We start from the raw sequence: 454,927 nt of genomic DNA on the forward strand, positions 1-454,927 counted from the left end.
CCCCGGCGGACTCGCGCAGGACCTGCCGCCCGGCGCGGTGGACCACATCCGCGAGTTCGTGAAGAAGATGAAGAAGAACCTCCCGGAGTACGACAAGCTCGCCACCGGGAACCCCATCTTCAAGGCCCGTATGCAGGACGTCGGCTACCTCGACCTGGCCGGCTGCATGGCCCTCGGCGCCACCGGCCCGATCCTGCGCTCCACCGGCCTGCCGCACGACCTGCGCAAGACGCAGCCGTACTGCGACTACGAGACGTACGACTTCGAGGTCCCGACCGCCGACACCTGCGACTCCTACGGCCGCTTCCTGATCCGCCTTGAGGAGATGCGCCAGTCGCTCGGGATCGTCGAGCAGTGCCTGGACCGGCTGCAGCCCGGCCCGGTCATGGTCGCCGACAAGAAGATCGCCTGGCCCGCCCAGCTCGCCCTGGGGCCGGACGGCCTCGGCAACTCCCTCGACCACATCAAGAAGATCATGGGTACCTCCATGGAGGCCCTGATCCACCACTTCAAGCTGGTCACCGAGGGCTTCCGCGTACCGCCGGGACAGGCGTACGCGGCCGTCGAGTCACCCAAGGGCGAACTCGGGGTGCACGCCGTGTCCGACGGCGGCACCCGCCCCTTCCGGGTCCACTTCCGCGACCCGTCCTTCACCAACCTGCAGGCCATGGCGGCGATGTGCGAGGGCGGCCAGGTCGCCGACGTCATCGTCGCTGTCGCGTCCATCGACCCCGTGATGGGAGGCGTCGACCGGTGACCACCTCTTCTTCGGAGCGGGGCGTCAGCCTGGGCATGCCCGAACTGCCCGCGCCCGCCTACCCGGACGACGTCCGAGCCAGGCTGGAGACGGACGCGCGGGAGTTGATCGCCCGCTACCCCGACTCCCGGTCCGCGCTCCTGCCGTTGCTGCATCTCGTGCAGTCGGAGGAGGGCCATGTCACGCGCACCGGGATGCGGTTCTGCGCGGACGTGCTGGACCTGACCACGGCCGAGGTCACCGCGGTCGCCACCTTCTACACCATGTACCGGCGCAGGCCGAGCGGTGACTACCAGGTGGGCGTCTGCACCAACACCCTGTGCGCGGTGATGGGCGGTGACGCGATCTTCGAGGAGCTCCAGGAGCACCTCGGTGTCGGCAACGGAGAGACCACCGACGACGGCAAGGTCACCCTGGAGCACATCGAGTGCAACGCGGCCTGCGACTTCGCGCCGGTCGTGATGGTCAACTGGGAGTTCTTCGACAACCAGACCCCGGGCAGTGCCAAGCGCCTCGTCGACGACCTGCGCGCGGGCAGGAGCGTGGAGCCCACGCGCGGGGCGCGCCTGTGCACCTTCAAGGAGACCGCGCGGATTCTGGCCGGCTTCCCCGACGAGCGGCCAGGGGCCGTCGAGGCAGGCGGCAGTGCGGGACCGGCATCGCTGGTGGGCCTTCGCCTGGCAAGGGGAGAGGCCGCACCCGCGCGCGTGGTCCATCCGCGGGACGGCGGCCCGCACGACGAGCCGCAGGACAGGGCAGTGCACGAGCCGTCGCCGACCGAGCACCTCAGTTCGCACGATGCGCCGCACGACACGTCGGCCTCCGACCCGGCCCACCCGGCAGGGCCTGCCGCCGAGGAGGGGGAGTGATGACCTTGGCACCCGAACTGAAAGACACCAGCCCCGAGAAGCTGCTCGCACCCGTGCTGTCGGCCTTCTGGGACGAGGACCGGTCCTGGACTCTCGACGTCTACAAAAGGCACGAAGGTTACGAGGGGCTCCGCAAGGCCCTCGCGATGTCCCCGGACGACTTGATCGCGTACGTCAAGGACTCCGGGCTGCGCGGCCGTGGCGGCGCGGGATTCCCGACGGGAATGAAATGGCAGTTCATTCCCCAGGGAGATGGAAAGCCGCACTATCTAGTTGTCAACGCCGACGAGTCGGAGCCTGGCACCTGCAAGGACATCCCGCTCCTCTTCGCGAACCCGCATAGCCTCATCGAGGGCATTGTCATCGCGTGTTATGCCATCAGGTCGTCGCATGCCTTCATCTATCTGCGTGGTGAGGTCGTCCCCGTGTTGCGGCGGTTGCACGAGGCCGTGCGCGAGGCCTATGCGGCCGGCTACCTCGGCGAGAACATCCTGGGCAGCGGGCTCGACCTCCAGGTCACCGTGCACGCGGGTGCGGGCGCGTACATCTGCGGTGAAGAGACCGCGCTGCTCGACTCGCTCGAAGGCCGCCGGGGTCAACCGCGGCTCCGTCCCCCTTTCCCTGCTGTCGCGGGCCTCTATGCGTGCCCGACTGTAGTGAATAACGTCGAGTCGATCGCGTCGGTTCCCGCAATCCTGGCTCGGGGCAAAGAATGGTTCCGGTCGATGGGCAGCGAGAAGTCGCCGGGCTTCACGCTCTATTCCCTCAGCGGCCACGTCGCGAGCCCCGGCCAGTACGAGGCCCCGCTCGGCATCACGCTCCGCCAGCTCCTCGAGATGAGCGGCGGCATGCGGTCGGGCCACCGGCTCAAGTTCTGGACGCCAGGCGGATCTTCGACGCCGATGTTCACGGAAGAGCACCTCGACGTACCTCTCGACTACGAGGGAGTCGGCGCCGCCGGCTCGATGCTCGGCACCAAAGCCCTGCAGTGCTTCGACGAGACGACCTGCGTCGTGCGCGCCGTCACCCGCTGGACCGAGTTCTACGCCCACGAGTCCTGCGGCAAGTGCACCCCGTGCCGCGAAGGAACGTACTGGCTCGTGCAGTTGCTGCGCGACATCGAGGCCGGCAAGGGCGTCATGTCCGACCTCGACAAGCTGAACGACATCGCCGACAACATCAACGGCAAGTCCTTCTGCGCCCTCGGCGACGGCGCCGCCTCGCCGATCTTCTCCTCGCTCAAGTACTTCCGCGACGAGTACGAGCAGCACATCACGGGCCGCGGATGCCCCTTCGACCCTGCCAAGTCGACGGCCTGGGCCGACCGCACGGAGGTGAACGCATGACTGTGACCACCAACGCTCCCTCGGGAGGGGGAGAGGCGGCGGTCCCGCCGGAAGATCTCGTCTCGCTGACGATCGACGGCGCCGAGATCAGCGTGCCCAAGGGCACCCTGGTCATCCGGGCCGCCGAGCAACTCGGCATCGAGATCCCCCGGTTCTGCGACCACCCTCTCCTCGACCCGGCCGGCGCCTGCCGCCAGTGCATCGTCGAGGTCGAGGGCCAGCGCAAGCCGATGGCGTCCTGCACCATCACGTGCACGGACGGCATGGTGGTGAAGACCCACCTCACCTCGCCGGTCGCCGAGAAGGCACAGCACGGTGTGATGGAGCTGCTCCTCATCAACCACCCGCTGGACTGCCCGGTCTGCGACAAGGGCGGCGAGTGCCCCCTGCAGAACCAGGCCATGTCCCACGGTCGGGCCGAGTCGCGGTTCGAGGGCAGGAAGCGGACCTACGAGAAGCCCGTCCCGATCTCCACTCAGGTGCTGCTCGACCGTGAGCGATGCGTGCTGTGCGCGCGCTGCACCCGCTTCTCCAACCAGATCGCGGGCGACCCGATGATCGAGCTGCTGGAGCGGGGCGCGCTGCAGCAGGTCGGCACCGGAGAGGGTGACCCCTTCGAGTCGTACTTCTCCGGCAACACCATCCAGATCTGCCCGGTCGGCGCGCTGACCTCGGCGGCGTATCGCTTCCGCTCCCGCCCCTTCGACCTGGTGTCGTCCCCGAGCGTGTGCGAGCACTGCTCCGGCGGCTGCGCCACCCGCACCGACCACCGGCGCGGCAAGGTCATGCGACGGCTCGCGGCCAACGACCCCGAGGTCAACGAGGAGTGGATCTGCGACAAGGGACGCTTCGCGTTCCGGTACGCGCAGCAGCGCGACCGGCTCGAGACGCCTCTTGTGCGCAACGCCGAGGGCGACCTCGAACCGGCCTCCTGGCCGGAGGCGCTGCAGATCGCCGCTCAGGGGCTGCTCGCCTCGCGCGGCAGGACAGGTCTGCTGACCGGCGGCCGCCTCACCATCGAGGACGCGTACGCGTACAGCAAGTTCGCGCGCGTGGCGCTCGACACGAACGACATTGACTTCCGCGCGCGCGTGCACAGCAGCGAGGAGTCCGACTTCCTCGCCGCCAAGGTCGCCGGTCGCGGTCGTGATCTCGACGGTACGGGCGTCACGTACACCGCCCTGGAGAAGGCGCCCGCCGTTCTGCTGGTCGGGTTCGAGGCCGAGGAGGAGGCGCCCGGCGTCTTCCTGCGGCTGCGCAAGGCCTGGCGTGGGCACGGGCAGAAGGTGTTCTCGCTGGCCACGCACACCACGCGCGGCCTGGAGAAGGCCGGAGGCACGCTGCTGCCGGCCGCCCCGGGCACCGAGACCGAGTGGCTGGACGCACTCGCGAGCGGAGTCGGCCTGGAGGATCCCGGCGCGAAGGCCGCCGAGGCGCTGCGCGCCGAGGGCGCGGTGATCGTCGTCGGCGAGCGACTGGCCGCGGTGGAGGGCGGGCTGACTGCCGCCGTACGGGCAGCGGCCGCCACCGGCGCCCAGCTGGTGTGGATCCCGCGGCGGGCCGGTGAGCGCGGCGCCCTCGAGGTGGGCGCGCTGCCCTCGCTGCTGCCGGGCGGCCGTCCGGCCACCGATCCACGCGCGCGTGAAGAGGTCGCCGCGGTCTGGGGCGTGGCCGAACTCCCGCACCGCTACGGCCGCGACACGGGCCAGATCGTCGAGGCCGCCGCGTCCGGCGAGCTGCAGGCCCTGGTGGTCGCGGGCGTGGAGGTCGCCGACCTGCCCGACCCGGCACGCGCGCGTGAAGCACTTCACGAGGCCGGTTTCGTGGTGTCACTGGAGCTGCGGCCCAGCGAGGTCAGCGAGCGCGCGGACGTCGTGCTCCCCGTCGCCGCGGTCGCCGAGAAGGCCGGCACATTCCTCAACTGGGAGGGCCGGGTGCGGTTCTTCGAGGCCGCGCTCAAGCCGGACCAGATGGCCCGCCGGCTCGCGCCCACCGACGCGCGCGTGCTGCAGATGCTGGCCGACGCCATGGACGTACACCTGGGTCTGCCGGACCTGCGCACCGTGCGTGCGGAGCTGGACCGGCTGGGCGCCTGGGACGGTCCGCGGGCCACCGAACCGCTGGAGACCGCGACCCAGTTGCCGCGGCCCGCCGCCGGGGAGGCCGTACTCGCCGGACACCGGCTGCTGCTCGACCGGGGCGTCCTCCAGGAGGGCGACGAGGCGCTCGCCGGAACCCGGCACGCGGCCCACGCGCGCGTGTCAGCCGCGACGGCCGCCGAAGCCGGCGTCAAGGACGGCGACGCCCTCGCCGTGACCGGACCCGCCGGAGTCGTCGAACTCCCGCTGCAGATCACGGAGATGCCGGACCGGGTGGTCTGGCTTCCGCTGAACTCCGCAGGCGGCGGCGTCGCCTCCGACACCGGGGCGCTGCCCGGCGCTCTCGTCCGTATCGGCCCGGCGACGCTCGTCGGCGAGGCCCCGAAGGAGGTGGAGGCATGAGCCCGTACCTCGCCGCTGAAGACCTCTCCATGTTCGGCCACGACCCCTGGTGGCTGGTCGTCGTCAAGGCGGTCTTCTGCTTCGCGTTCCTGATGGTGACCGTGCTGTTCTCCATCGTCTGGGAGCGCAAGGTCGTCGCCTGGATGCAGCTGCGCATCGGCCCCAACCGGCACGGCCCCTGGGGCATGCTCCAGTCGCTCGCCGACGGCGTCAAGCTGATGCTCAAGGAAGACGTCATCGTCAAACGCGCGGACAAGGTCGTCTACGTCCTCGCACCGATCGTCGCGGCCATCCCGGCCTTCATGGCGATCGCGGTGATCCCCTTCGGCCCGGCCGACAACGAGATCTCGGTCTTCGGCCACCGCACGACGATGCAGCTGACGGACCTGCCGATCGCGATGCTGTTCATCCTCGCGGTCGCCTCGGTCGGCATCTACGGCATCGTGCTGGCGGGTTGGAGTTCTGGATCCACCTATCCGCTCCTCGGCGGCCTGCGCTCCTGCGCGCAGATGATCTCGTACGAGATCGCCATGGGTGCCGCCTTCGCCTCCGTGTTCCTCTACTCGGGGTCGATGTCGACGTCGACGATCGTCGAGCAGCAGCACGACCGCTGGTACATCGTGCTGCTGCCGGTCTCCTTCATCATCTACATCGTCACGATGGTCGGCGAGACCAACCGCGCCCCCTTCGACATGCCGGAGTCCGAGGGCGACCTGGTCGGCGGCTTCAACACCGAGTACTCCTCGATCAAGTTCGCGCTGTTCATGCTCGCCGAGTACGTGAACATGGTGACGGTCTCGGCCGTGTCGACCACGCTCTTCCTCGGCGGCTGGCGCGCCCCCTGGCCGATCAGCACCTTCTGGGAGGGCGCGAACCACGGCTGGTGGCCGCTGCTCTGGTTCGTGATCAAGGTCCAGCTGCTGCTGTTCTTCTTCATCTGGCTGCGCGGCACCCTCCCGAGGGTCCGCTACGACCAGTTGATGAAGCTCGGCTGGAAGGTCCTCATCCCGGTCTCCGTGGTCTGGCTGATGCTGGTCGCCACGGTGCGGGCGATGAAGAACGAGAACTACGACTTCGCCGACATCGCCCTCTACATCGGCGCCGGCGTCCTCGCCCTGCTGCTGCTGTCCTTCGTCGCCGACATGTTCCGCGAGAAGGCGAAGGAGGCCGGAGCGCCCGCTGCCGCGGAAGACGCCGGATTCGACCCGATGGCAGGCGGATTCCCCGTGCCGCCGCTGCCGGGGCAGGAGCTGCCGGCGGTGCCCAGGCGCCGTCCGCAACGCGAGCGGGAGCTCATTGTCAGTGGCGGGTCGGATACTGCCAGTGGCGGATCTTCGGAGGGAAAGGAGGCGTCCGATGGCTGAGGAGCCCAAGGAGACCGAGCAGTTGAAGCCTGGTTTCATGAACCCCGTCGCAGGCTTCGGCGTGACCTTCAAGGCCATGTTCAAGAAGCGGCTGACCGAGCAGTACCCGGAGCAGCAGAAGACCACCGCCCCCCGATTCCATGGACGGCACCAGCTCAACCGCCATCCGGACGGCCTGGAGAAGTGCGTCGGCTGCGAGCTGTGCGCCTGGGCCTGCCCCGCCGACGCCATCTATGTCGAGGGCGCCGACAACACGGAGGAGGAGCGCTACTCCCCGGGCGAGCGCTACGGGCGCGTCTACCAGATCAACTACGCCCGCTGCATCCTGTGCGGCCTGTGCATCGAGGCGTGCCCCACGCGCGCGCTCACGATGACCAACGAGTTCGAGCTCGCCGACAGCAGCCGCGCCAACCTCATCTACACCAAGGAACAGCTGCTCGCCGGCCTCGAAGAGGGCATGGTCGACAGCCCGCACGCCATCTACCCCGGAATGGACGAGCAGGACTACTACCGAGGGCTCGTCACCGAGGCCGCGCCCGGCACCGAGCCCCAAGTCGCCGTGTCCAAGGACGAGCACCCCAAGGAAGAGGGGGTCGAGGCATGAGTGACCTCGCCGCCTACTCCACCTCCACCGGAGAGGCCTTCCAGTTCTGGGTCCTCGGTACCGTCGCCGTGCTCGGCGCGCTGGCCACCGTGTTCATGAAGAAGGCCGTGCACAGTGCTCTGTCGCTCGCCGCCACCATGATCATCCTGGCGGTGTTCTACCTCGCCAACGGCGCCTACTTCCTGGGCATCGTGCAGGTCGTCGTCTACACCGGCGCAATCATGATGTTGTTCCTGTTCGTGGTGATGCTCGTCGGCGTGACGGCTGCGGACTCCCTGAAGGAGACCATCAAGGGTCAGCGCTGGCTGGCCCTTCTCTGCGGGCTCGGCTTCGGCATCCTGCTGTTCGCCGGGATCGGCAACGCGTCCCTCACGGAGTTCAACGGACTCGGTGAGGCGAACGCGAACGGCAATGTGGAGGGCCTCGCGACCCTCATCTTCACCAAGTACGTGTTCGCCTTCGAAATCACCGGCGCCCTGCTGATCACCGCCGCCGTCGGCGCCATGGTGCTCACCCACCGCGAGCGCACCGAGCGTGCCAAGACGCAGCGCGAGCTGTCCGAAGAGCGCGTCCGCGAGGGCAAGCACCTCCCGCCGCTGCCGGCGCCCGGCGTGTACGCCCGGCACAACGCGGTGGACATCGCGGGTCTGCTGCCCGACGGCACCCCGTCCGAGCTCACCGTCAGCAAGACACTGCGCGAACGCGGCCAGATCCGTGACGTGTCGTCGGAGGCGCTCAACGACCTCAAGGCGCTGGAGCAGCGCGCGGAGGAACGCCTGGAGCGCACCGAGGTCGAGCGGGCCACCTTCAAGCGGGAGGAGGCGTCGAAGTGAACCCGGTCAACTACCTGTATCTCTCGGCCCTGTTGTTCACGATCGGTGCCACCGGCGTGCTGATCAGGCGCAACGCGATCGTGGTGTTCATGTGCATCGAGCTGATGCTGAACGCCTGCAACCTCGCGTTCGTCACCTTCTCCCGGATGCACGGCAATCTCGACGGCCAGATCATCGCCTTCTTCACGATGGTCGTCGCCGCCGCCGAGGTCGTGGTCGGGCTGGCGATCATCGTTTCCCTGTTCCGTTCCCGCCACTCGGCCTCGGTCGACGACGCCAGCCTGATGAAGCTCTGAGGGGTCGGAAGAATCGTGGAGAACCTGATTGCGCTGCTGGTGGCGGCGCCACTGCTCGGAGCGGCCGTACTGCTGTGCGGCGGCCGGCGGCTCGATGCCGTCGGCCACTGGATCGGCACGGTCCTCGCGGCCGCCTCCTTCGTCATCGGTGTCGTCCTCTTCGCCGACCTGCTCGGCAGGAACGCCGAGCACCGGACCCTGATCCAGCACCTGTGGACGTGGATCCCGGTCGAGAGCTTCCAGGCGGACGTCACCTTCCGTCTCGACCAGCTGTCGATGACGTTCGTGCTGCTGATCACCGGCGTCGGCTCGCTGATCCATCTGTACTCGGTCGGGTACATGGAGCACGACGAGCGCCGCCGCCGCTTCTTCGGCTATCTGAACCTGTTCCTCGCGGCGATGCTGCTGCTGGTCCTCGCCGACAACTACCTGCTGCTGTACGTCGGCTGGGAGGGCGTCGGTCTGGCGTCCTACCTGCTGATCGGCTTCTGGCAGCACAAGCCCAGCGCGGCAACCGCGGCCAAGAAGGCCTTCCTGGTCAACCGCGTCGGCGACATGGGCCTGTCCATCGCCATCATGCTGATGTTCTCGACGTTCGGGACCTTCGCCTTCGGGCCGGTGTTCGACAGTGTCGGCGACACCTCCGAGGGCAAGCTCACCGCGATCGGCCTGATGCTCCTGCTCGCCGCCTGCGGCAAGTCCGCCCAGGTGCCGCTGCAGTCCTGGCTCGGGGACGCGATGGAGGGCCCGACCCCCGTCTCGGCCCTCATCCACGCCGCGACGATGGTGACCGCGGGCGTGTACCTGATCGTCCGCTCCGCAGCGATCTTCAACGCGGCGCCCGACGCGCAGCTGGCGGTCACCGTGGTCGGTGCCGTCACGCTCCTGTTCGGTGCGATCGTCGGTTGCGCCAAGGACGACATCAAGAAGGCGCTGGCCGGCTCGACCATGTCGCAGATCGGCTACATGGTGCTGGCCGCGGGCCTGGGCCCCATCGGCTACGTCTTCGCGATCATGCACCTCGTGACGCACGGCTTCTTCAAGGCCGGGCTCTTCCTCGGAGCCGGTTCGGTCATGCACGGCATGAACGACGAGGTGGACATGAGGAAGTACGGCGGCCTCAGGAAGTACATGCCGGTCACCTTCGTCACCTTCGGCCTCGGCTACCTGGCCATCATCGGCTTCCCGGGACTGTCCGGCTTCTTCTCCAAGGACAAGATCATCGAGGCGGCGTTCGCCAAGGGCGGCACCGAGGGCTGGATCCTCGGCGGCTGCGCACTGCTGGGCGCGGCGATCACGGCGTACTACATGACGCGCGTGATGCTGATGACGTTCTTCGGGGAGAAGCGCTGGCAGCCCGATGAGAACGGCAACGAGCCGCACCCGCACGAGTCGCCCAAGACCATGACGATCCCCATGATCGTGCTGTCCTTCGGGTCCGTCGCGGCCGGCTTCCTGTTCAACCTGCAGAGCAGTTTCCTGCACTGGCTCGAGCCGATCACCGGCCACAAGGAGGGCGACTCACCCGTCAGCGCCCTCACGGTCACGCTCGCCACCATGGCCGTCCTGGTCGTCGGTGTCGCCATCGCGTACGCCCAGTACGGCCGACGCCCGGTCCCGGTCGTCGCCCCGCGAGGGTCGCTGCTCACCCGAGCCGCCCGGCGCGATCTGCTGCAGGACGACTTCAACCACGTCGTCCTGGTCCGCGGCGGCGAGCACCTCACGCGCTCCCTGGTGTACGTCGACCACACCCTGGTCGACGGTGTCGTCAACGGCACGGCGGCCTCGGTCGGCGGCCTGTCCGGACGGCTGCGCCGACTGCAGAACGGTTTCGCGCGGTCGTACGCGGTCTCGATGTTCGGCGGTGCGGCGGTCCTCATCGCCGCGACCCTGCTGATGAGGGCGGTCTGATACCGATGTCCTTTCCTCTGCTGACAGCGACGGCGGTCCTCCCGGCCCTCGGGGCGGTCGCCACGGCAGCCATGCCGGCCGCGCAACGCACCGCGGCCAAATGGCTGGCGCTGCTCGTCTCGCTCGCCACGCTCGCCCTTGCGATCACGATCCTGGTCCGCTTCGACCCGGACGGCGGCCGCTACCAACTGACCGAATCACACGCCTGGATCGCGGACTTCGGCGTCAGATACGAGCTGGGCGTGGACGGCATCGCGGTGGCGCTGATCGCGCTGACCGCCCTGCTGATGCCGTTCATCATCCTCGCGGGCTGGCACGACGCCGACCCGCTGGAGACCGGCAGCAGGCGGTGGCGGCCGACGCAGGGCTTCTTCGCCCTGATCCTGGCCGTCGAGGCGATGGTGATCATCTCCTTCGAGGCCACCGACGTCTTCCTCTTCTACATCTTCTTCGAAGCCATGCTCATCCCGATGTACTTCCTCATCGGTGGCTTCGGGGACCGTGCCCACCAGCACGGCGAAGAGGCGGCGTCGACGCAGCGGTCGTACGCGGCGGTGAAGTTCCTCCTCTACAACCTGGTCGGCGGCCTCATCATGCTGGCCGCGGTGATCGGCCTCTACGTGGTCGCGGGGAACTTCAGCCTCCAGGAGATCGCGCAGGCCCGCGCCAACGGCTCGCTGCACATGGCGACCAACACCGAGCGCTGGCTGTTCCTCGGTTTCTTCTTCGCCTTCGCGGTGAAGGCGCCGCTGTGGCCGCTGCACACCTGGCTGCCCAACGCCATGCAGGAGTCCACCGCCCCGGTCGCCGTCCTCATCACGGCGGTCGTCGACAAGGTCGGCACCTTCGCGATGCTCCGCTTCTGCCTCCAGCTGTTCCCGGAGGCGTCGAAGTGGGCAACGCCCGCCATCCTCGTCCTCGCTCTGATCAGCATCATCTACGGGGCGTTGCTCGCCGTCGGCCAGCGGGACATCAAGCGGCTGGTGGCGTACGCGTCGATCTCACACTTCGGGTTCATCATCATGGGCATCTTCGCGATGACCAGCCAGGGCCAGTCCGGGGCCACGCTCTACATGGTCAACCACGGCATTTCGACTGCCGCGTTGATGCTGGTGGCGGGCTTCCTGATCTCCCGGCGCGGGTCGCGGCTCATCGCCGACTACGGCGGTGTGCAGAAGGTCGCACCGGTGCTCGCCGGCACGTTCCTGATCGGCAGCCTGGCCACTCTGTCGCTCCCCGGTCTCGCGCCGTTCGTGAGTGAATTCCTGGTCCTGGTCGGCACGTTCACGCGCTACCCGGCCATTGGGATCATCGCGACATTCGGCATCGTGCTCGCCGCGCTCTACACCCTCGTCCTCTATCAGCGGACGATGACGGGCCCGGTGAAGGCGGAGGTCTCCGCGATGCCCGACCTGCGCGCGCGTGAACTCGTGGTCGTGGCGCCCCTGATCGTTCTGCTGATCTTCCTGGGCGTGTACCCGAAGCCGGTCACGGACATCGTGAACCCGGCAGTGAAGTCGACTTTGTCCGATGTGCACAAGAAAGATCCCAAGCCCGCAGTGGAGGCGGCCAAGTGAGCGCATCAGCCGTCCACAGCCTGTGGACAACGGCGGCAACCGCGGCCGACCCGATCGCGAAGATCCCCGCGCCGAAGATCGAATACGGGCAATTGTCGCCCACCTTGATCGTCCTGGGCGCGGCGATCGTCGGGGTACTGATCGAGGCGTTCGTGCCGCGCAAGACCCGCTACTACGCACAGGTGTTCGTGTCCGCGGTCGCGCTCTGCGCCGCCTTCGCGGCGGTCGTGGCACTCGCGGCCGACGGATACGGCACCACCAAGGCACACATCGCGGCGATGGGCGCGATCGCCGTCGACGGGCCGTCCCTGTTCCTCCAGGGCACGATCCTGCTGGCCGGCCTCGTCGGCCTGTTCACCTTCGCCGAACGCCGCCTGGACCCGGAGGCGCACGGCAACTACGTCGACTCGTTCGCCGCGCAGGCAGCCTCCGTGCCGGGCAGCGAGAGCGAAAAGGCCGCGGTCAAGGCCGGGTTCACCACCACCGAGGTCTTCCCGCTGCTGCTTTTCGCGGTCGCGGGCATGCTGGTGTTCCCCTCGGCCAACGACCTGCTGACCCTGTTCGTGGCCCTGGAGGTCTTCTCCCTCCCGCTGTACCTGATGTGCGCCCTGGCCCGCCGCAAGCGGCTCATGTCGCAGGAGGCGGCGGTCAAGTACTTCCTGCTCGGCGCGTTCGCCTCCGCGTTCACGCTGTTCGGCATCGCGCTGCTGTACGGCTACGCGGGCTCGGTGTCGTACGCGAGGATCGCGCAGGTCGTCGACGGCACCGTCACGAACGTCGATCCGGCGCTCGCCGGCACCATGGGCAACGACGCGCTGCTGCTCGTCGGCGGCGCGATGATCGTCATGGGGCTGCTGTTCAAGGTGGGCGCCGTCCCGTTCCACATGTGGACGCCGGACGTCTACCAGGGCGCGCCGACGCCCGTGACCGGGTTCATGGCGGCGGCGACGAAGGTGGCGGCGTTCGGTGCCCTGCTCCGGCTGCTCTACGTCGTCCTGCCCGGCCTGCGCTGGGACTGGCGGCCGGTCATGTGGGCCGTCGCGATCGTCACCATGCTGGGCGGTGCGATCGTCGCGATCACGCAGACCGACATCAAGCGGCTGCTGGCGTACTCGTCGATCGCGCACGCCGGATTCATCCTCGCGGGTGTCATCGCGACGTCGAAGGACGGCGTCTCGTCCGTCCTGTTCTACCTGGGCGCCTACTCCTTCGTGACCATCGGCGCCTTCGCGGTGGTCACGCTGGTGCGTGACGCGGGCGGCGAGGCGACGCACCTGTCCAAGTGGGCCGGCCTCGGACGCCGTTCCCCGCTGGTGGCGGCCGTGTTCGCGGTGTTCCTGCTGGCCTTCGCCGGCATTCCGCTGACCTCCGGCTTCTCCGGCAAGTTCGCCGTGTTCAAGGCTGCGGCGGAGGGCGGCGCGGCCCCGCTGGTCGTGGTCGGTGTGATCTCGTCCGCGGTCGCCGCGTTCTTCTACATCCGCGTGATCGTGCTGATGTTCTTCAGCGAGCCGCGGCCCGACGGCCCGACGGTCGCCGTCCCGTCGCCGCTGACGGTGACCGCGATCGGGTTCGGTGTCGTGGTCACGCTGGTGCTCGGTGTGGCGCCGCAGTACTTCCTGGACCTGGCGAGCCAGGCCGGAGTGTTCGTGCGCTGACGGGTTGTAGCTGTCCGTCCGCGCGGCCCCGGTTCCGCAGGTGGGAACCGGGGCCTTCGCGCGTCCCGCGCCGGCCGCCCCGCGCTCGCCGTGCCGGTCGGCCCGCGCTCCGCCGTGCCGGCCGCCCGCACTCCCCGTGCTGATGCCGTCCGCACACGCGTCCGGGCCTGTGGATAACTCCGGCGTTGTCGGCGCCGACCCCTATCGTGGACGCAGTGGTCGAGGGACGACGCACGGGGGACGAGCGATGCACGGAATGGGCGGGACGGTTGTGACGACCGCAGCACACACATCGGCTGAACACGGCGAGAGCGAGGCGCTGGCCACACTCCACCGCGTCTTCGGATACGACAGCTTCCGCGGCGAGCAGGAAGCGGTGATCGAGCATGTGGTGACCGGCGGCGACGCCGTGGTCCTCATGCCGACCGGTGGCGGCAAGTCCCTGTGCTACCAGATCCCGGCCCTGGTCAGGCCTGGTACGGGCATCGTGGTCTCGCCCCTCATCGCGCTGATGCAGGACCAGGTGGACGCGCTGCGGGCGCTCGGCGTGCGTGCCGGGTTCATGAACTCCACGCAGGACTTCGACGAGCGCAGGGTGGTCGAGGCCGAGTACCTGGCCGGCGAGCTGGACCTGCTGTACCTGGCGCCGGAGCGACTGCGGCTCGACTCGACGCTCGACCTCCTCTCCCGCGGCAAGATCGCGGTCTTCGCGATCGACGAGGCGCACTGTGTGGCCCAGTGGGGCCACGACTTCCGCCCCGACTACCTCGCCCTCTCCCTGCTCGGCGAGCGCTGGCCCGACGTCCCGCGGATCGCGCTCACAGCCACGGCCACGCACGCCACGCACCAGGAGATCACCCAGCGGCTCCACATGCCGACGGCCCGGCACTTCGAGGCGAGCTTCGACCGGCCCAACATCCAGTACCGGATCGTGCCCAAGGCCGACCCCAAGAAGCAGCTGCTGAGCTTCCTGCAGGAGGAGCACGCCGGCGACGCGGGCATCGTCTACTGCCTGTCCCGTAAGTCGGTGGAGTCGACGGCGGAGTTCCTCAGCCGCAACGGCATCGAGGCGGTGCCGTACCACGCGGGCCTGGACGCGGGCACACGCGCGGCGCACCAGTCCCGGTTCCTGCGCGAGGAGGGCCTGGTCGTGGTGGCGACCATCGCCTTCGGGATGGGCATCGACAAGCCGGACGTGCGCTTCGTGGCCCACTTGGACCTGCCGAAGTCCGTCGAGGGCTACTACCAGGAGACGGGACGCGCCGGCCGGGACGGGCTGCCGTCGACGGCATGGATGGCCTACGGCCTCAACGACGTCATACAGCAGCGCAAGCTGATCCAGTTGGGCGAGGGCGACGAGGCGTTCCGGCGCCGGGCCGGCGCCCACCTGGATGCGATGCTGGCGCTGTGCGAGACCGTCCAGTGCCGGCGCGGCCAGCTGCTCGCCTACTTCGGCCAGGACCCCGACCCGGCGGGCTGCGGCAACTGCGACACCTGCCTCACCCCGCCCGAGACCTGGGACGGCACGGTCGCGGCGCAGAAGGTGCTGTCGACGGTGGTGCGGCTGCAGCGCGAACGCGGGCAGAAGTTCGGCGCGATCCAGATCGTCGACATCCTGCTCGGGAAACGCACGGCCAAGGTGATCCAGTTCGACCACGACCAGCTGTCCGTGTTCGGCATCGGCGAGGAGCTCGCCGAGGGTGAATGGCGCGGTGTCGTACGGCAGTTGCTGGCGCAGGGACTGCTCGCCGTGGAGGGGGAGTACGGCACTCTGGTGCTGACCGAGGACAGCGGGACTGTGCTTCGGCGGGAGCGAGAGGTGCCGCTGCGCAAGGAGCCGAAGAAGCCGGCGACCTCACGGTCGGCGTCGTCGTCCTCCGGCAAGGGCGAGCGCAAGGCCAAGGCCGCTGTGGCCGAGCTGCCCGAGGAGCTGCAGCCGGCGTTTGAGGCCCTGCGCGCCTGGCGCGCCGAGCAGGCCCGGGAGCAGGGCGTCCCGGCGTACGTCATCTTCCACGACGCCACGCTGCGGGAGATCGCCACCGCCTGGCCGACCTCGGTGACGCAGCTCGGCGGTATCAGCGGGGTCGGCGAGAAGAAGTTGGTGACGTACGGGGAGGGCGTGCTGGAGGTGCTCACCGAGCTGGGCGGGGCACCCGGCGCGGCCCCGACGGCCGGCTTGTCTCCGCCAGCCGGTTCGTCTCCGGCAGCCGGTTCGGCGTCGGCCGGCGACGGCGGCCACGGCGATGACCACTGGCCCGAGATGGATGCCGAGCCGGAGCCGGACGACTGGATATAGACGAGCCGGCCGCCCGGTTCGGGGTTCGGTGACCCGGGCGGCCGGTGGCCGTCACAGGGCCCGCGCCGCGTACGCCCTCACGTCCGCGTCCGAGTCCGATGTGGCCGTGGCCAGGGCGGCCCGGGCGTCCTCGGTCTCACTGTGCCGGGTCAGGGCCAGCACGGCTGCCTTGCGTACGTCGGCGTTCTGATCGGCGAGGGCCTTGGCGAGGGCGGGGACGGCCACGTCCGGCTCGGCGGCGGACAGCGCGGTCGCGGCGCCCTGCCTCACCTGCCAGGCCAAGTCGGACAGTGCGGACACGGCGCGTGCGGCGAGCGGTGCCGGGCAGCCCGTGGTGCCCAGTGCCCCGTAGGCAGCCCCCTGGACCAGCGCGTCCTCGTCGCCGGTGAGGTCCGCCAGGGCCGTGAGGACGGGGTTGAGGCCGCCGGACCCCACCGCGGCACCTTCCGTGTCCCCCACCCGAGCCGCCCACACCGTCGCCAGGGACTTGGCGATGGTGACGCGCACCTCGCGGGACGGGTCGGCAGTCGCCGCGTAGGCCAGTTCGGTGGCGGCGTCGACCGAGACCAGGGCCCGTACGGCCTCGATGCGGACGGAGATGACGGCGTCGGTCAGCGAGCCGGAGAACAGCGCCGCGTCACCGAGGCGCAGGGCGCGCAGGACGTCGAGGGCGGCGGCCCGGACGACTGGGTCCCGTTCGGCGAGTGCGGCGGAGAGGCCGTTCCGCAGGGCGGGTTCCGGCGGCAGCGTCTCGACGAGTTCGCGCAGGGACGCGGCTGCGGCGGACCGTACCTCGGCGGTGGCGTCGCGCAGGGCCTCGGCGAGGGCGGGGCCGGTGCCCGGCGGCACCGTCTCGGTCAGGACGGCGACGGCCTCGCGCCGGACGGCGGGTGCCGGGTCCGTCAAGTAGGGCCTCAGGGCGTCAAGTTCGGGCTCCTCCTCGGAGAGGGCGACGAGTTCCAGGAGACGGGCGGAGGTCTGTTCGGGACGGGACTGCGGCGAGTCGGGGGCGTCGTCCCGGCCCGGCCCGGCGGTCTCGGCCACGGTCTCGGGCGACACCTCCCGTGCGGAGGCCACCGGTGCCACATCGCGTGAGCCGGCCGTGGCGACGTCCTCGGCGTGGACCTCGCCGAGGTGACGGGAGGGACCGCCGACGGGGGTGAACTCGTCGACGGGGACGAGATAGGGAGCCACGGGACGGGCCGTGAACTCCATGGAGCCAGAGGGGGACTTGTGCAGGTCGAGGTGGTGGAACCAGGAGGCGTCGTCACGTTGGGGGTGATCGAGACGGTCGTGGTAGAGACCCCAGCGGGACTCCGTGCGGGCCAGCGAGGCACGGGCGGCCATCTCCGCGCAGTCGCGGATGAAGGAGACCTCGGCACAGCGCATCAGTTCGTGCGGGGTGCGCGCGCCCATCTCCGCGATGTCGTCGTGCATCCGCTCGAAGGCCTCCAGGGCCAGGGACAGCCGGGCACCCGACTTCGGCGGGGCCACGTAGTCGTTCACGAAGCGGCGCAGTTTGTACTCGACCTGGGTCTGCGGCGGGCCTTGCGGATGGTGCAGCGGGCGGTAGATCAGCTCGTGTGCCTCGCGCAGCTGGTCCTCGGGCAACTCGCCCTCGTAGGACTGGTACTGGGAGGCGTCCGCCCCCGCCAGGTCGCCGAAGACGAAAGCGCCGATCATGTAGTTGTGCGGCACACAGGCCAGGTCGCCGGCGGCGTACAGGCGGGGGACCGTCGTACGGGCATGGTCGTCGACCCGGACGCCCGAGGCGGAATGACCGCCGCACAGGCCGATCTCGGAGATGTGCATCTCGATGTCGTGCGTGCGGTAGTCGTGGCCGCGTCCCGAGTGGAAGGTGCCGCGGGTGGGGCGCTCGGTCGAGTGGAGGATCGTCTCCAGGGCGGAGACCGACTCCTCCGGAAGGTGGCTCAGCTTCAGGTACACGGGTCCGCGGTCACTCGCGACCTCCGCCGCGAACTCGGCCATCATCTGCCCGGACCAGTAGTCGGAGTCGACGAACCGTTCGCCGTGCCGGTTGACCTGGTAGCCGCCGAAGGGGTTGGCGACGTAGGCGCAGGCGGGGCCGTTGTAGTCCTTGATCAGCGGATTGATCTGGAAGCACTCGATGCCGGTCAGCTCGGCGCCCGCGTGGTACGCCATGGCGTAGCCGTCGCCCGCGTTCGTCGGGTTCTCGTACGTGCCGTACAAGTAACCGGACGCGGGCAGGCCGAGGCGGCCGCAGGCGCCCGTCGCCAGGATCACGGCGCCCGCGCGGACGGTGACGAACGCGCCCGTGCGCGTGTTGAAGCCGACCGCCCCGACGGCCCGCCCCTCGGCGGTCAGCACGCGTACCGGCATCACCCGGTTCTCGATGCGGATCTTCTCCCGCATCTCGCGCCGCCGCAGCTGCCGGTACAGGACCTTCTTGACGTCCTTGCCCTCCGGCATCGGCAGCACGTAGGAGCCGGAGCGATGGACCTGGCGGACCGCGTAGTCGCCGTGCTCGTCCTTCTCGAACTTCACACCGTACGACTCGAGGCGCTGCACCATGCCGAAGCCGCGGGTGGCGGTCTGGCGGACGGTGGACTGGTCGACGATGCCGTCGTTGGCGCGGGTGATCTCCGCGACGTAGTCGTCGGGTTCGGCGCGGCCGGGGATGACCGCGTTGTTGACGCCGTCCATGCCCATGGCGAGCGCGCCGGAGTGGCGGACGTGGGCCTTCTCCAGGAGGAGCACGTCCGCGCCGTGCTCGGCGGCGGTCAGCGCGGCCATGGTGCCGGCGGTGCCGCCGCCTATGACGAGGACATCACAGCGGATCTCCTCGGCGTCGGTGAGCGCGGGGATCTCCAGGGGCGTGTTCACGGGGGTGGTCACCGGGGTGCCTTTCAGGTACCGAGCGAGGAGAGGACGTCGCGCCGCAGCGCCACGCGCGCGGGGTCGTCGTGCGCCGTACGGTCGCGCGGGCGCGGCACGTCGCGTACGGCGGTCAGCCGGCCGTTGCCGAGGAGCGCCACACGGTCGCCGAGGAACAGGGCCTCGTCGACGTCGTGGGTGACGAAGACGACGGTCGCGCCCGTGCCCTGGAGCACCTCCACCAGCAGGTCCTGCATGCCGGCGCGGGTCTGGGCGTCGAGTGCGCCGAAGGGTTCGTCCATGAGGACGGCGCGGGGCGCTCCCGCGAGGGCCCGGGCCAGCTGGGCGCGTTGGCGCTGTCCGCCGGAGACACGGTGCGGCAGGTGCCGTGTGTGGTCGGCGAGTCCGACCCGGCCGAGCCAGGACTCCGCTTGGGCGCGGCGCTCGGTGCGCGACAAACCCCTGATGGCGAGCGGCAGTTCGACGTTGGCGCGCAGGCTGCGCCAGGGCAGGAGGGCGTCCTCCTGGAAGATCAGGGCGCGTTCGGCGGAGGGGCCCGTCAACGGGCTTTCGTCCTGGGTGATCTCCCCGGCCAACGGGGTCAGCAGGCCGGACAGCGTGCGCAGCAGGGTCGACTTGCCGCAGCCGGAGGGGCCCACGACGGTGAGGATCTCGCCGGGTGCGACGTCCAGGTCGACGTCTGCCAGGACAGGGGCGCCGGGGCGGCCGAGCGAGGCGCGGCCGAGGGTGAGCCGTGTGCCCCGTACCGCCGGCGGTGTCTGTGCCTGGGTTTCGGTGAGCGGGGCGGCGGTCACTTCGGTGTCAGACCAGGTGCTCATCCTGTGCCTCCTGGGTCGACGGGTCGGTCTTGGTCCGGGTGGGTGCGGAGGCGGGGGCGGGGGCGGGGGCCGCCGGGGTGGCCGCTCGGGCCGGCCGTGGCCTGCCACCGGGGACGTACGACGCGCGGGGCAGCCAATGCGTCAGCCGGCGGCCGAGGAGTTCCACGGCCGTGGAGGTGAGCCAGCCGAGCAGGCCGATCGTGACCATGCCGACGAACACGCCCGCGTAGTTGACGACGGTGTAGTCCTGCCAGGTGCGGTAGCCGACGCCGTACTGGCCGGAGATCATCTCCGCGGAGATCACACAGATCCACGAGACGCCGATGCCGACCGACAGGCCGCCGAAGATGCCGGGCAGCGCCCCCGGCAGGATGACCGAGCCGAGGACCCGCCACCGGCCGCCGCCCATGGTGCGCACCGCCTCCTCCCACACCGGCGTCAGCGCGCGCACGGCGTGCCGGGTGGAGACCAGGACCGGGAAGAAGGCGGCGGTGCAGGTGATGAAGACGATGCCCTGTTCGTTGGAGGGGAACAGGAGGATCGCGACCGGGACGAGGGCGATCGCCGGGATCGGGCGGATCACCTCGAGGATCGGCCCGAGCACGTCCTCGGCGAGACGGGAGCGCGCCACGAGCACGCCCGTCGCCACGCCCAGGACGGCGGCGAGCAGGAAGCCGGTGAGGATGCGGGTGAGGCTGTCGGTGAGGTCCGTCCAGTAGTCGGGCCCGGACAGCCGGCCGGCGAAGGCGCGGGCCACGTCGACGACCGTGGGGAACTGCGAGAAGCGCAGCCACAGGTCGATCTTCAGGCCGGCCAGCAGCTGCCAGGCGCCGAGGGCGGCCGCCAGCGAGGCGAGCCGCAGGGCGAAGCGGCCCGCTCGCTGCGGACAGCGGAGCGCGAACCTGCCCTGCCCCCGCGGTCGCGGGCTCACGACGCCCGCCCCAGCGCGTCGGCGTACGTGATGACACGGGCGCCCCCGTGCGCGGCGACGTACGCCTTCGCGGTGGCCGGCGCGACGAAGGGGAGGAGCTGGTCGCCGTCGGCCACCCAGACCGCCTTGTCGGCGAACCAGAGGGTGCCGGTGGTCGCGTCGGGGACGTACGCGGCGCGGATAGCGTCCTTGTGCTGGGCGACGTAACTCAGCAGCGCGGCAGGGGACTTGAAGCCGACCGTCTTCTCGGAGCCCCTGGGCCACACCTCGCTCGCGGCGGCGGGCGGCTTCGAGGCGAGCCGCTCGGTGTAGTCGCCGCCGAGGGCCCTCTTGACGTACTGGTCGTCGACGAAGGAGTCCACGTCGATGTCGCCGGTCAGCTTCGCCGCCTTCAGCACCGAGACGTCCAGCTTCAGCGCGGAGACGAGCTGCGGCTTGACCGCCGGGTCGAAGGTGGAGATGCCGTGGGCGCCGTTGTAGAGGTAGACGACCTCGGCGGGCAGGCCGGTGGCCTTGGCGACCGACTCGGCGGCGGCGACGGGATGTGCGTTGAGGTAGTCCGTGGCCTCCGACTGGGCCTTGAGGAAGGCCTCCAGGACGGCCGGCCGCTGCTTCGCGAAGTCCGCGCGGGCGGTGACACCGTGGAAGGTGGGGAGGTTCAACTGGGCGCCGTCGTACAGCGCCTTCGCCTTGCCCTGGAAGGTGAGCAGGCCCGGCCAGGCGACGAACTGGGACAGCGCGTCCGCGCTGCCCGCCGACAGTGCCGAAGCACCCACCGCGGGCTGCTGGTTGAGCTTCTCGATGCCCTTCTCGGGGTCGATGCCGGCGCGCTGCAGGGCCCGTACGAGGGTGCCGTCGGCGGCCGAGCCGATGCTCGTGGAGACCTTCTTGTCCTTCAGGTCGCCGAGGGAGGCCAGCTTCGAGTCCGGGGAGGTGACGATCGTGTTGAGACCGCCGCGGAGGTTGTAGCCGGTGACGGAGACCAGATGGGTGGGCTCGCCGAGCTGCTTGCCCCGGGCCGCGTTGATGAGCAGCGGGAAGTCGCCCATCGAACCGATGTCGATCTTCCCGGCGGTCATCTGGGCGGTGATGGGGGCGCCGGTGGCGTAGTCCTGCCAGTCGACCTTGTAGGTGTGGCCGTCGTGGAGGGCGTCGAGGTCCTTCTCGAAGTAGCCGAGGGAGCGCAGGAGGGTGCCGGCCGTGACCGTGTTGATGGTCTTGGACTGGTAGCCGACGGTGATGGTGACGTTCTTGCCGTCACCCGCCTCGGCGCTGCCGCCGCAGGCGCTCAGCGGAAGGAGGAGAGCGGCGGTGGCCATGGCCACCGTCGTGCGTTTCACGGAAGTGCGGGACATCGCGTTCGGGCCTCTCACCGGAGCAGGTAGGGCATGTTGACCGTCACGGCTCCGGTGGGGCAGCGGGCCGCGCACGGGCCGCAGTACCAGCACTCGTCGACGTGCATGTAGGCCTTGCCGCTGCTGTCGTCGATGGCGAGGGAGTCCAGCGGGCACATGTCCACGCAGAGGGTGCAGCCGTCGATGCACTTCGACTCGTCGATGGTCACGGGCACGTCGGCCCGCTGGGGCGCCAAAGGCATGACTGTCTCCAGGAAACGGGTCAGAAAAGGGGGCTAGAGGGCGCGGTGCAGCAGGCCGCTCATGGTGATGCGGTCGCCGCGGAATCGGATGAACTCCAGGTCCACGGGGCGGCCGTCGGCGAGGTGCGTGAGCCGTTCCAGCATGAGGACGGCCGCACCGTGCGGGGCTTCGAGCACGGCGGCGGAATGGGTGTCCGCGTTCACCGCCTCCAGGGTGATGTCGGCGTGGCCGAGTCCCTGGCCGGTGATCGTCTCCAGGAGGCGGAAGACGTCGGTGTTCTCCAGGTCGGCACCGAGCAGGGAGGTGCCGATGTCGAGCGGGATGTAGGTGAGGTCGAGGGAGAGGGGGAGGCCGTTCAGGCGGCGCAGGCGTTCGATGTAGAGGACGTCGGTGCCGGGCTGGACGTGCAGGCGGTCGGCTACCGGGGCCGGTGCCGGGGTGGGGCTCACGGTGCGGACCTCGTTGGTGACCCGGCCGTGCTCGCGGAGGGTTTCCGCGAGGCCCATCAGACGGTCGAGGCCGTGCGGGTACTTCTGGGCGACGATCACCGTGCCGACTCCGGGGAGCCGGTCCACGAGGCCTTCGGCCCTGAGCAGGTCCAGAGCCTGACGGACGGTGTTGCGGGTGGCGCGGTAGTCCGTGGCCAGGATCGTCTCGTGGGGGAGCGTGCCGTCCAAGAACCCGCCGGCCAGGACCTGGTGGCGGAGGAGGTCGGCGAGCTGCCTGGCCTGGTCGGCGCGCAGCCGGCGCCGCGCGCGGTGGGCGGCGACGGTGGTCGCGCCCTGGCCGGCGTGGTCTCGGATGCGGTCGCTGGGTGGCATGTCTCGAACCATAGCGACTTGGTAGGGAATGCAGTGTTGCTGGAATGTTGCGCCACCTGTCACGGCGTCAGGCAACTCGCTGACCTGGGGAAACAGTCGCGTCGATGTAAGATCTGCCACAACCCCGGTGTCCCGGAGAGGGCGGTCACCCCAGCGCCGTCAGCCCCGGAGCGAGCGCGATCAGCAGCGGCAGCAGTGGCACCAGCGCTGCCGCCGTCGTGGTGAGGGCACGGTGCCGGCGGCCCAGGCGCGGGGGCGGTTCGAGGAGGCGGCCCACGCGTTCGCCCAGGAGGCGGTGGCTGGAGGCGCAGGACAGCACACCGCGGTGCTGGTTCAGCTCGATCAGGGCGAGCGCCGTGGTGAGGTGTCCGCAGCGGCGCGACGCCGTGTCGTCCGCGGCCAGTTCCACCAGCCGGTATGTCTGGTCGCAGAAGTGGGCGAACAGCGGCACCCGGGGAAATCCCGTGGCCAGGGCCGTCGACAGGTGCAGGAGCCAGTCGTGGTGGGCGCGGGCGTGGTCGCGCTCATGGGTGAGGACGGCGTCGAGCTGGTGGTCGGTGAGCCGGTGCAGGGCACCCGTCGTGACGACCAGCTGGGGCGGGTGGCCCGGCATCCACCAGGCGTCGGGGTACTCGTCCTCCAGCACCAGCAGCGGGCCGCGCGCCGCCTCCTCCAGCCCGGCGGGCAGCTCGGGGGCGCGTTCACGCAGGTGCGCACGGGCCTGGCCGCGGCGGCGGCGGACCTCGACGAGTTCGCGCGCGAGCATCGCCGTCGTCCAGCCGGCACCGCAGGCCAGCACCAGGGTGAGGGCGACGGCCCAGGCCGGGGCGGCCGTCAGGTCGTACGCCGCGGTCACGGCCGGGGGCGCCGGCGCGAAGACGTGGTCGCGGAAGGTGTGGAAGACGGCGGCCGCGCCCAGCACGAGCGCCGTCAGACAGCACAGCAGGACGGTGGCGACCAGGCACTGCCACACCCACAGCGCGACCACGGGCTCCCGCTCGGGCCACGCCGCCCGCACCAGCGCACGCGGAACCGGCACGGCGGCCATCACGGCGGCGACGCTCAGCAGGAGCAGACAGACGGTCATGCCACGGTCTCCGGATCCTGGTCGGAGGAAGGGGCGGGGCGGTGGAGCGGTGAGGCGGTGCGGCTCGGCGCGCGGGACCCCGCCGCCAGTATGACGGCGAACGGCGCGTGAGTCAGGGGCCGACGGCCATCACGTACGGCCATCGCGTACGTCCCGTGCGGCCGCCCCGTACCTCCTGTGCGGTCCTCGTCACACCCCGCGACTTCCGCTCAACTCCCCGCAGCTCCCGCTCACTCCACCTCGCCCGTCACGATCCGGCCGCTCACCTCGCCCAGTCCCACGCGGGTTCCGCCCGGCCCGGGCGCCCACGCCGAGAACGTCACCACATCCCCGTCCTCCAGGAACGTCCGCTTGCCGTCGGGAAGTTCCAGCGGATCCCGTCCGTTCCAGGTCAGCTCCAGCAGGGACCCGCGCTGCGACAGCTCCGGGCCGCTCACCGTGCCCGAGCCGTACAGGTCGCCGGTCCGCAGCGAGGCGCCGTTCACCGTCATGTGGGCCAGCTGCTGCGCCGCCGTCCAGTACATGGTGGAAAAGGGCGGCTCGGAGACGACATGGCCGTTGATCGCGACGGAGATCCGCAGGTCGTAGCCGCCGGGCTCGTCGCCCGGACCGGCCGTGTCGTCCAGATAGGGCAGCAGCGCATGCGTCCGCTCCGGCGGCGCCACACGCGCGTCCTCCAGGGCGTCCAGCGGGGTGATCCACGCAGCCACCGACGTGGCGAAGGACTTGCCGAGGAACGGTCCGAGGGGAACGTACTCCCACGCCTGGATGTCGCGCGCGGACCAGTCGTTGAGCAGGCACAGCCCGAACACGTACTCCCGGAAGTCGCCGAGTGCCACCGGCGTCCCGCGCTCCGAGGGCGCGCCCACCACGAAGCCGACCTCGGCCTCGATGTCCAGGCGGACGGACGGCCCGAAGTCGGGAGCCGCGTCGGCCGGAGCCTTGCGCTGCCCGGACGGCCGTACGACGTCCGTGCCCGAGACCACCACCGTCCCCGCGCGCCCGTGGTAACCGATCGGGAGGTGCTTCCAGTTCGGCGTCAGCGAGTCCGCCGCGTCCGGGCGGAAGATCTGGCCGACGTTTCGCGCGTGGTTCTCGGAGGCGTAGAAGTCGACGTAGTCCGCTACCTCGAACGGAAGATGGAGCGTCACCGACGACAGCGGGTGCAGGAAGGATCCGATCGCCTCTTGATGCGCCGGCACCGTCACCCACGCCGTCAGCGCGCGCCGCACGTCCGACCAGGCGGTGCGGCCGGCGGCGAGAAGCGGGTTCAGCGAGGGGCGCGCGAGCAGGGAGGCATACGGCGAGCCGAGTGCCAGCGCGGCCGCGCCCGCGTCCAGGACCTGGTCACCGAGCCGGACGCCGACGGTCCGCTGCGTCGAGCCGGCGGTGGAGAACACGCCGTACGGAAGGTTGTGCGGACCGAAGGGGTCACCTTCGGGGACATCGAAGGGGGGCATGGGGTGCTGCCTCGCTCTCGTGTGTTCCTGCTGGTCGTGCCACACGTTACGGCTGAGTTGCCTGTCTTGGGCAGTGTCTAAAGAGTTTGCAATGTCCGAATTAGCCTTGTCAGAGGCTCCAATTCCGGCTTAGCGTCCTTTGGGGGACACGGACGGGGTGGGTCCGGTCCGTAGGGGGGACGCGTGGGGGGACCCGTGGCCAGGAGCAGCAGGCGTGGGCTTTTTGAGGCCGACCGTGATGTGCCCGGCCTGATCGTCAAGTTCGGCGACTATCCGCTGCACCACGGCGGCGTCGGCGCGATCCGCAGCCTGGGCCGCCTGGGCGTGCCGATGTACGCGATCACGGAGGACCGCTACACGCCCGCCGCCTCCTCCCGCTATCTCAAGAAGGCCTTCGTCTGGCCGACCACCGGCACCGAGAATCCCGACCACCTGGTGGAAGGCCTGCTGCGCGTCGGCCGCCGCATCGGCCGTCCCACCGTCCTCGTCCCCACGGACGAGGAGGCAGCCGTACTGATCGCCGAGCACCAGGACGTGCTCAAGAGCTTCTTCCTCTTCCCGCATGTCGAACGGGCCCTGCCGCGCCGCCTCGCAAGCAAGCAGGGCCTGCACGAACTGTGCGTGGAACACGGCATCCCGAGTCCGACCGCCGCCTTCCCGCAGTCGTACGACGACATCGTGGCCTTCGCCGAAAAGGCCCGCTTCCCGGTGGTGGCCAAGAACCGCGAGGCGTTCATGCGGCGCAAGCAGCCCGCGGTGAACGGCACCACGAGGATCTCCACCCGTAGGGGCCTGCTCGCCCTCGCCCGCGACTGGGGCGAGCACCCCGGGGTGATCCTCCAGGAGTACCTGCCGCGGGAGGACGCCGAGGACTGGATCGTGCACGCCTACTTCGACCAGGACTCGACCCCGCTCGCCATGTTCACCGGAGTCAAGGTGCGCTCCTGGCCACCGCACGCGGGCATGACGGCGAACGCCTACGTCGTCGACAATCCGGAACTCGCGGACCTCGCCGCGCGTTTCATCAAACAGATCGGCTTCACCGGCATCATCGACCTCGACCTGCGCTTCGACCGGCGCGACGGGCTGTACAAACTCCTCGACTTCAACCCCCGCATGGGCGCCCAGTTCCGGCTCTTCGAGAACGAGTCGGGGGTGGACGTCGTCCGCGCCATGCACCTGGATCTGACCGGACGCCCCGTTCCGGAGGGGGAACAGCGGGCCGGCCATCGGTACATCGTGGAGAACATCGACCTGCCCGCCCTGCTCGCCTACCGCCGCAGCGGCTATACGACGCCGCACGCACCGGCGCGCGCGAGCGGGACGGAGCTGGCCTGGCTCGCGGGTGACGACCCGCTGCCGTTCGTCACGATGCTCGCCCGCTTCGTGCGGCCTGGCGCGAAGCACCTGTACCAACTGTGGCGGACCAACCGCCGCGGCAGCAGCACCAGTTCGAGCAGCTAGCCGGCAGTATCAGCTGCGAGAGCCGGCCACGAAGTGACGAAGTGATTGTCCTGGGGAGGGACTTCGTGATTCAACCGGTTGCAATCATCGGCGCCGGGCCTTTCGGCCTGTCGACCGCCGCCCATCTGCGAGCGCGCGGCATCCCCGTCCGCGTCTTCGGCGACCCCATGGTCAGCTGGCGCGACCACATGCCCGTCGGAATGCTCCTGAAGTCGACTCCGGTCGCATCCAATTTCGACGCCCCGCAGCAGGGGCACAACCTCGTCGACTACTGCGACGCCGCCGGCATCAAGCGGCTGGTGACGGACGAGGACATCATCCCGGTCGAGACGTTCATCGCCTACGGCGAGTGGTTCCGGCAGAAGCTGGTGCCCGAGCTGGAGCAGGTGCGGGTGGTGTCGGTGGAGCGGAACAAGAGCGGCGGCTTCGAACTGAAGCTGGACTCGGGCGAGTTGTTCACCGCCCGCGCGGTCGTCGTGGCGACCGGCCTGTCCGGTCTGGAGCGCCTGCCGGCCGAGCTCGCCTCGGCCGCGCCGGACGGGCCCACGCCCACGGGCCCGGTCTCCCACAGCTCCCAGCAGCACGACCTCACGCGCTACGCCGGCAAGGACCTGATCGTCGTCGGCGCCGGCCAGTCCGCGCTGGAGACGGCGGCGCTGGCGGCGGAGGCGGGCGCGCAGGTCAGGGTGGTGTCCCGCGGCCGCGGCAGGGTCGCCTTCGGGGCGCCGCCGTGGAAGCAGCCGAAGCTGCGCCCCGAGTCGCCCTTCGGTCGCGCCTGGTCCCTGTGGGCCCTCAGCTACTACCCGCACCCCTACCGCTACCTTCCTGCCGAGGCCCGCCACTATCTGGTGCGGCGCGTCCTCGGCCCGCTCGGTGCCTGGTGGCTGCGCGACCGCTTCGAGGGGAAGGTGCAGGTCAGCGAGGTCGACCGGATCGTGCGCACGGACGCGGCCGACGGCAGCCCGACCCTGACGGTCCGTACGCACGCGGGTGGCCTCCAGAACCTGTCGGCGGACCACGTCATCGCAGCCACCGGATACCGCGTGGACATCGCCGCGATGGACTTCCTCGGTCACGGACTGCGCACACGTCTGGCGGTGAGCCGGGGCGCGCCCAAACTGGGCGCGGGGTACGTCTCCTCGGTCCCGGGCCTGTACTTCACGGGCCTGCCGGCCGCGTCGTCGTACGGCCCCGTGATGCGCTTCGTGTGCGGCACGGAGTTCGCCTCTCCGAGGCTCGCCGCACACCTGGCCTCAGCGCACGGGTAGGCGGGCGCCGCGGACGCCACCGGGCGGTGAAGGGCCCACAAGAACAAAGGAGTTGGCCAAGGACGGCGGTGCACTCCGCGGTCGTCCGGTTCGCGGTGAGTCGGTGGGGCGTCCTGTCCGTATTCTCTGATCATGGCCGCACCCACCGCATATGCACTCATCGCCACCGACCTGGACGGCACGCTGCTCCGAGGCGACGACACGCTGTCCGACCGGTCTCTCGCAGCGCTCGCGCGGGTGGCCGAGGCCGGCGCTCGTCACCTCGTCGTGACGGGCCGGCCGGCGCCCAGAGTGCGGCCGCTCCTGGATGCCCTGGGCAGCAGGGGGCTCGCGGTGTGCGGACAGGGCGCGCAGGTGTACGACGCCGGCGCGGACCGTCTGCTGTGGTCCATCACGCTGGACCAGGAACTGGCCGAGACCGCCCTCGGCAAGATCGAGGCCGAGGTGGGCCAGGTGTACGCGGCCGTCGACCAGGACGGTGTGGAGGGACTCACGCTCATCGAACCGGGCTATCTGATGCCGCACCCGACCCTGCCGGCCGTGCGGGTCGACCGGCGCGACGACCTGTGGTGCGAGCCGATCAGCAAGGTGCTGCTGCGCCATCCCGACCTGTCCGACGACGAGTTGGCGTCGACGGCGCGCTCGGTGGTCGGTTCGCTGGCCACCGTCACCATGTCGGGACCCGGGACCGTCGAACTCCAGCCATGCGGCATCACCAAGGCGACGGGCCTCGCGCTGGCCGCCGCGCACCTGGGACTCGGACCGGAGCGGACGATCGCCTTCGGCGACATGCCCAACGACATCCCGATGTTCGACTGGGCCGCCCACGGCGTCGCCATGGCCAACGCCCATCCCGAACTCAAGGCGGTGGCCGACGAGATCACCTCGTCGAACGAGGACGACGGCATCGCCGTCGTCCTCGAAAGACTTTTCCCAAGCGGGTGATACGGCTCAGTACGCGCCGAACACGTTGTCGATCGACCCGTACCGTGCGGCCGCGTACTTGCAGGCGGCGGTGATGTTGGCGACCGGGTCGTAGGGGTCGTACGCCGTGCCGGGCACGTGGTAGGCGAGGAACGTCGGGTCGATGACCTGCAGCAGCCCCTTGGACGGGGTGCCGGCTACCGCGTTCGAGTCCCAGAGGTTGATGGCGGCCGGGTTGCCCGAGGACTCGCGGATGACGTTGCGGTAAATGCCGTTGTACGTCCCGGGGATGCCGTTCTGTGCCATCACCTGCAGGGAGGCCCGGATCCAGCCGTCGAGGTTGTCGGCGTAGCCCAGGGAGCGGGCGGTGGCCACGGTCGGGGTAGCCGCGGAGGCGCTGGTCGCGCCGATGATCGGGAGGGCGAGAACGGCGGCGCCCGTGCCGATGACGGCGAGCTTGCGGGCGAGGCGCGAGTTCTTGGTGCGGCGGTGCTGAGCGGCAGCAGGCATGGCGAGGTTCCTCTCCGGCGCCTACGAGGTGAGCTGTCGGGTTCGGGCGGGAGTTGCCCGGCCGCGCCGCCCTGCGGCGACGCGACTTCACCCCTAGCCGGTCCGGGACGGTGCCCGGTCCGGCGCTTACCTGGTTCCCCCGCTCCTGCCGTGCGAGTGAGTTCGTCGATGGGTTGTGTCCAGGCGGCGGCAGGATTCGGCGTTCCGCCCGACAGGCCGGGAACGTATGCGAGAGCACATGTCCGGAACAAGTGCCGAATTCACAGATCACGCCTATTGACCTTGGTCTGAGGCATATGGGTCGCTAGATCCTTTGCGGTTGCCAACCTTCAACTTGCGTATGGGTGAAGGGAAAACGACAGAAGCCGGACGGCCGTCGACCCGTGCGATGGCGTGACCCAACTCACTGGCTCCCGCGACAGCGGCAAATCGGGCAATGGGCCCAACTCATAGTCAATCAACTGTCGATGGGATCCGTTTCCTCCAGGTTCGGTGGAAGATCACCTCCCCATCCGCGGTGTACACCACCCCATTAAGGGCGAAAGGTGCACTCTGCCGCATCTGGCCTACCGGGAATCCGGGGTGTCGGACGAGCGTGCCGGCCGCCCGCGCGTGCATCTCCACCGCGAGGACGGAACCTCCCCTGTAGTGCGCGTCGTTGTCATAGCGGTCGCCCGTCGGGCGCACCGTCACGACGACCGCCTTGCACCAGGGTTGTCTCGTAGGGGAAGGATGTCCGGATGTGCGTGCTCATCGCGGTGACCTCGAAGGGCGGGGTGCATGGTGCGCCGAGCCGGCCGGCGGCGACGGAGGCCGGATGGGCGAGGGTGCCGTAGGTCGCGGAGGCGCCGGACATGGTTCCCGCCGGCATACCCAGGCCGTCGTGCCGGAAAGGGTGAGCGCAGACCCTCGGTCGGCCGAAGGGGGCGCGGTCGTCCTCAGGGGACTGCCCGCCGCCGGATTCGATGCCTGTGCCTCTCCGGGACGGGGGCTGCCGCTTCCCTCGGAGGCGACGGGAAACGCCGACAGGCAAGGCGGTGGGCAAGGCGATGGGAGGCGGTGGGGAAGGGGATGAGGAAGTCTGTAGATATCCGGTTATATCAGGTGATCAAAAGCATACCGGTCGTGATCCAATACCGCCCATGGTGGACGGGTGGGCGGCATCGGTGATCGAAAGGTGACCGGATACGCTGACTTGAGTGATGTCAGCGACCTATCGACAAACCGTGTAAGCGCCAGCAGACACCAGCAGACAGGAGACCCCTCGTGACCGTCGTCGGGCCGTTCGGGCTGAGCGTGCGGGACCAGGCTCTGGAAGCCGATGTCCAGGCCGGAATGGCGGCCGTCGAGGAAGGTTTGCTCGAAGCCACCAAGAGTGAGGTCCCCTTCATCACGGAGGCCGCCCAGCACCTGGTGCGGGCGGGTGGGAAGCGGTTCCGCCCGCTGCTGGTGATGCTCGCCGCCCAGTTCGGTGATCCGTACGCCCCCGGGATCGTGCCGTCGGCCGTGGTGGTGGAGCTGACCCATCTGGCGACGCTGTACCACGATGACGTGATGGACGAGGCCGCGGTGCGGCGCGGCGTGGACAGCGCCAACGCCCGCTGGGGCAACTCGGTCGCGGTCCTCACCGGCGACTTCCTGTTCGCGCGCGCCTCGCACATCCTGGCCGACCTGGGCCCCGAGGCGGTCCGGGTTCAGGCGGAGGCGTTCGAGCGGCTGGTCACCGGACAGATCCTGGAGACGGCGGGGCCGCAGGACGGCCGGGACCCGGTCGGCCACTACCTGGACGTGCTGGGGGGCAAGACGGGCTCGCTGGTGGCCGTGTCGTGCCGCTTCGGCGCCATGATGTCGGGCGCCGACGAGACGGTCGTGGACGTGCTGACGCAGTACGGGGAGCGGCTCGGCGTCGCCTTCCAGCTGGCCGACGACGTGCTCGACATCGCCTCCGACTCGCGCGAGTCCGGAAAGACGCCGGGCACCGATCTGCGCGAGGGGATCCCCACCATGCCGGTGCTGCGGCTGCGGGAGCGGGCGGCGCGGCTGGGGCTGGCCGAGGACATCGCCCTGTGCGAGCTGCTGGACTCCGACCTGGGCGACGATGCGCGGCTCGCGGAGGCACTCACGGCGCTGCGCGCGCACCCCGCGCTGGAGCAGGCGCGCCGGGACACCGTGCGTTACGCCGAGGAGGCGCGGGCGGCGCTGGCTCCGCTGCCTGAGTGCGGCGCGCGGCTCGCGCTGATGGAGATGTGCGACGCCGTGGTGCACCGGGCCGGCTGATCTCGCCACTGACCTGCACCTACAGCGGTGTGATGCCCGTCACAGGCCTGGACAAGGCCACCCGGTCCGGCAAGCACCACGGCCTGCTCGCGGACACCGCCGAGATCCTGCGGCTCAACACCCTCGGCGGAGCCGCCCCGTCCGGCTCCTGCTCACCGGGCGCGATCGTCCGCGTCCCCTACCAGGCGGACTACGTGTTCCTGCAGAGCTGATCGAGTAGTTGACACCGCCTCACCAGGGCGGCGCTTCCCTCGTGACCCCTACGGGTCGGGGGAGGCGCCGCCCGCTCGTGTCATACCCCAGGAGTACGCGGAGTTGCCTCCCGGGTCTGACGCTTCTTCCTGGCCGATTTGGTGAGATGGAAACCACGGAAAACACCACTCCTCACCGATTCGGGTGAGAATGGCGGCTCGGGGTGGACAACAAGAGCACGAGAGTTGGACAAGCCGCCGCCGACGACGGAGGTAGTGCACACATGGCACCGTACGAATCCGACGACAGTACGACCGCCGGGGAGGCCGACGACCTGCGCGCGGGCCGGCGCAAGGCCGCGCGGTACGTGGTCCCGGTCGCGGTGGTGGGGGTGGCGGCGGCGACCATCGGCCTCGTCCCGGCCCTCGCCAGCTCCGGCGACCCCGACCTGCCGAAGATCAGCGCACAGCAACTCATCGACAAGATCGCCAAGTCGGACGTGCAGCAGATGTCCGGCACGGTGAAGATCAGCACGGATCTGGGACTGCCGGACCTCGGCGGTCTCGAGAGCAGCCTGACGTCCGGCGCCGCGGGGTCGGGTGACGGCTCGTCCGCCGACCCGTCATCCAAGCTCACGGAGCTTGCCACCGGTACCCACACCCTGCGTGTCGCGGCCGACGGCCCGGACCGCCAGAAGGTGTCGCTGCTGGAGCACGCGGCGGAGTACAGCCTCATCCACAACGGCAAGGACGTCTGGGGCTACGACAGTCAGTCGAACGAGGTCTACCACGCGACCTCCGCCGGCAGTGCGGGCGCGAAGCAGAAGGAAGACGTCCCCGCCACGCCCAAGGGCCTTACCGAGGAAGCCCTGAAGTCGGTCGACGACACCACGTCGGTGACCGTCCAGGGGACCGCCCAGGTCGCGGGCCGTGACGCGTACCGGCTGGTCGTCAAGCCGAAGCAGTCCGGTTCGACGGTCGGTCAGATCACCGTGGCCGTGGACTCGAAGACCGGGCTGCCGCTGAAGTTCACGCTGACCCCGTCGAGCGGTGGCGCCGCGGTCATCGACGCCGGCTTCACCCAGGTCAGCTTCGCCAGGCCGAGTGCCTCGACCTTCGACTTCACCGTGCCCAAGGGCGCGAAGGTCACCGAGGACAGCAAGGCCGAGCATGGAAGGAAGGCCGAGCACGGGAGCCGGGCCGAGCACGGGAGCAAGGGCAGCGACAAGGCTCCGAAGCCGGACGAGGGCCTCGCCAAGGGTCTCGACGGGCTGAACGTCATCGGCAAGGGCTGGAACTCCATCGCCACCTTCGACACCGGCGGCCAGGGCATGCCCTCCGGCTCCGAGGCCGGCGGCGGCGCCGTCGGCGGCTTCCTCGACTCGCTCGGCGACAAGGTCTCAGGCAAGTTCGGCTCGGGCACGGTCTTCAAGACCCGCCTGATCAACGCCCTGATGACCGACGACGGCAAGGTCTACGTCGGCGCGGTGAACAAGGACGCGCTGGTGAAGGCGGCGAACGCGGGCTAGCCGGGAACCTTGCGCGGCGGCCACTCATACTCACTGTGTGTAACCGCCGCACGAGGTCGTACGAGCATGAATCGAGGGAGCCGATGGACGAGCCGTCCGCCGCGGAGCCGGAACAGAGCGAGCCGGGTGACAGCGTCATCGCCACCCGGGCGCTCACCAAGCGCTACCGAGGCGGACAGCTCGCCGTCGACGGCCTGGACCTGACCGTCCCGGCGGGCAGCGTCTTCGGCTTCCTCGGTCCGAACGGCTCGGGCAAGACCACCACCATCCGCATGCTCATGGGCCTCATCGAGCCCACCTCGGGCACAGCACATGTGCTCGGCCGGCCCATGCCACGGGCCTCGCGCGCCGTGCTCCCGCACGTCGGCGCCCTCATCGAGGGACCCGCCCTGTACGGCTTCCTCTCCGGGCGCGACAACCTCCTTCGCTACGACGCCGCCGACCCGACCGCCGATCCGCGCACCCGGCGCATCCGCGTCACGGCGGCGCTGGAGCGAGTGGGCCTGGCGGCTGCGGCCGGCAAGAAGGCAAAGGCGTACTCGCTGGGTATGAAACAGCGGCTCGGCCTCGCGGCCGCGCTGCTGCAGCCGCGCAAACTGCTCGTGCTCGACGAGCCGACCAATGGGCTGGACCCGCAGGGAATGCGCGAAATCCGTTCCCTGATCCGGGAGTTGGCCTCCGACGGCACGACCGTCTTCCTCTCCTCCCACCTTCTCGACGAGATCGAGCAGGTCTGCACCCATGCCGCGGTGATGGCGCAGGGGCGCCTGATCACCCAGGGTGCCGTGGTCGACCTGGCGGCGGGGGCGCGCGGCCGGCTGGTCGTCACCACCCCCGACACCGTGGACGCGGCCCGCGTCCTGAAGGAGCAGGGCGCCGCCGATGTCGTCACCGCCGAGGACCGGGTGACCGCCGAGCCCCCGGACGGCGACCTCGCCGAGGTGAACGCCGCGCTGGTGACGGCCGGTGTCCGCGTTCGCGGCTTCGGCGTGGAGCGGGCCTCCCTGGAGGACGCGTTCGTGGCACTGACGGGGGAGGGCTTCGATGTCGCAGGCTGAAGCGATCCGCGCTCCACGGCCGCTGTGGACCTTCGGGCTGCTGCGCAGCGAGCTGCTCACCACGTTCCGGCGCTGGCGCACGCTCGCGCTGCTGGCCGTGCTGGCGGCCGTGCCGATCCTGGTCGGGATCGCCGTCAAGATCGAGACGAGCGACGGTTCGTCCGCGGGCGGGGACCGGGGTGGCGGCGGGGGCCCGGCGTTCATCTCGCAGATCACCAACAACGGACTGTTCCTGGTCTTCACCGCGCTGGCCGCGACGCTCCCGTTCTTCCTGCCGATGGCGATCGGGGTCGTCGCGGGCGACGCGATCGCCGGAGAGTCGAACTCGGGCACCCTGCGCTATCTCCTGGTCGCCCCCGCAGGCCGCACCCGCCTACTGCTCACCAAGTACGCGACGGTGATGACCTTCTGCCTGGTCGCCACCCTCGTGGTCGCGGTCTCGGCGCTGACGGTCGGAGCGGTTCTCTTCCCGCTCGGCGACCTGACGACCATCTCCGGCACACAGATCAGCTTCGGCGAGGGCCTGGCCAGAGCCCTGCTGATCGCCCTGATCGTCGCCGTGTCCCTCATCGGCGTCGCGGCACTCGGCCTGTTCGTCTCGACGCTGACCGGCAGCGGCATCGCGGCGATGGCGACCACCGTCGGACTGCTGATCACCGTCCAGATCCTCGACCAGATCCCCCAACTCCATGCGATACAGCCGTACTTCTTCTCCCACTACTGGCTGTCCTTCGCCGACCTGATGCGCGAGCCGATCTACTGGGACGACCTGGTGAAGAACCTCGAACTGCAGGCCCTGTACGCGGCGGTGTTCGGCTCGGCGGCCTGGGCGCGGTTCACGGCGAAGGACATCACGGCATAGGGCTCAGCCGACCTGGTGCGGGAAGCGGGCGAGCGGCGCCTCCCGGGTGAAGAAGGTCTTGGCGCGGGCCAGGGCGTCGGTGTCGTTCAGTACGTCACCACGCCTGCTGCCGTTGCCGAGGAGTACCCCTCCGAAGCGCATCCCCAGATAGGCGGCCGAGTTGTTGAGCGCGCCGACCAGCGGTTCGGCGACCGTCGGCTCGTGGTCCGCGAGCGCGGTGACGCCCCAGAGCGTGCTGCCGGCCATGGTCGCCTTGAAGTCGATGCCGGGGGTGCGCAGCCATCCCGACCAGTAGTCGAGGTAGCGCTTGGTGAGGCCGGACAGCGAGTACCAGTACAGCGGCGAGGCGATCACGACGTCGGTGGCCGCCAGTGTGGCGTCGAGCAGGAGCGCCGGGGCGGTTCCGGTGGGCGGGTGCACATGGTCGTGGTCGCGTCGAAGGTCCAGGAAGTCGGGCAGCGGATGCTCGGCAAGGCTGATCCACTGCTGCTCGACATCCCGCGGGAGCTGCTCGGCGGCCCGGCGAGCGAGCAGCTCGGTGTTGCCGTCGGTGCGGCTGCTGCCCAGGACGAACAGGAAACGGCGGTGGGTCATGAGGTCCCCCAGATGATCGGCGTGATCGGCATGATGGGCGCAGAGCAATTACAAGCACCTGCATTATATGCGCACGCAACTATATGTCCAGGGGATGCCAGAGGGTGCCGGAGCCTCAGCTCCTGCCCCGTTACCTGTGCCGCGTGGTCGCCCCGGTGAGGCGGGCCAGCGCCGCCGTCTCGCGCGGCGGCGTTCCGTTCAGGTCGCCGAGACGCCAGTCGGGCACCCAGGGCACGCGGTACACGTCGATGTGCGACTCGATCTGCCGGACCTGCTTCTCGAGCGGCCGCGGCAGCCGCCCCGGCGCGTCCGCGACGAGTACGACGGCGTCGAGGTCGAGTCCGGGCGGAGCCTGCCCGAGCCGGAACAGCTCCAGGGCGCGCAGGACGGCCGCCAGCCCGGAGGCGTGCGTACGGGCGACGAGCAGGACGGACCGAGGGGCCTCGGGGCCGGGCCAGTCACGGCCGCAGTCGTGGCCGCCGTAGACGGTGGTGAGCGTGGAGACGCCGGCGCCGCCGTGTGTGCCGACCCAGGAGTAGTGCCGGGCGGTCGCGGCGGAATGGGCGGGCTCGCTGTGTCCCGGCTCCGGTACGGTGACCGGGCCGCGGATCCATATCTCCGGTCCCTGCTGCACGTCCGTGCGCATGCCCGCTCTCCTTCCTCGCCATGCCCACCGATTGTCATGGCCCGGATTCGGTCACACGACCGGGTGCGATCTCCTGGGACGAGTCTGTGACGCCACGGTGACGTGAGAACCAGGAGCGACCGGAGAGACTACTCAACAGTACGTGCAAGGCCGGAGCTTGACGCCGGGGGAGGGGAATCCCGACGGCGGGAGGGAGCACCATGGAATCCGGACGCGCTGTCCGCCGACTCCCCGACGCATCCGAGTGAGGGAACCGATGTCTCGACTCAGCCGCGAGAAGAAGCGGGATCAGAACCGAGCCGCGGGCGCGGCGGCCTTCGTGACGGCACCGATCGACGTCCGCGTCCCCGCGGCCGGCGCGGTCGGCGCGTGGGTCGGCGGCGTGCCGGTCGCCGCGGCCGCCGGCGAGGAGATCCAGCAGGCCGTCCTGAACCACCTCCAGCGCATCGCCCTCGCCACGGGCAACCCCGTCCATGCGGCGGTCCACGACGAGCGGATCGGTTACGTCGTACACCTTCGGGTGGAGACGGACGGGGCCAGCAGTTTCACGGGGGAACCCGTAGGGATGACTGCTCCTGCGGGAGAGCCGCGGGACGTGGCGAAGGGCCTGCCCGCCCTCCCTCCTGTGCCCTCCCCGCCACCAGCACTGTCCCCGCCCCGGTCCCTGCCGCCGTCCCCGCCGTCGGCGCCGGCCCTACCGCCCGCGCCGCCCGCGTCGGTGCCGGCCCTGTCGCCCGCGCCGTCCCCGTCGCCCGCCGTGCCGGAGGGTTCCCCCGCGGAGCCGGTGGCCTCGTCCACCGAGCCGCCGGCGGCCCCCGCAGCTGTGGAACCGGGGCAGCTTGAGGAGCCGCCCCGGCGTGACAAGCCGACGCATCTCCTTGGGGCGACGCAGGAACCCGTGCGGGAGACCGCCCCGACCTTCCCGCTGCGGGCTGTCTCGGAGCCGCTGCCGCTGGGTGAGAACGTGCCGACATTCCCCCTGCGGGCCGTCCCGGAGCCGTCGGACGGTAGGGGAGGGGTGGCGCAGGCGCAGACGTTCGCGCTGCGCGCCCTGCCGGAGCCGCCCGCGGACAGAGCCCCCGGCACGGTCGTGGCGCCGACGGGCGAGTTCGGCCCGCCCCCGCCGATGGACGGGGTGCCGCAGCGTGGCCTCGAACCCGAGGACGCACCCGCACCCCGTCGGCAACCCGCACGGGACCGCTCGGCCGGTTCCCTCCTCTTCGTCCCCCCGGACCCGGCCCTCGACCCCGACCCCAAGCCCACCCCGGCTCGCGGCTTCGACGCCGTGGCCGAGGCGGTCCTCGGCGACGAACCGCCGACCACGCCCGGCTTCCTCGCGGAGCCGATGGCGCAGATCAACGAGGCCGTGAAGGCGGGGCGGACAGAGACGGCGGCGGGACTGGCCGAGAGCGCGGTCGGGGAGGCGTCGGCGGTGCTCGGACCGGAGCACACCGAGGTGCTCCGACTGCGCGAACTCACCGCGTACATCGCCTACTTGGCTGGTGACCCGATCCGTTCCTTCCGGCTCTCGCTCGACCTCGCCCGGATCCGCCGTCGCACCCGGGACGCGGAGGCGGCCTACGGCAACGTCCAGAGCGCGGCCTCCGCCTGGCGTGCCGTGCGCGATCCGCAGCAGGGCCTGGACCTGGGCCGCGAACTGATCGGCCTGTGGACCGAGCTCACGGCCGAGGACGGCCCGGCCGCCGACGACATCGAGCAGCTGGAGTCGGCCCGCGCCCGCATGGGCCGGCTCACGGAACGCGCCCGCAAGTCGGCCCAGTCGCGGATGAGTTGACCGTACGCCCGATGGGTCGACCGGACGCAGGATGGGCCGGCCGTACGCCCGATGGGTCGACCGGACGCAGGATGAGCCGACCGGAGGCCCGAAGGAGCCACCGTAGGCCCGATGAGTTGAACGGCTGCGCGGACGTTAGGAGGACAGCTCCCACAGCGCTTGCGCGATGGCGTCGCTGTTGTGGTCCAGCGCGGTGCTGTCGATGTTGGACGCGGTGTCGCAGGACGCGTGATAGCAGCGGTCGAAGGCTCGCCCCGACGTGCCGCCCCACTTGGCCGCCTGGGCAGCCGTCTTGATGTAGTCGGCGCCGCTGAACAGCCCGCCCACCGGAACGCCCGCGTTCTTGAACGGCGCGTGGTCGGAGCGTCCGTCGCCCTCGGTCTCGGGCTCGGTGGCGATACCGAGGCCGGTGAAGTAGTCCTTGAACGTCTTCTCGATCGCCGGGTCGTCGTCGTAGACGAAGTAGCCGGGGTTGGGCGAGCCGATCATGTCGAAGTTCAGATAGTCGCTGATCTTCGAACGGTTCGCGGTGGAGAGGCTGTTGACGTAGTAACGGGAGCCGACCATGCCCAGCTCCTCCGCGCCCCACCAGGCGAACCGCAGGTGCTTGGCGGGCTTGTAGCCGGCCCGCGACACGGCGAGCGCGGACTCCAGGATGCCGGCCGAGCCGGAGCCGTTGTCGTTGATGCCGGGCCCGGCGGTGACGCTGTCCAGATGGGACCCGGCCATGACGACCTGGTTGGTGTCGCCGCCCGGCCAGTCGGCGATCAGGTTGTAGCCGGTGCTGCCCGAGGACGTGAACTGCTGGACGGTGGTGGTGAATCCGGCCGCGTCCAGTTTGGCTTTCACATAGTCGAGCGAGGCCTTGTAGCCGGCCCGGCCGTGCGCGCGATTGCCGCCGTTGGCGGTGGCGATGGACTGCAGTTGGGCGAGGTGGGCCTTGACGTTGGCCACGGAGATGTCGGGCGCGGCGGCGGCCGCCGATGCGGGTGTCGCAGCGGGTGCCGCGCCGGCTATGGATCCACCGGTCAGGAGCATGACAGCCGAAACGGTGACGGCCGCCGTCGCACGCCCGGAAACGGAGAGCTTCATGTGGGGGGCTCCGAAGTCCTTCGATCGAACAGGGTCCCCGGATGGTGAAGCTTTGACCAACTAGGAGTCAAGGGCGTTATCAGGACAGCGGGTTCGTATAACGGAGCATCCGGAGTTCCGGCCGCCCCTCGGGACACGTCCTGCGCTCACCTACTGCACACAGAACTCGTTGCCCTCCGGATCCGCCATCACCACCCACTCCCCGCCCGCCTCCTCGACCCGGCGCAGCACACTCGCCCCGAGCCCCTCCAGCCGTTCGACCTCCCCGTCCCGGCGCCCGTCTCCGGGATGCAGATCGAGATGGAGCCGGTTCTTCACGGTCTTCGCCTCCGGCACCCGCTGGAACAGCAGCCGCCGCCCGAGACCGGTTCCGCTGTCCTGGTCGTAGGGATCGTCCGGATGCCGTACGGCGATCAGGTCCCGGAAGGCCGGGCGGCCCTGGAAGTCGAGCGTGGCCGCGGCGGGCAGGGCGCCGAGCTTCAGCAGCCGCTCGATGAGCGCGCTGTTGTCCTCGACCTCGTACCGGAGCGCGGCGCTCCAGAACTCGGCCTGCGCATGCGGGTCGGCGGAGTCGATGACGAGCTTCCAGTGCACGGGAGTCTGTGTCATGGACCACTTATAGCTGTCGGGCACATTTCTCAGCGCCACCCGCATCGGTCAGGCGTCCACCACGGCCGCCGCCGTGTCCACCCGCGGCGTCCTGACCTCGGCCCGCACGCTGCGCGCGGCGCGCCACGCGTCCCACGTCAGCAGGCACAGGGCCGCCCACACCAGCGTGAACCCGGCCCACCGCTCCACCGGCATCGCCTCATGGAAGTACAGAATCCCGAGCACGAACTGGAACAACGGCGCCAGATACTGAAGCAACCCCAGCGTCGACAACGGCACCCGGATCGCCGCGGCCCCGAAGCAGACCAGAGGCAACGCGGTCACCACCCCGGTCGCCGCGAGCAGCGTCCCGTGCCCCACCCCGCCGGCCGTGAAGGTCGACTCACCCCGCGAGGCCAGCCACAGCAGGTAGGCGACCGCGGGCAGGAACTGGATCGCGGTCTCCGCGGCCAGCGACTCGATCCCGCCGAGACCGACCTTCTTCTTCACCAGCCCGTACGTGGCGAACGAGAAGGCGAGCGTGAGCGAGGTCCACGGCGGCTTCCCGTACCCCACCGCGAGCACGACCACCGCAGCGAACCCGGTCCCGACCGCCACCCACTGCACGGGCCGCAGCCGCTCCTTCAGGAGCAGCACGCCCATCGCGATGGTGACCAGCGGATTGATGAAGTACCCGAGCGAGGCCTCGACCACATGTCCGCTGTTGACGGACCAGATGTACACGCCCCAGTTGACGGTGATGACCGCCGCGGCGACCGCGACGAGCGCCAGCCTGCGCGGCTGCCGAAGCAACTCGCCGGCCCAGGCCCAACGCCGTGTCACCACGAGCGCGACGCCCACGAAGGCGAGGGACCAGGCCATCCGGTGGGCGAGGATCTCGATCGCTCCGGCGGGCTTCAGAAGGGGCCAGAAGAGGGGTACGAGGCCCCACATCCCGTATGCCGCAAAGCCGTTCAGCAGCCCTATGTGCCGCTCGCCCCTCGCCTTCCCGGTCACGGGCTCCTCCTCGCCTCGTCGCGCATGCCTGCCAGGCAGAAGGTAACGCCGAGCGCCCCCGCCTGTCATGTCCGTATCGCCATACGGTCATGACAGGCGGGGGTGTGCCCGGAGCGAGCGTCAGCCCTTGACCGCCACCGCGATCGCGTCGGCGAGCGGCGTGGTCGGCCGGCCGGCCAGCCGGGACAGGTCGCCGGAGGAGACGACCAGCTCGCCCTTCTCGATGGAGGCGTCCACGCCCGCGAGGATCGCGGCGAGCGGACCGGGCAGCCCGGCGCCGGCCAGGATCCCGGTGAAGGTCTCGACGGAGACGGGGCTGTACGCGATCTCCTTGCCGGTCTGCCTGCTGAGCTCGGCCGCGTACTCGGCGAAGCTCCACGCCTCGTCGCCGCCCAGCTCGTACGTCTTGTTCTCGTGCCCCTCGCCGGTCAGAACGGCGACGGCGGCGGCCGCGTAGTCGGCGCGCGAGGCGGAGGAGACCCGGCCCTCGCCGGCGGCCTGGACGACGGCGCCGTGCTCGAGCGCGGGGGCCAGGTTCTCGGTGTAGTTCTCGTGGTACCAGCCGTTGCGCAGCAGCGCGTAGGGCACGCCCGAGGCGAGGAGGACCTCCTCGGTGGCGCGGTGGTCGTCGGCGAGCGCGGCGGTCAGGGTGCCGGGGGCGCTGGTGTAGGCGAGCAGGGCGACACCGGCGGCCTTCGCGGCCTCGATGACCACCGTGTGCTGGCCGACGCGGCCCTTGTCGAACTCGTTACCGGAGATGAGTAGCACCTTGTCGCCGGCCGAGAGGAGGCTGCCGAAGGTCTCAGGGGCGTTGTAGTCGGCGACCGCGATCTGCACGCCGCGCGCGGCGAAGTCGGCGGCCTTCGCCCTGTCGCGCACGACGGCGGTGATCTGGTCGGCCGGAACCTTCTCCAGCAGCTGCTCAACGACGTGGCGGCCGAGGTTTCCGGTGGCGCCGGTGACGACGATGCTCATGATTCACAACTCCTTGTGGGGTGCGTATGACACTTACCTTAGGTGGTGCGCTAACTCTTTGAAAGTACCCACTTTGAAGTAAGGTACTGGCATGACAGTAAGTACCGCAGGTGACGGGACCGCAAGTGCCGCGAAGTACGACACCGGCGAGGCGATGTGCCCTCATCGCCTCGTCCTGGAGCACCTCACCAGCCGCTGGGGCGTCCTGGTCCTGATCGAACTCCTCGACCGCGCCTACCGCTTCAGCGAACTGCGCCGGGCCATCGGCCGGGTCAGCGAGAAGATGCTCACGCAGACCCTGCAGACCCTGGAGCGCGACGGCCTGGTGCACCGCGACGCCAAGCCGGTGATCCCCCCGAGGGTCGACTACTCCCTCACCGACCTGGGCCGGGAGGCGGCGCAGCAGGTGCGTGCCCTGGCGACATGGACCGAGCGGCGGATGGGGGAGGTACAGAAGGCGCGCGAGGTGTACGACGCCGCGAAAGCGCGGGGCTGAGCAGCGCCGGGGCCCTCCAGCGGCAGCGTCGACGCCCTCCAGCGGCAGCGTCGACGCACTCCGGCGAAGGAGTGGCGCAGGCGCTCGCCGGGCACACACCAGACAGGGCGTCGGTTGACATGAGCGGTTCGTCCACCCATGCGCCCCCTCTCCGCCTCCCGTGCCGTCTTGATCCGCCCGGCATCCTGGGGGCGGGCGCTGTGCCCAACCGCGCGCGGGTCCTCGTGCCGCCCACGAGGTCATCGACCGGTGCGCGGACGCCTACTCGGGGGTTCGCATTGGCCACACAGAATCCGGACGCGCGAAGGATCGGTTCTGCAGGACGGCCCCGGGCCGGCCGGACCCGCGTCCCCTTTCCCCGCCAGGCCTGGCGGCGCCGCCAGGAGGAACTGGCCCTGGACCTCCTGGGCGAACTCACCCGGCTCACCGACGAGATTCGCCATGCCAACCTGATCCAGTTGCATCGCATCACCGCCGCGCAGGTGGATCACGCCATGGCGGATCCCGCGTTGGCGTCGGCCATGAGCACGCTGGACAGCGTGTCGCACAGCAAGCGACGGCAGGTGTTGTTCGCCAACCGTGAATACGGCGCGATCGTGCTCGGCCATCGCATCGGTGCCTACGACTGGGACGAACTGATCGGCCACTTGCGGATCCTCGCCCGGAACGAGGTGTTCAAGGAGTACTGGCAAGCGACCGTCGAGCACCGTCGGAGTGTTCCGCACCAGAGCCTTGAGGCGAGGGTGGGCCGGGCGGTCGACGTGATCATGGAGGAGCTCGGGGAGGGCCCCGAGGAGTGGTGGGTCGTGGGTCCGAGGCCGGACACCGACCCGTCCGGGTGACCGTACGAAGCCGGCAGTGTTTGAGGTACCGTCTGTTCGTTTGGGGCTGAGGGGCCCAGAGTTGGGGCCTGGTAAGGAAGAGGTCACCTCAGTGCCAAGCAATGAGTTCCGGTCCGTCCACATCACTCGCCGCCTCGGGGACACGCCCCGTCAGCGCGGATCCATGACGGGCGAGTCGTGCCCGGATCTCTTCGAGTTGAGTGACGGTGCCTTCGCGGTGATCGGAACCGACCGGACCGAAGAACTGGACGCACTGCTTCCGGCGGATGCCGCCCGCGCCGACTACGAGCGCATCGTCGTCATCACCCGAGACACCCTCCTCCGCGCCAAGAGAGACATTCCCGACGCGTGAGACGGAAGGGCCCGGATACGCAACACGCATCCGGGCCCTTTCCGTGTCGGGTTTCCGTGAAGGGCCCCTTGTCAGGTTGGTGAAGGGTCCCTTGTCAGGTTTCCGTGTCGGGCCGTCAGCCGACGACCGTCCAGGCGTCCCCGCCCGTCAGCAGCGCCGCCAGGTCGCCTTTGCCGTTCTGCTCGATCGCGGTGTCGAGCTGGTCGGCCATCTGCGTGTCGTAGACCGGCCGGTCCACGGACCGGAGCACACCGATCGGGGTGTGGTGCAGGGTGTCCGGGTCGGCCAGCCGGGACAGCGCGAAGGCCGTGGTCGGCGACGGGGAGTGGGCGTCGTGGACCAGAATCCGGGACTCGTTGTCCGCGGTCACGTCGACCACCTTCAGGTCACCGGTCACCGCGTCCCGTACGACACCGCGCGAACCGTCCGCCCCGAAGCGGATCGGCTTCCCGTGCTCCAGCCGGATCACCGCCTCCTCGGCCTGCTGCTTGTCCTTGAGGGCGTCGAACGCGCCGTCGTTGAAGATGTTGCAGTTCTGGTAGATCTCGACCAGCGCGGTACCGGTGTGCGCGGCCGCCTCCCGCAGGACCGACGTGAGGTGCTTGCGGTCCGAGTCGATTGTCCGGGCCACGAAGGACGCCTCCGCGCCGAGGGCCAGGGACACCGGGTTGAAGGGCGCGTCCAGTGAGCCCATCGGCGTCGACTTGGTGATCTTGCCGACTTCCGAAGTGGGGGAGTACTGGCCCTTGGTGAGGCCGTAGATCCGGTTGTTGAACAGCAGGATCTTGAGGTTGACGTTGCGGCGCAGGGCGTGGATCAGGTGGTTGCCGCCGATGGACAGCGCGTCGCCGTCACCGGTGACCACCCAGACGCTCAGGTCCCGACGGCTGGTGGCGAGTCCGGTGGCGATGGCGGGGGCCCGTCCGTGGATGGAGTGCATGCCGTACGTGTTCATGTAGTACGGGAAGCGGGACGAGCAGCCGATGCCGGAGACGAAGACGATGTTCTCCTTGGCGAGACCCAGCTCCGGCATGAAGCCCTGGACGGCCGCCAGGATCGCGTAGTCACCGCAGCCGGGGCACCAGCGCACTTCCTGATCGGACTTGAAGTCCTTCATGGACTGGCGGGCCTCGGCCTTGGGGACGAGCGAGAGCGCCTCGATCGTGCCCGTGCCTTCCGTGGACGTCTCAGCCATCGATGGCCTCCTTGAGAGCCGTGGCGAGCTGCTCAGCCTTGAACGGCATGCCGTTCACCTGGTTGTACGAGTGGGCGTCCACCAGGTACTTCGCCCGGATCAGCGTGGCGAGCTGGCCGAGGTTCATCTCGGGGATCACCACCTTGTCGTAACGCTTCAACAACGTGCCGAGATTCCGCGGGAACGGGTTGAGGTGACGCAGATGGGCCTGTGCGACGGACTCGCCGGCCGCGCGCAGCCGCCGTACCGCCGCCGTGATCGGTCCGTATGTCGAACCCCAGCCGAGCACCAGCATGCGCGCCTCGTGCGGATCGTCGACCTCGAGATCCGGTACGTCGATGCCGTCGATCTTGGCCTGCCGGGTGCGCACCATGAAGTCGTGGTTGGCGGGGGCGTAGGAGATGTTGCCCGTGCCGTCCTCCTTCTCGATGCCGCCGATACGGTGCTCCAGGCCGGGCGTGCCGGGGATGGCCCAGGGGCGGGCGAGCGTCTGGGGATCGCGCTTGTACGGCCAGAAGACCTCGGTGCCGTCGTCCAGGGTGTGGTTCGGTCCCTGCGCGAACTGCACGGTCAGGTCCGGGAGTTCGTCGAGTTCGGGGATGCGCCAGGGCTCGGAGCCGTTGGCCAGGTAGCCGTCGGAGAGCAGCATCACCGGGGTGCGGTACGTCAGCGCGATCCGCGCCGCCTCCATGGCCGCCTCGAAGCAGTCGGCCGGGGTCCTGGGCGCGATCACGGGGACGGGCGCCTCGCCGTTGCGGCCGAACATGGCCTGCAGCAGGTCCGCCTGCTCGGTCTTGGTGGGCAGGCCGGTGGACGGGCCGCCACGCTGGATGTCGATGACGAGGAGCGGCAGCTCCAGGGAGACGGCGAGCCCGATGGTCTCGCTCTTGAGTGCCACCCCCGGGCCGGAGGTCGTCGTCACCCCGAGCGAGCCGCCGAAGGCCGCGCCCAGCGCCGCGCCGATGCCGGCGATCTCGTCCTCGGCCTGGAAGGTCCGTACGCCGAAGTTCTTGTGCTTCGACAGCTCGTGCAGGATGTCCGAGGCCGGGGTGATCGGGTACGAGCCCAGGAACAACGGCAGGTCCGCCTGGCGAGACGCGGCGATCAGCCCGTAGGACAGCGCGAGGTTCCCCGAGATGTTGCGGTAGGTCCCCGGCGGGAAGGCGGTGGCGGCCGGCGCGACCTCGTAGGAGACCGCGAAGTCCTCGGTCGTCTCGCCGAAGTTCCAGCCGGCCCGGAAGGCGGCGAGGTTCGCCTCGGCGATCTCGGGTTTCTTCGCGAACTTGGCCCGCAGGAACTTCTCGGTCCCCTCGGTGGGCCGGTGGTACATCCACGACAGGAGCCCCAGCGCGAACATGTTCTTGCTGCGCTCGGCCTCCTTGCGGCTGAGGTCGAACTCCTTGAGCGCCTCGACCGTGAGGGTCGTCAGCGGCACCGGATGCAGGCTGTAGCCGTCGAGCGAGCCGTCCTCCAGGGGGGAGGCGGTGTATCCGACCTTCTGCATCGCCCGTTTGGTGAACTCGTCCGTGTTGACGATGATCTCCGCGCCGCGCGGCACGTCGGCGAGGTTCGCCTTCAGGGCGGCGGGGTTCATGGCGACCAGCACGTTCGGTGCGTCGCCCGGGGTGAGGATGTCGTGGTCGGCGAAGTGCAGCTGGAAGGACGAGACGCCCGGCAGGGTTCCGGCAGGGGCCCGGATCTCGGCGGGGAAGTTGGGAAGGGTGGAGAGATCATTGCCGAAGGACGCGGTCTCGGAGGTGAAGCGGTCGCCGGTGAGCTGCATACCGTCACCGGAGTCTCCCGCGAACCGGATGATCACCCGGTCCAGCCTTCGTACGTCCTTTGTTCCGCCCGGCCCCCGCTGCTCTCCGACGACGGTTCCGTCTGCCTGCTCCGCTGTCCTGCTGACCTGGCTGGTCACTGAACTGGACCTCCCTCGAGGCGGCTGTCTGGGACCGGCCCTCCCGCAGGCCCTCCCAGGATCAACCCTACGTCGGTTAGGGTCGCCTTCCTGTGGCCATTCGCATCATGGACACAGTTTTGAGACGATGTGACGCCCTGACTTGTCATGATTTCTCGCCCCCCGGCGCTTCCCTTGAAGGCGCTCCCCGTAATTGTTCGGTTCTATGGCTGGACGGACGCTGGACTGACGGCTGAACGGGCTGTTGCTGACGCGCTGAACGGTTTGCTGCCGACTCGTGGAACGGGCTGCTGTTGACTCGCTGTTACTGACTCAGTGTCAGCCCGTCACGAGTTCAGATAGGTGAGGACCGCAAGAACACGCCGGTGATCCCCGTCACTCTGGGACAGTCCGAGCTTCAGGAAGATGTTGCTGACGTGCTTCTCGACGGCACCGTCGCTGACCACGAGCTGTCGAGCGACGGCCGAATTGGTCCGCCCCTCGGCCATGAGCCCCAGCACCTCCCGCTCCCGGGGCGTCAGCCCGGCCAGTACGTCCTGCTTACGGCTGCGCCCGAGCAGCTGCGCGACCACCTCGGGGTCCAGCGCGGTACCACCCTGGGCCACCCGCACCACCGCGTCCACGAACTCGCGCACCTCGGCGACCCGGTCCTTGAGCAGGTAGCCGACCCCATGACTCGACCCGGCCAGCAGCTCGGTGGCGTAGCGCTCCTCCACGTACTGCGACAGCACGAGCACGCCGAGCCCCGGATGTGCCTTCCGTAGCTGCACCGCGGCCCGCACCCCTTCGTCGGTGTGCGTCGGCGGCATCCGCACGTCGGCGACCACGACGTCGGGCAGCTCGCCCTGCGCGTCCAGCTCGGTGATGGTCTTGATCAACGCTTCCCCGTCGCCGACCCCGGCGACCACGTCGTGCCCTCGGTCGGTCAACAGCCGGGTCAGTCCCTCCCTGAGCAGTACTGAATCCTCGGCGATGACCACGCGCACCCTGTCCTCCACGATCTCCGGCCCCCCAGCCCGACTCCAACTGCCGGTAGTCCAGCATTCCAGCATTCGGACCGGGTCGCCCCTGACCAACAGGAATCAACGCGAATATGTGCACTGCGCGGCGGGTTCCGGCCCCTCGGGAACTTCAGGGTCACGGGTTGCTCATGCAGGGTGACGGAGTGTTGATCTTCAGGTGGGTCGGTGGGTCGGTGGGTCGGTGGGTCGGTGGGTCGGTGAGTGGGGGAGTGGGTGGGGAGACGAGGATGTTGAGGCGGAACCGCCAGAAGGCGCCGGGCGCCCTCTGGCGGAGGTGTGAGTGGCGTGGCGGGCAAACGGCTGTCGTCAGACCAGCGCCCGCTCACCCCGCCAGGGCAACTCCGCGGTGACCCGAGTGGGACCGCCCACCGGCGAATCCACCACCAGGATCCCGTCCACCGCGTCCAACCGCTCCGTGAGCCCCCCGAGCCCGGACCCGCCGGCGGTATCCGCGCCCCCCACCCCGTTGTCCACGACCTGCACCATCAGCCGGTCCTCCACCCGCCACACATCCACCGCCGCCCACGTGGCCCGCGCATGCTTGCTGATGTTCTGCAGCAGCTCGGAGACGGTGAAGTAGGCGATGCCCTCGATGGCCGGCGCCGGCCGCTCCGCCAGATCCACCTCCACCTGAACCGGCACGGTGCACCGCGAGGCAACGGCCGACAGCGCCGCGTCCAGGCCCCGGTCCGTCAGCACCGCCGGATGAATTCCGCGAGCCAGATCCCGCAGCTCCTGCAAGGCCGTCTTCACCTCGCCGTGCGCCTCGCCGACCATCCGCGCGGCCGCCGCCGGATCCTCCGTGAGCTTCTCCTTCGCCAGCCCCAGATCCATGGCCAACGCCACCAGACGGGCCTGTGCCCCGTCGTGCAGATCCCGCTCGATCCGCCGTAGGTCCGCTGCCGCCGTGTCCACCACGACCCCCCGGTCCGACTCCAGCTCCACCACCCGCGTCGCCAGCCGCGACGGCCCGAGCAGCCCGTGCACCATCAGCCGGTCCACCATCGTCAGCGCCCGTACGATCCACGGTGTGGCCAGCGTGAACAGCAGCCCCACCAGCGCGGTGACGGTGATCTCGAACGGGTTGTCCAGATAGATGCTGTGGCTGCCGTCGCCGTACAGCTGAAGCCCGTCCTGGCCGCCGTACATCGGGAAGAGCCAGAACCAGAGCGGATACGTGAGCAGCGCCCACCCGTACGCCCAGAAGTTCACGGCGACCACGAACGAGAACACCGACCAGGGGAACTGCAGCAGCGCGTACAGCAGCGTCCGCCACGACGTGCCGCTCTTCAGCACCGCGCCCATCCAGGCCATCACGCCGGGCTTCTTCATCCGCAGTGGCTCGGGGTCGGCCACGTCCAGGCCCAGCAGCCCGCGTGCCCGCGCCCGCTCCATCGCCCCCAAGCCCCGGCAGCCCGCCAGCCCGGCCGCCAGCACCGGAATGCCGAGGAACGTCACCAGCAGACCCGCCCCGAGCGACAGCATCGTGACGGCGTACACGAACGTCAGGACGCCGATCGGCAGGCCCAGCAGCACATATCCGAACTCGCGCCAGCTGCGCCCCTCGAAGGGTGCCCGCAGCCCGACGGGCAGCCGGCGCCGCCGGTCGACGAGCCCGGGCCCGTCGTCGTAACCGAGCCCGTCGTCGTAACCGTGCCCGTGCCCGTAGCCCTGTCCGTACTCCGTGGCCATCGACGTCGTCCGTTTCTACTCGTCCTTCTAGCCGTGCGGCTGTCCTGTCGTACCTCCACACTCCTCCGTCGCAGGTCCGCGAACCATGGAGTCCGTCGGCGTCTTCGAAGGGGGGTTTTCCCTACCCCTCGCCGGGGGCGCGGTCGCGCCACGGCAGTTCCGCGGTGACGACGGTCGGCCCGCCCTGCGGGGAGTCGATGACGAACAGCCCGTCGACGGCGTCCAGCCGGTCGGCGAGCCCCTGGATCCCGCTGCCGCCGTCGAGACGCGCGCCGCCGCGGCCGTTGTCCTCCACCTGGATGAGCAGCCGATCCGACGACTGCCACACCTCCACGGACGCGGACTTCGCCGCACTGTGCTTGCTGACGTTCTGCAGCAGCTCGGAGACGGTGAAGTAGGCGATGCCCTCGATGGCCGCGGCGGGCCGTGCGGCGAGGTCGACGGTCACCTTCACGGGGACGGTGCAGCGCGAGGCGACCGCCGAGAGCGCGGCGTCGAGACCCCGGTCGGTGAGTACGGCGGGATGGATGCCGCGCGCCAGATCCCGCAGCTCCTGCAGCGCGAGTTTCACCTCACCGTGCGCCTCCGCGACCATCTCCGCCGCCGTGTCGGGGTCCTCCAAAAGCTTCTCCTTCGCCAGGCCGAGCCCCATCGCGAGATTGACCAGTCGGGCCTGCGCCCCGTCGTGCAGGTCGCGCTCGATGCGACGCAGGTCGGCGTTGGCCGTGTCGACCACGACCCCGCGGTCCGACTCCAGCTCCGCGATGCGCCGCTCCAGCTCGTCGGAGGGCGACAGCAGACCGCGCACCATCGCCCGGTCGGCGTTGGTCAGCCCCCGCGCGATGAACGGCAGTACCGGCCACAGCACGATCAGCGAGGTCAGCGTGATGACGAAGGTGAGGATGCCCCAGGGCAGCCGGATGAAGTCGTACAGCACCGTGCGCCAGCCCACCGGGTCCTTCACCCTCATCCACAGCCACGGCAGGAAACCGGTGCCGCGTCGGGGCAGCGGGCTCGGCTCGTCCACCCGCACCCCGAGCAGCTTCCTGGCCCGTGCCCGCTCCATCCGGCCCAGCAGCCGCGCACCGGCCAGCCCGGCCGCCAGCAACGGGAACCCGATCACCGTGACGGTCAGCCAGAACCCCGTGAACAGCACCGTGACGACGTAGATGAACCCCAGCAGCGCCACCGGAAGATTTGCCAGGAGATGCGCGATCTCCTTCCAGGTGTGCCGGTCGTAGGCGGAACGGACGGGCGGCAGACGGTCGCCGTCACTTTCCGAGGACCGCATCGGGCGCGAGAGTGGTTCGGTCATATGGGCTAGCGTGCCGCGCGCCGGGCGCCCGCGCCATGAGGTCGGCCGCCGCAGTTCCCTGGGGAAAACCCCACCCCGGCATCTCAAGGTGATCTCAAGGCGTGACGGGCTGCTTACCGTCTCTTTATCAGGGCCTAGACTCCCGTGCGTACAGATCGTCGAACAGCAGCGTTCATCAGGGCCGCAGGTCACCGGGGCGGATGGCGACCCGCGGCAGACGGCCCACGGTGATGCCGCAGGGTCGCAGAGTCAGGGAGCGAGGGTACGGACGTGCGGGAACCGACCGTTGTCGCGGCGGACTACTTCCAGTCGTACTCCGTCGTCGGACTGCTCGCCGTCGTCGGCGTGCTCTTCGTCGCCGTCGCCTTCGGGGCCGGCCGCCTGCTGCGGCCTGTGGTCCCCACCCCGGAGAAGCTCCTGACCTACGAGTGCGGAGTCGACCCCGTCGGCGAGGGCTGGGCCCACACCCAGGTCCGCTACTACGTCTACGCCTTCCTGTACGTCGTGTTCGCCGTCGACTCGATCTTCCTGTTCCCGTGGGCCACGGTCTTCGCCGCCCCCGGCTACGGCGCGACGACCCTCGTCGAGATGTTCATCTTCCTCGGCTTCCTGGCCGTGGGCCTGCTGTACGCATACAAGAAGGGCGTTCTGGCATGGATGTGACGAAGCCGGACACCAGCGGGCAGCCGACCGTGCCGGGCGCGTCGACCACGCCGGGCGAGCCGGGTGGGCCGGTTCTGCTGCCGGAGCCCAAGCGCCTCGGCGCCCTCGCACGCCTCGCCCCCGAGCCGATGAAGGTGGTCCTGAACTGGGGCCGCCGGTATTCGCTGTGGGTCTTCAACTTCGGCCTCGCCTGCTGCGCGATCGAGTTCATCGCCGCGTCGATGGCCCGCCACGACTTCATCCGCCTCGGCGTCATCCCCTTCGCACCGGGCCCGCGACAGGCCGACCTGATGGTCGTCTCCGGCACGGTGACGGACAAGATGGCGCCGGCGGTGAAGCGCCTGTACGAGCAGATGCCTGAACCGAAGTACGTCATCTCCTTCGGCGCGTGCAGCAACTGTGGAGGCCCCTACTGGGACTCCTACTCCGTCACCAAGGGCGTCGACCAGATCATCCCGGTGGATGTCTACGTCCCCGGCTGCCCGCCGCGCCCCGAGGCCCTGCTCCAGGGGATCCTGAAGCTCCAGGAGAAGATCGCGCGGGAGTCGCTGGGCGAGCGGTACGGCACCTCCCGCCCGTCGGCCGCGGCTCTGCAGACCGGCCTGGTGAAGGCGCCGGCCACCGAGTCCTCGTCGCGGGAGGGCCGATGAGCACGGTCGGCTGGCTCCCCGCCCCCGTCGACGAGCTGTTCGGTACGGAGGCCACCGCCGAGGAGGCGTACGAGGTCCTCACGGTCGACGTCCCCCCGGCGACCTGGCTCGCCGCGCTGGAGATGGCGCGCGACCGGCTGTCCTGTACGTACTTCGACTGGCTGAGCGCGGTCGACGAACCGGGCACGGGGTTCCGCGTCGCGGCCCATGTGGTGTCCCTGTCTCCCGTACGCCGCCTGCTGCTGCGCACGACGGTCCCGCACGAGGCGCCGGCGCTGGCCTCCGCCGTCGGCGTTTATGCGGGCGCGGCCTGGCACGAACGCGAGACCCACGAAATGTTCGGTGTCGTCTTCGAAGGCCACCCCGCCCTGGACCACCTCCTCCTCCCTGAAACCTTCGAAGGCCACCCCCTTCGCAAGGACTTCGTCCTGGCCGCCCGTGTGGCCAAGGCCTGGCCCGGCGCCAAGGAGCCGGGCGAGTCCGAGCACGGCGGCCCCAAGCGCCGCCAGATGCTTCCCCCAGGTGTCCCCGACCCGAACGAATGGGGCCCCCAGAAGGGCCAGCTCCCCCCGGCCCCGGCCCGCCCCACCAGGGCCGCGGGCCGACCAACAGCCGACCGCCCCACCCGCACACCGGTCGACCGCCCGCCCCGCCGCACCCGCACCACCGCAGAGGGCTCGGCCAGCCAGACCGCGGGTCCCGGCAGCCAGATGGCGGCTTCCGGTTCCGGTTCGGACGATGCCGGGGCCGGGGCCGGGAGCGGGCGTTCGGTGGGGGAGGTATCGGCGAGTCAGGCGGTGAGGCCGGGGGCTGCCGATGCTCCGACTGGGCCGAGGCGTGCGCGTTCGGCTGCCGAGGGTTCGGTGAGTCAGGCGGAGGGCGCGTCTGATCGGGCGGCGGCTGCGGGGTCCGGCGATGCTTCCAGGCCCGGCGATACTGAGGCTCGGCCCCGGCGTGCCCGTTCGGCCGCGGGAGGGTCCGCGAGTCAGGCGGCGTCGTCTCCGGTCGGGGGAGCCGAGGCTGCCTCGTCCGCACCGGGTGGCGAGCCCTCTGCGGCAGAGGCACCGGCCGACCGGCAGCCGGGAGCAGCCGGTGCGAGTGGAGCTGCGGGTGCCCGCGCGAACTCGCCGCGACGCGCGCGCAGCGCGAGCGAAGGCTCGGCCTCGCAGACTGCCCGACCCTCCCCGACGGAGGGCGCAACAACCCCACCCGCTCGCACCCCGCGCAGCGCTGACGCCCCGTGGCATCACGCCCGCCCAGCCTTCGACGACCAGGAGCCGGTGCAGGAACGGGAGCCGGTGCTGGAACGGGAGCCGGTGCTGGAACGGGAGCCGGTGCTGGAACGGGAGCCGGTGCAGGAACGCGAGCCGGTGCAGGAACGCGAGCCGGTGCAGGAACGCGAGCCGGTGCAGGAACAGGAGCCGGTGCAGGAGCTGCAGGAACAGGTGCCGCAGCCCGGCCCGGAGCTGGAGCCAAGCCCTGCAACGAAGTCCGGCCCGGAGTCTGAGGCGGGCCCAGAACGGGAGCGGGAACAGGAGCAGGGCCCAGAGCCGGAGCGGGAGCAGGAGCAGGTGCTGCAGCCGGGCCCGGGGCCTGAGGCGGGCCCGGAGACGGAGTCCGTCGCGGAACCCGCAGGCGAAGCCGAGCCCACTCCGAAACCCGCTGCTGGTGACGGGGCCCTTCCCGGTTCGGAGGCGTCCGAGGGGAACTCCGGCCTCGCTGAACCCACCCCGGAGCCGTCCGCCTCCGAGGAGACCCCCGCCGAGAAAGACACCGAAACCCCGGTCGCGAACCCCGAAGACCCCGCAGGAGGCCCGCAGTGACCGACGCTCTGGACGTCGTCCTGCGACTCCTGATCGTGTTCGTCGTCTTCCTCACCTTCCCTCTGATCGTCGGCCAGACCGAACACAAGGTCATGGCCCACATGCAGGGCCGCCTCGGTCCGATGTACGCCGGCGGCTTCCACGGCTGGGCCCAACTAGTCGCCGACGGCGTGAAGTTCGCGCAGAAGGAAGACATCGTCCCGGCGGGCGCGGACCGGCGCGTCTTCCAACTCGCCCCTGCCGTAGCCCTCCTCCCGTACCTGCTGGTCCTTGTGGCCATTCCCATCGGCCCGGGCGAGGGCGCGGTCGGCCAGGTCCTCGACGCGGGCCTCTTCTTCGTCCTCGCGGTGATGGGCGTGGGCGTCCTCGGCTCGCTCATGGCCGGCTGGGCCTCCGCCAACAAGTTCTCCCTCCTGGGCGGCCTCCGTACCGCCGCCCAGCTTCTCGCCTACGAACTCCCGATGCTGCTCGCCGCCGCCTCCGTCGCGATGGCGGCCGGCACGGTCTCCCTCCCCGGCATCCTGGACGCCTTCCACTGGTGGTGGCTGCCCTGGCAGATCGTCGGCGCGATCGTCTTCTTCGTCGCCGGCCTCGCCGAACTCCAGCGCCCGCCCTTCGACATGCCGGTCGCCGACTCGGAGATCATCTTCGGCGCGTACACCGAGTACACGGGCCTGCGCTTCGCTTTGTTCCTCCTCGCCGAATACGCCGGAATCATCGTCCTGTGCGGTCTGACGACCGTTCTCTTCCTGGGCGGCTGGCACGGTCCCTGGGGTGCCGACGGCCTTGGCTGGGTCTGGACCCTGCTGAAGACGGCCGTCCTCGCCTTCCTCGTGATCTGGCTCCGCGTCACCTACCCCCGCCTGCGCGAGGACCAGCTCCAGAAACTCTCGTGGACCCTCCTCGTCCCCCTCTCCCTCGCCCAGATCGCCCTCACCGGCATCGTCAAGGTGGTGATCTCCTGATGGCTGAGCCGCTGCCGTCCTCCCGGTCCCGCATCCCCGGCTCCGGCCTGGCCAAGGGCCTGGCCGTCACCCTTCGCACGATGACGCGGAAGACGGTCACCGAGCAGTACCCGGACGTCCAGCCCGACCTGCCGCCCCGCACCCGCGGCGTCATCGGCCTGTTCGAGGAGAACTGCACGGTCTGCATGCTGTGTGCCCGTGAGTGCCCGGACTGGTGCATCTACATCGACTCCCACAAGGAGACGGTCCCGGCGGCGACCCCCGGCGGCCGTGAACGCAGCCGCAACGTCCTCGACCGCTTCGCCATCGACTTCTCCCTGTGCATGTACTGCGGTATCTGCATCGAGGTCTGTCCTTTCGACGCCCTGTTCTGGTCCCCGGAGTTCGAGTACGCCGAGACCGACATCCACGAACTCACCCACGAGCGCGACAAGCTCCGCGAGTGGATGTGGACGGTCCCGGCTCCGCCCGCCCTCGACCCTGGCGCGGAGGAGCCGAAGGAGATCTCCGCCGCCCGCAAGACCGCCGACAAACTGGCGGCCGCGGCAGCCGCGTCGGCCGAGCCCGTCGAGCCGCCGCCCGAGCGGAACCAGCCGACCGAGCCACCCGCCGGTCCGACCGAACCCGAGGGAGGCGCGTCGTGACCCTCACCGCAGTCACCGCGACGGCGGCGCACGCCATAGCCGCTCACGCGACGGCAGCCCACGCCACCGCGACCACGGCCGCCGAGGGGACCCACCGTTTCCTCTCACCGACCGGTGTCGAGATCGCCTTCCTCCTCGTCGGCCTGGCCACCTTCGGCGCCGCCCTCGTCACCGTCACCACGCGGCAACTGGTGCACGCCGCACTGTGGCTGGTGGTCACGCTCGGCGGCCTCGCCGTCGAATACCTCCTGCTCACCGCCGAGTTCATCGCCTGGGTGCAGGTCCTCATCTACGTGGGTTCCGTCGTCGTCCTCCTTCTGTTCGGTCTGATGCTCACCAAGGCCCCCATCGGCCGCTCTCCGGACGCCGACTCCGGCAACCGCTGGGCCGCCCTCACCGTGGCCGTCGCCGCGGCTGCCGCCCTGGTCTGGGTCGTCGTCGACGCCTTCCGCGCAACCTGGATCGACCTGGACGGGCCGGCCGCCGGCTCCACCGCCGTCACCGGAGCGAGCCTCTTCCAGAACTGGGTTCTTCCCTTCGAGGCCCTCTCCGTCCTCCTCCTTGCCGCCCTCGTCGGCGCGATCGTCCTGTCCCGCAAGGCGAAGGCGGAGATGAGCTCTCCCCCTGTGAACTCCCGGGCCGCGACCGGCAGTTCCCCTTCCGGCCCGGATTCACGGATTCACCCGGTCGAGGGACAGGACCCGGCCGAGCAGGAAGGCGCCCGCTGATGCACCTCGCCTATCCCGCCGTACTCTCCGCCCTTCTCTTCTGCACCGGCCTGTACGGCGTCCTCGCTCGCCGCAACGCGATCCTGGTCCTGATGTCCGTCGAGCTGATGCTCAACGCCGTCAACCTCAACCTCGTCGCCTTCGACGTCTGGCTCAGCAAGGCCGCCCGGGACACACTCCACTCCGGCCAGGCCCTGACCCTGTTCACCATCGCCATCGCCGCCGCCGAGATCGGTATCGGCCTGGCGATCGTCCTCTCCGTCTACCGCAACCGCGGCACCTCGGACATCGACAAGCTGCGCGACAGCGCCGAGGGCCACGAGAGTGACAGCCCCGACGGCGACGCCCTGACGACGGATCAGACCGGGAAGGCTGAGGCCACCGCGTGACCACGACCACCCTCGCCGTCCTCGTCCCCCTCCTGCCGTTCCTGGGCGCCGCGGCCGGCCTGCTCCTGGGCCGCACGGCCCCCGGTTTCGTCCGCCCGCTCGCCGTCCTGCCGCCCCTGGCCTCCCTCGTGCTGGCAGCGCTCGTCGCCGTGCGCCAGGGCGGCGGCCAGGCGATCGACGCCGCCACCGAACTCACACCCACCGGTTCGGTCCCCATCGAACTCGCCCTGCACATCGACGGCTTCGCCGCCCTCGTCGCCGTGCTGGTCGCCCTGGTCGCCTCCTGCGTGCAGATCTACTCGACGGGCTACCTGCGCGACGACCCGCGCTACCCCTCGTACGCCGCCCTCGTCTCCCTCTTCACCTCCGCGATGCTGCTCGTCGTCTACTCCGGCGACCTGATCGTGCTGCTGGTCGGCTGGGAGATCATGGGCATCTGCTCGTACTTCCTGGTCGGCCACTACTGGGAGACCCCGGAGGCCCGCGCCGCCTCCATCAAGGCCTTCCTGGTGACCAAGCTCGGTGACGTCCCCTTCCTCATCGGCCTGTTCGCGCTCGGCACCGACGCCGGCTCCTTCCGCATCACGAAGGTCCTCGGCACGGTCGCGGGCGGCGGACTCGACCACCCGACACTGATCGCGCTGCTGCTCCTGGCCGGCGTGGCAGGCAAATCGGCCCAGTTCCCGCTGCACACCTGGCTCCCTGACGCGATGGCGGGCCCGACACCCGTCTCCGCGCTGATCCACGCCGCGACGATGGTCGCCGCCGGTGTCTACTTCGTCGCCCGTCTCCTTCCGGTCTTCGAGGCTTCCGCGGCCGCGATGATCGTCCTCGCCGTCATGGCAGCGGTCACGATGATCGGCTCGGGTCTCGCCGCGCTCGCCCAGGACGACATCAAGCGCGTCCTGGCCTACTCGACGATGGGCCAGCTCGGCTACATGACCGGCGCCCTCGCGGTCGGTGACCGCGGTGCCGCCGTCTTCCACCTCCTCTCGCACGGCGCCTTCAAGGCGCTGTTGTTCCTCGCGGCCGGCGTGATCATCCACGCCGCCGGCACCAACTCGCTCGCCGCCATGTCCCGGATGCGGGGCCTGCGCGACCGTGTCCCCGACGCCTACTGGACGATGACGGTGGCGCTCCTCGCCCTTGCCGCGATCCCGCCCTTCAGCGGCTTCTTCTCCAAGGAGTCCGTCCTCGGCGCCGCCGAGCACGTCGCCACCGGCCACACCGAGCACGCCCCCGGCGCAGCGGGCTGGATCACCCTCGTCGCAGGCCTCGTCACGGCGGCGCTCACCGCCGCGTACGCCACGCGCCTGTGGCTGCTGGCCTTCCAGGGCCAGGGCACCGAGGCCCCCGATCACGGCCGCCAGCCGCTCACGATGACCGTGGTGCTGTGGGTGCTCGCCGTCCCGTCCCTCACGCTCGGCGGGCTCGCCTACCGCGCGCTGCCCGACTGGTTCGACGGCCGCGACCTCACCCCGACCCTCACCACCTCCGTCCTGGGCACAGGTGTGGCACTCGTGGGCGGCATCGTCACCTACGGGGCCTGGCGCCACACCACCGCCCTCGCGGCTCGCGTCCCGCTGGGTGCGGTCGCGGCCCACCCCGAAGGCGACGCCGGACTGGTCGAGGCCGAAGCGATCGCCAGCCACGCACCCGCGTACGGCGACGTCGCCTCCGCCCCCGACCCCTCCGACCCAGGGCGGCTGCTGCTCGGCCCGCTGCACCGGCACGCGGCCGTCGGCTTCCACCTCGACGCCGTCTACGCGGCCCTCTTCGTCCGCCCGGTCCTGGCCGGAGCAGGTCTCGTCCGGTTCCTGGACCGCGAGGTCGTCGAGACCTACGTACGCGGTGCGGGCGCCCTACCCAGGCTGCTCGGGGCCGCCGTACGGCGCGCCCAGACCGGCAATGTGCAGACCTATGTGAGCGCGCTGCTCGCAGGCACCGTCGTCCTGGCGGTCGCCGCCCTCCTCGTCGCCACGGGAGCGTGAGCAGCCGTGATCGGTATCAACGAGTCCGTGATGCAGTTCCTTCTGGCATTCGTCGTCGTCGGCCCGCTCCTCGGCGCCGCCGCAGCTCTGCTGCCCGCCCCGCCCGGGCTGAAGGGGAAGTCGCCCGAGCAGGCCGTGCTGCGGCACGGTGTCGCCGTGACCGGTGCGGTACTCATCGCCGCGATCGTCCTCGCGGTCGGCTTCGACCATGACCATCCGTCGAAGATGCAGGCCACGACCGACATCAGCTGGATCCCCGCACTCGACGTGCGCATCCACCTCGGCATCGACGGCATCTCCCTCCCCCTTGTGGTCCTGACAGCGCTGCTGACGTTCCTCTGCGCGCTCTACTCGTACTTCAAGATGCCCTCAGGTCCGACCCCGAAGGCATTCGTCGCACTAGTGCTGGTCCTTGAGTCCGGCACCCTCGCGAGCTTCTCCGTTCTCGATCTGCTGCTGTTCTTCCTCGCGTTCGAGATGGTGCTCATCCCGATGTACTTCCTCATCGCCCGCTGGGGCGGCGAGGGCCGGACCCAGGCCGCCTGGCGATTCATCCTCTACACACTGCTCGGTTCGGTCGTCATGCTGCTCGGCCTGCTCCTGATCGGGATCAAGGCCGGCACCTTCGACATGGTGGCACTCGCCACTGACAACGGCCGGTCGCTGACCGCATCCGTGCAGGTCATCGCGGTTTTGGCGATCGGCGTCGGGCTTGCGGTCAAGACGCCGATGTGGCCCTTGCACAGCTGGCTGCCCGACGCCCACACCGCTGCGCCCACCGTCGGCTCGGTCCTGCTGGCAGGTGTTCTGCTCAAGATGGGTACGTACGGGTTCGTCCGGATTCTCCTTCCGATCGCGCCGGACGGCTTCCGCACGTTCGCGCCCTACCTCGCCGCCTTCGCCGTCGTCGGGATCATCTACGGATCCCTGGCCTGCCTCGCTCTGGCCAAGCGGGGCGCGAAGGGCGACCTCAAGCGCCTCATCGCCTACTCCTCCGTCGGCCACATGGGCTTCGTCCTGCTCGGCATCGCGACCATGACCCCGACCGGCGTGAACGGCGCCCTGTTCGCCAACATCGCCCACGGCCTCATCACCGGCCTCCTCTTCTTCCTGGTCGGCGCGCTGAAGGACCGGGCGGGCACCACCGACCTCGACGCCCTCGCCGACAAGACGGGAGCCGCGCTCTACGGCAAGGCCCCGCGCCTGGGCGGCCTGCTCGCCTTCGGCGCCGTCGCCTCGCTCGGACTGCCCGGCCTGGCCGGGTTCTGGGGCGAGATGCTGGCCCTGTTCGGCGCGTTCAAACCGGCCGCCGGCCTCAGCCGCCCGGCGTTCCTCACCTTCATGGCGTTCGCGGCCTTCGGCACCCTCCTCACGGCCGCGTACATGCTCGCCGTCGTCCGCCGGGTCTGCATGGGCGCCGTACCGCAGGAAGCGCCGCAGCTCGCCGACGTCCAGACGTACGAGTTCGCGGCATGGACCCCGCTCGTCGTCCTCACCGTCGTCGCCGGGCTGTGGCCCAGGGCCCTCCTCGGCCTGACCGACCCGGCCGTGCAGCAGCTCCTCGCAGGAGGCACCCGATGAGCAGCCTGGCCCAGCCGCTGGCCGCGAATCTCGTCCAGTCCGTCGACTGGCTCGCCATCGCGCCGCCCACCCTGACGGCGGTCGTCGGACTCGTCGTCCTCGTCGCCGACCTGTTCGTCGACGACACCAGGAAGGCACTTCTCGGCTGGGTCTCGGTCGCCGGCCTCGCCGCCTCCGCGCTCCTGCTGCTGCCCCTCGTGAACGACGACCGCTCCACGTTCTGCCTGACCGGCAACGCCCACGTCTGCAGCTACGCGGCGGACAGCTTCACCCTGGTCATCCAGTTCCTGGTCCTCGGAGGCGCACTCCTCGCCGCCCTCCTGTCGGTGACAGCCCTCAAGGATGCAGACAAGCAACTCCCCGAAGGGGAGTACTGGTTCCTGCTGCTGTCCTCCGCCGCCGGCGCCGCGCTCCTGCCCGCCTCCCGGGATCTCGCAACGCTGATCGTCGCCCTGGAGGTAGCCTCCCTGCCGGCCTTCGCCCTCGTCGGCATCCGGCAGGGCGACAAGAAGTCCTCCGAAGCGGCCCTGAAGTTCTTCCTGTCGTCGGTCACCGCGACCGCCGTCAGCCTCATGGGCATCAGCTTCGTGTACGCCTCCACGGGCACCCTCTACCTCACCCAGGTCGCCGACCGGATCCAGCACGTCGACGGACAGCTCCACACCCTGGCCCAGACCGGCGTCGTCCTCACTCTCGTCGGCTTCGCCTTCAAGACCGCAGCCGTGCCCTTCCACTTCTGGGTCCCGGACACCTACGTAGGGGCGCCACTGCCGATCGCCGCCTATCTCTCGGTCGTCGGCAAGGCCGTCGGCTTCTCCGGCCTGATCCTCGTCACGGTGGTCGCGTTCCCGTCGTACGCCGACGTCTGGGGTCCCGCACTCGCGGGCCTGGCCGCGCTCACCATGACCGTCGGCAATGTCGGCGCCCTGCGCCAGCAGGCCACGCGCGCGTACAGCGCCGTACGACTTCTCGCCTGGTCGTCGGTCGGCCAGGCCGGCTACCTCCTCGTACCGATCGCCGCGGCCGCCTACTCCGACGACGCCCAGCACTCCATCGGCTCCACCGTCGCCTACGCCCTCATGTACGCGGCCATGAACCTCGGCGCCTTCGCGGTGGCCGCACTGGTCGGACGGACCAGGTCCGCGAACCGCATCACGGACTACCGCGGCCTCTACGCGACGAACCCGCTCGCCGCTCTTCTGCTGGCCTTCTTCCTGCTCTGCCTGGCCGGACTGCCCCCGGGCATCATCGGACTCTTCGCCAAGGTCACCGTGTTCTCGGCAGCGGTCGACGCGGGGCTCGGCTGGCTGGCCGTGGTCATGGCCGCCAACGTCGTCATCGCCCTCTTCTACTACCTCCAATGGACGGCACTGCTGTTCCGCGCCCCCGAGGGTGAGCCCGTCAAGCACCGTCTTCCGGCGCCCCTCACCGTGGCGATCGCCCTCACCGGCGCCGTCGGCATCGCCCTCTCCGGGGCACCTCAGCTGGTCCTGCGCTTCGCGGACACCGCCCTCTTCTGAGCGGGCATGGGCCGCTCGGGGCCGAAGTCACCCGGACGGTCCACGAACGCCGCCGTACGCACAAGGGAACTAGTGACCCCCGCCTGGCGTTGACCAGTACGGGAGGGTCCACTGGACGTGACACCACGACACCAGTGACATCGGAAATCAGCAAGCAAAGGGTTCCCCTGCTGCACGACTTGGAGGGCGTACCGTGCACCGCCGGCACAACGGGCTAAGGACCGCAGTACTCCTCGGAGGACTGTCCGCCCTCATCATCGTCATCGGCAGTTTCTTCGGCCGTATGGGGCTCGTCGTCGCGGTTGTGATCGCACTGGGCACGAACGCGTACGCGTACTGGAACAGCGACAAGCTGGCGCTACGCGCGATGCGCGCCCGCCCGGTCAGCGAGTTCGAGGCCCCCGCCCTCTACCGCATGGTCCGCGACCTCTCCACCCAGGCCCGACAGCCCATGCCGCGCCTGTACATCTCACCGACGGAGGCACCGAACGCCTTCGCGACGGGCCGCAACCCGCGCAACGCCGCGGTGTGCTGCACGGACGGCATCCTGCGCATCCTGGACGAGCGCGAACTGCGCGGCGTCATCGGCCACGAGCTCAGTCACGTCTACAACCGCGACATCCTCATCTCGTCGGTCGCCGGAGCTCTCGCCTCCGTGATCATGTTCCTGGTCAACTTCGCCTGGCTGATCCCGATCGGCCGTTCCAATGACGACGACGGCCCGGGCATCCTCGGCATGCTGATGATCATGATCCTGGGTCCGCTCGCGGCCAGCCTCATCCAGCTGGCCATCAGCCGCTCCAGGGAATACGAGGCCGACGCGTCCGGCGCCCAGCTGACCGGTGACCCCCTCGCACTGGCCAGCGCGCTGCGCAAGCTTGAAGCGGGCACCAAGCAGCTGCCGTTGCCTCCCGAGCCGCGCATCGAGACCGCCAGCCATATGATGATCGCGAACCCGTTCCGCCCGGGTCAGGGACTCTCCAAGATGTTCTCGACACACCCGCCGATGGCGGAGCGCATCGCCCGGCTCGAGAAGATGGCAGGTCGTCCCCAGTGAAAACTATTCTGAACGTCATTTGGCTCGTCCTGAGCGGCTTCTGGCTGTTCCTCGGGTACCTGGCAGCAGGCGTCCTGCTCTGCATCACCATCATCGGTATCCCGTTCGGCATCGCGGCGTTCCGCATCGGCGTCTACGCCCTGTGGCCCTTCGGGTACACGACGGTCGAGCGCCGCGACGCCGGAGCGCCCTCCTGCATCGGCAATGTTCTGTGGCTGGTCCTCGCGGGCTGGTGGCTGGCGATCGCGCACATCGTCACGGGCTTCGCCCTGTGCATCACGATCATCGGAATCCCGTTCGGTATCGCCAACTTCAAGCTGATCCCGGTGTCGCTGCTGCCCCTCGGCCGCGAAATCGTGCGGACGGACCAGCCGTTCGCAGCCCGCTGACCGAGCGGGACGATGGTGAGGGGCCGGCTTGTCCGCCCTTGTCCGACCCACTGGGTTTTCCACAACCCGGTGGTTGTCCACAGGCCGGCCCGATTGTCAGTGGCGCCTTGCATCATGAACCCATGACCGAGAACGAGCAGTTGCTGGCAAGGGTGGCAGCCAAGGCGCACAACACCCGCCCGTGGGGCTGGCCTTCGCTCCCGCAGCCCGTGGACGTGGCCACGGCCGCCCGCGCCGAGGCCGCTCTGGGCTTCACCCTGCCTCCACTGCTCGCCGACCTCTACCTGCGCATAGGAGACGGCGGATTCGGCCCGGAATACGGCCTGTTGTCTCTCCTCGACAGCCCGCCCGCAGGCGAGCCCGCTGCCGTCGCGCAGTACCTCGCCAACCGCGAGAGCGCCCGCAAGGACCCCGACTGGCCTTGGCCCGAAGGCGTCCTGCCGATATCCCACTGGGGCTGCGCGATGTACGCGTGCGTGGACTGCCGCACCCCGGAGGCCACCGTCCTCCTCTTCGAACCGAACGCCGACGACGCCGGCCAAGCCTGGTACGTCGACGCCCCCAGCCTCACGGTCTGGCTGACCTCCTGGCTCGACGGCACGGGCTGGTACGAGGAGACGAACGAGGAGCCGGAGATGACCCCGTGGGCCGACCTCCGCATACGCACGACGACGGGGCAAGCGTCCTAGCCGCCGCGACGCCATCAGTACGGCAGGCACGACGCCACGTCCGACCATCTCGTACGGCGAATGCTCGTACGGCGACTGCGGAGATCCCGCGGGCCAGGAGCCGGAAGACCGCGCCCTACCGGACCTGATAGCCCGCCGCCCCTGACCGCCGCCCTTGATCGGTGGCCCACCACCGTCGGCCTCCACTCCACACGGCCCGGCACGCACTCCACACGGCCCGGCACGCACTCCACACGGCCCGGCACGCACTCCACACGGCTCGGCAGGCACCACCCCCAGCCGGCCGGCATCACCCCAGCCCACCGCGACGCTACTGCCGTCCCGCCCACTCCAACTGCAGCCCCGCCCAGCCTGCTACCGCGCAGCCACCCACTGACGTACGCCATACGCGACCACACCCACCACCAACACGCCCGCGCCCATGAGCACCGAAATCCCCGGCAGAGAGAAGGCCAGCACCACACATCCGACAAGACCCACCGCCGGCAGCACTCGGGTAATGAGAGCCGAACTGAGCGTCCAGGCCGAGGCATTGGCGACGGCGTAGTACGCCAGCACACCGAAGGAGGAGAATCCGATCGCGCCCCGTACGTCCACCGTGGCGGCCAGGGCGGCGACCACCGCACCCACGGCCAGTTCGGCCCTGTGCGGCACCTGGAAACGCGGATGCACGGCGGACAGCGCGCCGGGCAGATACCGGTCGCGGGCCATGGCCAGAGTCGTCCGTGAGACCCCCAGGATCAGGGCGAGCAGCGACCCCAGCGCAGCCAAGGCCGCCCCCACCCGCACCACCGGCACCAGCCCCGGTACTCCAGCCACCCGCACCGCGTCGGCCAGCGGAGCACCCGCGCGCCCGAGACCTTCCGCCCCCAGCAGGGAAAGGACAGCCGCCGCCACACACACGTACACCGCCAGCGCGATGCCCAGAGCCACGGGGATCGCGCGAGGAATGGTGCGCGCCGGGTCCCGTACCTCCTCACCGAGGGTCGCGATACGCGCATACCCGGCGAACGCGAAGAACAGCAGCCCGGCCGCTTGCAACATGCCGCCCACGCCACCCGAGATCCCGACGCCCAGGCGTCCGGCGTCAAAGGCCCGGGATCCCAGGCACACCACCACAACGGAAGCGAGGACAGCCAGCACCACAGCCACGATCACCCGCGTCAGCCAGGCGGACTTCTGGACCCCGCCGTAGTTCACCGCCGTCAACGCCACCACTGCCGCGACTGCCACAGCGTGGGCCTGCCCCGGCCAGACGTACGCCCCCACGGTGAGTGCCATCGCCGCACAGGAGGCGGTCTTCCCGACCACGAACGACCAGCCCGCGAGATAACCCCAGAACGGGCCGAGCCGCTCGCGCCCGTACACATAGGTGCCGCCCGAGGCTGGATACAGCGAGGCCAGGCGCGCGGATGCCGTGGCGTTGCAGTAGGCGACGACGGCGGCGACGGCGAGGCCAAGCAGCAGCCCGGACCCGGCCGCACGCGCAGCGGGCCCCAGAGCGGCGAAGATCCCCGCCCCGACCATCGAGCCGAGTCCGATGACCACGGCGTCACCGACGCCAAGCGTGCGCCGCAGTTCAGATGCCGAACCAGTCGATGCCATGGCCCGCACCCTACTGATCACTGCAACCGACGGAGCCGGCGTGGCGTCCTGCTCAACAAGGGAGCAGGAACAAGCCCGTGACGCACAGCGGATCTTGACCGAAATCACACTGTCCCGAAAGTGCAGGCGCAATGCGGAAGGGCAGGTTCACGGCATGACCATCATCAGCTGGATCATCCTGGGGCTGTTGGCCGGAGCCATCGCCAAGTTCCTGCTGCCGGGCCGGGACCCGGGCGGCTTCATCGGAACAACTCTCATCGGCATCGCGGGCGCGTTCATCGGCGGCTGGATATCCGCCCGCTGGATGGACCACCCGATCACCAAGAACTTCTACGACGGCGGGACGTGGGCCGCGGCGATCGGAGGATCGCTCGTCCTCCTGGTCGCCTACCGCCTCCTGTTCGGCAACTCGCGCAACTGAGCACGATCGAGCACGCTCCCGGACCGCAGCCAGCAGGCGCGAAGGGCGGGCACCCGCCAGGTGCCCGCCCTTCGCGCGCACGGTCAGGCGGTAATGGCGCGTCGGTGGTTCACCGGTAGTTCACGAACTGCAGCGCGAACTCGAAGTCCTTGCCCTTCAGAAGGGCGATCACACCCTGCAGGTCGTCACGGCTCTTCGAGCTGACGCGCAGCTCATCGCCCTGCACCTGCGCCTTGATGCCCTTGGGGCCCTCGTCGCGGATGATCTTCGCCACTTTCTTCGCGTTGTCCTGGGAGATGCCCTCCTCGATCGTGGCGAAGATCTTGTACTCCTTGCCGGACAGCTGGGGCTCACCGGCGTCGAGCGCCTTCAGCGAGATCCCGCGCTTGATCAGCTTGGACTGGAAGACGTCGAGGACGGCATTGACCCGGTCCTCGGAGTTCGCCTCCATCAGGATCTTGTCACCGGACCACGAGATCGAGGCACCCACGCCCTTGAAGTCGTAGCGCTGAGAAATCTCCTTGGCGGCCTGGTTGAGGGCGTTGTCGACCTCCTGCCGCTCGACCTTCGAGACGATGTCGAAACTGGAGTCGGCCATGTCCTGTGGCTCCTTGTATCGGGGTGCGTGTGGGGTGCGTATCGGCGGGCGTGGGGGTGGCCGCCACCCCGGCGTGATGCCAGGGCCGCATTCGGACAAGCCTAGCCACCCCTTGTCCTCCGGGCGCAGATCAATCGAGTGGCGAAGCACCCCTCCGCATCGGGTATTGTTTACGTCGTTGCCAGGGAGCACCGCCGAAGAGCAGTGCGAAGGGCAGCAACCCCGGCGGTGTGCCCGAGCGGCCAAAGGGAGCAGACTGTAAATCTGCCGGCTCAGCCTACCCAGGTTCGAACCCTGGCGCCGCCACGCTGAGTGAAGAGACCCCCTCTGATCTGCGGAAACGCAGAGTGGAGGGGGTCTCTTCGTATGTTCCCTTCATCATCGGGCCGTCCTGGAGAACGGCCCCACGAACCCCCGGCCGACGGTCACGATCAGGGCGCAGAGCATCAGGCTGGCTTTCGGCCCTGTTCTAGGCGACGCCTCCTGGACGGTCATGTTGTGGACGACTGCCACAGACGGCTACTTGCTACGGCTCCTGCGCACCCGCCCGCACGTCCATCCGCGTCACCAGCCCGTCGCCGCCGAACCGGTACACGTGCTCGATCGTCCCCTCCGCCCACCGGTCACCCGACGCGTCCCGCATCCCGGTTCGTACGGTCACCACGACGCCCTCGCCATCCCCGTCGAGCCGCAATCCCTCCAGCCGTACGAGGGGATGCCCGGCCGTGAACTGCCGCGTCCAGTAGGCGCGTACCTCCTCGCGGCCGTGCAGCCGGACGTCGTCGAGGACGTTCGGCCAGTCCACGTCCGGCGCCAGACACCGGAGTACGAAGGTGTCGCGCTCGTCGGTAGAGAAGACCTCGTACATCCGCCGCAGCAGGGCCTCTTGTGCGGCCGGCACCCCCTCGCCTGCCACGCTGCTCAGTTCCCGGCGACGGACTTCACCGCCACCGACACCGGAGCCGACCCACTGACCAGTTCCAGAGTCAGGCCGGCCGTCGCCGGGGTGTCCACCAACTCCGCGAGTACGGCGGCCACGTCGTCACGGGGGATCGTGCCGCGGCCCGTGTGCGCCTCCAGCCGGACCAAGCCGGTGCCGGCGTCGTTCGTCAGCATCCCGGGGCGCAGGATCGTCGCGTCGAGGGCGTCCAGCCGCAGTACGTGAGAGTCGGCCTCGCCCTTGGCGCGCAGGTACACGTCGAAGATGTCGTCCCCCTGGTGGGCGGGATCGGCGCCCATCGACGAGACGACCACATGTCGTCGTACGCCGGCCCGAACCGCCGCGTCGGCAAACAGGATCGCCGCCTCCTTGTCCACGGTTTCCTTGCGGGCTGCCCCGCTGCCTGGACCGGCGCCCGCCGCGAAGACCGCTGCGTCGGTGCCCTGCAGACACGCCGCGACCTCCTCGACCGAGGCCGACTCCAGATCCAGCAGGACCGGTTCGGCACCGGCCTCCCGCAGGTCGTCGCCGTGCTCGGCGTGACGGATGATCCCCGCAACCTCGTCTCCGCGCGCGGCGAGCAACCGTTCCAGCCGCAGCGCGATCTGACCATGACCACCAGCGATGACAATGCGCATGTTTCCGACCGTACGCCCGGACGGCCCCATCCGCCGCACGACTTGAGCCACGTACGAGGGTGCGCATGCGGGGCAGCATGCGGAGCGCACGCGAAGAGCCCACGCGCTGGGCGCACGACCTCCCCCTGCGCGCTCCCAGTGCGCCTCGATGACTTGTGTCCTGGCGCCCCACATGAGCTGATGGCTCCTCAGGCTCCTCAGGCTCCTCGGGCTCCTCGGGTGGAGACGCATGAGCCGAAAGCGCTCACGCTCAGTGCGCGGCGGCGATGCAGTGCAGGACTCCCCTTGCATGTACGCCGCTGTGCCGACGACGTACACGTCGACAGGGATCACCCGGCGCAGGTGCCCACCCTGCGCGCCCCGCGCACCCCAGGCGTACCGCGAGCCCCAACGCCCCAACACGCCTCAGCCCCGCCCGCTCAGACCGCTTGTCCGGGGCAATCAGACTGCCTGTCCGGGCAGTCAGACTGCTTGTCCCGGCGCCATCGCCCTCGAACCGCCCTCGACCCGCGCGACGAGCGTCTGCCCATCTCTCACCGACTCGGTCCCCACCCTCACGACAGCGCCCCACGCCCCTGCCGGGGCAGCCCCAGTTCCGTCGCCGCAGCCGAGTTGCCGTACTCCCGTACAGCGCTTGTCCGCGCCACCACCCGCCCCCGGTGCACCACGATCCGGCTGTACGCCAGCGACAGCGCGCCCGCCAGCCGGTCGCCGCGCAGGGCCAGCAACTCGGCCGGGAAACCCGCCTCCACGCGCACCTCGGGCAGCCCCATCACCGCCCGCGCCGACGAGCTGACCGCGTCGTACGAGTCCTCGGGCCGCAACCCGTACCGGGAGGCCAGCAGGTAGGCCGCCTCCAAGGGGTCACCGCGCCCCACCGGGTTCGACATGTCCCGCAGGGCGCCACTGCCCGCGGCGACGCGCACGCCGGCCGTCCGCAGCAGCCGTACGGGAGCCGTGACCCGCTGATCGGTGCCGCCGCAGCCGCCCTGGGGCAGGCACACCACCGTCACCCCGGCCGCCGCGAGCTGGTCTGCCGTGCGTCGGGCCGTCTCGTCGGGCAGCTTCGCGAGGCCGCCGCACGGGCCGATCGCGACCCCGGGGCGCAGCCCGCCGGCCATCGCGACGAGCCGCGCGAGACGGGCCGGGTCGGCGGCGTCGGTGTGCAGGTCGACGGGGCAACCGTGTTCGGCGGCGACCTCGAGGACCGCCTCCACATACCCGGTCGGATCCGGGTCCAGGTCCGGACAGCCGCCCACCACGGAGGCGCCCATCTTCAACGCGTCCCGCAGCATCGAAAGCCCGTCCGCCCCCGCCACGCCGGTCAGCACCCTCGGCATCGCCACCGTCGTCAGTTCCGTCAGTCCGCGCAGCGAACGCCTCGCCTGCAGTACGGCGGCCAGCGCGCCCAACCCCTGAACATCGCCCACGTGCACGTGCGCCCGCAGCGCAGTCGCCCCGTGCCCCAGTTGCAACAGCGCCGCCTCGGTGGCCCGTCGCTGGACCTCCTGGGCTTCGTACGACGCCGGGCCGTCGCCCTCTGCCGACAGCGCGGTGTCCAGGTGGGTGTGCGGTTCGGCCGGGGCCGGCAGGAGCAGATAGCCCGTGAGATCCACGCGTGTGCCACAGCCCCGCACTCCGCCCGCAGCCAGGCTGCCGGCCGTGCCGACCGCCTCGATGCGCCCGCCGCCCAGCCGTACGTCCACGGTCCGGCCGTCCGTCAGCCGCGCCCCGCACAGCAGCAAGGCGGCCGGGTCACCCGCCTGTCCCGAGGAGCCCGGGAAACCCGAAGAAGGCAAACCCGAAGAAACTGAAGAACCCGCAGAACCCGCAGAACCCGCAGAACCCGCAGAACCGGAAGCACCCGAAGCACCCGAAGAACCGGAGGAACTGGAGGAGGACGAGCCCGATGGCGAGGACGACGAGCCCGATGAGGACGACGACGAGTGGGGCGGCTGCGGCTGGCTGTCGGGCATCGCGCTCCAGGGGCTCGAGGGACTGCGCAGCAGGACGCAAGATCACGCAGAGTGAGTCGAGCCTAGGGTGGCGTTCCGCTCGCGCCGGGGAGGAGCGCAATAGTCGTACCGGTGTGGCCCGTCGTGCCGGAGAGGCCTCAGGGGCTGGTGGGGGAGCCGTGAGACGGGCCGCGGCAGGGGTCTGGACAGCAGGTGGAACAAGGCCGGACGGGTGCCCCTAAACGGATTTGGGCGAACGGCAGGCGAGCGTGTAATGTCTTCATCGCTCGCCCCAATAGCTCAGTCGGTAGAGCGTCTCCATGGTAAGGAGAAGGTCTACGGTTCGATTCCGTATTGGGGCTCTGGTGTGAGAGGTCCCCGTCGCAAGGCGGGGCCCGATCGCATCGCAGCGGTGTAGCTCAGTCGGTAGAGCAAGCGGCTCATAATCGCTGTGTCACCGGTTCAAGTCCGGTCACCGCTACTGACAGTAGCCGATTGCGGGGTCGGTCCTTCGATCGGCTACTCTTTTATGCGTTCAACCCTGTCCCATCCGTTCGTCAAGGAGCACTCACGTGGCTGCCACCGACGTCCGCCCGAAGATCACGCTGGCCTGCGTGGAGTGCAAGGAGCGGAACTACATCACCAAGAAGAACCGGCGTAACAACCCGGACCGACTGGAGATGAAGAAGCACTGCCCGCGTTGCAACGCGCACACCGCGCACCGCGAAACGCGATAAATCAGGCTCGTACGTGAGGCCGCCCCCTTTACCGGGGGCGGCCTCACGTCGTTTGGACGTCGGTTACCGACCGGTTCCAGCCGACTACAGGGTGCCCAGGGCAGGCACCGGCCAGGCGTCAGCCGGGTGTCAGGCGGCCAGGCAGGCACGTGGCAGGCATCTGGTAGACGTCGGCGTACAGGCAGACATCAGCGCATCAGCAGGCAGACATCGGGAGGTGCGGGCCATGGCGCTCGACCAGTCCTTCGTGGGGCGGAGTTACCCGCCGACTGAGCCCTATGAGGTGGGCCGGGAGAAGATCCGTGAGTTCGCGGAGGCGGTGGGGGACCTCAACCCGGCGTACACGGACCCGGAGGCCGCCAAGGCGCTGGGGCACCTGGATGTGATCGCCCCGCCGACGTTCGTCTTCGCGATCACTTTCAAGGCTGCGGGACAGGTCGTCGAGGACCCCCAGCTCGGCCTGGACTACAGCCGTGTGGTGCACGGTGACCAGAAATTCGCCTACGTCCGTCCGGTGCGCGCCGGTGACCGGCTGACGGTCACCTCGTCCATCGAGGCCATCAGGTCCATGGCGGGCAACGACATCCTGGACATCCGGGGCGAGGTCCGTGACGAGGCGGGCGAGCGTGTGGTGACGGCCTGGACGAAGCTGGTGGCCCGCGGGGCCGAGGAGGCGTGAGGAACCCGATGACGGCGAAGATCGCTTACGACGAGGTCGAGGTCGGGACCGAACTGCCCGCCCGGGCCTTCCCGGTGACGCGGGCCATGCTCGTGCAGTACGCGGGTGCTTCGGGTGATTTCAACCCGATCCACTGGAACGAGAGGTTCGCCAGGGATGTCGGGCTGCCGGACGTGATCGCGCACGGCATGTTCACGATGGCCGAGGCGATCCGTGTGGTCACCGACTGGGCCGGCGACCCGGGCGCGGTTGTCGAGTACGGCGTCCGTTTCACCCGGCCGGTGGTCGTCGCGGACGACGACCAGGGTGCCGTCATCGAGGTCAGCGGCAAGGTGGCCGCCAAGCTCGACGACCACACGGTCCGTGTGGACCTCACGGCGACCAGCGCCGGGCAGAAGGTGCTGGGGATGTCACGGGCGCTCGTACGGCTGGCCTGAGAGGGCAACGCATCCCAGTTGATGCCTTGATGCCGTGAGCCAAGATGCCTTCGTGCGATGGCGCGGTGGCGCGGCGATGTAAGGGGCGTTCTCCATTGCGAGGCGCCCCTTGCGCATGCATGGCCCCCTACCTGCGACAACGACTCGTGGCGAGAGAGCGTTCCCGTGCGTCCAGCGGCAGCACCGGCATCCCATCCCCCCTCTTCCTCCCCCTTCCTCCCCTTCCTCCTCTTTCTTTCCCCTCTCCTTTCCTCCCTTTCGGCCCCTTCTCTACAACCGCTTGACCTAGTTAGTGACTGAGTACTAACTTACTGCCATGGCCAGAATGAGCGCAGAGGAGAGGCGCGAGAGCGTCATTCGTGCGGCGACCGCAGAGTTCGCCCGCGGTGGTTACTACGGCACGTCGACCGAGGCGATCGCCAAGCGGGTCGGCGTTTCACAGCCGTATCTCTTCCGGCTCTTCCCGGGCAAGAAGGCGATGTTTCTCGCGGTGGCGCAGCGCTGCATGGAGGACACGATCCGCACGTTCGAGGAGGCCGCCGAAGGGCTGGAGGGCGAAGAAGCCCGGACTGCCATGGCGAACGCGTACACCCAGTTGATCGCGGAGCGGCCCGAGAGGCTGCTGATGCAGATGCAGATGTACGTCACCGTGGCGGCCGCCGAGCAGGCCGGTGACCACGAACTCGGCGAGGAGGTCCGGGCGGGCTGGATGCGGCTGTGGGACACGGTTCATCTGCCGCTCGGCGCCGACGTGGACGAGACGACGAGGTTCTTGGCGTCCGGGATGCTCATCAACTGCCTGGTGGCCATGGGGTTTCCTCCCGGACATCGCGTCTGGGAAGGGCTCTGTCCTTAGGCGCGGCTCAAGCGTGCTGGGCCGTCTGGAGCAATAGCCGGCGGGAAGGGCTCGCAACCGTCTTTGCGTGGCCGCAGAAGTTAGTGATCAATAACTAACGCAATGCAACATCCACCGATTCGTACGACCGATCACCCGCTGGGGGAGCGATGTCACAGCAGACCGCACGTCGCGGGGGGACCGTCTGGGCCCTCGTCATCACCAGTGTCGCCGGATTCATGGCGGCCCTGGACAACCTCGTCGTCACCACCGCCCTGCCCTCCATCCGCAAGGACCTCGGCGGGGCGCTGGGTGACCTGGAATGGACGGTGAGTGCGTACACACTCACCTTCGCCGTCCTCCTGATGTTCGGCGCGGCGCTCGGCGACCGCTTCGGCCGCCGCAGGCTCTTCCTCGTCGGCCTCACCGTCTTCACCGGTGCCTCCGCCGCCGCAGCCATGGCGACCGGCATCAACTCCCTGATCGCCGCCCGCGCGGTCCAGGGCGTCGGCGCGGCGATCATGATGCCGCTGACGCTCACCCTGCTGACCGCGGCCGTGCCCATCGCCAAGCGCGGCATGGCCTACGGCATCTGGGGCGCCGTCAACGGGCTCGCCGTCGCCTCCGGACCGCTCATCGGCGGCAGCCTCACCGAGCACGTCTCCTGGCACTGGATCTTCTGGCTGAACGTCCCGCTGGGCATCGCCCTGCTGCCGCTCGCCCACCTGCGCCTGGCCGAGTCGTACGGCTCCGGCGCCCCGCTGGACGTCCCCGGCACCCTGCTCGCCAGCGGCGGCCTGTTCGGGATCGTCTACGGCCTGGTACGCGGGCCCGCCGACGGCTGGACCAGCTCCCTCGTGCTCACCGGCCTGTTCGCCGGCACCGCGCTCCTCGTCGGCTTCGTCGGCTACGGCATCCGCGCCAAGAACCCCATGCTCCCGATGCGGCTGTTCCGCTCCCGTGCCTTCGCCGGGATCAACGCGGCCAGCCTGCTGATGTTCCTCGGCATGTTCGGTTCGATCTTCCTGCTCAGCCAGTTCATGCAGGGTGTCCTCGGCTACTCGCCCACCGAGGCGGGCCTCAGGATGCTGCCCTGGACCGGCATGCCGATGCTGGTCGCCCCGGTCGCCGGCATCCTGTCCGACCGCATCGGCGGCCGTCCCGTCGTCGCCACCGGCCTGTTCCTGCAGGCCGTCGGCCTCGGCTGGATGGCCGCGGTGGTGGCACCCGGCGTCTCCTACGCCGCCCAGCTGCCCGCCCTGATCATCAGCGGCATCGGCATGGCCCTCTACTTCGCCCCCGCCGCCAACCTGGTCATGTCCAGCGTCCTGCCCAAGGAACAGGGCATCGCCTCCGGCGCCAACAACGCACTGCGCGAGGTCGGCGGCGCACTCGGCATCGCGATCATGGCGTCGATCTTCTCGGCACAGGGTGGCTACGAGTCCCCGCGGGCCTTCGTCGACGGCTTGCAGCCCGCGCTGGTGACGGGCTCCGCGGTTGTCGCGGTCGCCGCGGTGGCTGCCCTGCTGATACCCACCAGGCTGCGCGCCGCCGAGACCGTGAAAGCGGCCGAAGAGGCCCCGACAGCCGCGCTGGAGACGGCGTCCCACTGACCCCTGGAAGGTGTGGGTCCGGCGACGAACTCCCGCTCAACGGGGAGAGGCGTTCCGGCGCCTAATGGGAGCTACGGAGCCGGGGAATGCTCGGGTCCGTAGCCGCCAGCAGGTGAGCACTACCGACGCCGGAAGCATTCGACTTCTGAGGTCAGACCGTGCCCCTGCTGGTCGGCCGGGAGGCCAGACCGTTGATGGGGTGGCGTGCCCGCCGGGCAGTGGGGCGTGAGCACTGGATCCATTAGGCCGCGTGCCGTGCCTTCCGCAGGCTGCATGGAGCAAAGCACCTGACCAGGAGGACGAGTTGCTGCTGATCGGCGATGACTGGGCCGAAGACCACCACGACGTCGAGGTCCAGGACGAGGCAGGCCGAAAACTCGCCGCGGCGAGGCTGCCCGAGGGCGTGGAGGGAATCGCGAAGCTGCACGAGCTCCTGGCCAAGCACGGCGGCGAGGGCCTGGATGCCGCCGACGTGGTGGTGGGGATCGAGACCGACCGCGGCTCCTGGGTGCAGGCCCTGATCGCCTCCGGCTACCAGGTCTATGCCATCAACCCGCGGCAGGTCGCCCGGTTCAAGGAACGCTATGCCTCCTCCGGCGCCAAGAGCGACAGGGGCGACGCGCACGCGCTGGCGGACATGGTCCGCATCGACCGGGCCCAGCTGCGGCCGGTGGCCGGGGACAGCGAGCAGGCGCAGGCCGTCAAGGTCGTCGCCCGCGCCCACCAGACCTTGATCTGGGAACGCGTTCGCACGTTCCAGCGGCTGCGCAGCACGCTGCGCGAGTACTTCCCCGCCGCCCTGGCCGCCTACGCGGACCTCACACTGACCAGCACGGACGCCCTGGAACTGCTGATCAAGGCCCCTACCCCGGCGGCCGGGGCGAAGTTGACCCGTGCCCAGATCACCGCCGTTCTGGCCCGTGCCCGCCGGCGCAACCGGGACGCGAAAGCGGCCACGATCCAGGCCGCGCTGCGCGAACGGCAGCTGGGCCTGCCCGAGCCGGTCACGACCGCCTACGCGGCCACCGTCACCGCTCACGCGAAGCTGCTGATCGCCCTGAACGAGCAGATAGCCGACCTGGAAGGGCAGGTGAGGGCCCATTTTCTCAAGCACCCAGACGCTGAGATCTACCTCTCGATGCCCGGCATCGCGGAGATCACCGGCGCCCGGGTGCTCGCCGAGTTCGGGGACGACCCCACCCGCTACGCGTCCGCCAAAGCCCGCAAGAACTACGCCGGCACCAGCCCCATCACCCGGGCCTCCGGCAAGAGCCATACCGTCCAGGCCCGATACGTCCGCAACAACCGGCTCGCCGATGCGTTGCAGACCCAGGCGTTCTCCGCCCTGCGCGCCTCGCCCGGCGCCCGCCACTACTACGACAAACAACGCGCCCGCGAGGCCGGTTACAACCCGGCCCTGCGGCAGCTCGGCAACCGCCTCGTCGGCATCCTCCACGGATGCCTCAAGACCCGAACCCTCTACGACGAAGCGACCGCCTGGTCGCACCACGCCCACACCCCTGCCGCTTGACACCAAACGACATGGGGTGTCTGACCTGAGCACCGCGCGCGTAACGGCCCCGCCCACCCCGGCGGGGCCGTTACGCGCGCGTGGCCGGGCCGTCGGCCGATCGTTGCCGGGGCTGTCAGTGGCGTCTCGTAGTCTTGAGCGCGTGCAGGAACTCCACGACGCTCCCCTCGCCCCGCTGACCACGTTCCGGCTGGGCGGTCCCGCCACCCGGCTGCTCACCGCGACCACCGACGCCGAGGTGGTCGCCGCCGTCCGCGAGGCCGACGACACCGGGACGCCGCTGCTGCTGATCGGCGGCGGGTCGAACCTGGTCATCGGCGACAAGGGCTTCGCGGGCACCGCGCTGGTCATCGCGACCAAGGGCTTCGACCTCGCCGGCACCCGCCTGGAGCTGGCCGCCGGCGAGGTGTGGACCGGCGCCGTCGCCCACACCGTGGAGGCCGGTCTCGCCGGCATCGAATGCCTGGCCGGAATCCCGGGCTCGGCCGGCGCCACCCCCATCCAGAACGTGGGCGCGTACGGCCAGGAGGTCTCCTCCACCATCACCGAAGTGATCGCCTACGACCGGCACATGCGCGAGACGGTCACCGTCCCGAGCGCCGACTGCGCGTTCTCGTACCGGCACAGCCGCTTCAAGGCCGACCCTGAGCGGTACGTCGTCCTGCGCGTCCGCTTCGAGCTGGAGGACGCCGACGGACTCTCGGCGCCCGTCAAGTACGCCGAGACCGCCCGCGCCCTCGGCGTCGAGCCCGGGGACCGCGTCCCGCTGGCCGCCGCCCGGGAGACCGTCCTTGAGCTGCGCGCCGGCAAGGGCATGGTCCTGGACCCCGAGGACCACGACACCTGGTCGGCCGGCTCCTTCTTCACCAACCCGATCCTCACCGACGCCCAGTTCGCCGCGTTCCACGCGCGCGTGCAGGAGCGGCTCGGCGACGGCGTGGAGCCGCCCGCATATCCGGCGGGGGAGGGGCACACCAAGACCTCCGCCGCCTGGCTGATCGACAAGGCCGGCTTCGCCAAGGGCTACGGCACCGGCGCCGCCCGCATCTCCACCAAGCACACCCTCGCCCTCACCAACCGGGGCGAGGCCACCACCGAGGACCTGCTCGCACTTGCCCGCGAGGTAGTCGCCGGCGTCCACGAGGCCTTCGGCATCACACTCGTCAACGAGCCGGTGACAGTCGGCGTCAGCCTGTAGAGGGCGGCTTGCAGGGGCCGGCTGGGGGACCGGCAGGGCGGGCGCAGGAATGCCTCAGTACGCCACGCCCACTCCCTGCTTCACCGTCCCCGGATCCTCCGCCATCGCCAGCATCGCGTGCGCCACGTCCGCGCGCCCGATGAAGCGGCCCCTGGCCGGGAAGCCGCCGACCACCGTCCGGTAGGTGCCCGTCACCGGCTTGTCCTGCAGCCGGGGCGGCCGTACGACCGTCCAGTCCGACGCGCTGCCGGCCAGCTCGGCCTCCATGGCGCCCAGGTCGGCGTAGACGTCCTTGAGCAGTGCGGAGACGATGGCGCGCGCCGTGCGGTCGAGGGGACCGTCCCCCTCGGGCTGCGGGCCGATCGGTCCCGCGCTCACCACGAGCAGCCGCCGCACCCCCTCCGCCCTCATGGCACCCAGCACTGTGTGCGTGAGCCGGGTCGCCACCCCCGCGTCCTTGCGGCTGCGCGCACCGAGCCCCGACAGAACCACGTCCCGGCCGGCCACCGCGGACCGGACCTTCTCCGGGTCGGTCAGGTCGTCCCTGAACACCTCCAGCCGATCGCCCGTCACGGACAGCCGTGCGGGATCCCGCACGACCGCCGTCACCTCGTGACCCGCGCCCAGGGCCTGGCGGACGATCTCCCGGCCTATGCCGCCGGTGGCGCCGAAAACGGTGAGTTTCATGGCTACTCCCGTACCTCTAAACGGTGGGTGAGTATTCACTCACCACCTCTCCCCACTAGAGTGAGTGGGCACTCACCCACCCGTCAAGCCTGATTGGACGACCCATGGAAACGAAGCCGGCCCGGGTCCGCATCCTCGATGCCGCTCACGAGCTGATGCTCACCGTCGGGCTGGCCCGCACCACCACCAAGGAGATCGCCAGAGCGGCCGACTGCTCCGAGGCCGCGCTCTACAAGTACTTCGCGAGCAAGGAGGAGCTGTTCATCCGGGTTCTCTCGGAACGGCTGTCCCAGTTGACGCCGCTGCTGAGCAGGCTGGCCGCCGAGCCCGGGCAGGGCACGCTGGAGGAGAACCTGACCGAGATCGCCCGCCACGCCGCCCTCTTCTACGAGGAGAGCTTCCCGATCGCCGCGTCCCTGTATGCCGAGACCCAGCTCAAGCGGCGCCACGACGACGCGATGCGGCAGATGGGAACGGGCCCGCACATGCCCATCCAGGGTCTGGACACCTACCTGCGGGCCGAGCAGGAACTCGGCCGGGTCTGCCGCGACGCGGACACCTTCGCGGCCGCGTCACTGCTGCTGGGCGCCTGCGCGCAGCGGGCGTTCGCCTACGACGCGACGAGGGAGGCCGTAAGGCCGCCGGTGGACGATTTCGCCGCGCGCCTGGCACGTACCCTGCTGATCGGCATCGCCGACTGACCTAGGACCTAGGCCAGCCAGTCGTCCACCCCTGCCAGCAGCTTCGCCCGCACGTCCTGCGGTGCCGCCGAAGCACGCACCGACTGGCGGGCCAGCTCCGCCAACTCCTCGTCCGTGAAGGCGTGATGGCGGCGGGCGATGTCGTACTGGGCGGCCAGCCGTGAGCCGAACAGCAGCGGGTCGTCGGCGCCGAGCGCCATCGGGACCCCCGCCTCGAACAGCGTGCGCAGCGGGACGTCCTCGGGCTTCTCGTAGACCCCCAGGGCCACGTTCGAGGCGGGACACACCTCGCAGGTCACACCCCGCTCCGCCAGGCGCTTCAGCAGGCGAGGGTCCTCCGCCGCCCGCACGCCGTGCCCGATCCGGTTCGCGTCCAGGTCGTCGAGGCAGTCCCGCACCGACGCCGGGCCGGTCAGCTCGCCGCCGTGCGGGGCGGACAGCAGTCCGCCCTCGCGCGCGATGTTGAACGCCCGGTCGAAGTCCCTCGCCATGCCCCGGCGTTCGTCGTTGGAGAGCCCGAAGCCCACCACGCCCCGGCCCGCGTACCGCACCGCCAGCCGGGCCAGCGTGCGCGCGTCCAGCGGGTGCTTCATACGGTTCGCGGCGACCAGAACCCGCATCCCGAGCCCCGTCTCGCGCGACGTGGTCTCCACCGCGTCCAGGATGATCTCCAGCGCCGGGATCAACCCACCCAGCCGGGGTGCGTACGACGTCGGGTCCACCTGGATCTCCAGCCACCCCGAACCGTCCTTCACATCCTCCTCCGCGGCCTCCCGCACCAGCCGCCGGATGTCCTCGGGCTCTCTGAGGCACGAGCGCGCGGCGTCGTACAGCCGCTGGAAGCGGAACCAGCCCCGCTCGTCGGTCGCCCGCAACTTCGGCGGCTCCCCGCTGGTGAGCGCCTCGGTCAGCGCATCGGGCAGTCGCACCCCGTACTTGTCGGCCAGCTCCAGCACGGTGGTGGGCCGCATCGACCCGGTGAAATGCAGGTGCAGATGGGCCTTCGGCAGCTCGGAGACATCACGTACACGCGGGGGGTTCGGGGGGTGCCCCCCTGAAGAGCTCAGCATTCCAGGATCCTGCCGTACGCCCCGGCCCTCGCGGTAGCGGATTGCCCGTACGTGGTCTTGCTCGCACAAAAAACGGGCCCCCTCACCCGAGGGGACCCGTCCGCCTGCGGCGAGGTCAGTCCTGCGCCTCCGCGAGCAGCTTCTGGATCCGGCTGACGCCCTCGACGAGATCCTCGTCACCCAGGGCGTACGACAGCCGCAGATAGCCGGGCGTGCCGAAGGCCTCGCCCGGGACGACCGCGACCTCGGCCTCCTCCAGGATCAGCGCGGCCAGTTCGACCGTGTCCTGCGGACGCTTGCCGCGGATCTCCTTGCCGAGCAGGCCCTTCGCCGACGGGTACGCGTAGAAGGCGCCTTCGGGCTCGGGGCAGACCATGCCGTCGATCTCGTTGAGCATCCGCACGATGGTCTTGCGGCGGCGGTCGAAGGCCTCGCGCATCGTCGCGACCGCGTCCAGGTCGCCGGAGACGGCGGCCAGGGCGGCCACCTGGGCGACGTTCGACACGTTCGACGTGGCGTGCGACTGCAGGTTCGTCGCGGCCTTGATCACGTCCTTCGGACCGATGACCCAGCCCACGCGCCAGCCCGTCATCGCGTACGTCTTCGCCACACCGTTGACCACGATGCACTTGTCGCGCAGCTCGGGCAGCAGTGCCGGCAGGGACACGGAGACCGCGTCGCCGTAGACCAGGTGCTCGTAGATCTCGTCGGTCAGCACCCACAGGCCGTGCTCGACGGCCCAGCGGCCGATCGCCTCGGTGTCGGCCTCGGAGTACACCGCGCCGGTCGGGTTGGACGGCGAGACGAAGAGGACGACCTTCGTCTTCTCCGTTCGGGCCGCCTCCAGCTGCTCCACGCTCACGCGGTAGCCGGTCGTCTCGTCCGCGACGACCTCGACCGGGACACCGCCGGCCAGACGGATCGACTCCGGGTACGTCGTCCAGTACGGCGCCGGCACGATGACCTCGTCGCCCGGGTCGAGGATCGCCGCGAAGGCCTCGTAGATGGCCTGCTTGCCGCCGTTGGTGACCAGGATCTGAGAGACGTCCGGCTCGTAGCCCGAGTCGCGCAGCGTCTTCGCGGCGATCGCGGCCTTCAGTTCGGGCAGACCGCCGGCCGGCGTGTACCGGTGGTACTTCGGGTTCCTGCAGGCCTCGATCGCGGCCTCGACGATGTAGTCCGGAGTCGGGAAGTCCGGCTCACCTGCGCCGAAGCCGATCACCGGACGTCCGGCGGCCTTGAGGGCCTTGGCCTTGGCGTCCACGGCGAGGGTGGCGGACTCGGAGATCGCGCCGACTCGGGCGGAGACCCGGCGCTCGGTGGGAGGGGTTGCAGCGCTCATGCCCCCATCGTTTCAGACCGGAAACGTCCCCGGCACAGGGGTTTCACGGACTGAACATCCTGGGGCCGGTCCCTGAACACCTGTCCGGGTTCACACGATGGGATGGGTGATCTTCCGTGGGTTTTCCGGCGATCTTCCTTCCCCAAGACCCCTACAGGCGCTTTCTGTTCGACGGGGCGCTTCGGACCACGTACACTCTCACCTCGTTGGCCATCAGCAGCCGCGCCGCGGACGGTGCACACCGAGCACTCGGTCGGATGCGGTACGTTGGTGGACATACAAAGGGTCGTAGCTCAATTGGTAGAGCACCGGTCTCCAAAACCGGCGGTTGGGGGTTCAAGTCCCTCCGGCCCTGCTACACACACCTTCGCCAGGATGTGTGCGCATGTACGTAATGCACTGCAACGCCGTGCGGCTCAGACCGGGCGCGGCACGGCCACGACCCGGGAACAGGTGAGGACGAATGGCGGACGCCGTGGGCTCCATCGACACGCCTGATGCCCAGGACGAGGCGCGGGAGACCAAGAAGTCCCGCAAGGGCGGCAAGCGGGCCAAGAAGGGCCCGTTCAAGAGGCTTGCCCTCTTCTATCGCCAGGTCATCGCCGAACTTCGCAAGGTCGTCTGGCCTACGCGGAATCAGCTGACGACGTACACCACCGTGGTGATTGTCTTCGTCGTCATCATGATCGGCCTGGTCACCGTGATTGACTATGGGCTCAACCACGCGGCCAAGTACGTCTTCGGCTGAGCAGAGAGCGAAGGGCGCCGAGGTACCCGGCGCCCCTTTCGCATGTTCCACCCCCATGTATCCAGGAAGAAGCAGCCACCGTGTCTGACACGAACCTGAACGACGACGCCATCGAGCCGGACGAGTCCGTGGACGACGAACTCGACATCGTCGAGGGCGCGGACGAGCAGGACGAGTTCGAGGCTGCCGAGGCCGAGGCGGGGGAGCCGGCCGAGGAGGCCGCCCTGCAGGTCGTGGACGAGGAAGAGATCGTCGACGAGGAGCCCGAGCCGGTCGAGCCCGTCGACCCGGTCCAGGCGCTCCGCGAGGAGCTTCGCTCCCTGCCCGGCGAGTGGTACGTCATCCACACCTACGCCGGTTACGAGAACCGCGTGAAGACGAACCTGGAGCAGCGCGCCGTCTCGCTGAACGTCGAGGACTACATCTTCCAGGCCGAGGTGCCGCAGGAAGAGGTCGTCCAGATCAAGAACGGCGACCGCAAGACCATCAAGCAGAACAAGCTCCCGGGCTACGTCCTCGTCCGCATGGACCTGACGAACGAGTCCTGGGGTGTCGTCCGCAACACCCCCGGCGTCACCGGCTTCGTGGGCAACGCCTACGACCCCTACCCGCTGACCCTGGACGAGATCGTCAAGATGCTCGCCCCGGAGGCCGAGGAGAAGGCAGCCCGTGAGGCCGCCGAGGCCGAGGGCAAGCCCGTCCCGCAGCGCAAGGTCGAGGTCCAGGTGCTGGACTTCGAGGTCGGCGACTCGGTCACCGTCACCGACGGCCCGTTCGCCACGCTCCAGGCGACCATCAACGAGATCAACCCCGACTCGAAGAAGGTCAAGGGTCTGGTGGAGATCTTCGGTCGGGAGACCCCGGTCGAGCTGTCGTTCGACCAGATCCAGAAGAACTAGTTCTTCCTGGAACACACGCCTCCGACCAGGTCAGACAGGCTCTCGACAGCCGGTCTGACCTGCTCGGTTTTTGGCCGCACACCTATACCCGTTATCGTTGTGCGGTATGCCTTCATCCGGGACGCGACCCGGGCGCGGGCACGCCTCAATCGAAAGGACCCGGAGAGTAATGCCTCCCAAGAAGAAGAAGGTCACGGGGCTCATCAAGCTCCAGATCAACGCTGGTGCGGCCAACCCGGCCCCGCCGGTCGGCCCCGCGCTGGGTCAGCACGGCGTCAACATCATGGAGTTCTGCAAGGCGTACAACGCCGCGACCGAGTCGCAGCGTGGCTGGGTGATCCCGGTGGAGATCACGGTCTACGAGGACCGCTCCTTCACCTTCATCACCAAGACGCCGCCGGCCGCGAAGATGATCCTCAAGGCCGCGGGTGTGGAGAAGGGCTCCGGCGAGCCGCACAAGACCAAGGTCGCCAAGATCACCGAGGCGCAGGTCCGCGAGATCGCCACGACCAAGCTCCCCGACCTCAACGCCAACGACCTGGACGCCGCGTCGAAGATCATCGCCGGCACCGCCCGTTCCATGGGCATCACGGTCGAGGGCTGAGCCCCAACCTCCCAGCACGTCAGCAGAAGTGGCAGGGCCTGCTCGGCCCGGACCACGACTCCTAAGAACCCACAGGAGCAGTAGTGAGCAAGCGCAGCAAGTCTCTCCGCGCTGCGGACGCCAAGATCGACCGGGACAAGCTCTACGCCCCGCTCGAGGCCGTCCGTCTCGCCAAGGAGACCTCCACGAGCAAGTTCGACGGCACCGTCGAGGTCGCCTTCCGTCTGGGTGTCGACCCGCGCAAGGCCGACCAGATGGTCCGTGGCACCGTGAACCTGCCGCACGGCACCGGTAAGACCGCCCGGGTCCTGGTCTTCGCGACCGGTGACCGTGCTGCGGCCGCAGAGGCCGCGGGCGCCGACATCGTCGGCTCCGACGAACTGATCGACGAGGTGGCGAAGGGCCGTCTGGACTTCGACGCCGTCGTCGCCACCCCGGACCTCATGGGCAAGGTCGGCCGCCTCGGCCGCGTGCTCGGTCCCCGTGGTCTGATGCCGAACCCCAAGACCGGCACCGTGACCCCGGACGTCGCCAAGGCTGTCAACGACATCAAGGGCGGCAAGATCGAGTTCCGCGTCGACAAGCACTCGAACCTGCACTTCATCATCGGCAAGGTGTCGTTCGACGACACCAAGCTGGTGGAGAACTACGGGGCCGCGCTGGACGAGATCCTCCGCCTGAAGCCGTCCGCCGCCAAGGGCCGGTACATCAAGAAGGCCGCGATCAGCACCACGATCGGCCCCGGCGTTCCGGTCGACTCCAACCGCACCCGCAACCTCCTCGTCGAGGAGGACCCGGCCGCCGTCTGATCCGGACTGCAGTCGCGCGTACGCGTTCTTGACGCGAGCCCCGCAACCTTTCGAGGTGCGGGGCTCGTCCCTTTCCCCGGACGTGTGTCAGTGCCCTGCGTTAGCGTGCGGGCACAGCAATCGCATAGGGGTGGGGACCAATGAAGAGCACGACCGTGCGCCGCGTGAGCCTGTCGATCGCGGTGCTGACCGCGCTGTCGGTTGTGGCCGCCTGCAGTTCCTCGGACTCCCGCAAGGACGGCAAGGCCGGCAATGACGACAGGGCAGCCGGGAAGGCCGCGACGCACCTCAGCCCCATAGCGGCTCTGCGCACCGCCGAGAAGTCCACCGACAGCGCCGACTCCGCCAAGGTCGAGTCCACGACCACCATGGGCTCCCTGATGTCCATGACGGCCGACGGCGCCCTCGGCTGGGCCGACGGCCTCACCGGCAACCTCACCATCACCTACACCGGCGGCACCATGGCCGACACCATGCGCCAGCTCGGCACCACGTCGATGGAGGCCCGCTACCTGCCCGACGCGTACTACGCGAAGATGGGCGAGAAGTTCGCCGAGCAGGCGGGCGGCAAACACTGGATCCGGTACGGCTATGCCGACCTCGCCGACCTCGGCGGGAGCTCCGGCGCCTACCTCAAGGACCAGATGCAGAACACGACGCCCAACCAGTCGGTGAAGCTCCTGCTGGCCTCCGGGGACGTCAAGAAGGCCGGCACCGAGAAGGTGCGCGGCGTGAACACCATGCACTACTCGGGCACGGTGGACGTCGCCGACCTCGCCGGCAAGAACTCCAACCTCAGCGCGAGCCAGCTCGCCGGCCTGAAGAAGCAGCTCACCCAGGCCGGCGTCACCACGGAGACCGTCGACATCTGGGTGGACGGCCAGGACCTCCTGGTCAAGAAGACGGAGAAGGGCCGGATGACGGCCGGCGAGTACACCCAGACCGCGTACTACAGCGACTACGGCGTGAAAGTCTCCGCCGCCGAGCCCGCGGCCGCCGACACCGAGGACTTCAGGGAACTGCTGAAGAAGCAGGGCGCCGGGTCGGGCACCACGTCCTGACCCGCAGTTTCTCCTGGTGCCCATGGGAATGAGGGTGACTCCTGTCACCTCCTGAGGCTAAGCTCGCGCCCTCACCGTGTATCTGCCATGCATTCCTTGGGGGGGAATCGATGGAGTCTTCCGTACGTGGTTCGGCGCGCCGAAGAGCGACGGCCGGCGGTCTCGCCGCTCTGCTGCTCGCAGGGGGAGCGGTCGGCTGTCAGAAGGGCGCCGCAGAGCAGTCGCCCGAGATGACGCCTGCCGCGGCCGTCGCCAAGGCGGCGAAGAACAGCGAGGACATCACGTCCCTGCGCTACAGGATGACCGGCGACATCCCGGGCGAGGGCCGGGTCACCGGCGACGCCGCGATGAGCATGAAGCCGCTGGCGATGAGCATGAGGATGACGGCCCAGGGCCAGGCCACCGACAAGGGCCGCCTCGACATGAAGATCACCTTCCTCGACATCAACGAGCCGGTGAAGGTCGCCGCCCCGCCCGCCAAGGACACGGCCGACCTCGCGGAGATGCTGAAGGGCGCCCAGGGCTGAGCCTTGGGAGCGGATTTGCTTGACGGCGAGCCGTTCGCGTACCCTCCTGGAGAAGCCAAAGACCGCTGGTCGTTGCCGTGCGCTCCTGGAGGGTGCGGTGGCCGAAGGATCCGCTGAACCGCGGACGACCCGCGCAGGTGATCGTGGAAACGTTCCCGAGAGTTCGCTGCTCACGCCGCGCACAATCGGTTGAGCTACGCCCCGAGCGCTTGCGCCGGGGCGTTTCGTTTTCCCCAGCCCCTTCCGAGCGGTCGTCATCACCCGGAAGGAGGCCGACGCTCATGGCAAGGCCCGACAAGGCTGCCGCGGTGGCCGAGCTCGCGGAGCAGTTCCGCAGCTCGAACGCCGCCGTGCTGACCGAGTACCGGGGTCTCACCGTGGCGCAGCTCAAGACGCTGCGCCGTTCGCTCGGTGAGAACGCCCAGTACGCCGTGGTGAAGAACACGCTGACCAAGATTGCGGCCAACGAGGCCGGGATCTCGACGCTCGACGACCTGTTCAACGGTCCGACGGCGGTTGCCTTCGTCACCGGTGACCCGGTGGAGTCGGCGAAGGGTCTTCGTGACTTTGCCAAGGAGAACCCGAACCTCGTCATCAAGGGCGGTGTCCTTGACGGCAAGGCGCTGTCCGCCGACGAGATCAAGAAGCTTGCGGACCTTGAGTCCCGCGAGGTTCTGCTCGCCAAGCTGGCGGGCGCCTTCAAGGGCAAGCAGACCCAGGCTGCCCAGGTCTTCCAGGCGCTCCCGTCGAAGTTCGTCCGCACCGCGGAGGCGCTTCGCGCCAAGCAGGCCGAGCAGGGCGGTGCCGAGTAATTCGGCTCGCGAAATGACCGCCGTCTGAGGCTTCTTGCCTGAGGCGAAGGTCGTAGCGGGCCGAACGTACGCCCGCCAGACATGTACATCCCGGCACCAGCCGAAATTAGTGGAAGGAAAGCCATCGTGGCTCTCACCCAGGACGAACTGCTCGCCGAGTTCGAGGGCATGACCCTCATCCAGCTCTCCGAGTTCGTGAAGGCGTTCGAGGAGAAGTTCGACGTCACCGCCGCCGCCGCGGTTGCCGTCGCCGGTCCGGCCGGTCCGGCCGCCCCCGCCGAGGCCGCTGAGGAGCAGGACGAGTTCGACGTCATCCTCACGGGTGCCGGCGAGAAGAAGATCCAGGTCATCAAGGTCGTGCGTGAGCTGACCTCCCTGGGTCTCAAGGAGGCCAAGGACCTCGTGGACGGCGCCCCGAAGCCCGTTCTCGAGAAGGTCGCCAAGGACGCCGCCGAGAAGGCCGCCGAGTCCCTCAAGGGCGCCGGCGCCTCCGTCGAGGTCAAGTAACCCCACGGAGTCCCGCAGGGGCTCCCTTGCCGGCTGACACAGCTCCTCGCAGAGGGCTGTAACGCTGACGCACTGAAGAGCGATCATCCATCCGGGTGGTCGCTCTTCGGCGTTCCGAGGCACCGTGTGGCGACTGCCTTGCACCCGGGTCCGCGGAGAGTATGGTGATCTTCGTTGTGCCTCCGAGAGGCCCCCGTGCAGGCTGCAAGTGACGATGGCAGCACCCGGTTTGGGCAAAGGGGCCTTGACGAACCGCACGCAGCGCGCAATTCTCAGGACGCGTCGTCACAAGGATCCGGATCCGAGGCATGGATCGACGGCGAAGAGGGCAGTATCAACGTGCATTGAGGGCGTGGGCTTGCAGCAGGTGGTGGAGACAACGACGGTCTCAAAAATCGGGGCTGGACATCAGTGTGCCGAGTGGCTACACTGACCCTTTGCGCTGCCTGTTAGCTGTCCCCTGCCCGTCACCAGGGGCATGCCCTCGCTTTCGCACCGACGATCAGAACGTCCCCGACCTGACCTTTTGGCCAAATCGGGGAGTGCTGTCTCTGTGTGCAGGAGAGGGACCGGTACGCGCGTAGTGAGTCCGAGCCCTCGGAAGGACCCCCTCTTGGCCGCCTCGCGCACTGCCTCGACCGCGAATACGAACAACGGCGCCAGCACCGCCCCGCTGCGCATCTCCTTTGCAAAGATCAAGGAGCCCCTCGAGGTTCCCAACCTGCTCGCGCTGCAGACCGAGAGCTTTGACTGGCTGCTCGGGAACACCGCCTGGCAGAGTCGGGTCGAGGCGGCTCTCGAGTCCGGTCAGGACGTCCCCACCAAGTCCGGTCTGGAGGAGATCTTCGAGGAGATCTCTCCGATCGAGGACTTTTCCGGGTCGATGTCGCTGACGTTCCGCGACCACCGTTTCGAGCCGCCGAAGAACAGCATCGATGAATGCAAGGAGCGCGACTTCACGTACGCCGCTCCGCTCTTCGTGACGGCTGAGTTCACCAACAACGAGACCGGCGAGATCAAGTCCCAGACGGTCTTCATGGGCGACTTCCCGCTCATGACCCACAAGGGCACCTTCGTCATCAACGGCACCGAGCGTGTCGTGGTGTCGCAGCTGGTCCGCTCGCCGGGCGTCTACTTCGATTCCTCGATCGACAAGACGTCCGACAAGGACATCTTCTCGGCCAAGATCATCCCCTCCCGGGGTGCCTGGCTGGAGATGGAGATCGACAAGCGCGACATGGTCGGTGTCCGCATCGACCGCAAGCGCAAGCAGTCCGTGACCGTTCTGCTCAAGGCTCTCGGCTGGACGACTGAGCAGATCCTGGAGGAGTTCGGCGAGTACGAGTCCATGCGCGCCACCCTGGAGAAGGACCACACCCAGGGCCAGGACGACGCGCTGCTCGACATCTACCGCAAGCTGCGTCCGGGCGAGCCCCCCACCCGTGAGGCCGCGCAGACGCTTCTGGAGAACCTGTACTTCAACCCGAAGCGCTACGACCTCGCCAAGGTCGGCCGATACAAGGTCAACAAGAAGCTGGGTGCGGAGGCCCCGCTCGACGCGGGCATCCTGACCGTCGAGGACGTCATCTCGACGATCAAGTACCTGGTGAAGCTGCACGCCGGCGAGACCGAGACGGCCGCGGACAACGGCCAGACGATCGTTGTCGAGACCGACGACATCGACCACTTCGGCAACCGTCGTCTGCGCAGCGTCGGCGAGCTCATCCAGAACCAGGTCCGTACGGGTCTGGCTCGTATGGAGCGCGTCGTCCGTGAGCGCATGACGACTCAGGACGTCGAGGCGATCACGCCGCAGACCCTGATCAACATCCGGCCGGTCGTCGCCTCCATCAAGGAGTTCTTCGGCACCAGCCAGCTGTCGCAGTTCATGGACCAGAACAACCCGCTGTCGGGTCTCACCCACAAGCGCCGTCTGTCGGCGCTTGGCCCGGGTGGTCTCTCCCGTGAGCGGGCCGGCTTCGAGGTCCGTGACGTGCACCCGTCCCACTACGGCCGCATGTGCCCGATCGAGACGCCCGAAGGCCCGAACATCGGTCTGATCGGTTCGCTCGCCTCCTACGGCCGCGTCAACGCGTTCGGCTTCGTGGAGACGCCGTACCGCAAGGTCGTCGAGGGTGTCGTCACCGACGACGTCGACTACCTGACGGCCGACGAGGAGGACCGCTTCGTCATCGCGCAGGCCAACGCCACGCTCGACGACGGCATGCGCTTCACCGAGAACCGCGTCCTGGTCCGCCGCCGTGGCGGCGAGGTCGACTACGTCCCCGGTGACGACGTGGACTACATGGACGTCTCGCCGCGCCAGATGGTGTCGGTCGCGACCGCCATGATCCCGTTCCTCGAGCACGACGACGCCAACCGTGCCCTCATGGGCGCGAACATGATGCGTCAGGCCGTCCCGCTCATCAAGAGCGAGTCCCCGCTCGTCGGCACCGGCATGGAGTACCGCTCCGCCGTCGACGCCGGCGACGTGGTCAAGGCGGAGAAGGCGGGTGTCGTCCAGGAGGTCTCCGCGGACTACATCACCACCGCCAACGACGACGGCACGTACATCACGTACCGCCTGGCCAAGTTCGCCCGCTCCAACCAGGGCACCTCGGTCAACCAGAAGGTCATCGTCAACGAGGGCGACCGGATCATCGAGGGCCAGGTCCTGGCCGACGGTCCGGCCACCGAGAACGGCGAGATGGCGCTGGGCAAGAACCTGCTCGTGGCGTTCATGCCGTGGGAGGGTCACAACTACGAGGACGCGATCATCCTGTCGCAGCGCCTCGTACAGGACGACGTCCTCTCCTCGATCCACATCGAGGAGCACGAGGTCGACGCCCGTGACACCAAGCTCGGCCCCGAGGAGATCACCCGGGACATCCCGAACGTCTCCGAGGAGGTCCTCGCCGACCTCGACGAGCGCGGCATCATCCGTATCGGTGCCGAGGTCGTCGCCGGTGACATCCTCGTCGGCAAGGTCACGCCCAAGGGCGAGACCGAGCTGACGCCGGAGGAGCGCCTGCTGCGCGCGATCTTCGGTGAGAAGGCCCGTGAGGTCCGTGACACCTCGCTGAAGGTGCCGCACGGCGAGATCGGCAAGGTCATCGGCGTCCGCGTCTTCGACCGCGAGGAGGGCGACGAGCTTCCCCCCGGTGTGAACCAGCTGGTGCGCGTGTACGTGGCGCAGAAGCGCAAGATCACCGACGGTGACAAGCTCGCCGGCCGACACGGCAACAAGGGTGTCATCTCGAAGATCCTTCCGATCGAGGACATGCCGTTCCTCGAGGACGGAACTCCGGTCGACATCATCCTCAACCCGCTGGGTGTGCCGTCCCGAATGAACCCGGGACAGGTTCTGGAGATCCACCTCGGCTGGCTCGCCAGCCGCGGCTGGGACGTCTCCGGTCTCGCCGAGGACTGGGCGCAGCGCCTGCAGGTCATCGGTGCCGACCAGGTCGACCCGGGCACGAACGTCGCGACCCCCGTCTTCGACGGTGCGCGTGAGGACGAGCTCGCGGGTCTGCTGCAGCACACCATCCCGAACCGTGACGGCGAGCGCATGGTGCTCCCGTCCGGCAAGGCGCGGCTGTTCGACGGCCGCTCCGGCGAGCCGTTCCCGGAGCCGATCTCGGTCGGCTACATGTACATCCTGAAGCTCCACCACCTGGTCGACGACAAGCTCCACGCCCGCTCGACCGGTCCGTACTCGATGATCACCCAGCAGCCGCTGGGTGGTAAGGCCCAGTTCGGTGGCCAGCGGTTCGGCGAGATGGAGGTGTGGGCGCTGGAGGCATACGGCGCCGCCTACGCCCTCCAGGAGCTGCTGACCATCAAGTCCGACGACGTCACCGGCCGCGTGAAGGTCTACGAGGCCATCGTCAAGGGCGAGAACATTCCCGAGCCCGGCATCCCCGAGTCCTTCAAGGTGCTCATCAAGGAGATGCAGTCGCTCTGCCTGAACGTGGAGGTGCTGTCCAGCGACGGCATGTCCATCGAAATGCGTGACACCGACGAGGATGTCTTCCGCGCTGCGGAGGAGCTCGGCATCGACCTGTCCCGGCGCGAGCCGAGCAGCGTCGAAGAGGTCTGACGGGAGTCCGGCCGGAGGACCTGGTGAGGAACTCCGGCCGGCCCCTGGACCCCCGTATCAGACCCCACAGACTTACAACCCTGAGAGGGATTGACGCATAGTGCTCGACGTCAACTTCTTCGACGAGCTCCGGATCGGTCTGGCCACCGCTGACGACATCCGTCAGTGGAGCCACGGCGAGGTCAAGAAGCCCGAGACGATCAACTACCGCACGCTCAAGCCCGAAAAGGACGGACTCTTCTGCGAGAAGATCTTCGGTCCGACCCGGGACTGGGAGTGCTACTGCGGCAAGTACAAGCGTGTCCGGTTCAAGGGCATCATCTGTGAGCGCTGCGGCGTCGAGGTCACTCGCGCCAAGGTGCGTCGTGAGCGGATGGGCCACATCGAGCTGGCCGCTCCCGTCACGCACATCTGGTACTTCAAGGGTGTTCCTTCGCGCCTCGGCTACCTGCTGGACCTGGCGCCCAAGGACCTCGAGAAGGTCATCTACTTCGCGGCGTACATGATCACGTACGTCGACGAGGAGCGTCGTACCCGCGACCTGCCCTCCCTGGAGGCGCATGTCTCCGTGGAGCGCCAGCAGGTCGAGAACCGCCGGGACGCCGACCTGGAGGCCCGCGCCAAGAAGCTGGAAAGCGACCTGGCCGAGCTGGAGGCCGAGGGTGCCAAGGCCGACGTGCGCCGCAAGGTGCGTGAGGGTGCCGAGCGTGAGATGAAGCAGCTGCGCGACCGTGCGCAGCGCGAGATCGACCGTCTCGACGAGGTGTGGACCCGGTTCAAGAACCTCAAGGTCCAGGACCTCGAGGGCGACGAGCTGCTCTACCGCGAGCTGCGTGACCGCTTCGGCACGTACTTCGACGGTTCGATGGGTGCCGCGGCGCTGCAGAAGCGCCTGGAGTCCTTCGACCTCGAAGAGGAGGCCGAGCGTCTCCGCGAGATCATCCGTACCGGCAAGGGCCAGAAGAAGACCCGTGCGCTGAAGCGGCTGAAGGTCGTGTCTGCCTTCCTGCAGACCTCCAACAGCCCCAAGGGCATGGTTCTCGACTGCGTCCCGGTCATCCCGCCGGACCTTCGCCCGATGGTGCAGCTGGACGGTGGCCGCTTCGCGACCTCCGACCTGAACGACCTGTACCGCCGTGTGATCAACCGCAACAACCGTCTGAAGAGGCTTCTCGACCTCGGCGCGCCCGAGATCATCGTCAACAACGAGAAGCGCATGCTTCAGGAGGCTGTTGACGCCCTCTTCGACAACGGCCGTCGCGGCCGTCCGGTGACCGGCCCCGGTAACCGCCCGCTGAAGTCCCTCAGCGACATGCTGAAGGGCAAGCAGGGTCGATTCCGTCAGAACCTGCTGGGCAAGCGTGTGGACTACTCCGCGCGTTCCGTGATCGTCGTCGGTCCGCAGCTGAAGCTGCACCAGTGCGGTCTGCCGAAGGCGATGGCGCTGGAGCTCTTCAAGCCGTTCGTGATGAAGCGGCTCGTGGACCTCAACCACGCGCAGAACATCAAGAGCGCCAAGCGCATGGTGGAGCGCGGCCGCACGGTCGTGTACGACGTCCTCGAAGAGGTCATCGCCGAGCACCCGGTTCTGCTGAACCGTGCGCCCACCCTGCACCGCCTCGGCATCCAGGCCTTCGAGCCGCAGCTGGTCGAGGGCAAGGCCATCCAGATCCACCCGCTCGTCTGCACCGCGTTCAACGCGGACTTCGACGGTGACCAGATGGCCGTCCACCTGCCGCTCTCCGCGGAGGCGCAGGCCGAGGCCCGCATCCTGATGCTGTCCTCGAACAACATCCTCAAGCCCGCCGACGGTCGTCCGGTGACGATGCCGACCCAGGACATGGTCCTCGGTCTGTTCTTCCTCACCACCGACGGCGAGCTGCGCGACACCAAGGGCGAGGGCCGCGCGTTCGGCTCCACGGCCGAGGCGACGATGGCGTTCGACGCCGGCGAGCTCGCGCTGCAGTCGGCCGTGGACATCCGCTTCCCGGTGGGCACCTTCCCGCCGCGCGGCTGGACCCCGCCGGCCCGCGAAGAGGGCGAGCCGGAGTGGCAGCAGGGTGACACCTTCCGCCTGAAGACGACCCTGGGCCGCGCGCTCTTCAACGAGCTGCTGCCCGAGGACTACCCGTTCGTCGACTACTCGGTGGGCAAGAAGCAGCTCGGCGAGATCGTCAACGACCTGGCCGAGCGCTACCCCAAGGTCATCGTGGCGGCGACGCTCGACAACCTGAAGGCGGCGGGCTTCTACTGGGGCACCCGCTCCGGCGTCACCGTGGCCATCTCCGACATCGTCGTTCCCGAGGCGAAGAAGGAGATCGTCAAGGGCTACGAGGCGCAGGACGAGAAGGTCCAGAAGCAGTACGAGCGCGGTCTGATCACCAAGGAAGAGCGCACTCAGGAGCTCATCGCGATCTGGACCAAGGCGACCAACGAGGTTGCCGAGGCCATGAACGCGAACTTCCCCAAGACGAACCCCATCTTCATGATGGTTGACTCGGGTGCCCGAGGAAACATGATGCAGATGCGTCAGATCGCCGGTATGCGTGGTCTGGTGTCCAACGCCAAGAACGAGACGATTCCGCGTCCCATCAAGGCGTCGTTCCGTGAGGGTCTGTCCGTGCTGGAGTACTTCATCTCCACGCACGGTGCCCGTAAGGGTCTGGCGGACACCGCCCTGCGTACCGCCGACTCGGGTTACCTGACCCGTCGTCTGGTGGACGTCTCGCAGGACGTGATCATCCGCGAGGAGGACTGCGGCACCGAGCGCGGTCTGAAACTGAAGATCGCCACGCGCGGCGCCGACGGCGTGCTGCGCAAGACGGACGACGTCGAGACCAGCGTCTACGCCCGCATGCTCGCCGAGGACGTCGTCATCGACGGCAAGGTGATCGCGCCGGCCAACGTGGACCTGGGCGACGTGCTCATCGACCAGCTGGTGCACCACGGTGTCGAGGAGGTCAAGACCCGTTCGATCCTGACCTGTGAGTCCCAGGTCGGCACCTGCGCCTTCTGCTACGGCCGCTCGCTGGCCACCGGCAAGCTGGTCGACATCGGTGAGGCGGTCGGCATCATCGCCGCCCAGTCCATCGGTGAGCCCGGTACCCAGCTGACGATGCGTACCTTCCACACCGGTGGTGTGGCCGGTGACGACATCACCCAGGGTCTGCCCCGTGTCGTCGAGCTCTTCGAAGCCCGTACGCCCAAGGGTGTCGCCCCGATCTCCGAGGCCTCCGGCCGCGTGCGGATCGAGGAGACCGAGAAGACCAAGAAGCTCGTCGTCACCCCGGACGACGGCAGCGACGAGACGGCGTTCCCGATCTCGAAGCGCGCCCGACTCCTGGTCAGCGAGGGCGAGCACGTCGAGGTGGGCCAGAAGCTCACCGTGGGTGCCACCAACCCGCACGACGTGCTGCGCATCCTGGGCCAGCGTGCCGTCCAGGTCCACCTGGTCGGCGAAGTCCAGAAGGTCTACAACTCGCAGGGTGTGTCGATCCACGACAAGCACATCGAGATCATCATCCGGCAGATGCTGCGCCGTGTGACGATCATCGAGTCGGGCGACGCCGAGCTGCTGCCCGGCGAGCTGGTCGAGCGCTCGAAGTTCGAGGTCGAGAACCGTCGTGTGGTCCAGGAAGGCGGCCACCCGGCCTCCGGCCGTCCGCAGCTGATGGGTATCACCAAGGCCTCGCTGGCGACGGAGTCCTGGCTGTCGGCCGCCTCCTTCCAGGAGACGACCCGAGTTCTGACGGACGCGGCGATCAATGCCAAGTCCGACAGCCTCATCGGCCTCAAGGAGAACGTCATCATCGGTAAGCTCATCCCGGCCGGTACGGGCCTGTCCCGCTACCGCAACATCCGGGTCGAGCCGACCGAGGAGGCCAAGGCCGCGATGTACTCGGCCGTCGGTTACGACGACATCGACTACTCGCCGTTCGGCACTGGTTCCGGCCAGGCCGTCCCGCTGGAGGACTACGACTACGGTCCGTACAACCAGTAAGGCGTAGGTCTGAAGCACTGAAGGGCGGTCACCCCACGGGGTGACCGCCCTTCGGCGTGTGCGCGGGGCGTCAGCGCGGCGGCTGCAGATAAGGCTGCAGGTGGTGCAGGCGCGTGTAGTAGTCCGGGTGCGAGGAGAGCAGCTTGCTGAGCGCGCTCTCGTAGAACCTGCGTACGGCCTTGCGCAGCGCGGCTAGGGCCTGCCCGGGCCGCTCCGGACCGATCAGCCCGTACGCCCGTACGGCCACCCAGCGCAGCCGTTCGTCCTCGCCCTGGCACCAGTCGTCGAGGATGCGCGGGATGTAGGGCGTCTCGATGAGGTGGGCGAGCGCGAGCGCGTTGACGGCGACCAGCCGGTGCCGGTACCGCTTCGAGGTGCACCAGGGCTCGGTGATCAGCGCCATCGCCGAGGGCAGGTCGGTGCGGGCGAGGACCGCGACGGTGGACGCGGCGCGGGTGCGGACCAGGGGGCGGCCGTCGTCGGCGAGCCGGCGCAGCCAGCCGATCAGCGCGGGCCGGGCGGAGGGATGACCGAGCCACACCTCGCGCAGCAGCACGAGGGAGACCCGCTCGTCGACGAACCTGGCCTTCTGCTGTGGCACGGGCCCCCACTCGGTGTGCTCGTCGGCCTCGAACCTCTCCGCGCGGGCCAGTTGGAGGCGCTTGCCGATGTGCGTGCCGAAAACGCCGGCCCCGCCGCCGCGATCCGCCGTAGCACGTCAGGCCGCCGTATCAGCAGCGCACGGCGGCCCGTGACCACCGCCTCCTTGTCGCGCAGTTCCCGCAGCAGGCGCTGCACCATCTCCCGGGACGCGCCGACCGAGCCCGCCAGCTCCTGCTTGCTCAGGGGTACGGCGAGTTCGATGCCCTCCTCCGTGCGGCGGCCGTGGGTGCGGGCCAGGTCCAGCAGGAGGACGGCGAAACGCTCCCGCACGCTCATCGACGCGAACTCCAGCCGGCGCCGGTCGGCCGCCCTCGTGCGGTCCGCGGTCAGACCGAGAAGGGCGAAGGACACTGCGGGAGACCGGCTCAGGAAGTCCTTGAAGCGCTCGTGCTCCACGGCCACCGACCGCCCCGGCTCCAGCGCGGTCACGGTCGCCGACCGTGGCCGCCCGGTGAGTGCCGCGGACTCGCCGACGATGTCGCCGGGCCCGCGCAGTGCGAGCAGCGCCTCGTAGCCGTTGGCCGCGGAGGCCGTGACCTTGGTCCAGCCGTGCACCAGGAAGAGGACGTGCGAGGACGGTTCGTGCTGGAGGATGAGGGCCATGCGCGCCGTGTAGTCCAGCTGGCGGCCGAGCGTCAGCAGCGCCGAGCGGTCCACACTCTCCAGCCGCGCCAGAAAGGGCACCCGGTGGTCCAGGCCCCGTCGTCCGTTGAGTGCACCGCCGTCCACGTCACGGCCGCCCCCCCGATATTCCTCGCAGCGGACAGATCAAGGTACTGAAAGCGCAGGACCGCCCGACCGGAAAGGGCGCGAACCGGCCAACGACGGGAAATGATCTACGGCAGGCGCGGGCCGGGCGCGGAACGGGGACGACCGTCGGCCCACACCGCCCCCCGACGCCCTCTGTGCCGGAAATGCCGGTCCGGCGCATCATGGAAGGACTCGGGGGTTCGGGGAGGTGCTCTGTGTCGGATCCGACGCCATGGCAGCCGTGGCAGTCAGGCAAGGGTGTGCCGCAGCCGTGGCAGGGGCATACCGCCCCCTCCATGCTTGCCTCGCACGCGGACCGCGAGCGTGCCGTGGACGTGCTCAGAGCGGGGTACGGGGAGGGGCGGATGGAGCACCCCGAGTTCGAGAAGCGGGTCGCACAGGCCTATGCGGCCCGTACGGTCGGGGAGCTGGCCCTCCTGGTGGCCGACCTGCCGCACGGGCCCGTACCGCAGCCGGGGCCGGTGGCGGCCGTACCGCAGACCTTTGTGGCCGTGCCGCGGCGGCAGACCAACGCCAAGGCGATCGGGGCCGCGGTGTGCGGGCTGCTCTGTCTGCCGACCATCGGGCTCACCGGGATTCCGGCGGTCATCCTGGGGCACGCGGCGCGCAACGAGATGGAGCGGACCGGGGAGGCCGGTGAGGGGCTCGCCCTGACCGGGCTGGTGCTCGGCTGGCTGTCGACGGCCGGCTGGGCGCTCGTACTCACGCTGTTGATCGCGGTGGCCCTCGTCTCCGGATGACATCGAGGACGATCCTGCGCGCGTAATCGCGAGGTGAAGATCACACGCGAGAGGCGACGGCCTTCGGCCTCAGCGTGAGCCACAGCTCGGATGGCATGCATTTCGGAATAATGTGATGAGTCGTGCTTAATGTCGTCTGATGCGGGTATTCAGCCTGTTCGTCCCCCGTCTCTTCGGTGGAACCGGGAAGATCGTCGGCCGGATACTGCTTCGGCGTGGTTTGCGCAGGCCCGCGGGCGCGGCCCAGTTGTTTTGACCGCAGCGAATGAGGTAGGTACGCTCAGACCTTGTGCCTGGGGTGTGCCCTGGCTCTCGTGCGTGCCTTCAACCGCATAGCGAGCCGTAACTGGTCACCGTAATCTGTGCTCTTTTGCCTCGCGGCGGGAGTCCGCCGATTCGACACACCCGACCGCGTGGGTCGGCGACGTTCCAGGTTAGCTTCACCTATCGGCACACAGAAACCGGAGAAGTAGTGCCTACGATCCAGCAGCTGGTCCGTAAGGGCCGGCAGGACAAGGTCGAGAAGAACAAGACGCCCGCACTCGAGGGTTCGCCTCAGCGTCGTGGCGTCTGCACGCGTGTGTTCACGACCACCCCGAAGAAGCCGAACTCGGCCCTGCGTAAGGTCGCGCGTGTGCGTCTGACCAGCGGGATCGAGGTCACTGCTTACATTCCGGGTGAGGGACACAACCTGCAGGAGCACTCCATCGTGCTCGTGCGTGGCGGTCGTGTGAAGGACCTGCCCGGTGTTCGCTACAAGATCATCCGTGGTTCGCTCGACACCCAGGGTGTCAAGAACCGCAAGCAGGCCCGCAGCCGCTACGGCGCCAAGAAGGAGAAGTAGAAAATGCCTCGTAAGGGCCCCGCCCCGAAGCGCCCGGTCATCATCGACCCGGTCTACGGTTCTCCTCTTGTCACCTCCCTGATCAACAAGGTGCTGCTGAACGGCAAGCGCTCCACCGCCGAGCGCATCGTGTACGGCGCCATGGAGGGCCTGCGCGAGAAGACCAGCAACGACCCGGTCATCACGCTGAAGCGCGCGCTGGAGAACATCAAGCCGACCCTCGAGGTCAAGTCCCGCCGTGTCGGCGGTGCGACGTACCAGGTCCCGATCGAGGTCAAGCCCGGTCGCGCCAACACGCTCGCGCTGCGCTGGCTGGTCGGTTACTCCCGCGCGCGTCGCGAGAAGACCATGACCGAGCGTCTGCTCAACGAGCTCCTCGACGCCTCCAACGGCCTCGGTGCCGCTGTGAAGAAGCGCGAGGACACCCACAAGATGGCCGAGTCCAACAAGGCCTTCGCGCACTACCGCTGGTAGTCGCTACCCCCATCGAGACCGAGAGAAGACCGAAGCCTTATGGCTACCACTTCACTTGACCTGGCCAAGGTCCGCAACATCGGGATCATGGCCCACATCGACGCGGGCAAGACGACCACCACCGAGCGGATCCTCTTCTACACCGGCGTCAGCTACAAGATCGGTGAAGTCCACGACGGCGCTGCCACCATGGACTGGATGGAGCAGGAGCAGGAGCGTGGCATCACGATCACCTCTGCTGCCACCACCTGTCACTGGCCGCTTGAGGACGACGACTACACGATCAACATCATCGACACCCCCGGGCACGTCGACTTCACGGTCGAGGTGGAGCGTTCGCTCCGCGTGCTCGACGGTGCCGTCACGGTGTTCGACGGTGTCGCCGGTGTGGAGCCGCAGTCCGAGACGGTGTGGCGTCAGGCCGACCGTTACGGCGTGCCGCGCATCTGCTTCGTGAACAAGCTGGACCGTACCGGCGCCGAGTTCCACCGCTGCGTGGACATGATCTCGGACCGCCTGGGCGCCGTGCCGCTCATCATGCAGCTGCCGATCGGCGCCGAGATGGACTTCAAGGGCGTTGTGGACCTGGTCCGCATGAAGGCGCTCGTGTGGTCCGCCGAGGCCGCCAAGGGCGAGATGTACGACGTCGTCGACATCCCGGCCACGCACGCCGAGGCCGCCGAGGAGTACCGCGGCAAGCTGGTCGAGGCCGTCGCGGAGAACGACGACGAGATCATGGAGCTGTTCCTGGAGGGGCAGGAGCCCACCGAGGAGCAGCTGTACGCCGCGATCCGTCGCATCACCATCGCGTCCGGCAAGTCCGACGGCGTCACGGTCACCCCGGTGTTCTGCGGCACCGCGTTCAAGAACAAGGGCGTCCAGCCCCTGCTCGACGCGGTCGTGCGCTACCTGCCGACCCCGCTCGACGTCGAGGCCATCGAGGGCCACGACGTCAAGGACGCCGAGCTCGTCGTCAAGCGCAAGCCGTCCGTGGACGAGCCCCTGTCCGCGCTCGCGTTCAAGATCATGAGCGACCCGCACCTGGGCAAGCTCACCTTCGTCCGGGTCTACTCGGGCCGCCTGGAGACTGGCACCGCGGTGCTGAACTCCGTCAAGGGCAAGAAGGAGCGCATCGGCAAGATCTACCGTATGCACGCGAACAAGCGTGAGGAGATCGAGGCGGTGGGCGCCGGCGACATCGTCGCCGTGATGGGCCTGAAGCAGACCACCACCGGTGAGACGCTGTGCGACGACAAGCAGCCGGTCATCCTGGAGTCCATGGACTTCCCGGCGCCGGTCATCCAGGTCGCGATCGAGCCCAAGTCCAAGGGTGACCAGGAGAAGCTGGGTGTCGCCATCCAGCGTCTCGCGGAGGAGGACCCCTCCTTCCACGTCCACTCGGACGAGGAGACGGGCCAGACCATCCTGGGCGGTATGGGCGAGCTGCACCTCGAGGTGCTGGTCGACCGTATGAAGCGCGAGTTCCGCGTCGAGGCCAACGTTGGTAAGCCGCAGGTCGCGTACCGTGAGACGATCCGTAAGACCGTCGAGCGCGTGGACTACACCCACAAGAAGCAGACCGGTGGTACCGGTCAGTTCGCCAAGGTGCAGATCGCGATCGAGCCCATCACCGAGGCCGACGGTCCGGCGTACGAGTTCGTGAACAAGGTGACCGGTGGCCGTATCCCGCGGGAGTACATCCCGTCGGTGGACGCCGGTGCGCAGGAGGCCATGCAGTTCGGCATCCTCGCGGGCTACGAGATGACCGGCGTCCGCGTGACGCTGATCGACGGTGGCTACCACGAGGTCGACTCCTCCGAGCTGGCCTTCAAGATCGCCGGTTCGCAGGCCTTCAAGGAGGCCGCGCGCAAGGCCAGCCCTGTGCTGCTCGAGCCGATGATGGCCGTCGAGGTCACCACGCCCGAGGACTACATGGGTGAGGTCATCGGCGACATCAACTCCCGCCGTGGCCAGATCCAGGCCATGGAGGAGCGGGCCGGTGCCCGCGTCGTGAAGGGCCTCGTGCCCCTCTCGGAGATGTTCGGTTACGTCGGCGACCTGCGCAGCAAGACGTCCGGCCGGGCCAGCTACTCCATGCAGTTCGACTCCTACGCCGAGGTTCCCCGGAACGTCGCCGAGGAGATCATCGCGAAGGCCAAGGGCGAGTAACGCACCGCGTTCAACGCACCGCGTTCACACGCCTTAGGCTTGACTCCGGAGCCTCGCGGGGCATTCCACCGCAACAGTGGAGGAAATGCCCCGGGGATCCGGGCCATCCAGCAAAGATCACCTGGCGCCGATGAGTAAGGCGTACCAGAACCACTCCACAGGAGGACCCCAGTGGCGAAGGCGAAGTTCGAGCGGACTAAGCCGCACGTCAACATCGGCACCATCGGTCACATCGACCACGGTAAGACGACCCTCACGGCCGCCATTACCAAGGTGCTGCATGACGCGTACCCGGACCTGAACGAGGCCTCGGCCTTCGACCAGATCGACAAGGCTCCCGAAGAGCGCCAGCGCGGTATCACCATCTCCATCGCGCACGTCGAGTACCAGACGGAGACGCGTCACTACGCCCACGTCGACTGCCCCGGTCACGCGGACTACATCAAGAACATGATCACGGGTGCGGCGCAGATGGACGGCGCCATTCTCGTTGTCGCCGCCACCGACGGCCCGATGCCGCAGACCAAGGAGCACGTGCTCCTGGCCCGCCAGGTCGGTGTTCCGTACATCGTCGTCGCCCTGAACAAGGCCGACATGGTGGACGACGAGGAGATCCTGGAGCTCGTCGAGCTCGAGGTCCGTGAGCTGCTCTCCGAGTACGAGTTCCCGGGCGACGACCTGCCGGTCGTCAAGGTCTCGGCGCTCAAGGCGCTCGAGGGCGACGCCGAGTGGGGCAAGACCGTCCTCGAGCTGATGAAGGCCGTCGACGAGAACATCCCGCAGCCCGAGCGTGACGTCGACAAGCCGTTCCTGATGCCGATCGAGGACGTCTTCACGATCACCGGTCGTGGCACGGTCGTCACCGGTCGTATCGAGCGTGGTGTCCTCAAGGTCAACGAGACCGTCGACATCGTCGGCATCAAGACCGAGAAGACCACCACCACGGTCACGGGCATCGAGATGTTCCGCAAGCTGCTCGACGAGGGCCAGGCCGGTGAGAACGTCGGTCTGCTGCTTCGTGGCATCAAGCGCGAGGACGTCGAGCGCGGCCAGGTCATCATCAAGCCCGGCTCGGTCACCCCGCACACCTCGTTCGAGGCGCAGGCCTACATCCTGTCCAAGGACGAGGGCGGCCGTCACACGCCGTTCTTCAACAACTACCGTCCGCAGTTCTACTTCCGCACCACGGACGTGACCGGCGTCGTGACCCTCCCCGAGGGCACCGAGATGGTCATGCCGGGCGACAACACTGAGATGACCGTTGAGCTCATCCAGCCCGTCGCCATGGAAGAGGGCCTGAAGTTCGCCATCCGTGAGGGTGGCCGGACGGTCGGCGCCGGCCAGGTCACCAAGATCAACAAGTAAGCTTGTTGACCTGACCTGGTAGCTCCATCGCGAGTTCCAGAAGGGGCCCGTACGACTTCGGTCGTACGGGCCCTTTCGCTTGTCCTGCGCTCAACGGGGCGGACGGTCGCGCGGTGAAGTCTCGGCAAACCTTGCGGGACGGGTCGCGGGACTCGTCGTAGAGACTTGGGGCATTCACCCCACCGCTGCCCTGAATGCGCCCCTTTGTTATGTGTGGAGCGGTCGCGACGCCCTAGCGTGAAGGGCAGGAGCAGGCAGACAGGGGATGGTTCTTGGTGTCCACGTTGCTCGACCGGCCGACGCAACAACCGCGGACCGTACCGGTCCGCCGTCCGCCTGCCCCGCTCCCGCACCGTGACCCCCCGCGGCTGTACGCCGTCGACGGGCTCCGCCTCGTCGCCGCGCTGATGGTCGCCGTGCACCACTACGCCGGCAGCCGGCGCGTCGACCAGCCGCACAACGCCGTCTGGGGCCGGCCGGCCTCCGAGATCATGCCGACGGTGTTCCACTTCGCCACCTACGGCTGGATCGGCGTCGAGGTCTTCTTCGTGATCAGCGGCTTCGTCATCTGCATGTCCTGCTGGGGGCGCACCCCGCGGCAGTTCTTCGTATCCCGGGTGATCCGGCTCTACCCCGCTTACTGGTTCGCCATCGCCTTCACCACGGCCGTCGTGCTCGCGGTGCCGGGGGTCTGGGGCCGGCTGAAGCTGCGCGACGTACTCCTCAACCTCACGATGCTGCAGTCGGGTTCGGGCGTGGCGAGCGTCGACGGCGTCTACTGGACGCTCTGGTCGGAGCTGCGCTTCTACCTGCTCTTCATGATCGTGGTGGCCACCGGGCTGACGTACCGGAAGGTCGTGATCTTCTGCTGCGTGTGGGGTGCGGCCGCGATGTTCGCCCCCGTCGCGAAGTTCCACCTCCTGACGCTGGCCGCCAACCCGGACGGAGCCTGGTTCTTCATCGCGGGCCTCGCCCTCTATCTGATGCACCGCTTCGGGCAGGACCTGTTGCTGTGGGGGATCCTCGCGATGGCGTGGCTGATGGGGCAGCGGCAGCTGGGGGTCAGGATCGACGACTTTGAGCATGTCTCCGGGTGGCGGGGGAGTGCGGCGCTCTTCACCGTGTTCCTGCTCGCTCTGGTCGCGATCGCCCTCGGCGCGACGGACCGCATCCGCTGGAAGTGGCTGGTCACCGCCGGCAGCCTGACGTATCCGCTGTACCTGATCCACTACGTGGCAGGTACGGCGCTGATCAGCCGGCTCCACGACACCATGGACGCCCGGCTCCTGGTCGCCCTCGTGATCGCCGGCTTCCTGGTCCTGAGCCGGCTGGTGCACCGCTTCGTGGAGCGGCCCGCGGCGCGACAGCTGAAACGGGGCCTGGACACGTCGTTCGCGCGGCTGCGGAACGCGAGCGCGTAGCGCTCCGGCCGGAGTGCCGCGGGGCGTCGCCGGCCCTCTACGGCATCGTCGTGGCCGGTGCGGCTCGCGCCGCCAGGGTCAGGACTACGGCGGTGGCCGTGAGGTGTGATCGTGGTGGGGGAGGCCCCGGTGGTCCGGGAGGCGGTTACGGCGTCTGCTGCGGGGAGGTGTGAGGGCCGTTCTTCGGGTGGTTGTGTTTGACCTACGTCACCCTGGGGGTATTGTCTCCGGCTCGATTGGCCAGGTCCCTGGCCCATATGGCAGACTGTCGGAGTTGCTCGGTCGAGTGTTGATGCTGTGCGCCTCCCGCCGGGAGGACCGGAAGCGAGTCCCACAGTACTCGTCGCCCTAACTGCCGTAAGGCAGCGCTGGGGCGGACGTACGGGAATCTTCCGGGAAGTGTCAGTGCGGCGCCGGCCAGGCACCCGGTGGGCTTCTCCGCCCTCGGCTTGCGGTTCCGGAAGGGCCGTGCTTTCCCAGTAGGGATGTTCGAACAAGGGACATCTGTGTCGGTGAGAGCGCGACACACCCGACCGCGTGGGTCGGAGAGAAGTGAACGGAACACCGGGTTCCGGAGCGTACGAAGAGACAGGACTACTGAGTAGCCATGGCGGGACAGAAGATCCGCATCCGGCTCAAGGCCTACGACCACGAGGTCATCGATTCCTCGGCGAAGAAGATCGTCGAAACGGTGACGCGTACTGGTGCGTCGGTCGCGGGCCCGGTGCCGCTGCCCACTGAAAAGAACGTGTACTGCGTCATCAAGTCGCCGCACAAGTACAAGGACTCGCGCGAGCACTTCGAGATGCGCACGCACAAGCGCCTGATCGACATTCTCGACCCGACGCCCAAGACCGTTGACTCTCTGATGCGACTCGACCTCCCGGCCGGTGTCGACATCGAGATCAAGCTCTGAAGGCCGGTGATCTGAGAATGGCTAAGCAGATCAAGGGCATCCTGGGCGAGAAGCTCGGCATGACGCAGGTGTGGGACGAGAACAACCGTGTTGTTCCGGTCACCGTCGTCAAGGCCAGCCCCAATGTCGTGACCCAGGTCCGCACGAACGACGTGGACGGCTACGAGTCGGTCCAGATCGCCTTCGGCGAGATCGACCCGCGCAAGGTGAACAAGCCCCTCAAGGGCCACTTCGCCAAGGCCGACGTCACGCCCCGCCGTCACCTCGTCGAGATCCGCACCGCGGACGCCTCCGAGTACACGCTGGGCCAGGAGATCTCCGCCGAGGTCTTCGAGGCCGGCGTCAAGGTGGACGTGACCGGCAAGAGCAAGGGCAAGGGCTTCGCCGGTGTCATGAAGCGTCACAACTTCAAGGGCCTCGGCGCCGGACACGGCACCCAGCGCAAGCACCGCTCGCCCGGTTCCATCGGTGGCTGCGCCACCCCGGGCCGCGTGTTCAAGGGCCTCCGCATGGCGGGTCGCATGGGCAACGAGCGGGTCACCACCCAGAACCTGACCGTCCACGCCGTTGACGCGGAGAAGGGTCTGCTGCTCATCAAGGGCGCGGTTCCCGGTCCGAACGGCGGCCTCGTCCTGGTCCGCACCGCGGCCAAGGGGGCCTGAGGTACCGATGAGCACTGTTGACATCCTTTCGCCTGCCGGCGAGAAGACCGGTAGCGTCGAGCTCCCCGCGGAGATCTTCGGCGTGGAGAAGATCAGCATCCCGCTGATCCACCAGGTCGTCGTCGCGCAGAACGCCGCTGCCCGCCAGGGCACGCACAAGACCAAGCGTCGCGGCGAGGTCCGTGGTGGCGGCAAGAAGCCGTACCGCCAGAAGGGCACCGGCCGCGCCCGTCAGGGCTCGACCCGTGCACCGCAGTTCGCCGGCGGTGGCGTCGTCCACGGCCCGCAGCCGCGTGACTACTCGCAGCGGACCCCGAAGAAGATGAAGGCCGCGGCCCTGCGCCACGCCCTCACCGACCGGGCCCGCCACAACCGCATCCACGTCGTCTCCGGCGTCATCGAGGGTGAGAACCCGTCGACGAAGGCCGCCCGGACGCTGTTCGGCAAGATCTCGGAGCGCAAGAACCTGCTCCTGGTCGTCGACCGCGCCGACGAGGCCGCGTGGCTGTCCGCCCGCAACCTGCCCCAGGTCCACATCCTGGAGCCGGGCCAGCTGAACACGTACGACGTTCTCGTCTCGGACGACGTGGTCTTCACCCAGGCCGCTTTCGAGTCCTTCGTGTCTGGCCCCAAGGCCGCTGACACCGAAGGGAGCGAAGCCTGATGGCTACGCGTCACCCGAGCATTGCCTCCAAGGCCGCCAAGGCCGCCAAGGCCGCGCGCGTCGCCAAGGCGCGTCGCCACGAGGCCGAGGGCAAGGCCACTGTCGAGACGCCGGTGAGCAAGTCCTTCACGGACCCCCGTGACGTGCTGCTCAAGCCGGTCGTCTCCGAGAAGAGCTACGCGCTCCTCGACGAGAACAAGTACACGTTCATCGTCGCCCCGAGTGCCAACAAGACCCAGATCAAGCAGGCCGTCCAGGCGGTCTTCTCGGTCAAGGTCACCGGGGTCAACACGATCAACCGCATCGGCAAGCGCAAGCGGACCCGCACCGGCTTCGGCCAGCGTGCGGCCACCAAGCGCGCGATCGTGACCCTCGCCGAGGGCGACCGTATCGACATCTTCGGCGGTCCGACCGCCTAAGGGCGGTCCGGATCGTCCGATATCGGACGAGGACTGAGAAATGGGAATCCGCAAGTACAAGCCGACTACGCCGGGCCGTCGTGGCTCCAGCGTCGCCGACTTCGTCGAGGTCACGCGGTCCACGCCGGAGAAGTCGCTGGTCCGCCCGCTGCACAGCAAGGGCGGCCGTAACAACGCCGGTCGTGTGACCGTTCGCCACCAGGGTGGCGGACACAAGCGCGCCTACCGAGTGATCGACTTCCGTCGTCACGACAAGGACGGCGTGCCGGCGAAGGTCGCGCACATCGAGTACGACCCCAACCGCACCGCGCGCATCGCGCTGCTGCACTACGCGGACGGCGAGAAGCGCTACATCCTCGCCCCGCGCAACCTGCAGCAGGGTGACCGCGTCGAGAACGGTCCCGGGGCCGACATCAAGCCGGGCAACAACCTGGCGATCCGCAACATCCCGGTCGGTACCACGATCCACGCGATCGAGCTCCGTCCCGGTGGCGGCGCCAAGTTCGCCCGCTCCGCCGGTGCCTCCGTGCAGCTGCTCGCGAAGGAGGGCTCGATGGCCCACCTTCGTATGCCGTCCGGTGAGATCCGCCTGGTCGACCAGCGCTGCCGCGCCACGGTCGGCGAGGTCGGCAACGCCGAGCAGAGCAACATCAACTGGGGCAAGGCCGGCCGCAAGCGCTGGCTGGGCGTCCGCCCGACCGTTCGCGGTGTGGCGATGAACCCGGTTGACCACCCCCACGGTGGTGGTGAGGGCAAGACCTCCGGTGGTCGCCACCCGGTCAGCCCCTGGGGTCAGAAGGAGGGTCGTACTCGTTCGCCGAAGAAGGCTTCGAACAAGTACATCGTCCGCCGCCGCAAGACGAACAAGAAGCGCTAGGAGCGGGTTTAGATGCCGCGTAGTCTCAAGAAGGGGCCCTTCGTCGACGACCACCTCGTAAAGAAGGTGGACGCCCAGAACGAAGCCGGTTCCAAGAACGTCATCAAGACCTGGTCCCGTCGCTCGATGATCGTCCCGGCCATGCTCGGCCACACGATCGCGGTGCACAACGGCAAGACCCACATCCCGGTGTTCGTCACCGAGGCGATGGTCGGCCACAAGCTCGGCGAGTTCTCGCCGACGCGCACCTTCCGGGGTCACGTCAAGGACGACCGGAAGTCGAAGCGCCGCTAAACGCGGATCGCATTCAGACACGTAAGTAACTGAGAGGGACAACCATGGAAGCCAGGGCCCAGGCGCGGTACATCCGCGTTACGCCCATGAAGGCCCGCCGCGTGGTGGACCTTATCCGTGGCATGGACGCCACGGAGGCTCAGGCTGTTCTGCGATTCGCTCCGCAGGCAGCCTCAGTGCCCGTCGGCAAGGTGCTCGACAGCGCCATCGCCAACGCCGCGCACAACTACGACCACACCGACGCCGACAGCCTCGTCATCTCCGAGGCGTACGTCGACGAGGGTCCGACCCTGAAGCGGTTCCGGCCGCGCGCCCAGGGCCGTGCCTACCGGATCCGCAAGCGGACCAGCCACATCACCGTGGTCGTCAGCAGCAAGGAAGGAACCCGGTAATGGGCCAGAAGGTTAACCCGCATGGGTTCCGGCTCGGTGTCACCACGGACTTCAAGTCCCGGTGGTACGCCGACAAGCTGTACAAGGACTACGTCAAGGAAGACGTCGCCATCCGTCGGATGATGACGTCCGGCATGGAGCGCGCCGGTATCTCGAAGGTTGAGATCGAGCGCACCCGTGACCGCGTGCGTGTGGACATCCACACCGCTCGTCCGGGCATCGTCATCGGCCGCCGTGGCGCCGAGGCCGACCGCATCCGCGGTGACCTCGAGAAGCTCACGGGCAAGCAGGTCCAGCTGAACATCCTCGAGGTCAAGAGCCCCGAGACGGACGCTCAGCTGGTTGCTCAGGCCGTTGCCGAGCAGCTCTCCTCCCGCGTCTCCTTCCGTCGCGCCATGCGTAAGAGCATGCAGGGCACGATGAAGGCCGGCGCCAAGGGCATCAAGATCCAGTGCGGCGGCCGCCTCGGCGGCGCCGAGATGTCCCGCTCGGAGTTCTACCGCGAGGGCCGTGTGCCCCTGCACACGCTCCGCGCGAACGTGGACTACGGCTTCTTCGAGGCCAAGACGACCTTCGGCCGCATCGGTGTGAAGGTCTGGATCTACAAGGGCGACGTCAAGAACATCGCCGAGGTCCGCGCCGAGAACGCTGCTGCCCGCGCCGGCAACCGCCCGGCCCGTGGTGGCGGCGGCGGCGCCGACCGCCCGGCCCGTGGTGGCCGTGGTGGCGAGCGCGGCGGTCGCGGTCGCAAGCCGCAGCAGGCTCCCGCCGCCGAGGCCCCCAAGGCCGAGGCTCCGGCGGCTGCCGCTCCGGCTGAGAGCACCGGAACGGAGGCCTGACCGACATGCTGATCCCCCGTAGGGTCAAGCACCGCAAGCAGCACCACCCGAAGCGCAGCGGCGCTGCCAAGGGCGGCACGCAGATTGCGTTCGGCGAGTACGGCATCCAGGCGCTCACCCCGGCCTATGTGACGAACCGCCAGATCGAGGCCGCTCGTATTGCCATGACGCGTCACATCAAGCGTGGTGGCAAGGTCTGGATCAACATCTACCCGGACCGTCCCCTCACCAAGAAGCCTGCCGAGACCCGCATGGGTTCCGGTAAGGGTTCGCCGGAGTGGTGGATCGCCAACGTCAAGCCCGGACGCGTGATGTTCGAGCTGTCGTACCCCAATGAAAAGATTGCGCGTGAAGCTCTGACTCGTGCGGCCCACAAGCTGCCGATGAAGTGCCGGATCGTCAAGCGCGAGGCAGGTGAAGCGTGATGTCGGTCGGTACCAAGGCGTCCGAGCTGCGCGAGCTGGGTGACGAGGAGCTTCTTGCGAAGCTCCGCGAAGCCAAGGAAGAACTGTTCAACCTCCGCTTCCAGGCGGCGACTGGGCAGCTCGAGAACCATGGCCGTCTGAAGGCGGTCCGCAAGGACATCGCGCGGATCTACACCCTGATGCGCGAGCGTGAGCTGGGCATCGAAACGGTGGAGAACGCCTGATGAGCGAGAACAATGTGACTGAAGAGACGACCGAGGCGCGCGGCGCACGCAAGACCCGTGAGGGTCTCGTCGTCAGCGACAAGATGGACAAGACCGTCGTCGTCGCTGTCGAGGACCGCGTCAAGCACGCGCTGTACGGCAAGGTCATCCGCCGTACGAACAAGCTCAAGGCGCACGACGAGCAGAACGCCGCGGGTGTCGGCGACCGTGTCCTCCTCGCGGAGACCCGGCCGCTGTCCGCGACGAAGCGCTGGCGCGTCGTCGAGATCCTCGAGAAGGCCAAGTAGCAGGTAATTCCCGCAAGGGAATTCCCAAAGCAGGCCTGCGGGGCAGTTGCCTCGCAGGACAGTTCCGCCAGGCTCGGCAGGGGTTCGTGAAGGGACCCCTGCCGGGAACCGGCAGACAAACAGGAGATAGACGTGATCCAGCAGGAGTCGCGACTGCGTGTCGCCGACAACACTGGTGCGAAGGAAATCCTTTGCATCCGTGTGCTCGGTGGCTCCGGTCGCCGCTACGCGGGCATCGGTGACGTCATCGTCGCCACCGTCAAGGACGCGATCCCCGGCGGCAACGTGAAGAAGGGTGACGTCATCAAGGCGGTCATCGTTCGCACCGTCAAGGAGCGCCGCCGTCCGGACGGCTCGTACATCCGCTTCGACGAGAACGCCGCTGTCATTCTGAAGAACGACGGCGACCCTCGTGGCACCCGCATCTTCGGCCCGGTCGGCCGGGAGCTGCGCGAGAAGAAGTTCATGAAGATCATCTCGCTGGCTCCGGAGGTGCTGTAAGCATGAAGATCAAGAAGGGCGACCTGGTTCAGGTCATCACCGGTAAGGACAAGGGCAAGCAGGGCAAGGTCATCGCGGCCTACCCCCGCGAGGACCGCGTCCTGGTCGAGGGTGTCAACCGGGTCAAGAAGCACACCAAGGCCGGCCCGACCGCCAGCGGTTCGCAGGCCGGCGGCATCGTCACGACCGAGGCGCCGATCCACGTCTCCAACGTCCAGCTGGTCGTTGAGAAGGACGGCAACAAGGTCGTCACGCGTGTCGGTTACCGCTTCGACGACGAGGGCAACAAGGTTCGCGTTGCCAAGCGGACGGGTGAGGACATCTGATGGCTACCACCACCACTCCGCGTCTCAAGACGAAGTACCGCGAGGAGATCGCGGGCAAGCTGCGTGACGAGTTCAAGTACGAGAACGTCATGCAGATCCCCGGCCTCGTCAAGATCGTGGTCAACATGGGTGTGGGCGACGCCGCCCGCGACTCCAAGCTGATCGAGGGCGCCATCCGCGACCTCACCACGATCACCGGTCAGAAGCCGGCCGTCACCAAGGCCCGCAAGTCCATCGCGCAGTTCAAGCTGCGCGAGGGTCAGCCGATCGGTGCCCACGTCACGCTTCGTGGCGACCGCATGTGGGAGTTCCTGGACCGCACCCTGTCGCTCGCGCTGCCGCGCATCCGCGACTTCCGTGGTCTGTCCCCCAAGCAGTTCGACGGCCGTGGCAACTACACCTTCGGTCTCACGGAGCAGGTCATGTTCCACGAGATCGACCAGGACAAGATCGACCGCGTCCGAGGTATGGACATCACCGTGGTGACCACGGCGACCAACGACGCTGAGGGCCGTGCGCTCCTTCGTCACCTCGGCTTCCCCTTCAAGGAGGCGTGAGCGAGATGGCGAAGAAGGCTCTGATCGCAAAGGCTGCTCGCAAGCCCAAGTTCGGTGTGCGTGGCTACACGCGCTGCCAGCGCTGCGGCCGTCCCCACTCCGTGTACCGCAAGTTCGGCCTGTGCCGCGTGTGCCTTCGTGAGATGGCTCACCGTGGCGAGCTGCCGGGCGTGACCAAGAGCTCCTGGTAATCCCCCTTTTAGGGATCCCAGGACTCTCGGTAAGCAATGGGCGTGTCAGGCGCCCTCCTCTCCATGGCTTAGGCTTGGAGGGTTGGGCGCCTGACGGTCGCCCGTACGACTTACTACGCCGTAGGTCCACCGCACCGCACCCGCCTCGTCTCGGATCGAGGAGAGGGATGGGCACCTGGAAACCCCGGCGAGAGAGGCCGAAGGCCAATTCATGACCATGACTGATCCGATCGCAGACATGCTTACGCGTCTGCGGAACGCGAACTCGGCGTACCACGACTCGGTGTCGATGCCGCACTCCAAGATCAAGTCTCACATCGCGGAGATCCTCCAGCAGGAGGGCTTCATCACGGGCTGGAAGGTCGAGGACGCCGAGGTCGGCAAGAACCTCGTCCTCGAGCTGAAGTTCGGCCCGAACCGTGAGCGCTCCATCGCGGGCATCAAGCGGATCTCCAAGCCCGGTCTCCGGGTGTACGCGAAGTCCACCAACCTGCCCAAGGTCCTCGGTGGCCTCGGCGTGGCGATCATCTCCACGTCGCACGGTCTCCTGACCGACAAGCAGGCCGGCAAGAAGGGCGTAGGCGGAGAAGTCCTCGCCTACGTCTGGTAGCGGAAGGGAACGGAGGAAACAGCTATGTCGCGCATTGGCAAGCTCCCCATCACGGTTCCCGCCGGCGTGGACGTCACCATCGACGGCCGTACCGTGTCGGTCAAGGGGCCCAAGGGCTCGCTGACTCACACTGTTGCCGCGCCGATCGACATCGCCAAGGGTGAGGACGGCGTTCTCAACGTCACCCGCCCCAACGACGAGCGTCAGAACAAGGCCCTGCACGGCCTGTCCCGCACGCTGGTGGCGAACATGATCACCGGCGTGACCCAGGGTTACGTGAAGAAGCTCGAGATCAGCGGTGTCGGTTACCGCGTTGCGGCCAAGGGCTCGAACCTCGAGTTCGCGCTCGGCTACAGCCACTCGATCACCGTCGAGGCGCCCGAGGGCATCTCGTTCAAGGTCGAGAACCCGACGCACTTCTCGGTCGAGGGCATCGACAAGCAGAAGGTCGGCGAGGTTGCGGCGAACATCCGCAAGCTGCGCAAGCCTGACCCGTACAAGGCCAAGGGCGTCAAGTACGAGGGCGAAGTCATCCGCCGCAAGGTCGGAAAGGCGGGTAAGTAAGCCATGGCATACGGACAGAAGATCCTCAAGGGCGACGCCTACAAGCGCGCCGCGATCAAGCGCCGCCACATCCGGATCCGTAAGCACATCAACGGTACGGCGGAGCGTCCGCGTCTGGTCGTTACCCGCTCGAACCGCCACATCGTGGCCCAGGTCATCGACGACATCAAGGGTCACACCCTGGCGTCGGCGTCGACCCTGGACACCTCGATCCGCGGTGGCGAGGGCGACAAGTCCGCGCAGGCCAAGTCGGTCGGTGCCCTGGTCGCTGAGCGCGCCAAGGCCGCCGGCGTCGAGGCTGTCGTATTCGACCGTGGTGGCAACCAGTACGCCGGGCGCATCGCCGCCCTGGCGGACGCCGCCCGCGAAGCCGGACTCAAGTTCTGAGTCGCTTCCGTAGCTAGCGGAAAGAGAGAGGTAATCCAATGGCTGGACCCCAGCGCCGTGGAAGCGGTGCCGGTGGCGGCGAGCGGCGGGACCGGAAGGGCCGTGACGGCGGCGCTGCTGCCGCCGAGAAGACCGCGTACGTTGAGCGCGTTGTCGCGATCAACCGCGTCGCCAAGGTTGTGAAGGGTGGTCGTCGTTTCAGCTTCACCGCGCTGGTCGTGGTGGGCGATGGCGATGGCACCGTGGGTGTCGGTTACGGCAAGGCCAAGGAGGTGCCGGCCGCGATCGCCAAGGGTGTTGAAGAGGCCAAGAAGCACTTCTTCAAGGTCCCCCGTATCCAGGGCACCATCCCGCACCCGATCACGGGTGAGAAGGCTGCCGGCGTCGTGCTGCTCAAGCCCGCGTCCCCCGGTACCGGCGTTATCGCCGGTGGCCCGGTGCGTGCGGTGCTCGAGTGCGCCGGCGTGCACGACATCCTGTCGAAGTCGCTCGGTTCGTCGAACGCGATCAACATCGTGCACGCGACCGTGGCGGCCCTGAAGGGTCTGCAGCGTCCCGAGGAGATCGCGGCCCGCCGTGGTCTGCCCCTCGAGGACGTCGCTCCCGCGGCTCTGCTGCGGGCGCGTGCCGGGGCTGGTGCTGCGTAATGGCTCAGCTCAAGATCACGCAGACGAAGTCGTACATCGGCAGCAAGCAGAACCACCGTGACACCCTGCGCTCCCTTGGTCTCAAGGGCATCAACACGCAGGTCGTCAAGGAGGACCGCCCCGAGTTCCGCGGAATGGTGCACACCGTCCGCCACCTCGTGACGGTCGAGGAGGTCGACTGATCATGGCGGAGAACAACCCGCTCAAGATCCACAACCTCCGTCCCGCCCCGGGCGCCAAGACCGCCAAGACCCGTGTGGGTCGTGGTGAGGCGTCGAAGGGTAAGACGGCTGGTCGTGGTACCAAGGGCACGAAGGCCCGTTACCAGGTTCCGGAGCGCTTCGAGGGTGGCCAGATGCCCCTCCACATGCGTCTCCCGAAGCTGAAGGGCTTCAAGAACCCCTTCAAGGTCGAGTTCCAGGTCGTGAACCTCGACAAGCTGGCGTCCCTGTACCCCGAGGGTGGCGAGGTCACCGTCGAGGGTCTGGTGGCCAAGGGTGCCGTTCGCAAGAACAGCCTCGTCAAGGTCCTCGGCCAGGGCGAGATCTCCGTGGCGCTGCAGGTGACGGTCGACGCCGTCTCCGGCTCCGCCAAGGAGAAGATCACCGCCGCAGGCGGCACCGTCACCGAGCTCGTCTGAATTCCTCAGGCGTCTCGATGACGTAAGCACTCCCGACCGGGGATACCTCACACTGAGGTATCCCCGGTTGGTCGTTCCACGGGGAGCAGTGCCGCCGGTAAGGTAGCCTGCACTGTTCTTCTTTGTATCCGTCGAACCTCAAGACCGTCACCCTTGACGCAGTTGCGCGGGGGTCGCAGGAGGCACCGTGCTCACCGCGTTCGCCCGGGCGTTCAGGACGCCCGACCTGCGCAAGAAGCTGCTCTTCACACTCGCCATCATCGTGGTGTACCGGGTTGGTACCCATGTCCCGATCCCCGGCGTCAACTACAAGGCCGTCCAGACGTGCGTTGACCAGGCGTCCGGCACCCAGGGTCTCTTCGGTCTCGTGAACATGTTCAGCGGTGGTGCACTGCTGCAGATCACGATCTTTGCCCTGGGCATCATGCCCTACATCACGGCGAGCATCATTCTGCAGCTGCTGACCGTCGTGATCCCGCGTCTGGAAGCCCTCAAGAAGGAGGGACAGGCCGGTACCGCGAAGATCACGCAGTACACGCGTTACCTGACGGTGGCGCTCGCCATCCTGCAAGGCACCGGCCTGGTGGCCACCGCGCGCAGCGGTGCCCTGTTCGGCAGCTGCTCGGCTGCCAGCCAGATCGTCCCCGACCAGGCGATCTTCACCACCATCACCATGGTCATCTGCATGACTGCCGGTACGGCCGTCGTGATGTGGCTGGGCGAGCTCATCACCGACCGCGGCATCGGCAACGGCATGTCGATCCTGATGTTCATCTCGATCGCCGCGACCTTCCCCTCGGCCCTGTGGGCCATCAAGAAGCAGGGCAAGCTGGCCGACGGCTGGATCGAGTTCAGCACCGTCATCCTGGTCGGACTGGTCATGGTCGGCCTGGTGGTCTTCGTCGAGCAGGCCCAGCGGCGCATTCCCGTGCAGTACGCGAAGCGCATGATCGGCCGCCGTTCCTACGGTGGTACGTCGACCTACATCCCGCTGAAGGTCAACCAGGCGGGTGTGATTCCCGTCATCTTCGCCTCGTCGCTGCTCTACATCCCGGCACTGATCGCTCAGTTCTCGGGGAGCAAGGCCGGCTGGAAGACCTGGGTCGAGCAGAACCTGACCAAGGGTGACCACCCGATTTACCTGGTCAGCTACTTCTTGCTGATCGTTTTCTTCGCGTTCTTCTACGTGGCGATCTCCTTCAACCCCGAAGAAGTCGCCGACAACATGAAGAAGTATGGTGGCTTCATCCCGGGCATCCGGGCTGGCCGACCGACCGCTGAGTACCTGAGCTACGTACTCAACCGGATCACCTGGCCGGGTTCGCTGTATCTGGGGCTGATCGCTCTCGTACCAACGATGGCGTTGGTCGGGTTCGGGGCAACCGGTAACTTCCCCTTCGGCGGGACGAGCATCCTGATCATCGTGGGTGTGGGTCTTGAGACGGTGAAGCAAATCGAGAGCCAGCTCCAGCAGCGCAATTACGAAGGGTTCCTCCGCTGATGCGAATCGTCCTCGTCGGGCCGCCGGGTGCAGGGAAGGGCACGCAGGCCACTCGCCTTGCCGACAAGCTGCGCATCCCGCACATCTCCACGGGCGACCTGTTCCGCGCCAACATCAGCCAGCAGACAGAGCTCGGGAAACTCGCGAAGTCCTACATGGACGCCGGCAACCTCGTCCCCGACGAGGTGACCATCGCGATGGCCAAGGACCGCATGGAGCAGCCGGACGCCGAGGGCGGCTTCCTGCTGGACGGTTTCCCGCGCAACGTCTCGCAGGCCGAGGCGCTCGACGAGCTGCTCAAGACCGAGGGCATCAAACTGGACGCGGTACTCGACCTCGAAGTCCCCGAGGAAGAGGTCGTCAAGCGGATCGCCGGCCGGCGCATCTGCCGCAACGACTCGGCGCACGTGTTCCACGAGACGTACAGCGCGCCGAAGAAGGAAGGCGTTTGCGACGTCTGCGGCGGCGAGCTCTACCAGCGTGACGACGACTCCGAGGAGACCGTGCGCACGCGGCTCGAGGTCTACCACACGCAGACCGAGCCGATCATCGACTACTACAAGGCACAGGGACTGGTCGTCACGATCTCGTCCCTCGGCCCGGTGGGCGAGGTCACGCAGCGGGCGCTGGAAGCCCTCAAGCGCGAGGACGACGGCAAGTAGCCGTCAGCCAGTTACGGCCGTGGCACCCGCAGGGGCGTCACGGCCGTAGTGTTGTGCAGGTAACGATTGACGTGAGTGACGGAGAGCGCAGGCCACCCATGGTGCAGATCAAGACCCCCGAGCAGATCGCCAAGATGCGTGAGGCGGGGCTGGTCGTCGCCGCCATCCACGCGGCCACCCGTGAGGCCGCGGTGCCCGGGGCCACCACCAAGGACCTGGACCAGGTCGCCCGCAAGGTGCTCGCGGAGTACGACGCGAAGCCGAACTTCCTTGGCTACGGCGGCTTCCCGGCCACGATCTGCACCTCCGTCAACGAGGTCGTCGTCCATGGCATCCCCTCCGACGACGTCGTCCTGAAGGACGGCGACGTCATCTCCATCGACTGCGGCGCGATCATCGACGGCTGGCACGGCGACGCGGCGTACACGGCCTTCGTGGGTTCCGGCCACGCCCCCGAGCTGATCGAGCTCTCCCGGGTCACGGAGGAGTCGATGTGGGCCGGCATCGCGGCGATGAAGCAGGGGAACCGGCTCGTCGACGTCTCCCGTGCCATCGAGACCTACATCCGCCGCCAGCCGAAGCCGGGCGGCGGCAAGTACGGGATCATCGAGGACTACGGCGGCCACGGCATCGGCACCGAGATGCACATGGACCCGCACCTGCTGAACTACGTGGAGAAGCGCCGCGGCAAGGGACCCAAGCTGGTCCCCGGTTTCTGCCTCGCGATCGAGCCGATGGTCTCCCTGGGCACTCCCAGGACCGAGGTCCTCTCCGACGACTGGACGGTCATCACCACGGACGGCACCTGGTCCTCCCACTGGGAGCACAGTGTTGCGCTGGCCGAGGAGGGTCCGCTGGTGCTGACGTCTCCCGACGGGGGCAGGGCCAAGCTCGCCGAGCTCGGGATCACGGCTGCGCCGGATCCGCTCGGCTGAGTACCGTTCGAAGCTGCGGCCCGGTGGGGGCTTGTCGCGCCCACCCGGCGGAGCCGCATATCGACGCAGCCCAAGCGCCCCTGAAAGGGCGCTTCCGGCGGTGCGCTCCGAAGTGGGCGCTTAATGATCTCCGCTTCCGGGCACTCTTTCTCGATTCGTCTTTCCGGATGCGCTGACGTAGACTGACTCGTCGGCTCTCGTGCACCCGCATGTCCGCATGCGCCCGTAAGGGAAAAGTGCGGGAGTCGATCAAGGTAGTCGATTCGAAGGGCGAAGCGTGGCCAAGAAGCAAGGTGCCATCGAGATCGAGGGCACTGTCGTCGAGTCTCTTCCGAACGCCATGTTCAAGGTCGAGCTCCAGAACGGCCACCAGGTCCTGGCACACATCAGCGGCAAGATGCGTATGCACTACATCCGCATCCTCCCTGACGACCGGGTCGTGGTGGAGTTGTCTCCGTACGACCTGACCCGTGGCCGGATCGTCTACCGCTACAAGTAGATCTTGCCCGCATCCCGTTTCGGCGGGGTGGTGGCACTGACCCGGAGAACCTCAATCCCATGAAGGTCAAGCCGAGCGTCAAGAAGATCTGCGACAAGTGCAGGGTGATCCGCCGTCACGGTCGGGTCATGGTCATCTGCGACAACCCGCGCCACAAGCAGCGCCAGGGCTGACGCACGATCGACCGTCCCTCTGCATCGACATCGCAGGGATTCGCGCGACGCGAGCTGAATTGTTCATACGCAGGACCCGGGCACCGAAGGTGCCTGACACCCCCGGTTCGGAGGCCGGGGACCCGGTTCGTACCTCGTACGGCGGCCGGGAACCGGTTCTGCGGAAGACCTCCGAGGATCAACTGGAGCCATTGAATGGCACGCGTTTCCGGTGTTGACATCCCGCGCGAAAAGCGTGTGGAGGTCGCCCTCACCTATGTGTTCGGCATCGGCCGGACTCTCTCGCAGGCGACGCTGGCAGCGACCGGCGTCGACCCGAACACCCGCGTCCGCGACCTCTCCGAGGAGCAGCTCGTCGCGATCCGCGAGTTCGTCGACAACAACATCAAGACCGAGGGTGACCTCCGTCGCGAGATCCAGGCCGACATCCGCCGCAAGGTCGAGATCGGCTGCTACCAGGGCCTGCGTCACCGTCGTGGTCTGCCGGTCCGCGGTCAGCGCACCAGCACGAACGCCCGTACCCGCAAGGGCCCGCGTCGCGCCATCGCCGGCAAGAAGAAGCCGGGCAAGAAGTAGTCCTCAGCGGACAACGCTTCACCAGCGGTCTTCGCTGTAGGACCGACCACCTCCCCGTAGGAGTTTGTAGATGCCCCCCAAGGGTCGTCAGGGCGCTGCCAAGAAGGTGCGCCGCAAGGAAAAGAAGAACGTCGCTCACGGTCACGCGCACATCAAGAGCACGTTCAACAACACGATCGTCTCCATCACGGACCCGTCGGGCAACGTGATCTCCTGGGCCTCCGCCGGCCACGTCGGCTTCAAGGGTTCCCGGAAGTCCACGCCGTTCGCCGCGCAGATGGCTGCCGAGTCGGCTGCCCGCCGCGCCCAGGAGCACGGCATGCGCAAGGTCGACGTGTTCGTGAAGGGCCCGGGTTCCGGTCGTGAGACCGCGATCCGCTCCCTGCAGGCCACGGGCCTCGAGGTCGGCTCCATCCAGGACGTCACCCCGACCCCCCACAACGGCTGCCGTCCGCCGAAGCGTCGCCGCGTCTGACGCACGGTTGCTTTGAGGATTCGGGCGGTACGGCTCTGTAATGCCGTATCGCCCGTACCCTTGCAATACCCGCACTTCTCACCAGGTGCGGTTTCCGTCGGACGTCAAATAGCGGGCGTCCACGAAAGAAGGATCTGATCCACACATGCTGATCGCTCAGCGTCCCTCGTTGACCGAAGAGGTCGTCGACGAGTTCCGCTCCCGGTTCGTGATCGAGCCGCTGGAGCCGGGCTTCGGCTACACCCTCGGCAACTCCCTGCGTCGTACGCTCCTCTCCTCGATCCCGGGTGCGGCGGTCACGTCCATCCGTGTCGACGGTGTTCTGCACGAGTTCACCACCGTGCCGGGTGTCAAGGAGGACGTCACCGACCTGATCCTCAACATCAAGCAGCTGGTCGTCTCCTCGGAGCACGACGAGCCGGTCGTGATGTACCTGCGCAAGCAGGGCCCGGGTCTGGTCACCGCCGCCGACATCGCGCCCCCGGCCGGTGTCGAGGTGCACAACCCCGACCTGGTCCTCGCCACGCTCAACGGCAAGGGCAAGCTGGAGATGGAGCTGACGGTCGAGCGTGGCCGCGGTTATGTCTCCGCCGTGCAGAACAAGCAGGTGGGCCAGGAGATCGGCCGTATCCCGGTCGACTCCATCTACAGCCCCGTGCTGAAGGTCACGTACAAGGTCGAGGCGACCCGTGTCGAGCAGCGCACCGACTTCGACAAGCTGATCGTCGACGTCGAGACCAAGCAGGCGATGCGTCCGCGTGACGCCATGGCGTCGGCCGGTAAGACCCTGGTCGAGCTGTTCGGTCTCGCCCGCGAGCTGAACATCGACGCCGAGGGCATCGACATGGGTCCGTCCCCGACGGACGCCGCCCTTGCCGCCGATCTGGCGCTGCCGATCGAGGAGCTGGAGCTCACCGTCCGGTCGTACAACTGCCTCAAGCGCGAGGGCATCCACTCCGTGGGTGAGCTCGTGGCTCGTTCCGAGGCCGACCTCCTGGACATCCGCAACTTCGGTGCGAAGTCCATCGACGAGGTCAAGGCGAAGCTGGCCGGCATGGGCCTGGCCCTGAAGGACAGCCCGCCCGGATTCGACCCCACGGCCGCCGCCGACGCCTTCGGCGCCGACGACGACGCGGACGCGGGTTTCGTGGAGACCGAGCAGTACTGATCGGTCGTTGCCGGTGAGCATCCGCTCGCCGGGTTCCTGACCCCGGTACCTGATACGGCCGGGGCAGACACACAGGAGAAGAACAATGCCGAAGCCCACCAAGGGTGCCCGTCTGGGCGGCAGCGCCGCGCACGAGAAGCTGCTCCTCGCGAACCTCGCGAAGGCGCTCTTCGAGCACGGCCGTATCACCACCACCGAGGCGAAGGCCCGCCGCCTTCGTCCTTACGCCGAGCGTCTGGTCACCAAGGCGAAGAAGGGCGACCTTCACAACCGCCGCCAGGTGCTGCAGGTCATCACGGACAAGAGCATCGTCCACACGCTCTTCACCGAGATCGGCCCGCGCTACGAGAACCGTCCGGGTGGCTACACCCGCATCACCAAGATCGGTAACCGCCGTGGCGACAACGCGCCCATGGCTGTCATCGAGCTGGTCGAGGCGCTGACGGTTGCGCAGCAGGCGACGGGTGAGGCGGAGGCCGCCACCAAGCGTGCCTCGAAGGACGCCGAGGCTGCGGCTCCCGCCGAGGTCGTCGAGGACACCAAGGCCGACGAGGCCGAGGAGTCCAAGGACGCGTAAGCGTTCTGCCGGGTCCTGTTCGCCGGCGGCTGCGGCTTCGTCGTGGTTGCTCGCGCAGTTCCCCGCGCCCCTGAAGGGGTGCGTCAGCGGGTCCGTTCCTTTCGAGGAGCGGGCCCGCTTTTTGTTGCTGAGAGGATCTCTGGGTGAGTGACGAAGTAGAGCCCGGTTACGTTCGTGTCCGTCTCGATCTCTCCTACGACGGGAGCGAGTTCTCCGGGTGGGCGAAGCAGGCCGGTGGCAGGCGGACCGTGCAGGGGGAGATCGAGGACGCGCTGCGGACCGTCACGCGGTCCGGGGGGACGACGTACGAGCTGACCGTGGCCGGGCGGACCGATGCCGGGGTGCATGCGCGGGGGCAGGTGGCCCATGTCGATCTGCCCCGGGAGGTCTGGGGAGCGCACCACGACAAGCTGCTCAAGCGGCTTGGCGGGCGGCTGCCGAGGGATGTGCGGGTGTGGGCCCTCAGGGAGGCTCCCAGCGGCTTCAACGCCCGTTTCTCGGCCGTCTGGCGGCGCTACGCGTACCGGGTCACCGACAACCCCGGCGGAGTGGACCCGCTGCTGCGCAATCACGTCCTGTGGCACGACTGGCCGCTCGACGTCGACGCCATGAACGAGGCGGCCGAACGGCTGCTGGGCGAGCACGACTTCGCCGCCTACTGCAAGAAGCGGGAGGGCGCGACCACCATCCGTACGCTTCAGCGGCTGAGCCTGGAGCGAGGGGCCGACGGGATCATCACCGCCACCGTGCGGGCCGACGCCTTCTGCCACAACATGGTGCGGTCACTGATCGGGGCGCTGCTGTTCGTGGGGGACGGGCACCGTGGGCCGGACTGGCCGGGAAAGGTGCTCGCGGCCGGCGTACGCGACTCGGCCGTGCATGTCGTACGGCCGCACGGCCTGACCCTGGAAGAGGTCGGCTACCCGGCCGACGAACTGCTCGCCGCGCGCGGCAAGGAGGCGCGGAACCGGCGGACCCTGCCGGGGTCGCCCGCGGGCTGCTGCTGACCCCGGGCAGCCGGAGGGGTCACCGGCCGGTCCCGGCGGCGACGCGTGGCATCAGCCTCCCGACAGCAGTTCGCCCCGCCGTATGACGGCGGGGCGAAGCAACCGGGCGCTCGGCGCGTGCGCGGACCCGAGGGGCCGCTACCCGAGCGCTGCGGCCGATGCCTGGGCCTCGCCCCGGCGGCGGATCTGGCTGAAAACGAACTGCGCCAGGTCGTCGCCGGCCTTGAACGCCGCCGTGCTCGCGTTCGTGACGTCCTTGCCGTTGGTGAAGCCGGCGGTCGTGAAGTAGGCGTAGCGGCCGTAGGAGTTGGTCGTCATACGGCACTTCGCGCCGTCGCAGAAGGCCTTCACGCCGGCGCCGGACAGCGGTTGCATGAAGCCCTGCTTGTCCGCGGTGCTCTTGACCTTGGTCGCCTGCGCCTTCGTGTCGAAGACGGCCACGCCGACCGTCACCGCCACGCCGTCCTTCGTGTACGTGGCGCGCAGCAGGCGGGTGCAGTCGTTCGAGGTGAGGAGGTTGGCGTAGCTGCCCTTGACGGCCGAGGAGCACTTGTTCGTGTCGGCCGTCGCGCCCTTCTTGTACACGGTCGAACCCGCGACGGTCAGCTGCTCTCCCGGGAAGAGGGTCTCCACGCTGAGCGGGGCCGTGTCCTTGTTCTTGCTGGAGACGAAGTCCTTCGGGTCCAGCGGGGGCGGGGCGCTGGTCGGCGCGAAGGAGGGGGCCGTCGGGCTGCTGCTCGGGATGGACCCGCTCGCCGGTACGTTGCCCGGGTCGCCCGAGGCCCGGTTGTCGCCGTTCGCCGACACGACAGCCATGGCGACGGCGGTGCCTATCGCGATGGTGGCGACCGCGCCGCCGCCGATGAACAGCAGCCGACGCCGCTTGTTGCGTGTCTCGGACGCCTCGGCGAGCGCCGCCCAGTCCGGGGTCGGGCCGTCGCTGCCGCTGGTCCACGGCTGCTGGGAGTTCGGTTTCCAGGGGTCCCACTGCGACGGGGGTCCCCCCTGCTGCCCATAGCTCATGGGGCGCATCTTAGACGGGGGCCGGAGGGTGCTGATGTGGCTCCGGCAAGGCCGCCGGGGACCTTTCCGGCAGGGATGTACATCTCGGTCCCGGTGATGCGCGGCGACCTCGTTTTGACCCGTTCGGGCCCGGGCAGGTATTCTGCTTCTTCGTTGTGTATTGGCTTGCTCATTCTCACGGGACGGGCCCTTACACCGGTCCACCGGGCCGATGACCAGCGACCCCACGTACGCGGTATGCGTCGCCGCAGTGGCTCAGGCTGTCGTGATCGTTTCGGTGACCTGTTCAGGACCATTCACTCGAAGCGAAGGCTACGAACCGTGCGTACGTACAGCCCCAAGCCCGGCGATGTGACGCGCCAGTGGCACGTCATCGACGCTCAGGACGTTGTCCTGGGTCGTCTCGCCACGACCGCCGCGTCCCTTCTGCGGGGCAAGCACAAGCCGATCTACGCCCCTCACGTCGACACCGGTGACTTCGTCATCATCATCAACGCCGACAAGGTGCACCTCTCCGGCAACAAGCGGACCCAGAAGATGGCGTACCGCCACTCCGGTTACCCGGGTGGTCTGCGCTCGGTCCGTTACGACGAGCTGCTGGACAAGAACCCCGAGAAGGCCGTCGAGAAGGCCGTCAAGGGCATGCTCCCCAAGAACACCCTGGGCCGTCAGATGCTCACCAAGCTGAAGGTCTACTCGGGCGACCAGCACCCGCACGCTGCACAGCAGCCGGTGCCGTTCGAGATCACCCAGGTCGCGCAGTAAGTCCGGCCACCCCCTAAGACTGAAGAGAATCTGAGGAGCATCGTGGCCGAGACCACCGTTGAGCAGCCGGTCGAAGAGACCGAGACCGAGCTGGCCGACATCGAGAGCTACACCACCGAGTCCGAGGTCCCCGTCGAGGGCGAGTACACCTCGGAGTCCCTCGCCGGCCGCTTCGGCGACCCGCAGCCGGCCGCCGGCCTGGGCCGTCGCAAGAACGCCATCGCGCGCGTTCGCATCGTGCCCGGCACCGGCAAGTGGAAGGTCAACGGGCGCACGCTCGAGGACTACTTCCCGAACAAGGTCCACCAGCAGGAAGTCAACGAGCCCTTCAAGGTGCTCGAGCTCGACGGCCGCTACGACGTCATCGCCCGCATCTCGGGTGGCGGCGTCTCCGGCCAGGCCGGTGCCCTGCGCCTCGGCGTGGCCCGCGCCCTGAACGAGGCCGACGTGGACAACAACCGCGGCGCCCTGAAGAAGGCCGGCTACCTCCGCCGCGACGACCGTGCGGTCGAGCGCAAGAAGGCCGGTCTGAAGAAGGCCCGTAAGGCTCCGCAGTACAGCAAGCGTTAATCGCAGCTGCCTGTACGCACTCCGAACGCCCCGGCGGCACGCCACAGTGCTGTCGGGGCGTTCGTTTATCACAGGCTGGGGCGTATAACGGCACAAGAGGCTCAAAGGCTTGTGTGATCGGATGCCCAGGCATGGAATGCCTGGGATGCGGGAGTCGCGTGTGCGAGCTGCGGCTGCACCGGCTTTCGAAACTGACGCTTCCTCAGGAGGACAAGTGGGACGACTCTTCGGCACGGACGGCGTGCGCGGCGTCGCCAACGCGGACCTGACGGCGGAGATGGCGCTCGGCCTCTCCGTTGCCGCGGCGCACGTACTGGCCGAGGCGGGCTCCTTCCAGGGCCACCGGGCGACGGCGGTCGTCGGACGGGACCCGCGTGCCTCAGGGGAGTTCCTGGAGGCCGCCGTGGTCGCCGGCCTCGCCAGCGCGGGCGTGGACGTCCTGCGCGTGGGTGTGCTGCCCACTCCGGCGGTGGCGTTTCTCACGGGGGCGCTCGGCGCCGACCTCGGCGTCATGCTCTCGGCGAGCCACAACGCCATGCCCGACAACGGCGTCAAGTTCTTCGCCCGCGGCGGCCACAAGCTCGCCGACGACCTGGAGGACAGGATCGAGGGCGTCTACGAGTCCCACCGCCACGGTGAGCCCTGGGAGCGGCCCACGGGCGCGGGCGTCGGGCGCGTGCGGTCGTACGACGAAGGGTTCGACCAGTACGTCGCCCACCTCATGGCCGCGCTCCCGAACCGTCTGGACGGGCTGAAGATCGTCCTCGACGAGGCGCACGGAGCTGCCGCCCGGGTGTCGCCGGAGGTGTTCTCGCGCGCCGGCGCCGAAGTGATCACGATCGGTGCCGAGCCGGACGGGCTCAACATCAACGACGGCTGCGGATCGACTCATCTGGACACACTGAAGGCCGCCGTAGTCGAGCACGGGGCCGCGCTCGGGATCGCGCACGACGGTGACGCCGACCGCTGCCTCGCCGTGGACCACACCGGTGCCGAGGTCGACGGGGACCAGATCCTGGCCGTCATCGCGCTGGCCATGCGTGAGCGTTCCGTACTGCGCGAGGACACTGTTGTCGCGACGGTCATGTCCAACCTGGGCTTCAAGCTGGCCTTGGAGAGGGAAGGGCTCAGCCTCGTCCAGACAGCGGTCGGTGACCGTTACGTTCTGGAGGAGATGAAGGAGCACGGGTACGCGCTCGGGGGCGAGCAGTCCGGGCACGTGATCATTCTCGACCACGCGACCACCGGTGACGGCACCCTGACCGGACTCATGCTGGCGGCCCGGGTCGCCGAAAGCGGTCGTACGCTGCGGGATCTGGCGTCCGTGATGGAGCGGTTGCCGCAGGTGCTGGTCAATGTGCCCGACGTGGACCGGTCCCGGGTCGGGAACTCGGCCGAACTCGCCACTGCCGTTGCCGAGGCGGAGCGGGAACTCGGGGCCACCGGGCGGGTGTTGCTGCGGCCGTCCGGAACGGAGCCGTTGGTTCGCGTGATGGTCGAGGCGGCGGATATTGATCAGGCGCGGTCTGTTGCCGGGCGGCTTGCGGATGCCGTGAAGTCCGCGCTGGGCTGAATGACCGGGGTGGAGGGTCTGTTGTGGGGGGCTCTGTCGTGGGCGGGCTGCGGGTCAGCCGCGGCTGGTCGCGCAGTCCCCGGCCCCCTGAAGGGTCGCTACGCTCGGCGGCGCTGAACGGACCACAGCCGCTTTTGGGCCAGGAGTGTCAGAGTGCCGGCCAAAACGATGCCCAGCAGGTTCAGCAGGAGTTGCTCGGTGGAGCCCCAGGCCTGCTTGTACTGGCCGTAGGCGAAGGCCACGGCTGCGTTCGCGGCCGCCGGGACCGTGGTGACCGAGATCGCGACGCCGACCAGCAGGCCCGACTTCGCCGACGTCAGCGAGAGGGTGCCGGCGATGCCGGCCAGGACGGCGACGACGAAGGAGAACCAGTCGGGCCGGTAGATGAAGTTGGTGTTGGGCCGCAAGGCGTCCAGCTTCACCTCGCTGAACAGGCTCACCCCGTCCATGAAGTAGGTGAAGCCGACCGTCACCAGCATGGCGACGGCGAAACCGACGAGCAGCGCGGTCAGCGAGCGAAGCGCGAGCCGCGGTGCACGCCGCACGATCGCCGTGAAGATGCCGGCCAGTGGGCCGAACTCCGGCCCGACCGCCATCGCGCCCACGATCAGGATCGCGTTGTCGAGTACGACACCGCAGGCCGCGATCATCGTGGCGAGCGTGATGAAGGCGACGTAGGTGATGGAGAGCGTCGACTCCTCGTGTGTCGCGTCGGCGAGCTGCTCCCACAGGACGGCGTCCGCGCCTTCGCCGGGTGCCTCCGCCTCGGCCTTGTCGGCGCGCTTGGACAGGGACAGGTCGATGTTCTCGACGGCGATGGAACCGGTCTGCTCGATGCCCAACTGCTGGAGGCCGGTGATGAGTTCGTCGCCCGCCTCGCGCGCGACGTCGCACATCACCACGTCCCCCGCGGGGTTGCGGGCGGCTCCCGGCAGCACGACGACATGGGCGGTGCCGACCGTCTTCTCGATCAGGCGGACCGCGTCGTCGGTCCTGCCGGAGGGCGTGATCAGGCGCAGGTGCAGCATGGCGGCAGACTAGCCGTCACAGTTTGCGCAGGCTCAGGCGCTGCACCTTGTGGTCCGGGCCCTTGCGGACGACCAGGGTGGCCCGGCCGCGGGTGGGGGCGATGTTCTCGACCAGGTTGGGCTTGTTGATGGTGCGCCACATCGTGCCGGCGTAGTCGAGGGCCTCCTCCTCGGCGACCTGGGTGTACTTGCGGAAGTACGAGGACGGGTTCTGGAAGGCCGTCTCGCGCAGCCTGCGGAAGCGGTGGAGGTACCAGCGCTCGATGTCCTCGGTGCGGGCGTCGACGTAGACACTGAAGTCGAAGTAGTCGGCGAGACCGACGCGGGTGCGGCCGTCCTTGCCCGGGAGGGCGGGCTGCAGGACGTTCAGGCCCTCGACGATGAGGATGTCGGGGCGACGGACCGTCAGCCGCTGGTCGGGGACGATGTCGTAGATGAGGTGGGAGTAGACGGGGGCCGTCACCTCGTCCTTGCCGGCCTTGATGTCGGCGACGAAGCGGGTGAGGGCGCGGCGGTCGTAGGACTCGGGGAAACCCTTCCGCGACATCAGGCCGCGGGCCTGCAACTCCCTGGTGGGGAGCAGGAATCCGTCGGTCGTGACGAGTTCGACGCGCGGGTGTTCCGGCCAGCGGGAGAGCAGGGCCTGCAGAAGCCGGGCCACCGTGGACTTTCCTACGGCGACCGAGCCCGCGACGCCTATCACGAACGGGGTGCCGGACTGGGAGCCCTGTTCGCCGAGGAAGGTGTTCAGGGCGCCGCGCAGGCCGTCCGTGGCGCCGATGTAGAGATTGAGGAGGCGGGAGAGCGGGAGGTAGATGTCCCGCACCTCGTCGAGGTCGATGACATCGCCCAGACCGCGCAGCTTCTCGACCTCCTCGGCGGTGAGCGGCAGCGGCGTCTTCTCGCGCAGCGCGCTCCACTCGGCTCGGGTGAGGTCGACGTAGGGAGTCGCCTCCGGCCTGTGCCGGTGGGCGCTCCGGGGTATCGAGGAGACCGGAGAGATCACAGTCCATTGTTAACGGAGTTTGAACAGGGCGGCGGGTGGGGTCCGTCACGTTCGCTTCGGGGTGGCGTACGACCGTGGGAATTTCCGATTTCGGGCAGGGAGAGGCTCTTTTCGGCGGGCATCGGACCGTAGGCTGCGGCGCATGTGCGGAATCGTGGGATACGTGGGGCCGCAGTCTGCGCTCGAGGTCGTCATGGCCGGGCTGAAGCGGCTGGAGTACCGGGGCTACGACTCGGCGGGCGTCGCGGTGCTCGCGGACGGCGGGCTCGCCGCCGCGAAGCGGGCCGGGAAGCTCGTCAACCTGGAGAAGGGGCTGGTGGAGCGGCCTCTGCCGACGGGGAGCACGGGGATCGGGCACACGCGGTGGGCCACGCACGGGGGGCCGACGGACGCCAACGCCCACCCGCATCTCGACAACGCGGGGCGGGTCGCCGTCGTGCACAACGGGATCATCGAGAACTTCGCCGCTCTGCGGGCCGAACTGGCGGAGCGCGGGCACGAACTCACCTCCGAGACCGACACCGAGGCTGTCGCGCATCTGCTCGCCGAGGAGTACTCCGTGACCGCCGATCTCGCGGAGGCGATGCGGCTGGTGTGCCGGCGGCTGGAGGGGGCGTTCACGCTGGTCGCGGTGCACGCGGACCAGCCGGACGTGGTGGTGGGGGCGCGGCGGAACTCCCCGCTGGTGGTGGGCGTCGGGGAGGGTGAGGCCTTTCTCGCCTCGGACGTCGCCGCGTTCATCGCCCACACCCGCTCGGCCCTGGAGCTGGGCCAGGACCAGGTCGTCGAGCTGCGGCGGGACGGCGTGACGGTGACCGGCTTCGACGGGCGGCCCGCGGACGTCCGGTCGTTCCACATCGACTGGGACGCGTCGGCCGCGGAGAAGGGCGGCTACGACTACTTCATGCTCAAGGAGATCGCCGAGCAGCCCAAGGCGGTCGCCGACACGCTGCTGGGGCGCATCGACGCGGCCGGTTCGCTGAGGCTGGACGAGGTGCGGATCCCGCCGGGGGTGCTGCGGGAGGTCGACAAGGTCGTCGTTGTCGCGTGCGGTACGGCCTTCCACGCCGGGATGATCGCCAAGTACGCCATCGAGCACTGGACGCGGATCCCGTGCGAGGTGGAGCTGGCGAGCGAGTTCCGCTACCGGGATCCGATCCTGGGACCGAAATCGCTGGTGATCGCGATCTCGCAGTCCGGCGAGACCATGGACACGCTGATGGCCGTCCGGCACGCACGTGAGCAGGGCTCCCACGTCCTGGCGATCTGCAACACCAACGGCTCGACGATCCCGCGGGAGTCGGACGCGGTGCTCTACACGCATGCCGGGCCGGAGGTGGCCGTCGCCTCGACCAAGGCGTTCCTCACGCAGTTGGTCGCCTGCTATCTGGTGGCGCTGTATCTGGGGCAGGTGCGGGGCACCACGTGGGGCGACGAGATCGGGGCCGTCATCCGGGATCTGTCGCGGATCTCCGGTGCGGTGGAGCGGGTACTGGACACGATGGAGCCGGTACGGGCGCTGGCGCGTTCCCTCGCCGGCAAGAACACGGTGCTGTTCCTGGGGCGGCACGTCGGGTACCCGGTCGCGCTGGAGGGTGCGCTGAAGCTCAAGGAGCTGGCGTACATGCACGCCGAGGGGTTCGCGGCGGGGGAGCTGAAGCACGGGCCGATCGCGTTGATCGAGCCCGATCTGCCGGTGGTGGTGGTCGTGCCGTCCCCGCGGGGGCGGTCCGTGCTGCACGACAAGATCGTCTCCAACATTCAGGAGATCCGGGCACGGGGGGCGCGGACGATCGTGATCGCGGAGGAGGGCGACGAGGCGGTCGTGCCGTACGCCGATCATCTGGTCCGGATTCCGGCCACGCCCACCCTGCTGCAGCCGCTCGTCGCCACGGTGCCGCTCCAGGTGTTCGCGTGCGAGCTGGCGACGGCTCGCGGCAACGAGGTGGACCAGCCCCGGAACCTGGCGAAGTCGGTGACGGTGGAGTGAGCGGCGTGAGCGGCGTGAGCGGAGCGTAGGAAAAGGGGCGAACGGCCGGGTGCCGTCCGCCCCTTGGTCACGCGGTCATACGGCCATGCGGCCACGCGTCACGCGGTCATTCGTCCTGAGGTCAGATGGGCAGGCAGGTCGCCGGGACCCAGCCCTCCACGCTGGAGCTGTCGGGACCGCCGTAGTACCACTTGTTGCTCGTCTTGCCGCACGCCGTGTAGGAGCCGCCCGTGACGGGCTTGCCGTCGCTGGTGCAGATCCCGCCCGTCTTGCCCTTGCCCCAGGTGCCGAGGGCCGTGGCGCTCGTCTTGGGCGAGGAGCGGAGATTGACGGTTTCCTTGGGCTTGACGTTGGTCAGCGCGCTGCTGCAGTCCGGAGTCGTCGCCGCGGCGGCCGTGCCGGCGGTGGCGACGGTGCCCGTGAGGGCCGTACCGATGAGGGCGGCGGTGGCGAGCGCCGTGCCCAGGGACCTGAACTTCAAGGCTGTGTCCTCCCGTTGCGTGCAAAGGCGTCCGCGGACTCACGGATCGCCAGTCAGGACGAAGACTACGGGGGGCGGGTGCTCGTCATGATCTTGGGGGCGGCGAGGGCTGGTTGGCCCCGTCCGGCGGGGCCGTGGCCTGCTCTCCTCGTAGGGTGCTCGCCATGAGCATCATCGGCGTCGGGATCGACGTGGCGGAGATCGACCGGTTCGAGGCGTCGCTGAAGCGGACGCCCGGTCTGGCCCAACGCCTCTTTGTGGAGAGCGAGTTGCTGCTGCCCAGCGGGGATCGCCGAGGGGTCGCCTCGCTCGCCGCACGGTTCGCCGCCAAGGAGGCACTGGCCAAGGCGCTCGGTGCGCCGCCCGGTCTGCTGTGGACGGACGCCGAGGTGTTCGTCGAGGACAGCGGGCGGCCGCGGCTGCGGGTCAGGGGGACGGTGGCGGCGCGCGCGGCGGAGCTGGGCGTGCGGTCCTGGCACGTGTCGCTCAGCCATGACGCCGGCGTGGCCTCGGCCGTGGTGGTCGCTGAGGGCTGACCGGTCCGCGTGCGGGCGCGCGTGCTTCCGGGAGAGACTCGACCCCATGCGTACTGCGTACAGCGTGGAGACGGTAAGGACGGCCGAGGATGCGCTGATGGCGCGGCTTCCCGACGGGGCGCTGATGCAGCGCGCCGCCGCCGGGCTGGCCGCCGCCTGCGCCGACCTGCTCGGGCGGGTGTACGGCAGCCGGGTCGTGCTGCTCGTCGGCAGCGGGGACAACGGCGGTGACGCCCTGTACGCCGGTGCCCGGCTGGCCCGGCGCGGGGCCGGGGTCGCCGCCGTGCTGCTGACGCCCGAACGGGCCCACGCCGCAGGGCTCGCGGCGCTGCTGCGGGCCGGAGGCCGGGTCGTCGGTGCGGCCGGGGGGCCGGCCGCGGGTGCCGCTGCCTCTGCCGGTGTCGACGCCGTCGAGGAGGCGGTCCTGCGGGCCGATCTCGTCGTCGACGGCATCGTGGGGATCGGCGGCAGGGGCGGACTCAGGCCCTCAGCCGCGCAGTTGGCGGCATGCGTCGCCGAGTCGCCAGCCGCCGTCGTCGCCGTCGACCTGCCGAGCGGGGTCGACGCCGACACGGGCGAGGTGCACGGCGCCGCCGTCCGGGCCGACCTCACCGTCACCTTCGGCACGCACAAGCCGGGGCTGCTGATCGACCCGGCGCGCGAGTACGCCGGTTCCGTGCGGCTCGTGGACATCGGGCTCGGGGGTGAACTGCCCGCGGAGCCGGTGCTGGAGGCCCTGCAGCATGCCGATGTGGCGCGGCTGCTGCCGATGCCGGGCGGGGAGAGCGACAAGTACCGGCGGGGGGTCGTGGGGATCGCCGCCGGATCGTCCCGGTACCCGGGCGCCGCGGTGCTCGCCGTGTCCGGGGCGCTCAGGGGCGGGGCGGGGGCCGTGCGGTACGTCGGGCCCGCCGGGGACGCCGTGCTCTCCCGGTTCCCCGAGACGCTCGTGTCGGACCGGGGGCCGAAGCACGCCGGACGTGTGCAGGCCTGGGTCGTGGGACCCGGGGCCGGGGACGACGCGTCCGCCGTGGGGGAGGTGCTGTCGTCCGACGTGCCCGTGCTGGTCGACGCCGACGGGCTGCGGCTCGCCGACTCCGGCGCCGTGCGCACCCGTACGGCGCCGACGCTGATGACCCCGCACGCCGGTGAGGCCGCGGCGCTGCTGGGGGTCTCCCGGGAGACGGTCGAGGGGGCGCGCCTGAGGTGGGTGCGTGAACTCGCCTCGCGCTACGGGGCGACCGTGCTGCTGAAGGGGTCGACCACGCTGGTCGCCGACGCGCGCGGCGGTGCCGTACGGGTCAACGCGACGGGAACGCCGTGGCTGGCCACCGCCGGGAGCGGGGACGTGCTGTCGGGACTCGCCGGGTCACTGCTGGCGTCGGGGCTCTCCGCTCTGGACGCGGGCAGCGTGGCGGCGTATCTGCACGGCCTGGCCGGGCGGTACGCGGCCGACGGGGCACCGGCGGGGGCGCACGACGTGGCGGAGGCGATTCCCGCGGCCTGGCGGGATGCGCGGGACTGACCACGGGACCCGCGCGTCGCCCTCCGGATGTGCTGCAGCTACCGCAGGTCCTGCACCACGCTGAGAATGTTCCCCTCGCTGTCCTTGAACCAGGCGCCGCGCATGCCCGAGGCCTCCAGCACACCGTCCACGGTCTTCAGGCCGGGCTGGTCGTACTCCTCGAAGGTGACGCCGCGGGCGCGCAGTTCGGCCATCTCCGCGTCGAGGTCGCCGACCGTCCAGGCGGCCAGGGTGTGGGCGGCCCGGCCGCCGCTGGGTGTCGGGTAGAGGGAGAACCGGGTACCGCCGGAATCGAAGACCACGACTCCCTCCCGGTCGTCGACGAGCTTGAGGCCGAGCGTGTCGCCGTAGAAACGCTTGGCCCTTTCGAGGTCACCGGCCGGGATCACGGCGGTGAGCGGTGTGTCGGCCAACATGTCCTCCACCTCCTGTCACCAGCGTAGGACCGGAGACGGGAGGGGTCGACCGCTGCCCGACCGCGACCACCGCTCCGCAATAAGGGTGACCTCGCCGCGCGCCAGCCCCGCCCCGTCGGCCCCGCGCGCTTCTCTGATTGCATGATCAGCAGACATATCGCGCACCGGGGCGTCGCCGTGCTGCTCGCCGTGGCCACCGCCCTCCCCGTGGGCGCCGCCTCGGCCGCCCCCGCGCCGCCCGCTCCCGCTCCCGCTCCCGGGCCCGAGGCCGAGCTCGTGCCCGGTGTCGCGCCGGGGCCGTACCAGCCCTGGCAGATCGACACGCCCGACCAGGTGCTGGCACCGAAGACCTACACGCCCACCGCCGAGGAGGACGCCGTCGAGCCCCGGGACGCGGCGGAGGGGACGTACGACCTCGTCGAGTACGTGCCGCTGGAGGACGCCGCCGGGAAGGTGGCGTGCAGCAAGCGGACCGGGCCATACCAGCGGGCGGTCGAGCGGTGGCTGAAGCTGAAGGCGGACGGCAGGCAGTCGGCGGCCGACTGCCGGGCCATCAGGAACTTTCAGGTGAAGCACCGGGTCAAGCCGACGACCGGGTTCGCCGGACCCGTCACCTGGGCCACCATGCAGCTCATCTCCGCCCGGAAGAACCCCAACGCCGGGAAGAAGTGCCCGGTGCGGACGTACCGCGTCGCCTGTGTCGACCTCGACCGGCAGGTGACCTGGGTGCAGAACGCCGGGAAGGTCGTGTTCGGTCCCGTCCCGATGCGCAGCGGACGCGCCGGGCACCGCACCCGGACCGGGTGGCACACGGTCTACTGGAAGCACAAGAACCACTGGTCGACCCTCTACAACTCGCCCATGCCCTATGCCCAGTTCTTCGACGGCGGACAGGCCTTTCACGCCGTCTACGGCAGCATCTACACCACCGTCGGCTCATGGGGCTGCGTCAATCTGCGACTGGGCGACGCCCGGAAGCTGTGGGGCGTCCTGAAGAAGAACGACCGGGTGTACGTGTGGGGGCGCAGGCCCGGGGCCTAGACCGTTCGCGGGGACTGTCGGACCCCTCTGCGACACTGGGTGCGCCATGACTGAGACAGCAGCTGCCCCGACCGCACCTCTGCGTGCCCGCGCCGAGATCGACCTGGCCGCCCTGCGCGCCAATGTGCGGACCCTGCGCGCCCTCGCGCCGGGCGCTGCCCTCATGGCCGTCGTCAAGTCCGACGCGTACGGCCATGGAGCCGTGCCGTGTGCCCGTGCGGCCGTGGAGGCGGGCGCCGCCTGGCTGGGGACCGCCACGCCCGAGGAGGCGCTCGCGCTGCGGGCCGCCGGCCTGTCCGGACGCGTCCTGTGCTGGCTGTGGACGCCGGGCGGCCCCTGGCGGGAGGCCATCGAGGCCGACATCGATGTTTCGGTGAGCGGGATGTGGGCGCTGGAGGAGGTCACGGCGGCGGCCCGGGAGGCGGGCGTGCCCGCCCGCGTACAGCTCAAGGCCGACACGGGACTGGGGCGCAACGGCTGTCAGCCGGGGGAGGACTGGGCCGAGCTGGTCGCGGCCGCCCTGGGGGCCGAGGCCGAGGGGCTCATCCGCGTCACCGGTCTCTGGTCGCACTTCGCCTGCGCCGACGAACCGGGGCACGCCTCCATCGGCCTCCAGCTCACCCGCTTCCGGGAGATGCTCGCCCACGCCGAGGACCGGGGCCTGCGGCCCGAGGTGCGGCACATCGCCAACTCGCCCGCCACCCTCACCCTTCCCGAGGCCCACTTCGACCTCGTACGGACCGGGATTGCTGTCTACGGCCTCTCGCCCAGCCCCGAGATCGGCAGCCCGGCCGACTTCGGACTGCGGCCGGTGATGACGCTGTCGGCGTCCCTCGCGCTCGTGAAGCACGTCCCCGGGGGACACGGCGTCAGTTACGGGCATCACTACCTCACCCCCGGCGAGACGACGCTTGGACTCGTGCCCGTCGGATACGCCGACGGCATTCCGCGGCACGCCTCCGGCACCGGTCCGGTGCTGGTCGGAGGCAAGTGGCGGACCGTCGCGGGACGGGTCGCGATGGACCAGTTCGTCGTCGACCTCGGGGGGGACGAGCCCGCGCCCGGCACCGAAGCGGTGCTCTTCGGGCCCGGCGACCGCGGCGAGCCCACCGCCGAGGACTGGGCGCAGGCCGCGGGAACCATCGGATACGAGATCGTCACGCGGATCGGAAAGCGCGTTCCCCGCGTCTACGTGAATGAGGAACAAAGCGGGTAACCGCACTAGGGCGCGACAGTCCGACGGCCCGACAGAAGTGCAGCACCCGTAAGACCGGAAACACCCGCCAGTCGATCAAGCCCGGTATCGATCGAGCATCATCTACATCATCTGTATCACCTGCATCACCCGACCCAGTGAAACCAGCAGCAATCCGGCGAAGAGGAGCGGTACGTGAGCGAGAGCAGTGCGGAGGCCGCCCTGGTCGTCGCCACCGCCACGGAGGCGGCCGGAAACTGGCGCAGGGCCACCGGCATCGCGGGCGCCGCGATAGGCGTGGTCGCCGCGGGTGCGGCGGCCGGCGTCGCCCTGGAGCGGCTCACCGTCGGCCGCGGCATGCGCAAGAAGGCCCGGCTGGCCCTCGACTCCACGGGACCCTACGGCTCGCTGCGCGGCACCCCCGGCAGGGCGACGGCCGACGACGGCACCGAGCTCTACTACGAGGTTGACGACGTCGATCCCGAGGCCGTGCCCCCGCTCAGCCCGCGCCGGCGACGGCTGTTCGGGCGCAAGGCGCCCGCGCCCGTCACCGTCGTCTTCAGCCACGGCTACTGCCTGAGCCAGGACTCCTGGCACTTCCAGCGCGCGGCCCTGCGCGGCGTGGTGCGGACCGTGCACTGGGACCAGCGCAGCCACGGGCGGTCCGGGCGGGGCGTGCAGCAGGTGCAGGACGGTGTGCCGGTCAGCATCGACCAGCTGGGGCGCGATCTGAAGGCCGTCATCGACGCGGCCGCTCCGCAGGGGCCGATCGTGCTCGTCGGGCACTCCATGGGCGGCATGACCGTGATGGCGCTGGCCGACCACTACCCCGAGCTGGTCCGTGACCGGGTGGTCGCGGTCGCCCTCGTCGGTACGTCGGCCGGGCGGCTCGGCGAGGTCAACTTCGGCCTGCCCGTCGCCGGCGTCAACGCGGTGCGCCGGGTCCTGCCCGGAGTGCTGAAGGCGCTGGGGCAGCAGGCGGCGCTGGTGGAGAAGGGGCGGCGGGCCACCGCCGACCTGTTCGCCGGGATCATCAAGCGGTACTCGTTCGCGTCGCGGGACGTCGATCCGGCGATCGTGCGGTTCGCCGAGCGGATGATCGAGGGCACGCCGATCGACGTGGTCGCCGAGTTCTACCCGGCGTTCACGGAACACGACAAGACCACGGCGCTCGCCCGGTTCGCCGGCCTGCCGCTGCTCGTGCTGGCCGGAATCGGCGACCTCGTCACGCCCAGCGAGCACAGCGAGGCCATCGCCGACCTGCTGCCGGACGCCGAACTGGTGCTGGTGCCGGACGCCGGGCACCTGGTGATGCTCGAACACCCGGAAGTGGTCACCGACCGGCTGGCCGACCTTCTCACCCGTGCGGGTGCCGTGCCGGCAGGCGCTACCGTGGGTGGCTATGGAAGCACCAGCAGCACCGCACAACCCGGTTGAGACCGAGCTGACCGTCACCTCCCCCGAGCAGATGCGGGACCTGGGCCGCCGCCTTGCCAAACTGCTGCGCGCCGGTGACCTCGTGATGCTCAACGGCGAACTCGGTGCGGGCAAGACGACGCTCACCCGCGGGCTCGGCGAGGGTCTCGGCGTCCGGGGCGCGGTCACGTCACCGACGTTCGTGATCGCCCGGGTGCATCCTTCGCTGGGCGACGGTCCGCCGCTGGTGCACGTCGACGCGTATCGCCTGGGCGGCGGGCTCGACGAGATGGAGGACCTCGACCTCGACGTCTCGCTGCCCGACTCGGTGATCGTCGTGGAGTGGGGCGAGGGCAAGGTCGAGGAGCTGACCGACGACCGCCTGCACGTCGTCATCCACCGGGCCGTCGGAGACACCACGGACGAGGTCCGGCACGTGAGGGTGAACGGGCTCGGGGACCGCTGGGCGACGGTGGACCTGAGCGTGCTGACCGCCTGAGAACGGCCCGGGGCACGCACCATCGCGTGAACGTTCCGACAAGACGTCGGCAAGATGTTGCCTTCGGTGTCTTGTGCGTGGTCACATGGTATCCAGTTCGTGGTTAGGTCTACCTAACCACGCCCGCCCCCGGGTCCTCAGGAGGCGTCCATGCCGGCCACCGAGAGCAACGAGCAGCAGCTGTACGCCGTCGTCGCCGGAGTGTCCATGCGTGATCTGCTGGCGTCGTGCGCCGCGGCGAACGCGATCTCGACGCCGCCGCGGCTGCCGGACCCCGAGGCGTCCGCGCCGCCGTCCCGGCACAGAGAAGCTGCCTAGCCAAAGAGAAGCTGCCCGGCCAAAGAGAAGCTGCCCGGCTAGGGGATGACGGCGATCTGTGCGCCGATCGTCGCGAACTCCCACATCGCGTCGCCGTTCTCGCGGGACTCGCGGATGCCGCCGCTGCGCACGTTCGGGTCGGCCTGCTCCGGTGCGTTGTCGACCGCCGCGCTGAAGCCGACGGTCACCCCGTCCACGGTGGCGAAGCGCACGACGTGCTCGATCGGGGTGCCGTCGGTGCCGACGACGGAGTTCGAGCGGGAGGTGACCCGGTAGACGCCGGGGGCCGGGTCGACGTCGCCCGGGGTGACCCTGAAGCTGCGCGTGACCTCGTTGCGCGAGCCGACCAGCCAGACACGGTCGGAGCCCACCGAGTAGACGACCCGTTCCCCCACGCCGGACCCGGTGGGCGGAACACCGGGGTCCGCACTGCCGTGGGGTGCCTTCGAGACGACCGCCGCCGGTGTGGCACTCGCGTGCGGCGTGCCGAGGCCGGCCGGTACGGTCGCGGAGGCCTGGTAACCGAGGAAGCCGATCGCCGCCAGGGCGGCCGCGGTGAGCCCGAACACGAATCCGGAGCTGCTGCCTGGCACCGTCGCTCACCTGACCCATCGCGTCGTACCTCGTACTTGCGGCGACCGTAGCAGCCCGCACCTGCCTGACCGGGGCGGCCATGCTCGCGGCGCAGGAGCCGTACGCTGTTTGCGTGCTCTTGCTCGCTCTGGATACCGCAACCCCCGCCGTGACCGTCGCCCTGCACGACGGCACGGACGTCATCGCCTCGTCGAGCCAGGTGGACGCCCGCCGGCACGGCGAGCTGCTGCTGCCGGCCGTCGACCGGGTGCTCGCCGAGGCCGGCCTCGGGCTCGACGCCGTCACCGGCATCGTCGTGGGCATCGGACCCGGGCCCTACACCGGGCTGCGCGTCGGACTGATGACCGCGGACACCTTCGGGCTCGCGCTCGGTGTCCCCGTGCACGGCGTGTGCACGCTCGACGGCCTGGCGTACGCGTCCGACATCAGGAAGGGCCCCTTCGTGGTGGCGACCGACGCCCGCCGCAAGGAGGTCTACTGGGCGCGGTACGCCGACGCGCGGACGCGTACGACCGAGCCCGCCGTGGACCGGCCCGCGGACATCGCCGACCAGGTGGCCGGACTGCCCGCCGTCGGCGCGGGCGCGCTCCTGTACCCGGACACCTTCCCGAACGTGCACGAGCCGGAGCATGTGTCGGCCGCGGCGCTCGCGGCGCTGGCCGCCGAGAGGCTGGGCAAGGGCGAGCAACTCCCCGCGCCCCGGCCGCTGTACCTGCGCCGCCCGGACGCCCAGGTCCCCAAGAACTACAAGGTGGTCACCCCCAAGTGACCGAATCCGTGATCTCTCGACTGCGCGAGATGCGCTGGTGGGACATCGATCCCGTGCTCGAACTGGAGAAGAACCTCTTCCCCGAGGACACCTGGTCCCGGGGCATGTTCTGGTCCGAGCTGGCCCATGCCCGCGGGCCCGAGGCGACGCGCCGCTACGTGGTCGCCGAGGACGATACCGAGGGCTGTGAACCGCGGCTGGTCGGGTACGCGGGACTGGCCGCTTCAGGAGACCTCGCCGACATCCAGACCATCGCCGTCGCCCGCGACCACTGGGGCACGGGCCTGGGCGGGCGGCTGCTGACGGAACTGCTGCGGGCCGCCACCTCCTTCGAGTGCGGCCACGTGATGCTGGAGTGCCGGGTCGACAACATCCGGGCCCAGAAGCTCTACGAGCGTTTCGGCTTCGAGGCCATCGGTTTCCGGCGCGGCTACTACCAGCCGGGCAACGTGGACGCCCTGGTGATGCGACTGACCACAGGACCCGGCAGCGGCTCCGCCGCGGGTCCCACCTCCGAACAAGAAACCGAGATCCATGGCTGACGGACCCCTTGTCCTGGGAATCGAGACCTCCTGCGACGAGACCGGCGTAGGCATCGTCCGCGGCACCACCCTGCTGGCCGACGCCATCGCCTCCAGCGTCGACGAGCACGCCCGCTTCGGCGGTGTCGTGCCCGAGGTCGCCTCCCGGGCACACCTCGAAGCGATGGTGCCGACGATCGACCGTGCGCTGAAGGAGGCGGGGGTGAGCGCGCGCGACCTGGACGGCATCGCGGTCACCGCAGGTCCCGGCCTGGCCGGCGCCCTGCTGGTCGGCGTGTCGGCGGCGAAGGCGTACGCGTACGCGCTGGGCAAGCCGTTGTACGGCGTCAACCACCTCGCCTCCCACATCTGCGTGGACCAGCTGGAGCACGGGGCGCTGCCCGAGCCCACCATGGCCCTGCTGGTGTCCGGCGGACACAGCTCCCTGCTGCTCTCCACCGACATCACCTCGGACGTACGGCCGCTCGGCGCGACCATCGACGACGCGGCCGGCGAGGCCTTCGACAAGATCGCGCGCGTGCTCAACCTCGGCTTCCCCGGCGGCCCGGTCATCGACCGGTACGCGCGCGAGGGCGACCCCCGGGCGATCGCCTTCCCGCGCGGTCTGACCGGCCCGCGCGACGCGGCGTACGACTTCTCCTTCTCCGGCCTGAAGACGGCTGTCGCCCGCTGGATCGAGGCGAAGCGGGCGGCCGGGGAGGAGGTGCCGGTGCGTGACGTGTCGGCCTCCTTCCAGGAGGCGGTCGTCGACGTGCTGACCCGGAAGGCCGTACGGGCCTGCAAGGACGAGGGCGTCGACCACCTGATGATCGGTGGCGGGGTGGCCGCCAACTCGCGGCTGCGGGCACTGGCGCAGGAGCGGTGCGAGGCGGCCGGTATCCGGCTCAGGGTGCCGCGGCCGAAGTTGTGCACGGACAACGGCGCGATGGTGGCGGCGCTCGGTGCGGAGATGGTGGCCCGCAACCGGGCCGCGTCGAGCTGGGACCTGTCGGCGGACTCGTCGCTGCCGGTGACCGAGCCGCATGTCCCCGGGCACACGCACGGCCACGACCATGTGCACGAGGTCAGCAGGGAGAACCTCTACTCGTGACGGTCGCGCTGATGTGGGAGGCGCGGGCGGTCGAGGGCCGGGGCGAGGAACTGCTCGCCTGGGCGCGGGCGCAGGAGCTGTCGGCTCGGCCCCTGCGCCGGGAGACCTTCCGCGGTCCGCAGGACCGGGTGCTGGTCATCACCTGGTGGGACGCTGAGTCCGCCGCCGAGTTGCCCGAACTGCCCGAGCCCGGCGTCGAGTTGATCACCCGGGCGGTGCACCGGTGGCGGTTCGAGGCAGTGGCCGAGGGCTGACCGACAGCTTCCACGGCGCATCCTGGTCGTGCCCCCGCCACAGCACCTTGCCGTTCCTGCGCTCCCAGCCGGCCGCCAGCCAGGCCTGGCCCAGCCAGGGAAGGGCGGCCCACAGGGGGAGCAGGGCGACCCAGGGTTCCCAGGCGATGGCGAGGGCCAGCGTGGGGACCAGCATCACCGCGAGGAGCCACGCGTTGAGCGGGTGGGTGCGCAGCGGGACGGCGAGGGGGGGCCTGGTCCAGCAAGGCCGCCTCCTCGAAGCCCCGTACCTCGCCGAACCACCTGACGCGGCTCGCGTGGAGCAGGGTGGACACCACCGTGAAGGCGAGCCCGCAGGTGACGAACGTGCCAAGGCCGCCGGCCGTCAGCGGCGCCCCGCGGACGCCCGTCGTCACCGGCACGCAGACCGCCACCGCGACCAACGCGCTGCCGACGCAACGCAGTTCACGGTGGACGTACCTGTCCGTCCCAGCCTCCCCGTGTCGCGGCGCGGAGGGTCACGCCGGTTCTGACACCTCCGTCTCGCAGCGCAGCCTCCGCTGCGGACCCGGCACCCGCAGCGGGCCCGTGAGGGTCAGCCGTGCCGTGTGCCGTACGTCCGAGCTGGATGCCGCCAACCGCAGCTCCAGGATGCCCGGTTCGACCACCCGCCGACCAGCCCGATCGGTGAACGCCGACAGATCGGCGTGGAAGCGGAAGGTCACACGGGCCGTCTCACCCGGGGCCAGTTCCACGCGCCGGTAGCCGATCAGGCGGACATCGGGGCGGGTCACCGACGCCACCGGGTCGTGCAGGTACAGCTGGACGACCTCGGCGCCCTCGCGGTCACCGGTGTTGCGGACGTTCACCGCCATGTCGTACGAGCCGTCCGTGCCGATCTCCGCCGCCCTCGCGTCCGATTCCCACGCGAAGGTCGTGTAGGAACGCCCGTGTCCGAAGGCGTACAGCGGCGTCGGGTCGAGGTTGCTGACCTCGCCCGCGAGGCCCAGCGGAGGCTGGAGGTACGTCCACGGCTGGCCTCCCGGCAGCTGCGGGACGCTCACCGGCAGCCGGCCCGACGGGTTCACGCGGCCCGACAGGACTCCCGCGACTGCCGGGCCGCCCTCCTCCCCCGGGAAGAACGCCTGCACCACCGCGGCCAGCCGGCCCTGCCAGCGGCCCAGCGCGTACGGGCGGCCGGTGAGCAGGACGAGGACCACCGGGACGCCCGTGGCCACCAGACGGTCGAGCAACTCGCCCTGCACGCCCGGAAGCCGAAGGTCCGTCACATCACAGCCCTCGCCCGACGTGCCCCGTCCGAACAGACCCGCCCGGTCGCCCAGGACCGCCACGCACACGTCCGCCTCGGCGGTGCGCGCCACCGCCTCCTCGAAGCCGGAGGGATCCGGGTCCGAGGTGTCGCAGCCCTGAGCGAACGTCACCTTCGCGTCCGGGAGCTCGGCCCGCAGCGCCTGGAGGACGGTCGGGATCTCCACGCCCATCGGCACGTCGGGGTGGTGCGCCAGGACGTGGGACGGGAAGGAGTAGCAGCCGAGCATCGCCAGGGCGTCCGCCGCCCGCGGGCCGACCACCGCGACCCGGGTGTCCGGCGGGAGCGGGAGGACCCCGTCCGGGTTGTCCACAAGGACCACCGACTCCTCGGCAACGCGGCGGGCCAGGGCCCGGTTCGCGGCCGAGTCGAGGTCGATCGTGCCGGTCGGCTCGGGGTCCCAGCCCTCGTCCAGGAGGCCCAGTTCACACTTCTGGAGCAGGACGCGGCGGGCCGCGCGGTCGACCAGCGACTCCGGGACCGCTCCCGCCGCCACCGCCTCCAGCAGCGGTTTCCCGTAGCACTTGAGCGTCGGCAGTTCCACGTCGATGCCGGCCGACAGCGCCGCGTGTGCCGCCTCGGCGGGGGAGCCCGCCACCCGGTGCAGCGTCTGGAGGAAGCCGATGCCGAAGTAGTCGGCGACCACGGTGCCGGTGAATCCCCACTGCTCCCGCAGGAGTTCGGTCAGCAGGGCCGGGTCCGCCGACGCCGGGATGCCGTCCGTGTCGTTGTAGGCGGCCATGACCGAGCGGGGGCCGCCCTCGCGCAGCGCCATCTCGAAGGGCGGGAGCGTCACGTCCGCGAACTCACGGACACCGGCCCGGACGGGGGCGAGGTTGCGGGCGCCCGCCGAGGACGCGTACCCGGCGAAGTGCTTGAGCGTGGCGACGATCCCGGCGGACTCCAGGCCGCGCACATAGGCCGTCCCGATCGTGCCCACCAGGTACGGGTCCTCGCCGATGGTCTCCTCGACCCGGCCCCAGCGCGGATCCCGTACGACGTCCAGGACCGGGGCCAGGCCCTGGTGCACGCCGGCCGAGCGCAGGTCCTCGCCGATACTGCGGGCCATCTCCTCGACGAGGGGCGGGTCGAAGGTGGCGCCCCAGGCCAGCGGGACGGGGTAGGCGGTGGCACCCCAGGCCGTGAAGCCGGCCAGGCACTCCTCATGGGCGACGGCCGGGATCCCGAAGCGGCCGGCCGCCGTGATACGGCGCTGGGCGCGGGCCAGTGCCTGCGCGCCCAGCGCCGGGTCCACGGGCGATGTGCCGTAGGAGCGGGTGAGCTGGCCCAGACCGTGGGTGATCAGCTCCTCCCAGTCGTAGTCGGCGGTCATCTCGCTCTGCAGGGGAGCGACTCCGTCGCCGTCGGTGGCGGCGCCCACCCACACGCCGTACAGCTGGGCGGTCTTCTCCTGAAGGGTCATCCGGGAGAGCAGGTCGTCGACGCGGGCGGCGGCGGGCAGGTCGGGGTCACGCCAGGGCGCGGTGGTCATGAAACTCCTGCTCTTGTCGAGTGGGATGGGACCCTCTCACCAACACTGGTCACGAATGTTTCGTTATACACGTCGAATGTTCCGGGAACCTAGGGCGGTCGGAAGGGTTCGTCAAGAGGTCGTGCAGGGATACGATCGCCGTCATGACACCCCCGGAGCCCGTGGAAACCCGGACGGCACCCCCGACGACAGGCCGCTCGACGCGGACCGCGACGCTCGCCGAGATCGCCCGCGAGGCCGGCGTGTCCGCGCCGACTGTTTCGAAGGTCCTCAACGGACGTGCCGATGTGGCGCCTGCCACCCGAAGCCGCGTGGAGGACTTGCTGCGCGCCTACGGCTACCGGCGCCGACGTGCCGAGGCCAGCCGTTCGCCGCTCATCGACCTGGTCTTCCACGAGCTGGAGAGCGCGTGGGCGATGGAGGTCATCCGGGGCGTGGAGAACGTGGCCCGGGACGCCGGGCTCAGCGTGGTCCTGAGCGAGAGCGCGGGGCGGCTGACGCCGGGCCGCACCTGGGCCGACCAGGTCGCCGCCCGCCGTCCGCACGGCGTGATCCTCGTCCTGTCCGGTCTCGACGAGTCCCAGCGGGCCCTGCTGACCAGCCGCTCCATCCCGTTCGTGGTGATGGACCCGGCCGGCGACCCCGGTGTCGACGTCCCGTCGATCGGCGCGACCAACTGGCAGGGCGGACTCGCCGCCACCCGGCACCTGGTCGAACTCGGCCACACCCGCATCGGCGCCATAACGGGACCGTCCCGCATGATGTGCAGCCGCGCCCGCGTCGACGGCTACCGGGCCGCCCTGGAGACCGCGGGCCTCCCGGTCGACCCGGCGCTGATCGCGACCGGCGACTTCCATCACGAGGCCGGCTACCGGCAGGGCCTGGAGCTGCTGCGCCGCCCCGACCGGCCCACCGCCGTCTTCGCCCTCAACGACCTCCAGGCGCTCGGCCTGTACGAGGCCGCGCGTGAACTGGGCCTGCGCATCCCCGAGGACCTGAGCGTGGTCGGCTTCGACGATCTGCCGGTCGCGCGCTGGGTGGGGCCGCCCCTGACCTCCGTACGGCAGCCGCTGACGGAGATGGCCGAGGCGGCCGCCAAGCTGGTCCTCGACCTGGGGCGGGAGGACCAGGCGCCGGTGGCGACGCGGGTGGAGCTGGCGACCAGTCTGGTGGTACGCAGCAGTACCGCCCCGCCGTCCGCGTGACGCGGGTGGCCGGAAGGTGACGTGACGACGGGTGGTGCGGGTGCCCCGACACTCCTCCGAAGCCAATCGGTTGCACGACCGAAACATTCGGAGGCACCCGCAACGAGATCACTCAGAACGGGCTTGTTCCTGGCGGCAGTTGCCACCGGAGTCGCCATGTTTTCGACTTTTCGACGTCGAAGGGCTCCAGGGGGCGGGAAACGTGAGATTTTCCGAAGAAAACCGTCTCGCGCTGTCGGCACTAACAAGCCCCTAATAATTCGGACTTACGTTCCTGTCCGTGACAGGACACGACGAGAACGGTGACGCGGGCAGGCCAAGGGGTCGGCGCTCGACCACGCTGAAGATCGCCGGCCTCACCCTGGCGGGCCTGCTGGTGCTGGGCGCGGGTACGGCGGGCTGGGCGTACTGGCACCTCAACAACAACATCAAGAGCGTCGACATCGACAACGCACTCGGCGACGACCGCCCCGCGAAGCCGGTGCCGACGCCGTCCGCCGAGGACACCGCCGAGGCCTCACCGCTTCCGGCCGGTTCCCTGAACATCCTGGTCCTGGGCTCGGACTCGCGCAGCGGCAAGGGGAACAAGGCGCTCGGCGGGGGCAGCAGTTCCGGCGCCCGTTCCGACACGGCGATGGTGGTCCACATCGACGCGGGCCGTACGAAGGCCACCGTCGTCAGCATTCCGCGCGACACCCTCGTCACGCGTCCGTCCTGCCCGCTGAAGTCCGGCGGGTCGACGGCGGTGGCGTACAACTCGATGTTCAACAGCGCCTATTCGGTGGGCGGGGCGGTGTGCGCGGTCAAGACGGTCGAGTCGATCACGCACGTGCGCATGGACCACTACGTCGAGATCGACTTCTCGGGCTTCGCGAACCTGGTGAACGCGCTGGGCGGCGTCACCGTGACGATCGACCAGGACATCGACGACCACGACAGCCATCTGCACGTCAAGGCGGGCACGCGCCCGCTCGACGGCAGACAGGCCCTGGCCCTCGCCCGCACCCGGCACGGCCTTGGCGACGGCAGCGACCTCGGCCGCATAGGCCTGCAGCAGAAGCTGGTGAAGGCCCTGCTGGAGCAGATCTCCTCGACGAACCTGTTCACCGACCCCGCCCGGCTGTACACGGTGGCCGAAGCGGTCACCAGCAGCCTGACCACCGACACCGGCCTGGACTCGCTGAGCGAACTCGTGGAGCTGGGCCGGAGTCTGAAGGGCCTTTCGGCGGACGGCGTGAGGACGGTGATGATGCCGGTGGTGACGGCCCCCTCGGACCACAACCGGGTGGTGGCGAAGGAACCCGCGGCGAGCAGGCTCTGGTCGTCGCTGCGCTGAGCCCCGGCTCCCGGGACCGCACCCACCTCTGTGCCCGGCGACGAGTCGTGGATACAACCTCCGTGCCCGGTGACGCGTCTTGAAGGCGTCACCGTAACCAGGAGGTCTCCCGGTGTTATCTCTTACTTTGTCCGGTCGTCTGGCGGTCCCGGTCGTGGCGGGCCTCGTGGCGCTGGGCCTGGCCCCGCTGCAGGACCTGAGCCGGGCCGAGGCCGCGACACCCGCCCCGGTCCGCGTGGACTTCAACGGCGACGGGTACGGCGACCTCGCGGTGGGCGCTCCCGCGGCCACCGTCGACGGGCAGCCCAAGGCCGGGTACGTGGCCGTCCTGTACGGCGGCCCGCACGGTCTCTCCGCGACCCGACGGGTCGTCATCAGCCGTGCCACGAACGGGATTCCGGGCAGCAGCGCAAGCGGCGAGGGCTTCGGGACCCAGCTGTCCAGAGGCGACCTGGACGGCGACGGCTACGCGGACCTGGTCATCGGCAACCGCTCGGGCACGGCCGACGCTGTCGTCGTATGGGGCGGCCGGGGCGGATTCTCCAGCGGCACGCCGATCCCGGCGACCAACACCCAGACCGGCGACTTCAACGGCGACGGCAAGCTCGACCTGGCCCTCTTCCGCACCCGTCCAGCCGCCGGCGACGACCCGAACGGCAGCACCGCCACCGTCTGGAACGGCCCGCTGGCCCGCTCCGGCACGCACGCCGGCGAGGCCTCCCTCGACGCCGGCCACCTGAAGTACTACGACGTCCGCGACGGCGCCACCGGCGATGTGAACGGCGACGGCCGCGACGACCTGGCGCTCAGCATCTACGAGGGCGACGGCGTCTACGGCACGAGGTTCTACACCGGCTCCCCCTCGGGCCTGACCAGCGCCGCGCCCGACGCCATCCCCGACACCGACGGCGGCATCGCCTTCGGGGACCTCGACGGCGACGGCTACGACGACATCGCCGTGGGTGCCGTCCAGGACTCGGCGGTGACCGTGGCCCGCGGCTCGGCGTCGGGCGTCGCAGCGCGTGGGACCTGGAAGACGTACACCGAGGACACCGCGGGCGTACCCGGCACCCGTGACACCGTCGACCGCTTCGGCGAATCCCTCTCCGCCGCCGACATCACCGGCGACGGCATCGACGACCTCGCCGTCGGCCTCCCCGGCAGGGAACTCGGCAACGACGACGACGCGGGCGCCGTCGACATCCTGCGCGGCAGCAGGGCGGGCCTCACGGGCAAGGGCGCCCAGTCCTTCACCCAGGACACGGCCGGCGTCCCCGGCACGGCCGAGGCGCACGACGCCTTCGGCTCGGCGGTCGAACTCCTCGACATCAACGGCAACGGCTACGCGGACCTGGCCGCGGCGGCGGTCGGGGAGGACGGGAACGGGGCGGTCTGGGAGCTGCGCGGCCGGCCCACGGGCATCGTCACGGACGCGGCGCTGGTGTTCGGACCGAAGGCGGTCGGGGCGCCGTACGCGGGGGCGGCGTTCGGGTCCGAACTCGGCTAGCCGGCGGCCGGCCGGCGCTCCGGAAAAATCTTCGGGGAATTCCGGCGCGCCTGTCGATCCCGTCCCTCCCCGATCGACGCACTTGTGAGAGGCCGGAAAAAAACCGGCCTCCGACCGACCGAGGAGTCACCATGCCCCGCTACATGTCCATCGTGAAGATCGACGAGTCGACCCTGCCCGCGGAGGGCCCCAGCCCCGAGCTGATGCAGCGCATGGGCGAACTGATCGAGGAGGTCACCAAGGCGGGCGTCATGCTCGACACCGCCGGGCTGACCCCGCAGGACCAGGGCAAGCGCGTGCGCTGGGAGGGCGGGAAGCTCAGTGTCACGGACGGGCCGTTCACGGAGTCCAAGGAAGTCATCGGCGGTTACGCCATCACCCAGTGCAAGGACATGGACGAGGCACTGGAGTGGACCAAGCGGTTCGTGAAGGTCCACGAGGAGTACTGGACGGTGACCTGCGAGGTGCGGGAGATCGCCGAGGGCTGAGCAAGCCTGGGCGCGGGGCGGCCCGGGGGTGTTGCATGGTGGGTTGTGGAACAGCAGCCCACCGACACCCCCGCCGCCGCGTCCGGCCAGGACGCCGCCCATGCCATCGAGACCGTCTACCGCATCGAGTCCCCGCGCATCATCGCCGCCGTCGCCCGGGTCGTCCGCGACGTCGGCATCGCCGAGGAACTCGCCCAGGACGCGCTGGTGGCCGCCCTGGAGCAGTGGCCGCGCGACGGTGTGCCCGACAACCCGGGCGCCTGGCTCATGGCCACCGCCCGGCACCGTGCCGTCGACCTGATCCGGCGCCGGGAGAACTACGCCCGCAAGCTGGCGGAGATCGGCCGCACCCAGGAGACCGTCGCCCCGCCCGAGGAACCCGCCGACCCCGACGACATCGACGACGACCTGCTGCGGCTCGTCTTCACCGCGTGCCACCCGGTCCTGTCCGCCGAGGCCCGCATCGCCCTCACCCTGCGGCTGCTCGGCGGCCTGACGACGCCGGAGATCTCCCGCGCCTTCCTCACCCCGGAGGCGACCATCGCCCAGCGCATCGTCCGCGCCAAGCGCACCCTCGCCGCCAGGAACGTCGCCTTCGAGGTGCCCGACGGCCCAGAACGCGAGGCCCGGCTCGGCTCCGTACTCGACGTCATCTACCTGATCTTCAACGAGGGATACGCCGCGACGGCCGGTGACGACTGGCTGCGCCCCGGGCTCTGCGAGGACGCGCTGCGGCTGGCCCGCGTGCTGTCCGGGCTGATGCCCAAGGAGCCCGAGGTGCACGCCCTGACCTCCCTCCTGGAGTTCCAGGCCTCCCGCGCCGCCTCCCGCACCGGCCCGGACGGCGCCCCCGTCCTCCTCAAGGACCAGAACCGCAGCCGCTGGAACCGCATGCTCATCGCCCGCGGCATCACGGCCCTGCACCGCGCCGACGCCACCTGCACGGGCGCCCCGGGCCCGTACGCCCTGCAGGCCGCCATCGCCGCCTGCCACGCGCACGCGTACACGTACGAGGAGACCGACTGGGCGAGCATCGCCACCCTGTACGGCCTGCTCGCCGTCCGCGCCCCGTCCCCGGTCGTCGAGCTCAACCGCGCGGTCGCCGTGTCGATGACGCGGGGGCCGGCCGAGGGGCTCGCCGTCATCGACGCCGTCGCCGCCGAACCCGCCCTGCACGACTACCACCTGCTGCCCAGCGTGCGCGGGGATCTGCTGGCACGGCTCGGACGCACGGCGGAGGCACGCGAGGAATTCGTACGGGCCGCGGGGCTCGCCCGCAACGAACGCGAACGGGAGCTACTGCACGGAAAGCTCCGTTCACTCGCCGACTAGTGCACGGGCGGGTGCACCGATCAGCATGGTCGGCGCCCCCGCGACCCGGGTCAGGAACACGGTCGCCGAGTGGGGGCCCTGTGGCTTGGGGAGAGCCTTCCGGCGCAGTTCCTCCGGCTCGACCGCCGACCCGCGTTTCTTCACGGTCAGCACGCCTACCTCGCGCTCCCGCAACAGGGCCTTCAACTTCTTCACACCGAAGGGGAGCTGATCGGTGATCTCGTACGCGGTCGCATACGGCGTCACGTGGTACTGGTCCGCGGTGATGTAGGCGATGGTGGGGTCGATCAGCCCGCCCGCCAGGTCCGCGGCGACCTCGGCGACGAGGTGGGAACGGATGACGGCGCCGTCGGGCTCGTACAAGTACCGTCCGACGGGCCGGACTTCGGGGTCGGGCAGCGCCGTGGCGGGCGATGCCCACACACCGGCGCCGGAGGGCAGCAGCCTCGCCCGCCGCGCGCCCGGCGTCACGCGCGGGCCGAACCACAGCACGGCCTCCTTGACGTCCCCTCCGTCCGAGACCCACTCGGCCTCCGCGTCCGTGGGAATCGCCTCGTGGGGGATGCCCGGCGCGATCTTCAGCGCGGCGCGCGGCGCCTTGCGGGCCGCCTCGACCGCCCACGACAGGGGCGGCGAGTAGGTCTCCGGGTCGAAAACGCGCCCGCGACCGCCGCGCCGGGCCGGATCGACGAACACGGCGTCGTAGCCGGAGGTGTCCACCTCCGTGACGTCCGCCTCCCGCACCTCGATCAGCTCGGCGAGCCCGAGCGCGTCTGCGTTCGCGCGGGCCACGGCCGCGGCCGCCGGATCCCGGTCCACGGCGAGCACCCGGATCCCCGCCCGGGCGAGCGCGATGGCATCACCGCCGATCCCACAGCACAGGTCGGCGACGGACCGCGCGCCCGTCGCCCGGAAGCACTCGGCGCGATACGTCGCCACGCTCGCCCGCGTCGACTGCTCCACCCCGTTCGGCGTGAAGAACATCCGCGCCGCGTCCCCGGCGGCGAACTTGGCCGCTGCCCGCTGCCGCAGCCGGGCCTGTCCGATCGCCGCCGACACCAGCTCGGCGGGGTGTTCGCGGCGCAGCCGGGTGGCGACGGCCAGCTCGTCGGCCGGGGCCGTGCCACGCACCTCGTCGAGGAGGGCGCGGCCTTCGGGGGTGAGGAGGGGAGCGAGGTCGTTCACCGGCTCATTGTGGGCCAGTCGGTGGACGGTGCGCCTCCGGCCGCGGTGTCGGGCCGGGATCCGGGGGGTGGCCTGCGAGGATCCCGCGTCATGCGAGCAGTCGTACAAAATGACAAGAATCGCGCTTATGGGGTGAGCCGGATCCGCGGTGGGATCGCCGTGCTCGCCGTCGCGGCCATCGCCTCGGGCTGTGCCCCGGACGGCAGTTCCCAGGTGCGCCCCGCCTCCGGCCGGCAGCCGCTGCAGGCACCCCCCGCCCGCGCCCTCGGCGCGTACGCCGCGAAGCTGCACGCGGCGTACGCCGCCCGGGCCGCCGCGGCCAGGCGCTGGGGCCTGGACCAGGTTCCGCTGACGGCTCCGCCGCCGCCCGCGAAGAAGCCGAGGATCACGGCCCGCAAGGGCTTCGAGGTGGACGACCAGGAGGAGCTGAACCTCCCGCCGGTCTTCACCACCGTCCCCACGACACAGAAGGTCGTCTTCCTCACCATCGACGACGGTGCCGAGAAGGACCGGGCGTTCCTGCGGATGATGAGCGAGCTGAAGATCCCGTACACCGCCTTCCTCAGCAACTTCCTGGTGAAGGACGACTACCCCTACTTCCGCACGATGCAGTCCAAGGGCGTCACCCTCAACAACCACACCCTCACGCACCCCTACCTGCCGGGACTGTCGTACGAGGAGCAGTGGGACGAGATCTGCGGCATGCAGAAGATCATGAAGAAGCAGTTCGGCAGGGCCCCGACGGTCTTCAGGCCGCCCTTCGGCAACTACAACCAGGACACGCTGCGAGCCGCGAAGTCCTGCGGAATCAAGTACGCGCCGATCTGGGACGAGGAGGTCTTCGTCGACCACTGGGAGTACCGCGAGGACGACCAGGACCTGCACCCCGGCGACATCGTCCTCACCCACTTCCGCGGCCGCCACGAGTGGAAGGGCACGATGGTCGACGACATGCGCCGGTTCCTGCGGAGGGTCACGGCCGGGGGATACGCGGTGGCCCGCCTGGAGGACTACCTGTGAGGCTGCGGGCCCTGGCGGCCGGTGCGCTGGCGCTCGTCCTGCTCACCGGCTGCGCCCAGTCCGTCGACCCGATCGAGCGGCTGGGCGCGAAGGCGGCCCAGCGGGTGCGGGCGCACGGGCCGGGCGGAGCGGCCGAACGGCCGTACCGCCGCTGGGGCCTGACCGCTCCGCTGCTCCCCGCCCCGAAGCCGTCACGTGCGCCGGGAGCGGGTACCGAAACCGACGGCCGGGCCCTGCCCCCTGTCGTCTCCCGTGTCCCGACCCGCGACAAGGTCGTCTTCCTGACCTACGACGACGGGGCCGAGAAGGACCCACGGTTCGTCGACATGGTCCGTGAGCTGCGCCTGCCCGTCAGCATGTTCCTCACGGACCGCGTCGCCGGACCGGGACACCGCCGCTTCGCCCGCCTCCAGTCGGCCGGCGCGAGCATCCAGAACCACACCCTCGGCCATCCCGCCCTGCGCGGCCTGCCCTACGCCGGCCAGCGCGCCCAGATCTGCGGCCAGCAGGACAGGCTCAGATCCCGCTTCGGCCGGCACCCCCGCCTCTTCCGCCCGCCCTACGGCACCTACGACACCGCCACCCTCCGCGCGGCCGCCGACTGCGGCATCTCGGCGCTCGTCCTGTGGCGCGTGTCGATGACGGGCGACGGCGACCTGACGTATCCGCGTGGCCGCCACCGACTGAGGCCCGGCGACATCGTGGCGGTCGACCCGGACGGGGGATCGGGCCCGACCCTGCGGGAACGGACGGCGCGGTTGCTGCGCCGGGTTCAGGGGCAGGGGCTGACGGTGGGCCGCCTGGAGGACTACGTCTGACGTTCGAGCGGCGGTGACTTTCACAGCGCAGGTCGGCAAATCTCAGCCCGTCCGGCGTTTGAGGACGAGGCCGTTCAAGCCGAAGCGGGGGTCCGGGGGCGGCAGCCCCCGGGACGGCCACCGAACCTCCGGCTCACCCAAAACCCCGCGCCGCGCCGCACGGCATTGGCACTCCGCTTGACCGAGTGCTAATCGCAGTCATAGTCTCGGGTCTGGCACTCCCCACTGGAGAGTGCCAACTACGCGACGGGCAGATCCGGCACCCGCGACGACGGATCCACCTGGTCGCCACCTCAGACAGTTAACCCCGTGAGATCTCCGAAGGGGGAGGTCGGATCGTGACGACCACCAGCTCCAAGGTTGCCATCAAGCCGCTCGAGGACCGCATTGTGGTCCAGCCGCTCGACGCCGAGCAGACCACCGCCTCTGGCCTGGTCATTCCGGACACCGCCAAGGAGAAGCCCCAGGAGGGCGTCGTCCTGGCCGTGGGCCCGGGCCGCTTCGAGAACGGCGAGCGGCTTCCGCTCGACGTCAAGACCGGCGACATCGTGCTGTACAGCAAGTACGGCGGCACCGAAGTGAAGTACAACGGCGAGGAGTACCTCGTCCTCTCGGCTCGCGACGTGCTCGCGATCATCGAGAAGTAATTCGCTTCCAAAGAACATCTGCTTTGAGCTGCGCCCCGGGCCCCCGCGACCTTATGAAGCCGGGCGTCAGGGGCGCAGTTCGTTTCACCCACATTTTCCGAGAGGGCTGAACCGCTCCCATGGCGAAGATCCTGAAGTTCGACGAGGACGCCCGTCGCGCCCTCGAGCGCGGCGTCAACAAGCTTGCCGACACGGTCAAGGTGACGATCGGCCCCAAGGGCCGCAACGTCGTCATCGACAAGAAGTTCGGCGCGCCCACCATCACCAACGACGGTGTCACCATCGCCCGTGAGGTCGAGGTCGAGGACCCGTACGAGAACCTCGGCGCCCAGCTGGTGAAGGAGGTGGCGACCAAGACCAACGACATCGCGGGTGACGGCACCACCACCGCCACCGTGCTCGCCCAGGCGCTCGTACGCGAAGGCCTGCGCAACGTCGCCGCGGGTGCCTCCCCGGCCGCCCTGAAGAAGGGCATCGACGCGGCTGTGGCCGCCATCTCCGAGGAGCTCCTCGCGACGGCCCGCCCGATCGACGAGAAGTCCGACATCGCCGCCGTGGCCGGCCTGTCCGCCCAGGACAGCCAGGTCGGCGAGCTCATCGCCGAGGCGATGGACAAGGTCGGCAAGGACGGTGTCATCACCGTCGAGGAGTCCAACACCTTCGGTCTTGAGCTGGACTTCACCGAGGGCATGGCCTTCGACAAGGGCTACCTGTCCCCCTACTTCGTCACCGACCAGGAGCGTATGGAGGCCGTCCTCGACGACCCGTACATCCTGATCAACCAGGGCAAGATCGCCTCGATCGCCGACCTGCTGCCGCTGCTGGAGAAGGTCATCCAGACCAACTCCTCCAAGCCGCTGCTGATCATCGCCGAGGACGTCGAGGGCGAGGCCCTCTCCACCCTGGTCGTCAACAAGATCCGCGGCACCTTCAACGCGGTCGCGGTCAAGGCCCCCGGCTTCGGTGACCGCCGCAAGGCGATGCTGCAGGACCTGGCGGTCCTCACCGGCGCCACCGTCATCTCCGAGGAGGTCGGCCTCAAGATCGACCAGGTCGGTCTTGACGTGCTGGGCTCCGCCCGCCGTGTCACCGTCACCAAGGACGACACCACGGTCGTCGACGGTGCCGGCAACTCCGAGGACGTCACGGGCCGCGTCGCCCAGATCAAGGCCGAGATCGAGAACACGGACTCCGACTGGGACCGCGAGAAGCTCCAGGAGCGCCTCGCGAAGCTGGCCGGCGGCGTGTGCGTGATCAAGGTCGGCGCCGCCACCGAGGTGGAGCTGAAGGAGAAGAAGCACCGTCTGGAGGACGCCATCTCCGCGACCCGCGCCGCGGTCGAGGAGGGCATCGTCTCCGGTGGTGGCTCCGCGCTCGTCCACGCCGCCAAGGTGCTGGAGGGCTCCCTCGGCAAGACCGGCGACGAGGCCACCGGTGTCGCCGTCGTGCGCCGCGCGGTCGTCGAGCCGCTGCGCTGGATCGCCGAGAACGCCGGCCTGGAGGGCTACGTCATCACCTCCAAGGTCGCCGAGCTCGAGAAGGGCCAGGGCTTCAACGCCGCCACCGGCGAGTACGGCGACCTGGTCAAGGCCGGCGTCATCGACCCGGTCAAGGTCACCCGCTCCGCCCTGGAGAACGCCGCCTCCATCGCCTCCCTGCTCCTCACGACCGAGACCCTGGTCGTCGAGAAGAAGGAAGAGGAAGAGCCGGCGGCCGCGGGCCACGGCCACGCCCACTGACGTACGTCAGCACTGAGGCCCGGCACCCCGGTGGTGCCGGGCCTTCGGGTTGCCCCCTACCTCTCCAGCGCGTCGAGCGCACCCAGCTGTGCCATCAGCCCGAGCCGGTCGTACTGCCACCAGCCCTCGACGATCTTCCCGTGGTCTCCGAACCGGAAGACGGTCGTGCCGGTCATGACGACCTTTCGCCCGCTGGCCGGGATGCCCATGAAGTCGCCCTTGTGGGTCGCGTTCCCGGTCCACCGGGTGCACACGCGGTCACCGTCGCAGATCTGGTCCTCGATGGTGAACGCGATGTCGAAGCCGCTGCGCCACATCTCCATCTCGCGCCGCATCGCGTCCATGCCGAGGGTGTCCTGCTCGTTCGCGGGATCGTGGTCGTGGTAGTTCTCGGCGAACAGGTCGTCGAGCGGGGGCAGCTCGCCCTCGGTGGCCTGCGTCTCGAAGAAGCGGCGCGCGGTGGCCGTGTACAACTGCTCGTCCCGCACGACGTCCAGATCCGTGAAGGTCGGCATCTCGTCGCAGAGAGCCACCATCTCCCGGAAGATCTTGTCGGTCTCGGGCAGGCTGGAGTTCCGCATCGCCTCCTCGTACGACGGGAACTCCACGATCTCGATGAAGTGCGACCCGTCCGACCGGTCCTTGCCGATCACACTGTGTGTCGCGGTCCGCTTTCCCCTGGTCTGTTCGACCCATGTGTCCATCAGCCGGTTCATGTCGTCGAAGCGGCTGGTCCTGCAGTCGATGATCTGAACGAAGGTCATGGCTTCGCCTCCGGTCCCCGAGGTCCGGTTGAACAGCACCATTTTCCCACTGGAGCGTCCGGGCGCCCCCTCACCGAGAGGTTATTGCGGCCCGTACTTCCGCCCGGTCCGCGAAGAGATCCCACCCAGCAGCCCGCGGGGCGTCACCTTCACGACCCCCATCAGTGCCTTGTACCGCGGATCCGGGATGGACAACGACTTCCCGCGCGCCAGATCCCCCAGCGCCGCCGCCACGAGCTTGTCCGCGTCCAGCCACATCCACCCGGGGATGTTGTCCGTGCCCATCCCCGCCCGCTGATGGAACTCGGTGCGCACGAACCCCGGGCACAGCGCCATCAGCCGCACCCCGCTGCCGGCCAGATCCTTCGCCGCCCCCTGCGTGAACTGCACGACCCACGCCTTGGAGGCGCCGTACGTGCCGCGCGGCACGAAGGCGGCCACGGACGCGACGTTGACGACACCGCCACGGCCGCGCTCCCGCATCGCCTCGGTCGCAGCCGCCGTGAGCCGCAGTACGGCCTCGCAGTGGACCTTCAGCATCTTCAGCTCGTCGGCCATCGACACGTCGAGGAAGCGGCCCTTGTTGCCGAAGCCGGCGTTGTTGACCAGCAGGTCGACGGGGTTCCTGCGGTCGGCCAGGCGCGCGGCCACGGCCTCGATCCCGTCGTCCGAGGCGAGGTCCGCCGTGAGGACCTCCGCCTCGATGCCGTGCCGGTCGTGCAGCTCGGTCGCCTGTTCCTGCAGCCGCTCGGTGTCGCGGGCGACGAGCACCAGGTTGTGCCCCTCGTTTGCCAGCCGCCGCGCGAACGCGGCGCCGATGCCCGCGGTCGATCCCGTAATCAGAGCCGTTGTCATGGCCCAAGGGTAGTGACCCGGACTGGGCGCATCCGATCTCTGCACATGCTCCGACGCTGGTGAAGCATCCGCGAAGGACGCCCAGGTGAAGGGCCGTCAGAAACCGTGCTCCGCCAGGTGGCGAAGCCCCGCCGCCCCGGCCGCCAACGGCCCGGACGGCAGCGTCCGTTGCGCCGCGGCCGCGGATCCCGCCCGGCACGGTCGCCGCGGTCACCCACCCGGAGCACCCTTCCACGTGACCGTTTCACGAGCTTCGGGCGCAGACCCGCCGGCCAGGTGCCGCCAAAGCACGCCAGCAAGACACCGGGCTTCCCCAAAGGTCCGCTTATGCTCGGACTGTGATCGAAGCCCGTCATCTGCGTGTCCTGCGCGCCGTCGCCACCACCGGTTCCTTCTCGGCGGCCGGGCGCGAACTCGGCTGCACCCAGCCCGCCGTCAGCCAGCAGATAAAGGCCCTGGAGTCGTCCGTGGGCACCCCGCTGCTGGTCCGCAGCGGGCGCGAGATGCGGCTGACGCAGGCCGGAGAGGCCCTCGTGCGGCACGCCAACGGCATCCTCGCCGGGCTCACCGCCGCCGAGGAGGAGGTCGCCGCCATCGCCGGGCTGCGCGCCGGACGCGTCCGGCTGGTCTCCTTCCCCAGCGGCAGCTCCACCCTCGTGCCCACCGCCCTCGCGGCCCTCCGCGCCGCGCACCCCGGCACCCGCGTCTCGCTGGAGGAGGCCGAACCGCCCGCCTCCGTCGAGCTGCTCCGCGAGGGCGACTGCGACGTGGCGCTGGCCTTCCGGTACGAAGGCGCGGCGGGCGCGGGGGAGTGGGACGACCTCGTCGTACGACCGCTGCTGAGCGACCGGCTGGTCGGGCTCGTGCCCGAACGGCACCGGCTCGCCGGGGCCGCGTCCGTGTCCATCGGGGACCTCGCGGGCGAGCCGTGGATCGCTGGTTGCCCGCGCTGCCGCGGGCAGTTGGTCGAGGTGTGCGAGGGGGCCGGTTTCACCCCGCGCATCGACTTCGCCACCGACGACTATCCGGCGGTGGTCGGCCTGGTCGGCGCCGGCCTCGGCGTCGCCGTACTGCCGCAGCTCGCCATCGAGTCGGTACGGCCGCGCCACGCGCGCGTGCTGCCGCTTCGGCCCGCGGTGCGACGGGAGATCGTGGCGCTGACGCTGCCCGATCTGGCCCGCGTTCCGGCGGTGGCGGCGACCCTGGAGGAACTCGGCCGCGCGGCCGCACGGCAGTGAAGAAGGGCACGCACGTGTGCCCTTCTCGTCGGGAGCCCGGGGTCCTGGAGCTCGGGAGGAACCCTGAAACGAAGAAACGTTCCTTCAGTTGTTCGATACGCCGTCCCCGCCGGTGGCCCCCGCCGTCACCAGCCGGTTCCGCGCCCGACCCATGAGTTCTTCGCGCTCGTCCTCGGTCAGGCCGCCCCACACGCCGTACGGCTCTCTCACCGTCAGCGCGTGCGCGGCGCACTGTGCGCGCACGGGGCACCGCATGCAGACCTCCTTGGCCGAGTTCTCGCGAGCGCTCCGGGCCGCACCGCGCTCACCCTCCGGATGGAAGAACAGCGAGCTGTCCACTCCGCGACAGGCGGCCAGAAGCTGCCAGTCCCATAGGTCCGCGTTCGGTCCGGGAAGGCGGGAGAAATCTGCCATTACGTGACCCCTTGTAGCCGTTCTGAGCGGATACGGTGCCAACGACCGTACATCTACGATCTAAGGAGATGAAAATATGACTCATTGCGAATCTAGCCTCAGACACCAGTAGATGGGAAGAAAAGGGGTCTAAATGGGGCATGGGTTGTGATGAAACATCGAGGGTCCGCTCCGCATGTCTGCACCGTGTCCGCCCCCTCACGTAGAGTGCCGAAGATGGCACACGGCCCCGTAACTCTTTCGAGTGACCGTCGTTGAGAGTGCGGAGGCGGTTGAAGCAACAGGTGCTCGGGCAGACGTCCGAGACGGTCGACCGCACAGGTGACGATTTCGTACCAGCCTGGAGGCTCAAGGTGACGTGCATCAGCTGCGGAGGGCGGCCATGACATCCGTCCTCGTCTGCGACGACTCCCCGCTTGCCCGAGAGGCGCTCCGCCGCGCGGTCGCGACCGTGCCCGGCGTCGAGCGCGTGACGACCGCGGCCAACGGCGAGGAAGTCCTCCGCCGCTGGGGCGCCGACCGCTCGGACCTGATTCTGATGGACGTGCGCATGCCCGGGCTGGGCGGCGTCGAGACCGTACGGCGGCTGCTGTCCGCCGACCCCGGCGCACGCATCATCATGCTCACGGTCGCCGAGGACCTGGACGGTGTGGCCCTCGCGGTCGCCGCCGGTGCCCGCGGCTATCTGCACAAGGACGCCTCGCGCGCGGAGCTGCGCGCGACCGTCACCCAGGCGCTCGCCGACCCGACCTGGCGGCTGGCGCCGCGCCGGCTGCGCTCCGCCGAGATGGGCGCCGCGCCCACGCTCACGGCGCGTGAGATCCAGGTGCTCGAAGGGATGAGCCACGGACGGTCCAATGCAGAGATCGGGCGTGAGCTGTTCCTCTCCGAGGACACGGTGAAGACCCACGCGCGGCGGCTGTTCAAGAAGCTCGGCGCGTCGGACCGGGCGCATGCGGTGGCGCTCGGGTTCCGCTGGGGCCTGGTTCGCTGAGAGTTCGGTCGTGCAGGTTGTCGTAGTGGCGCGGGCCGGTCGTGGCTGGTCGCGCCCACGCGGCCGGGCCGAGGACCGGTGCAGCCACGCGCCCCTCCGGGGGCGCGGTTGCGAGGTCGGTCAAGCGGTCATCCCGGCGCCCGCTGCTCGTTTCGGCGCGGATGCCGCATCCTTGAGGTGTGGAGTCTCTCGGGGACGAGTCGGTCGAGCGGAAGAGGAGGGCGCAGGGGATGAGTTCCGGCGCACCTGCTCATAACGCTTCGGTGCACAACATCGGACGCGGTGCCACGGACCGCACGGCCGCAAGGCACCATGGACCGATGCGCGACGACGAGGCGGCGAGTGCCGCAGGGGGCATCGGTGCACTCGTCCACCACGCTGTCGAAGGGGACGAGCAGGCCACACACGACCTGCTCGCCCATGTTCACCCGCTGGCGCTGCGCTACTGCCGCGCCCGTCTGTCCCGTCTTCCGGGCGACGCCCGGCACTTCGTGGAGGACCTCGCGCAAGAGGTCTGCGTCGCCGTCCTCCTCGCGCTGCCGCGCTACAAGGACACCGGCCGCCCCTTCGAGGCGTTCGTCTTCGCCATCGCCGCCCACAAGGTCGCGGACCTGCAGCGAGCGGCGATGCGGCACCCGGGTTCGACCGCCGTCCCGTCCGACGAGATGCCCGAGCGGCCCGATGACTCGCTCGGCCCGGAGGAGCGGGCGCTGCTGAGCAGCGACGCCGAATGGGCCAAGAAACTCCTGGCCAACCTGCCCGAGAACCAGCGCGAACTGCTCCTGCTGCGCATCGCGGTGGGGCTCACGGCCGAGGAGACCGGCCAGATGTTGGGAATGTCACCCGGGGCGGTCCGGGTGGCGCAGCACCGGGCCCTGAGCCGGCTCAGGGCGCTCGCGGAGCAGTAACCCCTTCGCCGTGAGCCGGTGAACGCCTTCTTTTGAACCCGCCGCCCGGAAATTCCGTACGAACATACGAACCCGAGGTCGCGCGGAACCGTGGAATTTGGTAGCCGTGCTTCCCGTTAGCATGGACATCCGCACCGATCAAGGCCATTTGGGGAAGGTGTCATGACTGCAAACGTCGACGGAGTGCCCGGAAAATTCGCGACACTCGGGCTGACCTACGACGACGTGCTGCTGCTGCCGGGCGCCTCCGAGGTGCTCCCCGGCGCGGTCGACACCTCGTCCCGCATCTCCCGCAACGTCCGGGTCAACATCCCGCTCCTCTCGGCGGCGATGGACAAGGTGACCGAGTCGCGCATGGCCATCGCGATGGCCCGCCTCGGCGGCGTCGGCGTGCTGCACCGCAATCTCTCCGTCGAGGACCAGGTCAACCAGGTCGATCTGGTCAAGCGGTCCGAGTCCGGCATGGTCACCGACCCCATCACGGTGCACCCGGAGGCGACGCTCGCCGACGCTGACGCGCTGTGTGCCAAGTTCCGCATCAGCGGTGTCCCCGTCACCGACCCGGCCGGGAAGCTGCTGGGCATCGTGACCAACCGCGACATGGCCTTCGAGTCCGACCGCAGCCGCCAGGTGCGCGAGGTCATGACGCCGATGCCGCTGGTCACCGGCAAGGTCGGCATCTCCGGCGTGGACGCCATGGAGCTGCTGCGCCGCCACAAGATCGAGAAGCTTCCGCTGGTCGACGAGGCGGGAGTCCTCAAGGGCCTGATCACCGTCAAGGACTTCGTCAAGGCCGAGAAGTACCCGAACGCGGCCAAGGACGCCGAGGGCCGGCTGCTCGTCGGAGCCGCCGTGGGCGCCAGCCCCGAGGCACTGGAGCGCGCCCAGGCGCTCGCCGAGGCCGGGGTGGACTTCCTGGTCGTCGACACCTCGCACGGCCACAACAGCAACGCCCTCAGCTGGATGTCGAAGATCAAGTCGAGCGTCTCCGTCGACGTGATCGGCGGCAACGTCGCCACGCGTGACGGCGCCCAGGCACTGATCGACGCCGGTGTCGACGGCATCAAGGTGGGTGTCGGCCCGGGTTCGATCTGTACGACCCGTGTGGTCGCCGGCATCGGTGTCCCGCAGGTCACCGCGATCTACGAGGCATCCCTCGCCGCCCGGCCGGCCGGCGTCCCGCTGATCGGCGACGGCGGTCTGCAGTACTCCGGCGACATCGGCAAGGCGCTGGCCGCCGGTGCCGACACCGTGATGCTCGGCAGCCTCCTGGCCGGCTGCGAGGAGTCGCCCGGCGAGCTGCAGTTCATCAACGGCAAGCAGTACAAGTCGTACCGCGGCATGGGCTCGCTCGGTGCCATGCAGTCCCGCGGCCAGGGCAAGTCGTACTCGAAGGACCGCTACTTCCAGGCCGAGGTCTCCGCCGACGACAAGCTCGTGCCCGAGGGCATCGAGGGCCAGGTGCCCTACCGCGGCCCGCTGTCCAGCGTCCTGCACCAGCTCGTCGGCGGACTGCGCCAGACCATGGGCTACGTGGGCGCGGCCACCATCGACGAGATGGAGACGAAGGGCCGCTTCGTGCGGATCACCTCCGCGGGCCTCAAGGAGAGCCACCCGCACGACATCCAGATGACGGTCGAGGCGCCGAACTACAGCCGCAACAAGTAGTGGCAACAAGTAGTCGTAAGTAGTCGCCAGGCTTCCCGAGGGCGGTCCCGGAGTACCGGGGCCGCCCTTGTCGTATCCGTCGGCGATACTGGAAGACGCTGAAACGCATCAGGAAAGGCCACAGACGTGACTGAGATCGAGATCGGGCGCGGCAAGCGCGGCCGCCGGGCGTACGCCTTCGACGACATCGCCGTCGTCCCCAGCCGCCGTACGCGGGACCCGAAGGAGGTCTCGATCGCCTGGCAGATCGACGCCTACCGCTTCGAGCTGCCGTTCCTGGCCGCTCCCATGGACTCGGTCGTCTCGCCGGCCACCGCGATCCGCATCGGTGAGCTCGGCGGCCTCGGCGTGCTCAACCTCGAGGGCCTGTGGACGCGGTACGAGGACCCGCAGCCGCTGCTCGACGAGATCACCGAGCTGGACGCGGACACCGCGACGCGCCGCCTCCAGGAGATCTACTCCGCCCCCATCAAGGAGGAGCTGATCGGTGCGCGCATCAAGGAGGTGCGCGACTCCGGCGTGGTCACGGCGGCCGCGCTCTCCCCGCAGCGCACGGCGCAGTTCTCCAAGGCGGTCGTGGACGCGGGCGTGGACATCTTCGTCATCCGCGGTACGACGGTCTCGGCGGAGCACGTCTCGGGCTCGCACGAGCCGTTGAACCTGAAGCAGTTCATCTACGAGCTCGACGTCCCGGTGATCGTGGGCGGCTGCGCCACCTACACAGCGGCCCTGCACCTGATGCGCACGGGTGCGGCGGGCGTGCTGGTCGGCTTCGGCGGCGGCGCCGCGCACACCACGCGCAACGTCCTGGGCATCCAGGTCCCGATGGCGACGGCGGTCGCGGACGTGGCGGCGGCCCGGCGCGACTACATGGACGAGTCCGGCGGCCGGTACGTGCACGTGATCGCGGACGGCGGTGTGGGCTGGTCCGGCGACCTCCCGAAGGCGATCGCCTGCGGTGCGGACGCGGTGATGATGGGCTCCCCGCTGGCCCGCGCGACGGACGGTCCGGGCAAGGGCCACCACTGGGGCATGGAGGCCGTCAACGAGGAGCTGCCGCGCGGCAAGAAGGTCGACCTCGGCACGGTCGGCACCATCGAGGAGGTGCTGACGGGCCCGTCGCACACCCCGGACGGCTCGATGAACCTGTTCGGCGCCCTGCGCCGCGCGATGGCCACCACCGGCTACAGCGAGCTGAAGGAGTTCCAGCGCGTCGAGGTGACGGTGGCGGACTCGCAGCACAAGCGGTGACGCCGGGCTCGGCCTGAGCGCAGCAGGGCCCGGACCGCCGGCAGACGGTCCGGGCCCTGTGCCGTACGCGCGTCGTGTCGTACGGGCTGTGTCGTACGGCGTTACGCCGCGGCCTTCCTGGCGCCGGTGAACGCCACGTACGCGGCGATCGCGAAGAACACGAAGGTCAGCGGGTCGGCATCCGCCTTCCATGCCTCCTGGGCCACGTTGAGGTGCTGGAAGAAGATCTCGCTGAAGCCGGCGTTCACCTGGTTCGCGATGAGCATGGCCTCGCCGACGAGCTGGCCGAGGTACACGGCCGCCAGCGACAGGACCGCGCTCGCTACCGGCAGGACGGGGTTGCGGCCGCCGACACGGCCCGCGGCCAGGCCGATCAGGAAGCCGACGCCGACCGCCGCCCAGCCGATCTCGTGCTTGGTGAGTCCGATGATGGCGCCGTAGACACCGGCCACGACCACGGCGGCACCGAAGGCGGCAGCCAGGCCGAGACCGATGTTGCCGCTCACCGGAGCGGGAGCGGGAACGGTCACGTACGGGACCCCCGGCGCCTGGGGCGGCGGTATGGCGCCCGGCAGCTGCGCGAACGGGTTGCCGTCGACCGGCTGTGGCTGCTGCGGCGGCGGAGCTGACTGGCTCATGACAGAGATCCCCCCACGGGATGGAACGAACGGATGGTGACGCGGAGAAGCGCGCGCACGACTGTGCGGCGAGTGGAGGGAGAGTAGCAGGCCGGGACGACAGGGTGACCAGCGAATTTGCCGTCACAGACGGTGAGCGGCTCCCGTCGGTGCCGCTCCCCTTGTGTCCAGCAGGAGTTGGGCCTTCACGGACAGGCCCTGCAGGTCGTACGTGCGGTGGTGCTGGAGCAGGATCGTCAGGTCGGCGTCGGCCGCGGCGTCGTAGAGGGACTCCGCGCGCGGGACCGGGCGTTCCAGGACGTTCCAGAACGGGACGTACGGGTCGTGGTAGCTGACCGCGGCGCCGAGTTTCGTGAGGCGGACGGCGATCTCCCGGGCGGGGGTGCCCTGTTGGTCGGCGAGGTCGGGCTTGTAGGTGACGCCGAGGAGCAGCACGCGCGCGCCTCGCGCCGACTTGCCGTGCTCGTTCAGGAGGGCCGCCGCGCGCTGGACGACGTAACGGGGCATCTGGCTGTTGACCTGCTGGGCCAGTTCCACCATGCGCAGAGTGCGGCCCGCGGAGCCGGTCAGGTCCTGGGGGACGGCGTGGCCGCCGACTCCGGGGCCGGGGCGGAAGGCCTCGAAGCCGAACGGCTTGGTCTCCGCGCAGCGGATGACGTCCCACAGGTCGACGCCCAGGTCGTTGCAGAGGCCGGCCATCTCGTTGACGAGCGCGATGTTCACGTGCCGGAAGTTGGTCTCCAGCAACTGCACGGTCTCCGCCTCACGCAGTCCACGCGCGCGTACCACCTTGTCGGTGAGGCGGCTGTAGAACGCGGCGGCGGACTCGGTGCAGGCGGAGGTGAGGCCGCCGATCACCTTGGGGGTGTTGGACGGGGTGAAGTCGCGGTTGCCGGGGTCCACCCGGCTGGGCGAATAGGCGAGGTGGAAGTCGCGGCCCGCGCGGAGCCGGGATCCGTCTTCGAGGAGGGGGCGCAGGAACTCCTCCGTGGTGCCGGGCGGGACGGGCGACTCCAGGATGACCGTGGTGTGCGGGCGCAGCCGCGCGGCCAGGGTGCGGGCCGCCGCCTCCACCTGGGTGAGATCGAGGCCGCCGTCCGCGCCGCGCGGGGTCGGCGCGCAGATGACCGCGGTGCGTACCCGGCCCAGCTCGGCCGGGCTGGTGGCGTGCCGGAAGCCCCCCGAGAGCATCCGGCGCAGTTCTGCGGGGCTGAGGGAGCCGGGCTCGGGCCCGGTCCGGTAGCCGAGTGTGGAGATACCGGCCGCGACGGCTGCCTGGGCCAGGGGCAGGCCGAACGGGCCGAGTCCGATGACGGCGAGATCTGCGGGCATGGCGTGGGCCGTCCTTCCCAATAACCGAAGCGGGACAGGTGCGCAAGCCCTGTGGACAGGACAGGTGAGGCGCAATGTCACACTAGGAGTAAATATGACCTACTTGCGGTATTGGCTGTCCGTGTTTTCCGCAGGTCCTGGGAATGTTGTCCACAGGCTGAGGGCGCGTGGTGGCTGAAGTCGGGCAAGCCGGTCAGAATTTTGGGCAGGGGGACAGGAACCGGGCTTCGCCCCACGGGTGCGGCCGACGCTACTGATAGCGGGAGGCAGCGGTGAGGACAGCGACACTGGGGCCGGCGCAGCGAGCCGAGTCACTGGCGGGAATGGCGGAGCGCGAATTGGACGTGCTGGTCGTGGGCGCAGGCGTGGTCGGTGCGGGCACCGCACTGGACGCCGTGACGCGCGGTCTGTCCACGGGCCTGGTCGAGGCGCGCGACTGGGCGTCCGGCACATCCAGCAGGTCCAGCAAGCTGATCCACGGCGGACTGCGCTATCTGGAGATGCTCGACTTCGCGCTCGTACGGGAGGCGCTGAAGGAGCGCGGGCTGCTCCTGGAGCGGCTGGCCCCTCATCTGGTGAAGCCGGTGCCTTTCCTGTACCCCTTGCAGCACCAGGGCTGGGAGCGCCTGTACGCCGGATCGGGCGTCGCGCTCTACGACGCCATGTCGATGGCCCGCGGACACGGCCGTGGCCTGCCCATGCACCGCCACCTGACCCGACGTCACGCCCTGCGCGTGGCGCCGGCCCTGAGGAAGGACGCACTGGTCGGTGCCCTGCAGTACTACGACGCGCAGATGGACGACGCCCGCTATGTGGCCACTTTGGTGCGCACCGCGGCGTCGTACGGCGCGAAGGTCGCCAACGGCGCGCGCGTGACGGGATTCGTGCGGGAGGGCGAGCGGGTCGTCGGCGCGCGCGTGCAGGACGTCGAGGCGGGCGGCGAGTACGAGGTCCGCGCCAAGCAGGTCGTCAACGCGACGGGTGTGTGGACCGACGACACCCAGGGGATGGTGGGAGAACGCGGACAGTTCCACGTACGGGCGTCCAAGGGCATCCACCTGGTCGTGCCGAAGGACCGCATCAACTCCTCGTCCGGACTGATTCTGCGCACGGAGAAGTCCGTGCTGTTCGTCATCCCCTGGGGCCGGCACTGGATCATCGGCACCACGGACACCGACTGGGACCTCGACAAGACGCATCCGGCCGCTTCCAGCGCGGACATCGACTACCTGCTGGAGCATGTGAACTCGGTGCTCGCGGTGCCGCTCACGCGGGACGACGTGCAGGGCGTGTACGCGGGTCTGCGCCCGCTGCTGGCCGGTGAGTCGGACGCCACCAGCAAGCTGTCGCGCGAGCACACCGTGGCGCATCCCGCCCCCGGCCTCGTCGTGGTGGCGGGCGGCAAGTACACGACGTACCGGGTGATGGCCAAGGACGCGGTCGACGAGGCGGTGCACGGCCTCGACATGCGGGTCGCCGAGTGTGTGACGGAGGATGTGCCGCTGCTCGGAGCCGAGGGCTACCGGGCGCTGTGGAACGCGCGAGCGCGGATCGCGGCCCGCACGGGCCTTCATGTGGTGCGCGTGGAACACCTGTTGAACCGGTACGGGGCGATGACGGAGGAGGTCCTCGACCTCATCGCCGCCGACTCCTCGCTCGGCGAGCCCCTGCAGGCCGCCGACGACTATCTGCGCGCCGAGATCGTGTACGCGGCCTCGCACGAGGGCGCACGGCATCTGGACGACGTGCTGACCCGGCGCACCCGCATCTCCATCGAGACCTTCGACCGGGGGACGCGGAGTGCGCGGGAGGCGGCCGAACTCATGGCGCCGGTGCTCGGCTGGGACAAGGACCACATCGAGCGCGAGGTCGAGCACTACGAGAAGCGGGTGGAGGCCGAGCGGGAGTCGCAGCGGCAGCCGGACGATCTGACGGCGGATGCGGCGAGGCTCGGCGCCCGGGACATCGTGCCGCTGTAGAGCGTCGGTCCGGGCGGGACGTTCGGACGGGACCGGTCGGCGGGACCGGTCGCCCAGGAGGTTCGGGCGGGACGTTCCGGCAGCGAGTTCGGGCGGAACGAGCGTCACTCGAACGAGTGTCGCGAACCGGGATCTTCGTTCGGAACCGGGTCGTTCTACGGGGTGCGGGGGCAGAACTCGGCGGCGAGCAGGGCCGGTTCGAGGCCGGGATCTGTGACCGCCGTCGTGTTCACCCGGAAGGTGAGGACGCGACGACCGTCGACGGTGGCCGCGGTGCGCACATAGCTGCCGGTGATACGGCCGTTGTGCCCCCACACCGTGATGCCGCACGGCAGCTTCTGGGGAAACAGGCCCATGCCGTACAACCCGTGTGCGGCCCGGGTGTCGCGCATTTCGTGCAGCAGGCGTGAGGGCAGCAGCCGGCCTCCGAGCAGTGCCGCGTAGAAGCGGTCCAGATCGGCCAGGGTGGTCACGAGCTCGCCAGCGGCTCCGGCCACCCGCGGGTCGAGTTCGGTGACGTCGGTTCCGTCGGCGGCGTAGGCGCGACCGTGCGGGGAGGGGAGAGAAGTGCGCGCACCAGGAAAGGAGGTACCCGTCAGATCCAGCGGAGCGATGATGCGCCGCTCGGCCTCGGTGGCGTAGGAGTGGCCCGTGACCTGCTCGATGACCATGCCGAGCAGCACGTAGTTGGTGTTCGAGTAGGCGAAGCGGCCGGGTTCGGCCGGAGGGTGGGTGAGTGCGATGCGTACGGCTTGAAGGGGGGACAGGGGGGTCAGGCCCTTGGTCTCCGCGGAGAAGTCGTTCAGGCCGCTGGTGTGGGTGAGCAGGGAACGCAGGGTCAGCGCGCGGCCGTCGTTGCCCGCTCCGTGCACCAGGCCCGGCAGATGCTGCTCCACCGTGTCGGACAGGGACAGCCGGTGCTCTGCCGCGAGTTGCAGGACGACGGTCGCGATGAAGGTCTTCGTGATGCTGCCGGCGCGGAAGTGGTCGGCGCGGCTGATGCCTTGGCCCGCCCGGGCGTAGTGGGTGCCGGGCTCCTCGCGGGCCATGAGGGCTGCGGCGGGGGCTCCGCCCGCGGTGACCAGCAGCGGGAGGAGCGCGTCCGTGGCCGGTGCGGTGGGTGCGGAGGAGGCGGCGGGGGTGAGAGCGAGCAGCGCCAGGGCCACCGGCATGGCCAGTAGCGTCCGAAGCGGGGGCATCGCGAGTCCTCCCTTGTCGCGGCCCATCATGCAGGGTGGCCGACGGCGCGGTGCGGCAGGGCCTCGCGTGCACAGGCACCCCGTACGGTGCCAGGAGCACCCTGGGCGACGGGCACTTGTCGGGTGAGGGACAATGAAGGCTCTGTCAGGGCGGGTTGTATGAGGGGACGCATGTCGGAGGCGGAGCGGGCGGGGACATCTCGTCAGGACACTCGTCAGGACAACCGCGAGCGTCTTCTCGCCGGGCGGTACCGGCTGGGGAAGGTGCTCGGCCGTGGTGGCATGGGCACGGTGTGGCGGGCCGAGGACGAAACCCTGGGCCGGACGGTCGCCGTCAAGGAGTTGCGATTCCCGTCGAACATCGACGAGGACGAGAAGCGCCGGCTGATCACGCGGACGCTGCGCGAGGCCAAGGCGATCGCGCGGATCCGCAACAACAGCGCGGTGACGGTCTTCGACGTGGTCGAGGAGGACGACCGGCCGTGGATCGTGATGGAGCTCGTCGAGGGCAAGTCGCTCGCCGAGTTCATCCGGGAGGACGGCCTGCTGAAGCCGAGGCGGGCGGCGGAGGTCGGGCTGGCCATTCTCGACGTGCTGCGTTCGGCGCACCGCGAAGGCATCCTGCACCGTGACGTGAAGCCGTCGAACGTCCTGCTGGAGTCCGACACCCAGCGGGTCGTGCTCACCGACTTCGGTATCGCCCAGGTCGAGGGCGACCCGTCGATCACCTCGACCGGCATGCTCGTCGGCGCGCCCTCCTACATCTCCCCGGAGCGGGCCCGCGGGCACAAGCCGGGCCCCGCAGCCGACCTGTGGTCGCTCGGCGGACTGCTGTACGCGGCGGTCGAGGGCGTGCCGCCGTACGACAAGGGTTCCGCGATCGCGACGCTGACCGCGGTGATGACCGAGCAGTTGGAGGAGCCGAAGAACGCGGGGCCGCTGACGGACGTCATCTACGGTCTGCTCACCAAGGACCCGGCGAAGCGGCTCGACGACGCCGGCGCGCGGGCGATGCTCAACGCGGTGATCCACGCGCCCGAGTCGAAGGCGGCCGAGCCGGAGCCTCCGGCCGACGCGACCAGGGTCGTGCCGTTGCCGGTGCAGCCCGACGGGCCCGAGGGCGGGCGGGGTTCGGGGGGCTCCGGCCCCAAGCGGGGCGAGGAGGCCGCGGAGAAGCTGCGCGGGGCGCTGCGTTCCGTGCGCAAGGCCGCCGTGGGGGCGGCCGGTTCGGCGGCGGCCGCTCGTGGCAAGTCGGGCAGCCGCACGGCGGGTTCGGGGTCCGGTGGCACCACGTCCACCGGGCAGTCCGGCGGTGCGGCCTCGGGTGCGGCCGGCTCCACGGCGCCCATGCCGACGGTGCCTCCCGTGCCTCCGGCTCCGCCGACGGCCTCGGCACCGTCGGTGTCGGCCCAGCCGTCCTCTTCGGGTACGTCGTCCCCTTCGGGCACGGCGCCGGCGTCGGGTACCTTGGCTGCTTCCGGTTCCTCGGCCGCGGCGGCTTCGTCGGCTTCCGCGAAGGGCGTGGGCTCCGGAGGACCGGAGCGCGGATCCCAGGGGGCGAACACGCAGGCCGGCGGGCGTAGTTCGGGGTGGCCGGTCATGCCGCCGCCGGATCTGCCGCCGCGGTCTGTGCCCAGGGCGCCCCTCACCGACGTGGTGCCGAAGCGGACGCTGGTGATCATCGCGGTGGTGGTCGTGCTCGCCGTGCTCGGCACCGTGCTGGCCCTCACGCTCGGCGACAACGACAAGGATGCGAACGGGGCCGGGGGCGGCGGCAGGAAGCCGGTGGCGAGCGCGTCGAACAGTGCCGGTTCCAAGGAGGACACAAGGGGCGGGACCCGTGGTGACGGGGGCGCTTCGCAGTCCGCGTCGAGTTCGAAGGGCGGCGGCACGCCCAGCAACACGCCGACCGCGACCGGCGGAAGCGGTGGGGCAGCCGGCGGGCCGTCCGGGGGCGGCAGTGCGGTGGAGACGTCGCACAAGGGCGGCCAGGGGTATTCGATCGGACTGCCCAAGGGGTGGACGTTTCAGTCCACGAGTGCCGCGGGGGACCGGTTCACCGGACCCGGCGGGCAGAAGCTGCTCGTCGCTTGGACGTCCACGCCCAAGGGCGACCCGGTGGGCGACTGGAAGAACCAGGAGCGCTACATGGTGCGCTCGCAGTACCGGAAGATCCGCATAGGACAGGTGGACTACCGCGGCTGGAACGCGGCCGACTGGGAGTTCACCTATGTGGAGAGCGGGACGAAGTACCGGACGATCGACCGGGGCTTCGTCGTGGACGACGATCTCGGGTATGCGCTGATGTACACGGCGAAAGCCGTCAATTGGGGCAGTGAACTCCGTAAGGAGACCTGGCAGACGTTCGCGAAGACGTTCGAACCCAAGTCGTGAAGTGATCGAACCCGCGTTTGGGCCGCGAGATCTGGCATCACCTCTTTGCGGGTTGCCTCCGGCACGTATCGTGAGTGCTTACGGACCGTACGCATCCGGGTATGGGTGCGGAACGGGGCGCAAGGCGAACGGAATTGACCGACCGGGCTGCCGGGGGAGGCAACGTGGACGACTATGCGGGACGGGTACTCGCCGACCGCTACCGCCTGCCGCTGCCACCCGCCGACGAGTACGAACTCACCGACACCCGGGCCTTCGACACCTACAGCGGACAGGAAGTCCTGGTCCGGCAGGTGCCCTTGCCGGAAGTCGTCGAGGCGGAGGTGCTCGACGCGGAGGGGCTCCCCGACGGCTTCACGGCCCGTGACCCGCGGGACCGGGGAGCGCGGCGGTCCGCGGCGCGCACCGGGGCGCGACGGCCCACCGACCCCGCCGTACGGCGTGCGGTCGAGGCCGCGCAGGCCGCGGCGCGGATACCCGACCATCCACGGCTCGACCAGGTCTTCGACGTGTTCGCCGAGGGCGGTTCGCTGTGGATCGTCAGCGAGTTGGTGGCGGCGCGACCGCTGGCCGCCCTGCTCGCCGAGAAGCCACTGACGCCGTATCGGGCGGCAGAGGTGGCCTCCGACGTCCTGATGGCCTTGCGTGTGCTGCACGCCCACGGCTGGGTGCACCGGAACATCACGGCCCGCACGGTGCTCGTCTGTGACGACGGCCGGGTGATGCTGACCGGGCTCGCGGTGGGGGCGGCGGAGGAGGCGCTGTGCGGGTACGACCCGGTGCCGGCTCCGGAGGGTGACGGGGACGGCGGTCTCGGGGGTGCCGCAGGCCCCTCGGGTGGGCCGGTTCCGCAAGGCGGCCAAGGCGGCCAAGGAGCTCAAGGAGGGCAAGGGTTCCCGGGGTCTCCGGAAGCCCGGAGCGGCCAAGGTGGTCCTGGTGCCCAGGGTGGTCCCGGTGGTTTCGGTGGTGCTGATCCCGAGGCGGCCCGGCGTGCCGCCATCGGGGCCCGTGCGGCCGGTGGACTGCCGGCCGTCGGGGCCGAGGCGGCGAACGGGGCCGGTTCGGCGGGTGCCTTCGCGCCCAAGGCCCTCGAAGGCGGCGGGGACGTCCGGGCCGCGCGGGCCGGCGCGATCGCCGCGTACCGGGCGGGCGCCCGGGCCGCGGCCAGGGTCCAGGAGGCGCAGCAGAGCGGGCGGGCGGCACTGCCCGGGGCACGTTCCGCGCCCGAGGGCGGCCCCGCGGCGCAGGCCAACGGCTCGGCACAGACACACACTTCGGGTGACGGTGCGCAGAGCGCGCCCGACGACACCGCGTCCCCGGGGCAGACAGGCGATCCCTACGGCGTGGGCGCCCCCTCCTGGCACGGTGCCACGCCCCGCACCGGAGCCGGCGGCTTCCCTCCCGACGAGGGCGCCGGCGGAGCGACCTACACGGACGACGACCCCTACGCGGCTCAGCCGGGCATGCCCCCCGGTCTCGGCGCCGCTTCCCCGTCCGGTCTTCCCGCACCCGGTCTGGACACGGCGTACCCCGCCGGGGTGCCCGCGCCCGCGGCCAACGCCCCTGCCCTGCCCGGTTCCACGCCCGCCCCGCTGCCGCCGGGCGCGACGCCCCCGAGCCGCTGGGACGACCTGGTGGCGGGCACCCCCGTCCCCCGTGGCCCCGCCACCCCGCTCGCCGCCGAGCGGGCCCGGCAGGCTCGGATGGCCGTCGTGGGGCCCGTGACGGAGCGATGGGCACCGGAGCAGGCCGGGCCGGTGCACGAGAACTGGCAGCTGGCGCCGCCGATCGGGCCCGCGACCGACCTGTGGGCGCTGGGAGCGCTGCTCTTCAGGGCCGTACAGGGGCATGCGCCGTATCCGGAGGAGTCGACGGCCGAGCTGGTGCAGATGGTGTGCGCCGAACCGCCCGCCTTCGCCGAGGAGTGCGGGCCGCTCAGGCCGGTCGTCGAGTCGTTGCTGCGTCAGGACCCCACCGAGCGCCTCGACTTCGAGGAGCTGGGCGGCTGGCTGCGTTCCCTGGTGCGGTCCGCGCCCGAGCCCGACGCCGGTGCCCACGTGGTCGCCGCACCGCCGGCTGACACCAGCCGGCTGCCCGTCGTACGGCGCCGCGGCGAGCTGGTGCGCAGGCGCCGCGCCGGACTCCCCGCGACCAGCGCGCACGGGCGGCACAAGCGGGCCAAGCAGGAGGTGAAGTCGCCGCGCGGACTCGGGCGTACCCTGCTCCTGCTGATCCTGCTCCTGCTGGCCGCGGCGGTCGCGTACGCCATGTTCTTCATGCCGAAGTCCGGCGGGAGCGGCGCGGCGGGCAGCGACCATACCGGCACGGCGGGGGACGTCAGCGCCGCCCCCACGCAGTCGCACCCGAACGCCGGCAGCGAGCCACGCCCCGACCAGACCTCCCCGAAGGACGACGGCAGCGCCTCCCCGTCCAAGTCGGCGGGTGCGACGGAGAGTCAGACCACCGGACCGGACCTCGCGGACGGCTTCACCCTGCGCAAGGACCCGGAGGGCTTCCAGGTGGCCGTGGCCAAGGGCTGGTCCCGGGCCGGCAAGAACAGCTGGAACCAAGTGGTGTACTCGCACGGCGACTTCGAGCTCATCGTCGTGAAGGGACGGGACGGCGCGGTCACCTATGGCAGCGATCCGATGGTGTACCAGCGGGACAAGGAACACGAGCTGCAGCCGTACCGCAGCTCCAGTTGGGCCACCGCGACCGGGCTGCGCACCGTCACCGTGGGGACGCGGGCAACGGCCGAGGGGCAGTTCACCTGGACCGACGGCAGCGGGCGCGACCTGTATGTGCGCAACATCGCGATGCTCATCAACGGGCGGTACCACATCGTGCAGGTGCGCGGCCCGGAGTCCCAGCGCGACGAGGTGACGCAGCTTTACCAACAGGCGTCGGCTTCCTATCAGGTGACCGGCTGAACTCGTCTGTGAAGGCTCCGTGAAGGGCGCGGATGGTTGCGCCCCATGCACAGAAGCGACAACCGTCACAGTGCGGTCTTCATGGGACCCCCCTGGTTCCCTGTTGGCGGGCCGGTCCTTAGTCTGACCCTGTCAAGAGCATTGCGGGGCAACGTGAATCAGATGCAGGGCCAGCTTGTCGCGGGCCGCTACCGGCTCGCCGAATCGATCGGCAGCGGCGGCATGGGCCGCGTGTGGCGCGCCCACGACGAGGTGCTGCACCGGGCAGTAGCGATCAAGGAGTTGACCGCCGCGCTCTACGTGTCCGAGAGCGACCAGGAGCGGTTGCTCGCGCGCACGCGGGCGGAGGCGCGCGCCGCCGCGCGCATCAACCACTCCGCGGTCGTCACCGTCCATGACGTGCTGGAGCACGACGGCCGCCCGTGGATCGTGATGGAGCTGGTCGAGGGATACTCGCTGGCCGACGCGGTCAAGGAGCACGGGCGCATCGAGCCGGCGGAGGTCGCGCGCATCGGGCTGTGGGTGCTGCGGGCGCTGCGCGCCGCGCACTCCGCCGGCGTGCTGCACCGTGACGTGAAGCCGGGCAACGTGCTCATCGCCCACGACGGACGCGTCCTGCTCACCGACTTCGGCATCGCCCAGATCGAGGGCGACACGACGATCACGCGGACCGGAGAGGTCGTCGGCTCGGTCGACTACCTCGCCCCCGAGCGCGTCCGCGGCCACGACCCGGGCCCCGCCTCCGACCTGTGGGCGCTCGGCGCCACGCTGTACACGGCAGTGGAGGGCAGGTCGCCGTTCCGCCGCACCTCGCCGCTGTCCACGATGCAGGCCGTCGTCGAGGAGCACGCCGCCGAGCCGCACTACGCCGGCCCGCTCGGGCCCGTCATGGCCGCGCTGCTGCACAAGGACCCGGCCACCCGGCCCGGTGTGGCCGAGGCCGAGCAGATGCTCGCCGAGGCGGCGGAGGGGCGCCGCTCGAACGCGGCGCAGGCGTACGTGCCGACACAGCACATGGGCTCCCACCACGAGACGGAGGCCGGTACGGGTCCGCAGCCGGGCTCGTCGACGCCGTATCCGCCGGTGCCGGTGCCGGCGCCCACGTCGATCGGGCCGGCCGGCATGCCCACGGGCCCGGTCCCCGAGCCGAAGCGCCGCCGTCTGCGGTCCCTCGCGCTCACGGTCGCCTTCGCCGCGATCATCGGCGGCGGCGCGGCGGTGGCGTGGCAGAAATGGGATGGGGCGCAGCCGAACGGCGGCGGCACACCCGCCGTATCGGAGACCTCGTCCCCGTCGAGCGGTGCCACGAGCGCCCCCGCGGGAGGTGTCCCCGCCGCGTGGAAGCGCTACGACGACCCCTGGGGTTTCACTCTCTACCTGCCCAAGGGCTGGCAGCGGAAGATCGTCGGCGTCGACGGGGACCTCCGCCAGGTCGACTACACGCCCGACAACGGCAAGCACTTCGTCCGTATCGCCATCGACACCTCGCCGGACTTCAAGGACGCCTACTCGCACCAGCTCGACCTGGCCGAGCAGCTCAAGCGGCGACTGGTCAGCTACCGGGGAGTGCGGCTGGAGAAGAACGTGTACCGCGACGTCGAGGGGTCCGTCTGGGAGTACACCTGGTCAGCGCTGGCCAAGGACCCGCCCCATGTCGCCGGGCCGCGCCACGCCATCGAGGAGACGTACTTCTCGCGGGAGGGCACGGAGTACGCGATCTACATGTCCGGGCCTGCCGAGAGCTGGGCGAAGACGAGCAAGCAGTTCAAGTCGGTGCTGCAGGGCTGGCAGGAGAAGACGGCCCAGTAGCCGGAGTTGGCCGGTCGGTGCCCCGGAGCCGGTCCGTCCGGTGCGGCATGATGGGGCGCATGGGGACCGAGGGGGAGAACGCCCGTGTCATCGCGGGCCGTTACCGGCTTGAGGCGAGACTCGGGCGCGGTGGCATGGGCGTGGTGTGGCGGGCGACCGACGAGCTGCTCGGCAGGCAGGTGGCGGTCAAGGAGATCCCACTCGACCTCGACGAGACGCTCTCCGCCGACCAGGCCCGGCGTCAGCGCGACCGGACGCTGCGCGAGGCCCGCGCGGTGGCCCAGTTGCGCCACCCGCACATCATCGTCGTCCACGACGTGGTGGAACACGACGAACGCCCGTACATCGTCATGGAGTTGATCGACGGCGGCACCCTCGCCGACCGGGTCTCCGCGCGCGGGCCGGTCGACGCCGCCGAGGCCGCACGTATCGGCGTCGGACTGCTGAGCGCGCTGCGCACCGCGCACGCGGCCGGCGTCCTGCACCGCGACATCAAACCCGCCAACGTCCTGCTGGAGGCCGGCACGGACCGGGTCGTCCTCACCGACTTCGGTATCGCCCAGGTGGCCGGGGCCACCACGCTCACCGAGACCGGCTCCTTCGTCGGCTCGCCCGAGTACACCGCGCCGGAGCGGATGTCCGGTGCGAGGACCGGCCCCGAGTCCGACCTCTGGTCGCTGGGCGCGCTGCTGTGCACCGTCCTGAGCGGCGAATCACCGTTCCGGCGCGACTCGCTCGGCGGCATCCTGCACGCGGTCGTGGTCGACGAGATACGGCCGCCCGCGCAGGCCGCGCCGCTGCTGCCCGTCGTACTGGGCCTGCTGGAGCGTGATCCCGACCGGCGGCTGGACGCGGAGCAGGCGGAGCGGATGCTGCGCACCTACCGTGCCACCGGCCGCACCCCGCAGCATCCGCCCGGTTACACCCCGACCCAGCGGGACGTGCCGCGCGCGCCCGCGCCCGTGTCCGTGCCGACGCCGTCACCGACGCCGGCGCTCGCGCCGTCGCCCACGGTGGAGACCAGGCGCTCCACCCGGAGCGTGCTGGTGGCCGCGCTGCTCGTCGCCGCGATGGCCGGGGCGGGGGTGTCGGCGGCGGCGCTGCTCATGAACCGGGACGGTGACGGGGACGGCACCCCGACGAGCCCCGGGCCGCATACGCCGGCGAGCGCGTCGGTCTCTCCCGGCACTTCGGCCCCTCCCGGCACTCCGGCGTCTCCCACTGCCCCGAGCACCTCATCGTCCGCCACGGTCTCCGGTGCCGGCGCCACCGCGAGTCACCGCCCCTCCGCCCCCTCCGGCTACCGCACCGCCGACGACCCCGCAGGCTTCTCCCTCGCCGTACCGGAGAACTTCACCCGCGAGCCCCAGGGTGAGCGTGTCTTCTACATGTCGCCGGGGGAGGTTTTCCGCCTCGGCATCAAGGTCGCCGACCCGGCGCCGGGCGGTCCGCTCGGCGTGATGCGGCGCGCCGCCGCCAAGGGCGCCGACACGAACCCCGGTTACCACGACGGCCGGGTCGCCTTGACCACGCAGGCCGGACAGCCCGCCGCCCTCTGGGAGTTCACCTGGAGCGGTTTCAGTGCGGCGGAGGGGCCGCGGCACACCTACGACGTGTGCTGGGAGGAGGGCGGGCGGATGTACGACGTGTGGGTGTCGGCGCCGGTAGGAAAGGTACGGGAGGCGAAGGAGTACTTCGACGTCGCGACCGACACGTTCATGCGTCACTGACCGGCACCTTCGACGTCACTGAACGACACACGCCTTCGTACCGCCGTCGGGCATGCACAAAGCGGTAACAGGCGGCAGCGCGGGTCACGGCTGTGTGACCGGAAAGCATTCCTTGTGGATACGGGAGCACCCGGCGCGATATGGATGGACGCATGAGCAGCAACGGGGCATCCGCCCGCGAGTCCGACGACACGACGAGCTTTGTTCTGCAACCGCCGCAGCAGGCGAGCGCGCAGGCGGCGCCCGAGCCGGCGGCGCCCACGCGTGCGACGCCCACGCAGGTCGTCCCGTCGCAGTCCCAGCCCGCGCAGGATCCGGGTGCCGGTCGCCTCGTCGCGGGCCGGTACCGGCTGCTGGCCAAGCTCGGGCACGGCGGCATGGGCACGGTGTGGCGGGCCAAGGACGAGACCGTCGACCGCGAGGTCGCCGTCAAGGAGCCCCGCGTCCCGGACCATCTTCCCGAGCGTGAACGCGCCAACGCCTTCGAGCGAATGCGCCGCGAGGCGCGCGCCGCGGCACGCCTCGACCACCCGGCCGTCGTCAACGTCCATGACGTGGCGGTCGTGGACGGCCGGCCGTGGATCGTCATGGAGCTGGTGCACGGCCGCTCGCTCGGCGACGCCCTGCAGGAGGGCACGATGGGCGCGCGCGAGGCGGCCAGGGTCGGCCTGGAGGTGCTCGGCGCGCTGGAGGCCGCGCACGCGGCGGGCATCCTGCACCGTGACGTCAAGCCGGACAACGTGCTTCTGGGCCGCCACGACCGCGTCGTGCTGACCGACTTCGGCATCGCCCAGATCGAGGGCGAGACGAACCTGACGGACACCGGCGGTTTCGTCGGCTCGCCCGAGTACATCGCGCCCGAGCGGGTGCTGGGCCAGCGTCCCGGCCCGGCCTCCGACCTCTGGTCCCTCGGCGTCGTCCTCTACGCGGCCACGGAGGGCTTCTCACCGTTCCGCCGCAGCAACACGCCGGCCACGCTCCAGTCGGTCCTCAACGCCACGCCGGCACCGCCCGCCTCGGCGCCGGGCCCGCTGGCCGAGTTGATCATGGATCTGCTGCAGAAGGATCCGGCCACACGGCCGACCGCCACCCGGATCCGGGCCGTGCTGTCGGAGATCGCGAACCCACCGGCACCCGCGCCCACCCAGCCCGTGCAGATCGTCACGCGCGGGATCAGGCTCGGGCGCAGGGCGTGGCTCGGGGCCGGTGCGGGTGTCGTCGCGGCGGCGGTGGCGGCGTATCTCCTGATTGCCGATCCGTTCGCGGGGACGCTGCCGGACGGCTGGAAGAGGCACGACCTAGGTGCGAAGGTCGGGTCCGCCATCGGCGTGCCCGCGGCCTTCGTGAAGAGCAAACCCGCCGATGACTCGGACGGGACGACCGCCTCCTTCAAGGACCCGAGCGGCACGGTCTGGATCACCGTCGACCGCGACATCAAGGCCGACGACAAGGGCCACGAGATCCCGGAGTCCGCGGCGGCCAGGGCCTTCGCGGAGTGGGCGACGCTGCAGGACGGCGAGTACTCCTGGGGCATCGCCGACGACCCCGCGCCCAAGGGCGATCCCCAGCCGAGCACCTACAAGGACCACAAGGCCGCCGAGAACACCATCGTTTACACGGCCACCGACGACCCGCAGCTGCGTGAGGCCCAAATCCGCTACTACCGGGCGGGCAACGGCGACATGTACCGGCTGTGGATCGACTATCCGGGCCGAGGCTACTTCACCGACGAGGGCCGGGAGATCGCCAAGGAGGCCATCGCCAACTGGGACATCCACCGGCTCTGACCCGCCCTCAACCCCGAACACCCGCACGGTACTTGCCCGGCGTCACCCCGAACTCCCTGCTGAACGCGTGCGAGAGCGCGTACGGGCTGCTGTATCCCGCATCGCGGGCGACCGAGGCCAGCGGGGCGTCGGTGTCGCGCAGGAGCGTGGCCGTGCGGGTCAGCCGCCACCACGTCAGATACGCCATCGGCGGGCGGCCCACCAGCGCCGTGAACCGTCGCGCCAGCGTCGCCCGTGACACGCCCGCCTCCGCGGCCAGGCTGTCGTTGGTCCAGGGGGCGGCCGGGTCCGAGTGCAGCGCGCGCAGGGCGGCCGTGGTCACCGGGTCGCTCAGGACCGCCGGCCAGGAACCGGTGTCCGACTCCGTCGTCCAGGCGCGCACCAGATAGATCAGCAGCAGGTCGAGCAGGCTCGGCAGGGCCAGGCAGGAACCCGGGCGGCGTTCGTCGAGTTCTCGGGCCAACAGGTCAACGGCCGACCGGAGTTCGGGGTGGGCGCCCACCCGGTTGGGCAGGTGGACGACCTGCGGCAGCTCCGCCAGCAGGGGATGGACCCGGCTGTGGTCCAGGCGGTACTTGCCGCACAGCAGCTCCACCTCGCGCCCGGCCGGATCGGCGGGTGGCCGGCACATCTCCTCGAACGGCACCGCCCTCGACGTGTCGCCGGGCGCGTCCGCGAGCACATGACCCGCCCCGTGCGGCAGCAGTACGACGTCCCCGGCACCCAGCGTCACCGGTTCGCCGTCCCCGTCGGGCCGCAGCCAGCAGCTGCCCGCGAGGACGACATGGAAGCCCGCCCCCTCGTACGGGGCGAACCGGGTGCACCAACTGCCGCCGACCCGCAGCCGGTTCGAGGAAGGCTGTCCGATGCGTACGGCGGAGATCGCGTCGCTCACCACGTCCATGGCTCCGCAGCCTACTCCGACCCGAACCGAGAGAGCGTCGCGCATGAGACGTATGCGTATCCAGAAGAGCAGATCAGGCATTGGAATGCTCAGTCGGATTTCGTACCGTCGTGGGCATGGCTGACGAAACCACGCAGAGCTTCGTGATCGGTGACGTCCAGGTCCTCCGGATCGTCGAGTGGCAGGAGCCCTACGCCCCCGCCCGAGCCCTCGTGCCGGGCGTCGCACCCGAGGTGTGGGAGGACAACCGGGAGGCGCTGGCGCCGGACCACTGGGAGCCCGGCGGCGACCGGGCCGTCATTGCCCTGCAGGCCTGGGTGCTGCGCAGCGGCGGGCGCACCGTGCTGGTGGACACCGGGGTGGGGCACGGGCGGGAGCGGCCCGGCAATCCGCTCTTCCACCGGCAGCAGGGGTTCGGCCTCCCGGCGCGCCTGGCACGGGCCGGCGTACGGCCCGAGGACGTCGACGTCGTCGTCAACACCCACATCCACGGTGACCACGTCGGCTGGAACACCCATGACGTGGACGGCGGTTGGGTGCCCACGTTCCCCCGCGCCAGGTACCTTCTCCCGGCCGCCGACGACCACCACTTCGGCCCGGACGGCGGGTACGGCGGTGACGTACGGCCCGACGACCGCCTGATGTACGAGGACAGCATCGCGCCCGTCCACAGGTCCGGACAGGCCGTGCTCTGGGACGGCGAGCACCGCATCGACGAGCACCTGACCCTGGAGTCCGCCCCCGGGCACACCCCGGGCTCGTCCGTCCTGCGCGTCGCCTCCGGCGGCGAACAGGCCGTCTTCGTGGGCGATCTGCTGCACAGCCCGGTCCAGATCCTGCACCCGGAGTTCAGCAGCTGCTTCTGCCTGGAGCCCGAGCGGGCGGCCGCCGAGCGCCGACGCGTCCTGGAACGGGCCGCGGAACAGGGCGAGTTGGTGATCCCCGCGCACTTCGGCGGGCCAGGGGTGGTGGAGGTGCGGCGGCAGGGGGCCTCGTTCGCCTTCGGCGGCTGGACCCTGTAGCCGGGCGACGACGGGGGCGCGGGGGACGCAGTACACACCCGCACCACCGTCCACGGGCGTGGGCGGTCCTCGCCGGCACCGCCCACGGCCTGGAGGACTCCCCGGCCCGGGTGGTGGGGCTGATGACCGCACCGACGAGGTCGCATGCGCGCACTGCGTGTCGGGATGCCCAAGGGCACACCGGCCGAGAAGAAGGGCACCCTGTTCAGGGAGCACATGACGGCCTCGTGATCGCGAAAAGCTGAAACCCACCTCCGCCGCACCGCCCAACGCCCTGATCAGTGCGTTCGTTGCCAGTGCCCACTGGCAGCGTGTGTGCACTGCGTGAAGCCGCGTTACCGACGGGTACCCAAAGCCTCCGCACCGGCATACCCTGCGCCTCATGACGGACGCGCAAGCCCCGGCCAAGACCGGCACGAATCCCCTCGCCCCCGCTCCGGAGGGCGCCCGTACCGCCGCCGACGTGGTGACGCCCGAGCTGATCGCCCAGCTCACCAAGGGCGTGGTCGGCTCCGGCCGCACCGCCAACCACACGCCGTTCACCGGCGAGAAGCTGGCCGACCTGCCGGAGTCCACGCCCGAGGACGTGGCCAAGGCCTTCGACGCCGCCCGTGCCGCGCAGGCGGTGTGGGCGCAGACACCGGTACGGCAGCGCGCGGCCGTACTGCTCCGCTTCCACGACCTGGTGCTAGCCCGCCAGGCCGAGGTCCTCGACCTGATCCAGCTGGAGACCGGCAAGGCCAGGCTGCACGCCCACGAGGAGGTCCTGGCCGTCGCCATCGCGGCACGCCACTACGGCCGCCGGGCCGCCGCCTATCTGAAGCCCAAGCGGCACGCGGGCGCCATGCCCACCCTCACCCGCGTCGCCGAACTGCGCCACCCGCGCGGTGTGGTCGGCCAGATCGCCCCCTGGAACTACCCCCTGGAACTGTCGGTCGGCGACGCGCTCCCGGCGTTCGTGGCGGGCAACGCGGTGGTGATGAAGCCCGACACGGAGACCTGCCTCACCGCACTGTGGGCGCGTGACCTGCTCATCGAGGCAGGGCTCCCCGCCGCCGTCTTCCAGGTCGTCCTCGGCGAGGGACCCGTCGTCGGCCCGGAGCTCGTCAAGCGCGCCGACTACGTGTCCTTCACCGGCTCCACCCGCACCGGCCGCGAGGTCGCCCAGGGTGCCGCCGCCCGTCTGATCGGGGTCTCCCTCGAACTCGGCGGCAAGAACGCGATGCTCGTCCTGGAGGACGCCGACATAGAGAAGGCCGCCGCCGGCTCGGTGCGCGCCTGCTTCTCCTCCGCGGGCCAACTGTGCATCTCCATCGAGCGGTTGTACGTTCACGAGTCGATCGCGGACACCTTCCTGGACCGCTTCGCCACCCGCACGAAGGCGATGCGGCTCGGTACGTCCCTCGCCTACGGCGCCGACATGGGCTCGCTGGTGGGGGAGCGCCAGCTGGAGACGGTGACCCGGCACGTGGAGGAGGCCGTGGCCAAGGGTGCGAAGGTCGTCGCGGGCGGCGTCGCCCGCCCGGACATCGGCCCGTACTTCTTCGAGCCGACGATCCTCGACGACGTGACCGAGCCGATGTCGGTCTGCACCGAGGAGACCTTCGGCCCGGTCGTCTCCATCTACCGCTTCAAGAGCGAGGACGAGGCGGTCGAGCACGCCAACTCCACGCCGTACGGCCTGAATTCCTCGGTCTGGACGAAGAGCGGCAGCCGCGGCCGCGAGGTCGCCTCCCGCCTCCGCACCGGAACCGTGAACATCAACGAGGGCTACGCACCCGCCTATGGCAGCGTCCAGTCCCCCATGGGCGGCATGAAGGACTCCGGCCTCGGCCGCCGCCACGGCTCGGAAGGCATCCTCAAGTACACGGAGGCCCAGACGGTCGCCCAGCAGCGCCTGCTGCCGATGGCCCCCTCGCTGGGCATGGACGACGAGAAGTACGCGCAGTTCATGAGCCGCAGCCTCCGGCTGATGAAGGCCCTGCGCTTCAAGTAGGACCATCCGTTCTCAACGAGGAGAGCACGTGTCACAGGACACCTACGACTACGACGTCATCGTCGTCGGCTCGGGCTTCGGCGGCTCCGTCACCGCCCTTCGCCTCACCGAGAAGGGCTACCGCGTAGGTGTCCTGGAAGCCGGCCGCCGGTTCACCCGCGAAACCCTCCCCCAGAACTCCTGGGACCTCAGGAACTACCTCTGGGCCCCCCGGCTCAACATGTACGGCATCCAGCGCATCCACCTGCTGGGCAACGTCATGGTCCTGGCCGGCGCCGGCGTCGGAGGCGGCTCCCTCAACTACGCCAACACCCTCTACGTGCCGCCGAAGCCGTTCTTCGACGACCCGCAGTGGCGGGACATCACGGACTGGCACGAGGAGTTGAAGCCGTACTACGACCAGGCACAGCGCATGCTCGGTGTGCGGCTCAATCCGACGATGACCCCGTCCGACGTGCACCTGAAGGCGGCCGCCGAGCGGATGGGCGTCGGCGACACCTTCCACATGGCGCCGGTCGGTGTCTTCTTCGGAGACGGCAAGGACGCTCAGGGCACGGCGAAGGCCCGCCCCGGCGAGCAGGTGAACGACCCCTACTTCGGCGGCGCGGGCCCGGCCCGCAACGCGTGCACCGAGTGCGGCGAGTGCATGACGGGCTGCCGTCACGGCGCGAAGAACACCCTCAACGAGAACTACCTGTACCTCGCCGAGAAGGCCGGCGCGGTGGTGCACCCGATGACCACGGTCGTGTCGGTCACGGACGACTCCCAGGGCGGCTACGCGATCGCCACCCTCCCCACGGACGAGAAGAAGAACTCCGAGGGCCGCACCTTCAAGGCCCGGCGCGTGGTGCTGGCAGCCGGCACCTACGGCACCCAGACCCTCCTGCACCGGATGAAGGCGGGCGGCCAACTCCCGTACATTTCCGGCAGGTTGGGTGAACTCACCCGCACCAACTCCGAGGCACTGGTCGGCGCGCAGACGGACAACCGCCGGTACCGCAGGGCGACGGGCGCGGCGAAGGTCGACTTCACCCAGGGTGTCGCGATCACCTCGTCCATCCACCCCGACGAGAACACCCACATCGAGCCGGTCCGCTACGGCAAGGGCTCCAACTCGATGGGTGGCCTGTCCATCCTCCAAGTGCCGTACGCGGAGGGCTCGTCGCGGGTGCTGGCCTGGCTGCGGAACGCGGCCCGCCACCCCCTCCTCGTCCTGCGCTCCCTCTCCAATCACCACTGGTCGGAGCGGACCATCATCGGCCTGGTGATGCAGTCGCTGGACAACTCCCTGACGACGTACCTGAAACCGGACGGAGTGGGCAAGGGCCTGCTCACCGCCCGGCAGGGCCACGGCGCCCCCAACCCCAAGCAGATCAGGGCCGCTTCGGAGGGCGCCTTGGCGATCGCCGCCGACATCAACGGCTTCGCGGGCTCGAACGTCGGCGAACTCATGGGCACCCCTCTCACCGCCCACTTCCTCGGCGGCTGCCCGATCGGCTCCTCGCGCGAGACCGGCGTGATCGACCCGTACCACCGTCTCTACGGCCACCCCGGCATCTCGGTCGTCGACGGCGCCGCGGTCTCCGCCAACCTGGGGGTGAACCCGTCCCTCACCATCACCGCCCAGGCCGAGCGCGCGATGTCGTACTGGCCCAACAAGGGCGAGGAGGACCCGCGTCCGGAGCAGGGGGCGGCGTACGAGCGCCTGAAGCCGGTGGAGCCGAACACCCCGGCCGTACCTGCGGACGCCTTCGGCGCGCTGAAGCTGCCCTTCCTGGGAATGCCGGCCATGCCGAAGAAGTAGCCGAAGAAACAGAAGAAACAGAAGAACCAGCCGAAGCAGCCGAAGAAGCAGAGACGCAGGACAGGCAGCAGCGAGAAGCAGAAGGACCCGCACCCCCCTCCGAGTGCGGGTCCTTCCGTTTCTTTCAGCAGGTCTGGTTACGCGTGCGTGCCGGCCTTGCGCCGACGCACCACGAACACCGCACCGGCACCCAGGGCGACCGCGAGACCGCCCGTGAGGCCGATCATCGGCAGCGCGGAACTGGAGCCGGTCTCGGCGAGGCTGCCGGTGGCGGCCACGTCGTTCACGTCCGAGAGGTCCTTCACGCCGCCGGTCTGCGGCTTGGCGTCGTTCGGGTTTCCGGCGTCGGAGCCGGCGGCCAGGATGTCGAAGAAGTAGACCCAGCCGTTCGGGTCGTCGGCGACCCAGCAGCCCTTGTCGTCCGCGTACTCGGCGAGACCGCCGGTCAGCCCGAGGGAGTCCGGCACCTTGCCGCTGACACTGAGGCGCAGCTGGTAGGAGACCGACTGGCCGGCACCGAGCGAGAACGCGGTGAACGTGCCGCCCTCGCCCGCGGCGTCCGCGATCGTCCGCCAGGACTTGGAGGACTTGTCGAAGACCTGGACCTTGATCTCGCCGGAGTAGTCCTGCGCGTCCTCCCAGCCGACGGCGGCGACGCCGATCAGGGGCTTGATGTCCTTGATCGTCTCGTCGCCGTGGTTGGTGACATTGAAGGAGAACCCGGTCCAGCCGCTGCCGGCGACGATCGTGTCGGGCAGGCCGGACAGGCCGCTCTTCAGGTTGGAGCTGAGCTCGGCGGTGCTGTCGCCGTTCTCGTCGACGCAGAGCTCGGCGCCACCAGGGGTGCTCTCGCTGGGGCTCGGCGAGGCAGACGCGCTTGCGCTGCTCTCGTCCCCGCCCGGAGTGCTCTCGTCGGCCGCGGGGGTGCTCGCGTCCGCCGCGGGGGTGCTGTCCTCGGCCGCTGGGGTGGTCTGGTCCGCGGCGGGAGTGGTGTCGGCGGCGGCGGGGCTGCTCGTCGACGTGCTGGGAGTCTCGTCCGTGGCGAACGCCGCCGGAGCCGAGAGCAGGGCGAGGGGCGCTATGACAGCCGTCGCGGCCGCAGTGGCCATCACACGACGAAGCTTCATGAAAACCTCAAGGGAGTCCAGTGGAAGGGCTCCGCGTGTGGGGCGCGGGTGTGGCCCTGGTTCGCAAGTTGGATCCGTGAGGCATGTGAAAGGTTGTGCAGACACTGACAGAATCCTTATGTGGCCTGCACCACTCTCCGGGCATGCGAAGGGCCCCGCGGGCTGGGGCCGCGGGGCCCTTCTCCGTCAGCACCGACGTCAGGGCAGCGCCGGTGCCTGGGAGCGGCGCCGGGGGGTTGCGCCGCTTGTCCTGTGTGCCCTGGGTCGGCTCCCCGGCGCAGCTGGGGCGCACGGATGGTCTCGACCTCTGGCGGTGCGGAAGTGCAAGCAATGCAGTTGCCTGCGGCGGGACTTGGGGCTTTCTACGCATCGTGCTGGATGTACGGGACGTACGCAACCGTTTGACCCAGGGTCGTGCATTTTTGCATTTTCCGCCGGTCGGCCCCGGGCGTCCCCGGAGCCGGCCGATTACTTGGGTGACCGGGCTGCTGTCCCCTGCCGTCCGGCCACAACCCTGGAACGAGGTCCCACGACGTGCGGCACGACCCGTACGTCTCATCGCTCCAGCAAGCCACGCGTGGTTCTTTCGGGCCCGCCCCTGGCTGGCACGGACACCAGCACCAACGAAGCGGTTCGCGGGGCGGTCACGCGCCGTACGGGTGAGAGGGGGCTCGAACTCAGATCCGCCCGCGGGACAGTTCGAGCAGCGTCATCGCCAGCGCCGTGCCCGGCTTGCCCAGCGCGTCCCTGTAGCGGCCGAGGATCTCGTTCTCTCGGGACAGGTTCACGCGCCGGCCGCCGGACGAGATCCGTGTCTCCTGGACCACGGCGGACACGGCGACCCGTTCCTGGATCAGGCCGAGGATCCGGTCGTCGAGGGCGTCGATGCGCTCCCGGGCGTCGGCGATGGTCTGCTCGGGCGTGGTGGCGGTCATGTCGGGGCTCCTTGTCGGATGGCTCGGAGGGCGCCCCGGAGCGACAGGACCCGGAAACGGCAGACGCCCCGGGCCTTGTCGGCCCGGGGCGCCTGGGAAGTCGCTTGTCAGTAGCTCAAGCAGCACGACCATGGCAGCCAGCGGGCCGGATGCCATAGGTAAAGCGGAAGGTCGGATGCGTGAGCATGGGGTCAGTATGCACGGGTTGGCGGCGTCCCTCCAAGCGGTGTCGGTCACATCCGGCCTGACCGGCGTTCGAGGACGGGGCCGTCAGGCCGAAGCCGGAGCCCGGGAGCGGCAGCCCCGGCTCACGGGAGGTGACCGTCCCGCACCCCGTTAGAATCGGTAACCACAGACCCCCGCCCGACCGCCGGAAGGCACCCCGTGTCATCAGCGACCCCCGCTGCAGCCGCTCCCGACACCGTCCTGGTCGTCGACTTCGGCGCGCAGTACGCCCAGCTCATCGCCCGCCGCGTCCGCGAGGCCCGGGTCTACAGCGAGATCGTGCCGAGCACCATGCCGGTCGCGGAGATGCTCGCCAAGAACCCGGCGGCGATCATCCTCTCCGGCGGCCCCTCGTCGGTCTACGCGGAGGGCGCCCCGCGCCTCGACCGCGCGATCTTCGAGGCCGGCGTCCCCGTCTTCGGCATGTGCTACGGCTTCCAGCTGATGGCCACGACCCTCGGCGGCACGGTCGACAACACCGGCGCCCGCGAGTACGGCCGTACGGCTCTGCACGTCTCCAAGTCGGGCTCCACGCTCTTCGAGGGCACCCCGGACGAGCAGTCGGTGTGGATGTCGCACGGCGACGCCTGCTCCGCCGCCCCCGAAGGCTTCGTCGTCTCGGCGTCCACGGACGTCGTCCCGGTCGCCGCCTTCGAGAACGACGAGAAGAAGCTGTACGGCGTCCAGTACCACCCCGAGGTCATGCACTCGACGCACGGCCAGCAGGTGCTGGAGCACTTCCTGTACCGGGGTGCCGGGCTCACGCCGTCCTGGACCACCGGGAACGTCATCGAGGAGCAGGTCGCGGCCATCCGCGAGCAGGTCGGCGACCGGCGCGCCATCTGCGGTCTGTCCGGCGGCGTCGACTCCGCCGTGGCCGCCGCCCTCGTCCAGAAGGCCATCGGCTCCCAGCTGACCTGCGTGTACGTCGACCACGGCCTGATGCGCAAGGGCGAGACCGAGCAGGTCGAGAAGGACTTCGTGGCCGCGACCGGCGTACAGCTGAAGGTCGTGGACGCCGAGGAGCGCTTCCTCGGCGCGCTGAAGGGCGTCTCCGACCCCGAGGAGAAGCGCAAGATCATCGGACGCGAGTTCATCCGGGTCTTCGAGCAGGCGCAGGCCGAGATCATCGCGGACGCCGGTCCGGCGGTGGAGTTCCTGGTCCAGGGCACGCTCTACCCGGACGTGGTCGAGTCCGGCGGCGGCACCGGCACCGCCAACATCAAGTCCCACCACAATGTCGGCGGGCTGCCGGAAGACCTCGAGTTCCAGCTCATCGAGCCGCTGCGCAAGCTCTTCAAGGACGAGGTCCGGATGGTCGGCCAGGAACTCGGGCTCCCGGACGAGATCGTCCAGCGCCAGCCGTTCCCCGGCCCGGGCCTCGGCATCCGCATCGTCGGCGAGGTCACGAAGGAGCGTCTCGACCTCCTGCGCGAAGCCGACGCCATCGCCCGCGAGGAACTGACCGCGGCCGGCCTCGACCGCGACATCTGGCAGTGCCCCGTGGTCCTGCTCGCGGACGTCCGCAGCGTCGGCGTCCAGGGCGACGGCCGCACCTACGGCCACCCGATCGTCCTGCGCCCGGTGTCGAGCGAGGACGCCATGACGGCCGACTGGTCGCGTCTGCCCTACGACGTCCTCGCGAAGATCTCGACGCGGATCACGAACGAGGTCGCGGACGTCAACCGAGTCGTCCTCGACGTGACCTCGAAGCCGCCGGGCACCATCGAGTGGGAGTAGGCCCTAGGTGCGCCTGACGGTGCGCAGGGGCTTGCCGGGCTTCCAGACCTCGACGACCAGGTACTTGTCGTCCTCGACGTAGGTCCGTACGACCTCGGTCAGCTCGGTGCGGAAGAGGTGGAACGGCTCCGGCGGTTCCACCTCTTTCGCGTACGCCCTCTTCGCCTCGCCGTCCTCGACTCCGATCGCCAGCCCGCCGACCCGTACGTCACCGCCGCCCATCCCGGTGCCCGGCCCCGGGTTCGCCTGGAGCGTGAAGCGCGGGTCGCGGTTCAGGTCGAGGGCCTTGAGCGAGCCGGGCATCATGCCGAGCCACAGTTCGCCGTCGAGGAAACGGACCTCGAGGCCGGAGGTGCGCGGGGAGCCGTCCGCGCGGAGCGTGGCGAGAACGTGATGGGTGAAGGCGCCGAAGCGGTCCTCCGCGATCCTCGCCAGTGCGGGCTCCGCCCCGGTGAAAGCGGCCCAGTTGGCTGCCGTGTTCGCTGTCATACGGCGAGTGTGGCGCCGATACCCGACATCCGCTGTCCGGTATCGGCGCAGGGTGTCACGCCTGCTGTGAGGACGCCCCGAACGGCACCGGCCGCACGTACCGCTCGCGGCCCGCGTCGTCCCGCACCTGGGTGCACCCGGCGGCGGTCAGTTGCCGGGACAGCTTCGCGCGCCGGGCCGTGTTGACGCGGAGGGCGCCGAACATCATCGCCGGCAGCAGCACGGCGAGCGGCAGCAGGACGGCGTAGACGCCGGTCAGCAGTGCCAGCAGCAGGCACACCGCGCCGGAGCCCCAGCCGATGGCCGGCAACTGCCGGCGGTTGCCCGCCTCGACCAGGGCGTCGTAGCGGACCAGCGCGGTGAGCAGGTCGACGTCCGCCTGTGCCTCGGGGACCGGGGTGAGCGAGTTCAGGTACATGCCGGGCACCGGTCCGCCCGCGCCCACCTGCCCGAACGTGGTGATGTTTGCCGCCGCGCGCTGCTGGGCCGCAAAACAGGTGCTGAACCTGTGGTTCCGCACTCCAGACCCACAAGCACCCGGAACGGTTGCGCGCGTCATCTTTACAGAACATCTCTGTTCTCCTGAGCTGACTGAGGGTAACTTCCGCCCCGTAAAGCAACCCAGTGCTGGAGGACACATGCACGGGACCCCCGGGGGCACGCCCACTCCGCCCCCCGCCCTCCCGAACGACCGGCTGCGGTTCGCGATGCCGCCCATGCACGATTCGGTCGACGACGAACGCCGTCACCGCAAGGAGCGGCTCGCGGGCGCCCTGCGGATCTTCGGACGGCTCGGCTTCGAGGACGGCGTGTCGGGGCACATAACGGCGCGCGACCCCGAGTACAGCGACTGTTTCTGGGTCAACCCGTTCGGGATGTCCTTCAGGCACGTCACCGTGAGCGACCTGGTTCTCGCCAACTCCGACGGGCAGGTGATCGAGGGCCGCTATCACGTCAACCAGGCCGCGTTCACGGTCCACTCCCAGGTGCACGCGGCCCGCCCCGACGTCGTGGCCGTGGCCCACTGCCACTCGGTGCACGGCCGGGCCCTGTCCGCACTCGGCGACCTGCTCGACCCGATCACCCAGGAGAGCTGCGCCTTCTACGAGGACCACGCCCTCTACGACGCCTACACCGGAGTCGCCGTGGACGCCGAGGAGGGCCGCCGCATCGCCGCCGCACTCGGCTCCCGCAAGGCGCTCGTGCTGCGCAACCACGGGCTGCTCACGGTCGGCGACTCGGTGGACGCGGCCGCCTGGTGGTTCGTGTCGATGGAACGGTCCGCCCAGGTGCAGCTCACCGCCAAGGCGGCCGGCCGCCCGCTCCTCATCGACCACCGACTGGCCACGGCGACCCGCGAACAGCTCGGCGGCGACCTGGTGGCATGGATCAACTACCAGCCGCTGTGGCAGGACATCAGCCGCAGCGAACCCGATCTGCTGAGCTAGCCTCCGGCCCCGGTCCCGGTCTCCGGCCCCGGTCCCGGTCTCCGGCCCCGGTCCCGGTCTCCGGTCCCGGTCTCCGGTCCCGGTTCCCGGCTCCGGTTCCCGGCTCCGGTTCCCGGCTCCGGTTCCCGGCTCCGGTTCCCGGCTCCGGTTCCCGGCTCCGGTTCCCGGCCGGGGCCCGGCCGGGGTGGCTCAGAAGCCGCGCAGTACGGCCGCCTTGGTCATCGCGAACTCCTCGTCCGTGAGCACCCCGTCCCGGTGCAGGTCGCCCAACTCCCGCAGGCGCCGCAGGAGTACGTCGTGGTGGTCGGCGGGGGCCGGGACGGCGGGCGCCGACGTCCGGCGGGCCCCCAGCTCGTCGTACCCGCCCCCGTTGCGGGTGGACGGGTGCGGCAGGCGGGCGGTGATCGCGGTGGCCACGAGCGCGGTGAGCAGGTCGCGGCGGGCGCTGCCCCACAGGTCCAGGGCGTAGGGGTCCTTCTCCGGCGGCAGCTTGGAGAAGACCGTCTCGCGGGTCACGAACCGCAGAAAGCCGTCCTCGTAGCCGGAGTTGGGCAGCCACTCCACCTGGACGAGATCGCCGACCGTGATGATCCGTGGCCCGGTCGCCCGCTTGACCCGCTCGGAGGTGTCGGCCCAGTCGATGCGCACCTGGTTGCCGTCGAAGGAGACGGTGCCGTCGGAGGAACGGACCGAGACCGGAACGGGCGGTCCCGGCAGCAGGTACGCCTTGGCCGGCTCCTTGGGCACCTGGTCCAGCATGAGGGCCCGGCGGATCTCCTCGGCGACGTACTCGGCGACCCCGGCACGGTCCACGTCCACCTGCAGCCGGTACGGATCGGCCGCGTCCGGCAGCCGCCCACCGGTCGCCTGGAGCAACGGGTCGGCCCCCTCGCGCAGCCGCATCCGCAGCCGTCCGCGCTTGCGTTCGGGTTCGAAGACCACGCCGGCGACGGCTTCGAGGGGCACCGCCACCTCCCCGTACGTCTGCCGGAACAGTGGCACGGAGCGGTGCAGACCCGGCGTGATCCTGACCGTGGTGCCGTCGAAGGCCCAGGTCCCGTCCCGCTGGATGATCTCGGCCATAGGGAAATTCTCGCAGCAGGGTCAACACGGCGGACCCGCTTCACCCCGCGCTGACCAGACCTGCCGGACGCGGGCGGGGTGGCGTAGGGCACAATTCGCTGTCATCACACGGGGGTTGCGGGAAGGCGGGCGGCGGGCGTGGCGGTGCAGGAGGCGAGAGGCGGCGCGGACGTGCCGGGAGGCTCCCATGGAGGCGGCTGCACCTGCGGGGACTGCCCGCACGGGGCACGCGAGGGGCACCGGCGCGCGGTCGCCGAATTCCTTCTGATGCGCGACGGGTTCGCGGCCGGAGAGGGCGTGCCCGCCGCGGTGGCCCACTCGGCCTCGGCCTCCCGCCAGTGGGTTTCGGAGGAACTCAGCCAGTCCGCCGGACTCGTCGCCGACCGGGGCCGCGCCGAGGGCGAGGCCTGGCTGGCCCGCCTGTGGCGGCGGACGGTGTGCGCGGTGTGGTCACTGGTGGTCGTGTTGCTGCTGGTGCAGTCGTTGACCGCGATCGGCGCGGGCTGGACGACGGCGCGCACGGCGGGTCTGCTGGCGGCCCTGATCACGGGTGGTGCGCTGACCGCGGCATCGTGGTTCCACCGCGCGCGGGGCGGCGTACTGGCTCCCGTCATCGGCGAGGACAACCGTCTGTCCACCTCCCGCACGGTGGCGGCGGCCTGGGTGCTGCTCATCGTCTACGCCGTGCTGGTCCTGGTCGGCCGCCTCGCCGCCGCGTCCGACCACGCGGAGCGCGACGCGCTGATCTCCGGCCTCGAACTCGCCCGCGCCGCCGGTGTCGTGACCGTCCTCGCCGTGGTGTGCGGCATCGCGGTGCTGGTGCGGCGCGTGGTCGGGCTGCGGATCCTCGGCCAGCGGCTGCAGAAGGTACGGGCGTACCGGCCCCGGGCGGCCGACCTGCTCACCGACGACGCGGGACGCGGCGCCTTCGCCGACATCCAGTACGTCGTGATCAGCACCGTCGCCCTGCTGTTCGCCGCGGTGCGGCTCGCCCGGCGCCCGGAGCAGCTGCCGGACCTTCCGTGGGGTCTCGCGGTGCTGGTGCTGGTGTCGGCGGCGACCTATGTGGCAGGCAAGTACGCGGAGGGCGGCCGCCCCGTGATCCTCTCCGTGGTGCGCGCCCGCGAGGCCGGCGACCTCGACGCCCCCATCCGCACGGGCGACGACATCGAGATCCGCGGCGCGGGCTTCGTCCCCCCGGGCACCCACGGCGCCGACCGGCTGACGCGGATGGTGGTCCGCATCGGCACCGTCAACGTCCATGTGCCGCTCGTCCCGGTGACCGGCGGCTTCAGCAACCCGACGGACGCGGTACTGACCGTCCCCGTACCGGCGGACGTGGAACCGGGGAGGGTCGAGGTGCAAGTAGTGACGGCAGCGGGGGTAGAGACCAACAGATACGCGATCGACGTGACGGACTGAGGAGCACTGGCCCCGCACCGGCGCCGAAACCGGTACGAACGCACTGAGCGCACCGTCCCTTACGTACGTATCGTCTTGTGAGCGGTCCCGGCACAGCGGGTGAGAGGCGACAGCGATGACTCATGGCATGCGCACCGACACGCACACCCCCTATCTCGACGGCCACCGGAGCTGGCGCGATTCCGCCACCCGATACGCCCTCCTTCCCCTCCGGGTCTTCCTCGGCGTCACCTTCATCTACGCCGGCCTCGACAAACTCACCAACAGCGCGTTCATGAAGGACTCCGGCAGTGGCTCGATCGGCGACATGATGCGCGGCGTCCGCAATTCCTCCGCCATCCCGGCCCTGGTCGACATGGCGCTGAAGAACCCCGTGGGCTTCGGTTACGCCATCGCCCTCGGCGAGTTGGCCGTCGGCATCGGCACCCTGATCGGTCTGCTCGCCCGCCTCGCCGCGCTCGGCGGCGCGCTGATCTCCCTCAGCCTGTGGCTGACCGTGAGCTGGTCCTCCGACCCGTACTACTACGGCAATGATCTTGCCTATCTGATGGCCTGGATCCCCCTCGTCCTCGCCGGCGCCTCCGTGTTCTCCCTGGACGCCGCACTCCGCGCGCGGCGAAGGCAGCGGGCCGGAAGTTACCGGTAGTTCCCGGTCGGTGGGGGCCAGCGGTGGCGGAGTCCCGGGGTGACCCGGAGGCTCCGCCACCGACCTCTTCAGCGCGATGCGTCCAGCGGCGTGTGCGCCGTGTCCATGGGCCGTGCTACGGCCCGTCGCCGGCGTACGGCCCGGCTCACCACCCCGACTGCCCCGGCGAGACACAGTCCGCCCGTGACGACGGGTATCACCGCGAACCACGGCGTCTCCCACAGGCCGCCCGCGTCACCGGCGAAGACGACGCCCGCCAGGGCGAGGAAGAAACCGGCGACCAGCTTCCCGGGCTGGAACTCATGACGCAGCACGTGCCACCTCCGCCTGTCCGACGCCGACATGGAGATCGAGATCGATCGTGCCGGTGTTCCTGCCGCGCGCGACCGGTGGCAGGGTCACCTCTTTGTGCTTGCCCGGCTCCACGTCCACGTCCTTCTGCCTGTCGCCCGGCAGCTGGATGTCGCCCACCCCCACGTGGATGCTCAGCTGCACGGTGACGTCCTTCGGCACGATCACCTTCAGCCGGCCCGCGCCGACCGAGGCGTCCGTGCTCACCGTCCGCCCCTTGCCCACGCTCAGCTTGCTGAAGTCCAGCGTGCCGACGCCGGTGCCGAGCTCGTACTTCGGCTGTACGTCCGCGACCGCGGCCGGCTGCCAGGCCAGGCGTTCCCAGTGGGTGTCGATGTCCTTGGGCAGCGCGGCCGACGCGCCGAGCAGGGCCGCCGTGACGATGGCCAGGAAGACCGACCCCGCTCCCGTGCGCCCCAGGAACGCGCTGAACGCGATGCCCAGACCGAAGACGGTCAGCGCGCAGGCGAGCCCGGTCTGCAGGCTGGTGCCCAGCGCGTGGTCGTCCCACGTGAGACCCGTGCCGAGGGCTCCGGCGCCCACCGCCAGCAGGAAGACCCAGCCGCCGATCCAGCGGGGGCCGCGCGGTTTCGGTGCCGGGATGCGCGGGGTCCGTATGGACGCCGCGCGGTCGGTCCAGGAGTTGCCCAGGCTGATGTTGACCGCCGCCGCGATGTCCCGGTCGCGGGAGTCCTGGGGGCCCCACAGATAGCCGGTGCCGCCCACATGCGTGCCGTCCTTGACGATGGGGTCGCGCCACCAGGAGGGGTAGGAGGCGGGTACCGGCGGGGCCTGCGCCTCCGGCGGGGCGTCGGCGGCGGCCTGGGCGGCCAGCGGGTCGGGGTCGGGAGCGCCGCGCTGCCGAGACCAGTAGCCGGCGCCCGCCAGGAGCAGGGAGAGGACGACGGCGAAGGCCAGCACACTGCCGTTCCTCAGCATGGTGAGGAACACGCCGCAGCCGACCAGCGCGAACAGCACCGCCGTCAGCGCCTGGCCGTCGACTCGGCCGGTCAGCAGCTTGCGGACCTCGTTCTCCTCCTCGTCCTCGTACGGGACGAGGAGCCATGCGAAGCCGTAGAAGATCAGGCCGATGCCGCCGGTCATGGAGAGCACGACGAGGGTGATCCGGAAGATCACCGGGTCCATGTCACACTGCCGCCCGAGCCCGGAACACACCCCGGCCAGCGTCTTGTACCGCCGGTCGCGCCGGAGCCTGCGGGGGGCCGCGGCGGCCTTGGCGTCCGGCCCCCCCTCGCTCTGCGCCCCCGCCCGCCCGCCCGCGCGCGAATCCGCGCCGGTGCCGGAGGAGGCACCGGATGCCGAGTCGGCAGGGGTACCGGGGTCTGGGGCAGCTCCAGCACCGGGGCCCGGCCGGGTGCCGGGGTCCGGCCCGGGACCGGGGTTCGGCCGGGCACTGGGATCTGCCGCGGCGGCACCGGGGTCCGGACGAGTACCGGGGCTGTGCTGGGCACCGGGGTTCGGCCCGGCGACGGGTCCTCCTCCGCTGCCGGGGTCCGGAGCGGCGCCGGTCCCGGCCTCGCTGCCGGGTCCCGCCCCGGCCGCGGGTGCGGCGTCCGCGGCGCGCTCGGCGTCCTGCGGCCCGGCGCCCGGAGCGGGGCGCGGGCCGGAGCCGGGTCCCGGACCCGTCGCGGCGCGCTCGTGATCTGTCATGTGTCCATGGTGACGGCCGGGCAGCCCGGGCGGGAGTCGGTTCGACCCTGGCCGGACCCTGATATCGCCCCTGAGCCGGCGCCGGGGAGGCGTTCGACGCGGCCCTGCTTCGAAGATCAGGGGAGTCTCGGGGGTCGACCCTGATGCCCGGGTCCGCCGACCGTGTGAGTATCGATGCCATGCCGGAAGCCGCCGCAGCGCCACTCGTCGAACCGCGGCCGCCGCGCAAGCTCTACCGCAGCAGCGACGGACGTTGGCTCGGTGGCGTGGCGCGGGGGCTCGCAGGGCACCTCGGGCTGCCCGTCATCTGGGTGCGCCTCGTCTTCGTGGGCCTGTTCATGGCGGACGGCCTCGGCGCGCTGCTGTATGCCGCGTTCTGGTTCTTCGTGCCGCTCGGCGTCGGCGGCGTCGGCGGACAGAGATCCCCGTCACTGGTCGGCACCGAGACCTCACCCGACGGCCGCCGCAGACTGGTCGCCCGCAGGCCGGACCGGGGTCAGATCGTCGCGCTGCTCCTCATGGTCGTGGTGGCCCTGGTCTTCGTGGGCAACGTGAATCTGAGCGGTGGCGCCAAGGTCTACCTCTGGCCCGTCGTCCTCGTCGGCGCGGGCGTCGCCCTCGTCTGGCGCCAGGCGGACAACGCCCGCCGGGCCCGCTGGGTCGAGGTCGGCAGCCGACGGCGCACGCTCACCCTGCTGCGTGCGGCGGGCGGTGTCCTCCTCGTCACCGCGGGCGTCTCCGGTGTCTTCGTGCTGCAGGGCTCCGCCGCTCACCTCGGCTCCGTCCTGCAGGCGGCCCTCGCGGTCCTCGTCGGGATAACGCTCCTCGCGGGGCCGTATCTCGTCCGTATGACCCAGGACCTCTCCGAGGAGCGGCTGATGCGCATCCGCGCACAGGAGCGCGCCGAGGTCGCCGCCCATGTCCACGACTCCGTGCTGCACACCCTGACCCTGATCCAGCGCAACGCGGAGAACGCGAACGAGGTGCGCCGCCTCGCCCGCGCCCAGGAGCGCGACCTGCGCACCTGGCTCTACAAGCCCGAGGGCACCGGCAAGGACGAGGCCGACGAACCCACCACGCTCGCCGACGCGGTGCGGCGCAACGCAGCGGAGGTGGAGGACAAGCACGGTGTCCCCATAGAGGTCGTCATCGTCGGCGACTGCCCGCTCGACGACGGCGTCGGCGCACAGATGCAGGCCGCGCGCGAGGCGATGGTGAACGCCGCCAAGTACGGTGGCGACGGCGGCGCCGTACAGGTCTACGCCGAAGTCGAGGGAAGGACGGTCTTCGTGTCGGTCCGGGACCGCGGCCCCGGTTTCGACCTGGACTCGATACCCGCCGACCGCATGGGCGTCAGAGAATCGATCATCGGCCGCATGGAGCGCAACGGCGGCACGGCGCGGCTGCGCGCGGTGCCGGACGGCGGCACGGAGGTCGAGCTGGAGATGGAGAGGGCGGAGAAGACGTGATGAGCGACCCGACCGAGGCGAACGCGGAGCCTACTGAGCCGACGGCTGCGGGCGGCGCGGGCGAGCGCCATGTGCGTGTGGTCCTCGTGGACGACCACCGCATGTTCCGTACCGGCGTCCAGGCCGAGATCGGCCGGACCGACGAGACCGGCGTGGAGGTCGTCGGCGAGGCCGCCGACGTCGATCAGGCGGTCACGGTCATCGCCGCGACCCGCCCCGAGGTGGTCCTTCTCGACGTCCATCTTCCGGGCGGCGGCGGGGTCGAAGTGCTGCGCCGCTGCGCCGCGTTGATGGCCGACGCCGAGCAGCCGGTCCGCTTCCTCGCGCTGTCCGTGTCGGACGCGGCGGAGGACGTGATCGGCGTGATCCGCGGCGGTGCGCGCGGCTATGTCACCAAGACGATCACCGGCACGGACCTCGTCAACTCCGTCTTCCGCGTCCAGGAGGGCGACGCCGTCTTCTCCCCGCGCCTGGCCGGGTTCGTCCTCGACGCCTTCGCCTCCACGGACGCCCCGCCGGTCGACGAGGACCTGGACCGCCTCACCCAGCGGGAGCGGGAGGTGCTGCGGCTCATCGCACGCGGATACGCGTACAAGGAGATCGCCAAGCAGCTCTTCATCTCCGTGAAGACGGTCGAGTCCCATGTCTCCGCGGTCCTGCGGAAGTTGCAGCTGTCGAACCGGCACGAGCTGACCCGGTGGGCCACGGCGCGACGGCTGGTCTGAGCACCGGTTCGGACGCTCACGCCACCCGGGTGGCGCCGGCGAACGGCATCTCGTCGATCGGCGCCAGCCGCACCGGAGCCGACGGATTCGGGGCGTGGATCATCTGGCCGTTGCCGACGTAGATGCCGACATGGCTGATGCCGGAGTAGAAGAACACGAGGTCGCCCGGGGCCAGTTCGGAGCGGGAGACACGCCGGCCCGAGCCGATCTGGGCGTAGGTCGTGCGGGGCAGGGAGATGCCCGCCGAGCGATAGGCGGCCTGGACCAGGCCCGAGCAGTCGAAGGAGCCCGGGCCGGTCGCGCCCCACACATAGGGGCTGCCGAGTTTGGCGTAGGCGTACGAGACGGCGGCCGCGGCACGGGAGCCGGGCGCCTCGGCGGTCGCGGAACCGGGCGCTTCCAGGCCGGTCCCCGTACCCGGGCCGGACCGTGACGCACGCGTGCCTCCGTCCTCGCCGAGGCCGAGGCGAGCGCGTTCCGCAGCCGGGACCCGAGCCAGCAGTCGCCGTGCCGCTGCCAGCTTCCCGGTGATCGTCTCCTTGTACCGCTTCAGTTCCGCCTGCCGGGACTTGAGCGCGGCCAGCTCGATGCGCGCGGCCCCGCGCAGCTGCTCGATCTCCCGCAGCTGTTTCCGTACGCCCGCGACGGCCGCCGCCTGCCGGGTGCCCGCCCGGTCGACGAACTCGGCTCCCTCCAGGTAGCGGTCCGGGTCGTTGGACAACGCGAGTTGCAGCGCCGGGTCGAGGCCGCCGTCGCGGTACTGCGCTGCGGCCATCGAACCCAGCGCCTCGCGCGCCGAGTTGAGCTTGTCGGTCTTGCGTGCCGCCTCGTCCCGCAGCGTGGACAGCCGCTGCTCCGCGGTGTCCGCCTTCTCCTTCGCCCCGTTGTACTTCTCGGTGACGGCCTCCGCCTCCTGGTACAGCTTGTCCGCCTTCGCCTTGACCTGCGCGGGAGTCAGCTCCGGTGCGGCGTGCCCGGTCCCGTCGAAGCCCGTCGCGGTCGCGGCGCCCGCCAGCGCGATCGTGAACGCGGTCCGGGCCGAACTGCCGCTGAGCGAGCGCCGGCTGGGCTTGCGGTGCGCTGCCACGTGGACTGCACGTCCTTTCGTAGGGCCGCCTTGTTCCGCCTTGTCCGCCCCGTCCCGACTTGTTCCGAGCGGCTTACGCGTCCGGCGGCGGCCCGCACAGGGGGAACGGGCTGCCGCCGGACCTTCTCGGCGGTGGTGTCCGACTGCCGCCCCTGGCCCGGGCGGCGGTGGGAAGCCGGCCACCTGGTGGAGGACGCTAAACCTGACGGTCTCGGCTCGGTAACGCGATGTGCGGAAGTGCCCCGGGCGGATCGCCGGGTGACCGTATGCGTCCGTGATCCGCAGCCCCTGCCGTCGACTTCACGCAGTCCGCTGACCGAAGTGACGGTTCCGGGGCCACGTCCGATGGTGAGCTGCTATGAGCCGCCGAGCCGCACAGACGCACGGTCCACGGGTGATGGGTGGGGCGGTGTCGGAGGCCCCGTGCGCCCCTGTTTAAGCTCCGGCCTCATGGACGTACTCATCCATCTCTTCGTCGGCCTGCACATCATCGGCATCGCCGCGCTGCTCGGCGGCTTCCTCACCCAGATGAAGGCGATGGGGCAGGGCACGGCCCGCTTCGTCCCCGGCATGCTGCACGGGGCGCTGACGATGCTGGTCACCGGCGCGATCCTGGTCGGCCTCAACCAGGCCGACGACCATCACGTCAACACCATCAAGATCGGCCTGAAGCTGGCCCTGCTGATCGTGATCCTCGGCCTGGTCTATGTGAAGCGGGACGACGAGACGGTGGACAAGAGCATGTTCGGGGTGGTGGGCCTGCTCACCACGGCGAACATCTTCATCGCGGTGCTGTGGACCTGATGCCGACGCGGGCCGACACGACGGCCCCCGCGGCGACGGCCACCCACGCCGCCACGGCGGTCCAGAGCAGCACCTGCCCGGGCCCGTCGAGCCATGGGACGTCGAGGGCGGCGGAGGCGGACAGCACGGCCGCCGCCGTCATCCCCATCGGGAACACGGTCGCCCAGCGGCGCGCGTCGTAGCCGAGCCGCGGCCGGAGCACCTCGGCGACCAGCAGTACGGCGTACCAGGCGACATCGAGCACGAGCAGCGCGAAGGTGACGGCGCGCAGCACGCCGCGGTCGTCGTCGTTCCACAGATGCAGGCGTGCGCTGTCCGCGGCGAGAAGCCTCGATCCGGCGAGCGCCGAGATGGCGAGCGCGCCGCCCGCCACCCAGTGGTCCCCGTGGCCCTGAGTGATCTGCCGCAGATCGAAGCGGGCCAGCGCGAAGCCGTAGAGCACGAGCCCGAGCCAGAACAGCACGAGTGCCGCGTGCGCGAGCCATGCCGTCGTCTCGGCTGCGGCGAGCGTGGCGCCGAGCACCGCGAGCCCCTGTGTGGCCACGCAACACAGGAACACCGAGCCCGGCATGCGATGCCACCAGTGCCGTACGACGTCCACGAGCAGCACGGGCCACAGCACGGCCGCCAGCGCGAGCAGGGCCTCGGCGAGGGTCTGCCGTCCGAGGTCGGAGAACCGGGCCCCGAGTACGGCGGTCGCCGCGACGGCGGTGAGCGAGCCCGGCGTCCGCGCCTCCGCCAGCCACCTCTCCCGGTCCCGCACCAGACGCGCGGCGAAGTCCGCCACCAGCCCCGCCCAGGCGACACAGGCCAGCACCAGGGCGATCCGGGACAACGCCTCGTACCCCGTCAGATGCAGCCCGACCGACATGACGCCGGTCGCCATCACGGCGGCCCCGGCCGTCGGCGAACGCTGCTCCCACCAGGTGCGGAAAGCGGAGGAGGCGGACATGGGGCCGAGCCTAGGGAGCCCCGCTGCCGAGGGGCGCGGGGCACGCGCGCGCGGGTCCAAAAACACCTGCACGCGCGCGTGCCCCGCTCCCGGGTGCGTCAGGCCGGCCGCACCACGCTGTGGATGATCGATTCGCCGCCGTAGTAGACCGACTCCTCGCGGACGTACGCGCCGGGCTTCGGGGCGTGGATCATCATGCCGTTGCCGATGTAGATGCCGACGTGGCTGATGTCGTCGTAGAAGAAGACCAGGTCGCCGGGCTGCGCGTCGGCCAGGGGGACGGTGGTGCCGGCCTTCACCTGGTCGTAGGTGGTGCGCGGGAGACTGACGCCGGCGGCCTTCCAGGCGGCCTGGGTGAGGCCGGAGCAGTCGTAGGAGCCGGGGCCGGTGGCGCCCCAGACGTACGGCTTTCCGACCTGCGCACGGGCGAAGGCGAGCGTCTTCTCGGCCTTCGTGGCCGAGGAGCCGGTGCCGGAGGTACTGCCCGAGTTCGCGGAGGAACCGCTCCCGCCGGCCGAGGTCTCCTCCTTGGCCTTCTGCTCGGCCGCCTGCCGCTCGGCCAGCTCGGCCGCCTTGCGCGCGGCCTCCTGCTTCTTCTTCTGCTGGATGGCCGCGAGCCGCGCCTTCTCCTCGGCGGTCAGCTTCGACAGCAGTTCGCGCGCGCCGGAGAGCTTGGTCTGCACCGTCGACTTGGCCGTCTGCAGGTCGCTCTGCGTCTCGGTGAGCGTCTCCAGGCTCTTGGAGGCCTCCTGCCGCTTCTTCATCGCCGCGGACTGCTCGGTGAAGTAGTCGTCGACCGCGCTCTTCTGGCGGGAGGTCAGCCGCCCCATCAGCTGCGTCTGGTCGAAGTAGTCCTGCGGAGAGTCGGCGAGCAGGAAGGTGGCCGTGTCGGGTGCGGCGGCGCCGGTCCGGTACTGGGCAGCGGCGTAGGAACCGAGTTCCTCCCGCTCCGCGTTGAGCTTCTGGGTGCGCTGGGCGACATCGTCGAGGAGGGTGTCGACGCGCTTGTGCTGCGTCGTGGTCTTCTCCTTGGCCGCGTTGTACTTCTCGGTGGCCGACTCCGCCTGGCGGTAGAGGTCGTCGACCTTCTTCTCGACTTCCTCGAGACTGGGCTGCCCGTCGGCGGCGGGGGCGGCATTGGCCGACTGGGACAGCAGGGCCACGGAGGTGAGGGCGGCCGTGGCGAGAGCGGGGGTGCGTATGCCCGCTACGCGCGTAACAGAGGGGCGTGACTTGCGGTGCGACGCCAAGGGAGGCGACTCCTTCCACGTTCCGCCTACCGAGTTAGCTGTCGGGTTCGGGCGGGTGGTTCGGAAGGGTTGCCCTATGGTCCGAGCCCCGGAAGGGAGTCGGACCGATTCACCCCGGGATCGGTGGGTCCCCGGCTCCGGATGCGCGGAGGCACACCGGACTCGACGGAGGCTGCGCGGCCCGGCGACGGTCGCCGGTGGGTGTCGTGCGGCCTGCTCGGAACGGTAGCCAACTCGTGTGGCCCGTGTGAAGGTTGATGTTCGATATGCCCGATACATTTTCGTGACCTTGGGTCAGAGTGTCGCGCGACGGGGTCCTTCCGGAAGTATCTGCGCAGATCTGCGCAGATGTGCGCGCACTTTGACCGGAATAGCGGAGTGCGCCCGCTTCCTGGCGCTAACTTCCAGCCAGTCGCGGTCGGACGCCCCGGGCGGGTGCGGGGGTACGGCCGTGAGGAAGGGGCGCAACACTCGTCATCGGCACATCGGCACATCGGCACATCGGCACATCGGCACATCGGCACATCGGCACATCGCACATCGCACATCGGCACATCGGCACATCGGTCGCCCTGGCCGCCACCGCGGGCATCGCACCCGCGAGCGCCTCCGGCGGCCACTCCGGCGGCAAGCCGGCGATCCGCGTGATCGCCAAGGCCTCGACAATCCGCGCCGGCTCGCCTACGACGCCGGTCATCTGTACGTCGCCGAGGCCGGCCGGGGCGGCAAGAAGTGCCTCGGCGAGGGACCGAGGGCCCGACCTGCATCGGCCTGACGGCGGCGGTCAGCAAGGTCTTCCGGGAGGGGGGTGCCTGGAAGCGCCACCGCCTGGTCGACGGCCTGCCCTCGGCCGGTGCGCCCGACGGCGGCTTGGCGGTCGGTCTGAACGGCGGCTCGGCCCGCCACGGCAGCGTCTGGGGCGTGGAGACCTGGGCCCCGCCGGAAGCCGGTGTGCCTATTGCCCCGCCCTGGGACAAGCTCGGCGAGCTGCTGTCGATCGACCGGGGCAGGACGAGGATCGCCGCCGACATCTCCGCGCTGGAGCCGAAGCGCAACCCGCACAAGACGGCCGTCGACTCCAACCCGTACGCCGTCCTGGCATCCCCCGACGGCCGCAAGATCGTCGAGTGGCCGTCGACCCGGGGGCGGCACGGTCTACGTCTCGGCCTGGCCGGTCGCGGACCGTGACGGCACGGTCCTGGAGGGCAAGAAGACGCCGGCGGCCAGATCTGGAAGATCCTCGGCTTCTGAGGCCGAGGCGCGCGAGGCCCCCGATTCGGCGGAAGTTCTCGGGGTGGCGGCGGGCTGTCAGTGGGGCACCCTAGACTCGGAAGGCGATGAGCAGCCTCTTTGACGACAGCTTCCTGGCGGATCTCAAGGCCCCCCGCGGCCACGAGGAAGAATCCCCGCCACCGCCCGAGGACGATCACCTGCCGGAGCCCGTTCCGGACGATCTGTTCGGCGGGAAGTTCGACGCGCCCCCGGACCGGGACGCCTACTACCGCGACGGCGCCCCGCGCCCGGCGATCGACGCGGCGGCGCTCCTGGACGGGTTGAACGAGAACCAGCGCGCGGCCGTCGTCCACTCCGGCACTCCGCTGCTCATCGTGGCCGGCGCCGGCTCCGGCAAGACCCGCGTCCTCACCCACCGCATCGCCCACCTCCTCGGCGAGCGGAACGTGCACCCGGGCCAGATCCTCGCGATCACCTTCACCAACAAGGCCGCGGGCGAGATGAAGGAGCGCGTCGAGCAGCTCGTCGGCCCGCGCGCCAACGCGATGTGGGTGATGACCTTCCACAGCGCGTGCGTGCGCATCCTGCGCAGGGAGTCGAAGAAGCTCGGCTTCACCTCCTCCTTCTCGATCTACGACGCCGCCGACAGCAAGCGGCTGATGGCCCTGGTCTGCCGAGACCTGGACCTCGACCCCAAGCGCTATCCGCCGAAGTCCTTCAGCGCCAAGATCTCGAACCTGAAGAACGAGCTGATCGACGAGGAGGACTTCGCGGCCCAGGCCACCGACGGCTTCGAGAAGACCCTCGCCCAGGCCTACGCCATGTACCAGTCGCGGCTGCGCGAGGCGAACGCCCTCGACTTCGACGACCTGATCATGACGACGGTCAACCTGCTGCGCGCCTTCCCGGACGTCGCCGAGCACTACCGCCGCCGCTTCCGGCACGTCCTGGTCGACGAGTACCAGGACACCAACCACGCCCAGTACGCGCTGGTGCGCGAACTCGTCGGCACGGCGGCCCACGACGAGGACGTACCGCCCAACGAGTACGACCTCCCGCCGGCCGAACTGTGCGTCGTGGGCGACGCCGACCAGTCCATCTACGCCTTCCGCGGGGCGACGATCCGCAACATCCTCCAGTTCGAGGAGGACTACCCGGACGCGACGACGATCCTGCTGGAGCAGAACTACCGCTCCACGCAGACGATCCTCTCCGCGGCCAACGCGGTCATCGAGCGCAACGAGTCGCGCCGCCCCAAGAACCTGTGGACCAACGCCGGCGCGGGCGCGCGCATCACCGGTTACGTCGCCGACACCGAGCACGACGAGGCCCAGTTCGTCGCCGACGAGATAGACCGCCTCACGGACTCGGGCGACGCGAAGGCCGGCGACGTCGCCCTCTTCTACCGCACGAACGCCCAGTCCCGTGTCTTCGAAGAGGTCTTCATCCGCGTCGGCCTGCCCTACAAGGTCGTCGGCGGCGTCCGCTTCTACGAGCGCAAGGAGGTCCGGGACGTCCTGGCCTACCTGCGGGTGCTGGCCAACCCGGAGGACTCGGTGCCGCTGCGCCGGATCCTGAACGTGCCCAAGCGCGGCATCGGCGACCGCGCCGAGGCGATGATCGACGCCCTGTCCCAGCGCGAGAAGATCAGCTTCCCGCAGGCGCTCAAGCGCGTCGACGAGGCGTACGGCATGGCCGCCCGGTCGGCGAACGCCGTCAAGAAGTTCAACACGCTGATGGAGGACCTCCGGACGATCGTCGAGTCGGGCGTCGGCCCGGCGACCGTCCTGGAGGCGATCCTCGAACGGACCGGCTACCTCGCCGAGTTGCAGGCCTCCACCGACCCCCAGGACGAGACCCGGATCGAGAACCTCCAGGAACTCGCGGCCGTGGCCCTGGAGTTCGAGCAGGAGTCCGGTGAGGGAGAGGAGCCCGGCTCGCTCGCCGGCTTCCTGGAGCGTGTCGCGCTGGTCGCCGACTCGGACCAGATCCCGGACGAGGACGAGGACGGCTCCGGAGTCATCACGTTGATGACCCTGCACACCGCCAAGGGCCTAGAGTTCCCGGTCGTCTTCCTCACCGGCATGGAAGACGGCGTCTTCCCGCACATGCGCGCCCTCGGCCAGACCAAGGAGCTGGAGGAGGAGCGGCGGCTCGCGTACGTCGGCATCACACGCGCACGTGAACGGCTGTATCTGACGCGGTCGTCCCTGCGTAGCGCATGGGGCCAGCCGTCGTACAACCCGCCGTCCCGGTTCCTGGAGGAGATCCCGGCGCAGCACGTCGACTGGAAGCGGACGGGCGCCACCGCACCGGTCGCCTCCGGCCCGGCATCCGGAGTGGCGGCCTCGCTGTCGTCCTCCCGCTCACGTTCGACGGCATCGGGCGCGTCCGGCTTCGCCACCCGCCGGGCCTCCGACAAGCCGGTGGTCTCGCTGGCGGTCGGCGACCGGGTCACCCATGACCAGTTCGGACTCGGCACGGTCGTGGCGGTGAAGGGCACGGGCGGCAACGCCGAGGCGACGGTCGACTTCGGCGAGGCCAAGCCGAAGCGGCTGCTGCTGCGGTACGCGCCGGTGGAGAAGCTGTAGGAACAGCGGGCCTGGGCCTTGGGGGTGCAGCCCCCGGGTCCTACGTCGGGTCCAGGCCGTGGCTGCGCAGCCACGGCAGCGGGTCGATCGCCGAACCGCCGGCCGGCCTGACCTCGAAGTGCAGGTGCGGACCGGTCGAGTTGCCCGAGTTCCCGGAATACGCGATCGGCTGGCCGGCCTTCACCGATGCGCCGGTGGAGACGCGGTAGCTGGAGAGGTGGCAGTACCACGTCTCCGTACCGTCCTTCGCGGTCACGATCATCATGTTGCCGTACGCGCTGTTCCACTGCGTGCGGACGGTGCCGTCGACCGCGGACATCACCGTCGTGCCGTACGAGACCGGGAAGTCGATGCCGGTGTGCACGGACATCCAGTTGACGCCGGCCTGGCCGAAGTAGGCGCTGAGCCCCTTCTGGGCGACCGGAAGGGCGAACTTCGGGCGCAGCCGCTCCTTGCGGGCCGCCTCCTCCGCAGCCTTCTTCTTGTCGGCCGCCTGCTGGGCCTTGAGATCGATGCGCTCCTGCGTACGGCTGGCGCGGTCGGCGAAGTCGTCGGCGCCGGCGGAGAGGCTCTGGATCTGGGAGTCCAGCTTGTTGTTGGCGGCGGCCGGTTTCACCGCATGCGCGTCCGACGCGCTCGCCGAGGTGTCCGTGTCGCCGCTGAACGTGCCCATGGACGCGGCGGCGATACCGGCTACGCCCATCACACACGCCGAGGGCACGGCGATCGTCAGCAGCGCGGAGCGCTTGGCGGGCGCACGGCGGCGGGAACGGCTCCCGCTGCGCGAGGCCGCACGCGACGCCGGAGCCGGCGTGACCTCTTCCTGGTCGTCGAGGAGCGGGGCGACGGGAGCGAGGGAGGGCAGCTCTCCGGTGGCGTCCAACGGGCCGCCGTCCGGCGTGGGCTGGTCGTACGAGCCCTGATCGGCCTGCTGTTCGTAGTCGTCGGCGGGCGCGGCCGCGTCGTGGCCTTCGTGACCGTTGTGGCCTTCGTGGCTCTCGGCGTTCCACCGCGTGGCGTCGTATGCCCCGGTGTCGAAGGCCTGGGTGCCCCACTCCCACTGCTGGGTCCGGTCGGCGGGGGCGCCCGACTGATCGGGCTGGAGCCAGGCGTTCGCGTCCCACTGCCCGGAGACGTCGGGCCCGGTGGCTTGCGGCGGGATGGCGGAGAGCGGCTGGTGGCCGGCGTTCCAGTCGGTCGTGTCGTACGCGCCGGTGTCGTAGGCGGCGTAGTGCTGGGCCGCGTACGCGTCGTAGTTCAGAGTCTGGTGACTGCCCGTGGCCCACTGCTGCGCGTCGTACACACCGGTGCCGTCGCCCGGGAGGCTGCCGAACAGGGGGTCGGCGTCGAAGGTCGTGGTGGCGTGACCGGCGGTCGCAAAACCGTTGGCGTCATAGCCGCCGTACGTGGTGAAGTCGTCGTGCTGGGCTTCCTGCGTGCCGTACGAGGCATAGTGCGCCGTGGCGGCGTCGGAAGCCGGAGCCGGGGTGGTCAGGGTCCCCGACGGGTGACGATCGTTCACCAACTTCTCTTTCGCCTCGACAACAGGGGCTGCCAGAGCAGTGCGGCGACTGTACCCGCCGGTATACGGGCTCGACAATCTTCAACAGGTTTCGTGCGCGAAGTAAACGGGCATTCGGCCGTGTTTCGGGGGAGGGCGGGCGCGAGTTTGGCCCTGCGTTCGAAGAATGTTCGAGGCCGACCGGCCGTCTGAAGGCCCTCCGAGTGCTGTCCTCGTGCCCCGGCGCACAACGTTTGCCCGTAAAGGAGCGGCGTCCGGTGCGTGCCCTGGGGGGCCTGCTCTGGGGCCCCGGCCGGAGGAGGCTGGGGGAGTGCCGGGTGCGCGCCCTCGTACGTGGACGTACTTGGGCCTGTGCCCGGCGCAGCGAGTGGGGGCACCTTCACTCCCACACCCTTGAGGCAGTGGGGGAGCGCGCTGGGCGTCGCGACGGGCGAACGTCGCCTGCCGGGGCGCGAGCGCTGTTCGAGGGTCGTAGGCCTGCTGTGACGGGGGGCGGTCAGGCCACTGTCAGGCCGCCGGTGTGGGCGGCGGCTTCGGCTCCTGTCCGCTCGGCGTCCAGGGCCTGGCGTATCCCGGTCGCGACGGCGGGATGCACGGGCAGGGCGAGATGGCCGATCCCGCTCACCCGTACGTTCTGCACCATCAGGTCAGGGTGGTCGATACAGGCGGTCTCCAGCGGGTCCATCAGGTGGTCGAGGTCGCTCCAGAAGCTCACGAATTGCGTACGGCAGCCCGGGGCGGGCCGGGTCAGCTCCTCGAGCAGCGCCGAGCCGGGACGCATCTGGCGCACGATCGGGTGCGCGTTCGCCAGCGGCACCACCCGGGTGCCGGAGTGCGGGGTGCCGAGCGTCACCAGCGTGCGGACGCGGATGTCACCGCCGAGCCGCTGCACGTAGTACCGCGCTATCAGCCCGCCGAGGCTGTGCCCGACGACATCGACGTGCTTGCTGCCCGTGCGCTCGCAGATCTCCTCTATGTGCCGACCGAGCAGCTCGGCCGCGGTGCGGATGTCACAGGTCAGCGGCGAGTAGTTGAGCGACTCGACCTGCTGCCTGCCGTGCTGGGCGAGGCTGCGGCGCAGCAGCACGAAGACCGAGCGGTTGTCGATGAAGCCGTGCAGGAGGACGACCGGGGGTTTGGTCTCGGTCGGCAGCTGTGCCGCGCCGTCCGTGGAGGGGAGCCGGGCCGATGATCCCCGGCGTTCCTGCGTGATACCGGAGGGATAGAGGAGGAGGTGGCCCGCGAGGATCGCGAACTCCAGGGCGGTCGCCTTCAGCAGGGCCAGGGAGAGTCCCGCCAGTCTGCTCGGAAGCAGCCGCTGACAGAGCGGAAGAAGGGGCGTCGCTGCCCTGGTGACCTTCATGGCCGGCCTCCTGTCGGCACGCAGGAGGACGCCTCTGTCCCCCGTGTGCCCTCGTGAGAAGCCGCGAGGAAGGCGGTCGACGGTTCTTCATGCCGTCGTCGACACACCGCACCGCCACGGCGCGCGGTCTGCGGTGCCGTGCTGCGGCGACCTCGTTGCGGCTCCTGTTGCGCCTGTTCCCGCCGGAACGGTGCGCGGTGAACGTGTCCCATCGTGTGATTTCCCCCTCGGCCAACTCCGTGAAACTGCCGGTTGCGGGATGCTGGCGATAACGTTCGTTCACATTCCCGGCCGGTGCGGGTACTGCAGTACTTGTCGGTAGGGATGAGTGCAGTCGCTTCATGGAGGCAGACATGGGTGTGGACGCCGGTCCGATCCGCGTGGTGGTGGCCAAGCCGGGGCTCGACGGCCACGACCGGGGTGCCAAGGTGATCGCGCGGGCGCTGCGCGACGCCGGTATGGAGGTCATCTACACCGGGCTCCACCAGACTCCGGAGCAGATCGTCGGCACCGCGATCCAGGAGGACGCCGACGCGATCGGGCTGTCCGTTCTCTCCGGCGCCCACAACACGCTGTTCGCCGCGGTGATCGACCTGCTCAAGGAGAGGGACGCGGAGGACATCCTGGTCTTCGGCGGCGGGATCATCCCCGAGGCGGACATCCCTCCGCTGAAGGAGAAGGGCGTCGCGGAGATCTTCACGCCCGGGGCGACCACCCGGTCGATCGTGGACTGGGTGCGGGCCAATGTTCGACAGTCGGCGGGGACTTAGGCCTCCGGCGGCGCGGCCGTCGTCCGGTGCGGGCTGGACGGGGTGACCGGCCCTGGGGGCTGCGCCCCCGGACCCCCCTTCGGCCCGAAGGGCCTCGTCCTCGGACGCCGGACGGGCCGGAGACAGCCGGCCGACCCCGGAAGAGCGCCGCCGCCCGGAAGGACGGCTTCCTACGCGCCCAGCTCCTCCGCCATCACCGCCCGCAATCGCAAGGTCGTGACCAGGCGCTGGAACGCCTCCGCCCAGTAGCCGCCCGCGCCGGGCGACGCGTCCTCCGGTTCGTCCGGTATCGCCAGGAGGCCGTCGAGGCGGCTCGCCTCGCCGGGGTCGAGACAACGCTCCGCCAGGCCCATCACTCCGCTGAAACTCCATGGATAACTTCCCGCGTCCCGCGCGATGTCGAGTGCGTCCACCACCGCCCGCCCCAGCGGCGCAGTCCAGGGCACCGCGCACACCCCGAGCAGCTGAAAGGCCTCGGACAGACCGTGTGTCGCGATGAACCCGGCCACCCAGTCGGCCCGTTCGGCGGCGCCGAGGGTGCCGAGCAGTCTGGCGCGCTCGGCCAGTGACACCGCGCCCGGGCCGCCGGCCTCCGGGGCGGAGGGCGTCCCGAGCAGCGCCCGGGCCCACTCCGGATCCCGCTGCCGCACGCAGGCCCGGCACCATGCCGCGTGCAGCTCGCTCTGCCAGTCGTCCGTCACCGGCAGCGCCACGATCTGCCGGGGCGTACGCCCACCGAGCCGCGCGGACCACGTCCCGAGCGGTGTCGCCTCCACCAACTGGCCGAACCACCACGACCGTTCACCCCGTCCTGCCGGCGCCTTGGCCACGACACCGTCACGCTCCATGCTCGCATCGCACTCGTGCGGAGCCTCGACGGTGATCGTCGGTGCGTCCCGCGCGTGGTCCACGGCCACGCACGCCGTGGCCCTGACGGCCATCCGGGCGGCGAGCGCCGAACCCGGCAGCGCGGAGAGCAGCTCGGCCGCCGTCGCCCTCACATTGCGGCTGCGGTCCGCCAGCGCCTGTTCCAGGAAGGGCTCGTCCTGCGGGCCGAGTCCCGCGCGCAGCGAGTCGAGGAACATCAGACGGTCCTCGGCTCGCTCCGCCGACCAGGTCGTCGTGAGCAGTTCCCGTGCGGCGGCGGGCTCGCGGGCGCGTATGCCGGACAGAAGCGCGACGCGCTCGGCGAACAGGCCCTCCTCCCACAGGCGTCGGGTCTGCTCCGTGTCCTCGGGATGCGGCAGAGCGGTGCCTCCGCCCGGCGTCGCGCGCAGGGCGAACCGCCAGTCCGGGTTCAGCCGGGCCAGCCACACGGCCCGCGGTCCCGCGAACGTCAGCGCCGCCGGCCGCAGGTCCGTACGCCCACGGGCCGCGTCCAGCAGTGCGGGCAGCAACTGAGGGGCCGGCGCGAAGCCGCGGGCGTTCGCCGTCGCGAGCCACTGGGGCAGCAGCTCCATGAGGTCCGGAGCCGTGCCTCGGCGGCCGCCGACCGTGCCGGGACGGTCGGTGAGCAGCAGCGTGAGCCTGCGGGCCGCAGCGGCGGGCAGCGCGGGACGGGGGTCCTCGGAAGCCGGTTCCGGCCTGTCGGCCGCCCGGGCGGGACGCAGCCCCGCCCGCCGCCGTACGGTCTCCGCGGCCGCCGCGTCCAGCAGCGCCACCGGTGCCTCGCGCCCCGGTGCACCGACGGGCGGGGTGCGCCGCTCCGTCCCGAGCAGCGCCACCGTGACCAGCTCCTCCCAGATGGCGGGGGCGGGCGCATCCACAGGCGTGGACGTCCTGTTCATGCGGTTCCTTTCGCTGCGCTGCGCGGGGTTGCTCGGTCGAGGACCGCTCGACTGCTCGGGCATGGATGGAGGGTGAGGAAGAGGAGGCGGGGTGTGGTGGGCCGGGTCAGCACAGCTGCACCGCCTCTCCCGCTTCTTCCGGCCAGGCCGTGAGCGGTGTGAAGCCGCGGTGGCCGCACTCGCCGAAAACCCTGACCGGAGCGCCACCCGAGAGGGCCACCAGGCGCCACAGGCCGGGCCGGGCACGGACGGCGGGAGTCAGAGGCAGCGCCGCTTCCCCGTCGGCGTCCGCCAGTTGCCATGAGTCGCCGTCCGGGATCGGTATGACCCGGCCCAGCGTGACCGGGACGGAGTCCAGCCACGGGTCGGCCCGCAGCGCCTCGCCGTAGCGGGCGGCCGCCTGGGCCGTCGTCACTCCCGGCGGCCGTGCCTGCGCAGGCGCCGGCGGTGCGAACTGCTCGCCCAGGGCGGCGCGCAGCTGCCCGGCACCCGGGTAGGCGGACACCTCGGCGTCCAGGGTCAGTCCGACGGGCAGTGCGAGTTCCGGGGCGCGGCCTGCGGCGCCGTAGGAGAGCAGCAGTGCGGTGCGGTCCGAGTCGGTGCCGTGGAGCCAGATCCGGCGGGTCGTCAGGCGCGAGTCCGCCGTGTCGTACTGGGCGAGGACCAGCCAGCGGTCCCTGAGCGGCGGGCCGTCCGCCGATCCGGGCAGGCCGATGCGGGAACGGACCGTCGCCGCCAGACCGTCAGGCAACTGCTCGCGGTGCAGCCAGCCCTGGTCCAGGAGATGGAGCAACGCGCACTCCTCCAGCAGGCGCAGCGGCCAGCCCGGTCCGGACGACGGGATCGCCCCCAACTCCCGTACCCGCGCGGCCAGTCCCGGTGCCTGGGCGTCGACCATGCGGGCCGCCGTCTCCTCCCACAGCCCGTACCCTGCCTGCTCCGCGCTGGCGAGACCGCCGCGCAGCAGATCCGCCAGGCGCTGCTCCAGCTCGGTCGCGCCGGCGGTGATCCGCTCGGCCCGGCGCTCCGCCCGGCGCCGCGCGGCCTCCGGATCACCGGATCCGGAAGAGGAACCGGCCGCCCCCGCCGCCTGCTTCTGTCCGGCGCGCTGCCTTCTCCCCTCCATCCACTGCTCCGCCCAGTCCGGCACCTGCCCCCGCGGCACCGCGTCGTCCCCGCCCGCCCAGAGCAGCAGCAGGCCCAGAGCGTGCTTGCACGGGAACTTTCGGCTCGGACAACTGCACTTGTACGCGGGACCCGCCGCATCCGCGATGTCGACGACCGTCTGATACGGCTTGCTGCCACTGCCCTTGCACAGCCCCCACACAGCCCCCTCGTCGGAACTCCCCGCCTCGGACCACGGCCCCGCCGCACCGAGTTTGCTGCCCGCCTTGCGTGACGCGGCGTCAGGCGCCAGTGCCAGCACCTGATCCGCGCTCCAGCGCACCCCCTGCTGAGTCATGACATCGAAGGTAGGTCCCACCACTGACAATCGGCCTCGCGAGCACGTTTGCCCAGGTCGGAACGCATTGTCAGTGGCGTGGTGCACGGTTGGTGACAGATCCGAACCGGCCGAGCTGGAGGGGGCCCTCAGCCATGTCTGTGTCCGTGGAACCGACGACCGTCGAAACAGCCGACGTACCTACGCAGGACCCGGCCGAGGCGTTGCGACCGCACGCCGAGAACGCCTTCGCAGGTGAACTCGCCGCGCTCGCCGAGCAGGACGACCGCCCGCGCCCGGCCCGCTGGCGGCTGTCGCCGTGGGCGGTGGCGACATACCTGCTCGGCGGCACCCTGCCGGACGGCACGGTGATCACGCCGAAGTACGTGGGCCCGCGCCGCATCGTCGAGGTCGCCGTCACGACACTCGCCACCGACCGCGCCCTGCTCCTGCTCGGCGTCCCCGGCACCGCGAAGACCTGGGTGTCCGAGCATCTGGCAGCGGCGGTGAGCGGCGACTCGACGCTGCTCGTGCAGGGCACGGCGGGCACGCCGGAGGAGGCGATCCGCTACGGCTGGAACTACGCGCAGTTGCTCGCCAACGGCCCGAGCCGCGACGCCCTCGTGCCCAGCCCGGTCATGCGGGCCATGGCGGAGGGGATGACGGCGCGGGTGGAGGAACTGACCCGTATCCCGGCCGACGTGCAGGACACGCTGATCACGATCCTCTCCGAGAAGACGCTGCCGATACCGGAGCTGGGGCAGGAGGTACAGGCGGTCCGCGGCTTCAATCTCATCGCCACGGCCAACGACCGCGACCGTGGGGTCAACGACCTCTCCAGCGCCCTGCGCCGCCGCTTCAACACGGTGGTGCTGCCGTTGCCCGAGAGCGTCGAGGCCGAGGTCGACATCGTCTCGCGCCGCGTCGACCAGATCGGCCGCTCCCTCGACCTGCCGGCCGTGCCCGAGGGCGTCGACGAGATCCGCCGTGTCGTGACCGTCTTCCGTGAGCTGCGCGACGGGATCACGTCCGACGGACGTACGAAGGTCAAGTCGCCGAGCGGCACGCTGTCGACGGCGGAGGCGATCTCCGTCGTCACCAGCGGGCTCGCGCTGGCCGCTCACTTCGGTGACGGCGTGCTGCGGGCCGGCGACGTTGCCGCGGGCATCCTCGGCGCCGTCGTCCGCGACCCGGCGGCGGACCGCGTCATCTGGCAGGAGTACCTGGAGGCGGTCGTCCGCGAGCGCGACGGCTGGAAGGACTTCTACCGGGCCTGCCGGGAGGTGAGCGCGTGAACGACCTGGGGTGGGGTCGCACGGGCGGAAGCAAGCAGCCGGGCGGGGAAAAGGGTTCGGGCGGCTCCGTGTGCAAGGCGTACGAGGGCGGCGTTCGGGGGTTGCGATGGCGAGGGGGACGGTGTGACAGGGGCTGAGAGGGGTGGGAGCGGTGCTGCCGGGGAAGGGCCGCTGTTGCTCGGCGTACGGCATCACGGGCCCGGCTCGGCACGCGCGGTGCGGGCGGCGCTGGACGCGGCCCGGCCCCAGGTCGTGCTCGTCGAAGGACCGCCCGAGGCCGACGCGTTGATCCCGCTGGCCGCCGAGGAGGACATGCGGCCGCCGGTCGCCCTCCTCGCCCACGCCGTGGACGAGCCCGGCCGTTCGGCCTTCTGGCCGCTCGCCGAGTTCTCCCCGGAGTGGGTCGCGATCCGGTGGGCCCTGCAGCACGCGGTCCCGGCACACTTCATCGACCTGCCCGCCACGCACACGCTGGCCTGGGGGAAGGGCGAGGGGGAGGACCTCGGAAAGGAGACGGGCGCCGGGGGCGAGGACGACGCCGATCCGGCCGCGGGCGGCGGAGCCGGCACGGACGCCGAGGTCCGGGTCGACCCCCTCGCCGTGCTCTCGGAAGCCGCCGGTCATGGGGATCCCGAGCGGTGGTGGGAGGACGTCGTCGAGCATCGGGGGGCCGGCGAGGGGGACGCGTTCGCGCCGTTCGTCGTGCTCGAGGAGGCCATGGGGGCACTGCGCGCGGTGTACGGCAGCGGAGGGCATGACCGGGATCTCGTGCGGGAGGCGTACATGCGGCTGCAGGTGCGGGCCGCGCAGCGGGAGTTCGGGGACGCGGTGGCCGTCGTGTGCGGGGCCTGGCACGTGCCCGCTCTGCGGGAGAAGACGGCTGTCGCCGCGGACCGGGCGTTGCTCAAGGGACTGCCCAAGGTCAAGGCGGACATGACGTGGGTGCCATGGACGCACCGGAGGCTGTCGCGGGTCAGCGGATACGGGGCGGGGATCGACTCGCCGGGTTGGTACGGGCACCTGTTCGCCGCCCCGGACCGGCCGGTCGAGCGGTGGATGACCAAGGTGGCCGGACTGCTGCGCGAAGAGGACCGGATCGTGTCCCCGGCGCATGTCATCGAGGCGGTGCGGCTGGCGGAGACGCTCGCCGCGATGCGGGGCCGGCCGTTGCCGGGACTCGGCGAGACGACCGACGCCGTGCGCGCCGTGATGTGCGAGGGCTCGGACGTGCCACTGGCGCTGGTGCACGACCGGCTGGTCGTCGGGGACGTGCTGGGCGAGGTTCCGCAGTCCGCGCCCGCGGTGCCGCTGCAACGGGACCTGGACCGGACCCAGCGCAGGCTGCGGCTCAAACCGGAGGCGCTGGAGCGGGAGCTGGAGCTCGATCTGCGCAAGGAGACCGACGCCGGGCGCAGCAGGCTGCTGCACCGACTTCGGCTCCTGGGCGTCGCGTGGGGCGAACCGGTGGCCTCGCGGGGGAGTACGGGCACGTTCCGGGAGACGTGGCGGCTGCGCTGGGAGCCGGAGCTGTCCGTGCGGGTGGCGGAGGCCGGGGTGTGGGGTACGACAGTGCTCGCCGCGGCGACGGCCAGGGCCGAGGCGGACGCCGTCGCCGCGCAGGCGCTGGCCGACGTCACCGGGCTCGCCGAGCGCTGCCTGCTGGCCGAACTCCCGGCAGCGCTGCCCGTGGTGATGCAGGTCCTCGCGGACCGGGCGGCCCTTGACACGGACGTCGGCCACCTCGCGCAGGCCCTGCCGGCCCTGGTCCGCTCCCTGCGGTACGGCGATGTGCGCGGCACGGACACCGGGGCGCTGGCGGGGGTCGCGGCGGGTCTCGCCGAGCGGATATTCGTCGGCCTGCCACCGGCCTGTGCGGCCCTGGACGCGGACGCGGCCGAGGAGATGCGACGCCATGTGGACGCGGTGCACGGGGCGGTGGGGCTGCTGAGCGACGTGCCCGCGCCCGAACACCGCGATCTGCGTGACCGCTGGCACTCGGTCCTGCGCGTGCTGTCCGTCCGGGACACCGTGCCCGGTGTGGTCCGAGGGCGGGCCGTGCGGTTGCTGCTGGACGACGGGGAGTTGGGGCAGGACGAAGCGGCGCGGCTCATGGGGCTCGTGCTCTCGCCGGGAACGCCGCCGGGGGACGCGGCCGCGTGGATCGAGGGCTTCGTCGGCGGAGGTTCCGGCGGCGGGATGCTCCTCGTCCACGACGAGCGGCTGCTCGCGCTGGTGGACGCCTGGCTGACCGGGGTGCCGGCGGAGGCGTTCACGGACGTACTGCCCCTGCTGCGGCGGACGTTCTCGGTGTACGAGCCGGGCGTGCGCAGGACGCTGGGCGAACTGGTCCGGCGCGGACGGGGGGAGCGGGGGAGCGTGACGGCCGCCGGCTCCGGCATACCCGGTTTCGCGGCCGCCCTCGACCTCGGGCGCGCGGAGGCCGTGCTGCCGGTGGTCCGGCTGCTGCTCGGCATCGCGGAACCCGGTGGCCCGAGGGGATCGGAACAGCACGTCGGCAACGACCTTGTGGGGGTGGCGGGATGACAAAGGACCGAATGCCAAAGGACCGAATGCCAAAGGACCGAATGCCAAAGGACCGAATGGCGACGGACCGAATGCCTAAGGACCGAGTGACGGAAGCGCGCGAGGACACCGGCGCGACGGCCGTGGGCAGGAACAGCGACTGGTGCACGGGGGGAGTCAAGGATCGCCGCCTCACAGTGGGCGCAGTCGCGGTCATGCCGCTCTGGGACCGGCCCTGCGCGGGGGCGTGCCGATGACCGCCGAGGCGGTGGACCCGGCGCGGGAGCGGCTGCGGCGCTGGCGGCTCGTGCTCGGAGGCGACGCGGCCGACGGCACGGGTTGCGCACTGTCCGGGCGGGACGCCCAGATGGACGGGGCGTTGGCCGCACTGTACGGAAGGGCGGACAAGCAGGGACAGACAGGGCGGGACCGTTCGGCGGGGCTCGGGGCGTCGGCGCCGTCCGTGGCCCGCTGGCTGGGGGACATCCGGACGTACTTCCCCTCCTCCGTCGTCCAGGTCATGCAGCGTGACGCCATCGACCGGCTCGGGCTGTCCACGCTGTTGCTGGAGCCGGAGATGCTGGAGGCGGTGGAGGCCGACGTGCACCTCGTCGGCACCCTGCTCTCCCTCAACAAGGCCATGCCCGAGACGACGAAGGAGACGGCACGGGCCGTCGTGCGCAAGGTCGTCGAGGACCTGGAGAAGCGGCTCGCCGCCCGCACCCGGGCCACCCTCACCGGCGCCCTCGACCGCAGTGCCCGTATCAACCGGCCGCGTCACCACGACATCGACTGGAACCGCACCATCGCGGCCAACCTCAAGCACTACCTGCCCGAGTACCGAACGATCGTGCCGGAGCGGATCATCGGGTACGGACGGGCGTCACAGTCCACGAAGAAGGAGGTCATCCTCTGTATCGACCAGTCGGGATCCATGGCGGCATCGGTCGTGTACGCATCGGTGTTCGGGGCGGTGCTCGCCTCGATGCGGACGATCTCCACGCGACTCGTCGTCTTCGACACGGCGGTCGTCGACCTCACCGACCAGCTCGACGACCCGGTGGACGTGCTGTTCGGCACGCAGCTGGGCGGCGGTACGGACATCAACCGGGCGCTGGCCTATTGCCAGTCGCAGATAACCCGGCCCGCGGAGACGGTGGTCGTGCTCATCAGCGATCTGTACGAGGGCGGGATACGGAACGAGATGCTCAAGCGGGTCGCCGCTATGAAGGCGTCAGGGGTGCAGTTCGTGACGCTGCTCGCGCTCTCGGACGAAGGGGCGCCCGCCTATGACCGGGAACACGCGGCCGCACTCGCCGCGCTGGGGGCACCGGCGTTCGCCTGCACACCCGATCTGTTCCCGGAGGTGATGGCGGCGGCGATCGAGAAGCGGCCACTGCCGATTCCGGACACGGTGTGAGCGGGCACGGCGTGCGCGCGTAGAGCATGAGTGGACACGGCGTGCGCGGACATAGTGCGCGTCGGCACGGCATGACGATCGGCCGGGCAGCGGGCGTTCGCTGACGATTTGTCGACCCGTCGCCGTCCGAATCCGACCAGCAAAACGGACATGACTACCCATCGGTAACAGGGGGCTTGCGCAACCTCGGGAGTGCCGTGCGAGGATCGACGCCTCACCAGCGGTGCCCCGCGCTCCGCTCACCCGTACCGCGTCGCGCCGACTCGTAGCCCATTACGCCTCGGCATGTGCAATCCGTTCCGCCGCACGGAGGACCCACCCCCTTGACCTGGCCAGCAGCCTTGCCCGGTGCCGCTCTGCGCGTGATGCGTACGGCGGCCGGACGGCGTGCGCTGCAAGTGGTCGTGCTGGTGGGCGGGTTGCTCGCGCTCGGGTTCCTCTGCGGGGAACAGGCGCACGCGGCTGAGGAGGCGCCGGCCGTCACCTCGTCCGAGGTTGCGCAGGCCGCCCCGGCGGACGGCGTCGGGGCGTTGACGGGCGGTGCTGTCACCACGGCCGCCACAGTCACTGCGGCCGACCGACTGGCGGCCTCGGCGGTCGCACCCGAGATGCGTCCCGCGCCGCCCGCCACCGAGCCGAAGCCTCAGACCCCGGCCAAGCCGTTCCCGGACACTCCGGCCCAGCCCAAGCCCGCCTCCGCCACCTCCTCCACCTCTTCCGCCTCCACGTCCCTCACCTCCACTTCGAAATCCGTGCGGCCGTTGGCAGAGGCCCCCGTCCGGCTGGTGAAGTCCGTGGCCGATCGTGTCGTGCAGCCGGCCGGGGGACTCGTGGAGCCGATTCCCGCCGGGCTGGGTGAAGTGGCGGCGCAGATACCGCTTTTGTCCGCGCTGCCGACGCCACCCGGGTCGCCGTCGGTGCCGAGCCTGCCTTCCTTGCGCTCGCCGGCCCGTTTCCCCGCGCAGCCGGGCCTGATACCTCCCACGCCGTTCGCGCACGTGCCGCAGGTTGGTGCCGCGGGCTCGGTGACCGAGGGGGCCGTCGACGACAGGCGCTCCGCTGCGGCGGGCGCGAGCAGCACGGCACACGGGCCACGGCTTACCGTCGGAGTCACCGCGGCCGGCGCCACCGCACACGGCGACCGGCAGCGCTCCGCCGGTGCCCCTCACGCCCCGGCCCATCAGGCGCCCGGCGGCGACCCGACCGGCGCGCTGGGCAACCAGGCCGCCGTGGACAACGGCACGTCGAGGCACGGTGACGTACACGCCGTCGCCCTGAACCACCGGGCGCCCCTGCAGCTCCTGCCCGGCGCCGCCGCTCCTGCGAACGCGGCCGGCACCCGGGACAGGCACCGGGACATTCCCGTCTTCCCCGGCTAGAGCAGACCTCTCCCCCGCCACGGACGTGCCGCGCGGGGGCGGAACAGGTCTGCCCGCCTGTCCGGACACCCCTCCGCTCTCAGGACGGAAGCCGCCGAATCCGCTGGTCACCGGTCCCGATTCCCTGGACCACGACCGCGAGCGGCGCCGGAAATGCCCCAAGCCTTTCGAAGAAGCACCGGAACCCCCTGGACCTCCCCGAGGTCGCGGAGAGCCGGCGCTTCCAGGGATCTAAGGATCTGACGCACGCATGAACAAGAACATCCGCCGCTCCATCGTCATAGCCGCCGGAGTCACCGGCGCGTGGGCGCTCGGCTCCGCCGTCGCGAGCGCCGACGAACTGCCCGCCTCCTCCCTGTCGGTGTCCGACGCGGCCTCCGGCACCGACAGCGACAGCACGCTCGGCACTGTCACGGGCGCGCTCACCGACACGGTCGACGGCGTCGTCACCACAGTTCGCGAGACCGGCGTTCGCGAGACCGCCGTCCACGACACCGCGGCCAAGGCGATCTCCCCGGTGGCCGACGCCGACGCTGACGGCGTCACCGAGACCGTGGGCAGCGCCGAGAGGGCGATGCCCGACGGCACCGTCGAACAGGCCCGTAAGTACGTAGACGACAAGGTCTCCGTCCCCCAGGCGGCCGACAAGGCGTCCAAGGTCCGAGGCGCCGCCGCGATCCAGGGCGCCAAGGCCGCCCGCGCCGCCCAGACCCATGCGCAGGCCACGGCCGAGGCCACCGTCGCCGCCGCCCGGACCACCGTCTCCGACACGACCACCCCCATCCGGGGCGAGGTCGACTACCTCTTCGGCCCCCTCGCCGCCTTCGCGCCGGAACTGGAGGAGGCCCTGGCGGCCGCCCAGACGAAGCTCCAGGCCGTGCAGTCGGCGACCCGCACCACGGACGCCGTCCGGAGCACCGCGAGGACCGCGACGACCGGCGCCCGGGGTCGTGCCACCGACGTGACCGCCACCGCGCAGGGCGAGGCCGGTGCCGTCACCGGCGCCGCCCACGCCACCGTCTCCGCGGTCCCGAGCCAGGTCACGGGCACGGTCGGCGGTGTCGAGCAGAAGGTCCTCGGCACCGGCAGGAGCGTGCCCGTCACGGTCACGCCGATCGCCGACGAGACGGTCGCGGCCGCCGTCCCGCCGCTTGCGACCAGTGCCGTGCACGGCGTGACGCCGGTGGCCGGCCAGGCCGTGGCGGGCGTCGTCCCGGTCGCCGGGCAGGCCGTCGCCGGGGTCGTGCCCGTCGCCGCTCACGCGGTGGACGGCGTGGTGCCGGTCGCCACGGGTGCCGTGCACGGCGTGACGCCCGTGGCCGGCGGTGCCGTGTCAGGGGTCGCGCAGACGGCCGGGCATGCGGTCGACACGGCGACGGCGGCGGCCCACGGGGCCGTGGCCGACGTACAGCCGGTCGCCACCGGTGCCGTGCAGGGCGTGACGCCCGTCGCGGGCGGTGCGGTCTCCGGTGTGCGGTCGGTGTCGGGCGGTGCGGTGGACGGTGTGGTGCCGGTCGCGGGCGGGGTCGTCGCGGACGTGCCGCCGTACGCCACCGGCCTGGTCGGTCAGGTCCTCGACGACGCCACGGGCACGGTGCTGCCGCCCGTCGCCCACACCGCCGTGGACGGCGTGCTGCCGGTCGCCGGACAGGCCGTGACGGACGCGGGCGGGGTGGCGTACGGCGTCGTGGGCGACGTCCGGCCGTTCGTCGGCGGGGTCTCCGAGGCCGCGGTGCCGCTCGCGTACGGCGTGGCCGGTGACGGGACCGAGTTGGCGTACGGCGTCACGGGCCAGGTGCCGCAGTTCGCGCAGGGGGTCACCGGTGCCGTGCGGCCCGTCGTCGACACCGTCACCGAGACCGTCCGCCCGCTCGTGGGAGGCGTCGGCGGCAGCGCGACGACGCTCGCCTACGGCGTCGCGGGCGACGTCAGCCCCTTCGCGTACGGCGTCGTCGGCGAAGTCGACCCGTTCGCCCACGGTGTCGTGGGCCGGGCCGCGCCCTTCGCCGACGACCTGACCGGCACCGTCCGCTCCACCGCCGGCCCGCTCGCAGGCCACGCCGTCACCGGCGTCGAGGGCGTCGCCGACTCGCTCACGCCGAGCTATGCGCAGGGCGTGAGGGACGTGCAGCACGTGCAGCACGTGCAGCACGTGCAGAACGTGCAGAACGTGCAGTACGGCACCCCGTACAGCATCTGACCGCCCGCCATCGGCGGCGCACGCACTCAGTGCGCCGCACGACCGACTCCGCGAGGTCGAAGGTCCCGGACGGCCGAATGCCGTCGGTCCCGTCCGACCGAAACCCCGCGGAACGGGCCGGCCGGTCCCCATTGGGGTGGGGATCGCGCTTGCCCACAGCCCTCTGAGCGGCCCGTTCGGGTCCTAGGGGGTGTGCCAGGGGCCTCACCGGGTCAACCCCAGCCCGGTGAGGCCCTTTCCCCCTTGCCCCCCGTCCTGGCCCCGTCTCGCCCCCATCCTGTCCCCGCCCCTTACCCCTCAGAGGCCTCACATTCGGCACGCCGTGCCAGTGAGCACGGCATCATGTGACAGGTATCACCGCTCAGGTGTGACGCTCGATTTAGGGGCCTCCTGCAAGCAGCGATAACCTGCGAGACGGACATGCCGCGCGCTCGGTCACCGTGTGCGCCTCCCTTGTGACAGCGGACGTCACGTTGCCCGTCGCGGCACGCCCACGCATCCAACGAACCGCGAGATCACTGATAGGGACGGAAGCGCGTGGACCTGTTCGAGTATCAGGCGAGGGACCTCTTCGCCAAGCACGATGTACCGGTGCTGGCCGGTGAAGTCATCGACACGCCTGAGGCGGCCCGCGCAGCCACCGAGCGTCTCGGTGGCAAGTCCGTCGTCAAGGCCCAGGTGAAGGTCGGCGGCCGTGGCAAGGCCGGTGGCGTGAAGCTCGCCGCCACCCCGGACGAGGCCGTCGCACGTGCGACGGACATCCTCGGCATGGACATCAAGGGCCACACGGTCCACAAGGTGATGATCGCCGAGACCGCGCCCGAGATCGTCGAGGAGTACTACGTCTCGTACCTCCTCGACCGCACCAACCGCACCTTCCTCGCCATGGCGTCCGTCCAGGGCGGCGTGGAGATCGAGGTCGTCGCGGAGGAGAACCCCGAGGCCCTCGCGAAGGTGCCGGTCGACGCCAACGAGGGTGTCTCGATCGAGAAGGCCCGCGAGATCGTCGCCCAGGCCAAGTTCCCGGCCGACGTCGCCGAGCAGGTCGCCGAGATCCTGGTGACGCTGTGGGACACCTTCATCAAGGAGGACGCCCTCCTCGTCGAGGTCAACCCCCTGGCCAAGGTCGCCTCCGGCAAGGTCATCGCCCTCGACGGCAAGGTGTCGCTGGACGAGAACGCCGAGTTCCGCCAGCCGGAGCACGAGGCGCTCGAGGACAAGGACTCGGCCAACCCGCTTGAGGCGGCCGCCAAGGCCAAGAACCTCAACTACGTGAAGCTCGACGGCGAGGTCGGCATCATCGGCAACGGCGCGGGTCTCGTCATGAGCACCCTGGACGTCGTCGCGTACGCCGGTGAGGCCCACGGTGGCGTCAAGCCCGCCAACTTCCTCGACATCGGCGGCGGCGCGTCCGCGGCCGTGATGGCGAACGGCCTGGAGATCATCCTCGGCGACCCGGACGTCAAGTCCGTGTTCGTCAACGTCTTCGGCGGCATCACCGCGTGCGACGAGGTCGCCAACGGCATCGTGCAGGCGCTGCAGCTGCTCGCGGACAAGGGCGAGGAAGTCACCAAGCCCCTCGTCGTCCGCCTCGACGGCAACAACGCCGAGCTGGGTCGCAAGATCCTCTCCGACGCCAACCACCCGCTGGTGCAGCGCGTGGACACCATGGACGGCGCGGCCGACAAGGCCGCCGAGCTCGCGGCTGCGAAGTAAGGGAAGAGGGACAGACACAGCCATGGCTATCTTCCTCAACAAGGACAGCAAGGTCATCGTCCAGGGCATGACCGGCTCCACGGGCATGAAGCACACCAAGCTCATGCTCGCCGACGGCACGAACATCGTCGGTGGTGTGAACCCGCGCAAGGCGGGCACGTCCGTGGACATCGACGGCACCGACATCCCGGTGTTCGGCACCGTCGCCGAGGCGATCGAGAAGACGGGCGCGAACGTATCCGTCCTCTTCGTGCCGCCGGCCTTCTCCAAGGCCGCCGTGGTCGAGGCCATCGACGCCGAGATCCCGCTCGCGGTCGTCATCACCGAGGGCATCGCCGTCCACGACTCGGCCGCGTTCTACGCGTACGCCGTGGCCAAGGGCAACAAGACCCGGATCATCGGCCCCAACTGCCCCGGTCTCATCACGCCGGGCCAGTCGAACGCCGGCATCATCCCGGGCGACATCACCAAGCCGGGCCGCATCGGTCTGGTCTCGAAGTCCGGCACGCTGACGTACCAGATGATGTACGAGCTGCGTGACATCGGCTTCTCGTCCGCCGTCGGCATCGGTGGCGACCCGGTCATCGGTACGACGCACATCGACGCGCTCGCCGCGTTCGAGGCCGACCCCGACACCGACCTGATCGTGATGATCGGTGAGATCGGTGGCGACGCCGAGGAGCGTGCGGCGGACTTCATCGCGAAGAACGTGACCAAGCCGGTCGTCGGCTACGTCGCGGGCTTCACCGCGCCCGAGGGCAAGACCATGGGCCACGCCGGCGCCATCGTCTCCGGCTCCTCCGGCACGGCCGCCGCCAAGAAGGAGGCCCTCGAGGCCGCCGGCGTCAAGGTCGGCAAGACGCCGACCGAGACGGCGAAGCTGGCCCGGGAGATCCTCGCCGGCTGAACGGCGGCTTCCTGACCGAGCGTTGATGGGCCCGCTCCCCGTGAAGGGGGACGGGCCCATCGGCATGAGGAACACTCGTGAACTCGTGAACTCGCGACGAGTTTCCGTTCATCACTCGCGAGGGGTTTCAATTCATCAGCGGTACGAGCCGCTCCGGTCCGTGCGCCGTCGCCGTCCGCAGCTTCGTCCGCAGCTCCGTCTGCGCCTCCGACAGCGCGCCCTGGGCCACTCGCGGCGGAACTCCCTGCACCTGCGCGCCCGGAGCGACCGGAGGCTCGTAGTGCGTCGGGGCCGTTCGCACGGTGAGCGCCGTCGTCCCGATCAGGGCCACCGTGAAGGCGATGGCGGCCCGTGTCCAGAAGCGCGCCCTGCGTTCGCCGCCCGTCCGCACCGCCGGGGGTCTGCCCGCGCGCAGTGGCTCCGTGGAGGCCACCTCGGCCAGCCGGCGATGGAGCACGGCGGGGTCGGCGAGTTCCGGCAGGCGCGCGGCGATCACCTCGCGCGCGTGCAGCAGCCGGCCGGCCGTCGCCGGCGTGCTCGCCTCCGCCTCGGCCGCGGTCTCCGGCAGATCGAGGCCGACACCGTCGTACAGCAGCAGCGCCCTGCGGTGTGGCGACGGGAGTTTCAGGAGCACGTCCAGCAGCGCGCGGTCGGCCGCGTCGGGCGGCGGCGGCTCTGGGTGCCGGTAGCGGGGGCGGAAGCGGTGCCAGGGGGAGAGCGCGTACTCGTACGCCGTCGCCCGCACCCACCCCGCCGGGTCCCGGTCGACGGCCACCTCGGGCCAGCGCTGCCAGGCGAGTTGGAAGGCCCGCTCGACCGATTCGCGGGCCAGCTCGCGCCGCCCGGTGAGCAGGTAGGCCTGCCGCGCGAGGGCAGGGGCGCAGAACGCGTACAACGCGTCGAAGGCCTGAGCGGGTGTCAGAGGAGCGTCGGCCGGCACGGGATCCGCGGCCGACGGCTGCTCCTCCGGACTCCCCGTCACCTCGGTTTCGGTCCGGGCGAGTTCGGTCAGGAGCGCCACGTAGGCCTCGCGTCTGCGGCCGCGCGGTGTCGTGCGTCCGCTCTCCCAGGAGGCCACGGCCCTGCCGGGGATACCGAGCCGCTTGGCGACCTGATCCTGCGTCAGTGAGCCGGCCTCGCGCAGGCGTCGGCGCTCCGTGGGCGGCGGCAGCGGGCTCGCGGGGTTCGGCGTCACGGCGCACCCTTACGTACGAAAAAGTACATAAACGTATATTGAGCGACACTTCGGAGGTTTGCCTGTTACGACGAGAAAGCGCGTGTCGTTGGGAGCATGGCGGGCGTGACCCAGATGACCACTCGCCGACCTCCCCTGTCGTCCCTGCCGGCCCGGATGCGCGACCGTTCGCCCGGCCTCGGCGCCGGCCTCGTGGGCGGTGTCCTTGCCGCCGGACTGGGGCTCGGGTCGCTCGCCGTGCTCGTGGTGGTGCTGTGGATCAGCTCGCCGTATCCCGACAGCGGACCCGGGGCGGCGCTGCACGTCGCCGCGGCGCTGTGGCTGCTGGCGCACGGCGCCGAACTGGTCCGCACCGACACGCTCTCCGGTGCCCCCGCGCCGGTGGGGATCACACCGCTGCTGCTGCTCGCCCTGCCGATGTGGCTGGTGCACCGGGCGGCACGGGACGCGGTGGACGGCGGCGAGGACGAACCCCTCGGGTCCGGTCGTGCGGCCTGGGCGGGTGTCGTCCTCGGCTACCTCGGCGTCGGCGCGGCCGCCGCCCTGTACGCGTCCGGCGGACAGCTGCGGCCCTCGTGGGAGCGGACCGCGGGGTGCCCGCCGCTGCTCGTGATGGCCGCGGCCGGAGTGGGGGTGTGGACGGCGTACGGGCACCCGCGCGAGGCGCTCGGCGGCCTGCTGAAGCTGCTGCCGCGAGGGGCGCGGCGCTGGGCCCTGAGGTCGGCGGGGCTACGGCGCTGGTTCCCCCGGTCGGACACCCGCGCCCGGCTGGCTGTCGCGGCGCGGGCTGCGGGCGCGGGCACGGCGGCCCTCGTCGGGGGCGGGGCGGTGCTGCTGGCGGTCTCGCTGGTGTGGCACGGCGAGGCGGCGCGAGGAACCTTTCCGCAGCTCACGGAGGGCTGGTCGGGCCGTTTCGCCATCCTGATCCTGTGCCTCTTGCTGGTGCCGAACGCGGCCGTGTGGGGGGCGGCCTACGCCCTCGGACCGGGGTTCGTGCTGGGCGCCGGGCATGTGGTGGGGCCGCTGTCGGCGGCGCCGGCCCCCCTGCTGCCGGCGTTTCCGCTGCTGGCCGCGGTACCGGAGGCGGGGACCGGAACGTGGCTGAACTGGCTCGCGGGCGTCGCTCCGCTGACGGCCGCGCTGACCGTCGGGTGGTTCGTGGGCCGAGCGGAACACCCCCGCGCCGGGCGGACCGCCGCACTGGCGGCGCTGTTCTGCGCGGTCGGTACGGCCGTTCTCGCGTGGCTGGCGGGCGGACGGCTCGGAGTGCACGCGCTGGCCCGGTTCGGGCCGGTGTGGTGGGCGACGGGCGGTGCGGCGCTCGTATGGACGGCGGTCGTGGCGATTCCGACAGCACTGGGTCTACGGGCCTGGCGGTGCCACAAGCGGAAGGTGGCCGAGGAGAGCGGGCGGCCGAAGACCGGGGAGCCGAAGACCGGGGAGTCGAAGACCGGGCGGGCGAAGACCGGGCGGGCGAAGACCGAGGAGCCGAGAAGCGTGGAGTGGATGAGCAGGGAACCGAAGAGCGCGGAGCCGAAGACCGCGAGGTCGAAGCAGTCTCAGGAGTCGAAGCAGTCTCAGGAATCGCAGGTCGTGGGGGCAAAGGCCGCGGAACCGAGGGGCGGGGAGCCGGCACCGCAGACGCCGGAGCGCCGGGGCCGGCGGGCGGTGGCGTCGATCGGAGCGTGGTTCGGGATCGGGAAGGGCCCCCGCCGGGCGAAGGCGGTGGCGCCGGCAGCGACAGGCACGACGGCCGCACCCTACGACCAGGGCGATGTGTACGGCCCGCTGCCCGACCGGGACAAGGCCATGTACGCGCCGTACGACTTCCTGCCCGTCGAACCGCTCCCCGAGCGGTCGACCCCGTGGCGCGACGACGTCACCCGCGAGGCCCGCTGGGCGGCACTGAAGAGCGCCTCCGACCTGCCCCGGACACCAGACGTGCCGCACGAACCGACAACGCCCGACGGACCCGCGGTGCCCGACGGACCCGCGGTGCCCGACGCACCGAGAACGCCGGACGAACCGAGAACGCCCGACTCACCGCCCGCCCGGTGAACGCCGGCCGGTGCCGCCCCGCCGACCGTCAGCCGCTCGTCCCCAGTACTCCCCGCAGCTCCTTCGGCAGCAGCTGGGTGCAGGACTGCTTCGCCTGGTTGGTGAGGGCGTCGTTCGTGCAGGAGTAGTAGTCGCTGTAGACCAGCTGGGCCGTGAAGGTCGCGGCGACCAGGGCGATGGCCAGGGAGGCCGTGACCAGGCCGGTCACCGCCGCCGTCGTCTGGGGGCGGGCCGGCGGAGTGCCCGTGGACTCGGGCGTGCCGGGCTTGGTGCGCAGGCTGCTGATGCCCCAGTACAGGGCGAGGGCACCCAGCAGCAGGGCCACGTACGGCCAGCTGAAGAGGGCGAAGAAGAAGGCCCACATGCCGCTCAGCAGGGCGTAGCGGGCGCGGCGCTGGGAAGCGTCGGTCGGGTCCCAGCGCATGCCCGTGCCCGGGGTGTTGCCGCCCTGGCCCTCGGGGCCGGGGGACTGCGGACGCCCGGGACGCTCGCCGAACCCGCCGGGGGAGCGGCCCGGCTGGCGGTCGCTCCACTGGCTGCCCCAGGGGGAGTCGGAGTCACCCGACCCGTCGCCGCTCTCCCCGTCGGCCGGGCGGCGCGGCCGCCACGGCCGGTCCGGCGAGCCCTCCGGCGGCGGCGCGAAGGGGTTGTCGTCCTGGGCGCCACCACTCTGCTCGTCGCCGGACTTCCTGTCCGAGGGAGCATCGGGAGGCGAGGCGGGCCGCTCCCGCAGCAGGACGGCGCCACGCTTCCCTCCCTGCGCGGACTGCGGAGGGAGTCTGAGAAGTCGCAGGCTGCGGTCCGACATCAAGTGAGCGTCTTCCCCTAGGAGATACGGCGATGATCAGGCGTTCGTACGGCTGTCTTTCGTGACCCCGTCACTTCGGAAACGCACAGCACGACGACCACGTTCCCGCCCGGGCCCTCCCAAACGCTACCTTCCGGCCACGCCCCCGTCCCGTGGGGGCCGTCCGGAGTGCCGGTATCGTTGCTGACGGTCGGCCGCTTCGTAGACTTCCCCGTATCCCGGGGCGTGATGCATTAGGACGAATGCACAAAGCGCCGGCCGCCGGTAGAACGCTCCCCCGAGAAAGGGCCCCACCGTGGCCGCCAAGCCCGTGGTCAAGCGCCTGGTCGTGCTGGTTTCCGGATCGGGAACCAATCTGCAGGCGCTCCTCGACGAGATCGCGGCCAACGGCACCGAGGCCTACGGCGCCGAGATCGTGGCCGTCGGCGCCGACCGCGAGGGCATCGAGGGGCTCGCGCGCGCGGAGCGCGCAGGACTGCCGACCTTCGTGCGGAAGGTCAAGGACCACGGCACCCGCGAGGAGTGGGACGCGGCGCTGGCCGAGTCCGTCGCCGCGTACGAGCCCGACCTCGTGGTCTCCGCCGGCTTCATGAAGATCGTGGGGAAGGAGTTCCTCGCGCGCTTCGGCGGGCGGTTCGTGAACACCCACCCCGCCCTGCTGCCCAGTTTCCCGGGAGCCCACGGCGTGCGTGACGCGCTCGCGTACGGCGCGAAGGTCACCGGCTGCACCGTCCACTTCGTCGACGACGGCGTCGACACCGGACCGATCATCGCCCAGGGGGTGGTCGAGATCCGGGACGAGGACGACGAGAGCGCTCTGCACGAGCGCATCAAGGAAGTCGAGCGAAGGCTGCTCGTCGAGGTCGTGGGGCGGCTCGCCCGCAACGGCCACCGCATTGAGGGACGAAAGGTAGTTATCCAGTGACCGCCACCGCCGAGAGCACCAAGCGGCCCATTCGCCGGGCGCTCGTCAGCGTCTACGACAAGACCGGACTGGAAGACCTCGCGCGCGGGCTGCACGAGGCCGGTGTCGAGCTCGTCTCCACCGGGTCCACGGCCGGCCGTATCGCCGCCGCCGGTGTCCCCGTCACCAAGGTCGAGGAGCTGACCGGCTTCCCCGAGTGCCTGGACGGCCGGGTCAAGACCCTGCACCCCAAGGTGCACGCGGGCATCCTCGCCGACCTGCGGCTCGAGGACCACCAGCGGCAGCTCGCCGAGCTGGGCGTCGAGCCCTTCGACCTCGTCGTGGTCAACCTCTACCCGTTCCGCGAGACCGTCGCCTCCGGCGCCTCGCCCGACGAGTGCGTGGAGCAGATCGACATCGGCGGGCCGTCGATGGTCCGCGCGGCCGCCAAGAACCACCCGTCGGTCGCCGTCGTGACCAGCCCGGCGCGGTACGCGGACGTCCTCGGCGCGGTCGAGGGCGGTGGTTTCGACCTCGCCACCCGCAAGCGGCTGGCCGCGGAGGCCTTCCGGCACACGGCCGAGTACGACATCGCGGTGGCGAGCTGGTTCGCGAGTTCCTACGCCCCCGTCGACGACTCTCTCTTCCCCGACTTCCTCGGCGCCACCCTGGAGCGCAAGAGCACCCTGCGCTACGGCGAGAACCCGCACCAGCCCGCGGCGCTCTACGTCGACACTGCATCCGTCGGCGGCTCCGCCGCGGGCGGCGTCGGTCTCGCGGAGGCCGAGCAGCTGCACGGCAAGGAGATGTCGTACAACAACTACACGGACACGGACGCCGCGCGCCGTGCCGCGTACGACCACGACGAGCCCTGCGTGGCGATCATCAAGCACGCCAATCCCTGTGGCATCGCGGTCGGTTCGGACGTCGCCGAGGCGCACCGCAAGGCGCACGCCTGTGACCCTCAGTCGGCGTTCGGCGGGGTCATCGCCGTCAACCGGCCGGTGAGCAAGGAGATGGCGGAACAGGTCGCCGAGATCTTCACCGAGGTCATCGTCGCGCCCGACTACGAGGACGGCGCGCTGGAGGCCCTCGCGAAGAAGAAGAACATCCGGGTGCTGAAGGCCGCCGCCGCGCCCTCCCACCCCGCCGAGGTCAAGCCCATCGACGGCGGTGCGCTGCTCCAGGTGACGGACCGCCTCCAGGCGGAGGGCGACGACCCGGCCAACTGGACGCTCGCGACCGGCGAGGCGCTCACCGCCGACGAACTGGCCGAGCTCGCCTTTGCCTGGCGGGCCTGCCGCGCCGTGAAGTCCAACGCGATCCTCCTCGCCAAGGACGGCGCCTCGGTCGGCGTCGGCATGGGGCAGGTCAACCGGGTCGACTCGTGCAGGCTCGCCATCGCGAGGGCGGGCGAGGAGCGGGCGCGCGGTTCCTACGTCGCGTCGGACGCGTACTTCCCCTTCCCGGACAACATCGAGGTCCTTGCCGCCGCCGGCGTCAAGGCCATCGTCCAGCCGGGCGGTTCGATCCGCGACGAGCTCTCCGTCGAGGCCGCGAAGAAGGCGGGCGTCACGATGTACTTCACGGGGACGCGGCACTTCTTCCACTGACGGACACCTCACCCGGGCGGCGCTGCGCCGGATCGACACCTACGTCGAACTGCGCAGTGCCGCCCAGGTGTTGGGGCCTACTTCGCCGTCCACCGCAAGGCCCTTGTCCCGTTGGAACTGCTTCACCGCGGCCAGCGTGGCGTCGCCGAACTGGCCGTCCACGCCCGCTTCGCCGACGCTGTAGCCGCGCTTGGCGAGCATGCACTGTACCTGGACCACGCGCTGCCCCTTGTCGCCGTGGACGGTGAGCTCGGTACCGGAGTAGTACGTGCACTGGGAGCTCCAGGGCGGGGTGGCGGGCGTTGTCGCGGTCTTGGTGGGGGTGGCGGTGGGAGCGCTGCCGCCACCGCTTTCGTTGCGGTCGGACGGGGCGGAGGCTTCGTCGGAGGGCGTGGCCTGCGTACCGCCCGCACTGCCGCCCGCGGATGCGTTGGGGCTCTCTGACGCCTCGGCCTCCTCCTTCCCCGAGGCGGTTTCCTTCTGCTTCTCCTTGTCGCCGGAGGGCGAGGCGGACGAGCTGGGGATGGCAGAGGCCTGCGCGTCGCCGGGTGTGGTGCTGCCGGCGGCCGTCGGTGCCGCCGAGGCCGTTTCGCCGAGGGACGGGCGGGTGAGGAAGAAGGCGCCCGCGGCGACGGCGCACACGGCGAGGCCCGCGGCCACGGCGAGGTACGCCTTCGGCTTCCTCCGGCGGCTGCCGCCGTCCTCGGGGGCCGGGGCCTGCGCGGAGGTGGCGTACTGCATGCGCGGCATCGGCGGGGTGGGCGTGAAGGCGGGGCCGGGGGCGGGGGACGCCGTGCGCTCCGTCGGCGCACGCAAATGGACGGTCTCCTGGACGGAGACGGATTCCAGGACGTCGCAGGCCTGCCGTCGGGCGAGCAGCCGTGCGGCCAGTGGCTCGTGCCAGGGGGCCGCGCCGCTGTGACCGGCCGACGTGGCGGCGTCGAGGAGTTGCCGCGGGGTGGGGCGTCCGGCGGGGTCCTTGGCGAGGCAGGCGGACAGGAGCGCCGCCAACGCCCGGTCCGCCGCCGCGAGTTCGGACATGACCTCGGGCTTGGGTTCCTCGAACGCGACACGATGCATCACGTCGACGCCCGTTCCGTCCCCGAAGGGGGCGTGGCCGGTGGCGGCGTAGATCAGGCTCCCCGCGAGCGAGAAGACGTCGGAGGCGGTGTCGCAGCGCCCCTCGCGCAGATACTCGGGCGACATGAAGGCGGGCGTGCCGACCCTGCTCCCGGTCGAGGTGATCGCGCTGCTGTCGGTGGCCTGCGCGATGCCGAAGTCGATGACGTGCGCGCCCTGCAGGGACAGGATCACGTTGGACGGCTTGAGATCCCGGTGTACGACGCCGACGGCGGCCATCGACGACAGAGCCTGCCCAAGGTCCGCCACCAGCCGCCACACGCCGGCCGGCGCCAGTGTGCCGCAGTCGCGCACGGCGTCGGCGAGGTTGAGGCCGGGTACGTACTGCGTGGCCATCCACAGCAGCGTGTCGTCGAAGCCGGTGCCGAGCAGCTGCGGCGCACGCGGGGTGTGGACCCGGGCATGCACGGAGGCCTCCCGCTCGAAACGCCGCCGGAACCGGGGGTCTTCGGCGTACTCGGGGCGGATCACCTTGACGGCGGCGAGACCGGGGGTGTCGTCGGCGGGGCGGGCGAGGTAGACGCGGCCCATGCCGCCGCTGCCGAGTAGGCCGAGGGGGGCGTAGGGGCCGATGCGGCCGGGGTCGGTCGGCTGCATCGGCGTCGCGCCCGCATGCGTCAGAGCCGCGTCACCGGACGCCGGGGTGTACGACGGCATGGGTTGCCGCTGGTCTGTCATCGATCCCCCGAGTGCTGTTCTGCCTCCCCAACGTGCGCTTGTGTCAGGATGGTTGGTGCGAGGCTATCGCGTGGGGCGGGGGAGTGGTTCGAGGGCCGGTGGTCCCGCTCAGGTGTTCTTCGGGTACACGGTGTACTCGTGGCAGTCGGCGCACCCCTTCACCAGCGCCTTGTCGAACTTGCCGTGGGGACTGTTCAGGGTGACCTGGTGCTTGTCGTGGTGCCAGTCTCCCCACCCGTCCCCGTGGACACGCACCCACACGTCGCCCTGGCAGCCGGTGTTGTACTTGATGCCGGTGGCCTTGACCGTGCTGAGGTCGAGCGAGTAGACGGACCCGCACGAACGGCTGTACATCAGCCATCCCCGCTCCTCTTCGAGGATCGAGTCGGCCGCGGAGGCGGGGGTGGTGGCGAGCATGAGAGCCGCGGCGAGACTGCCGAGGACGGTGATGGTGCGCTTGCCCATGAGGGTTCCTCCCGTTGTCGAAGCAGGTACCACTGTGGGGCGGCCGGGGACCGCGCGGTACCTCGAACGTTTCAGGGTCCGGACAGCTCGCACCACACGGTCTTGCCCGCAGGTGTCAGCCACACGCCCCAGCGCCGGGCGACCGCGTCGAGCAGGAGCAGACCGCGGCCGGTCTCGTCGTCCGGGTTCGGGTGGCGGGCGATGAGCCAGGCGTGCGGGTCGGGGTCGGTGACCTCCAGGCGGGTACGGCCGTCCGGGGTGCGGAACAGGCGGACGGTCACCGGGGTGCTCTCGCCGACATGCTTGATCACGTTGGTGAGCAATTCGGTCACGCAGAGCTGGACTTCGGAGCAGGGTGCGCCGAGGTGCTCGCGGACGGCGTGGCGTACCTCCGGTACGGCCTTGGGGAGTGCGAGCAGTTCGAGGACGAGCGGTTCGTTCACCGGCCCGCCGCCTTGCGCAGGGCGGTGATCAGGGCGCGGGCGGTGGCCTGGTTGCAGTTGCCGAGTGCGATGAGAGGCCGTACGGGGAGCGCGCCGGCGAACGTCGGCAGGTCCACGCCGAGGGAGGGGAGCGTGATGCCGTTCGCCTCCAGGGCGGTGCGGAGGTCTTCGACGCAGGCGTCGGTGTCGTCGTCGTGGGGGCGGTTCATGGGCGTACGCCTTTCTGCGGCCTGTGCGCTCTGTGAGGAATCAGTCACAGCGTGGCGTCAAGGGGCGTACCGTGAAAAGTGTTTGGGTTGCGCCCGGTAACAGGCAAATGGCGGTGGTGAGTTGTGCCCCCTCGTAAGGATCCCGACGCGTCGGCGAACGTCCCCTCCTTCTACGGCGCCGAGTTGCGCTTCAAGAGGGAGGAAGCGGGCCTGACGCTCGAACAGCTGGCGGAGGGGAGCTTCCGGGGCATCCCGTTCCTCAGTCAGATCGAGCGGGGCGAGCGGCGCATGCCGATGGATCTGGCCCGGCACGTCGACAAGGTGCTGAAGACGGACGGATTTTTCGAGCGGCGCTGTGAAGACGCCCGCAAGGCGAAGCAGTCGGGGCATGCGGAGTACTTCGCGGATGTCGCGGAGATGGAGAAACATGCGGAGACGATCGAGGACTGGGCGCCGTCGCTGATCCCAGGGCTGTTGCAGACCAGGGCGTACGCCCAGAAGGTTGTGGAGACCTCGCTGCCGTGGCTGCCGCCCGAGACCGTCGAGAACCAAGTCAAGGCCCGCATGGAGCGCGCGAAGCTCTGGGAGTGTGAGGAGCACCCGTCGTTCTGGGCTGTTCTCCACGAGTCGCTGATCCGCAGGCCGCTCCTGGACCCCGAGGAGATGGCCGTCCAGCTCAGGCACATCGCGCACGTAATCCGCTCCACGCAGAGCGTTCTGCAGATCCTTCCGGAAACATCAGCCGCGCACCCGTTCATGATGGGCATGGTCAGGGTCATGACCTTCCCGGACGCACCACCGGTGGTGTACACGGAGGGACTCCACAGCGGCCAGCTCATCGACTATCCGGCCCTCGTGAAGAACTACCGGAGGTCGTACGATCTGCTCAGGGCAGCGGCGCTGCCACCGGAGGCCTCCCTGGCCGTGATCGAGGCAGCAGCAGAGGATTACCGGAATGAATCCCAACAGCAGGATCGACCTGAGCTCCGTTCAGTGGCGCAAGAGTAGTTACAGCAACGGCAGCGGTGGCGAGTGCGTCGAGGTCGCCGACAACCTCCCCGGCACCGTCCCCGTCCGCGACTCCAAGAACCCTTCCGGCCCCGCCCTGGTGTTCCCCACCCACACCTGGGCCGCCTTCATCCGCTCCCTGTAACTATTCAGGTACCGCTCCCGTGCGTGGCCCCCGAAACTCATCTGTGTCAGAACCACTGAGTTGAACGGGGAAGCACATGCGATCAAGCATCCTGACAAGGACGCTCGTCAGCGCCGTCACCGTCGTCGGAATCGCCGCCGGGAGCCTGGCAACCGCGGGTACCGGCTTCGCGGCGTCCGAGCCGGTCGCGAAGCCGGCGGCGGTTTCCGGGGACGTCAGCACGCTCGCGACGAACAACTTCGGCCTGACCGCCGTGCAGGCGAAGAGGGTCCAGGTCTGGCTGAAGAAGCACCACGGCTACACGGGCTCGCTCGACGGGAAGCTCGGCACCGGCAGCTGGAAGTCGTTCCAGAAGTGCCTCAAGCAGTACTGGGGTTACCGTGGCGCGATCGACGGGAAGCCCGGCAAGAACACGGTGAAGGCGCTGCAGCACCTGCTGAAGAAGGGCTACGGCTACCGCGGCGCGATCGACGGTGCCGCCGGATCGGCCACCAAGTCCGCGTTCAAGAAGTTCGCCGCCGGGGCCCCCTCCGCCAAGCGGACCGGCCTCCACTGACCGACCGCAGTCGAGTGGCGCGCCCCCGGTTTACAGGGACCGGGGACGCGCCACTCGGCAGTTCGGTCAGCCCTTCACCCCGTCAGGTCCTTGCCGCAGCGCCTGCCAGGTCTTCGGGCCCACGATCCCGTCCGCGTCCAGCTCCGCCCGCTTCTGGAAGGCGACGACGGCAGCCTTGGTCAGGGGACCGAAGCCGCCGTCCACCTCACCGACTTCGGTGATCCCGTGCAGGTGCCTGAGCAGGCACTGGAGCTCTCTGACCTGGCTGCCGCCCTCGCCCTGCTTGACGGTGAAGTCCCAGGTGCTGCTCCAGCCCGCCGTGTAGCCGCGGCCGTTCTTGGTGTCCTCGTACACCGTGGGCTTCTCACAGGTGGGCGCCGCGGCGGCTGCCGGGGCCTCGTCGCGCAGGGTGTACGTCACCGTCGTAGCCGTGCCCAGGGCCACCGCCGCGAGCGCCGCGACCAGGACCGGCCGTCGCCACCGCCGCGGCCGCAGGCGGGGCAGGCGGGCCGAGCGGGCGCTGCCCGCAGCCTGTTCCGCGCGGCGCAGCAGGGCCTCGGTGCCGATCCGGTCGGCGTGCGTAGGGCCCAGGCAGTCCCGCACGATCTCCCGCCAGGCGTCCGGGAGTTCGGGCGACAGACGCAGTTCCTCGGTGCCCCGCGCATAGCGCGTCGCCGCGTCGCAGCGGGCTTCCGTGGTGCCTCCCGGCAGCGGGAACGTCCCCGTCAGCACGACGTGCGCGAGGACGCCGAAGGCCCAGATGTCGGCGGAGGGCCGGATCCGGGCGCCCCGCTCGTCGATCTCGGGCCAGAGCAGCTCCGGCGGCGTGTAGTCCGGCGTGGCGAACGCCGGCGCGTAGGCGTGGGTGCCCTGCAGCTCCGCGGCCATGTTGAAGTCGGCGAGCCGCACCGAAACGTCCTTCAGCAGCAGCACGTTGGCCGGCTTGAGGTCGCCGTGCACCCAGCCGGCGTGGTGCAGCTGGTGCAGGCCCTCGCAGATCTGGGCGAGCAGGGCAGGCCCCGCCTCCGGCCTCGGCGTGTGCTCCAGTACGGCGTCCAGGGAGCCCTCGGCCCGCTCCAGTACGAGGACGGTGGCGCCGTCGAGTTCGGGGTGGTCCGGGTCGTCGACCGTGAGCGTGTCGTACATCCGGATCAGGCGCGGTGCGCGCAGTTTCTCCAGCAGCTCCACCTCGCGCTCGGCCAGTTCGCGCAGATGGCGCAGCTGTCGCGGGGTGCGGGTGCCGGTGGGCAGGAACTTCAGCGCCGCCTCGCGGGGAAGCTCCGGCTCCTCGTCGCCGGTGTGCCTGGCCGCGTAGACGGTGGAGAACGCGCCGGACGCGAGGGGCGCGCGGACCTCCCAGGCGCCGACTCGGTAGCCCTTCGGCACGGGAACCGCGTACGACCTGTGGGGTTGCTCGTTCACCGGGCCACCTCGCTCGTTGGCGGAAGCGGGGCCGGGGCGAGCACCGCGAGGTCGTCCTCGCGGATGAGGTCGAAGCGGAGCGCCAGAGACACCAGCGACTCCTTCTTGCCGTTGACGCGCAGGCCCGGTTCCGCCATGTCCGGGCCGGGCCTCAGCCGCAGCTTGACGGCCAGGTAGTCGATGTTCCAGTACACGGCGGAGCGGCTGACCGTGGGCCAGACGGACCGCAGGCGGTCCACCAGTTGCTCCACGGCGGGCAGCGGAGCGTGCGGCTCGCCGCGCAGCCGGGGTTCGCACAGGGCGGCCAGGACCGCGAAGTAGCGCTTGGTGCGGTCCAGGGCGAACGCCGGCGTGGTGAGGGCCCCGGAGAGCCCGTGGCGCTCGACGCTGCGGAAGGCGTGGCGTGGCGCCCAGACGTCGAAGGCGAGCAGATCGCCCGCGGCGGGCAGCACCACCCGCGAGAACTCGAACGGCACGGGCGCGTCCAGGCGGCCCGGCGCGATCTTGATGTGTTCGCCCGCGCCCTCCGGGTTCTCCACGACGTAGGTCTGGTCCTCGCTGAGATTGCTCAGCAGCCAGAAGTTCCGGTGGGCCGTGATCGACCCGGCGACCCGGGGAACCCCCTGGTGGTCGATGGTGAGACTGCCGTCCGTCCCGGCCCTGCCGAACGTCAGCTGTTCGCCCGCGGCGATCCTGAGCTGCCCGTCCGAGCTGCCGCACATCGGTGGTACGACGATGACGCTGTACATGGAGTCGTCCCCCTCCTCCTGCAACGCCAGGGGGCGCAGCAGCCCCCCGCCCGATGAGGGGCAGGGTAAGGGACGCTTCTGAACGACGGCGAAGCTTTGTTCGCGTCACGGCGAGTCGGTGAAGGTTGCGGGGAGAGTGTGAGGAGGGACGCAGGGAAACGGCCTCCGGCCGTAGTACGTCCCTTGGTACATCCCTTCGTGCGCGAGCGCGGTCTCCGGCCCTCCCCCGAGGGAGCCGGAGACCGCCGCTACGGGGCGCCCGTCAGCAGGGACGCAGGGAGTAGATCGGGTCCCAGGTGGCCCTGCCGGCCTCGTACGCCGTGGACGTCCAGCGGACGCTGCCGTCCTTGTTGAAGAACTTGGCGACCGTGCCGGGCGTCTGGTTGTTGGTGAACGGGCCGTCGCCGGTCCAGTTGCTGACGGTCCAGGTCTGGCACTTGTAGTAGTCGAACTTGGTGTTCTTGACGACCATGCACAGGTGGCCGTAGGCGCAGTCCAGGTCCTGGGCGCCGAGCTTGCCCTTCGGGGCGCGGGTGGCGGTCATGCCGTCGTACTTGACCTCGTTGGCAGTGACCTTCAGGGCCTTCGGGTGGCCGGCGAGCACCTGGTCGACCGTCTGCTGGATGCTGGTCACCCGGGTGCCGTCCGGAGTGGCCGTGACGCGGGTGCCGTCCGGCGAGTCGGCCGCTGTGGCCGCGACCGTCGAGCCGGCTAGCAGCGCGGTGGCCGCGACGAGAAGCGCGGCCGGTTTGATGATGTTCACTGTCGTTCCCCCATGAACGTCGTTGGTCATGCCGCCGAAGCGGTGTGCACACACCGTCCCAACCGGGGCCGCCGCGAGGTACCTCGGACGTCTCAGGGTCACTTCTTGCCGGGAGGCGCGTACTCCTTGAGGTAGTGAGCGACGCGGGCGCAGTAGGCGCGGTACTGCGGGGGAACACCGCCCGCGGCGTTCACCTTCTTGTACGAGGTCCGGTAGGCGGCGGCGAGCAGCACGCGGCGGTCCCCCGGCAGGGAGGTGTTCAGCAGCGGTTCCATGTAGCACAGGTAGCGGCCCATGGCCGGGATGGACACCGAGGGCGACAGGGGCGGCGTCGGGGTCGCCGAGGCGGGCACACCGTCCGGGCGGATCCACCAGCGCAGCACACCGGGGGTCCAGCGGGCGATGCCGTATTCGCCGCCGTCCACGGACGGGTCGGAGAGGTTCGGGTCGAAGTCGCTCTCCACCTTCAGCATCGCCGCGATGAGCACCGGGGAGACCTCCCGCTGAAGGCAGTCGTGGGCCGAGTCGACGATGAGGTGGCGGTACCGCACCGGGACGCCCTTGTCCGTTCGGAGTTCGGAGGCGCCGTAGGCGGCGGCTCCCGCGACCGCCTTGCCGTCGTCCGGCCCCGAGTCGGCCCAGTTGCTGATGCCGTAACCGAGTGCCGCCACGGCCACCGTCGCCACCGCCGATCCCAGTGCCACCGCGGAGCGGCGCCGGCGGGACAGCAGCAGCCTGGGCAGCCGGGGCGGGCGTCCCGTGCCGGCCGCCTCCTCGACCCGGCGCAGCAGCGCGTCGGTGCCGACGCGGTCCGCGTGCGTACGGGACAGGCAGTCCCGCACGATCTCCCGCCAGGCGTCCGGGAGTTCGGGGGACAGACGCAGCTCGTCGGTGCCGCGCGCGTAGGCGGCGGCCGCGTCGCGGCGGGCGGTCGGGGTGCCGCCGGGCAGCGGGAAGGAGCCGGTGAGGACGAGGTGGGCGAGGACACCGAACGCCCAGACGTCGGCGGAGGGCCGGATCTGGCGGCCGCGTGCGCCGATCTCCGACCACAGCAGCTCGGGCGGCGTGTAGTCGGGGGTGGAGAACGCGGGCGTGTACGCGTGGGTGCCCTCCAGCTCCGCGGCCATGTTGAAGTCCGCCAGCCGTACCGAACCGTCCTTCATCAGCAGCACGTTGGCCGGTTTCAGGTCGCCGTGCACCCAGCCGGCGCGGTGCAGCTGGGCCAGCCCCTCGCAGATCTGCGCGAGCAGCGCGGGCCCCGCGGCCGGGCGGGGCGTGGCCGAGAGCTGGGCGGACAGGGAGCGTTCCGCCCTCTCCAGTACGAGGACGGTGGCGCCGTCGAGGGCGGGGCGGGACGGGTCGTCGACGGTGAGGGTCTCGTACATCCGGATGAGGCGCGGACGTCTGAGTCTGCGGTGCAACGCGACCTCGCGCTCGACGAGTTCGCGCAGATGGGTCAGTTGGCGCGGGGTGCCCGTGCCGGTGGGCAGGAACTTCAGGGCGGTCGTGCGGGGCAGCTCCTCGCCGGCCACGTCGGCCGTGCGCCGCGCCTCGTACACGCTCCCGAAGGCGCCGGTCGCGATCGGCTCCCGTACCTCCCAGACGCCCACCCGGTACCCCTTGGGCACCGGCACGGCGTACGGCTCGGTCACCGGCCCGGCCGGCCGGAGGACGGGGCGGCCAGGACGGCCAGGTCGTCCTCCCGGACGAGGTCGAAGCGGAGCGCGAGCGAGACCAGCGACTCCTTCTTGCCGTTGAGGCGCGGGCCGGTGTCGGCTTCGTCCGGGCCGGGCTTCAGGCGCAGCTTCACCGCGAGGTAGTCGATGTTCCACTGCACCGAAGTGCGGGACGCGGCCGGCCAGTTCGGGCGCAGCCGGTCCACGACCTGGTCCACCGTCGGCAGCGCGGCATGCGGTTCGCCCCTCAGGCGGGGTTCGCACAGGGCGGCGAGGACCGCGAAGTAGCGCTTGGTGCGGTCGACGGCGAAGGCGGGGGCGGTGGTCGCGCCGTCGAATCCGCCGTCGGAGTGGAGGTAGTCGTGGCGCGGCGCCCACACCTCGACCGCCAGCAGGTCACCCGCGGCGGGCAGCACGATCCGCGAGAACTCGAAGGGGACCGGTGCGTCGAGACGGCCCGGCCCGACCTTGATGTGCTCGCCCGCGCCCTCCGGGTTCTCCACGACGTACGTCTGCACGCGGCTGAGGTTGCTCAGTATCCAGAAGGCGCCCTGTGCGGTGATCTCGCCGGCGCGGCGGGACACCCCGTCGTGCGGGATCGTCACGTCGACGTCGTCCGCCGAACGCCCGAAGGTCAGCCGCTCGCCAGGTGCGAGCCGGAACTGGTTGCGTTTTCGCTCGTCCTCCGTGGTCGGCGGAGGTACCACGATGATGCTGTACAAGGTGCGTCTCCCGTGCCTGCCGGCTACCTACGTCAGAGTAGGGCGACGCGCGAGGGCCGTGTCCCCCTTGTGCAGCGTGAGACACGGCCCTTGACGTGAATGGCGTGAACTGTGTCAGTAGCGCGGGCGGTTGAACCAGGCCGAGGCCGCGCCGTTCACCATCGCACCGAGGATGATGCCGGCGATGGCGAGCGAGATCAGGCCGCCGAACGTGGCGGAGCCGTTCGCACCGTTCGCCATGTTGACGATCCCGCCGAGGATCATCAGCGACGCGTACACGATCGTGGTGATGCGGATGCCGCTGCCGCCGTTCTTGAACTTGACGCCCAGGAAGATCGAGAGGGCGCCCAGGCCCACCAGGAGTGCCGCGACCAGGAAGCCGAGCCCGGCCAGCGTGTCCGTGTCGTCGCCGGAGCCGACGCCGTTGGACAGGTCCTGGGCGGCGCCGATGGCGAGACCCGCGATGATGCCGAACAGGATCTGGAAGCCCGCCAGGATGAAGAGCAGCACGCGCGCGGTCTTCATCAGGCCGGGCATCTCGGCCGGCATCTGCATGCCGCCCGGGTAGCCGGGGTAGGCCGGCTGCTGCGGGTAGCCATAACCGGGCTGCTGCGGAGCGCCCTGCGGGTAGCCGTATCCGGGCTGGTTCGGGGGAGCCTGCGGCGGGTAGCCGGGCGGCGGGCTCTGGGGCTGGCCCTGCGGGGGACCGTAGGGGTTGTTCGGGTCGCCGAAACTCATGGCGGGATTTCCTCCGTTGCCTTGTGCAGGGACGAGGCGCGGCAGGTGTGGAGGAAGTTCTACAGAGCGGTACGTCCCCCCGGTACTGTCCGCGGCACTGTGCTGCTCATCGTTCTTTAACAGTCTCTTACTTGTCCAGGGGCATTCCGTAGGTGTTGTGCAAGTGCAACCTTGTTGATCTTAGAAAGTGGCTCATGGCCGGATACGGGCGAACGTGCGGCATGCCCTCTTCAGGCCCCGGATCAGGCCCCGGATCAGGCCCCGGATCAGGCCCCGGATTGGAACCGGGGGGCGGTCATCCGCGAGGATGGGGCCATGACCGCCCAGATTCTCGATGGCAAGGCCACCGCAGCCGCGATCAAGTCCGATCTGACCGCCCGCGTGGCGGCGCTGAAGGAGAAGGGCGTCACGCCCGGCCTCGGCACGATCCTCGTCGGTAACGACCCCGGCAGCCAGAAGTACGTCGCCGGCAAGCACCGCGACTGTGCGCAGGTCGGCATCGCCTCGATCCAGCGCGAACTGCCGGAGACTGCGACGCAGGAGGAGATCGAGGCCGTCGTACGGGAGCTGAACGAGGACCCGGCCTGCACCGGTTACATCGTCCAGCTGCCGCTGCCCAGGGGCATCGACGAGAACCGGATCCTGGAGCTCATGGACCCGGACAAGGACGCCGACGGCCTGCACCCGATGAACCTGGGCCGTCTGGTCCTCAACGAGCCCGCCCCGCTGCCCTGCACCCCCAACGGTGTCCTCACCCTGCTGCGCCGCTACGGCGTCGAGATCAAGGGCGCCGAGGTCGTGGTCGTAGGCCGCGGTGTCACCATCGGCCGCCCGATGCCGCTGCTGCTCACCCGCCGCAGCGAGAACGCGACTGTGACCCAGTGCCACACCGGCACCCGCGACCTCGCCTCCCACCTCAAGCGCGCGGACATCATCGTCGCGGCGGCGGGCTCGGCCCATCTGATCCGGCCCGAGGACGTCAAGCCGGGCGCGGCCGTCCTCGACGTCGGTGTCTCGCGCAGTGCCGAGGGCAAGATCGTGGGCGACGTCCACCCGGGCGTCGCCGAGGTGGCCGGCTGGATCTCGCCGAACCCGGGCGGTGTCGGCCCGATGACCCGTGCGCAGCTGCTCGTCAACGTGGTCGAGGCGGCGGAGCGCAGTGCCGGCTGAGGCGAAGGGCCCCGGGCGGGCGGCGAGGGAGACCGGGCGCGAGGTGAACCATCCCGAGCAGCAGGCGAAGGAGACCGGGCGCGAGGTGAACCACCCCGAGCAGCAGGCGGAGGAGACCGTTCGCGACGCGATCAGCGCCCCGGACGCCGAGGGGAAGCCGCGCCGCACGACCCGCCGCTTCCCGCTGTTCACGAAGGACACCGCGCGCCCCGAGGGCGGCGGCCGGGCCGCCCCGGGTGACGCCCCCGCGCCCGCCCGGCAGTGGCCGATCCTCGCCGTCCTCGGCCTGGTCGCGCTCGGTCTGCTGCTGACCGCGCTCGACGCCTTCCGCTACGGCACCCTGCTGATCGGCATCGCCCTGGTGGCAGGCTCCGTGCTGCGCTGGTTCCTGCCCGACGTCGGCATGCTCGCCGTGCGCTCCCGCTTCACGGACATCGTCACCTACGGCCTGCTGGGCACGGCGATCGTCCTGCTGGCGATGATGGTGCAGCCGAACCCGTGGCTGCAGATCCCGTTCCTGAAGGACACGCTGCACTTCACCGTGAGCAGCGGCTAGCCGCCGCGGGGAACGTCTCACGACGACGGCCCGTCCTCTCCCCCGAGAAGGACGGGCCGTCGCCGAACCCACCCTCGTGCAGGGCGAACTGCCTGTTCAACGGCTGTCAGAGCGCTGTGGCACGGAGGTGACCGTTCCGCAACGCGGGAACCATCGGCGGGTCTGAGTCGTCACCTGGTCAGAGCCGGTAATGCGAGGAACGCCGCGGAGGTGGGCGATGGGCGGCTGGCAGCCGCTGGCGGAGGATCTGCCGCCGGAGGTGCGGCACTTCGTGGAGCAGCTGCGGCTCCTCAAGGACCGTACGGGGCTCAGCCTCGTCTCCCTCGGCGCCCGCACCGCGTACAGCAAGTCCTCCTGGCACCGCTACCTCAACGCCACCCAGCCCCCGCCCCGGCAGGCGGTCCTCGCCCTGTGCCGGATCGCGGGCCTGGCCGACGCGGATGCCGAACGCTTCGCCGTGCGCTGGGAACTGGCCGTCAAGGCCTGGCCGCGCCCGGCGAGACCCGCCGGTGGGGAGAGCGCGACCGAGTACGAGGACGACCCCACCCTGCCGTGGTGGGACACCCCCGAACAGGACAGCGGCCGCAGACCCGGCGCCTGGCCGCTGCTCTACGCCGCGCTGCTGCTCCTCCTCATGCTGCTGGTCCTCGCCGTGGGTGCCGTCCTCCTCGGGTGAGTTGCCCACGCGGGTGAGTTGCCCGTGAGTGGGGTGGATACGTCCGTGACATGTGGGGTTGTCCATGTGTGCCTGCTGTGTCGATGTATTGACAAGTTTGCGGATTTGACACGGGATTGTGCGATGAGCGGGCTAGCGTGGGCGCGTCCGGCCGGGCGGCGGAGGGGGCCGCCGGTGGGACACTGGACCACGGCCGGTTCGGCGTGCAACCGTGCATGCCGCGCGCCTCGAACGCTCCCGTGCGCCCCCATCCCGGGAACTGAGATCCTTACCGGGCGCATCCCTGTGGGTAGCCAGAACGGGCACCACGCGCGGGGGACGCGAGGAAAACCAGCACAACCGGGGGAAGAGGGGGGAAGCAATGCCTCGTTGGAGGGCCTTGCCGGACGAACTCGATCCACAGGTCAGGGAGTTCGCGAGCCAGCTGCGCCGGCTCGTGGACCGCAGCGGCCTGAGTATCGCGTCGGTGGCCGACCGTACGGGCTACAGCAAGACGTCCTGGGAGCGGTATCTGAACGGCCGGCTGCTCGCGCCCAAGGGCGCGATCGTGGCGCTGGCGGAGGTCACGGGTACCAACCCGATTCATCTGACGACCATGTGGGAGCTCGCCGAGCGTGCCTGGAGCCGTTCGGAGATGCGTCACGACATGACCATGGAGGCCATCCGGATATCCCAGGCGCGCGCCGCGCTCGGTGAGTTCGGGGCGCCGCCCGCCAACGCCAAGGGGAGCAGGACGGCCCGCAGGTCCGGCAGCGCGACGGCGACGCCGGGGATCGCGGGCCCGGCCGGGGTGGCACCGACGGTGCCGCCGCAGCCGAGGGCGCCGGACGCACAGGACTCGGCGGGTACCTCTCCCGCCGCTCCCGTCGACTCTCCGGCCCCCTCTCCCGCCCGTTCCCCGGCTCCTCCCGCGGGGAGTTCCTCCGGCGCGAACTCGTGGGGGGTGGCCGGATACCGGGGCCCCGCGCAGTCCGCCGCGCGCACTCCCGGAGCCGCGACACCGAAGCCGACACCGGCGCCGGGCCCGGTGGCCGACGGTCCGGGCTGGACGCCGGGGACGCCGAGCCCGTTCGGCGAGCCGCCGCAGGGCCCGCCGCCCGCTGGGAACTCCTCCACCGGCGGGGGCAGGCGCAGGCTGACGATGTTCCTCGCGGGTGCCGTGGGCGTGCTGGTTGTGATCGCGGCGGTGTTCTACCTGACCGACAACGGCTCGGACAAGAAGAACGAGGGCGGCGGCTCGCCGTCGCCGTCCGTCAGCGCACAGACCAACCTGCCGCCCGGCGTGAAGTGCAGCGGCGCCTCCTGCACCGGCAAGGACGCCGAGGCCATGGGCTGCACCAAGGACACCGCCGCGGTGACCACCGCCAAGACCGCCGTCGTCGGCACGGTCACGGTCGAGGTGCGGTACAGCAAGACGTGCGGTGCGGCCTGGGGTCGTATCACCCAGGCCGTTCAGGGGGACTCCGTCCAGGTGACCGCGGGCGGTGCCAGGCAGGACGACAGCATCACCGCGGCGGGGGACAACATCGCCTACACGCCGATGGTCGCCGTGAAGGACGCGGGCGAGGCGAAGGCGTGCGCGACGCTGGCTTCCGGTCAGAAGGGCTGCACGCAGTAGCGCGAGGGAAAGGCGCGGTGGAAAGGAGGGGGGCGGCCGCCCGTCCGGGAGAGGGGGGACTGGGGCGGCCGCCCATGGGGGGTACCGACTGTGCCGGACTCCCGTGGGGGTAACGTTCGCGTGCCCGGGATGGGGGCGACTATTCCTGCCGCTCCGGAATTCTTTGCCGCCCCCGGATTTCTTCGTGCCGGGGCGTGCTGTGGGCTGGGCCACACGGACCCGGACGACCGGGATCCCGGATGCGCGATAGCCTGACCGGTGGATCTCTTGATACCAAGAGATCGATCATTTGTACGTCCGCGCACCCCAGGGCAAGGACGCCCACCGCCAGCTGTCATACGGAGAACGCCATGACCCGCACTCCCGTGAACGTCACCGTCACCGGCGCGGCCGGCCAGATCGGTTACGCCCTGCTCTTCCGCATCGCCTCCGGCCAGCTGCTCGGCGCGGACGTGCCGGTCAAGCTGCGCCTGCTGGAGATCACGCCCGCGCTGAAGGCCGCCGAGGGCACCGCGATGGAGCTCGACGACTGCGCCTTCCCGCTGCTCCAGGGCATCGACATCACGGACGACCCGAACGTCGCCTTCGACGGCACCAACGTCGGCCTGCTCGTCGGCGCCCGCCCCCGCACCAAGGGCATGGAGCGCGGTGACCTCCTGCAGGCCAACGGCGGCATCTTCAAGCCGCAGGGCAAGGCAATCAACGACAACGCCGCGGACGACGTCAAGATCCTGGTCGTGGGCAACCCGGCCAACACCAACGCGCTGATCGCCCAGGCCGCGGCCCCGGACGTACCGGCCGAGCGCTTCACCGCGATGACCCGCCTCGACCACAACCGCGCGCTGACCCAGCTCGCGAAGAAGACGGGCTCCTCGGTCGCCGACATCAAGCGCCTGACCATCTGGGGCAACCACTCCGCCACCCAGTACCCCGACGTCTTCCACGCCACGGTCGCCGGCAAGAACGCCGCCGAGACCGTGAACGACGAGAAGTGGCTGGCCGAGGAGTTCATCCCGACCGTCGCCAAGCGCGGTGCCGCGATCATCGAGGCCCGTGGCGCGTCCTCCGCCGCGTCCGCCGCCAACGCCGCCATCGACCACGTGTACACCTGGGTCAACGGCACCGCGGACGGCGACTGGACCTCCATGGGTATCCCGTCGGACGGCTCCTACGGCGTCCCCGAGGGTCTGATCTCCTCGTTCCCGGTCACCACCAAGGACGGCCGGTACGAGATCGTCCAGGGCCTGGACGTCAACGAGTTCTCGCGCGCCCGCATCGACGCCTCCGTGAAGGAGCTCGAGGAGGAGCGCGAGGCGGTCCGCGGTCTCGGCCTCATCTGAACCTGCTGAGCCCTTACGGCTTTACGGTTCTGTCACGACCCTGCACGGGCCCCGTTCCGGTTTCCTGCCGGAACGGGGCCCGTCGCCCTTTTCACCGCTACCGTCAGAAGCGGTACCCAATGGGGTGATTCGGGGGGCGTGTCATGAGTGAACGGGACGGCTTCGACGGCAGCCGCGGTGACCGTCGTGATGACGGCCGTGGCGACGGCCGCAACCCCGCTTCCGGTCCGGAGCGTGAACCGAGCGAGGAGAGAGGCCAGGCGGCCTGGGCCGCCCAGCAGCCGGGAGCGGCGCCGCCGTGGGCCTCGGCACAGACCCAGACGAGCCAGTCCCCACCGCCCTGGGCGTCCGCCGACACCTACACGGGCAGGCCCGTGCCGTCGGCGGGGTCGTCGTGGCCGCCACCACCGCCCCTACCCCCGCTCCCAGGCGCAGGGCCTGGACCGGCACCGGCGCCGATGACCGTCCTCACTCCGGCGGCCGTACCCGCTGCCCGCCGCGGAGCCCGCGGCCTGCTGCTCGCGCTGACTCTCGTGGTGGTCGTCGGTGCGGGCGCCGGAGCCGGCTTCTGGTATCTCACCCGCCACAACTCGACCGGAACCGGGGCCAGTTCGGCGACGAGCGTCAGCGTCACGGGTACCACCACGCAGTCGCAGACCCGGACGCCGACCCCCACTCCCACCGACACCGGCACCCCGACGACCTCGACGTTCGCGTCCCCGTCGCCCTCGGTCGGCTACCGCCGCGCCGAGGATCCCGTCGGCTACACGCTCGACGTCCCGGATGGCTGGACCCGTCGTCAGACACAGGGCAAACTCGCGCCGATCGTCTACTACGACGCTCCGGGCGGCAGTCGGCAGCTGCAGATCTTCAAGGTCACCGAGGACACCCCCTACGATTCGCTGACCCTCGCGGAGACCGACCCCGGCTACGGCTTCGCGAAGCAGCCCGGCTACCAGGCCCTGGAGCGCGACCGCGGCGACACCTGGGCCGAACTGTCGTACCGCTACAAGGACAGGGACAAGGGCGCCCGCCAGGTCATCGACCACCGCTTCCGGGCCGCCGACGGCACGCTGTACGCGATCCGCTCCAGCGGGCCCGCGGATCTGGACCCCGCACGTGTGCGGCAGCCGCTGGCGACGGCGGTGCGGTTCTTCTGCCCGACCGGAGCGCAGTGCACGTAGGCGCGCTGCTTGAGCCCGCGCCTGCCGGGCGACGCAGGCGGTCCCGCCCGGTTCGGGAGCCGGACGCCGCACCGCATCCGGGACTGAAGTCCCGTCCCTGACCAGCCCGTCGAGCCGGCCGGAGTGGGCCGGCGGCAGCCGCTCCGCCGCGGCCTCCGTCCCCACACACCCCGCCACCCGCGCCTGTCGCCCGGCCCGGCGGGCATCGAGCCGAACGCCGGCCCGGACAGGGCGTCGCCCTCGACGCGCAGGCGGCGGATACGGCCGGCGACGGGCTGCTCGGCATCGGAACTGGTGGTCGGGGAAGGGGAGTCGGGAATCAGGGCGGGACCGGACGTGACGTACGCGGCGGACCCGGAGGCCGGTGTCGACGCCGCGCTCGCCGGACTCGGCCTGGAGCGCCGGATGGTCAGGAGGTCGGTCCCAGTCGCTTCTCGAACCAGTGGGCGGCGTAGACGTGGTCCACGTACGCCGGGATCTCCGTGTACCCGGACGCCCGGTACATGGCCTGCGCCTCGGTGAGGGTGGCATGCGTGTCGAGTCGTACGACGGTGAGGCCACGGGCCGCGGCCGCACCCTCCAGGGCGTCGAGGATCCGCCGTGCGAGGCCGAGCCGCCGTGCCTCCCGGTGCACCCACACGTGCCGGATCTCGCCCACCCCCGGCTTCAGCCGGCGCAGCGCGCCACAGCCCACCGGCCGGCCTTCCTCGTACGCGACGAAGAACGCGCCCGCGTCCCCCGACACCTCCTGCGGCTCCACCAGGTCGGACTTGTCGAAGCCCTCCGGGAAACGTTCGTCGATGTCGGCGGCGTACGCGTCCAGGCAGGCGCGGGCGTCCGGGGAGGCGCCGTCGGCGTGCTCGACGGTGATGCCGGCCAGGCGCAGCAGGCGCTGTGCTGTGGCCATCGCCTCGATGAGCTGCACGCGCCGGCCGGGGCTCAGGGCGTCCAGGAGCCCGGCCGCGAGCGCGTCGGCCCGGCGGTTCTGCTCATGGACCTCGGCGCGTCCGGCGGGGGTGGGCTCGATCATGCGCAGCCGGTTGTCGTCCGGGTGGACGCCGACCCGGACCAGCCCCTGCGCCTCCAGCGCCTTCACCATCCGGCTCAGATATCCGGCGTCGAGTCCCAGGGTCTCGCGCAGCTCGCGCAGGGAGATCCGGCCCCGGCTCTCGGCGATCTCGAACAGCAGCCGGGCCTCGCCGAGCGGGCGGTCCTGGCCGAGGTAGTGGTCGTCGAGCGCCCCGATACGGCGCGTGAAGTAGCGGTTGAAGCGGCGGAGGGCCGCCACGTCCTGTGCCGACACCGGCTCCAACGTCCCTGGCTCCACCGTCACGGGCTCCATGGTTCTTTGACTTTAGTCAAAGGTTTCTCGGGGAGTCCATGGTTCGGACCGATTTAGGTGGTCGTTCGTCCCTATTTGCCCGCATTCTCAGTGACACGGAGCACTTTAAGCCACGGATTGCGCATGCATCCGAGGGCGAAGGGCAGGCGATCACGGTCCTCATGAGTGACAGCAGTGTCACTCAGAGGCACTGAACTGGAACGGAAGGCAACACGGATCATGGCGGACCGAGCGAAAACCCTAGAGCTGGACGCGCAGGCGACCATCCACGTGGCGGGGGAATGGCGAGCAGCCGTCTCCGGCGCCACGCGCGAGATTCTCGACCCCGCGGACGGTCAGGCCTTCGCTCTGGTCGCGGAGGGCGACGAAAAGGACACGGACCTGGCGGTCGCGGCGGCCCGCCAGGCCTTCGACCACGGCGAGTGGCCGCGCACCCCCGTGGCCGCGCGTGCCGCTGTGCTGCGCCGCGTCGCCGACCTCCTGGTGCGCGACCGCGAGCGGCTCGGGCTGCTGGAGAGCCGCGACGCCGGCAAGACCGTCGAAGAGGGCCGGATCGACATCGACTGCGTCGCCGACGCCTTCCGCTACTTCGCCGACCTGGTCGCCGGCGAGGCCCCGGGCCGGGTCGTCGACGCGGGCTCGCCCGACGTCCACAGCGTCGTCGTACACGAACCCGTCGGTGTCTGCGCGCTGATCACGCCCTGGAACTACCCGCTTCTGCAGGCCAGTTGGAAGATCGCCCCCGCCCTCGCGGCCGGCAACACCTTTGTGGTCAAGCCGAGCGAGATCACCCCGCTGACCACGATCGCCCTCATCGACCTGCTCTCCGAGGCCGGGCTCCCCGTCGGTGTCGCGGGTATCGTCACCGGCCCCGGCCACTCGGTCGGCGCCCGTCTGGCCGAGCACCCCGACGTCGACCTGGTCTCCTTCACCGGCGGCCTGGCGAGCGGCACCAAGGTCGCGCAGGCCGCGGCGCCGAGCGTGAAGAAGGTGGCCCTCGAACTCGGCGGCAAGAACCCCAACGTCGTCTTCGCCGACGCCTGCGCCACGGAGGAAGGGTTCGACACGGCCGTCGACCAGGCCCTGAACGCCGCCTTCATTCACAGCGGCCAGGTCTGCTCGGCCGGTGCCCGCCTCATCGTCGAGGAGTCCGTGCGGGAACGCTTCGTCGCCGAACTCGCCCGCCGGGCAAGCCGGATCCGCCTCGGCCGCGGCACCGAGGACGCCGTGGAATGCGGTCCCCTCGTCTCCGAGCAGCAGCGCGCCAAGGTCGAGGAGTACGTCGCCTCCGCGCTGGCGGAGGGCGCGGTGCTGCGCACCGGCGGCAGGCGGCCCGAGGCGGCGCCGGAGCGGCCCGCCGGCGGCTACTTCTACGAGCCGACGATCCTCGACCAGTGCCACCGCGCGATGCGCGTCGTACGCGAGGAGGTCTTCGGCCCCGTCCTCACCGTCGAGACCTTCCGCACCGAGGACGAGGCGGTCGCCCTCGCCAACGACACCGAGTACGGCCTCGCGGGCGGCGTCTGGAGCGCCGACGCCGGCCGGGCCCGCCGGGTCGCCGGCCGGCTGCGGCACGGCACCGTCTGGATCAACGACTTCCACCCCTACCTGCCGCAGGCGGAGTGGGGCGGCTTCGGCAAGAGCGGCGTCGGCCGCGAACTCGGCCCCGCCGGCCTCGCCGAGTACCGCGAGACCAAGCACGTCTACCAGAACCTCGCGCCGAAGCCGGTGCGCTGGTTCGCGGGCTGAGCCGCACCTCACGACCGTTCCCCCACCCCCTTTGGAGCACCACCCCCCATGTCCGAGAACACGCAGGTCTACGACTACGTCGTCATAGGCGGCGGCACGGCAGGGTCCGTCATCGCCTCCCGACTCACCGAGAACCCGGACGTCACCGTCGCCGTCATCGAGGGCGGCCCCAGCGACGTCGGCCGCGAGGACGTGCTGACGCTGCGCCGCTGGATGGGCCTCCTGGGCGGCGAGCTGGACTACGACTACCCCACCACCGAGCAGCCCCGCGGCAACTCCCACATCCGGCACAGCCGTGCCCGTGTCCTCGGCGGCTGCTCCTCCCACAACACGCTCATCGCCTTCAAGCCGCTGCCCTCCGACTGGGACGAGTGGGAGGAGGCCGGCGCCAAGGGCTGGGGCGCGGTGCCCATGGAGGCGTACTACGCCCGGCTGCTCAACAACATCGTCCCGGTCGACGAGAAGGACCGGAACGCCATCGCCCGGGATTTCGTCGACGCCGCTCAGCACGCGACGGGGGTTCCCCGGGTCGAGGGCTTCAACCGTGCGCCGTTCACCGACGGTGTCGGTTTCTTCGACCTCGCCTACCACCCCGAGGACAACAAGCGGTCGTCGGCGTCGGTGGCGTACCTGCACCCCGTGATGGACGAGCGCCAGAACCTGACGATCCTCCTGGAGACCTGGGCGCACCGGCTGGAGCTGAACGGCACCCGCGCCGAGGGGGTGCACGTCCGCACGAAGGACGGCGAGGAGATCCTCGTACGGGCCCGCAACGAGGTCCTGCTCTGCGCCGGCGCCGTCGACTCCCCCCGCCTGCTGATGCACTCCGGCATCGGCCCCCGAGAGGACCTCGAAGCGCTCGGCATACCCGTGGCGCACGACCTGCCCGGCGTCGGTGAGAACCTCCTGGACCACCCCGAATCGGTGATCGTCTGGGAGACGAACGGCCCGATCCCGGAGAACTCCGCGATGGACAGCGACGCCGGACTGTTCGTGCGCCGCGACCCCGGACACGCGGGCCCGGACCTGATGTTCCACTTCTACCAGGTCCCCTTCACGGACAACCCCGAGCGCCTCGGCTACGAACGGCCGCCGTACGGCGTCTCGATGACCCCGAACATCCCCAAGCCGAAGAGCCGCGGCCGGCTGTACCTCACCAGCGCCGACCCGGCCGTGAAGCCGGCCCTCGACTTCCGCTACTTCACCGACGAGGACGACTACGACGGCCGCACCCTCGTCGACGGCATCCGCATCGCCCGCGAGATCGCGCGGACCGAGCCGCTCGCGGGCTGGCTCAAGCGCGAGGTGGCCCCCGGCCCGCACCTCACGAGCGACGAGGAGCTCAGCGAGTACGCCCGCAAGGTCGCCCACACCGTGTACCACCCGGCGGGCACCTGCCGTATGGGCGCCGCGGACGACCCGCAGGCCGTCGTCGACCCGGAGCTGAGGATCCGCGGCCTGGACGGGATCCGCATCGCCGACGCCTCCGTGTTCCCGACCATGACCGCCGTGAACCCGATGATCGGCGTGCTGATGGTCGGGGAGAAAGCCATAGACCTGATCGGAAGTGGTGCGTGATGCAAACGTCCGTCTTTTCCGTCGAAGGACTGTGGAAGGTGTTCGGCCCGAAGGCCGACCGCGTTCCCGCAGACCCCGAGCTGACCGCGCTGGAACCCGCCGAACTCCGCTCCCGCACCGGCTGCACCGCCGCCGTGCGCGACGTCTCGTTCGAGGTGCAGAAGGGCGAGGTCTTCGTGGTGATGGGCCTGTCCGGCTCCGGCAAGTCCACCCTTGTGCGCTGTCTGACCCGGCTGATCGAGCCGACGGCGGGGGCCATCGCCATCGACGGCGAGGACGTACGCGCCATGGACAAGACCCGGCTTCGCGAACTGCGCCGCCACCGCGCCGCGATGGTCTTCCAGCACTTCGGCCTGCTGCCGCACCGCACGGTCCTCGACAACGTGGCGTACGGCCTCGAGATCCAGGGCGTGAGCAAGGCCGAGCGGCGGGCGCGCGCCCAGGCGGTTGTCGACAAGGTCGGCCTGGACGGCCTGGAGCAGCGCCGCCCGGCCCAGCTGTCCGGCGGCCAGCGCCAACGCGTGGGCCTGGCCCGGGCGCTCGCGGTGGACCCCGAGGTCCTGCTGTTCGACGAGCCGTTCAGCGCGCTCGACCCGCTGATCCGGCGGGAGATGCAGGAGGAGGTGGTCCGACTGCACCGCGAGGAGGGCCGCACGATGGTCTTCATCACCCACGACCTCTCCGAGGCGCTGAAGCTGGGCGACCGCATCGCCCTGATGCGCGACGGCAGGGTGGTGCAGCTCGGCACCCCCGAGGAGATCGTCGGCAGCCCGGCCGACGACTACGTACGCGAGTTCGTCCGGGACGTGTCGCGCGAGCAGGTGATGACGGTACGCACGGCGATGCGGCCCGGGGGCTGCGACGCGGCCGAGCATCCCGGCGCGCTGGACCCCGGTGCGGTCGTCGCCGACGCGATCAAGGTCGTCGCCCGCAGCGGCAAGGCGGCCTGCGTCGTGGAGGACGGGCGCTGCCTCGGCGTCGTCGACCACGAAAGGCTCCTCGGCGTCGTCGCCGGAACGGAGCCGCGGAAGGAGGCGGTCTGATGGCCACGGTCACCGCATCCGCCCCGCGCGTCGCCCTCCCCGGTGTGCTGAAACGCCCCGCGGCCCGCAAGCTGCTGCTGCTCGCGCTCGCCGCGGCGATCCTCGTACCGCTGGCCAACGCCCGCTGGGCCAGCGGCAGTTGGCCCGACACCCTCACTGTCGACCTGACCAAGCCGCTCACCAGCACCAGCAACTGGATCATCGACAACCGGGACAGCCACCCCCTGTTCCTCTACTTCTTCGGCTACATCAGCAACGCGGTCGTGCTCTCCGTGCGCGCCGTGTATCTGGTGCTCCTCGCCGCGGGCTGGGCCGGCATCACGGCCCTTGGGGCCCTCGTCGCCTGGCGGGTCGCCGGAGTGCGGCTCGCGATCGGCACCGCCGCCGCCTTCCTCGCCTGCGGGCTGCTCGGCATGTGGGTGCCGACCATGCAGACCCTCGCGCTGATGGTGGTCGCCGTCCTCGTGTCGGTCGTCGTGGGAGCCCTGCTCGGCCTCGGCGCCGGACTCTCCGACCGCCTCGACCGGATCCTGCGACCGGTCCTCGACACCATGCAGGTGCTGCCGGCCTTCGCGTATCTGCTGCCGGTCGTGCTGGTCTTCGGCATCGGCGTCCCCGCGGCGGTCCTCGCCACCGTCGTCTACGCCGCCCCGCCCATGGCCCGCCTCACCTCCCTCGGTCTGCGCGGCGCCGACAAGGAGGTCCTTGAGGCGGTCGAGTCGCTCGGCGCCACCGCACCGCAGCGGCTGCTGACCGCCCGTATCCCACTGGCCCGCAAGGAACTTCTCCTCGGCCTGAACCAGACGATCATGATGGCGCTGTCGATGGCCGTCATCGCCTCCGTGATCGGCGCGGGCGGCCTCGGTGACCGGGTCTACCAGGCGCTGGCCTCCGTCGACGTCGGCGCGGCGCTCGCGGCCGGCATCCCGATCGTGCTGCTGGCCGTCGTACTGGACCGGATCACCGGCGCGGCGGCCGGCGGCAACGGAGAACCCCGGCGCACGACAGGCAACAGGGGCGGCACGCGACGCCTCGTGACGGGGCGGTGGCCGGGTGACGCGTGGGCGTACGCCCTTCTCGCCGTCGTGGTGGTGGCGGTCGTCGGCCGGCTGGCGGGCCGCCAGGACTGGCCCGCGTCCTGGAGCGTGAACATCGCCGAACCGGTCAACCGGGCCGTCGACTGGATGACCGCGCACCTGTACTCGGGCGTGCCCGTCGTGGGCGGCACCGCCGAGTGGGCGGGCCACTTCACCACCTGGGTGCTGGACCCCGTCCGCAGCGGCCTGCAGTGGCTGCCCTGGTGGTCGGTCCTGCTGCTGGTGGCGGCGCTCGCCTGGCTGATCGGTACTTGGCGCACCGCGCTCACCGCCGTCCTCGCCATGGCCGCGATCGGCGTGCTCGGAGTGTGGAAGCCGTCTCTCGACACGCTTTCCCAGGTCCTCGCCGCCGTCGCCGTCACCCTCGTCCTGGGCTTCGCGACCGGCATCGCGGCGGCCCGCAGCGACCGTTTCGAGCGACTGCTGCGCCCCGTCCTGGACGTCTTCCAGACGATGCCGCAGTTCGTGTACCTGATCCCGGTGGTCGCCCTGTTCGGAGTGGGCCGCGCGCCCGCCGCGGCGGCAGCCGTCGTCTACGCGCTTCCCGCCGTCGTTCGCATCACCACACAGGGCCTGCGCCAGGTCGACCCGGCCGCCCTGGAGTCGGCCCGCTCACTCGGCGCGACCCCCGCCCAGCAGCTGCGCCAGGTGCAACTCCCGCTCGCCCGGCCGGCGCTGCAGCTCGCCCTCAACCAGGGCGTGGTCCTCGTCCTCGCCGTCGTCGTCATCGGCGGCCTGGTCGGCGGAGGCGCCCTCGGCTACGACACCGTCTTCGGCCTGGCACAGGGCGACCTGGCGACCGGCCTGGTCGCGGGCGCCGCGATCGTCTGCCTCGGCCTGATGCTCGACCGGGTGACGCAGCCGACGGAACGCCGCGCCAAGAAGGGAGCGTGACATGCGACTTCGTACGACGACCGCGGTGGCCGTGGGGTCCTCGCTCCTGCTGCTCACCGGCTGCGGTGCCGCCGACATGACCAAGCAGGCCTCACCCTTCGCCAACGCGCAGGGCGCCAAGTCCGTGACCCTGTCCGTCCAGTCCTGGGTGGGCGCGCAGTCCAACGTCGCCGTCGCCCAGTACCTGCTGGAGCACAAGCTCGGCTACCGCGTCGACACCGTTCAGGTCGACGAGGTGCCCGCCTGGGACGCGCTCAGCCAGGGCCGGGTCGACGCGATCCTGGAGGACTGGGGCCACCCCGACCAGGAGAAGCGCTACGTCGACGACAAGAAGACGATCGCGCGCGCCGGCGGCCTGGGCGTCACCGGTCACATCGGCTGGTACGTGCCGACCTATCTGGTCAAGCAGCACCCCGACATCACGGACTGGAAGAACCTCAACAAGTACTCGTCCTCTTTCCGCACCGCGGAAAGCGGCGGCAAGGGCCAGCTGATGGACGGCTCACCGTCGTACGTCACCAACGACAAGGCGCTGGTGAAGAACCTGAAGCTGAACTACCAGGTGGTGTTCGCGGGTTCGGAGGCCGCCCAGATCACGCAGATGAAGCAGTTCGCGAAGGAGAAGAAGCCCTTCCTGACGTACTGGTACGCGCCGCAGTGGCTGTTCAAGAAGGTCCCGATGACCGAGGTGAAGCTGCCGCCGTACAAGGAGGGCTGCGACACGGACCCGGCGAAGGTGGCCTGCGCCTATCCGCACACCCCGCTGCAGAAGTACCTCAACGCCGACTTCTCGAAGAAGGGCGGCAAGGCGGCGGCCTTCCTCAGGAAGTTCAGGTGGACGACCGAGGACCAGAACGAGGTCTCCCTGATGATCGCCGACCAGAAGCTGTCGCCCGAACAGGCGGCGAAGAAGTGGGTGGACGGCCACGCGTCCACCTGGAAGGCGTGGCTGTCCTGATCACCGGCGCTTCTTCAGTTCGTCGGCCATCCCCCGCAGCGCCAGTGCAGCCCGGCGCTGCAGCAGCGGCCCGAACGTGATGCGGGTGGCCCCGAGTTCACCGAGTTCGGTGGGCGAGGGGCCCTTGCCGTCCAGCGTGCCGTGCATGTTGACCGGCCCCTGGATCCCGGACCGCAGAAGGGGCAGGACACTCGCCGGGGCGCCGATCGGATAGACGCAGTCGGCGCCCGCGGCGACGTACGACGCGGCCCGCTCGATGGCCCGGTCGGGGTCGGACACCCCGCGGACGAAGGTGTCGACGCGGGCGTTGACGAAGAGTTCGTCACCGGCCGCGGCCCGCACCTCCGCGAGCCAGTCCGCGTGTTTGTGGCGGTCCTTGAGCACACCCCCGTGCGAGTCCTCAAGGTTGCAGCCGACGGCCCCCGTCTCCAGCAGCCGCTCCACCAGCTCCCGGGGCGCGAGCCCGTATCCGTCCTCGATGTCCGCCGACACCGGTACGTCCACGGCCCGTACGATGCGCGCCACCGCGGCGAACATCTCGTCGGGGTGGGTTGCCCCGTCCTCGTACCGAGGGAGGCGGCGACGCCCGCGCTGGGCGTCGCGAGCGCGGGAAAACCGGCCTCGGCGAACACCCGGGCGCTCACCGCGTCCCAGGGGCCGGGCAGCACGAGCGGATCACCCGGGAGGCGGCCCCGGTGCAGCGTGCGAAAGATCTCGACCTTGCTCATGGCGTGTAACCCTCCGGCGGGTATGGCGGCTGACCATCATCCGGTTCCAGACCATCATCCGGTTCCAGTTGTTGATCGCGACGATCAGCCCGACAACAAGATCCGCGATGGACGGCCATGGGCCGCGAATGGCTTCAATAGGATGGGCGCCAATGGGAGGGGCGCCAATGGGATGGGCGGCAGGTCAGACGGTGGCCTCTTCCGCCGCCGACTTTTCCTCCGCCGGCGCCTCCCCGAATCGCGCCAGCGCCAGTGCCCCCGCGATCGCGATGACGAACCCCAGCACCGCCAGCCAGGCGAGCCCCTCCCGCGTACGGTCCCCGAGCCACACCACGCCCACCGTCGCGGGTCCGATCGTCTCGCCGATCACCAGCCCGGCCGTCGCCGTGGTCACCGATCCGCGCTGCAGGGCGGTGGTCAGCAGCAGAAAAGCGGCACCTCCGCCGAGCAGGAGGGCGTACGTCGCCGGGTTGGTGAACAGTTCCGACGGTGCGAGCGAGTCGATCAGCCGTACCGACACCTCCACCACCCCGAACCCGAACCCGGCCCCCGACCCGAGCATCAGCGCCCGCCCCCGCCCGGACCACCGCCCGCCGACCAGCCCGAGCAGCAGCACGGCCACGGCAACCGCGAGCATCGCCCACTTCAGAGCGGTCGACCCGGCGCGATCCCCCTCCGCCCCGGACGCCAGCCCCAGCATCGCGAGCCCGGCACACACCACGCCGACCGCGCCCCACTCCACCCCGCTCAACCGCACCTGCAGCAGTCGCGCTGCGACCACTCCCGTGACTGCGAGGCTTGATGCAAGGGCCGCCGCGACCGCGTAGATCGGGATCGACCGCAGCGCCGCGATCTGCAGCACGAACCCCAGCCCGTCCAGCGCGAGCCCGGCCATGTACCGCCACTGCCGCAGCGCCCGCAGCAGCAGCGCCGCCTCTCCGCCCCCGCCCGCACTCGCCGCCCGCGCGGCGACCGCCTGCAACACCGTCGCTGTACCGAAGCAAACCGCCGCGCCGAGAGCGCACACCATCCCAAAGATCACAAAGTGACTGTAGGGGAGGCGGGCCACGGCCGGGAGTGCTTCGGCGGGCGCTCTCACCGATCTTCAGCCAGCCCCCGACCACCGCAGGACAGGCGCATCAACGGGAGACACGGACCGCACCGATACGGGATCTCACACGCCGAGCACTCCCCGCAGCTGACCGAGCCCCCAGTCCAGATCCTCCTTCCCGATCACCAGTGGGGGCGCGATCCGCACCGTCGACCCGTGCGTGTCCTTCACCAGCACCCCCCGCTCCATCAGCTTCTCCGACACCTCCCGCCCCGTCCCCAACGCCGGACTGATGTCGACGCCCGCCCACAGCCCCCGGCCCCGCACCGCCATGACCCGCCCGGTGCCGGTCAACGCCCCCAGCTCCCGGTGCAGATGGCCGCCCAGCTCGGCCGACCGCGCCTGGAACTCGCCAGTCCGCAGCATCGCGATCACCTCCAGCGCCACCGCGCAGGCCAGCGGATTCCCACCGAACGTCGATCCGTGCTCCCCGGGCCGGAACACCCCGAGCACCTCGGCGCTCGACACCACCGCGGACACCGGCACGATCCCGCCGCCCAGCGCCTTCCCGAGCACATACACATCGGGGACGACCCCCTCCTGCTCGCACGCGAAGGTCGCGCCCGTCCGCCCGAGCCCCGACTGGATCTCGTCCGCCACGAACAGCACGTTCCGCTCCCGCGTCAGCTCCCGCACCGCCGGCAGATAGCCGGCCGGCGGCACCAGCACACCCGCCTCGCCCTGGATCGGCTCGAGCAGCACGGCGACCGTGTTCTCCGTCATCGCCGCCCGCATCGCCGTCAGATCGCCGTACGGCACGATCTCGAAGCCCGGCGTGTACGGCCCGAAGTCCGCCCGGGCCTCGGCGTCGGTGGAGAAGCTGATGACCGTTGTCGTACGGCCGTGGAAGTTGTTGCCCGCGACCACGATCTTCGCCATCTCCGCGGGCACGCCCTTGACCCGGTACCCCCACTTCCGGGCTGTCTTCACCGCGGTCTCCACCGCTTCCGCGCCCGTGTTCATCGGCAGCACCATCTCCATCCCGCACAGTTCGGCGAGCTCGGAGCAGAATGCCGCGAACCGGTCGTGGTGGAACGCCCGCGACGTCAGCGTCACCCGTTCCAGCTGCGCCTTCGCCGCCTCCACGAGCCGCCTGTTGCGATGGCCGAAGTTGAGCGCCGAGTAACCGGCCAGCAGGTCCAGATACCGCCTCCCCTCGACATCCGTCATCCACGCCCCGTCCGCGGACGCGACGACCACGGGCAGCGGGTGGTAGGTGGGCGCGCTGTGCGCGTCGGCGGCGGCGATGAGGCTCTCCGTAGTGGTCACGGGATCTCCAGGGGGTGCCAGAAGCTGAGGGTGTCCCCCTTCCTATCGTCGCTCGCATGGTGGACGCGGGACCTCCGCCTTCCGGCGCGCCCGGTAGTCTGACCGGCGGGCCGTGACTGGCGCGCTGGGATGGGATCGACCATCGGGGAGCGGCCTGCGAGTGAGCGAGTGCCGTGCGCCTGGGCCAACCGTGAACCGTGAATGCTTCAAGCCACGCCACCCGGAGGCCGACGACATGCCAGAGCAGCAGCCCCTGTCCACCGAGTCCACCGCCTTCCGTGCCGCCCTTGACGTGATCCGTGCCGTGGAGCCGCGGGTCGCCGACGCCATCGGCCAGGAGGTCCACGACCAGCGCGAGATGCTGAAGCTGATCGCCTCGGAGAACTACGCCTCCCCGGCCACCCTTCTCGCGATGGGCAACTGGTTCAGCGACAAGTACGCCGAGGGCACCATCGGCCGCCGCTTCTACGCCGGCTGCCGCAACGTCGACACCGTCGAGTCGCTCGCCGCCGAGCATGCCAAGGAGCTCTTCGGCGCCCGCCACGCCTACGTCCAGCCGCACTCCGGTATCGACGCCAACCTGGTCGCCTTCTGGTCGGTCCTCGCCCAGCGCGTGGAGACCCCCGCCCTGGAGAAGGCCGGTGTCCGCCAGGTCAACGACCTCTCCGAAGCCGACTGGGCCGAACTCCGCCAGGCCTTCGGCAACCAGCGCATGCTCGGCATGTCCCTGGACGCGGGTGGCCACCTGACGCACGGCTTCCGCCCGAACATCTCCGGCAAGATGTTCGACCAGCGCTCCTACGGCACCGACCCCGGCACCGGCCTGATCGACTACGAGGCCCTGCGCGTCTCCGCCCGCGAGTTCAAGCCGCTGATCATCGTCGCCGGCTACTCCGCCTACCCCCGCCTGGTGAACTTCCGCATCATGCGCGAGATCGCCGACGAGGTCGGTGCCACGCTCATGGTGGACATGGCGCACTTCGCCGGTCTCGTCGCAGGCAAGGTCCTCACCGGTGACTTCGATCCGGTCCCGCACGCCCAGATCGTCACCACCACCACCCACAAGTCGCTGCGCGGCCCGCGCGGTGGCATGGTCCTGTGCGACGACTCCCTCAAGGACCAGGTCGACCGCGGCTGCCCGATGGTCCTCGGTGGCCCGCTCCCGCACGTCATGGCGGCCAAGGCCGTCGCTCTCGCCGAGGCCCGGCAGCCCTCCTTCCAGGACTACGCCCAGCGCATCGTCGACAACTCGCGGGCGCTCGCGGACGGCCTCATGCGCCGGGGCGCGACCCTGGTGACCGGCGGCACCGACAACCACCTCAACCTGATCGACGTCGCCACCTCCTACGGCCTCACCGGCCGCCAGGCCGAGGCGGCCCTGCTCGACTCGGGCATCGTCACCAACCGCAACGCCATCCCGGCCGACCCCAACGGCGCCTGGTACACCTCCGGCATCCGCATCGGCACCCCCGCCCTGACCACGCGTGGCCTGGGCACCGCCGAGATGGACGAGGTGGCCGGCCTGATCGACCGTGTCCTCACCACGGCCGAGCCGGGCACCACCAAGTCCGGTGCCACTTCCAAGGCCCAGCACATCCTGGACCCGAAGATCGCGGACGAGATCTCGCACCGTGCCACCGACCTCGTGGCCGGCTTCCCGCTGTACCCGGAGATCGACCTGGGCTGACTCGCGGCCCCTCCGGAGTGGCGAACGTCATGGCGAACGCTCTGGCAAACGCCCTCTTGAGTTGTCAAGGACCGGGGACTCCAAGGTCCGTGACCGTCGAAGCGCAACCCACGACGGTCAAAGATCGATGAGTTCCTGTCGTGGCTCCTCGCGCGGCGGTCCGGCTCCCGGCCGGGCCGCCGCGCGGCGTATCAGCAACGTGCCGCCGGCACCGACCACGAGCCCCACAGCCAGCCCCGGCACCGCCCACCGGGAACTGCCCCCGCGGGCCCCGGACCGGGCGGCCGCGCCGCCGGTGGGACGGGCCGCGGTCGCGCTCTCGCCGAGCCCGGCGAGCACCTTCTCCCGCTCCAGATCCACGAAGATCGAGCGCGGTGCCCGGTGCCAGCGGATGTCGTCGTCCTCGATGTCCGGCGCCGGATCGCTGCGGATCCAGGGCGTGCCGTCCGCCGCCAGCAACAGCTGGTCCTGCCGCTCGACCGCCACGTCACCGCCCGGCGCGCGGTTCGTCTGCGGATACCCTCCCACCCCCGTCAGGCCCCAGACCACGGTGAAGTCCACCGGCGGAAAGCGGCCCTCCGTCCAGGCCTCCGGCACCCGCTCCGTCCCCGTGTAGTCCGGCCTCAGCAACTGCCGGAGGTGGGCGAAGGCGGGCTGCCCCGCTTTCAGCACCGCCGTCCGGCCCGAGCCGCCCGCGATGATCATCGCCAGGTCCGGAAAGTCCCGCACCTGTGCCTGTGCCCCCGCCCGCACCTGTGCCTGTGTCTGTGCGGCGGTGTGTGTCCGGACGCCTGCTCGGGCCCGGTGCTGTGCAACCGCCGCCGCACCGCTCGGCATCCCGCTCAGGACCAGCGCTGCCGCCGTCGGCAGAAGTGCTGCAAGCCTCGCCGCCATCGACATGCTTCGGCCTGCCATCCGTTCACGAACTCCGCGCCTCCATCCACGCATGCCGTCCCCCAACCACTCGCTCCCGTCCGGCCCTCCGCGAGCCGCGTGTCACTTCTGGTACACCGCCCGACCCGCCGGGGTTCCCACCACCCGCGAACTATTACGAGGAGTCCGAGGAGTCCCAGGAGCCAGAGGACTCCGCGGACTTGAGGGCCTTGGAGGACCTCGAAGACTTCTGGGCCGACTTGTTGAGCGACTTCGCGATCTCCACAGCCCGGCCCTGTGACGCCACGCCTTCCAGCCGGAGCGTCACATCCCCGCCTCGGTCCCCGCCTCCGAGCAGGCCTCCATGGGTCCACAGCAGCGTCGGCCCGGCGGCCCGCTCTGCTCGCGTGAAGCGGTGGCCGTCCCCGTCCACGAGCCAGAAGCTCAGCAGGTGGGGGCGGGGGAACCACAGGGCGTAGTCCTGCACGCCGTCCGCCGAAGGCTCGCCGCTCAGCGCGAGCCACTCCGGCGGCTCGCGCACCGTCTTGGTGAAGCCGAGATCCAGCGAGGCCGGGAACTCGTCCAGCCGGACCGTGTGCCCGGCCGCTCGCCAGCACAGGCTCACCAGGAACCGCCCCTGCGGCTCACCGCTGACCGTCACCGTGTCCGGCACACCGAGTGCGTCCGGGACCAGCGGCTCGAAGCCGGCCCGGTGCTCGGCCTGCCCGAGTGACACGGACCTGCCGCAGCCGGGCACCTCGGCGCCGGGTGACGGCACCGCCGACGGGTCGTACCGCACCTCGACCCCGCCGAAGTCGAACCAGTCCAGGACCGCGGCCCGCACCGGGGGCGTGAGCGCGAGCACCGTCAGCAGTCCGCAGAGGGCCGCGGTCAGTGAGCGCCACCGCAGCCGCGCCCAGCGCCGGACCGTACGCAACCGCTCACGGGCACCCCGGGGCTCGGCCACCGGAACCAGCATGTGCTCGGCCAGTATCTGTCCCAGCACCCGCTCGACCATCGTCTCGGAGCCGAGGGCAGCGCCGGCCCCGTCGCCGTCGCCCGCCCCGGTCGGATCCAGTGACCTGCCCAGCGCCCGCAGTTCGTCGGGCAGCCGGGAAGCACCACTCCCGTGCTGTCGCCCGCGCGGCCCCCGGCCACCGGCGCCCTCCGGACCACGGCCGCCCTCGGCGTCGTAGCCACTCCGTCCCTCACTCACGCTCATCACCCCCTTCCCGAGGCTCGAGATCCGGCAGGAACCGGCCCAGTTTGCGCAGGGCGCGGTTGAGGCGGGACTTGACCGTCCCGCGAGGCCAGCCCAGGGCCTGGGCCGTCTCGGACTCGTCCATCTCCAGGAGATAGCGGTAGGTGACGACCAGGCGGTGCTCCTCGCTCAGCTGCTCCAGGGCGGACAGCAGGGCCGTGCGGCGCTCCGTCCGAAGCGTCGCCACCGCCGGATCCGCCGATTCCGGTATCAGCGGCTCCGCCAGCGCCGCCTCCCGGCCGGCGAGCGTGCGCTGTCGCGCAGCCGTCCGCACTGTGTTCCTGGTCTCATTGGCGACGATCGACAGCAGCCACGGCCTGAACACCGCCCCGTCCCGGAACCCGCCCAGCGCGCAGTACGCCTTCACGAAGGCCTGCTGCACCACGTCCTCCGCGTCCGCACCCGCCCCGAGTGCCGCGGCCGCCCTGAGTGCGATGCCCGTATGGGCCCGCACCAGCTCCGCGTACGCCTCCGGCTCTCCGGCGCGTACGCGTGCGATCACCGCGGCCTCATCGACGATGCGGCCCCCCTCCCGCGTCCTCACACCCTTGTTACACCGCGGAAGACGGATCGGTTCCCACCTGTTTCCGACCAGTTCCGGATCGGCTCGACGGACCTGAGAGAATGGTGAACATGGCCTCTGACAGTCCTCGTGTGCTCTCCGGAATCCAGCCCACCGCAGGCTCGTTCCACCTCGGCAACTACCTCGGCGCCGTCCGCCAGTGGGTGGCCCTGCAGGAGACTCACGACGCGTTCTACATGGTCGTCGACCTGCACGCGATCACGCTTCCGCAGGACCCCGCCGACCTGCGTGCCAACACCAGGCTCGCCGCCGCCCAGCTCCTCGCTGCCGGTCTCGATCCCGACCGCTGCACGCTCTTCATCCAGAGCCATGTCCCCGAGCACGCCCAGCTGGCCTGGGTCATGAACTGCCTCACCGGCTTCGGCGAGGCCTCCCGCATGACCCAGTTCAAGGACAAGGCCGCCAGGCAGGGCGCCGACCGTGCGTCCGTGGGCCTGTTCACGTACCCGGTCCTCCAGGTCGCCGACATCCTGCTCTACCAGGCGCACGAGGTCCCGGTCGGCGAGGACCAGCGCCAGCACGTCGAGCTCACCCGCGACCTCGCGGAGCGTTTCAACGGCCGCTTCGGCCAGACGTTCACGATCCCGAAGCCGTACATCCTCAAGGAGACGGCGAAGATCTACGACCTGCAGGACCCGTCGATCAAGATGAGCAAGTCGGCCTCCACGCCGAAGGGCCTCATCAACCTCCTCGACGACCCCAAGGCCACCGCCAAGAAGGTCAGGAGCGCGGTCACCGACACCGACACCGTCATCCGCTACGACGTCGGGAACAAGCCCGGCATCAGCAACCTGCTCACCATCTACTCGACCCTCACGGGCAAGTCGATCGCCGAGCTGGAGCGGGAGTACGAGGGCAAGATGTACGGCGCGCTCAAGACGGACCTCGCCGATGTGATGGTCGAGTTCGTGACGCCCTTCAAGGAGCGCACCCAGCAGTACCTGGACGACTCGGAGACGCTCGACTCGATCCTGGCCAAGGGCGCGGAGAAGGCGCGCGCCGTGGCCGCGGAGACCCTTTCCCAGGCGTACGACCGGGTGGGCTTCCTGCCCGCGAAGCACTGACGCACACCGCCGGACACCCGTTTCACCCGGCAGAGCGCTGCACATCACTCCGCTTGCGCCTGCCCACGACACAGCCGTGGCCTTACAGTCGATAGCCGACGGCTGAGAACAAATCCGTCACGACGACAGGAGACGACGTGGGGACCGTAACGATCGGCGTGTCGATCGCGGTCCCGGAGCCTTACGGCAGCCAGCTCCAACAGCTGCGCACGGGCTTCGGCGACGCCGCGGCTCACGGCATCCCCACGCACGTCACCCTGCTGCCGCCGACGGAGGTCGACGGCAGTGACCTGTCGGCCGTCGAGGCACATCTGAGCGAGGTCGCGGTGGTCGGCCGGCCCTTCCCGATGCGGCTGTCCGGCACGGGCACCTTCCGGCCCCTGTCACCTGTCGTCTTCGTGCGGGTCGCCGAGGGCGCCGAGGCCTGCACCTGGCTGCAGCAGCAGGTCCGCGACACCTCCGGGCCCGTGCCGCGCGAGCTGCAGTTCCCCTACCACCCGCACGTCACGGTCGCGCACGGCATCGACGAAGAGGCCATGGACCGCGCCTTCGAGGAACTCGCCGACTACGAGGCGGACTGGTCGTGCACCGGCTTCGCGCTCTACGAGCAGGGTCCCGACGGCGTGTGGCGCAAGCTGCGCGAGTACGCCTTCGGGCGCTCGGTGGTGCCGCCGCAGGCCGGTCACGTGGAGCGCGGGTCCCTGCCGACCCGCTGACCGGCTACAGGGCCAGCCGCCGGAACACGTCCCGCGGAACATGCCGCAGCGCCGACATCACCACGCGGAGCACGCCCGGCACCCATACCGTCTCCGAGCGCCGCCGCAGCCCGAGTTCGACGGCCGTCGCGACCGCCTCCGGTGTCGTCGCGAACGGTGCCCGCGGCAGTCCGGCGGTCATCTTCGACCGGACGAACCCGGGGCGTACGACCATGACGCGCACGCCCGTGCCGTGCAGTGCGTCGCCCAGTCCCTGTGCGAAGGCGTCCAGGCCGGCCTTGCTGGAGCCGTAGATGAAGTCGCTGCGGCGGGCCCGTTCGCCGGCGACGGAGGAGAGCACCACCAGCGAGCCGTGCCCCTGCTCCTGCAGCGCGCGGGCGCTCACCAGTGCCGCCGACACCGCACCCGTGTAGTTGGTCTGCGCGACGCGCACCGCGGCGGCCGGTTCGCGCTCGTCGCGCGCCTGGTCGCCGAGGATCCCGAAGGCGAGCAGCACCATGTCGACGTCGCCCTCCGTGAAGACCTTGCCCAGGGCGCTCTCGTGGGCGTCGGGGTCGAGCGCGTCGAAGGCGACGGTGTGCACGTCGGCACCATGACCGCGCAACTGCTCGGCGGCCTGTTCCAGGGCGGGCGAGGGGCGTCCCGCGAGCCACACCGTGCGCGTGCGGCGCGCGATCAGCCGGCGTGCGGTGGCGAGCGCGATCTCGGACGTACCGCCGAGGACGAGCATGGACTGGGGGAGGCCGAAGGCGTCCTTCACGACAGCAGCTCCTAGGTGTCTAGCTGGAGGGCGAGACGGCGGGACAGGTCAGGCCCTGGGCCCGTCACGGTGACGGGAACGGTGTCGGCAGACATGCTTGCGACCGTATCGCCCCCATATCGCCAATTTGTTGCTATTTGCCACCGCACGGCCGGCTGGCAGGGAACATGACCCGTCTCCACGAAACTGGTGATTAACGGGATGTCGGCCCATATCCCGGCGCCTGTCGTGCGCATTGGGGGTACTCACACATTGGTCTTCCGTACCTGGGGCAGAGTCGGATCATGGACTGGCTGAAGAAGCTTCCCTTCATCGGGCCGCTGGTGGCGCGCCTGACGCTCACGCACGCGTGGCGGTCGTTCGAGCGTCTGGACCGGGTGAAGTGGACGAGGCTCGCCGCCGCGGTGACGTTCACCAGCTTCGTCGCGCTGTTCCCGCTGCTCACCGTGGGCGCCGCGATCGCCGCCGCCACGCTCAGCAAGCAACAGCAGACCGACCTTCAGGACAAGATCGCCGAACAGGTGCCCGGCATCTCCGACCAGCTCGACATCCAGAACCTGGTCGACAACGCCGGCACCATCGGCCTCATCGCGGGCGCCGCCCTGCTGGTCACCGGCATCGGCTGGGCGGGCTCCATGCGGGACTGTCTGCGCGCGGTGTGGGAGCTGCCCGACGAGGAGGAGAACCCTCTCCTGCGCAAGGCCAAGGACCTGGGCATCCTCGTCGGGCTCGGCGGCGCCGTGCTGGTCACGCTCGCCGCCTCCACCGTCGCGTCCGCGATGGTCGGCTGGATCACCAGGCAGATGGGCGTCGAGAAGGGCGGCTGGGGCGGCATCCTGCTGTACGTCGCCGCCTTCGCCGTCGCCGTGCTCGCCGACTTCCTGCTGCTCCTGTACGTCCTCACGCTGCTGCCCGGCGTCGAGCCGTCCCGCCACCGCCTGGTCGTCGCGGCCCTGATCGGCGCGGTCGGCTTCGAACTGCTGAAGGCGCTGCTGAGCGGCTACATGCAGGGCGTGGCCGCGAAGAGCATGTACGGCGCGTTCGGCGTGCCGGTGGCGCTGCTGCTGTGGATCAACTTCACGGCGAAACTGGTCCTGTTCTGCGCCGCGTGGACGGCGACGCAGAGCAAGGAGCAGGAAGTACTCACGGACGAGTCCGGCGACGTACCAGATCCGGCAGCGGCCAGCGGCGGTTGACCAGGAACGCGGCCGCCGCGAGCAGCACCAGCGCACCACCGCTTATGGCGAGGGCGACCCCCATGCCGCCGGAGCGGCCCGGGGCCGAGCCGCTCGCCGCCGGCGTGCCGGACGTGTTACCGGCGCCGCCCGCCTGGCCCGCCGTCGCGTTCGCGCCCGGCTGAGCGCTCGCCTCCGCGCTCTTCGGCGCCACCAGCGCACCCACCGGCGCCGCCTTCCCGGCCGCCTTGAAGCCCCAGTCGAAGAGCTTGGCGGTCTCCTTGTAGACCTCGTTGTGCTCGTTCTTCTCCGGGTGCATGACGGTGACGAGCAGCACCCTGCCGCCCCGCTCGGCGACACCGGTGAAGGTGGCGCCCGCGTTCGTCGTGTTGCCGTTCTTGACGCCGGCGATGCCCGGGTAGACGTCGACGTCGGAGTCGCCCGTCAGCAGCCGGTTGGTGTTCTGGATCTCGAAGGAGTCGCGGACCGACTTGCCCTTCTTGCCCTTCTCCGTCTCGCCGGGGAACGCGGTGCGGACCGTCGAGCAGTAGTCGCGGAAGTCCTTCTTCTGCAGTCCGGAACGGGCGAACAGCGTCAGGTCGTACGCGGACGAGACCTGCCTCGGGGCGTCGTAGCCGTCGGGTGTGACCACGTTCGTGTCGAGGGCCTGGAGCTCCTCGGCGTGCTCGTTCATCTCCTTGACGGTGTTGTCGACGCCGTCGTTCATCGCCGACAGGACGTGCACGGCGTCGTTGCCGGAGCGCAGGAAGACGCCGAGCCACAGGTCGCGCACGGAGTACGTCTCGCCCTCCTTTATCCCGACCATGCTGGAACCGGCCCCCATGCCGGCCAGGTCGGTGGGCACGACCTTGTGCTTCTGCGTCTTCGGGAACTTCGGCAGCACCGTGTCCGCGAACAGCATCTTCATCGTGCTCGCCGGGGGCAGCCGCCAGTGCGCGTTGTGCGCCGCGAGCACCTCGCCCGACTCGGCGTCCGCGACGACCCAGGAGCGCGCGGTGATGTCCTTGGGCAGCACCGGGGCGCCGCTGCCGAGGTTCACCTGGGTCCCCGCCTGCCCGAGACGGGTGCCGCCCACGCTCGACATGTTCGCCGGGGGAGTGGCCGACGGACTCGTGGAGGGACTGGGGGCCGCGAGGGCGACGGGCGCGGTCAGCGCGAGCGAGGACAGGGCGGCGGAGGTGACCAGCAGGGATCGCCTGACGGTCTTCTTGGGTGCGGGCACGGACGAGAACGTACATGCCACACGGCGTGAAGTCCCGCCTCCCACCCCACCCCGGCCACGGAACGGAACGGGCGGCGGCGATACTGGACGCATGAAGCTCAGTCGCCCCGTCTCCTGGTTCCTGCTCGCCTTCGGGGTGTGGAGCTGGGTCATCTGGATCACCTTCCATGCGAAACTAACGATTAGAAGTTGATCGCTACAAAACAGCAGGTGAGGCACCATGGCAGGCATCGCCACGCTCCCCGGCAGCGAACACTTGGACACCGTGCGCGTCGCTGTGTACGCACGACAGTCCAAGGCGCGGCCCGACTCGTCGGAAGCCTCTCCGGAGGCGCAGGTATCTGCCGGTGAGTCGCTGTCCGACAGTCGAGGTTGGCGGGTGGTGCACAGGTTCAAAGACGTTGGACGGTCCGGTTGGGATCCAAAGGCCGTGCGTCCCGGCTTCGAAGAACTCATGAAGGCCGTCCGTGCCGGTGAGGTTGACGTGGTGGTCGTCAATGAGCTGTCGCGTCTGACGCGCAAGGGCGCGCACGATGCCCTGGAGATCGACAAAGAGTTCAAGAAATACGGCGTGCGGTTTGTGTCCGTGCTTGAGCCCTTTCTGGACACGTCCAACCCGATCGGCGTTGCCATCTTCGCGTTGATTGCCGCTCTCGCCAAGCAGGACAGCGATATCAAGGCGGAGCGTCTGCGGGGTGCGAAGGAAGAAATCAAGGCTGTCGGTGGTCGGCATTCCAGCTCCGCCCCGTACGGAATGCGGGCTGTCCGTGAGCGAATTGGAAATCTCGTTGTGTCGGTTCTTGAGCCGGACGAGGACAACCGGGATCACGTTGCGACCGTAGAGCGCATGATTGAGATGAGCTGGGAAGGGATTTCGGACAACAAGATTGCAACCACGCTTGAGGAGGAGGGGGTTCCCGCCCCCGGAACTGCGGAACGCCGCGCGACTGAGAAGCGTCTCGCATCCATCAAGAAGCGTCGCGTGTCCGGTGAGCAAAGCCCGATTCGGTGGCGTGCTCAGACTGTTCGATGGATTCTCAATCATCCGGCCATCGGAGGATTCGCCAGCGAGCGAGTCAAGCGAGGGAAGGCACACGTCAACGTCATCGCGCGCGATGAGGCCGGCTCGCCGCTGACGCCTCATAGGGGCGTCACTGACGGGGCCAAGTGGCTTGAGTTGCAGGAGCGTCGGAACAAGCGCAACAAGACGAACAGGCAGCCGGGTGGATCCGCTGAGGCTCGCCTCCTGAGCGGGTGGCGCTTCATGCGTTGCGATATCTGTGCTGGCTCCATGGGGCAGACGAAGAACAACGGTGGGCAGGACTACTACAGTTGCGCCAACCCGAAGGGGCATGGCGGGCTTACTGTCAAGCGTGAGTATGCCGACGATTACGTTGCTCGGCGAGTGTGGGCGCGACTCGTGAATGCCGATATGAACAATGTGGAAGACCGGGAATGGGTGGCCGCCGCCGCTCTCCGGTTCGCGCAGCAGACCGACTCGGCGGGTGTAGAAGAAGAACGGCGTGAGACTGCCGCTCACCTTGAGCACGTAAGGCAGTCCATCACGGAGCTTCAGGAGGATCGTAAGGCCGGGCTGTACCGGGGCCGTGATGAGCTGGCCACCTGGCGCGCAACCATGCAGCAGTACCGGGCGTACGAGGATCAATGCGTTGCACGTCTCGCGGAGTTGGATGAGAAGACTGCCAGCGCGGTTCATATTCCGGCTGAGTGGTTCACACCAGGAGAAGACCCGTTGGGGCCGGAATCGCCGTGGGCATTGTGGGATGTATATGAGCGACGCGCTTTCCTTGAGTTGTTCCTCACCGGCCTATCAGTCGGTCCGGGACGAGACCCGGAAACCCGGAAGTACATCGCGATCGAGAATCGCGTGATGTTGGACTGGCGGCCACTTCCGAGCAACCAGGACAGCGACGAGGAGGACGAGCAGGAGGAAGCACTCCTGACGCTCTAGCGGTCACGCGGCCTCGTCCGGCTGCGGCTGCAAGCGGAAGCCCCCTTGCCCCGACCTGAACGGGGGCAAGGGGGCTTCGCTGCGCCTTGCGGTCTACTTCACGGAGTTGACGAACGAGGCCCAAGCCGAGCGGCTGACGACCAAGGCCGCGCCTTCCTTGTTCTTCGAGTCCCGGACAGGCACGGCCGACAGTCCGTCAACGACCTCGACGCAGGTGTTTCCGCCGTTGTCGCTGTAGGTGCTCTTGCGCCATGCCGCCTCGGGCAGGCTGTTTGCGCGGATCACGTGGTTTCCTTCATGACGTCGGCGATCAGGTCGATCGACGCTTGTACTGACAGGGCCTCGCCCATGAGCAGATCATAGGCCCGTTGCGCCGCTTTGAAGTCTGCCGGATCAGCCGAAAGCTGACCCCGCAGAAAGCCGTCCGCGTGGACCACAGGCAGCGCCCGAGTGCCCTTGACGCCTTCCTTGAAGGTGAGCGTGTGGAAGGCGCCAGCGACGGCAGCGTGGGCGCCGATACTGGAGGGCACGACTTGGATCACGATGGACGGCCGTTCGGACAGATCCATCAGACGCTGTAGCTGTTCACGCATCACCCTGGCGTCACCCACCCTCCGCCGCAACAAGGTTTCGTCCATGACGGCCCACAGCTCTGGAGGGCTCTCCCGTTCGAGGATGGTCTGTCGTTCCATGCGGGCGTCAAGCAAGGTGTCCACGTCGTTGGTTCGGCGGACGGTCAGGGTTGCCCGGGCGTAGTCCCTGGTCTGTAGTAGTCCGGGGACGAGCGTCGGCTCAAACGTGCGGATGACGGCGGCCTGTTTCTCCAGTTCCACGAGCGGCCTGAACCAGCTCGGATACGCGTAGAGGATGACGAGCGGCCACAGTCGAGTCAGGTGCCCGTCGGCGTCCAGGAACTCGTCGGCGCCCTTGGCGAAGTCCTTCGACGGAACCCGGACGGCGTTCTCGATCTTGTTGACCAGGGTTCTCGCGCAATGAGTGGCCTTGGCCAGGGCATCCTGGGACACCCCTTTCCTCTGGCGTAGCCGCTGTACCTCGGACCCGAAGAAAGTCAGCATCGAGCCCTGTTCCTTGAGGTCCTGTTCCTCGACCGTCATCCCCAACCTCCGTGTGACAGGGCACGTTGTCACGGTGACCAGCGAAGCTGTCACTGCGAAGCCCCTGTTGATGCTAGCGCCGGACGGCAACGATGCGACTGCGAAAGGTAATCGGCCGCGAGGCCGTAGGACAGAAACCCCCGCGACGCGGCGAACGTCCGGGGGCGTGGCCATCAACCATCAAGGGGTTGACGACATGACCCATACAACCAGCTTGCCCAGGACGTATCCCAGTCCGCCTGTTGAGCTGCCGCTGAGGCTCCATGGCGACCCGGAGCCTGACGTGGATTGCGATGTGTGCCAGGCGTTGGGCAGGCAGCGTTCGGAAGCGCGCGCACAGCGCGACATGTCCAAGGTCTCGGATCTCAACATCGAGATCCGCAACCACCCGCACCAGGGCATGGGGCGGTGCTCATGATTCCGATGGAGATCTACAAGAGCAGCAAGAAGGCCGCTTCCGACGCGCATGAGGCGTTGTTCCAGGCATTGCTGGCGATCGGGGTTCCGAGGCGGGATCTTGGCTGGCTGGCTCCGCGTGTGGCGCCGGACGGCCGTCCGATGGTGGCCATGGGAACGTGGAACGCCGACGTGGTGCAGAAGGTAGCGGCGCATCTGATGGCGTCACCTGCGCACGTCCAGTCGACGCCGGACGGCCATGTCGTGGCCGATCATGCCCGCGTGATGCGAGATGACTGATGCGTCAGTGCGCCGCGACGGCCGAAGTGCCCTTCACCGAGCTGCTGTTAGCCGTCCTCGCTGGACAGAAACGGATCTTTGGCGAGGACCTTGACGCCGCACTCGACACGGCCCGGTGCGAGCTCGGCCTGTGGCATGGAGACGAACACGCCGCCTTCGTGTGGGAGTGGGAGCACAAGCCGTCAGAAGCCCTGTGGGCATGCTGGACGCCGGACGGGGCGATGCGGTTCGAGTCGCTGAGGCACTGCGAGACCGAGGGCGGCTCGGACGGCGATGCGTGCACGCTCTACCGGGGCCACGCCCGCGAACACTCGTGGAACGTGGTTGACCCGGCGACAGAGGCGTTCCGCCGGAGGGTTCTTGCGGAGAACGCCGGGTTGCTCGCGTGGCTTGCCAGGAAGCGGGAGTAGTCGCCCTGGGCAGGGGTGGCCGGCGCACGGAGAGAAGTCGGGTCAGCACCCCTCGACGGGGGAAAGTGGCTGGCCAACGTGCGTGGTGGCCTCACGCGCGCACGGATCTTGGCCACGACGAGACTCGCATTCGCGCGTGAGGTTGCCACGCTGGGCGGGGTCCAGGGGTGCGCTATAGCGCCCCTGGTACCACCGCCCGCAACCATGTTCGTCACGGCGCTGTGTGCCTCGGTGAGCGGCGCTGGCGTCCCTCGTGAACTGGCGTGTGAGCGGGCGGAGTTGGGGCTCGCGATGGGGGGAGTGTGGGCCTCGCTCCTTGTGCGGCTCACCTCCCCGGTGAGCGGCAAGACAGACGGCAGAGCCCCCCGCCACGATTCGGCGGGGGGCTTCTCTGCTTGGTCGGGGCGGGCTGGTGGTGTCGGGCGGCTGGCCGTCCGGACGGGACCGGCCGAAGGCCGCACGCCCGGCCGAGGCGGCCAGAGCCGCCCGGCGCGGCCGAAGGCCGCGCCCTAGATCAAGTAAAGAGAAGTTACTCCGATCGGGATCGGCGGCGGGTGATGCGCTGGGCGGCTGGCTTCGTCGGCGTCACGGGATAGGTGAGCTGGCACGTGGCGGCGGGTGCCTTCAGCTCCTCGCACAACAGCGGGCGCTCCTGGTCGGCGTCGGCGGTGATGCGGTAGGTGATCAGGAGCGGGTTGGCGTCGCTGATTCCGAGTGCGGTGCGCTCGTCCGGATACGGGGTGCGGGCGGTGACGTGCTCGGTGAACGACAGAGTGACTCCGGCCTCGGCAAGCTGCCGGTACAGGTCGCTGACTTCGGCGTCGGGCTGCTCGGCGAGTGAGGGCACCTCGGCTGCGGTGGCCATCGGGATCAGGACACGGTGAGCCATCCGGGCTCCGGTCGCAGGGTCGTAGAGCATGCGGTCAACACTGATGGCGTCCTGGTCCTGCTGGCCCAACAGGAGTGCGGGCGGTCCGTCGAGTGTGGTCCTGCTGACGGCGGGCGCCTCCGTCTCCGTGACCTCCGGCAGGCGCCAACTCCCCTTCGTGGTGCGCTGGATGGATCGGTCCACGCTCGTTGAGGGCAGCACTGCGCCAGAGCCAAGCACGATGCTGCCCTTGCCCTGCCGGGACTCGGCCAGCCCCATGTGGCGCAGCTCGGCGACGGCGGCCCGTGCGGTGGCCTTGCCCACGCCGTACATCTCCACCATCTGAGCCTCGGACGGCAGGAGTTCGCCGGGCTGGTAGCGGCCGCGCCGGATGTCGTCGGCCACGCGCTGGGCTACCTGCATGTACATGGCTGGACGGCGTTCGATGTGCTCTCGGACTGCCATGGCTCGTGTCCTTCTGGTGGATGTCCGCGTTGCTGGTCAGCGGTCCGTGGTACCGGCGCGTGCGCACTCATGAGGATAAGTGGTTGCCCTCTCATACGCACACCCCTAGCCACTCATCCGAATAAGTGGTTGACCCTCCAGTGAGGGCCAGCGAGGATGATCACTCAACTTATCCGGATGAGTGGCTGGGTGGGTGGGGTCGTGACCGCTGTGCCTGTCCCTCGCGAAAGGGGGCCTCCCGTGTATCCGCTGTCGACCGAAGCGCGACGGTCAGTCCTTGATGCGGCTGAGCGGCTGCGCCTTCTCTCCCCTACCGAGCGTGACTTGATCCGGCTCGTCCATGAGCCGGGATTCCCGCGCTGGCTGGAGCAGATCAAATCCATTGGCGGGTGTGCTCACCCGATCTACCTCGCCGGGCACACCACGACCAGTGACGCCGTGACGGGTGAGGTGCTGCGGCACTACGACACCAGCGAGGAACCCGGTAGCCGGATGCCGGTGCGCTGCCGCAACCGCCGTGAGACGCGCTGTGCGCCGTGCTCCTACCTGCATGCGGGCGACACCTTCCAGCTGGTGCGCTCCGGCCTGTCGGGCGGCAAGGGGGTCACGGACGGCGTCCGGCGTCACCCCCGGCTCTTCGTCACCCTCACCGCTCCCTCGTTCGGCGCGGTGCACCGTGCGAGCGGCCCTGACGGGGCCTTCTGCCGCCCTCGACGGAGCGGCGGAGTCTGCGAACACGGGCGGCCCCTGGGCTGCGGTCAAAAGCACGAGGACACGGATTCCGTCGTGGGTCAGCCGCTGTGCCCAGACTGCTACGACTACGCCGGACACGTCCTATGGCACTCAAGTGCCGGCGCACTGTGGAACCGCTATTGCCACATGCTCAGGCGGCATTTGGCGACGGCCGCAGGAATCACCCAAACCCGCCTGGGTGAACACCTGAAAGTCTCCTTCGCTAAAGTCGCCGAATACCAGCGGCGGGGAGCCATCCACTTTCACGCGGTGATCCGGCTCGACGGGCCCGACGGCCCTTCCTCACCTCCGCCCCCCTGGGTGACAACCGACATGCTCTCCGACGCCGTAGGGTCGGCTGCCGCAAAGGTAGAGGTACACACGCTCTATTCCCCGGCGACCGGTGAACGGATCCTCAAGTGGGGCGAACAACTCGACGTACATGTGATCCGCAGCGACGCATTCACCGAATCCTCGACGGTAACCGACAGCGCCGTTGCGGCCTACGTCGCGAAATACGTCTCCAAGAGCGTCGGCGATGCGGGCGGAATCGACTACCGCATACAAGACTTCGACAGCATCCGTCTGGCCCCGGTGAACGCCCACCTGCGCGCCCTCATGACCGCCTGCTGGCGCCTGGGCGGCCTGCCCGAACTGGACGCGCTGAACCTGCGGGCCTGGGCTCACACACTCGGCTACCGGGGCCACGTGCTCACCAAGTCACGCCAGTACTCCACCACATACGGCGCACTACGCGCAGTCCGGGCCGACCACCAGGGCGGGGGCGGCCTGCTCGCCCTGGAGGAGCGCGACACCGTCACTGAGTCCGCCTGGCGCTATGTCGGCTCCGGGCACTCCCCGGCCGAGGCGGATTTCGCATACGGCATAGCCGAAGACCTGGCGACCCTACGCGAAATCAGAAGAGACATGATCGCCGAGGGGTGGAAATATGCCTCCTAGGGAAAGTGCGGGGCGGTTCCATGCCGGTCGTTTTCGGGGTCATCGTCCTGAAGGTCTCAGACGTTGGCGAATTACGAGCGCGCATCTCGGTGTCATTGAGCGGCTTGAGGGTATATTTGGTGGAGAAGTCGGAGAAAGCAAGGGTGCGGATTCATGTTCAATGGAGCTGCTAACGGCCGCCGAGCGTATCGAAATAATTATTGAAGATGTGGAGTCGCTCAACACGGAAATGCTGATGTGGGGTCGCTCTGGCGTACTCCATCATTGTGATGGTGTGCGCTTTTTGTCGCCGCGCGAGAAGGTGGGGGATTTCTGCGGATGCCCTGCGCCCCTGGACGAGCGAAGGAGTCATGCAAATGCGGGAACCGGTCCGCAGCCCAGTACGGAAATACGTTTTCGCGTCGCGCAACTTCCCGACTTGGGCGAGTTCGGATTTCGGTCGAGTTCCTGGGAATTCATGGAGTCCGCCGATGTTGTCAAGGCCGGTATTCCCCTGGGAAGTGTGAAAACTCTCTGTGAACTCTCGCTGGAGCCTGTTGAGTTCAAGATGCGCAGTGGCCAGGTTGTCGCGGGTGTTGCGCCTTCCATCAGAGCGGTGGCTGCTGATGTGGGCAACGTCGCTGAGCGTCGCCTCTCCTCGATGCCGGTGGCGCGCGCCAAGTAGCCCGAACGTATTCGCCAACTGCGGTCAGATCGGTATCCAGCCCCGTCCGGGATCCATCCGGGCGGGGCTCGTTTGTGTCCCTACTCCTCAGAGCGACGGGACGCTCGAACGCCCCGGAAGCCAATGACGCCGATGGCGGTGCCCAGAAGGAAGGACACGACAGCAAGAGTGAGGTGCACCCACAGGTAAGCCGTAGGCTCGCCGTCATCAAAGGCAAGTCCGCTGGCATCCTTGAACAGGTTGTTGACGAAGGTTACCCAGATCACCCACGACCAGACGCCGAACGCTGCGAGGAACCAGGAGACAGGGCGGGTGAGCTTCATGGGTTGTCCTTCGGGCGGTGAGGTTCGTGCCCTGTCAGTATGTGACCTGCGTCGCTGCGGACGTTGGCCGGGGTTGTACTGGGTACTTGCGTATGGATCACTTTCGTCAAGAACCTGGTCAAGGACGGCAGCGGCCTCGCGTTCGACGGCGGCCACCCGACGGCGTACTTCTGGGTGCACCTGACGCTCGCTGTCGTCTCGTTCGTATTGGGGACGGTCATCGGCGGCATCGGGTTGCGCGGACTGCGCGCTTTGCGCCAGACGCAGTAACCGACAAAGCCGAACAGAACGACAGAACCCGTACGGGGGGGCACAGCACGGTGGTCATCGTCTTCGGAGTGCTGGCCCTGGGCGTTCTCGTCGCGGGCAACTGGTACCTGTGGCGTCGTCTGTTCCGCGACACCACCCAGGGGCCGGGCCCCGCCCGTCGAACGGGTGCCGCGGTGATCGCGGGCGGCTGGCTGCTCGCTGTCGGAGCCGTCGTCACCGAGCGCGCGGGCGCGCCCTTCTGGCTCCAGCAGGTCCTGGCCTGGCCGGGCTTCCTGTGGCTCGCGCTGTCGGTCTACCTGCTGCTGGGCGTGGTGGCGGGTGAGGTCGTACGGCCGGTGCTGCGCCGCCTGCCGGCGCGGCGGGCGCGCGCCACACCGGCCGCACCGCAGGCGCAACCGGTGCCCGCGGACCGCGTGCCCCCGAAGGCGCCGGAGTCCGGGCAGACGGCCGGGAACGGGCCGGAGAGCGCGCGGACGGCTGGGACCGTGCGGGAGCCCGCGCAGACGGCCGAGTCCGGGCCGCAGTCCGCCCCGGAGCCCTCGCGTCGCCTCTTCGTCTCCCGGGTCGTCGCGGGGGCCGCCGCCGCTGCCGCCGTGGGGACGGTCGGCTATGGCACGTACGGCGTCCTGCGCGGCCCGAGGGTGAAGCGCGTCACCGTGCCGCTGGCCAAGCTCCCGCGCGCGGCGCACGGTTACCGCATCGCGGTGGTCAGCGACATCCACCTGGGCCCGATCCTCGGCCGGGATTTCGCGCAGAAGGTCGTCGACACGATCAACTCCACCCAGCCGGACATCGTCGCGGTCGTCGGTGACCTGGTGGACGGCAGCGTGAAGGACCTGGGCCCGGCGGCGGCACCGCTGTCGCGGTTGAAGGCGCCCTCCTACTTCGTCACCGGCAACCACGAGTACTTCTCCGGCGCTGAGCAGTGGGTCGAGGAGGTACGGCGGCTGGGGCTGCTTCCCCTGGAGAACGCCCGTACCGAGCTGCCGTGGTTCGACCTCGCCGGCGTCAACGACATCGCGGGCGAGAGCGAGGGCCAGGGCCCCGACTTCACCAAGGCGCTCGGCGGCCGGGACACGGCACGCGCGTGCGTGCTCCTCGCCCACCAGCCCGTCCAGATCCACGACGCCGTCAGGCACGGCGTCGACCTCCAGCTCTCCGGCCACACCCACGGCGGCCAGCTCTGGCCCGGAAACTTCGTCGCGGCGGCCGCGAATCCGACCGTCGCGGGCCTGGAGCGCTACGGCGACACGCAGTTGTACGTCAGCCGGGGCGCGGGCGCCTGGGGACCGCCCACGCGCGTGGGGGCGCCGTCGGACATCACAGTGATCGAACTGGCCTCGAAGCAGGCGTGACCGTATTCGTGCCCTCGGCTGAAACGGTTCGCGGCGGACTCTGTGAGAGCGATGTGAAATCTGCCGGAAACCCCTTGCGGTAACTTCTGTCTCAAGAGAACGGATCCCTCTTCCCCCAGCTGAAACTCCTGTGATTAGGTGAGCCGCGCCACTAGGGGAGTGGCACGTGGGGGCGGGGCCCATGGGGCCCGGGGAGGGCAACCGATGCGTTCGGTTCGCATGCGGATTCTCGCTGCGCTGCTCGTGCTGGCGGGCGTGGGAGTGGGCGGCTGGGAACTGCTGCCGTCGCAGGAGGACACCGGAAAGACCATCCGGGTCGGCACGACGGACGAGGTCACGGCGCTCGATCCGGCCGGCGCCTACGACGCGGGCTCCTGGGCGTTGTTCAGCAACGTGTTCCAGTCGCTGCTGACCTTCGAGCCGGGCGGCACCTCGCCGGTGCTCGACGCGGCCGAGAGCTGCGGCTTCAGGGGCAGTCAACTGACCACGTACAGCTGCAGGTTGAGGCCGGGGCTCACCTTCCCCGGCGGTCGCACGATGACCGCCGAGGACGTCAGGTTCTCCTTCGACCGGGTCAAGGCGATCAAGTCGGACGTCGGCCCGTCCTCCCTGTTCAGCACGCTCCGCTCGGTGAGCGCGAACGGCCTGACCGTCACCTTCCACCTGTCTTCGCCCGACGCCACCTTCCCGTTCAAGGTGGCCACCGGGGCCGGCTCGATCGTCGACAGCACCAAGTACCCGAAGGACGGCCTGCGCACCGACGTCGGGGTGGACGGCACCGGACCGTACGGGCTGACGGCGTACGCGAAGGGCAAGAAGGCCGTTCTCACGCCGAACGAGCACTACAAGGGCGCCCTCAAGGACACCGGCCGGCCTGTCGAACTGCTCTACTACGTCGACGCGGACGCCCTCGGCAAGGCCTGGGACGCGAAGCGGATCGACGTCGCCACCCGCCGGCTGCCGCCCAGGGTCCTGGCCGGGCTCTCGGCGAGCGACCCCGGCCGGCGTCTGTCCGAGTCCGACAGCTCCGAGACCCGCAACCTCTACCTCAACACCCGCGCGAACTCGCCCCTGCACGACGTCAGAGTCCGCCAGGCCATGGCCTGGCTGGTCAACCGCGAGAAGCTGGCCGCCACGGTGTACGAGGGGACCGTCGCCCCGCTGTACTCGCTGATCCCGACGGGCATCACCGGCCACACCACGTCGTTCTTCGACGCCTACCCCAGGCAGGACGTGAAGAGGGCGAAGGCCCTGCTCGCCGAGGCCGGTGTGACGGCGCCCGTCCGCTTCACCTACGGCTACGCCAAGAACCGCGGTTCCTCCGAGGAGGAGGCCACGGCACTCAAGAAGCAGCTGGAGGCCGGCGGGCTGTTCAAGGTGACTCTCAAGGGCTACGAGTGGACCGCCTTCCAGGAGCGCTGGGCCTCCGGAAAGCTGGACGCCTACGCCGTCGGCTGGGTCGCCGACTACCCGGACGCGGACACCTTCGGTGCCCCGCTCGTCGGCACCGGCTCCACCATGAACACCGGTTACAGCGACAAGGGCGTCGACCGGCTGATCCAGTTGAGCCGGCAGTACGCCGACCGTGAGGACGCCGCCCCGGACTTCAGCACGCTGCAGCGCGACGCCGCCCGCGATGTGCCGGTGATCCCGCTGTGGCAGGGCAAGGAGTACGTCCTCACCAGCGAGGACGTCGGAGGTGGCCAGTACCTCGACGACGGCACCGGAGTGTTCCGGCTCTGGAGCCTCAACTGGATCTGACGCGAACTCGCGGCATCGACATCCGCCCGAGTGACGCCGAAGCTCACTCCACGCAGGACGATGTGACGGAGGTGTGTGTGGGGTAGGGGTAAACGTGTTGAGACGCAACTCCTTCCGGCTGCCCCGGCATCCGGCTTCCGTCGGTCTGGCCCGGCGCCGGGTCCGGGACCATCTGTCCGACTGGGGACACCGGCCGGACGATCCCGCGCTGGCGGACGCGGTGCTGCTGGTGTCCGAGCCGGCGACCAACGTCGTACGCCACGGTCCGCTGGTGGAGCGGGAGTTCGAGGTGGCCGTGACGGCGCTCGCGGACGGCTCCTGTCTCATAGAGGTGTCGGACGAGGGCCGGTCGGAGCCCCGGCTGCGGCTGGTCCGCGAGGGGAGGAGACCGGCCGCGGTCTGCACCTGGTGGAGCATGTCGCGGCGGCCTGGGGAGTGTGGAGCAGAGGACACCACGGTAAGACCGTGTGGGCGCTCGTCATCGCCAACACCTGAGGTACGCAAGGGGAGTTACGGGGAGAGCGCCGACCCTGCTGCGGGCCGGGCCGGCAGTGTGACCGTCACCGCGAGACCGTCGCCCGGCGAGGTGCGCACCGCCACCTCCCCGCCGTGCGCCTGCACCACGCCCTGCACGATCGCCAGACCCAGCCCACTGCCCGCGCCCCCGCCGGCCCGGAAGAAGCGGTCGAAGATCCGCGCCGCGTCCTCACCGCGGAGCCCCGGACCCTCGTCCGCGACGCATACCCGGACGACACCGTTCTCCCGCTCCACGTCCAGCCGCACCGGCGCGTCCACGGGCGTGTGCGTGCGGACGTTGCCCACCAGGTTGCCCAGCACCTGTCTGAGCCCCGACTCGTCGGCGTACACCAGCAGGGCGCCGTCGGCGTCCACCAGGATCGGCCGCTCCGGCTGCTGCGCCCGCAGGTCCTCGGCCGCGTCCCGTACCAGGCGGCTCAGGTCGACGTTCCTGAAGCGCAGTTCGGGCTGCTGGTCGAGCCGGGCCAGGGTGAGCAGCTCGTCCACCAGCCGCCCCATCCGGTCCGTCTCCGCCAGCACCCGCGCCCAGGCGCGCTTGCGCTCGTCGGGATCGCTGAGCATGCCCCTGTCGTACAGCTGGAGATAGCCGCGTATCGCCGACAGCGGGGTGCGCAGCTCGTGCGAGGCGTCGGCGACGAAGCGGCGCAGCTGGGCCGCGCTGTGCTCGCGCGTGCGGTACGCCGACTCGACCTGGTGGAGCATGGAGTTGAGGGCGAGGCGCAGCTGCTCGACCTCCTGCGTCGGATGGGTGCTGGAGGGAATCCGCTGGGTCAGGTCGCCCTCGGCGATCGCCGACGACGTCTCCACCATGTCCTCAAGCGGCAGCATCCGGCGGCGCACACTGAACAGCGTCAGACAGGCCAGCAGCGCCAGCAGCAGTCCGCCGACGGCGAAATCGAGCCGGAGGGCCTTGCTCATGCCCGCGTGCAGGGCCTCGGTCGAGGTGGCCATGAGGACGTACTCGCCGTCGGACAGACGCACGGCGGTGACCCGGTACGAGTCGCCGTGCACCGTCACGTCGTGCGGATCGGAGTCCCGGGCGAGCGCCTTGGCGTCGTGGACCGAGTGGGCCAGGCCGAGCTGCGCCTCGGTGGGCCTGACGCCCAGAAGACCGACGGCAGCCCCGTGGCGGTCGACGGCGGTGTAGATCGAGCCCGGTGACGACCGCTCCTTGTTCGTGCCGTCCGGGACCAGCCGGTCGCGGACGAATGCCAGGGCGCTCAGCGAGTCGATCTGCCGGATCGTGAGCTGCGACTGACCCAGCGAGTCACGCATCCGGGTCAGCTGGGTGTCGACCTGCCCGAGCAGGTAGTACCGCATGCCCATGAGGCTGACGGCGGTGGTCGCCGCGATGCCGAGGGCGAGCAGGGCGACGTTCGCCAGGGTCAGCTTGGCGCGCAGGGAGTGCACGCCACGCTTGCAGCGGATGCGTGGGGTCCTCATGCCAGCCCGTATCCCACACCGCGCCGCGTGGTGATCATCGGTGGCCCCAGGGCGTCCAGCTTGCGGCGCAGATAGCTGATGTACGTCTCGACCACGGTCGACTCGGGCGGCGTGTGCTCGTACTGCCAGACGTGGCGCAGGAGTTGCTCCTTGGGCACGATCCGGCCGCCGTTGCGCACCAGGAAACGCAGCAGGGCGTACTCGGTGGGGGTGAGTTCGACGCTGCGGCCCGCGCGGTGGACGCTGTACGTCGTCTCGTCCAGCTCCAGGTCGCCGTACCTCAGGGGTGGCCGCTGCGGCAGGACGTCGGCCGTGCGGGTGCGCCGCAGGACCGCGGTGACGCGGGCGACGACCTCGTCGATGTTGAACGGCTTGGTGATGTAGTCGTCGCCGAAGCCGAGCGCGCCGACCACCTCCGCGGGCGAGTCGCGGGCGGTGAGGAACACCAGCGCCAGGTCGGGCCGCTTCGCGCGCAGCTCGCGGCCCAGGGCCCGCCCGTCCCCGTCCGGGAGCATGACGTCGAGCAGCGCCGCGTCCGGCCGGGTGCGCTCGGCCAGCGCCAGGGCCTCGCGGACGGTGCCCGCGATCATCACCTCGAACCGGTGGTAGCGCAGGGCGATGGCGAGGACGTCCGCGATGCTCGGTTCGTCCTCCACCACCAGCACGGTGCCTGGAGCCGTCGTCATGCCCCCAGTATCGGGCGGCCCACTGACAGTCGGGCCGGATCGGTCTTTGGAGTTCCTTGAGAGTCATGGGCGCCCCGTGTCCACGCGTGCGTGCCGCCGCCAATCCTGTTGCCCAGGACCTGGGGGACCAACCGACGAACCACAAAGGAGCGTTGAACGTGGCGGCATTGGCACGGTGGTGCTATCGGCACCGGCTGGTGGTCCTGTTGCTGTGGGTGGGGGCGTTGTTCGGGCTGGGCTTCTCGGCCTCCGCGGCGGGCACGAACTACGCGAACGTGTTCTCCCTCCCCGACACGGACTCCAAGAGCGCGTACGACCTGATGGAGAAGGCCTTCCCGAACACCTCGGGCGACACCGACACGGTGGTGTGGAAGGTCGACGGCGGCTCGGTGAGGGACCGGGCGGTGAAGGACCGGATCCAGCCGGCCCTGGACAGAATCGCGAAGATGTCCGGTGTCGGTGAGGTGACCAGCCCCTACGCCGGAGCCCGGGGCGCGGCCCAGATCAGCGGCGACGGCAGGATCGCGTACGCCCAGCTGACCTTCACCCAACGCGCGAACGAGGTGCCCAAGGACCTCGTCCAGAACGTCATCGACACCGCGCAGGGCGCCGAACGCGGCGGACTGCAGGTCGAGGCGGGCGGGCAGGCCATCCAGCGGGTCCAGGAGCCGCCGCAGGGCCTGTCGGAGATGGTCGGCATCGTCGCGGCGGCCGTCGTGCTGTTCCTCGCCTTCGGCTCGCTCTTCGCGATGCTGCTGCCGATCGCCATCGCCGTCTTCGGCGTCGGCATGGGCCTCTTCTCCACCCAACTCCTCAGCCACGCCACCGACATCCCCGACATAGCCCCGCTGCTCGCCTCCCTGATCGGCCTCGGCGTCGGCATCGACTACGCCCTGTTCATCGTCACCCGGCACCGGCGCGGCATCCAACGCGGCATGGCCCCCGAGGAGGCGGCCGTCACGGCGCTCAACACCTCGGGTCGGGCGGTGCTGTTCGCGGGTGGCACGGTGTGCATCGCACTCGCCGGCATGCTCGTGACGCGACTGCACTTCCTGGACGGCGTGGTCATCGGCACCTCGGTCACGGTCGTGCTGAGCGTGCTGGCGGCCACCACCCTGCTCCCGGCCCTGCTCGGCCTCCTCGGCCCACGCGTCCTCAGCCGCCGCCAACGCCGCCGGCTCGCGGCCAGCGGTCCCGAGCCGGAGACGGTGAGCGGTCTGGCGGCACGCTGGTCGTCGAATGTGCACAAGCGCCCCCGCAGGATCGCCGCCCTCGCCCTGGTCGTGATGGCCGTCCTCGCCATCCCCGTGCTGTCACTCCGCCTCGGCGCCACCGACCAGGGCAACGACGACGCGTCGACGACCACCAGGAAGGCTTACGACCTGCTGGCCGAGGGCTTCGGGCCCGGCTTCAACGGCCCGCTCCAGGTGGTCTCCGAGAGCGGCGACACCGCCACCCTCGTCAAGGGCATCCAGTCGACACCGGGGGTCGCCCGGGTCGCCGCACTGCCGCCCGCGAAGGGCGTGACGGTCATCCAGGTCGTGCCGAAGACGTCACCGCAGTCCAAGGAGACGGACGACCTGATCGACACGCTGCGGGACGACGTGATCCCGCAGGCCGGTGCGCAGGCGCACGTGGGCGGCGTGACAGCCGTCTCGAAGGACTTCGCGTCGGTCACGGGCGACCGCCTGCCCCTGTTCGTCGCGACGATCATCGGCCTCGGGTTCCTGCTCCTGCTGGTCGCCTTCCGCTCCCTGGTGGTCCCGCTGACGGCGGCCCTGATGAACCTGATCGCCGCGGCCGCCTCCTTCGGCGTCCTCGTCGCGGTCTTCCAGTGGGGCTGGGGCCTGGACCTGCTCGGCCTCGGCAAGGAGGGCCCGATCAACGCCTTCCTGCCGGTCATCATGCTGTCGTTGCTGTTCGGGCTGTCGATGGACTACCAGGTGTTCCTGGTGAGCCGGATGCACGAGGAGTGGGTGCACACGCGGGACAACGCGCGCGCGGTGCGCGTCGGCCTCGCGGAGACCAGCCGGGTCATCAACTCCGCGGCCCTGATCATGGTCTGCGTGTTCCTGGCGTTCGTCCTGAGCGGCGACTCGGGGGCGGCGACTGCGGGCGTGGGTTTGGCCGCCGCCGTGGCCCTGGACGCGTTCATCCTCCGTACGGCTCTGGTGCCGGCCGCGATGCATCTGCTCGGCGACTCCAACTGGTGGCTGCCGGCGTGGCTGGAGAAGCGGCTGCCGCACCTGGCGGTCGAGCCGAAGGAGGACGCGGAGGCATCGTCGTCGGCCGCGGAGGGCCCTGCCTCGGTGGTCCACGGCTTCATCCGCACCGCCGACGGTGAGCCGGTGGACGGCGCCTCGGTGACGCTGCTGTCGAAGGGCGGACGCCAGCTGGACCGGGTGACGTCGCTGGCGGACGGCTCGTACATCGTGTCGGTGCCGGCTCCGGGGACGTATCTGCTGGCGACGACCGCGACGTCCTACGGCTCCCGCGCGGCACACGTCGTGGTGGCGGACGGACCGCAGGTGTACGACGTGGAGCTGGCGGAAGGGGAGGTGGACGCGGTCAATTAGCCTTCTGCCGCGCGGCCTTGAGGATCCGGTCGACGTCGAGGGTCACCTCGGCGCCGATCGACGCGGGCAGTGTGACGGTCTCGCCGGGAGAGTACGGGCGGTGGTTCTCGTAGTCGTCCCCGGCGGGGCCGGTGAGGACGTGGAGGCGTTGGTGCTTGCGGTCGGCGATGACGTAGACCGGGATCTTGCCGCTCGCGTACGCCTTGACCTTGTCGCGCAGGTCGGTGCGGTAGTTGCTGGAGGTCACCTCCAGGACCAGGCGGAAACAGACGGGGTCGTAGCAGTTGTTCTCGGCGAGGTGGTCCTGGTAATCGGCGTCGACCAGGGAGAGATCGGGGATGCAGTAGTCCTCGGTGCCGGTCGGCAGCCAGAGGCCCAGGCCCTGGATCAGCCTCGACTCCACTCCGTGCAGACCCGCGCTCGCGAAAAGCAGCAGGAGGTCGGTCAGGACATCGCCATGAGGGCCGTCCGGGGGCGGGGTCACGAGGATCTGGCCTCCGATGATCTCGACGCGGTAACCCGGAAGCCGCTCCATGAGCCGGTTCGCCTCCGCGATCAGCGGACGGTCGCCGTGGGGCCGCTCGACGGATGCTGCGGACATCGCGTGCCTCCTGTGGGCTGGTGTCGAGAGCATCATCGTAGGCAGGCGGAGGACCAGGTGTCCCGTTCGAACCGCTTCACCCGAAAGTGATCACTCGCCGTGCTTCTCCCTGCCGCCCGGATCCGGCAACACCCTGGTCATCCCAGGCAGGAAGTCCGTGAACAGCTCGTGCACCTCGCGCACCAGCGGCCGCAGCACCCGGAACCGGGCCAGCGACACACCGCGAGCCGTCAGCCGGGCCCCCCGCTCGGCCAGCCGGTAGCTGCGCTCCCGCCCGTCCGTCCGGTCGAAGATCCAGTACAGCACCAGCCCCATCTGGGCGAGCCACATCAACTCGGGCAGGACATCCCGGAGTTCGTCCGGAACCTTGGTCTTCGTCGCCCCCGCCAGCACCTCGCGGTGGACGGAGATCGCCTCCATGCGCGCGTGCTCCGACTCGGGGGAGAAGGGGCTGAGCGGGCTGTCCGGATCGGCGGCGTTCTTGAAGAACTGCACCGCGAACTCGTGGTACGGCGTCGCGATGTCCAACCACGCCTTCAGGACGCCCGCGAGCCGCGCCTCCAGATCGGTCTCCCGGTCCAGGACCTCCCGGATAGCCACCCGGTGCTCGGCGGCGAGCCGGTCGTAGAAGCCCTGGATCAGGTGTTCCTTGCCGGCGAAGTAGTAGTACGCGTTGCCGACGGAGACCCCGGCCTCCTGGGCGATGGCCCGCATCGTCGTCTTCTCGTAGCCCCGCTCCTGGAACAGCCGCATCGCGGTCTCCAGGATCAGCGCACGGGTCTGCTCGGACTTGGTCGGGTTGCCGCCCCCGTCGGGGCCGTCGTTCTTCGCAGGCACGGAAGGAGAGCCTACGGGGTGACGCAGGAGCTGCCGTCACAGCCGGGTGCGCTGTACGTCCAGCCCTGCCTCGGGTCGTAGGCCCACCCGTCCGCACTGCGGTACACCTGCCTGCCCCGCTGCGCGCCCCGCCACTTCGCCGCAGCCAGCACCGCCCCTTTGGCGAGCTTCGCCCTCGCCGGTGTGCTGAGCCGGTGGGCGAGCGGCCGGTGTTCGCGCAGCGCCCACAGGGTGACGATCCAGGCGGCGGCGGAGCGGTAGACCTGACCCGCGTCGCCGACGACGGTGATGTCGTCGAGGGTGGCGCGGTGGTCGAGCGTCGGAAAGCGGCGCCGGGCCTGCTCCGATCCGGCGGGCAGGAGCTCCAACGGCACGAGTTGGGGCTGTCGTACGAGCCAGTCGCGCAGGAAGGTGCACAGCGAGCACTCGGCGTCGTACAGGAGGGTGAGCCGGCGGACCGGGGCCCGGTCCGCCGTGGGGGTGCTCATGTCCCTCACGCCCCGACCCAGTCCTGCGGCGCGACCGGGGGCACCTGCTCCCGCTCCATCAGCCCACGTCGCCGGATCCGGTTGAGGACGTACACGTTGCCCAGGTGCATCACGCCGAGCACCAGCAGCACCACGCCGAGCTTGGTCGACAGGGCCTCGAAGATCTGGCGGGTGTCCTCGATGGTCTCGTCGCCGCTCAGGTAGAGGGCGACGAAGCCGAGGTTCACGAGGTAGAAGCCGACCACCAGGAGGTGGTTGACGGCCTCGGCGAGCTTCTCGTTCCCCTGCAGCACGTCGGCGAGGAAGATCCGCCCGTTGCGGCTGAGCGTGCGGGCCACCCAGATGGTCAGCGCGATGCTGACCAGCAGGTATATGACGTAGGCGACGACCGTGCGGTCCATGCCCCACCTCTTCTTGAACGCGTTCAAAACGCTGACAGGGATGACTGTAGACCTGTTTTTGAACGCGTCCAAGCTGGAGAGGGCCTCGATGGCGTCAGGGGCGGCGGCCCAGCTCCGGGCGCTTGCTGTAGTCGGTGAATCCGATGACGTTCCCCCATGGGTCGGCGATCTCGACGGTCCAGCCGGTGGCCACGGAGAAGGGCTCGTCCAGGGGTGCGATGCCCACCGCGGCGAGCGCGCGGGCCGCCGCCCGCGCGTCGGCCACCTCGACCCACAGGCGCGGTGAGGGCCACGGCGGTGGCCGATGCCCCAGCCCCTCCTCCTGGCGCAGCAGGATCCCGGGCGTCTCGCCCCCGACCTTCAGCAGCGCGATCCCGGCCTCGTCGAACCGAAAGCCCACCGCGAACCCGGCGCGCTCGAAGAAGTCGACCGCCGTGCCGAGGTCCCCGACGGGCAGCAGGACGTTGTCGAATCCGAGCAGTTCGTACGACTGGTCATCTGACATACCGTCAGAATAGGTGGGAAGGCGGCCGGAACCGGTGATTCAGTGGTGCGGACGCGAGTGAGCCCCGTCCCCGGTACGAAACCGGGGACGGGGCTCACATCACCGTGGCAGAACGGCGAATCGTACGAGAACGGAGATCAGAAGCGGCGCGTGATGAGCGCTCGCTTCACCTCCTGGATCGCCTTCGTGACCTCGATGCCGCGCGGGCAGGCGTCCGTGCAGTTGAAGGTCGTGCGGCAACGCCACACGCCGTCACGGTCGTTGAGGATCTCCAGGCGCTGCTCGCCGGCTTCGTCGCGCGAGTCGAAGATGAAGCGGTGCGCGTTGACGATGGCGGCCGGGCCGAAGTACTGGCCGTCGTTCCAGAAGACCGGGCACGAGGACGTGCAGGCGGCGCAGAGGATGCACTTCGTCGTGTCGTCGAAGCGCTCGCGGTCCTCGGCCGTCTGCAGACGCTCACGTGTCGGCTCGTTCGTGTCCTTCGTGATGAGGAAGGGCATGACGTCGCGGTACGCCTGGAAGAACGGGTCCATGTCGACGACCAGGTCCTTCAGGACCGTCAGGCCCTTGATGGGCTCGACCGTGATCGGCTTCTCGGGGTTGAGGTCCTTGATGAGGGTCTTGCAGGCAAGCCGGTTCTTGCCGTTGATCCTCATCGCGTCCGAGCCGCAGATGCCGTGCGCGCAGGAGCGGCGGAAGGTCAGGGTGCCGTCGATGTCCCACTTGATCTTGTGGAGGGCGTCGAGGACGCGCTCCTTGGGGTCGATCTCCAGCTGGAAGTCTTCCCAGGCGGCCTCCGCCGAGACCTCGGAGTTGAAGCGGCGGACGCGAACGGTGACCGTGATGTACGGGGAGTCGGCGAAACCGGGCTCGGGCTCGCCGGCCGCGTCCGCCTTGTCCAGAACGGGGGTTGCCATCAGTACTTACGCTCCATCGGCTGGTAGCGGGTCTGGACGACCGGCTTGTAGTCGAGACGGATGGACTCGGTGCCGTCGTCGCCCACCTCGCGGTACGCCATGGTGTGGCGCATGAAGTTGACGTCGTCTCGGTTCGGGTAGTCCTCGCGGTAGTGACCGCCGCGGGACTCCTTGCGGGCCAGGGCCGACACCGCCATGACCTCGGCCAGGTCGAGCAGGTTGCCCAGCTCGACGGCCTCCAGCAGGTCGGTGTTGAACCGCTTGCCCTTGTCCTGGATCGAGACGTTCTTGTAGCGCTCGCGCAGCTCGGCGATCTTCTCGACCGCGGTCTTGATCGTCTGCTCGGTGCGGAACACCATGACGTTCGCGTCCATGGTCTCCTGCAGCTCGCGGCGCAGGACCGCCACGCGCTCGGTGCCCGTGGAGGAGCGCAGCGCCTCCACCTGGCCGACCACCAGCTCCGCCGGGTTCTCCGGGAGCTCGACGAAGTCCGCCTTCTGGCTGTACTCCGCCGCGGCGATGCCGGCCCGGCGGCCGAACACGTTGATGTCCAGGAGCGAGTTCGTGCCCAGACGGTTCGCGCCGTGCACCGAGACGCAGGCGACCTCGCCGGCCGCGTACAGGCCCGGGACGACCGTCGTGTTGTCCGTCAGGACCTCCCCCTCGACGTTCGTCGGGATGCCGCCCATGGCGTAGTGCGCGGTGGGCTGGATCGGGATCGGGTCCGTGTAGGGCTCGATACCGAGGTACGTGCGCGCGAACTCCGTGATGTCCGGGAGCTTGGCGTCCAGCTGCTCCGGCGGGAGGTGCGTGAGGTCGAGGTAGACGTGGTCGCCCTCGGGACCGCAGCCGCGGCCCTCACGGATCTCCGTGTAGATGGACCTCGACACCACGTCTCGCGACGCGAGGTCCTTCATCACCGGCGCGTACTTCTCCATGAAGCGCTCGCCGTCCTTGTTGCGGAGGATGCCGCCCTCACCACGGGCGCCCTCCGTCAGCAGGATTCCCATGCGCCAGATGCCGGTCGGGTGGAACTGGAAGAACTCCATGTCCTCCAGCGGCAGCCCGCGACGGTAGACGGCGGCCTGGCCGTCACCGGTCAGCGTGTGCGCGTTGGACGTCACCTTGAAGAACTTGCCGCAGCCGCCGGACGCGTAGATCACGGCCTTCGCCTGGAAGACATGGATCTCGCCGGTCGCCAGCTCGTACGCCACGACACCGGCCGAGCGCTTCACGCCGTCGACCTCGGTGATCAGCTGGTCGAGGACGTAGAACTCGTTGTAGAACTCCACGCCCTCCTTGACGCAGTTCTGGTACAGCGTCTGGAGGATCATGTGGCCGGTGCGGTCGGCCGCGTAGCAGGAGCGGCGTACGGGGGCCTCACCGTGGTTACGGCTGTGACCGCCGAAGCGGCGCTGGTCGATCGTCCCGTCGGGCGTCCGGTTGAACGGCAGGCCCATCTTCTCCAGGTCGAGGACCGAGTCGATGGCCTCCTTCGCCAGGATCTCGGCGGCGTCCTGGTCGACCAGGTAGTCACCGCCCTTGATCGTGTCGAAGGTGTGCCACTCCCAGTTGTCCTCCTCCACGTTGGCCAGCGCGGCGGCCATGCCGCCCTGCGCGGCGCCCGTGTGGGAGCGGGTGGGGTAGAGCTTGGTCAGCACCGCGGTGCGGCTGCGCTTCGTCGACTCGATGGCGGCGCGCATGCCCGCGCCACCGGCGCCGACGATGACTGTGTCGTACTTGTGGATCTTCATGATTCTCGCAGCCCCGTGCCTAGCGGATGTTCGGGTCGAAGGTGAAGATCACCAGCGTGCCCAGCAGGATGGTGAACACCGTGGCGGTGTAGAGCAGGCCCTTGAGCCACAGCCGGGTGTTCGCGCGCTCCGCGTAGTCGTTGATGACCGTGCGCAGGCCATTGGCGCCGTGCAGCATCGCGAGCCACAGCATCAGCAGGTCCCAGACCTGCCAGAAGGGGCTGGCCCAGCGGCCGGCCACGAAGGCGAAGCCGATCTTCGACACGCCGCCGTCCAGGACGAGCTGGATCAGCAGGTGGCCCAGGACCAGTACGACCAGCACGATGCCGGACAGGCGCATGAAGAGCCAGGCGGCCATCTCGAAGTTGCCCCGGGTGGACTTCGGGGACTTCTTGGTGCGCTTGCGCGGGGCCTCGATGAGGGGCGCCGGGTTGTCGACGCCGTAGAGGGACTCGCCCTCGACGGGGCCGACGCCGGACGCGGTGGATTCAGTGGTGGCCATCGGTGTCAGCTCCCGAACAGTTCACGAGCGGCGTGACCGAGGACGGGGTAGATCGCCCCGAGCATCAGCACGACCCACAGGCCTACGACGGACCAGAGCATCTGCTTCTGGTAGCGCGGGCCCTTCGACCAGAAGTCGACGGCGATGACGCGCAGGCCGTTCAGCGCGTGGAAGAGGATGGCGGCGACGAGGCCGTACTCCAGCACGGCGACGATCGGGGTCTTGTACGTGGCTACGACCTTGTCGTAGTCCTCGGGGGAGACACGGACGAGAGCGGTGTCCAGCACGTGAACGAACAGGAAGAAGAAGATGAGGACGCCGGTGACTCGATGAGCCACCCAGGACCACATTCCTTCCCGGCCGCGGTACAGCGTTCCAGCCGGCACGGAAGTCCCTCCGGGAGCGGGGATTGGGGCCGCGCCGGCTTGTGCTGTCGGTCGGGCCCGGCCGGGTACGGTCCACCGGCCCCCAGCATGCTATCTGTGCGGCGCCTCGACGCTTACGGGGGGCCTACCGGTGTGATCAAAGTGGCACGCGGATGGGTGAGCGTTGCGGCTTCTGTGGTGGGGTGTCCCGTTATCCACGGCCTCTCGCTCTCTACAGCCCCGGGCTCCTGAGGAGCTGCAGCAGGCGTCCCCTGGCCAGGCGGCGGAGTTCCTCTGCCGCGATCACCCGTTCCTCCTCCGGATCGTTCGACAGGCGGGCACGGATGCCTGCCAGAACGTGGTCCAGGGTCTCGGCCGGGTTGAGGCCGTCCGGGCAGATGACGAAGGCGTGGCCGAACTTTGCCTCGTATGCTGCATGTGCGGCACTCATTGCCGTATGTGCAGCTGAATACGTTCCCTCCGGCAATGTCGGCAATGTCTCGCCGGCCAGGGCTTCCGCCAGGTCGGCGGGGGAGAGGTCGTAGGCAGCCTCGTCGGAGGCGGCGAGCAGGGACTCCAGGTCCGGGTAGGGGCGGTGGGCCGCCACCCGGTGGGACCAGCAGAGGCTGCGGAGGCAGGTCAGGAGGAGGCGCTGTGCTTCGTCTGCGGGCGCGGTGTTGAACTCCCCCAGTCCGTTCGTGGACGGTGGAGTGCGGATCTGCTCGGGCAGCGCCGGTATTGCGGCGACTCGGCCAGGAAGGTGTGTGGGCGTCACGTGTGTTTCGGCAGAGGATGCTGTGAGAGGTGTGCCCTCACGCTATCGAGTATGGGCGTGACGTGTCCGACGGATGCCCGAATTTCACCCGCAGGGGAGAGTTTCGGAACGCGTGGTGGACGCGTCGCGCCGTCCATGGGTCATAGGTTGGCGCTGTGAGCCAGCAACGGCGTCGGCCTCCGGCGCAGAACCCGAAGCGCAGGCGGATGATCGTCGCGGGCGCGGTCGCCGGGACGGTCGCGCTCGGGACCGGCCTGGGTGTGTGGGCCTTCGGCGACGACAGCAGCCCGGCGGGATCGGCGCAGCGGCAGCAGCCCTCCGTCGACCGGTCCGCGGCGGCGCCCGAGGCCAGCCGGAGCCCGAAGCCGGCCCCGAGCCGGTCGTACGCCCTCTCGAAGGCTCCCCGCACCATCCCCGCGGTGCGCTCCCACACCGCGGCGCGCGGGCCGGGCTGGCGTGCGGTGCGCGGTGAGCGCGTCGTCGTGAACGACGGCGATCTGGCCGACGAGGGCCGTCTGATCGCCGGTGAGCTGGGGCTGACGTACGCGGGCGAGAAGGACGACGTGCGCGCCGGGGACGTACGGCTGGCGCTGAACGACGACGAGGGTGCGGACCCGGAGTCGTACGCGATGACCGTGCGCGGTGGGCGTGTGGTCATCAGCGGGCCGAGCGACGCGGGTGTCTTCTACGGCACCCGCACGCTCAAGCAGGAGGTGCACCGCGGTGGCACGGCGCCCGAGGGGGTCGTGAAGGACGAACCGGCCAAGCCGGTGCGCGGGTTCATGCTGGACATCGCGCGCAAGCCCTTCACCGCGGCCTGGATCGAGGACCGGGTGCGGGAGCTCGGGGATCTGAAGTTCAACGAGCTGGGACTGCACTTCTCCGACGACCAGGGCTTCCGGATCGAGTCCAGCACGCATCCCGAGATCGTCTCGCAGCAGCATCTGACGAAGGCCGAGGTCAAGAAGATCGTCGGCCTCGCCGCGAGCCGGCACATCACCGTGGTGCCCGAGATCGACTCGCCCGGGCATCTGGGCGCCGTCATCGCCGCGCACCCCGATCTGCAGCTGCGCAACGCGCAGGGGGTGCCGGCGAAGGGAGCCGTCGACATCTCCAAGCCGGCCGCCGCAACCATCGTCGACGACCTGCTGAACGAGTACGCCGGTCTGTTCCCCGGCAGCAAGTGGAATCTCGGCGGGGACGAGTACCAGGCGCTGATGGTGTCCGATCCGGCGGCCTCCTATCCCCAGCTGGCCGCCGCCGCCAAGGACGCGTACGGGGCCGGCGGGACCGTCGCCGACCTCACCACGGCGTGGCTGAACGACCGCGCCGACACGATGCGGGCCCACGACCGGACGATGCGGGTGTGGAACGACGGCTTCTTCCGGGGGACGTCCGTGCAGCCCGCCAAGGACCTGCGGGTCGGGTACTGGACCGGCAAGGAGATCGGGGCGCGGCCGCCGGCGGAGTACCTGAGCGCCGGGCGCAAGCTCATCAACTACAACGACGAGTTCCTGTACTACGTCCTCGGGCAGCCGAACAATTTCGTCTACCCGACCGGGCAGCGGATCTACGAGCAGTGGACCCCGCTCGTCGTGCGCGGCACACAGGCGGTGCCGGCCAGGTACGACGGGCAGATCCTCGGCGGGTCCTTCGCGGTCTGGTGCGACCTCGCGGGGTCGCAGACGCAGGATCAGGTCGCCGCCGGGATCCGGATGCCGTTGCGGGCGACGGTCCAGAAGCTGTGGGATCCGGGGCGGCCGGCGCTGTCGTGGGCGCAGTTCAAGGCGCTGGCCGACCAGCTGGGCTGAGCGCGACCGGGGCGCCGGGGCGCCGGGCACGGGGCGTCTTGGCGCATACGGCTGCGAACAGGCGTACGGCTGTGGTGTATTCGGCCGAGCCGGAGCCGGAGCCGACAGAGCTGTGGGGGCCAGGGATGGGCTTCTGGGGGTATTTCGTCGTGGGCCGCAGTGAGCGGCCGCTCGCGGAGTTCGACGCGCTGGCCGGGGCCACGGGTATGGAGCTGCGGGCCGAGGCGCCCGGCGGCCGGCAGGTGTGGGAGTACGCGAGCGGGGACGGCGAGATCGGCAACATGAACGTCCTCGCCCGGGAGACCGGGGCGCCCGCGCTCTTCGGATACGTCATGGGCAGTGCCTCGGTCGTCGTGGAGGCGGCGGCGCCCGAGAGCGGGGCGTGGACGGCGTGCCTGGCGCGCGCCGCGATGGCCGGTTACCTCGGCGCCGGGAACGAGGGGCTCACGATCGAGGACTACTTCCTTCAGCCCGGTGAGGCCGCCGGCCGGGCGGTCGCCTGGGCCGCCGAGGCGGGGCACGACGTCGATACCGAGCCGCTGCTCGACGTGCTGACCGCCGACGCCGATCAAATGGCCGAAAACCTCTTCTTCCGGCTGCTGGACCGACTGGGTGTGGTGCCGCTGTGACACTCCCGGGCCGTCGCACGCAGTAAGGGGAAGTGCGGGCTCCGTAAGGGAAGAGCCCCGCTGGGCCTCGTAGAGGACCCGCAGAAGGAGGCGTGGATGAGCCTGGTGGAACTGATCGCTCAGGCCGACGAACGCGGACTGGCCGCCAGCGGGCTGGCTTGTTTGGATCGCTGCGTGCCCCTGCTGGGCGGCGACGACGAGGTTCTGCGTCCCCTCTGGGCCAGCCTCGCGGACCCCGACGACCCCGGTGCCGCCGGCGGCTGGGGCGAGCGGCTGGAGCACGCGCGCGGGAAGCTCGGCGGTCCCGAGGGGCCCGGCGAGAGCGAGGCCGTGCTGCTGGCCCGCCGGATGCTGGCCGCCGCGCCCGTCGACCGGTCCGCCGCCCAGGTGCGGGTGTGGGCCGACGCCTGCTCCGTCGCCGCGCTGCAGATACACCGGCTGCTCGATCCGCTCGTCGACCGGGCGTCCTCGGTCGACTCCCGCCGGGAGGGGCGTACGGAGGGAATGTCGCCGCTCGTCGCCGCGGAGCTGCGGCGGCAGGTCACCGTGCTGGAGCTCCTCGCCGGCCACGGCGCGGCCGGAGTGCGCCCGGCGCTGGAGGTGTCGACCGAGGGGCGCCGGGTACTGCGGGCGGTCGTCTCGCGTCGGGCCCGGCGGGCGTGACACGTAGGCAGTGCGGGCAGGTCAGTGCGGTAGGTCAGGGCAACAGGCACTTCACCACCGCGTCGCCGTACTCGGCCGTGCGCGTGTAGAAGGCCGTCACGTCCCGGTGGGTCGCTGCGAACAGGGCGTGGAGCTGGGGCTCGGCGTCGGGGCCGCCGTAGGCGCGGAGCAGGGGCTGCCCGGCCGACTGCCACAGGGTCTCGAAATCGGCCGCTTCGAGGAACGTCGCGACCCGGGCCGCCTGGGCCGCGGTCAGGATCAGGAACGCTGGCTCGTCCGGGTGGGGGTGGGGTACCGGGCGGCCGCCGAGGATGACGTCGGCGCCCGCGTAGAGGGTGTTCTGATCGAGGTAGCTCCTGTCCAGCAGCTCCTCCCGGTGCCGGTCGATCCGTCGGCGCACGGTGTCCCAGTCGTCCTCGAACAGCCGTTGCAGCCAGTTCGCGCTGTTGCGCAGGGCCGAGGGCGGCACCGCGCGGAGATGGAAGTACGGGCTCATCAGTCAAAGGAGCGCACGGAAGGGGCGAAGCGTCACTCCCGGGCCGGACGCGCACCTGCGAGAGTCCTGTGACAGTCCTGGGGTGGCTGTGGGGCGGTCCTGCGCCGGTCTGGGAAACCCGCCGGAAATCGCGTGACGCGCGGCCCGCCGACCCCGCTCCTGGGTAGGTGACTACCTTCCACGAGACCAGGCCCAACGCGGCGACGAAGCCCGTGCGGTGGGCGGCGGACGCCGTCGCGGCGATGCGTGAGGGGGCGCGGCTGCGCCTCGACTACTCGGCGCAGAGCCTGTGGCGCGTCGACCGGATGATCGAGGGGATACGTCGGGAGGAGGCGCCCTACGCCGCCGTGGAGAGCGTGTTGCGCGGTTTCGGGGCCTACGCCGGTGAAGTGATCGTCCGTCAGTCCGGCGCCGAGTGGTGGGCGACCGGTGGCGACCACTGGATCCGCACCCCGGACGGGCGGATGTGGGACCCCTTCGACGAGGCGCGGCGCTGCTTCGCCGGGGACGGGTCGCTGCGACTGCTGTGCCGGGACGCGACGGACGGCGCCCGAAGGTGACCGCGGCGGCAAAATCGCCGTAATAAGAGACGCTGGCGTTCCCAAACGGTGGTGCCCGGAGGGAGCATGGAGGCGACCTCGGGACGGTCCTACTCGGGAGGCCCCATGGCCGACAACCGCCGTTGGTGGACGCTGGTCGTCATCGCGCTCGCCCAGCTGATGGTCGTTCTCGACATGACCATCGTGAACATCGCCCTGCCGTCCGCCCAGGCCGACCTGAACATGTCGGATGGGAACCGGCAGTGGGTCATCACCGCCTACACCCTCGCCTTCGGCGGCCTGTTGCTGCTCGGCGGCCGGGTCGCGGACCTCGTCGGACGCCGGACGACCTTCATGATCGGGCTGCTCGGCTTCGCCGCCGCCTCCGCGCTCGGCGGGGCCGCCTCGGGACAGGGGATGCTCTTCGGGGCCCGGGCCCTGCAGGGTGTCTTCGCCGCACTGCTCGCGCCCTCCGCGCTGTCCCTGCTCACCACGACGTTCACCGATCCGAAGGACCGGGCGAAGGCCTTCGGGGTGTTCGGGGCGATCGTCGGAGCGGGCGCGGCGATCGGGCTGCTCGCGGGCGGCCTGCTCACCCAGTACCTGGACTGGCGCTGGTGCCTGTACGTCAACGTACCGGTCGCCCTGGTCGCGTTCGCCGGCGCGTCGGCGCTGCTCACTCCCGGGGAACGGCATCCCGACGCCCGTCTCGACGTGCCGGGCGCACTGCTCGGCTCGGCCGGGATGCTGTCGCTGGTGTACGGCTTCTCCGAGGCGGCGTCGAGGGGTTGGGGCGACGGCCTGGTGGTGACCCTGCTGGTCGCGGGGGTCGCCCTGCTCGCCGCGTTCGCGGTGTGGCAGACCCGGGCGCGGGTGCCGTTGCTGCCGATGTCCGTGGTCAGGGACCGGCAGCGCGTCGGCGCCTTCGTGACCACGCTGTTCGTCACGGTCGGGATGTTCGGTGTGTTCCTCTTCCTGACGTACTACCTGCAGGGTGTCCTGGGGTGGTCCCCGCTGAAGACCGGCCTCGCGTATCTGCCGATGACGGCCGCGATGATCATCGGGTCGACGCAGATCGCGGCGCGGCTGCTGGGCAGGGTGCCGCCGCGGGCCCTGATCGTGCCGGGGCTGCTCCTGGCCGCGGGCGGTCTCGCGGTCATCGCGCAGGTCGGCGTGGAGCCGGCGTACGCCTCGCACGTGCTGCCCGGCATGCTGATGCTGGGTCTCGGCATGAGTACGGCGATGATGACCTCGATCTCGCTGGCCACCGGAAGTGTCGCGCCGCGTGACTCGGGCGCGGCCTCGGCGACCTTCAACACGGCCCAGCAGGTTGGCGGTTCGATCGGTACGGCCCTGCTGAACACGATCGCCGCGAGCGTGACCGCGACCTATCTGACCGCGCACGCCGGGCCCGGCGTCGACCGGCGGCGGCTGGCGGCCGAGGCCACGGTGCACGGCTTCAACGTGGCCACCTACTGGGCGCTGGGCGCCCTGCTGCTGGCCGCGCTGATCGCGGGCGTGGTCATCAACGCGGACCGGGTGCCCACTCCGCAGGCGGCGCAGCAGCGGGTGCCCGAACCGGTGGACGCGGCCATGTGAAGCGTCCGGCTCCGGCCGACGTCACCGACTGCTCCCACCGCCACCCCCGACACGACGTACCGCCCGCCCCGCACGTACCGCATGTCCCGCATGTCCCGCACGTACCGCCCGTCCCGCACGTACCGCCTGTGACACTTCCGTGATTCCTGGCGCTGAGGAGCGTGAGGGCACGAACCGTACGAACCACACGGACGACGAGGACAGGGTTGGGCCAGGGACGGGAATCCCGCCGCCGTATGCAGGCGTCCGACGGGGAGCTGGGGGCGGCCGTCGCGCGGGCCCAGGAGGGCGACGAGGCAGCCTTCGCGGTCGCGTACCGCATCGTGCAGCCCGGCCTGCTCGGCTATCTCCGCGGGATCGTCGGCGACGAAGCCGAGGACGTGGCGTCCGACGCCTGGCTGGAGATCGCCCGTGACCTCGGACGCTTCCAGGGCGACGGGGCGGGCTTCCGCGGCTGGACCGCGACCATCGCCCGGCACCGCGCCCTGGACCATCTGCGCCGGCTGAAGGTACGCCCCCGGTCCTCGGCGCTCGAACAGGACGTACTGGAACTGCCCGGCCCGCACAGCACCCACGACCAGGCCCTGGAGGCGCTGTCCACCGAGCACGCCCTGGAACTGGTCCGCACCCTGCCGCGCGACCAGGCCGAGGCGGTGCTGCTGCGCGTGGTCGTCGGCCTCGACGGCCCCACCGCGGCCCGCGTCCTCGGCAAGCGCCCCGGCGCGGTGCGCACGGCCGCACACCGGGGGCTGAAGCGCCTCGCGGCCCGGCTCGGTGGCGCAGGTGTGACGAATGAGGATCCCAGCACGCTGGGGGAGTCGAAGTGAACGTCAACGACGGCAGGAGCGACGACGGCCGACTGCCGGACACGGATGGATACGGACATGGGTGACCGGCAGAGTGACGGCAGTGCCCCCGGCCGTCGGCGCGTCCACCCGGGCGGGACACCCCCGGCCCCCGGGAACGCGTCGGCGGGCCCGGGACTGGAGAGCCTGCTCGTCGGCGCGCTGCGCTCGGGCGTACTCGACGCCGACGCCGAGCAGCGGGCGGTGGCCGCGTTCCGGGCCGCCCGGGACGCCGGGGCGCACCGTGCGCGGACCCGCCGCCGGGATGACTGGCGCCCACGCGAGCACAGCCGGGCCCGCCGCTCGCTCCGGGCCACGCTCACGCTGTCCCTGGCCGGACTGACCCTGGGCGGTGTGGCGTACGCGGCGATCGGCACGGTCGGCGATTCGCCGGACGACGGGCACGTGGCGCGGCAGCGGGCGCACTCGCCGGTCGTCCCGTCCACGGCCGTCCCCCGCACCCCTGGCGCCCGGTCCACACCGGACCGCCCGGACACGGCCAAGGACACCGAGGCCCACTGCCGGGCATACGAGAAGGCCAAGGGGCATGGCAAGGCCCTGGAGTCGAGGGCCTGGCAACGGCTGATCGCAGCGGCGCGCGGCGAGGAGAACGTCACCGCCTACTGCACCGAGCAGCTGGGACAGGCGACAGCCGAAAGCACACCGGCCAAAGCGACGAAGCCGAACAAGCCCGAGAAGCCGAACAAGCCCGAGAAGCCGAACAAGCCCGAGAAGCCGAACAAGCCCGAGAAGCCGAAGAAGCCCGAGAAGCCGAAGAAGCCCGAGCAGGCGAAGAAGTCCGAGGAACCGAAGAAGGCGGGGAAGGCCGAGAAGGGGGACCAGTAGCCTTCCGGGTCCAGCTCTGTCACCAGGGGCGTGCGTGCCGTGCGGCGGGGCCGCAGGGGTCCACGGGATGGCCGCTTCCCGCCGGTCGCCGGCATCAGCTGCCGCACGAGCGACTCAGCCCGCCCCGGCCAGCACGGGAATCAGACCGGCCCGCAGCAGGGAGGACTTGCCGCTGCCGGACGCCCCGAACACCACGGCGAACGGGGACCCGCACCCCAGCTCGCTCAGCTCGTCGATCAGCCGGTCCAAGCCGAAGAACAGCTCACTGTCATCCGGCTCGAAACGCGCGAGGCCACGGTAGGGCGGGGCGGCGTCGGCATCCTCCTGCCGCTCCTCCCCGGCCAGCGCCTCGGCCTCCGCCCACCGTGCCTCCCACGGAACGGGGTCGGCGCCGCATGCCTGGACGTACGCCCGGAGCACGGCCAGCAACGGCAGCCGCTCGCCGCTTTCGCCAGGGTCGTCACCGAGAAGCCGGCCTTCTTCGCCATGGCCCGGTACGACACGCCACCCGCCGAGCGGCGCAGCTCCCGAAGATCGTGCGCGAGTCGCTGCACGGGACCGGCCGCCGGGTCGACCGGTAGTTCGGGACGCCCGTCGCGAAGCCTCTTCCGCACACAAGAAGTACATGCTGATCAGCGATCCAAGGTACTTTTCGCCCTTCTCGGGAGAGAACCTTTCCGACTGTGATGTTCGCCAGTGGGCTCGCTGAGGCGGCAACAACCAGCGGCTCCGGCTTCCGCACCGTGTGACCGCGAACGAAGCCCGGCGGAGCGCTCCCGATCTCCTGCCTGGATGAGGGCGAGCAGGGCCTGACCCGCGGCGGAAAGCTGCCGCTACCCTGCCCCGATCTCCTGCCGCCGGGCGGCTTCGTTGTCGCCCAGGACAACCCAGCTCACGGTCAGTCCCATCAGCTTGGAAGGGGCTCACTGGCCGGACCGCACCATGGCGCAGCACGGCGAGCGCTGAGTCGAGGGGCGCGAGAGCCGGCAACTGCGACGGATCCGGGCCCAGTGCTGGACAGGAGCACATGAGGTGGCCGGCCGCTGGTCGCGCGCTGGGCGTGCTGCTCACGGAATCCGCGCAAAGCCCCGGGTCGGAGGCAGTAAACCGCGGAGACGGCCGGAGCCGCCACCCCTGGCCTGATAGAAGCGCGAAGGGCCTCTGAGCAGGCATCCGCCGGATCCCCTGGGCTCGGCTGCCAAGGGCATCGATGAACTTCAGTACGACGCAATCTGTCGAAGTACACTTAGACGCAATCCGTCACAGTCGATGTGTAGGAGCGGCGAGTGAAGAAGAGCCTGTTGGCCAAGCCGGACGACGTGGTCGACCGGGATCGGGAGTGGGATCTGCTCGCGGAGTTCCTCACCGACCCGGATCCGGCGATGCGGCTCGGCATCGTGTCGGGGCGGCGGCGGCATGGGAAGTCGTACCTTCTGCAGGCCCTGTCCGAGCAGGTCGGTGGCCTGTACGTCACAGCCGTACGAGAGGAGGGGCGGCTGCCCGCGATCCAGCGGTTCAGTGACGCGGTCGCCGCCCACGCCGGCCTGCGGCCGGGGAGCCTGCGTCTCACCGACTGGCGTGACGTCCTGTCCAACGCCCTTGAGGTGACCGTCCGTTCGTCGCACCCGCTCCTTGTGATCGACGAGTTGCCGTACCTGCTCCAGCACTCGCCCGAAATCCCGGGGCTGCTGCAACAGCTTTACGACGAGCGCCAGCGGGGTGCCCGGCCCGGTGCCGGGCCGGGTCCGCGGCTGATCCTGTGCGGCTCAGCGATGAGCGTCATGCATGAATTGCTCTCTGGAACCAAGCCGCTGAGGGGGCGTGCCGTGGTCGATCTACGGCTGGGTGCTTTCGACTACCGGGAGAGCCGGGCCTTCTGGCAGATCGCCGATCCGCTGACCGCGCTGAAGGTGCACGCGGTCCTGGGCGGAGCTCCCGGCTACCGGCCGGTGGCTGCCCGGCCGCATCCGGACGACGGCTTCGACACCTGGCTCAGCCGGACGCTGCTCGACCCCGGGCGGGCGGTGTACTCGCGTACCGAGACCGAGTACCTGCTGCGCGAGGACCCGAGGATCACGCAACACACGCTGTACTACGACACCCTCACCGCGATCGCGAACGGCGCCACCACGCCCAGCAAGATCGGTGCCGCTCTTGAACGTCCGCGCAACGCCGTCGCCCACCCTCTCGGAGTCCTGGAATCCACTGGCTACATCCGGCGGGAACAGGACATCCTCCGCTCCAAGCACCCCGTCATCACCCTCGCCGACCCTGTTATCCGCTTCAACCAGCTCATCACCCTCCCGCAGGCCGCTGCGGTGGAGCAGGGCTTCGACGAGCAGGTGTGGCAGCAGGCCGGTCCGACCTTCAACTCCAAGATCCTCGGGCCGCACTTCGAGGACCTGGCCCGCGACTTCACCCGTCGTTATGCCCACACCCTGTTGCCCGGTGGACTGCCCGGCCCGGTCGGCACCACCGAGGTCGCCGACCAGGCCGCCCGGACCAAGCACGAGGTCGATGTCATCGCCCTGGCCGCCGGCGAGCGCCCGCAGGCTCCCCGCGCGAGGATCGCGCTCCTGGGCGAGGCCAAGGCGACCGCCGCCCGCCGTGGGACCGGTGACCTGGAGCGCCTGGAACGTATCCGTGCCCTGCTTGCTGATCAGGGGTACGACACCGCCACTGCCACCCTGGCCCTGTACTCCCTGCACGGGTTCTATCCCGACCTGGTCGACCTGGCCGAGCGCCGTGACGACCTGCTTCTGGTTGATCTGCCCGCCCTCTACGGCAGCTGACATCGACAGCCAGCGCTTGTGCCGACGCTCGCCGAGCCACGGGTGGAACAGCGCGATGCCGGCCTACGGACAACGGTTGTCGGAGCGCCCCTGGCCTTCCGGCCCACTGGCCCTTGCTTTTCGAGCCGTCCTGTTCCGCCGAAGACACCAGCCTCCTCCCAGTCGACTCACCGCCGTCAACAGGGCCTCCGCCGCGGTCCAGGTTCCGCGCGCAAGACGCGGCCGGATTGGGCGCCCTCTATGCCCGGGCGGCGGTGTCCTCCCAAGCGGCGTGAATCATGCTCCTGGTGCCTGCCGCACCCCACGTTCTTCTCTGAGCAGGACCGACCGGTGCGGAGAGATTTCATCCTCGCGTACGTAGGCGTTGCCGAGACGGCCTGGGGCGGGCGCACAGTCAGTTACCGGGAACGACTGACCGTACCGCCAGGGCTACCAGACGTGTGAAACTCGCTATGTAGATCTGCATACGGGGGAGGGACGTTGGCGAGCACTCATCCCATCGCGGACCGGCAGGAGAGCGCCGCGGCCATGCGCGTGCTCAAGGCCATCGCCGTGGCCGGCCTGCTGACCGGATCGGGTTCGTAGTACGGCACGGCCATCACCCTCGGCGGCACGCTCTGGGCCGCGCGCTACATGGGAGTGATGGCACCCTGGGCCGAGCGGTACCTGCGGATCGCCGCGACTCTGCAGGAGATGTTCGACACCGATGTACTCGGCCTGCAGTGGAACAGCGTGGCGGTCGGGAACCGGATCGGCGACGACGAGGTGAGCCGGCTCAGTCGGCCCTTTTCGCGGCGCTGAGGACCGGCTGCGGGGCCACTACCTCGCGGTGGACGCCGCCGCGCCTTATGACGTGCTCTTCTGCCTGGAACAGAACCTGGCCTGGGGGTCCCGGATCCGGCTTCGTTTCGCCCAGCTGATGCTCGGTGTACTGGTGCTGTGGTCTGCGGCGGGTGTCCTGCTGACCCTCGCCACCGGCGGGACGATGAGTCGGCTGGTCACCGGGTGGTTCGTGCCCTCGCTCGGCTTGCCGCTCCTGTGCCTGGAGATGTACCGCACGCAGATGACGAGCATTCAGGAGAGACTGCGCGTCCTCGGGCTGGTGGCTGAGTCGAGGGGCGTGAGAGCCGGCAACTGCGACGGATCCGGGCCCAGTGCTGGACAGGAGCACATGAAGTGGCTGGCCGCTGGTCGCGCACTGGGCGTGCTGCTCACGGAATCCGCGCAAAGCCCCGGGTCTGAGGCGGTAAACCGCGGAGACGGCCGGAGCCGCCACCCCCCACAGGAGAGGCCCCGGCCGTCGCGCGGTACGGGTCGCGCGGCGGCCCGTACTTTCTACAGCGCCGTGAGTGCGGTTTCTGTCACACCCAGGTACATCGCTCCCTGTCACAAGGTGGTTGCAGCTTGTGCGGACATGGACGAGCAGCGGTTTCAGGTCGTAACGTGCTTTTCGCGCCGGGCGGGGAAGACGCTTGACCATCGCAACGATCGGCGGCCTCGACGCCGCGACCATCGAACGAGGAACCACGGGTGCTGGGGGACGACGCGGAGCTGACCGCCGCGGTGCTTGCGGCACAGGACGGGGACGAGACCGCGTTCCGGGCCGTGTACCGGGCGGTGCATCCACGCCTGCTCGGATATGTCCGGACCCTGGTCGGCGATCCGGACGCTGAGGACGTGGCGTCCGAGGCCTGGCTGCAGATCGCCCGTGACCTGGAGCGGTTCAGCGGTGACGCCGACCGCTTCCGAGGCTGGGCCGCCCGGATAGCCCGTAACCGCGCGCTGGACCACATACGCATGCGCGGCCGCCGCCCCGCGATCGGCGGCGACGAGACGGAACTCACCGGGAAGGCCGCCGAGTCCGACACCGCGGGGGAGGCCATCGAGTCCCTGGCCACGGGCGACGCGCTCTCCCTGATCGCCCGGCTGCCGCAGGACCAGGCCGAGGCGGTTGTGCTGAGGGTGGTCGTGGGCCTCGACGCCAAGACCGCCGCCGAGACACTCGGCAAACGCCCCGGTGCCGTACGTACGGCCGCGCACCGCGGTCTGAAGCGTCTGGCCGAACTGCTCGGCGAGAATCCGGAATCGGCCGGTGGCCTGGACGGGCTGCCGCCCCAGAGAGACCCGCACGACCGCGCGGTGACGTCCGCGAGTGTGACGCGTACGCGTCCGCGGACGCAGAAGGACATGTGATGGCCGACGAGCAGTACAGGTGGCTGGACCGCGAAACAGCGGAACTCCTGCTGCGTGGACAGTCACTGGAAGTAGTCGATGCCGGCGCCCGTGACCAGGCCGAACGCCTCGCCGAAACCCTCGACGGCCTGACCGCCGAGCCCCCGCCGAGCAGCGCCGAACTCCCCGGCGAGGCCGCCGCGCTGGCCGCCTTCCGTGCCGCGCGGTCCGACGCGAGCGCCGACCGGGCGGCGGCCCGTCACCCCGACCGCACCCAGGCCTCCGATGCCGGGCTCATCCGTATCGGTGGCCCGGTCGCGGTGCCCCGGCCCACCCGCCGGGGCCGGTCCGCGCGCTTCGCGCTGACGGCCGTACTGGCGTCCGGCATGGTCGGCGGCGTCGCGTTCGCGACGACAACAGGAGTGCTCCCGACGCCGTTCGGCCACGACCGGCCCGGCCCCGGCGCCTCGGTGTCGGCCGGAGCGCGCCCGGACCGCCCGCTCCTGTCACCCTCGCCGGACAGCGCCCTCGACGACTCCGTCGGCGGCTCCAACGACCCGGCGACCCCGCGCGGCTCGGTCGGCGGCGGCACCTCCGCCGAGCCCGGCCCCGACGACCGCAGCGGACACGTCGGCGGCGGGTGGCTCGGAGTCCCGTCGGCCTGCCGTGACGTGCGCGACGGCAAGGAACTGAGCGGCGACCGCATGCGTGCCCTTGAGGACGCGGCGGGTGGTACCAACCCGAGACGGGTCTGGAAGTACTGCAAGAACGTTCTCGGTGTCACCGACGCCAAGGCCTTCCGGGGCAGGCACCAGGACCAGGACCGGGACGGCAAGGTCAAGGGCGAGATCGGCGGCCGCGGCGGACACGGCCACCGCAACGGCCTGGGCGGCGAACAGGGTGACCAAGGTGAGCAGGGTGATCAGGGCGGTGACGGCGACGGCCATCACATAGTCCCCGGCGGGAACGGCGGCACCGGCGTGCCGTCCGCCTCCCCTTCGCCCCTCGTACCGAGGCAACTGGTGCCAAGGCAGCCGGTGCCCCCGCGCGGCCCGTCTCCCAGCCCGACGTACAGCACGCTCTGACCTGCTGTTTTGTGGCACGGGACGTTTCTGCGCCCCGCCAGTAACGTTTTCGGCCGCGTCCGCGCAGTAATGAGTGAGCCGACTGGTCATCGGCCGTCGCACAGAGCCGGGGTTCCCCCCGTACCTACGGCTCGTGCACCTCGGCGCGGGCGGGACACGTTCCCCCGGTCCCGCCCGCGCCCCATACCTCTCCCGGCCTTTCCCGGCCTCTCCCGCTACCGGGACGTCACCAGTACACGACGACCTTGTCGCCGTTCCTCACCTGCGCGTACAGATCGGCGACGGCCGCCTCGTCCCGGACGTTGACGCAGCCGTGCGAGGCGCCGGTGTAACCGCGGGCCGCGAAGTCGTAGGAGAAGTGCACGGCCTGGCCGCCGCTGAAGAACATCGCGTAGGGCATGGACGAGTCGTAGAGCGTCGACCAGTGGTGGCGGGACTTCCAGTACACGTGGAACACGCCGTCGCGGGTCGGCGTGCCCGTCGCGCCGAAGCGGACCGACATCGTCGACACCGTCCGCCCGTCGATCATCCAGCGCAGGGTCCGGGTCGTCTTGTCGATGCACAGCACCCGCCCGGTCAGACACCGCGGGTCGGGTGCGCCGGCGGGCTGGCCGCCCATCAGATACCGCTCCCACTTGCCCGGTTCGTGCGTCATCTTCAGCAGCCGCTGCCAGGTGACGGTGTCCGTCTTCCCGGTCCTCGGCAGCCCGCGCTTGTCCTGGAACCCTCTGACCGCCTTCTCCGTCAGGTCGTCGTACGTCCCGGTCGGCCCGTCGAAGAGCCAGTCGGCCTGGCGCAGCCGGGCCTGGAGTTCGCGTACGTGGTCGCCGCTGTCGCCGGGGGACCACAGGACGGCGGGCCCGGCCGTCGGGGAAGAGGAGCTGGGCCTGTCGTCGGCCCCGGTGCCGGGCGGTCTGCTGCCCGGCAGCTCGATGTGCACGGGTGAGTGGCCCTTGCCGTCCGCGCCCTGCACGGTGCAGCCGCACACGGCGGCCAGGGCCGCGAGCGCGGCGGTGGCGGCGATCGATCTCCCCATGCCCGTCATACGCACCGAGGCCCCCTCGTTCTCACCGGCGTACCCGCGTGTCACCTGAGATGCTCCCCGCGGATGACTGGTTGCGAACGGCGGGGCATTGTTGTCAGCGTGCCCGAGTAGCCGGCCGGCGGGAGGAATCACACCATGGCGCGTGAGACGGAGTCCGGACTGCCCATCGAGCCGGTCTACGGGCCCGGTGACCTGACCGGCTGGAATCCCGCCGAGAAGCTGGGCGAACCGGGAGAGTATCCCTACACCCGCGGTGTCTACCCGTCGATGTACACGGGCCGCCCGTGGACCATGCGGCAGTACGCCGGTTTCGGTACGGCGACGGAGTCGAACGCCCGCTACCGGCAGCTGATCGCGCACGGCACGACGGGCCTGTCGGTCGCCTTCGACCTGCCCACTCAAATGGGCCACGACTCCGACGCCCCGATCGCGCACGGCGAGGTCGGCAAGGTGGGCGTGGCCATCGACTCGATCGACGACATGCGGGTGCTGTTCGGCGGGATCCCGCTGGATCAGGTGTCGACGTCGATGACGATCAACGCACCGGCCGCCCTGCTGCTGCTCCTGTACCAGCTGGTCGGCGAGGAGCAGGGCGTGCCGGCCTCCCGGCTCACCGGCACCATCCAGAACGACGTGCTGAAGGAGTACATCGCGCGGGGAACGTACATCTTCCCGCCGAAGCCCTCGCTCCGGCTGATCGCCGACATCTTCAAGTACTGCCGGACCGAGATCCCGAAATGGAACACGATCTCCATCTCCGGCTATCACATGGCGGAGGCGGGTGCGTCGCCCGCGCAGGAGATCGCCTTCACACTGGCGGACGGCATCGAGTACGTCCGGACGGCGGTCGCGGCGGGGATGGACGTGGACGACTTCGCGCCCCGGCTGTCCTTCTTCTTCGTGGCCCGTACGACGATCCTTGAGGAGGTCGCGAAGTTCCGCGCCGCCCGCCGGATCTGGGCGCGGGTCATGCGGGAGGAGTTCGGCGCGCGCAACCCCAAGTCGCTGATGCTGCGTTTCCACACGCAGACGGCCGGCGTGCAGCTGACGGCGCAGCAGCCGGAGGTGAACCTGGTCCGCGTCGCCGTGCAGGGTCTGGCGGCCGTCCTCGGCGGCACCCAGTCCCTCCACACCAACTCCTTCGACGAGGCGATCGCGCTGCCCACGGACAAGAGCGCTCGGCTGGCCCTGCGGACCCAGCAGGTGCTGGCCTACGAGACGGACGTGACGGCGACGGTCGACCCGTTCGCGGGTTCGTACGTCGTGGAGAAGATGACGGACGACGTGGAGGCGGCCGCCCTGGAGCTGATGCGGAAGGTCGAGGACCTGGGCGGTGCGGTGGCCGCCATCGAGCACGGCTTCCAGAAGTCGGAGATCGAGCGCAGCGCGTACCGGATCGCGCAGGAGACCGACGCGGGCGAGCGGGTCGTGGTCGGCGTCAACCGCTTCCAGCTGGACGCGGAGGAACCCTACGAGCCGCTCCGCGTCGACCCGGCCATCGAGGCGCAGCAGGCGGAGCGCCTCGCCGGGCTCCGCGCCGAGCGCGACGGGTCGGCGGTGGACTCGGCGCTGGCGGCCCTGAAGAAGGCGGCCGCGGGCGAGGACAACGTCCTGTACCCGATGAAGGACGCCCTGCGGGCCCGGGCCACGGTGGGCGAGGTGTGCAACGCCCTGCGGGAGGTCTGGGGGACCTATGTGCCGAGCGACGCGTTCTGAGCCGGGCGCATACTCCCTTCGGCGTCAGCCTCGTCAGCCTCGAACTCCGTGGACATGCCCCCGACGGCGACGGCCGACCGTCTCACCTGCCGAATCACCTCCCCAAGCGAGCGAGGTACTCCGGGAGTTGGGCGCGCCGGCGTCCGGTGAACACACCTCGTCGTGTCGGCGTCCGGTGGACGGACCTCAGCGCTTTCCGGACAGTGCCGTCCGCAGCCTCGGCGTCAGCTGCTTCTCGACGTAGCGGTTCAGCAGCCAGGCAAGCAGCAGCATCGACGCGACCGTCAGCGCGAAGGTCTCCGCCGACGGCAGGCCGAGGCTGATGTGCAGGGCGCGGATCACCACCCAGCCCAGGTGCTCGTGGACCAGGTAGAACGGGTACGTCAGTGCCCCGGCCACCGTCAGCCAGCGCCAGTTGGCCCAGTTCAGCCAGCCCAGGGCGATCGCGGCGACCGCGACGAAGCCGAAGGCGACGATGAGGGTGATGCCGAGTGAGGAGCGGTGGGCGAAGGCGTTCGGGTCCGAGGCGTTCCACAGGCTGCGCACCGCGTAGTGCTGCCCGATCAGGAAGCTCACGGCAACGATGCCCCAGGCGTAGACGTCACGCCGGTCGCGGTGGACGAGGTAGAGGCCGACCCCGCCGATGAAGAAGGGCGCGTACTCGGGCATCAGCACGATGTCGAGCAGGGGCATGTGCGCGCCCTGCGCGATCGCCGCCGCCAGCGTCCAGCCCGCACAGAAAAGGATCACGCGGCGCCGGTTGGCCCCGGGCAGTACGACGCACAGCGCGAACAGTGCGTAGAAGCGGATCTCCGCCCACAGCGTCCAGCACACCCCCAGCACCCGGTCCACGCCCAGCGGTTGCTGAAGCATGGTCAGGTTCACCAGCGTGTCGCTCGGTGACAGGGCCTTGTAGGCGACCATCGGCAGCGCGAACACCGCCGACACGATGAGAATCGCCGCCCAGTAGGCCGGCAGCAGACGGGAGGCGCGGGAGGCGAAGAACGACTTCAGGGGCCGCCCCCAGCCGCTCATGCAGATGACGAATCCGCTGATCACGAAAAAGACCTGGACGCCGAGGCAGCCGTAGGAGAAATAGCCGTGCAGCGTGGGGAACTGGTCCTTGGCGGAACTTCCCCAGGCACGGGTGACCTCGCCGCCGCGGCCGCCGTAGTGATAAGCCGCCACCATCAGCGCGGCGATCAGCCGCAGGCCGTCCAGAGCGCGCAGCCGGGTTTCCCGGGACCCCGTCCGTTCCGGGCGGCGGTGCACCGCCGCGTCGGGCGCCGGTCGGACGGTCGTGCTGGTCACTGAATTCTCCTCGGCGCGCTCACTCTCACGGGTGCGTCACAGCACGTTAGTCCGAATCGCGGGGATGCCTTGACTGGCAGGCCAACGATTTGGCGTGTGGCCCCGGTACGTTCACCTGGATGTCGTTTTGAATCCCTGAGTTCGCCCGGAATCCCCCCACGTCGCGGTGAAACCGCGAGCACCGCATCGAGTGGGCGAAAACAAGGATCCTGGAGGCCCTCGGCGACGAGGCGCAGGTCCTGGAGGCGTACGAGAAGTGTCCGGAACTCAGCCGGTACGACGGCTTCGGCGTGCGCGCCCGGTCGCCGGTCTGCGCATCGCGGGGGAGGAGGAGCGCGAGCTGCCCGGCCTGGTGCGCCTGCGGGCCCCGCGCGCCGAGGCCGGGCCGCGCCTGGTGGGGGCGCTCCGCACGCTGTCCGCCGGACAGGCTCCGGTCGCCGACCGGCAGGACCTGCGCAGCCAGTACCTCGACCTGCGCGCCGACGCCCCCGGCGTCAGCGGGTACTTGGTCTTCTCGCCCGCGAACCGCTCCTCGCGGCCGAAGGCTCCCTCGGGCCGGGTGGGGGCGTGGGTGGATTACGGCCGGGATTCGTCAGGGAACCCCGCACTGTGCGGGTGAGGGCGGCTTCCGGGATCCCAGGAGTCCGGAAGCCGCCCAGCGGTTCAGCACAGGAGTGAGGCACAGGTCCTGCTCGGCGCTTCGGCGCTTCGGCGGCTCAGCGCTTCACGGCCTTCTTGATCGCCCGCGCCCGGCGGACCACCCTGCGTGCCGTGGAGCTGCGGGGCAGGAAGGCCAGCCGCTCCGGAATGCCGCCGGGCAGCCCGAGCGATGTGAGCCGCTTGCGCTTGAAGTAACGCCGGGTGCGGTCGGCGAAGTGCCGGGACAGGTACCGCTCCGCAGCCGGGCGCAGGCTCGGGTAGATCTGCGGCTGCATGCTGAAGCCGACCGCGTTGACCAGGCCGTCCAGCGTGTCGGCGGGGACGGTGTCCTCGCCCTTCCCGCCCTCCAGGTCCGGGATCAGCGCGTCGGCCAGGACGGCCGGGACCCGGTTGCTGTTCTGGTACGGCGTGAGGCGGTCCAGCAGCGCCTCGGTGCCGATGCGGGCGACCGGAAGCTCGTAGAACGCGGAGGCGGTGAACAGGGCCGTGGAGAAGCAGCCGACGACGAGTCCGGGGGGTGACTTCTCGAACAGCACCTCGGCCAGGACGGGCACGTCGAGGACGATGAGGTCGATGCCGAGCTTCTCGGCCTCGGTCTCCAGGGCGCGGCTGTAGCGGGCCGGCGCGGTGGGGTGCGGCTTGAAGACGATCGACCGGTGGCCGCGCTCGACCGCTCCGCGCATCATCCGCACATGCAGGTCCTCCTCCTCGTCGGGGGAGAGGATGTTCAGCGCGGACAGGTACTGACCGAGCAGCAGTGCCGCGTTGTCCGGCAGGACCGGCAACTCCGGCAGCGAGGCCGTGAGTTCGCCCAGCACCTTCAGGAAGGCGGCCGTCGGCACCAGCTGTGCGGGCACGTCGAACTCGGTCAGCAGCATCGGGGTGAGCCCCGGCACCAGGTCCAGGTGGAGCAGCCGCCGCACGCGCGTGCCGACCAGCGGGTCCAGCTTGTTGCGGGTGGGGCCGTAGCTCATCAGGCCGTCGGCGTAGACGTCGACGGGGGCGTCGGTGAACAGCTGGGCCACGGACAGGGCGGGGGTGACCTGGATGGACTCCACGACCAGCTCCACCCGGTCCTCGCCCAGGTCCCACAGCAGCCGCAGATAGCGCTCGAAGAGCGGGATGTCGTCCGCGCGCGGGGTCCAGGAACCGGGGTGGAAGGGGCGGATGGCCTCGTTCCAGGACAGCACGGCGTCGAAGTGGCCGCGCAGCGGTTCGAAGCCCGGCATCTCGTCGACCGGCGGGGTGGTCTCCGGGGTCGCGGAGTTGTTGAACACCAGCAGCAGCCGGCGGGCCGGCTCCTCGCCGTCCCGCTCCGTGAAGCAGCCGGAGTCGAGGGCGGCGGCCAGGGTGGCGGCGCCGTACAGCGTCGAGACGCAGAAGATACGGGTGGTACGGGGCATCAGGCAGCCGCCTTCGCTGTCGTGATCCGGCGCCGCAGCCGCCGCAGCTTGGAGGAACGGTGCATGTCCATCGTCTCGAGCACGTCGCCGAGCATGTCCTGCGGCATGCGCTGGATGGCGGCCGCGCTCATCGCCCGCAGCTGCCGGTGCACGGACGGCTCCCACTTCTCCTCGTCCGAGACGTGGTGGGCGATGATCGCGCAGTAGGTGCGCACGGCCTTCGGGAGCAGCCGGTCGGCGTCCGGGTCCTGGGCCGTCTCCTCGATGACCTGGTCGAAGGCGCGGATGAAGTCGAGTTGGCGGACGTCGCCGATCTGCGTCAGGGAGGACGCGACACCGCGCCGGTAGAAGACGCCGAGCAGGCTCACCACGGCGAACGACTCCGCCTCGCGGTGCAGCTTCCAGATCCACGGCCGGTCCTCGGCCGTGCGCAGCCCGTCGGTGAAGTGCAGCAGACCCTTGTCGGCCAGACGGCGGTGGTAGGCGCCGGCCCACGCGTACGCGTAGTCCACGGAGGTGCTGCGGTCCGCGGGCAGGATCGCCTCGCGAGGGTTGAACACCTCCCAGCGCCGCCCGATCGGCACCCGGTTCACGGTGCGTGCGCGGGCCGTGGCCTGCACATGGTCGGTACGGACGAAGTCGCAGCCCAACTGCTCGATGGCGCCCACCAGTTCGGCGAGGTAGCCGGGAGCCAGCCAGTCGTCACCGTCCAGGAAGGTCAGGTACTCGCCCCGCGCGGCGTCCAGGCCGGTGTTGCGCGCGGTGGCGAGTCCCCCGTTCTTCTCATGGCGGATATAACGCACCTGCGCGACATCGGATAGTTCTTCGGCCGCGCGTTCGAGAATGGCCGGAGTTTCGTCCTTCGAGTGGTCGTCGACCAGTACGAACTCGAAATCCCGTTGCGCGTTCAGTCGAAGGCTTCTGAGGGTGTCCGGGGCGTATTGCTGCACGTTGTAGAACGGCACGATCACGGAGAGCTTTGGCACAGCCGAAAGCCTAGGAGGGTGCCCGGCTGCAGAACTTTCCGGTGTCCGTACTCCGGGTGAACTCCATGTGTCGGAACGGTGCATCGCCTGTACTTTCGGCACTTTGGCGAGCCAGTTCGGCTCGCGGCGAGGTGTTGTTAACTTTTTGTTGAGGTGCGGTTGGGCCGCTCCTCGGAATTGCTTCCTAGCGTCTTCTACGTGCCACCAAGTACTTCGAAGCCCACGCGAATCGCCGTACTCGCGGACTCCGACACCCGCTGGAAATGGGGTGCGCTGACCGCGGCTCGTATCGCCCCGGGCCCGTCCATGGAAGCCGCATCCCACGAGGGCGCGCAAGTCGGCCTCGAGCTGAGCGGATTCCTGCTGCGCGGACGGGCGACGCCGACCGCCCGCCAGCTGGCGGAGGTCGGTGTGCGCGCCGACTCACTCGAAGAGGTCACGTCGGTCGAGTTCCTGCGCGCCATGGCCGAGGAGCCGTACGACGTCGTCGTGCTCGCGCTCGTCGGCGGCGGTGTGCAGGCGATGCTGCACGGCCTCAAGCGCGTGTGGGAGAGCCGGGCCAAGCGCCCCGTCGTCGTCACCGGTTACGTCGGTGTCGTCTACGAGAAGCTCGCCGACGGCCTCCTCCTGCGGCACGGCGCGGACCTCGTCCTCGCCAACTCGCGCCAGGACGCGGAGCGTTTCCGGGCCGTGTACGAGGGAGTGGGCGCCGACGCCTCGTCGGTGACCGAGGTGGCACTGCCGTTCCTCGGCGGAGCGGCCTACGAGGGCGAACACGACCCGTACACCGTCGTGTTCGCCGTGCAGCCGTCCGTCCCGGACAGCCGCAAGGACCGTATGTACCTGCTGAACCGGCTGGTCCAGCACGCCCGGCTGCACCCCGAGCGCGAGGTGCTGCTGAAGCTGCGCTCCAGGCCGGGCGAGCACACCACGCACATCGAGGAGCAGCCCTACCAGAAGCTGGTCCAGCGGCTCGATCCGCCGGCCAACTTCCGCCTGGTGTACGGGAACATGGGCGAGGTCCTCGACCGCACCGACCTGCTGGTCACCATCAGCTCGACGGCCGCGCTGGAGTCCCTGCACCGCCGCATCCCGACGGTCGTCCTCACGGACCTCGGCGTACGCGAGGTACTCGGCAACCACCACTTCGTCGGCTCCGGGTGCCTCGCCTCCTGGGACCAGCTGGACGAAGGACACCGGCCGGCGCCCGACGAGGAGTGGGTGGCCCGGCAGGGTGTCGTCGCCGACGGCACGTACGCCACCGCCTTCGACGCCGCCCGTGAGCGCATCGCCAAGCTGCTCGACCGGCCCGGCGGCCCGGCGCCCCTGACCCCGTACTACACGCCCGCGACGGCGCCCGGCTATCTGCCCGGCATCCTCGCCCGCCACCACCTCGGCCCGGACGGCAGCGTCCTGCCGGGAGCACCCTCGGCCGACAAGGAGCCGGGGCCTGTCCGGCAGATAGTGCGCCGGGCCGCCCGGGGGGCCTACCGCCACGGGGTGCAGCGGGTGGCGCCTGTCATCCGGCGGATGGGCGAGCTGTGAGCCGCACGACCCCATTTCAAGGAGCTGAACCCATGTCCAACCCGGAAGCGGGCCAAGGCGCTTCGGTCCGCCGAGTGCTCGCCGTCATCCCCGCGCGCGGCGGCTCCAAGGGCGTGCCCGCGAAGAACCTCGCCCCCGTCGGCGGTGTGCCGCTGGTGTCACGGGCGGTCCGCGAGTGCCTGGCGACCCGCCTGGTGACCGACGTCGTGGTGTCCACCGACGACCAGGCGATCGCCGCCGCCGCCCGCGAGGCCGGCGCCGAGGTCGTGCTGCGCCCCGCCGCGATCGCGGGCGACACCGCCACGTCCGAGGCCGCCGTCCTGCACGCCATGGACGCCCATGAGGCCCTGCACGGCGCGGCCGTCGACGTGGTGCTGCTCGTGCAGTGCACCAGCCCGTTCATCATCCGCGAGGACATCGACGGGGTGGCCGGCGCGGTCGTCGAGAACGGCGCCGACACGGCGTTGACCGTGGCGCCCTTCCACGGCTTCGTGTGGCGGGACGCGGACGACGAGGTTGCCGGCGGCACGGTCGCCGAGGCCGACGCGGCCACCGGCGGCGGCTACGGCGTCAACCACGACAAGTCCTACCGCCCCCGCCGCCAGGACCGCCCGCAGGAGCTCCTGGAGACCGGCGCCGCCTACGCGATGGCCGCGACGGGCTTCCGCAAGCACCAGCACCGCTTCTTCGGCCGCACCGAGCTGGTCCGCACGGACCCCGCCCGCGTGCTGGAGATCGACGACCCGCACGACCTGGCCCGCGCCCGCGCGCTGGCCCCCCTCTTCGACGCGGACCGCCCCGGTTCGCTGCCGACCGCCGACGACATCGACGCGGTCGTACTGGACTTCGACGGCACCCAGACGGACGACCGGGTGCTGATCGACGCCGATGGAAAGGAGTTCGTCTCCGTGCACCGCGGAGACGGCCTCGGCATCGCGGCGCTGCGCAAGAGCGCGCTGAAGATGCTGGTCCTCTCCACGGAGCAGAACCCGGTCGTCGCCGCCAGGGCCCGGAAGCTCAAGATCCCGGTCCTGCACGGCATCGACCGGAAGGACCTCGCACTGAAGCAGTGGTGCGAGGAGCAGGGCATCGCGCCCGAGCGCGTGCTCTACGTCGGCAACGACGTCAACGACCTCCCGTGCTTCGCCCTCGTGGGCTGGCCCGTGGCGGTCGCGAGCGCCCACGACGTGGTACGCGGCGCCGCCCGTGCGGTCACCACCGTCCCCGGTGGCGACGGCGCGATCCGAGAGATCGCCAGCTGGATCCTCGGCCCCTCTCTCGACTCCCTCGACAAGTAAGGAACGTTCCTGTCATGAGCAACTCCCGTCTGCGCACCTTCGGTTCGAAGACCGCCGGCCCGGGCCGGCCCGTCTACGTCGTCGGCGAGATCGGCATCAACCACAACGGCGAGCTGGAGAACGCGTTCAAGCTCATCGACGCCGCCGCCGAGGCCGGCTGCGACGCCGTCAAGTTCCAGAAGCGCACCCCGGAGATCTGCACCCCGCGCGACCAGTGGGACATCGAGCGCGACACCCCCTGGGGCCGGATGACCTACATCGACTACCGCCACCGCGTGGAGTTCGGCGAGGACGAGTACCGCCAGATCGACGAGTACGCCAAGAGCAAGAACATCGACTGGTTCGCCTCCCCGTGGGACACCGAGGCCGTAGCCTTCCTGGAGAAGTTCGACGTCCCGGCCCACAAGGTCGCCTCCGCGTCCCTCACGGACGACGAGCTGCTGCGCGCCCTGCGCGCGACGGGCCGCACGGTCATCCTGTCCTCCGGCATGTCGACCCCGAAGCAGATCCGCCACGCCGTCGAGGTCCTGGGCAGCGACAACATCCTGCTCTGCCACGCCACTTCGACGTACCCGGCGAAGGCCGAGGAGCTCAACCTGCGCGTCATCAACACCCTGCAGGAGGAGTACCCGAACGTCCCGATCGGCTACTCCGGCCACGAGACGGGCCTGCAGACCACCCTCGCGGCGGTCGCCCTCGGTGCCGCCTTCGTCGAGCGCCACATCACCCTGGACCGCGCGATGTGGGGCTCCGACCAGGCCGCCTCCGTCGAGCCCCAGGGCCTCACCCGCCTCGTCCGCGACATCCGCACCATCGAGGCCTCCCTCGGCGACGGCGTCAAGAAGGTCTACGACTCCGAGCTCGGCCCGATGAAGAAGCTGCGCCGCGTCACGGGCGTCGTCGCCGAGGCGGAGATCGCCGCGGCCGCGGGCGAGCCGGTCTCGGTCTGAACCGAACTCACCACCCAGTAACGCTCTACGACGGGACGGTCGTACGTAGATGAGCCCCCGCGCCGGGTCAGCCGGCCCCCACACTCTCGCCTTCGTCGAGAGCCCGGTACAGCTTCTGAATGTGCTGGAGTGGGCGCACCTCCATGCCCTCGGGACCGAGGCACCCGGCGGGGGGCTCACCGTCGTCGTCCTGTCACCGAACGACCCGATGACCCGCGGCCAGCTGCGCCGCATGGCCGAGCTGGCGAGGGACGAGGGGTACCAGGTCCGCTGGGAGGAGGCACGCGGCGGTCCGGGCGCCCCCTTCCAGACCATCGGCGGCCTGGCCCCGCTGCTGCGCCGGGCCCGCCGGGTCGTGATGGGCGACCCGTTCTCCCGTTACGTACAGCTTCTGCTGACGATCACGAAGGCCCGTGATCTCGTGGTCGTCGACGACGGAACAGCGACGATGGAATTCGTCGCCCAACTCGCCCGCGGTGAACGCCTGGTGCGCTGGCACCGCAAGGGCGGCCGGCCGGGCGCACGGGACCTGATCTTCGCGCCGGTGTCGTCCTCGGCCCGGCGCCGGCTCACCCCGAGCGGGAAACGGCAGGTGGAGATCTTCTCCTCCATGCCGATGGACGAGAAGCCACCGGGCGTGACCGTCACCGCCAACGCCTTCGCCTGGACCCGGGCCCGCTTCGGCCCGCCCCGCATCACCAAGGGCGCCGACATGGTGGGCACCTCCCTGGTGGAGACCGGCGTCGTGGACGGCGACCGCTACCTGGAGGCCGTCCGCACCCTGGCCAAGGCCCACGGCGCGACCCGCTACTTCGCGCACCGCCGCGAGAGCACCGACAAACTCCACCGGCTCGCGGTCGAGACGGGCCTGGAGATCGTCCGCCCCGACCTCCCGCTGGAGCTGATCGCCCGCCGCGGCCCGGTCGGCCGCACCATCCTCAGCTTCCCCTCCACGGTCGTCCACACCCTCCCCCTCGCCCTCGTCGGCACCGAGGTCCGCGTCGCCGTCTGCGACATCGACCCGGGCTGGCTGACGGAGAACGCCTCACCGCGCGCGCAGGGGTTCCTGTCGGGGGTCACGGGGACGGCCAGGGACGTGACCCGGCTGCAGGCGGTCACGGCGGCGTGACGCAGGCGTACGAGATCCTTCGCCACCGCGAGTGACGGATACCCGGGGCCTTCGGTTGCCGTGCGGTAGACGTCCGGGCAGTCGTCGTCATCGCAGTGGGGCCCGCTGACCGTCCCAGTGAGCCGAGTCGGATCCTCGCGCGCCATGGCACCCCCGGGTGACCCCGGGCAAGGCGGGAGTCTCGTCTCTAACGGGCGCTGGTACGGATGGCCCGGATGAGGGGGATGAAGGCCTCGGCGGGGAAGGTGAGGGTGCCGAGGGCTGGGTCCTTGGAATCGCGGATGGCTATGCGGGTGGGGCTGGGGACGATTTCCACGCAGTTGTTGCCGTCGTTGCCGCCGGAGTAGGACGACTTCCGCCAGGTGTCGGGGGTGGTCACGGTCAGGCCTTCTGTGCCAGCAGGAACGCCCGAGGGCGGGTCTCCTCCTCCAGCGGCTCCCGTACCACCCGGGCCCGCATCCGCAGCCCCGCCTTGGTGAGCCGCTCGGCGACGGTGTCCGGGGTGCGCCAGTAGTAGTCGAGCGAGATCTCCTGGCCGAAGCGCTCCGTGAGGTGCAGATGCCCCTCCTCGTCGCCGCTCTGGAAGCCGAGCAGGGCATGGCCACCGGGGACCAGGGCCCGCCGGAACTCATCGAAGACCGTCGGCAGGTGGTCATCGGGGACATGGATGATCGAGTACAGGGCGAGCACTCCGCCCAGCGTCTCGTCCGGAAGGTCCAGCGAGGTCATCGAACCCACGTGGAAGCGCAGCCCGGGATGCGCCCGCCGGGCCAGCGCCACCATCCCCGGTGACACGTCGACCCCGAAGGCCGGCACCCCGAGCGCGTCGAGCCGCGCGGTGACATGACCGGGCCCGCTGCCGACATCCGCGACCGGAGCCGTACCAACGGCCCGGACCAGCTCGGCGAAGGCGGTGACCAGGGCCAGATCCAGCGGTCTGCCGCCGAGGCCGTTGGGGTACCGCTCCGCGTAGGGCTTCGCCATCGCGTCGTACGAGGTCCGGGTGGTGTGCAGGAAATCCGGGGTTTCGAAGCTCACGGAGCCGGACCCTAGTCCGGGCGCCGGGCGGATGTCCGGTGGTTCGCCGGGGCTGCATCAGAAGTTCGCAGACGGCCGGAAGGCGTGTGCGCTGCGTGGCAGGACGACGTCACACGGTGGTGACGATTCCGGGATCCGGGCTCGGTTGTCCCACGATGCGGTTCCGACAGATGAACAGAACCGCCGCGGCGGTGCGACGCGTGGTATGCGTAGAGAAAGAAGATGTTTACCCACCTCACCTCACACCCATGCGTCGAGCGGCCAGATTTTCTTCCCCTCCTGGGGTTGAACTTTTGTTGATCTAGGGTCAGTTGGCCACCCCGGCGTCCTACGCTTTAGAGGGTGAACCAACTGATGTCATCAGAGTCCGAGGCCGGCCAACCCGGGGACGCGCAGCTCCCCGGCACGCTCACCGAGGCGCTGTACGCCCAGCTCGTGGCCTTCCGGCGCGACCTGCACATGCACCCCGAGCTCGGCAACCAGGAGTTCCGTACGACGGCTGCGATCAAGGAGCGGCTTGAGCGGGCCGGCCTGCGGCCGCGCGTGCTCGCCACGGGCACGGGACTCGTCTGTGACATCGGTGAGTGGGACGGCGGGCGCCCCATGCTCGGGCTGCGCGCCGACATCGACGGCCTGCCCATCCCGGACACGAAGAGTGAGTGCGCGTACCGCTCCACCGTGCCCGACCGGGCGCACGCGTGCGGACACGACGTGCACACCACCGTGGTGCTGGGTGCCGGCCTGGTGCTGGCCGAGCTGCACCGGCAGGGGCGGCTGCCTCGGCCCGTACGGCTGGTCTTCCAGCCGGCCGAGGAAGTGCTGCCCGGCGGCGCCGCCGACGCGATCGAGGACGGGGTGCTCGACGGGGTGGGGCGCATGATCGCCGTGCACTGCGACCCCAGGGTGGACGCCGGCCGGATCGGGCTGCGGGAGGGCGCCATCACCTCCGCCTGCGACCGGCTGGAGGTCTCCCTCGACGGGCCCGGCGGGCACACCGCCCGGCCCCACCTGACCACCGACCTGGTCACCGCCGCCGCCCGGGTCGCCATCGACGTGCCCGCCCTGGTCGGCCGGCGCGTGGACACCCGCAGCGGTCTCGCCATCACCTGGGGCCGGATCGAGTCCGGGCACGCCCCGAACGTCATCCCGCAGCACGCCGAACTCTCCGGGACCGTCCGCTGCCTCGACATCGACGCCTGGCGGCAGTCGCCGGACATCGTCGTCGCGGCGATCGACGAGGTCGCCAACCTGCACGGCGCCAAGTCGGAGATCAACTACGTACGCGGAGTCCCGCCCGTGGTCAACGACCCGGACGTGACCGACCTGCTGCGCGACGCCATGACCGCGCGGCGCGGCGTCCAGTCCGTCGAGGGCACCGAGCAGAGCCTCGGCGGCGAGGACTTCTCCTGGTACCTGGAGCGGGTGCCCGGTGCGATGGCCCGCCTAGGCGTCCGTACGCCCGGCGAGCGCACCGTGCGCGACCTGCACCAGGGCGACTTCGACGCCGACGAGTCCGCGATCACCGTGGGCGTGGAATTGTTCACGGCGGCGGCGCTGCTGGACGCCGCCGAGGGCTGAGCGGTCCGGGGCGCACCTGAGCGGACCCGGGCGGGCGGCCCTGCGAGGGCCGTTCCGCCGTCCGGCGCAACACCGTTGTAAGCCATTCGTTCGCGCATCGAAATGATCCGCGCGAAGCCGCAAGCGACCGAGTTCAGACGGTGTTTGCCTCGAATCGATAACGGCTTCGCGAGGGGTGTTTTTCTGACATCTACGCGCGTTACGATGCCGCGAAGCCGACGCCGCCGGGGCGTCAAGGCCCGGGCACTGGCATCGTGCTCACATCAAGCGCCGACAAGGCGCTCAGGTCAGGTGAAGGAGCCTTCCCGTGCGCCGGGTAGCCAAGCTTTCCGCTGCGTGTATCGCGACCGCAGCTCTCGCACTGTCTGCCACAGCCTGTGGCAGCACCTCCTCCGAGAATGACAGCTCCTCGTCCGCCTCCGCCGGAGGCGGCAAGGGCATCAAGATCGGCCTCGCCTACGACGTGGGCGGCCGTGGTGACCGTTCCTTCAACGACTCGGCCGCCCGCGGCGCCGACAAGGCCAAGGCTAAGTTCGGCGGCTCCATCAAGGAGCTGACCGCCAAGACCTCCGACACCGAGGCCGACCGCGAGCAGCGCCTCACCGACCTGGCGGACGCCGGCTACAACCCGATCGTCGCCGTCGGCTTCTCCTACGCCACCTCGGTCGGCAAGGTCGCCGCCAAGTACCCGAAGGTCAACTTCGGTCTCATCGACTCTGTGGTGAACGCCAAGAACGTCGACAGCATCACCTTCACCGAGGAGCAGGGCTCGTACCTGGCCGGTGTGGCCGCGGCGCTGAAGACCAAGAAGGACCACGTCGGCTTCATCGGCGGTGTGGACAACCCGCTGATCAAGAAGTTCGAGGCGGGTTATGTCCAGGGCGTCAAGGACACCAACGCCAAGGTCAAGGTCGAGGTGCAGTATCTGACGCACGGCTCGGACCTCTCCGGCTTCTCCAGCCCCGACAAGGGCAAGGAGGCCGCGCAGGGCCAGCTCGACAAGGGCGCCGACGTCATCTACACGGCGGCCGGCTCCTCCGGCAACGGCGCGATCGAGGCGGTCAACGGCGTCAAGGGCGCCTGGGCCATCGGCGTGGACTCGGACCAGTACAACATCCCGGGTCTGGCCAAGTACAAGAGCTCGATCCTGACCTCGGTGGTCAAGAACGTCGACGTCGGCGTCTACGACTTCATCAAGTCCGTGCACGACGGCAAGCCGCTGACCGGCAACCAGGTCTACTCGCTCGGCAAGGGTGGTGTCTCGCTGGCCACCAGCGGTGGCTTCATCAACGACATCCAGCCCAAGCTGGACGCCGCCAAGAAGAAGATCGTCGACGGCACCGTCAAGGTCAAGACCACTCCGTGACCTGACGGTTCCCGCCGGACCCCGGCTCGGCGAAGGGGCTCTCGATCAGCCCCTCGCCGAGCCATAACAATGTGTCAACTCTACGCGTGTAGCACGGAGTTGCCGCGCTAGCGTCGCCGACGCCTGCCCTCCCCTACGCAGCCCCTTTCCCCCAGGAGAGTGCGCCATCAACGCGTCCAGCCCTCCCGCTGCCGTCGAACTGCGCGGCATCACCAAACGCTTCCCCGGCGTCGTCGCCAACCGCGACATCGACATCACCGTCGCCGCGGGCACCGTCCACGCCCTCTGCGGTGAGAACGGCGCCGGCAAGTCCACCCTGATGAAGATCCTCTACGGCATGCAGCAGCCGGACGAGGGCACCATCACGGTGGCCGGCGAGCGGGTGACCTTCAACAACCCCGCCGACGCCATCGCGCGCGGCATCGGCATGGTGCACCAGCACTTCATGCTCGCCGACAACCTCACCGTCCTGGAGAACGTCGTCCTCGGCGCGGAGAAGCTCTACGGCATCGGTGCCAAGGCGCGTACGAAGATCAAGGAGATCTCCGACGCGTACGGGCTGAACGTACGGCCCGACGTCCTCCTGGAGGACCTCGGCGTCGCCGACCGCCAGCGCGTGGAGATCCTCAAGGTCCTCTACCGCGGCGCCAAGACCCTCATCCTCGACGAGCCCACCGCCGTCCTCGTGCCACAGGAGGTCGACGCCCTCTTCGACAACCTGCGCGAGCTGAAGGCCGAGGGGCTCACGGTCATCTTCATCTCCCACAAGCTGGGCGAAGTCCTGTCCGTGGCCGACGAGATCACCGTCATCCGGCGCGGCACCACGGTCGGCACGGTCGAGCCCCGGTCCACCACGGCCAAGCAGCTCGCCGAGCTGATGGTCGGCAGCCAGCTGCCCACCCCGGAGACCGAGGAGTCCACCGTCACGGACGTGGCGATGCTGACGCTGGACGGGCTGCACCTGAGCCAGACGGACCTCGACGGCGTCGAGCGCATCATCCTCGACGACATCTCGCTCACCATCCACAAGGGCGAGGTCCTCGGCATCGCCGGTGTGGAGGGCAACGGCCAGTCCGAGCTGGTCGAGGCGATCGTCGGTATCCGCGCCCCCGACACCGGCGCCATCACGCTCGACGGCACCGACATCTCCCGCGCCCCCACCCGCCGCCGCCGCGAGGCCGGCATCGGCTACATCCCCGAGGACCGCCACCGCCACGGCCTGCTCCTTGAGGCACCGCTGTGGGAGAACCGCATCCTCGGCCATGTCTCCGAGCGCCCCAACTCGCGCGGCCAGCTCCTCGACATCAAGGGTGCCCGCGGCGACACCGAGCGCATCATCCAGGCGTACGACGTCCGCACGCCCGGCATCGACGTGACCGCGGCCTCGCTGTCCGGCGGCAACCAGCAGAAGCTGATCGTCGGCCGCGAGATGAGTCACGCGCCCAAGCTGCTCATCGCCGCCCACCCCACCCGCGGCGTGGACGTCGGCGCGCAGGCCGCGATCTGGGACCACATCCGCGAGGCCCGACGCGAGGGCCTGGCCGTGCTGCTGATCTCCGCCGACCTGGACGAGCTGATCGGGCTGTCCGACACCCTGCGGGTGATGTACCGCGGCCGCCTGGTCGCCGACGCCGACCCCGCCACGATCACCCCCGAGGAGCTGGGCTCCGCCATGACGGGCGCGGCCACCGGCCACCTGGAGCACGCAGAGGCCACCGGCCAGGAGCACACAGAGGACGACGCCCGATGAAGAAGCTGACCCAACGCATCGACAAGGAGCGGCTGCTCCTCGGTATCGCGGCGCCGCTGCTGGCGATCGTCGCCGCACTCGTCGTCACCGCCCTGGTCATCCTCGCCACCGGCAAGAACCCGGGCGCCGCCTTCAGCGACATGGTGACCTACGGCTCCGCCAGCGACAGCCAGGTCTACATCCTGAACAAGGCGACGACGTACTACCTGGCGGGCGTCGCGGTGGCCATCGGCTTCCGCATGAACCTGTTCAACATCGGCGTCGACGGCCAGTACCGCATCGCCGCGTTCTTCGCGGCGGTGCTCGGCGGCGCGCTGACCCTGCCGGGGTTCATCTCGGTCCCCCTGATGATCCTCTGCGCGATGGCCGTGGGCGCCCTGTGGGCCGGCATCGCGGGCATCCTCAAGGTGACCCGGGGCGTCAGCGAGGTCATCTCGACCATCATGCTGAACTCCATCGCCACCGCGATCATCGCCTACCTGCTGCAGCCGGGGAAGCTCGCCGAACTCCAGAGCGGCGGCACCGTGGTGTCGACCAAGCCGCTGCCGAACGACTCGTGGTTCTTCTCCTTCAACACGGGCGCGGCCGGTGAGCTGTGGGGCTTCATCGTGATCGCCGCGATCGTCGGTGTCGCGTACTGGTTCGTGCTCGGCCGCACCCGCTTCGGCTTCGACCTGCGCACCGTCGGCCAGTCGGAGAGCGCCGCCGCCGCGAGCGGTGTCTCCGTCAAGAAGATGGTCGCCACCAGCATGCTCATCTCGGGCGCGGTGGCCGGTCTGATCGGCATGCCGACCCTCCTCAACGACAGCCACCAGTTCAGCAACGACTTCCCGTCGGGCATCGGCTTCACCGGCATCGCCATCGCGCTGCTGGGCCGCAACAGCCCCGTCGGCATCGCCCTCGGCGCCCTCCTGTGGGGCTTCCTGGAGCGCACCACCAACCACCTCGAGTTCGAGGGTTACGACAAGGAGATCCTCGGCGTCATCCAGGGCGTCATCGTCCTGTGCGTCGTGATCGCCTACGAGGTCGTACGCCGCTACGGCCTCAAGCGCCAGCAGCAACGGGTCGGCGCCGAGCTCGCCGCCCAGGCCGCCGCCCCGACCGCGAAGCAGGAGGTGGCGTGATGACTGCCACGATGACCGACACGCCGCCCCCCGCGGCACCCAAGGCGGACAGCGACCGCTCCCGCTCGGGCCGGTCGCTCGGCCGGATCCTCACCATCCTGGCCGGCGGCCTGATCCTGGTGGCCCTGGTCCGCGTCATCACCGGCGCAGACCAGCTCACCTCCGAGGGCCAGGTCTCCGCGGCCCTCGGCCTCGCCGTGCCGATCGGCCTCGCCGGACTCGCGGGCCTGTGGTCCGAGCGGTCCGGTGTGGTCAACATCGGCCTCGAAGGCATGATGATCCTCGGCACCTTCGGCGCCGGCTGGATCGGCTGGCAGACCAACCCCTGGCTCGGCCTGCTCTGCGGCATCGGCTTCGGCGTCCTCGGCGGCCTGGTGCACGCCGTCGCGACCATCACCTTCGGAGTCGACCACATCGTCTCCGGTGTCGCGGTCAACCTGCTCGCGCTGGGCACCACCCAGTACCTCGCCAAGCTCTTCTTCTCCGGGGGCAAGGCGGCGGACGCGGGCGGCAACCCCAAGCAGTCCCCGCCCGTGGACTCGCTGCCCACCTTCGACTTCCCCGGCCTCTCGGACGCCCTCAAGTCCGTCGAGAACCACCACTGGTTCGTGATCTCCGACCTGGCGGGCATCCTCGGCGGCCTGGTCACCGACCTGTCCGTGGTGACGATCCTCGCCGTGGTCCTGTTCGTCGCCAGCGGGTGGCTGCTGTGGCGTACCCCCTTCGGCCTGCGGCTGCGCTCCTGCGGTGAGAACCCGATCGCCGCGGAGTCGCTCGGCGTCAACGTCTACCGGTACAAGTACATCGCCGTGGCGATCTCCGGCGGCCTCGCCGGACTCGGCGGCGCCTTCCTCGCGCTGGTCACCTCGCACACCTACCTCGAGAACCAGACCGGCGGGCGCGGCTACATCGGCCTCGCCGCCATGATCTTCGGCAACTGGCGCCCCGGCGGTCTCGCCATGGGCGCTGGCCTGTTCGGCTACTCCGACGCGCTGCAGCTGCGCAACGGCGGCGAGACCGTCCACGCGCTGCTGCTCCTGCTGGTCGTGCTGCTCGCGGGTCTGGCCGGCTGGAAGCTGTACCAGAAGGCGCACTGGCAGGGCGGGATCAGCCTCATCGTCGCCGCGCTCGTCCTGCTCTGGTACCTGTTCACCGACGAGGTCCCGAGCGACTTCGTGGGCGCCACGCCGTACGTAGTCACGCTGCTCGTGCTGTCGCTGTCCGCGCAGCGCCTGCGGATGCCCAAGGCCGACGGCATGCGTTACCGCAAGGGCCAGGGCAAGTGACCACGCCCGGGGACGTCGACTGGGAGGCGCTGCGCGAGGTGGCCCGCGAGGCCATGTCCCACGCGTACGCCCCCTACTCGGGCTACCCGGTGGGGGTCGCCGCCCTGGTCGACGACGGCCGTACGGTCTCCGGCTGCAACGTCGAGAACGCCTCCTACGGTCTCGGCCTGTGCGCCGAGTGCGGGCTGGTCTCGCAGCTGCAGCGGACCGGCGGCGGCAGGCTGACGCACTTCACCTGCGTCGACGGACACGGCGAGATCCTGGTCCCGTGCGGCCGCTGCCGCCAGCTGCTGCACGAGTTCGGAGGTCCGGATCTCCTCCTGGAGACTCCGGAGGGAATCCTCCCCCTCGCGGAAATGCTGCCCCAGGCCTTCGGTCCGGGCCATCTCACCAAGTAACTCCCGTGCGGCCCCTCTGACCTGTGCAGAGGGGCCGCACACTTCCATGAACCTCGGAAGGAACACACGCCATGGCCATGGACGCCATCTCCGTCATCCGCACCAAGCGGGACCGCGGCGAACTCAGCGACGAGCAGATCGACTGGGTCATCGACGCTTACACCCACGGGGAGGTCGCCGACGAGCAGATGTCCGCGCTCGCGATGGCCATCCTGCTCAACGGCATGAACCGCCGCGAGATCGCCCGCTGGACCGCCGCGATGATCAACTCCGGTGAGCGCATGGACTTCTCGTCCCTGTCCCGCCCGACGGCCGACAAGCACTCCACGGGCGGCGTCGGCGACAAGATCACCCTCCCGCTGGCCCCCCTGGTCGCGGCGTGCGGCGCGGCCGTCCCGCAGCTGTCGGGCCGCGGCCTCGGCCACACCGGCGGCACGCTCGACAAGCTGGAGTCGATCCCCGGCTGGCGCGCTCTGCTCTCCAACGAGGAGATGCTCTCCGTACTCGACGGCACCGGCGCGGTGATCTGCGCGGCGGGCGACGGCCTGGCCCCGGCGGACAAGAAGCTGTACGCGCTCCGAGACGTCACCGGCACGGTCGAGGCGATCCCGCTGATCGCCTCCTCGATCATGTCGAAGAAGATCGCCGAGGGCACCGGCTCCCTCGTCCTGGACGTGAAGGTGGGCACGGGCGCCTTCATGAAGACGATCGAGGACGCGCGGGAACTCGCCTCGACGATGGTGGGCCTGGGCACCGACCACGGCGTGAAGACGGTCGCCCTGCTCACGGACATGGCCACCCCCCTCGGCCGCACCGCCGGCAACGCGCTGGAGGTCCGCGAGTCGGTGGAGGTCCTGGCGGGCGGCGGCCCGTCGGACGTCGTGGAGCTCACCCTCGCCCTGGCCCGCGAAATGCTGGACGCGGCCGGTGTGAAGGACGCCGACCCGGCGAAGGCCCTGGCCGACGGCTCGGCGATGGACGTCTGGCGCCGCATGATCGCGGCCCAGGGCGGCGACCCGGACGCGACCCTGCCCACCTCCCGCGAACAGCACGTCATCACGGCCCCGTCGAGCGGAGTCCTCACCCGCCTCGACGCCTACGGCATCGGCGTCGCCGCCTGGCGCCTGGGCGCGGGGCGTGCCCGCAAGGAGGACCCGGTGCAGGCGGGCGCGGGCGTCGAGATGCACGCCAAGCCGGGCGACACGGTCACCGAGGGCCAGCCCCTGCTGACCCTCCACACCGACACCCCCGACCGCTTCGAGTACGCGCTGCAGGCGGTGGAGGGCTCGTACGACATCGGGTCGGCCGGTACGGAGTTCAAGGCGTCGCCGGTGGTGCTGGAGCGCATTGCCTGACCTGGGCTTTCCTAGTTCGGGTGAACGGGATCGGTGGACCGGCGCCGGTCCCGTTCGGCAAGCTGGGATCGGTGACGACCGATGGGAGACCGCCATGAGCGCACTCGCCGCCGAGTCCGGGACCCCCAGGGGCACGGACTGGGCAGGACGCAGGTCAATGTGATCCTGTGCGGGCTCGCGATGAGTTCCGCCCGTATGCCCGGTCTACCGCTCGTGGACGCCATGACACCCGCAGTACTCGTGCTGACCGGCCCCGTCACCCGTGACGAGGTGGCGGGGCTGTGCGACGAGGTGCGCGCGCTGCTGGAGGCCACCGGTGCCGGGGCCGTGGTGGTCGACGTCGCCGGGATCGGGCCGCCCGCGCTGGGCTCCGTGGACCTGCTGGCACGGCTGGAGCTGGCCGCGCGGCGGGCCGGGGGCCGGATCCGGCTGCGGGACCCCGCGCCCTCTCTAGACGCCCTCCTTGGCGTCGTCGGACTCCGCTTCGAGATGGAGGGGCAGGCCGAACAGCGGGAACCAGCGCTTGGTGTCCAGGAAGAAGTGGAACCCGGTGAGCCGGCCGTCTGAGATCTCCAGCACCTGCACCGCCCAGGGGGCGTAGCCGCCCTCGTCCGGGTCCGGCTTGTACTGGGCGAAGCCCGGCAGGCCGTTGACCTGGACCGGCACCAGGCGGGAGCCCTCGCAGGCCGAGCCCAGCGTGGTCATGAAGCCCGCGATGTCGTCGTGGCCGGTCAGCCAGAGGTCGAACGGCGGCATCGTCATGACCGCGTCCTCGTGCAGCAGGGCCGTCAGCGCCGTCATGTCATACCCCTCGAAGGCCGCCACATAGCGGTCAAGGAGCTTCTGCTGCTCGGGGTCCAGCGGGTCGGAGACGGCCGCGCCCGCCGCCTTGTCCCCCCGCTCGGCGAGTGTCGCGCGGGCCCGCTGCAGGGCGCTGTTGACCGACGCGACCGAGGTGTCGAGCAGCTCGGCGACCTCGCTCGCCCTCCAGGCCAGGACCTCCCGCAGGATCAGCACCGCGCGCTGCTTGGCCGGCAGCTGCTGCAGGGCGGCCATGAAGGCGAGCCGCACGGACTCCTTGGCGACGGCCGCCTCCGCCGGATCCTCCGTCGTGGGCAGCACGCGGGCGTCCGGCATGGGTTCCAGCCAGGTGTTGTCGGGGCGAGGGGAGAGCGCGGCCTGGGCCAGCGGAGTCGACTCGCTCAGATCCATCGGGCGGGCGCGCTTGTTGCCGGCGGTCAGCATGTCCAGGCAGACGTTCGTCGCGATGCGGTACAGCCACGAACGGAGGCTGGAGCGGCCCTCGAACTTCTCGTAGCTGCGCCAGGCGCGGACCATCGTGTCCTGCACCGCGTCCTCGGCCTCGAAGGAGGAACCGAGCATGCGGTAGCAGTACCCGGTCAGCTCGACGCGGTGTTTCTCCAGCCTGACGTCGAGGTCTGTCGTCGTGGTCGCCGTACCGTCGCTCATCGTCCACCCACCCCTGTGGCATTTCCTGTCGCGCGCCATCGCGCCCAGCACGTCCGAAGCTAGCGCAGGGCACTGACAATGGCGTGTCGAGTGGGGAAAGGTGCAGGTGGGTGGGGGTTGCCGTGCCAGGGGGCGCTGCCCCCTTGACCCCGATCGGCCTGAACGGCCTCGTCGTCACACGCCGGACGGGCTGAGACGGCGCGCCGTCGCCCGAGCGGCTCGTGTCCCGAGCACCGTGATCGTCACGACCCCCAGCACCGCCAGCAGACCGACGCCCACCGTCCCGGCCCAGCCCGAGGAGTGGAAGGCCAGTGCCCCCACCGTGCTGCCCGCGCTCGACCCGACGTAGTACGCCGACTGGTACAGCGCGGACGCCTGCGCGCGCCCCGTCGTCGCCGTCTTGCTCACCGCCGACGACGCGACCGCGTGCCCCGCGAAGAACCCGGCGGTGATCAGCACCAGACCCAGCAGGACCGGCACGAGGGACCCCGCGAGGGACAGGAGCAGGCCCGAGGCCGTCGTGCCGCCCGCCAGGTACAGCGCCCCACGGCGGCCCAGTCGGCCGACCAGCCGCCCCGCCGTCGACGCCGACACCGTGCCGACCAGATAGACCAGGAAGACCGAGCCGATGATGCCCTGCGGGAGCGAGAACGGCGCCTCGGTCAGGCGGTAGCCGATCACCGTGTAGACGCCGCCGAACACCGTCATGAACAGTGCGCCGATCGCGTACAGCCGGCGCAGCAGCGGGTTGGAGAGGTGGTCGCGGACCGTCCGGGCAAGGACGCGCGGCCTCAGCGAACCGGCGGCGAAGTGCTTGGGCGCCGGCAGCAGCAGCCGGAACGCCACCGCGCACCCGACGGCGATCGCGCCGATCACGCCCACCGCGACCCGCCAGCCCCACTCCTGCGCGACCCACCCGGTGATGACGCGGCCGCTCATCCCGCCGACACTGTTGCCCGCCACGAACAGGCCGATCGCCGTGACCAGCGCCTTCGGCCGGACCTCCTCCGCCAGATACGCGGTCGCCGACGCCGGAAGACCGGCCAGTGCCGCCCCCTGGACCGCCCGCAGCACGACCAGCGAGGTCAGCGAGGGCGCGAAGGGGACGAGGAGCCCCACGGTCACCGCGACCGCCAGGGAGGCCGTCATCACCGTACGGCGGCCGAACCGTTCCGAGAGCGCGCTCATCGGCAGGACGAACACCGCCAGACCACCGGTCGCCGCCGCCACCGTCCAGCTCGCCTCACTCGCCGCCACCCCGAACTCGCCCGAGATGAGCGGCAGCAGGGCCTGGGTGGAATAGAGCAGCGCGAAGGTCGCGACCCCCGCGAGGAAGAGGGCGAAACTCATCCGGCGGTAGCCGGGGCCGCCCGGGGTCATACGGGAGTCGGGGGCGGACTCGGAGGCCGGGACGGAAGCGGAGACGGAAGCGGGGACGGACGAGACGGCGTCCACGACGGTGGACGCCCCGGTACTGGCGGGAGACATGCCTCGAAGTTACGTAGGGCCCGCTCATCCGTCCAATGCATGGAATCGTCATAATCGTTCCCATGGTGCATCAGCAAAGGTCAGAAGCTCGTCTGTCACCGTCCAGTGACACAAAAGACACCGACGACATCGTCACGCTGCTCGCCCCGCGGCTCGCCCACTTCGCCGGCGTCGCCCGCACCGAGCACGTCACGCGCGCCGCCCAGGAGATGCAGGTCCCGCAGTCCACCCTGTCCCGGGGCATGGCCCGGCTCGAAGAGGACCTGGGCGTCGACCTGTTCGCCCGCCACGGCCGCACCGTCTCCCTCACCCCCGCCGGCCGCACCTTCCTCGGTTCCGTCGAGCGCGCCCTCGCCGAGATCGGGCGGGCCGCCGAGGAGGTCCGTGCCGACGCCGACCCGGCCACCGGCAAGGTCGCCTTCGGCTTCCTGCACACCATGGGCGCGGAGACCGTCCCGGGCCTGCTCCAGGCCTTCCGCGTCGACCACCCCCGCATCCGCTTCAGCCTGGTCCAGAACTACGGCGAGGCGATGCTGGAGAAGCTGTACGCGGGGGAGCTGGATCTGTGTCTGACGTCCCCCGTCCCGGACGCCCCGGGCCTGGTCGCCCGCCGCCTCGACGAACAGAAACTCCGCCTGGTCGTCCCCGCCGACCATCCCCTCGCGGCCCGCCGGCGCATCCGCCTCGCCGAAGCGGCCGACGAGACCTTCGTGACCCTCGAACCCGGCTACGGCCTGCGCCGCATCACCGACGACCTCTGCAAGGAGGCCGGCTTCCGCCCGAGGGTCGCCTTCGAGGGCGAGGAGGCGGAGACCCTGCGGGGCCTGGTGGCGGCAGGCCTCGGAGTCGCCCTTCTGCCCCCACCGACCGTGCCCCGCCCGGGAGTTGTGGAGCTGACGATCACCGGCCAACGAGCACTCCGTGAAATCGGCGTCGCCTGGCGGGAGGGCCACCCGGACACACCCCCCGTGGCGGCCTTCAAGAGGTTCCTGCTCTCAAGGAGGGGGAATCTGCTGCCGACCTGAGAGTGCGGGATGTGGCGTTCTGACGGTCTTGTCATCGCTGGATGGTGTGACGTTGGGGCATCGCTGCCGGTCAGGAGTTCAGGGTTCGCTTTGGTTATGGCATGAGCATGCGCCCGCGGGCGTCACCCTGCTGGACCAAGTCGCCGAGCTGAGCGGCAGCGTGAAGAAGGCGCTGGTCGACCAGGGCTTCAAGAAGAAGGTCGTCGAGCACGGCACGAACGTGGGCATCGACGTCGAGATCGTCGAACGCAACCCGGACGACAAGGGCTTCGTTCCGCAGGCCGCGCGACCTCTGCCAGGCCCTCGACCTGCCGATCCTCCCGAAGAACACCGAAGGCATCCGCTCCAAACTGAAACGCCTGGTCAGCCGGGGCATCCTCATCGAACCCGAACCCGGCTTGTTCGCCCGCCCCGACGCCTGAGGGCCACCCTTCACCCGCGACCAGCCGGCGGCGGCTCGGGCGCGCAGCCCGTCGTCCGCCGCCGACCTGGAACGGCACGTCCTGCTCGTCCGCGCCTACCGCGAGGACGGCGTGCGCGTCACGACCGGCGACCGCGCGGCGAACGACCGGGTGCCGGCCGCGACGGCCTCCTACGCGGAGTGGATCCAGTTGCGGTAGTGGGCGACGCTGGTGAAGACGGAGGGGGATCCGGCCTCGCCGCAGCCGCGCGCCCAGGAGGCGATGCCGACGACCATGCCGTTGACGACGGCGGGGCCGCCGGAGTCGCCGAAGCAGATGCCCTTGCCGCCGGCGGCAGGACCCGCGCAGAGCATGCTGGTGGTGTGGAGGACCGGGGCCAGGCCCTCCAGGGGGCCGCCTTCGTCACCACCGAGGGTGAGGTTCACGCCCGAATAGGCGGCCTCGCAGGCGGCAGGGGTGGTGATGGGGAGCTGAACGGTGTGCAGGAGGGTGGGCAGGCTTGTGGCGTCCGCCTGGGTGCGCCCCCAGCCGGTGACCTTCGCGACCGCGCCCGCGGCGGGGTCGGTGGTGACAAGTGGGGCGAACTGGACCGTGGCGCTCTGCGTGACCGGCTGGCTGAGGGTGAGGACCGCGATGTCGCCGGCCAGGGTCTCGGCGTTGAAGCCCGGGTACCCGTGCACCGTCCTGACCCCGCGGGTATGGGGCAGGTGGTTGCGGTTCACACCGCCATACTTCACCTGCAGCGAGCCGGCATCCTGGCCGTCGACGCAGTGGGCGGCGGTGACCACCTTGTTCGCGTCGAGCAGGAAGCCGCCGCAGGTGTGGCTGAGGCCAAATCGACCCTGCGCGATGACGCTGACCTGGTAGGGCGCGGTACCAGTGGTGGCGGGGCTTCCGCCGGTGATGGCGGCGGCCGGGGAGGTGCTGGCGACGGCCAACCCAAGCGCCGCCCCCATGGACACAACGAGCTTACGCAGCAACACGGAACGCCTGACGACGTGGCGGGGCACATAGCCGCGCCACAGGTGACAAAGGCACCAGGACACTGTCCGTCAGGGAGTCCGGAAGTGGCCGCCTTTGACGGCGGAGACGAAGGAGGTGAAGGCGTCGGCGGAGAAGTGGTGCGCGGGGCCGTCGGGGTCCTTGCTGTCGCGAACGGGGACGAGGCCCGGGAGGGCGGGGGCGACCTCGACGCACTCGCCGCCAGTCCCATCGGGTAGCGGGACTTGAGCAAGGAGCCGCCGATCGTCGTCCCGCTCGCAGCGTTCAGCTTCTCCACGTTCTATTGGTGAGTCCTGACACCGGTTGTCGATCGGCGGCGACACCGCCCGGTGTCGACGGAGAGGGATATCGCTGAGTTTTGACACCACTTGGGTGCTTGCGTTGGGAGGCTGGTGGTGCTCTGCGTGGTGACGGGGCGCCGGTGCCACCGAAGACCAAGGTCGATCTGTACGCGGCGATCGCCGTGATGTCCGGGCGGGGACGGCTCTGCGCGGCCATCGTCGACCGGCTCACCTTCGGCGGCAACCTGATCCAGACCGGCACCGACTCCTGTCGCCTCGCCATCACCCAAGCCCGGGCCGCCGCCCAGGACGGCAGGGCAGGCTGACCGCCCTGGGACTTACTTCGTCAGGAGGCGTCGCACCTCTCAACCTCAGTAACTGGAACAATGAAAGATCCTGCAGACGTCACCGGGGAGAGGGGAGATTCGGCTGTGAAGGTCGGACTGGCACGTTCCGCCGCGATCCAGTGGGTTGCCCAGCATGCCCAACCCGATGCTGGCTTCCGGGGTGCGTACTTCAGCGGCTCAACCGTCGGGCTGCCGGACGACGCGGAGCTGTCGCCCTCCTCGGACATCGACATCTTCGTCGTCACCGCCCAGGAGGACCCACCGGCCAAGCCAGGGAAACTTCGCTTCCAGGACGCCCTGCTGGAAGTCAGCTACCTGCCCTGGACCGAGATCGCCTCCGCCGACGACGTCCTGGCGTCCTATCACCTGGCAGGCAGCTTCCGCACTGACGCGATCATCGATGACCCCACCGGCGATCTGCACAAACTGCATGCACACATCTCGCGCCACTTCGCCGCCCGACCCTGGGTCCGCCGCAGATGCCAGGATGCCCGCCAGCGGATCGAGACCCGCCTCGCTGCGATCGACACCTCGGCGCCGTTCCACGAGCAGGTGATCTCTTGGCTATTCCCCACCGGCGTGACCTGCCACGTCCTTCTCGTCGCCGCCCTGCGCAACCCCACCGTCCGCTTGCGCTATCTGGCCGCTCGCGAGGTCCTCACCGACTACGGCCACCTCAGCCTCTACCCGGAACTTCTGAACCTTCTCGGCTGCTCACACCTGCCCGCGCAGCGTGTCCAGCACCATCTGCGTGAACTCGCCACGACGTTCGACGCCACCGTCCAAGTGGCGAAGACCCCGTTCTTTTTCAGCAGCGACATCACGCCCACCGCACGGCCGATCGCGATTGACGGAAGCCAGAGGCTCATCGACTCAGGCGACCACCACGAGGCCGTCTTCTGGATCATCGCGACCTTCGCCCGCTGCCACACCATCCTGGCCGCCGATGCCCCCCAACTGCACGCAGCCCTCGCGCCGGCATTCCAGGCGGCCGTCACCGATCTCGGCATCAGCTCCACCCGTGAGCTCATCCACCGGGCCGACGAGGTGACCCGGTTCCTGCCCCGGCTCTGGCAGACCACCGAGGACATCCTGCGCAGCAACCCCAACATCACCGAATAGCAGAGGAAAGACATCGACTCGGCCACCGAGCGAGCGGTGTCAGTTCTCATCGACATTTCACGGTTCGGCGATCGACACGTGCTGCCCAAACTCGTCGACAAGTGGTGTCCGTTCCCACCTATGAAGCCAGATCAGGGAGCCAGCCACCCAGGACGCCCGATATCCAAGGGGGCCACCGCGGCGGAGCCAGCCGGACATCCCAGCGGATGGGACCCCCAACGACATCTAGGATCAGGCAGTTCCCCGGATGCACAAGCTGAGTTACTGCACGGCCAGGTGTCCACAATTGCGCGGTTGTTGCTGCCGCACGGATCAGCCGTCGAAACCGGGGATGAGCGTGGCGAGGTCCAAGTCGAGGCCGCCGACGATGGCGTGGAGGCTCCATTCAGGGCCGCCGCCGGCGTGGGCGGGAAGACGGGCGCCGGGAGCTGGTTGTGCCTGGGAGGGTGTGGCCATTGAGATGCTGCCCAGGGCAAGGAGGGCGCTCACCCCGATGGTGGTGACAATGCGACGGATGCTGTTCATGGCAACCTCCCGAACGGCGTAAGCGGCTGCTGCCGCACAGATCAGCGGGAGGCTTCCCGGTTCAATGAGCCGCCACTCGCGCGCCTGGGGGTGCGTGAGAGCTCACGCGACCTGTCGGAAGACGCTGCGAACACGTGTTGGGGGATCGGCCCGGACGCCGGCTGAAGGCACCGACCGTCGAGCCACCGCTGCGAGCGGCCCGGACAACAGGGCTCTCCGAGCACCATCGTCCCAGTTCAGCGATATCCGTTGTTTTCGCGTCCGTTACTACGGCGACGCACATACGAGAACAGGGCCATCACCACGGGAACCGGACGCAATCGAGCAAGCAGCCGCCGGATCTCGGGGTCCGAGTAGTAGCTGCATCCGAGCGAGAAGGTGACTGACACCAGTTCGAGGTGCCCCCAGAAAGATCGAATCCGTGTGTGAAAGCGCATGGGACATGGGTGCAGGTGGAGAACCTTGCGATGTCCGAATCGATCTTCAAGGGGTTATTCATGAAATCCATTCCATCTTCCAGGCCGCGGCGCGCGGTTGTGGTGTCTGCGATGGCGGCCGCGTCATTACTGTCGTCGGGTACCGCGCCCGCGGCCCCTGCTGCCCAGGTGCAGACGTATGCCTCACCCGGCGCGCACACCTTCCCCGTGCCGGAGGGCGTCAGTCAGATCCGCATCGTGGCCCTGGGCGGAGGCGGCGGAGGAGGCGGGGGCGGAGGCAACAACTACGGGCCCCTGAGCGGCGGCGGAGGCGGCGGAGGCGGCAGCTCGGCCGTGGTGTCGTGCCTCATCCCCGTCGAGAGCGGATCGAAGATCTCCCTCACGGTCGGCAGCGGCGGAGCGGGAGGCACCGGCGGAAGCGGCCGGAACAATGACGGTGCCTGGGGTAAGAACGGTTCCAACACCACCGTCGATATCGGCGCGAAAACCCTGGCATCCGCCGAGCACGGCTGGGAGGGGCCCGGCGGCGATGCATCCGGACACGGCGGGAGCGGCGACGGCACCCGCGGAGGCGGGGGCGGCGGCGCACAGGCAAGCCGGTGCGAGGGCACCGACCGCACCATCACCCCGGGCAACGGCGGCACGGGCGGCCAGGCCGGAGGTCGCAACCATCGCGGCGGGGGCGGCGCTGGCGGCACGCCCCCGCAGCGCCCCGACAGCTGCCCTACCGCCGGCGTGGGCGGTCATGGAGGAATTGGCGCCGGCAACGCCGGCACGGCCGGCCAAAGGCCTTCCACCCCCGGCTACGCGGGGAACGATGGATGCGTGGTGCTGACCTACACCACGGACGTCAGTTGACCTAAGCATCACGCAGTGCCACACACCACCTGGCCGTAGCAATACGAGAACAGGGCCGAGATCCCGTGGAGCAGGCCGTCGGACACGTCGGAGGCGCGGTCGCCGCTCGTCTCTGACCATTGCATGGTGCTTCACCATCAGTGATCAGATGGATACGGCCGGGATGGTGGGGTGGCAATGCCGTCGGGTACGGGTGAGGGCTACTGGGCGGACAAGGCACTGCCCAGCGTGTTCAACATGATCTAGCCAGGAATCCCGGCCCTTTGGGGCTCGGGAGGAATGGCTTCTCTGGACTGCTCTGACGCCCGCGTTACAGCGGGCGTTTTTGCTGCTCGATGTACTCCTTGATGACGGACAGCGGTGCTCCTCCGGCGGAGGCCGCGAAGTGTGAGGGTGTCCAGAAGTGCGCGCCCCACAGGTACTTGCGGATGTGGTCGGCGTACTCCTTGCGGAGGTAGTGGGCGGACACGCCCTTGAGCGATGCGCACCCCGAGCCCTTACCTGCGCAACGACTTGCCGAAGCCCGCGGCCAACGGCATCCGCAACCCCAGAGGAGGCGGAGCCGCAAGCGCATCCTCCACCGGCCGCGAGAAGGACCGCCCGAACAGCGTCCCCATCACGAAGTCCGCGGCCAGCGCGTGCACTTCGCTCCGGTACTGATGCAACCCATGGCCGTCGGAGTGCACTTCGAACCGGCACACGTCCCGGTTCGCCTTCTTCGCCCGCGCCGCCAGCCGGAAGGACAGCTCGGGGTCGGACACGTCGTCATTCGTGCCGTGCACGATCAGCACCCGCCGCCCCGCGAGCTGCCTCACCGGTTCGGGCGAGGCCGCGACGTCCTCCTCCGGCAGCCAAGGGGCGATCGCCAGCACGGAGTTGACCATCTCGTGCCCGCCCGCACGCAGTGCCGCCCGGCCGCCCATGTCGAGACCGGCGAGGCAGACGGGAACGTCCCCGTACCGCCGTACGGCCTCGTCGGCGGCCCAGGAGGCGTCGCGGGCCAGGTGCGCCTCGCTGCCGTTCCAGCCGCGGTAGCGGTAGTGCACGACATGGGTGGCCAGCCCCTCGTCGCGCCCCGCGCGGGCCAGGCGGCGGCCCAACGCGCGTACGGATGCGGTCGCCAGCATGGGGGAGGGTCTGCGGGCCGATTCCTCGTCCCCGCCGGGGAGCAGCAGGACCACTGCGCTCACCGCCGTCGGCTCCGGGCCGAGCGCCCTCCCCAGCCGGGCCCGTCGAACCGGCGTCGCTTGGTGTGCCATGACAGAACAGTGTCAGAAGGCCAGGTATACATGACCCGTCCTTGGGATCACCGTTACGTATCGACGCAGATGTACACCGCGCGATCTACGCGCGTAGGAGTTAGAGTGCGGAAATGACGAGCCAGACCATCTCGAACATCCCGACGCCGGATCAGATCCGCCGGGCGCCGAAGGTTCTGCTGCACGACCACCTCGACGGCGGCCTCCGCCCGGGGACGATCGTCGAACTCGCCCGCGACTCGGGCTACTCACGCCTCCCCGACACCGACCCCGGCAAGCTCGGCGTCTGGTTCCGGGAGGCCGCCGACTCCGGTTCGCTGGAGCGGTACCTGGAGACCTTCTCCCACACCGTCGGCGTCATGCAGACCCGGGACGCGCTCGTCCGGGTGGCCCGCGAGTGCGCCGAGGACCTAGCCGAGGACGGCGTCGTGTACGCCGAGGTGCGCTACGCCCCCGAGCAGCACCTGGAGGGCGGGCTCGGCCTGGAGGAGGTCGTCGAGGCGGTCAACGAGGGCTTCCGCGAAGGGGAGCGGCTGGCCCGGGCGAACGGTCGGCGGATCCGGGTCGGCGCCCTGCTCACCGCCATGCGGCACGCCGCCCGCGCCCTGGAGATCGCCGAACTCGCCAACCGCTACCGGGATCTGGGCGTCGTCGGATTCGACATCGCGGGCGCCGAGGCCGGTTACCCGCCCACCCGGCACCTCGACGCCTTCGAGTACCTCAAGCGCGAGAACAACCACTTCACCATCCACGCCGGCGAGGCCTTCGGGCTGCCGTCCATCTGGCAGGCCCTGCAGTGGTGCGGCGCCGACCGGCTGGGGCACGGTGTGCGCATCATCGATGACATCCAGGTACTGGCCGACGGCTCGGTGAAGCTGGGCCGGCTCGCCTCGTACGTACGGGACAAGCGCATCCCGCTCGAACTGTGCCCGAGCTCCAACCTCCAGACCGGAGCGGCGTCCTCGTACGCCGAGCATCCGATCGGTCTGCTGCGTCGGCTGCACTTCCGGGCTACCGTGAATACGGACAATAGACTCATGTCCGGCACAAGTATGAGCCAGGAATTCGAGCATCTTGTCGATGCATTCGGTTACTCGCTCGATGACATGCAGTGGTTCTCCGTCAATGCGATGAAATCAGCGTTCATTCCTTTCGATGAACGACTGGCGATGATCAATGACGTCATCAAGCCCGGATATGCCGAGCTGAAGTCCGAATGGCTGTTCCAGCAGACCTCCTCCACCAGCGGTTCTGTGCCCGTGAAGGAGTGACCGGAGGTATCGGGGTGTATGGAATGCGTACGGGTATTCACAACCCGTCCGCATTTCGATGTTTGCGGCGGGCGGGTTCGCGTGTTTACGGTCGTGCACACCGCTCGCATTCCCCCAACCCCATTTCGAGGACGCATTTTCATGAAGCAGTCTGCTGCCAAGACCCTCGGTGTCGCCGCTCTCGGTGCCGCCTTCGCCGCTGCCGGCGCGGGCGCCGCGAACGCGGCCCCGGCGGTTCCGGACGCGACCGGGACGCTGGACACCGTCACCAGCACCCTCCCGGCGCAGAACGTCTCCCAGGCGCTGCCGGGTGCCGGGGCGGCGGTGACCCAGGGCAAGCCCGCCCTCGAGCGCGGTCTTGCCGCCGTGCAGCCGTCCGCCTCGCGCGCGCTCGCCGACGGTCCGGCCACGCCGGTCGCCGGACTGCTCGGCGGCCTGCCGGTGCAGGGCGGAGTGCCCGTGAAGGGCCTTCCGCTCGGCGGCTGACCCACCCACTGAACGCGCCGATGGGGCGCACCCCTTGGACAAGGGGTGCGCCCCATCGGCGTATCCGCGAAGGTCACCAGGCGGTACGGGCCGCCTTGTCCTCCGAGGGCAGCAGGATCCACAGCGCTATGTACAGCAGGAACTGCGGGCCCGGCAGCAGGCAGGAGAGCAGGAAGATCACGCGCATCGTCGTCGCGGAGGTGCCGAAGCGCCGGGCCAGCGCGGCGCACACTCCGCCGATCATGCGGCCGTTCGTGGGGCGGGCAAGGGCGGACATGTGCGGCTCCTTCGTGAGCGTCGGTCCGAGGCGGCCTTCGGTGACTGCCTCATCTGCCGTCAACGATACGGAGACGAAGGGGGCAAAGCGTCGCTCTATGGTGCGATCCCGACCCTGGGAAACGTCGGGGTCAGACCCTGAGCCAGGTCCTCCTGGCGGACGGCCGCGAGGTCCCCGCGCTCGGACCTGCGGCGGAGCCGGCAGCGGGCCGCGGGTACGACGGCGAGGTGGGCGAGGGCCACGCCCACGGTGTTCAGCAGCAGCGAGTCGACGTCCGGGACCCGGCCCGGCACCCCGGTCTGCAGCAGCAGGATGCCCAGCGAGACGAGCGCGCCCGCGGCGACCGTACGGAGGAACGAGGCGAACGGGAAGGCCCGGAGGCTGCCGTGCGCCATCGGCAGAAGCACGCCGAGCGGCGCGAGGAGGGCGAGGCCCTCGCCGATGCTGCGGGCCGCCTGGGGCCAGCCAAGGGCGAGGTCGGCCCGGATGCCGGCGAACGGACGCACGTTGGGGGGCATCACCCAGAGCACATCCAGCGGACGCAGCGTGAGCCAGGCGACGAACGCGAGGTGTGCGACGAGGAGGACACCTCCTGTCGCACGGATGCGGATCGCGGCGCTGCCGCCGATGGAGCCTTGACGCTGCACGCCCCTCTAGACGCGGCCTTCGGCACGATCGGTTCCGCCTGCTCCCCGGGCACCTCGATGAGGCTTGCGCCACACCCGCACGTCAGCCGACCGTCACCTCAACGGACGGCGGCTTCTCGGTGCCGGGCCGGGAGCGGACCTCGTCCGTGCACGAGTAGCGGTGCAGGGGGTCACGCCCGGGCCCGCCGAGGATGACCGAGCCGTCGCCCTCGGCCGCAGCCGAGTCGGAGAAGGTGCACACGACCTGGGCCAGGGCGAAGGACGTGAGGCCGCCGGGCGGACTGCTCAGCCGGAGCGTGTCCTCGGGGTCGCCGGGGCGCGGCCCGCTCACGTTCATCCCGCCGCGTACGTCGGTCGTGTACCCGGCCTCCTTCTCGCCGGCCGACGGAGTCGCCGCGAGCTGGTCGAGCAGCCCCTGCGCCACCAGCAGCCGCCGCCGCGAGTCCGCGGTGCCGTCCGGAACCCGTACCGTCCGGTCGACGGCGACCAGCGACGAGCCGCACAGCAGGAACACCTGCACCGGCAGCCCGCGCGAGGCCTGCGTCGAGACGTCCGGCCCGGCCAGCGAGCACTGCACCCGCGAGGGCGCCGCCCCGAAGTCGGTGGGCACCTCGGTGGAACGGATGCCGCACCCGGTGAGCAGCGCGGCCGTGCCGACGAAAAAGGGGAGCGCCAGCAGGCGTCGTACGGTCATGAGGCGTTCGCGTCCTTCCCCGGGTCCTTCTCGGACTCCTCCGTCAGCGCCGACGCGTCCCGCGGCAGCCACAGCGTGAACACCGCGCCCCCGGCGGGGGAGTTCGCGGCGGTGATCTCACCGCCGTGGATGTGGGCGTTCTCCAGGGCGATGGACAGGCCCAGGCCGCTGCCCTCGGAGCGGGGCCGGGACGCACTCGCCTTGTAGAAACGGTCGAAGACGTGCGGCAGGACGTCCTCGGGGATGCCGGGCCCGTGGTCCCGCACCTCGATGACGACCTGCGCGTCCTGCCCGCCCTTCGCGGCCGACTCCCGCACCACCACGCGGACGGGCGAGCCGCCGTGCTTGAGCGCGTTGCCGATGAGGTTCGCCAGGATCACGTCCAGGCGGCGCGGGTCGAGCCGGGCGTGGATGCCGCGCTCGGCGTCCAGGTCCACCGCGTCCAGCCAGGCCCGTGCGTCGATGCACGCCGTGATCTGGTCGGCCACGTCCACGTCGTCCAGGACCAGGCGCGCGGTGCCCGCGTCGAAGCGGGTGACCTCCATCAGGTTCTCGACGAGGTCGTTGAGCCGCCGGGTCTCGCTGACGACGAGCCGGACGGCGGGCTCGATCATCGGGTCCACGCTCCCGGACTCCGCCTCCAGCTCCTCCTCGAGGATGTCCGTGACGGCGGTGATCGCGGTGAGCGGGGTGCGCAGTTCATGGCTCATGTCCGCGACGAACCGCCTCGACGCCTCGTCCCTCGATGCCATGTCCTCGACCCGCTTCTCCAGCGCCTCGGCCGCGTAGTTGAACGTCCGTGACAGTTCCGCGAGTTCGTCCGTGCCGGACACCCTCAGGCGGGTGTCCAGCTTGCCTTCACCGAGCCGGCGGGCGGCGGTTCCCAGGCGCTGCACGGGCTTCAGCACGGTCGAGGCGGCGGCCTGCGCGAGCAGTGCCGAGCCGACCAGTGCGAGAGCGGTGGCGATCCCCAGCGACCAGGCAAGGGAGTTGAGGTCCTTGGCCTCCGGCTCCAGCGACTTGAGCATGTAGCCGGTCGCCCCGCCGTCGATCACCTTCGTCCCGGCCACCAGGTACGGCGTGCCGTTCTCGCTGATCCGCTGCCAGTACAGGTGGTACGCGTACTTGTTGCCGGAGTCGACCTGCTGCTTCTTGGTCACGGCCGTGCGCAGCGACTTGGGCACGTCCTGCAGCGAGAAGCCGTCAAGTCCGCCCGAACTGCCGTACACCGTCTTGCCGTCGGGGTCCTGGGCGACGAGCAGGACGCTGAAGCGCTGGCTGCTGAGGGTCATCTGCCCGGCGGTGTGCTGCAGTTCGTCCTGCGTGGGGTGCGGGCGCAGCGTGCCCGCCCGCGTCTGCATCGCCTGCCGGAAGTCGCCGAGCACCGCGTCCTGGGTGCGGGTGAGCACGGCCTCGCGGTTGAGCCAGTACGCGATCCCGGACGCGGAGACGGCCGCGGTGAGTGCCACGAGCCCGAACACGACGACGAGACGCAGCCGGAGGCTGGTGAACCGCAGCCGTGAGAGATGTCCCTTGCGCGTCGCGGCCCAGCCGCGAACCCCCCCTGGTGCTTCGGTCACTGAGGCGTGTCCAGCCGGTAGCCCACGCCCCGCACGGTACGGATCAGCGTCGGGGACGACGGAACGTCCTCGACCTTGGCGCGCAGCCGCTGGACACACGCGTCCACCAGCCGGGAGTCACCGAGGTAGTCGTGCTCCCACACCAGGCGCAGCAGCTGCTGCCGGGACAGCGCCTGCCCCGGCCGCCTGCTCAGCTCCAGCAGCAGCCTCAGCTCGGTCGGCGTGAGCTGCAGGTCCTCGCCGTTCTTCGTCACGGTCATCGCCGCGCGGTCGATGACCAGGCTGCCGAAGCTCGCCGCGTCGGTCGACTCCCGCTCGCCGCGCCGCAGCACGGCCCGGATCCGGGCGTCCAGCACCCGTCCCTGGATCGGTTTGACCACATAGTCGTCCGCGCCGGACTCCAGCCCGACGACGATGTCGATGTCGTCGCTGCGCGCGGTCAGCAGGATGATCGGCAGCTGGTCCGTGCGCCGGATGCGCCGGCACACCTCGAACCCGTCGATGCCGGGCAGCATCACGTCCAGCACGATCAGGTCCGGCCGCTGCTCGCGCAGGAGCTTCAGACCGTCCTCTCCGGTGGCAGCGGTGGCAACCCGGTGTCCCTGGCGCGTAAGAGACAGCTCCAGGGCCGTACGGATGGCGTCGTCGTCTTCGATCAGCAACAGGGAAGGCACGGGGCTCATTCTGGCCCATGGTGGGGTGGGGTTTCGACTCCTGCTACGGACCACTACGTCTACGTGCACATACCGCTCTCTCTGTGACCGTGCTGTGCCCCGCATACGGCCGGCCCCTGTGACAGGTCTGTGACAGTCGGCGGACACGGCCATGAAGGTGCGTTGGCAAGCTTCTCGGCACAGGCAAGGAAGCACCGCCTGAGCAAGCCGAACACCGGAAGTCCACGACGGGGGGCGCGAGATGAGCACGCTGCACAGCATCAGCACCAGCGCAGTGATCACGCGTCTTCACGACGTGAACGGGGGTCGGGGTTCCGAGAAGTCCGGTGCAGTGAGCGGGCGGGGGTGCGCTCGCGGCACCGGGCGTCAGCACACGGCGTACATGTCGGTTGTTGACACCACGGGGGAACACGGGGGAAGCGCGTACAGGGAGGACAAGGGGGAGCGTCGTTCGCTGCCGGAGACCGTAGATGCCGAAGCGGCGTTTACCGCCTACGTCCAGGAGCGCCGCGCCTCCCTGTACGCAACCGCCTACCACCTGACCGGTGACCGCTTCGAGGCCGAGGACCTGCTGCAGAGCGCGCTGTTCTCGACGTACAAGGCGTGGGACCGGATCAGCGACAAGGCGGCGGTCGGCGGATATCTCCGCCGGACCATGACCAATCTGCACATCAGCGCGTGGCGCCGCCGCAAGCTGAACGAATACCCGACCGAGGAACTGCCGGAGACGCCCGGCGACACGGACGCGATGCGCGGCACCGAACTGCGCGCCGTCCTGTGGCAGGCGCTCGCCCGGCTGCCCGAACTCCAGCGCACGATGCTGGTCCTGCGCTACTACGAGGGCCGCACCGACCCGGAGATCGCGGACATCCTCGACATCAGTGTCGGCACGGTGAAGTCCAGCATCTGGCGGTCGCTCCGCCGGCTGCGTGAGGACGAGGTCCTCAGCTTCGGCCGTGACGAGGAGGACGCCTTCGGGGAGCTCGTCGCCTGAGGGTTGGGGGGGGGTAGCAGGTAACGGGGGAAGCACGGGGGAGCGGTAACCGGGGGGGCCACGGGGGAACGGGGGCCCGACGGGATCATGGGGGAAGCACCACAGGGGGAGCGAGGGAGCGGGACCGGAGGGCCGGGGGGTCCGTCCAGTCCCGCTTTTTCGTGTGCGCTCAGCCGGCCGGCGTCGCCGCCGGACGCCGGCCCACCGCGGCCGCGGCCAGCCGGCCCAGCGCCTCGTCACGGTCGCAGGGGTACGCGCCGAGGGCGGACTGGCGGGCGATGATCGAACGTTCCTGACGCATCAGGCGCCAGCCGCGGCGGAGCAGGAACGGGACCGACTTGCGGCCCTCCCTGAGGTCGCGCAGGAAGCGGCGGCGGAAGGTGCGGACCGGGCCGCGGTTCAGGCACAGGGCGTCGGCCAGCAGCCCCAACTCCCGGCAGCGCTCGACTATCTCGGCCGCGAAGATGCCCTCCGCGATGAACAGCGGGGTGCGCCCGATGTCGACGCTCTCCTCGCCGGTGCGGGCGCTGAGCGAGATGTCGTACACGGGGATGTTCGTACGGCCCGTGCGGCACAGCCGGGCGATCGCGGTGACGGCCGTGTCGGTGTCCCAGGAGTCCGGGTGGTCCCAGTCGATGTCGGAGCTTCCCGCCACCAGCGGCAGCGTCGGGTCCCCGGCCTCCTTGTAGAAGTCGTCGAGGCGCAGCACGGGGAGGCCGGAGCGGGCGGCGACCAGGGACTTGCCAGAGCCCGAGGGGCCGCAGAGCAGCACGACGCGGGCGGGGGAGGGGATATGGATGCTCACGGGACACCAGTTTGACGTACTCCCTACGCCCTGCCGACCCCGCGGGTCGTCTTTGGAGTGCGCGTCACACCTCAACTACCCTTCGTGTCGAACCGATTACTCTGCGAACTCGAAGGTGGCTTCAGCAATGGCACGACACGCCTCTCCCCTCAACTCCACCGCCACGCGCGCCCTGATCGCCCTCGCGACCGCCTCCGCGGCGCTGGGCGCGGGCGCGGCGACGGCGTCCGCGGACTCCGCCGCGGCCCTGAAGGTGCCCGTGTCGCCGGCCGCGATCAGCAAGATCGCCGCTGCCCCGCAGGCCGCCCCGGTGAAGGGCATCGGGGGTGACCTCGCGATCCTGAGGGGCGCCGGCGGCCCGCACGGCAACGGCGTCGACATCCCGCTGTCCGGGGTCACCGGTCCGATCACCCAGACCGGCCCGATCGGCGCCGTCCCGGCGTTGGAGGGGTTCGCGGGGCTGCTGGGCGCCGGAGGTCTTTCCTGAGGCGTGGGCGCACACAGGAGAGCCGCGTCCTCCCCGGACGGTGGGAGGACGCGGCTCTCGGTCTGCGGCGGCCGTCGTCAGTACGACGAGCCGGACGCGCCCAGCGAACCCGTCGGGTGCCAGACGGTCTTCGTCTCCAGGAACGCCGTCATGCGGTCGATGCCGGGAGTCGCCGTCCAGTCGTCCACAGGCTGTGGACGAAGAACGCGCTTCAGATTGTCCGCCGCCGCGATCTCCAGTTCCTTCGCCAGGTCGTCGTCGGTGCCGGCGCCGGCCAGGTCGATCGCGTTGACGTCCTGGTGCGCGGCGAGCGGCGTGGCGATCTCCGCCGTACGGCCCGACAGCACGTTGACCACCCCGCCGGGCAGGTCGGAGGTGGCGAGCACCTCGCCCAGCGACAGCGCCGGGAGCGGGGACCTCTCGCTCGCGATCACGATCGCCGTGTTGCCGGTGGCGATCACCGGGGCGAGGACCGAGACCAGGCCGAGGAAGGACGACTTCTGGGGTGCGAGGACGGCGACGACGCCCGTCGGCTCCGGGGAGGAGAGGTTGAAGAACGGGCCCGCCACCGGGTTCCCGCCGCCGACCACCTGGGCGATCTTGTCGGTCCAGCCCGCGTACCAGACCCAGCGGTCGATCGCGGCGTCGACGAGCGCGGCCGCCTTCGCCGTGTTCGACTTCGCCTTCGCGGGCGGCAGGCCCTCGGCGTCGGCGACCTCCCGGACGAACTGCTCCTTGCGCCCCTCCAGCATCTCGGCGATGCGGTAGAGGATCTGCCCGCGGTTGTAGGCCGTCGCGCCGGACCACCCCCCGAACGCCTTGCGGGCGGCGACCACCGCGTCACGGGCGTCCTTGCGGGACGAAAGGGGCACGTTCGCCAGCCAGTTGTCCTTCGAGTCCGTCACCTCGTACACCCGGCCGCTCTCGGAACGCGGGAACTTCCCGCCGACGTACAGCTTGTAGGTCTTGAAGACGCTCAGACGCTGCTGCTCGGACTTCTCAGACATCGAGGTACGCCTCCAGACCGTGGCGGCCGCCCTCGCGGCCGAAGCCCGACTCCTTGTAACCGCCGAACGGCGACGTCGGGTCGAACTTGTTGAACGTGTTGGACCAGATGACCCCGGCCCGGAGCCTGCCCGCGACCGCCAGGATGCGCGAGCCCTTCTCCGTCCAGATGCCCGCCGACAGTCCGTACGGCGTGTTGTTGGCCTTCGCCACGGCCTCGTCCGGGGTGCGGAAGCTGAGGACGGACAGCACGGGCCCGAAGATCTCGTCACGGGCGACGGTGTGCGCCTGGGTGACGTTCGTGAAGAGCGTCGGGGCGAACCAGTAGCCGGACGAGGGGAGTTCGCACGCAGGTGACCAGCGCTCGGCGCCCTCCGCCTCGCCCCGCTCGACCAGCGAGGTGATGCGGGAGAGCTGCTCGGCGGAGTTGATCGCGCCGATGTCCGTGTTCTTGTCCAGCGGGTCGCCGAGGCGGAGGGTGGAGAGCCTGCGCTTCAGGGACTCCAGCAGCTCGTCCTGGACCGACTCCTGGACGAGGAGACGGCTGCCCGCGCAGCACACCTGGCCCTGGTTGAAGAAGATGCCGTTGACGATCCCCTCCACCGCCTGGTCGATCGGGGCGTCGTCGAAGACGATGTTGGCGCCCTTGCCGCCCAGTTCGAGTGTGAGCTTCTTGCGGCTGCCCGCGACGGTCTTCGCGATCTCCTTGCCGACGGCCGTGGAGCCGGTGAAGGCGACCTTGTTCACGTCCGGATGCGCCACGAGCGCGGCGCCCGCGTCGCCGTAGCCCGGAAGGATGTTGACGACACCCTTGGGCAGCCCGGCCTGGCGGCAGACGTCCGCGAAGAACAGCGCGGAGAGCGGGGTCGTCTCGGCGGGCTTCAGCACCACCGTGTTGCCGGTCGCCAGGGCCGGGGCGATCTTCCACGCCAGCATCAGCAGCGGGAAGTTCCAGGGGATGACCTGGCCGGCGACGCCAAGGGGGCGGGGCTGCCCGCCGAACCCGGCGTGGTCGAGCTTGTCGGCCCAGCCCGCGTAATAGAAGAAGTGCGCGGCGACCAGGGGGAGGTCGGCGTCGCGCGTCTCCTTGATGGGCTTGCCGTTGTCCAGCGTCTCCAGGACGGCCAGTTCGCGGCTGCGCTCCTGGATGATGCGGGCGATGCGGAAGAGGTACTTCGCGCGCTCGGCTCCGGGCAGCGCCGACCAGTTCTCGAAGGCCCTGCGGGCGGCCCTCACGGCGCGGTCGACGTCCGCCTCGCCCGCCTGGGCGATCTCGGAGAGGACCTCCTCGGTCGACGGCGAGACCGTCTTGAAGACCTTGCCGTCGGCCGCCTCCGTGAACTCGCCGTCGATGAACAGGCCGTAGGAGGGGGCGATGTCGACGACTGAGCGGGACTCGGGCGCCGGTGCGTAATCGAATGCGGATGCCATGGTGATCAGTCCACCGTCACGTAGTCGGGGCCGGAGTAGCGGCCGGTGGCCAGCTTCTGACGCTGCATCAGCAGGTCGTTCAGGAGCGAGGAGGCGCCGAAGCGGAACCAGTGGTTGTCCAGCCAGTCCTCGCCCGCCGTCTCGTTGACGATGACCAGGAACTTGACGGCGTCCTTGGAGGTGCGGATACCGCCCGCGGGCTTCACGCCGACCTGGACGCCGGTCTGGGCGCGGAAGTCGCGGACCGCCTCCAGCATCAACAGGGTGTTCGCGGGGGTGGCGTTGACGGCGACCTTGCCCGTGGATGTCTTGATGAAGTCCGCGCCCGCCAGCATGCCCAGCCAGCTCGCGCGGCGGATGTTGTCGTACGTCGACAGCTCGCCGGTCTCGAAGATGACCTTCAGGCGGGCGGCGCCCGAGGCCTCCTTCACGGCGACGATCTCGTCGTACACCTTCAGGTAGTTGCCCGCGAGGAACGCCCCGCGGTCGATGACCATGTCGATCTCGTCGGCGCCCGCGGCGACCGCGTCGCGCACGTCGGCCAGCTTCACGTCGAGCGCGGCGCGCCCCGCCGGGAAGGCGGTGGCGACCGAGGCGACCTTCACGGTCGAGCCGGCGACGGCCTCCTTGGCCGCGGGCACCATGTCGGGGTAGACGCAGACGGCCGCGGTCGAGGGGGTCGTACGGTCGGTGGGGTCGGGGCGGACCGCCTTGGCGCCGAGCGCCCGGACCTTGCCCGGGGTGTCCGCGCCTTCCAGCGTCGTCAGGTCGACCATCGAGATGGCGAGGTCGATGGCGTACGCCTTCGCGGTCGTCTTGATGGAACGGGTGCCGAGGGACGCGGCCCGCCCCTCCAGGCCGACCGCGTCGACGCCGGGCAGCCCGTGAAGGAAGCGGCGCAGCGTGCTGTCGGACGCGGCGACGTCCGAGAGAGTGCGAGCTGCTGTGGGTGCATTGGTGGGCATGGTCACCAGACGAGCATATCTACGCGCGTAGCGGCTGTACAGCCCCGGCTGCTCCTTCGGCCGCCCGTCCCGCTGTTCGTCCAGCTGTTCGTCCGCCTGCGCGTCCGGCCGCTCGTCCGGCTGTTCGTTCGGTGTGGTCCCACCGCGTATGAGCATCGCTCCGGCCGTCGGGCAGAATCGGGACCATGACGACCCCGGACCACGAGTCACCAGCGCCGCAGCCCCCGGCCTCCGAGTTCAAGGACCGGGTCTACCGGTCGTCCGGGGGTATCGCCGGCGGCGTCCTGTTGCTTGCCATCGCGGCCTGGCTCGGCATCGACGCGATCGTCTCCGGGCACGGCCGCACGCCCTGGCTGGCGCTCGCCGCGATGATCCTGATCGTCCCGCTGATCGTCGCCTTCACACTCCGCCCGGCCGTGTACGCCAACGAGGAGCGGCTGCGCATCCGCAACCCGTTGCGCGTGGTCGTGGTGCCGTGGGGGGAGGTCGCCACCCTGCGGTCCGGCTACTCGAACGAGGTCGTCACCAACTCCGGCGGGAAATACCAGCTGTGGTCCGTTCCCGTCTCGCTGCGGGCCCGTAAGAGGGCGGCCCGGCGCGAGGCCAGGTCGACGGCGGAGCGGGCCGCGGAGGCGAGCGGTCGGGGCGGCCGTGGCGGGCGGGGCCGTATGGGCGGCCTGGGCGGTTCCTTCGGGGCCGGTGGGTTCTCGGGCGGCGCCGCCCGCCCGGAGGGCTCCACGCGCGCCCAGTCCGACCAGGTCATGGACGACCTGCGCGAGCTCCTGGAGACCCATGAGCAGGTGAAGACGGCGCAGGGCGAGGTGACCGTACGCTGGGCGTACGAGATCGCGGGCCCGGCGCTGGCCGGGATCGTGCTGCTGGCGATCCTGGTGGCGACGGGCTGACCCGCCCCGGGGCCGGGCCGCAGGTTCACGGCTCTGCCGTACATGCTCTGCTTCTGCTTCCACCCCTCGGCCACGACGGCCACCCCCCCCACCCGGGCGGAACCGAGGACCGCTGCCACGACACCGTCGACGACCGCGGCGCGGGCGTGGCCGCGGGCCTCACCCTCGCCGGACTCGGCCTCACCGCGATGCTGCCGGGGTCCTGGTGCGCCGCGGGGCAGCCGCTCTGCGACGGGAGCCGGCGGCCGTCCTGCGGGTGCTGGTGCGCGAGGGCAGGTACGGGGTCACCGAGGTCTTCGCCACCGATGATGTGGGGGCGCTGCGGCCCCTGTTCACGGTCGCGGAGACGTATTGGGACGGCGGGGGCGGCGGAGCCGGACGGTGCGGGCCGTGGGGGGTGAGGTGGGGAACGGGTGTTCCCGGCGACAGGGCCTAGCGCCCGGTTCGGCGTGAAGAGGGGTGCCCTTGCGGGCACCCCTCTTCGGTCAGATGCCTGCTGCGGCCGACAGGTCCCGCTTGATCGCCGCGAGGAGCCCGTTCGCGGTGGTGTGCGCCGCGGGGAGGCCGGCGTGGGTCGGGACGGGGACCACGACCTCCAGGTAGCACTTCAGCTTGGGCTCCGTGCCGCTCGGGCGGACGATCACGCGGGCGCCGTCGAGCGTGTAGCGCAGGCCGTCGGTGGGCGGGAGCCTGTCCGTGCCCTGGCTGAGGTCCTCGGCCCGGGTGATGGCGAGGCCGGCGAGCTCGGTCGGGGGCCGCTCACGGAGCTGCTCCATGGCGCGGGCGATGACCGAGAGGTCCTGAACCCGGACCGAGAGCTGGTCGGTGGCGTGCAGCCCGTGCTCAACGGCGAGATCGTCGAGGAAGTCGAGGAGGGTGCGGCCCTCCTCCTTGAGCTGCGAGGCGAGTTCCGTGATCAGGAGGGCGGCCGTGATGCCGTCCTTGTCGCGTACGCCGTCGGGGTCGACGCAGTAGCCGAGGGCCTCCTCGTAGCCGTAGCGCAGGCCCTCGACGCGGGCGATCCACTTGAAGCCGGTGAGCGTCTCCTCGTACGGCAGACCCGCTTTTCGGGCGATCCGCCCGAGGAGGGAGGACGACACGATCGACTCGGCGAACGTCCCCTGCGCGCCGCGTCGGACGAGATGCGCGGCGAGCAGCGCGCCGACCTCGTCGCCGCGCAGCATCCGCCACTGCCCGTGGTCCTTGACGGCGACGGCGCAGCGGTCGGCGTCGGGGTCGTTGGCGATGATCAGGTCCGGGTCGGTCTCGCGGGCCTTCGCGAAGGCCAGGTCCATGGCGCCCGGCTCTTCCGGGTTGGGGAAGGCGACGGTGGGGAAGTCCGGGTCGGGCTCGGCCTGTTCGGCGACGAGGGCGGGCCGGGGGAAGCCGGCCCGTGCGAAGGCGGCGAGGAGGGTGTCCTTGCCGACGCCGTGCAACGCCGTGTAGACGGTGCGGGCGGTGCGGGGGGAGCCGGCGGCGAGTACGGCGTCCGTGCGGGCCAGGTAGGCGTCGAGGACGCTGTCGTCGAGGGTTTCCCAGCCGGTGTCCGGGCGCGGGACGTCGTGGAGGGACGCGATCGCCTGGATTTCGGCCGCGATCTCCGTGTCCGCGGGCGGCACGATCTGGGAGCCGTCGCCGAGGTAGACCTTGTAGCCGTTGTCGCGGGGCGGGTTGTGGCTGGCGGTGACCTCCACGCCGGCGACCGCGCCCAGGTGCCGTATGGCGTAGGCGAGGACAGGGGTGGGGAGGGGGCGGGGAAGTACGGCGGCCCGGAAGCCGGCGCCGGTCATCACGGCGGCGGTGTCGCGGGCGAAGTCGACGGACTTGTGGCGGGCGTCGTAGCCGATGACCACCAGGCCGCCCTGCCGGCCCCTGGCGTTGAGGTACGCGGCGAGGCCCGCGGCGGCTCGGACGACGACCGAACGGTTCATGCGCATGGGGCCTGCGCCGAGTTCGCCGCGCAGGCCCGCGGTGCCGAACTGGAGGGTGCCGCTGAAGCGGGCGGTGAGTTCGGTGACGTCTCGGGCCTCGATGAGCTTGGCGAGCTCGTCACGGGTGTCCGGGTCGGGGTCCTCGGCCAGCCAGGTCTTGGCCCGGGCGATGAGATCGTCTTGCACGGTCGGTCCAGCCTCTCGTGTGGGTCGTGATGCCTGCGGCGCCTGCGCGGCTTCGGCGGGGGTGCGGGTGGCGCGTCGGGGCCGGAGCCGGGGTGTCCGTCATCGGTCCGGCGGTGCTGTCTGCCGGGTGGTGCTGGTGCCCGGTGACGGACGCCGGCCGCCGCGCGCGGACACCCCCACCCCGTCCCGTGCTCGCCGTGCGCGGCCGACGGCCCACGCGGGACTCCCGGATGCGCTCAGATACGGTCCAGAACCTGCGCCAGCAGCGAACCCATCCGGGTCGCCGAGTCGCGGCCCGCCTGGAGGACCTCTTCGTGGTTCAGGGGCTCGCCCGTCATGCCGGCCGCGAGGTTGGTCACCAGGGAGATGCCCAGTACCTCGGCGCCCGCCTCACGTGCGGCGATCGCTTCGAGGACCGTCGACATGCCCACCAGGTCCGCGCCGATCACCCGGGCCATGCGGATCTCGGCCGGCGTCTCGTAGTGCGGGCCGGGGAACTGCGCGTAGACGCCCTCCTCCAGGGTGGGGTCGATCTCCTTGCACAGGGCGCGCAGGCGGGGGGAGTAGAGGTCGGTGAGGTCGACGAAGTTCGCGCCGATGATCGGGGACGTCGCCGTCAGGTTGATGTGATCGCTGATCAGGACCGGCTGGCCGGGGCGCATGCCCTCGCGCAGGCCGCCGCAGCCGTTGGTGAGGACGATCGTCTTGCTGCCGGCGGCCACCGCGGTGCGGACGCCGTGCGCCACGGCGGCGACGCCTCGGCCCTCGTAGAAGTGGGTGCGGCCGAGGAAGACCAGGACGCGCTTGTCGCCGATGCGGTACGAGCGGATCTTGCCGCCGTGGCCCTCCACCACCGGCGGCGGGAAACCGGGCAGCTCGGTGACCTGGAACTCGGCATCGGGTGCCCCGAGGGCGTCCACCGCCGGGGCCCAGCCGGAGCCCATCACGAGGGCGACGTCGTGGGTCTCGGCGCCGGTCAGGTCGCGCAGGCGTGCGGCGGCGGCGTCGGCGGCGGCATGGGGGTCGCCCTGGATGTCGTCCGGAAGAAGAGATGCGTTCACGCGGTCGAGAGTAGCCGGTCGGGGCCTACGCGCGTAGATGACAGAGCTCACGGGTCTGCGATCGTTGTCTTGTCGTTTCCAACGAAAGGCGGGGGTGGAGGGTCTGTGCGGTGTCTGTGGGTTCGCTGTGCTCAGCAGGGGCGCTTGCGCAGCTCCATCACGTAGTCGTGCGGGGCTCCCGCGGACTCGGCTGCGTCGGCGACCTCGCCCAGATATCGCGCCGACGGGAGGCCGCCCTCGTAGCCGTCGAGGACGTACGTCCACGCCGACTCCTCGCCCTCCAGGGTGTGCACCCGCACCCGCATCCGGCGGTAGACGCCCAGGCCGACGCCCTCCCAGCGGTCCATCGACTCCTCGTCGAGCGGCGCGATGTCGTACAACGCGACGAAGACCTGGGAGAGCGGGTCCTCGACGATCGTCGCCAGAGCGCCCTCCCAGCCCATGTGCTCGCCCCCGAAGGTCAGCCGCCACCCGTTCAGCCAGCCGGTGGCGCGCATCGGCGAGTGCGGGGCGCGGCGGGTCATCAGCCGCGCGTCGAGGTTGCCGGCGTACGCGGCGTAGAGCGACATGGGGTCGAGGGTACGGTAGTCGGCACAGGCGTCTCGTGGGGATCAGCGGCCCCTTGCCAACCCATTGCCCCGCCCCCGGGGCGATAGCACCTTGAACGGTGCGGGACAATGGGGTACGTGACTCGGATCGTGATCATCGGTGGCGGACCCGGCGGATACGAGGCGGCCCTGGTGGCCGCCCAGCTCGGCGCGGAGGTGACCGTCGTCGACTGCGACGGTCTGGGCGGGGCGTCGGTACTGACCGACTGCGTGCCGTCGAAGACTCTTATTGCTACGGCCGAGGTGATGACCACCTTCGATTCGTCGTACGAGGAGCTGGGGATCATCGTCGCCGACGACACCCCGCCGCTGGAGCAGGCCGCCCGGGTGGTGGGGGTCGACCTGGGGAAGGTCAACCGTCGTGTGAAGCGGCTTGCGCTGGCCCAGTCGCACGACATCACGGCGTCCGTGACGCGTGCCGGGGCCCGGGTCATGCGGGGGCGCGGGCGGCTGGAGGGCATGCAGGCCCTCGACGGTTCGCGGAAGGTGGTCGTCTCCACTGCCGACGGCAGCGAGGAGACCCTCACCGCCGATGCCGTGCTCATCGCCACCGGCGGCCATCCGCGCGAGCTGCCCGACGCCCAGCCCGACGGCGTGCGCATCCTCAACTGGACCCAGGTGTACGACCTCACCGAGCTTCCCGAGGAGCTCATCGTGGTGGGGTCGGGCGTGACCGGTGCCGAGTTCGCCGGTGCCTATCAGGCGCTCGGGTCCAAGGTGACGCTGGTGTCGTCACGGGACCGTGTGCTGCCGGGTGAGGACCCGGATGCCGCCGCCGTCCTCGAGGACGTCTTCCGGCGGCGTGGCATGAACGTCATGGCGCGGTCGCGGGCCGCCGCCGCCAAGCGGGTCGGCGACCGGGTCGAGGTCGCGCTGTCCGACGGGCGGGTCATCAGCGGTTCGCACTGTCTGATGGCGGTCGGTGCCATTCCGAACAGTGCGGGGCTGGGATTGGAGAAGGCCGGCGTCAGGGTGCGCGAGTCCGGGCACATCTGGACCGACAAGGTCTCCCGGACGACGGCTCCCGGTGTCTATGCCGCCGGTGACGTGACCGGTGTCTTCGCCCTCGCCTCCGTGGCCGCCATGCAGGGCCGAATCGCCATGTACCACTTCCTCGGCGACGCGGTGGCACCGCTGAATCTGAAGACCGTTTCGTCCAATGTGTTCACCGATCCCGAGATCGCGACCGTCGGCTACACGCAGGCGGACGTCGATGGGGGAAAGATCGACGCCCGCGTCGTGAAGCTGCCGTTGCTGCGTAATCCGCGGGCCAAGATGCAGGGCATCAGGGACGGCTTCGTGAAGCTGTTCTGCCGGCCGGGCACCGGCATCGTGGTCGGCGGAGTGGTCGTCTCGCCGCGCGCTTCGGAACTGATCCATCCGATCTCGATCGCCGTCGACAACAATCTGACGGTCGAACAGATCGCGAACGCGTTCACCGTGTATCCCTCCCTTTCGGGGTCGATCGCGGAGGTCGCGCGCCAGCTTCACACGCGTAAGTCCGGCGGCGAGATCTGACGGCCGAAACCGATTCCCCGCTGGTCACAGGGAGTTGTCGAGCATGCGTACGGCATAGGCGGGACGGGTAGGCTCTATACCACTTCCCGTCCTTGTGTGCGAACAACTTCTGCTATTCGGCGCAAACTGCTGAAAGCAGACGGTCGTTGGGGTTACTGTCAGTTTCGTGTTCGCTGCAGAACGTCGCCAATTGATCCTCGAAATGGTGCGAGCGAATGGGGCCGTGTCGCTCCGTGAGCTCGCCCGCGTCGTCCAGACCTCCGAAGTGACCGTACGGCGGGACGTGCGCGCACTGGAGGCAGAAGGACTCCTCGACCGCCGGCATGGCGGTGCGGTATTGCCGGGCGGGTTCACGCGAGAATCCGGCTTTCCGCAGAAATCACATCTCGCGACCGCCGAGAAGACGGCCATCGCCGACCTTGCCGCGGGCTTCGTGGAAGAAGGCGAAGCCATCGTGGTCGGGGCGGGCACCACCACACAGGAGCTGGCTCGCCGGCTCGCCCGGGTGCCCGGGCTGACCGTCGTCACCAACTCCCTGCTGGTGGCCCAGGCGTTGGCCCATGCCAACCGCGTGGAGGTCGTGATGACCGGCGGCACCCTGCGCGGTTCCAACTACGCCCTGGTGGGCAGCGGTGCCGAGCAGTCCCTGCAGGGGCTGCGGGTGTCTCGGGCCTTCCTCTCCGGGAGCGGGCTCACCGCCGAGCGCGGCCTGTCCACGTCCAACATGCTGTCGGCGTCCGTCGACCGGGCGCTCGTGCAGGCCGCCGCCGAGGTCGTCGTGCTCGCCGATCACACCAAGCTCGGCACGGACACCATGTTCCAGACCGTGCCGACGGATGTGATCACGCGGCTGGTGACGGACGAGCCGCCACCGCACGACGACCGAGCGGCCACGGAGCTTCAGGCCCTCGCCGACCAAGGGGTGCAGATCGCTGTCGCCGGGGCATCGGGGAATTCGGCCGGTGATCCGGTCCCCCCGCGCCAAGCGCGCCGGGACGTCGCCCTGCCGGGGCCGCGGCGCGGACAGGTCTCCGGGCCCGGGGCGTCCCTGAGGACGGCCACGGTGCTCGGTGAGGCTTCGGCGGGGGCGGAGCGGGCGCGGGTTGCGGATCTGCGGCGGCGGTAGGGGCGACCTCGGCTCTTCGCCGGAAGGGTTCGCGCTCTTCGCCGTAGTGGTTCGCTGGTTGTGCGGGTGCGGGTGCGGGTTCGGATACGGGTTGTACACCGGGCCTACGCTGCGGAGCCGCTCCAGCCGTCCTTCAAGCCCCGCAGGGTGAGGGTCAGCAGGCGGTCCGCCAGGTCTGGGTCGCCCGGGGATTCCTCCGCCGCCAGTGCGATCGCGTGCGTCAGCTGGAGCAGGTCGCCGACTGCCACGTCGGCGCGCACTCTGCCCGCCTCCTGAGCCCGTGTCAGCAGGGCCTTGCCCGCCTCCCGAATGGGCTCGCTGCAGCGGGCCAGTGCGGAGGTGCCGTCGGTCGAGACGGACATCAACGCCCGTGCCAGGCCCCGGTACTCGCCTGCGTGCGCGACGATCTCCCGTAGCCATGTCACCAGGGCCGTGCACGGCTCGGGGGCGTCGAGGAGTTCGTGGGAGCGGGCCAGCAGGTCGCTCACCGCGTCCTCGAAGACCGCGCTCAACAGGGCGTGACGGTTGGGGAAATGGCGGTAGAGGGTGCCGATGCCCACCCCCGCACGCCGGGCCACGTCCTCCAGGGACGCGTCCGTGCCATGCGCCGCGAAGGCGGAGCGGGCCTCGGCGAGCAGCCGCTCGTAGTTGCGGCGGGCGTCGGCACGCATGGCACGCGGGGGCACCGGTGTCGCCGTCGTGTCGTCGTTCACCGCCGTCTCTGCCGACGTCGTGCCCACCATGCCTCCCACCTGCCCTCGCGTGCGTCCCCGTCTGCATCCAGCATGCCATCGAGGATGCGCGAGCGGGCTGCCCGGACCGTGTGGGCCGGAGCGTCTCCTCAGGCGGCAGCAGCGCCGGGGGGACGTGAAGGACGACGAGGCGCCCGGCGGACTGACTGCTTCAGTCCGCCGGGCGCCTCGGGATGTCCTATGGGAAGGCCGGTCCTGCCTCAGTCCTTGATTTCGCAGATGGGGGCGCCGGAGGTGAGGGAGGCGCCGATTTCGGCGGACAGGCCCTTGACGGTGCCGGACTTGTGGGCGTTGAGGGGCTGTTCCATCTTCATCGCTTCGAGGACGACGACGAGGTCGCCTTCCTTGACTTCCTGGCCCTCCTCGACGGCGACCTTGACGATGGTGCCCTGCATGGGGGAGGCGAGGGTGTCGCCGGAGGCTGCCGGGCCGGACTTCTTGGCGGCCCGGCGTTTGGGGCGGGCGCCGGCGGCGAGGCCGGTGCGGGCCAGGGACATGCCCAGGGAGGAGGGCAGGGAGACCTCCAGGCGTTTGCCGCCGACCTCGACGACGACCGTCTCGCGGCCCGGTTCCTCGTCCGTGTCGGTGTCCGCGGGCGCGGTGAAGGGCTTGATGTCGTTGACGAACTCGGTCTCGATCCAGCGGGTGTGGACCGTGAACGGCTCGGCGCTGCCGCTGAGTTCGGGGGCGAACGCGGGGTCGGTGACCACCTTGCGGTGGAAGGGGATGGCGGTGGCCATGCCCTCCACCCGGAACTCCTGCAGGGCACGGGCCGCGCGCTGCAGGGCCTGGGCGCGGGTGGCGCCGGTGACGATCAGCTTGGCCAGCAGCGAGTCCCAGGCCGGGCCGATCACACTGCCCGACTCCACACCGGCGTCCAGGCGCACGCCCGGGCCGGACGGCGCGTCGAAGGCGGTGACGGTGCCCGGCGCGGGCAGGAAGCCCCTGCCGGGGTCCTCGCCGTTGATACGGAACTCCAAGGAGTGGCCGCGCAGTTGGGGATCGCCGTAGCCGAGTTCCTCGCCGTCGGCGATGCGGAACATCTCACGGACCAGGTCGATCCCGGCGACCTCCTCGGTGACCGGGTGCTCGACCTGCAGACGGGTGTTGACCTCCAGGAAGGAGATCGTGCCGTCCGTGCCGACGAGGAACTCGACCGTGCCGGCGCCGACGTAGCCGGCCTCCTTGAGGATGGCCTTGGAAGACGCGTACAACTCGGCGACCTGCGCCTCGGACAGGAACGGCGCCGGGGCCTCCTCGACCAGCTTCTGGTGGCGGCGCTGCAGCGAGCAGTCACGGGTGGAGACCACGACCACGTTGCCGTGGCTGTCGGCCAGGCACTGGGTCTCCACATGGCGGGGCTTGTCGAGGTACCGCTCCACGAAGCACTCCCCGCGGCCGAACGCGGCCACCGCCTCACGGACCGCCGACTCGTAGAGTTCGGGTACCTCTTCGAGAGTGCGGGCGACCTTCAGGCCGCGTCCGCCACCACCGAAGGCCGCCTTGATGGCGATGGGCAGGCCGTGCTCCCGGGCGAAGGCCACGACCTCCTGGGCCCCCGACACCGGATCGGGCGTGCCCGCCACCAGCGGCGCACCGGCACGCTGGGCGATGTGCCGGGCGGCGACCTTGTCACCCAGATCACGAATGGCCTGCGGCGGCGGGCCGATCCAGATCAGCCCGGCATCGAGCACGGCCTGCGCGAAGTCGGCGTTCTCCGACAGAAAACCGTAACCGGGGTGGATCGCGTCCGCCCCCGACTCACGCGCCGCGTTCAAAACCTTGTCGATGTCCAGATAACTGGTCGCCGGAGTGTCACCGCCCAGGGCGAACGCCTCATCTGCGGCGCGGACATGCAGAGCGTCACGGTCCGGGTCCGCATAGACGGCCACACTCGCGATCCCCGCGTCCCGGCAGGCCCGAGCGACCCGGACAGCGATTTCGCCACGGTTGGCGATGAGCACCTTGCGCACGATTGAGGCTCCCTCCTTGAAACAAGCCGAGTTTAGGGACTGGCTACACGGCACTACGACCCGTCCCCACTGGTGAGCTTGCCCACACGGAGCGTGATACGAGGCTTGCTCGACCCGCGAAATCCCTTGTCGCACCACGGCATGCCGGACTCCTGCGGGAAACCCTAGCTCTCCCGTGTGGTCAAGGTCTCTGTGAGAGCGTGCTGCGGGCCACTCGGTTTCTTTGTGGAGTCCCTACGAATGGCCCAATGATTCTTTGCCGTCCGCAGAACCCTTGTCCCGGGGTTTACCCGTTAGTAGCGTTCGCGATGTACGGAACGTACTTTGGGTAACAAGAGCTCGGCTCGAGAGTGGGTGGGGACCGGTGGTGCGCAGACCGGTGGCGTGGGTCGTGGCGGTCGTGCTCTTCGTGGAGGCGTTCGGCGTCGCGGCACTGAACTGGTTTCTGGGGATCGTCGTCGACCGGCAGGACATGTCCCTGGCCGGCCTCGACTCCGACATGATGGCGACGTCCTCGAAGATCGGCGGGATCCTCTTCGGCCTCTACTTCGCCCTGTGCGGCCTGGTGGCGCTCCTCGTCGCCCTCCGGGACCGCCCGCCGGCCGGCTTCGGGCGCATCCTGCTGATCAGCGCGGCCGTGGTGCACGGGCTGCTGGGCGCGTTCGCGTGGGGGCTGGTGGGCTGGTCGGCGTTCCTGTTCATGGTGGCGGTGCTGGCACTCATCGTGCTGCTGCTGATGACCTACGACGGCCCGGCCGAGCCCTCCGACGCGGTCCCGCCCGCGGCACCCGGCCCCGAGAACGACGGCGGCAACGACGGTGGCCGCGAGGACGACAAGGGCTCGCCCCTCACTTCTCCGCCGGCGCCCACAACTCCGTGATGCCGACGCCCAGCTGGGCGAGGAGCCGGCGGACGAGGGGCAGGCTGATGCCGATCACGTTGCCGTGGTCGCCGTCGATGCCGTCGATGAACGGCGCGCTGCGGCCGTCGAGCGTGAACGCCCCCGCGACGTAAAGGGGTTCGCCCGAGGCGACGTAGGCGGCGATCTCCTCGTCGGTGGGCTCGCCGAAGCGGACGACCGTGGAAGCCGTGGCCGACACGTACCTCTTGTTCGTCGTGTCCCAGATGCAGTGGCCGGTCTGCAGCGTGCCGGCGCGTCCTCGCATCGCCTTCCAGCGCGCGGTGGCCTCTTCGGCGTCCGCGGGCTTGCCGAGCGCCTGGCCGTCGAGGTCGAGCACCGAGTCGCAGCCGATCACCAGGGCGCCGTGCACCTCCGGCCTGGCGGCCACGACGGAGGCCTTGGCCTCGGCGAGGGCGAGGGCGAGGTCGGCGGGGGTGGGGGCCGTCACGGCCTCCTCGTCGACGCCGCTCACGATGACCTCCGGTGCCAGACCGGCCTGGCGCAGCAGGTTCAGTCGGGCGGGGGACTGGGAGGCGAGGACGAGGCGGCGGAGCGGCTGATCGGTCATGCGGTCAGGGTATCGGCGGGCGTGTCGGCGTTCACCTCAGGCCGATCACGATCATCGCCAGCAGCATGGCCAATGCCATGAGGAGACCGAGCCGCCGCAACATCTCCTGCATGTCCCGCAGTTCTTTGGGCGGCTCGTTCTCGGGGTCGGACCACAGCATGTCACCAGCGTGCGGCTGGGCCGGGGGAGGGCGCCTGAGTACTGGTACTCAAATCGGCGCCCGGCGTTGTTCTCACCTGCGCGGTTCCCCGCGCCCCTGTGGACCTCAGCCCGGCCAGTACGTGCGAGCCCATGACGCGGGGCCCGGCTGCGGCAAGCGGTGGCTTGCGAGGCGCGCCGGGTCGGACCACGCGTCCCTCTCCCGCGGCGCACCGGACGGCTCGGCTGCCGCCACCGCGGCGCGGACCCTGACCACCGCCAGGGCGGCGGCCAGCTCCTCCGGGGTCGGGTTGCCCCGTACGACCTTGATGTTCATGACGGCTCCCTGCCGGACTGGAGGCTAGAGGGGGATGTTGCCGTGCTTCTTGGGCGGCAGCGACTCGCGCTTCGTACGCAGCTGGCGAAGGCCGCGGACGACGTGCCGGCGCGTCTCGGACGGCATGATCACCGAGTCGACGTACCCGCGCTCGGCCGCGATGTAGGGGTTGAGGAGGGCGTCCTCGTACTCCTGGATGAGGCGGGCCCGGGTGGCTTCGAGGTCGCCGTTCGCGTCGGCCTCGGCGATGGTGCGGCGGTGCAGGATGTTGACCGCGCCCTGGGCGCCCATGACGGCGATCTGGGCGGTGGGCCAGGCGAGGTTGAGGTCGGCGCCCAGGTGCTTGGAGCCCATGACGTCGTAGGCGCCGCCGAAGGCCTTGCGGGTGATGACCGTGATGAGGGGGACGGTGGCCTCGGCGTAGGCGTAGATCAGCTTGGCGCCGCGGCGGATGATGCCGTCGTGCTCCTGGTCGACGCCGGGCAGGAAGCCCGGCACGTCGACGAAGGTGATGACCGGGACGTTGAAGGCGTCGCAGGTGCGCACGAAGCGGGCGGCCTTCTCGGAGGCCGTGATGTCCAGACAGCCCGCGAACTGCATCGGCTGGTTGGCGACGATGCCGACGGGGTGACCTTCGACCCGGCCGAAGCCGGTGAGGATGTTCGGTGCGAACAGCGCCTGCGTCTCGAAGAACTCGGCGTCGTCCAGGATGTGTTCGATCACCGTGTGCATGTCGTACGGCTGGTTCGCGCTGTCCGGGACGAGCGTGTCCAGCTCCAGGTCCTCGCCGGTGGTGGCGAGGTCCGCCTCCTCCGGATAGACCGGCGCCTCGGAGAGGTTGTTGGACGGCAGGTACGACAGCAGCTGCTTGACGTACTCGATCGCGTCCTTCTCGTCCCCGGCCATGTGATGGGCCACACCGGACGTGGAGTTGTGGGTGCGTGCGCCGCCCAGCTCCTCGAAGCCGACGTCCTCGCCGGTGACGGTCTTGATGACGTCCGGACCGGTGATGAACATGTGCGAGGTCTGGTCGACCATCACCGTGAAGTCGGTGATCGCGGGGGAGTAGACCGCACCGCCCGCGCAGGGGCCCACGACGAGGCTGATCTGCGGGATGACACCGCTGGCGTGGGTGTTGCGGCGGAAGATCTCGCCGTACGCGCCGAGCGAGGCGACGCCCTCCTGGATTCGGGCGCCGCCGGAGTCGTTGATGCCGATGACCGGGCAGCCGGTCTTCAGCGCGAAGTCCATGACCTTGACGATCTTCTGCCCGTAGACCTCGCCCAGGGCGCCGCCGAAGACGGTGAAGTCCTGGGAGAACACGGCGACCGGGCGGCCGTCGACGGTGCCGTAGCCGGTGACGACGCCGTCGCCGTAGGGGCGGTTGTTCTCCAGGCCGAAGTTGGTGGAGCGGTGCCTGGCGAACTCGTCGAGCTCGACGAACGAGCCCTCGTCGAGGAGCAGCTCGATCCGCTCACGGGCCGTCAGCTTGCCTTTGGCGTGCTGCTTTTCGACGGCGCGTGCGGAGCCGGCGTGCGTCGCCTCGTCGATACGGCGCTGGAGATCCGCGAGCTTGCCCGCGGTGGTGTGGATGTCGATCCCTTGGGGCTTTTGGATCTCTTGACGCTCTTCCGGCTCGGACATCGGGATCGCGGCTCCCTGCCTGCTCAAAAGGGGGGACGGTTACTCATCCGTAGAGTAGTGGGGGGCTTACGAATCAGCAGTGCGGCGTTTCACACACCTAGGGTGGCTTGCATGACGCCGCGAGATGCTTCAGACGACAGTCGCTGGTCCGATCTGGACCGGCCTCCTCTCAACGTCACCGCGCTGCGCCGGGGACTCGTGCAGGAGGGCGGCCTGTGGCGCGAGGTGGAACTGGTGCAGAGCACCGGGTCCACCAACTCCGACCTGGCCGCCCTGGCGGGCGCGGGCAAGGCTGCCGAGGGCACGGTCCTGGTCGCCGAGGAGCAGACCGCCGGGCGGGGCCGCCTGGACCGCCAGTGGACGGCCCCGGCCCGCTCGGGCCTGTTCTTCTCCGTCCTGCTGAAACCGGCGGAGGTGCCGGTCGCCCGCTGGGGCTGGCTGCCGCTGCTCACCGGGGTCGCCGTGGCGACGGGGCTGTCCCGGTCGGCCGGCGTGGACACGGCACTCAAGTGGCCCAACGACCTGCTCGTTTCCATCGGCGGCGAGGAGCGCAAGGCCGGCGGGATCCTCGCCGAGCGGGCCGGCGACGACGCGGTGGTCGTCGGGGTCGGCGTCAATGTCACGCTGCGCGAGAACGAACTGCCGGTCCCGCAGGCGGGTTCGCTGGCGCTGGCCGGAGCGGTGAGCACGGACCGGGACCCCCTGCTGCGGGCGATGCTGCGCTCCCTGGAGGAGTGGTACGGGCGCTGGCGGGACGCCGGTGGCGATCCGGCGGCCAGCGGCTTGCAGGAGACGTATGCGGCGGGTTGCGCGACGCTGGGGAGGGTGGTGCGGGCGGAGCTGCCGGGAGACCGGGCGGTCACCGGGGAGGCGGTGGCGGTCGACGGCGACGGAAGGCTGGTGATCGCAACGCAGGACGGCGTGCAGGAGCCGGTGGGCGCTGGAGACATCGTCCACTTGCGGCCGGCGTGAGGACATCCACCCGGTCCGGCGTTCGAGGATGAGGCCTTTCGGGCCGAAGCGGGGATCCGGGGAAGCAGGCTCCCAGCGACGCCCGCACCGGTGCCGGGTGCTTCACCCACGTCGGGAGTGAGGTAGGGCACACCTGCCGTACAGTTGAGGCCGGTCGATACCTGGCCGTGGCAGATCGGAAGGGCAGCAGGCGTGACCGTCGACGACACGGGCTCCGGCGCGGACGCGGACGGCCGGGTGGACCCCCATGCCGCCGAATCCGGCGAGGACCCGCTCGCCCTGCGCCTGGAACATCTGATCCTTGGCGCCGAGCGGCGCTACACCCCCTTCCAGGCGGCCCGCAGCGCGGGCGTCTCCGTGGAGCTGGCCACCCGCTTCTGGCGGGCGATGGGCTTCGCCGACATCGGTCAGGCCAAGGCGCTCACCGAGGCCGACGTGCTCGCGCTGCGGCGGCTGTCCGGTCTGGTCGAGGCGGGACTGCTGAGCGAGGCGATGGCGGTGCAGGTGGCCCGGTCCACCGGGCAGACCACGGCCCGGCTCGCCGAGTGGCAGATCGACTCCTTCCTGGAGGGCCTGACCGAGCCGCCCGAGCCGGGGATGACGCGCACCGAGGTGACGTATCCCATCGTCGAGCTGCTGCTGCCCGAGCTGGAGGAGTTCCTCGTCTACGTCTGGCGGCGGCAGCTCGCCGCCTCGGCCGGGCGCGTCGTGCAGGCCGCCGACGACGAGGAGATGGTCGACCGGCGCCTGGCCGTCGGCTTCGCGGACCTCGTCGGCTTCACCCGCCTCACCCGCCGGATGGAGGAGGAGGAACTCGGCGAGCTCGTCGAGGCCTTCGAGACCACCGCCGCCGACCTGGTCGCGGCGCACGGCGGCCGACTGGTCAAGACGCTGGGCGACGAGGTGCTGTACGCGGCCGACGACGCGGGGATCGCCGCCGAGATCGCGCTGCGCCTGATCGAGACGATGGCGAACGACGAGACGATGCCCGAGCTGCGCGTCGGCATCGCCTTCGGCACGGTCACCACCCGTATGGGCGACGTCTTCGGCACGACGGTGAACCTCGCCTCCCGGCTGACGTCGATAGCCCCGCGCGACGCCGTCCTCGTCGACGCCGACTTCGCCCAGGAGCTGATCCGCACCGGAGAGGCACCGGCCTCCGAGGCCGAGGCGGCCGAGGCCGCCGCAGCGGCGGAGAAGGAGGGCGAGGAGCCCCCGACGTACCGCTTCGCCCTCCAGCCGATGTGGCAACGCCCTGTCCGCGGCCTCGGCGTCGTGGAGCCGTGGCTCCTGACCCGACGGAGCGAGGCCTTGTAGGACTCCTTGGCCTGGTGGCCAGGTGATCCCTTGCATTGGCGGCCCTGCGGCCCTGCGGCCCTGCGGCCCTGCGGCCCTGCGGCCCTGCGGCCCGGTGGCTTGGCGGTCGGGCGGCCGGGCCGGACGCGGGCTCCGGTCGGCTTCGAGCCGCGGTACCGCCCGCCGGTCCTGTCCGAGCAACTGGGCCCTGGAGCCCGGGAGCGGCCGGGCGGTGCCGCTTACGGGGCGTGGAGGCCGGGTGGGGGGTGTGATCGCGCCCGCTGTCGGGTCGGCGTCGATTCGGGGTGGCGGCTGTCGGGCGTGGTGGCGCGGGGGCGCAGCGTTTCGGCGGGGCTGGTGGGTTCGGCCCGTGCGTCGATTCGGGGTCCTGGCTGTCTGGCGTGGTGATCGCTGTGGCCTGGTGATGGTTGCGCGGGGGTGGCAGCGTTTCTGCGGGGCTGGTCGGCCGTTGGGATCAGCCCGCGAGTGGGCCCACGCACAGGCCGATGATCGGGACGCAGAGGTCGGGATCGTCGGCGTTGTTCGGGGGTGGGGGTGTGGGGCTGCCGGGTGTCGGAGTCGGCCGGGGGGTGGGGGGTGTCGTCGTGGGTCGGTGAGGTGGGGGCGTGGGTGCCGGGGTATTCGGCGCTTGCGGGAGCGTGGTGGTGGCGGTGGACTCCGGGTCCGGCGGTGCGGTCGGGGACAGCAGGGGTACGAGGCTCGAAGCCGCCGTCGGTGTCGCGCTCGCCCCGCCCATCGCGGACGTCGCCGACGGACTCACCCGGGGCACGGCCTCGACGGTGGCGACGGCGTTGTCCGACCGGCCGGTGCCCGTACCGGGGTCCTGACGGGGATCGGCCTCCGCGGTCCCGACCGCGCCGACCCCCGACTCGGGCGCCATCCGTACGAGGCTCAAGGCGCCGGCGGCCAGCGCGAGGCCCCCGACGGCGAGCAGAACCCTGCGGGGCCGGGGCCTGCGGTGCCGGCCCCGTCTCACCGATGTCTCCGCCGTCACGACCATCACGACCCCTCCCCGTTGCGCCGGCGCCCCCTGTGCGCCGTGGCGGACGCACGTTATGCGCTCTTGTGGGAGGCGCGGCGGGAGTCGGGCCGGATATCACTCGAACGGGGACAACGGAGGGAAACCCTGCGATGATCGGGCCGAAACTTGTTAACCCGCGTTAACCGGAGGGCGTCATGGGTGAGGAGCGGTTCGGGGAGTTCGTGGTGGTGCGGCGACACGGAGACGGGGACGTCGCGCATGTCGCGGAGCTCGTCCTCGACCGGCCCAAGGCCATGAACGCGGTCTCGAGCGAGATGGCGCGTTCCATCGCCGGAGCGTGCGCGGCGCTGGGCGCCGACCGTGACGTACGGGTGGTCGTGGTGACGTCCACGCACGAGCGGGCGTTCTGCGTCGGGGCGGATCTGAAGGAGCGGAACTCCTTCTCCGACGCCGACCTGGTCCGGCAGCGGCCCGTCGCGCGCAGTGCCTACACCGGGGTGCTCGAACTGCCGGTGCCGACGGTTGCCGCGGTGCACGGGTTCGCGCTCGGCGGGGGCTTCGAGCTGGCGCTGTCGTGCGATCTGATCGTGGCCGACCGCACGGCCGTGGTGGGGCTGCCGGAGGTGTCCGTGGGGGTCATCCCGGGCGGTGGCGGAACGCAGCTGCTGCCGCGCCGGGTGGGGGCCGCCCGGGCGGCGGAACTCATCTTCACGGCCCGGCGTCTGGAGGCCGCCGAGGCGCGGGAGTTGGGCCTCGTGGACGAGCTGGTGGAGGAGGGGCGGGACCGGGCCGAGGCGCTGGCCCTTGCGTCCCGCATCGCCGAGAACTCGCCGGTCGGCCTGCGGGCCGCCAAGCGCGCGCTGCGCCTCGGCCACGGGCTCGACCTGCGGGCCGGCCTGGAGGTCGAGGACGCGGCATGGCGGTCCGTGGCGTTCTCCGGGGACCGGGCGGAGGGTGTGGCGGCGTTCAACGAGAAGCGGAAGCCTCAGTGGCCCGGCGAGTAGCCGCCGAGGGCCGGTCGGCCGGCGTGACCGGTCGGCGTGACCGGTCGGTACGACCGGTCGGCATGAGTCGGGGGCGGTCACCCCACCGCCGTATCAATAGAACGAATCGCCCGAAACCTCCCTAACCTGGAGTGATGGGTGAGGACAAGCGGCTCGCTGCCGTCGTCGCGTTGGCACAGGGCATGGCGGCGGCCCACGGCTCGCACGAGGCGTGGCGCTCGGCGGCGACCGGTGCGTGCCGGGCGCTCGGCGGGAGCTTCGCCGCGCTGTCGGCCTGGGAGCGGGAGCGCGGCCGGCTGCGGGTCCTTGTGAACGTGGGGGAGCGGGGCGAGGGGGAGGACGAGTTCCCGGAGGACGAGTCGTACCCGGTGCACCAGTTTCCCGAGATCACCGAGTTCCTGCACGAGCGGTGGGCCGGGGGCGGTGAGCCCGACGCGTGGGTGGAGACGGCGCAGGGGCCCGCGGCGGGCGGCCGCCCCGGTTACGTCCATCAGCGGGTCGCCGCTCTGCGCCGCCGCGGCCGCGGCTGCTGTGTCGTCGCCCCGATCGTGCTGAACGGGCGGGCGTGGGGCGAGCTCTACGTTGCGCGTCCCGCCGGTGCGGCCGTCTTCGGGCGGGCCGACGCCGACTTCGCCACCGTCCTGGCTGCTGTCGTCGCCGCCGGGATCGCCCAGGCGGAGCGGCTGGAGGAGGCGCGACGGCTGGCGTACACCGACGCCCTCACCGGTCTCGCCAACCGGCGTGCCGTCGATGTGAAGCTGGAGGAGGCCGTCGAGTCGCACCGAGCGGACGGTACGGTCGTCAGCCTGGTCGTCTGTGACCTCAACGGCCTCAAGCGCGTGAACGACACCTGCGGCCATGCCGTGGGCGACCGGCTGCTCGAACGCTTCGGCTCCGTGCTCTCCCTGTGCGGCGCGATGCTGCCCGGTGCGCTCGCCGCGCGCCTGGGCGGGGACGAGTTCTGCCTGCTCGCCGTCGGGCCGTCCGCCGACGAGGTGGTCAAGGCGGCCGGCGAACTGTGCCGCCGCGCCGCCGAGTTGGAGCTCGGCGACGGCGTCGCCTGCGGGGTCGCGTCCACCGAGGACCCGATCGGGCCGGTCCGCTCCGCCCGCCGGCTCTTCCGGCTCGCGGACGCCGCCCAGTACCGGGCGAAGGCGCTCCACGCGGGCAGGCCGGTCGTGGCCGGGCGGGGAGGGCCCGACGACCCGGTCATGCGGCTGGCCGACGCGCCTTCGCCGCAGGCCGCTTCCGAGCGGCGCCGCTTCCGGGGGCGGCGCAGCTGACGCAGCGGGGCCGCAGGGACGCACCGGATGGGTAAGGGGCGTAGCCACGAACCAGTAGTGACATCTTCGTCTTCACTGCGTACGCTCCTGAATATGGATATGCACACTGTGGTGGTGGGGACGTCCGGGGTGACCGCGTCCGACGTTCTCGCCGTGGCGCGCGGCGGCGCCCGGGTCGAGCTGTCGAAGGAGGCGGCGCAGGCCCTTGCCGCGGCCCGCGAGATCGTGGACGCGCTGGCGGCCAAGCCCGAGCCCGTCTACGGCGTCAGCACCGGCTTCGGCGCCCTGGCGACCCGGCACATCAGCCCGGAACTGCGGGCCCAGCTGCAGCGCAACATCGTCCGCTCGCACGCCGCCGGCCTCGGGCCGCACGTGGAGCGGGAAGTCGTACGGGCCCTGATGTTCCTGCGGCTCAAGACCGTCTGCTCGGGACACACCGGCGTCCGCCCCGAGGTCGCGCAGACCATGGCCGACGTGCTGAACGCCGGGATCACCCCCGTCGTCCACGAGTACGGCTCCCTAGGCTGCTCCGGCGACCTCGCGCCCCTGTCCCACTGCGCCCTGACGCTCATGGGAGAGGGCGACGCGGAAGGTCCGGACGGCACCGTCCGCCCCGCCGGTGAGCTCCTTGCCGAGCACGGGATCGCCCCCGTCGAGCTGCGCGAGAAGGAGGGCCTCGCCCTCCTCAACGGCACCGACGGCATGCTCGGCATGCTCGTCATGGCCCTCGCCGACCTGGACATGCTCTACAAGTCGGCCGACGTGACGGCCGCCCTCTCCATGGAAGCGCTGCTCGGCACGGACCGGGTCCTCGCCCCCGAGCTGCACGCCATCCGCCCGCACCCCGGGCAGGGCGCCTCCGCCGCCAACATGCTTGCCGTGCTGAAGGGTTCGGAACTCACCGGGCACCACCAGGACGACGCCCCGCGGGTCCAGGACGCCTACTCGGTGCGCTGCGCCCCGCAGGTCGCCGGCGCCGGACGCGACACCATGGCGCACGCCCGCCTGGTCGCCGAGCGCGAGCTGGCGTCCGCCGTCGACAACCCGGTCGTGCTGCCCGACGGGCGCGTGGAGTCCAACGGCAACTTCCATGGCGCCCCGGTCGCCTACGTCCTGGACTTCCTCGCCATCGCCGCCGCGGACCTCGCCTCCATCGCCGAGCGCCGCACCGACAGGTTGCTCGACAAGAACCGCAGCCACGGCCTGCCGCCGTTCCTGGCCGACGACGCGGGCGTCGACTCCGGGCTCATGATCGCCCAGTACACGCAGGCCGCGCTGGTGAGCGAGATGAAGCGACTGGCCGTGCCGGCGTCCGCCGACTCGATCCCGTCCTCCGCCATGCAGGAGGACCACGTCTCCATGGGCTGGTCGGCCGCCCGCAAGCTGCGCACCGCCGTCGGCAACCTCGCGCGCGTGGTCGCCGTCGAGTTGTACGCCGCCACCCGCGCGATCGAGCTGCGCGAGGGCCTGACCCCGGCGCCCGCCTCGCAGGCGGCCATCACGGCCGTGCGGGCGGCGGGAGTCGAGGGCCCCGGTCCCGACCGGTTCCTCGCGCCCGACCTCGCCGCCGCGGACACGTTCGTGCGCGAGGGACGGCTGGTCGCCGCGGTGGAGACCGTCACCGGGCCGCTGCAGTAGTCGTACGGCAACGGGGCCCTGCCGCACCTGCGACAGGGCCCCGGAACGTCAACCGAGCTTCGCCTCCTGCGCCTTGATGATCCCGGCGGGGATGCCGTACTTGTCGTGCTTGCCGGCCAGCGCCGCCAGGCTGACCGAGTAGTACGTGGCGACCGTGGAGCCGTGGCGGACGACCTCGGCGTGCACCGTCGTCGTGTCGCCCTCGGTCTTGCCGGTCACGGAGAACGCCACCGACTCGTCGCCCGATCCCGAGGACTTCTCCTCGGCGACCCTCGTGAACTTCTGGGTGTCCTGGCCCTTCGCCGACACCGTGAAGCCGCTCGCGCAGCCGGCGACCGCGTCCCCGACGGACTTCATGGTCTGCTCGGCGCCCCCGCCGTCGTACGAGGAGAGCGACACGATCGTCATCGTGGATCCCACGATGTCCTTGAGGCTGTCCTCGATGTCGTCGAGGCTCTCCTCGGAGGTGCCCTTGGACGTCGGCTCGGCGACCTTCTCCGTGGCCATCCGGTTGACGTAGGCGCTCTCGTCGCCCGGCGCGAACCCGGTGAGGACGTAGGCGAGCGGCTCGCACTTCGCGTCCACCACCGTCACCTGGTCCTTGGACTCGGCGAACTTGCCGCCCTTGTCGGCGGACTTGACCTCGTAGCCGTCGAGGTCCTGCTCGCTGATGATCCGCCTGCCCAGCTCGGCCGCGCTGAGCGCCTTGGCGGCCGCGGTCGGCGAAGAACCCTTGCCGGCGGAGTCCTTGGCGTCCCCGGAGCCCGAATCCCCGCCGCAACCGGTGATGAGGGCGAGCGACAGCGCGCTCACGGCAACCGTGGCGCCCACGCGCACCCTCGATGATCTCTTCATGAGCGGACTATGAAGGCGACGTCAAGGAATCGTCAAGCGAATTCAAAAACCGAGGCGTTCCCGGCGCGCCGAGTACACGACGAACCCGGCGCCGACCCCGAGGAAGAGGGTGCCGCCGACGAAGTAGGGAGTGGTGTCGAAGCTTCCGGTGTCGGCGAGTTGGGTCTCGGCGCCGGAGGTGTCCGCGGTCGTCGACGCCATCCGCGCCTGCGTAGTGATCTGCGAGGACGGGGTCGCCGAGGGCGCTGATCTCGCCGGTTCGTCCCCGGTCGCCTTGGCGGAGGGAACGAACCACAGGGCACACAGGAGGGTCCCTGCGGCGGTGGCGGTCAGCAACGGACGGCGAGCGGATGACACGGAATATCGATCCCCTTGTGGCGCTGGCGAATTGGCCGTGTGGTGCGATGTTAGTGAAAGGCGCGGGTCACAGGAAAGTCACGGGAGCCAAGGGCCGTACTCTCCGGGCATGAGCACTGAAGAGACATCACGTTTTGTCCGCCTTCGGGTGGAACTGGTCATCGAGGTCGACGACTCCGACGCGGTGACCAAGGCGGCGCTGCGGCGGATCGCCGACGACACCGACCTGCCGACCGGCGAGCGGGCACAGATCGAGAACGCTGTGACGGAAGACACTGCGGAGGCCCTCGCCTATCTCATCGACCCGTTCGACCTGGTGAGCGAGGTGCCGGGGGTGGAACTCGCCCAGGCCTCCTGGTCCAGCGAGGAGATCGACTACGACCCCGATTCGCCGGATTGGGACCTGGGCGACGATGATGTGCACGACGAAGAACGTGACGACGAGGGGGTGCCCCTCGGCTGACGTGGCTCGGGGGGCATCGTGGCCCCGGGCGGCAGCCGCCGTCCGGGGTTTCGTCGTCTCAGGGAGACGCACCGACCGCCATCCGCACCCTCCGCCCCGGCGGACGTGGCGTGCCCCACACCTCTGAGGAACGTGGAACGGGACGAACCGGCCGTAGCGTTGAAGTTCGTCAGACGGGGCACTTCGGGGTTCTTGGGGATACGGCAACGATGGAGAAGCGTGTGATGACGAACAGTAAGCGGCGCAGGGGCCTCGCGGCCGCGTCCGCACTGCTCGGCGGGGTTCTGGTGCTCTCGGCCTGTTCCGGCGGCAACGACGACGCCTCCGGCACCAAGGGCAAGGACACCTCGCAGGCCAAGGCCGACGAGGCGGCGGCCAAGAAGTCCTCCGAGGCCGAGATCGAGATCACGCCCAAGGACGGCTCGGACAACGCCTCCATCAACAACTCCGCCGCCGTCACCGTCAGTAAGGGCACGCTCACGGGCGTGACGATGACGACCGCCGACGGCGCCGCGGTGGCGGGCCAGCTGTCCGCGGACAAGCTCACCTGGAAGCCCAGCACCCAACTGGAGCGCTCGACGACCTACAAGGTCGCCGCGGAGGCCAAGGACTCCGACGGCCGCGTCGCGCACGAGAACGGCTCCTTCACGACGGTCTCGCCGTCCAACAGCTTCATAGGCAACTTCACGCCGGAGAACGGCTCCACCGTCGGCGTCGGCATGCCCGTGTCGATCAACTTCGACAAGGCGATCACCAACAAGGCCGCCGTCCAGAAGGGCATCACGGTCTCCTCCAGCACCGGCCAGGAGGTCGTCGGCCACTGGTTCGGCGCCAACCGGATCGACTTCCGCCCCGAGGACTACTGGAAGGAGAACTCGACCATCACGCTGAAGCTCGCGCTCGACGGCGTCGAGGGCGCCTCCGGTGTCTACGGTGTGCAGCAGAAGACGGTCACCTTCCACATCGGCCGCAACCAGATCTCCTACGTCGACGCGAAGACCAAGCAGATGAAGGTCACGCAGGACGGCAAGACCGTCAAGACGATCCCGATCTCGGCCGGTTCGCCGGAGAACAAGACCTACAACGGCATCATGGTCATGTCCGAGAAGTTCAAGGAGACGCGCATGAACGGCGCGACCGTGGGCTTCACCGACGACGACGGCAAGGGCGAGTACGACATCAAGGACGTGCCGCACGCCATCCGCCTGACCAACTCCGGCACCTTCGTGCACGGCAACTACTGGGGCGCGAAGTCCATCTTCGGCAGCGTCAACACCAGCCACGGGTGTGTCGGCCTGTCGGACACGAAGGGCGCCAACGACAAGGGCACGCCCGGCTACTGGTTCTTCAACAGCTCGATCGTCGGTGACGTCGTGGTGACGTCCAACACCGGCGACAAGACCGTCCAGCCGGACAACGGCCTCAACGGCTGGAACCTCAGCTGGGCCGACTGGAAGGCCGGCTCCGCCGTCTGACCCGCCGACCCACCGCACGTCCACGGCTTTCCCACTCGACGGCCTTCAACGCGACCACGGACCTGGGCAGCAAGGCCGAGGCCGGCAGGACGGTCAGCATCCCGGTGGTCGTCGAGGGCGTACGGCAAGTGAGTCCCGTAGCCCGCTGACGTAGGCCATGAGCGAACGGCCCGCCGGAAGTACCGCTTCCGGCGGGCCGTCCAGCTACTCCCTCACCCAGGGCGGCCACGGCCACATGGTCGCCAAACACGTCGGCAAGCACATCACCGAGCCGCAGCGCCGCCGCTGGGTGAATCTGATCCAGGACGCGGCGGACGAGGCGGGCCTGCCCACGGACGCGGAGTTCCGCTCGGCGTTCGTCGCCTATGTGGAGTGGGGCACGAGGCTGGCCGTGTACTTCTCGAGCCCGGACGCGAAGCCGCCCACGGAGCAGCCGGTACCGAAGTGGAACTGGGGGGCGATGCCGCCGTACCAGGGGTGAGGGGCCTCTTGCCGCGGACGCGGTGAGGGTGGTGCGCTTCCCGGCGGTGGTGAGGGTCCTTTCAGCGCCGGTCAGGACATCTCAGCGCGTCGTCAGCGCCGGATCAGGGCGTGCCGGCCAGTCCGGCGTTCGAGGACGAGGCCGTTCAGGACGAAGCGGGGGTCTGGGGTGGCAGCCCCCACCGAGGGCCGCACCGGCATCGTGCGCGTCTCAGGCCGAGGGTGCCGACGACGCACCGGTTCCCGAACGCGTCGCATCCGCCCCCCAGCTCGCCAGCAACCGCAACGCCTCCGCGGACGCGGACCCCGGTTCCGCGTGATACGTCACCAGCCCCTGGTCCCCGTCGCCCGCGAGCCTGAACGACTCGAACTGCAGAAACAGTTCACCCACGAGCGGATGGCGCAGGTGCTTGAGGCCGTGGCTCTTCTCCTTGACGTCGTGCGTGGCCCACAGCCGCCGGAAGTCCTCGCTCTTCACCGACAGCTCGCCGACCAGCGCCGACAGCCGGGGGTCGTCCGGGTAGCAGCCCGCCTCCATGCGCAGCGCGCAGACGATGTCGATCGCCTTCTGCTCCCAGTCGATGAACAGCTCCCGGTAGGCAGGACGCAGGAACACCAGCCGCGCCCAGTTCCGCTCCTGGACAGGCAGCTCCGCCCAGTCGCCGAAGACCGCCGCCGCCATCCGGTTCCACACCAGGATCTCCGCGCGCCGCCCCACGACGTAGGCCGGAACCCCGTCCATGGTGTCGAGGAGCTGCTGCAGCGAGGCCCGCGCCTGCTGGCTGCGCCCGGCGGGCTTCTTCTTGTGCTGCTTCGGCTTCGCCAGATGCGTCAGATGGGCGTGCTCGGCGTCGGTAAGCCTGAGCGCCCGCGCGATGGAGTCGAGCACCTCCGCCGACACGTTCCGCCCGTTGCCCTGCTCAAGGCGGGTGTAGTACGCCACCGAGACGCCCGCCAGCTGCGCCAGCTCCTCGCGCCGCAGCCCCGGTACCCGCCGGTGCCGCCCGAAGTCCGGCAGCCCCACGTCCTCCGGCTTCAGCCGGGCACGCCGGGTGCGCAGGAACTCGCTGAGCTCGGCACGCCGGTCCAGCGCGCCGGCCGGCTCCTGTACGGGATCGGGCTGTTGGTCCATGCGTCAAGTATTCACCGTCGTACGCACACCATCCTGACCCCACCGGTGGTAGGCACAGTGGACGTACGCAAAGCCGTGGGCTGGGTGGACCTTGTACGGTCCGGCATGCTGAGCAGCACGCCCGGTCAGAAGATCAGAAGGCAGCCGGGCAGTAACCACTGCTAGGAGACCCTCGGCATGACCACTGTTGCTGCGTACGCCGCCCCCGCCGCGAAGGCTCCCCTGGAGCGCACCACGGTCGAGCGCCGGGCGGTGCGTGAGTACGACGTTCTGATCGACATCAAGTTCGCCGGTATCTGCCACTCGGACATCCACCAGGCACGGGAGGGCTGGGGCGAGGCCATGTTCCCGATGGTCCCGGGGCACGAGATCGCGGGCATCGTCTCCGAGGTCGGCCCGGGTGTCACCAAGTACCAGGTCGGCGACCGTGTGGGCGTCGGCTGCCTGGTCGACTCCTGCCGTGAGTGCGACAACTGCAAGGCCGGTCTGGAGCAGTACTGCACCGGAGGCGGCGTCGGCACCTACAACGCCCTCGACAAGAACGGCGAGCCCACCTACGGCGGCTACTCGGAGAAGATCGTCGTCGACGAGAACTACGTCGTCCGCATCCCCGACGGCATCTCGCTGGACGTGGCCGCACCCCTGCTGTGCGCCGGCATCACCACGTACTCTCCGCTGCGGCACTGGAACGCCGGCCCCGGCAAGAAGGTCGCGATCCTCGGCATGGGCGGCCTCGGCCACATGGGCGTCAAGATCGCGCATGCGCTGGGCGCCGAGGTCACCGTCCTCTCCCAGTCCCTGCGCAAGCAGGACGACGGGCTGAAGCTGGGCGCAGACCACTACCACGCCACCAGCGACCCGAAGACCTTCGAGGACCTCAAGGGCACCTTCGACCTGATCCTTTCGACGGTGTCGGCCCCGCTGGACCTCGACGCGTATCTGTCCCTGCTGCGCACGGACGGCGCCTTCGTGAACGTCGGCGCCCCCGAGGAGCCCGTCAAGCTCAACCTGTTCTCGGTGATCGGCGGCCGCAAGACCCTCGCCGGCTCCGGCATCGGCGGCATCCGGGAGACCCAGGAGATGCTGGACTTCTGCGCCGAGCACGGCTTCGGCGCCGAGATCGAGCTGATCCGCGCGGACGAGATCAACGAGGCGTACGAGCGGGTACTGGCGAGTGACGTCCGCTACCGCTTCGTGATCGACACGGCCACGATCTGATCCGTGCCCAAGGGCCCCGGCGGAGTTCGCGCCGGGGCCCTTCAGCATGCGGCCGCACGCTGCGAGCGAGGTGAGCGGCAGCGGGAGCCGGTCAGCCGGCAGCCGGAGTTGATCAGCCGGCCGGCAGGAACTCGCCGGCCCCGAAGGACCGTACGAGAACGCCCCCGTCGGCGGACGGCCGTACGGAATGCGCGCGCCCCGGTCCCGACACCCGGGCGCGCCCGTCCGGCCCCACCTCCACAAGGGTGTTCTCGTCGATGGCGACGCCGTGCCGGAGCCCGTGCCGCGCGACCGCGGCGATCAGCCGCGGCAGCGTCCCCCACTGCGCGGCATGCACGTCCACTGCGAAGGGCACAAGCCCGAGCCCGGCCCGCACCTCGACCTCCTCCAGGTCCTCCGCGGTGTCCTCATGGCACACGGGAACACCGTCGTCGAGCCGACCGCCGACGACGGCGTGGACCGCGGCGACGGCGGCACCGGCGGAGAAACCGGCATACGGAACACCGAACTCGGCCAGTACGGGCCCCAGCCGGCCCCAGACACCCGGCGAACGCCTCCTGATACGCCGGCGTCAGCCCACCGCAGACGCTACGGAACACCGAACTCCGGGCGCCACGAGTTTTGGAGCAGTGCATCATGACGTCACCCATCCTGGTCACGGGCGGCACGGGCACCCTCGGCTGCCATGTGGCCCCACTCCTGCAGGCGGCCGGCCGCGAGGCGCGCGTGCTGAGCCGGAACGCCCGCCCTGCGGCGAACGGCGTCGAGTACGTCGTCGGCGACCTACTGAAGGACGAGGGCATCGCGGCCGCCGTGGCCGGCACGGAGACCGTCCTGCACCTCGCGGGCGGCCAGAAGGGCGACGACGAGGCGACCCGTGCGCTGATCCGGGCGGCGCAGGCCTCGGGCGTCCGTCACCTGGTCTACATCTCGGTCATCGGCGCGGACCGCGTCCCGCTGGCCTGGTTGCGCACCAAGCTGGACTCCGAGCGCGCCGTCGCCGACTCGGGCATCCCGTGGACGACGTTGCGCGCGGCCCAGTTCCACGAGCTGACGTTGGCGATGGTGGAGAAGACGACGAAGCTCCCCGTCCTCCCGGCCCCCGGCGGCCTCCGCCTCCAGCCGGTCGACTCCCGCGAAGTCGCCGCCAGGCTGGTGGAGTTGACCCTGGGCAAACCCGCGGGCCCGGTCCCGGACATGGTTGGCCCCAGGCTCTACGACATCCCCGCCCTGGTCCGCCCGTACCTCGAACTCCGCGGCCGGCGCCCCCGCCCGAAGCTGCCCGTCCGCATCCCGGGGAAGGCGGGGCGGGCATACCGGGCGGGGGACAACCTCACGCTGGAGGGAGCGGAGGCCGGGAAGCGGACGTGGGAGGAGTTCCTGGCGGACCGTGTGGCCTGAGCCGGAGGGCACCTTTCCTCAGGCCCGCAGTCCCGTGAGGCCGTCGTAGGCGGACATGACGATCTCCAACCCCCTGGTGTTGTCCGCCGGTTCGCGCATCTGGTTCGTCACGTAGGCCACCACCATCCGGGGCTCGGGCTCGATCATCACCAGCGAGCCGCCCCAGCCGCCCCACCCGTAGGTGCTGCCGAACAGCCCGTAGCCGAGGCCCCAGCGCATCGGCATGCCCAGGACCCGGTCGTCGCCGCTGAACTGTTCCTCCCGGGCCCGGTCACACCCCGCCTGTGACAGCACCCGCACCCCGCGCACCGCCCCTGCGCACGCCATCACCGACTGGGCGAGGGCGACCGAGCGGGCATTGCCGAATCCGCTCGCCGCGGGGATCTGCGCACGGCGCCAGGCGACGCTGTTGCCGTCGCGGAGCCGGATCCGGGTCCCGGCGGCCGTGTCGTTGCCGGTCCCGGTCCCGGGGCGCGGAATCGCTGAGAACCCTCGCGCGTTGAGGGGGGTGGGCATCAGATGCCGGTGGTGTACGAGCCGAGTAGCCCGAGTGATCACGCTGACAAGTATTGGAGGGGCCGCAATGGCTGCGCAGACGCAGAGGGCCGTGCTGGCGGGCGGATGTTTCTGGGGGATGGAGGAGCTGATCCGCCGGCTCCCGGGCGTGACGGGGACCCGGGTCGGATACACCGGAGGCGACGTGCCGAACGCGACGTACCGTAACCACGGCACGCACGCCGAGGCCATTGAGATCCTTTTCGACCCCGAGAAGACCGACTTCCGCTCGCTCCTGGAGTTCTTCTTCCAGATCCACGACCCGAGCACCAGGAACCGCCAGGGCAACGACATCGGCCTCAGCTACCGCTCAGCGATCTACTACGTTGACGACGAGCAGAAGCGCATCGCCGAGGACACGATCGCGGACGTGGACGCCTCCGGACTGTGGCCGGGCAAGGTCGTCACCGAGGTGGAGCCCGTCGGCCCCTTCTGGGAGGCCGAGCCCGAGCACCAGGACTACCTGCAGCGCTACCCGGACGGCTACACCTGCCACTTCCCCCGCCCGGGATGGCGACTGCCCGCCCGCGCGGAGGGCTGAGCACGAGCACGAGACGGCTCGGCGCGAAGGTGGAACCCGACGGACAGAGGTTCCCCGGCCGGGCCGTCCCTGCGTTCGCGGAGCCGGCGGTGCCCCTCAGCCGTCGGCCCGGGCGACACAGACCGGGCAGGCGACCCCGGTCCCGCCGACCCTGAGCTGCCCCCTGTGACGCCTGGTCCGGAGCCGGCTGCCGGCGGACGGACCGGTTCCTCATCCGCACACATGGGCGAGGAACTCCTCCCCGACGGGATAGGGGCGTTCCTGGGGCAGCAGTCGGGAGGCGGAGGCCAGGTCGCCACCGCTGACCAGGCCGTGGATCTCGCGGGCGAGTGGGGTCACGTCGCGGATGGCGACCGTCCACTCGTCCGCGTAGCGCAGTGCGGCCTCACCCGACAGGCCGAGTTGCAGGGATCGGTAGGGCAGGGGCTGCAGGTGCAGGTCCCGTTCGGGGTCCCACTGCACGCGGGCCGGAGCGCGCTGCAACTGACGCTGCCAGGTGGCCCGGTCGGGGTGCACCTCGCGTACATAGCTCGACAGACACGCGTGGCGCAGCGCCCACTCGAAGCCATCCCGGCTGATCTCGACAGCGAGGACGGTCTCCTGCCCCTCCTTGGCACCCCAGCCGCAGCGATACATCATCCACAGGAACGACGGCTTGATCCACGTCATCCTGTCGCGCTTCCACGCAGCGGGGAAACGGCCGTCGCGGACGGCGGGCAGGCCGATCTCCGGGGAGTACGCCTGGTAGACAGTGATCGTGGAGTCGGCATAGGCCGCACGGATCCCTCGTTGCGGTTCTTCCATGGCGTACAGCTTGGGCTCGGCCGGTTCCGGCGGCCACTGATTTTCGACCGTCCGCCGCGACGGAGAGCGCCGGCTGCAGCCAGGCGCCGGACGCGGTGCGATCTCCCACCGGACTGTGTGTCCCGGAAAGAGCCGCGCCTGGCGGGCCGGACGCCCGGCAGTGCGTCCGCCTCCGCGAGACCGGTGGCGGCCGGGCGCTCGCTCCCCTTCCCTTCCCAGCTCAACCCTTCCCAGCCAGCCCAGCCCAGCCCAGCATTTCCCAGCCCGGCCCGGTGGCCCGCACGTCCGCTCAGTGCGGCAGCGTCGCCGGGCTGCCGCCGTTCGCCTCGTATCCCGCCACCGCCAGCGCCCGGTACACCGCGAACTCCGCGGCCGGGTCGGCGGACAGGGTCCAGGGGAGGGCCCCGATATGGCCGTCGATGTGTATGAGCTGGTTCATGGCCTCGGACCAGCGCTCGGCGCGGACGAGGAAGAAGACCAGGAGATGGCGTACGTGCGCCAGCATCGGGTCGTCGGGGCGGGCCGAGTGGACGGCGTGGAGCGCGCCGTGGATCGCCTTCGTCACGACCTCGCTCTGGTAGAAGCTCCTGACGAAATTCACCTCGGGAAGGTGCTCGAAGACCGCGAACAGGGGCATGGCCGCGAGGAGCGAGCCCTGGGGAGCCCGCGCGGCCGCCGCCTCAGCGAAGGAGTACGCCAGCTCCCGCGAGCCGTGCCACTTCTCGCACCAGTAGTGCAGGGCGGCCAGGTGGGCGCCCATGTGCGTGGGCGCGCGGTCGAGGATCTTCAGCCACAGCTGCTCGAACTCCGGCTGGGAGTAGGCCAGTCCACGGGCCACCGACAGCTCGACGATGTACGGGATCGGGTCGCCGGGAGCGAGCAGCGCCGCATCGCCGCAGGCCGCCCTCGACTCCTCCATGATGATCCGGAACTCGTCCGTGCCCGGCGTGGACGTCCGCCATGCCTGCTGGACCAGGAACTCCGCGTGCACCGCCGCGCCGCCAGCGTCCTTGGGCTGCTCGGCCCGCCACACCCGCAGCCACTGCCCGCCCGGTGTCTCGCTCACCCCGCCCGGCCGCTGCTGCAGCTCCAACGACGCGGCGCCCGCGAAAGCCTGCACACGCTGCCAGCGCAGCTCACCCTCGGCCTCCGTGCCCGCCAGCAGCTGGGCTGCCGCGCGGTAGTCCTGTGTGCGCTGCACCAGGTCCAGGACGTCCAGCAGGTCGAGGTCGGGTCCGGGCAGGCGGATGTCCATCTCCTCCTCGCGCACGAAGCCGTAGTTCGCGGGGTCGGCGGCGTCCGGATGGCCGGCCGGAACCTGCTCGATCATGCCCCGCCTGCGCCGCATGACCGGGAGCAGCACGAAGCCGAGCATGACCAGCGCGATCAGGACCCAGAGAAATTCCATGGCTCAAGCGTTCCAGACGCCACCGACAATTGGCCAACCCGGTCGGCGCCCTGTGGAAAACTCCGGGGCCCGGCGCCTCGACCGAGGGAAATCCCGCCGGTACGGCCTCCCGAGCCCCGCCGTCCGACACCCGCGCCGCGAGCGCACTACCCTCGGTGCCCATGAGCGACAGGCACATCAGTCAGCACTTCGAGACCCTCGCGATCCACGCGGGCAACACCGCCGATCCCCTCACCGGCGCGGTCGTCCCGCCGATCTACCAGGTCTCGACCTACAAGCAGGACGGCGTCGGCGGCCTGCGCGGCGGCTACGAGTACAGCCGTAGCGCCAACCCCACCAGGACCGCCCTGGAAGAGAACCTCGCAGCCCTTGAGGGCGGCCGCCGAGGTCTCGCGTTCGCGTCCGGACTGGCGGCCGAGGACTGCCTGTTGCGGACGCTGCTCAGCCCCGGTGACCACGTGGTCATCCCCAACGACGCGTACGGCGGCACGTTCCGGCTGTTCGCGAAGGTCGTCGCCCGGTGGGGGGTGGAGTGGTCGGTCGCCGACACCAGCGATCCGTCCGCCGTGCGGGCCGCCATCACCCCGAAGACCAAGGCCGTGTGGGTGGAGACCCCCTCCAACCCGCTGCTCGGCATCACCGACATCGCCGCGGTCGCCCAGATCGCCCGGGACGCGGGCGCGAAGCTCGTCGTCGACAACACCTTCGCCACGCCGTACCTGCAGCAGCCGCTGGCCCTCGGCGCGGACGTCGTCGTGCACTCCCTGACCAAGTACATGGGCGGCCACTCCGACGTCGTCGGCGGTGCGCTGATCGCCGCCGACGAAACACTCGGCGAGGAGCTGGCCTTCCACCAGAACGCGATGGGCGCCGTCGCCGGTCCCTTCGACTCGTGGCTGGTCCTGCGCGGCGCCAAGACGCTCTCGGTGCGCATGGACCGGCATAGCGAGAACGCCACCAGGGTCGCCGACATGCTGACCCGGCACGCGCGCGTGTCGAAGGTCCTCTACCCGGGGCTGCCCGAGCACCCGGGCCACGAGGTCGCCGCCAAGCAGATGCGGGCCTTCGGCGGCATGGTCTCCTTCCAGGTCGAGGGCGGCGAGGAGGCGGCCGTCGAGGTCTGCAACCGCACCAAGGTGTTCACCCTCGGCGAGTCCCTGGGCGGCGTCGAGTCGCTCGTCGAGCACCCCGGGCGCATGACGCACGCGTCGGTGGTCGGCTCGGCCCTCGAGGTGCCCGGCGATCTCGTACGGCTCTCCGTGGGCATCGAGAACGTCGACGATCTACTGCAGGACCTGCAGCAGGCGCTCGCCTAGGACCTGCCGTTCGGATGAGGTCGGCCGTGAGGAACAGTTCCCTCCGGCCGACCGCGACTCCGGCATGATCCAGACGACGGGTCCTGGCAGAGGGGCCGCTCACCAGCCCGTGTACGGGGGAGTCGTCTGCGAGGGCGGCTCCACCCACGGGCGGGCCATCATCGCCCAGACGACGAACGCCACGGTCGCGGCGCACAGCAGCAGCCACAACAGCCTGCGGGCGACCGTCCGGCGGCGCAGTCCGCGGGCACCGCGGCGCAGGACGTCCCCGTACAGCTCCGGAGGCACCGGCGGCGGGACCCGCTCCATGATCCGCCGTGCGGCGGCCTCGCGCTCCGCCCGGTTCATGTGCGCCTCCTGTCGCGTGCGCGCCTCATGACGGCGCCACCTTCGCCCCCGTGACCGCCGGTGCGGGATGGCGGGGTGGATGCAGCAGCGTGGCCGTCGCCCGCTCGCAGATCGTGCGGACGCGTTCCGTGGGCAGGCCGAGCAGCGCCGCCGTCTGCTCCTCGGCGACACCCTCGTACAGCCTGAGAACCAGGATCAGGCGCTCCTGCGGCACGAGCCGGCCCAGCGGACTGTCGGGATGCGCGCGGGCCCGGCCGAAACCGCCGTACTGGTGCCATGCCGCGCGCGCGAAGCGGGTGGCCAGGTACTGGCGGGCGCGGTCGTACGGGTCCTCGCCGCGCAGCCGGTGCCAGTGCACGTACGTGTGAGCGAGGGCCAGGGTCAGCAGGCGCCGCGCGCGCGGGTTGTCGTCCGGCGCCTCCGCCGTGAGCAGCGTGGCGGCATGCAGCAGCCGCCCTGCCGCGCCCGCGACGAACGCCTCGAACTCCCGGGCCCGGCGGGCGCCTTGGGACGCCTGCCGTTGTCGCACCCTGCGCCTCCCGCCTGCCGCGACCCTGACCGGTCGGGGACCCGGCCGCGTACGGGATGCTGAACCGCGTACGACGGGGACCCCGTCTCATATGAGGCCAGGGGCGCCCTGTCGGTCAAGAGCCACGCAGCACGCGCGCGGTGACGGCCGGCCGCGGCACGCGCGTGGACGCCGCCTACGAGGCGGTCGGCGCCTCGGACCCCGGTACTCCGGGCGCAGCCATCCGGGAGGAGAGCGCGGTGTTGAAGCGCGTGAGGAGCGTGCAGAACGTCTCGCGCTCCTCCGGCGCCCAGTCGTGTGTCAGCTCGGCCATCAGCTGGCGCCGGGACGATCGCACTTCCTCCAGCCGGGACAGCCCGCGCGGCGACAGCTGAAGGACCACGGCACGCCCGTCCTCGGGGTGCGAGGTGCGCTTGACGAGCCCGGTGTCGACGAGCGGAGCCACCTGCCGGGTGACCGTCGACGAGTCGATGCCCATGCTCGCCGCGAGCGCCTTGACACCCATGGGGCCCTCTTTGTCGAGGCGGTTGAGCAGCAGGTATGCGGCGCGGTCCATGGAGTTGCGTACCTGCCCGACCCCGCCGAGCCGGGTCTGTTCGGCACGGCGGGCGAACACCGCCACCTCGTGCTGCAGCGTGTCGAGGAGACCGCTGTCACCGACGGTCGTCATGTCCATCGACATTTCAGGTGTTGTGGGCATGGCCGGAGGCTCACTTCATGAAGGGGGTCCTGGAATAATGGGGGACAGAGTACGCGGCCGGGGGGCAGGGTGTACCGGCGCTGCGCAAACCAGTCTCGGAGGTTGGTCACAGCGGTCGTGTGTGCCTGTGAACTGCGATGCTTGAGTCATGAGCTACAGCACGGCTGACTCCTTTCGGCCCGTGACCCTCGACGATGTGCGGGGGGCGCAGAAGATGCTCTCGGGTGTGGCGCGGGTGACGGCGATGGAGGGCAGCAGGCACCTGTCCCAGCTGGTGGGCGCGCCGGTGCACTTCAAGTGCGAGAACCTCCAGCGGACGGGTTCGTTCAAGCTGCGGGGTGCCTACGTCCGGATCGCCGGACTGCTGCCGGAGGAGCGGGCCGCCGGGGTCGTCGCGGCGAGCGCCGGCAACCACGCGCAGGGCGTCGCTCTCGCGTCCTCGCTGCTCGGCGTGCGGGCGACGGTCTTCATGCCGAAGGGCGCCCCGCTGCCCAAGATCAGCGCCACGCGCGAGTACGGCGCCGAGGTGCGCCTGCACGGGCAGGTGGTCGACGAGACGCTCGCCGCCGCACAGGAGCACGCGGCCGAGACGGGCGCGGTGTTCATCCACCCCTTCGACCACCCCGACATCATCGCGGGCCAGGGCACGGTCGGACTGGAGATCCTGGAGCACTGCCCGGAGGTCCGCACGATCGTCGTCGGCATCGGCGGAGGAGGTCTCGCGGCCGGCATCGCGACCGCGGTGAAGGCGCTGCGGCCGGACGTGCGGATCGTGGGCGTGCAGGCCGAGGGCGCCGCGGCCTATCCGCCCTCGATCGCGGCCGGGCGTCCGATGTCGATCGAGAACCCGGCGACCATGGCCGACGGCATCAAGGTCGGGCGGCCCGGCAACGTGCCCTTCGGCATCATCCGCGAGCTGATGGACGAGGTCCGCACGGTCTCCGAGGACGAGCTGGCCACCGCGCTCCTGCTGTGCCTGGAGCGGGCCAAGCTGGTCGTCGAACCGGCCGGTGCGAGCCCGGTGGCGGCGCTGCTGAGCGAGCCGGGGGCCTTCGAGGGCCCGGTGGTGGCGGTGCTGTCCGGTGGCAACGTCGACCCGCTGCTGATGCAGCGCGTCCTGCGGCACGGCATGTCCGCGCAGGGCCGCTACCTGGCCGTACGGCTGCGGCTGACGGACCGGCCGGGCGCGCTCGCCACACTTCTCGGGGTGTTGTCAGTGGTGGACGCTAACGTCCTCGATGTGAGTCACGTCCGGACCGATCCGCGGCTCGGGCTCACGGAGGCGGAGGTCGAGCTGCACCTGGAGACGAAGGGGCCGGAGCACTGCGCCGAGGTCGGCCGGGCCCTGCGCGAGGCGGGTCACACGGTCATCGGCTGAGGTGCCGGACGCCCGTACTCAAGCGGAACGCCCAGCTCAGGGGCTCTTCGTCACTCGATCGAGTAAATACATTGAGAGACGCGATACATCGCGTTACGGTGTGTCCTGTGACCGTCCGCCGAGACATCGTCAGGCGGAGCGAAACGCGCAAATCTAGGCTTTTCGAAGAATCCCCGACGACGTGGAGACTCATATGCCAGGCGCCATCTATGCCGAAGGCCTGGTCAAGACTTTCGGCGACGTAAGGGCTCTGGACGGCGTCGACCTCGATGTCCCCGAGGGCACCGTGCTGGGCCTGCTCGGGCCGAACGGCGCGGGCAAGACGACGGCGGTCCGCTGCCTGACCACGCTGCTGCGCCCCGACAGCGGCAGGGCGGTCGTGGCGGGCCTCGACGTCCTCAAGCAGCCCAACGAGGTGCGGCGCGCCATCGGTCTGTCCGGCCAGTTCGCCGCGGTCGACGAATACCTGACCGGCCGCGAGAACCTCCAGATGGTCGGCCAGCTCTACCAGATGAAGGGCAAGGCCGCGAAGGCCCGGGCCGTGGAGCTGCTGGACCAGTTCGACCTCGCGGACGCCGCCGACCGCACCGCGAAGACCTACTCCGGAGGCATGCGCCGCCGGCTCGACCTCGCGGCCGCTCTGGTCCTCTCGCCGCCCGTGATGTTCATGGACGAGCCGACGACCGGCCTCGACCCGCGCAACCGCCAGCTGCTGTGGGAGGTCATCAAGAACCTCGTCTCCGGCGGTACGACCCTGCTGCTGACCACGCAGTACCTGGAAGAGGCCGACCACCTGGCGCACGACATCGTGGTCGTCGACCACGGCCATGTCATCGCCCGCGGCACCTCCGACCAGCTCAAGGCCCGTACCGGCGGCGAGCGCGTCGAGGTCGTGGTGCACGAGCGCGAGCACATAGCGACCGCCCGCGAGGTACTCACCGGCTTCGGCAAGGGCGAGCTCACCGTCGAGGAGCACACCCGCAAGCTCACCGTCCCCGTCACCGGCGGCGCGAAGCTGCTGGCCGAGGTCATCCGCGAGCTGGACGTCCGCGGCATCGAGATAGACGACATCGCTCTGCGCCGCCCCACCCTCGACGACGTGTTCCTGTCCCTGACCGGACACATGGCAGAGGAGAAACACGAGGAGAACCGCGCGACCGCGGGCACGCCCGCCCAGGACCGCAGGCACAAGAAGGAGGCCACCAAGTGAGCGCCGTCACCGACGCGCGGCGGGTCGCGCCGATTGCGAACCCCCTCAGCCAGCCCTTCCGGGGCCGCTCGGGATTCCTCCCGTCGCAGACCCGAGATCTGCACGTGAGCGCCGGGAAGGGGCAGGCGAAGTGAGCACCATGAACGATTCCCTGGTCATCGCCCGACGGAACCTGATCAGGATGTCCCGGATCCCCGAGATGGTTCTGTTCGGCCTGATCCAGCCAGTGATGTTCGTAGTGCTCTTCACCTACGTCTTCGGTGGCTCGATGAAGATCGGTGACACCACCGATCCGGAGGTCTACAAGAACTTCCTGATGGCCGGCATCTTCGCCCAGACGGTCACGTTCGCCACTGCGGGGGCGGGCGCCGGTATTGCGGACGACATGCACAAGGGGCTCATAGACCGGTTCCGCTCGTTGCCGATGGCGCGTGGTGCGGTGCTGACCGGTCGTACCGTCGCGGACCTCGTGCAGACGGCTCTGACCCTGCTCGTCCTCGCGATCGTCGCGCTGCTCGTGGGTTGGCGCCCCGGTTCCGTCGAGCCGACCAACTTCGGAAAGATCTTGGGCGGCTTCGGCCTGCTGCTTCTTCTGGGATACGCCTTCACATGGATCGGCGCGTTGATCGGTCTGTCCGTACGCACTCCGGAGGCGGCGACCTCGGGAGGGCTGATCTGGCTCTTCCCGGTCACGTTCATCTCGAACGCGTTCGTGGACTCCGCTCAGATGACGCCCTGGCTGCGACACATCGCTGAGTGGAACCCGTTCAGCGCGACCGTGCAGGCATGCCGGCAACTCTTCGGCGACCCGGGTCTGTCCCATTCCGGTGCCTGGCCGATGCAGCACCCGGTGTGGGCATCGCTGACCTACTCGATTCTGATCGTCGCCATCTTTCGCACGCTCGCGGTCCGCAAGTACCGCCGGGCAGACAGTTGAGGGTTCCGCCTTCCCTCAGGCCCCGCTCCCATGGGCGGGGGCCTGTTCACGGCGCATCCGGTCTGGGCCTCACTGATCTGCCCGGCCCTGATCACCACTGTCTACTCGGCCCTGATCATCGTCGTGTTCAGGACGCCGGCGATGCGCAAGTACCGCTCGGCGACCGCCTCACCTACTGCCCGACCGACGCCTGACCGACCGCTTGTCGGACTCAGCATGACGACGCCCCCGGCGTCACCAGGACACCGGGGGCTCGTCAAGGGCATGCAAGATGCCGGGATCGGCAGGCGGCCGGGTCAGCCGTTGTAGGGCTCGGCCTTGAGGATCTTCACGGAGGCCTTCCTGCCGTTCGGCAGTTCGTACTCCGCCTCCTCGCCGACCTTGTGGCCGATCACGCCGGAGCCCAGCGGGGACTGCGGCGAGTACGTCTCGATGTCGGAGCTCGCGTACTCGCGCGAGGCGAGCAGGAAGGTCGTCGTGTCGTCCTCGTCGCCGTCGAAGGCGATCGTCACGACCATGCCGGGCGCCACGGCGCCGTCCGCCGACGCCGGGGCCTCGCCGACCTTGGCGTTCTCCAGGAGCTGGGTCAGCTGGCGCACACGGAGTTCCTGCTTGCCCTGCTCTTCCTTGGCCGCGTGGTACCCGCCGTTCTCACGCAGGTCGCCTTCCTCGCGCGCGGCCGCGATCTTGGCGGCGATCTCCGTGCGCGCAGGACCAGACAGGTGCTCCAGCTCCGCCTTGAGCTGGTTGTACGCCTCCTGGGTCAGCCAGGTGACGTTCTCGCTGGTCTGGGTCACAGGTGCTCCTCGTAGGTACTGGGAATACAAAGCATCGCCCTACCCAGAAGAATGTTCCTTCATGGATGGGCGAAACCACGAGCCTAACAATTCCGCGGCTGAAGGGGGAGGACATAAGCCATCAGAATTACGTCCACGCAGGTCAGGGCCTACGCATTCAGGGCGAGAGGGTCCGGTGTCAGCCGGCGTGGCAGCCCAGCAGCTCCGCCGTGGTGCCGGCGGACGTCGTACGGAGGGTGACGGCACGGTCGATGCGGGTGGCGTGCCCGCCGAAGCGGAAGTCGGCCCGGCCCACCTCGGTCCCGTCCGCCGCCTGGGAGCGGATGGTGCAGTAACCGGTCGCGTCGGCGTCCTTACGGACCTCCAGATGCACCGTCACCGCGTTCTCGTGCGCATCGAAGGTGATCACCTCGGCGCTGATCTTGTTCTGGCCGACGTAGTGGTAGGCGAAGTACCCGACGAGCGCGAGCAGCGCCGCCGCCAGGACGGCACCGATGATCTTGAGTTTGTGGTCGGCGCGCTCGTCCGAGGAGCGGCCGTAACGGCCCTCGGGCAGTCGCGTGCTCGCCGTACTCATGATCGTCCCCTCGGAAACCCGACCCCGGAATTTTTCGCCCCCCGATTCGGTCACTATAGAAGCCGCCGATCGCGCCGGTTCACACCGGGCGCCGACTTATCGAGGATTGAGTCTTGACTGACCAGCTGCGACTGATGGCTATCCACGCCCACCCCGACGACGAGTCGAGCAAGGGCGCGGCCACCATGGCGAAGTACGTGTCCGAGGGGGTGGACGTGCTGGTCGTGACCTGCACCGGTGGGGAGCGCGGCTCCATCCTCAACCCGAAGCTGCAGGGCGACAAGTACATCGAGGAGCACATCCACGAGGTACGCAAGAAGGAGATGGACGAGGCCCGGGAGATCCTCGGGGTCACGCAGGAATGGCTCGGCTTCGTCGACTCCGGCCTGCCCGAGGGCGACCCGCTGCCGCCGCTGCCCGAGGGCTGCTTCGCCCTGGAGGACGTGGACAAGGCGGCCGGCGAGCTGGTGAAGCAGATCCGTTCCTTCCGTCCCCAGGTGATCACCACCTATGACGAGAACGGCGGCTATCCGCACCCCGACCACATCATGACCCACAAGATCTCGATGGTGGCCTTCGAGGGCGCCGCCGACACCGAGAAGTACCCGGAGTCGGAGTTCGGCCCGGCCTACCAGCCGCGGAAGCTGTACTACAACCAGGGCTTCAACCGCCCCCGCACCGAGGCCCTGCACCACGCGCTGCTGGACCGTGGTCTGGAGTCGCCGTACGGGGACTGGCTCAAGCGCTGGAGCGAGTTCGAGCGCGCCGAGCGCACCCTGACCACGCATGTCCCCTGCGCCGACTTCTTCGAGATCCGCGACAAGGCGCTGATCGCCCACGCCACGCAGATCGACCCCGACGGCGGCTGGTTCAAGGTGCCGATGGAGATCCAGAGGGAGGTCTGGCCGACGGAGGAGTACGAGCTGGCGAAGTCGCTCGTCGATACTTCCCTCCCCGAGGACGACCTCTTTGCGGGCATCCGCGACAATGCCTGACATGAGCGCAAGCGTGAGCCTGGCAATGACGCATCTCGTCCCCCTCGCCAAGGAGGTGGACGAGAACAAGGTCACCCCCGGCGTCCTCGGCTTCATCGTCTTCGCGGCGATGGCCGTGGCGGTGTGGGTGCTGATGAAGTCCATGAACCGGCACATGGGGAAGGTGAAGTTCCAGGAGACGGCGGACTCGGACGCCGGGTCCGCGGACGCCTCCGCCGGCCCCGAGGCCGGCCCAAACGCCGGTCCCAAGGCGCGTCAGGGCTGACGTCGTGGGACGGGGGGTGGCCGGCGGTCAGTGCGTGGCCGGCACCGCCACCCCCATCACCTCCCGCGCATGGCGGCTGGGCACCATCCCCAGACGCCACGCCTGCCAGCCCGCCTCCAGGTTCACGCCCCGCTCCAGCAGCAGCTGATACGCCTCCACGTAGTCGTCGAGCTTCTCGTCCCGCAGCGAGTGAGTCGTGCGGGACAGCTGGGTCAGCTCCTCCTGGGCGACCGCCGTGCCGATCTCCACGCCGCCGGGGGCCGCGTACGGCAGCAGGGTGCAGCGCAGGAAGCGGGCCCAGTCCTCGCCGCGGCGGTCGCCGTACGAGGTGAACAGGTCCACCGCCTCGTCGCACAGCGCCAGCGCCTGCTGGGTACGGGCGTTGCCCGCATCCACCACCGCCAGTTCCAGGCACGTCCACGCCTCGCCGTGGGCCACACCGATGCGCTGGAAGTCGGCTCGGGCGTCGACCAGGAGCTGGCGGGCGAAGCCGGAGTTGCGCAGCGAACCCGTCTGGGCCGCCCGCTGGTCCCGGGTCGCCCGGGCCGAGTGGTGGCGGGCGCAGGCCAGGCCGTAGACGTCGCGCATACGGGAGAACATCGTGCGGGAGCGCTCCAGTTCGCGCACCGCACGGTCGAGGTCGCCCGTCTCCTCCAGGGCCTGGCCCAGGTAGTAGACCGTCCAGGCCTCGCCGCGCGCGTCCTCGTTCTCGCGGTGCCGGGACGCGGCCTGGCGCAGTCCCTCCACCGCGGGGGACGCGTCCCCCGCGACGAGACGGGCGCGGGCCAGCTGGGTGAGCGCCCAGGCCTCGCCACGGGCGTCACGGGTACGGCCGTAGCGGTCGAGGGCCGCGCGCAGCTCCGACTCGGCGCGCGGGACGTCGCCCATCCGCAGCGACAGCTGGCCCAGCTGGAAGTGGGCCCAGGCCTCGCCGTGCACGGACTCGCCCGCGTGATGCAGGACCAGGGACTCGGTGAGCAGATGCAGCGCCTCCGAGACATGGCCGCGGTCGCGCTCCACCGCCGCCAGGGCGTGCATCGTCCAGCCGCGGTCCGTGGCCAGCTCGGGAGCCGCCTGGAAATCCAGCGCCTCGCGCAGCTTCGCGGCCGCCTCCGTGAGATTGCCCTGGTGGTGGAGGGTGATCCCCAGGGAGCACAGGGCGCGGGCCGCACCCGCGTCGTGATGGGCCTCCATGTACAGATCGACGACCGACGTCAGTGTCGTACGCGCCTTGTCCAGCTCGCCCAGCTGACGGGCCGCGATGCCGGTGCGCCACTGCACCGAGCGGACCAGCAGGCCCTGGTCCACGGCCTGCGCCAGCTCGCTGATCTCGCCCAGACGGTAGAGGTCGCCGCGCAGCAGGCAGTAGTCGCACAGGGCGCCGAGCAGGTTCAGCACCGCCGCCTGGTTCACGCCCTCCGCGTGCCGCAGTGTCGACGTGATGAAGCTCGACTCGTCGTCCAGCCAGCGCAGCGCCTCGTCCAGGGACGTGAAGCCGTGCGGGCTGAAGCGGTCCGAGCGGGTCGACATGTTGCCGTCGACCAGGCGCAGCACCGAGTCGGCCAGGTCGGCGTAGTTCACGATCAGGCGTTCCTGCGCGGCCGTGCGCTCCGAGGGCTCCTCCTCGTCCAGGAGGCGGGCCTGGGCGAAGGCCCGCACCAGGTCGTGCAGGCGGAAGCGGTTGCCGCGCACATGGTCGATCAGGCCGGCCCGGGAGAGCGCGACCAGGTGACGGGTCGCCTCCCCCTCGTTCGTCGCCAGGAGGGAGGCGGCCGCGGCGCCACCGAGAGAGGCGCGGCCGGCGAGGGCCAGTCGGCGCAGCAGCCGGCGGGCCGTGTCCGACTGGTCCGTGTAGCGCAGCCACAGCACACGCTCGATCGGCTCCACCGGGCCGTACGCGCTGAGATCCGTGGCCAGTTGACGAGGTGAGCGCGGGCCCAGCGACGAGCCCGCGATGCTCAGCGCCAGCGGCAGCCCGCCGCACAACTCCCTGATCCGGTCGGCCGCATCGGCGTCGTAGGGCCCGGAACTGTCCTGTGCCGCCGCGTCCAGCAACTCCTCGGCGCCCGCCGAGTCCAGTGCCTCCACGGGCAGTTCATGGACATGGGCCGGAAGGTCGGACGGCAGTGCCAGGGGCTCGCGGGCCGTGACCAGGACCAGGCTGTCGGAGCGCTCGGGGACGAGCGTACGGACCTGTTCGGCGTCCGAGGCGTCGTCCAGGACGATCGTGACGGCCAGGCCCGTCAGATGCTGGTGGTACAGCTCGCTCAGCCGCTTGACCTGCTGGTCGGGGGAGGAGCGCTCACGGAACAGCAGCTGTTCGCGCGGCGCGCCGAGCCGGTTGAGCAGGTGCAGCAGGGCGTCGCGGGTGGACAGCGGCGGCTCCTCCGGACTGCCGCCGCGCAGGTCCACGACGCAGGCGCCGCGGAAGTAGTCCTTGAGGTCGTGCGTGGCGCGCACGGCCAGTGTCGTACGACCGCTGCCGGGGGCTCCGTGCAGTACCACGACCGTCGGGCGGGTCTCGGTGCTCGCTCGGGACGCCTGTACCCACTGCCGGATCCTGGCCATCTCCGGCCGACGGCCCGCGAACATGCCTGCCTGCTCCGGCAGTTGAGCGAACGACTGGGCCAGCAGGGTGCGCCCGCGTGCTGCCGCGCTCTTGTCCGTGCCGCGCAGCGGCGGCCCCTTCTTCCTCGGGCCCGTGGACCCTTCGCGTACCCGCTGCTGATCGAGGAACGGGCGGATACCGCGCACCTCCAGAGCCGTCAGCCACTGCAGCCGCAACTGCTCGGGTCCGCCCGGCTGGCTCTCGGCGCCTGCGCTGTGATGGGCCGCGGGCAGATGAGAGCCGGCCACCTTGATCACGGTGGCCGCCGCGCCCACGACGCCCACGGTCACGCCCGCGCCGAGTGCCGTGCCCGTGTCGGTGCCCAGAGCCACGTCCGCCACCGCCGCCGTGACCGCGGCGACGGCGGCCACCAGCAGGGCGGTTGCCGAACCTTCCTTGGCGTACCGCTGTGCGAAGGTGAGCCGGCCGGCCGCCGCCTCGTCGAGCGCGCGCGTGTAGGCCTCGTACTCCTCGGCGGATGTCTCCGCCATCGCGTCCAGGGCGCTGCGTGAGCGCGACAGCAGCACCGTTCCGTCGGTGTGTCCGCCGGAGCGTCGTACCTCTTCCTCCACGGCCCGTGCCAACAGCCGTTCGGCGTCCGCCCGATGGCTGTCCCGCATGTCACGTCCCCCTCCGGCGGCAACTCCTTTGCCTATGAGTGTCCTTCGGGGAAGGCGTTCGCGCGAGGGGGCAGCGATCACCGGGTCGGGCTTGGGTGACTTTCACATCATTCGCGGTGGCCGCCGCATACAGCGGCAGCGGTCGCGGCGGGCGGCGCCTGGTCGGCGTTGAGCGGATCGGGGGGCGCGGGGGAGGGAACGCCCGTGTTCCGCACGCCCGACGCCGAACCCCCTCTGCTTCAGCACCCACTTCCCGCCCGTCCCCCGCCAGGTCTCACCCGCGAGTACGACCGCGGCGCGGAGGGTTCGGCGGCGCCCTGCAGATGGCCGCGGACACCTGCAGGGCGCATGGCCCGCGGCGGTATCCACGACCAGCTCAGTGGAGGTTTCGCCCGCTGCTCCTCGACGGGGGTTGGATTGTTCCCCATTTTTGGAAAGTAGCTGTCAAAGATCCAGTGTTTCCGTAGCGTTTTCCCCTGAGAGCAAGGGGGCTGGTGGTGCGCGAGGATCACGCGACACTCGTCGGATTGGGGCTCAGTTCTGAGGAACTGAGGACCCTGGGATTGGATAAACCTGCGACGGCGGACCCGGTCGGCCTTATGGACGTCTACCTGCGACGCAGCGACAAAAAGGAGGACTTGGCCACGTTGCGTGGACATCTGCGCGACGTCGCGCGCTGGGCGCAGGCAAACGGCATTCAGATCCGGCACGTCTGGTTTGAGCAACTCTCGGCTTCCAAGACCTACGTGCGGCGCAAGGAGTTCGAGAAGGCCACGCAGGCGATCATGGATGGCAAGTCCAAGACGCTCGGTGTGTGGAAGGCGGACCGCTTCGACCGGCGCGGCATGGGGGCGGTTGGCCGGCTGCTCGACGAGTTCGACCGTCGGCAATCGCGGCTCGTCTCCGTTTCCGAAGGGCTGGACTCAGCGCAGGGTGGCCGCATGGTCTTCGCGATCCTGAGCGAGCGCGCCAGGGAGGAAGCGAAGGACATAGCGAAGCGCGTCAAGATCGGCCATGACTCCCACAAGGCCGAAGGCCGAAGAGGAACGGGCAGGCCCCCGTTCGGTCTCTACAGTGCGCCCGGGAGCGGCAAGGTCGAGCCCCATCCCGACGAGTACGACACGGCCCGCAGACTGGCGGACTTCTTGCTCGACAAGAAGACGACGAAGGACACCGCCCACCAACTCAATGAGGAGGGGCACCGGACCCGGAGCGGAGCTACCTGGTCGCCCACGGCGGTGAGCAAGCTCGCTCAGTCCCCGCTCTTCGCGGGCATGGTCCCGGTCCGGCGGCGCAAGACGGACGAGCATGGTCACCCCTTGGACGTTTGGGAGGGGTACGGCGAGCCCCTGCACAACGAGTGGGGTGAAGTCGTCATGTGCGGCAAGGGGGTTGTGACGCCAGGCGAGTGGTTCAAGATCAAGGCACTCATCGCCGAAAGGACCGATGAACGCTGGGCGAGAGGGAAGCCGGAAGCGAAGTACCTGGGCACGGGGAGCTATCGATGCGGGCGGCTACGAGACAAGAAGGGCACTGGGGCGCTTGAACCGTGTGGCGGCGCAATGAGCCACCGTGGGGGACGCTACCGGTGCGAGGTCCGCCAAACGCGAGGCAAGTCGATCTGCCAGGGCGTGGTGACCCTCGCAGACCGCATCGACCACATGGTGGGACAGGCTTGGGTCCACCACATCACCGCCCTTGAGCCGGGTGACCCCATGGTGATCGAGACAGCCCGCCGTTGGCTCGCCTTCGCGGACCCTGAGACGCAGGCGAAGAAGGAAGAGACCCAGAAGGCGCTTGAGGCAGCTCAGCGACGTGTGAAGAAGCTCGAAGACGACTTCTACGTGTACGGGAAGATGGACGAAGAGCGCTTCGAGGAGTTGAGCGAAGGGCAGCGTGCCGTCATCCAGAGCACCGCCGCGACCCTTGAGGCATTGGACGCGGAGGCAGACATCTCGCCTCTTACCCAGGTCGACACCTTGCGTGAGGCATGGGAAGCGGCAGATATGGCGGACAAACGGATGCTACTGAAGTGCGCGCTTGGAAAGAAGGGCATCACGGTCAAGCCCGCCGCGCGGCAGGGGGATCACACCCCGATCTTGGAACGGCTTGAGTTCGACTGGCTGTCGAAGCAGGACGCGATCACCAAGAAGTGAGTCGAAGCTCAAGGCTGGGTCTCCGGGCCCGGCCTTTGCTCCGTCTGTGTGCTGTCCCGTGGCGCATGGGCGGCGTGGCGGCAGGTGCGTAAGGATGGGGGCATGCCCAACCGACTCGCGCGCGCCACGTCCCCGTACCTCCTCCAGCACGCGGACAACCCCGTCGACTGGTGGCCATGGGAGGCGGAAGCGTTCGAAGAAGCCCGCCGACGCGATGTCCCCGTCTTCCTGAGCGTTGGCTACAGCGCCTGTCACTGGTGTCACGTTATGGCGCACGAGTCCTTCGAGGACGACGACACCGCTGCTTACATGAACGAGTACTTCGTGTCCGTCAAGGTCGACCGTGAGGAACGCCCCGACGTGGACGCCGTCTACATGGAGGCGGTGCAGGCGGCCACCGGGCAAGGGGGCTGGCCGATGTCGGTCTTCATGACGCCGGACGGGGAGCCGTTCTATTTCGGCACCTACTTCCCGCCCGGCCCGCGCCATGGAATGCCGTCCTTCCGGCAGGTGTTGGAGGGCGTCACGGTGGCCTGGCGGGACCGTCGGGACGAGGTGGGGGAAGTCGCGGGAAAGATCACTAGGGACCTTGCCGACCGGGAATTGGGTATCGGGGATGCCGGGACGCCCACCGAGGAGACCCAGGCCCAGGCTCTGCTCCAGCTGACCCGGGACATCGATTCCGCGAGCGGTTGGTTCAAGGGAGACACCAAGTTCCCGCCGTCGATGGTGATCGAGTTCCTGTTGCGCCATCACGCGCGGGCCGGTTCCGTGGCCGCGCTGGAGATGGCAGAAGGGCTGTGCGGCGCGATGGCTCGTTCGAGCCTGTACGACCAGGTGGGAGGCGGGTTCCACCGGTACGTTCTCACGCCGAAGTCTGATGGACCCTTGGTGCCGCACTTCGAGAAGATGCTCTACGACAACGCCCTGCTGTGCCGTGTCTACGCTCACCTGTGGCGCAGCACCGGCTCCGAGCTGGCCCGCCGCGTGGCCCTGGAGACCGCCGACTTCATGGTGCGTGAACTCCGCACGAACGAGGGCGGGTTCGCCTCCGCCCTCGACGCCGACAGTGAGGACGGGTCGGGCGCTCACGTCGAGGGCGCGTACTACGTGTGGACCCCGCGGCAGCTCACCGAGGTTCTCGGTGCCGAGGACGCCGAACTCGCCGCCCAGTACTTCAAAGTAACCGAGGACGGCACCTTCGAGCACGGCTCCTCCGTCCTGCAACTCCCGCAGCAGGAAGGTGTGTTCGACGCCGAGAGGATCGAGGGGATCAGGCAGCGGCTGCTGCGGTCCAGGGACACGCGGCCGGCCCCGGGCCGGGACGACAAGGTGGTCGCCGCCTGGAACGGCCTCGCGATCGCCGCACTCGCCGAGACCGGCGCCTTCTTCGACCGCCCCGACCTGGTCGAGGCCGCGGTCGGCGCCGCCGATCTCCTCGTACGGCTGCACCTGGACGAACACGCCCAACTCGCCCGCACCAGCAAGGACGGCCTGGTGGGCGCCAACTCGGGCGTCCTGGAGGACTACGCCGACGTGGCCGAGGGCTTCCTCGCGCTCGCGTCCGTCACCGGAGAGGGCGTCTGGCTCGAGTTCGCCGGGTTCCTGCTCGACCATGTCCTGACCCGCTTCGTCGACCCGGACAGCGGCAGCCTCTACGACACCGCCGTCGACGCCGAGAAGCTGATCCGCCGGCCCCAGGACCCCACCGACAACGCCACGCCCTCCGGCTGGTCCGCCGCCGCGGGCGCCCTGCTGAGCTATGCCGCGCAGACCGGTGGCGCCGCCTCGGCTCATGGCCTCGTCCATCGCACCGCCGCCGAACGGGCACTGGGTGTCGTCAAGGCGCTCGGCCCGCGCGTGCCCCGCTTCATCGGCTGGGGGCTCGCGGTCGCCGAGGCCCTCCTCGACGGGCCGAAGGAGGTCGCGGTCGTCGGGCCCGCACTGGACGACGAGGCGACAAGGGCTCTGCACCGTACGGCGCTTCTGGGGCTCGCGCCCGGTGCCGTGGTCGCCGTGGGGGTTGCGGAGAGTGACGAGTTCCCGTTGCTCGCCGACCGGCCGCTCGTCGACGGCGCACCCACCGCCTACGTCTGCCGTAACTTCACCTGCGACGCTCCGACCACCGATCCGAAAGGCCTGCGCGCCGCGCTGAGCAGCTGAAACGCCGGGAAGGGAAGACGGGTTCACGCAGCCGGTGTTCGAATTGTTCACTCTGGGGCATCGTTGTGACGAAACGCGCTCTTCATTGAAATAGCCTGCGCTCTTCACAGATCCCCCCTAATGTCTGCCCCGAGACGCGACAAGAGTGACTGAACGTCGCGTCAGGGGGCATTGGGGATCTGGGGGGATCTTTTGCTGACGTCTGTCTTCATCGCTGCCGTCTCGCTGGCCTTGTTCTGGATGGCGGCCTTCACCCTGTGGTGGCAGATGCACGCGTGGCGTACGCCCGAAGTGCTGGCCTCCACCCGTTTCAGCAGACCGGACGGGGACGAGCACGTCTCGTTCTCGCTGCTGCTGCCGGCACGGCATGAGCAGGCCGTGCTGGACCACACGATCCAGCGGCTGCTGGAGTCCACACACACCGACTTCGAGATCATCGTGATCGTGGGGCACGACGACCCCGAGACCACGGCGGTGGCCGAGAAGGCCGCCGAAGGAGACCCGCGCGTGCGGGTCGTCGTCGACACCCACGACAAGAAGAACAAGCCGAAGGCCATGAACACGGCGCTGCCGCACTGCCGCGGCGATGTCGTCGGGGTCTTCGACGCCGAGGACCAGGTCCACCCCGAGCTCCTCGCCCACGTCGACCACGCCTTCCGGACGACGGGTGCCGATGTCGTGCAGGGCGGCGTCCAGCTCATCAACTTCCACTCCAGCTGGTACTCCCTGCGCAACTGCCTGGAGTACTTCTTCTGGTTCCGCTCCCGCCTGCATCTGCACGCGCAGAAGGGGTTCATCCCGCTCGGCGGCAACACCGTCTTCGTACGGACGGACGTGCTCAGGGAAGCGGACGGCTGGGATCCCGACTGCCTTGCCGAGGACTGCGACCTGGGAGTGCGGCTGTCCAGCGTCGGCAAGAAGGTCGTCGTCGCCTACGACTCCGACATGGTGACCCGGGAGGAGACCCCAGGCTCGCTGATGTCGCTGCTCAAGCAGCGCACCCGCTGGAACCAGGGCTTCCTGCAGGTCTACCGGAAGAAGGACTGGAAGCAGCTCCCGGGCCTCGGCCAGCGGATGCTCGCCCGGTACACGTTGATGACGCCGTTCCTGCAGGCGTTCTCCGGCGTGGTCATCCCGCTGAACGCGGCGGTCGCACTCTTCCTCGACGTGCCCGTCGGGATCGCCTTCCTCACCTTCCTGCCGCTGGTCACGGCCGCCGTCACCTTCGTCTTCGAGGTCGTCGGACTGCACGACTTCGGCAAGCAGTACGGGCTCCGCGTCCGCCCCGTGCACTACCTGAAGCTGGTCGTGGGCGGCCCCTTCTACCAGGTCCTCCTCGCGGGGGCCGCGATCCGCGCCGTATGGCGTGAGCAACGCGGCCGCAACGACTGGGAGTTGACCAGCCACGTCGGCGCACACCTCACCCGGGCCGAAACCCGGGCCGAAACCCGGCCCGAAAACCGGCCCGAAAACCGGCCCGAAAACCGGGCCGAAACCCGTGCCGACGCCCACGCCGAAGCCGGCTCGAACCGTGACATCCGAGAGGACGTCCCTGCGTGACCTCCACCCTTCCCGCGGTGACCACTCCGAAGGTCCCCGCGCAGTGGCAGCCTGCGCCTGAGCCCGGTTCGGCCGGTCGAACGGCCCCGCCCCGGCGTCTTGGAACCTCTCGCCCCGACCTCCTCCTGTGCGGCGCGCTCCTGGTCGCGATCGTCGTCGTGCAGGGCTGGAACATCGCCGACTACCCGACGCTCAGCGACGACGAGGGCACCTACCTCGCGCAGGCCTGGGCGGTCCAGCAGGGCAAGGGCCTGGCCCACTACACGTACTGGTACGACCACCCGCCGCTCGGCTGGATCCAGATAGCCGTGCTCACCTGGATACCGTCCTGGCTCAGCCCCGGCTCGATGACCGTCGGCAGCATGCGGACCGCGATGCTGGTCGTCTCCGCGGTCAGCGCGGTCCTCGTCTACGTCCTCGCGCGCCGGCTGTCGCTGCCGCGCTGGGCCGCCGGGCTGGCCATGGCCCTGTTCGGCCTCTCGCCGCTCTCGGTCGTCCTGCAGCGCGAGATCTTCCTCGACAACATCGCGGTGATGTGGACGCTCCTCGCGTTCACCCTCGCCGCCTCCCCGAGCCGTCATCTCTGGCACCACTTCGGCGCGGGTCTCGCGGCCGCGACGGCCGTGCTCACCAAGGAGACGATGCTCGTCGTCCTGCCGGCGCTGTTCGTCACCATGTGCCGGCACAGCCACCGCGACACCCGGAAGTTCGCGGTGACCGGCGCCGTCACCGCCTGCGTGCTGATCGGCTTCAGCTATCCGCTCTTCGCCCTGCTGAAGGGCGAGCTGGTCCCGGGTGGCGGCCACGTCTCCCTCTGGGACGGCATCAAGTACCAGATGACCAGGCCGGGTTCGGGATTCATCCTCGATCAGAACTCCGGCTCGCACGGCGTCCTGCACTCGTGGCTCTACTACGACCGCGTCCTGCCGCTCGGCGGCCTGGCCGGCGCGCTGCTGCTGGTGGCCACCTGGCGCTGGTCGGTCACCGCCCGCGCCCTCGCCGGGCCGGCCCTCACGGTCGCGATCCTCACCGCACTGGCCATGCGCCCGAACGGCTACCTGCCCGCGATGTACGTCATCCAGGCACTGCCGTTCCTGGCCCTGGTCCTCGCCGGCGGCACCGCCTCCGTCGCCCACGCGGTGCTGCGCAGGTGGCGGCGGACCGACGAGCAGCGATGGAGGACGGGCGGCCGGTACGCCCTCGCGGCCGTCCTCGCCCTCGCGGCCGGCGCCTACGTCGTCCCGAAGTGGTACGAGGGTGACCGCACCGCCGTCACCATGGACGCCAACGCCCCCTACCGGGCCGCCTCCACATGGCTGACCACGAAGGTCGAGAACCCGAAGGGCACCCGCGTCCTGGTCGACGACGCGCTCTGGCTCGACCTGGTGCACGGCGGATACCGGCCAGGACTCGGCGTCATCTGGTTCTACAAGGCCGACCTCGACCCCGCGGTGACCAAGACGATGCCGCACGGCTGGAAGGACCTCGACTACGTCGTCGCCTCCCCCACGGTGCGCCGCGACGCCGTGGATCTGCCCAACGTCAAGGCGGCCATTGAGCATTCGGCCCCGGTCGCCACGTTCGGTACGGGTGCGGACCGGATCGAGATCCGGCAGATCCAGACGACCGGCACGGCTGATGGAGGCACCCGATGACCCACGAGTACACCGCCCGCGGAGAACTCGACGACCCCGCCGTACGCGGCGCCTGCGCGAGCGAGCCGAAGGGGCGCGCCGGTGTCGAGAGCGCGAGCGCGCGGAGGCCCGAAGGGTTGAGCACGGTCACGGTCTCGACACCGGCTGGAGCGCCCCGGAGGCGAACCGCGGCAAAGGAAGCAGTCGCCGAGCCCGGTGCCGTCACCATCGTCGTACCGACGTACAACGAGTCCGCGAACGTCCGTGAACTCCTGCACCAGATCACCGAGTCGGTGCCCTCCCGGCTGCCGTGTGAGGTCGTCTTCGTCGACGACTCCACCGACGACACCCCCGAGGTCATCCACGAGGCCGCCAGGGACTGCCCGTTCCCGGTGACCGTGCTGCACCGCGAGGAGCCCGTCGGAGGGCTGGGCGGCGCGGTCGTCGAGGGCATGAAGGCGGCCGGGTCGGACTGGATCGTCGTCATGGACGGTGACTGCCAGCATCCGCCGTCCCTGGTACCGGAGTTGGTGGCCACCGGCGAGCGCGCGAACGCCGGACTCGTGGTCGCCTCCCGCTACATCAAGGGCGGCAGCCGGGCCGGGCTCGCCGGCAACTACCGGGTGGCGGTCTCGCGCGGGGCGACCTGGCTGACCAAGTCGCTGTTCCCGCGCAAGCTGCACGGCATCAGCGACCCGATGAGCGGCTTCTTCGCGATCCGCCGCAGCGACATCACCGCCGAGGCCCTCAAGCCGCTCGGCTACAAGATCCTCCTGGAGCTGGCGGTCCGCAGCCGTCCGCGTCAGGTCACCGAGGTGCCGTTCGTCTTCCAGGACCGGTTCGCGGGAGAGTCCAAGTCGAGTGCGCAGGAAGGCTTCCGCTTCCTGCGCCATCTGGTCGGTCTGCGCACCGCCTCGCCCCTCGCCCGCATGGTGGGCTTCGGCCTGATCGGCGCGAGCGGATTCCTGCCGAACCTGGCCGGCCTGTGGGCGCTGATGGCCGTGGGGCTGCACTACGTCCCCGCCGAGATTCTCGCCAACCAGCTGGGCGTCGCCTGGAACTTCGTACTCATCGAGCACCTGTTGTTCCGCGACCGCCGGCAGCACCGTCGCTGGTGGGACCGCGTCGGCCGGTTCGCGCTGCTCGCCAACGCCGATCTGGTGCTGCGCATCCCGCTGATCGCGCTGTTCGTGCACCGGTTCGGGATGGGTGCCCTGTCCGCCACCGCGCTCGCGCTGGTGACGACGTTCGTCCTGCGCTTCGTGGGGACCGAAGCGCTGGTCTATCTGCCGCGCAGGGGGCGCGGCAGTCCTGGTGCAACAAGGAGAGCCGCGTGAACAGACGCAGTTGGGTCAGGCACCGGAGAAGGACCGCACTGGTCGGGGTGGGGACCCTGACCGCCGGTCTGCTTCTCACCTCACCCCAGTCCGCAGAGGCCGCCAACCTCGTCAAGAACGCGGGCTTCGAGACGGCCGGCACCGATGGGATGCCGTCCTGCTGGGAGAGGTCCGGCTGGGGTGACAACGACTTCACCTTCGAGACGACGAATGACGCCCACAGCGGCTCCAAGGCGATGAAGGTGTCACTCACCCGCCGCGTCGAGGGCGACCGCAAGGCGCTGATCACCGAGTCCGCCCAGTGCGCGCCGGTGGTCACGGCGGGCAAGCAGTACGACCTCGGGCTCTGGTACAAGACGACCACGCCGGACGCGAACATCACCCTGTTCCGGCACGACAGCACGGCCGGCTGGCAGTACTGGACCGACCTCAAAACCCTGGAGATGCAGGGGAGTTGGACGCAGGCCACGGTCCGCACCCCCGAGGTCCCGGCCGGTACCGACCGCATCACCTGGGGTGTCTCGGTCTACGGCACCGGCTCGGCGACCACCGACGACTACACGATGGACCAGGTCCCGGACGTCACACCGCCCGCCACCTGTACGGGCACCGCCGACCAGTGCGCGAACGGCCGCTGGGACGTGCTGCCCACGCAGAACCCGGTCCGCTCCATGCACTCCGTCGTCCTCAGCAACGGCAAGGTGCTGCTGATCGCCGGGTCCGGCAACAGCGAGGAGAACTTCAACGCGGGCACGTTCACGTCGGCCGTCTACAACCCGGCCGACGGCACCTACAAGGTGATCCCGACCCCGAAGGACATGTTCTGCTCCGGCCACATCCAGCTGCAGGACGGCCGGGTGCTGGTGCTGAGCGGCAACAAGGCGTTCCCGGTCGCCGGCGGGCACGGCTACGAGGGCTACAAGGACTCGTACATCTTCGATCCGAAGACCGAGACGTACAGCAAGACCAACGACCTCAACGACGGCCACTGGTACCCGTCGGCGACCGAGCTCGGCAACGGCGACGTCGTGTCCTTCGGCGGTCTGCGCGAGGACTCGACCGGCTCGGTGACCGCCGAGTACTGGTCGGACGCCCAGCAGAAGTGGCTGGCGTTGTGGCAGGTCAACCAGACCTGGTCGTACTGGGGTCTGTACCCGTCGATGATCCTGATGCAGGACGGCCGCCTCTTCTACTCGGGCAGCCATGTCTTCGGCAACAACATCCCGGGCACGGGCAGCGCGATCTACGACTACGGCGCGAACACGGTCACGCAGGTCCCGGGCCTGCAGAAGAAGGACGAGCGCGACCAGTCCGCGAGCGTGCTGCTGCCGCCGGCGCAGGACCAGAAGGTCCTCACCATCGGCGGCGGCAACATCGACTCCAATCCGGAGGGCAACCGTCTGACGGACGTGATCGACCTCAAGCAGGCCGACCCGGCCTATGTCGCCGGGCCGCTGGTCCCGCAGGGCACGGTCGACCTCGGAAACGGCAAGGTGCCCGAAACCGGCAGCCAGGGCAAGATGTACGTCTCCGCCGTACTGCTGCCCGACGGCAAGGTCCTGGAGACGGGCGGCGGACTGCACAACCGGGCCAACCCGGTCTTCGAGGCGTCGATCTACGACCCGGCCGGCAACACCTTCGACCCGGTGGCCGCGGACCCCGAGGCCCGCGGCTACCACTCGTCCGCGTTCCTGCTCCCCGACGGCCGTGTGATGGCCACCGGTGACAACCCGGGCAACGGCACCTGGAACCACAACGTGTCGATCTACACGCCGCCCTATCTGCTCAAGGGCACGCGTCCGACGATCACTTCGGTGATCGACACCGAGTGGAACTACGGCGACACGCAGCGGATCACGGTCGACCGGCCCATCGCCAAGGCCGAGTTGATCCGCCCGGCCGCAGTGACGCACTCGTCCGACCCGAACCAGCGGTTCGTGGACCTGCCGCTGTCCGTCGACGGCAACAACGTCGACCTGAACGTGACGAGCAACCCCAGCCTGGCCCCGCCCGGCTGGTACATGCTCTTCGCGGTCGACGCGGGCGGGGTGCCCTCGGTGGCGAAGTGGGTGCATCTGCAGGGTCCGCAGGCCCTGAGCGCCGACACCGCCGAGGCGCACGTCCACTCCTTCGCGGACTCCCTGTCCGGCAAGGTGACCGGGCCCGGCAAGAAGCGGACCTCGCAGCAGGTGTCCGTCACCGTCTCCGGCTGCGACCGGCACTACGGCTCGGTCAACGTGTGCGTGCCGACCGCCTTCCCGAAGGGCGTGAAGAAGACGACGGCCGCGCGCTGCGACTGGCTGAAGAAGAACGACTACGGCCGTCTGAAGGTCAACGGCGGTGACGACCCGCTGGGGCTCGACCCGAGCAAGGACGGCCTCGCGTGCGGAAAGGCGGACCTGAAGAAGCGGTAGCCCCTTCACGACCGGCGGGGCGGGCGGCCCGTGCCGTCCGCCCCGCTCCGTCAGCTGCCGCTGCTGATCGCGCCCGTGATCGCGGCGTTCGTGTTCCCGCGGGCCGCACGCTCGCCGGCTCGTCGCGCCTGCTCGGGCGTGGCACCCAGCGCGTTCGCCTTCAGGATCGCCTCGTTGCGCCGCTGTTCGGCCTGCTGCGCGCGCCTGGCCCTGAGACTGCTGAGGAAACTCAAAATAGCCATGCGGGTCGCGCTACCCGGTACACGGCACGGGAAACGGCCCCGGGGCGAACGTTGCCTGTCGGGGCACTAGCCCGCGAACTCCTGCAGGGCCCGCTCCACGATGGCCACCAGCTGCTCGTGGTGCGCGCCCTTCCAGTACGCGCGCCCGCAGTCCTGGCACTGCGCGAAGACGTCGTACGACCGGTGCGTACCGCCCGCCAGTTGGTCCGCGACCTCCTCCTTGGTGGCCTCTTTGAGCAGTCCGTTGCAGGCGGTGCACCGCGTCCACGGCTTCAGCTCGGGCCGGAACCGGTCCAGGACGTCCCGGAGCTGGTCCTCGGGGCGGGTGCTGTAGACGTAGGCGCCGGCCCACAGTTCGCGGCGGCGCAGCAGGCCCCGGTCGCGGCTGAGCAGGACCCGCTGCTCGGCGGCCGAGCGTGCGGACAGGGCCGGGTCGCCGATGTCCGTCGACTCGTACGCCGTGTCCACGCCGAGGAGACGCAGACGGCGGGCGAGGGTGCCGAGGTGGACGTCGAGGAGGAAGCGGAGGGGCGCGCCGGGGACCCGCTGGGGGCGGTCGACGCAGTGGACCTCCACGCAGTCGCCCGCGGCGGCGACGTACGACAGCGGTACCTCACGGCCGTTCACCCACAGGGTGCCGACCTCGGTCAGCGGGACGCCCGTCGACTCGACGACATGGCCGAGCGAGGAGACGCCGTCGGTGACGAGCGCGGTGGCGGCGCTACGGCGCTCGTGCGGGACGAACAGGGCCAGGTCGGGGGCGAACTCGACGTGGATCTCGGGACCGTTCACCCGGTCAGGATGTCACGGGAGGGGACGCCGGGCTCAGCGGTTCTGAGTGGGGAGGCCGCGCTCCAGGACGTCCAGGGCGCGGTCCACGAGGTCGCCCAGCTCGTCCTCGAAGCCGTTCTCGGCCCAGTACATGGAGGCCTCCATGAGGCCGGCGATGAAGGACATCGCGTACACGCGGACCTCGATGCCGTCCGGGTCCAGGCCGTGGCGCTCGCCGATGGCCTGGCGGAGCATGCGGCCGGTCGACGACATGCTCTCGACCATGCGGGAGCGGACGGCGGGGATCTGGACCGCGAGGTGCGCCCGCATGCGGGTCACCTCGGGGTCCTCCCGGTCGTTCGCGTCGATGGCCAGGTGCATCACGTGCCGCACCGAGTCCATCCACGGCTCGCCGGCCGGCCGGGCGCGCAACTCCTCGGCCATCAGCGGGTCGTGCTCGTCCGTGAGGACGATGTCCTCCTTGGCCGGGAAGTAGCGGAAGACGGTCGAAGGCGACACCTCGGCGCGCTCGGCGATCCGCTCGACGGTCGTGGCGTCGTACCCCTGCTCCTTGATCAGCCCGTATGCCGCGGCGCGGATCGCCTCGCGGGTCTTGATCTTCTTGCGTTCCCGCAGGCCCGGCCGAGGGCGGTCGGCGGGGGAGGAGAAGGATGATCGTGCGGCCGTCATGGGGTTCATTGTCAGTCATCCTCCGAGGCGGTGGCCATGTCCGGTTCGGGGCGTCCCACCGGTCGCCCGCAGCCCGTCCCCGGCAGGAGGGCCGCTGCAGGCAGCGCCGCCACGAGAGCCGCGACGCCGCACACCAGCGGGACGACGCTCATGCCGTGGACGTACGCGCCGTTCGCTGAGGCCGCCGGCCGGGCCGCGTGGCCGGGGCCCGCCTGCCCGGCGATGAGAGCCTCTTCTCCATCTGAGCGACAGTGGGCATTAAGTGAGAGTGGCTCTCAAAATGTAGTCGCTGTCAATCGTCGGGTGGTATCGGGACATGAAAAATGGCCACGGCTGGAGGGCCGTGGCCATGGAGAAGGCGGTGGAGCGGTTACCCGTGCTGGTATGCCACCAGCGAGATGCCCACGTAGTGGACGACGAACGCGGCCAGCGTGAGGGAGTGGAAGACCTCGTGGAAGCCGAACCAGCGCGGTGACGGGTTCGGCCGCTTGATGCCGTAGATCACGCCGCCCGCGCTGTAGAGGAGACCGCCCACGATCACCAGGACCAGCACCGCGATGCCTCCGGTGTGCATGAAGTCCGGCAGGAAGAAGACGGCCGCCCAGCCCATCGCGATGTAGCAGGGGGTGTAGAGCCAGCGCGGGGCGCCGACCCAGAAGACGCGGAAGATGATGCCCGCGGCCGCGGCACCCCAGATGCCCCACAGCAGCCACTGCCCCTTGGCGCCCGGCAGCAGCAGCATCGTCAGCGGTGTGTAGGTGCCCGCGATGATCAGGAAGATGTTGGCGTGATCGAGTCGGCGCAGGATGCCGTCCATGCGCGGGCTCCAGTTGCCCCGGTGGTACAGCGCGCTGACGCCGAACAGCAGGCAGGCCGTCAGGGCGAAGATCCCGCAGGCGATCCGCCCTCTGGACGAGTCGGCGAGGGCGGTGAGCACCAGGCCGGAGATGAGCGCGGCCGGGAACATGCCCAGATGCAGCCAGCCGCGGAGCTTCGGCTTGATCGGCTCGGCGAGCTGCTGGGCGTGCTGCTTCATCTGGTGTGGCAGGGAGGGGGCGCCGGAATCGCGGCCGGCGGCCGGCATGTCCGTGGGCGCGTCGGGGACAGGCGCAGTCATGCGCTCAATCGTATCTACGGAACCGTAAGTCAGAGATGTGTACGGGCCGAGAGCTGGTCAAGAGTGGCCATCCTCTCACGGGAGTTGGGTACGCGGCCATCAGGCAAAAGAACCGTCAGATGAACTCAACGTGCACGTAAAAACACGCTGGGAAACACGGCGGGGCGTGACGATCCCCACTCCGCTCACTTGTGAGGCCCTCTGGACATATGGGCACCCGCGTCGCATGATCATATGAGTGCGGTCGGCACCGGATGAGCGCTGAGGATCCAGCCACGAAGCATCCGGGCCGCAGCCCCCACGGGGCCTCCAACAAAAAATCCCTCATTTTAGGAGCAATCGTGGCGCGCGACAACGCGGCTCCCACCGTCATCCCCACCAAGCATCAGGAACTGGTCTCGTGGGTGAACGAGATCGCAGAACTGACCCAGCCGGACAACGTGGTCTGGTGTGACGGATCCGAGGCCGAGTACGAGCGGCTGTGCGAAGAGCTCGTCGCGAAGGGCACGTTCAGGAAACTCGACCCGATCAAGCGCCCGAACTCCTACTACGCGGCCTCCGACCCGAGCGACGTCGCGCGCGTCGAGGACCGCACCTTCATCTGCTCCGAGAAGGAGGCGGACGCCGGCCCGACCAACCACTGGAAGGACCCCGCCGAGATGCGGGCCGTCTTCCAGGGTGAGAAGGGCGTCTTCCGTGGCTCGATGAAGGGCCGGACGATGTACGTCGTCCCGTTCTGCATGGGCCCCCTCGGCTCGGACCTCTCCGCGATCGGCGTCGAGATCACCGACTCCGCCTACGTCGCCGTATCGATGCGCACGATGACCCGCATGGGACAGCCGGTCCTCGACGAACTCGGCTCCGACGGCTTCTTCGTGAAGGCCGTCCACACCCTCGGCGCCCCCCTCGCCCCGGGCGAGGCGGACGTCCCGTGGCCGTGCAACTCCACCAAGTACATCTCGCACTTCCCCGAGGCCCGCGAGATCTGGTCCTACGGCTCGGGCTACGGCGGCAACGCCCTGCTCGGCAAGAAGTGCTACGCCCTGCGCATCGCTTCCGTGATGGCCCGCGACGAGGGCTGGCTCGCCGAGCACATGCTGGTGCTCAAGCTCACCCCGCCGCACGGGGAGCCGAAGTACGTGGCGGCGGCGTTCCCCTCCGCCTGTGGCAAGACCAACCTCGCCATGCTGGAGCCCACGATCTCCGGCTGGACGGTCGAGACGATCGGCGACGACATCGCCTGGATGCGCTTCGGCGAGGACGGCCGCCTCTACGCGATCAACCCCGAGGCCGGCTTCTTCGGTGTCGCGCCCGGCACCGGTGAGCACACCAACGCCAACGCGATGAAGACGCTGTGGGGCAACTCGGTCTTCACCAACGTCGCGCTCACCGACGACAACGACGTCTGGTGGGAGGGCATGACGCAGGAGACCCCGGCCCATCTGACGGACTGGAAGGGCAACTCCTGGACGCCGGCGTCCCAGACCCCGGCCGCCCACCCCAACGCCCGCTTCACCACCCCCGCCGCCCAGTGCCCGATCATCGCGCCCGAGTGGGAGGACCCCAAGGGCGTGCCGATCTCGGCGATCCTCTTCGGCGGCCGGCGCGCCACCGCGGTCCCGCTGGTGACGGAGTCCTTCGACTGGAACCACGGAGTCTTCCTCGGCGCCAACGTGGCCTCCGAGAAGACCGCCGCCGCCGAGGGCAAGGTCGGCGAACTGCGCCGCGACCCCTTCGCCATGCTGCCGTTCTGCGGCTACAACATGGGCGACTACATGGGTCACTGGATCGATGTGGCGAAGGACAAGGACCAGTCCAAGCTGCCGAAGATCTACTACGTCAACTGGTTCCGCAAGAACGACGAGGGCACTTTCGTCTGGCCCGGCTTCGGCGAGAACAGCCGCGTCCTGAAGTGGATCGTCGAACGCCTCGACGGCAAGGCGGACGGCGTCGAGACCCCGATCGGCGTCCTGCCGGCCAAGGGCGCCCTCGACACCAAGGGCCTCGACCTCTCCGAGGAGGAGCTGGACTTCCTCCTCACCGTCGACACGGAGGTCTGGCGCGAGGAGGCCGCGCTGGTGCCCGAGCACCTCAACACCTTCGGCGAGCACACCCCGAAGGAACTGTGGGACGAGTACCGCGCGCTGGTCGAGCGCCTGGGCTGAGCCCGCACCGAGACTCCGCGGCCGGTTGGGATGTGCCCTGACCACAGATCGTCACGGCCGGTCGCGGTGACCGACCGGCGAGGTTCCGCACAACGGCGTGCGGGGCTCAGGGTCTGTCGTCGCGTTCCCGTCCGCCCCGACGGGAAGGCGACGACAGGCCTTCGTCTTTTTCCGCCATCACCTCTGCGGCGCCACGACACCGCGTCGGCAGGGGAGCCCGGGGGCTCAGTGGGACGCGAGTTCGCGGGGCTCCAGGGCCGCCGCGTGTACGTCCATCTGCTCGGCGGCGAGGATCGCGGCCGCTGTGTCGGCACGGGACGCCGCCACGACCAGGGCGCGTCCGGCGAGGGCGTGCGCCCGCTGGTGCAGAACCATGGAGTCGACGTCGGACGCTGCCACGGACATGCGGACCGGCGTCATCCCGCCCCGCAACCGGGCCACCTGCGCGGCGAGCCGTTCGGCCGCGATGTCCAGGTCCTCGGCGGGGGCCAGGGTCCGCAGCTCGTCCGTGACGGCGAGGAGCGCCGCGAGATGACCCGCGAGCTGGATGTCCAGCTCCTCCTCGCGGGAGCGGTGCGGAAAGTCGGAGGGCGTGCCGGCCATCGTGCTGTGGACCGACTTGGTGCGGATCGGTTCGTACATGGATGGCCTCCCGTGCTGTCAGGAAACCATCCTAGCTTAGATTTCGTCTAAAGTTGAGTCGGCGCAAAAGATCTACGGCTGGCCGTAGCCGTCCAGGAAGTTCCCGATCCGGGTGACCGCGTCCCGCAGATCCCCGACCGACGGCAGGGTCACGACCCGGAAGTGGTCGGGCTCCACCCAGTTGAACCCGGTCCCCTGCACGACCATGATCTTCTCCCGGCGCAGCAGGTCCAGCACCATCCGCCGGTCGTCCTTGATCTTGAAGACCTTGGGGTCGAGGCGCGGGAAGAGATACAGCGCGCCCTTGGGCTTCACGCAGGTCACGCCCGGGATCTGGGTGAGCAGCTCGTACGCGACGTCCCGCTGCTCCTTCAGCCGTCCGCCCGGCAGCACCAGATCGTTGATCGTCTGCCGGCCGCTCAGCGCGGCGACCACGCCGTGCTGTCCCGGCATGTTCGCGCACAGGCGCATGTTCGCGAGGATCGTCAGGCCCTCGATATAGGAGTCCGCGTGCGCGCGCGGGCCGGAGATCGACATCCAGCCGACCCGGTAGCCGGCCACCCGGTACGCCTTCGACATGCCGTTGAAGGTGAGGGTCAGCAGGTCCGGGGCGACCTTCGCGGTCGGGGTGTGCGTGGCGCCGTCGTAGAGGATCTTGTCGTAGATCTCGTCCGAGCAGACCAGCAGGTTGTGGCGGCGTGCGATGTCGGTGAGCCCCTTGACCATCGCCTCGTCGTACACGGCCCCCGTCGGGTTGTTCGGGTTGATGATGACGATCGCCTTGGTGCGGTCGGTGACCTTGCGCTCGACGTCCGCGAGGTCGGGCATCCAGTCCGACTGCTCGTCGCAGCGGTAGTGCACGGCCGTGCCGCCGGAGAGGGAGACGGCTGCGGTCCACAGCGGGTAGTCCGGCGACGGTACGAGGACCTCGTCGCCGTCGTCGAGCAGGCCCTGCATGGCCATCACGATCAGCTCGGAGACGCCGTTGCCTACGAAGACGTGCTCGACGTCCGTCTCGATGCCGAGGGTCTGGTTGTGCATGACGACCGCGCGGCGCGCGGCCAGCAGGCCCTTCGCGTCGCCGTAGCCGTGCGCCGTCGACACGTTGCGGAGGATGTCCTCGAGGATCTCGGGCGGACACTCGAAGCCGAACGCCGCCGGGTTGCCGGTGTTCAGCTTGAGGATCCGATGCCCGGCCGCTTCCAGCCGCATCGCCTCCTCGAGCACCGGGCCCCGGATCTCGTAACAGACGTTGGCGAGCTTGGTCGACTGGATCACCTGCATGTCTGGGAGCTTACGGCCCGGTAACGCCTCTTGGGCCGTGTTTTCCACCACGTGAGACGCGGCGGTTTGGGTGGTTATCGCCGATGGCGGCCCCAGGGGTCCCATGCGCCTCCGTGAGCTGCGGTCATGCCCGGTCCGCCCGAGTGGGTGAACGGGCCGCCGAACGTGTACCACCCGCGGCCGAAGGCGCCCCCGCCGGAAAGAAATCCTTGCCCAGTCATCCCTTTCCCTTCAGAATGCACATGTCAAATATGGGCGGCCGGAAAATCTCCGGTCGCCCAAGTCGCAAGAGGGGACCCCCACATGAAGAAGCCTCTCGGCGCCGCGCTGTTCGCCCTGGTGATAGCCGGGGCCGGCGTGGCACCAGCGGTCGCGGCACCGGTGTCCACCAACGGCACCGCCACGCCCGCCGCCAGGGCCGTCAACTTCGCCGGCACCGTCTCGCTCAGCAACTGCTCCGGCTCCGTCATCCGCTTCCCGAACTCCGCGGACTCCGACCCGGCGCTCGTCATGTCCAACGGCCACTGCCTGGAGACCGGCTTCCCGGAGCCCGGCGAGGTCATCACCGGCCAGTCCTCCAGCCGTACCTTCGGACTGCTGAACTCCTCCGGAAGCAAGATCGCCACGCTCCGGGCAAACCAGGTCGTCTACTCGACCATGACCGACACGGACGTCACGATCTACCGGCTGACGACCACCTACGCGGCGATCAAGAGCTCGTACGGCATCAGCCCGCTCACCCTGCAGGACACGCACCCGACCGCCGGCACCGCGATCACCGTCGTCTCCGGCTACTGGAAGCGCACGTACGCCTGCAACGTCGACGGCTTCGTCTACCGCATCAAGGAGGGCGACTGGACCTGGAAGGACTCGGTCCGTTACACCTCCGCCTGCCAGACCATCGGCGGCACCTCGGGCTCGCCGGTCATCGACAACGCCACCGGCAAGGTCGTCGCCGTCAACAACACCGGCAACGAGGACGGTGAGCGCTGCACCGAGAACAACCCCTGCGAGGTCGACCAGAGCGGCAACGTGACGGTCCGCAAGGGCATCAACTACGCCGAGGAGACCTACCAGATCCCGGCCTGCTTCGGCGCCGGCAACAAGCTCGACCTCAGCAAGAGCGGATGCGTCCTGCCCAAGCCGTAGTGCGCGGTGGGGCGTTCCGTCACATGGGACTGCGACGGACCGCCCGCCCCGCCAGCACATCCGTGCGCCGGCCGTCCTCGATCACGAACCGCCCGTCGACCAGGACATGCGGAATGCCCGTCGGGAGCGTGCGCGGATTCCCGTACGTCGATCCCGCCGCCACCGCCTGCGGGTCGAACAGGACCAGGTCCGCCCGGTACCCCTCGCGGACCAGACCCCGGTCCGGCAGCCGCAGCCGTGCGGCGGGACGGGACGTCAGGTGCGCGACGCACTCCTCAAGGGACAGCACGCCCAACTCCCGTACGTAGTGGCCGAGATAGTGCGGGAAGGTGCCGTAGGCCCGCGGATGCGGCTTCGCGCCCTGGAGGATGCCGTCCGAGCCGCCGGTGTGGACCCGGTGCCGCATGATCGCCCGGACGTTCTCCTCGTGTCCGACGTGCTGCAGGATCGTCGGACCCAGCCGGTCCTCCAGCAGCAGGCGGCGGGCCGTCGCCCACGGCGACTCGCCACGCAGCTCCGCCGACTCCCTGACCGTCCGTCCGACGAAGTCGCCAAGGCCCGGATCCGTGACGCCCGAGATCTCGATCGTGTCCCAGTCGATGGGTACGCCGTGGCAGCCGTCCGCGCCCACGACCTCCAAGTGGTGCCGGATGCGCTCGGCGGTCCCCTCGTCCGCCAGCCGCCCGAGGATCGCCTCCGGGCCGCCCTCGCCGGCCCAACTCGGCAGCATCGCCACCAGAGTGGTGCAGCCGGGTGTGTAGGGGTACGTGTCCAGGCTGATGTCCGCACCGGACGCGAGGGCCTCGTCCAGCAGGGTCAGCAGCTCCGGTGCCCGGCCCTCGTTCACACCGAAGTTCATCGTGGCGTGGGCGAGGTGGAGCGAGCAGCCCGCCTCCCGGGTCAGGGCGACCATCTCCTCGTACGCCTCAAGGGCCCCGGCGCCGTAGGAGCGGTGGTGCGGGCAGTAGTAGCCGCCGTAGGAGGCCACCACCCTGCACAGCTCGGTGAGTTCGGAGCCCTTGGCGTACATGCCCGGTGTGTAGGTCAGCCCGGACGACATGCCGACCGCGCCCTGCTCCATGCCCTCGGCGACCAGCCGGCGCATGCGGTCGAGTTCCCGCCCGGTCGCCTCCCGGTCCTCCCAGCCGACGGCCAGCATGCGGACCGTTCCCTGCGGGATCAGGTAGGCGGCGTTCACGGCGATCCCCCGGCCCCCGAATCCGTGGTCCAGCCGGTCGAGGTACTCACCCACCGAGCGCCAGTCGAAGTCGATGTCGTCGCCGTGGCCGTTCCAGCCGGTGATCGCCCGGCGCACCTCGGCGAGCGTGCGGTCGTCCACGGGTGCGTACGACAGCCCGTCCTGGCCCAGGACCTCAAGGGTGACCCCCTGTGCGGCCTTGGCGCTGTGGTCCGGATCGCGCAGGACGGCCAGATCACTGTGGGCGTGCATGTCGATGAAACCGGGGGAGAGGACCAGCCCCTCGGCGTCCAGCTCCCGCATGGCCTTCGGGCGCTGGCAGCCCGCCGCCGCGGCCTCCTTGACGATCGACACGATCCTGCCGCGGTCGACCACCACGTCCGCGCGGAAGGCCGGCTCACCACTGCCGTCCACCACGTCCGCGTCCCGGAAGACGAGCTGCTCCACGACTCCTCCTAGAAGAACGTGCGGATGTAGTCGACCACCGTGCCGTCCGCCTCGGCCAGCGGGATCAGCTGCCACTTGTCGAAGGACGTGCACGGATGGGACAGACCCATCCCCACCCAGTCTCCGACGTCCAGGTCCGCCTCGGCAGTGGTCCGCAGCCAGGTGTGCTGGTCGGACAGGCCGGTCACCGAGACACCCGTCGCCGGGCGTTCGGCGCCGTCCCGGCGGACGACCTGCGCGAGGGGCAGGTCCAGGTCGTACGCCGCGTCCCGCTTGCCCGCGTTGGCGAAGGCCTGCTCGGGGGAGGGGCGGGAGACCACCTGTGCCCAGAGGCGGAAGGCCGGCTCCAGGGCGCCCTCCCCGGGGACGCGGTTGAAGGGGGTGATCCTGCGGTAGTGGCCGTCGTCGTGAGAGACGTAGGCCCCCGAGCGCAGCAACTTCAGCACCGGCGCGGAAAGTGCGGGAACCTCGGCGAACACGTCGGCCACCGCGTCGAACCAGGCGCTGCCGCCCGCGCTCACCACGATCTCGTCCAGGCCCGCGAACCGCCCGGCATTGTCGAAGTCCACGGCCAGCGCGACCAGCCGGCGCAGCCACGCGTGCACCCGCTCCGGGTCGGCCCCGGGGACCTCGCCCTCGTAGCCCGCGACACCGACGAGCCGCAGCGTCCCGGCCGCCGCCACCGCGTCCGCGACCGCCGCGCACTCCGCCTCCGTACGGACACCGGTACGGGCGCCCTCGCCGGCGGCGAACTCGACCACCACGTCCACGGGGCGGGACGTCCCCCGCAGGGCCGCGTCCATCAGCCGGACGCCGCGCACCGAGTCGACGTAGCAGACGAAGCCGAAGTCGCCGTCGGACTCCAGTTCGCCGGCGATCCAGCGCAGGGCCGAGGGGTCCACGAGCTCGTTCGCGAGGAAGACCCGCCGGATCCCGAACGCCCGCGCCACCCGCACCTGGTGCGGCACGGCCAGCGTGATCCCCCACGCTCCGCGCTCGATCTGCTGCCGAAACAGCCGGGGTGCCATGGAGGTCTTGCCGTGCGGGGCGAAGACGAGGCCGTGGCGGGCCGCGTAGGTCTCCATGAGCGCGAGGTTGTGCTCCAGGCGCTCGGCGGACAGGGCGAGTACGGGGGTTGCGAAGCCGTCGGTGAAGAGGTTGCGGCGCTGGGCGGCCAGCTCGCCGACGGTCAGGCCGTCCGCGTCCGGCGGGAGGCCCTTGAAGCGGTGGTCGACGCGCTCCTCGGCGAGGCGAGCGAGCGCTTCGGTACCGGTGTCGAGGGACACGGGGCCTCCCTGATCAGGTGTGTTGCAGCATCTGCAACGTCCATTGCGTATGTCGCTTACCGCTGTCTAACATCCAGGCCAACGCCGGGTCAATGGAGCCGCCTCGACCCCGGACCACAAGGAGCCACGACCATCGTGAATGCCCCCGATGTCGTGGACGTCGTCGCGCTCGGCGAGTCCATGGTCACGTTCCTGCCCACCCGCCCGGGCCGCCTCGCCGACGTCTCCTCCTTCGACCGCGCCATCGGCGGTGCGGAGTCCAACGTGGCGTGCGCGCTCGCGGCTGCCGGGCACTCGACGCGATGGGTGAGCAGGGTCGGCGCCGACGGGTTCGGCGATCACCTGGTCGAGGCGATCGGGGCCCACGGCGTCGATGTCAGCGCCGTACGACGGGACCCGGCGCGGCCGACCGGCATCTACTTCCGCACGGCCGGTGACCGGGCCACCGACGCCCACGAGGTGGCCTACTACCGTGCCGGGTCGGCCGCCTCCGCGATGGCCGCCGGGAACACGGACCTGGACGCGGTGCGGGCGGGGCGGGTGCTGCACCTGTCGGGGATCACGCCGATGCTGTCCGATGCCTGTCTCGGCCTGGTGCGTGAACTGACCGCGCCCCGTCCGGGGCGGCCGCTCGTCTCCTTCGACATCAACCACCGGCCCGCGGTGTGGCGGCAGGCCGACGGGCCCGGCGTGCTGCTGGAACTGGCGCGCGGCGCCGACCTGGTGTTCGTGGGCGAGGACGAGGCCGATGACGTGTGGGCGCTGCGGGGCGCCGAGGCCGTCCGGGCCGCCTTCCCCGATCCCGGGGTGCTCGTCGTCAAGCAGGGCGGCCGGGGGGCGACCGTGTTCGACAAGGGGAACGTCACCTTCGTTCCCGCCCCGCGCGTGGACGTGGTGGCCGCCGTCGGTGCCGGGGACGCCTTCGCCGCCGGCTTCCTGTCGGCGACCCTGCGCGGGCTGCCCGTTCACGCCCGTCTGCGCCACGGCCACCTCTGGGCGGCCGCCGCCCTCACCGCCCCCGGCGACCTCGCCGCGCCCCCCGCCCGCGACCACGCCGACCGCCTCGCGGCCCTCGACGAGGACGCGTGGGGGAGACTTCGACTCGGCCCCGGCTGGACGCAACAAGCCGTCGATCACGCCAGCGACCGGGCCGAGAAGGAGGCACGTACGCCATGAGCCAGACCGTCGACCGCGCGCTCAGCATCCTGCCGCTGCTGGCCGAGGGGCCCGCCGACCTCGGCCAGGTCGCCGACCGGCTCGGCGTGCACAAGTCCACGGCGCTGCGGCTGCTCAGGACGCTGCACGAGCACGGCCTGGTCTACCGCCAGTCCGACCAGCGCTACCGCCTCGGCGCCCGCCTCATCGCGCTCGCCCAGGAGGCCATGGAGAACCTTGACATCCGCGAGATCGCGCACCCCCACCTCGTCCGCCTCAACGAGCAGTGCGGGCACACCGTCCATCTCGCGGTGTACGAGGAGTCCGAGGTCCTCTACATCGACAAGGTGGAGAGCCGGTACCCGGTCCGGATGTACTCGCGGATAGGGAAGCCGGTGGCGATCACCGTCGCGGCGGTGGCGAAGCTGCTGCTCGCCGATCTGCCCGAAGGCGAGCGACGGGCCGTCGCCGACAAGCTCGACTACCCCATGTACACAGCCCGGTCCACCCCCAACGCCCCTGCTTTTCTAAGGGAGTTGGCGAAGGTGCGCGACCAGGGCTGGGCCACCGACCTCGGCGGCCACGAGGAGTCCATCAACTGCGTCGGCGCGCCGCTCCGCGGTGCCGACGGCCGGGTGGTCGCCGCGATGTCGGTCTCCGCGCCGAACGTCGTCGTCACCGCCGACGAACTCCTCACCCTGCTCCCGCTGGTGCGCCGCACGGCCGACGCGATCAGCGGGGAGTACTCGGGACGAACGCCCGTGAAGGACACCGAATGAAGACCCCCGCAACGAAGGGCATCGCAATGAAGGGCATCGCATGACCGAGAAGATCGCGCTCACCCCCAAGACGCACACCACCCCGCCCGCGAAGTTCTCCCACGGCGTCAAGAAGGGCAACATCCTGCAGGTCGCAGGGCAGGTCGGCTTCCTGCCCGCCGAGGAGGGCAAGGCCCCCACGCCCGCCGGCCCGACCCTGCGCGAGCAGACCCTCCAGACCCTCGCCAACGTCAAGGCGATCCTCCAAGAGGGCGGCGCGAGCTGGGACGACGTGATGATGATCCGCGTCTACCTCACGGACGTGGACCACTTCGCCGAGATGAACGGCATCTACAACACCTACTTCGAGGAGCAGGGCCTCACCCAGCCGCCCGCCGCGCGCACGACGGTGTACGTCGGTCTGCCCGCGGGGCTCCTCATCGAGATCGACGCGCTGGCCGTCCTCGGCTGACGCTCCCCCAACTCCCGCACCCCGTACGTCATCACGGTGCGGTGCCCCTCCTTCCCGGGGTGCCGTGCCGCGATCGGCACCCCGCTGATCCTGATCCTGACGGCCACCTTCTCCTCCATCGCGCTCGGCCGGCGGCGCTCTTCGCCGGAACGGTGCTGTCCGGCGCCGGGATCGCCGTCGGGAACGTGCTGATGCCCGCGGTCGTCAAGGACCACTTCGCCCGGCGGACCGGCCTGTTCACCGGTCTCACCATGACGCTCATGGCCCTCTTCGGCGCACTCGCCGCCGGAGCCGCGGTGCCGCTGTGCGCCGCCGCCGGATGGCAGTTCGCCCTCGCGGTGTGGGCGGTGCCCGCCGCTCTGGCCGCGATGGTGTGGGGGCTGCTCGCCGCCCCGGGGGGCGTCCCGCGGCGGCCGGCACGCATCGCGGGACGCCCCCCGAGGCGCCGGGAGCGGCAGGCGGATCGCTGCTGGACGTCAGCCACGGCTGGCGGGTGCCCGTGGCCGTCCTGATCGCTCTGGTGGTGCCGGAGGCCATCGCGGGCCTGCTCGCCGCGCGCCCCGGCCACATACGCTCCAGCGGTCTTCCCGCCGTACGACGCCGCGGTGCCGGGCGTGTGCGTGTAGGCGTCTGATAACGAAGTTGGGGCTGGCTGTGACCGGCACAGGATCTTCGACCATACTGCCCGCTGTGGAGCAGCGCATAGGATCGAACAGCCAGCCCCTGAAGGGGGAGCCCGTGCAGGGCGCCGGGTTCGACCCGGCATTCATCCCCGGGCTCACCTCACCCGCGTCCGAGGAACCGGAGGAGGCAGAGGCGCAAGACATCGAGTCCCAGCCCGAGGACGCCGGGCCCGAGGGAGCGAAGACCGAGGCCGCGGAGCGAGAACCGGCCGACGGCGACGCCTCCGTGGACGGCGAGGAGGAGGCTCCCGAAGGCCCCGTCTTCGAGGCCTCCGACCGCCGCGCGAAGATCGTCGCCGACCACAAGGGCGTACGGCTCACCCTGGACGACCAGGAGTGCGAGTTCCGCTGGGACGAGATCGGCGCCGTGGAGACCGAATCCCCGCGCTTCGGCAAGCGGTTCACCATCACCGTCCACACCCCCGACCGCCGCTGGTACCCGCTCGAGATCGAGGCGACGGCCCGCGCGCGCTTCGACGAGTGGGAAGAACAGCTGGACGCGGTCCTCGACGCCTACTTCGAAGAGGGCGCCGAGGAAGAGGGCACCGAGGAAGAGGACACGGCGGCGGAGGCCACGGCGGCGGAGGCCACGGCGGCGGAGGCCACCGGGGCCAAGGACACCGAGGCCGAGGGCGCCTCGGAAGAGGACGCCAACTAGCAGCAGCACTGGGGCTTTTCCCCGCTCCGAGGGGCCGGGGCGTGAACCTTTCGGTCGTCGGCCGCGCAGTGTACGCATGCCCGTAACCCGCGCACAGGCCTCCGGCAAAGTGCACTCGCGGGTGTGACCGGCGCGTGCATATATGCCGAAAGCCGAGCAGAGTGAAGGTTCGCGCAAGAGGATCCGGGCCCTCCGGATTCTCGACCCCACCCCTCCAGAGGACTGGCTGATCATGGGCGGATCAGCGCCGCGACGGGACCGTCACCTGCCGGTCGAGACGACCAGCTTCGTCGACCGGCGCGGCGAACAGACCGAAGGCCGCGAACTGCTCGCCAGGGCACGCCTGGTGACGCTGACCGGGCCCGGCGGCGTCGGCAAGACGCGCCTCGCCGCACGCATCGCGGCCCGCGTCGAGCGCGCCTTCCCGGACGGCGTGCGCTTCGTGCACCTGGCCGGACTGCACGACCCGGCACTCGTGCCCCTCGCCGCCGCCGACGCGCTCGGCCTGCACGACCACTCCGCGCAGCCGCCGCTCGACGCGCTGGTCGAGCAGGTGCGGGACCGGCGCCTCCTCCTCGTCGTGGACCACTGCGAACACCTGCTGCAGGCCTGCGCCGACCTCGCCGCCGCCGTCCTGCGCGGCACCACCGGCATCCGCATCCTCGCCACCAGCAGGCACCGCCTCGGCCTCACCGAGGAACACCTCATGGAGGTACGGCCGTTACCCGTCCCCGACCCGGACGGCGACCTCAGCGCGCCGGACGCCTACCCTGCCCTCGCCCTCTTCGCCGACCGCGCCGCCGCGGTGGTCCCCGGCTTCCGGCTCACAGCCGACAACAGGGTCGCCGTGGCCCGCCTGTGCAGCCGCCTGGACGGTCTCCCGCTCGCCATCGAACTGGCCGCCGTACGCATGCGCGTCCTGGGCGTCGAACAGCTTCTGGAGCGCCTCGACGACCGCTATCGCCTCCTCACCGCCGGCCGCAGCGCGGTCCTGCCCCGCCACCAGACCCTGCGCGCGGCCGTCGACTGGAGCCACGAACTGTGCACCGAACAGGAACAGCTGGTATGGGAGCGGGCCTCGGTCCTGGTCGCCGGCTTCGACCTGGAGACGGCGGAGGCGGTGTGCGCGGACGGTGAGCGAAGCGAGATGGGGGTCCCCCCGGCCGGAGGCTGGGGGAGGGTGCGGCCGCAGGACGTTCTGGAAGCCGTCGCGGGGCTCGTCGACAAGTCGGTACTGGGGAGGGAACAGGGACCGGACGGCGTGCGCTACCGGCTGCTCGACACGCTGCGGCACTACGGCCTCGACCGGCTGCGGCAGCGGGCGGGCGAGGAGGGCGCGGTCCGGCGCCGCCAGCGCGACTGGGCACAGCGGCGGGCCGCCGACTGCGAACGCGTCTGGTTCGGGCCCGGACAGCAAAAGATCGTCGCCCGGCTGAGAGCAGACCAGGACAATCTGCGGGCCGCCCTCGACTTCAGCCTCACCGCCCCCGGCGAGCGCCTCGCCGGACTGCGCCTCGCGGGCACCCTGTGGTTCTACTGGCACGCCTGCGGGGCGCCCCGCGAGGGCCGCTACTGGCTGGAGCGGGCCCTCGACGCCAACCCGGGACCGACCCCCGAGCGGGCCCGCGGCCTGTGGGTGTCCGGCCTCCTCGCGGCCGCCACCCAGGACATGGCCGAAGGCCTGCGGCGCGCCCGGGACGCCCACACCCTGGCCGGCCGGCTCGACGACCCGGCCGAGGCCGCCCACGCCGCATACGTCATCGGCGTCATCCGCATGTTCAGTGACGAACTGCCCGCCGCGCTGGAGCACTTCGAGGCCACCGTCGCCCGCGGCCGTGTCCCCGGCCAGCACCTCAGCCTGTACGGCCTCGACCAGGTCGAACTCGCCTGCACCCTGGGCTTCCTCGGCGAGGCCGACCGCGCCGTCGAGGTCTGCGAACGGGCGCGCCGGCTGTGCGAGGAGCACGGCGAGGAATGGGTGCGCTCGTACGTCCTGCGGATGCTGGCCCTCGCCCACACCGTCAAACAGGACTGGAAGGAGGCCGAACGGCATGCCCGAGAGGCCCTGCGCCTCAAACTCGCCGTCCACGACGTCACCGGCATCGCCCTCACCCTCGACCTGCTGGCCCGCATCGCCACCGAGGCCGGCGCCCACGCCCACGCGGCCGCCCTGCTCGGCGGCGCCGACCGCACCTGGGCCGACATCGACCGGGACCGCTGGGGCTCGGCCGCCCTCGACTCCATCCGGCGCGACAGCGGGGAGCGGGTGCTGGGCGCCCTGGGACAGGCCGCCTTCGAGCGGTCGTACGCCAAAGGAGGCGCCCTCGGGCTCGCGGAGATCGTCGCGTACGCGACGGAGGACGGGCAGCCAGAACAGCCCGCCCCCGCACGGAGGGCCAACGGCCGCCGCGCCACGCGTACGGCCCCCTGCACCGCTCTCACCCGCCGCGAGGCCGAGGTCGCCGAACTTGTCGCCCAGGGACTCGCCAACCAGCAGATCGCCGACCGGCTCGTCATCGCCCGCCGCACCGCCGAAGGCCATGTGGAACGCATCCTCAGCAAGCTCGGCTTCAGCAACCGCAGCCAGATCGCCGCCTGGGTGACGGCCCAGCGCTGAGCCACGTCCAGGCTCCCCTCCCGGACCCCGCAGACCCCACTGAGAGGAGAACCCATGACCAGCACACACCCCGCCCCCACCCCGTTCGACCATCGCATGGCCGTGTACGGAGCGGATGACGAGTTCGTCGCCGCCGCCGTGCCCTTTCTCGCGGAAGGGCTCGGCGCACCCGGCGAGCCCCCGCCGGTGGCCATCGCCGCCCCCGACAAGCTCGACCTCCTGCGGGACGCGCTCGGCGGCGACGCGAAGAGCGCCGTTCTGGTCCCGCACACCGAGTGGTACACGGGCTCGGCCGCCAACGCCGTTGCCCAGGGCGCCGGTTACCTCGCCGCCCAGGCCGGCCCCGGCGGACGTATCCATCTGCTCATGGAGCCCGTCTGGAACGGCCGCGCGGGACGCTCCGTACGGGAGAGCGCCGAGTGGATCCGCTACGAGGCCCTCGCCAACCTGCTCTTCGCCCCGATGGCGACGACGGCCCTGTGCGCCTACGACACCCGCACCGCCGGCACGGCCGTCGTCGAGGCGGCCCGCCGCGCGCACCCGGACACCGGCGTCTACGAGGACCCGGTCCGTCTCACGGCCGAACTGGACTCCGCGCCACTGCCGCTGCCCCCGGTCGGGGCCGAACTGGTCAGGCAGCCGCACGCCGACGCCGTACGCGGGGCGAGGGCGGTCCGGGGACTGGCGCCCGCGGACGCGGAGTTGTTCACCGAGGCGGTCCTCGCCGCGGCCGCCGCGCTCGGCCCCGTCACCCACGCCCGGCTGTGGGGCGAGGCACCCGCCTGCGTCTGCGAACTGCGCACCGCACGCCGGGTCGAGGATCCGCTGGCCGGCTTCGTCCCCCCGCCCGCACCCGAACTGGAACCGGACCAGGGGCTCTGGTTCGCCCGGCAGGTGTGCGCCTACGTCGACATCCGGGACGACGAGGAGGGGGCGACCGTACGGCTTCAGTACGGGTAACCGCTCACCCCGGACAGGTAGGAAAACAGGTAGTCCTCCCCGTGCGCCGCACGCGCGGGGAGGCGACCCTGAGAGCATGCTTGATCTCTCCGGGACTCCCCACCCGGACTCCGACCCGCAATTCGCCTCCTTCACCCAACCGCCTTTGCGGGCAGGCCACTTGAGCGTCGAGTACGACCCCCGTCCCACCGCTGTCCGAGAGGCGCGCGCGGAGGTCCGAAGACAGCTGGAGAAGTGGGGCCTGACGGACCGGGAGGACCTCGTGGACGTGGCCGAGCTGCTCGTCAGCGAGTTGGCCACCAACGCCCTGCTGCACTCCGCGAGCCGCTTCCGGCTCACCCTGTCCGCCGCGCACGGCGTCCTGCGCTGCGAGGTCCACGACACCGGTCGCCGTACCCCGCAGGTGCTGGACGCCGGCGCCTCGGAGAGCGGCCGCGGGGTGTTCCTGGTGAACGCGCTTGCGCGGCGCTGGGGTTGCCATCAGGACGGGCCGGGCAAGACGGTGTGGTTCGAGCTCGGGCTGTGCGCGGTCTGCGGGTAGGCAGGACCTGGTGAGGGTCTCCCTCGCGTGCGGTACCGGCGCGGGTGACGCCCCTGCCCGTGACTCCGGGGGCAGGGGCGCACGCTCCATGTCTCTCAGTTACGGCAGCCCGTGCACATGCGGCCCCACCGCGTTCGACCAGGAACTTCCCGCCGACGCATCCCAGTTCGTCGACCAGGTCATCGCGCCTCGCAGGTCGGGGTAGGTCTTCGACGGTTTGAAGGTGCCGCAGGCCGAGCCCTTGGTGAGGCAGTCCAGGGCGTTGTTCACGACCGTCGGTGACACATACCCGCTGCCCGCGCCGCTCGTCGAGGCCGGCAGCCCCAGGCCGACCTGGGAGGGGGAGAGGCCGCCTTCGAGCTGGATGCAGGCGAGGGCGGTGAGGAAGTCGACCGAACCCTGGCTGTACACCTTGCCGTCGCAGCCCAGCATCGAACCGCTGTTGTAGTACTGCATGTTGACGACCGTGAGGATGTCCTTGATGTTCAGGGCCGTCTGGAAGTAGGCGTTCGACGTCGACTGCATGTCGATCGTCTGCGGGGCCATCGTGATGATCAGGGACGGGCCCGCCTTCGCCGACAGCGAGCGCAGTGCCTGTGACATGTACGTCGCGTTGAGGCCGTTCTCCAGGTCGATGTCGACGCCGTCGAAGCCGTACGTCTGCATCAGCGAGTACACCGAGTTCGCGAAGTTCGCCGCCGACGTCGAGTCGCTCACCGACACCGTGCCGTTCTGGCCGCCCACGGAGACGATGACCTTCTTGCCGGCCGAGTGCTTCGCCGCGATGTCCGCCTTGAACCGGTCGACCGTGTAGCCGCCCAGACCCGCCGAGTCGAGGCTGAAGGTCACGGCGCCCGGCGTCGTCGCGGCGTCCGCGAAGGCCACCGCGATGATGTCGTACTGGGAGGAGACGTCCGAGATCTTCTGGACCGTCGCCCCGTTGTCGAAGTTCTGCCAGTAGCCGGTCACCGCGTGCCTGGGCAGCGCGCCGCCCCCGCCGGTGCCGCCGGGCGTGGTCGTCCCGGTGACCGCGGCCGACTTCGCCGACTCGCCCGCCGAGTTCGTCGCCGTGACCTGGAAGGAGTACGAGGTGGAGGCCGCCAGGCCCGTCACCGTCGCCGACGTTCCCGTCACGGCCGTCACCTTCGTGCCGTTGCGGTAGACGTTGTAGCCCGTGGCGCCCGCGACCGGGTTCCAGGACAGGGACACGGACGACGATGTCGTACCCGGCACCGACAGACCGCCGGGCGTGCCCGGAACCGTCGGTGCCGGGTCACTGCCACCGCCGCCGTCCGGGCCGTAGACCGAGACGTCGTCGGCGTAGTAGGCGGCCTGTCCGTACCAGCCGTGGGTGTACACCGTCACCGACGTGGTCGAGGACCCGGTGGTGAAGCTCGTCGACAGCTGTTTCCAGCTCGACGAGTCCGGGGTCCAGGTCGAGACGTCGGTCGTGCCCGTGCCGGTCACGCCCAGGTACGCGTATCCGCCCTGCACCCAGGAGCTGAGCGTGTACGTCGAGTTGGGCTTGACGGCCACCGGCTGGGTGCACTGGGCGTTGTCCTGCCCGGCCGGCGTCGCCTTCAGCGCGGCCGTGCCGCCGTGGACGGGGGAGGTGACCGTCGTGCCGCTGTTCGCGGAACAGGTCCAGTTGGCCAGGCCCGACTCGAAGCCGGAGTTCCTGGCGTTGTTGATGTCCGCGGCGGACGCCTGAGCCGCGCCCGCCATGGACAGGGCGAGGGCGGCGGTGACCGCTCCCGACCAGAGTCGTATGAATCGTCTACGTGGGGACATGACAATAAGTTGGTCCAGACCAATTACTCTGTCAAGAGGTCCAGACCAACTTGCCGACGGTCGACGGCGCTTACGCCTCCCGGCCTTCCCACCGCCTGTCGAGCAGCAGTCCCATCGAGCGTCCCGCCAGCAGCACGCCCGTCGACATCCAGAGGGCGAGACCCGACACGGTCGTCAGGTCCGGCCGCGGTGACAGCACCAGCACCTGGCCCGCCGCCGGTACCGCGCAGGCCGCCGCCACAACGGCGGTGACGACGACCATGCCGAGATACTCGGTGCCGGTCGCACGGGCGGGGCCGGGCGGCGCGGGCCCGAGGGCCCAAACGGGGGCCCAGTGTCGAACTGGGTCCGGCAAGATGCTGGACCTGCCCCGTTTTGGCGCATCTTGTGAAACGGCAGTTGCCTACCAGCTACAGAAACGCTGTTCTCCGGTCACAGAGGCCTGGATACAGTGCTGAGGTAGTCACGCAGTGAAGTCATTTCGGTGTACCGGAGTAACCCCGGTGGATCGACGGCATAACACGGGGAGCTGCGCGTGCCAACTGCCATTGCCGTGACCAGTGCCGACATGGCGCTGCCGGCGCAGGACGAGCGGACCCTGCCTGCCGTCGTCCTGCGGGACCTGGACAAACAGCCGCTCGAACAGGCGCTGGCCGGCCTGCAGAGCCTGATCGACCAGCACGGGCATGTGATCGTCGTGTGCTCACAGGCGGTCTCCCGCGGGGTGGAGCTGCGTCTGCACACCATCCGCTCGCTTCTGGAGAGCGACCGTATCGCCCTGTTCCGCCCGGATCTGCCCCCACTCGGACTGGCCGTCCTGGCCCGCCAGTTGAGACAGCTGGCCTCCTGCGACCTCAGCCCCGGAGTCCTCGCCTCCGCCGGCCGGCTGCTCACCCACTACATCCACGCCGGGGCCCTGCTCGGCTCCGTGGCCCGGCTCGACCGCGTCCCCGTGGGCCTGAAGTCGCACGCCAAGTCCTGGGTGCCGGGCAGTCAGTTCGGCGTACTCGCCCACCCGGAGCCGCAGTTGGTGAAGATGGGCCCCGGAGCCACGCTCCCCGGACCGGAGTTCGGCACCTGGATGCTGGCCGCCAAGGGACAGCTGCAGTCGGACTGGGTCACCGCAACCCTCGCCAAGGAGTGGAGCGTCCAGGGGCTGCGGGAGGCTCCGCTGCCGGCCGAGTCGTCGGCCTGGTGGGGAACGGGCAAGCTGATCGAGTTCGTCGCCTATCTCCCGGACCTGTCAGTGCTGTACCAGCTGGTCACCTCGGTCAGGCAAAGCGTCTGCCACTGGTGCGGCGTCGACGTCATCGGCGACCGCTGCGTCTTCTGTTCGGCAACACCACCGCTCCTGGAGAACCAAATCCCCGCCGGGTGAGTCCTGAACGTCCAGACGCACCGCTCGCACGATTCCCGTCCGCTCGACCGATCTCCCCAATGAGGTTGTACGGTTCATGAACTCCCGTCAGCGCCGCGGCGTGCTGCTCCTGCTCCTGTCGGTCCTCTGCGCCCTCGGCGCGTTCGCCGGCGTCCTCTCCGTCATCAGCGACGTGAAGTCCAAGGTCGGCCCGGAGGTCACCGCCTACCGGGTCAAGACCGACGTGGTGCCCTACGCCGAGCTGAGGACGGGCCAGTTCGAGAAGATCAAGATGCCCAAGCGCTGGCTGTCGGCGAACGCGGTCACCAGTCTCCGCGAGATCCAGGGCAAGATCGCCGTCACCACTCTGCGGGCGGGCTCCCTGCTGCAGAGCGACATGATCGTGAACCAGCCCGCCTTGCAGCCCGGGCAGCAGGAGGTCGCCATCATGATCGATGCGGCGACCGGTGTCGCCGGCAAGATCACGCCGGGCTCCACCGTCAACGTGTACGCCACCTTCGCGGGCGAGCGGGAGGGTGACCCCGCCCAGTCCAAGATCATCGTAACAAACGCGAAGGTCCTGGACGTCGGCGAGATCAAGGCACTCGAGCCGAGCGAGAGCGACAAGAACCAGCAGCAGCCCACCGACGCCGTACCGATCACCTTCGCCCTCTCCACCATCGACGCCCAGCGCATCACGTACGCGGAGTCGTTCGCCCAACGGGTCCGGCTCGCGCTGGTGGCGCCCGGCAGCGACACCACGGTCCCCGACAGGGACCGGACGTACCAGCTCGCGAAGGACAAGTGAGAGGCCGGCATGCCCACGAGGATCCTCCCGGCAGTCGGTGACGCGGACGCGATCCGGTCCATCACCACACTGCTCAGCCAGCTCCCGGACGCCGAACCGGTGGCCCCGGTCGGCGACTCGACCCAGCTCATCGACACCCTCGCGCGGCTCGCCGCCGAGTCGGTCGACGAGCTGCCCGAGGTCGTGGTGGTGCACGAGCGGATCGGCCCGGTCCCGGCACTGGAACTGATCCGTGAAGTCGCCCTGCGCTTCCCGGCGGTGGGGGTCATCCTCGTCACGTCGGACGCGAGCCCCGGCCTGTTCCAGTCGGCGATGGACTACGGCGCGCGGGGAGTGGCCGCGCTCCCGCTGAGCTACGAGGAGCTGGCCAGCCGCGTCCAGGCCGTCGCCCAGTGGTCGGTGGGCGTACGGCGCCATCTCGGCTCCGGGGGTGACGTCTTCACCGGCGTCGGCGGCACGGTCGTCACGGTGTGCGGGGCCAAGGGCGGCGTGGGAGCGACCCTCACCTCCATCCAACTCGCGCTGGCGGCACAGGCGTCGGGGCGCAGCACCGCACTCGTGGACATGGATCTGCAGGCGGGGGACGTGGCCTCGTATCTGGACGTCCAGTTCCGCCGCTCGGTGGTGGACCTGGCGGCGATCACGGACATCTCGCCGAGGGTGCTCGCGGACGCGGTCTTCCGGCACGATACGGGCCTTGCCCTGCTGCTCGCACCGGGCGAGGGCGAGCGCGGCGAAGAGGTGACGGACCGGGCGGCCCGCCAGATCGTCAGTGCCCTGCGCTCCCGCTACGAGGTCGTCGTCATCGACTGCGGCGCGCAGCTCGGCGGGGCCGGCGCGGCGGCGGTGGAGATGGCCGACCGGGCGCTGCTGGTCACGACACCGGACGTGGTCGCGGTGCGCGGCGCCAAGCGGACGGTGCGGATGTGGGACCGGCTGCAGATCCGCAAGGCGGAGGAGACGACGGTGGTCGTCAACCGGCACACGCGCGGCACCGAGATCCAGCCGCCGCTCATCCAGAAGATCACCGGCACCACGGTCGCCGGCACCGCGATCCCCGCCAACTTCAAGGAACTGCAGGGAGCGGTGGACGCGGGACGCATCCACGAACTGGACAGCAAGAGCGTGGTGAAGCAGGCGCTGTGGGCGCTGGCCGGGGAGCTGGGGCTGGTGAAGGCGGCCGAGGGGGCGCAGAAGGGCGGGCGGTTGCGGGGGGACCGGGGTTCGGTGAGCTTCAGGCGGCGCAAGGAGAGCGGGGGATAGGGATGCGGGCCTTGCGGGGAGACCGGGACAGGGGCCAGGTCACGATCGAGTTGCTCGGCATGACGCCGACGATCATCGTGACACTGGTGGTGCTGTGGCAGCTCGTGCTGGTGGGGTACGCGTTCACGCTCGCGGGGAATGCTGCGGACGAGGCGGTGCGGGCGGGGACGGCGGCCGGCGACGACGCGAAGTGCAGAGCGGCGGGGCTGGACAAGTTGTCGGGGGCGTGGAAGGAGGGTGCGAGGGCGGGGTGTGTCGGGTTCGGCACCGGCTACATCACCTCGGACGTCAGCATCGAGGTCCCCGTCCTCTTCCCCGGCACCATCAACTTCCCGTTCACCGTGAAGGGCCACGCGGGCGCCGTAGAGGAGGCGAAGAACTGAGATGTCGTACGGCAGGAGAGTCCGCGGCCGGGACCGCGGCCAAGTCGCCATCGAATACCTGGGGTTCCTTCCGATCCTGCTCCTGGTCGCGATGGCCGCCGTACAGCTCGGTCTGATCGCCTACACGGCGCAGCAGGCGGGCACCGCGGCCCGCACCGGGGCGCGCAGTGCCTCGCTGCGGGACGACTACGCGCAGGACTGCCGGAACGCGGTCAGCGCTTTCCTCGCCGACGGCACCAACTGCCAAGCCGCGTACGGAAGTGACGACGTCACTGTTACCTCCACGGTGGACATCCCGTCCGTCGTCCCCTTCTGGGACGGCTTCGGAGACGCCCACAAGACCGCCACCATGCCGCTCGACCACTGAGGAACCAAGGCACGACAGGAGCACCGGACCATGAGCCTGCGGGCACGTATCAACTCCCCCGAGGAGAACGGCCATCGGAACGAGGACGGCCATATGGTCGCCTCGTACCGGGCCAAGCTCCTGGAGGAGATCGACCTCGCGGAGATGAGCGCGCTGGCCGCGGCTGAGCGGCGCGCCCGCCTGGAGCGGGTGCTCGGGCACATCCTCAGCCGCGAGGGCCCGGTGCTGTCGACGGTCGAGCGCTCGCAGCTGATCCGCAGGGTCGTCGACGAGGCCCTCGGGCTCGGCATCCTCGAACCGCTCCTCGAAGACGCCTCGATCACGGAGATCATGGTCAACGGCCCGGACGCGATCTTCGTGGAACGAGGCGGCAGGGTCGAGCAACTGCCCCTCCGCTTCCCCTCCCACGACCAGCTGATGCAGACCATCGAGCGGATCGTCTCGACGGTCAACCGGCGGGTGGACGAGTCAAATCCGATGGTGGACGCCCGCCTGCCGTCCGGCGAGCGCGTGAACGTGATCATCCCCCCGCTGTCCCTCACCGGCGCGACCCTCACCATCCGCCGCTTCCCCCGCTCCTTCACGCTCCAGGAGATGATCGGCTTCGGCTCGCTGGACGAGCCCATGCTGTACCTGCTGGCGGGACTGGTGCAGGCGAAGTTCAACGTGATCGTGTCGGGCGCGACCGGCACCGGAAAGACGACCCTCCTCAACGCCCTGTCCGGACTGATCCCGGGAGGCGAACGCATCATCACCATCGAGGACTCCGCCGAACTCCAGCTGCAGCAGGCGCACGTCATCCGCCTGGAGTCCCGGCCCCCGAACGTCGAGGGCAAGGGCCAGGTCTCCATCCGCGACCTGGTCCGCAACTCACTGCGTATGCGCCCCGACCGCATCGTCGTCGGTGAGGTCCGCGGCGGTGAGTCCCTCGACATGCTCCAGGCGATGTCGACGGGCCACGACGGATCCCTCGCCACCGTGCACGCGAACAGCGCGGAGGACGCGCTGATGAGGCTGAAGACCCTGGCGTCGATGTCCGAGGTCGAGATCCCCTTCGAGGCACTGCACGACCAGATCAACAGCGCCATCGACGTGATCATCCAGCTCACCCGCTTCGCCGACGGCGCCCGTCGCATCACCGAGGTCGCGCTCCTCGACAGCCACGGCAGCGAGCCGTACCGGCTGGCGACGGTGGCCCGGTTCAACGCCCGGCCGATGGCCGCCGACGGCCGTATCTACGGCGCCTTCGAGTACTTCCCTCTCCCACGCCGAGCCGCGGACCGCCTCTACATGGCGAGCCAGCCCGTCCCCCAGGCATTCGGCGTCGCCCAGTCCGCAGACCAACTCGCCACCCGAGAAGCCAGGTAGCCCGATAGCCCGAGAAGCCAAGCAGCCCGATGAGCCAGGTAGCCCCGAGACGCCAGGCAGGCAGTAATCGTCCCGATGGAATCCAGGTAGGAACCGCCCGATGGATCTGCACACCCTAGTCACGCTCACCACCGGCATCACCTTGCTGACCTGCGTACTGGCGGTCATGGGCCTGCACGCGTACGTCATGGGCAAGGCCCAGCGCCAGGCTCTGGTCGACCGTCTCTCGGCCACCGGCCAGATCCAGGTCGGCCGTCGGCGCCGCTTCCGCAACCTGGACCGCCGGCTTCGCCGTACGAAGCTGGGCAAGAAGCTGGAACTGCGGCTGGCGGCAACGGGCCTGGACATCACGCCGGGCGAGTTCTTCGTCTACATGCTCGCGACGGTGGCGGGGCTGTGGCTGATCGGGCAGGCGGCCCTGGCCCCCTTCTTCGGCCCGATCGCCGGACTGCTGGGCATCTGGGTGGCGGTGCAGTTCCTCAACTGGCAGCGACAGAAGCGCATCGAGAAGTTCATCAACCAACTCCCCGAACTGTCGCGGATCCTGGCGAACGCGACCCAGGCCGGACTGGCGTTGCGAACGGCCGTGGGGATGGCGGCGGAGGAACTGGAGGCACCGGCCGGTGAGGAACTCGGCAAGGTGGCCAACCAGTTGGCGGTCGGCGCGTCGATGGACGACGCGATGGGAGAGCTGGCGGAGCGCCTGCCCTCGCGTGAACTGGTTGTTCTCGTCACCACCCTGGTGCTGTCGAACCGGGCCGGCGGACAGGTGGTCAGCGCCCTGCGCAACCTGACGGAGACGCTGGAGGAGCGCAAGGAGACCCGCCGCGAGGTCCGCACCCAGCTCTCCCAGGTGAACATGACGTCGTACGCGGTGCCCGTGCTGGGCGTCGGTTCGCTCTTCCTCATGAACGGCGTCAAGGACGGCGCCCTGGAGCGCATGACCGGCTCCCCGATCGGCCAGGGCGCGGTGATCATCGCCTTCTCGCTCTACGCGGTCGGCTTCGTCCTCATCCGCCGTATGTCCCGTATCGACGTCTGAGACGTCCGAGAAGCCTGGAGGGAGGACGACCATGGGACTTCTGCTCGCACTGGTGATGGGCCTCAGCGTCTGGGGCATCTTCGCCGGCATCCGTATGTACCGGGCGGACGCCCGGCTGCCCGGCGACCTGGCGCTGGCCCTGGAGGTCGGCGCCACCCGCACCGGCGCGGTCGACTCGCTCGTCGACCGCCTGGGCATGCGGTACGCGCCGTCCGTCCTGCGCCTGATGGGCCCCAAAATGGTCGCCCGGTACCGCCGCAAGATCGACCTCGCGGGCAACCCGGGCGGTCTGACCATCGACCGCTACGCGGCGCGCCGCGCGGTCTACGGCTGCCTGGGCGGCGTGGGAGGACTCGTCTTCCTGATGAAGGGCAACTTCATCGTCGCCGTCATCCTGTTCGCGTTCGGCGCGTTCTGGACGGAGGTCGGCATCTGGTCCGCGATCCGCATCCGCAAGGACGTCATCGAGCGCACGCTGCCCGACTTCCTCGACGTACTCGCGGTCGTGGTCAGCGCGGGTCTCGGCTTCCGCCAGGCACTGGACCGGGTCGCCACGAAGTACGAGGGCCCCTGGGCGGACGAACTCCGCATCACCCTGCGCCAGATGGACCTCGGCATGAGCCGCCGCCAGGCGTTCGCGGAGCTGCGCCGCAGGAACGACTCCGAACAGGTGGCGATGTTCGTGACGGCGCTGCAGCAGGGCGAGGAACTGGGCGCACCGATCGTCGACACGCTCGTCTCCCTGGCGAAGGACATGCGCCGCACGGACGCGCAGAACGCCCGCCGCAAGGCGGCCCGCGCGGTCCCCAAGGCCACCATGATGATCACGACCTTCATGGTCCCGGCCACCATGATCCTCCTCGGCGCCGGCCTGATCCTCGGCTCCGGGACGGACTTCGGCTCGCTCACGGGCAAGTAGGAACGGGGTGACGACGGCCATGGCCACGACCAAGGAACGCACAGGGCTGCTACGACGACGCCCGAAGACCCCGGAGATCACCACCCCGCCCGCGGGCACGGTCCTCCCGCCGCACGTCCGCACGGGCGCCCCCGACATCCCGGTGACCTCGGCGACCCCGGCCCTGCCTCCGGGCTGGGAACCGGCGCACGCCCCTCTGCCCGGCATGCCCGCGCAGCCGGATCCCCGGGGGATGGCATGGCCGTCCGGGGCGACGGCCGGGATGACGTCCGAGCGGACGGTACGGATCACGCGGACGGGGCGGCGTAATGGTGCCGGTGCCGGCACCGGTGCGGAGGCGGAGGCGCTGGACCGCGGGACCGCTGAGGGAGCGCGCGACGGGGAGCCGAAGGGGCCGCCCGCGCCCCATCTCAGTTCCCACACGGGTGGTCCGGGTGGCAACCCGATCCCGGCCGAAGACCAGGCCCCCACTCACGCGCCCGCCCCGCCTCCCGCATCCGCCCCGCCTCCCGCGTCCGCGGCCAAAGACCCCACCATCCCCATCCAGATCAACGCGCTGCAAGCCATGTGCCGCCAGGTGTTCGGCTTTCGCCTCGCGATGATCGCCCTGTCCGCCCCCGCCGCACTCCTCAACGCCTCCCCGGGGCTGGCGACCCGCCTCGTGGGCGCGGCCGTAGTGGTCACCTTCATGGGTTCCTACGTCCTGTTCAGAGACTGGGAACGCTTCGGCCCCCTCCTCCTGCGCCATCCCACCCTCCTGGCCCTGGACACCCTTTTCGGCTCCCTGCTCCTCATCTCCGCAGGCCCGGACACCACCCTCGCCTACGTCAGCGTCTGCACCCCGCTCCTGGCAGGCATCGTCTACGGCTGGCGAGGGGCCGCCGCGTTCGCGTCGCTGCAGTCCCTGATCCTCTTCCTGGTCTACGCGACCTCGAAGAACGTGCACTCCGCTCCCGCCGAGACCCTGCTTCTCCCGGGCCTCTGCGTGATCGCGGGCGCGGTCGGCTCGGCCCTGCGCAACCTCATGCTCCGCTTCGGCTCCGCGACCCAGGCCCTGACCACCGTGCAGGCCCGCCTTGCGGTGACGGAGGCGGTGAGCGCCGAACGAGCCCGGCTGGCCCGGGAGATGCACGACTCGGTGGCGAAGACCCTCCACGGCGTGGCGCTGGCGGCCGACGGCCTGGCAGGCTCCGCGGGCGCGCCCCACATGGACGCGAAGCTGGTCAAGCAACAAGCGGAACTGGTCGCACGTTCCGCCCGCCGGGCCGCGGCGGAGTCCCGCGAACTCCTGGCGGACCTGCGCCGCGAGTCGGACCCGGACCACGCCACGGACGTCCTGGTCGAACTGGCCGCCCGCACACGCGACTTCAGCACCCGTACCGGAGTCCGGGCCGCCTACCGGCCCACCGGCGAGCATGCCGTGCCGCCCGTCCCCCCGGCCGTCGCCCGCCAACTCCTCACCATCGCCTCGGAAGCGATGGAGAACGCCCACCGCCACGCGGCCCCCACCCGAGTGGACGTCAGCGCAGGCGTCCACGGCGACCTCCTCCGCATCAGCGTGTACGACGACGGCCGCGGTCTGCCCTCCGGCACCACCCTCGAACAGCTGCGCAGGGCAGGGCACTTCGGCCTGGTGGGAATGGTCGAACGAGCCGCATCCGTGGGCGCCCGCATCCGCATCGGCCGCGGTGCCCACCCCAAGGGCACGGAAGTCCGCCTGGAACTCCCACTGGCGGCGCTGACGACCTAGACATCCAGACATCGCCCACGCTCCTACGACGAGTACGCCGCACACGTCCCCCATGAGAAGAGAGGAGGCCGCCCCGATGCCGGACCACACAACTCCCCACGCTCACCCCGGCCCCCAGCAGCCGCCACCCCAGAACCCGTTCGAGGCGTTCCCGCCGGCCGAGCCGCTCAAAGTCGTGGTGGCGGACGACAATCCGGTGGTCCGCGCAGGCCTCACGGCCCTTCTCTCCGGACGTGCCGACATCACCGTGGTGGCAGAAGCGGCAGACGGCCGCCAGGCGTACGAAGCGGCTCTCCAACACCGCCCCGACGTGGTCCTCCTGGACGTCCGCATGCCCGGCGTGGACGGCATCTCGGCGCTCCCGTACCTGGTCCGCATCGCCCCGGTAATGATGCTCACGTACAGCCGCGAGTCCGAAATCGTCCAGGAGGCCCTGCGCCGAGGCGCAGGCGGCTATCTGGTCCACGGAGAGTTCACGGCGGACCAACTGGTGGCAGCGGTACGGGACACCAAGCAGGGCAGGCCCCACTTCAGCCCGACAGCAGCGGGCGCACTGCTGGCCCAGCTCCGCCAGGGCCAGGGCCAGAGCCACGGTCAGGGACCGGCCGCCGGCCCGCTCCTCCCTGAGGGGTTGGGTCAGGCGGATGCGAGTGCATACGGAAATTCGGCGCCAGCGCCGACGTACGTACAAGCTGAAGTGCCCGCTCCACCCAGGGAGTTCATGTCTCCGAACCTCCCCGCCCTCACAATTTCTTCAGAAAACCTTTCGCAAGTGCAACCGGATGTGGGACAGTCCTCGTCAGGATGGATGAGTGGCCGTCCGGTCGCTCCCGACAGGTCGGGGTTCCAGCTGAGCACGAGGGAGGCGGAGATCATGGACCACATCGCGTCCGGCATGAACAACCAGCAGATCGCCGCCACCTGCTTCATCAGCGAGAAGACGGTCAAGAACCACATCAACCGCATCTTCGCGAAGCTCCACAGCACCAGCCGCTCCGAAGCCGCCGCCAAGTGGCTCGGCACAGCGCCCGGTTCGGGCCGAGGGCTGGGGTGACCTGCGGTGACGGTAGGGGGGAATGGCGAGCTGGACCTGCGGACCCAGGTGGCCGACGCAAGGTCCCGACGCACCGGTTGGGCCTCGGATTGGGCCCTTGATTGGGCCCTGGGACCCTCCGGCGGGAGGTGTGTTCCGCCGTACGTTTCTCGTGTCGAAAGCGGCACCGGCAAGGAGGAAGCCGGTAACGCGAACGGCACGGAGACGCAGCAGTCGGCCGCTCACCGGCCGGCCGAACCCGGAGGGGAACACCATGAGCGACCTGATGCTGAAGACCGCCGTTGCGACCAAGGTCCGCGTGAACGGCTGGAAGAACACGACGGTCGAGGCGATGCAGCGCCGCGCCGGCGACAAGGGCCAGACCGCGGTCGAGTACCTGGGCATCATCGCGGTGGTCGTGGCCATCGTGCTGGCGATCACCGGTACCAACCTCGGTCAGACGATTCTCGGCAAGATTCAGGCGCAGATCGCCAAGGTCGCTCCTTGATGCGACCTCGCCGGTACGGCGATGCAGGGCAGGCCTTCCCCATCTACATCACGGTGGTGGGGGGCCTGCTCTTCCTTGCGTTCGCCTACTTTGCGGTCGGCCAGGCCGCGGTGAATCGGAACGGCGCCCAGACGGCCGCCGACGCGGCGGCGCTCGCGGCGGCCCAGAAAACCAGGGACCAGCTTGCCGGCGCGTGGGTAGAGAACGTACTCGACCCGACGAAGTGGCAGGAAGTCTTCGACGGTGACGGAGCGGTCGCATATTGCTGGCGAGCCGACCAGCTCGCCGCGCAGAACGCCGCGCACACAACCGCCTGCGAGCCGGGCCTGTTGGACTACCGGGTCGAGGTCCAGACGGACAAGCCCGTCGGAGAATCCATCGTTCCCGGTACGGAGCGCCACTACGCGCATGCGTCCGCGCGGGCCGTGATCGAGCCGCTCTGCACGTTCCCGCCCCCGGCCGAGGGCGCTGGCGGCGACGTGTTGCCGCGGCTCTCCTGTAAAGGCAGGAGGGACTGGGACCTGGACCCGAAGCATCTCACCGATCTGCCCGGACCCGAGGACCTCTTCGACGTCCATCTGGCCGACTGACAAGCGAACGACAAGTGACGAAGGAAGCAGAGTGATGAGCATTCGGTTCACTGCGCAGGCCCGCAGGGGGATGGTCGCGTTGACCGTAGCGGCCGGTCTGGCCCTCGGTGTGGCCGGCTGCGGCGGCGGAGGCGACGACAAGAAGCCCGACACGTCCGCGTCGTCCTCCAAGGACAGTGGATCCGGTCCGAGTGCGCAGGAGGGGCAGTCGGAGACACCTCTGGCCGAACTCAAGGGCACGGACGGACTGCTCCTCCAGATCACCTCCGCCAAGCGGGATTCCGGCGGATTCGTCACTGTGAACGGGATCGTGAAGAACGACGGGGCCAAGTCGGTCGTCATTCCGCCGCAGACGAGCGGTGACGAGACGGAGGTCATCGCACACGGCCCCTCACTCGGTGGCGCCACCCTCGTCGACTCCAAGGGGAAGAAGCGCTACTACGTGCTGCGCGACACGGAAGGACGGCCGCTGACAACGACCGGCCTGGGGAACCTGGAGGCCGGGCAGACTCTCCCGGTCTTCATGCAGTTCCCCGCCCCACCGGCGGGCACGACCGACGTCGACCTGCAGGTGCCGACCTTCTCCAGCGGCACGATCAAGATCTCCGGGTGAGGCAGGCCATGACCCGTACTCCCACCCGGACCGCGCCACCGCGTCTCGCGCTGGTCGTCGCATCGGCCACCGTCATGGTCGCCGCGAACCTCTACGGCGCTGTGTCAGCCCACGCCGACGCAAGCCCCAGCACCCCGCCGGGCACCGAGGCCTCCGCTTCCGCCCCCGTCAAGGTCGACGCCAACGATCCCGACCTCAAACTCCCCGAAGGCGCCACGCTCGCCGACCCCAAAGTCCTCGACATCAAGTCGGTCGTAGAGGACCAGAGCGGGGACGAGCGCCGCGAGGACACGAACACCGACGTGACGTTCGCCCTCCAGGCCGAGGTCCTGTTCGGCAAGGACAGCGCGAAACTGAGCGGCGAGGCGAAATCGCGTATCGCCGCGATCGCCGACGAGATCAAGAACCAGAACGCGACGAAGGTCCGGGTCTTCGGCTTCACGGACAACCTCGGTTCCTCCGCACACGGCGACATCCTGTCCAAGCAGCGCGCCGACGCGGTCCAGGGAGTCATCGACCAGCAACTGAACGACTCGAACATCATTTTCGAGGTACGCGGCTACGGCGAGCAGTACCCGATCGCCGACAACGCGACGGAAGAGGGCCGCAAGAAGAACCGCCGGGTGGAGGTCACGTTCCCGCGCGGTGAGAGCGGCAACTGACGCAGACCGCAAGGCACATGGAAACGAACCGGGGCCCGTCCCGCGCCGATTCAGGCGAGGCGCGGGCCCCGTCTGATGCGATCTTTCAGGCGCCAGCCTCGTCGTTCTCCGAAGGGGCTGTCGGCATAGCGATCACGAACACGCCCTTGCCCTGAACCCCCTGAACAACACCTTCGGCTTGCAGTAGCTCGATGGCGGACTTGATGGTGCGACGGCTGACCGAGCCTCCCGTCTCCTGCTCCAGATCGTGCTGGGACGGAATGCGCCGACCGACAGGGATCTCGCCGCGTCGGATCCGCTCACGCAAGGCCGATGCCAGCTGTACGTACATCGGGGTGATGCTCTCCCGGTCGATCTCTATCATGCGTCGGAGCGTAAAAGGTCAGCCCAGGCCAGCATAGGACGCCCTCTTACGTGAGAAGACGTACCAAGACGTACTAGGTTCCTCTACAGTCTTTGGAGGAGAAGACCCCCGCGACGGGTGGAGCCGTCCGGGGGCATGGCCACCAACCGTATGGAGGTTGACGACAGTGAGCATTATCCACGCCTTGTTGCACCGGGCCCTGGCCCTGCTCGCGCCCGGCACCGGCACCCGCCGAGCGACCGCACGCCCCGCCGCACCGGCCCCAGCCGTGAAGGCACCCTGCCCCCAAGCCGTAACGCTTCCCGCTCACCGCTCCCCGTACGGGCTGCCCGTGCCGCTCGACGGTCGCGCCACCGCCCTGGTCCGCCCGTACGTGCTGGCGGCAGAACGGGAGCGCGAGCAGGAGTGTGCTCGTCGGCGGCGCCGGATCGCCCTGGTCCTGGCAGCGGACTTCGGCATCGACCTCGACCGGCACGTGGTCGGCGCGGAAAGGGCGGCGTGATGGGGGGCCGCGGCGAGTGGCGCGGGAGGCCGTACGGCGGTGACGCGCACGCGGACAAGGTCCCCCTGGATGCAGGCGCAGACACGGACGCGGACGCACGGCCGGGGCTGCCCAGCGAGCGGCAGGCGGGGATGCGCCCGCCGGTACGGATGTGCGTGCGCTGCCATGTGACCACCGAGGCCCCCGTCGTGGTGTGCGTGGTGCACCAGAACTCGGGGCCCGGCTTCACCGTGTACGCCTGCCGGGCGTGCGCCCCGCACTTCCCGCCGCCGGATCCGGCCGACGTGCCCACTCGCACCGGGGGTGAGCGGTGAGTGCGCGCGGCATGGCGGACGCGCGGGCGCCGCTGTCGGCGGAATGCGCCCTGGCCCGTCGGGCCGGATACGAGGATGTACACGGCGCCTGCCGTCAACTGCGGGACGTACCGGTGCCGCACAGCACGAGCCTGCTGCTGGTGCGCCGCTGCGGCTGCGGCTGCCACCGCCCGGCGGGGGAGGGTGAGCGGTGAACGCCGGCAGTCCGCCCGGGCTTCGCGTGCCAGGAACTGATGGTGCTCGTCACCCCCAGCCTCGGCTGGGGCCCGGATCTGCTGGTGAACCATAACGACAACGGCGTGGCGGAGAGTGGCACTGGCACGGTCTACAAGAACTACAACCTCGCCAAGGACGGCACGTTCTGGCGTGGGGTGATCAACTCGAACAGGCGAAACGACATCGCATCGGCCGACTGCGAGCGGATCACGTTCGGGCAGAACGCCCGCACCAGGCCGAACGACAAGCATGCCCCCACTCTCGATGTCCTTGTCGGGGGATGGACGAGGTTGACGGGGATTCCATGGGCGTGAGCGTGCTCGCGTTGCGCATGAAACGACTTCGGAGGTTCTGACTCGCAGGATTGGGGAGTGGATTTGGGCCCACGGGCCCATCTCGGGCAGGCCGCACCTCCCTACCGTCGAACCCTGTCGTGAACCAACGGCGGGGGGACCGGGGAATCACCGAGGGTGACCTGAACGGCCCCCTTCGCCCTGGGAGTTGAGAAGGGGGCGGGCATGGCGTCGATCGGGGGAGTGCCGGAGTTCGAGGCAGCGTGGCCGTCAGGCCCGGGTGGGCGCCGGAGTATGCCCACCCCCCTCTCCACCGCCCTCGTCCTCACCCACGCCCTCTTCGGCTTCACGATCCTCGGCGGCCTCGGCCTCCTGCTCACGGCGACTTCGTACGACGCCCTCGACGGCGGCGTACTCGCCCTGCTCGCCTACGCGGCCGCTCCAGGCACCCTCGGCTGGTGGCTGGCCCGGCGCAGCTGGGAGGGCGGGGTCCGGGTCTGGCGCGGACTGGTCGCCGTGCAGGTGTGGCTGATCCTGTGCGGTCTCGCAAACCTGGTCGGGGGATCGGCCCGCGGAGGCCTCCAGCTTGTCCTGCCGATCCTGATCCTCCTCTTCCTGCTCCGCCGCGAGAGCCGTCAGTGGTACGAACTCCCCGGACTCGAGCGCGCCGAGCACCGCCCGTTCTCCCTGGCCCGCATGATCCGTTGGCGCCGGGACGACGGCCAGACCGCGGTCGAGTACGCGGGCCTCGTCGCCATCGTCGCCGCGATCGTCACGGCGCTGCTCGTCAGCGGTCTGGGCACGCAGATCTACGGCGGCATCGAGGCCCAGATCTGCAAGGTCGCCGGCATGGGCTGCCCGGCCCCGTCCGCAGGCGGCACCACAGCGGACAGCAGCAACGCCCAGGGTCAGCCCGACGACACCCGGAGCAACGGCGACAACGGCAGCAACGGCGGCAACGGCGATGGTTCGGACAACCCGGACCAGAAGAACCCCGCCGACGACGGGGACAAGAAGGACGACGACAAGAAGGACGACGACAAGAAGGACGACGGCTGTTTCTCGGGCGTCGGCGCCTTCTTCGGCTGCGCCGGCAACCAGGTCAAACAGGTGGGCCAGGGCCTCTTCGTGGACGGCGTCTGGGGCGACCTGACCGGCATCTACGACATGGTCCGCCACCCCCTCGACACGCTCAGCGGCATCGGCGACTACGGCAAGCAGCTCGGCCACGACTGGATGGACAACTCCAAGTACGCCCGCGACAAGTGGTCCAAGGGCGACTACCTGGGCGCGGTCCTGGGCTGGGGCGGCTCCTCGCTGAAGACCGGCGGGACCGTCCTCTACGACATGTTCATCGGCAAGGACGTCGCCGACCAGTGGAACAACGGCAACCAGACCCGTGCCGTCACCACCGTCCTGTGGAACATCGGCTCGCTCTTCATCCCCGGCTACGACGTCGGAAAGGTCGTCGAGAAGATCGGTGTGCTCGGCAAACTCGGCAAGCTGGGCAAGCTCGCGGAGAAGGCCGGCAAGGCGGCGGAGGACGCCAAGAAGGCGGCCAAGGCCGGTGACGTGGCGGGTGCGGAGAAGGCCGCGAAGGAGGCCGACGACGCGGCGGAGGAAGCGGAGAAGAAGGCCAGGCAGAGCGGCTGCACGATCTCCGCTCCGAGCCGCCGTATCCCGTACGACGGCACCGCCCCGGCCGGCCAGGGAGCCTTCACGGATTCCTCCGGCACCGGCACCACCGTCCTCGCCGCCGCGGCGTCCGGCTCCCCGTACGTGGTCCTCGCCGAGGACGGCTGCGACGAGGACGCCAAGAAGGAGGCGGAGGAGGCCCGCAAGCAGGCCGACGAGGCGGACGACGCCGCCGGCCGCTTGACCAAGGAAGAGGTCGAGGCGGCCAAGAAGCCGACCGTCCAGCAGGGCGACCCGAAGAAGTTCAAGGACCACTTCCTGCGCCACAAGAAGCTGGTCGAGGACGCGCTCGGTACCAAGTACAAGAAGCTCAAGGAGGACGGTCCGCGGTTCCTGCAGGACATCGAGGCCAACATCAAGAACGGCACCTTCAAGCTGGTCGGCAAAGGCACGTTGAAGAAGAACGAAGCGGAGGGCCTCATCTACCGTGGCAACGGCGTGACGATCGTCCTGCATGAGAACGGCGACTTCTGGACCGCTCTGAAGTCCGGCGAGGGCCTGGACACGTCGATCGAGATCACCAAGAAGGCCGAGTGACCGAGTGTCAGGAGCAGCAGTGTCCCCTTCGAGCCCGCCTCGTTCGAGCCCGTACTCGTCGAGTCCGACTCCCTGGAGCAGGGCTGAGGACGTCCTGCGGCAGCGGTACGTGACGGACGTCCTCGTCCCGGGCCGGATCGACCGGGACGGGGCGGTTCCGCGGTTCGCCCCGCAGCCGCTCGTCGTGTTCGTCGTACTCGACGAGGGAGCCCTGCGTCTGGAGTCGGTCGACGGGTACGGTCGCCTGGAGGTCCGGGTCGTGGACTCGGTCGCCCTGGACGGCGTCGAACTCTTCGCGGACATCGAGGAGGAAGGGGACGAACTGGCCCTCGCCTCCCAGGGCGAACAGCTCTTCGGCGACAGCTGGGACCGCCTTCGCTGCAGCACCATCCGCCCCTTCATGGACTCGGGGTCGAAGCCCGGCGAGGGCGTGGTCAGGTGCCTGGCCCTCGAACTCGAGTCCCGCTACTGGCTCTTCTTCGATCCGACCTGGTCCTTCGGCATCAGAATCGGAAACGCCGAGGACATGCGCCGCTGGGAGCGGGAGTACGGCGACCGACCGGAATGAGGCGGGCGGGCTGCCCGACCTGGCGCAGCTGGTCACCGAGGTGGTCGAGGAATACGCCGACGGACTGCGAGCGGTCCTGGCCCGGCTCGACGACGACTTCCGGAAGTCGACCGACCCTCGCGGGGGCTGAACACCCGGGAAATCGCCGTACGTTCAGGCGTCGACCGTCACATCCACCCGCACCCCCGGCCCGAGCCCCCAACCCGCCATCGCCCCGGCCTCCGACTCCAGCACATGCCGGGAACGAGGCCGGGGGAGGCCCAACCGCCAGGGCTTCATGGTGCGTACGGCGATGACTCGGAGGCCGCGGTCGAGGTAGGCGACGTCGATGGAGATGCGCATACGGAAGGTGTGCACGCTGTTGGCCGGGGTGAGCAGGATGGCGCCGTCGACGGAGTCCCGCCCCAACAGGCCTTTCGTACGGGCCCGATAGGAGGCGGCGACCTCCAGCGGAACGGCCACGCCGGCGGCCTCCCCATCTTCCGCCCGCACGACCAACTTCCCCCGCCCGTCCCGCCATCGCCGCGCCATACCAGGGAACCTCCAGCCCGAACGTCCTGCCTGCCTGCCTGCCTGTCTGCCGTGCGGACTGAACGTATCCGCAGGGAAGTAGGTCCCACATGGGCCCACGGACCCATGCTCTCCCGTCGCCGTGGCCATAGGGTCCCGCCGTGCGCGTCCTCCTCTTCGTCCTCCTCGTCGCCGCGGCCGCTCTCTGGGGAGCGGGAACGGGCCTCGTGCTGCCCCGCGCGGCCCACCGTCTCTCGGTCGAACCGGACGAGCCCTGGAGCTCCCGCTGCCCGGTCGGCCATCCGATCACGGGTGCGTACGGGGGATGGCTGGGCCGCGCGAGCTGCCCCGGCGGCGCGGGCGGCGCGGAAGGGGCCGGCCCCTGCGGTGCGTACGGTCCGAGCACACGCACCATCGCCACGGTGACCGCACTCGTCTGCGCCGCCCTGGCCGCCGCGGCTGGGGGCCCGCACCCCGAGACGGCGGTCTGGGTTCTCCTCGCCCCCGTCGCGGTCCTGCTGGCCGTCGTCGACCACCGCGTCCACCGTCTCCCCGACGTCCTGACGCTTCCGCTGGCCGCCACGGCCGCCGTGCTGCTGGGCGTCGCCTCCGTCCTCCCCTCGGCCGCGGGCTCCTGGCCGACCGCTCTCCTCGGCGGTCTCACCCTGGGCGCCGCCTACCTCCTCCTCTTCCTGGCCAACCCCTCCGGTATGGGCTTCGGCGACGTGAAGCTGGCCCTCGCCCTCGGCACGGCCCTCGGCTGGTACGGCTGGCGGGTCCTGCTGACGGGTGCCTTCGCGGGGCTGCTCTACGGCGCGCTGTACGGCCTCGGGATGGTCGTCGTACGCCGGGCCGGCCGCAAGTCGGCGATTCCGCTCGGGCCGTTCATGCTGGGCGGCGCGTTCACGGGGCTGCTGCTGGGCGCTTCTGCGGGGGCGTGACCGTAGGGGTACGGCGTACGGTGAAGAACGACCGCTGAGGGACCAACCAGGGCGAGGGCTCCGATGTCGAAGATCGTGCTGATGATGGGCGTCTCCCTCGACGGCTACATCGAGGGCCCCGACCACGACATCAGCTGGCACCGCGTCGACGAGGAACTGCACCAGCACCTCAACAACGAGATCAGAGGCTACGGCGCGCTCCTGAGCGGCCGCCGCGTCTACGAGCTGATGGCCGACTACTGGCCCACCGCGGACGCGGACCCGAACGCCTCCGCCATCACCTCAGAGTTCGCCGCGATCTGGCGGGACATCCCGAAGGTCGTGTACTCACGGACCCTGGAGCGGGCCGAGTGGAACGCGACCGTCGTGCGGGACGTCGTCCCCGAGGAGGTCAGGGCGCTCAAGGAGCGGTCAAAGCGGGATCTCGGGCTCGGCGGGGCCGAGGTCGCCGGGGAGTTCCTGCGGCTCGGGCTCGTCGACGCGTACTCGATCTGCGTCCACCCCGTCGTCGTCGGACGTGGCAGGAAGCTCTTCCCGGAGGGCGACATCGCCGCATCCCTCCGGCTCGTCGAGAGCCGCACCTTCGGCAACGGCGTCGTACAGCTGCGGTACGAGCGAAGCGACACCGGCGGCGCCTCGTAAAGGAGTTGTCCCGCTCGGCGCGGCGCGGGTAGGAAGGACGGCATGACTGGACTCGGTGCTGTGTTCCGGCCCCAACTGCCCCCCGAGCGACTGCGCGCCGTCGCCCGTATCGCCGACGAGAGCGGGCTTGAGGAGCTCTGGCTGTGGGAGGACTGTTTCCGGGAGGGCGGGATCTCGACCGCCGCAGCCGCCCTCGCCTGGACCGAGCGAGTGCGAGTCGGCGTCGGACTGCTTCCCGTGCCGCTGCGGAACGTCGCCATCACCGCCATGGAAGCCGCCTCCCTCCACCGGATGTTCCCGGGGCGGGCCGTCGTCGGCGTCGGGCACGGCGTGCAGGACTGGATGGGGCAGGTCGGGGCGCGGGTCGAGTCGCCGGTGACCTTGCTTCGCGAGCATCTCGACGCGCTGCGCGCCCTGCTGCGCGGGGAGCAGCTCACGACCGATGGACGATACGTCCACCTCGACGACGTCGGCCTCGACTGGCCGCCGTCGCATCCCGTGCCCGTTTTCGCCGGTGCCACCGGGCCGCGTTCGCTGCGGCTGTCCGGTGAGGCCGCGGACGGCACCGTCCTGACCGCTTCCACCACGGCCGACGGGGTACGGCGGGCCCGTCAACTCATCGACGAGGGGCGGGAGTCGGCCGGGCGGTCCGGCGACCCGCACGAGGTCGTCGTCTATCTGCTCACCGCCACCGGACCCGACGCCGCCTCCCGGCTCCGGTCCGAACTGGCCGACGAGGGGCTCGACGCCGTCCCCGGCCTCGGGGTCGCCGGGGACGCCGGTGCCGTCGCCACGGCCGTACAACGACTCGCCGAGGCGGGCGCCGACAGGGTGATCCTCCAGCCGACGGGAGACGAGCCCGACGCCGAGGGTTTCGTGCGGTTCGCGGCCGAAGAGGTCAGACCTTTCGTCAAGTGAACGGCCGCGCGCGCCTGGGACGACACGAGCGGGCCGCGTGAACTGCTCCCCGCCCCCCTCTCTGACAGGACAGGCCCCCTCATGCCTCACGAAGAACCCCACGGCGACAAGCCCCGCAGCTTCGAGGATCTCGTCGCCGAGGGCGTCGCCGTGTCCACCGAGGGGTGGGACTTTTCCTGGTTCGAGGGCCGGGCCACGGAGGAGCGGCCCTCATGGGGATACGCCGTCGCCCTGGCCGACCGGCTTGCCGCAGCCACCGCCGCACTGGACGTCCAGACCGGGGGAGGGGAGGTCCTGGCATTCGCCCTCGGCCGGGCCGTGAAGGCCCCGGCGCTCACCGCCGCGACCGAGGGCCGGCCACCGAACGTGGCCAGGGCCACCGCCCTGCTGCGCCCGCGCGGCACCCTGGTCGTCGCCGTGCCCGAGGACGCGCCGCTTCCGTTCGCGGACGGCGCCTTCGACCTCGTCAGCAGCCGGCACCCGGTGACCCCGCACTGGGCGGAGATCGCCCGCGTCCTGGAGCCGGGCGGCACCTACTTCGCCCAGCACGTCGGCCCGGGCAGCGTGTACGAGCTCGTCGAGTACTTCCTGGGACCGCAGCCGGACCAGTCGCGCAGCGCCCGCCACCCCGGCGGCGAACGCGCCCGTGCCGAGGCCGCCGGCCTGGAGATCGTCGACCTGCGCGCCGAGCGGCTGCGCATCGAGTTCCACGACATCGCGGCCGTCGTGCACTTCCTTCGCAAGGTGGTCTGGATGGTCCCCGGCTTCACCGTCGAGGCGTACGAGGACCGCCTCCGTGCCCTGCACGAACGGATCGAGGCCGAGGGCCCGTTCGTCGCGCACAGCACCCGGCACCTCTTCGACGCCCGCAGGCCACTCCACCGCTGAGCGCTACGCGTGCGGGCCCGCGGCCACCTCCCCGATCACCAACTCGGCCTCCGCCTCCAGCACTTCACCCACCCGCTGCGCCTGCTCGCCCACCTCCCGCTCCTGGCGGGCGGTCAGCCGCCCGAGCGGCTCCACCGTGACGGTCGTACGACGTCCCCGGCGCCGCTGGTGCCAGACGCCCGCCACCACACCGTCCACCAGCAGCACGGGGTAGTTGCCCGCCTGCCCGCCGGCCAGCGCCCGCTGGTGGGCGGCCCCCGGGAACAGCGTCCGGCGGGGCCGCGCGGCGATGGCGTAGGCATCGAAGTACGGCAGCAGACGGACCCCGCGGACCCGGCCCCCGGGGAACTCCGTGTCACCGGCCACGACCCAGCACCCCTCCGCCCCCTCGAACACGACCTCCTCGATCTCCCCCGACCCGGCCAGTTCCGCGAACAACCTCGCTGTCCAACCACCCGGTGCCGCAAGCCACTTGGCGAAGTTCTGCGGCGACGCGGGACCGTACGCGTGCAGGTAACGGCGTACGAGCTCGCGCAGCGCCTCCTCAGGCGGCAGCGGAGTGAAGTGCGGCGGGCGGGTGTACGTCACCTTGCGGCCCCGGTTCGGGCCGGAGCACATCGCACCGGACTGGCCGGCCCGGTGCATCACCTGCCGCCAGCGCGGCCACAGGTCCTGGAAGGCGGGCATCACCCGGTCGCCGGCCCAGGAACCGGTGCGGGCGACGACCTCCTCGCTCAGCTCGTCCACGGTCAGGCACACGCCCTCCAGGGCGTCCCCGATCGCCGCCACGATCTGACGCGCCTGCTCCTCGGTCACCCGCACGTCCGGTGCGGACGGGCTCGCCCGGGACGGCACGGCGGGCAACGCCGAACACCACAACGGCAGTTCACGCGCGGGCAGCAGGTGCACGGTCCCGCGCGGCCCGTGCATCTTCACCAGCGAGTCCGGTGCGGGGGCGCCCCACACCGCGGCGCGCACGTCGGCCCGCGTCACGCCCTCGGCCCGTACCCCCACCGACACCTCCGCCGCGGACAGCACCTGGGCATGCGCGCCGAGCATCGCGCCGACGACCTCGGCGACCGGAGTACCGCCACCGGCGGATGTGGCCAGGAACTGCCGTTCCAGCCGGCGAGCGCTCGCCTCGTTCCACGTGATCTGCAGGGTCATGAGCCGACGGTAGGCCGGAAGTAGGTCGCAGGCTGTCCGCTATCGGGGTCCCGCAGGACTTCGTACCGGACAATCGACGCATCAAGGGCGGATCGCAATCGCACATTCGCAGGTGTGGCAGGGTTTCCGCATTGTTATCGAGGTTTGCTCGCCTCCGCGGTAAGCCTCACGTAAGTTCAGGCCAAGGTAATTCGCGTCAGCAAAGCTGCGCGGGCGGCACCGTGCAGCGGAGGGGGCTGCGCGGTGCCTTTTTCTGCGTCAAGTCGGTGTTGGCGGCCGGGTCACCCGGTTGGGGGATGCGGGGGCGGCCCGGCCGTGCGAGGCGCGGGATGCGCCAAACGCTCCGGATCGCTCCGCTCCCGCCCGATTTCCTTGGGAATCCGCTGTGTTCCGGCCATGAACGGGCCATGAACCAGCCATGAGAGGGCCGCTCCGTGCTCATCGGGGCGTCGCCGTTCGATTCCGGAGAGTAGTTGTGGCACGCCGATGCAGCCAGCAGCACTTACGAAGGGTTATGGTGGAAACCCCCCCTCGGGCCGGTCCGTCTCCCCCCCACGGACCGGCCCGTTTTCTGTGTCTGGCGTGTGCGCCCCGCCACCCTGCTCCCGCCACCTTTCTCTCCCCCCACCCAACGCCCAACGCCCTGCACCCAACGCCCTGCACCTTGCCCCGGCGCGCGACGCAGGAGTAGTCCGGACGGCTGCGCGGTGGAAGCCCTGTGGAAGCCCTTGCGGCCCGGCCCCGTTGGCGGCGGACCGGTGCCACGGGGGTAGGCTTCGCCTCCGGGGACCGTCATACGGAGATCCCGGACCGCCATACGGACAGGGCCCGCCCTCGGCCGAGCCGCCGAGCCCGGGCCGCGCCTGTCCGATCCGTACGGAGGGGCTGACAATCACGTGAACCTGCGCGACAAGCTGCGCGGCCTGCTGGTCAGGCTGTACGCGCGCCGGGTGGAAGGTCACCTGGACCACGCTCAGGTGCCCAAGCACATCGGCGTCATCATGGACGGCAACCGGCGCTGGGCGAAGGCCGCGGGCTCCACCACCGTGCACGGTCACCGGGCCGGCGCCGAGAAGATCGAGGAGTTCCTCGGCTGGTGCAGCGAGACGGACGTCGGTGTCGTCACCCTCTGGCTGCTGTCGACGGACAACTTCGACCGTCCCCAGGACGAACTCGGTCCGCTCCTCGGGATCATCGAGGACGTCGTACGGACCCTCGCCGCGGACGGCCGCTGGCGTGTGCACCACGTCGGCACCCCCGACCTGCTGCCCTCGCAGATGCGCAATGCCCTGAAGGAGGCCGAGGAGTCCACCGCCCACATCGACGGAATACTGGTCAACGTCGCCATCGGGTACGGCGGACGCCAGGAGATCGCCGACGCGGTGCGCGCGATGCTCGTCGACGCCCAGGACAAGGGCACCTCGATGGAGGAGCTCGCCGAGGCCGTCGACGTCGACATGATCGGCCGGCACCTCTACACCGGCGCGCAGCCCGACCCCGACCTCGTGATCCGTACCAGCGGCGAACAGCGGTTGTCCGGTTTCATGCTGTGGCAGACCGCTCACTCGGAGTACTACTTCTGTGAGGTCTTCTGGCCGGCCTTCCGCAAGGTCGACTTTCTGCGCGCCCTGCGTGACTACGCGGCGCGCCACCGCCGCTACGGCGGCTGACACACATCACGCCTGCTGAGCGGCGCTGCGACCGCCCCGCGGTGGGGCGGAAGCGTCGCGCTTTCCGGAGGGATACCCCCAGGCCCCCAGGAGTTCACCAGGGCGCCGTCATATGCGTCGGCATGGCACCGCGTGTTCGAGGGCATAAGCCAGTCAGGTCGATGCCCGAACCACGGGTGTCGGATCTCAGCGGACGGCACGGGGCCGTCCGCCCGGGAGGCCCTTTGCACCAGCTCGATCGTGCGGTCACTGCACGGACGAAAAGGCGGAGGGCCGGTTCTCGGCCCTCGCAGGGCGGCCGACAACCGGTCCAGCTCCACTCCGTCGCTCCCCGACCTCATCCGAGGGGGTACGTCCTTCCGTGGTGACCAGCACAAAGCGCCGCATGCCTGACCGGCGCACTTATGTTCTCGACACCAGCGTCCTGCTGGCCGACCCGAACGCCCTGAACCGCTTCGACGAGCACGAGGTAGTGCTGCCGATCGTCGTGGTGACAGAGCTGGAGGCCAAGCGGCACCATCCCGAACTCGGCTACTTCGCCCGGCAGGCCCTTCGTCTGCTCGACGAGTTCCGGGTCCGGCACGGTCGCCTCGACGCCCCCATCCCGATCGGGGAACTCGGCGGCACGGTGCGTGTCGAGCTCAATCACTCGGACCCCAGCGTGCTGCCGACCGGCTACCGCCTGGGGGACAACGACTCCCGCATCCTCGCGGTCGCCCGCAATCTGCAGGCCGAGGGGTTCGACGTCACGGTCGTGTCGAAGGACCTGCCGCTCAGGATCAAGGCGTCCTCGGTCGGACTCCTCGCCGAGGAGTACCGGGCCGAGCTCGCCATCACGGGCTCCTCCGGCTGGACCGGAATGTCCGAACTGACCCTGCCCGGCGAGCAGGTGGACATCCTCTTCGAGGAAGGGCACGTGTATGTGCCCGAGGCCGCAGACCTTCCCGTGCACACGGGGCTGACGATCCAGTCGGAGCGCGGCAAGGCCCTCGGCCGGGTCACGCCCGAGGGCAACATCCGCCTCGTGCGCGGCGACCGGGAGGCGTTCGGCATCAAGGGGAGGAGCGCGGAACAGCGGATCGCGCTCGATCTGCTCCTCGACCCGGACGTCGGGATCGTCTCCATGGGCGGCCGGGCCGGCACCGGCAAGTCGGCGCTCGCGCTGTGCGCCGGACTTGAGGCTGTGCTGGAGCGGCGCCAGCACCAGAAGGTGATGGTCTTCCGGCCGCTGTACGCGGTCGGCGGGCAGGAACTCGGCTATCTGCCGGGCTCCGAGTCCGAGAAGATGAGCCCCTGGGCGCAGGCGGTCTTCGACACACTGTCCGCGGTCGCCAGCCGCGAGGTCATCGAAGAGGTCACCTCGCGCGGGATGCTGGAGGTCCTTCCGCTCACCCACATCCGCGGGCGCTCGCTGCACGACGCGTTCGTGATCGTGGACGAGGCGCAGTCGCTGGAACGGAATGTCCTGCTGACTGTTCTGTCCCGAATCGGCTCCAATTCAAGGGTGATTCTCACCCATGACGTGGCGCAAAGGGACAATCTGCGCGTCGGTCGCTATGACGGTGTCGTCGCCGTCGTGGAGAAGCTGAAGGGGCACCCGCTCTTCGCGCACATGACCCTGACGAGGTCCGAGAGGTCCCAGATCGCGGCGCTTGTGACCGAAATGCTGGAGGACGGCCAAATCTGAGGTAATCCAGGCCAGTTGGCGCCGTCTCGCAAAGGCTGTGAGCCTAGCGGGGCGGCGTCTTCGCGTGTTGCTGTTTCTCGAAATCACCTGGGCCAAACGGGATGTGAGCTTTCACACGCAACTCAGAATTGCCACCCGGCGCCTGGTTACGGCAGAGTCTCACTCCTGTCAGGCCCCGCATACGACACATCTGTACCCCCAGCGGTACGGCACCACAAAAGCATCACAACTAACTCCACAGCGTCGTCGTATGCCGCCCGTGCTCCACGCGGTGCTCCCCTCAAGGGAGTTGCCCATCGGGTCCGTGCCTCCCGTGACCCCGTAGTTGGGAGGACAGCGCCAGGGGCACGATTGCGTCCGCCAGGGTCACCGACGCGGACGATGCTGGAAGGAAACCGTGTGAGCCGGATTTCGGTCCGGGGATTCGCAGTGGCCTCGGCCACCGCGGTCACCGCCGTCGGAAGCGTTGTCGGAGTTGCCTCGGGCAGCACCGCCCAGCCCAACGACGCCGAGGCGACGGCAAGCGACGCGACGCTCCTGGCGGACATACCCACGGGCCAGCAGGCCCAGGTCCAGACCGCCTCCCTGACGCAGCAGGCCGACGCCCAGGCCATCCAGGCCGACGCGAGCGCCAAGAAGGGCGCCGAGGAGGCTGCCCGCAAGGCTGCCGCCGACACCGCCATCGCCAAGAAGGAGGCGGCGGAGAAGGCAGCCAAGGAAGCCAAGGAGCGCGCCCGGACGAAGGCCGCGGCCAGCCGCAGCAGCGCCGACTTCCCGGTCCAGAGCTCGTACTCCGTCGGCGAGATCCAGTCGATGGCACGGCAGATGGTGCCGAGCGGCCAGTTCCAGTGCTTCAGCAACATCGTGGACCACGAGTCCAGCTGGAACTACCACGCGGTCAACGCCTCCTCCGGCGCATACGGCCTCTTCCAGGCCCTGCCCGCCTCCAAGTACTCGTCCGTCGGCGCCGACTGGCAGACGAACCCGGGCACCCAGATCAAGTGGGGCCTGAACTACATGAACAGCCGGTACGGCAGCCCGTGCGAGGCCTGGTCGTTCTGGTCGGCCAACCACTGGTACTGAGCCGCGAGGCCGGCGGCCTCACCTCTCAACCTTGCGCAGCCCCTCCCCGTCATAGGGGGAGGGGCTTTCGCCCTGTACGGTCGGACGCGACGACTCCAGGGGGGAGTGGTGGGGAAAGACGGGGGAAGAGGACGGATCATGTCGCGAGTGCCAGGGTGGCTCGGTCGGATCGGCGCCGGACTCACCGAGGTGAGTGAGCGGCTGGACGAGCGCCGCGCCGAGGTGGAGCGGGAGAGTGCCGGGGACGACGGACCCGCTCAGCGCCGCAAGGCGGTGAAGGCTCCGCCGCCCGCGGACCGCACACCCGCACCTCCGCTCCCGCCGGTCACCCGCCCCGACCCCGCGCAGGCCGTGCCCTGGGGCGTACGCGTCGCCGCCGAGGCCGGCTGGCGTCTGCTGGTGCTCGCGGGCACCGTCTGGGTGCTGATGCGGGTCATCAGCGCCGTCCAACTCGTGGTCTTCGCCTTCGTCGTCGCCCTGCTCATCACGGCGCTGCTCCAGCCGACCGTGGCCCGTCTGAAGCGCCACGGCGTGCCGGGCGGTCTCGCCACCGCCCTCACCGCGATCCTCGGCTTCGTCGTCATGGGGCTGATCGGCTGGTTCGTGACCTGGCAGGTCATGGAGAACATCGACAACCTCTCCGACCAGATCCAGAGCGGCATCGACGACCTGCGCAACTGGCTGCTGAAGAGCCCCTTCCACGTCACCGACAAGCAGATCAACCAGATCGCCAAGAACCTGCGGGAAGCGGTCGGCGCGAACACCGACCAGATCACCTCCGCGGGCCTCGAAGGCGTGCAGGTCGTGGTCGAGGCGCTGACCGGCATCCTGCTGACGTTCTTCTCGACCCTGTTCCTGCTCTACGACGGCCGGCGCATCTGGGAGTGGACGCTGAAGCTGGTCCCGGCTGCGGCCCGGCCGGGTGTCGCGGGCGCGGGTCCGAGGGCGTGGCGGACGCTGACGGCCTATGTGCGCGGCACGGTGCTCGTCGCCCTGATCGACGCCATCTTCATCGGCCTCGGCATCTACTTCCTCGACGTCCCCATGGCCGTCCCGCTGGCCGTCTTCATCTTCCTGTTCTCCTTCATCCCGCTCGTCGGTGCCGTGGCGTCCGGCGCGCTGGCCGTGGTCGTCGCACTGGTCACCCAGGGTGTGTTCACCGCGGTCATGACGCTCCTCGTGGTCCTCGCGGTCCAGCAGATCGAGGGCCACATCCTGCAGCCGTTCATCCTGGGCCGCGCGGTGCGCGTCCACCCGCTCGCGGTGGTCCTGTCGGTCGCGGCGGGGGGCATGGTGGCCGGGATCGGCGGCGCGGTGGTCGCCGTACCGCTGGTGGCGGTGACGAACACGGTGGTCGGCTATCTGCGGGCGTACTCCCTGGAACACATTCCCGCGGGCGACGACCTGCCGTCTCCGGCCGGTCCGGCGATCGAGGACGAGGCCGCCGAGGCCGAAGGGGAGGCCGGGGGCGCAACCTCCGGCGACGGCTCCGAGGGCCCCGAGGACGCCGGGAAGGCCCGAGGCGCCGACGCCTGAAAACCGCCCCGGAATCGGTCAAATGAGCGCCGGACAAAGCTATTTGAACCGGCTCCGGGCGCAACTTCCGTCACCCGGCAGGGCCCCTCCCACTTGGGGAGGGGCCCTGCCGGGTTCGCTCTCACTCGGTGCGCAGACCGTCCGGCCGCATCAGCCGCAGCAACGGCGGCAGGCTGAGCAGGGTCACGCCGAGGACGACCCCGGCGCCGATGCCCGTCATCGCGAGCACGCTCGCCCAGTCGACGGTCACCGATTCGCCGGTCATCTTCAGCAGCACCGCGCCCAGCGTCAGTCCGACCACCGACGCCAGCAGCAGACCCAGCGCGATGGGGATCGCCGTCTGCCACAGCACCGACAGGCTCAGCGTGCGGCGCCGGGTCCCGAAGGCGACCAGCGACGACAGCAGCTTCTTGCGCTCGCGCAGCTGCTCCAGCTGGGAGACCAGCAGGCTCGCGCCGATCAGCAGCAGGACGCAGGTGGCACCGACGAACAGCCCGGTGCGGATCGGCCGGAACTGCAGCGATTCCTTGGTGGACGTCAGGTTGAACACGTCCGCCAGCGGATCCAGCCGAGCCGCGGTGTTGCGCGCGTACTCGTCGGCGTCCGCCACCGACCGGTTCAGCGAGAGGTACACCTTCTGGGTCAGGCCGGCCTTCGCCGCCGCGGGCAGCGCGCCCGGGGTGATGAGCAGGCCACCGCGCTCATAGCCGGTCGGGTCCTCGCGCTGTGCCGCCGACTTCACACCGGAGGGCACCTTCCAGGCCGCCGTGTGGTGGGACGTACCGCTGTACGCCGGGTCGAAGTACAGGGTGCGGCCCGTCGAGATCAGTTTCTTCGTGTCGCTGCCGTACTGGTCGCCGACGATGCGGAAGACGTCGCCGTCCCGGCAGGACGTCAGCCGGGCCAGCTCGCGCAGCTGCGCGCAGCTGCCGGCGGCCATCTCCATCTCGTTGTCCGGGTTCATCGGCGCGTTCCCGACCGAACCCTGCGAGATCGCCGTCACCCGGCTCACGCCCTGTGTCCCGGAGAGCGTGCGGTCCACCTCCGACAGGGGTACGTCACCGCGTACGGAGATCTCCATCTGCGCCCGGTCGAGGTCGTTCTTCGTCGTCTTGGTGTAGTCGTGCTCGACCCCGGCGAACAGCATCTGCAGTGCGATCGCGCCGGCCACCGCGACCGCGATGCCGTTGACCATGCGCGCGGCCGAGCCACTGCTCAACTGCAGTCTGCGGACGGCCAGTTGCCAGGAGACCGAGCCTGAGTTAAGCCGGGCGACCACGGCCTCGACGATCCACGGCAGCAGGGCGGTGACGCCGATCAGCAGCAGCACCGTGCCGCCGATCACCATCCACTGGTTGAAGTCGCCGTTGGAGTTGCCCTGCCCCACCATCGGGTAGAGCAGCGCCAGGCCG

The 454,927-nt window shown here is 70.1% G+C and carries 431 protein-coding genes, 4 tRNA genes, 11 pseudogenes and 3 riboswitches (2 of these 449 running past the window's edge); of the genes and pseudogenes, 285 read left to right on the top strand and 161 right to left on the bottom strand.

Translation table 11 applies throughout. The features are described 5' to 3' along the window. The 12 genes from OOK07_RS25755 to recQ form a co-directional block, all read left to right on the top strand. Positions 1-757: the 3' portion of an NADH-quinone oxidoreductase subunit D gene (locus OOK07_RS25755; protein WP_266683158.1), read on the top strand. 584 nt of this gene lie to the left of the window's left edge; 757 of the gene's 1,341 nt are visible here — the last part of the coding sequence; the start codon falls outside the window, past its left edge; its stop codon occupies positions 755-757. Then, on the top strand, positions 754-1,626 hold the full coding sequence (gene nuoE, locus OOK07_RS25760) for an NADH-quinone oxidoreductase subunit NuoE (protein WP_266683159.1): 873 nt from the start codon (positions 754-756) through the stop codon (positions 1,624-1,626). The genes OOK07_RS25755 and nuoE overlap by 4 nt, the downstream gene beginning before the upstream one ends. After that, positions 1,626-2,972: an NADH-quinone oxidoreductase subunit NuoF gene (gene nuoF / locus OOK07_RS25765; RefSeq protein ID WP_405670990.1), complete on the top strand. Its 1,347-nt coding sequence runs from the start codon at positions 1,626-1,628 to the stop codon at positions 2,970-2,972. Before nuoE ends, nuoF begins: the two co-directional genes overlap by 1 nt. Further along, on the top strand, positions 2,969-5,473 hold the full coding sequence (locus OOK07_RS25770; RefSeq protein WP_266798775.1) for an NADH-quinone oxidoreductase subunit G: 2,505 nt from the start codon (positions 2,969-2,971) through the stop codon (positions 5,471-5,473). The genes nuoF and OOK07_RS25770 overlap by 4 nt, the downstream gene beginning before the upstream one ends. Then, on the top strand, positions 5,470-6,837 hold the full coding sequence (gene nuoH / locus OOK07_RS25775) for an NADH-quinone oxidoreductase subunit NuoH (protein WP_266798777.1): 1,368 nt from the start codon (positions 5,470-5,472) through the stop codon (positions 6,835-6,837). The genes OOK07_RS25770 and nuoH overlap by 4 nt, the downstream gene beginning before the upstream one ends. Beyond that, positions 6,830-7,441: an NADH-quinone oxidoreductase subunit NuoI gene (gene nuoI / locus OOK07_RS25780; protein WP_266683167.1), complete on the top strand. Its 612-nt coding sequence runs from the start codon at positions 6,830-6,832 to the stop codon at positions 7,439-7,441. Before nuoH ends, nuoI begins: the two co-directional genes overlap by 8 nt. Further along, complete coding sequence (locus tag OOK07_RS25785; protein ID WP_266683169.1) at positions 7,438-8,274, top strand: NADH-quinone oxidoreductase subunit J; 837 nt, start codon at positions 7,438-7,440, stop codon at positions 8,272-8,274. The genes nuoI and OOK07_RS25785 overlap by 4 nt, the downstream gene beginning before the upstream one ends. After that, positions 8,271-8,570 carry an NADH-quinone oxidoreductase subunit NuoK gene (gene nuoK / locus OOK07_RS25790; protein ID WP_242779136.1) on the top strand — a complete coding sequence of 100 codons (300 nt, stop codon included), beginning with the start codon at positions 8,271-8,273 and terminating at the stop codon, positions 8,568-8,570. The genes OOK07_RS25785 and nuoK (OOK07_RS25790) overlap by 4 nt, the downstream gene beginning before the upstream one ends. A gap of 15 nt (positions 8,571-8,585) precedes the next feature. Then, positions 8,586-10,481: an NADH-quinone oxidoreductase subunit L gene (gene nuoL / locus OOK07_RS25795; RefSeq protein ID WP_266683171.1), complete on the top strand. Its 1,896-nt coding sequence runs from the start codon at positions 8,586-8,588 to the stop codon at positions 10,479-10,481. A 5-nt stretch (positions 10,482-10,486) separates the two neighbouring features. Continuing rightward, positions 10,487-12,058, top strand: a complete 1,572-nt coding sequence (locus OOK07_RS25800; protein ID WP_266683173.1) for an NADH-quinone oxidoreductase subunit M — start codon at positions 10,487-10,489, stop codon at positions 12,056-12,058. After that, the gene (gene nuoN / locus OOK07_RS25805) at positions 12,055-13,713 is read left to right on the top strand and encodes an NADH-quinone oxidoreductase subunit NuoN (protein WP_266683175.1); all 1,659 of its coding nucleotides are present in this window, start codon (positions 12,055-12,057) and stop codon (positions 13,711-13,713) included. The genes OOK07_RS25800 and nuoN overlap by 4 nt, the downstream gene beginning before the upstream one ends. A 256-nt stretch (positions 13,714-13,969) precedes the next feature. Further along, on the top strand, positions 13,970-16,009 hold the full coding sequence (recQ, locus tag OOK07_RS25810) for a DNA helicase RecQ (protein ID WP_266683712.1): 2,040 nt from the start codon (positions 13,970-13,972) through the stop codon (positions 16,007-16,009). A gap of 51 nt (positions 16,010-16,060) precedes the next feature. On the opposite strand, the gene OOK07_RS25815 is transcribed toward recQ, so the two are convergent. The 8 genes from OOK07_RS25815 to fahA all read right to left on the bottom strand — a co-directional run bounded on the left by OOK07_RS25815 (position 16,061) and on the right by fahA (position 25,601). Beyond that, positions 16,061-18,886 carry a fumarate reductase/succinate dehydrogenase flavoprotein subunit gene (locus OOK07_RS25815; RefSeq protein ID WP_323182985.1) on the bottom strand — a complete coding sequence of 942 codons (2,826 nt, stop codon included), beginning with the start codon at positions 18,884-18,886 and terminating at the stop codon, positions 16,061-16,063. 11 nt (positions 18,887-18,897) lie between these two features. Beyond that, positions 18,898-19,704, bottom strand: a complete 807-nt coding sequence (locus tag OOK07_RS25820) for an ABC transporter ATP-binding protein (RefSeq protein WP_266683176.1) — start codon at positions 19,702-19,704, stop codon at positions 18,898-18,900. Then, positions 19,688-20,635: an ABC transporter permease gene (locus tag OOK07_RS25825; RefSeq protein WP_266798781.1), complete on the bottom strand. Its 948-nt coding sequence runs from the start codon at positions 20,633-20,635 to the stop codon at positions 19,688-19,690. Before OOK07_RS25825 ends, OOK07_RS25820 begins: the two co-directional genes overlap by 17 nt. After that, positions 20,632-21,975, bottom strand: coding sequence for an ABC transporter substrate-binding protein (locus tag OOK07_RS25830; RefSeq protein ID WP_266798783.1), 1,344 nt, complete (start codon positions 21,973-21,975; stop codon positions 20,632-20,634). The genes OOK07_RS25825 and OOK07_RS25830 overlap by 4 nt, the downstream gene beginning before the upstream one ends. Positions 21,976-22,004: 29 nt before the next feature. After that, positions 22,005-22,232 (bottom strand): 4Fe-4S dicluster domain-containing protein, encoded by a 228-nt coding sequence (locus OOK07_RS25835; RefSeq protein WP_016437651.1) that lies wholly within the window; start codon positions 22,230-22,232, stop codon positions 22,005-22,007. Positions 22,233-22,265: 33 nt separating this feature from the next. After that, positions 22,266-23,054 carry a GntR family transcriptional regulator gene (locus OOK07_RS25840; RefSeq protein WP_266683182.1) on the bottom strand — a complete coding sequence of 263 codons (789 nt, stop codon included), beginning with the start codon at positions 23,052-23,054 and terminating at the stop codon, positions 22,266-22,268. Between the two features lie 145 nt (positions 23,055-23,199). Next, positions 23,200-24,141, bottom strand: a complete 942-nt coding sequence (locus OOK07_RS25845) for a M56 family metallopeptidase (protein WP_266683184.1) — start codon at positions 24,139-24,141, stop codon at positions 23,200-23,202. 230 nt (positions 24,142-24,371) lie between these two features. After that, a complete protein-coding gene (fahA, locus tag OOK07_RS25850) occupies positions 24,372-25,601 on the bottom strand; it encodes a fumarylacetoacetase (protein WP_266798785.1) in 1,230 nt (409 codons plus the stop codon). Positions 25,602-25,796: 195 nt separating this feature from the next. On the opposite strand from fahA, the gene OOK07_RS25855 reads away from it, so the two are divergent. The 3 genes from OOK07_RS25855 to OOK07_RS25865 all read left to right on the top strand — a co-directional run bounded on the left by OOK07_RS25855 (position 25,797) and on the right by OOK07_RS25865 (position 29,278). Then, positions 25,797-27,065 (top strand): carboxylate--amine ligase, encoded by a 1,269-nt coding sequence (locus tag OOK07_RS25855; RefSeq protein ID WP_266798787.1) that lies wholly within the window; start codon positions 25,797-25,799, stop codon positions 27,063-27,065. A gap of 65 nt (positions 27,066-27,130) precedes the next feature. Next, complete coding sequence (locus OOK07_RS25860) at positions 27,131-28,333, top strand: NAD(P)-binding domain-containing protein (RefSeq protein ID WP_266683187.1); 1,203 nt, start codon at positions 27,131-27,133, stop codon at positions 28,331-28,333. A 132-nt stretch (positions 28,334-28,465) separates the two neighbouring features. Beyond that, entirely contained in the window at positions 28,466-29,278 is an 813-nt protein-coding gene (locus OOK07_RS25865; RefSeq protein ID WP_266683189.1) for an HAD family hydrolase, read from the top strand. 6 nt (positions 29,279-29,284) lie between these two features. Here the strand turns inward: OOK07_RS25865 and OOK07_RS25870 are convergent, their stop codons facing one another. Both OOK07_RS25870 and OOK07_RS25875 read right to left on the bottom strand, forming a co-directional pair. Further along, complete coding sequence (locus tag OOK07_RS25870) at positions 29,285-29,767, bottom strand: transglycosylase SLT domain-containing protein (protein ID WP_266683190.1); 483 nt, start codon at positions 29,765-29,767, stop codon at positions 29,285-29,287. 3 nt (positions 29,768-29,770) lie between these two features. Next, positions 29,771-29,945: riboswitch (cyclic di-AMP (ydaO/yuaA leader) on the bottom strand. A gap of 483 nt (positions 29,946-30,428) precedes the next feature. Next, positions 30,429-30,623: a hypothetical protein gene (locus tag OOK07_RS25875; RefSeq protein ID WP_266798790.1), complete on the bottom strand. Its 195-nt coding sequence runs from the start codon at positions 30,621-30,623 to the stop codon at positions 30,429-30,431. A 410-nt stretch (positions 30,624-31,033) separates the two neighbouring features. On the opposite strand from OOK07_RS25875, the gene OOK07_RS25880 reads away from it, so the two are divergent. The 5 genes from OOK07_RS25880 to OOK07_RS25900 all read left to right on the top strand — a co-directional run bounded on the left by OOK07_RS25880 (position 31,034) and on the right by OOK07_RS25900 (position 35,684). Continuing rightward, positions 31,034-32,044, top strand: coding sequence for a polyprenyl synthetase family protein (locus OOK07_RS25880; RefSeq protein WP_266683193.1), 1,011 nt, complete (start codon positions 31,034-31,036; stop codon positions 32,042-32,044). Between the two features lie 32 nt (positions 32,045-32,076). Further along, positions 32,077-32,256, top strand: a complete 180-nt coding sequence (locus OOK07_RS25885) for a DUF3455 domain-containing protein (protein WP_266798792.1) — start codon at positions 32,077-32,079, stop codon at positions 32,254-32,256. A 263-nt stretch (positions 32,257-32,519) separates the two neighbouring features. Next, the gene (locus OOK07_RS25890) at positions 32,520-33,764 is read left to right on the top strand and encodes a LolA family protein (RefSeq protein ID WP_266683195.1); all 1,245 of its coding nucleotides are present in this window, start codon (positions 32,520-32,522) and stop codon (positions 33,762-33,764) included. Positions 33,765-33,847: 83 nt separating this feature from the next. After that, positions 33,848-34,822 carry an ABC transporter ATP-binding protein gene (locus OOK07_RS25895; protein ID WP_266683196.1) on the top strand — a complete coding sequence of 325 codons (975 nt, stop codon included), beginning with the start codon at positions 33,848-33,850 and terminating at the stop codon, positions 34,820-34,822. Then, positions 34,809-35,684: an ABC transporter permease gene (locus tag OOK07_RS25900; RefSeq protein WP_266683198.1), complete on the top strand. Its 876-nt coding sequence runs from the start codon at positions 34,809-34,811 to the stop codon at positions 35,682-35,684. Before OOK07_RS25895 ends, OOK07_RS25900 begins: the two co-directional genes overlap by 14 nt. A 3-nt stretch (positions 35,685-35,687) precedes the next feature. Here the strand turns inward: OOK07_RS25900 and OOK07_RS25905 are convergent, their stop codons facing one another. Continuing rightward, complete coding sequence (locus tag OOK07_RS25905; RefSeq protein WP_266683199.1) at positions 35,688-36,278, bottom strand: flavodoxin family protein; 591 nt, start codon at positions 36,276-36,278, stop codon at positions 35,688-35,690. A gap of 130 nt (positions 36,279-36,408) precedes the next feature. Next, positions 36,409-36,924 (bottom strand): DUF6668 family protein, encoded by a 516-nt coding sequence (locus OOK07_RS25910; protein ID WP_266683201.1) that lies wholly within the window; start codon positions 36,922-36,924, stop codon positions 36,409-36,411. A gap of 256 nt (positions 36,925-37,180) precedes the next feature. Between OOK07_RS25910 and OOK07_RS25915 the strand changes: the two genes are divergently transcribed. Next, a complete protein-coding gene (locus OOK07_RS25915; RefSeq protein ID WP_266798795.1) occupies positions 37,181-38,719 on the top strand; it encodes a tetratricopeptide repeat protein in 1,539 nt (512 codons plus the stop codon). Between the two features lie 135 nt (positions 38,720-38,854). On the opposite strand, the gene OOK07_RS25920 is transcribed toward OOK07_RS25915, so the two are convergent. The 4 genes from OOK07_RS25920 to OOK07_RS25935 form a co-directional block, all read right to left on the bottom strand. Then, positions 38,855-39,811, bottom strand: a complete 957-nt coding sequence (locus tag OOK07_RS25920) for a M28 family metallopeptidase (protein WP_266798797.1) — start codon at positions 39,809-39,811, stop codon at positions 38,855-38,857. Positions 39,812-39,961: 150 nt separating this feature from the next. Continuing rightward, positions 39,962-40,420 (bottom strand): VOC family protein, encoded by a 459-nt coding sequence (locus OOK07_RS25925; protein WP_266798800.1) that lies wholly within the window; start codon positions 40,418-40,420, stop codon positions 39,962-39,964. A gap of 48 nt (positions 40,421-40,468) precedes the next feature. Then, positions 40,469-41,416, bottom strand: coding sequence for an EamA family transporter RarD (gene rarD / locus OOK07_RS25930; protein ID WP_266798802.1), 948 nt, complete (start codon positions 41,414-41,416; stop codon positions 40,469-40,471). 120 nt (positions 41,417-41,536) lie between these two features. Beyond that, positions 41,537-42,391 carry an SDR family oxidoreductase gene (locus tag OOK07_RS25935; RefSeq protein WP_266798804.1) on the bottom strand — a complete coding sequence of 285 codons (855 nt, stop codon included), beginning with the start codon at positions 42,389-42,391 and terminating at the stop codon, positions 41,537-41,539. Between the two features lie 91 nt (positions 42,392-42,482). Here OOK07_RS25935 and OOK07_RS25940 point away from each other — a divergent pair, with 91 nt between their 5' ends. The 3 genes from OOK07_RS25940 (at position 42,483) to OOK07_RS25950 (ending at position 44,081) form a co-directional block, all read left to right on the top strand. Then, complete coding sequence (locus OOK07_RS25940) at positions 42,483-42,887, top strand: winged helix-turn-helix transcriptional regulator (RefSeq protein ID WP_266798806.1); 405 nt, start codon at positions 42,483-42,485, stop codon at positions 42,885-42,887. Between the two features lie 278 nt (positions 42,888-43,165). Next, positions 43,166-43,729, top strand: a complete 564-nt coding sequence (locus OOK07_RS25945; RefSeq protein ID WP_266798808.1) for a DUF6082 family protein — start codon at positions 43,166-43,168, stop codon at positions 43,727-43,729. 163 nt (positions 43,730-43,892) lie between these two features. Then, complete coding sequence (locus tag OOK07_RS25950; protein WP_266519542.1) at positions 43,893-44,081, top strand: hypothetical protein; 189 nt, start codon at positions 43,893-43,895, stop codon at positions 44,079-44,081. 115 nt (positions 44,082-44,196) lie between these two features. Here OOK07_RS25950 and OOK07_RS25955 read toward each other — a convergent pair whose 3' ends face one another. The 5 genes from OOK07_RS25955 to abrC1 all read right to left on the bottom strand — a co-directional run bounded on the left by OOK07_RS25955 (position 44,197) and on the right by abrC1 (position 51,226). After that, positions 44,197-45,276, bottom strand: coding sequence for a 2-oxoacid:ferredoxin oxidoreductase subunit beta (locus OOK07_RS25955; protein ID WP_266798810.1), 1,080 nt, complete (start codon positions 45,274-45,276; stop codon positions 44,197-44,199). Next, a complete protein-coding gene (locus OOK07_RS25960; RefSeq protein ID WP_266798812.1) occupies positions 45,269-47,197 on the bottom strand; it encodes a 2-oxoacid:acceptor oxidoreductase subunit alpha in 1,929 nt (642 codons plus the stop codon). The genes OOK07_RS25955 and OOK07_RS25960 overlap by 8 nt, the downstream gene beginning before the upstream one ends. Positions 47,198-47,523: 326 nt before the next feature. Then, positions 47,524-48,183, bottom strand: coding sequence for a response regulator AbrC3 (gene abrC3, locus OOK07_RS25965; RefSeq protein WP_323182986.1), 660 nt, complete (start codon positions 48,181-48,183; stop codon positions 47,524-47,526). A gap of 342 nt (positions 48,184-48,525) precedes the next feature. Beyond that, complete coding sequence (gene abrC2 / locus OOK07_RS25970) at positions 48,526-49,911, bottom strand: sensor histidine kinase AbrC2 (protein ID WP_266798816.1); 1,386 nt, start codon at positions 49,909-49,911, stop codon at positions 48,526-48,528. Between the two features lie 121 nt (positions 49,912-50,032). Further along, positions 50,033-51,226, bottom strand: coding sequence for a sensor histidine kinase AbrC1 (gene abrC1, locus OOK07_RS25975; RefSeq protein ID WP_266798818.1), 1,194 nt, complete (start codon positions 51,224-51,226; stop codon positions 50,033-50,035). A 270-nt stretch (positions 51,227-51,496) separates the two neighbouring features. On the opposite strand from abrC1, the gene OOK07_RS25980 reads away from it, so the two are divergent. The 13 genes from OOK07_RS25980 to OOK07_RS26040 all read left to right on the top strand — a co-directional run bounded on the left by OOK07_RS25980 (position 51,497) and on the right by OOK07_RS26040 (position 64,315). Beyond that, positions 51,497-51,889, top strand: a complete 393-nt coding sequence (locus OOK07_RS25980) for an NADH-quinone oxidoreductase subunit A (protein ID WP_266519554.1) — start codon at positions 51,497-51,499, stop codon at positions 51,887-51,889. Next, positions 51,880-52,539, top strand: coding sequence for an NADH-quinone oxidoreductase subunit B (locus OOK07_RS25985; RefSeq protein WP_266798821.1), 660 nt, complete (start codon positions 51,880-51,882; stop codon positions 52,537-52,539). The genes OOK07_RS25980 and OOK07_RS25985 overlap by 10 nt, the downstream gene beginning before the upstream one ends. Then, entirely contained in the window at positions 52,536-54,362 is a 1,827-nt protein-coding gene (locus tag OOK07_RS25990; RefSeq protein WP_266798823.1) for an NADH-quinone oxidoreductase subunit C, read from the top strand. The genes OOK07_RS25985 and OOK07_RS25990 overlap by 4 nt, the downstream gene beginning before the upstream one ends. Beyond that, positions 54,359-55,327, top strand: a complete 969-nt coding sequence (locus OOK07_RS25995) for a complex I subunit 1/NuoH family protein (protein WP_266683204.1) — start codon at positions 54,359-54,361, stop codon at positions 55,325-55,327. The genes OOK07_RS25990 and OOK07_RS25995 overlap by 4 nt, the downstream gene beginning before the upstream one ends. Next, the gene (locus tag OOK07_RS26000; RefSeq protein ID WP_266683206.1) at positions 55,327-55,971 is read left to right on the top strand and encodes a NuoI/complex I 23 kDa subunit family protein; all 645 of its coding nucleotides are present in this window, start codon (positions 55,327-55,329) and stop codon (positions 55,969-55,971) included. Before OOK07_RS25995 ends, OOK07_RS26000 begins: the two co-directional genes overlap by 1 nt. Positions 55,972-56,006: 35 nt before the next feature. Continuing rightward, the gene (locus OOK07_RS26005) at positions 56,007-56,699 is read left to right on the top strand and encodes an NADH-quinone oxidoreductase subunit J family protein (RefSeq protein WP_266683718.1); all 693 of its coding nucleotides are present in this window, start codon (positions 56,007-56,009) and stop codon (positions 56,697-56,699) included. Then, positions 56,699-57,088 (top strand): NADH-quinone oxidoreductase subunit NuoK, encoded by a 390-nt coding sequence (gene nuoK / locus OOK07_RS26010; protein ID WP_266683207.1) that lies wholly within the window; start codon positions 56,699-56,701, stop codon positions 57,086-57,088. The genes OOK07_RS26005 and nuoK (OOK07_RS26010) overlap by 1 nt, the downstream gene beginning before the upstream one ends. After that, positions 57,085-59,079 (top strand): NADH-quinone oxidoreductase subunit 5 family protein, encoded by a 1,995-nt coding sequence (locus OOK07_RS26015; protein ID WP_266798825.1) that lies wholly within the window; start codon positions 57,085-57,087, stop codon positions 59,077-59,079. Before nuoK (OOK07_RS26010) ends, OOK07_RS26015 begins: the two co-directional genes overlap by 4 nt. 6 nt (positions 59,080-59,085) lie before the next feature. Further along, on the top strand, positions 59,086-60,660 hold the full coding sequence (locus tag OOK07_RS26020; RefSeq protein ID WP_266798827.1) for a complex I subunit 4 family protein: 1,575 nt from the start codon (positions 59,086-59,088) through the stop codon (positions 60,658-60,660). Next, on the top strand, positions 60,657-62,180 hold the full coding sequence (locus tag OOK07_RS26025) for an NADH-quinone oxidoreductase subunit N (RefSeq protein WP_266798829.1): 1,524 nt from the start codon (positions 60,657-60,659) through the stop codon (positions 62,178-62,180). Before OOK07_RS26020 ends, OOK07_RS26025 begins: the two co-directional genes overlap by 4 nt. 193 nt (positions 62,181-62,373) lie before the next feature. Then, positions 62,374-63,237 (top strand): zinc metalloprotease HtpX, encoded by an 864-nt coding sequence (gene htpX / locus OOK07_RS26030; RefSeq protein ID WP_266683218.1) that lies wholly within the window; start codon positions 62,374-62,376, stop codon positions 63,235-63,237. After that, a complete protein-coding gene (locus OOK07_RS26035; RefSeq protein ID WP_266798831.1) occupies positions 63,234-63,626 on the top strand; it encodes a YccF domain-containing protein in 393 nt (130 codons plus the stop codon). Before htpX ends, OOK07_RS26035 begins: the two co-directional genes overlap by 4 nt. Before the next feature lie 122 nt (positions 63,627-63,748). Beyond that, on the top strand, positions 63,749-64,315 hold the full coding sequence (locus OOK07_RS26040; protein ID WP_266798833.1) for an SMI1/KNR4 family protein: 567 nt from the start codon (positions 63,749-63,751) through the stop codon (positions 64,313-64,315). A 354-nt stretch (positions 64,316-64,669) separates the two neighbouring features. Here OOK07_RS26040 and OOK07_RS26045 read toward each other — a convergent pair whose 3' ends face one another. Then, positions 64,670-65,920 (bottom strand): APC family permease, encoded by a 1,251-nt coding sequence (locus OOK07_RS26045; protein ID WP_266798835.1) that lies wholly within the window; start codon positions 65,918-65,920, stop codon positions 64,670-64,672. Between the two features lie 154 nt (positions 65,921-66,074). Between OOK07_RS26045 and OOK07_RS26050 the strand changes: the two genes are divergently transcribed. Beyond that, positions 66,075-66,341: a GlsB/YeaQ/YmgE family stress response membrane protein gene (locus OOK07_RS26050; protein ID WP_266683816.1), complete on the top strand. Its 267-nt coding sequence runs from the start codon at positions 66,075-66,077 to the stop codon at positions 66,339-66,341. A 109-nt stretch (positions 66,342-66,450) separates the two neighbouring features. On the opposite strand, the gene OOK07_RS26055 is transcribed toward OOK07_RS26050, so the two are convergent. Next, positions 66,451-66,939, bottom strand: coding sequence for a YajQ family cyclic di-GMP-binding protein (locus OOK07_RS26055; protein WP_266683818.1), 489 nt, complete (start codon positions 66,937-66,939; stop codon positions 66,451-66,453). Positions 66,940-67,163: 224 nt separating this feature from the next. Between OOK07_RS26055 and OOK07_RS26060 the strand changes: the two genes are divergently transcribed. Continuing rightward, a tRNA-Tyr gene (locus OOK07_RS26060) sits at positions 67,164-67,245 on the top strand. 220 nt (positions 67,246-67,465) lie between these two features. On the opposite strand, the gene OOK07_RS26065 is transcribed toward OOK07_RS26060, so the two are convergent. The 4 genes from OOK07_RS26065 to OOK07_RS26080 form a co-directional block, all read right to left on the bottom strand. Then, positions 67,466-67,855 (bottom strand): nuclear transport factor 2 family protein, encoded by a 390-nt coding sequence (locus tag OOK07_RS26065; protein WP_266683820.1) that lies wholly within the window; start codon positions 67,853-67,855, stop codon positions 67,466-67,468. A 5-nt stretch (positions 67,856-67,860) separates the two neighbouring features. Continuing rightward, on the bottom strand, positions 67,861-68,517 hold the full coding sequence (locus OOK07_RS26070) for an SDR family oxidoreductase (RefSeq protein WP_266683826.1): 657 nt from the start codon (positions 68,515-68,517) through the stop codon (positions 67,861-67,863). Positions 68,518-69,071: 554 nt separating this feature from the next. Beyond that, positions 69,072-70,316, bottom strand: a complete 1,245-nt coding sequence (locus tag OOK07_RS26075; protein WP_266798838.1) for an amidohydrolase family protein — start codon at positions 70,314-70,316, stop codon at positions 69,072-69,074. Beyond that, complete coding sequence (locus tag OOK07_RS26080) at positions 70,273-70,539, bottom strand: hypothetical protein (protein WP_266798840.1); 267 nt, start codon at positions 70,537-70,539, stop codon at positions 70,273-70,275. Before OOK07_RS26080 ends, OOK07_RS26075 begins: the two co-directional genes overlap by 44 nt. Positions 70,540-70,761: 222 nt before the next feature. Here OOK07_RS26080 and OOK07_RS26085 point away from each other — a divergent pair. The 9 genes from OOK07_RS26085 to OOK07_RS26125 all read left to right on the top strand — a co-directional run bounded on the left by OOK07_RS26085 (position 70,762) and on the right by OOK07_RS26125 (position 77,502). Then, positions 70,762-70,834: transfer RNA gene (locus OOK07_RS26085), tRNA-Thr, on the top strand. 46 nt (positions 70,835-70,880) lie between these two features. Further along, positions 70,881-70,953 (top strand) — tRNA-Met (locus OOK07_RS26090). Between the two features lie 91 nt (positions 70,954-71,044). Then, a complete protein-coding gene (rpmG, locus tag OOK07_RS26095) occupies positions 71,045-71,209 on the top strand; it encodes a 50S ribosomal protein L33 (protein WP_003948671.1) in 165 nt (54 codons plus the stop codon). Between the two features lie 226 nt (positions 71,210-71,435). Further along, positions 71,436-71,888, top strand: coding sequence for a MaoC family dehydratase N-terminal domain-containing protein (locus tag OOK07_RS26100; protein WP_266798842.1), 453 nt, complete (start codon positions 71,436-71,438; stop codon positions 71,886-71,888). An 8-nt stretch (positions 71,889-71,896) separates the two neighbouring features. Beyond that, positions 71,897-72,325 carry a MaoC family dehydratase gene (locus OOK07_RS26105; protein ID WP_266798844.1) on the top strand — a complete coding sequence of 143 codons (429 nt, stop codon included), beginning with the start codon at positions 71,897-71,899 and terminating at the stop codon, positions 72,323-72,325. 316 nt (positions 72,326-72,641) lie between these two features. Continuing rightward, positions 72,642-73,181, top strand: a complete 540-nt coding sequence (locus OOK07_RS26110; RefSeq protein WP_266683836.1) for a TetR/AcrR family transcriptional regulator — start codon at positions 72,642-72,644, stop codon at positions 73,179-73,181. A gap of 149 nt (positions 73,182-73,330) precedes the next feature. Continuing rightward, on the top strand, positions 73,331-74,773 hold the full coding sequence (locus OOK07_RS26115) for a DHA2 family efflux MFS transporter permease subunit (RefSeq protein WP_266798847.1): 1,443 nt from the start codon (positions 73,331-73,333) through the stop codon (positions 74,771-74,773). Between the two features lie 304 nt (positions 74,774-75,077). After that, positions 75,078-76,304 (top strand): IS110 family RNA-guided transposase, encoded by a 1,227-nt coding sequence (locus tag OOK07_RS26120; RefSeq protein ID WP_266801861.1) that lies wholly within the window; start codon positions 75,078-75,080, stop codon positions 76,302-76,304. A 103-nt stretch (positions 76,305-76,407) separates the two neighbouring features. After that, complete coding sequence (locus tag OOK07_RS26125) at positions 76,408-77,502, top strand: UDP-N-acetylmuramate dehydrogenase (RefSeq protein WP_406312375.1); 1,095 nt, start codon at positions 76,408-76,410, stop codon at positions 77,500-77,502. A 54-nt stretch (positions 77,503-77,556) separates the two neighbouring features. Here the strand turns inward: OOK07_RS26125 and OOK07_RS26130 are convergent, their stop codons facing one another. Next, positions 77,557-78,189: an NAD(P)-dependent oxidoreductase gene (locus OOK07_RS26130; RefSeq protein ID WP_266798851.1), complete on the bottom strand. Its 633-nt coding sequence runs from the start codon at positions 78,187-78,189 to the stop codon at positions 77,557-77,559. A gap of 104 nt (positions 78,190-78,293) precedes the next feature. Here OOK07_RS26130 and OOK07_RS26135 point away from each other — a divergent pair, with 104 nt between their 5' ends. After that, positions 78,294-78,890, top strand: coding sequence for a TetR/AcrR family transcriptional regulator (locus OOK07_RS26135; protein ID WP_266798852.1), 597 nt, complete (start codon positions 78,294-78,296; stop codon positions 78,888-78,890). A gap of 8 nt (positions 78,891-78,898) precedes the next feature. Here the strand turns inward: OOK07_RS26135 and OOK07_RS26140 are convergent, their stop codons facing one another. Then, a complete protein-coding gene (locus OOK07_RS26140) occupies positions 78,899-79,960 on the bottom strand; it encodes an adenosine deaminase (RefSeq protein WP_266683845.1) in 1,062 nt (353 codons plus the stop codon). 115 nt (positions 79,961-80,075) lie between these two features. Continuing rightward, complete coding sequence (locus OOK07_RS26145; RefSeq protein ID WP_266798853.1) at positions 80,076-81,302, bottom strand: pyridoxal phosphate-dependent aminotransferase; 1,227 nt, start codon at positions 81,300-81,302, stop codon at positions 80,076-80,078. Positions 81,303-81,584: 282 nt separating this feature from the next. On the opposite strand from OOK07_RS26145, the gene OOK07_RS26150 reads away from it, so the two are divergent. The 11 genes and pseudogenes from OOK07_RS26150 (at position 81,585) to OOK07_RS26200 (ending at position 95,368) form a co-directional block, all read left to right on the top strand. Next, positions 81,585-81,657 (top strand) — tRNA-Trp (locus tag OOK07_RS26150). A 108-nt stretch (positions 81,658-81,765) separates the two neighbouring features. Further along, the gene (secE, locus tag OOK07_RS26155) at positions 81,766-82,050 is read left to right on the top strand and encodes a preprotein translocase subunit SecE (RefSeq protein WP_266798854.1); all 285 of its coding nucleotides are present in this window, start codon (positions 81,766-81,768) and stop codon (positions 82,048-82,050) included. Positions 82,051-82,130: 80 nt separating this feature from the next. Continuing rightward, on the top strand, positions 82,131-82,949 hold the full coding sequence (gene nusG / locus OOK07_RS26160) for a transcription termination/antitermination protein NusG (protein ID WP_266798855.1): 819 nt from the start codon (positions 82,131-82,133) through the stop codon (positions 82,947-82,949). Between the two features lie 169 nt (positions 82,950-83,118). Further along, positions 83,119-83,553 carry a 50S ribosomal protein L11 gene (gene rplK, locus OOK07_RS26165; protein ID WP_020132675.1) on the top strand — a complete coding sequence of 145 codons (435 nt, stop codon included), beginning with the start codon at positions 83,119-83,121 and terminating at the stop codon, positions 83,551-83,553. A gap of 83 nt (positions 83,554-83,636) precedes the next feature. Further along, positions 83,637-84,362, top strand: coding sequence for a 50S ribosomal protein L1 (rplA, locus tag OOK07_RS26170; protein WP_266798856.1), 726 nt, complete (start codon positions 83,637-83,639; stop codon positions 84,360-84,362). A gap of 140 nt (positions 84,363-84,502) precedes the next feature. Next, positions 84,503-85,423: an SCO4651 family lipoprotein gene (locus OOK07_RS26175; RefSeq protein ID WP_266798857.1), complete on the top strand. Its 921-nt coding sequence runs from the start codon at positions 84,503-84,505 to the stop codon at positions 85,421-85,423. A 110-nt stretch (positions 85,424-85,533) separates the two neighbouring features. Further along, positions 85,534-85,830: pseudogene (locus OOK07_RS26180) on the top strand (DUF1396 domain-containing protein); the annotation flags it as partial. Between the two features lie 401 nt (positions 85,831-86,231). Further along, positions 86,232-86,762 (top strand): 50S ribosomal protein L10, encoded by a 531-nt coding sequence (gene rplJ, locus OOK07_RS26185; RefSeq protein WP_266798858.1) that lies wholly within the window; start codon positions 86,232-86,234, stop codon positions 86,760-86,762. A 123-nt stretch (positions 86,763-86,885) separates the two neighbouring features. After that, on the top strand, positions 86,886-87,269 hold the full coding sequence (gene rplL, locus OOK07_RS26190) for a 50S ribosomal protein L7/L12 (protein ID WP_266520563.1): 384 nt from the start codon (positions 86,886-86,888) through the stop codon (positions 87,267-87,269). 613 nt (positions 87,270-87,882) lie between these two features. Then, entirely contained in the window at positions 87,883-91,368 is a 3,486-nt protein-coding gene (rpoB, locus tag OOK07_RS26195; RefSeq protein WP_266798859.1) for a DNA-directed RNA polymerase subunit beta, read from the top strand. A 100-nt stretch (positions 91,369-91,468) separates the two neighbouring features. Next, positions 91,469-95,368: a DNA-directed RNA polymerase subunit beta' gene (locus OOK07_RS26200; RefSeq protein WP_266683855.1), complete on the top strand. Its 3,900-nt coding sequence runs from the start codon at positions 91,469-91,471 to the stop codon at positions 95,366-95,368. A 157-nt stretch (positions 95,369-95,525) separates the two neighbouring features. Here the strand turns inward: OOK07_RS26200 and OOK07_RS26205 are convergent. Together OOK07_RS26205 and OOK07_RS26210 are read right to left on the bottom strand one after the other, a co-directional pair. Next, positions 95,526-96,053, bottom strand: a pseudogene (locus OOK07_RS26205) (hypothetical protein); the annotation flags it as partial. Positions 96,054-96,055: 2 nt separating this feature from the next. Beyond that, positions 96,056-96,760, bottom strand: a pseudogene (locus tag OOK07_RS26210) (Crp/Fnr family transcriptional regulator); the annotation flags it as partial. 236 nt (positions 96,761-96,996) lie between these two features. On the opposite strand from OOK07_RS26210, the gene OOK07_RS26215 reads away from it, so the two are divergent. The 37 genes from OOK07_RS26215 to truA all read left to right on the top strand — a co-directional run bounded on the left by OOK07_RS26215 (position 96,997) and on the right by truA (position 121,810). Then, positions 96,997-97,542, top strand: a complete 546-nt coding sequence (locus tag OOK07_RS26215; protein ID WP_405670945.1) for a DUF1707 and DUF4190 domain-containing protein — start codon at positions 96,997-96,999, stop codon at positions 97,540-97,542. A gap of 472 nt (positions 97,543-98,014) precedes the next feature. Beyond that, on the top strand, positions 98,015-98,386 hold the full coding sequence (gene rpsL / locus OOK07_RS26220) for a 30S ribosomal protein S12 (protein ID WP_003948652.1): 372 nt from the start codon (positions 98,015-98,017) through the stop codon (positions 98,384-98,386). 3 nt (positions 98,387-98,389) lie between these two features. Beyond that, positions 98,390-98,860, top strand: a complete 471-nt coding sequence (gene rpsG / locus OOK07_RS26225) for a 30S ribosomal protein S7 (protein WP_005481264.1) — start codon at positions 98,390-98,392, stop codon at positions 98,858-98,860. A gap of 39 nt (positions 98,861-98,899) precedes the next feature. Continuing rightward, complete coding sequence (gene fusA / locus OOK07_RS26230; RefSeq protein ID WP_266683858.1) at positions 98,900-101,029, top strand: elongation factor G; 2,130 nt, start codon at positions 98,900-98,902, stop codon at positions 101,027-101,029. Positions 101,030-101,200: 171 nt separating this feature from the next. Next, entirely contained in the window at positions 101,201-102,394 is a 1,194-nt protein-coding gene (gene tuf, locus OOK07_RS26235) for an elongation factor Tu (protein ID WP_266519651.1), read from the top strand. 275 nt (positions 102,395-102,669) lie between these two features. Continuing rightward, positions 102,670-103,815 (top strand): acyltransferase family protein, encoded by a 1,146-nt coding sequence (locus OOK07_RS26240; RefSeq protein ID WP_266683860.1) that lies wholly within the window; start codon positions 102,670-102,672, stop codon positions 103,813-103,815. Between the two features lie 607 nt (positions 103,816-104,422). Further along, a complete protein-coding gene (rpsJ, locus tag OOK07_RS26245) occupies positions 104,423-104,731 on the top strand; it encodes a 30S ribosomal protein S10 (protein WP_003948644.1) in 309 nt (102 codons plus the stop codon). Between the two features lie 17 nt (positions 104,732-104,748). Continuing rightward, positions 104,749-105,393 (top strand): 50S ribosomal protein L3, encoded by a 645-nt coding sequence (rplC, locus tag OOK07_RS26250; protein ID WP_020118531.1) that lies wholly within the window; start codon positions 104,749-104,751, stop codon positions 105,391-105,393. 7 nt (positions 105,394-105,400) lie between these two features. Beyond that, positions 105,401-106,057 (top strand): 50S ribosomal protein L4, encoded by a 657-nt coding sequence (rplD, locus tag OOK07_RS26255; protein WP_266519660.1) that lies wholly within the window; start codon positions 105,401-105,403, stop codon positions 106,055-106,057. After that, positions 106,057-106,476, top strand: a complete 420-nt coding sequence (rplW, locus tag OOK07_RS26260; RefSeq protein ID WP_266683862.1) for a 50S ribosomal protein L23 — start codon at positions 106,057-106,059, stop codon at positions 106,474-106,476. The genes rplD and rplW overlap by 1 nt, the downstream gene beginning before the upstream one ends. 40 nt (positions 106,477-106,516) lie before the next feature. Continuing rightward, on the top strand, positions 106,517-107,353 hold the full coding sequence (rplB, locus tag OOK07_RS26265) for a 50S ribosomal protein L2 (protein ID WP_019980874.1): 837 nt from the start codon (positions 106,517-106,519) through the stop codon (positions 107,351-107,353). A gap of 12 nt (positions 107,354-107,365) precedes the next feature. Beyond that, positions 107,366-107,647: a 30S ribosomal protein S19 gene (gene rpsS, locus OOK07_RS26270; RefSeq protein ID WP_266519667.1), complete on the top strand. Its 282-nt coding sequence runs from the start codon at positions 107,366-107,368 to the stop codon at positions 107,645-107,647. 44 nt (positions 107,648-107,691) lie between these two features. Continuing rightward, the gene (rplV, locus tag OOK07_RS26275) at positions 107,692-108,039 is read left to right on the top strand and encodes a 50S ribosomal protein L22 (RefSeq protein WP_030619142.1); all 348 of its coding nucleotides are present in this window, start codon (positions 107,692-107,694) and stop codon (positions 108,037-108,039) included. Beyond that, positions 108,039-108,878 (top strand): 30S ribosomal protein S3, encoded by an 840-nt coding sequence (gene rpsC / locus OOK07_RS26280; RefSeq protein WP_266683863.1) that lies wholly within the window; start codon positions 108,039-108,041, stop codon positions 108,876-108,878. The genes rplV and rpsC overlap by 1 nt, the downstream gene beginning before the upstream one ends. 5 nt (positions 108,879-108,883) lie before the next feature. Next, positions 108,884-109,303, top strand: coding sequence for a 50S ribosomal protein L16 (gene rplP, locus OOK07_RS26285; protein ID WP_266798860.1), 420 nt, complete (start codon positions 108,884-108,886; stop codon positions 109,301-109,303). Further along, complete coding sequence (gene rpmC, locus OOK07_RS26290; RefSeq protein WP_266683865.1) at positions 109,303-109,527, top strand: 50S ribosomal protein L29; 225 nt, start codon at positions 109,303-109,305, stop codon at positions 109,525-109,527. The genes rplP and rpmC overlap by 1 nt, the downstream gene beginning before the upstream one ends. After that, on the top strand, positions 109,527-109,814 hold the full coding sequence (gene rpsQ / locus OOK07_RS26295) for a 30S ribosomal protein S17 (protein WP_266519676.1): 288 nt from the start codon (positions 109,527-109,529) through the stop codon (positions 109,812-109,814). Before rpmC ends, rpsQ begins: the two co-directional genes overlap by 1 nt. 132 nt (positions 109,815-109,946) lie before the next feature. After that, positions 109,947-110,315 carry a 50S ribosomal protein L14 gene (rplN, locus tag OOK07_RS26300; RefSeq protein WP_003992364.1) on the top strand — a complete coding sequence of 123 codons (369 nt, stop codon included), beginning with the start codon at positions 109,947-109,949 and terminating at the stop codon, positions 110,313-110,315. Positions 110,316-110,317: 2 nt separating this feature from the next. Then, positions 110,318-110,641, top strand: coding sequence for a 50S ribosomal protein L24 (rplX, locus tag OOK07_RS26305; protein ID WP_266683867.1), 324 nt, complete (start codon positions 110,318-110,320; stop codon positions 110,639-110,641). Continuing rightward, a complete protein-coding gene (gene rplE, locus OOK07_RS26310) occupies positions 110,641-111,198 on the top strand; it encodes a 50S ribosomal protein L5 (RefSeq protein WP_007494758.1) in 558 nt (185 codons plus the stop codon). Before rplX ends, rplE begins: the two co-directional genes overlap by 1 nt. A 5-nt stretch (positions 111,199-111,203) precedes the next feature. Next, on the top strand, positions 111,204-111,389 hold the full coding sequence (locus tag OOK07_RS26315; RefSeq protein ID WP_003948630.1) for a type Z 30S ribosomal protein S14: 186 nt from the start codon (positions 111,204-111,206) through the stop codon (positions 111,387-111,389). Positions 111,390-111,600: 211 nt separating this feature from the next. Continuing rightward, positions 111,601-111,999 carry a 30S ribosomal protein S8 gene (rpsH, locus tag OOK07_RS26320; RefSeq protein ID WP_014674378.1) on the top strand — a complete coding sequence of 133 codons (399 nt, stop codon included), beginning with the start codon at positions 111,601-111,603 and terminating at the stop codon, positions 111,997-111,999. Positions 112,000-112,023: 24 nt separating this feature from the next. Then, positions 112,024-112,563, top strand: coding sequence for a 50S ribosomal protein L6 (rplF, locus tag OOK07_RS26325; RefSeq protein WP_266683869.1), 540 nt, complete (start codon positions 112,024-112,026; stop codon positions 112,561-112,563). Between the two features lie 3 nt (positions 112,564-112,566). Then, a complete protein-coding gene (rplR, locus tag OOK07_RS26330) occupies positions 112,567-112,950 on the top strand; it encodes a 50S ribosomal protein L18 (protein WP_266519684.1) in 384 nt (127 codons plus the stop codon). A 38-nt stretch (positions 112,951-112,988) separates the two neighbouring features. Beyond that, complete coding sequence (gene rpsE, locus OOK07_RS26335; protein ID WP_005481208.1) at positions 112,989-113,597, top strand: 30S ribosomal protein S5; 609 nt, start codon at positions 112,989-112,991, stop codon at positions 113,595-113,597. Next, the gene (gene rpmD, locus OOK07_RS26340; RefSeq protein WP_005481207.1) at positions 113,597-113,779 is read left to right on the top strand and encodes a 50S ribosomal protein L30; all 183 of its coding nucleotides are present in this window, start codon (positions 113,597-113,599) and stop codon (positions 113,777-113,779) included. Before rpsE ends, rpmD begins: the two co-directional genes overlap by 1 nt. Before the next feature lie 2 nt (positions 113,780-113,781). Beyond that, the gene (rplO, locus tag OOK07_RS26345) at positions 113,782-114,237 is read left to right on the top strand and encodes a 50S ribosomal protein L15 (protein WP_266519687.1); all 456 of its coding nucleotides are present in this window, start codon (positions 113,782-113,784) and stop codon (positions 114,235-114,237) included. Between the two features lie 187 nt (positions 114,238-114,424). After that, entirely contained in the window at positions 114,425-115,738 is a 1,314-nt protein-coding gene (gene secY / locus OOK07_RS26350) for a preprotein translocase subunit SecY (protein WP_266798861.1), read from the top strand. Next, positions 115,738-116,400 (top strand): adenylate kinase, encoded by a 663-nt coding sequence (locus tag OOK07_RS26355; protein WP_266798862.1) that lies wholly within the window; start codon positions 115,738-115,740, stop codon positions 116,398-116,400. The genes secY and OOK07_RS26355 overlap by 1 nt, the downstream gene beginning before the upstream one ends. Positions 116,401-116,498: 98 nt before the next feature. Continuing rightward, a complete protein-coding gene (gene map, locus OOK07_RS26360) occupies positions 116,499-117,335 on the top strand; it encodes a type I methionyl aminopeptidase (RefSeq protein WP_266802025.1) in 837 nt (278 codons plus the stop codon). Between the two features lie 277 nt (positions 117,336-117,612). Next, on the top strand, positions 117,613-117,834 hold the full coding sequence (gene infA, locus OOK07_RS26365; protein WP_003948620.1) for a translation initiation factor IF-1: 222 nt from the start codon (positions 117,613-117,615) through the stop codon (positions 117,832-117,834). 59 nt (positions 117,835-117,893) lie between these two features. Beyond that, entirely contained in the window at positions 117,894-118,007 is a 114-nt protein-coding gene (gene rpmJ / locus OOK07_RS26370; protein ID WP_003974245.1) for a 50S ribosomal protein L36, read from the top strand. Between the two features lie 195 nt (positions 118,008-118,202). Next, positions 118,203-118,583, top strand: a complete 381-nt coding sequence (gene rpsM, locus OOK07_RS26375) for a 30S ribosomal protein S13 (RefSeq protein ID WP_266683874.1) — start codon at positions 118,203-118,205, stop codon at positions 118,581-118,583. A 70-nt stretch (positions 118,584-118,653) separates the two neighbouring features. Then, the gene (gene rpsK / locus OOK07_RS26380; RefSeq protein ID WP_003956432.1) at positions 118,654-119,058 is read left to right on the top strand and encodes a 30S ribosomal protein S11; all 405 of its coding nucleotides are present in this window, start codon (positions 118,654-118,656) and stop codon (positions 119,056-119,058) included. Between the two features lie 145 nt (positions 119,059-119,203). Beyond that, positions 119,204-120,226, top strand: a complete 1,023-nt coding sequence (locus OOK07_RS26385) for a DNA-directed RNA polymerase subunit alpha (RefSeq protein ID WP_053661878.1) — start codon at positions 119,204-119,206, stop codon at positions 120,224-120,226. A gap of 85 nt (positions 120,227-120,311) precedes the next feature. Beyond that, entirely contained in the window at positions 120,312-120,803 is a 492-nt protein-coding gene (gene rplQ, locus OOK07_RS26390) for a 50S ribosomal protein L17 (protein WP_266683875.1), read from the top strand. Positions 120,804-120,946: 143 nt separating this feature from the next. Then, positions 120,947-121,810, top strand: coding sequence for a tRNA pseudouridine(38-40) synthase TruA (gene truA / locus OOK07_RS26395; RefSeq protein WP_266798863.1), 864 nt, complete (start codon positions 120,947-120,949; stop codon positions 121,808-121,810). A 138-nt stretch (positions 121,811-121,948) separates the two neighbouring features. Here truA and OOK07_RS26400 read toward each other — a convergent pair whose 3' ends face one another. Further along, positions 121,949-122,833: a hypothetical protein gene (locus OOK07_RS26400; RefSeq protein ID WP_266683877.1), complete on the bottom strand. Its 885-nt coding sequence runs from the start codon at positions 122,831-122,833 to the stop codon at positions 121,949-121,951. Between the two features lie 321 nt (positions 122,834-123,154). Between OOK07_RS26400 and rplM the strand changes: the two genes are divergently transcribed. From rplM to glmM, 3 genes are all read left to right on the top strand, one after another. Next, positions 123,155-123,598, top strand: coding sequence for a 50S ribosomal protein L13 (gene rplM / locus OOK07_RS26405; protein ID WP_266683878.1), 444 nt, complete (start codon positions 123,155-123,157; stop codon positions 123,596-123,598). A gap of 42 nt (positions 123,599-123,640) precedes the next feature. Further along, entirely contained in the window at positions 123,641-124,168 is a 528-nt protein-coding gene (gene rpsI, locus OOK07_RS26410; protein ID WP_266683879.1) for a 30S ribosomal protein S9, read from the top strand. A gap of 214 nt (positions 124,169-124,382) precedes the next feature. Then, positions 124,383-125,741, top strand: coding sequence for a phosphoglucosamine mutase (gene glmM / locus OOK07_RS26415; RefSeq protein WP_266683880.1), 1,359 nt, complete (start codon positions 124,383-124,385; stop codon positions 125,739-125,741). Positions 125,742-125,839: 98 nt separating this feature from the next. Here the strand turns inward: glmM and OOK07_RS26420 are convergent, their stop codons facing one another. Both OOK07_RS26420 and coaA read right to left on the bottom strand, forming a co-directional pair. Continuing rightward, entirely contained in the window at positions 125,840-126,769 is a 930-nt protein-coding gene (locus OOK07_RS26420) for a DUF389 domain-containing protein (RefSeq protein WP_266683881.1), read from the bottom strand. A 16-nt stretch (positions 126,770-126,785) separates the two neighbouring features. Then, on the bottom strand, positions 126,786-127,775 hold the full coding sequence (coaA, locus tag OOK07_RS26425; protein ID WP_266683882.1) for a type I pantothenate kinase: 990 nt from the start codon (positions 127,773-127,775) through the stop codon (positions 126,786-126,788). Between the two features lie 142 nt (positions 127,776-127,917). Between coaA and glmS the strand changes: the two genes are divergently transcribed. Next, entirely contained in the window at positions 127,918-129,765 is a 1,848-nt protein-coding gene (gene glmS / locus OOK07_RS26430) for a glutamine--fructose-6-phosphate transaminase (isomerizing) (RefSeq protein WP_266798864.1), read from the top strand. Positions 129,766-129,886: 121 nt separating this feature from the next. Here the strand turns inward: glmS and OOK07_RS26435 are convergent, their stop codons facing one another. After that, the gene (locus OOK07_RS26435) at positions 129,887-130,246 is read right to left on the bottom strand and encodes a hypothetical protein (protein ID WP_266683886.1); all 360 of its coding nucleotides are present in this window, start codon (positions 130,244-130,246) and stop codon (positions 129,887-129,889) included. Positions 130,247-130,410: 164 nt separating this feature from the next. Between OOK07_RS26435 and OOK07_RS26440 the strand changes: the two genes are divergently transcribed. Next, entirely contained in the window at positions 130,411-130,782 is a 372-nt protein-coding gene (locus OOK07_RS26440; RefSeq protein ID WP_266798865.1) for a holo-ACP synthase, read from the top strand. 46 nt (positions 130,783-130,828) lie between these two features. Continuing rightward, on the top strand, positions 130,829-132,307 hold the full coding sequence (locus OOK07_RS26445; RefSeq protein WP_266683890.1) for an NAD(P)H-hydrate dehydratase: 1,479 nt from the start codon (positions 130,829-130,831) through the stop codon (positions 132,305-132,307). A 38-nt stretch (positions 132,308-132,345) separates the two neighbouring features. On the opposite strand, the gene OOK07_RS26450 is transcribed toward OOK07_RS26445, so the two are convergent. Continuing rightward, positions 132,346-132,723, bottom strand: a complete 378-nt coding sequence (locus OOK07_RS26450; RefSeq protein WP_266798866.1) for a VOC family protein — start codon at positions 132,721-132,723, stop codon at positions 132,346-132,348. A 141-nt stretch (positions 132,724-132,864) separates the two neighbouring features. Here OOK07_RS26450 and OOK07_RS26455 point away from each other — a divergent pair, with 141 nt between their 5' ends. From OOK07_RS26455 to OOK07_RS26475, 5 genes are all read left to right on the top strand, one after another. Continuing rightward, positions 132,865-133,764 carry a L,D-transpeptidase family protein gene (locus OOK07_RS26455; protein ID WP_266798867.1) on the top strand — a complete coding sequence of 300 codons (900 nt, stop codon included), beginning with the start codon at positions 132,865-132,867 and terminating at the stop codon, positions 133,762-133,764. A gap of 46 nt (positions 133,765-133,810) precedes the next feature. Then, positions 133,811-134,980: an alanine racemase gene (gene alr, locus OOK07_RS26460; protein WP_266798868.1), complete on the top strand. Its 1,170-nt coding sequence runs from the start codon at positions 133,811-133,813 to the stop codon at positions 134,978-134,980. A gap of 174 nt (positions 134,981-135,154) precedes the next feature. Further along, on the top strand, positions 135,155-136,396 hold the full coding sequence (locus OOK07_RS26465) for an alpha/beta fold hydrolase (RefSeq protein WP_266683896.1): 1,242 nt from the start codon (positions 135,155-135,157) through the stop codon (positions 136,394-136,396). Then, positions 136,362-136,874, top strand: a complete 513-nt coding sequence (tsaE, locus tag OOK07_RS26470) for a tRNA (adenosine(37)-N6)-threonylcarbamoyltransferase complex ATPase subunit type 1 TsaE (protein WP_266798870.1) — start codon at positions 136,362-136,364, stop codon at positions 136,872-136,874. The genes OOK07_RS26465 and tsaE overlap by 35 nt, the downstream gene beginning before the upstream one ends. Before the next feature lie 150 nt (positions 136,875-137,024). Next, complete coding sequence (locus OOK07_RS26475) at positions 137,025-137,192, top strand: hypothetical protein (RefSeq protein ID WP_266683899.1); 168 nt, start codon at positions 137,025-137,027, stop codon at positions 137,190-137,192. A 38-nt stretch (positions 137,193-137,230) separates the two neighbouring features. Here OOK07_RS26475 and OOK07_RS26480 read toward each other — a convergent pair whose 3' ends face one another. Then, the gene (locus OOK07_RS26480; RefSeq protein WP_266798872.1) at positions 137,231-137,785 is read right to left on the bottom strand and encodes a hypothetical protein; all 555 of its coding nucleotides are present in this window, start codon (positions 137,783-137,785) and stop codon (positions 137,231-137,233) included. A 113-nt stretch (positions 137,786-137,898) separates the two neighbouring features. Between OOK07_RS26480 and tsaB the strand changes: the two genes are divergently transcribed. From tsaB to OOK07_RS26500, 4 genes are read left to right on the top strand one after another with little or no spacing between them, the layout of a single operon-like run. Next, positions 137,899-138,555: a tRNA (adenosine(37)-N6)-threonylcarbamoyltransferase complex dimerization subunit type 1 TsaB gene (tsaB, locus tag OOK07_RS26485; RefSeq protein WP_266683902.1), complete on the top strand. Its 657-nt coding sequence runs from the start codon at positions 137,899-137,901 to the stop codon at positions 138,553-138,555. Next, a complete protein-coding gene (rimI, locus tag OOK07_RS26490; protein ID WP_266683904.1) occupies positions 138,552-139,097 on the top strand; it encodes a ribosomal protein S18-alanine N-acetyltransferase in 546 nt (181 codons plus the stop codon). The genes tsaB and rimI overlap by 4 nt, the downstream gene beginning before the upstream one ends. Continuing rightward, complete coding sequence (gene tsaD, locus OOK07_RS26495) at positions 139,090-140,187, top strand: tRNA (adenosine(37)-N6)-threonylcarbamoyltransferase complex transferase subunit TsaD (protein ID WP_266683905.1); 1,098 nt, start codon at positions 139,090-139,092, stop codon at positions 140,185-140,187. The genes rimI and tsaD overlap by 8 nt, the downstream gene beginning before the upstream one ends. Next, a complete protein-coding gene (locus OOK07_RS26500; RefSeq protein WP_266683906.1) occupies positions 140,184-140,441 on the top strand; it encodes a hypothetical protein in 258 nt (85 codons plus the stop codon). The genes tsaD and OOK07_RS26500 overlap by 4 nt, the downstream gene beginning before the upstream one ends. Here the strand turns inward: OOK07_RS26500 and OOK07_RS26505 are convergent. Beyond that, the gene (locus OOK07_RS26505) at positions 140,392-140,616 is read right to left on the bottom strand and encodes a hypothetical protein (RefSeq protein ID WP_266798876.1); all 225 of its coding nucleotides are present in this window, start codon (positions 140,614-140,616) and stop codon (positions 140,392-140,394) included. The two genes, OOK07_RS26500 and OOK07_RS26505, sit on opposite strands and share 50 nt — an antisense overlap. Before the next feature lie 322 nt (positions 140,617-140,938). After that, positions 140,939-143,242 carry a beta-xylosidase/alpha-l-arabinosidase gene (locus tag OOK07_RS26510; protein WP_266683909.1) on the bottom strand — a complete coding sequence of 768 codons (2,304 nt, stop codon included), beginning with the start codon at positions 143,240-143,242 and terminating at the stop codon, positions 140,939-140,941. A gap of 143 nt (positions 143,243-143,385) precedes the next feature. On the opposite strand from OOK07_RS26510, the gene OOK07_RS26515 reads away from it, so the two are divergent. The 5 genes from OOK07_RS26515 to OOK07_RS26535 all read left to right on the top strand — a co-directional run bounded on the left by OOK07_RS26515 (position 143,386) and on the right by OOK07_RS26535 (position 149,110). Further along, positions 143,386-144,447: a LacI family DNA-binding transcriptional regulator gene (locus OOK07_RS26515; RefSeq protein ID WP_266683911.1), complete on the top strand. Its 1,062-nt coding sequence runs from the start codon at positions 143,386-143,388 to the stop codon at positions 144,445-144,447. A gap of 280 nt (positions 144,448-144,727) precedes the next feature. Beyond that, positions 144,728-145,783: an LCP family protein gene (locus tag OOK07_RS26520; protein ID WP_266683912.1), complete on the top strand. Its 1,056-nt coding sequence runs from the start codon at positions 144,728-144,730 to the stop codon at positions 145,781-145,783. Between the two features lie 112 nt (positions 145,784-145,895). Continuing rightward, positions 145,896-147,290 (top strand): FG-GAP-like repeat-containing protein, encoded by a 1,395-nt coding sequence (locus tag OOK07_RS26525; RefSeq protein WP_266683914.1) that lies wholly within the window; start codon positions 145,896-145,898, stop codon positions 147,288-147,290. 131 nt (positions 147,291-147,421) lie between these two features. Beyond that, the gene (locus OOK07_RS26530) at positions 147,422-147,778 is read left to right on the top strand and encodes a YciI family protein (RefSeq protein WP_266683916.1); all 357 of its coding nucleotides are present in this window, start codon (positions 147,422-147,424) and stop codon (positions 147,776-147,778) included. A gap of 45 nt (positions 147,779-147,823) precedes the next feature. Then, positions 147,824-149,110: an RNA polymerase sigma factor gene (locus OOK07_RS26535; RefSeq protein ID WP_266798879.1), complete on the top strand. Its 1,287-nt coding sequence runs from the start codon at positions 147,824-147,826 to the stop codon at positions 149,108-149,110. Here the strand turns inward: OOK07_RS26535 and OOK07_RS26540 are convergent. Further along, entirely contained in the window at positions 149,096-150,295 is a 1,200-nt protein-coding gene (locus OOK07_RS26540) for a class I SAM-dependent methyltransferase (protein ID WP_266798881.1), read from the bottom strand. The two genes, OOK07_RS26535 and OOK07_RS26540, sit on opposite strands and share 15 nt — an antisense overlap. A gap of 90 nt (positions 150,296-150,385) precedes the next feature. Between OOK07_RS26540 and OOK07_RS26545 the strand changes: the two genes are divergently transcribed. From OOK07_RS26545 to groL, 4 genes are all read left to right on the top strand, one after another. Then, complete coding sequence (locus OOK07_RS26545) at positions 150,386-151,315, top strand: polysaccharide deacetylase family protein (protein ID WP_266683921.1); 930 nt, start codon at positions 150,386-150,388, stop codon at positions 151,313-151,315. After that, complete coding sequence (locus OOK07_RS26550) at positions 151,312-152,133, top strand: polysaccharide deacetylase family protein (protein WP_266683923.1); 822 nt, start codon at positions 151,312-151,314, stop codon at positions 152,131-152,133. Before OOK07_RS26545 ends, OOK07_RS26550 begins: the two co-directional genes overlap by 4 nt. 338 nt (positions 152,134-152,471) lie before the next feature. Further along, positions 152,472-152,780 carry a co-chaperone GroES gene (gene groES, locus OOK07_RS26555; RefSeq protein ID WP_003998759.1) on the top strand — a complete coding sequence of 103 codons (309 nt, stop codon included), beginning with the start codon at positions 152,472-152,474 and terminating at the stop codon, positions 152,778-152,780. Between the two features lie 119 nt (positions 152,781-152,899). After that, complete coding sequence (groL, locus tag OOK07_RS26560; RefSeq protein ID WP_266683925.1) at positions 152,900-154,519, top strand: chaperonin GroEL; 1,620 nt, start codon at positions 152,900-152,902, stop codon at positions 154,517-154,519. A 56-nt stretch (positions 154,520-154,575) separates the two neighbouring features. Here groL and OOK07_RS26565 read toward each other — a convergent pair whose 3' ends face one another. Together OOK07_RS26565 and OOK07_RS26570 are read right to left on the bottom strand one after the other, a co-directional pair. Next, positions 154,576-155,283 carry an ester cyclase gene (locus OOK07_RS26565; RefSeq protein ID WP_266798884.1) on the bottom strand — a complete coding sequence of 236 codons (708 nt, stop codon included), beginning with the start codon at positions 155,281-155,283 and terminating at the stop codon, positions 154,576-154,578. A gap of 81 nt (positions 155,284-155,364) precedes the next feature. After that, a complete protein-coding gene (locus OOK07_RS26570) occupies positions 155,365-156,138 on the bottom strand; it encodes an SDR family NAD(P)-dependent oxidoreductase (protein WP_266798886.1) in 774 nt (257 codons plus the stop codon). Positions 156,139-156,476: 338 nt separating this feature from the next. Here OOK07_RS26570 and OOK07_RS26575 point away from each other — a divergent pair, with 338 nt between their 5' ends. Beyond that, positions 156,477-157,376, top strand: coding sequence for a LysR family transcriptional regulator (locus OOK07_RS26575; RefSeq protein ID WP_266798888.1), 900 nt, complete (start codon positions 156,477-156,479; stop codon positions 157,374-157,376). A gap of 84 nt (positions 157,377-157,460) precedes the next feature. Here the strand turns inward: OOK07_RS26575 and OOK07_RS26580 are convergent, their stop codons facing one another. Beyond that, positions 157,461-157,790: a WhiB family transcriptional regulator gene (locus OOK07_RS26580; protein ID WP_266683932.1), complete on the bottom strand. Its 330-nt coding sequence runs from the start codon at positions 157,788-157,790 to the stop codon at positions 157,461-157,463. Between the two features lie 382 nt (positions 157,791-158,172). On the opposite strand from OOK07_RS26580, the gene OOK07_RS26585 reads away from it, so the two are divergent. The 4 genes from OOK07_RS26585 to OOK07_RS26600 all read left to right on the top strand — a co-directional run bounded on the left by OOK07_RS26585 (position 158,173) and on the right by OOK07_RS26600 (position 162,611). Continuing rightward, complete coding sequence (locus OOK07_RS26585; RefSeq protein WP_003948568.1) at positions 158,173-158,784, top strand: response regulator transcription factor; 612 nt, start codon at positions 158,173-158,175, stop codon at positions 158,782-158,784. Positions 158,785-159,104: 320 nt separating this feature from the next. Next, entirely contained in the window at positions 159,105-159,692 is a 588-nt protein-coding gene (locus OOK07_RS26590) for a sigma-70 family RNA polymerase sigma factor (RefSeq protein WP_266683934.1), read from the top strand. Between the two features lie 162 nt (positions 159,693-159,854). Next, positions 159,855-161,360: an IMP dehydrogenase gene (gene guaB, locus OOK07_RS26595; RefSeq protein ID WP_266683935.1), complete on the top strand. Its 1,506-nt coding sequence runs from the start codon at positions 159,855-159,857 to the stop codon at positions 161,358-161,360. A 126-nt stretch (positions 161,361-161,486) separates the two neighbouring features. Then, positions 161,487-162,611, top strand: coding sequence for a GuaB3 family IMP dehydrogenase-related protein (locus OOK07_RS26600; RefSeq protein ID WP_266519798.1), 1,125 nt, complete (start codon positions 161,487-161,489; stop codon positions 162,609-162,611). Positions 162,612-162,712: 101 nt separating this feature from the next. Here OOK07_RS26600 and OOK07_RS26605 read toward each other — a convergent pair whose 3' ends face one another. Together OOK07_RS26605 and OOK07_RS26610 are read right to left on the bottom strand one after the other, a co-directional pair. Then, entirely contained in the window at positions 162,713-163,249 is a 537-nt protein-coding gene (locus OOK07_RS26605) for a hypothetical protein (RefSeq protein ID WP_266798892.1), read from the bottom strand. 123 nt (positions 163,250-163,372) lie between these two features. Then, positions 163,373-164,581, bottom strand: coding sequence for a nucleotide sugar dehydrogenase (locus tag OOK07_RS26610; protein ID WP_266683940.1), 1,209 nt, complete (start codon positions 164,579-164,581; stop codon positions 163,373-163,375). Positions 164,582-164,853: 272 nt separating this feature from the next. Here OOK07_RS26610 and OOK07_RS26615 point away from each other — a divergent pair, with 272 nt between their 5' ends. Next, positions 164,854-166,560, top strand: a complete 1,707-nt coding sequence (locus OOK07_RS26615; protein WP_266683942.1) for a glycerol-3-phosphate dehydrogenase/oxidase — start codon at positions 164,854-164,856, stop codon at positions 166,558-166,560. Between the two features lie 155 nt (positions 166,561-166,715). Here OOK07_RS26615 and OOK07_RS26620 read toward each other — a convergent pair whose 3' ends face one another. Then, the gene (locus OOK07_RS26620) at positions 166,716-167,759 is read right to left on the bottom strand and encodes a serine hydrolase domain-containing protein (RefSeq protein WP_266798894.1); all 1,044 of its coding nucleotides are present in this window, start codon (positions 167,757-167,759) and stop codon (positions 166,716-166,718) included. A 171-nt stretch (positions 167,760-167,930) separates the two neighbouring features. Between OOK07_RS26620 and OOK07_RS26625 the strand changes: the two genes are divergently transcribed. The 5 genes from OOK07_RS26625 to OOK07_RS26645 all read left to right on the top strand — a co-directional run bounded on the left by OOK07_RS26625 (position 167,931) and on the right by OOK07_RS26645 (position 178,409). Beyond that, positions 167,931-170,153: a serine/threonine-protein kinase gene (locus tag OOK07_RS26625; protein WP_266798896.1), complete on the top strand. Its 2,223-nt coding sequence runs from the start codon at positions 167,931-167,933 to the stop codon at positions 170,151-170,153. Between the two features lie 164 nt (positions 170,154-170,317). Further along, positions 170,318-173,083: a serine/threonine kinase C-terminal domain-containing protein gene (locus OOK07_RS26630; RefSeq protein ID WP_266798898.1), complete on the top strand. Its 2,766-nt coding sequence runs from the start codon at positions 170,318-170,320 to the stop codon at positions 173,081-173,083. Positions 173,084-173,245: 162 nt separating this feature from the next. Then, entirely contained in the window at positions 173,246-174,892 is a 1,647-nt protein-coding gene (locus OOK07_RS26635) for a serine/threonine-protein kinase (RefSeq protein ID WP_266798900.1), read from the top strand. 59 nt (positions 174,893-174,951) lie between these two features. After that, positions 174,952-176,622, top strand: coding sequence for a protein kinase domain-containing protein (locus OOK07_RS26640; protein ID WP_266798902.1), 1,671 nt, complete (start codon positions 174,952-174,954; stop codon positions 176,620-176,622). A 152-nt stretch (positions 176,623-176,774) separates the two neighbouring features. Beyond that, on the top strand, positions 176,775-178,409 hold the full coding sequence (locus tag OOK07_RS26645; RefSeq protein WP_266798904.1) for a serine/threonine-protein kinase: 1,635 nt from the start codon (positions 176,775-176,777) through the stop codon (positions 178,407-178,409). A 7-nt stretch (positions 178,410-178,416) separates the two neighbouring features. Here the strand turns inward: OOK07_RS26645 and OOK07_RS26650 are convergent, their stop codons facing one another. Beyond that, positions 178,417-179,313 carry an AraC family transcriptional regulator gene (locus tag OOK07_RS26650; protein ID WP_266683954.1) on the bottom strand — a complete coding sequence of 299 codons (897 nt, stop codon included), beginning with the start codon at positions 179,311-179,313 and terminating at the stop codon, positions 178,417-178,419. A gap of 116 nt (positions 179,314-179,429) precedes the next feature. Between OOK07_RS26650 and OOK07_RS26655 the strand changes: the two genes are divergently transcribed. From OOK07_RS26655 to OOK07_RS26665, 3 genes are all read left to right on the top strand, one after another. After that, positions 179,430-180,335 carry an MBL fold metallo-hydrolase gene (locus OOK07_RS26655; protein ID WP_266798906.1) on the top strand — a complete coding sequence of 302 codons (906 nt, stop codon included), beginning with the start codon at positions 179,430-179,432 and terminating at the stop codon, positions 180,333-180,335. Positions 180,336-180,717: 382 nt separating this feature from the next. Further along, on the top strand, positions 180,718-182,331 hold the full coding sequence (locus OOK07_RS26660; protein ID WP_266798908.1) for a succinic semialdehyde dehydrogenase: 1,614 nt from the start codon (positions 180,718-180,720) through the stop codon (positions 182,329-182,331). A 28-nt stretch (positions 182,332-182,359) separates the two neighbouring features. Continuing rightward, entirely contained in the window at positions 182,360-184,135 is a 1,776-nt protein-coding gene (locus OOK07_RS26665; protein ID WP_266683958.1) for a GMC family oxidoreductase N-terminal domain-containing protein, read from the top strand. Positions 184,136-184,272: 137 nt separating this feature from the next. Here the strand turns inward: OOK07_RS26665 and OOK07_RS26670 are convergent, their stop codons facing one another. Both OOK07_RS26670 and OOK07_RS26675 read right to left on the bottom strand, forming a co-directional pair. Further along, positions 184,273-185,262: an LAETG motif-containing sortase-dependent surface protein gene (locus OOK07_RS26670; protein ID WP_266798910.1), complete on the bottom strand. Its 990-nt coding sequence runs from the start codon at positions 185,260-185,262 to the stop codon at positions 184,273-184,275. Positions 185,263-185,939: 677 nt separating this feature from the next. Beyond that, positions 185,940-186,197: a chorismate mutase gene (locus tag OOK07_RS26675; protein ID WP_266683961.1), complete on the bottom strand. Its 258-nt coding sequence runs from the start codon at positions 186,195-186,197 to the stop codon at positions 185,940-185,942. Positions 186,198-186,581: 384 nt separating this feature from the next. On the opposite strand from OOK07_RS26675, the gene guaA reads away from it, so the two are divergent. After that, on the top strand, positions 186,582-188,162 hold the full coding sequence (gene guaA, locus OOK07_RS26680; RefSeq protein WP_266683962.1) for a glutamine-hydrolyzing GMP synthase: 1,581 nt from the start codon (positions 186,582-186,584) through the stop codon (positions 188,160-188,162). 3 nt (positions 188,163-188,165) lie between these two features. Here guaA and OOK07_RS26685 read toward each other — a convergent pair whose 3' ends face one another. Further along, positions 188,166-188,651 carry a pyridoxamine 5'-phosphate oxidase family protein gene (locus tag OOK07_RS26685; protein WP_266798912.1) on the bottom strand — a complete coding sequence of 162 codons (486 nt, stop codon included), beginning with the start codon at positions 188,649-188,651 and terminating at the stop codon, positions 188,166-188,168. A gap of 55 nt (positions 188,652-188,706) precedes the next feature. Next, positions 188,707-189,171 (bottom strand): hypothetical protein, encoded by a 465-nt coding sequence (locus tag OOK07_RS26690; protein ID WP_266798914.1) that lies wholly within the window; start codon positions 189,169-189,171, stop codon positions 188,707-188,709. A gap of 118 nt (positions 189,172-189,289) precedes the next feature. Here OOK07_RS26690 and OOK07_RS26695 point away from each other — a divergent pair, with 118 nt between their 5' ends. Then, positions 189,290-190,099 (top strand): class II aldolase/adducin family protein, encoded by an 810-nt coding sequence (locus OOK07_RS26695; RefSeq protein WP_266683967.1) that lies wholly within the window; start codon positions 189,290-189,292, stop codon positions 190,097-190,099. A 189-nt stretch (positions 190,100-190,288) separates the two neighbouring features. Here OOK07_RS26695 and OOK07_RS26700 read toward each other — a convergent pair whose 3' ends face one another. Continuing rightward, entirely contained in the window at positions 190,289-191,182 is an 894-nt protein-coding gene (locus OOK07_RS26700) for a DUF4429 domain-containing protein (protein WP_266798916.1), read from the bottom strand. Between the two features lie 138 nt (positions 191,183-191,320). On the opposite strand from OOK07_RS26700, the gene OOK07_RS26705 reads away from it, so the two are divergent. After that, the gene (locus OOK07_RS26705) at positions 191,321-192,604 is read left to right on the top strand and encodes a hypothetical protein (RefSeq protein ID WP_266683971.1); all 1,284 of its coding nucleotides are present in this window, start codon (positions 191,321-191,323) and stop codon (positions 192,602-192,604) included. Between the two features lie 115 nt (positions 192,605-192,719). Further along, the gene (locus OOK07_RS26710) at positions 192,720-193,250 is read left to right on the top strand and encodes a DoxX family protein (protein ID WP_266683973.1); all 531 of its coding nucleotides are present in this window, start codon (positions 192,720-192,722) and stop codon (positions 193,248-193,250) included. A gap of 68 nt (positions 193,251-193,318) precedes the next feature. On the opposite strand, the gene OOK07_RS26715 is transcribed toward OOK07_RS26710, so the two are convergent. Together OOK07_RS26715 and OOK07_RS26720 are read right to left on the bottom strand one after the other, a co-directional pair. Beyond that, positions 193,319-193,564, bottom strand: coding sequence for a hypothetical protein (locus OOK07_RS26715; RefSeq protein WP_266683975.1), 246 nt, complete (start codon positions 193,562-193,564; stop codon positions 193,319-193,321). Continuing rightward, positions 193,551-195,272: a PspC domain-containing protein gene (locus tag OOK07_RS26720; RefSeq protein WP_266798919.1), complete on the bottom strand. Its 1,722-nt coding sequence runs from the start codon at positions 195,270-195,272 to the stop codon at positions 193,551-193,553. Before OOK07_RS26720 ends, OOK07_RS26715 begins: the two co-directional genes overlap by 14 nt. Positions 195,273-195,451: 179 nt before the next feature. Between OOK07_RS26720 and OOK07_RS26725 the strand changes: the two genes are divergently transcribed. Together OOK07_RS26725 and OOK07_RS26730 are read left to right on the top strand one after the other, a co-directional pair. Further along, positions 195,452-196,741 (top strand): ATP-binding protein, encoded by a 1,290-nt coding sequence (locus OOK07_RS26725; RefSeq protein ID WP_266683979.1) that lies wholly within the window; start codon positions 195,452-195,454, stop codon positions 196,739-196,741. Further along, a complete protein-coding gene (locus tag OOK07_RS26730) occupies positions 196,741-197,466 on the top strand; it encodes a LuxR C-terminal-related transcriptional regulator (protein WP_266519847.1) in 726 nt (241 codons plus the stop codon). The genes OOK07_RS26725 and OOK07_RS26730 overlap by 1 nt, the downstream gene beginning before the upstream one ends. A gap of 16 nt (positions 197,467-197,482) precedes the next feature. On the opposite strand, the gene OOK07_RS26735 is transcribed toward OOK07_RS26730, so the two are convergent. Continuing rightward, positions 197,483-198,553, bottom strand: a complete 1,071-nt coding sequence (locus OOK07_RS26735; RefSeq protein ID WP_266683980.1) for a C40 family peptidase — start codon at positions 198,551-198,553, stop codon at positions 197,483-197,485. 450 nt (positions 198,554-199,003) lie between these two features. Between OOK07_RS26735 and OOK07_RS26740 the strand changes: the two genes are divergently transcribed. After that, positions 199,004-199,357, top strand: coding sequence for a hypothetical protein (locus OOK07_RS26740; RefSeq protein WP_266683982.1), 354 nt, complete (start codon positions 199,004-199,006; stop codon positions 199,355-199,357). On the opposite strand, the gene OOK07_RS26745 is transcribed toward OOK07_RS26740, so the two are convergent. Together OOK07_RS26745 and OOK07_RS26750 are read right to left on the bottom strand one after the other, a co-directional pair. Next, on the bottom strand, positions 199,335-200,309 hold the full coding sequence (locus tag OOK07_RS26745) for a tellurite resistance/C4-dicarboxylate transporter family protein (protein WP_266798922.1): 975 nt from the start codon (positions 200,307-200,309) through the stop codon (positions 199,335-199,337). The two genes, OOK07_RS26740 and OOK07_RS26745, sit on opposite strands and share 23 nt — an antisense overlap. Positions 200,310-200,407: 98 nt before the next feature. Beyond that, positions 200,408-201,559: a C40 family peptidase gene (locus OOK07_RS26750; RefSeq protein ID WP_266798924.1), complete on the bottom strand. Its 1,152-nt coding sequence runs from the start codon at positions 201,557-201,559 to the stop codon at positions 200,408-200,410. A gap of 8 nt (positions 201,560-201,567) precedes the next feature. Then, positions 201,568-201,723, bottom strand: a riboswitch (cyclic di-AMP (ydaO/yuaA leader). Positions 201,724-202,291: 568 nt separating this feature from the next. Here OOK07_RS26750 and OOK07_RS26755 point away from each other — a divergent pair. Together OOK07_RS26755 and pcrA are read left to right on the top strand one after the other, a co-directional pair. Continuing rightward, positions 202,292-202,747, top strand: coding sequence for a hypothetical protein (locus tag OOK07_RS26755; RefSeq protein ID WP_266798926.1), 456 nt, complete (start codon positions 202,292-202,294; stop codon positions 202,745-202,747). A gap of 149 nt (positions 202,748-202,896) precedes the next feature. Next, positions 202,897-205,383, top strand: coding sequence for a DNA helicase PcrA (gene pcrA, locus OOK07_RS26760; RefSeq protein WP_266683989.1), 2,487 nt, complete (start codon positions 202,897-202,899; stop codon positions 205,381-205,383). Positions 205,384-205,423: 40 nt separating this feature from the next. Here pcrA and OOK07_RS26765 read toward each other — a convergent pair whose 3' ends face one another. Together OOK07_RS26765 and OOK07_RS26770 are read right to left on the bottom strand one after the other, a co-directional pair. Continuing rightward, positions 205,424-206,905 carry a M23 family metallopeptidase gene (locus tag OOK07_RS26765; RefSeq protein WP_266798929.1) on the bottom strand — a complete coding sequence of 494 codons (1,482 nt, stop codon included), beginning with the start codon at positions 206,903-206,905 and terminating at the stop codon, positions 205,424-205,426. 496 nt (positions 206,906-207,401) lie between these two features. Beyond that, positions 207,402-208,268, bottom strand: coding sequence for an esterase/lipase family protein (locus OOK07_RS26770; RefSeq protein WP_266683992.1), 867 nt, complete (start codon positions 208,266-208,268; stop codon positions 207,402-207,404). A gap of 353 nt (positions 208,269-208,621) precedes the next feature. Between OOK07_RS26770 and icmB the strand changes: the two genes are divergently transcribed. Beyond that, positions 208,622-209,038 (top strand): coenzyme B12-dependent isobutyryl CoA mutase small subunit, encoded by a 417-nt coding sequence (gene icmB, locus OOK07_RS26775; protein WP_266683993.1) that lies wholly within the window; start codon positions 208,622-208,624, stop codon positions 209,036-209,038. A gap of 170 nt (positions 209,039-209,208) precedes the next feature. Here icmB and OOK07_RS26780 read toward each other — a convergent pair whose 3' ends face one another. Next, positions 209,209-210,825: a DUF5691 domain-containing protein gene (locus OOK07_RS26780; RefSeq protein ID WP_266798931.1), complete on the bottom strand. Its 1,617-nt coding sequence runs from the start codon at positions 210,823-210,825 to the stop codon at positions 209,209-209,211. Between the two features lie 106 nt (positions 210,826-210,931). Next, entirely contained in the window at positions 210,932-212,287 is a 1,356-nt protein-coding gene (locus OOK07_RS26785) for an SWIM zinc finger family protein (protein ID WP_266683997.1), read from the bottom strand. A gap of 134 nt (positions 212,288-212,421) precedes the next feature. Here OOK07_RS26785 and OOK07_RS26790 point away from each other — a divergent pair, with 134 nt between their 5' ends. From OOK07_RS26790 to sucD, 7 genes are all read left to right on the top strand, one after another. Continuing rightward, positions 212,422-213,561 carry an ATP-binding protein gene (locus OOK07_RS26790; protein ID WP_266798934.1) on the top strand — a complete coding sequence of 380 codons (1,140 nt, stop codon included), beginning with the start codon at positions 212,422-212,424 and terminating at the stop codon, positions 213,559-213,561. 123 nt (positions 213,562-213,684) lie between these two features. Next, positions 213,685-216,105 (top strand): DUF5682 family protein, encoded by a 2,421-nt coding sequence (locus OOK07_RS26795; protein WP_266798936.1) that lies wholly within the window; start codon positions 213,685-213,687, stop codon positions 216,103-216,105. Positions 216,106-216,337: 232 nt separating this feature from the next. Next, positions 216,338-217,504: a VWA domain-containing protein gene (locus OOK07_RS26800; protein WP_266798938.1), complete on the top strand. Its 1,167-nt coding sequence runs from the start codon at positions 216,338-216,340 to the stop codon at positions 217,502-217,504. Positions 217,505-217,827: 323 nt separating this feature from the next. Continuing rightward, a complete protein-coding gene (locus OOK07_RS26805) occupies positions 217,828-218,883 on the top strand; it encodes a hypothetical protein (protein WP_266798940.1) in 1,056 nt (351 codons plus the stop codon). Between the two features lie 250 nt (positions 218,884-219,133). Next, positions 219,134-221,083, top strand: a complete 1,950-nt coding sequence (locus OOK07_RS26810; protein ID WP_266798942.1) for a hypothetical protein — start codon at positions 219,134-219,136, stop codon at positions 221,081-221,083. A gap of 537 nt (positions 221,084-221,620) precedes the next feature. Further along, positions 221,621-222,799 carry an ADP-forming succinate--CoA ligase subunit beta gene (gene sucC / locus OOK07_RS26815; protein WP_266684009.1) on the top strand — a complete coding sequence of 393 codons (1,179 nt, stop codon included), beginning with the start codon at positions 221,621-221,623 and terminating at the stop codon, positions 222,797-222,799. 22 nt (positions 222,800-222,821) lie between these two features. Next, complete coding sequence (gene sucD, locus OOK07_RS26820) at positions 222,822-223,706, top strand: succinate--CoA ligase subunit alpha (protein WP_266684010.1); 885 nt, start codon at positions 222,822-222,824, stop codon at positions 223,704-223,706. 127 nt (positions 223,707-223,833) lie between these two features. On the opposite strand, the gene OOK07_RS26825 is transcribed toward sucD, so the two are convergent. Beyond that, on the bottom strand, positions 223,834-224,901 hold the full coding sequence (locus tag OOK07_RS26825; protein ID WP_266798944.1) for a helix-turn-helix domain-containing protein: 1,068 nt from the start codon (positions 224,899-224,901) through the stop codon (positions 223,834-223,836). Between the two features lie 96 nt (positions 224,902-224,997). On the opposite strand from OOK07_RS26825, the gene OOK07_RS26830 reads away from it, so the two are divergent. Then, a complete protein-coding gene (locus OOK07_RS26830; RefSeq protein ID WP_266798946.1) occupies positions 224,998-226,959 on the top strand; it encodes a cell division protein PerM in 1,962 nt (653 codons plus the stop codon). A 28-nt stretch (positions 226,960-226,987) separates the two neighbouring features. On the opposite strand, the gene OOK07_RS26835 is transcribed toward OOK07_RS26830, so the two are convergent. Next, a complete protein-coding gene (locus OOK07_RS26835) occupies positions 226,988-227,767 on the bottom strand; it encodes a hypothetical protein (RefSeq protein ID WP_266798948.1) in 780 nt (259 codons plus the stop codon). A gap of 295 nt (positions 227,768-228,062) precedes the next feature. On the opposite strand from OOK07_RS26835, the gene purN reads away from it, so the two are divergent. Then, positions 228,063-228,692: a phosphoribosylglycinamide formyltransferase gene (purN, locus tag OOK07_RS26840; protein WP_266798950.1), complete on the top strand. Its 630-nt coding sequence runs from the start codon at positions 228,063-228,065 to the stop codon at positions 228,690-228,692. Beyond that, a complete protein-coding gene (gene purH, locus OOK07_RS26845) occupies positions 228,689-230,284 on the top strand; it encodes a bifunctional phosphoribosylaminoimidazolecarboxamide formyltransferase/IMP cyclohydrolase (RefSeq protein WP_266684018.1) in 1,596 nt (531 codons plus the stop codon). The genes purN and purH overlap by 4 nt, the downstream gene beginning before the upstream one ends. Before the next feature lie 39 nt (positions 230,285-230,323). On the opposite strand, the gene OOK07_RS26850 is transcribed toward purH, so the two are convergent. The 4 genes from OOK07_RS26850 to OOK07_RS26865 all read right to left on the bottom strand — a co-directional run bounded on the left by OOK07_RS26850 (position 230,324) and on the right by OOK07_RS26865 (position 233,219). Further along, entirely contained in the window at positions 230,324-232,102 is a 1,779-nt protein-coding gene (locus OOK07_RS26850; protein ID WP_266798952.1) for a protein kinase domain-containing protein, read from the bottom strand. A 108-nt stretch (positions 232,103-232,210) separates the two neighbouring features. Further along, complete coding sequence (locus OOK07_RS26855) at positions 232,211-232,567, bottom strand: hypothetical protein (RefSeq protein ID WP_266519907.1); 357 nt, start codon at positions 232,565-232,567, stop codon at positions 232,211-232,213. Between the two features lie 71 nt (positions 232,568-232,638). After that, the gene (locus tag OOK07_RS26860) at positions 232,639-233,010 is read right to left on the bottom strand and encodes an ATP-binding protein (protein WP_266798954.1); all 372 of its coding nucleotides are present in this window, start codon (positions 233,008-233,010) and stop codon (positions 232,639-232,641) included. After that, entirely contained in the window at positions 233,007-233,219 is a 213-nt protein-coding gene (locus OOK07_RS26865; protein ID WP_266589483.1) for a hypothetical protein, read from the bottom strand. The genes OOK07_RS26860 and OOK07_RS26865 overlap by 4 nt, the downstream gene beginning before the upstream one ends. Positions 233,220-233,342: 123 nt before the next feature. On the opposite strand from OOK07_RS26865, the gene OOK07_RS26870 reads away from it, so the two are divergent. The 3 genes from OOK07_RS26870 (at position 233,343) to OOK07_RS26880 (ending at position 234,928) form a co-directional block, all read left to right on the top strand. Then, the gene (locus OOK07_RS26870) at positions 233,343-234,227 is read left to right on the top strand and encodes a helix-turn-helix domain-containing protein (protein ID WP_266589485.1); all 885 of its coding nucleotides are present in this window, start codon (positions 233,343-233,345) and stop codon (positions 234,225-234,227) included. Next, positions 234,175-234,372: a DUF397 domain-containing protein gene (locus OOK07_RS26875; protein ID WP_266589487.1), complete on the top strand. Its 198-nt coding sequence runs from the start codon at positions 234,175-234,177 to the stop codon at positions 234,370-234,372. The genes OOK07_RS26870 and OOK07_RS26875 overlap by 53 nt, the downstream gene beginning before the upstream one ends. Before the next feature lie 76 nt (positions 234,373-234,448). Continuing rightward, a complete protein-coding gene (locus OOK07_RS26880; RefSeq protein WP_266798957.1) occupies positions 234,449-234,928 on the top strand; it encodes a peptidoglycan-binding domain-containing protein in 480 nt (159 codons plus the stop codon). Positions 234,929-234,994: 66 nt separating this feature from the next. On the opposite strand, the gene OOK07_RS26885 is transcribed toward OOK07_RS26880, so the two are convergent. From OOK07_RS26885 to OOK07_RS26910, 6 genes are all read right to left on the bottom strand, one after another. After that, positions 234,995-236,350, bottom strand: coding sequence for a serine/threonine-protein kinase (locus tag OOK07_RS26885; protein ID WP_266519916.1), 1,356 nt, complete (start codon positions 236,348-236,350; stop codon positions 234,995-234,997). Then, on the bottom strand, positions 236,347-237,099 hold the full coding sequence (locus OOK07_RS26890; protein ID WP_266798959.1) for an FHA domain-containing protein: 753 nt from the start codon (positions 237,097-237,099) through the stop codon (positions 236,347-236,349). Before OOK07_RS26890 ends, OOK07_RS26885 begins: the two co-directional genes overlap by 4 nt. 262 nt (positions 237,100-237,361) lie before the next feature. Next, positions 237,362-237,892: a hypothetical protein gene (locus tag OOK07_RS26895; RefSeq protein ID WP_266798961.1), complete on the bottom strand. Its 531-nt coding sequence runs from the start codon at positions 237,890-237,892 to the stop codon at positions 237,362-237,364. A gap of 68 nt (positions 237,893-237,960) precedes the next feature. Beyond that, positions 237,961-239,514 (bottom strand): protein kinase domain-containing protein, encoded by a 1,554-nt coding sequence (locus OOK07_RS26900; RefSeq protein WP_266798963.1) that lies wholly within the window; start codon positions 239,512-239,514, stop codon positions 237,961-237,963. After that, a complete protein-coding gene (locus OOK07_RS26905; protein ID WP_266798964.1) occupies positions 239,511-240,260 on the bottom strand; it encodes an FHA domain-containing protein in 750 nt (249 codons plus the stop codon). The genes OOK07_RS26900 and OOK07_RS26905 overlap by 4 nt, the downstream gene beginning before the upstream one ends. Before the next feature lie 114 nt (positions 240,261-240,374). Then, entirely contained in the window at positions 240,375-240,998 is a 624-nt protein-coding gene (locus tag OOK07_RS26910; protein ID WP_266684031.1) for a hypothetical protein, read from the bottom strand. Between the two features lie 315 nt (positions 240,999-241,313). Between OOK07_RS26910 and OOK07_RS26915 the strand changes: the two genes are divergently transcribed. The 6 genes from OOK07_RS26915 to OOK07_RS26940 all read left to right on the top strand — a co-directional run bounded on the left by OOK07_RS26915 (position 241,314) and on the right by OOK07_RS26940 (position 247,542). Further along, positions 241,314-242,168, top strand: coding sequence for a bifunctional methylenetetrahydrofolate dehydrogenase/methenyltetrahydrofolate cyclohydrolase (locus OOK07_RS26915; RefSeq protein WP_266798966.1), 855 nt, complete (start codon positions 241,314-241,316; stop codon positions 242,166-242,168). Between the two features lie 85 nt (positions 242,169-242,253). After that, positions 242,254-242,724, top strand: a complete 471-nt coding sequence (locus OOK07_RS26920; protein ID WP_266802026.1) for a DUF3017 domain-containing protein — start codon at positions 242,254-242,256, stop codon at positions 242,722-242,724. Positions 242,725-242,941: 217 nt separating this feature from the next. Continuing rightward, entirely contained in the window at positions 242,942-243,400 is a 459-nt protein-coding gene (locus OOK07_RS26925) for a helix-turn-helix domain-containing protein (RefSeq protein WP_266798968.1), read from the top strand. A gap of 361 nt (positions 243,401-243,761) precedes the next feature. Continuing rightward, complete coding sequence (locus OOK07_RS26930; RefSeq protein ID WP_266798970.1) at positions 243,762-245,018, top strand: DUF2690 domain-containing protein; 1,257 nt, start codon at positions 243,762-243,764, stop codon at positions 245,016-245,018. Between the two features lie 350 nt (positions 245,019-245,368). Further along, the gene (locus OOK07_RS26935; protein ID WP_266798972.1) at positions 245,369-246,358 is read left to right on the top strand and encodes a malate dehydrogenase; all 990 of its coding nucleotides are present in this window, start codon (positions 245,369-245,371) and stop codon (positions 246,356-246,358) included. Positions 246,359-246,501: 143 nt separating this feature from the next. Beyond that, on the top strand, positions 246,502-247,542 hold the full coding sequence (locus OOK07_RS26940; protein ID WP_266798974.1) for a serine/threonine kinase C-terminal domain-containing protein: 1,041 nt from the start codon (positions 246,502-246,504) through the stop codon (positions 247,540-247,542). Positions 247,543-247,951: 409 nt separating this feature from the next. Here the strand turns inward: OOK07_RS26940 and OOK07_RS26945 are convergent, their stop codons facing one another. Further along, complete coding sequence (locus OOK07_RS26945; RefSeq protein ID WP_266798976.1) at positions 247,952-248,884, bottom strand: helix-turn-helix domain-containing GNAT family N-acetyltransferase; 933 nt, start codon at positions 248,882-248,884, stop codon at positions 247,952-247,954. Between the two features lie 219 nt (positions 248,885-249,103). Here OOK07_RS26945 and OOK07_RS26950 point away from each other — a divergent pair, with 219 nt between their 5' ends. The 5 genes from OOK07_RS26950 to OOK07_RS26970 are packed head-to-tail and all read left to right on the top strand — an operon-like array spanning position 249,104 to position 256,203. Next, positions 249,104-250,633 carry an aldehyde dehydrogenase family protein gene (locus OOK07_RS26950; protein ID WP_266798978.1) on the top strand — a complete coding sequence of 510 codons (1,530 nt, stop codon included), beginning with the start codon at positions 249,104-249,106 and terminating at the stop codon, positions 250,631-250,633. A gap of 48 nt (positions 250,634-250,681) precedes the next feature. Further along, positions 250,682-252,211: a GMC family oxidoreductase gene (locus tag OOK07_RS26955; protein ID WP_266798980.1), complete on the top strand. Its 1,530-nt coding sequence runs from the start codon at positions 250,682-250,684 to the stop codon at positions 252,209-252,211. After that, entirely contained in the window at positions 252,211-253,254 is a 1,044-nt protein-coding gene (locus OOK07_RS26960; protein ID WP_266798982.1) for a quaternary amine ABC transporter ATP-binding protein, read from the top strand. Before OOK07_RS26955 ends, OOK07_RS26960 begins: the two co-directional genes overlap by 1 nt. Continuing rightward, a complete protein-coding gene (locus tag OOK07_RS26965; protein WP_266798984.1) occupies positions 253,254-255,245 on the top strand; it encodes an ABC transporter permease in 1,992 nt (663 codons plus the stop codon). Before OOK07_RS26960 ends, OOK07_RS26965 begins: the two co-directional genes overlap by 1 nt. 1 nt (position 255,246) lies before the next feature. Then, the gene (locus tag OOK07_RS26970; protein ID WP_266798986.1) at positions 255,247-256,203 is read left to right on the top strand and encodes an ABC transporter substrate-binding protein; all 957 of its coding nucleotides are present in this window, start codon (positions 255,247-255,249) and stop codon (positions 256,201-256,203) included. On the opposite strand, the pseudogene OOK07_RS26975 reads toward OOK07_RS26970, so the two are convergent. The 3 genes and pseudogenes from OOK07_RS26975 to rocD form a co-directional block, all read right to left on the bottom strand. Continuing rightward, positions 256,204-256,931: pseudogene (locus tag OOK07_RS26975) on the bottom strand (isocitrate lyase/PEP mutase family protein). 184 nt (positions 256,932-257,115) lie between these two features. Further along, entirely contained in the window at positions 257,116-257,961 is an 846-nt protein-coding gene (locus tag OOK07_RS26980) for a hypothetical protein (protein ID WP_266802027.1), read from the bottom strand. A 144-nt stretch (positions 257,962-258,105) separates the two neighbouring features. Continuing rightward, positions 258,106-259,311 (bottom strand): ornithine--oxo-acid transaminase, encoded by a 1,206-nt coding sequence (gene rocD, locus OOK07_RS26985; protein ID WP_266798988.1) that lies wholly within the window; start codon positions 259,309-259,311, stop codon positions 258,106-258,108. A 102-nt stretch (positions 259,312-259,413) separates the two neighbouring features. Continuing rightward, positions 259,414-259,503, top strand: a riboswitch (ZMP/ZTP riboswitch). 43 nt (positions 259,504-259,546) lie between these two features. On the opposite strand from rocD, the gene OOK07_RS26990 reads away from it, so the two are divergent. Continuing rightward, complete coding sequence (locus OOK07_RS26990) at positions 259,547-260,998, top strand: glycine hydroxymethyltransferase (RefSeq protein ID WP_266589506.1); 1,452 nt, start codon at positions 259,547-259,549, stop codon at positions 260,996-260,998. Between the two features lie 117 nt (positions 260,999-261,115). Here OOK07_RS26990 and OOK07_RS26995 read toward each other — a convergent pair whose 3' ends face one another. The 3 genes from OOK07_RS26995 to OOK07_RS27005 all read right to left on the bottom strand — a co-directional run bounded on the left by OOK07_RS26995 (position 261,116) and on the right by OOK07_RS27005 (position 263,634). After that, entirely contained in the window at positions 261,116-261,913 is a 798-nt protein-coding gene (locus OOK07_RS26995) for a hypothetical protein (RefSeq protein ID WP_266798990.1), read from the bottom strand. A gap of 133 nt (positions 261,914-262,046) precedes the next feature. After that, complete coding sequence (locus tag OOK07_RS27000; RefSeq protein ID WP_266798992.1) at positions 262,047-263,093, bottom strand: hypothetical protein; 1,047 nt, start codon at positions 263,091-263,093, stop codon at positions 262,047-262,049. Then, positions 263,080-263,634, bottom strand: a complete 555-nt coding sequence (locus OOK07_RS27005; RefSeq protein WP_266684043.1) for an RNA polymerase sigma factor — start codon at positions 263,632-263,634, stop codon at positions 263,080-263,082. The genes OOK07_RS27000 and OOK07_RS27005 overlap by 14 nt, the downstream gene beginning before the upstream one ends. Positions 263,635-263,765: 131 nt before the next feature. Here OOK07_RS27005 and trpS point away from each other — a divergent pair, with 131 nt between their 5' ends. Together trpS and OOK07_RS27015 are read left to right on the top strand one after the other, a co-directional pair. Further along, positions 263,766-264,779, top strand: coding sequence for a tryptophan--tRNA ligase (gene trpS, locus OOK07_RS27010; protein ID WP_266684044.1), 1,014 nt, complete (start codon positions 263,766-263,768; stop codon positions 264,777-264,779). Positions 264,780-264,916: 137 nt separating this feature from the next. Continuing rightward, positions 264,917-265,495 carry a 2'-5' RNA ligase family protein gene (locus tag OOK07_RS27015; protein ID WP_266798995.1) on the top strand — a complete coding sequence of 193 codons (579 nt, stop codon included), beginning with the start codon at positions 264,917-264,919 and terminating at the stop codon, positions 265,493-265,495. Between the two features lie 4 nt (positions 265,496-265,499). On the opposite strand, the gene dprE2 is transcribed toward OOK07_RS27015, so the two are convergent. Continuing rightward, complete coding sequence (gene dprE2 / locus OOK07_RS27020; RefSeq protein WP_266798997.1) at positions 265,500-266,255, bottom strand: decaprenylphospho-beta-D-erythro-pentofuranosid-2-ulose 2-reductase; 756 nt, start codon at positions 266,253-266,255, stop codon at positions 265,500-265,502. 284 nt (positions 266,256-266,539) lie between these two features. Here dprE2 and OOK07_RS27025 point away from each other — a divergent pair, with 284 nt between their 5' ends. Beyond that, positions 266,540-267,451 carry a YihY/virulence factor BrkB family protein gene (locus tag OOK07_RS27025; RefSeq protein WP_266684049.1) on the top strand — a complete coding sequence of 304 codons (912 nt, stop codon included), beginning with the start codon at positions 266,540-266,542 and terminating at the stop codon, positions 267,449-267,451. Here the strand turns inward: OOK07_RS27025 and OOK07_RS27030 are convergent. After that, entirely contained in the window at positions 267,399-268,673 is a 1,275-nt protein-coding gene (locus tag OOK07_RS27030; RefSeq protein ID WP_266684051.1) for a D-alanyl-D-alanine carboxypeptidase family protein, read from the bottom strand. The two genes, OOK07_RS27025 and OOK07_RS27030, sit on opposite strands and share 53 nt — an antisense overlap. A 91-nt stretch (positions 268,674-268,764) precedes the next feature. On the opposite strand from OOK07_RS27030, the pseudogene OOK07_RS43750 reads away from it, so the two are divergent. Together OOK07_RS43750 and OOK07_RS27035 are read left to right on the top strand one after the other, a co-directional pair. Next, positions 268,765-268,839: pseudogene (locus tag OOK07_RS43750) on the top strand (SCO4848 family membrane protein); the annotation flags it as partial. Positions 268,840-268,893: 54 nt separating this feature from the next. Beyond that, positions 268,894-270,645, top strand: a complete 1,752-nt coding sequence (locus OOK07_RS27035) for a recombinase family protein (RefSeq protein ID WP_266799000.1) — start codon at positions 268,894-268,896, stop codon at positions 270,643-270,645. Between the two features lie 93 nt (positions 270,646-270,738). Here the strand turns inward: OOK07_RS27035 and OOK07_RS27040 are convergent, their stop codons facing one another. Next, the gene (locus tag OOK07_RS27040) at positions 270,739-270,930 is read right to left on the bottom strand and encodes a DUF397 domain-containing protein (RefSeq protein WP_266799002.1); all 192 of its coding nucleotides are present in this window, start codon (positions 270,928-270,930) and stop codon (positions 270,739-270,741) included. Beyond that, positions 270,927-271,760, bottom strand: a complete 834-nt coding sequence (locus OOK07_RS27045) for a helix-turn-helix domain-containing protein (protein WP_266799004.1) — start codon at positions 271,758-271,760, stop codon at positions 270,927-270,929. The genes OOK07_RS27040 and OOK07_RS27045 overlap by 4 nt, the downstream gene beginning before the upstream one ends. 423 nt (positions 271,761-272,183) lie before the next feature. Here OOK07_RS27045 and OOK07_RS27055 point away from each other — a divergent pair, with 423 nt between their 5' ends. Both OOK07_RS27055 and OOK07_RS27060 read left to right on the top strand, forming a co-directional pair. Then, entirely contained in the window at positions 272,184-272,456 is a 273-nt protein-coding gene (locus tag OOK07_RS27055) for a hypothetical protein (RefSeq protein WP_266799006.1), read from the top strand. Between the two features lie 26 nt (positions 272,457-272,482). After that, complete coding sequence (locus tag OOK07_RS27060) at positions 272,483-272,866, top strand: hypothetical protein (protein ID WP_266799008.1); 384 nt, start codon at positions 272,483-272,485, stop codon at positions 272,864-272,866. A 529-nt stretch (positions 272,867-273,395) separates the two neighbouring features. Here the strand turns inward: OOK07_RS27060 and OOK07_RS27065 are convergent. Further along, positions 273,396-274,199 (bottom strand): GntR family transcriptional regulator, encoded by an 804-nt coding sequence (locus tag OOK07_RS27065; RefSeq protein ID WP_266799009.1) that lies wholly within the window; start codon positions 274,197-274,199, stop codon positions 273,396-273,398. Between the two features lie 240 nt (positions 274,200-274,439). On the opposite strand from OOK07_RS27065, the gene OOK07_RS27070 reads away from it, so the two are divergent. Together OOK07_RS27070 and OOK07_RS27075 are read left to right on the top strand one after the other, a co-directional pair. Further along, positions 274,440-275,891 carry a replication initiator gene (locus OOK07_RS27070; RefSeq protein ID WP_323182987.1) on the top strand — a complete coding sequence of 484 codons (1,452 nt, stop codon included), beginning with the start codon at positions 274,440-274,442 and terminating at the stop codon, positions 275,889-275,891. Next, positions 275,881-276,555: a recombination directionality factor gene (locus OOK07_RS27075; protein WP_266799011.1), complete on the top strand. Its 675-nt coding sequence runs from the start codon at positions 275,881-275,883 to the stop codon at positions 276,553-276,555. Before OOK07_RS27070 ends, OOK07_RS27075 begins: the two co-directional genes overlap by 11 nt. Positions 276,556-276,635: 80 nt before the next feature. Here OOK07_RS27075 and OOK07_RS27080 read toward each other — a convergent pair whose 3' ends face one another. After that, positions 276,636-276,878 carry an SCO4848 family membrane protein gene (locus OOK07_RS27080; protein WP_266799013.1) on the bottom strand — a complete coding sequence of 81 codons (243 nt, stop codon included), beginning with the start codon at positions 276,876-276,878 and terminating at the stop codon, positions 276,636-276,638. Positions 276,879-276,941: 63 nt separating this feature from the next. On the opposite strand from OOK07_RS27080, the gene OOK07_RS27085 reads away from it, so the two are divergent. The 4 genes and pseudogenes from OOK07_RS27085 to OOK07_RS27100 all read left to right on the top strand — a co-directional run bounded on the left by OOK07_RS27085 (position 276,942) and on the right by OOK07_RS27100 (position 280,759). After that, complete coding sequence (locus OOK07_RS27085; protein WP_323182988.1) at positions 276,942-277,148, top strand: SCO4848 family membrane protein; 207 nt, start codon at positions 276,942-276,944, stop codon at positions 277,146-277,148. 50 nt (positions 277,149-277,198) lie between these two features. Further along, positions 277,199-278,503, top strand: a complete 1,305-nt coding sequence (locus OOK07_RS27090) for a metallophosphoesterase (protein WP_266799015.1) — start codon at positions 277,199-277,201, stop codon at positions 278,501-278,503. A 204-nt stretch (positions 278,504-278,707) separates the two neighbouring features. Further along, positions 278,708-280,264 carry an ABC transporter substrate-binding protein gene (locus tag OOK07_RS27095; protein ID WP_266799017.1) on the top strand — a complete coding sequence of 519 codons (1,557 nt, stop codon included), beginning with the start codon at positions 278,708-278,710 and terminating at the stop codon, positions 280,262-280,264. Between the two features lie 94 nt (positions 280,265-280,358). Then, positions 280,359-280,759: pseudogene (locus OOK07_RS27100) on the top strand (ATP-binding protein). Positions 280,760-280,774: 15 nt separating this feature from the next. Here the strand turns inward: OOK07_RS27100 and OOK07_RS27105 are convergent. Together OOK07_RS27105 and OOK07_RS27110 are read right to left on the bottom strand one after the other, a co-directional pair. Then, positions 280,775-282,244, bottom strand: coding sequence for a sensor histidine kinase (locus tag OOK07_RS27105; RefSeq protein ID WP_266799019.1), 1,470 nt, complete (start codon positions 282,242-282,244; stop codon positions 280,775-280,777). Continuing rightward, entirely contained in the window at positions 282,241-282,930 is a 690-nt protein-coding gene (locus OOK07_RS27110; protein WP_266799021.1) for a response regulator transcription factor, read from the bottom strand. The genes OOK07_RS27105 and OOK07_RS27110 overlap by 4 nt, the downstream gene beginning before the upstream one ends. Positions 282,931-283,097: 167 nt before the next feature. Between OOK07_RS27110 and OOK07_RS27115 the strand changes: the two genes are divergently transcribed. Further along, positions 283,098-285,506, top strand: coding sequence for an MMPL family transporter (locus tag OOK07_RS27115; protein WP_266802031.1), 2,409 nt, complete (start codon positions 283,098-283,100; stop codon positions 285,504-285,506). Here the strand turns inward: OOK07_RS27115 and OOK07_RS27120 are convergent. The 10 genes from OOK07_RS27120 to OOK07_RS27165 form a co-directional block, all read right to left on the bottom strand. Then, complete coding sequence (locus OOK07_RS27120; protein WP_266799023.1) at positions 285,499-286,107, bottom strand: Uma2 family endonuclease; 609 nt, start codon at positions 286,105-286,107, stop codon at positions 285,499-285,501. The two genes, OOK07_RS27115 and OOK07_RS27120, sit on opposite strands and share 8 nt — an antisense overlap. A 90-nt stretch (positions 286,108-286,197) precedes the next feature. Continuing rightward, positions 286,198-286,944, bottom strand: a complete 747-nt coding sequence (locus OOK07_RS27125) for a TetR/AcrR family transcriptional regulator (protein ID WP_266799025.1) — start codon at positions 286,942-286,944, stop codon at positions 286,198-286,200. A gap of 11 nt (positions 286,945-286,955) precedes the next feature. Beyond that, positions 286,956-287,432: a thiol-disulfide oxidoreductase DCC family protein gene (locus OOK07_RS27130; protein ID WP_266799027.1), complete on the bottom strand. Its 477-nt coding sequence runs from the start codon at positions 287,430-287,432 to the stop codon at positions 286,956-286,958. Between the two features lie 5 nt (positions 287,433-287,437). Further along, positions 287,438-287,833 (bottom strand): hypothetical protein, encoded by a 396-nt coding sequence (locus OOK07_RS27135; protein ID WP_266684064.1) that lies wholly within the window; start codon positions 287,831-287,833, stop codon positions 287,438-287,440. 94 nt (positions 287,834-287,927) lie between these two features. Further along, positions 287,928-288,338: a VOC family protein gene (locus OOK07_RS27140; RefSeq protein ID WP_266684065.1), complete on the bottom strand. Its 411-nt coding sequence runs from the start codon at positions 288,336-288,338 to the stop codon at positions 287,928-287,930. A gap of 137 nt (positions 288,339-288,475) precedes the next feature. Beyond that, entirely contained in the window at positions 288,476-289,255 is a 780-nt protein-coding gene (locus OOK07_RS27145; RefSeq protein ID WP_266684066.1) for a succinate dehydrogenase iron-sulfur subunit, read from the bottom strand. Next, positions 289,255-291,009: a succinate dehydrogenase flavoprotein subunit gene (gene sdhA, locus OOK07_RS27150; RefSeq protein ID WP_266520025.1), complete on the bottom strand. Its 1,755-nt coding sequence runs from the start codon at positions 291,007-291,009 to the stop codon at positions 289,255-289,257. Before sdhA ends, OOK07_RS27145 begins: the two co-directional genes overlap by 1 nt. A 19-nt stretch (positions 291,010-291,028) precedes the next feature. Then, on the bottom strand, positions 291,029-291,511 hold the full coding sequence (locus OOK07_RS27155) for a succinate dehydrogenase hydrophobic membrane anchor subunit (protein WP_266684067.1): 483 nt from the start codon (positions 291,509-291,511) through the stop codon (positions 291,029-291,031). A gap of 5 nt (positions 291,512-291,516) precedes the next feature. Next, positions 291,517-291,897, bottom strand: coding sequence for a succinate dehydrogenase, cytochrome b556 subunit (gene sdhC, locus OOK07_RS27160; RefSeq protein WP_037884595.1), 381 nt, complete (start codon positions 291,895-291,897; stop codon positions 291,517-291,519). A gap of 211 nt (positions 291,898-292,108) precedes the next feature. Beyond that, positions 292,109-292,651, bottom strand: a complete 543-nt coding sequence (locus OOK07_RS27165; protein WP_266684069.1) for a 2-oxo-4-hydroxy-4-carboxy-5-ureidoimidazoline decarboxylase — start codon at positions 292,649-292,651, stop codon at positions 292,109-292,111. Positions 292,652-292,857: 206 nt separating this feature from the next. On the opposite strand from OOK07_RS27165, the gene OOK07_RS27170 reads away from it, so the two are divergent. From OOK07_RS27170 to OOK07_RS27180, 3 genes are all read left to right on the top strand, one after another. Then, positions 292,858-294,462, top strand: coding sequence for a beta-N-acetylhexosaminidase (locus OOK07_RS27170; RefSeq protein ID WP_266802032.1), 1,605 nt, complete (start codon positions 292,858-292,860; stop codon positions 294,460-294,462). A gap of 125 nt (positions 294,463-294,587) precedes the next feature. After that, positions 294,588-295,091: a hypothetical protein gene (locus OOK07_RS27175; protein ID WP_266802033.1), complete on the top strand. Its 504-nt coding sequence runs from the start codon at positions 294,588-294,590 to the stop codon at positions 295,089-295,091. A gap of 96 nt (positions 295,092-295,187) precedes the next feature. Then, positions 295,188-295,754, top strand: coding sequence for a hypothetical protein (locus tag OOK07_RS27180; protein WP_266799031.1), 567 nt, complete (start codon positions 295,188-295,190; stop codon positions 295,752-295,754). Between the two features lie 34 nt (positions 295,755-295,788). Here OOK07_RS27180 and OOK07_RS27185 read toward each other — a convergent pair whose 3' ends face one another. Next, the gene (locus tag OOK07_RS27185) at positions 295,789-296,250 is read right to left on the bottom strand and encodes a DUF1877 family protein (RefSeq protein ID WP_266684073.1); all 462 of its coding nucleotides are present in this window, start codon (positions 296,248-296,250) and stop codon (positions 295,789-295,791) included. A 167-nt stretch (positions 296,251-296,417) separates the two neighbouring features. On the opposite strand from OOK07_RS27185, the gene OOK07_RS27190 reads away from it, so the two are divergent. The 4 genes from OOK07_RS27190 to OOK07_RS27205 all read left to right on the top strand — a co-directional run bounded on the left by OOK07_RS27190 (position 296,418) and on the right by OOK07_RS27205 (position 300,079). Further along, the gene (locus tag OOK07_RS27190; protein ID WP_266684075.1) at positions 296,418-296,810 is read left to right on the top strand and encodes a hypothetical protein; all 393 of its coding nucleotides are present in this window, start codon (positions 296,418-296,420) and stop codon (positions 296,808-296,810) included. Between the two features lie 105 nt (positions 296,811-296,915). Next, positions 296,916-298,388: an MFS transporter gene (locus OOK07_RS27195; RefSeq protein ID WP_266799034.1), complete on the top strand. Its 1,473-nt coding sequence runs from the start codon at positions 296,916-296,918 to the stop codon at positions 298,386-298,388. 236 nt (positions 298,389-298,624) lie between these two features. Then, the gene (locus OOK07_RS27200) at positions 298,625-299,215 is read left to right on the top strand and encodes an RNA polymerase sigma factor (RefSeq protein WP_266799036.1); all 591 of its coding nucleotides are present in this window, start codon (positions 298,625-298,627) and stop codon (positions 299,213-299,215) included. Positions 299,216-299,272: 57 nt separating this feature from the next. Next, positions 299,273-300,079 carry a hypothetical protein gene (locus OOK07_RS27205; protein ID WP_266799038.1) on the top strand — a complete coding sequence of 269 codons (807 nt, stop codon included), beginning with the start codon at positions 299,273-299,275 and terminating at the stop codon, positions 300,077-300,079. A gap of 129 nt (positions 300,080-300,208) precedes the next feature. Here OOK07_RS27205 and OOK07_RS27210 read toward each other — a convergent pair. Beyond that, positions 300,209-300,693: pseudogene (locus OOK07_RS27210) on the bottom strand (nSTAND1 domain-containing NTPase); the annotation flags it as partial. A gap of 672 nt (positions 300,694-301,365) precedes the next feature. On the opposite strand from OOK07_RS27210, the gene OOK07_RS27215 reads away from it, so the two are divergent. The 5 genes from OOK07_RS27215 to OOK07_RS27230 all read left to right on the top strand — a co-directional run bounded on the left by OOK07_RS27215 (position 301,366) and on the right by OOK07_RS27230 (position 306,128). Continuing rightward, positions 301,366-302,871 carry an AAA family ATPase gene (locus OOK07_RS27215; protein ID WP_266799040.1) on the top strand — a complete coding sequence of 502 codons (1,506 nt, stop codon included), beginning with the start codon at positions 301,366-301,368 and terminating at the stop codon, positions 302,869-302,871. A 597-nt stretch (positions 302,872-303,468) separates the two neighbouring features. Beyond that, complete coding sequence (locus tag OOK07_RS27220; RefSeq protein ID WP_266802034.1) at positions 303,469-303,672, top strand: S-4TM family putative pore-forming effector; 204 nt, start codon at positions 303,469-303,471, stop codon at positions 303,670-303,672. Positions 303,673-303,724: 52 nt separating this feature from the next. Further along, on the top strand, positions 303,725-304,426 hold the full coding sequence (locus tag OOK07_RS43500) for an S-4TM family putative pore-forming effector (protein ID WP_353963550.1): 702 nt from the start codon (positions 303,725-303,727) through the stop codon (positions 304,424-304,426). After that, positions 304,402-305,064 carry an RNA polymerase sigma factor gene (locus tag OOK07_RS27225; RefSeq protein ID WP_266799042.1) on the top strand — a complete coding sequence of 221 codons (663 nt, stop codon included), beginning with the start codon at positions 304,402-304,404 and terminating at the stop codon, positions 305,062-305,064. The genes OOK07_RS43500 and OOK07_RS27225 overlap by 25 nt, the downstream gene beginning before the upstream one ends. Beyond that, entirely contained in the window at positions 305,064-306,128 is a 1,065-nt protein-coding gene (locus OOK07_RS27230; RefSeq protein ID WP_266799044.1) for a hypothetical protein, read from the top strand. The genes OOK07_RS27225 and OOK07_RS27230 overlap by 1 nt, the downstream gene beginning before the upstream one ends. Before the next feature lie 226 nt (positions 306,129-306,354). On the opposite strand, the gene OOK07_RS27235 is transcribed toward OOK07_RS27230, so the two are convergent. Beyond that, on the bottom strand, positions 306,355-307,164 hold the full coding sequence (locus tag OOK07_RS27235) for a L,D-transpeptidase family protein (protein WP_266802035.1): 810 nt from the start codon (positions 307,162-307,164) through the stop codon (positions 306,355-306,357). Positions 307,165-307,308: 144 nt separating this feature from the next. Here OOK07_RS27235 and OOK07_RS27240 point away from each other — a divergent pair, with 144 nt between their 5' ends. Further along, complete coding sequence (locus OOK07_RS27240) at positions 307,309-308,889, top strand: acyl-CoA mutase large subunit family protein (RefSeq protein WP_266684132.1); 1,581 nt, start codon at positions 307,309-307,311, stop codon at positions 308,887-308,889. Positions 308,890-309,075: 186 nt separating this feature from the next. Here the strand turns inward: OOK07_RS27240 and OOK07_RS27245 are convergent, their stop codons facing one another. Next, positions 309,076-310,200 (bottom strand): acyltransferase family protein, encoded by a 1,125-nt coding sequence (locus OOK07_RS27245; protein ID WP_406312429.1) that lies wholly within the window; start codon positions 310,198-310,200, stop codon positions 309,076-309,078. 256 nt (positions 310,201-310,456) lie between these two features. Between OOK07_RS27245 and OOK07_RS27250 the strand changes: the two genes are divergently transcribed. Further along, the gene (locus OOK07_RS27250; RefSeq protein ID WP_266799046.1) at positions 310,457-310,819 is read left to right on the top strand and encodes a hypothetical protein; all 363 of its coding nucleotides are present in this window, start codon (positions 310,457-310,459) and stop codon (positions 310,817-310,819) included. A gap of 97 nt (positions 310,820-310,916) precedes the next feature. On the opposite strand, the gene OOK07_RS27255 is transcribed toward OOK07_RS27250, so the two are convergent. Next, positions 310,917-312,263 (bottom strand): alpha-2,8-polysialyltransferase family protein, encoded by a 1,347-nt coding sequence (locus tag OOK07_RS27255; RefSeq protein ID WP_266799048.1) that lies wholly within the window; start codon positions 312,261-312,263, stop codon positions 310,917-310,919. Continuing rightward, positions 312,263-313,249, bottom strand: a complete 987-nt coding sequence (locus OOK07_RS27260; RefSeq protein ID WP_266799050.1) for a glycosyltransferase family 2 protein — start codon at positions 313,247-313,249, stop codon at positions 312,263-312,265. Before OOK07_RS27260 ends, OOK07_RS27255 begins: the two co-directional genes overlap by 1 nt. A 198-nt stretch (positions 313,250-313,447) precedes the next feature. Between OOK07_RS27260 and OOK07_RS27265 the strand changes: the two genes are divergently transcribed. The 4 genes from OOK07_RS27265 to OOK07_RS27280 are packed head-to-tail and all read left to right on the top strand — an operon-like array spanning position 313,448 to position 318,171. Beyond that, positions 313,448-314,794, top strand: coding sequence for a DUF6716 putative glycosyltransferase (locus tag OOK07_RS27265; protein ID WP_266799052.1), 1,347 nt, complete (start codon positions 313,448-313,450; stop codon positions 314,792-314,794). A 32-nt stretch (positions 314,795-314,826) separates the two neighbouring features. Then, complete coding sequence (locus tag OOK07_RS27270; protein ID WP_266684140.1) at positions 314,827-316,092, top strand: acylneuraminate cytidylyltransferase; 1,266 nt, start codon at positions 314,827-314,829, stop codon at positions 316,090-316,092. A 14-nt stretch (positions 316,093-316,106) separates the two neighbouring features. Beyond that, positions 316,107-317,042: an N-acetylneuraminate synthase family protein gene (locus tag OOK07_RS27275; protein ID WP_266684141.1), complete on the top strand. Its 936-nt coding sequence runs from the start codon at positions 316,107-316,109 to the stop codon at positions 317,040-317,042. 49 nt (positions 317,043-317,091) lie between these two features. Then, entirely contained in the window at positions 317,092-318,171 is a 1,080-nt protein-coding gene (locus OOK07_RS27280; RefSeq protein ID WP_266799055.1) for a hypothetical protein, read from the top strand. Between the two features lie 187 nt (positions 318,172-318,358). On the opposite strand, the gene OOK07_RS27285 is transcribed toward OOK07_RS27280, so the two are convergent. Both OOK07_RS27285 and OOK07_RS27290 read right to left on the bottom strand, forming a co-directional pair. Beyond that, positions 318,359-318,550 (bottom strand): DUF397 domain-containing protein, encoded by a 192-nt coding sequence (locus OOK07_RS27285; RefSeq protein WP_266799057.1) that lies wholly within the window; start codon positions 318,548-318,550, stop codon positions 318,359-318,361. A 2-nt stretch (positions 318,551-318,552) separates the two neighbouring features. Next, on the bottom strand, positions 318,553-319,209 hold the full coding sequence (locus tag OOK07_RS27290; protein ID WP_266799059.1) for a class I SAM-dependent DNA methyltransferase: 657 nt from the start codon (positions 319,207-319,209) through the stop codon (positions 318,553-318,555). A 354-nt stretch (positions 319,210-319,563) separates the two neighbouring features. Here OOK07_RS27290 and OOK07_RS27295 point away from each other — a divergent pair, with 354 nt between their 5' ends. The 8 genes from OOK07_RS27295 to OOK07_RS27330 all read left to right on the top strand — a co-directional run bounded on the left by OOK07_RS27295 (position 319,564) and on the right by OOK07_RS27330 (position 328,633). Next, a complete protein-coding gene (locus OOK07_RS27295) occupies positions 319,564-320,787 on the top strand; it encodes a M20 family metallopeptidase (RefSeq protein ID WP_266684146.1) in 1,224 nt (407 codons plus the stop codon). Positions 320,788-321,094: 307 nt separating this feature from the next. After that, positions 321,095-322,153, top strand: a complete 1,059-nt coding sequence (locus OOK07_RS27300; protein WP_266799061.1) for a BMP family lipoprotein — start codon at positions 321,095-321,097, stop codon at positions 322,151-322,153. 199 nt (positions 322,154-322,352) lie between these two features. Beyond that, on the top strand, positions 322,353-323,903 hold the full coding sequence (locus tag OOK07_RS27305; RefSeq protein WP_406313364.1) for an ABC transporter ATP-binding protein: 1,551 nt from the start codon (positions 322,353-322,355) through the stop codon (positions 323,901-323,903). Next, positions 323,900-325,027, top strand: coding sequence for an ABC transporter permease (locus OOK07_RS27310; protein ID WP_266684150.1), 1,128 nt, complete (start codon positions 323,900-323,902; stop codon positions 325,025-325,027). The genes OOK07_RS27305 and OOK07_RS27310 overlap by 4 nt, the downstream gene beginning before the upstream one ends. Beyond that, the gene (locus tag OOK07_RS27315; protein WP_266684152.1) at positions 325,027-326,313 is read left to right on the top strand and encodes an ABC transporter permease; all 1,287 of its coding nucleotides are present in this window, start codon (positions 325,027-325,029) and stop codon (positions 326,311-326,313) included. Before OOK07_RS27310 ends, OOK07_RS27315 begins: the two co-directional genes overlap by 1 nt. Further along, positions 326,310-326,711: a cytidine deaminase gene (locus tag OOK07_RS27320; protein WP_266684154.1), complete on the top strand. Its 402-nt coding sequence runs from the start codon at positions 326,310-326,312 to the stop codon at positions 326,709-326,711. The genes OOK07_RS27315 and OOK07_RS27320 overlap by 4 nt, the downstream gene beginning before the upstream one ends. A 77-nt stretch (positions 326,712-326,788) precedes the next feature. After that, positions 326,789-328,066, top strand: coding sequence for a thymidine phosphorylase (locus tag OOK07_RS27325; protein ID WP_266802038.1), 1,278 nt, complete (start codon positions 326,789-326,791; stop codon positions 328,064-328,066). Positions 328,067-328,246: 180 nt separating this feature from the next. Beyond that, positions 328,247-328,633, top strand: a complete 387-nt coding sequence (locus OOK07_RS27330) for an STAS domain-containing protein (RefSeq protein WP_266799064.1) — start codon at positions 328,247-328,249, stop codon at positions 328,631-328,633. Here OOK07_RS27330 and OOK07_RS27335 read toward each other — a convergent pair. Next, complete coding sequence (locus tag OOK07_RS27335) at positions 328,517-329,536, bottom strand: sigma-70 family RNA polymerase sigma factor (protein ID WP_266799066.1); 1,020 nt, start codon at positions 329,534-329,536, stop codon at positions 328,517-328,519. The genes OOK07_RS27330 and OOK07_RS27335 overlap by 117 nt on opposite strands. Before the next feature lie 174 nt (positions 329,537-329,710). Continuing rightward, positions 329,711-331,024, bottom strand: coding sequence for an MFS transporter (locus OOK07_RS27340; RefSeq protein ID WP_266799068.1), 1,314 nt, complete (start codon positions 331,022-331,024; stop codon positions 329,711-329,713). A gap of 62 nt (positions 331,025-331,086) precedes the next feature. On the opposite strand from OOK07_RS27340, the gene OOK07_RS27345 reads away from it, so the two are divergent. Then, the gene (locus OOK07_RS27345; RefSeq protein WP_266684160.1) at positions 331,087-332,049 is read left to right on the top strand and encodes a LysR family transcriptional regulator; all 963 of its coding nucleotides are present in this window, start codon (positions 331,087-331,089) and stop codon (positions 332,047-332,049) included. Between the two features lie 100 nt (positions 332,050-332,149). Continuing rightward, positions 332,150-332,338: pseudogene (locus tag OOK07_RS27350) on the top strand (IS5/IS1182 family transposase); the annotation flags it as partial. Positions 332,339-332,641: 303 nt separating this feature from the next. Here the strand turns inward: OOK07_RS27350 and OOK07_RS27355 are convergent. Further along, positions 332,642-333,427: a S1 family serine peptidase gene (locus OOK07_RS27355; RefSeq protein ID WP_266799070.1), complete on the bottom strand. Its 786-nt coding sequence runs from the start codon at positions 333,425-333,427 to the stop codon at positions 332,642-332,644. A 96-nt stretch (positions 333,428-333,523) separates the two neighbouring features. After that, positions 333,524-333,901 (bottom strand): DUF397 domain-containing protein, encoded by a 378-nt coding sequence (locus tag OOK07_RS27360; protein WP_323182989.1) that lies wholly within the window; start codon positions 333,899-333,901, stop codon positions 333,524-333,526. Positions 333,902-333,954: 53 nt separating this feature from the next. Here OOK07_RS27360 and OOK07_RS27365 point away from each other — a divergent pair. Together OOK07_RS27365 and OOK07_RS27370 are read left to right on the top strand one after the other, a co-directional pair. After that, a pseudogene (locus OOK07_RS27365) lies at positions 333,955-334,080 on the top strand (IS21-like element helper ATPase IstB); the annotation flags it as partial. 105 nt (positions 334,081-334,185) lie between these two features. Next, positions 334,186-335,223 (top strand): hypothetical protein, encoded by a 1,038-nt coding sequence (locus tag OOK07_RS27370; RefSeq protein WP_266799074.1) that lies wholly within the window; start codon positions 334,186-334,188, stop codon positions 335,221-335,223. Positions 335,224-335,535: 312 nt separating this feature from the next. Here the strand turns inward: OOK07_RS27370 and OOK07_RS27375 are convergent, their stop codons facing one another. Then, complete coding sequence (locus OOK07_RS27375; RefSeq protein ID WP_266684165.1) at positions 335,536-335,748, bottom strand: hypothetical protein; 213 nt, start codon at positions 335,746-335,748, stop codon at positions 335,536-335,538. 467 nt (positions 335,749-336,215) lie between these two features. Here OOK07_RS27375 and OOK07_RS27380 point away from each other — a divergent pair, with 467 nt between their 5' ends. Then, a complete protein-coding gene (locus OOK07_RS27380) occupies positions 336,216-337,043 on the top strand; it encodes a glycine-rich domain-containing protein (RefSeq protein WP_266799076.1) in 828 nt (275 codons plus the stop codon). Positions 337,044-337,353: 310 nt separating this feature from the next. Here OOK07_RS27380 and OOK07_RS27385 read toward each other — a convergent pair. Both OOK07_RS27385 and OOK07_RS27390 read right to left on the bottom strand, forming a co-directional pair. Continuing rightward, a pseudogene (locus OOK07_RS27385) lies at positions 337,354-337,524 on the bottom strand (transposase); the annotation flags it as partial. Positions 337,525-337,540: 16 nt separating this feature from the next. Then, the gene (locus tag OOK07_RS27390; protein ID WP_266684170.1) at positions 337,541-338,302 is read right to left on the bottom strand and encodes an alpha/beta hydrolase; all 762 of its coding nucleotides are present in this window, start codon (positions 338,300-338,302) and stop codon (positions 337,541-337,543) included. A gap of 113 nt (positions 338,303-338,415) precedes the next feature. On the opposite strand from OOK07_RS27390, the gene OOK07_RS27395 reads away from it, so the two are divergent. Both OOK07_RS27395 and OOK07_RS27400 read left to right on the top strand, forming a co-directional pair. Next, positions 338,416-339,573 carry an adenosine deaminase gene (locus OOK07_RS27395; protein ID WP_266799079.1) on the top strand — a complete coding sequence of 386 codons (1,158 nt, stop codon included), beginning with the start codon at positions 338,416-338,418 and terminating at the stop codon, positions 339,571-339,573. Positions 339,574-339,714: 141 nt separating this feature from the next. Further along, positions 339,715-340,059, top strand: a complete 345-nt coding sequence (locus OOK07_RS27400; protein ID WP_266520685.1) for an ATP-binding protein — start codon at positions 339,715-339,717, stop codon at positions 340,057-340,059. A gap of 73 nt (positions 340,060-340,132) precedes the next feature. Here OOK07_RS27400 and OOK07_RS27405 read toward each other — a convergent pair whose 3' ends face one another. The 5 genes from OOK07_RS27405 to afsQ1 all read right to left on the bottom strand — a co-directional run bounded on the left by OOK07_RS27405 (position 340,133) and on the right by afsQ1 (position 343,931). Then, a complete protein-coding gene (locus OOK07_RS27405) occupies positions 340,133-340,336 on the bottom strand; it encodes a PspC domain-containing protein (protein WP_266520687.1) in 204 nt (67 codons plus the stop codon). Positions 340,337-340,431: 95 nt separating this feature from the next. Next, positions 340,432-340,983 carry a VanZ family protein gene (locus OOK07_RS27410; protein ID WP_266684174.1) on the bottom strand — a complete coding sequence of 184 codons (552 nt, stop codon included), beginning with the start codon at positions 340,981-340,983 and terminating at the stop codon, positions 340,432-340,434. A gap of 82 nt (positions 340,984-341,065) precedes the next feature. Then, positions 341,066-341,677 (bottom strand): hypothetical protein, encoded by a 612-nt coding sequence (locus OOK07_RS27415; RefSeq protein WP_266684176.1) that lies wholly within the window; start codon positions 341,675-341,677, stop codon positions 341,066-341,068. Further along, complete coding sequence (locus OOK07_RS27420) at positions 341,674-343,257, bottom strand: ATP-binding protein (protein WP_266799082.1); 1,584 nt, start codon at positions 343,255-343,257, stop codon at positions 341,674-341,676. The genes OOK07_RS27415 and OOK07_RS27420 overlap by 4 nt, the downstream gene beginning before the upstream one ends. After that, entirely contained in the window at positions 343,254-343,931 is a 678-nt protein-coding gene (gene afsQ1, locus OOK07_RS27425) for a two-component system response regulator AfsQ1 (protein WP_046261189.1), read from the bottom strand. Before afsQ1 ends, OOK07_RS27420 begins: the two co-directional genes overlap by 4 nt. Positions 343,932-344,172: 241 nt before the next feature. Between afsQ1 and OOK07_RS27430 the strand changes: the two genes are divergently transcribed. Beyond that, positions 344,173-344,925 (top strand): SigE family RNA polymerase sigma factor, encoded by a 753-nt coding sequence (locus OOK07_RS27430; RefSeq protein WP_266684180.1) that lies wholly within the window; start codon positions 344,173-344,175, stop codon positions 344,923-344,925. 169 nt (positions 344,926-345,094) lie between these two features. On the opposite strand, the gene OOK07_RS27435 is transcribed toward OOK07_RS27430, so the two are convergent. Then, positions 345,095-345,730, bottom strand: a complete 636-nt coding sequence (locus OOK07_RS27435) for a uridine kinase family protein (protein WP_266799084.1) — start codon at positions 345,728-345,730, stop codon at positions 345,095-345,097. A gap of 127 nt (positions 345,731-345,857) precedes the next feature. Between OOK07_RS27435 and OOK07_RS27440 the strand changes: the two genes are divergently transcribed. Continuing rightward, on the top strand, positions 345,858-346,217 hold the full coding sequence (locus OOK07_RS27440) for a hypothetical protein (RefSeq protein WP_266684184.1): 360 nt from the start codon (positions 345,858-345,860) through the stop codon (positions 346,215-346,217). A gap of 77 nt (positions 346,218-346,294) precedes the next feature. On the opposite strand, the gene OOK07_RS27445 is transcribed toward OOK07_RS27440, so the two are convergent. Genes OOK07_RS27445 through deoC form a run of 3 tightly spaced genes read right to left on the bottom strand, consistent with a single transcriptional unit; the run spans position 346,295 to position 349,618 of the window. After that, positions 346,295-347,224 carry an aldehyde dehydrogenase family protein gene (locus tag OOK07_RS27445; RefSeq protein WP_266799087.1) on the bottom strand — a complete coding sequence of 310 codons (930 nt, stop codon included), beginning with the start codon at positions 347,222-347,224 and terminating at the stop codon, positions 346,295-346,297. Beyond that, entirely contained in the window at positions 347,217-348,653 is a 1,437-nt protein-coding gene (locus OOK07_RS27450; RefSeq protein ID WP_266799089.1) for an aldehyde dehydrogenase family protein, read from the bottom strand. The genes OOK07_RS27445 and OOK07_RS27450 overlap by 8 nt, the downstream gene beginning before the upstream one ends. A gap of 5 nt (positions 348,654-348,658) precedes the next feature. Further along, positions 348,659-349,618, bottom strand: coding sequence for a deoxyribose-phosphate aldolase (gene deoC, locus OOK07_RS27455; RefSeq protein ID WP_266802039.1), 960 nt, complete (start codon positions 349,616-349,618; stop codon positions 348,659-348,661). A gap of 185 nt (positions 349,619-349,803) precedes the next feature. Here deoC and OOK07_RS27460 point away from each other — a divergent pair, with 185 nt between their 5' ends. Together OOK07_RS27460 and OOK07_RS27465 are read left to right on the top strand one after the other, a co-directional pair. Next, positions 349,804-350,523: a PH domain-containing protein gene (locus OOK07_RS27460; protein ID WP_266799091.1), complete on the top strand. Its 720-nt coding sequence runs from the start codon at positions 349,804-349,806 to the stop codon at positions 350,521-350,523. A 205-nt stretch (positions 350,524-350,728) separates the two neighbouring features. After that, positions 350,729-350,959: a hypothetical protein gene (locus OOK07_RS27465; protein WP_266799093.1), complete on the top strand. Its 231-nt coding sequence runs from the start codon at positions 350,729-350,731 to the stop codon at positions 350,957-350,959. A 49-nt stretch (positions 350,960-351,008) separates the two neighbouring features. Here the strand turns inward: OOK07_RS27465 and OOK07_RS27470 are convergent, their stop codons facing one another. The 3 genes from OOK07_RS27470 to OOK07_RS27480 all read right to left on the bottom strand — a co-directional run bounded on the left by OOK07_RS27470 (position 351,009) and on the right by OOK07_RS27480 (position 354,270). After that, positions 351,009-352,640, bottom strand: a complete 1,632-nt coding sequence (locus OOK07_RS27470; RefSeq protein ID WP_266799095.1) for a phospho-sugar mutase — start codon at positions 352,638-352,640, stop codon at positions 351,009-351,011. A 236-nt stretch (positions 352,641-352,876) separates the two neighbouring features. Continuing rightward, positions 352,877-353,701, bottom strand: a complete 825-nt coding sequence (locus OOK07_RS27475) for a purine-nucleoside phosphorylase (RefSeq protein WP_266799097.1) — start codon at positions 353,699-353,701, stop codon at positions 352,877-352,879. A 131-nt stretch (positions 353,702-353,832) separates the two neighbouring features. Next, the gene (locus OOK07_RS27480) at positions 353,833-354,270 is read right to left on the bottom strand and encodes a gamma-glutamylcyclotransferase family protein (RefSeq protein WP_266589557.1); all 438 of its coding nucleotides are present in this window, start codon (positions 354,268-354,270) and stop codon (positions 353,833-353,835) included. A gap of 108 nt (positions 354,271-354,378) precedes the next feature. Between OOK07_RS27480 and OOK07_RS27485 the strand changes: the two genes are divergently transcribed. Continuing rightward, on the top strand, positions 354,379-355,827 hold the full coding sequence (locus OOK07_RS27485) for an NAD(P)H-quinone dehydrogenase (RefSeq protein ID WP_266684196.1): 1,449 nt from the start codon (positions 354,379-354,381) through the stop codon (positions 355,825-355,827). 166 nt (positions 355,828-355,993) lie between these two features. Continuing rightward, positions 355,994-356,953: a DeoR/GlpR family DNA-binding transcription regulator gene (locus OOK07_RS27490; protein WP_266684198.1), complete on the top strand. Its 960-nt coding sequence runs from the start codon at positions 355,994-355,996 to the stop codon at positions 356,951-356,953. A 104-nt stretch (positions 356,954-357,057) separates the two neighbouring features. Here OOK07_RS27490 and OOK07_RS27495 read toward each other — a convergent pair whose 3' ends face one another. Continuing rightward, entirely contained in the window at positions 357,058-357,624 is a 567-nt protein-coding gene (locus OOK07_RS27495; RefSeq protein WP_266802040.1) for a TetR/AcrR family transcriptional regulator, read from the bottom strand. Between the two features lie 281 nt (positions 357,625-357,905). Further along, positions 357,906-359,678 (bottom strand): acetyl/propionyl/methylcrotonyl-CoA carboxylase subunit alpha, encoded by a 1,773-nt coding sequence (locus tag OOK07_RS27500; protein ID WP_266684200.1) that lies wholly within the window; start codon positions 359,676-359,678, stop codon positions 357,906-357,908. A 364-nt stretch (positions 359,679-360,042) separates the two neighbouring features. Here OOK07_RS27500 and OOK07_RS27505 point away from each other — a divergent pair, with 364 nt between their 5' ends. Then, complete coding sequence (locus OOK07_RS27505) at positions 360,043-360,558, top strand: hypothetical protein (protein ID WP_266799100.1); 516 nt, start codon at positions 360,043-360,045, stop codon at positions 360,556-360,558. Here OOK07_RS27505 and OOK07_RS27510 read toward each other — a convergent pair. The 4 genes from OOK07_RS27510 to OOK07_RS27525 form a co-directional block, all read right to left on the bottom strand. Next, entirely contained in the window at positions 360,527-361,147 is a 621-nt protein-coding gene (locus OOK07_RS27510) for a Maf family protein (protein ID WP_266684204.1), read from the bottom strand. The two genes, OOK07_RS27505 and OOK07_RS27510, sit on opposite strands and share 32 nt — an antisense overlap. A gap of 31 nt (positions 361,148-361,178) precedes the next feature. Next, on the bottom strand, positions 361,179-361,307 hold the full coding sequence (mmpB, locus tag OOK07_RS27515; protein WP_266520724.1) for a morphogenic membrane protein MmpB: 129 nt from the start codon (positions 361,305-361,307) through the stop codon (positions 361,179-361,181). Between the two features lie 105 nt (positions 361,308-361,412). Continuing rightward, complete coding sequence (locus OOK07_RS27520) at positions 361,413-361,622, bottom strand: acyl-CoA carboxylase epsilon subunit (RefSeq protein ID WP_266799102.1); 210 nt, start codon at positions 361,620-361,622, stop codon at positions 361,413-361,415. A gap of 24 nt (positions 361,623-361,646) precedes the next feature. Continuing rightward, entirely contained in the window at positions 361,647-363,266 is a 1,620-nt protein-coding gene (locus OOK07_RS27525) for an acyl-CoA carboxylase subunit beta (RefSeq protein ID WP_266684208.1), read from the bottom strand. A 111-nt stretch (positions 363,267-363,377) separates the two neighbouring features. On the opposite strand from OOK07_RS27525, the gene OOK07_RS27530 reads away from it, so the two are divergent. Then, positions 363,378-364,238 (top strand): biotin--[acetyl-CoA-carboxylase] ligase, encoded by an 861-nt coding sequence (locus OOK07_RS27530; RefSeq protein ID WP_266684210.1) that lies wholly within the window; start codon positions 363,378-363,380, stop codon positions 364,236-364,238. Between the two features lie 192 nt (positions 364,239-364,430). After that, positions 364,431-365,555 (top strand): adenylate/guanylate cyclase domain-containing protein, encoded by a 1,125-nt coding sequence (locus OOK07_RS27535; protein ID WP_266799105.1) that lies wholly within the window; start codon positions 364,431-364,433, stop codon positions 365,553-365,555. Between the two features lie 454 nt (positions 365,556-366,009). Here OOK07_RS27535 and OOK07_RS27540 read toward each other — a convergent pair whose 3' ends face one another. Next, positions 366,010-366,555 (bottom strand): hypothetical protein, encoded by a 546-nt coding sequence (locus tag OOK07_RS27540; protein ID WP_266802041.1) that lies wholly within the window; start codon positions 366,553-366,555, stop codon positions 366,010-366,012. A 176-nt stretch (positions 366,556-366,731) separates the two neighbouring features. Here OOK07_RS27540 and OOK07_RS27545 point away from each other — a divergent pair, with 176 nt between their 5' ends. The 3 genes from OOK07_RS27545 to hutH all read left to right on the top strand — a co-directional run bounded on the left by OOK07_RS27545 (position 366,732) and on the right by hutH (position 370,462). Then, a complete protein-coding gene (locus OOK07_RS27545) occupies positions 366,732-367,541 on the top strand; it encodes an enoyl-CoA hydratase/isomerase family protein (RefSeq protein WP_266684214.1) in 810 nt (269 codons plus the stop codon). A 134-nt stretch (positions 367,542-367,675) separates the two neighbouring features. Then, the gene (locus OOK07_RS27550) at positions 367,676-368,824 is read left to right on the top strand and encodes a GGDEF domain-containing protein (RefSeq protein WP_266684216.1); all 1,149 of its coding nucleotides are present in this window, start codon (positions 367,676-367,678) and stop codon (positions 368,822-368,824) included. Between the two features lie 99 nt (positions 368,825-368,923). After that, a complete protein-coding gene (hutH, locus tag OOK07_RS27555; protein WP_266802042.1) occupies positions 368,924-370,462 on the top strand; it encodes a histidine ammonia-lyase in 1,539 nt (512 codons plus the stop codon). A 48-nt stretch (positions 370,463-370,510) separates the two neighbouring features. Here the strand turns inward: hutH and OOK07_RS27560 are convergent, their stop codons facing one another. Then, positions 370,511-371,317 carry a hypothetical protein gene (locus OOK07_RS27560; protein WP_266799107.1) on the bottom strand — a complete coding sequence of 269 codons (807 nt, stop codon included), beginning with the start codon at positions 371,315-371,317 and terminating at the stop codon, positions 370,511-370,513. Between the two features lie 42 nt (positions 371,318-371,359). Further along, positions 371,360-371,674 (bottom strand): hypothetical protein, encoded by a 315-nt coding sequence (locus OOK07_RS27565; RefSeq protein WP_266684220.1) that lies wholly within the window; start codon positions 371,672-371,674, stop codon positions 371,360-371,362. Between the two features lie 109 nt (positions 371,675-371,783). Here OOK07_RS27565 and OOK07_RS27570 point away from each other — a divergent pair, with 109 nt between their 5' ends. From OOK07_RS27570 to OOK07_RS27580, 3 genes and pseudogenes are all read left to right on the top strand, one after another. Further along, complete coding sequence (locus OOK07_RS27570) at positions 371,784-372,137, top strand: hypothetical protein (protein WP_266799110.1); 354 nt, start codon at positions 371,784-371,786, stop codon at positions 372,135-372,137. A gap of 209 nt (positions 372,138-372,346) precedes the next feature. Next, entirely contained in the window at positions 372,347-373,612 is a 1,266-nt protein-coding gene (locus OOK07_RS27575) for a L,D-transpeptidase (RefSeq protein ID WP_266684224.1), read from the top strand. Positions 373,613-373,802: 190 nt separating this feature from the next. Beyond that, positions 373,803-374,093 (top strand): annotated as a pseudogene (locus OOK07_RS27580) (globin domain-containing protein); the annotation flags it as partial. Positions 374,094-374,303: 210 nt separating this feature from the next. Here OOK07_RS27580 and OOK07_RS27585 read toward each other — a convergent pair. After that, a complete protein-coding gene (locus tag OOK07_RS27585) occupies positions 374,304-375,224 on the bottom strand; it encodes a helix-turn-helix domain-containing protein (RefSeq protein WP_266684228.1) in 921 nt (306 codons plus the stop codon). A 177-nt stretch (positions 375,225-375,401) separates the two neighbouring features. On the opposite strand from OOK07_RS27585, the gene OOK07_RS27590 reads away from it, so the two are divergent. Further along, on the top strand, positions 375,402-376,442 hold the full coding sequence (locus OOK07_RS27590; protein WP_266799112.1) for an NAD(P)-dependent alcohol dehydrogenase: 1,041 nt from the start codon (positions 375,402-375,404) through the stop codon (positions 376,440-376,442). Positions 376,443-376,554: 112 nt separating this feature from the next. On the opposite strand, the gene OOK07_RS27595 is transcribed toward OOK07_RS27590, so the two are convergent. Further along, positions 376,555-376,860, bottom strand: a complete 306-nt coding sequence (locus tag OOK07_RS27595) for a type 1 glutamine amidotransferase family protein (RefSeq protein WP_266799114.1) — start codon at positions 376,858-376,860, stop codon at positions 376,555-376,557. 218 nt (positions 376,861-377,078) lie between these two features. Between OOK07_RS27595 and OOK07_RS27600 the strand changes: the two genes are divergently transcribed. Further along, on the top strand, positions 377,079-377,843 hold the full coding sequence (locus OOK07_RS27600; RefSeq protein WP_266799116.1) for an SDR family oxidoreductase: 765 nt from the start codon (positions 377,079-377,081) through the stop codon (positions 377,841-377,843). Positions 377,844-377,861: 18 nt separating this feature from the next. On the opposite strand, the gene OOK07_RS27605 is transcribed toward OOK07_RS27600, so the two are convergent. Further along, positions 377,862-378,359, bottom strand: a complete 498-nt coding sequence (locus OOK07_RS27605; protein WP_406312446.1) for a serine hydrolase — start codon at positions 378,357-378,359, stop codon at positions 377,862-377,864. A gap of 67 nt (positions 378,360-378,426) precedes the next feature. Between OOK07_RS27605 and msrA the strand changes: the two genes are divergently transcribed. After that, a complete protein-coding gene (gene msrA, locus OOK07_RS27610) occupies positions 378,427-378,939 on the top strand; it encodes a peptide-methionine (S)-S-oxide reductase MsrA (protein WP_266684238.1) in 513 nt (170 codons plus the stop codon). Positions 378,940-379,149: 210 nt separating this feature from the next. On the opposite strand, the gene OOK07_RS27615 is transcribed toward msrA, so the two are convergent. Continuing rightward, on the bottom strand, positions 379,150-379,743 hold the full coding sequence (locus OOK07_RS27615; protein WP_266799118.1) for a DUF4291 domain-containing protein: 594 nt from the start codon (positions 379,741-379,743) through the stop codon (positions 379,150-379,152). 289 nt (positions 379,744-380,032) lie between these two features. Continuing rightward, a complete protein-coding gene (locus OOK07_RS27620; RefSeq protein ID WP_266799120.1) occupies positions 380,033-381,151 on the bottom strand; it encodes a hypothetical protein in 1,119 nt (372 codons plus the stop codon). A gap of 161 nt (positions 381,152-381,312) precedes the next feature. On the opposite strand from OOK07_RS27620, the gene OOK07_RS27625 reads away from it, so the two are divergent. Continuing rightward, positions 381,313-382,467, top strand: a complete 1,155-nt coding sequence (locus tag OOK07_RS27625; RefSeq protein WP_266684244.1) for a cystathionine gamma-synthase — start codon at positions 381,313-381,315, stop codon at positions 382,465-382,467. A gap of 99 nt (positions 382,468-382,566) precedes the next feature. On the opposite strand, the gene OOK07_RS27630 is transcribed toward OOK07_RS27625, so the two are convergent. From OOK07_RS27630 to OOK07_RS27640, 3 genes are all read right to left on the bottom strand, one after another. Further along, complete coding sequence (locus OOK07_RS27630; protein ID WP_266520776.1) at positions 382,567-382,815, bottom strand: hypothetical protein; 249 nt, start codon at positions 382,813-382,815, stop codon at positions 382,567-382,569. Between the two features lie 25 nt (positions 382,816-382,840). Then, entirely contained in the window at positions 382,841-383,344 is a 504-nt protein-coding gene (locus OOK07_RS27635; protein ID WP_266799123.1) for a sigma factor-like helix-turn-helix DNA-binding protein, read from the bottom strand. Between the two features lie 175 nt (positions 383,345-383,519). Beyond that, on the bottom strand, positions 383,520-384,026 hold the full coding sequence (locus OOK07_RS27640) for a MarR family winged helix-turn-helix transcriptional regulator (protein ID WP_266802043.1): 507 nt from the start codon (positions 384,024-384,026) through the stop codon (positions 383,520-383,522). 166 nt (positions 384,027-384,192) lie between these two features. On the opposite strand from OOK07_RS27640, the gene ilvA reads away from it, so the two are divergent. The 3 genes from ilvA (at position 384,193) to OOK07_RS27655 (ending at position 387,569) form a co-directional block, all read left to right on the top strand. Continuing rightward, positions 384,193-385,422, top strand: a complete 1,230-nt coding sequence (gene ilvA, locus OOK07_RS27645) for a threonine ammonia-lyase (protein WP_266684248.1) — start codon at positions 384,193-384,195, stop codon at positions 385,420-385,422. Between the two features lie 193 nt (positions 385,423-385,615). Continuing rightward, complete coding sequence (locus tag OOK07_RS27650) at positions 385,616-386,632, top strand: efflux ABC transporter ATPase subunit, DrrA-related (protein WP_266684250.1); 1,017 nt, start codon at positions 385,616-385,618, stop codon at positions 386,630-386,632. A 139-nt stretch (positions 386,633-386,771) separates the two neighbouring features. Beyond that, positions 386,772-387,569: an ABC transporter permease gene (locus OOK07_RS27655; protein WP_266684254.1), complete on the top strand. Its 798-nt coding sequence runs from the start codon at positions 386,772-386,774 to the stop codon at positions 387,567-387,569. Positions 387,570-387,865: 296 nt separating this feature from the next. Here OOK07_RS27655 and greA read toward each other — a convergent pair whose 3' ends face one another. Beyond that, positions 387,866-388,366 (bottom strand): transcription elongation factor GreA, encoded by a 501-nt coding sequence (greA, locus tag OOK07_RS27660; protein ID WP_266684256.1) that lies wholly within the window; start codon positions 388,364-388,366, stop codon positions 387,866-387,868. Positions 388,367-388,544: 178 nt separating this feature from the next. Then, positions 388,545-388,943 carry a DUF4307 domain-containing protein gene (locus OOK07_RS27665; protein ID WP_266684258.1) on the bottom strand — a complete coding sequence of 133 codons (399 nt, stop codon included), beginning with the start codon at positions 388,941-388,943 and terminating at the stop codon, positions 388,545-388,547. A gap of 113 nt (positions 388,944-389,056) precedes the next feature. Here OOK07_RS27665 and mca point away from each other — a divergent pair, with 113 nt between their 5' ends. Beyond that, entirely contained in the window at positions 389,057-389,938 is an 882-nt protein-coding gene (gene mca / locus OOK07_RS27670) for a mycothiol conjugate amidase Mca (protein ID WP_266684260.1), read from the top strand. Next, positions 389,931-390,203, top strand: coding sequence for a hypothetical protein (locus OOK07_RS27675; protein ID WP_266684262.1), 273 nt, complete (start codon positions 389,931-389,933; stop codon positions 390,201-390,203). The genes mca and OOK07_RS27675 overlap by 8 nt, the downstream gene beginning before the upstream one ends. A gap of 27 nt (positions 390,204-390,230) precedes the next feature. Here OOK07_RS27675 and OOK07_RS27680 read toward each other — a convergent pair whose 3' ends face one another. Continuing rightward, positions 390,231-393,431: a tetratricopeptide repeat protein gene (locus OOK07_RS27680; RefSeq protein WP_266684264.1), complete on the bottom strand. Its 3,201-nt coding sequence runs from the start codon at positions 393,429-393,431 to the stop codon at positions 390,231-390,233. A 497-nt stretch (positions 393,432-393,928) separates the two neighbouring features. On the opposite strand from OOK07_RS27680, the gene OOK07_RS27685 reads away from it, so the two are divergent. The 6 genes from OOK07_RS27685 (at position 393,929) to OOK07_RS27710 (ending at position 404,695) form a co-directional block, all read left to right on the top strand. After that, positions 393,929-395,587 (top strand): recombinase family protein, encoded by a 1,659-nt coding sequence (locus OOK07_RS27685; protein ID WP_266799126.1) that lies wholly within the window; start codon positions 393,929-393,931, stop codon positions 395,585-395,587. Positions 395,588-395,689: 102 nt separating this feature from the next. Beyond that, positions 395,690-397,750, top strand: a complete 2,061-nt coding sequence (locus OOK07_RS27690) for a thioredoxin domain-containing protein (protein WP_266799128.1) — start codon at positions 395,690-395,692, stop codon at positions 397,748-397,750. A 192-nt stretch (positions 397,751-397,942) separates the two neighbouring features. Then, the gene (locus OOK07_RS27695; protein ID WP_266799130.1) at positions 397,943-399,310 is read left to right on the top strand and encodes a glycosyltransferase; all 1,368 of its coding nucleotides are present in this window, start codon (positions 397,943-397,945) and stop codon (positions 399,308-399,310) included. Then, entirely contained in the window at positions 399,307-400,965 is a 1,659-nt protein-coding gene (locus OOK07_RS27700; protein ID WP_266799132.1) for an ArnT family glycosyltransferase, read from the top strand. Before OOK07_RS27695 ends, OOK07_RS27700 begins: the two co-directional genes overlap by 4 nt. Then, positions 400,962-402,281: a glycosyltransferase gene (locus tag OOK07_RS27705; RefSeq protein WP_266684280.1), complete on the top strand. Its 1,320-nt coding sequence runs from the start codon at positions 400,962-400,964 to the stop codon at positions 402,279-402,281. Before OOK07_RS27700 ends, OOK07_RS27705 begins: the two co-directional genes overlap by 4 nt. Continuing rightward, positions 402,278-404,695, top strand: a complete 2,418-nt coding sequence (locus OOK07_RS27710; RefSeq protein WP_266799135.1) for a galactose oxidase family protein — start codon at positions 402,278-402,280, stop codon at positions 404,693-404,695. Before OOK07_RS27705 ends, OOK07_RS27710 begins: the two co-directional genes overlap by 4 nt. 50 nt (positions 404,696-404,745) lie before the next feature. Here OOK07_RS27710 and OOK07_RS27715 read toward each other — a convergent pair whose 3' ends face one another. The 5 genes from OOK07_RS27715 to trhA form a co-directional block, all read right to left on the bottom strand. Further along, the gene (locus OOK07_RS27715; protein ID WP_266684284.1) at positions 404,746-404,937 is read right to left on the bottom strand and encodes a hypothetical protein; all 192 of its coding nucleotides are present in this window, start codon (positions 404,935-404,937) and stop codon (positions 404,746-404,748) included. 66 nt (positions 404,938-405,003) lie between these two features. Next, a complete protein-coding gene (locus OOK07_RS27720) occupies positions 405,004-405,729 on the bottom strand; it encodes a Mut7-C RNAse domain-containing protein (RefSeq protein WP_266684286.1) in 726 nt (241 codons plus the stop codon). Positions 405,730-405,762: 33 nt separating this feature from the next. Continuing rightward, the gene (locus tag OOK07_RS27725) at positions 405,763-406,398 is read right to left on the bottom strand and encodes a TetR/AcrR family transcriptional regulator (protein WP_524540323.1); all 636 of its coding nucleotides are present in this window, start codon (positions 406,396-406,398) and stop codon (positions 405,763-405,765) included. Positions 406,399-406,409: 11 nt separating this feature from the next. Further along, the gene (locus OOK07_RS27730; protein WP_266684290.1) at positions 406,410-406,550 is read right to left on the bottom strand and encodes a hypothetical protein; all 141 of its coding nucleotides are present in this window, start codon (positions 406,548-406,550) and stop codon (positions 406,410-406,412) included. Between the two features lie 218 nt (positions 406,551-406,768). Then, complete coding sequence (gene trhA, locus OOK07_RS27735) at positions 406,769-407,515, bottom strand: PAQR family membrane homeostasis protein TrhA (protein ID WP_266684292.1); 747 nt, start codon at positions 407,513-407,515, stop codon at positions 406,769-406,771. 341 nt (positions 407,516-407,856) lie between these two features. Here trhA and OOK07_RS27740 point away from each other — a divergent pair, with 341 nt between their 5' ends. Continuing rightward, on the top strand, positions 407,857-409,680 hold the full coding sequence (locus OOK07_RS27740; RefSeq protein WP_266684294.1) for a phosphoenolpyruvate carboxykinase (GTP): 1,824 nt from the start codon (positions 407,857-407,859) through the stop codon (positions 409,678-409,680). 225 nt (positions 409,681-409,905) lie between these two features. Here OOK07_RS27740 and OOK07_RS27745 read toward each other — a convergent pair whose 3' ends face one another. Further along, on the bottom strand, positions 409,906-410,322 hold the full coding sequence (locus OOK07_RS27745) for an SCO4983 family protein (protein WP_266799140.1): 417 nt from the start codon (positions 410,320-410,322) through the stop codon (positions 409,906-409,908). 72 nt (positions 410,323-410,394) lie between these two features. Beyond that, positions 410,395-411,606, bottom strand: a complete 1,212-nt coding sequence (locus OOK07_RS27750) for a pyridoxal phosphate-dependent aminotransferase (RefSeq protein WP_266799142.1) — start codon at positions 411,604-411,606, stop codon at positions 410,395-410,397. 303 nt (positions 411,607-411,909) lie between these two features. Here OOK07_RS27750 and OOK07_RS27755 point away from each other — a divergent pair, with 303 nt between their 5' ends. Then, positions 411,910-412,755 (top strand): S1 family peptidase, encoded by an 846-nt coding sequence (locus OOK07_RS27755; protein ID WP_266684298.1) that lies wholly within the window; start codon positions 411,910-411,912, stop codon positions 412,753-412,755. 19 nt (positions 412,756-412,774) lie between these two features. On the opposite strand, the gene OOK07_RS27760 is transcribed toward OOK07_RS27755, so the two are convergent. Further along, positions 412,775-414,400 carry an N-acyl-D-amino-acid deacylase family protein gene (locus OOK07_RS27760; protein ID WP_266799144.1) on the bottom strand — a complete coding sequence of 542 codons (1,626 nt, stop codon included), beginning with the start codon at positions 414,398-414,400 and terminating at the stop codon, positions 412,775-412,777. A gap of 8 nt (positions 414,401-414,408) precedes the next feature. Further along, complete coding sequence (locus OOK07_RS27765) at positions 414,409-415,686, bottom strand: amino acid deaminase (protein WP_266799146.1); 1,278 nt, start codon at positions 415,684-415,686, stop codon at positions 414,409-414,411. A gap of 135 nt (positions 415,687-415,821) precedes the next feature. Here OOK07_RS27765 and OOK07_RS27770 point away from each other — a divergent pair, with 135 nt between their 5' ends. The 8 genes from OOK07_RS27770 (at position 415,822) to OOK07_RS27805 (ending at position 423,530) form a co-directional block, all read left to right on the top strand. Beyond that, on the top strand, positions 415,822-416,862 hold the full coding sequence (locus OOK07_RS27770; protein WP_266799148.1) for a sugar kinase: 1,041 nt from the start codon (positions 415,822-415,824) through the stop codon (positions 416,860-416,862). Further along, positions 416,859-417,620 (top strand): IclR family transcriptional regulator, encoded by a 762-nt coding sequence (locus OOK07_RS27775; protein WP_266799150.1) that lies wholly within the window; start codon positions 416,859-416,861, stop codon positions 417,618-417,620. Before OOK07_RS27770 ends, OOK07_RS27775 begins: the two co-directional genes overlap by 4 nt. A gap of 40 nt (positions 417,621-417,660) precedes the next feature. Beyond that, positions 417,661-418,071 (top strand): RidA family protein, encoded by a 411-nt coding sequence (locus OOK07_RS27780; protein ID WP_266799152.1) that lies wholly within the window; start codon positions 417,661-417,663, stop codon positions 418,069-418,071. 191 nt (positions 418,072-418,262) lie between these two features. Then, positions 418,263-418,583, top strand: a complete 321-nt coding sequence (locus tag OOK07_RS27785) for an MFS transporter (RefSeq protein ID WP_266799154.1) — start codon at positions 418,263-418,265, stop codon at positions 418,581-418,583. Between the two features lie 178 nt (positions 418,584-418,761). Continuing rightward, on the top strand, positions 418,762-419,412 hold the full coding sequence (locus OOK07_RS27790; RefSeq protein WP_266799156.1) for a hypothetical protein: 651 nt from the start codon (positions 418,762-418,764) through the stop codon (positions 419,410-419,412). Positions 419,413-419,644: 232 nt separating this feature from the next. After that, positions 419,645-422,029, top strand: a complete 2,385-nt coding sequence (locus OOK07_RS27795; protein ID WP_266799158.1) for an ATP-binding protein — start codon at positions 419,645-419,647, stop codon at positions 422,027-422,029. Between the two features lie 54 nt (positions 422,030-422,083). Beyond that, positions 422,084-422,989 (top strand): anti-sigma factor RsbA family regulatory protein, encoded by a 906-nt coding sequence (locus OOK07_RS27800; RefSeq protein WP_266799160.1) that lies wholly within the window; start codon positions 422,084-422,086, stop codon positions 422,987-422,989. 76 nt (positions 422,990-423,065) lie between these two features. Further along, on the top strand, positions 423,066-423,530 hold the full coding sequence (locus OOK07_RS27805) for an ATP-binding protein (protein WP_266684318.1): 465 nt from the start codon (positions 423,066-423,068) through the stop codon (positions 423,528-423,530). 99 nt (positions 423,531-423,629) lie between these two features. Here OOK07_RS27805 and OOK07_RS27810 read toward each other — a convergent pair whose 3' ends face one another. Further along, the gene (locus OOK07_RS27810) at positions 423,630-425,321 is read right to left on the bottom strand and encodes a chitinase (protein ID WP_266799163.1); all 1,692 of its coding nucleotides are present in this window, start codon (positions 425,319-425,321) and stop codon (positions 423,630-423,632) included. A 70-nt stretch (positions 425,322-425,391) separates the two neighbouring features. Then, the gene (locus OOK07_RS27815; protein WP_266799165.1) at positions 425,392-425,583 is read right to left on the bottom strand and encodes a hypothetical protein; all 192 of its coding nucleotides are present in this window, start codon (positions 425,581-425,583) and stop codon (positions 425,392-425,394) included. A 273-nt stretch (positions 425,584-425,856) separates the two neighbouring features. On the opposite strand from OOK07_RS27815, the gene OOK07_RS27820 reads away from it, so the two are divergent. The 14 genes from OOK07_RS27820 to OOK07_RS27885 all read left to right on the top strand — a co-directional run bounded on the left by OOK07_RS27820 (position 425,857) and on the right by OOK07_RS27885 (position 437,984). Beyond that, entirely contained in the window at positions 425,857-426,699 is an 843-nt protein-coding gene (locus tag OOK07_RS27820) for a hypothetical protein (protein ID WP_266684324.1), read from the top strand. 76 nt (positions 426,700-426,775) lie between these two features. After that, positions 426,776-427,486 carry a Flp pilus assembly protein CpaB gene (cpaB, locus tag OOK07_RS27825; RefSeq protein WP_266684326.1) on the top strand — a complete coding sequence of 237 codons (711 nt, stop codon included), beginning with the start codon at positions 426,776-426,778 and terminating at the stop codon, positions 427,484-427,486. Positions 427,487-427,495: 9 nt separating this feature from the next. Continuing rightward, positions 427,496-428,749, top strand: a complete 1,254-nt coding sequence (locus OOK07_RS27830) for a CpaE/TadZ family protein (protein WP_266799167.1) — start codon at positions 427,496-427,498, stop codon at positions 428,747-428,749. A 2-nt stretch (positions 428,750-428,751) separates the two neighbouring features. Then, entirely contained in the window at positions 428,752-429,132 is a 381-nt protein-coding gene (locus OOK07_RS27835) for a pilus assembly protein (RefSeq protein WP_266684336.1), read from the top strand. A gap of 1 nt (position 429,133) precedes the next feature. After that, positions 429,134-429,499, top strand: a complete 366-nt coding sequence (locus OOK07_RS27840) for a TadE family protein (RefSeq protein WP_266684338.1) — start codon at positions 429,134-429,136, stop codon at positions 429,497-429,499. A 30-nt stretch (positions 429,500-429,529) separates the two neighbouring features. Further along, entirely contained in the window at positions 429,530-430,867 is a 1,338-nt protein-coding gene (locus OOK07_RS27845) for a TadA family conjugal transfer-associated ATPase (protein ID WP_266799170.1), read from the top strand. A 100-nt stretch (positions 430,868-430,967) separates the two neighbouring features. Continuing rightward, complete coding sequence (locus OOK07_RS27850; protein WP_266799172.1) at positions 430,968-431,909, top strand: type II secretion system F family protein; 942 nt, start codon at positions 430,968-430,970, stop codon at positions 431,907-431,909. A 31-nt stretch (positions 431,910-431,940) separates the two neighbouring features. Continuing rightward, on the top strand, positions 431,941-432,828 hold the full coding sequence (locus tag OOK07_RS27855) for a DUF5936 domain-containing protein (protein ID WP_266684344.1): 888 nt from the start codon (positions 431,941-431,943) through the stop codon (positions 432,826-432,828). Positions 432,829-432,847: 19 nt separating this feature from the next. Continuing rightward, positions 432,848-434,578, top strand: a complete 1,731-nt coding sequence (locus tag OOK07_RS27860) for a sensor histidine kinase (RefSeq protein WP_323182990.1) — start codon at positions 432,848-432,850, stop codon at positions 434,576-434,578. A 76-nt stretch (positions 434,579-434,654) separates the two neighbouring features. Further along, complete coding sequence (locus OOK07_RS27865; protein ID WP_266799174.1) at positions 434,655-435,632, top strand: response regulator transcription factor; 978 nt, start codon at positions 434,655-434,657, stop codon at positions 435,630-435,632. 253 nt (positions 435,633-435,885) lie between these two features. Further along, entirely contained in the window at positions 435,886-436,119 is a 234-nt protein-coding gene (locus OOK07_RS27870; protein WP_016437724.1) for a hypothetical protein, read from the top strand. Beyond that, positions 436,119-436,709 carry a pilus assembly protein TadG-related protein gene (locus OOK07_RS27875; protein WP_266799176.1) on the top strand — a complete coding sequence of 197 codons (591 nt, stop codon included), beginning with the start codon at positions 436,119-436,121 and terminating at the stop codon, positions 436,707-436,709. The genes OOK07_RS27870 and OOK07_RS27875 overlap by 1 nt, the downstream gene beginning before the upstream one ends. Before the next feature lie 34 nt (positions 436,710-436,743). Beyond that, positions 436,744-437,322, top strand: coding sequence for a hypothetical protein (locus tag OOK07_RS27880; RefSeq protein WP_266799178.1), 579 nt, complete (start codon positions 436,744-436,746; stop codon positions 437,320-437,322). Between the two features lie 8 nt (positions 437,323-437,330). Continuing rightward, positions 437,331-437,984 (top strand): OmpA family protein, encoded by a 654-nt coding sequence (locus OOK07_RS27885; RefSeq protein WP_266684352.1) that lies wholly within the window; start codon positions 437,331-437,333, stop codon positions 437,982-437,984. An 85-nt stretch (positions 437,985-438,069) separates the two neighbouring features. Here OOK07_RS27885 and OOK07_RS27890 read toward each other — a convergent pair whose 3' ends face one another. Further along, a complete protein-coding gene (locus tag OOK07_RS27890; RefSeq protein ID WP_266684354.1) occupies positions 438,070-438,348 on the bottom strand; it encodes a GntR family transcriptional regulator in 279 nt (92 codons plus the stop codon). 166 nt (positions 438,349-438,514) lie between these two features. Here OOK07_RS27890 and OOK07_RS27895 point away from each other — a divergent pair, with 166 nt between their 5' ends. The 6 genes from OOK07_RS27895 to OOK07_RS27920 all read left to right on the top strand — a co-directional run bounded on the left by OOK07_RS27895 (position 438,515) and on the right by OOK07_RS27920 (position 442,473). Then, positions 438,515-438,850, top strand: coding sequence for a hypothetical protein (locus tag OOK07_RS27895; protein ID WP_266799179.1), 336 nt, complete (start codon positions 438,515-438,517; stop codon positions 438,848-438,850). Further along, a complete protein-coding gene (locus OOK07_RS27900; RefSeq protein WP_266684358.1) occupies positions 438,850-439,164 on the top strand; it encodes a hypothetical protein in 315 nt (104 codons plus the stop codon). Before OOK07_RS27895 ends, OOK07_RS27900 begins: the two co-directional genes overlap by 1 nt. Continuing rightward, a complete protein-coding gene (locus tag OOK07_RS27905) occupies positions 439,161-439,358 on the top strand; it encodes a hypothetical protein (RefSeq protein ID WP_266799181.1) in 198 nt (65 codons plus the stop codon). Before OOK07_RS27900 ends, OOK07_RS27905 begins: the two co-directional genes overlap by 4 nt. A gap of 39 nt (positions 439,359-439,397) precedes the next feature. Further along, positions 439,398-439,694: a hypothetical protein gene (locus OOK07_RS27910; RefSeq protein WP_266799182.1), complete on the top strand. Its 297-nt coding sequence runs from the start codon at positions 439,398-439,400 to the stop codon at positions 439,692-439,694. 273 nt (positions 439,695-439,967) lie between these two features. Continuing rightward, positions 439,968-441,905 carry a Flp family type IVb pilin gene (locus tag OOK07_RS27915; protein WP_266799183.1) on the top strand — a complete coding sequence of 646 codons (1,938 nt, stop codon included), beginning with the start codon at positions 439,968-439,970 and terminating at the stop codon, positions 441,903-441,905. 19 nt (positions 441,906-441,924) lie between these two features. After that, on the top strand, positions 441,925-442,473 hold the full coding sequence (locus OOK07_RS27920; RefSeq protein WP_266684366.1) for a hypothetical protein: 549 nt from the start codon (positions 441,925-441,927) through the stop codon (positions 442,471-442,473). Positions 442,474-442,626: 153 nt separating this feature from the next. Here OOK07_RS27920 and OOK07_RS27925 read toward each other — a convergent pair whose 3' ends face one another. Next, positions 442,627-443,004, bottom strand: coding sequence for a DUF192 domain-containing protein (locus tag OOK07_RS27925; protein ID WP_266799185.1), 378 nt, complete (start codon positions 443,002-443,004; stop codon positions 442,627-442,629). Between the two features lie 140 nt (positions 443,005-443,144). Here OOK07_RS27925 and OOK07_RS27930 point away from each other — a divergent pair, with 140 nt between their 5' ends. The 4 genes from OOK07_RS27930 to OOK07_RS27945 all read left to right on the top strand — a co-directional run bounded on the left by OOK07_RS27930 (position 443,145) and on the right by OOK07_RS27945 (position 446,372). Beyond that, positions 443,145-443,924: a prepilin peptidase gene (locus OOK07_RS27930; protein ID WP_266799187.1), complete on the top strand. Its 780-nt coding sequence runs from the start codon at positions 443,145-443,147 to the stop codon at positions 443,922-443,924. 63 nt (positions 443,925-443,987) lie between these two features. Further along, positions 443,988-444,566: a dihydrofolate reductase family protein gene (locus OOK07_RS27935; protein ID WP_266799189.1), complete on the top strand. Its 579-nt coding sequence runs from the start codon at positions 443,988-443,990 to the stop codon at positions 444,564-444,566. Positions 444,567-444,608: 42 nt separating this feature from the next. Further along, positions 444,609-445,484 (top strand): LLM class flavin-dependent oxidoreductase, encoded by an 876-nt coding sequence (locus tag OOK07_RS27940; protein WP_266799190.1) that lies wholly within the window; start codon positions 444,609-444,611, stop codon positions 445,482-445,484. A gap of 81 nt (positions 445,485-445,565) precedes the next feature. After that, on the top strand, positions 445,566-446,372 hold the full coding sequence (locus OOK07_RS27945) for a methyltransferase domain-containing protein (RefSeq protein ID WP_266799192.1): 807 nt from the start codon (positions 445,566-445,568) through the stop codon (positions 446,370-446,372). A gap of 3 nt (positions 446,373-446,375) precedes the next feature. Here OOK07_RS27945 and OOK07_RS27950 read toward each other — a convergent pair whose 3' ends face one another. Further along, positions 446,376-447,539, bottom strand: coding sequence for a winged helix DNA-binding domain-containing protein (locus OOK07_RS27950; protein ID WP_266799194.1), 1,164 nt, complete (start codon positions 447,537-447,539; stop codon positions 446,376-446,378). Between the two features lie 896 nt (positions 447,540-448,435). On the opposite strand from OOK07_RS27950, the gene OOK07_RS27955 reads away from it, so the two are divergent. The 4 genes from OOK07_RS27955 to OOK07_RS27970 all read left to right on the top strand — a co-directional run bounded on the left by OOK07_RS27955 (position 448,436) and on the right by OOK07_RS27970 (position 453,515). Further along, positions 448,436-449,209, top strand: coding sequence for an isoprenyl transferase (locus tag OOK07_RS27955; protein ID WP_266684380.1), 774 nt, complete (start codon positions 448,436-448,438; stop codon positions 449,207-449,209). Positions 449,210-449,570: 361 nt separating this feature from the next. Continuing rightward, a complete protein-coding gene (gene phoH2, locus OOK07_RS27960; protein ID WP_266684382.1) occupies positions 449,571-450,896 on the top strand; it encodes an RNA 5'-3' helicase PhoH2 in 1,326 nt (441 codons plus the stop codon). 399 nt (positions 450,897-451,295) lie between these two features. After that, on the top strand, positions 451,296-451,979 hold the full coding sequence (locus tag OOK07_RS27965) for an aggregation-promoting factor C-terminal-like domain-containing protein (protein ID WP_266684384.1): 684 nt from the start codon (positions 451,296-451,298) through the stop codon (positions 451,977-451,979). A 138-nt stretch (positions 451,980-452,117) separates the two neighbouring features. Further along, positions 452,118-453,515 (top strand): AI-2E family transporter, encoded by a 1,398-nt coding sequence (locus OOK07_RS27970; protein WP_266799195.1) that lies wholly within the window; start codon positions 452,118-452,120, stop codon positions 453,513-453,515. Between the two features lie 121 nt (positions 453,516-453,636). Here the strand turns inward: OOK07_RS27970 and OOK07_RS27975 are convergent, their stop codons facing one another. After that, a protein-coding gene (locus tag OOK07_RS27975) for an ABC transporter permease (protein ID WP_266799197.1) crosses the window boundary here: on the bottom strand, positions 453,637-454,927 show its 3' portion. The gene runs 1,043 nt beyond the window's last position; 1,291 of the gene's 2,334 nt are visible here — the last part of the coding sequence; the start codon falls outside the window, past its right edge; its stop codon occupies positions 453,637-453,639.

The sequence above is a fragment of the Streptomyces sp. NBC_00078 genome (assembly GCF_026343335.1).
Lineage (GTDB): Bacteria > Actinomycetota > Actinomycetes > Streptomycetales > Streptomycetaceae > Streptomyces.

Bases quoted from the DNA above. Each gene is read 5' to 3' on its own strand.
- rplX (WP_266683867.1), top strand. From the start codon at position 110,318: ATGAAGATCAAGAAGGGCGACCTGGTTCAGGTCATCACCGGTAAGGAC.
- OOK07_RS27270 (WP_266684140.1), top strand. From the start codon at position 314,827: ATGTCCAACCCGGAAGCGGGCCAAGGCGCTTCGGTCCGCCGAGTGCTC.
- OOK07_RS27400 (WP_266520685.1), top strand. From the start codon at position 339,715: ATGAAGCAGTCTGCTGCCAAGACCCTCGGTGTCGCCGCTCTCGGTGCC.
- OOK07_RS26730 (WP_266519847.1), top strand. From the start codon at position 196,741: ATGAGCGACCCGACCGAGGCGAACGCGGAGCCTACTGAGCCGACGGCT.
- OOK07_RS27775 (WP_266799150.1), top strand. From the start codon at position 416,859: ATGAGCCAGACCGTCGACCGCGCGCTCAGCATCCTGCCGCTGCTGGCC.
- OOK07_RS26925 (WP_266798968.1), top strand. From the start codon at position 242,942: ATGGGCGGCTGGCAGCCGCTGGCGGAGGATCTGCCGCCGGAGGTGCGG.
- OOK07_RS27025 (WP_266684049.1), top strand. From the start codon at position 266,540: ATGGACTGGCTGAAGAAGCTTCCCTTCATCGGGCCGCTGGTGGCGCGC.
- OOK07_RS26895 (WP_266798961.1), bottom strand. From the start codon at position 237,892: ATGACCAACGACGTTCATGGGGGAACGACAGTGAACATCATCAAACCG.
- trhA (WP_266684292.1), bottom strand. From the start codon at position 407,515: ATGACTGCGCCTGTCCCCGACGCGCCCACGGACATGCCGGCCGCCGGC.
- OOK07_RS26935 (WP_266798972.1), top strand. From the start codon at position 245,369: ATGACCCGCACTCCCGTGAACGTCACCGTCACCGGCGCGGCCGGCCAG.
- rpsK (WP_003956432.1), top strand. From the start codon at position 118,654: ATGCCCCCCAAGGGTCGTCAGGGCGCTGCCAAGAAGGTGCGCCGCAAG.
- OOK07_RS26880 (WP_266798957.1), top strand. From the start codon at position 234,449: ATGCGATCAAGCATCCTGACAAGGACGCTCGTCAGCGCCGTCACCGTC.
- OOK07_RS25915 (WP_266798795.1), top strand. From the start codon at position 37,181: ATGTCTCGACTCAGCCGCGAGAAGAAGCGGGATCAGAACCGAGCCGCG.
- OOK07_RS27625 (WP_266684244.1), top strand. From the start codon at position 381,313: ATGAGCGACAGGCACATCAGTCAGCACTTCGAGACCCTCGCGATCCAC.
- OOK07_RS26450 (WP_266798866.1), bottom strand. From the start codon at position 132,723: ATGTTGGCCGACACACCGCTCACCGCCGTGATCCCGGCCGGTGACCTC.
- rpsM (WP_266683874.1), top strand. From the start codon at position 118,203: ATGGCACGCGTTTCCGGTGTTGACATCCCGCGCGAAAAGCGTGTGGAG.
- OOK07_RS25835 (WP_016437651.1), bottom strand. From the start codon at position 22,232: ATGCCTTTGGCGCCCCAGCGGGCCGACGTGCCCGTGACCATCGACGAG.
- OOK07_RS27855 (WP_266684344.1), top strand. From the start codon at position 431,941: ATGGGACTTCTGCTCGCACTGGTGATGGGCCTCAGCGTCTGGGGCATC.
- OOK07_RS25875 (WP_266798790.1), bottom strand. From the start codon at position 30,623: ATGTCCGGCGCCTCCGCGACCTACGGCACCCTCGCCCATCCGGCCTCC.
- OOK07_RS27325 (WP_266802038.1), top strand. From the start codon at position 326,789: ATGGACGCCATCTCCGTCATCCGCACCAAGCGGGACCGCGGCGAACTC.
- OOK07_RS27510 (WP_266684204.1), bottom strand. From the start codon at position 361,147: ATGACCGATCAGCCGCTCCGCCGCCTCGTCCTCGCCTCCCAGTCCCCC.
- OOK07_RS27450 (WP_266799089.1), bottom strand. From the start codon at position 348,653: ATGGCATCCGCATTCGATTACGCACCGGCGCCCGAGTCCCGCTCAGTC.
- OOK07_RS27755 (WP_266684298.1), top strand. From the start codon at position 411,910: ATGAAGAAGCCTCTCGGCGCCGCGCTGTTCGCCCTGGTGATAGCCGGG.
- OOK07_RS27055 (WP_266799006.1), top strand. From the start codon at position 272,184: ATGGAGATCTACAAGAGCAGCAAGAAGGCCGCTTCCGACGCGCATGAG.
- OOK07_RS26850 (WP_266798952.1), bottom strand. From the start codon at position 232,102: ATGACAGACCAGCGGCAACCCATGCCGTCGTACACCCCGGCGTCCGGT.
- tsaE (WP_266798870.1), top strand. From the start codon at position 136,362: ATGGAAGCACCAGCAGCACCGCACAACCCGGTTGAGACCGAGCTGACC.
- OOK07_RS26960 (WP_266798982.1), top strand. From the start codon at position 252,211: ATGCAAACGTCCGTCTTTTCCGTCGAAGGACTGTGGAAGGTGTTCGGC.
- OOK07_RS27550 (WP_266684216.1), top strand. From the start codon at position 367,676: ATGGGTGAGGACAAGCGGCTCGCTGCCGTCGTCGCGTTGGCACAGGGC.
- OOK07_RS26000 (WP_266683206.1), top strand. From the start codon at position 55,327: ATGGCTGAGCCGCTGCCGTCCTCCCGGTCCCGCATCCCCGGCTCCGGC.
- rpsQ (WP_266519676.1), top strand. From the start codon at position 109,527: ATGAGCGAGAACAATGTGACTGAAGAGACGACCGAGGCGCGCGGCGCA.
- OOK07_RS27355 (WP_266799070.1), bottom strand. From the start codon at position 333,427: ATGGGGGCGGCGCTTGGGTTGGCCGTCGCCAGCACCTCCCCGGCCGCC.
- OOK07_RS27835 (WP_266684336.1), top strand. From the start codon at position 428,752: ATGCGGGCCTTGCGGGGAGACCGGGACAGGGGCCAGGTCACGATCGAG.
- secE (WP_266798854.1), top strand. From the start codon at position 81,766: ATGGCGGACGCCGTGGGCTCCATCGACACGCCTGATGCCCAGGACGAG.
- recQ (WP_266683712.1), top strand. From the start codon at position 13,970: ATGGGCGGGACGGTTGTGACGACCGCAGCACACACATCGGCTGAACAC.
- OOK07_RS27065 (WP_266799009.1), bottom strand. From the start codon at position 274,199: ATGGCAGTCCGAGAGCACATCGAACGCCGTCCAGCCATGTACATGCAG.
- OOK07_RS27335 (WP_266799066.1), bottom strand. From the start codon at position 329,536: ATGAGCGACGGTACGGCGACCACGACGACAGACCTCGACGTCAGGCTG.
- OOK07_RS27105 (WP_266799019.1), bottom strand. From the start codon at position 282,244: ATGAGGACCCCACGCATCCGCTGCAAGCGTGGCGTGCACTCCCTGCGC.
- OOK07_RS27640 (WP_266802043.1), bottom strand. From the start codon at position 384,026: ATGTCGATGGACATGACGACCGTCGGTGACAGCGGTCTCCTCGACACG.
- OOK07_RS27910 (WP_266799182.1), top strand. From the start codon at position 439,398: ATGGTGCTCGTCACCCCCAGCCTCGGCTGGGGCCCGGATCTGCTGGTG.
- OOK07_RS27940 (WP_266799190.1), top strand. From the start codon at position 444,609: ATGACTGGACTCGGTGCTGTGTTCCGGCCCCAACTGCCCCCCGAGCGA.
- OOK07_RS26440 (WP_266798865.1), top strand. From the start codon at position 130,411: ATGAGCATCATCGGCGTCGGGATCGACGTGGCGGAGATCGACCGGTTC.
- OOK07_RS27240 (WP_266684132.1), top strand. From the start codon at position 307,309: ATGGCGCGTGAGACGGAGTCCGGACTGCCCATCGAGCCGGTCTACGGG.
- nuoI (WP_266683167.1), top strand. From the start codon at position 6,830: ATGGCTGAGGAGCCCAAGGAGACCGAGCAGTTGAAGCCTGGTTTCATG.
- icmB (WP_266683993.1), top strand. From the start codon at position 208,622: ATGGGTGTGGACGCCGGTCCGATCCGCGTGGTGGTGGCCAAGCCGGGG.
- abrC1 (WP_266798818.1), bottom strand. From the start codon at position 51,226: ATGACCGAACCACTCTCGCGCCCGATGCGGTCCTCGGAAAGTGACGGC.
- cpaB (WP_266684326.1), top strand. From the start codon at position 426,776: ATGAACTCCCGTCAGCGCCGCGGCGTGCTGCTCCTGCTCCTGTCGGTC.
- rplF (WP_266683869.1), top strand. From the start codon at position 112,024: ATGTCGCGCATTGGCAAGCTCCCCATCACGGTTCCCGCCGGCGTGGAC.
- OOK07_RS27860 (WP_323182990.1), top strand. From the start codon at position 432,848: ATGGCCACGACCAAGGAACGCACAGGGCTGCTACGACGACGCCCGAAG.
- OOK07_RS25890 (WP_266683195.1), top strand. From the start codon at position 32,520: ATGGCACCGTACGAATCCGACGACAGTACGACCGCCGGGGAGGCCGAC.
- OOK07_RS26025 (WP_266798829.1), top strand. From the start codon at position 60,657: ATGAGCAGCCTGGCCCAGCCGCTGGCCGCGAATCTCGTCCAGTCCGTC.
- OOK07_RS27130 (WP_266799027.1), bottom strand. From the start codon at position 287,432: ATGAGCACCCCCACGGCGGACCGGGCCCCGGTCCGCCGGCTCACCCTC.
- rpmD (WP_005481207.1), top strand. From the start codon at position 113,597: ATGGCTCAGCTCAAGATCACGCAGACGAAGTCGTACATCGGCAGCAAG.
- deoC (WP_266802039.1), bottom strand. From the start codon at position 349,618: ATGCCCACCAATGCACCCACAGCAGCTCGCACTCTCTCGGACGTCGCC.
- OOK07_RS25985 (WP_266798821.1), top strand. From the start codon at position 51,880: ATGGATGTGACGAAGCCGGACACCAGCGGGCAGCCGACCGTGCCGGGC.
- OOK07_RS27830 (WP_266799167.1), top strand. From the start codon at position 427,496: ATGCCCACGAGGATCCTCCCGGCAGTCGGTGACGCGGACGCGATCCGG.
- OOK07_RS27035 (WP_266799000.1), top strand. From the start codon at position 268,894: ATGGCAGGCATCGCCACGCTCCCCGGCAGCGAACACTTGGACACCGTG.
- OOK07_RS25990 (WP_266798823.1), top strand. From the start codon at position 52,536: ATGAGCACGGTCGGCTGGCTCCCCGCCCCCGTCGACGAGCTGTTCGGT.
- OOK07_RS27650 (WP_266684250.1), top strand. From the start codon at position 385,616: ATGCCAGGCGCCATCTATGCCGAAGGCCTGGTCAAGACTTTCGGCGAC.
- OOK07_RS27045 (WP_266799004.1), bottom strand. From the start codon at position 271,760: ATGACGGTCGAGGAACAGGACCTCAAGGAACAGGGCTCGATGCTGACT.
- OOK07_RS27480 (WP_266589557.1), bottom strand. From the start codon at position 354,270: ATGTCGCTCTACGCCGCGTACGCCGGCAACCTCGACGCGCGGCTGATG.
- OOK07_RS25955 (WP_266798810.1), bottom strand. From the start codon at position 45,276: ATGGCTGAGACGTCCACGGAAGGCACGGGCACGATCGAGGCGCTCTCG.
- trpS (WP_266684044.1), top strand. From the start codon at position 263,766: ATGGCCTCTGACAGTCCTCGTGTGCTCTCCGGAATCCAGCCCACCGCA.
- mmpB (WP_266520724.1), bottom strand. From the start codon at position 361,307: ATGCTGTGGTCCGACCCCGAGAACGAGCCGCCCAAAGAACTGCGGGAC.
- OOK07_RS27590 (WP_266799112.1), top strand. From the start codon at position 375,402: ATGACCACTGTTGCTGCGTACGCCGCCCCCGCCGCGAAGGCTCCCCTG.
- rplB (WP_019980874.1), top strand. From the start codon at position 106,517: ATGGGAATCCGCAAGTACAAGCCGACTACGCCGGGCCGTCGTGGCTCC.
- OOK07_RS27135 (WP_266684064.1), bottom strand. From the start codon at position 287,833: ATGGACCGCACGGTCGTCGCCTACGTCATATACCTGCTGGTCAGCATC.
- OOK07_RS26475 (WP_266683899.1), top strand. From the start codon at position 137,025: ATGCCGGCCACCGAGAGCAACGAGCAGCAGCTGTACGCCGTCGTCGCC.
- OOK07_RS27540 (WP_266802041.1), bottom strand. From the start codon at position 366,555: ATGGTCGTGACGGCGGAGACATCGGTGAGACGGGGCCGGCACCGCAGG.
- OOK07_RS27605 (WP_406312446.1), bottom strand. From the start codon at position 378,359: ATGCCCACCCCCCTCAACGCGCGAGGGTTCTCAGCGATTCCGCGCCCC.
- OOK07_RS27805 (WP_266684318.1), top strand. From the start codon at position 423,066: ATGCTTGATCTCTCCGGGACTCCCCACCCGGACTCCGACCCGCAATTC.
- groL (WP_266683925.1), top strand. From the start codon at position 152,900: ATGGCGAAGATCCTGAAGTTCGACGAGGACGCCCGTCGCGCCCTCGAG.
- rpsH (WP_014674378.1), top strand. From the start codon at position 111,601: ATGACCATGACTGATCCGATCGCAGACATGCTTACGCGTCTGCGGAAC.
- OOK07_RS25865 (WP_266683189.1), top strand. From the start codon at position 28,466: ATGGCCGCACCCACCGCATATGCACTCATCGCCACCGACCTGGACGGC.
- OOK07_RS25900 (WP_266683198.1), top strand. From the start codon at position 34,809: ATGTCGCAGGCTGAAGCGATCCGCGCTCCACGGCCGCTGTGGACCTTC.
- OOK07_RS26625 (WP_266798896.1), top strand. From the start codon at position 167,931: ATGTCGGAGGCGGAGCGGGCGGGGACATCTCGTCAGGACACTCGTCAG.
- OOK07_RS27680 (WP_266684264.1), bottom strand. From the start codon at position 393,431: ATGCGGGACAGCCATCGGGCGGACGCCGAACGGCTGTTGGCACGGGCC.
- OOK07_RS27875 (WP_266799176.1), top strand. From the start codon at position 436,119: ATGCGACCTCGCCGGTACGGCGATGCAGGGCAGGCCTTCCCCATCTAC.
- OOK07_RS27495 (WP_266802040.1), bottom strand. From the start codon at position 357,624: ATGCGTGCCGACGCCCGCCGCAACTACGAGCGGCTGCTCGCCGAGGCC.
- OOK07_RS26700 (WP_266798916.1), bottom strand. From the start codon at position 191,182: ATGGCCGAGATCATCCAGCGGGACGGGACCTGGGCCTTCGACGGCACC.
- OOK07_RS26635 (WP_266798900.1), top strand. From the start codon at position 173,246: ATGCAGGGCCAGCTTGTCGCGGGCCGCTACCGGCTCGCCGAATCGATC.
- OOK07_RS27255 (WP_266799048.1), bottom strand. From the start codon at position 312,263: ATGCCCCGTACCACCCGTATCTTCTGCGTCTCGACGCTGTACGGCGCC.
- OOK07_RS26515 (WP_266683911.1), top strand. From the start codon at position 143,386: ATGACACCCCCGGAGCCCGTGGAAACCCGGACGGCACCCCCGACGACA.
- OOK07_RS27380 (WP_266799076.1), top strand. From the start codon at position 336,216: ATGTCCGAATCGATCTTCAAGGGGTTATTCATGAAATCCATTCCATCT.
- OOK07_RS26940 (WP_266798974.1), top strand. From the start codon at position 246,502: ATGAGTGAACGGGACGGCTTCGACGGCAGCCGCGGTGACCGTCGTGAT.
- OOK07_RS25800 (WP_266683173.1), top strand. From the start codon at position 10,487: ATGTCCTTTCCTCTGCTGACAGCGACGGCGGTCCTCCCGGCCCTCGGG.
- tsaD (WP_266683905.1), top strand. From the start codon at position 139,090: ATGGCTGACGGACCCCTTGTCCTGGGAATCGAGACCTCCTGCGACGAG.
- OOK07_RS26830 (WP_266798946.1), top strand. From the start codon at position 224,998: ATGGCGGGCGTGACCCAGATGACCACTCGCCGACCTCCCCTGTCGTCC.
- OOK07_RS26835 (WP_266798948.1), bottom strand. From the start codon at position 227,767: ATGTCGGACCGCAGCCTGCGACTTCTCAGACTCCCTCCGCAGTCCGCG.
- OOK07_RS27705 (WP_266684280.1), top strand. From the start codon at position 400,962: ATGACCCACGAGTACACCGCCCGCGGAGAACTCGACGACCCCGCCGTA.
- OOK07_RS27075 (WP_266799011.1), top strand. From the start codon at position 275,881: ATGCCTCCTAGGGAAAGTGCGGGGCGGTTCCATGCCGGTCGTTTTCGG.
- rplR (WP_266519684.1), top strand. From the start codon at position 112,567: ATGGCATACGGACAGAAGATCCTCAAGGGCGACGCCTACAAGCGCGCC.
- OOK07_RS26590 (WP_266683934.1), top strand. From the start codon at position 159,105: ATGCGCGACGACGAGGCGGCGAGTGCCGCAGGGGGCATCGGTGCACTC.
- OOK07_RS27445 (WP_266799087.1), bottom strand. From the start codon at position 347,224: ATGTCTGAGAAGTCCGAGCAGCAGCGTCTGAGCGTCTTCAAGACCTAC.
- rplV (WP_030619142.1), top strand. From the start codon at position 107,692: ATGGAAGCCAGGGCCCAGGCGCGGTACATCCGCGTTACGCCCATGAAG.
- OOK07_RS26580 (WP_266683932.1), bottom strand. From the start codon at position 157,790: ATGGCAGATTTCTCCCGCCTTCCCGGACCGAACGCGGACCTATGGGAC.
- rpsJ (WP_003948644.1), top strand. From the start codon at position 104,423: ATGGCGGGACAGAAGATCCGCATCCGGCTCAAGGCCTACGACCACGAG.
- OOK07_RS25840 (WP_266683182.1), bottom strand. From the start codon at position 23,054: ATGCCACCCAGCGACCGCATCCGAGACCACGCCGGCCAGGGCGCGACC.
- msrA (WP_266684238.1), top strand. From the start codon at position 378,427: ATGGCTGCGCAGACGCAGAGGGCCGTGCTGGCGGGCGGATGTTTCTGG.
- OOK07_RS25785 (WP_266683169.1), top strand. From the start codon at position 7,438: ATGAGTGACCTCGCCGCCTACTCCACCTCCACCGGAGAGGCCTTCCAG.
- OOK07_RS26685 (WP_266798912.1), bottom strand. From the start codon at position 188,651: ATGACAGCGAACACGGCAGCCAACTGGGCCGCTTTCACCGGGGCGGAG.
- OOK07_RS27280 (WP_266799055.1), top strand. From the start codon at position 317,092: ATGAGCCCCCGCGCCGGGTCAGCCGGCCCCCACACTCTCGCCTTCGTC.
- OOK07_RS26790 (WP_266798934.1), top strand. From the start codon at position 212,422: ATGTCTGTGTCCGTGGAACCGACGACCGTCGAAACAGCCGACGTACCT.
- OOK07_RS27330 (WP_266799064.1), top strand. From the start codon at position 328,247: ATGAGTTCCGCCCGTATGCCCGGTCTACCGCTCGTGGACGCCATGACA.
- OOK07_RS26670 (WP_266798910.1), bottom strand. From the start codon at position 185,262: ATGAAGCTTCGTCGTGTGATGGCCACTGCGGCCGCGACGGCTGTCATA.
- rplE (WP_007494758.1), top strand. From the start codon at position 110,641: ATGGCTACCACCACCACTCCGCGTCTCAAGACGAAGTACCGCGAGGAG.
- nuoK (WP_266683207.1), top strand. From the start codon at position 56,699: ATGCACCTCGCCTATCCCGCCGTACTCTCCGCCCTTCTCTTCTGCACC.
- OOK07_RS26420 (WP_266683881.1), bottom strand. From the start codon at position 126,769: ATGCTGCACCTGCGCCTGATCACGCCCTCCGGCAGGACCGACGACGCG.
- OOK07_RS26145 (WP_266798853.1), bottom strand. From the start codon at position 81,302: ATGAGCGCTGCAACCCCTCCCACCGAGCGCCGGGTCTCCGCCCGAGTC.
- OOK07_RS26710 (WP_266683973.1), top strand. From the start codon at position 192,720: ATGACTCATGGCATGCGCACCGACACGCACACCCCCTATCTCGACGGC.
- OOK07_RS25920 (WP_266798797.1), bottom strand. From the start codon at position 39,811: ATGAAGCTCTCCGTTTCCGGGCGTGCGACGGCGGCCGTCACCGTTTCG.
- OOK07_RS27890 (WP_266684354.1), bottom strand. From the start codon at position 438,348: ATGATAGAGATCGACCGGGAGAGCATCACCCCGATGTACGTACAGCTG.
- OOK07_RS27945 (WP_266799192.1), top strand. From the start codon at position 445,566: ATGCCTCACGAAGAACCCCACGGCGACAAGCCCCGCAGCTTCGAGGAT.
- OOK07_RS25770 (WP_266798775.1), top strand. From the start codon at position 2,969: ATGACTGTGACCACCAACGCTCCCTCGGGAGGGGGAGAGGCGGCGGTC.
- OOK07_RS27485 (WP_266684196.1), top strand. From the start codon at position 354,379: ATGGGGTACGTGACTCGGATCGTGATCATCGGTGGCGGACCCGGCGGA.
- rplW (WP_266683862.1), top strand. From the start codon at position 106,057: ATGGCTACGCGTCACCCGAGCATTGCCTCCAAGGCCGCCAAGGCCGCC.
- OOK07_RS26965 (WP_266798984.1), top strand. From the start codon at position 253,254: ATGGCCACGGTCACCGCATCCGCCCCGCGCGTCGCCCTCCCCGGTGTG.
- OOK07_RS25910 (WP_266683201.1), bottom strand. From the start codon at position 36,924: ATGCGCACGGACGTGCAGCAGGGACCGGAGATATGGATCCGCGGCCCG.
- OOK07_RS27575 (WP_266684224.1), top strand. From the start codon at position 372,347: ATGGAGAAGCGTGTGATGACGAACAGTAAGCGGCGCAGGGGCCTCGCG.
- OOK07_RS27315 (WP_266684152.1), top strand. From the start codon at position 325,027: ATGACTGCCACGATGACCGACACGCCGCCCCCCGCGGCACCCAAGGCG.
- OOK07_RS27175 (WP_266802033.1), top strand. From the start codon at position 294,588: ATGGGCTTCTGGGGGTATTTCGTCGTGGGCCGCAGTGAGCGGCCGCTC.
- OOK07_RS26355 (WP_266798862.1), top strand. From the start codon at position 115,738: ATGCGAATCGTCCTCGTCGGGCCGCCGGGTGCAGGGAAGGGCACGCAG.
- OOK07_RS26990 (WP_266589506.1), top strand. From the start codon at position 259,547: ATGCCAGAGCAGCAGCCCCTGTCCACCGAGTCCACCGCCTTCCGTGCC.
- OOK07_RS26140 (WP_266683845.1), bottom strand. From the start codon at position 79,960: ATGCTGAGCTCTTCAGGGGGGCACCCCCCGAACCCCCCGCGTGTACGT.
- OOK07_RS27885 (WP_266684352.1), top strand. From the start codon at position 437,331: ATGACCCGTACTCCCACCCGGACCGCGCCACCGCGTCTCGCGCTGGTC.
- OOK07_RS26720 (WP_266798919.1), bottom strand. From the start codon at position 195,272: ATGACAGATCACGAGCGCGCCGCGACGGGTCCGGGACCCGGCTCCGGC.
- OOK07_RS26780 (WP_266798931.1), bottom strand. From the start codon at position 210,825: ATGAACAGGACGTCCACGCCTGTGGATGCGCCCGCCCCCGCCATCTGG.
- OOK07_RS27870 (WP_016437724.1), top strand. From the start codon at position 435,886: ATGAGCGACCTGATGCTGAAGACCGCCGTTGCGACCAAGGTCCGCGTG.
- OOK07_RS27520 (WP_266799102.1), bottom strand. From the start codon at position 361,622: ATGAACATCAAGGTCGTACGGGGCAACCCGACCCCGGAGGAGCTGGCC.
- OOK07_RS27845 (WP_266799170.1), top strand. From the start codon at position 429,530: ATGAGCCTGCGGGCACGTATCAACTCCCCCGAGGAGAACGGCCATCGG.
- OOK07_RS27205 (WP_266799038.1), top strand. From the start codon at position 299,273: ATGGGTGACCGGCAGAGTGACGGCAGTGCCCCCGGCCGTCGGCGCGTC.
- OOK07_RS26400 (WP_266683877.1), bottom strand. From the start codon at position 122,833: ATGAGCTATGGGCAGCAGGGGGGACCCCCGTCGCAGTGGGACCCCTGG.
- OOK07_RS26650 (WP_266683954.1), bottom strand. From the start codon at position 179,313: ATGGACGTGGTGAGCGACGCGATCTCCGCCGTACGCATCGGACAGCCT.
- OOK07_RS27665 (WP_266684258.1), bottom strand. From the start codon at position 388,943: ATGAGTACGGCGAGCACGCGACTGCCCGAGGGCCGTTACGGCCGCTCC.
- OOK07_RS27925 (WP_266799185.1), bottom strand. From the start codon at position 443,004: ATGGCGCGGCGATGGCGGGACGGGCGGGGGAAGTTGGTCGTGCGGGCG.
- OOK07_RS26050 (WP_266683816.1), top strand. From the start codon at position 66,075: ATGACCATCATCAGCTGGATCATCCTGGGGCTGTTGGCCGGAGCCATC.
- ilvA (WP_266684248.1), top strand. From the start codon at position 384,193: ATGAGCTACAGCACGGCTGACTCCTTTCGGCCCGTGACCCTCGACGAT.
- OOK07_RS27795 (WP_266799158.1), top strand. From the start codon at position 419,645: ATGGGCGGATCAGCGCCGCGACGGGACCGTCACCTGCCGGTCGAGACG.
- OOK07_RS26385 (WP_053661878.1), top strand. From the start codon at position 119,204: ATGCTGATCGCTCAGCGTCCCTCGTTGACCGAAGAGGTCGTCGACGAG.
- OOK07_RS27950 (WP_266799194.1), bottom strand. From the start codon at position 447,539: ATGACCCTGCAGATCACGTGGAACGAGGCGAGCGCTCGCCGGCTGGAA.
- OOK07_RS27900 (WP_266684358.1), top strand. From the start codon at position 438,850: ATGGGGGGCCGCGGCGAGTGGCGCGGGAGGCCGTACGGCGGTGACGCG.
- OOK07_RS27080 (WP_266799013.1), bottom strand. From the start codon at position 276,878: ATGAAGCTCACCCGCCCTGTCTCCTGGTTCCTCGCAGCGTTCGGCGTC.
- OOK07_RS27745 (WP_266799140.1), bottom strand. From the start codon at position 410,322: ATGTACGAACCGATCCGCACCAAGTCGGTCCACAGCACGATGGCCGGC.
- OOK07_RS27195 (WP_266799034.1), top strand. From the start codon at position 296,916: ATGGCCGACAACCGCCGTTGGTGGACGCTGGTCGTCATCGCGCTCGCC.
- OOK07_RS27675 (WP_266684262.1), top strand. From the start codon at position 389,931: ATGCCTGACATGAGCGCAAGCGTGAGCCTGGCAATGACGCATCTCGTC.
- OOK07_RS26810 (WP_266798942.1), top strand. From the start codon at position 219,134: ATGAACAAGAACATCCGCCGCTCCATCGTCATAGCCGCCGGAGTCACC.
- OOK07_RS27345 (WP_266684160.1), top strand. From the start codon at position 331,087: ATGGTGCATCAGCAAAGGTCAGAAGCTCGTCTGTCACCGTCCAGTGAC.
- OOK07_RS27585 (WP_266684228.1), bottom strand. From the start codon at position 375,224: ATGGACCAACAGCCCGATCCCGTACAGGAGCCGGCCGGCGCGCTGGAC.
- OOK07_RS26115 (WP_266798847.1), top strand. From the start codon at position 73,331: ATGTCACAGCAGACCGCACGTCGCGGGGGGACCGTCTGGGCCCTCGTC.
- rpsG (WP_005481264.1), top strand. From the start codon at position 98,390: ATGCCTCGTAAGGGCCCCGCCCCGAAGCGCCCGGTCATCATCGACCCG.
- OOK07_RS27140 (WP_266684065.1), bottom strand. From the start codon at position 288,338: ATGTCAGATGACCAGTCGTACGAACTGCTCGGATTCGACAACGTCCTG.
- OOK07_RS26930 (WP_266798970.1), top strand. From the start codon at position 243,762: ATGCCTCGTTGGAGGGCCTTGCCGGACGAACTCGATCCACAGGTCAGG.
- OOK07_RS27620 (WP_266799120.1), bottom strand. From the start codon at position 381,151: ATGGAATTTCTCTGGGTCCTGATCGCGCTGGTCATGCTCGGCTTCGTG.
- OOK07_RS26545 (WP_266683921.1), top strand. From the start codon at position 150,386: ATGCGAGCAGTCGTACAAAATGACAAGAATCGCGCTTATGGGGTGAGC.
- OOK07_RS26605 (WP_266798892.1), bottom strand. From the start codon at position 163,249: ATGAGCCAGTCAGCTCCGCCGCCGCAGCAGCCACAGCCGGTCGACGGC.
- OOK07_RS27815 (WP_266799165.1), bottom strand. From the start codon at position 425,583: ATGGTCGTCGTCACCGCCGTTGTGGCGGCGGCCTGCGCGGTACCGGCG.
- rplJ (WP_266798858.1), top strand. From the start codon at position 86,232: ATGGCAAGGCCCGACAAGGCTGCCGCGGTGGCCGAGCTCGCGGAGCAG.
- OOK07_RS27155 (WP_266684067.1), bottom strand. From the start codon at position 291,511: ATGGCCACCACTGAATCCACCGCGTCCGGCGTCGGCCCCGTCGAGGGC.
- OOK07_RS26315 (WP_003948630.1), top strand. From the start codon at position 111,204: ATGGCGAAGAAGGCTCTGATCGCAAAGGCTGCTCGCAAGCCCAAGTTC.
- OOK07_RS27725 (WP_524540323.1), bottom strand. From the start codon at position 406,398: ATGACGGCCGCACGATCATCCTTCTCCTCCCCCGCCGACCGCCCTCGG.
- OOK07_RS26585 (WP_003948568.1), top strand. From the start codon at position 158,173: ATGACATCCGTCCTCGTCTGCGACGACTCCCCGCTTGCCCGAGAGGCG.
- OOK07_RS26610 (WP_266683940.1), bottom strand. From the start codon at position 164,581: ATGCCCGCAGATCTCGCCGTCATCGGACTCGGCCCGTTCGGCCTGCCC.
- OOK07_RS26455 (WP_266798867.1), top strand. From the start codon at position 132,865: ATGATCAGCAGACATATCGCGCACCGGGGCGTCGCCGTGCTGCTCGCC.
- OOK07_RS27785 (WP_266799154.1), top strand. From the start codon at position 418,263: ATGCCCGCGGTCGTCAAGGACCACTTCGCCCGGCGGACCGGCCTGTTC.
- OOK07_RS27780 (WP_266799152.1), top strand. From the start codon at position 417,661: ATGACCGAGAAGATCGCGCTCACCCCCAAGACGCACACCACCCCGCCC.
- guaB (WP_266683935.1), top strand. From the start codon at position 159,855: ATGACTGCAAACGTCGACGGAGTGCCCGGAAAATTCGCGACACTCGGG.
- OOK07_RS27850 (WP_266799172.1), top strand. From the start codon at position 430,968: ATGGATCTGCACACCCTAGTCACGCTCACCACCGGCATCACCTTGCTG.
- OOK07_RS27655 (WP_266684254.1), top strand. From the start codon at position 386,772: ATGAACGATTCCCTGGTCATCGCCCGACGGAACCTGATCAGGATGTCC.
- OOK07_RS26510 (WP_266683909.1), bottom strand. From the start codon at position 143,242: ATGACCACCGCGCCCTGGCGTGACCCCGACCTGCCCGCCGCCGCCCGC.
- OOK07_RS27530 (WP_266684210.1), top strand. From the start codon at position 363,378: ATGACGCCGCGAGATGCTTCAGACGACAGTCGCTGGTCCGATCTGGAC.
- OOK07_RS26915 (WP_266798966.1), top strand. From the start codon at position 241,314: ATGACCGCCCAGATTCTCGATGGCAAGGCCACCGCAGCCGCGATCAAG.
- rplO (WP_266519687.1), top strand. From the start codon at position 113,782: ATGGCGGAGAACAACCCGCTCAAGATCCACAACCTCCGTCCCGCCCCG.
- OOK07_RS27310 (WP_266684150.1), top strand. From the start codon at position 323,900: ATGAAGAAGCTGACCCAACGCATCGACAAGGAGCGGCTGCTCCTCGGT.
- OOK07_RS26640 (WP_266798902.1), top strand. From the start codon at position 174,952: ATGGGGACCGAGGGGGAGAACGCCCGTGTCATCGCGGGCCGTTACCGG.
- OOK07_RS26725 (WP_266683979.1), top strand. From the start codon at position 195,452: ATGCCGGAAGCCGCCGCAGCGCCACTCGTCGAACCGCGGCCGCCGCGC.
- rpsS (WP_266519667.1), top strand. From the start codon at position 107,366: ATGCCGCGTAGTCTCAAGAAGGGGCCCTTCGTCGACGACCACCTCGTA.
- OOK07_RS27730 (WP_266684290.1), bottom strand. From the start codon at position 406,550: ATGAGCGTCGTCCCGCTGGTGTGCGGCGTCGCGGCTCTCGTGGCGGCG.
- OOK07_RS26980 (WP_266802027.1), bottom strand. From the start codon at position 257,961: ATGGTGTGCGCTCTCGGCGCGGCGGTTTGCTTCGGTACAGCGACGGTG.
- OOK07_RS27375 (WP_266684165.1), bottom strand. From the start codon at position 335,748: ATGAACAGCATCCGTCGCATTGTCACCACCATCGGGGTGAGCGCCCTC.
- rplD (WP_266519660.1), top strand. From the start codon at position 105,401: ATGAGCACTGTTGACATCCTTTCGCCTGCCGGCGAGAAGACCGGTAGC.
- OOK07_RS27810 (WP_266799163.1), bottom strand. From the start codon at position 425,321: ATGTCCCCACGTAGACGATTCATACGACTCTGGTCGGGAGCGGTCACC.
- OOK07_RS27750 (WP_266799142.1), bottom strand. From the start codon at position 411,606: ATGCAGGTGATCCAGTCGACCAAGCTCGCCAACGTCTGTTACGAGATC.
- OOK07_RS26175 (WP_266798857.1), top strand. From the start codon at position 84,503: ATGAAGAGCACGACCGTGCGCCGCGTGAGCCTGTCGATCGCGGTGCTG.
- OOK07_RS27880 (WP_266799178.1), top strand. From the start codon at position 436,744: ATGAGCATTCGGTTCACTGCGCAGGCCCGCAGGGGGATGGTCGCGTTG.
- abrC2 (WP_266798816.1), bottom strand. From the start codon at position 49,911: ATGGCCACGGAGTACGGACAGGGCTACGGGCACGGGCACGGTTACGAC.
- OOK07_RS26970 (WP_266798986.1), top strand. From the start codon at position 255,247: ATGCGACTTCGTACGACGACCGCGGTGGCCGTGGGGTCCTCGCTCCTG.
- OOK07_RS25905 (WP_266683199.1), bottom strand. From the start codon at position 36,278: ATGACCCACCGCCGTTTCCTGTTCGTCCTGGGCAGCAGCCGCACCGAC.
- OOK07_RS27570 (WP_266799110.1), top strand. From the start codon at position 371,784: ATGAGCACTGAAGAGACATCACGTTTTGTCCGCCTTCGGGTGGAACTG.
- rplP (WP_266798860.1), top strand. From the start codon at position 108,884: ATGCTGATCCCCCGTAGGGTCAAGCACCGCAAGCAGCACCACCCGAAG.
- OOK07_RS26645 (WP_266798904.1), top strand. From the start codon at position 176,775: ATGAGCAGCAACGGGGCATCCGCCCGCGAGTCCGACGACACGACGAGC.
- rpmC (WP_266683865.1), top strand. From the start codon at position 109,303: ATGTCGGTCGGTACCAAGGCGTCCGAGCTGCGCGAGCTGGGTGACGAG.
- OOK07_RS26995 (WP_266798990.1), bottom strand. From the start codon at position 261,913: ATGGCAGGCCGAAGCATGTCGATGGCGGCGAGGCTTGCAGCACTTCTG.
- hutH (WP_266802042.1), top strand. From the start codon at position 368,924: ATGCACACTGTGGTGGTGGGGACGTCCGGGGTGACCGCGTCCGACGTT.
- OOK07_RS26655 (WP_266798906.1), top strand. From the start codon at position 179,430: ATGGCTGACGAAACCACGCAGAGCTTCGTGATCGGTGACGTCCAGGTC.
- OOK07_RS26505 (WP_266798876.1), bottom strand. From the start codon at position 140,616: ATGCTGGTCCCCACGCTGGCCCTCGCCATCGCCTGGGAACCCTGGGTC.
- OOK07_RS26865 (WP_266589483.1), bottom strand. From the start codon at position 233,219: ATGAACCGCCCCCACGACGACGACACCGACGCCTGCGTCGAAGACCTC.
- OOK07_RS27000 (WP_266798992.1), bottom strand. From the start codon at position 263,093: ATGAGCGTGAGTGAGGGACGGAGTGGCTACGACGCCGAGGGCGGCCGT.
- OOK07_RS27915 (WP_266799183.1), top strand. From the start codon at position 439,968: ATGCCCACCCCCCTCTCCACCGCCCTCGTCCTCACCCACGCCCTCTTC.
- OOK07_RS27865 (WP_266799174.1), top strand. From the start codon at position 434,655: ATGCCGGACCACACAACTCCCCACGCTCACCCCGGCCCCCAGCAGCCG.
- OOK07_RS27145 (WP_266684066.1), bottom strand. From the start codon at position 289,255: ATGGCAACCCCCGTTCTGGACAAGGCGGACGCGGCCGGCGAGCCCGAG.
- OOK07_RS27615 (WP_266799118.1), bottom strand. From the start codon at position 379,743: ATGGAAGAACCGCAACGAGGGATCCGTGCGGCCTATGCCGACTCCACG.
- OOK07_RS26950 (WP_266798978.1), top strand. From the start codon at position 249,104: ATGGCGGACCGAGCGAAAACCCTAGAGCTGGACGCGCAGGCGACCATC.
- sdhA (WP_266520025.1), bottom strand. From the start codon at position 291,009: ATGAAGATCCACAAGTACGACACAGTCATCGTCGGCGCCGGTGGCGCG.
- OOK07_RS26745 (WP_266798922.1), bottom strand. From the start codon at position 200,309: ATGTCCGCCTCCTCCGCTTTCCGCACCTGGTGGGAGCAGCGTTCGCCG.
- OOK07_RS27630 (WP_266520776.1), bottom strand. From the start codon at position 382,815: ATGAACCGGGCGGAGCGCGAGGCCGCCGCACGGCGGATCATGGAGCGG.
- OOK07_RS25935 (WP_266798804.1), bottom strand. From the start codon at position 42,391: ATGAGCATCGTCGTCACCGGCGCCACCGGAAACCTCGGCCGCCACGTC.
- rpsC (WP_266683863.1), top strand. From the start codon at position 108,039: ATGGGCCAGAAGGTTAACCCGCATGGGTTCCGGCTCGGTGTCACCACG.
- OOK07_RS27200 (WP_266799036.1), top strand. From the start codon at position 298,625: ATGCAGGCGTCCGACGGGGAGCTGGGGGCGGCCGTCGCGCGGGCCCAG.
- OOK07_RS27545 (WP_266684214.1), top strand. From the start codon at position 366,732: ATGGGTGAGGAGCGGTTCGGGGAGTTCGTGGTGGTGCGGCGACACGGA.
- OOK07_RS26100 (WP_266798842.1), top strand. From the start codon at position 71,436: ATGGCGCTCGACCAGTCCTTCGTGGGGCGGAGTTACCCGCCGACTGAG.
- OOK07_RS26910 (WP_266684031.1), bottom strand. From the start codon at position 240,998: ATGAGTTTCGGCGACCCGAACAACCCCTACGGTCCCCCGCAGGGCCAG.
- OOK07_RS27935 (WP_266799189.1), top strand. From the start codon at position 443,988: ATGTCGAAGATCGTGCTGATGATGGGCGTCTCCCTCGACGGCTACATC.
- OOK07_RS26620 (WP_266798894.1), bottom strand. From the start codon at position 167,759: ATGCCCCCGCTTCGGACGCTACTGGCCATGCCGGTGGCCCTGGCGCTG.
- OOK07_RS26130 (WP_266798851.1), bottom strand. From the start codon at position 78,189: ATGAAACTCACCGTTTTCGGCGCCACCGGCGGCATAGGCCGGGAGATC.
- OOK07_RS27430 (WP_266684180.1), top strand. From the start codon at position 344,173: ATGAGCACGCTGCACAGCATCAGCACCAGCGCAGTGATCACGCGTCTT.
- OOK07_RS27390 (WP_266684170.1), bottom strand. From the start codon at position 338,302: ATGGCACACCAAGCGACGCCGGTTCGACGGGCCCGGCTGGGGAGGGCG.
- OOK07_RS26105 (WP_266798844.1), top strand. From the start codon at position 71,897: ATGACGGCGAAGATCGCTTACGACGAGGTCGAGGTCGGGACCGAACTG.
- OOK07_RS27185 (WP_266684073.1), bottom strand. From the start codon at position 296,250: ATGAGCCCGTACTTCCATCTCCGCGCGGTGCCGCCCTCGGCCCTGCGC.
- OOK07_RS25820 (WP_266683176.1), bottom strand. From the start codon at position 19,704: ATGAGCACCTGGTCTGACACCGAAGTGACCGCCGCCCCGCTCACCGAA.
- OOK07_RS25950 (WP_266519542.1), top strand. From the start codon at position 43,893: ATGACGGGCGAGTCGTGCCCGGATCTCTTCGAGTTGAGTGACGGTGCC.
- OOK07_RS26945 (WP_266798976.1), bottom strand. From the start codon at position 248,884: ATGGAGCCCGTGACGGTGGAGCCAGGGACGTTGGAGCCGGTGTCGGCA.
- OOK07_RS26660 (WP_266798908.1), top strand. From the start codon at position 180,718: ATGACGGACGCGCAAGCCCCGGCCAAGACCGGCACGAATCCCCTCGCC.
- OOK07_RS27690 (WP_266799128.1), top strand. From the start codon at position 395,690: ATGCCCAACCGACTCGCGCGCGCCACGTCCCCGTACCTCCTCCAGCAC.
- nuoH (WP_266798777.1), top strand. From the start codon at position 5,470: ATGAGCCCGTACCTCGCCGCTGAAGACCTCTCCATGTTCGGCCACGAC.
- map (WP_266802025.1), top strand. From the start codon at position 116,499: ATGGTGCAGATCAAGACCCCCGAGCAGATCGCCAAGATGCGTGAGGCG.
- OOK07_RS26695 (WP_266683967.1), top strand. From the start codon at position 189,290: ATGCACGGGACCCCCGGGGGCACGCCCACTCCGCCCCCCGCCCTCCCG.
- OOK07_RS27800 (WP_266799160.1), top strand. From the start codon at position 422,084: ATGACCAGCACACACCCCGCCCCCACCCCGTTCGACCATCGCATGGCC.
- fahA (WP_266798785.1), bottom strand. From the start codon at position 25,601: ATGCCCCCCTTCGATGTCCCCGAAGGTGACCCCTTCGGTCCGCACAAC.
- OOK07_RS26785 (WP_266683997.1), bottom strand. From the start codon at position 212,287: ATGACTCAGCAGGGGGTGCGCTGGAGCGCGGATCAGGTGCTGGCACTG.
- OOK07_RS27600 (WP_266799116.1), top strand. From the start codon at position 377,079: ATGACGTCACCCATCCTGGTCACGGGCGGCACGGGCACCCTCGGCTGC.
- OOK07_RS26110 (WP_266683836.1), top strand. From the start codon at position 72,642: ATGGCCAGAATGAGCGCAGAGGAGAGGCGCGAGAGCGTCATTCGTGCG.
- rpmJ (WP_003974245.1), top strand. From the start codon at position 117,894: ATGAAGGTCAAGCCGAGCGTCAAGAAGATCTGCGACAAGTGCAGGGTG.
- OOK07_RS26445 (WP_266683890.1), top strand. From the start codon at position 130,829: ATGCGTACTGCGTACAGCGTGGAGACGGTAAGGACGGCCGAGGATGCG.
- OOK07_RS26055 (WP_266683818.1), bottom strand. From the start codon at position 66,939: ATGGCCGACTCCAGTTTCGACATCGTCTCGAAGGTCGAGCGGCAGGAG.
- OOK07_RS27525 (WP_266684208.1), bottom strand. From the start codon at position 363,266: ATGTCCGAGCCGGAAGAGCGTCAAGAGATCCAAAAGCCCCAAGGGATC.
- OOK07_RS27395 (WP_266799079.1), top strand. From the start codon at position 338,416: ATGACGAGCCAGACCATCTCGAACATCCCGACGCCGGATCAGATCCGC.
- rplQ (WP_266683875.1), top strand. From the start codon at position 120,312: ATGCCGAAGCCCACCAAGGGTGCCCGTCTGGGCGGCAGCGCCGCGCAC.
- OOK07_RS27110 (WP_266799021.1), bottom strand. From the start codon at position 282,930: ATGACGACGGCTCCAGGCACCGTGCTGGTGGTGGAGGACGAACCGAGC.
- rpsE (WP_005481208.1), top strand. From the start codon at position 112,989: ATGGCTGGACCCCAGCGCCGTGGAAGCGGTGCCGGTGGCGGCGAGCGG.
- OOK07_RS27715 (WP_266684284.1), bottom strand. From the start codon at position 404,937: ATGGCTATTTTGAGTTTCCTCAGCAGTCTCAGGGCCAGGCGCGCGCAG.
- OOK07_RS27170 (WP_266802032.1), top strand. From the start codon at position 292,858: ATGATCGTCGCGGGCGCGGTCGCCGGGACGGTCGCGCTCGGGACCGGC.
- OOK07_RS26070 (WP_266683826.1), bottom strand. From the start codon at position 68,517: ATGCGCATTGTCATCGCTGGTGGTCATGGTCAGATCGCGCTGCGGCTG.
- OOK07_RS27180 (WP_266799031.1), top strand. From the start codon at position 295,188: ATGAGCCTGGTGGAACTGATCGCTCAGGCCGACGAACGCGGACTGGCC.
- pcrA (WP_266683989.1), top strand. From the start codon at position 202,897: ATGAGCAGCCTCTTTGACGACAGCTTCCTGGCGGATCTCAAGGCCCCC.
- fusA (WP_266683858.1), top strand. From the start codon at position 98,900: ATGGCTACCACTTCACTTGACCTGGCCAAGGTCCGCAACATCGGGATC.
- OOK07_RS26565 (WP_266798884.1), bottom strand. From the start codon at position 155,283: ATGACCTTCGTTCAGATCATCGACTGCAGGACCAGCCGCTTCGACGAC.
- OOK07_RS26135 (WP_266798852.1), top strand. From the start codon at position 78,294: ATGGAAACGAAGCCGGCCCGGGTCCGCATCCTCGATGCCGCTCACGAG.
- OOK07_RS26890 (WP_266798959.1), bottom strand. From the start codon at position 237,099: ATGTACAGCGTCATCGTCGTACCACCGATGTGCGGCAGCTCGGACGGG.
- OOK07_RS26570 (WP_266798886.1), bottom strand. From the start codon at position 156,138: ATGACAACGGCTCTGATTACGGGATCGACCGCGGGCATCGGCGCCGCG.
- OOK07_RS26740 (WP_266683982.1), top strand. From the start codon at position 199,004: ATGGACGTACTCATCCATCTCTTCGTCGGCCTGCACATCATCGGCATC.
- OOK07_RS27415 (WP_266684176.1), bottom strand. From the start codon at position 341,677: ATGACCGTACGACGCCTGCTGGCGCTCCCCTTTTTCGTCGGCACGGCC.
- OOK07_RS26040 (WP_266798833.1), top strand. From the start codon at position 63,749: ATGACCGAGAACGAGCAGTTGCTGGCAAGGGTGGCAGCCAAGGCGCAC.
- OOK07_RS25845 (WP_266683184.1), bottom strand. From the start codon at position 24,141: ATGACCGTCTGTCTGCTCCTGCTGAGCGTCGCCGCCGTGATGGCCGCC.
- nuoF (WP_405670990.1), top strand. From the start codon at position 1,626: ATGACCTTGGCACCCGAACTGAAAGACACCAGCCCCGAGAAGCTGCTC.
- OOK07_RS26875 (WP_266589487.1), top strand. From the start codon at position 234,175: ATGAATCCCAACAGCAGGATCGACCTGAGCTCCGTTCAGTGGCGCAAG.
- OOK07_RS27970 (WP_266799195.1), top strand. From the start codon at position 452,118: ATGTCGCGAGTGCCAGGGTGGCTCGGTCGGATCGGCGCCGGACTCACC.
- OOK07_RS27460 (WP_266799091.1), top strand. From the start codon at position 349,804: ATGACGACCCCGGACCACGAGTCACCAGCGCCGCAGCCCCCGGCCTCC.
- OOK07_RS27840 (WP_266684338.1), top strand. From the start codon at position 429,134: ATGTCGTACGGCAGGAGAGTCCGCGGCCGGGACCGCGGCCAAGTCGCC.
- OOK07_RS25925 (WP_266798800.1), bottom strand. From the start codon at position 40,420: ATGACACAGACTCCCGTGCACTGGAAGCTCGTCATCGACTCCGCCGAC.
- alr (WP_266798868.1), top strand. From the start codon at position 133,811: ATGACTGAGACAGCAGCTGCCCCGACCGCACCTCTGCGTGCCCGCGCC.
- OOK07_RS25870 (WP_266683190.1), bottom strand. From the start codon at position 29,767: ATGCCTGCTGCCGCTCAGCACCGCCGCACCAAGAACTCGCGCCTCGCC.
- glmS (WP_266798864.1), top strand. From the start codon at position 127,918: ATGTGCGGAATCGTGGGATACGTGGGGCCGCAGTCTGCGCTCGAGGTC.
- OOK07_RS27230 (WP_266799044.1), top strand. From the start codon at position 305,064: ATGGCCGACGAGCAGTACAGGTGGCTGGACCGCGAAACAGCGGAACTC.
- OOK07_RS27275 (WP_266684141.1), top strand. From the start codon at position 316,107: ATGAGCAACTCCCGTCTGCGCACCTTCGGTTCGAAGACCGCCGGCCCG.
- OOK07_RS27095 (WP_266799017.1), top strand. From the start codon at position 278,708: ATGCGTTCGGTTCGCATGCGGATTCTCGCTGCGCTGCTCGTGCTGGCG.
- OOK07_RS26855 (WP_266519907.1), bottom strand. From the start codon at position 232,567: ATGGGCAAGCGCACCATCACCGTCCTCGGCAGTCTCGCCGCGGCTCTC.
- OOK07_RS25940 (WP_266798806.1), top strand. From the start codon at position 42,483: ATGACAGTAAGTACCGCAGGTGACGGGACCGCAAGTGCCGCGAAGTAC.
- OOK07_RS27340 (WP_266799068.1), bottom strand. From the start codon at position 331,024: ATGTCTCCCGCCAGTACCGGGGCGTCCACCGTCGTGGACGCCGTCTCG.
- rplC (WP_020118531.1), top strand. From the start codon at position 104,749: ATGGCTAAGCAGATCAAGGGCATCCTGGGCGAGAAGCTCGGCATGACG.
- OOK07_RS27405 (WP_266520687.1), bottom strand. From the start codon at position 340,336: ATGTCCGCCCTTGCCCGCCCCACGAACGGCCGCATGATCGGCGGAGTG.
- OOK07_RS27235 (WP_266802035.1), bottom strand. From the start codon at position 307,164: ATGGGGAGATCGATCGCCGCCACCGCCGCGCTCGCGGCCCTGGCCGCC.
- OOK07_RS27440 (WP_266684184.1), top strand. From the start codon at position 345,858: ATGGCACGACACGCCTCTCCCCTCAACTCCACCGCCACGCGCGCCCTG.
- OOK07_RS26800 (WP_266798938.1), top strand. From the start codon at position 216,338: ATGACCGCCGAGGCGGTGGACCCGGCGCGGGAGCGGCTGCGGCGCTGG.
- OOK07_RS27560 (WP_266799107.1), bottom strand. From the start codon at position 371,317: ATGAAGAGATCATCGAGGGTGCGCGTGGGCGCCACGGTTGCCGTGAGC.
- sucD (WP_266684010.1), top strand. From the start codon at position 222,822: ATGGCTATCTTCCTCAACAAGGACAGCAAGGTCATCGTCCAGGGCATG.
- OOK07_RS26955 (WP_266798980.1), top strand. From the start codon at position 250,682: ATGTCCGAGAACACGCAGGTCTACGACTACGTCGTCATAGGCGGCGGC.
- OOK07_RS27295 (WP_266684146.1), top strand. From the start codon at position 319,564: ATGTCATCAGAGTCCGAGGCCGGCCAACCCGGGGACGCGCAGCTCCCC.
- OOK07_RS25885 (WP_266798792.1), top strand. From the start codon at position 32,077: ATGCCCGTCACAGGCCTGGACAAGGCCACCCGGTCCGGCAAGCACCAC.
- OOK07_RS26045 (WP_266798835.1), bottom strand. From the start codon at position 65,920: ATGGCATCGACTGGTTCGGCATCTGAACTGCGGCGCACGCTTGGCGTC.
- OOK07_RS26770 (WP_266683992.1), bottom strand. From the start codon at position 208,268: ATGAAGGTCACCAGGGCAGCGACGCCCCTTCTTCCGCTCTGTCAGCGG.
- OOK07_RS26675 (WP_266683961.1), bottom strand. From the start codon at position 186,197: ATGACCGCCACCACGCCCGAGCAGACCATCGCCGACGCCCGGGAGCGC.
- rplK (WP_020132675.1), top strand. From the start codon at position 83,119: ATGCCTCCCAAGAAGAAGAAGGTCACGGGGCTCATCAAGCTCCAGATC.
- OOK07_RS25895 (WP_266683196.1), top strand. From the start codon at position 33,848: ATGGACGAGCCGTCCGCCGCGGAGCCGGAACAGAGCGAGCCGGGTGAC.
- OOK07_RS27120 (WP_266799023.1), bottom strand. From the start codon at position 286,107: ATGTCCGCAGCATCCGTCGAGCGGCCCCACGGCGACCGTCCGCTGATC.
- OOK07_RS26530 (WP_266683916.1), top strand. From the start codon at position 147,422: ATGCCCCGCTACATGTCCATCGTGAAGATCGACGAGTCGACCCTGCCC.